This window comes from Pseudomonas cichorii, assembly GCF_015471405.1.
Classification (GTDB): domain Bacteria; phylum Pseudomonadota; class Gammaproteobacteria; order Pseudomonadales; family Pseudomonadaceae; genus Aquipseudomonas; species Aquipseudomonas serbiensis.
Window position 1 is genome coordinate 230,687 of the sequence record NZ_BLVZ01000001.1, and the last position, 376,057, is coordinate 606,743.

The 376,057-nt window shown below is 58.9% G+C and carries 206 protein-coding genes, 2 tRNA genes and 3 pseudogenes (1 of these 211 only partly in view); 126 read left to right on the forward strand and 85 right to left on the reverse strand.

Going from position 1 to position 376,057, the window contains the following annotated elements:
* A protein-coding gene (locus JL015_RS00880; protein WP_025260133.1) for a substrate-binding domain-containing protein crosses the window boundary here: on the forward strand, window positions 1-41 show its end. It extends 1,015 nt beyond the left edge of the window; only the last 41 of its 1,056 coding nucleotides appear in the window; the start codon falls outside the window, past its left edge; it ends in the stop codon at window positions 39-41.
* A 320-nt stretch (window positions 42-361) separates the two neighbouring features.
* On the forward strand, window positions 362-2,749 hold the full coding sequence (locus JL015_RS00885; RefSeq protein ID WP_201017036.1) for a TonB-dependent receptor plug domain-containing protein: 2,388 nt from the start codon (window positions 362-364) through the stop codon (window positions 2,747-2,749).
* A gap of 155 nt (window positions 2,750-2,904) precedes the next feature.
* Here JL015_RS00885 and JL015_RS00890 read toward each other — a convergent pair whose 3' ends face one another.
* From JL015_RS00890 to JL015_RS00900, 3 genes are all read right to left on the reverse strand, one after another.
* A complete protein-coding gene (locus JL015_RS00890) occupies window positions 2,905-3,366 on the reverse strand; it encodes a DUF3574 domain-containing protein (RefSeq protein ID WP_201017037.1) in 462 nt (153 codons plus the stop codon).
* A gap of 387 nt (window positions 3,367-3,753) precedes the next feature.
* Window positions 3,754-5,190, reverse strand: coding sequence for a hypothetical protein (locus JL015_RS00895; RefSeq protein ID WP_201017038.1), 1,437 nt, complete (start codon window positions 5,188-5,190; stop codon window positions 3,754-3,756).
* A 113-nt stretch (window positions 5,191-5,303) separates the two neighbouring features.
* Entirely contained in the window at window positions 5,304-6,215 is a 912-nt protein-coding gene (locus JL015_RS00900) for an AraC family transcriptional regulator (RefSeq protein ID WP_201017039.1), read from the reverse strand.
* A gap of 103 nt (window positions 6,216-6,318) precedes the next feature.
* On the opposite strand from JL015_RS00900, the gene JL015_RS00905 reads away from it, so the two are divergent.
* The 6 genes and pseudogenes from JL015_RS00905 to JL015_RS00930 all read left to right on the forward strand — a co-directional run bounded on the left by JL015_RS00905 (window position 6,319) and on the right by JL015_RS00930 (window position 11,710).
* Window positions 6,319-6,879 carry a carboxymuconolactone decarboxylase family protein gene (locus JL015_RS00905; protein ID WP_201017040.1) on the forward strand — a complete coding sequence of 187 codons (561 nt, stop codon included), beginning with the start codon at window positions 6,319-6,321 and terminating at the stop codon, window positions 6,877-6,879.
* A 22-nt stretch (window positions 6,880-6,901) separates the two neighbouring features.
* Window positions 6,902-7,972: an acyl-CoA dehydrogenase family protein gene (locus tag JL015_RS00910; RefSeq protein ID WP_201017041.1), complete on the forward strand. Its 1,071-nt coding sequence runs from the start codon at window positions 6,902-6,904 to the stop codon at window positions 7,970-7,972.
* The gene (locus JL015_RS00915; protein ID WP_201017042.1) at window positions 7,969-8,814 is read left to right on the forward strand and encodes an ABC transporter ATP-binding protein; all 846 of its coding nucleotides are present in this window, start codon (window positions 7,969-7,971) and stop codon (window positions 8,812-8,814) included. Before JL015_RS00910 ends, JL015_RS00915 begins: the two co-directional genes overlap by 4 nt.
* Window positions 8,780-9,978, forward strand: a pseudogene (locus JL015_RS00920) (ABC transporter substrate-binding protein). The gene JL015_RS00915 and the pseudogene JL015_RS00920 overlap by 35 nt, the downstream one beginning before the upstream one ends.
* Before the next feature lie 5 nt (window positions 9,979-9,983).
* Window positions 9,984-10,739: an ABC transporter permease gene (locus JL015_RS00925; protein ID WP_201017206.1), complete on the forward strand. Its 756-nt coding sequence runs from the start codon at window positions 9,984-9,986 to the stop codon at window positions 10,737-10,739.
* Between the two features lie 131 nt (window positions 10,740-10,870).
* Window positions 10,871-11,710: a transporter substrate-binding domain-containing protein gene (locus JL015_RS00930; RefSeq protein WP_201017043.1), complete on the forward strand. Its 840-nt coding sequence runs from the start codon at window positions 10,871-10,873 to the stop codon at window positions 11,708-11,710.
* Window positions 11,711-11,872: 162 nt separating this feature from the next.
* On the opposite strand, the gene JL015_RS00935 is transcribed toward JL015_RS00930, so the two are convergent.
* Entirely contained in the window at window positions 11,873-13,264 is a 1,392-nt protein-coding gene (locus JL015_RS00935) for an MmgE/PrpD family protein (protein WP_201017044.1), read from the reverse strand.
* A gap of 200 nt (window positions 13,265-13,464) precedes the next feature.
* On the opposite strand from JL015_RS00935, the gene JL015_RS00940 reads away from it, so the two are divergent.
* The 4 genes from JL015_RS00940 to JL015_RS00955 are packed head-to-tail and all read left to right on the forward strand — an operon-like array spanning window position 13,465 to window position 16,494.
* The gene (locus JL015_RS00940; protein ID WP_201017045.1) at window positions 13,465-14,127 is read left to right on the forward strand and encodes an amino acid ABC transporter permease; all 663 of its coding nucleotides are present in this window, start codon (window positions 13,465-13,467) and stop codon (window positions 14,125-14,127) included.
* Between the two features lies 1 nt (window position 14,128).
* Window positions 14,129-14,791, forward strand: coding sequence for an amino acid ABC transporter permease (locus JL015_RS00945; protein ID WP_201017046.1), 663 nt, complete (start codon window positions 14,129-14,131; stop codon window positions 14,789-14,791).
* 15 nt (window positions 14,792-14,806) lie between these two features.
* Window positions 14,807-15,577, forward strand: a complete 771-nt coding sequence (locus JL015_RS00950; RefSeq protein WP_236250121.1) for an amino acid ABC transporter ATP-binding protein — start codon at window positions 14,807-14,809, stop codon at window positions 15,575-15,577.
* Between the two features lie 11 nt (window positions 15,578-15,588).
* On the forward strand, window positions 15,589-16,494 hold the full coding sequence (locus tag JL015_RS00955; protein WP_201017047.1) for an aminotransferase class IV: 906 nt from the start codon (window positions 15,589-15,591) through the stop codon (window positions 16,492-16,494).
* Window positions 16,495-16,563: 69 nt separating this feature from the next.
* On the opposite strand, the gene JL015_RS00960 is transcribed toward JL015_RS00955, so the two are convergent.
* Window positions 16,564-17,388, reverse strand: coding sequence for a class I SAM-dependent methyltransferase (locus tag JL015_RS00960; RefSeq protein WP_201017048.1), 825 nt, complete (start codon window positions 17,386-17,388; stop codon window positions 16,564-16,566).
* Between the two features lie 226 nt (window positions 17,389-17,614).
* Window positions 17,615-18,469, reverse strand: a complete 855-nt coding sequence (locus JL015_RS00965) for an SDR family oxidoreductase (protein WP_201017049.1) — start codon at window positions 18,467-18,469, stop codon at window positions 17,615-17,617.
* Window positions 18,470-18,595: 126 nt separating this feature from the next.
* Here JL015_RS00965 and JL015_RS00970 point away from each other — a divergent pair, with 126 nt between their 5' ends.
* Window positions 18,596-18,997, forward strand: a complete 402-nt coding sequence (locus JL015_RS00970) for a winged helix-turn-helix transcriptional regulator (RefSeq protein ID WP_201017050.1) — start codon at window positions 18,596-18,598, stop codon at window positions 18,995-18,997.
* Window positions 18,998-19,063: 66 nt separating this feature from the next.
* Here the strand turns inward: JL015_RS00970 and JL015_RS00975 are convergent, their stop codons facing one another.
* Both JL015_RS00975 and JL015_RS00980 read right to left on the reverse strand, forming a co-directional pair.
* Window positions 19,064-19,867 (reverse strand): hypothetical protein, encoded by an 804-nt coding sequence (locus JL015_RS00975; protein ID WP_201017051.1) that lies wholly within the window; start codon window positions 19,865-19,867, stop codon window positions 19,064-19,066.
* 101 nt (window positions 19,868-19,968) lie between these two features.
* The gene (locus tag JL015_RS00980) at window positions 19,969-22,083 is read right to left on the reverse strand and encodes a TonB-dependent receptor family protein (protein WP_236250122.1); all 2,115 of its coding nucleotides are present in this window, start codon (window positions 22,081-22,083) and stop codon (window positions 19,969-19,971) included.
* 510 nt (window positions 22,084-22,593) lie between these two features.
* On the opposite strand from JL015_RS00980, the gene JL015_RS00985 reads away from it, so the two are divergent.
* The 8 genes from JL015_RS00985 to JL015_RS01020 all read left to right on the forward strand — a co-directional run bounded on the left by JL015_RS00985 (window position 22,594) and on the right by JL015_RS01020 (window position 34,061).
* Window positions 22,594-24,705, forward strand: coding sequence for a TonB-dependent receptor family protein (locus JL015_RS00985; protein WP_201017052.1), 2,112 nt, complete (start codon window positions 22,594-22,596; stop codon window positions 24,703-24,705).
* 31 nt (window positions 24,706-24,736) lie between these two features.
* On the forward strand, window positions 24,737-26,002 hold the full coding sequence (locus JL015_RS00990; RefSeq protein WP_236250123.1) for an acyl-CoA dehydrogenase family protein: 1,266 nt from the start codon (window positions 24,737-24,739) through the stop codon (window positions 26,000-26,002).
* Window positions 26,003-26,030: 28 nt separating this feature from the next.
* Window positions 26,031-27,443, forward strand: coding sequence for an LLM class flavin-dependent oxidoreductase (locus JL015_RS00995; RefSeq protein ID WP_201017054.1), 1,413 nt, complete (start codon window positions 26,031-26,033; stop codon window positions 27,441-27,443).
* Window positions 27,444-27,668: 225 nt separating this feature from the next.
* Entirely contained in the window at window positions 27,669-29,267 is a 1,599-nt protein-coding gene (locus JL015_RS01000; protein WP_236250138.1) for an ABC transporter substrate-binding protein, read from the forward strand.
* Window positions 29,264-30,256 (forward strand): ABC transporter permease, encoded by a 993-nt coding sequence (locus JL015_RS01005; protein WP_236250124.1) that lies wholly within the window; start codon window positions 29,264-29,266, stop codon window positions 30,254-30,256. The genes JL015_RS01000 and JL015_RS01005 overlap by 4 nt, the downstream gene beginning before the upstream one ends.
* Entirely contained in the window at window positions 30,253-31,116 is an 864-nt protein-coding gene (locus JL015_RS01010) for an ABC transporter permease (RefSeq protein ID WP_201017056.1), read from the forward strand. The genes JL015_RS01005 and JL015_RS01010 overlap by 4 nt, the downstream gene beginning before the upstream one ends.
* Window positions 31,113-32,834: a dipeptide ABC transporter ATP-binding protein gene (locus JL015_RS01015; RefSeq protein WP_201017057.1), complete on the forward strand. Its 1,722-nt coding sequence runs from the start codon at window positions 31,113-31,115 to the stop codon at window positions 32,832-32,834. The genes JL015_RS01010 and JL015_RS01015 overlap by 4 nt, the downstream gene beginning before the upstream one ends.
* A 15-nt stretch (window positions 32,835-32,849) precedes the next feature.
* Window positions 32,850-34,061 (forward strand): acyl-CoA dehydrogenase family protein, encoded by a 1,212-nt coding sequence (locus tag JL015_RS01020; RefSeq protein ID WP_201017058.1) that lies wholly within the window; start codon window positions 32,850-32,852, stop codon window positions 34,059-34,061.
* A gap of 70 nt (window positions 34,062-34,131) precedes the next feature.
* Here the strand turns inward: JL015_RS01020 and JL015_RS01025 are convergent, their stop codons facing one another.
* The 8 genes from JL015_RS01025 to JL015_RS01055 all read right to left on the reverse strand — a co-directional run bounded on the left by JL015_RS01025 (window position 34,132) and on the right by JL015_RS01055 (window position 40,235).
* Window positions 34,132-34,872: an ABC transporter ATP-binding protein gene (locus JL015_RS01025; protein WP_201017059.1), complete on the reverse strand. Its 741-nt coding sequence runs from the start codon at window positions 34,870-34,872 to the stop codon at window positions 34,132-34,134.
* Entirely contained in the window at window positions 34,869-35,711 is an 843-nt protein-coding gene (locus tag JL015_RS01030) for an ABC transporter permease (protein ID WP_201017060.1), read from the reverse strand. Before JL015_RS01030 ends, JL015_RS01025 begins: the two co-directional genes overlap by 4 nt.
* A complete protein-coding gene (locus JL015_RS01035; protein WP_201017210.1) occupies window positions 35,711-36,637 on the reverse strand; it encodes an aliphatic sulfonate ABC transporter substrate-binding protein in 927 nt (308 codons plus the stop codon). The genes JL015_RS01030 and JL015_RS01035 overlap by 1 nt, the downstream gene beginning before the upstream one ends.
* Window positions 36,638-36,720: 83 nt before the next feature.
* Window positions 36,721-36,915 (reverse strand): hypothetical protein, encoded by a 195-nt coding sequence (locus tag JL015_RS01040; protein ID WP_201017061.1) that lies wholly within the window; start codon window positions 36,913-36,915, stop codon window positions 36,721-36,723.
* Window positions 36,916-36,919: 4 nt separating this feature from the next.
* Complete coding sequence (locus tag JL015_RS01045) at window positions 36,920-38,026, reverse strand: sigma-54 interaction domain-containing protein (protein ID WP_201017062.1); 1,107 nt, start codon at window positions 38,024-38,026, stop codon at window positions 36,920-36,922.
* A 12-nt stretch (window positions 38,027-38,038) separates the two neighbouring features.
* Window positions 38,039-39,226, reverse strand: a complete 1,188-nt coding sequence (locus JL015_RS01050) for an acyl-CoA dehydrogenase family protein (RefSeq protein ID WP_236250125.1) — start codon at window positions 39,224-39,226, stop codon at window positions 38,039-38,041.
* Window positions 39,223-39,345, reverse strand: a complete 123-nt coding sequence (locus tag JL015_RS27875) for a hypothetical protein (RefSeq protein WP_268939517.1) — start codon at window positions 39,343-39,345, stop codon at window positions 39,223-39,225. Before JL015_RS27875 ends, JL015_RS01050 begins: the two co-directional genes overlap by 4 nt.
* Before the next feature lie 215 nt (window positions 39,346-39,560).
* A complete protein-coding gene (locus JL015_RS01055) occupies window positions 39,561-40,235 on the reverse strand; it encodes a response regulator transcription factor (RefSeq protein ID WP_201017064.1) in 675 nt (224 codons plus the stop codon).
* A 284-nt stretch (window positions 40,236-40,519) separates the two neighbouring features.
* Here JL015_RS01055 and JL015_RS01060 point away from each other — a divergent pair, with 284 nt between their 5' ends.
* On the forward strand, window positions 40,520-41,212 hold the full coding sequence (locus JL015_RS01060; RefSeq protein ID WP_236250126.1) for a histidine phosphatase family protein: 693 nt from the start codon (window positions 40,520-40,522) through the stop codon (window positions 41,210-41,212).
* A 115-nt stretch (window positions 41,213-41,327) separates the two neighbouring features.
* Here JL015_RS01060 and JL015_RS01065 read toward each other — a convergent pair whose 3' ends face one another.
* Entirely contained in the window at window positions 41,328-41,774 is a 447-nt protein-coding gene (locus JL015_RS01065) for an HNH endonuclease (RefSeq protein ID WP_201017065.1), read from the reverse strand.
* Between the two features lie 623 nt (window positions 41,775-42,397).
* Window positions 42,398-43,192: a helix-turn-helix transcriptional regulator gene (locus JL015_RS01070; protein ID WP_201017066.1), complete on the reverse strand. Its 795-nt coding sequence runs from the start codon at window positions 43,190-43,192 to the stop codon at window positions 42,398-42,400.
* 349 nt (window positions 43,193-43,541) lie between these two features.
* Between JL015_RS01070 and JL015_RS01075 the strand changes: the two genes are divergently transcribed.
* The 4 genes from JL015_RS01075 to JL015_RS01090 all read left to right on the forward strand — a co-directional run bounded on the left by JL015_RS01075 (window position 43,542) and on the right by JL015_RS01090 (window position 74,053).
* Window positions 43,542-53,039 (forward strand): non-ribosomal peptide synthetase, encoded by a 9,498-nt coding sequence (locus JL015_RS01075; RefSeq protein WP_201017067.1) that lies wholly within the window; start codon window positions 43,542-43,544, stop codon window positions 53,037-53,039.
* Window positions 53,036-70,774 (forward strand): non-ribosomal peptide synthetase, encoded by a 17,739-nt coding sequence (locus JL015_RS01080; protein ID WP_201017068.1) that lies wholly within the window; start codon window positions 53,036-53,038, stop codon window positions 70,772-70,774. The genes JL015_RS01075 and JL015_RS01080 overlap by 4 nt, the downstream gene beginning before the upstream one ends.
* Before the next feature lie 118 nt (window positions 70,775-70,892).
* Window positions 70,893-72,044 (forward strand): macrolide transporter subunit MacA, encoded by a 1,152-nt coding sequence (gene macA, locus JL015_RS01085; RefSeq protein WP_201017069.1) that lies wholly within the window; start codon window positions 70,893-70,895, stop codon window positions 72,042-72,044.
* A gap of 2 nt (window positions 72,045-72,046) precedes the next feature.
* A complete protein-coding gene (locus JL015_RS01090) occupies window positions 72,047-74,053 on the forward strand; it encodes a MacB family efflux pump subunit (RefSeq protein WP_201017070.1) in 2,007 nt (668 codons plus the stop codon).
* A gap of 29 nt (window positions 74,054-74,082) precedes the next feature.
* On the opposite strand, the gene JL015_RS01095 is transcribed toward JL015_RS01090, so the two are convergent.
* Together JL015_RS01095 and JL015_RS01100 are read right to left on the reverse strand one after the other, a co-directional pair.
* Window positions 74,083-74,751, reverse strand: a complete 669-nt coding sequence (locus JL015_RS01095) for a LuxR C-terminal-related transcriptional regulator (protein WP_201017212.1) — start codon at window positions 74,749-74,751, stop codon at window positions 74,083-74,085.
* A 476-nt stretch (window positions 74,752-75,227) separates the two neighbouring features.
* The gene (locus JL015_RS01100; protein WP_201017071.1) at window positions 75,228-75,815 is read right to left on the reverse strand and encodes a TetR/AcrR family transcriptional regulator; all 588 of its coding nucleotides are present in this window, start codon (window positions 75,813-75,815) and stop codon (window positions 75,228-75,230) included.
* A gap of 96 nt (window positions 75,816-75,911) precedes the next feature.
* On the opposite strand from JL015_RS01100, the gene JL015_RS01105 reads away from it, so the two are divergent.
* Together JL015_RS01105 and JL015_RS01110 are read left to right on the forward strand one after the other, a co-directional pair.
* Entirely contained in the window at window positions 75,912-76,670 is a 759-nt protein-coding gene (locus JL015_RS01105) for an SDR family oxidoreductase (protein ID WP_201017072.1), read from the forward strand.
* A gap of 175 nt (window positions 76,671-76,845) precedes the next feature.
* Window positions 76,846-77,988, forward strand: coding sequence for an alpha/beta hydrolase (locus tag JL015_RS01110; protein WP_236250127.1), 1,143 nt, complete (start codon window positions 76,846-76,848; stop codon window positions 77,986-77,988).
* 136 nt (window positions 77,989-78,124) lie between these two features.
* Here the strand turns inward: JL015_RS01110 and JL015_RS01115 are convergent, their stop codons facing one another.
* Window positions 78,125-80,326, reverse strand: a complete 2,202-nt coding sequence (locus JL015_RS01115; protein ID WP_201017073.1) for a TonB-dependent siderophore receptor — start codon at window positions 80,324-80,326, stop codon at window positions 78,125-78,127.
* A gap of 281 nt (window positions 80,327-80,607) precedes the next feature.
* Between JL015_RS01115 and JL015_RS01120 the strand changes: the two genes are divergently transcribed.
* The 10 genes from JL015_RS01120 to JL015_RS01165 all read left to right on the forward strand — a co-directional run bounded on the left by JL015_RS01120 (window position 80,608) and on the right by JL015_RS01165 (window position 114,373).
* Window positions 80,608-81,411, forward strand: a complete 804-nt coding sequence (locus JL015_RS01120; protein ID WP_201000585.1) for an ABC transporter ATP-binding protein — start codon at window positions 80,608-80,610, stop codon at window positions 81,409-81,411.
* Complete coding sequence (locus tag JL015_RS01125) at window positions 81,408-82,391, forward strand: FecCD family ABC transporter permease (protein WP_201017074.1); 984 nt, start codon at window positions 81,408-81,410, stop codon at window positions 82,389-82,391. The genes JL015_RS01120 and JL015_RS01125 overlap by 4 nt, the downstream gene beginning before the upstream one ends.
* A complete protein-coding gene (locus JL015_RS01130; RefSeq protein WP_201017075.1) occupies window positions 82,388-83,437 on the forward strand; it encodes a FecCD family ABC transporter permease in 1,050 nt (349 codons plus the stop codon). The genes JL015_RS01125 and JL015_RS01130 overlap by 4 nt, the downstream gene beginning before the upstream one ends.
* A 27-nt stretch (window positions 83,438-83,464) precedes the next feature.
* Window positions 83,465-84,403: an ABC transporter substrate-binding protein gene (locus JL015_RS01135; RefSeq protein WP_236250128.1), complete on the forward strand. Its 939-nt coding sequence runs from the start codon at window positions 83,465-83,467 to the stop codon at window positions 84,401-84,403.
* Between the two features lie 156 nt (window positions 84,404-84,559).
* The gene (locus JL015_RS01140) at window positions 84,560-85,513 is read left to right on the forward strand and encodes a TauD/TfdA family dioxygenase (RefSeq protein ID WP_374063357.1); all 954 of its coding nucleotides are present in this window, start codon (window positions 84,560-84,562) and stop codon (window positions 85,511-85,513) included.
* Between the two features lie 66 nt (window positions 85,514-85,579).
* On the forward strand, window positions 85,580-90,394 hold the full coding sequence (locus tag JL015_RS01145; RefSeq protein WP_201017077.1) for a non-ribosomal peptide synthetase: 4,815 nt from the start codon (window positions 85,580-85,582) through the stop codon (window positions 90,392-90,394).
* A 42-nt stretch (window positions 90,395-90,436) separates the two neighbouring features.
* The gene (locus JL015_RS01150; protein WP_201017078.1) at window positions 90,437-99,901 is read left to right on the forward strand and encodes a non-ribosomal peptide synthetase; all 9,465 of its coding nucleotides are present in this window, start codon (window positions 90,437-90,439) and stop codon (window positions 99,899-99,901) included.
* A 2-nt stretch (window positions 99,902-99,903) separates the two neighbouring features.
* Window positions 99,904-108,951: a non-ribosomal peptide synthetase gene (locus JL015_RS01155; RefSeq protein WP_201017079.1), complete on the forward strand. Its 9,048-nt coding sequence runs from the start codon at window positions 99,904-99,906 to the stop codon at window positions 108,949-108,951.
* Complete coding sequence (locus JL015_RS01160; protein ID WP_201017080.1) at window positions 108,948-112,733, forward strand: non-ribosomal peptide synthetase; 3,786 nt, start codon at window positions 108,948-108,950, stop codon at window positions 112,731-112,733. Before JL015_RS01155 ends, JL015_RS01160 begins: the two co-directional genes overlap by 4 nt.
* Window positions 112,730-114,373 carry a cyclic peptide export ABC transporter gene (locus JL015_RS01165; protein WP_201017081.1) on the forward strand — a complete coding sequence of 548 codons (1,644 nt, stop codon included), beginning with the start codon at window positions 112,730-112,732 and terminating at the stop codon, window positions 114,371-114,373. Before JL015_RS01160 ends, JL015_RS01165 begins: the two co-directional genes overlap by 4 nt.
* A 9-nt stretch (window positions 114,374-114,382) precedes the next feature.
* Here JL015_RS01165 and fhuF read toward each other — a convergent pair whose 3' ends face one another.
* A complete protein-coding gene (fhuF, locus tag JL015_RS01170) occupies window positions 114,383-115,111 on the reverse strand; it encodes a siderophore-iron reductase FhuF (protein WP_201017082.1) in 729 nt (242 codons plus the stop codon).
* Between the two features lie 204 nt (window positions 115,112-115,315).
* Here fhuF and JL015_RS01175 point away from each other — a divergent pair, with 204 nt between their 5' ends.
* Complete coding sequence (locus JL015_RS01175) at window positions 115,316-115,531, forward strand: MbtH family protein (RefSeq protein ID WP_201017083.1); 216 nt, start codon at window positions 115,316-115,318, stop codon at window positions 115,529-115,531.
* 37 nt (window positions 115,532-115,568) lie between these two features.
* On the forward strand, window positions 115,569-116,999 hold the full coding sequence (locus JL015_RS01180; RefSeq protein ID WP_201017084.1) for a diaminobutyrate--2-oxoglutarate transaminase: 1,431 nt from the start codon (window positions 115,569-115,571) through the stop codon (window positions 116,997-116,999).
* Window positions 117,000-117,011: 12 nt separating this feature from the next.
* Here the strand turns inward: JL015_RS01180 and JL015_RS01185 are convergent, their stop codons facing one another.
* Both JL015_RS01185 and JL015_RS01190 read right to left on the reverse strand, forming a co-directional pair.
* The gene (locus JL015_RS01185) at window positions 117,012-118,322 is read right to left on the reverse strand and encodes an ATP-binding protein (RefSeq protein ID WP_201017085.1); all 1,311 of its coding nucleotides are present in this window, start codon (window positions 118,320-118,322) and stop codon (window positions 117,012-117,014) included.
* Window positions 118,323-118,375: 53 nt separating this feature from the next.
* Entirely contained in the window at window positions 118,376-119,077 is a 702-nt protein-coding gene (locus tag JL015_RS01190) for a response regulator (RefSeq protein ID WP_201017086.1), read from the reverse strand.
* Between the two features lie 152 nt (window positions 119,078-119,229).
* On the opposite strand from JL015_RS01190, the gene JL015_RS01195 reads away from it, so the two are divergent.
* From JL015_RS01195 to JL015_RS01335, 29 genes and pseudogenes are all read left to right on the forward strand, one after another.
* Window positions 119,230-120,393, forward strand: coding sequence for an efflux RND transporter periplasmic adaptor subunit (locus JL015_RS01195; RefSeq protein ID WP_201017087.1), 1,164 nt, complete (start codon window positions 119,230-119,232; stop codon window positions 120,391-120,393).
* Entirely contained in the window at window positions 120,393-123,503 is a 3,111-nt protein-coding gene (locus JL015_RS01200) for an efflux RND transporter permease subunit (RefSeq protein WP_201017088.1), read from the forward strand. The genes JL015_RS01195 and JL015_RS01200 overlap by 1 nt, the downstream gene beginning before the upstream one ends.
* A 53-nt stretch (window positions 123,504-123,556) precedes the next feature.
* On the forward strand, window positions 123,557-125,053 hold the full coding sequence (locus tag JL015_RS01205; RefSeq protein WP_307726262.1) for an MFS transporter: 1,497 nt from the start codon (window positions 123,557-123,559) through the stop codon (window positions 125,051-125,053).
* 72 nt (window positions 125,054-125,125) lie between these two features.
* The gene (locus JL015_RS01210) at window positions 125,126-126,130 is read left to right on the forward strand and encodes an SMP-30/gluconolactonase/LRE family protein (protein ID WP_201017089.1); all 1,005 of its coding nucleotides are present in this window, start codon (window positions 125,126-125,128) and stop codon (window positions 126,128-126,130) included.
* Window positions 126,131-126,925: 795 nt separating this feature from the next.
* A complete protein-coding gene (gene tssA / locus JL015_RS01215) occupies window positions 126,926-128,482 on the forward strand; it encodes a type VI secretion system protein TssA (protein ID WP_201017090.1) in 1,557 nt (518 codons plus the stop codon).
* A gap of 32 nt (window positions 128,483-128,514) precedes the next feature.
* Window positions 128,515-129,018 carry a type VI secretion system contractile sheath small subunit gene (tssB, locus tag JL015_RS01220; RefSeq protein WP_008073455.1) on the forward strand — a complete coding sequence of 168 codons (504 nt, stop codon included), beginning with the start codon at window positions 128,515-128,517 and terminating at the stop codon, window positions 129,016-129,018.
* 28 nt (window positions 129,019-129,046) lie between these two features.
* On the forward strand, window positions 129,047-130,522 hold the full coding sequence (gene tssC / locus JL015_RS01225) for a type VI secretion system contractile sheath large subunit (protein WP_007934527.1): 1,476 nt from the start codon (window positions 129,047-129,049) through the stop codon (window positions 130,520-130,522).
* Window positions 130,523-130,532: 10 nt separating this feature from the next.
* Window positions 130,533-130,940 carry a type VI secretion system baseplate subunit TssE gene (gene tssE, locus JL015_RS01230; protein WP_122321401.1) on the forward strand — a complete coding sequence of 136 codons (408 nt, stop codon included), beginning with the start codon at window positions 130,533-130,535 and terminating at the stop codon, window positions 130,938-130,940.
* 10 nt (window positions 130,941-130,950) lie between these two features.
* Window positions 130,951-131,451 (forward strand): PAAR domain-containing protein, encoded by a 501-nt coding sequence (locus JL015_RS01235; RefSeq protein WP_025260183.1) that lies wholly within the window; start codon window positions 130,951-130,953, stop codon window positions 131,449-131,451.
* 3 nt (window positions 131,452-131,454) lie between these two features.
* Window positions 131,455-132,360, forward strand: a complete 906-nt coding sequence (locus JL015_RS01240; protein ID WP_201017091.1) for a hypothetical protein — start codon at window positions 131,455-131,457, stop codon at window positions 132,358-132,360.
* Between the two features lie 365 nt (window positions 132,361-132,725).
* Window positions 132,726-134,513, forward strand: a complete 1,788-nt coding sequence (gene tssF / locus JL015_RS01245) for a type VI secretion system baseplate subunit TssF (RefSeq protein ID WP_201000621.1) — start codon at window positions 132,726-132,728, stop codon at window positions 134,511-134,513.
* On the forward strand, window positions 134,477-135,484 hold the full coding sequence (tssG, locus tag JL015_RS01250) for a type VI secretion system baseplate subunit TssG (protein WP_201000623.1): 1,008 nt from the start codon (window positions 134,477-134,479) through the stop codon (window positions 135,482-135,484). Before tssF ends, tssG begins: the two co-directional genes overlap by 37 nt.
* Window positions 135,485-135,497: 13 nt before the next feature.
* Window positions 135,498-138,152, forward strand: coding sequence for a type VI secretion system ATPase TssH (tssH, locus tag JL015_RS01255; RefSeq protein WP_201017092.1), 2,655 nt, complete (start codon window positions 135,498-135,500; stop codon window positions 138,150-138,152).
* A gap of 10 nt (window positions 138,153-138,162) precedes the next feature.
* Complete coding sequence (locus JL015_RS01260; RefSeq protein WP_201017093.1) at window positions 138,163-139,680, forward strand: sigma-54 interaction domain-containing protein; 1,518 nt, start codon at window positions 138,163-138,165, stop codon at window positions 139,678-139,680.
* A gap of 87 nt (window positions 139,681-139,767) precedes the next feature.
* Window positions 139,768-139,908 (forward strand): hypothetical protein, encoded by a 141-nt coding sequence (locus JL015_RS01265; RefSeq protein ID WP_025260177.1) that lies wholly within the window; start codon window positions 139,768-139,770, stop codon window positions 139,906-139,908.
* Between the two features lie 17 nt (window positions 139,909-139,925).
* Window positions 139,926-141,122 (forward strand): type VI secretion system-associated FHA domain protein TagH, encoded by a 1,197-nt coding sequence (gene tagH / locus JL015_RS01270; protein WP_201000630.1) that lies wholly within the window; start codon window positions 139,926-139,928, stop codon window positions 141,120-141,122.
* 5 nt (window positions 141,123-141,127) lie between these two features.
* Window positions 141,128-141,628: a type VI secretion system lipoprotein TssJ gene (tssJ, locus tag JL015_RS01275; protein WP_201017094.1), complete on the forward strand. Its 501-nt coding sequence runs from the start codon at window positions 141,128-141,130 to the stop codon at window positions 141,626-141,628.
* Between the two features lie 2 nt (window positions 141,629-141,630).
* The gene (gene tssK, locus JL015_RS01280; protein ID WP_201000632.1) at window positions 141,631-142,962 is read left to right on the forward strand and encodes a type VI secretion system baseplate subunit TssK; all 1,332 of its coding nucleotides are present in this window, start codon (window positions 141,631-141,633) and stop codon (window positions 142,960-142,962) included.
* A gap of 5 nt (window positions 142,963-142,967) precedes the next feature.
* The gene (gene icmH, locus JL015_RS01285) at window positions 142,968-143,843 is read left to right on the forward strand and encodes a type IVB secretion system protein IcmH/DotU (protein ID WP_201000633.1); all 876 of its coding nucleotides are present in this window, start codon (window positions 142,968-142,970) and stop codon (window positions 143,841-143,843) included.
* Between the two features lie 13 nt (window positions 143,844-143,856).
* Entirely contained in the window at window positions 143,857-147,384 is a 3,528-nt protein-coding gene (gene tssM / locus JL015_RS01290) for a type VI secretion system membrane subunit TssM (protein WP_201017095.1), read from the forward strand.
* Window positions 147,384-148,112 (forward strand): PP2C family protein-serine/threonine phosphatase, encoded by a 729-nt coding sequence (locus tag JL015_RS01295; RefSeq protein ID WP_201017096.1) that lies wholly within the window; start codon window positions 147,384-147,386, stop codon window positions 148,110-148,112. Before tssM ends, JL015_RS01295 begins: the two co-directional genes overlap by 1 nt.
* On the forward strand, window positions 148,109-149,116 hold the full coding sequence (locus JL015_RS01300) for a serine/threonine-protein kinase (RefSeq protein WP_201017097.1): 1,008 nt from the start codon (window positions 148,109-148,111) through the stop codon (window positions 149,114-149,116). Before JL015_RS01295 ends, JL015_RS01300 begins: the two co-directional genes overlap by 4 nt.
* A gap of 21 nt (window positions 149,117-149,137) precedes the next feature.
* Entirely contained in the window at window positions 149,138-151,174 is a 2,037-nt protein-coding gene (gene tssI / locus JL015_RS01305) for a type VI secretion system Vgr family protein (protein WP_201017098.1), read from the forward strand.
* Window positions 151,175-151,179: 5 nt separating this feature from the next.
* Entirely contained in the window at window positions 151,180-152,199 is a 1,020-nt protein-coding gene (locus tag JL015_RS01310; protein WP_201017099.1) for a tetratricopeptide repeat protein, read from the forward strand.
* 15 nt (window positions 152,200-152,214) lie between these two features.
* The gene (locus JL015_RS01315; RefSeq protein WP_236250129.1) at window positions 152,215-155,307 is read left to right on the forward strand and encodes a glycoside hydrolase family 19 protein; all 3,093 of its coding nucleotides are present in this window, start codon (window positions 152,215-152,217) and stop codon (window positions 155,305-155,307) included.
* Window positions 155,308-155,338: 31 nt separating this feature from the next.
* Window positions 155,339-155,989 carry a hypothetical protein gene (locus JL015_RS01320; protein WP_201017100.1) on the forward strand — a complete coding sequence of 217 codons (651 nt, stop codon included), beginning with the start codon at window positions 155,339-155,341 and terminating at the stop codon, window positions 155,987-155,989.
* Between the two features lie 96 nt (window positions 155,990-156,085).
* The gene (locus JL015_RS01325) at window positions 156,086-156,940 is read left to right on the forward strand and encodes a tetratricopeptide repeat protein (RefSeq protein WP_201017101.1); all 855 of its coding nucleotides are present in this window, start codon (window positions 156,086-156,088) and stop codon (window positions 156,938-156,940) included.
* Window positions 156,941-158,451: 1,511 nt separating this feature from the next.
* Window positions 158,452-159,222: a hypothetical protein gene (locus tag JL015_RS01330; protein WP_201017102.1), complete on the forward strand. Its 771-nt coding sequence runs from the start codon at window positions 158,452-158,454 to the stop codon at window positions 159,220-159,222.
* A gap of 633 nt (window positions 159,223-159,855) precedes the next feature.
* A pseudogene (locus JL015_RS01335) lies at window positions 159,856-160,050 on the forward strand (cytochrome P450); the annotation flags it as partial.
* Window positions 160,051-160,147: 97 nt separating this feature from the next.
* Here the strand turns inward: JL015_RS01335 and JL015_RS01340 are convergent.
* The 10 genes from JL015_RS01340 to JL015_RS01385 form a co-directional block, all read right to left on the reverse strand.
* Entirely contained in the window at window positions 160,148-160,942 is a 795-nt protein-coding gene (locus tag JL015_RS01340; RefSeq protein ID WP_201017103.1) for an aldo/keto reductase, read from the reverse strand.
* A complete protein-coding gene (locus JL015_RS01345) occupies window positions 160,939-161,508 on the reverse strand; it encodes an AAA family ATPase (protein ID WP_201017104.1) in 570 nt (189 codons plus the stop codon). Before JL015_RS01345 ends, JL015_RS01340 begins: the two co-directional genes overlap by 4 nt.
* A gap of 8 nt (window positions 161,509-161,516) precedes the next feature.
* Window positions 161,517-162,131: a 3'-5' exonuclease gene (locus tag JL015_RS01350; protein WP_201017105.1), complete on the reverse strand. Its 615-nt coding sequence runs from the start codon at window positions 162,129-162,131 to the stop codon at window positions 161,517-161,519.
* On the reverse strand, window positions 162,131-163,267 hold the full coding sequence (locus JL015_RS01355; protein ID WP_201017106.1) for a radical SAM protein: 1,137 nt from the start codon (window positions 163,265-163,267) through the stop codon (window positions 162,131-162,133). The genes JL015_RS01350 and JL015_RS01355 overlap by 1 nt, the downstream gene beginning before the upstream one ends.
* Before the next feature lie 166 nt (window positions 163,268-163,433).
* The gene (locus JL015_RS01360) at window positions 163,434-164,465 is read right to left on the reverse strand and encodes an AAA family ATPase (protein WP_201017107.1); all 1,032 of its coding nucleotides are present in this window, start codon (window positions 164,463-164,465) and stop codon (window positions 163,434-163,436) included.
* The gene (locus JL015_RS01365) at window positions 164,450-166,018 is read right to left on the reverse strand and encodes an ATP-dependent nuclease (protein WP_201017108.1); all 1,569 of its coding nucleotides are present in this window, start codon (window positions 166,016-166,018) and stop codon (window positions 164,450-164,452) included. The genes JL015_RS01360 and JL015_RS01365 overlap by 16 nt, the downstream gene beginning before the upstream one ends.
* 70 nt (window positions 166,019-166,088) lie before the next feature.
* Window positions 166,089-168,443 carry an RNaseH domain-containing protein gene (locus JL015_RS01370; protein WP_201017109.1) on the reverse strand — a complete coding sequence of 785 codons (2,355 nt, stop codon included), beginning with the start codon at window positions 168,441-168,443 and terminating at the stop codon, window positions 166,089-166,091.
* The gene (locus JL015_RS01375) at window positions 168,440-171,511 is read right to left on the reverse strand and encodes a hypothetical protein (protein WP_201017110.1); all 3,072 of its coding nucleotides are present in this window, start codon (window positions 171,509-171,511) and stop codon (window positions 168,440-168,442) included. Before JL015_RS01375 ends, JL015_RS01370 begins: the two co-directional genes overlap by 4 nt.
* A complete protein-coding gene (locus JL015_RS01380) occupies window positions 171,495-172,532 on the reverse strand; it encodes a restriction endonuclease-related protein (RefSeq protein ID WP_201017111.1) in 1,038 nt (345 codons plus the stop codon). The genes JL015_RS01375 and JL015_RS01380 overlap by 17 nt, the downstream gene beginning before the upstream one ends.
* A 406-nt stretch (window positions 172,533-172,938) precedes the next feature.
* Window positions 172,939-173,133, reverse strand: coding sequence for a hypothetical protein (locus JL015_RS01385; RefSeq protein WP_201017112.1), 195 nt, complete (start codon window positions 173,131-173,133; stop codon window positions 172,939-172,941).
* A 400-nt stretch (window positions 173,134-173,533) separates the two neighbouring features.
* Between JL015_RS01385 and JL015_RS01390 the strand changes: the two are divergent.
* Window positions 173,534-174,270: pseudogene (locus JL015_RS01390) on the forward strand (SDR family oxidoreductase).
* A 46-nt stretch (window positions 174,271-174,316) separates the two neighbouring features.
* Here the strand turns inward: JL015_RS01390 and JL015_RS01395 are convergent.
* The 8 genes from JL015_RS01395 to JL015_RS01430 form a co-directional block, all read right to left on the reverse strand.
* Entirely contained in the window at window positions 174,317-175,453 is a 1,137-nt protein-coding gene (locus tag JL015_RS01395) for an efflux RND transporter periplasmic adaptor subunit (RefSeq protein WP_201017113.1), read from the reverse strand.
* A gap of 1 nt (window position 175,454) precedes the next feature.
* Complete coding sequence (locus tag JL015_RS01400) at window positions 175,455-178,649, reverse strand: efflux RND transporter permease subunit (RefSeq protein ID WP_201017217.1); 3,195 nt, start codon at window positions 178,647-178,649, stop codon at window positions 175,455-175,457.
* A 318-nt stretch (window positions 178,650-178,967) separates the two neighbouring features.
* Complete coding sequence (locus tag JL015_RS01405; protein ID WP_201017114.1) at window positions 178,968-180,149, reverse strand: MFS transporter; 1,182 nt, start codon at window positions 180,147-180,149, stop codon at window positions 178,968-178,970.
* A 91-nt stretch (window positions 180,150-180,240) separates the two neighbouring features.
* Window positions 180,241-180,945, reverse strand: coding sequence for an ABC transporter ATP-binding protein (locus JL015_RS01410; RefSeq protein WP_201017115.1), 705 nt, complete (start codon window positions 180,943-180,945; stop codon window positions 180,241-180,243).
* Window positions 180,942-181,790, reverse strand: a complete 849-nt coding sequence (locus JL015_RS01415) for an ABC transporter ATP-binding protein (RefSeq protein ID WP_201017116.1) — start codon at window positions 181,788-181,790, stop codon at window positions 180,942-180,944. Before JL015_RS01415 ends, JL015_RS01410 begins: the two co-directional genes overlap by 4 nt.
* Window positions 181,780-182,634 (reverse strand): ABC transporter permease, encoded by an 855-nt coding sequence (locus JL015_RS01420; protein ID WP_201017117.1) that lies wholly within the window; start codon window positions 182,632-182,634, stop codon window positions 181,780-181,782. Before JL015_RS01420 ends, JL015_RS01415 begins: the two co-directional genes overlap by 11 nt.
* Entirely contained in the window at window positions 182,631-183,665 is a 1,035-nt protein-coding gene (locus JL015_RS01425; RefSeq protein WP_236250131.1) for an ABC transporter permease, read from the reverse strand. Before JL015_RS01425 ends, JL015_RS01420 begins: the two co-directional genes overlap by 4 nt.
* Entirely contained in the window at window positions 183,662-185,239 is a 1,578-nt protein-coding gene (locus tag JL015_RS01430; protein WP_201017119.1) for an ABC transporter substrate-binding protein, read from the reverse strand. Before JL015_RS01430 ends, JL015_RS01425 begins: the two co-directional genes overlap by 4 nt.
* A 231-nt stretch (window positions 185,240-185,470) precedes the next feature.
* Between JL015_RS01430 and JL015_RS01435 the strand changes: the two genes are divergently transcribed.
* On the forward strand, window positions 185,471-186,106 hold the full coding sequence (locus JL015_RS01435; RefSeq protein WP_201017120.1) for a CatB-related O-acetyltransferase: 636 nt from the start codon (window positions 185,471-185,473) through the stop codon (window positions 186,104-186,106).
* Between the two features lie 47 nt (window positions 186,107-186,153).
* On the opposite strand, the gene JL015_RS01440 is transcribed toward JL015_RS01435, so the two are convergent.
* The 3 genes from JL015_RS01440 to JL015_RS01450 all read right to left on the reverse strand — a co-directional run bounded on the left by JL015_RS01440 (window position 186,154) and on the right by JL015_RS01450 (window position 189,186).
* Window positions 186,154-187,446, reverse strand: a complete 1,293-nt coding sequence (locus JL015_RS01440; protein WP_201017121.1) for a PQQ-dependent sugar dehydrogenase — start codon at window positions 187,444-187,446, stop codon at window positions 186,154-186,156.
* Window positions 187,443-187,871 carry a DUF2231 domain-containing protein gene (locus JL015_RS01445; protein WP_201017122.1) on the reverse strand — a complete coding sequence of 143 codons (429 nt, stop codon included), beginning with the start codon at window positions 187,869-187,871 and terminating at the stop codon, window positions 187,443-187,445. Before JL015_RS01445 ends, JL015_RS01440 begins: the two co-directional genes overlap by 4 nt.
* 166 nt (window positions 187,872-188,037) lie before the next feature.
* Window positions 188,038-189,186: an efflux RND transporter periplasmic adaptor subunit gene (locus tag JL015_RS01450; protein ID WP_374063358.1), complete on the reverse strand. Its 1,149-nt coding sequence runs from the start codon at window positions 189,184-189,186 to the stop codon at window positions 188,038-188,040.
* A gap of 410 nt (window positions 189,187-189,596) precedes the next feature.
* On the opposite strand from JL015_RS01450, the gene JL015_RS01455 reads away from it, so the two are divergent.
* The 4 genes from JL015_RS01455 (at window position 189,597) to JL015_RS01470 (ending at window position 194,668) form a co-directional block, all read left to right on the forward strand.
* Window positions 189,597-190,406: a helix-turn-helix transcriptional regulator gene (locus tag JL015_RS01455; protein ID WP_236123960.1), complete on the forward strand. Its 810-nt coding sequence runs from the start codon at window positions 189,597-189,599 to the stop codon at window positions 190,404-190,406.
* A gap of 45 nt (window positions 190,407-190,451) precedes the next feature.
* A complete protein-coding gene (gene adeC / locus JL015_RS01460; protein ID WP_201017124.1) occupies window positions 190,452-191,900 on the forward strand; it encodes an AdeC/AdeK/OprM family multidrug efflux complex outer membrane factor in 1,449 nt (482 codons plus the stop codon).
* Between the two features lie 528 nt (window positions 191,901-192,428).
* Window positions 192,429-193,193, forward strand: a complete 765-nt coding sequence (locus tag JL015_RS01465) for a helix-turn-helix transcriptional regulator (protein WP_201000654.1) — start codon at window positions 192,429-192,431, stop codon at window positions 193,191-193,193.
* 620 nt (window positions 193,194-193,813) lie between these two features.
* Complete coding sequence (locus tag JL015_RS01470; RefSeq protein ID WP_201017125.1) at window positions 193,814-194,668, forward strand: helix-turn-helix transcriptional regulator; 855 nt, start codon at window positions 193,814-193,816, stop codon at window positions 194,666-194,668.
* 136 nt (window positions 194,669-194,804) lie between these two features.
* Here the strand turns inward: JL015_RS01470 and JL015_RS01475 are convergent, their stop codons facing one another.
* The 5 genes from JL015_RS01475 to JL015_RS01495 form a co-directional block, all read right to left on the reverse strand.
* A complete protein-coding gene (locus tag JL015_RS01475) occupies window positions 194,805-196,769 on the reverse strand; it encodes a MacB family efflux pump subunit (protein ID WP_201017126.1) in 1,965 nt (654 codons plus the stop codon).
* Window positions 196,766-197,941, reverse strand: a complete 1,176-nt coding sequence (gene macA / locus JL015_RS01480; RefSeq protein WP_201017127.1) for a macrolide transporter subunit MacA — start codon at window positions 197,939-197,941, stop codon at window positions 196,766-196,768. Before macA (JL015_RS01480) ends, JL015_RS01475 begins: the two co-directional genes overlap by 4 nt.
* A gap of 80 nt (window positions 197,942-198,021) precedes the next feature.
* Complete coding sequence (locus JL015_RS01485; RefSeq protein WP_201017128.1) at window positions 198,022-228,894, reverse strand: non-ribosomal peptide synthase/polyketide synthase; 30,873 nt, start codon at window positions 228,892-228,894, stop codon at window positions 198,022-198,024.
* Window positions 228,895-229,118: 224 nt separating this feature from the next.
* On the reverse strand, window positions 229,119-242,213 hold the full coding sequence (locus JL015_RS01490) for a non-ribosomal peptide synthetase (RefSeq protein WP_201017129.1): 13,095 nt from the start codon (window positions 242,211-242,213) through the stop codon (window positions 229,119-229,121).
* A complete protein-coding gene (locus JL015_RS01495) occupies window positions 242,210-251,881 on the reverse strand; it encodes a non-ribosomal peptide synthetase (RefSeq protein ID WP_201017130.1) in 9,672 nt (3,223 codons plus the stop codon). The genes JL015_RS01490 and JL015_RS01495 overlap by 4 nt, the downstream gene beginning before the upstream one ends.
* 313 nt (window positions 251,882-252,194) lie before the next feature.
* Here JL015_RS01495 and JL015_RS01500 point away from each other — a divergent pair, with 313 nt between their 5' ends.
* Window positions 252,195-252,404 carry a hypothetical protein gene (locus JL015_RS01500; RefSeq protein WP_201017131.1) on the forward strand — a complete coding sequence of 70 codons (210 nt, stop codon included), beginning with the start codon at window positions 252,195-252,197 and terminating at the stop codon, window positions 252,402-252,404.
* Between the two features lie 192 nt (window positions 252,405-252,596).
* On the opposite strand, the gene JL015_RS01505 is transcribed toward JL015_RS01500, so the two are convergent.
* The 4 genes from JL015_RS01505 to JL015_RS01520 are packed head-to-tail and all read right to left on the reverse strand — an operon-like array spanning window position 252,597 to window position 258,845.
* Window positions 252,597-253,202, reverse strand: coding sequence for a LysE family translocator (locus tag JL015_RS01505; RefSeq protein WP_201000662.1), 606 nt, complete (start codon window positions 253,200-253,202; stop codon window positions 252,597-252,599).
* Window positions 253,203-253,255: 53 nt separating this feature from the next.
* Window positions 253,256-256,306 (reverse strand): efflux RND transporter permease subunit, encoded by a 3,051-nt coding sequence (locus JL015_RS01510; RefSeq protein WP_201017132.1) that lies wholly within the window; start codon window positions 256,304-256,306, stop codon window positions 253,256-253,258.
* Window positions 256,303-257,415: an efflux RND transporter periplasmic adaptor subunit gene (locus JL015_RS01515; RefSeq protein WP_374063353.1), complete on the reverse strand. Its 1,113-nt coding sequence runs from the start codon at window positions 257,413-257,415 to the stop codon at window positions 256,303-256,305. Before JL015_RS01515 ends, JL015_RS01510 begins: the two co-directional genes overlap by 4 nt.
* Window positions 257,412-258,845: an efflux transporter outer membrane subunit gene (locus JL015_RS01520; RefSeq protein ID WP_201017133.1), complete on the reverse strand. Its 1,434-nt coding sequence runs from the start codon at window positions 258,843-258,845 to the stop codon at window positions 257,412-257,414. The genes JL015_RS01515 and JL015_RS01520 overlap by 4 nt, the downstream gene beginning before the upstream one ends.
* A gap of 220 nt (window positions 258,846-259,065) precedes the next feature.
* Between JL015_RS01520 and JL015_RS01525 the strand changes: the two genes are divergently transcribed.
* Window positions 259,066-260,382, forward strand: a complete 1,317-nt coding sequence (locus JL015_RS01525; RefSeq protein ID WP_201017134.1) for a diaminobutyrate--2-oxoglutarate transaminase family protein — start codon at window positions 259,066-259,068, stop codon at window positions 260,380-260,382.
* A 136-nt stretch (window positions 260,383-260,518) separates the two neighbouring features.
* Here JL015_RS01525 and JL015_RS01530 read toward each other — a convergent pair whose 3' ends face one another.
* A complete protein-coding gene (locus JL015_RS01530) occupies window positions 260,519-262,213 on the reverse strand; it encodes a cyclic peptide export ABC transporter (RefSeq protein WP_201017135.1) in 1,695 nt (564 codons plus the stop codon).
* Between the two features lie 160 nt (window positions 262,214-262,373).
* The gene (locus tag JL015_RS01535) at window positions 262,374-263,435 is read right to left on the reverse strand and encodes a TauD/TfdA family dioxygenase (RefSeq protein ID WP_201017136.1); all 1,062 of its coding nucleotides are present in this window, start codon (window positions 263,433-263,435) and stop codon (window positions 262,374-262,376) included.
* A gap of 321 nt (window positions 263,436-263,756) precedes the next feature.
* Here JL015_RS01535 and JL015_RS01540 point away from each other — a divergent pair, with 321 nt between their 5' ends.
* The 3 genes from JL015_RS01540 to JL015_RS01550 are packed head-to-tail and all read left to right on the forward strand — an operon-like array spanning window position 263,757 to window position 268,073.
* The gene (locus JL015_RS01540; protein ID WP_201017137.1) at window positions 263,757-265,844 is read left to right on the forward strand and encodes an amino acid adenylation domain-containing protein; all 2,088 of its coding nucleotides are present in this window, start codon (window positions 263,757-263,759) and stop codon (window positions 265,842-265,844) included.
* A gap of 18 nt (window positions 265,845-265,862) precedes the next feature.
* A complete protein-coding gene (gene syrB2 / locus JL015_RS01545; protein ID WP_201000669.1) occupies window positions 265,863-266,807 on the forward strand; it encodes a syringomycin E biosynthesis L-threonyl-[L-threonyl-carrier protein] 4-chlorinase SyrB2 in 945 nt (314 codons plus the stop codon).
* Between the two features lie 57 nt (window positions 266,808-266,864).
* Window positions 266,865-268,073, forward strand: coding sequence for an alpha/beta fold hydrolase (locus JL015_RS01550; RefSeq protein ID WP_201017138.1), 1,209 nt, complete (start codon window positions 266,865-266,867; stop codon window positions 268,071-268,073).
* A gap of 101 nt (window positions 268,074-268,174) precedes the next feature.
* Here the strand turns inward: JL015_RS01550 and JL015_RS01555 are convergent, their stop codons facing one another.
* On the reverse strand, window positions 268,175-268,792 hold the full coding sequence (locus JL015_RS01555) for an aspartyl/asparaginyl beta-hydroxylase domain-containing protein (RefSeq protein WP_201017139.1): 618 nt from the start codon (window positions 268,790-268,792) through the stop codon (window positions 268,175-268,177).
* Here JL015_RS01555 and JL015_RS01560 point away from each other — a divergent pair.
* From JL015_RS01560 to JL015_RS01575, 4 genes are all read left to right on the forward strand, one after another.
* Window positions 268,783-269,130, forward strand: coding sequence for a hypothetical protein (locus tag JL015_RS01560; protein WP_201000672.1), 348 nt, complete (start codon window positions 268,783-268,785; stop codon window positions 269,128-269,130). The genes JL015_RS01555 and JL015_RS01560 overlap by 10 nt on opposite strands.
* 94 nt (window positions 269,131-269,224) lie before the next feature.
* Window positions 269,225-285,394, forward strand: a complete 16,170-nt coding sequence (locus tag JL015_RS01565) for a non-ribosomal peptide synthetase (RefSeq protein WP_201017140.1) — start codon at window positions 269,225-269,227, stop codon at window positions 285,392-285,394.
* A 1-nt stretch (window position 285,395) separates the two neighbouring features.
* Window positions 285,396-299,000, forward strand: a complete 13,605-nt coding sequence (locus tag JL015_RS01570; RefSeq protein WP_201017141.1) for a non-ribosomal peptide synthetase — start codon at window positions 285,396-285,398, stop codon at window positions 298,998-299,000.
* A 74-nt stretch (window positions 299,001-299,074) separates the two neighbouring features.
* The gene (locus JL015_RS01575) at window positions 299,075-299,449 is read left to right on the forward strand and encodes a cupin domain-containing protein (protein ID WP_122370706.1); all 375 of its coding nucleotides are present in this window, start codon (window positions 299,075-299,077) and stop codon (window positions 299,447-299,449) included.
* Between the two features lie 62 nt (window positions 299,450-299,511).
* On the opposite strand, the gene JL015_RS01580 is transcribed toward JL015_RS01575, so the two are convergent.
* Complete coding sequence (locus tag JL015_RS01580) at window positions 299,512-300,537, reverse strand: hypothetical protein (RefSeq protein WP_201017142.1); 1,026 nt, start codon at window positions 300,535-300,537, stop codon at window positions 299,512-299,514.
* 1,050 nt (window positions 300,538-301,587) lie between these two features.
* On the opposite strand from JL015_RS01580, the gene JL015_RS01585 reads away from it, so the two are divergent.
* The 5 genes from JL015_RS01585 to JL015_RS01605 all read left to right on the forward strand — a co-directional run bounded on the left by JL015_RS01585 (window position 301,588) and on the right by JL015_RS01605 (window position 307,449).
* A complete protein-coding gene (locus JL015_RS01585) occupies window positions 301,588-303,219 on the forward strand; it encodes an ABC transporter substrate-binding protein (protein ID WP_201017143.1) in 1,632 nt (543 codons plus the stop codon).
* Window positions 303,216-304,166, forward strand: coding sequence for an ABC transporter permease (locus JL015_RS01590; protein ID WP_201017144.1), 951 nt, complete (start codon window positions 303,216-303,218; stop codon window positions 304,164-304,166). Before JL015_RS01585 ends, JL015_RS01590 begins: the two co-directional genes overlap by 4 nt.
* Window positions 304,167-304,170: 4 nt before the next feature.
* Window positions 304,171-305,088, forward strand: a complete 918-nt coding sequence (locus JL015_RS01595; RefSeq protein ID WP_201000684.1) for an ABC transporter permease — start codon at window positions 304,171-304,173, stop codon at window positions 305,086-305,088.
* Complete coding sequence (locus JL015_RS01600) at window positions 305,085-306,725, forward strand: dipeptide ABC transporter ATP-binding protein (protein WP_201017145.1); 1,641 nt, start codon at window positions 305,085-305,087, stop codon at window positions 306,723-306,725. Before JL015_RS01595 ends, JL015_RS01600 begins: the two co-directional genes overlap by 4 nt.
* Before the next feature lie 106 nt (window positions 306,726-306,831).
* A complete protein-coding gene (locus JL015_RS01605; protein WP_201017146.1) occupies window positions 306,832-307,449 on the forward strand; it encodes a glutathione S-transferase family protein in 618 nt (205 codons plus the stop codon).
* 26 nt (window positions 307,450-307,475) lie between these two features.
* On the opposite strand, the gene JL015_RS01610 is transcribed toward JL015_RS01605, so the two are convergent.
* A complete protein-coding gene (locus JL015_RS01610; RefSeq protein WP_236250140.1) occupies window positions 307,476-308,291 on the reverse strand; it encodes a glycoside hydrolase family protein in 816 nt (271 codons plus the stop codon).
* Window positions 308,292-308,837: 546 nt separating this feature from the next.
* On the opposite strand from JL015_RS01610, the gene JL015_RS01615 reads away from it, so the two are divergent.
* Entirely contained in the window at window positions 308,838-309,164 is a 327-nt protein-coding gene (locus tag JL015_RS01615) for a hypothetical protein (RefSeq protein ID WP_236250132.1), read from the forward strand.
* A 53-nt stretch (window positions 309,165-309,217) separates the two neighbouring features.
* Window positions 309,218-311,917, forward strand: a complete 2,700-nt coding sequence (locus JL015_RS01620) for a glycoside hydrolase family 3 protein (protein WP_201017219.1) — start codon at window positions 309,218-309,220, stop codon at window positions 311,915-311,917.
* 16 nt (window positions 311,918-311,933) lie between these two features.
* Here the strand turns inward: JL015_RS01620 and JL015_RS01625 are convergent, their stop codons facing one another.
* Entirely contained in the window at window positions 311,934-312,584 is a 651-nt protein-coding gene (locus JL015_RS01625) for a TetR/AcrR family transcriptional regulator (protein ID WP_201000689.1), read from the reverse strand.
* A gap of 276 nt (window positions 312,585-312,860) precedes the next feature.
* Between JL015_RS01625 and JL015_RS01630 the strand changes: the two genes are divergently transcribed.
* A complete protein-coding gene (locus tag JL015_RS01630; protein ID WP_201017220.1) occupies window positions 312,861-313,793 on the forward strand; it encodes an NAD(P)-dependent alcohol dehydrogenase in 933 nt (310 codons plus the stop codon).
* Window positions 313,794-313,796: 3 nt separating this feature from the next.
* Window positions 313,797-314,498 (forward strand): helix-turn-helix transcriptional regulator, encoded by a 702-nt coding sequence (locus tag JL015_RS01635; protein WP_201017148.1) that lies wholly within the window; start codon window positions 313,797-313,799, stop codon window positions 314,496-314,498.
* A 321-nt stretch (window positions 314,499-314,819) separates the two neighbouring features.
* Here the strand turns inward: JL015_RS01635 and JL015_RS01640 are convergent, their stop codons facing one another.
* On the reverse strand, window positions 314,820-316,037 hold the full coding sequence (locus tag JL015_RS01640; RefSeq protein WP_201017149.1) for an MFS transporter: 1,218 nt from the start codon (window positions 316,035-316,037) through the stop codon (window positions 314,820-314,822).
* Between the two features lie 233 nt (window positions 316,038-316,270).
* On the opposite strand from JL015_RS01640, the gene JL015_RS01645 reads away from it, so the two are divergent.
* Complete coding sequence (locus tag JL015_RS01645) at window positions 316,271-317,224, forward strand: LysR family transcriptional regulator (RefSeq protein WP_201017221.1); 954 nt, start codon at window positions 316,271-316,273, stop codon at window positions 317,222-317,224.
* On the opposite strand, the gene JL015_RS01650 is transcribed toward JL015_RS01645, so the two are convergent.
* Window positions 317,202-319,193: a sigma-54-dependent Fis family transcriptional regulator gene (locus JL015_RS01650; protein WP_201017150.1), complete on the reverse strand. Its 1,992-nt coding sequence runs from the start codon at window positions 319,191-319,193 to the stop codon at window positions 317,202-317,204. The two genes, JL015_RS01645 and JL015_RS01650, sit on opposite strands and share 23 nt — an antisense overlap.
* 190 nt (window positions 319,194-319,383) lie before the next feature.
* On the opposite strand from JL015_RS01650, the gene JL015_RS01655 reads away from it, so the two are divergent.
* The 3 genes from JL015_RS01655 (at window position 319,384) to JL015_RS01665 (ending at window position 322,215) form a co-directional block, all read left to right on the forward strand.
* Complete coding sequence (locus JL015_RS01655) at window positions 319,384-320,406, forward strand: Gfo/Idh/MocA family oxidoreductase (RefSeq protein WP_201017151.1); 1,023 nt, start codon at window positions 319,384-319,386, stop codon at window positions 320,404-320,406.
* A complete protein-coding gene (locus JL015_RS01660) occupies window positions 320,403-321,194 on the forward strand; it encodes a TIM barrel protein (protein WP_201017152.1) in 792 nt (263 codons plus the stop codon). The genes JL015_RS01655 and JL015_RS01660 overlap by 4 nt, the downstream gene beginning before the upstream one ends.
* A 103-nt stretch (window positions 321,195-321,297) precedes the next feature.
* Window positions 321,298-322,215, forward strand: coding sequence for a sugar ABC transporter substrate-binding protein (locus tag JL015_RS01665; protein WP_374004986.1), 918 nt, complete (start codon window positions 321,298-321,300; stop codon window positions 322,213-322,215).
* Here the strand turns inward: JL015_RS01665 and JL015_RS01670 are convergent.
* Window positions 322,208-322,822 carry a TetR/AcrR family transcriptional regulator gene (locus JL015_RS01670; protein WP_201017153.1) on the reverse strand — a complete coding sequence of 205 codons (615 nt, stop codon included), beginning with the start codon at window positions 322,820-322,822 and terminating at the stop codon, window positions 322,208-322,210. The genes JL015_RS01665 and JL015_RS01670 overlap by 8 nt on opposite strands.
* A 50-nt stretch (window positions 322,823-322,872) precedes the next feature.
* Here JL015_RS01670 and JL015_RS01675 point away from each other — a divergent pair, with 50 nt between their 5' ends.
* The 14 genes from JL015_RS01675 to JL015_RS01740 all read left to right on the forward strand — a co-directional run bounded on the left by JL015_RS01675 (window position 322,873) and on the right by JL015_RS01740 (window position 342,217).
* Complete coding sequence (locus JL015_RS01675; protein ID WP_236250133.1) at window positions 322,873-323,652, forward strand: nitroreductase family protein; 780 nt, start codon at window positions 322,873-322,875, stop codon at window positions 323,650-323,652.
* A 330-nt stretch (window positions 323,653-323,982) separates the two neighbouring features.
* On the forward strand, window positions 323,983-325,866 hold the full coding sequence (locus tag JL015_RS01680; RefSeq protein WP_201017154.1) for a 3-dehydroquinate synthase: 1,884 nt from the start codon (window positions 323,983-323,985) through the stop codon (window positions 325,864-325,866).
* Window positions 325,863-326,747 (forward strand): UbiA family prenyltransferase, encoded by an 885-nt coding sequence (locus JL015_RS01685; RefSeq protein WP_201000703.1) that lies wholly within the window; start codon window positions 325,863-325,865, stop codon window positions 326,745-326,747. The genes JL015_RS01680 and JL015_RS01685 overlap by 4 nt, the downstream gene beginning before the upstream one ends.
* Entirely contained in the window at window positions 326,744-327,523 is a 780-nt protein-coding gene (locus JL015_RS01690) for an EboA domain-containing protein (RefSeq protein WP_201017155.1), read from the forward strand. The genes JL015_RS01685 and JL015_RS01690 overlap by 4 nt, the downstream gene beginning before the upstream one ends.
* Before the next feature lie 29 nt (window positions 327,524-327,552).
* Window positions 327,553-328,437, forward strand: coding sequence for a TatD family hydrolase (locus JL015_RS01695; protein ID WP_201017156.1), 885 nt, complete (start codon window positions 327,553-327,555; stop codon window positions 328,435-328,437).
* Window positions 328,434-329,660 carry a metabolite traffic protein EboE gene (gene eboE, locus JL015_RS01700; protein WP_201017157.1) on the forward strand — a complete coding sequence of 409 codons (1,227 nt, stop codon included), beginning with the start codon at window positions 328,434-328,436 and terminating at the stop codon, window positions 329,658-329,660. The genes JL015_RS01695 and eboE overlap by 4 nt, the downstream gene beginning before the upstream one ends.
* Window positions 329,650-331,089 carry an alkaline phosphatase family protein gene (locus JL015_RS01705; RefSeq protein WP_201017158.1) on the forward strand — a complete coding sequence of 480 codons (1,440 nt, stop codon included), beginning with the start codon at window positions 329,650-329,652 and terminating at the stop codon, window positions 331,087-331,089. The genes eboE and JL015_RS01705 overlap by 11 nt, the downstream gene beginning before the upstream one ends.
* A complete protein-coding gene (locus tag JL015_RS01710; RefSeq protein WP_201017159.1) occupies window positions 331,068-332,225 on the forward strand; it encodes a hypothetical protein in 1,158 nt (385 codons plus the stop codon). Before JL015_RS01705 ends, JL015_RS01710 begins: the two co-directional genes overlap by 22 nt.
* A gap of 13 nt (window positions 332,226-332,238) precedes the next feature.
* Window positions 332,239-334,626 (forward strand): hypothetical protein, encoded by a 2,388-nt coding sequence (locus JL015_RS01715; protein ID WP_201017160.1) that lies wholly within the window; start codon window positions 332,239-332,241, stop codon window positions 334,624-334,626.
* Between the two features lie 56 nt (window positions 334,627-334,682).
* Window positions 334,683-335,621 (forward strand): hypothetical protein, encoded by a 939-nt coding sequence (locus JL015_RS01720; RefSeq protein ID WP_201017161.1) that lies wholly within the window; start codon window positions 334,683-334,685, stop codon window positions 335,619-335,621.
* 18 nt (window positions 335,622-335,639) lie between these two features.
* The gene (locus JL015_RS01725) at window positions 335,640-336,932 is read left to right on the forward strand and encodes a hypothetical protein (RefSeq protein ID WP_201017162.1); all 1,293 of its coding nucleotides are present in this window, start codon (window positions 335,640-335,642) and stop codon (window positions 336,930-336,932) included.
* 3 nt (window positions 336,933-336,935) lie between these two features.
* Complete coding sequence (locus tag JL015_RS01730; RefSeq protein WP_201017163.1) at window positions 336,936-338,747, forward strand: hypothetical protein; 1,812 nt, start codon at window positions 336,936-336,938, stop codon at window positions 338,745-338,747.
* 29 nt (window positions 338,748-338,776) lie between these two features.
* The gene (locus JL015_RS01735) at window positions 338,777-339,841 is read left to right on the forward strand and encodes a hypothetical protein (protein WP_201017164.1); all 1,065 of its coding nucleotides are present in this window, start codon (window positions 338,777-338,779) and stop codon (window positions 339,839-339,841) included.
* 204 nt (window positions 339,842-340,045) lie between these two features.
* Window positions 340,046-342,217 carry a TonB-dependent receptor family protein gene (locus tag JL015_RS01740; protein ID WP_201017165.1) on the forward strand — a complete coding sequence of 724 codons (2,172 nt, stop codon included), beginning with the start codon at window positions 340,046-340,048 and terminating at the stop codon, window positions 342,215-342,217.
* A gap of 48 nt (window positions 342,218-342,265) precedes the next feature.
* Here the strand turns inward: JL015_RS01740 and JL015_RS01745 are convergent, their stop codons facing one another.
* Both JL015_RS01745 and JL015_RS01750 read right to left on the reverse strand, forming a co-directional pair.
* Complete coding sequence (locus JL015_RS01745) at window positions 342,266-342,814, reverse strand: cupin domain-containing protein (protein ID WP_201000722.1); 549 nt, start codon at window positions 342,812-342,814, stop codon at window positions 342,266-342,268.
* Window positions 342,815-342,931: 117 nt separating this feature from the next.
* Complete coding sequence (locus tag JL015_RS01750) at window positions 342,932-343,684, reverse strand: gamma-glutamyl-gamma-aminobutyrate hydrolase family protein (protein WP_201017166.1); 753 nt, start codon at window positions 343,682-343,684, stop codon at window positions 342,932-342,934.
* A gap of 125 nt (window positions 343,685-343,809) precedes the next feature.
* Between JL015_RS01750 and JL015_RS01755 the strand changes: the two genes are divergently transcribed.
* A complete protein-coding gene (locus JL015_RS01755) occupies window positions 343,810-344,679 on the forward strand; it encodes a LysR family transcriptional regulator (protein ID WP_201017167.1) in 870 nt (289 codons plus the stop codon).
* Window positions 344,680-344,821: 142 nt separating this feature from the next.
* On the opposite strand, the gene JL015_RS01760 is transcribed toward JL015_RS01755, so the two are convergent.
* The 5 genes from JL015_RS01760 to JL015_RS01780 all read right to left on the reverse strand — a co-directional run bounded on the left by JL015_RS01760 (window position 344,822) and on the right by JL015_RS01780 (window position 350,282).
* Window positions 344,822-346,099, reverse strand: coding sequence for a sensor histidine kinase (locus JL015_RS01760; protein ID WP_201017168.1), 1,278 nt, complete (start codon window positions 346,097-346,099; stop codon window positions 344,822-344,824).
* Window positions 346,100-346,192: 93 nt separating this feature from the next.
* Window positions 346,193-348,253, reverse strand: coding sequence for a maltose alpha-D-glucosyltransferase (gene treS / locus JL015_RS01765; protein ID WP_201017169.1), 2,061 nt, complete (start codon window positions 348,251-348,253; stop codon window positions 346,193-346,195).
* Between the two features lie 114 nt (window positions 348,254-348,367).
* The gene (locus tag JL015_RS01770) at window positions 348,368-348,943 is read right to left on the reverse strand and encodes a LysR substrate-binding domain-containing protein (protein WP_236250141.1); all 576 of its coding nucleotides are present in this window, start codon (window positions 348,941-348,943) and stop codon (window positions 348,368-348,370) included.
* A 35-nt stretch (window positions 348,944-348,978) separates the two neighbouring features.
* On the reverse strand, window positions 348,979-349,239 hold the full coding sequence (locus JL015_RS01775; RefSeq protein ID WP_201017170.1) for a LysR family transcriptional regulator: 261 nt from the start codon (window positions 349,237-349,239) through the stop codon (window positions 348,979-348,981).
* Between the two features lie 437 nt (window positions 349,240-349,676).
* The gene (locus JL015_RS01780; protein WP_025260303.1) at window positions 349,677-350,282 is read right to left on the reverse strand and encodes a DJ-1/PfpI family protein; all 606 of its coding nucleotides are present in this window, start codon (window positions 350,280-350,282) and stop codon (window positions 349,677-349,679) included.
* Between the two features lie 97 nt (window positions 350,283-350,379).
* On the opposite strand from JL015_RS01780, the gene ftrA reads away from it, so the two are divergent.
* Window positions 350,380-351,333, forward strand: a complete 954-nt coding sequence (ftrA, locus tag JL015_RS01785) for a transcriptional regulator FtrA (RefSeq protein ID WP_201017171.1) — start codon at window positions 350,380-350,382, stop codon at window positions 351,331-351,333.
* A 12-nt stretch (window positions 351,334-351,345) separates the two neighbouring features.
* On the opposite strand, the gene JL015_RS01790 is transcribed toward ftrA, so the two are convergent.
* The 10 genes from JL015_RS01790 to JL015_RS01835 are packed head-to-tail and all read right to left on the reverse strand — an operon-like array spanning window position 351,346 to window position 363,577.
* Window positions 351,346-352,488, reverse strand: a complete 1,143-nt coding sequence (locus tag JL015_RS01790; RefSeq protein WP_201017172.1) for a serine hydrolase domain-containing protein — start codon at window positions 352,486-352,488, stop codon at window positions 351,346-351,348.
* A 6-nt stretch (window positions 352,489-352,494) separates the two neighbouring features.
* Window positions 352,495-353,646, reverse strand: coding sequence for an iron-containing alcohol dehydrogenase (locus JL015_RS01795; protein WP_201017173.1), 1,152 nt, complete (start codon window positions 353,644-353,646; stop codon window positions 352,495-352,497).
* Window positions 353,647-353,678: 32 nt separating this feature from the next.
* The gene (locus JL015_RS01800) at window positions 353,679-354,323 is read right to left on the reverse strand and encodes a LysE family transporter (protein WP_201017174.1); all 645 of its coding nucleotides are present in this window, start codon (window positions 354,321-354,323) and stop codon (window positions 353,679-353,681) included.
* 40 nt (window positions 354,324-354,363) lie between these two features.
* Window positions 354,364-356,154 (reverse strand): FAD/NAD(P)-binding protein, encoded by a 1,791-nt coding sequence (locus JL015_RS01805; protein ID WP_201017175.1) that lies wholly within the window; start codon window positions 356,152-356,154, stop codon window positions 354,364-354,366.
* Window positions 356,155-356,159: 5 nt separating this feature from the next.
* Window positions 356,160-358,169 (reverse strand): 2,3-diaminopropionate biosynthesis protein SbnB, encoded by a 2,010-nt coding sequence (gene sbnB / locus JL015_RS01810; protein WP_201017176.1) that lies wholly within the window; start codon window positions 358,167-358,169, stop codon window positions 356,160-356,162.
* Between the two features lie 10 nt (window positions 358,170-358,179).
* Complete coding sequence (locus tag JL015_RS01815; protein ID WP_201017177.1) at window positions 358,180-359,496, reverse strand: SidA/IucD/PvdA family monooxygenase; 1,317 nt, start codon at window positions 359,494-359,496, stop codon at window positions 358,180-358,182.
* Window positions 359,497-359,552: 56 nt separating this feature from the next.
* Complete coding sequence (locus JL015_RS01820) at window positions 359,553-360,539, reverse strand: ABC transporter substrate-binding protein (protein WP_236250134.1); 987 nt, start codon at window positions 360,537-360,539, stop codon at window positions 359,553-359,555.
* Complete coding sequence (locus JL015_RS01825; RefSeq protein WP_201017178.1) at window positions 360,536-361,678, reverse strand: NAD(P)/FAD-dependent oxidoreductase; 1,143 nt, start codon at window positions 361,676-361,678, stop codon at window positions 360,536-360,538. The genes JL015_RS01820 and JL015_RS01825 overlap by 4 nt, the downstream gene beginning before the upstream one ends.
* 14 nt (window positions 361,679-361,692) lie before the next feature.
* Complete coding sequence (locus tag JL015_RS01830) at window positions 361,693-363,192, reverse strand: methionine--tRNA ligase (protein ID WP_201017179.1); 1,500 nt, start codon at window positions 363,190-363,192, stop codon at window positions 361,693-361,695.
* Window positions 363,185-363,577 carry a cupin domain-containing protein gene (locus JL015_RS01835; protein WP_201000750.1) on the reverse strand — a complete coding sequence of 131 codons (393 nt, stop codon included), beginning with the start codon at window positions 363,575-363,577 and terminating at the stop codon, window positions 363,185-363,187. Before JL015_RS01835 ends, JL015_RS01830 begins: the two co-directional genes overlap by 8 nt.
* A gap of 559 nt (window positions 363,578-364,136) precedes the next feature.
* Here JL015_RS01835 and parS point away from each other — a divergent pair.
* Both parS and JL015_RS01845 read left to right on the forward strand, forming a co-directional pair.
* Entirely contained in the window at window positions 364,137-364,589 is a 453-nt protein-coding gene (gene parS / locus JL015_RS01840; RefSeq protein WP_201017180.1) for a type II RES/Xre toxin-antitoxin system antitoxin, read from the forward strand.
* Window positions 364,589-365,068 (forward strand): RES family NAD+ phosphorylase, encoded by a 480-nt coding sequence (locus tag JL015_RS01845; protein WP_201017181.1) that lies wholly within the window; start codon window positions 364,589-364,591, stop codon window positions 365,066-365,068. Before parS ends, JL015_RS01845 begins: the two co-directional genes overlap by 1 nt.
* Here the strand turns inward: JL015_RS01845 and acuI are convergent.
* Together acuI and acuR are read right to left on the reverse strand one after the other, a co-directional pair.
* Window positions 365,029-366,012, reverse strand: coding sequence for an acrylyl-CoA reductase (NADPH) (acuI, locus tag JL015_RS01850; RefSeq protein WP_201017182.1), 984 nt, complete (start codon window positions 366,010-366,012; stop codon window positions 365,029-365,031). The two genes, JL015_RS01845 and acuI, sit on opposite strands and share 40 nt — an antisense overlap.
* Window positions 366,013-366,058: 46 nt before the next feature.
* A complete protein-coding gene (gene acuR, locus JL015_RS01855) occupies window positions 366,059-366,694 on the reverse strand; it encodes an acrylate utilization transcriptional regulator AcuR (RefSeq protein ID WP_201017183.1) in 636 nt (211 codons plus the stop codon).
* 129 nt (window positions 366,695-366,823) lie between these two features.
* Here acuR and JL015_RS01860 point away from each other — a divergent pair, with 129 nt between their 5' ends.
* The 11 genes from JL015_RS01860 (at window position 366,824) to JL015_RS01910 (ending at window position 374,332) form a co-directional block, all read left to right on the forward strand.
* Window positions 366,824-367,900, forward strand: coding sequence for an NAD(P)H-dependent flavin oxidoreductase (locus JL015_RS01860; protein ID WP_201017184.1), 1,077 nt, complete (start codon window positions 366,824-366,826; stop codon window positions 367,898-367,900).
* 109 nt (window positions 367,901-368,009) lie between these two features.
* Complete coding sequence (gene modA, locus JL015_RS01865) at window positions 368,010-368,777, forward strand: molybdate ABC transporter substrate-binding protein (protein WP_201017185.1); 768 nt, start codon at window positions 368,010-368,012, stop codon at window positions 368,775-368,777.
* The gene (gene modB / locus JL015_RS01870) at window positions 368,778-369,458 is read left to right on the forward strand and encodes a molybdate ABC transporter permease subunit (protein WP_201017186.1); all 681 of its coding nucleotides are present in this window, start codon (window positions 368,778-368,780) and stop codon (window positions 369,456-369,458) included. It begins immediately after the preceding gene.
* 3 nt (window positions 369,459-369,461) lie between these two features.
* Complete coding sequence (gene modC, locus JL015_RS01875) at window positions 369,462-370,550, forward strand: molybdenum ABC transporter ATP-binding protein (RefSeq protein WP_201017187.1); 1,089 nt, start codon at window positions 369,462-369,464, stop codon at window positions 370,548-370,550.
* A 62-nt stretch (window positions 370,551-370,612) separates the two neighbouring features.
* Window positions 370,613-371,668, forward strand: a complete 1,056-nt coding sequence (locus tag JL015_RS01880; protein ID WP_201017188.1) for a DNA topoisomerase IB — start codon at window positions 370,613-370,615, stop codon at window positions 371,666-371,668.
* A 181-nt stretch (window positions 371,669-371,849) separates the two neighbouring features.
* Window positions 371,850-371,935: transfer RNA gene (locus JL015_RS01885), tRNA-Leu, on the forward strand.
* 218 nt (window positions 371,936-372,153) lie between these two features.
* Entirely contained in the window at window positions 372,154-372,609 is a 456-nt protein-coding gene (locus tag JL015_RS01890; RefSeq protein ID WP_201017189.1) for a hypothetical protein, read from the forward strand.
* Entirely contained in the window at window positions 372,606-372,971 is a 366-nt protein-coding gene (locus tag JL015_RS01895; protein WP_201017190.1) for a hypothetical protein, read from the forward strand. Before JL015_RS01890 ends, JL015_RS01895 begins: the two co-directional genes overlap by 4 nt.
* A gap of 7 nt (window positions 372,972-372,978) precedes the next feature.
* A complete protein-coding gene (locus JL015_RS01900) occupies window positions 372,979-373,218 on the forward strand; it encodes a hypothetical protein (RefSeq protein ID WP_201017191.1) in 240 nt (79 codons plus the stop codon).
* A gap of 9 nt (window positions 373,219-373,227) precedes the next feature.
* Window positions 373,228-373,304 (forward strand) — tRNA-Arg (locus tag JL015_RS01905).
* A 53-nt stretch (window positions 373,305-373,357) separates the two neighbouring features.
* Entirely contained in the window at window positions 373,358-374,332 is a 975-nt protein-coding gene (locus tag JL015_RS01910) for a tyrosine-type recombinase/integrase (protein WP_201017192.1), read from the forward strand.
* Window positions 374,333-374,529: 197 nt separating this feature from the next.
* Here JL015_RS01910 and JL015_RS01915 read toward each other — a convergent pair whose 3' ends face one another.
* Genes JL015_RS01915 through JL015_RS01925 form a run of 3 tightly spaced genes read right to left on the reverse strand, consistent with a single transcriptional unit; the run spans window position 374,530 to window position 375,923 of the window.
* A complete protein-coding gene (locus JL015_RS01915; protein WP_201017193.1) occupies window positions 374,530-375,045 on the reverse strand; it encodes a DUF2514 domain-containing protein in 516 nt (171 codons plus the stop codon).
* Window positions 375,042-375,587 carry a glycoside hydrolase family 19 protein gene (locus JL015_RS01920; RefSeq protein ID WP_201017194.1) on the reverse strand — a complete coding sequence of 182 codons (546 nt, stop codon included), beginning with the start codon at window positions 375,585-375,587 and terminating at the stop codon, window positions 375,042-375,044. Before JL015_RS01920 ends, JL015_RS01915 begins: the two co-directional genes overlap by 4 nt.
* Before the next feature lie 60 nt (window positions 375,588-375,647).
* Window positions 375,648-375,923, reverse strand: a complete 276-nt coding sequence (locus JL015_RS01925; protein ID WP_201017195.1) for a tail fiber assembly protein — start codon at window positions 375,921-375,923, stop codon at window positions 375,648-375,650.
* Between the last annotated feature and the right edge of the window lie 134 nt (window positions 375,924-376,057).

Sequence of the window (376,057 nt, forward strand, 5' to 3'; positions counted from 1 at the left end):
CGGGAGTGGCGCGTTCGGCCTGGATTCCGTTGGCCAAATAAAATGAATGTCTTTCGCGAATGAATTCGCTCCCACAGAGTAGGCGCGAATTCATTCGCTAAAAAGCCCATGTAACTGTTGCTTTGCCAACAACTAATGTTGAATAAGCAACAGTGTTGAAGGCCGATATAACCTAAGTATTATTGGTTCTTTGGCATTGATTGCCGCCTCGTCTAATGTCCTGTCCTCAAAGGGTTTTATTGGCTCTTTGTGTCTTTTTTGCATTGATCTCGCTACTTGCCAGAATTTAAAAATTACAGCAGAAAACCGCCGCAACTCTTGCTTGTCGGCAGGTATTTTTGCGACTCAAAGGAGCCGTTCCATGTATTACCGTTCACGGTCACTGCTGGCTGCCGCTGTCGTGGCGGCAATGACACAAGTTCCCGCGCAAGCCGAAGAAGCGTCCCCGAGTGCGGACGAGGACACACGCCTTGGCGCCGTACTGGTGACCGGCACGCGAGGCAAGGCCCGTACTGTGCTGGATTCGCCCGTGCCGGTAGACGTATTGACCGCCGATGACCTCAAGTCCGCCGCAGCCGGTGGGGGCGAACTGGGGCAGGCGTTGCAGACGCTATTGCCGTCGTTCAGTTTTCCCCGCCAGTCCAACTCCGGCGGTGCCGACCATGTACGGGCCGCGCAACTGCGGGGCATGAGTCCCGATCAGGTGCTGGTTCTGGTCAACGGCAAGCGTCGGCATACCTCTGCGCTGGTCAACGACTCCTCGAAGATCGGTCGCGGCACCGCGCCGGTGGATTTCAACTCGATCCCCGTGAGTGCCATCAAGCGCATCGAAGTGCTGCGCGACGGGGCCGGTGCGCAATATGGTTCTGACGCCATTGCCGGGGTGATCAATATCATCCTCGACGATGCTCCCGAAGGCGGTGAAGTCTCGACCACTTATGGCGCTTTCCACACGCGCCAGGATGCCATCGGCAAGACCACGACCGATGGCCGCAACTCGCTGACGACGGCCAAGATCGGTGCCCGTCTGGGCGACGAGGGTGGTTTCATCCGTGGCGGCACCGAATACAAGGATCGCGACCCGACCAACCGCGCCGGATTCGACGGCTTCTCCGACACGCCGGGCCAGCGCAACTATGTAATGGGCGACGGCGTGGCACGGGACATCAATGCCTGGTTCAACAGCGAGCTGCCGCTGGGCAACGGCAAAGCCTATTCATTTGGTACTTACAACGAACGGCATACCACAGGTGCCGAGTTCTATCGCTATCCCGGCGATCAGCCGCAGTTTTATCCCAACGGCTATCTGCCGCAGTCACTGGGCGATAACAAGGACCTGTCGGCCACCGTAGGCTTCAAGGGCCTGATCGGCGAGCAATGGGATTTCGACAGCAGCCTTACCCATGGCCGCAACCATTTTGAATCGGCGACCCAGCGCACCCTCAACGTTGCCTTGGGGGCTGACTCGCCGACCCGTTTCGATACAGGAACCTACGAACTGCGCCAGACCACCGCCAACCTGGATTTCACCCGTGAACTGCGCCTTGCCGGCCGCCCGTTCGTGCTGGCGCTGGGCGGCGAATACCGCTACGAAAACTACCTGACCTACGCGGGCGACGAAGCTTCGTATTTCGGCACCGGAGCCGATGGTGCCAACGGCCTGCGCCCGAGCGAAGAAGTGGACCTGGACCGTAATGTCTTCGGCACCTACGCCGAATTGTCCGGCGACCTGACCGACCGGCTGTTTGTCGATGCGGCCACTCGCTGGGAGCGTTATGACGATGCGGGCAGCAAACTCACCGGCAAGTTGAGCGGGCGCTATCGCCTGACCGAGCAACTGGCCTTGCGCGGTGCCGTCTCGAACAACTTCCGGGCGCCGTCGCTGGCGCAGGTCGGCTTCCAGAACACCACCAGCAACTTCGGTACAGGCGGCACGCTGACCGATATCCGGGTGCTGTCGGTCAATGACCCGATTGCCCGCGCGCTGGGTGCCGAGGACCTGAAACCGGAAACCTCGAAGAACTTCAGCCTCGGCCTGACGGCGCAATTGAGTGAGCGTTTCGATGCGTCCTTCGATGTGTTCCGCATCGACGTCAAAGACCGCATTACCCTGTCCCAGCGCATCGGCAGCGACGCTCTGGAGCAGTACATCAACGATAACCTCGGCGTTGCCGGGGTCCATGATGTGAACTTCTTCACCAACGCCGCCGACACCCGCACCGATGGTGCCGAACTGGTCCTCAATTACCGCCAGCCATGGCTGGACGGGCAACTGGGCCTGACCACGGCTTACACCTGGAACCACACCAAAGTCACCAAGACCAAAGGCACGCCGTCACAGCTCAGCAATCTCGGGATTGGCAGCGATGCGCTGGTGGGCGTGGAAGAGCGCAACACCCTGACCGATGCTGCACCCAGAGACCGTTTTGTGCTTTCTGCCAACTGGGCCAGCCAGCACTGGGGCCTGCTTGGCCGCCTGACGCGCCAGGGCAAGACCACCCGTGTGTTCGATTTCGGGGATTCCCAGCCGGAACAGACCTATAACGCGGTCTGGCAACTGGATGCCGAGGTGCAGTACAAATTCACGCCCAGGTTCGATATTGCCCTGGGTGGCAACAACCTGACCGACAATTATCCGGAACGCTCCAACTCCGAGATCAACTACGGCGGCAACCTGCCGTATGACGTGCTGTCACCGATTGGTACCAATGGCGCGTATTACTATGCTCGGGTGACTTACGGATTCTGAGCCGCCCTACAGGGGTAATGCAAAAACTGGGGGCCAGTGTGAAAACCGTGGGAGGGGCCTTGGCCGCGACGGCCATATCAGAGTTGAGTGTATGAATGTCGTCGCGGCCAAGGCCTCTCCCACAAGTGATATGTACGTTGATACGAGGCGATCGCTTAAAAGGAAATTTCTGCCGGTTGCGACAGGCGCAACACCGAAAGGTCGCCTGTGATGCGCTTCCAGGCCAGGCGGATAGCCTCGATGTTTTCGCGGTTCTTCGCCGTATTTTCATGCAGGATCACGATTAACCTGGTGTTCAGCCGCTCTGGCTGCGTAGCCCCCTTGTCGCGCCACTGGCCATAGGCATCGAGGGCAGTGAAACCATCAGGGAAACGTGGCGTGACCTCCTTGTCGAGAAACTCCCGCCAGCGGGTCACATTGGCCTGATCCTTCTCGCTGTCCAGCAACCCCAACGAAAAATACAACTCCGTGCGCAGCCAGGTCGCTTGCGGTGGACGGCCACTGTCGCCCTGCAAGGTGGAAGTGCTCGGATTGGTCGTATGAACGGGAAGTGTGGGGGAGGCAGTGCAACCGACCAGCAACATCAACAGGCCAGGTAGTAACAAGCGTGGCAACATCAGGGATTCCTGTAGTGGCATCAATAAAGAGGCTCACTATAAGAAGCGGGGGTAATGGTTAGAAATAATAAAAAACCTGTTTCCTGAATCAAAAAGAATAAGCGAACCAGACTACCTCCCGATTACCAGCGCTGCGCCAGGGACACCGCAATACTTGAAAGGAGCGTAGTGTTTTTCTGCCACGGCAGCGGCGGCAACAAGGACCTATGGCGTAAGCAATGGCAAGTGCTGGTTCCATCTGGTGGCCTGGCACAGGCTCGGACATGGCGTCAGCGACAAACCAAGGCAACCCGAAGCCTGCGCCTGGAACGAACGGCACCTGCCTGACCCTCAGCGTACTGGAAAAACTTCAGCAGACCGGCACCTTTGCCGCACACCATCGCCGTTTCATGCGTTTCTGGAGTAGATATTGAGTAATTTATCTTTGTCGGTGGGTTCAAATTCATCAAGTTTTATGGCTGCAAGATCAGGAGAGAGGACTTTATTGGCCAATTGATACGCATTGTCGGCGCTTGCAATGGAGGTGAAACGGTAGAACGTGTAGTAAAAGTTATGCCAGCTGTAGCTCAGCGTTTCAGTTTCCAATGCCGCTACGTCGATACCTTCGTCAGCCCATTTGGTTATCACCTTAGCGTTATAAACCGTTTGCTTATAACCCTTTTCAGGCACGCCGACTATCAACTGTCCCTTATTGTTTTTCAGGATGGCGGCTGCCGGTACTTCTCCCTTGATCAGTATTTCACGGGTTCGAATAACATCCAGCATAGCCAACTGCCGCTCATCATCCAGAGTGGTGCTGCCTTTGGCCTTGGTATGTGCCTTGCCTGCGTCGATTACTTTAGGCAAGTCTACGATATCGCCCTGCCAGATTGCGAACGCACCTGCTGCGGCAGGCGAGTGAAGGTCGTAGATGTCTTTGGCAGGAACGAAGGCAAGATCAATGATGACGGAGCCGAAAACACTCCTGAACTCCTTTCCCTTCGTTGAAAATACCGATTTGTTGGTGGTGGTAGCAGAGATATATCGCTTGCGCCAGCCGCGTGTATGGCTGATCAGGGTTTTGAGTTCATTCTGTATTCCACGTTGACCCTGATAGTGTTTGTTTTCGTCGCTGGTGAAGTCTTGATTATGAACTGCCTTCATAACCTGCTTTGACTTATCAGCGCTCGACAGGTTCTCCGAGTCAGATTGGTTGATGCCTCTTACCAGGTAACGTCGGACAAAGAAGACTTTGCCGTTCTTCTCGAAACGCACATACTCTCTTGAACCCAGGTCCTGCCGACAATAGACAGCATTTTTGGCCTCTGCTGGCTGGTGCTCTAATTTTACGAATCCGTCGCTATCGATAAATATCGTACCCACTAATTCCTTATCGGTTGTCCAGGCCTTTTCACCTTTTAATTCAAGTACAATGTCATGAGTGTTATTTCCATTGACCGGCAGGCATTTGATATTTGCCTTGAGCCGGGACATGTCGTTACGAACACGTTCGTCTACTTCGCTCAAAGCAGTTGCCATGCATTGCTCCAGACGCTCTCTCAGTTGTTGCAGGCTATGCACACCGTTACTGACTCTGGATGAGTGATGCAGGAAAAAGGCTTGAAATAATTTGCTCCGATCAATACGTCCATTAGCGTTCAGTGTACGTAAACGTTCAATTTCCTGATGCAAGGTTTGTTCGTACTGTCTCGCGTTTGTTTTCTTGTCCTCGCTCAGGCTATTCAGTGTAACGCTCACTCCTGCCCTGAGAAAACTAAAAAGGGAGCCGGTCGACGAGGGGAGATACATGTTTTTAGAAATCAGATATTGAAACTTTATCGGCATGCCTTACTTCTCCACTAGTTTTCCGATACTGTGCATCGTCTTTCCTGAGACCAGCGCCATACAATAACTACTCTGTTCATCCCAAGCCAGATTTCCAACAAAGAACTATCCCCTCAACCCCCTTCATGCTGCCTGCGATAAGCCCCCGGCTGCACGCCAATCGCCTTATTGAACGCTCGGGTAAACGCCGCAGTCGATTGATACCCCACCGCAGTCGCCACTTGCTCAACCGTCTTGTTCGCCTTGAGGAACTGACAAGCGTGGCGCATGCGCAGGGCGAGGAGTACCTGGCCCGGTGACTGGCCGGCCAGTTCGTTGAAGCGTTTGAAAAAGGCCGAGCGTGAGAGGCCGGTGCAGGCGGCCATGCTTTCCAGGCCCCAGGGTTGTTCCGGGTGTTCGATCATTTTTGCCAGCAGGCCCGCAAACGCCGGGTTTCTGGCCAAGGCAACCATGCCGCCCAGTGCCGGGTTGTCGGCAACGTGCTGGCGCAGTACGTACAGAAACAGCAGGTGGCTGAGGCGTTCGAGAATTGACGAGGAGGGTGCCGGTAGTCGCTGGCATTCCTGCAGGATCAACTGGAACAGGCTGCGAGCGGCATCGGATGAAGGTTCGTCGGCGCGGAGTATCAGCCAGTCGGGCAGGGCTTCGATCAGCAGTGACGACAGGCCCGATTGAAAGTGGAAAAAACCACAGACCAGCCCTACGCCATCGGTTGCAGTGCTGTTCAGTGCCTGCATCTCGATGCGCGGCTGGCTGCGGGCATCTTCAGGCTGTGCTTCGTTCGACAGCCGATAATCCAGGTCGCGCAGCAGAAATACCGCATCGCCGGTATCGAGCCGTTTCGGCTGTTCATGCCCTTCGATATGCAGCCAGCAATTGCCCTGAACCACCAGATGGAAACTGGTCCGTGCCATGCCATGGGTGCTGGCATGCCAGCCGCCGCAGTAGCGGCCCACGTGGAACAGGCTGGCATCCAGTTCCAGGCTTTCTAATAACCAATCGATAACAGGACTTGATGAAATCATCTAAGGGAAACACTCAGGAGCAAGTAATTGCGACTTTAGAATATGGATCGGAATTCTTATAACCAACAGACTTGGACCCATCTTGTATCGAGGAGTCCACTCCATGTCTCGTGTCACTGTTCACTCCGTGCAAAGCGCTCCCGAAGCGGCCAGGCCTTTTCTGGAAAAAGCCCAGGCGACCTCCGGGTACATTCCCAATCTGCTGGGGGTGCTGGCCAATGCACCTGCGGCGCTGGAAACCTACCTCACCGTTTCGGGGCTCAACGCCAAGGCTGAGCTAAGTCTGGCCGAAAGGGAAGTCGTACAACTGATTGCCGCCACTACCCATGAATGCAGTTTCTGTGTGGCAGGTCATACCGCGGTGGCCCTCAACAAGGCTAAATTGCCGAAGGAAGTCGTCGATGCCCTGCGTGAGCGCGGCGAGTTGCCTGAGGAAAAGCTCGAAATACTGGCTGACTTTACCCGCGCTGTTATCGCGACTCGCGGTAATGTCAGCGACAGCACTTACGAAGCGTTCCTGGCCGCCGGTTACAGTCAGGGCCACGCGCTGGAAGTGATTCTGGGCGTCAGCCTGGCGACCTTGTGCAACTTTGCCAATGTCTTTGCCAGAACACCGCTCAACCCTGAACTGGCCCAGTACCAGTGGCAAGGTCCTGAACATTAATACGTGGCACGGGAGAAACATCATGCTCGACTCCGAATCAGGCCGATGGCTGGACACACATGCCAATGCGCTTGACCTTGGCAGCCTGGACCCGGAACAGGTGCTGGCGCAATTGGTGGCCGGAGATGTGCTGGGTGTTGGGATTGATGCGGCTCAAGGCGGCAGAGGAGGTGACCTGAGCGATGCCGTTGAAGCCGTTGCAGAAGTCGCCGGTCACTCATTGGCCGCCGCATTTGTGCTCTGGGGCCAGCGGGCTTTTATCGAGTATCTGCTGCACAGTCCCAATGCGGGATTGCGTCAGCGTCTGTTGCCGGATTTGCTCAGTGGTGGTCTGGCGGGCGCTACTGGTCTTTCCAATGCCATGAAGTTTCTGTCGGGCATCGAGACGCTGCAGGTCAGTGCTCGTGAACAGGACGGCAACTGGCAGTTGAACGGCCGCCTGCACTGGGTCACCAACCTGCGCAAAAGCGGGTTTGTGGTGGCCGCAGCCATTGAGCATGAGCAGGGTGGCAAGCCCTTTATTCTGGCGATTCCGCAATCTGTCAGCGGTTTGCACCGCACGGACGATCTGCAATTGATGGGGCTGCAATCGACCAACACAGCGGCCCTGGATTTCAAGGATGTCCAGTTGAGCAACGACTGGCTGCTGCATGAAGATGCGCGGCAATTTCTGCCAGCGGTGCGGCCGGCGTTTCTGGGTTTGCAATGCGGGATGTCGATTGGTCTGGCCCGACGGGCCTTCAAGGAAGTCGACAGTCATCTGCAAGGCTCGCGTTCTGTGCTGCGTGGCGAGCTGGACGAATACCGTCTCCAGCTGGAAAGCGCCGTGAATGACCTCAAGCGTGGTTTGCTCGATGGACGCTTTCTGACTCAACCCGCCGCGCTGTTTCGCTTGCGCATTGCCTTGGCCGAGTCTGCTGCCAATGCGGTGCAACTGGAGCTTCAGGCCAGTGGCGGCAAAGCTTTCCTTTGTGAATACGGCAGCGCTTTTGCGCGGCGTTGGCGTGAGTCGGCCTTTTTGCCGATTGTCACGCCCAGCCTGGTGCAGTTGCGGGCCGAGCTGCGCCGGCAGGCCGAGGAAAACGCCGCATGAGTCGACTTCTGTTGCAGGCATCGGCCATCGTTCTGGGCTACGAGCGGGACAATGGCTGGCAAAACGTGCTTGAGAACTTCGATCTGCAACTGGCCAAGGGCGAGATCGTTTCCATTCTTGGTCCGAGCGGGGTCGGCAAGTCGAGCCTGTTGCGTGTGCTGGCCGGTTTGCAGGCACCTCGCGAAGGCACGGTGAGCCTGCTTGGCGAGCCGTTGCAAGGTCCTCATCCGCGAGTGGCAGTGGCTTTCCAGGACCCGAGCCTGTTGCCGTGGCTGACTCTGGAAAAGAACGTCGCCTTCGGCCTGGACTTTGCGCGTCAGCCGCAACTGACAGACAGCGAGCGTCAGGGGCGCATCGATCAGGCTATTGGTGAAGTCGGCCTGGAGCATGCTCGCAGTTATTACCCGGCGCAGCTTTCCGGTGGCATGGCGCAACGTACTGCACTGGCGCGCTGCCTGGCACGTCAGCCGCAAGTGTTGCTGCTGGACGAGCCCTTCGGTGCGCTGGATGAAGTCACCCGTACCGACATGCAACAACTGTTGCTCAAGGTCATCGCCCGGCATGGCACCGCGGCGTTGCTGATTACCCATGACATAGATGAAGCGCTGCTGCTTTCCGACCGAATCCTGCTACTGGGCAACACCCCGGCGCGGGTTCTCGGCGAGTGGCGCATCGAACTGCCTCAGCCTCGTGCCGAGCTGGTGGATGAACTGGGCGCTCTGCGTATCGATATTCTCAAAACCCTTCGGCGGGCGAGCCGCAATCAGCAACGTAACCCTCAATCGCTGGATTTGCCGGAGAATGGCCATGTGCCTGGACGATTTCACTCACACACGTCGTGACTTTCTGAAACTCAGCGCCATGCTGACTGCAGCCGGTGCCTTGCCGTTGCTCAACAGCCTGGAGGCGAGGGCGGCTGCCGAGCCGGATGCGCCCGTTCGCATCGGTTACTTGCCGATTACCGACGCCACGCCGTTGCTGGTGGCTCACAACAATGGCCTGTTCGAGGCCCAGGGCATCAAGGCCGAACGTCCCGTGCTGCTGCGCAGTTGGGCGCAGGTGATCGAGGCCTTCATTTCCGGTCAGGTCAACGTCATTCACCTGTTATCGCCAATGACCGTCTGGGCACGTTATGGCAGCAAGGTCCCGGCCAAGGTGGTTGCCTGGAACCATGTGGGTGGCTCAGGCCTGACCGTTGCGCCGCAGATCAACGAGGTCCGGCAACTGGGCGGGCAGACGGTGGCCATTCCGTTCTGGTACTCGGTGCATAACGTGGTGTTGCAGAGCCTGCTGCGTGACAACGGTCTGGTGCCGGTGAGCAAGGCGGCCACTGCCACGCTGGCTGCCAACGAAGTGAACCTGATCGTGCTGCCACCTTCCGATATGCCGCCAGCCCTGGCGAGCAAGCGATTGCCGGATACATCGTCGCCGAGCCGTTCAATGCCCTTGCCGAAGACCTCAAGGTCGGGCGCATCCAGCGCTTTACCAGCGATCTTTGGCGCAATCACGCCTGCTGCGTGGTGTTCATGCACGAGCATGATCTGAACAACCGGCCCGAGTGGTCGCAGAAAGTGGTCAACGCCATCGTTCAGGCCCAGGCCTGGACCCGGGATAACCGTGCCGAAGCGGCCAAGCTGCTTTCCAAGGACGGCACCAACCGCTACACGCCCCATGCGCAATCGGTACTGGACCGGGTGCTTGCGCCACAGGCCAGCGAGCGACAGGGTTATCTGGCCAGCGGTGCCATCCAGCATACGCAGTGGGACGAACATCGCATCGACTTCCAGCCTTATCCGTTCCCTAGCTATACGGAAGAACTGGTGCGTCGTCTCAAGGACACTTTGATCGAGGGCGACAAGGGTTTTCTCGCCAATCTCGATCCAAAGTTTGCGGCGCGGGACCTGGTGGACGACCGCTTTGTACGCAACAGCATCGAGGCCAGTGGCGGCCTGAAAACCTTCGGGCTGGCGAATAACTTCGAGCGTACCGAGGAGTTCGGCTTTTGAGCGAGGTGAAACGTTCAACCACCGGGCATGCGCTTTTAGGCCTGTCCGGTCTGTTATGCCTGCTTGCACTCTGGTGGCTGGGCATCAGCGTCTTTGGTGAAGCAGGCGGGCTGTCAGAGCGCTTTTCGCCGGAGTCGACCTTTGCCAGCCTGTGGGAATTGCTCGGTCGGGCTGAGCTGTACGAACACATAGGGGTGAGCCTCAAGCGGATTTTCGTCGGGCTGTTGCTGGCGCTGCTGATTGGTGTCCCGCTGGGCTTGCTGATCGGCGGCTCCCGGACGTTGGAGGCAGCAACCAATCCGGCGTTCCAGTTACTGCGCATGATTTCGCCGCTTTCGTGGATGCCAGTGGTGGTGATGCTGATGGGCGTTGGCGACCAGCCGATCTACTTCCTGCTGACCTTTGCCGCCGTCTGGCCGATCCTGCTCAATACCGTGGCAGGCGTACGACAGCTTGATCCACGCTGGCTGCAACTGAGCCGAAGCCTGAGCGCCACGCGATGGGAAACCCTGCGCAGGATCATCATTCCGGGCATCCTCGGTCACGTGCTGACCGGCACCCGATTGTCCATCGGCATCCTGTGGATCGTGCTGGTGCCTTGCGAAATGCTCGGTGTCAGTGCCGGGTTGGGCTACTTCATCCTCGATACCCGTGATCGACTGGCGTACTCGGAGTTGATGGCCATGGTGCTGTTGATCGGTGTGCTGGGGTTCATGCTGGATGCGGCGGCGAGGGGGCTGCATCGGCGGTGGGCGCATTGACCAAGGAATGATGTGTTTTATGCAAAAAAGAAATTAAAACCTGATTATTAATTCTTTTGAGCGAGCTTCCTTAGTTGACATGATCTGCAAGCCCACACGGGTCAATGCCATCGTCAACAGGATCACCCTCAATGAAGTCTCCAGGTTTCTACGCGCACGTCCTTGCCGCTGCGCTGCTATCGATTGTTTCCTTTGCCCAGGCTGCCGAGTCAGGTTCTACCTGGAAGCAGATTCACGATTCAGGCGAGCTGCGCATTGGCGTTGCTCAGGGCGAGCCTTGGTTTTTCAAGGACCCGACTACCGAACAATGGAATGGCATCGGTTACAACGTGGGTAAGGAAATCGCCAAGGATCTGGGCGTGAAGCTGGTGACTGTGGAAACCACCTGGGGCAATTCCGTTGCAGCGCTTCAGGCCGGGCAGATCGACCTGATGCTGGTACTGGACCCGACTGAAGAACGTCGCAAGGCTGTGGACTTTCCCGAGCAGCCGTTCTTCTGGTACGCGCAGGGTGTGCTGCTGCGCGATGGTCTGACGGCCACCACCTGGGAAGATCTGGACCGTGACGATGTGCGTATCGGCGTGACTCAGGGCAGTAGCCCGGACCTGATTCTCAGCAAGAAATTCAAGAAAGCCCATCTGGAGCGCTACACCAATATGGATGAAGGTGTCGCGGCGTTCTATGCGGGGCGTGTCGATGGTCTTTCGTATTTCCACCCGGCGCTGGCGCTGCAACAGGCGAAGGTGCGCAAGGGCACCTTGATTCTGCCAACGCCTATCGTGTCGGTAAGCACCAGTGGTGCGGTGCGCTACGAGGATGACAAGACCTTCCGCGATTTCGTCGGCAAGGAATTCGCCAGGCTGTACGAAAGCGGCGCGACCCAGAAATACTACGAGGACGCCCTGCGCTTGCGCGGCGTTGACCCAAGCAAGGTGCCACCGGTGGTCAAGGAGCACTGGGTCGGCAATTGAGCCTATAAAATTAATGCCAGTCAGTTAACACAATCAGTGGGAGAGGCCTTGGCCGCGACAGCCTGGTTTCAGGCGCTGAAAATGTGTTGCCTGTCAGCAGGTCGTCGCGGCCAAGGCCCCTCCCACAATTGATATGTATGCCTTAACTGATCGCCACCAAGTCTATAAAAGGCCTTGCAGCAAAGCTCCCACATCCTCGCAGTTCTCAAGCGCCAATAGCCCGGCCAGGACAGATTCCACTGTCTCGGCGGGGCTGCTCAGTGCAGCGTACTGGCGAAACTTGCTCAGCACTTGAGTTGTACCGAGTGGGCGCTGTCGACAGCCTAGCGGGTAATCCAGCCGGTTTCCGATCCTCGTCTGTTGGCCAAGATGCACGTGTACCTGGCCAGCAGGACGACGTGTCTCGCTCATCAGTTTGTCCAGCACAGGGTCCACTTCGGCAACCACTCGATCCGCGAGGCTTTGCACGTGCGGGTCATTGCGCGTCGCGTGGGTATGCCAGTCATATCTGGCAATACCCAGCGCCAGACAGGCCAGGGTATGGGGCAGGCTGAACTGGCTATCGACTTCGGTTGCCGGTCGCTTGTCCATGAAATCACGCGCCTGAGTCGTGCCGGTAAGCACATGTATCCGGGTGATGGCTGACGCCTCGAAAGGTTGCGTCTGCTGCAAGTGCTCGAAGGACTCCAGCGCCGTATGTATCCAGCGACAGGCCGGGTAGTGCTTGAGGCTGGCATTGGCAGCAAGCCAGTCACTGCCCAGTTCTGTTGTCAGTAATCGAGCATCAAAGCGGTCCGAGCCGAGCATGCGCCACAGCCCCTGATCACCATCAAGCACGGCTTTGGCTCCCACCCAATCCTGCTGATGCAGGCGCACGGCTCGCACACCCGCTTCTGCGGCCGGCGCGGTGAAATCCTTGAAGGACACCAGCGGGCGGCTATCCCAGTTGTACTTGCGCAGGCTTGGCAGCGGCGTCAGGGTTCCCGCCAGCCCCATGGCATTTTCCAGCCCGGCAGCGTCAAGCTGTATCAGCTTGCCGTAGGCCACCGCAGCGCCCAGCGCCTGATGCTGGCAGACGCCGTATACCTGGCGAAAACGCTCGATCCCCGGCTGCTGGGCGACGATTACCCGCGCGTTGATTTCATAGGCAGCAATCAATGCTTCCAGCAGTTCACGACCCGACACCTTGCGCTGCCAGATGCCGCTTAGCACTGCTGCCACGAGACTGGCACCCGGATGCCCCATGCCGCGGCCATCGATTTCCAGGCCGTCGTCATGGTCCAGTGCATTGATTGCCATGCCGTTATAGAGCGCCGCACCCACGGGGGCCAGACGTAACGAGCTGCCCAGCAGCGCGCAGGGACCGGGCGCATATTCTTCGGCGCAGTGTTTCTCGAAGGCTTTCGCCAGTTCGCTGCGGGTCGAGGCCAGGCCGCACGCCAGCGCGTCGATCAAATGCAGCTTGATCTGCTCGCGCAAGGCGTCGGGAACGTTGTCCAGTTTCAGGTCGAAAGCGAACTGCGCAAGGGTGCGAGTCATCGATACGTCAGCCATGAAAATCTCGGCGCACAAAACAGCGAAGGCTACCGGTTAAAGGTCTTTGTGGCAGAAGCACCTCAAGATCAAAAAGGCATAAGCAAAGAGATAACGGTTACTTTTGGTCAGGGTTATCCGCCGCTTATCATGCGCGGCCTCTCATCCATGGGAGCGCTGCGATTCAGATCTGAAGGGGCATCCCCAGGAGAGGAACACCGGTGTACACCTGGAATTTTTCGGCGATATGGCCATACACCGGCTTGCTCGTCGACGGGCTGCTTGGCACCTTGCATATCGCCCTGGTATCGCTGTTCTTTGGTGTCCTTGCAGGCGCGTTCATGGCCGTGCTGCGCATGTCGTCCAGCCGGTTACTGCGCTACCCGGCGATGGCCTTTATCGGTTTCTATCGCAATACACCTGCGATCGTGCATTTCTTCTGGTTCTTCTATGCCTTGCCGGTGCTGGCGCCGGTCAGCCTGTCGCCGTTCATGGCTGCGGTTCTGGCACTGTCGATTCAATCCAGTGCGTTCTACGCCGAAGTGCTGCGCGGCGGCATTGCGTCCATGGAGCGCGGGCAGTGGGAAGGTGCCAGGGCACTGGGCATGACTCAGGCCCGCATTCTGCGTCGCATCATTCTTCCCCAGGCCTTGCGGCGCATGCTCGCGCCGTTTCTGGAGCGCAGCTTCGAGCTGGTCAAGACCACCGCGCTGGCGTCTTCGCTGGCCTATGCCGAGCTGCTGTACCAGGCCATGCAGATCAATACTCAAACCTTTCGACCTCTGGAGGTCTACAGCGTGATCGCCGTGATGTATTTCAGCGTGCTGTTTGTCGCCAGTCTGGCCAGCCAGCGTCTTGAGCGTCACTTGGCCAGGAGCGCCTGAAATGGATTATCAGTGGGACTTCCAGATCGTCATCGACAATTTGCCGGTGCTGATGCGCGGGCTCAAGGTGACCTTTCAGTTATTCCTCATGGCGGCCGTGATCGGCGTGCCGGTCGGTCTGCTGCTGGGCGTGGCGCGTCTGTCACCACTCAAGCGCATCACCTTGCCGGCGATTGCCTTTATCGAAGTGTTTCGCAACACACCGGTGCTGATTCAGTTGATCTGGATCTACTACGCATTTCCGGTGCTGTTGGGTGTGCGTTTCTCGCCGTTTTTTGCTGCGGCGCTGGCCTTGAGTCTGTATACCGCCGCTTATTGCGCCGAGATATTTCGTGCCGGTCTACAGTCGGTGGTGCGCGGGCAGTGGGAGGGGGCCAAGGCATTGGGCATGACCCGGGCGAGGGCTCTGCGGCGTGTGATTCTGCCGCAAGCCTGCCAGCGCATGCTGCCGGCACTGACCAATCGCATGATCGAACTGGTCAAGGTCACGTCACTGGCGTCGACGCTGGCTGTCACCGAGGTGATGTATCAGGGGCGCTTGCTCAGCTCCAGTTACTATCGACCGCTGGAAATCCTGACGGTCGTCGCCTTGCTGTATTTCTGCCTGATCTGGCCGTTCAGCTTCCTGGCCGCGCATATCGAGCGCCGTCTGGCGCTTCGTTGATTGTCGAGAACCCTCATGACCGAACAACCGTTGTTCCGCATCCGTCAATTGCACAAAAGCTTCGACCAGCCGGTGCTCAAGGGCATCGACCTGGAGGTACGCCGTGGCGAACGTATCGCGATCATTGGCGGCAGTGGTTCGGGTAAAAGCACCTTGTTGCGCTGCCTGAACTTCATGGAAATACCTACCAGCGGCGAGATCGAACTGGATGGCGTATTGCTGGGTGAAGAGCGAGGCGCAGAGCGGGTTTATGCCGAGGCGCAGTTGCGTGCGGTGCGTGAGCGGGTCGGCATGGTGTTTCAGCAATTCAATCTGTTCCCGCATATGACGGTACTGGAAAACGTCATGGAAGGGCCGATCTCGGTGAAGAAGGTTTCGACGGCGCAAGCCCGTGAACAGGCCATCTTCCAGTTGGAAAAGGTCGGTCTGGCCGAGAAACGCGATGTCTATCCAGGACGCCTTTCCGGCGGCCAGCAACAGCGCGTGGCGATTGCCCGTGCGCTGGCCATGGAGCCCGAGGTGTTGCTGTTCGACGAGCCTACTTCATCCCTGGATCCTGAACTGGTGGGCGAAGTGCTGCGTGTGATTCACCAGTTGGCTGATGAGGGCCGAACGTTGTTGCTGGTAACCCATGAACTGGGTTTCGCCTATCACTTTGCCGAGCGTGTGCTGTTTCTCGAAAACGGCGTGATTCACGAACAGGGCACGCCCGACCAGGTGCTCAAGGCACCGCAGCAGCCTCGTACCCAGGAATTTCTTGCCCGTTTTGCCGAGCGCTCTTTCTAACGGAGATATCCATGCTTTCAACCACCAGCAGCCAGGCCTATGCGCCCGATCCGCGCAATGCCGACGTCAAGGTTTACCTCAACGGCGAGTTCGTGCATCGCGATGCTGCAAAGGTGTCGATATTCGATGCCGGTTTTGTCTGCGGCGATGGCGTGTGGGAAGGACTGCGGCTGGTCAAGGGCCGTCTGGTTGCATTGCAGGCGCATCTGGATCGGCTGTTCGAGGGAGCCTTGAGTATCGATCTGGATATCGGCCTCAGCCGTGCCGAAGTCGAAAAAGTGCTCTGGGACACCCTGGCCATCAACGGCATGACCGACGGTGCCCATTTGCGCCTGATGGTTACCCGTGGACGCAAAAGCACCCCCAATCAAGACCCGCGCTTCATCATCGGCAAGGCAACCGTGGTCTGCGTGGCGGAATACAAAGTCGTCGATGTACAGGCCAAGGCCCGCGGCATTACGTTGTTCACCTCGACTTATCGTTGCAGCACGCCGGACGTGTTCGACCTGCGCCTCAACTCCCATAGCCGCCTGAACCTTATCCAGGCCTTGCTGCAGGCGCTGCATGCCGGAGCCGACGAAGCCCTGATGCTCGACAGCCGTGGCTTCGTCGCCAGTTGTAACTCCACCAACTTCTTCATCGTGCGCAAGGGCGAGCTGTGGACCTCATCCGCCCATTGCTGCTTCAACGGCATCACCCGACAGACGCTGGTACGCCTTGCTCGGGAAAACGGTATCACGGTGCATGAAGGCGAATTCACCCTCGCGCAGGTTTATAGCGCGGACGAAGCTTTTGTGACCGGCACACTGGCCGGGATCACGCCGGTGAAAACGGTTGATGGGCGGGTTATTGGTTCGGGGGAGAGAGGGGTTATTGAGCGGTTGAATGGGCTTTATCAGCGTTATCTGGAGGAGTAGGTTAGCTGTGCCTGTATCTGTGGGAGGGGGCTTGCCCGCGACGTCGCCAGCAAGCTACCTGCCATTTGACTACTTCGCCGGCTTCACAAACCGCAACGTAAACCTGTCCGACTCGCCAATCGCCACATACCTGGCCTTGTCCTGTTCACCCAGTTTCAACGCCGGTGGCAGTGTCCAGACGCCCGCCGGGTAATCCTTGGTGTCCTTCGGGTTGGCGTTGACCTCGCTTTGCGCTTCCAGTTTGAAGCCTGCATCGGTGGCCAGTTTCACCACGTAATCGGTGGGCAGGTAGCCGCTCTTCTTGATGCTTTCCAGGTCGGTGCCGTCTTTGGCGCGGTGGTCGACCACACCCAGCACTCCGCCCGGTTTCAGCACCTTGAAGAAGGCCGCGAATGTTTGCGGCGCATCATCGGCAAGTACCCAGTTATGCACGTTGCGGAATGTCAGGACCCGGTCGGCCGAGGCGGGTTTGCCAAATACAGGGGTCTTTGGATCGAACTCGATGAATTCAGCCTTGCCGTAGCGCTCCGGATCGGTCTTGAATTTCTGCTTCAGACCGTCGGCGGCTTTCTTGTAATAGTCACCCGAGGAGGGCGCTTGCAGGGCTGCAATGTAATGCCCGTGATCCTTGAGCAAGGGTGCAAGAATCTCGCTGTACCAACCGCCACCGGGCGTGATCTCGATCACTGTCTGATTGCTCTGCAAACCGAAGAACTTCAAGGTTTCCTGCGGATGACGATAACCGTCGCGCACGCTGTTTTCCTTGGCTCTCCATGAACCCTCCAGCACGCTCTTGTATTGCGCATCACTGATCGAGGTATCGGGTGCAGCCGCCTGGCTGAAGGATGAAGCGAGAAGGGTGGAAAAGCCTAAAGCAAGAATCCTGGCGTTCATGATCGTCCTTAGAATGTGTCTAGTACCGGTATTGACTGTACCGGCAGATCGATCAGGCAAATTAGACTTTATGACACTAAGGATAGAACCGGGCGGGTTGTAAGGCTGTGCTTTACGCAGGGCTGTAGGGCCGGATTCATCCGGGAAGACATTCTTCCTGATCCAGGAGATGCGGCGGATGTACAGGCGGCTTCCCGGATAAATCCGGTCCTACACAGACCGTGCTCTAAGCATTATCTGCAAGCGCACCCAGAACCTGCTGCAGCGACCTGGGGGCTCGACCGGACAAATGCTCCACGTGCCCCGTCACAACATCAAATGCGCCTTGCACAAAATCCTGCTGAATACTGATGACCACGTTGATCACGTCCTCCGGTAAGCCCGCCTGGCTCAGGCCTGCACTAAGTTGCTCCTGGGGCAGTACGACAAAACCGAATGGTTTTCCAGTCAATGACGTCGCTGCCTCGACACGTTCTGCGCTGGTAATGCTTTTGGGGCCTGTCGCTGAGTAGATGGCTCCGATGTGGCCGTCACTGGTCAATACGCCTGCGAGTGCTGCTGCAACATCGTCTCGCGAGACATAGGACACACGGCTTTCACCAAGGCCGGTCAGTACCCCGGCGGCGGCCTGCATCCGGACTTCCTGAGCGAAGGCTTCAGCGTAGTAACTCATGCGAACAATCGTCCAGGCTGGCGCGGTCTTGATCAGGTGCTGTTCGGCAGTCCAGTAGGACGCACCGTTGGCAGGTTCTTCCTGCTTGCGAGTGCCCAGCGCCGACACCAGCACGATATGTTTCACACCTGCGGCAACTGCCGCATCGATTGCTGTGACGTGCTGGGTAGCCCGGACACCCGGACGCAAATCCACGCTTGGGATAATCAGCAACCGGTCAAGACCGACATACGCGGATATGAGGGTTTCAGGACGGTCGTAATCGCCCAGCCGCCCCTCCACATCGTTGGGTAATGAATGTGGTGTCCTGGAAATCCCCACCTGTTTCACACCCGGGTTCTTGTCGGTAATGTGCTGCAGAACAGCCCGACCCAGATGACCACTTGCGCCGCTGATACCAATTTTCATGTGCTCTCCAGACTCTATACGTACAAAATGTTCGTGCAATCTGTTTGAATGCAAACGGCTTTGCAAGAACGCACAGACACGTGCGTCAGTAACAAAAATGTTCGTAATGGAGCAGGAAACACATCTATGTCCTTAGCCAGAAATGACTCGGCAGACGGTCAGCACGATGCCGAAAGCTGCAAGGCGCTGGGTAATATTCTTGACCGCATCGGCGACAAGTGGACGGTCATGGTCGTAGGCATCCTGTCGGACGGCCCAATGCGTTTTAACGCCTTGCAGCGCACGGTTGCCGGTGTCTCGCACCGCATGCTGACCCTGACGCTAAGAGGTCTTGAACGAGATGGATTGGTCACGCGCACCGCCTTCGCGACCGTGCCTCCAAGAGTGGATTACGAACTGACCGACCTTGGTCATTCACTGAGGCCTCAACTGGAACTGCTTGCTTCCTGGGCCAGAACACATCAGGCGACAATCGAGCAGGCACGCAACAGTTTTGATCAGCGGAGTTTGGCCAAGAGCTCGGAATGATGAGGGTGCTGGCGGATGTGGGGGAGGCGAGTAACAGGCGTCGCCTCGCAGGCACTGTAATCCTGTTCAGTGGTGTTTGATGCCCATGACATACGCAATAACTGCCCGCTGAACCTGCAGCAAAAAGCGCTTTTGCTCATAACCCGCAAAGCCAGAGTAGTGAGCAGGATCGAAGTTGATTTCTTCTCCGACGTAAAAGGGTGGTGTCGGTAGAAGGACAGGGTTGCCCAGGCTGGTCAGGTGTTTTTCGGTGAGCGACCACTTGGTATCTGAATAGCCGGCAGGCCAGGAGTCTGTGATCAGGACGTCTATCTTTGCATCGGCGAAGGCCGAGAAGATTACATGGGGTTTTTCCTGATGAAACTCTTCGCTGCAAAAGTGGTGTACGACCATTTCCAGCGATTGGGCCAGTTCGTGCCATGAGTTCATGACGTTTGTGGTCGGGCCCCATAGGCCTACTTTGATATTTCGGATATCGCCAAATCGGGAGTGAAGGTAAAAACCGTCTGATAACACTTCGCAGGGATGGCCCACAGCGGACATGGCGTTTATGACCGGTCTTTTGCTGGCCGACGCAAACGCCTGCAGTTTTTCGTGGCTGGATTCGCGGATGACATACAGCGAATAGAAAGGGTCGAGGTAGCCTGCAAGATCGCAAGGCCGCTCTCTGGTTTTCAGGAAATTCGGCAGCTCGATATAATCCAGGCCCAGTTGCCTGAACGCCTGGATAAAGGTCGTGCGGGTACGAATACCATTTCCTTCAAATGACCAGCCGACGTTCCCTTCAATATGCGCAGGCGGCTGTTTGGCCAGTGCCCATATGTCCAGAATATTCTGAGTCGTCAAATCGTCGAGGCTGATGAGGTTCAAGATGTCCTTCCCTGGTGCTTTATGGCCGGGCGCCTTCGTCGGCATTCTCAACCTATAGGTTTGATAACTCTCAGTCCAGAGCGCCCGGCAACAGTCAAAGCTTAATACCTGACCTCAAACCCCACATAGGCCCCGATTCCATCCCCCGGATACAACGACGCCGTATCGGCCCCGGCCACGTTGTACTGCGGCGTGACTGCCGAGACATAGGCCTTGTTCGCCAGGTTCTTGAGGTCCAGTGAAACTTTCCAGTCGCCCTTGGGGGCTTCGTAGCCGATGTTTGCTCCCCAGATGGTGTATGAGGGCGCATAGAAGGTGTTGGCGTAATCCACGGCGGTGCGCGAAGCCGACTGCACGTTCACACCGGTGTAAACGCCGCCGTGATGCCGGTACTGCAACTCGCCCTGATAGACATGGCTGGGAATGCCCGGTAACTGGTTATCGCCGAACGTTTCGTCGTTGCGGTAGTGGAAGTCGTTCCAGGTGTACACCTGACGCCAGCGCAACTGGTCACCCTGAGGGTTTTCCCAGAGCCGGGTATTCAGCCCGGCTTCCACGCCCCGGTGAATGGTCGGCGAGGCATTGAAGGCGCCGGTCACTGCTGCGGAGGTCGAGGTTGCGGCGATGAACTGGACGTTCAGCAGCTCGTCATGAATCCATGAGCGATACAGCGCCAGGCTGCCGTCGAAGATCCCGGCCTTGCCCTTGATGCCTACCTCGAAGGTATTGGCTTTCTGTTCTACCAGTGGGCGGATGTAAGGTGTGGTCGGGCCGGAACCTGAGTATTCCCAGGAAGCCGGTGGATCGATTGAGCGGCTGAAGTTGGCGAACACTTGCAGTTGCGGGTTGAGGTCGTAGCGCAGGCCGATCCGCGGGGCGATGCTCCAGTTGTCGTAGTCTTCATGGGTGAGAAAGGTTGTGGTGTTGGGATTGAGCGCCTGATCGATATTGATCTTGCGCCTCACATTGATGAATGACACGCCGCTGGTGAGCCATAAGCGATCGATCAGGTTGAAGTCATTGCCCAGGGAAATGACCCGGTCGGAGGAGTCCTTGTAGTTGACCTGCTTGAGCGGAACCTTCGATGCCGTCGTCGAATTGACCTCTCCACGCAGATGCTGGGTGGAGGTAAAGGCAATGGAACTGCGGCTTTCATGGCCAAACCAGTTATCGATGCGCTCGTAGCTCGCGAGCAGGTTCAGGTCATGCCAGTCCCAGTAACTGGGGTTACTCGGGCTGTTCGGATTATTGTTGTGGGCATAGTCGTGATAGGCGAAGCCCAGGGTCAGGCGTGCATCGTCGTCGAAGGTGTAGAGGGTTTTGCTGCCCAGCCACAGGCTGCCTGGCCTGCGGCTGCCAGCGCCACTGGACTCGGCCGTGGCACTGGCGCGTCGTGGATTGTTTTTGATTGCACCCAGGGTGGTGGCACTGGGGTCGTCGTGGAACTCGTCGCGGTAGCGCAGCATCAGGCGGGTTTCCAGTTTCGGGCTGAAGCGATAACCCAGGTTGGCAACCACGCCGGAGCTCTTGGACAGGCTGTAGTCGCGATAGCCTTCATTGCGGTAATTGTCGACGTTCAGGTAATAGTCCAGCGGGCCTTCCACACCACCGACACTCAATGCCTGCTTCTGGTAGCCGTAGCTGCCGGCTTCAGCACGCAGACGCAGGCCCGGTGCGGTGTAGCCGCTGTGGTTGACGAAGTTCACCGCGCCACCCAGAGTCAATGCGCCGTACTGAAAGGCATTCGCCCCGCGCAGGATCTCGGTGTAGTTCACACCCGAGGCATTGAGGAATTCATAGGGTGTGCCTCCAGGCCCTGTGATCGGCAGGCCGTCGAACAGGAACTTGATGCCTTCACGAAAGTAACCGGGCGAGGTATTGGCACCGGAGCCCCGGATGGAGATTTTCGCCGCATCGTTACCGCCCGTGGACTGCACAAACACACCGGGCTGGTAGCCGAGGGTATCTTGCAGGTTGGCTGTGCGGCCTCTTGCTACTTCTTCGCTGTCGACCACGCTGGTGCCACCGGGCACTTCGGCCAGCTGGCTTCTGGCGTTTTCGGCTTCAGACTGGCGTGTTCCCTGGACGGTGACTGTCCCCAGCGTTGAGTCAGCGGCGCAGGCCATGGTCGGAATCAGCAAGGCGCATCCCAGCCCCATCGTGAAAGAGGCGTGGCGGACGGCCAGGCGCAATCGGTCCTGTTGTGTGGCGTGCAATTTATATCTCCCAAGTTCGTCGTTAAAAGGTCTCGGCGTTCTATGGGCATAGTCAGGCCAGTCATGGGCCTTCAGCAGGTTCTGTGCCATCTGTTAAAAGCCTGTGAAGTTGGCTGTTTGGCTGTAAGTGTTGATAAGCAGGTGATTAAAAATCGTAAAGTTTGTCGGCTGGATGTTGCAGGCTGAACAGTAGCGGTTATATCCATATTACTTGTTTGCAGTGTGCATGAATTGCACTTGTTTGCAGTGGATTGCTCCTTTGATCTTGCTGATCCAGAGCCTTTGAAGGGTTTTTGATGCTCTAAGGCTGCTCAACTGTTTGCAGCGCAACATCAATCGGTCAGTTTGTACTGTTGGCCAGCTTGTTAAAGGTGTCGATATAGAGAAAAACCAATAAGAAAGTGCTGGCACGACATCTGCAAAGTGAACTTTCATGACTTTTGGTGTTGTTCAAGTTCGGCCAGGTAATGGCTATTTGGATATCTACCTGTAAATTAGGGAGTACTTGCAGTGCAGGCGATCAAGCAACAAACCGGACGCTACTTCCCCCATTTGAGCAGCGCCGCCAGCGTGCCGATCCTGCTGGCCTTGCTCGGTCCGTTTGCCCATGCGGCCGATGAGCCCGGCAGCACAACGCTGGGCAAAGTGACGGTTACCGGCACTGCCGCAAGCGAAGCGCAGAAGGACCGCAAGCGCTTGCAGAAGGTGGCCGGCAATACCGCAGTGGTCGATAACCGTCAGGTCGAGCAGGGCAAGGCAGGCAGTGCCGAGGATGTGCTTGCCCTGCAACCGGGAGTGTTCGCCCAGGCCACCAGTGGCAGTGGTGCCAACAAGATCTCCATCCGTGGTTCCGGCCTGAACACCTTCTATCAAGGTTATGTGCTGGGGACCAAGTTCCTCTTCGACGGTCTGCCGATCACTGGCCCCGGTGGAACCCAGGAAGACTTCCTGGACATGCAGGCCGTGGATCACACCGAAGTGTTGTATGGCGCCAACGCTTCGGAATATGCAGCCCTGTCGCTGGGCGGTGCGATCAATTTCGTCAGCAAGACCGGCCGTACCGATCCGGGCAATTACGCCCGCTTCGAGGTCGGCAGCTACGGTTATCGCAAGCAGCAGTTGAGCACCGGTGGCGTGATCGGTGACAGCGATTACTACATCAATATCCAGCACAACGAGCGCGACGGTTATCAGGATCATGCTTCCAACGAGGCGCGTGGTCTGGCGGCCAACTTCGGGCATGTGTTCAGCCCGAAACTGGAGACGCGCTTTTTCCTAAAGTACCGCGAAGAGGATCTCATCAACGGCAATACCCTGACTCGTCAGCAACTCAGGCACGACCCGCGCAGCAACCTTGTGCCCACCGGACGCCGCAAGGATGGCACCACGTTTCTGGCCAACAAGACCACTTACACTTTCGACGATGGTGGCAAGCTTGAAGTGGGGGCGGCCTACAACAATTACCCGTTGCTCAATGGTTGGCGCTACGCCGTTGAGCCACAGGACTGGCGTTCCAAGGATATAAACCTGACCCTGCGCTATTTCCGTACCGGCGACAGCTTTTTCGGCTTACCCAGCGACAGCAGCATCATCTTCAGCAACACCCGGGCCTATCTGGCCGACGTCAAATCCCACAGCGCCAGCACTGGCGCCAAGTTGCAGGAAACCAACTACACCGGCTCCCGGGACACGGTGCTGAGTTTCGGCAACGAGCTGCAACTGACGGATCGGTTATGGCTGTCTTCGGGGCTTTCGTTCATCAACATCAAACGCAAGGCCGAGATCGAGTCCAGCACCCGCACCAACACCAGCGAATTTCCCGACAGTGTCGAATACACCGAAAACGATATCGCGCCACGCATCGGCCTGCGCTATCAACTGACGCCGGATTTCCAGGTGTTCAGCAATGTCAGCCGCAGCATCGATCCGCCGGTGACCTGGCAACTGGGCAGCACCGGCAATCCCTATCTGTTCGATGCCAGGCCGCAGAAGGCGACCACTTTCGAGGTGGGGATTCGCGGCAGCAAAGGCATTTTCGATGGCAGTCTGACGCTCTATCGCTCCTGGGTTCAGAAAGAGCTGCTGACTGTGGTGGTTCGGCAAGCCACTGCGACTCAGGATCAGCTCACCGCCACGTCCAATGCCAGCCCGACCATCCACCAGGGTATCGAGGCCGGTTTGAGCGCGCTGCTCTGGTCGGGTGCCAACGGCGACACCCTGGACCTGCGCCAGGCCTACACCCTCAACGATTTCCATTACCGCCACGACGACACCTTTGGCGATAACGAACTGCCCAGCTTGCCGCGCCAGGTTTATCAGGCCGAGCTTGCCTATCGCCAGCAAAGCGGCTTTTACGCCTCGCTCAACCTGCGTGCGGCGTCGAGTTACTACATCGACTACGCCAACAGCTGGCAAGCGCCGTCCTACGTGCTCTGGGGAGCCAAGGTCGGTTACCAGGCACCGAGCAAGAAGTGGGAGGTCTTCGCCGACCTGCGCAACCTCACTGACGAGCGTTACGCGACTGCCGCCAATACGGCCTACAACGCCAACGGTCAGGACTCGGCGAATTTCTATCCGGGCGACGCTTTCTCGGTGACTACCGGGGTGGCGTTCCGGTTCTGAACGCCGTTATCCACGAATGCAAGGAACTGCCATGAGTCATGAGTCTGAACTGCCTGTTACCGATGCCGAACTGGAAGCGCGCTTCGCGCCGGTCATTGCGCGGATTGCCGCTGGCGCCGTAGAACGCGAGCAGCAACGCCAACTGGCCCATGAGCCGGTTGGCTGGCTGCGTGAGGCCGGGTTCGGCGCGTTGCGGGTTCCGCGCCGTTATGGCGGGCTGGGCGCAAGCCTGCCTCAACTGTTGCACTGGCTGGTGCGCCTGGGCGAAGCCGACTCGAACCTGCCGCAAATCCTGCGGGCGCACCTGGGGTTCGTCGAAGGACGGCTGTCATCTCGTGAACCCGTCTCCCAGGCCTACTGGTTCGCCAAGGTCGCCGCAGGCGAGTTGTGGGGCGCGGCGATGGCTGAACGCAGCGACAGCTCCAGCAACACCGTAGCCTTGAAAGAGCGGGTTCCCGGAGATGCCAGCGCGGGTTATCACCTGGACGGGCAAAAGTATTACTGCACCGGCACGCTCTATGCCGACTGGGTGGCAGCCATCGCCAATGAGGGTGATGACTTTGTCAGCCTGTCTGTGCCGACCAGGGCGCAGGGCGTCGAGGTGCTGGATGACTGGGACGGTTTCGGCCAGCGCCTGACCGGCAGCGGCACGACAGGCTTCACTGCCGTTGAGGTGCCGGCAGAGCACATTCTGCGCCGCTTCAAGAAAGGCGAACTGCGCGCAGAGTCCTACCTGACGGCTTTTTATCAGGCCGTGCATCTGGCAACCCTGGCTGGTATCGCCCGTGGGGTATTGGCCGATGCCGTGGATTTCGTTCAGGGCCGCACTCGTGCCTTCGGGATTCCCGGCCAGACCCGTCCGGCCGAGGATCCGTTGGTGCAGCGGGTGATCGGTCGCCTGTCGAGCCTGGCCTTTGCCGCTCAGGCACAGGTCACGGCCATCGGCCACAGCCTGCAAGCCGTGTACGAGGCCGAACAGGCAGGTGTGGTTGTCGAGCAGCTTTATACCGAAGCGGAAGTACAGACCTATCAGGCCCAGCAGATTGTTCTGGCTCAGGTGCTGGAAGCCAGCACTTTGCTGTTTGAAGTCGGAGGGGCTTCGGCCACCAGCACCCGACGCAATTTCGACCGGCACTGGCGTAACGCACGCACCCTGGCCTCCCACAACCCGACGATCTACCGCGAGCAGGCGCTGGGCAATTACTACCTCAACGGTGTCAGCCCGACAGCGGCCTGGCGAGCATTGCATGCCGAGGCTGAGGGGCAGGGCGCTGTCGACGAAGCCAGCGCGGTCTGAACGCTATATACAGCTCAAGGAGAGCGCTATGCCCAAACAATTGCACGTCAACCTGTTCGAGATGAACTGCGTCAGCCATATCACTCATGGCATGTGGGTTCACCCGGACAATAATCGCCATCGCTTCAACGATCTGGACTACTGGACCGAGCTGGCTCAACTATTGGAATACGGCACTTTCGACGGGGTGTTTCTGGCCGACGTGGTGGGGGTTTACGATCGCTTTCGCAATGGCCCGGAAACTGCCCTTCGCGAAGGTTTGCAGGTGCCGAGCAACGATCCGATGCTGCTGGTCCCGGCCATGGCAGCGGTAACCCGTGAGCTGGGTTTCGGCGTGACCTTTTCCACCACCTACGAGCCGCCATTCAGTTTTGCCCGACGCATGAGCACCCTCGATCACCTGACCAAGGGGCGGGTCGGCTGGAATATCGTCACGTCCTATCTGCCCAATGCAGCCCGCAATTTCGGGCTGGACCAGGAAGTGCCCCACGACCATCGTTACGAGATCGCCGACGAATACCTCGACGTGCTCTACAAACTGTGGGAAGGCTCCTGGGACGACGATGCGGTGATTCAGGATCGTGAGCAGCGCATCTACACCGACCCGGCCAAGGTGCGTTATATCAACCATGTCGGTGAACACTTCAAGGTCGCCGGCCCGCACCTGTGCCAGCCGTCGCGTCAGCGTACGCCGGTGCTGTTCCAGGCTACGGGTTCGCCGGCAGGTTCGGCTTTCGCAGGGCGGCATGCCGAGGTGGTCTTTACCGGCGGTGTCACCCACGAGGATGTGCGGCGAAATATCACCACCATGCGCCGCAATACCGAGGAGCAGGGCCGCGATCCGACGGGTATCAAGTTCATTGTTCAGGCGGGCGTGATCGTCGGGCGCACCGATGCCGAGGTGTCGGCCAAGCTCGATAGCTACCGCCGCCTGATCAGTGCCGATGGCGGGATGGCACACGCCCAGATGGGTATCGATCTGAAGGCGTATCCACCCCATGAGCGGCTGTCCAGCATCATCAAGCGCGGCGATATCGGCTGGGGTTCGCTCAATCGCTTTGACCCGGATACCACGGTGGGTGAAATGCTCGGCAGTTTTTCCGGGCTGCAAGAGGATCGCTACTTTGTCGCTGGAACTCCGACGGTGGTCGCCGACGCGATCGAACGCTGGCTGGATGTGGACGGCATCGACGGCATCAACCTGCGCCAGTACCTGTCGTTCGAGACTGCCCGGGATTTCATCGACCTGGTAGTGCCTGAACTGCGCCGTCGTGGTCGTTTTCGTGAGCGCTACACCCCCGGCGAAACCTTGCGCGAGCGGCTGTTCGGAGCAGGGCAGGCGCGCCTGCCAAACAATCATCCGGCAGCGCGCTACCGCGACCCGGCAGCATTGAGTCAGCCCTTGCAGCCGCTGCGCTTTGCGGCGGCAGAACCGTCATGAACCAACAAGCAGCGGCTGTTGCAACAGCAACAGCCCATGGACACTTTGTTGGTCATCCACCACTGGCCTTTGTCTTTAAGTCAATGAATTCAATGGTTTGAGAGTCGGCACGGGACCTGCAATACCCCGGTAACCGCCCATGCAAAGCCATCGGACCTGTCATCCCCGGGAGCGATCTTGAAATTCGATATCCGTCCTTTTATCCCTTTATTTGCCGCCTCGACATTGGCCCTGGCGTTGACTGGCTGTGAGCGTGCCGAGAAAGTCTCGACCCAGAGCGATCAGCCGGTGCATGGCGGTACGCTGGTGTACGCCACTGACCGCGAGCCCACCTGTCTCGATCCTCATGTGGCGGGCGACATGCCTCAGGTTTTCGTCGCCCAGCAGTATCTTGATTCGCTGGTGTCCATGGACAGCGAAGGCCGGATCGGTCCATGGCTGGCCAAGAGCTGGGAAGTCTCGGTCGATGGCCTGCGCTACACCTTCCATTTGCGCAATGACGTGCATTTCACTGACGGCACGCCATTCAACGCGGCAGCCCTGAAAGCCAACCTCGAACACATTACCAATCCCAAGACCCAGTCCAGCACCGCCGGTGGCTACATTCGCCAGTACCGCAGCACCGAGGTTGTGGATGACTACACCGCCATCGTGCATCTGGCTACGCCTTATGCCGCATTCCTGGAAGTACTGGCTCAGGGTTTCCTTGGCATCCAGTCGCCCACGGCGCTGGCCCGCAGCCGCGATGCCAACTGCGAAAGCCCGGTGGGCAGCGGGCCGTTCAAGGTGGTCAAGTGGGAGCGGCAGAGCCACGTCCAGCTGGCCCGTAATCCCGACTACAACTGGGCACCGCCCACGGCCCGCCATCAGGGGTCGGCGTATCTGGAAGGTATTGTCTGGAAGTTCATTCAGGAGCCTTCGGTACGCTTTGCCTCGCTGCAGGCCGGTGAAGTGGACGTGATCGAGGCTTTGCCGCCGGAGTCCCATGAAGCGGCGCGGCGCAATCCTGACTTGAAACTGATCATCTCCCAGCGTCCGGGCAACCCTACCAATGGCACCTTCAACATTCGTCGCGCGCCCTTTGACGATCTGCGGGTGCGCGAGGCATTTGTGCGTAGCGCCGATGTCGAGGGCGCGCTCAAGAGTGTTTATTTCGGCGAATTTCAAAGGGCTGGCGGCCCTCTGAGCGTGGCGACGCCGTTCTACAGCCCCGACTTCGAGCGTGTTCAGGACTACGACCCGGCCCGCGCCACGCGATTGCTCGACGAGGCAGGCTGGACCGGTCGTGACGCCGAGGGTTATCGCACCAGGGACGGCAAGCGTCTGCGGGCTGTCGTGCTGATCGGCTCACGTACGCCACCGTCGGAAGTGACCTTGTGGGAGCAGGTCCAGGCGACGACCCGTCAGGTCGGCATCGATCTGGTTATGGATCAGATGAGCGACGTGCAGTCCACGGCGCGTCAGGCCGCCTGGGATTACGACATCCGCATCGGCTACTGGAACACCAATACCCCCGATGTGCTGCGGATCATTTTCAGTTCTGCGTTTGTCCAGCCTGCCGGGGTTGGTGGCTATCACCAGAACACCGCCGGTTATGCCGATCCCGGATTCGACGCACTGATCGAAAGCGCTCTGGCCACTCAGGACCCCGAGCAGCGCCGCAAGATTTATTACGAAGCCCAGAAGCAGATCGCTGCGCAATACCTGGAGCTGACCACCTATCCGCAAAGCACCCGGCTGGGTATCTACAAGACCGCCCATGGGGTGCGTCTGGAACCGTCGCTGGCGGTGACTTATCTCTATGACTCATGGGTGACGAAATGAGTGCAAGCGCAACGCCTCTGGATGCGGTTGATCCGCGCCGCCAACGCCTGACTGCTCTCGGGCGCCGTGCTGCCATTCGTCTGGCGGGCGGCGTGCTTGTGCTGTGGGCCGTGGCAACCCTGACTTTTTTTGCCCTGCGCCTGATGCCGGGCGATCCGGTACTGGCCATTCTCGGTGGCCCGAGCGGCAACCCGACAGCCGAAACCATCGAAGCCACGCGCCAGGAATACGGCCTCGACAAGCCGTTGCCGGTTCAATATGCGGTCTATCTGGGCCGCTTGCTGCAGGGGGATCTGGGCAACTCCTATTCCCAGCATCAGCCGGTGACCCGCGTGCTGGCCGAGCAGGGCGGTGCAACTCTGGAACTGACCCTGGCATCACTGGCGCTGGCCTGGGTACTGGTCCTGCTGTTGACGGTCATCACTTCCGGGCGCGGACGACTGATCGGTGGCGCGGCGTCATTCGTTGAAACCCTGAGTGCCGCCTTGCCGCATTTCTGGCTTGGAGTGGTGCTGCTCGCCGTATTTGCCTTTGGCCTGCGCTGGTTTCCACCGGCGGGTAGCGACAGCCTTGCAAGCCTGGTGTTGCCTGCGTTTTCTCTGGCCATTCCGCTGGCGGGTTTCATTGCTCAGGTCACCCGTGAATCCCTTGAAGTGACACTCGATCAACCTTTCGTGCTGACAGCCCGCACCCGAGGCTTGAGTGATCTGGCGGTGCGTTTCAGACACGCCTTGCGCCATGCGCTGCTGCCGGGAGTGTCGCTTTCAGGCTGGGCTATCGGTGCGTTGATCAGTGGTGCGGTGGTCTGCGAGGTGATCTTTTCCCGTAAGGGTGTCGGTCGCCAGTTGTATCAGGCAGTACAGGCCCAGGACTTGCCTTTGGTTATCGGTATCAGCCTGGTGGTGGCTGCCGGCTATGTACTGGCCAATATTCTGGTGGACCTGCTTTATCAATGGATTGACCCACGGCAACAGGAGCCGAACTCATGAGCGACCTGACTCTTGATCAGACTTTCAGCCCGTTGCGCCGTCAACGGCGCCTGCACCTGCCGCCTTTGGGCGCAAGCCTGGCGTTGCTGTTTCTTGCTGCGCTGATACTGGCGGCACTGGCACCGCAGTTGTTCACTCGCATCGATCCGCTGGCCATCGTGCCTCGCGAGGCGTTTCAGGCGCCGGGCTGGGCGCACTGGCTGGGAACCGATCAGTCAGGGCGCGACATTTTTGCCCGGATTGTCTATGGCACCCGCGAGAGTCTGTTCATCGGTGTGGCCGCCACGGCACTGGCGATGAGCATTGCCATTACCCTCGGGCTGCTGGGTGGTCTGGGTGGTGCGCGGGTTGATCGCTGGGTGGGCTGGCTGCTGGAAGTGCTGTTTGCCTTTCCGAGCCTGGTGCTTGCCTTGTTGTTTGTGACGGTATTCGGCAGCGGCATCGGTCCGTTGATTGTCGCCACCGGGCTGGGGGCTGCGCCCGGTTATGCCCGAATGGTTCGCGGTCAGGTTCTGGCGGTGCGTAATGCCGGCTATATCGAAGCGGCGCGGGCGTTGGGGCATCCGGTTTCACGCATCGTGCTGCGTCAGTTGCTTCCCAATGCCATGCGCCCGTTGGTGGTGACACTGACCATGGGTGTTGGTCAGGCGATTGTCTGGGCTTCGGCATTGAGCTTTCTCGGTATGGGCGCGCAACCGCCAGCTCCCGAGTGGGGAACCATGCTGTCCATGGGCCGTGATTTCATCGCCAATGCCTGGTGGCTCACGTTCTTTCCGGGCCTGTTCATTGTGTTGACCACGCTGTCCACCACCGTGACCGGCCGCTATATCCAACAACGTCTGGAGGGTCGCCTGCCATGAGTGACAAGACCTTGATTGTCGAAGGCCTGAGCATCGCTTTTGAAGGGCGAAAGGTGGTTCAGGATTTGTCCTTTACTCTGACGCCAGGGCGTTGCGTGGCGCTGGTGGGTGAGTCCGGCTCGGGCAAGAGTGTCAGCGCTCGTAGCCTGGTTGGCCTGGCGGGCAGTCGCGCTGAAGTGGCGGCTCGGCGGCTGAGTTTTGGTGAGCACGACCTGCTTTCTCTCAGCGAGCGGCAGTGGCGTGGTGTGCGTGGCAAGGACATCGGCTTTGTTCTGCAGGATGCTCTGGTGTCCCTCGACCCGCTGCGTCCGGTGGGCAAGGAAATCCTCGAAGTGCTGCAAACCCATGGTTTCGGCAATCGGCAACAGCGTGGCGCTCGGGTGCTGGAACTGCTGGAGCGGGTTGGCGTGCCGGATGTGGCGTTACGCGCCCGCCAGCGGCCCGGCCAGTTATCCGGTGGCTTGCGCCAGCGGGCGTTGATTGCCAGTGCATTGGCCATGGATCCGGCGCTAGTGATTGCCGACGAGCCTACCACCGCCCTGGACGCCACGGTGCAGGCGCAGATTCTTGAAGTCTTCCAGCAAATCAAGGCCCGTGGCGCTTCGTTGCTGATCATCAGCCATGACCTTGCGGTGGTCGCGCAACTGGCGGACGACGTGGTGGTGCTGCGTCACGGCGAGGTGGTAGAGCAAGGGCCGATGCAGCAAGTCCTGAGCAAGCCGCAGCATTCCTACACCCGTGAGTTGCTGGCCGCTGTGCCATCCGAACATCCGCGAGGGAGCCGTTTGTCTCCTGAGCGTGCAGGCGTGATACGCCCGACAACGCCTGTCAAAAGTGGCGAAGCGGGGCAAGTGCTGTTGCAGGCTCAAGGCCTGGGCAAGCGTTATCTGGGGCCTGATGGCCAGCTTCGTCAGGTGGTGCAGGATGTCGGTTTCGAGCTGCGCGCCGGGCAGACGCTGGGCATTGTCGGCGAGTCCGGTTCGGGAAAGACCACGGTTGCCCGCATCGCTCTTGGGCTGTTGCAACCCGATGCCGGGCAAGTGCTGTACCGCGGCCAACCCTGGAACCTGCCCGGCAATGTCATCGATGAAAAACGGCGGCGGCCACTGCGGCGGGAAATCAGCGTGATCTATCAGGACCCGCTCGGCTCCTTCGACCCGCGCTGGAACGTGATGCAGATTCTCGATGATGCATTGCATGTCGCGGGCGTCGAGCCAAGCCAGCGTCCGGCGCGGATTACCCATTTGCTGGGGCAGGTGCGATTGCCGCCCGAGCTGGCCCGGCGACGTCCCTTGCAGTTGTCCGGTGGTCAACGTCAGCGGGTGGCGATTGCCCGAGCGATTGCCAGCGAACCGAAGCTGATCATCTGCGACGAACCGGTTTCGGCGCTGGATGTTTCGGTGCAGGCGCAAGTGCTGGACCTGCTGGCTGATCTGCAACAGGAACTGGGGTTGGCCTATCTGTTCATTTCCCACGATCTGGGGGTGATTCGTCACGTCAGCGACAACGTGCTGGTGATGCGCCACGGCCAGGTTGTCGAGCTGGCGCCGGTGGAACAACTGTTTACCCGGCCCGCCCACGAATACACCCAACGTCTGCTCGGTTCGGTGCCGCGACTGCCCGGTAGCGGCGCGGAACTGGTGGTGCCGCCGCTGGACCCTGAACACGAAGCCTTTGACGTTTTCGATGAATCACGTCTCTGGAAAATTGCCATCTAGGCCTGAGGACTGCTCATGACCACTTTTCAACGTTTGACCCCGCAGGCGCCGGCCGCCACTGTCAGCGAACTGCAAGCTCGTATCACCGCGCTGCTGCCAGGCATTGCTGCTGGTGCGGCCCAGCGTGAGCGCGAGCGGCAATTGCCTTTCGAGGCCATCGCCCAGCTTGCTGCTGCCGGTCTTTATACTGTGCGTATTCCGAAAAACCATGGAGGACCGGGCGGCAGCGTACGGGATGTCATCGAGCTGCTGCTGCGTATCGCTTCGGTGGACTCCAACGTCGCCCAGGCCCTGCGCCCCGGTCTTGCCTTTGTCGAAGGCCTGCTGGTTTCCACGACTGAAGATGCCGAGGCCGAGCGCCAACGCTGGTTTGCCCGTTACCTTGAAGGCGCAGTGATCGGCAATGCCGGTTGGGAACTGGGTGGAGCCAATGGAGCGATTGCTGCACGGCTGGTGCGCGAAGGCGATCATTACCGGGTCAATGGCAGCAAGTTCTACAGCACTGGTGCATTGTTTGCCGACTGGGTCAGCGCTGTTGCGCTGGATGAAGATGAACAGCCGGTTTCATTCATTCTGCCTCGTGATCGCGAAGGTCTGGTATTGCTCGACGACTTCGATGCCATGGGCCAGCGTCTGACGGCCAGTGGCACGACTCATCTGCAGAACGTGCGGGTCGAGGCCAGTGATATTCGTACCCGCACGGTGGAAGAAGGCAAACGCACCATCGTCACGCCATTCCTGCAACTGTTTCTGGGCACGGTACAGGCCGGTATTGCCCGTAATGCACTGGACGATGCGGTACGTTTTGCCAGGGAGCACGCACGCCCAATCAAGCACAGCAGTGCCAGTCGTTCGGTGGACGATCCCTATGTGGAATTGGCCGTGGGCGATATTTCCGCTCGGGCCTATGCTGCCCAAGCGCTGGTGCTCAAGGCCGCCGAGGCAATCGATCGTGCCTGGGCCGCGCAACAGGCTCATGCAGAAGTTGAACAGGCCGCTGTGGAAGTCGCACAGGCGCAGTATCTGGTCGCTGAACTTGCGCTCAAGGCTGCTGAAACCTTGTTTGATGTGGGCGGAGCATCGACGACAGGCCGCAGCCATAATCTTGATCGCCATTGGCGCAATGCACGCACCGTGGCCAACCATAATCCGCGTCACTGGAAAGCAGCAGTGGTGGGGGCCTGGCAGCTCAAGGGCACAGAGCCGCCGACCTCAGGGTTGTTCTGAATTTCAATACCCCGTCGCGGCCAAGGCCCCTCCCACCTAAGCAGTGGGAGGGGCCCTCCGCGACAAAATATCAAATCACCCGCGCATCATGCAGTGACTCCAGCGCCTGGCTGCGCAGCTTTGCCAGGGTTTCGTCTCTGCGGTCGCGGGGGTAGGTGAGAGGTACGGTCAGCTCCCTGATGACAGTGCCGGGGCGGTTGCCGATCACCAGCACCCGATGGCTCAGGTACAGCGCTTCATCGACATCGTGGGTCACGACCAGCAGGCCGATATGGTGACGTTGGGCCAGATCCAGTAGCAGGTCCTGAAGCTTGAAGCGAGTGAAGGCATCGACCGCGCTGAAGGGTTCGTCCAGCAACAGAAGCTGCGGCTGGCCGTAAAGCCCGCGTGCAATGGCCACGCGCTGGGCCATGCCGCCCGACAACGCCTTGGGCAGCGCGTCGGCAAAGCCGGTCAGGCCGACTTCGTCGATCAGGCGGGTGACCAGGGCGCGGTCGTAATTCTTGTCCTGACTGAAGCCGATATTCTCGGCAACCGTCAGCCAGGGCATCAAGCGTGGTTCCTGAAACACGAAACCGACCTCATCGGGGCGTTTGCGCAACTGGCCGCGAAAGTCCTGATCCAGCTGTGCAATCAGGCGCAGCAGAGTGCTTTTGCCGCAGCCGCTGGGGCCGAGCAGGCTGACGATTTCCCCCGGTTGCAGGCGCAACTCAAGCTGACCGAGAACGGCGGTATCACCGAAAGCCTTGTGCTCGACATGCAGGTCCAGCAGAGGCGCCTGATCTGTAGTCGCGTGATGAAGCTGAGTCATGGTCGGGCTCCAGAGTCTGCACCGTCGAAGGTGTCACGCCAGGCCAGCCAGCGTTTTTCCAGGCCAGCCAGCAGGCCGTCGCTGATTTTACCGAGCAGCGCCAGAACAATGATTGCCGCCAGCACCAGGTCTGGCCGAGACGTTTCCCGGCCATCGCTGAGCAGATAGCCCAGGCCACGAGTGGCTGCGATCAGTTCAGCGGCGACCAGGAACATCCAGCTCAGGCTCAGGGCGCTGCGCAGGCCGGTGAACACGCCCGGAAAGGCGGCAGGCAAGAGAATCCGCCGGGCCAGGCGCGTGCGGCTGAAACCATACATGCGCCCGACTTCCACCAGCTTGCGGTCGATATTGCGAATCGCTGCGACCCCGTTGAGGTACACGGGGAAGAACGCACCGATGGCAATCAGCGTGACCTTGGAGGTTTCACCAATTCCCAGCCACAGCAGCAAGAGTGGAACCCATGCCAGGCTTGGGATGGCCCGCAGGCTGGCGAAGGTCGGCTCCAGCCAGGCTTCGGCCTCGCGGCTGAGGCCTACCCAGGCGGCAAACAGCAGCCCCAGGAACGAACCGATGAAGAAACCGGCCAGCACCCGTGACAGGCTTGCTCCAATGTGTTTCCACAACGCGCCATCGGCGAGCTGGAACAGGGTCTGTGCCACCTCGCTGGGAGCTGGCATCTGGTAGGAAGCTATCCAGCCCAGACGCACCACGGTTTCAAGCAGCAGGATGATCGCCAGAGGCAATGCCAGGCCTTTGGCCCGGCGTCGCCACTGAGGAGCACGACTGGCGGATTGCTCTGCCGGACTTGCCCCGGCGAGGGCTTTGCTGGAAGTGCTCATCACTCGATACTGGCCTTGCCAAAGGATGGATCGATCAGTTGATCGATGACCTGATTGACATCGACACCGCGCTTGACCAGTTCCTCGGATACCAGAATCGGTGCGGCAGCCTTGGAGGCGACGATATCCTTGTCAGTCAGTTGTGGCGCAGACAAATCAGTACGGGTCAGTTGCAGCTTGGCAACATCCAGCGGCAGTTTGGACTCATCAGCCAGCAGCTTGGCGAATTCTTCCGGATGGGCAATGGCCCAGTGACGTGCCTGCTCATAGGCCTTGATCACGGTAGTGATGGTTTGTGGATGGGCCTTGGCGAAAGCCTCGGTCACGCTGATCACGCCATAGCTGTTGAAGTCCTTGTTGCGGTACAGCAGACGCGAACCGGCCTGCAATTCGCTGGCGGCCATGTGCGGGTCAAGACCGGCCCAGGCGTCGACATCGCCTTTCTCCAGCGCGGTGCGTCCGTCCGGATGCTGGAGGTGCAGGAGTTCCACGTCATTCTTTTCCAGGCCCGCCTTGGCCAGTGAGCGCAGGGTGAACAGATACGGGTCTGTGCCCTTGGTCGCGGCGATCTTCTTCCCTTTAAGATCGTTCACGCTCTTGAGTGGCGAGTCCTTGCGCACCACCAATGCAGTCCATTCGGCACGGCTGTAGACATACACCGACTTGATCGGGCTGCCATTGGCCCGTGCCAGCACCGCCGAGAGGCTGGCCGACGATCCGAAGTCGGCGCCACCGCTGTTCAGGTACTCCAGCGAGCGGTTGCTGCCCTGGCTGAACACCCAACTGACTTTCGAGTTCGGCAACGCCTTTTCGACCCAGCCGAAGTGCTTGAGCACCAGGCTGACAGGCGAGTAGTAGGCGTAATCCAGACGCACTTCCTCAGGCGCATTTTCAGCGCGGGCAGACGGGTTCAGGGCCAGAGCCATCAGGCCGGAGCAGGCCAGAAGCTTCAGGGAACGAGGGAGGCGGGGCAAGGCCAGATCAATCAGACGCATCGCGTGGTATCCAGTCAGGGTTGGGAAGTAATGACGGGATTGCAGGTGTCATGCCATGTGCTACAGGCCACGGCCAGTGGGCGTTGCGCGCAATCGAGGCCGAAACGGGGCTGTGTAATCGAAGGCATAATGCTGAACAACTGTTGCTGGGTGGACAGTTGCAGCAGAGGCAAGCCGCTCGGGTAGCCCGTGCCGGGCGCCCAAGCCATGGCTTCAGATCGATAGCTGTACGACGCGATTGTCCAGTGCGTGGTTCTGGTTGCGGCGTTTGTTCACCACCAGTTCGCCAATGGCGATCAGGCGGGTACGGGTCACGTTGCGTGAAAGACCAAGCAATTGCGCGGTATGAACCTGATTGTAGTGGCAGTGATGATAGGCAGAGCGTAGCAGCGCATTCTCGACGTGCTCATGAAGATTGCCCGACTGCTTCTCGTAAAGCCTGTTGAATGCTTTCTGCAGCAGATCGTCCACTGCATTGCCATCATGGCTCGGCAACTGTTCGTCCTGACGCTCCAGACGCAGGTTGGACAGGCGCAGGTCTTCAGCCTGAACCTTGCCGTCGCAGCAGGTCAGCAGGCTATGGTGAATCACGTTCTCCAGCTCACGGATATTGCCGGGCCAGCTGTAGCTGACCAGCTTGGACTGGGCCTCTGGGGTGAGTTCCACCTGCCCGTAACCCAGGCGTTCGCTGTAAGTGCGCATGAAGTGGCGGCTCAGGGGCAGGATATCGCCGGGACGTTCGCGCAAGGCGTGCAGCGACAAGGTCACCACGTTCAGCCGGTAATACAGATCCTCACGAAAATGCCCGGCATTGATGGCTTTTTCCAGTTGCACATTGGTGGCCGCCAGGACCCGCACATTGATCGGGATGCTCTTGCGCGACCCCAGCCTCACCACTTCGCGCTCCTGCAAGACACGCAGCAGCTTGACCTGAATGGCCATTGGCAAATCGCCGATTTCATCGAGGAACAGCGTGCCGCCGTTGGCTTCCTCGAACCAGCCTGCCTTGGCGCTCAGGGCGCCGGTAAAGGCGCCTTTCTCATGACCGAACAGCTCGGCTTCCACCAGTGATTCGGAGAAGGCGCCGCAGTTGACCGCCACGAACGGACCGTTGCAGCGACCGCTGAGATTATGCAGGTGGCGCGCAACCAGCTCCTTGCCGGTTCCGGTTTCGCCGATGATCAGCACGCTGGCTTCGCTTGGGGCGATCTGTTGCAGATGGGCCAGCAGGGTCTTGGATTTCGGGTCCTCGAACACCTGGGCCGTGGCGCGAATGGAGGTCGCGAGGGATGGAGAGGGCGGAAGTGTCAGCAATTGCATAAGGGCTCTCGCTCAGGAATAGAAGGTCGGTGTCGGACGCTTGCCGTTCAAGGCCCAGTCGCCCAGCTCGTGTAGCTTGTAATCCAGCGGATCGTGCAGGGTCTGTGTACGCAGGTTGCGCCAGAAGCGGTCCAGACGCAGGGCGGCATGGGTGGCTCTGGCCCCGGTCACTTCAAACAGGCGGCTGCACAGATCAAGCCCCGTGCGAGTGGCCGCAACCTTGGCGCTGCTGATGGACAGCGCAAGGCGCGCACGTTCTTCGCTGCTCAGTTCCGGGCCTTTGTTCCAGGCTTCGTCGAGCTGCACACAAGCGCGTTCGACCAGGGCGCGTGTCCCTTCGAGCGCTGCCCAGAATTCGCCGTAATGACGCAACACATAAGGGTCTTCACTGATATCCCGCGCCTGGGAAGTGAACCACGGGCGACTTTCCTTGAGGGTGTACTGCCGGGCTTCCTCAAAGGCACCTTCACTGATGCCCAGAAACAGGTTGGTGAAGTGCAATTGGGCAATCAGCGGGCGCAGGCAGGCAAACGGTGTACTCAACGGGCCTGGATCAAGCAGCAGTTCCGATTCTTCAATACGTACCCGCTCGAAAGTGGCGCTGCCGCTGTCGGTCTGACGCTGGCCCATATTGTCCCAGTCGTCGTGCAGAGTGATGCCGGTGCGACCACTGGGGATAGCGGCAATTACCAGCTTGCCGCCAGCATTTTCATCCACCGCCGAGGCAATGAGCATTTCCGAATCGCTGGCCCCTGAACAGAAGCTCTTGCGTCCGGAAAACTCACGCCAGCCATCAAAGGTTTTCATTACGGTGCGGGTGTCGAGGGGGTTCAGCGCGTTACCCCAGAACCAGTTCTGTCGTGCCGTCTGCTCGAACCACGGGTGCCATTGCTCGGGACTGGCGAACAGTCGAACCGTGGCCAGCATCAGGTGGTGGAAGCCGAATACATGTGCAATGGAACTGTCGACCCTGGCGAACTCACGCACTACGTCGAACGTTTCCTGCCAGTTGGCACCCAGGCCACCAAAGCGGGTCGGGATACTCAGGGCCAACAGCCCGCTGCGACGCAGGGCGTCGCGTTCGGCCAGTGGCGTTCCACCGTTCTTGTCGCGCTCGGCGGCATTGATGGCGAACTCTGCCGCCAGGTTGCGGGCCAGTAGCAGCGGAGAAGTAAAGGAGGCGGGCACAGGTGATGTCACAGGCATCCCCTCATGCAGATCGGCTCAAGCCAGTTGTCTGGCAGCACCGTATTGGCAGTCAGGATAAAAGGGCAACAGGTCCCGCCTGAAACAGCGATGACCTTCAAGAGTCCGCTCATGTTCGATTCCTTTGTGATGAAGCTCCGTGATCAGAGCTGCGTCGCTCAGGTCGCAAGTCCTGTGCCAGAACTTAACAGGCTGATTTCAATCGGGTTTATGGTTTTTGGCGGGGTGGTGGTGTTGCTTGAGGGCGTGCTCTGTTGCTCAGATGTTGGTGGGGCAACAGTGGTGGGGGTGTATGAGGGTGGGCAGGCACGGGAAGAAGTGGCCTGTCCTATCTTGGGCCTTGCAGCTTGTAACCCATGCCATGAGCGGTGTGCAGCAGAAGGATATCAAAAGGCTTATCAATGACTTTGCGCAGTGTGTAAATACTGGTCCGCAAGCTATCCGAGTCGGGTGTATTGCTGCCCCAGAGCGCTTGCTCAAAATCCTTCCGCTTCACTATGGCCGGGCTTTTACGCATGAGCAGTTCAAGAAGTACCATGCTGGTAGGGTTCAGCTTGAGCAAGCATCCTGCACGTCTGACTTCCAGGGTGTCCAGGTCGTACGTCAAGTCATGTATCTGCAATATGCGTTTTTTCATGCCGCTAAAGCGTCGTGCGACGGATTCAACCCGGGCAAGTAACTCGGACAGTGCAAAGGGTTTGACGATGTAGTCGTCTGCACCCACATTGAACCCTGATATACGATCATCCAGGGCGTCACGAGCCGTCAGCATCAAGATGGGAACATGCTGCACGGTGTTTTCCCGCAAGGTTTTACACAGGAGAATACCGTCCATGCCTGGTAGCATGAGGTCCAGAATAATGGCGTCGTAATTGCCGGTGACGGCATGATGTAGCCCGGTTAGTCCGTCCAGTGCCCCAGTCACTTCAAATCCTTTCAGGGTGAAGTACTCTGTGATGTTGGCGAGAATATCTTTGTGATCTTCAATAACAAGTATGCGCATTACGCAGCTCTTTAACTTTCTGGCGTAGGGCCTGTAGCAGTTGGAGGCAAAGGTACTCAGGTAAAAGTCAATTTAAAGTGAAATCGTTGTCAAAAGTCTCTTTGCATTTCCCCTCATCAGACAGACTTTCTTTGCTGTGCCCTGAGCAGCGTTTTTTCCTACGAAAACTTGACAACTCATTGACCTCTCGGTGACAGCGCCTTGAATAGCCTGCGGGCATGAGGTCGGGGATGCGAATGCATCACCTGTAAAAACCGAAAAAACTCTGGTCAAGGAATCATGGCGTGGCTTTTACTCGGCTTTATAGTGTGGCGTCCGAAAAGCAACTTCTTCATAAACAACATGCCAACAAGTTCGGCATAAAGAATGTCGCACTATTTCTTGCACTATCCGCGCTCTTGGCAGTTTTTGTCTGGTTATGGACAGCGACTCGTATTGTTGATTTGGGCGTGGGCGATAATATGAGCAGGTCGGGGCTTCATGGCCTGTGGGCAAAAGGCGATGTTGTCGTAATGATCAGGCATGCCGAACGTTGTGATCGTTCTCATAATGCCTGCATGGGCGATGCTGATGGCATCACCGTTATTGGCAGCCAGGCGGCCATGAAAGTTGGAGCCGGTTTGCAGCAGTTGGGGCTGGAAAAGACAAGCATCATTACCAGCCCGTTGACTCGAACAAGGCAAACGGCTGAACTGATCTCGGTGACAGCGCCGACTCAACGCTGGGTTGAGGATTGCGACAGTGGTTTCAAGGATGCGGTGCTGGCGCACAAGAAACCAGGCGAGAATCTGGTGCTGATCACCCACAGCGGCTGCATCGATCACTTCGAGCGCAAGATGGGCGTTCGTGGGGGGCAACGCGATAGCGCTTACACGCAAGCTTTCTTTGTGAGGGTGGATGGCAGGCATGCACCGAAGATGCTAGGGGCGTTGGGCGCAGGGTCTTGGGGAGCTTTGAGTAACGTTCAGTTGAATTGAGGTTCGCCGCGAGCGCTCTTGCCGACGGAGTATGCCGATCAGTTAAGACGTACACGTCTAATGTGGGAGGGGCCTTGGCCGCGACGACTTGCTTACAGGCAACATTGCGGCAAGCTCACGAAAGAGGGCTATTCAGAAGTCGCTCCAGTCCATCCCACATGCTTTTCACGGGATCTCGTTTCCTGGGGTCAATAAGGTTGAGCTCTTCGACGGTATGGTTCATTTTGCCGAAGTTGCAAGGCGCACAGGTCAGCACGGTATTCTCGAGGCTATTGTCACCACCGCGAGCATGGGCCAGAACGTGATCGTATTGAGCCCAAAGGGCTTGAAAGGCCGCATGCTGGCCAGCGTTGGTTTTCCCCCAAGGCAAGGCGTCTGGGTAGTTTTTTGCCAGCACACTACGTATTTCCGCTCGTATTACAGGTACACCACAGAACCTGCAGTGAAAACCGTCGCGCAGATGAACCATTTTCTTCTCGGCCACACTCGGCATCCTGACCGGGATTCGGTTGTTCTTGAGCAGCTTTGGTGGCGCTTCCCGGAACCGTTCGCGCTTTAACATACTGGCTGGCTTTTCCCCATAATGACTCTGTCCATTCCCGGACCTCATCCATGTTGGCAGCGCGGATCAGATATTCGGCAAGCTCAGTATTTTTCGCCAGGTGAGCAGAGACTGCAGCGTCAAGGTATCGGGCTGCATCCAGCACTTGAGGCACGGGGTTTCTGAAGCAGAGCCGGGGCATCTCATCAGTAACACAGTCTGTGCTTTGCATTGCAGTTCTTCTTCTGCTCCTGCTCTTTATCATAGGGTGTGGAGATTACGGTGTCGGGCTTGTTGCATGACCGATATCCTGCATTCCAGCCTTCGGAGTAAGCGTTTTGGAGCCCCACCAGGGCGTCATTGTCTCGGTCACTGAAACTTCCGTTTTTACGCTTGATCTCGCAGCCTGCATTGAAGCCCCGGTTGTAGGGGGTATCAGGTTTGGGTTTGAGCAGGCTGCAGCCTGCAAGGGTGAGTCCGAAACATAGTGCGAGGAGCAGTGGATACGGCAATCGCATTCTTCTATCCCGGGTTTTCCGTCAAATAGCTTGGCAAGCAAGCTATTTGAGCGCTTTTATGTCCAAATGGCCAGTGGCGCAGGAACGTGTCTGGATAGCGAACGCAGTCGTTTTCACACAGCCTCTTCAGGCACCCGCCATCCACCTTGCCAGGCCATGTCGCCCACTGATGCCCAGCTTCACGGTGGCGCGTTTGAGATAGGTTTCCACCGAACTGGCCTTGACTCGCAGTCGCTGTGCCATTTCCGGCACGGTGCCGCCGGTCAGCAGGCCCAGGCAGACTTCCTGCTCGCGTGCTGACAGGTTGATCGCATCCTGTGCAAGTCGGCCGCTGAAGGCCTGGTGCATGGATGCGGCTTCTGCTTCTTGCTCGGGTTCGATGCGTGCCGTGCTTGCTCCACGGACGACTGGCTGGGCGAGGAGTTGGCTATGATGCTCGACCAGTGGCAACAGGGTTTCCGAAAGGCTCTTGAGCAGCGAAAGCTCGGACAGGGAAAACGGTCGCAAGGTTGGCAGGCGATAGAAGCAGATCACCCAGCGCTGATCGCCATTGCTTGAGACCAGGTTGCACTGGTGGGTGATGTTCTGTGGGTTCTGTTTGTTCGAGGGCACCTTGAGCTGGATAAGCAAGGGTGCCTCCATCTTCAGGATGCTTTGCAGGAGTGGGTGGTGTCGGCTATCGGTTACAGGAAAATCATGTTGCAGGCCTGCATTGCCGAGACGGTTGATCTGGCTGATGCTTTGCTGCGGCGCGTTCAGGGTCCATTCGCAGAGATCGAGTCCGTGAATGGGCACCAAGGCATCGACAAGCTGTAGCATCTGCCTGGCAAAGGCACTGTTGCCGGTGCTGGAAATCAGTTGACCCAGTTGCTGATAAAAACGCGGGTCATGGTTGTGCTCATGACTGGTTGTCAGTTTCATACTTCTATCTTCCCTGATTCTGACTGTACTAAGGGTGTTCCAGTGGCCGACACCTTATGTTGACGCCTGAATAATGACGCTGGTAATGCTGGTATTCAACCCAAGGCGCTGTTTTGTGTCTGTAGTGGAAAACCGGGACAAGCCAATTAATAGCTGTGAACTTTATTTTACAAGGGCGGTCATTGCATTTTGTGACGAGCGGTCGAGGCTACTACTTTATAGGGCTGAAACGGCTGTCAAGGTTTTTTTGTATGGTGGCTCTAGGCCATTGTAGGGGTTTTTGGGGACATACAGGTTCGGCAGGGCGGTGCTTGAATCCGCGGCTTAACTGCCTGGAAGGACCTGGACCATGTCTGCCGCCGATGTTTTCCCCCTGACCGCCGCCCAACGTGACGTCTGGCTTGACCAGATCAGCCGCGGTGATTCCCCCCTCTACAACATCGGCGGATACCTGAACCTTACCGGTCCCCTGGATCCGGTGACGTATCAGCGCGCTCTTGAGCATCTGGTTGCATCCCACGAGGGAATGCGCACCGTGTTGCTGCCGGGAGCCTCGGCAGATGGCCTGCCGTTGCAGACCTATGCCGAATCGATGCCTGTGCCGATGCCCTTGCATGATTTGAGCGACCAGCCAGACCCTGTAAGCGCGGCACACGCGCTGACCCTTGAGTATATGCAGCGCCCCTGCACGCTGGATGGCAGTCCACTGTTCAGGTTCTGCCTTGTGCGCCTGGGGGAAGACCACCACTGGATGATCAGCGTAGTTCATCACCTGATTATCGATGGCTGGGGCTTCGGGCAGATGATCAAGTCCCTGGGCGAGCATTACACCGCACTGGCTGAAGGCAGCAGCCTTGATTTCAACGGCCCGGACTACCGCGATTTCATTCAGGAAGACGCGCGTTACCACGACTCGCCACGCTACGAGCGAGACAAGGCCTACTGGCTGGAAAAGTACAGCAACCTGCCGGAACCGCTGCTGGTATCGCGCTACCACAACCGCCGGGCAACCGACCCTGCACCGTCCCATACCTGGGTGCAGAACTTTCCAGAGACGCTGCACACACGCATGAAGCAGTTCGCCGAAAGCAACGGATCTTCGGCGTTCCATGTGCTGCTGGCGGCCTTGCATGTCTATTTCACCCGTACCGCACAGCGCAAGGACTGGGTTGTCGGCCTGCCATTGCTCAACCGCATCGGGGCACGTTTCAAGGCGACCATGGGCCACTTCGCTCAGGTCAGCGCAGTGTGCATGACCTTTGACGAACAGTTGAGCTTCGGCGGGCTGGTCAACGAGGTGCGTGACACGCTCAAGCGCGACTTCCGCCACCAGCGTTTCCCTCTGAGCGAGCTGAATCGCAACCTGGGTGTCGCTCGCGAGGAGCGGGGTCAGTTGTTCGAGGTCTCGGTATCCTACGAGCAGGAAGATCATGAATATCGCTATGGCGAGGCTCAGGCACAGACGGTAAAAGTCTCGAATGGCTACGAAACGACGCCACTGGCCATACATCTGCGCACCAACCGCTTCAATGACAACGCCTGGCTGCACCTGGTCTATCACCGTGCCTGGTTTGACGCAGAAGAGGCCGAGGCTATCGCCGGTCGTCTGTTGCAGGTGCTGGAGCAGGCCCTGGAGAACCCTGAGTTGCGGGTCGAGGATTTTGACCTGCTGACGCCTGGCGAACACCAGAAATTACAGCGCTGGAATGCTACCGATGCGGTGTCCAGCAGCGAGAAACTGATCCACAAGCGCATTGAAAATCAGGCCCGGACTCGTCCGGATGCAGTGGCAGCGGTCCATCAGGGACAACACCTGACTTACGCTCAGCTCAACCGCAAGGCCAATGGCCTGGCCCACCGCCTGATCGAACTGGGCGTGCGCCCGGATGATCGTGTCGCGGTGGTTGCCCGTCGCGGTCTGGAAACGTTGGTGGGCATGCTGGCGATTCTCAAGGCCGGTGCCGCCTATGTCCCCGTCGACCCGGCGCATCCACGCGAGCGCCTGTCCTACCTGTTGAGCGACAGCCAGCCGGTGGTGGTGCTGACCCAATCGAATCTGCTCGACCGCCTGCCAGTACTGAGCCTGCCGCTGATCGAGCTGGATGGTAGCGACTGGGGCCATGGCGCCCACGCCAACCCGCGGATCGCCAACCTGAGCAGCGACAATCTGGTCTATGTGATCTACACCTCGGGTTCCACCGGCCAGCCGAAAGGGGTCATGGTGGAGCATCGTACGCTCTCTCATCTGGTGGACTGGCACTGCGAGGCTTTCTCGCTGGGTGAGGGCGGACACGCTTCCAGTCTGGCCGGTTTCGGTTTCGATGCCATGGCCTGGGAAATCTGGCCGACGCTGTGCTCCGGTGCGACCTTGCACGTGGCTCCCAATCAGGATGGAGGCGAAGACATCGACGCCTTGCTGCAATGGTGGCGCGCCCAGCCGCTGGACGTCAGCTTCCTGCCTACACCCATTGCCGAATACGCCTTCAGCCAGAACGAAGATCATCCGACTCTGCGCACCCTGTTGATCGGCGGCGACCGCCTGCGTCAATTCAATCGCGATCCGGGTTTCGCCGTGATCAACAACTATGGCCCGACTGAAACCACCGTGGTTGCCACTTCCGGCCGGGTACTGGTCGGTGAAACACTGCACATCGGCGGCCCAATCGCCAATACCCGTACTTATGTGCTGGATGAGCGCTTGCAGCAGGTACCAATAGGCGTGACCGGTGAGCTGTACATCGGCGGCGCAGGTGTTGCCCGGGGTTACCTGAACCGTCCTGAAATGACCGAGGAACGCTTTATCGCCGACCCGTTCAGCGACGTTGCCCATGCGCGCATGTACCGCAGCGGCGACCTGGTGCGCTGGAACAGCGACGGCACTCTGGACTATCAGGGCCGCAACGACGATCAGGTGAAGATTCGCGGCATGCGTATCGAACTGGGCGAAATCGAAGCGGTTCTGGCCAGTCAGCCTGGTATAAAAGACGCCGTGGTGCTGGTGCGCGATCAGCAACTGCTGGCCTGGTTCACCGAAGCGTCGCCAGTGGACCCCGAAGCATTGCGTCAGGCCTTGCGTGCCCGCTTGCCGGGTTACATGGTGCCTCGCGCCTTCACTTATCTGGCAGCCTTGCCACTGACCAGCAACGGCAAGCTCGACCGCCGCGCCTTGCCGGACCCCGATCCTGCGGCCTTGCTCGGTCAGGCCTACGAGGCGCCGGTAGGTGCAGTCGAAGTCGCCATGGCCGACATCTGGGCGCAGGTTCTGGAGGTGGAGCGAGTAGGGCGTCATGATAACTTCTTCGAGCTGGGCGGCCATTCGCTGCTGGCCATCACTCTGGTGGATCGCCTGCGCAAGGCCGGGCTCAAGGCCGATGTGCATGTCTTGCTGGCCCAGCCGACCATTGCGGCCCTGGCGGCAGCCGACAGCAATCAACAACAAGCGATTACGGTGCCGGACAACCTTGTTCCGGAAGGTTGCACGCAGATCACGCCAGAGCTGTTGAGCCTGACCGATCTTGACCAGTCGGCTATCGACCGGATTGTCGCCACCGTGCCAGGTGGCGCCGCCAACGTGCAGGAAATCTACCCGCTCGCGCCTTTGCAGGAAGGCATTCTTTATCACCACATCACTGCCGAACAGGGCGACCCGTATCTGTTGCAATGGCGTCTGGCTTTCGACAGCCTGGATCGCTTGCAAGCCTGGGCCGGCGCTTTGCAGCAAGTGATTGATCGCCACGATATCCTGCGCACATCCGTGGTCTGGGAAGGACTGGAAAGCCCGCAGCAAGTGGTCTGGCGCAAGGCTGAACTGACAGTGCAGCCGGTCAGCTTCGATACCCCGGCCACAGACGTCAGCATCATTGAACGTCTGCAGCAGCAATTCGACGCCCGTCACCATCGCCTGGAACTGTCCCAGGCACCGCTGATGCGTCTGGTCCATGCCCATGATCCGGTCAATAACCAGGTCGTGGCGATCCTGTTGTTCCACCATCTGGTGCTGGACAACGCTGCGATGGAAGTGGTCAGCAACGAGATGCAGGCACTGCTATCCGGCCAGTCGGCGGATATGGCACCGCCAGTGCCTTACCGCAACTATGTGGCTCAGGTGCGCATCGGCAGTGACGACACCCGGCACGAGGCATTTTTCAGCGAAATGCTCGGTGATATCGAAGAGCCGACTCTGCCTTTCGGCTTGCAGGACGTGCGCACCGACGGCAGTGGCATCGAAGAGTCCCGCCTGGTACTCGACAATGCTCTTTCCCTGCGTCTGCGCGAGCAGGCTCGCCAACAGGGCGTCAGCGCCGCCAGCCTGATGCACCTGGCCTGGGCGCGAGTCCTGAGTGTGCTCGCCAACCGTCGCGATGTGGTTTTCGGCACTGTATTGCTGGGCCGCATGCAGAGCGGTGAGGGCGCCGATCGGGCGCTCGGCGTATTCATCAACACCTTGCCGTTGCGTGTCGATACAGCCACGGGTGCGGGCGAAGCCTTGAAGAGCGTGCATTCGCGCCTGTCTGCCTTGCTCGCCCACGAACATGCCTCGCTGGTTCTTGCCCAGCGTTGCAGTGGCGTTGCGGCGGGCTCTCCGCTGTTCAGCGCCTTGCTCAACTACCGTCACAGCGCCAACGTGAAGCCCCTCGACGGCGAAGGTGCATGGCAGGGCGTGCGCGTGCTCGGCGGTGACGTACGCAGCAACTACCCGCTGACCTTGAGCGTCGACGATATGGGCGACAGTTTCGACCTGCATGTGCTGGCGCTGGAAGGCATTGGTGCCGAGCGCGTGGTCGGTTGGATGCATAACACGGTGGAGCAACTGGTTCAGGCTCTGGAGCAGGCATCGCCAGTGCCGCTGGATGCGCTATCGATCCTTGAGAGCGAGGAGCGTCGCAAACTGCTGGTCGACTTCAATGCCAGCGCGCAAGACTTCCCGCAAGGCCTGACCGTGCATGCACTGGTTGAAGCTCAGGCCTTCAACAGGCCGGACGCGCCTGCCGTGGTTCAGGGTGATGAAGTCTTGAGCTACGCCGAACTCAACCGTCGCGCCAACAGCCTGGCCCATCATCTGATCGGGCTTGGCGTGAAGCCGGACGAGCGTGTCGCCCTGTGCCTGCGCCGCAGCCCCGATCGTTTGGTCGGTCTGCTGGCCATTCTCAAGGCCGGTGCCGCCTATGTGCCGGTTGACCCGGCTTACCCTGCCGAGCGCATCAGCTACCTGCTGGAAGACAGCGCGCCACGAGTGGTACTGGTCGATGCTTCGACACGTGATCTGGTGGGTGAGGTCGCGCAAGTGGATCTGGGCCAGGGCGCCTGGGATCAGGAGTTCCGCAACAACCCGCAAGTGGTGGGGCTGAGCGATGCAAACCTGGCCTACGTGATCTATACCTCTGGCTCAACCGGGCAGCCCAAAGGCGTGATGGTCGAGCACCGCACCTTGAACAACCTGGTTCACTGGCATTGCCAGGCCTTCAACCTGAATGCAGGCAGCCATACCGCCAGCGTTGCCGGTTTCGGCTTCGACGCCATGGTCTGGGAAATCTGGCCTGCGCTCTGTGTCGGTGCCGTGCTGCACCTGCCACCGGCTCATGTCGGCAACGAGCATGTGGATGAACTGCTCGACTGGTGGCTGGAGCAACCGCTGCAAGTGGGCTTCCTGCCGACTCCTGTGGCCGAGCAGGCTTTCCGCCGTCCCCGTCAGCACCAGACCCTGCGCACCTTGCTGATTGGTGGCGACCGCCTGCGTCAGTTCGACCGCGATCCGGGTTTCGCCGTGATCAACAACTACGGCCCGACCGAAACCACCGTGGTTGCCACTTCGGGTCAGGTACGGGTGGGCGAGTCGCTGCACATCGGCGGCCCGATCTCCAATACCAGCATTTATGTGCTGGATGAACAGCTTCAGCCAGTGCCGGTGGGCGTGAGCGGCGAGCTTTACATCGGTGGTTCGGGCGTTGCCCGTGGCTACCTGAACCGGCCTGACCTGACCGAAGAGCGCTTTATCGCCGACCCGTTCAGCGACGCGGCCCATGCCCGCATGTATCGCAGTGGTGACCTGGTGCGCTGGAATGCCAACGGCACTCTGGACTACCTGGGCCGCAACGACGATCAGGTGAAGATTCGCGGCATGCGCATCGAGCTGGGTGAGATCGAAGCGGTTCTTGCTGCTCAGCCAGGCGTGAAAGATTCTGTGGTCCTGGTGCGCGGTGAGCGTCTGCTGGCGTGGTTCACCGAAACCTCACCGGTGGAGACGGACGCACTGCGTCAGGCCTTGCAGGCCAGTCTGCCTGGCTACATGGTGCCGCTGGCCTTTATACGGCTGGAAGCCTTGCCACTGACCAGCCACGGCAAGCTCGACCGCCGTGCTCTGCCAGACCCGGACCATGCCGATCTGGCTGCAAAGGCCTACGAAGCGCCGCAAGGCGAAGTGGAAGTCGCGATTGCCGAACTCTGGGCCCAGGTGCTGGGTGTCGACCGGGTAGGGCGTCACGATAACTTCTTTGAACTGGGCGGCCATTCATTGCTGGCGGTCAGCCTGGTGGAGCGCATGCGCAACGCCGGTCTGAGTGCCGATGTGCGTGTCTTGCTGGGCCAGCCGACTGTGGCCGCATTGGCAGCTTCGGTTGGCAATGGCCGCGAAATCACTGTACCGGCCAATCTGGTACCGGCAGGCGCCACACGAATCACGCCGGACATGCTGAGCCTGTCGCGTCTGGATCAGCCGACCATCGACCGCATTGTCGAAACCGTTCCCGGTGGTGCTGCCAACGTGCAGGAAATCTACCCGCTGGCACCGTTGCAGGAAGGCATTCTCTATCACTACCTGACCGCCGATCAGGGCGATCCCTACTTGCTGCAATTGCGCATCAGCTTTGACAGTCTGGAACGCCTGCAGACAGTTGCCGATGGCCTGCGCAAGGTCATTGCCCGTCACGACAGCCTGCGTACCGCGATTGTCTGGGAAGGGCTGGAGGTGCCGCAGCAGGTGGTCTGGCGTCATGCCGATCTGCCGGTCGATGAAGTGCCTCTGGCGCAGATCGAAACCCAGGACAGCTCGGCACGGATCGACCTCAGTCAGGCCCCGCTGATCCGTCTGGTCTACAGCCACGACCCGGCCAGCTCGCGTTTGCAGGCCACGCTGTTGTTCCATCACATCGTGGTCGATGCCACGGCCTTGCAAGTGATGCGCGAGGAAATTCTTGCCCATCTGCGCGGCGAGCCACAACCCGCCGAGCCTTCGGTGCCGTACCGCAACTATGTGGCCCAGGCGCGCCTGGGTGTCAGCGAAGCGGAGCACGAAGCGTATTTCCGCGGGCAACTGGGCGATATCGACGAGCCGACCCTGCCGTTCGGCCTGCACGATGTTCAAGGTGATGGCAGCTCCATCGAAGAAGCTCAACAGACACTGCCCGATGATCTGACCCTGCGCCTGCGCAATCAGGCCCGGCAGATGGGCGTCAGCGTCGCCAGCCTGTTCCACCTGGCCTGGGGCCGGGTGCTGGCCACCGCTACGGGCAAGGACCGTGTGGTGTTCGGCACTGTGCTGCTCGGTCGTCTGCAAGGCGGTGCCGGTGCCGACCGTGGCATGGGCATGTTCATCAATACCTTGCCGTTGCGGATCGATCTGGCCGATATCGGCGTGAGTGAAGGGGCGCGTGACACTCACGCCCGTCTTGCCGCATTGCTGGGGCATGAGCACGCTTCCCTGGCTCAGGCCCAGCGCTGGAGCGGTGTTGCTGCGCCATTGCCGCTGTTCAGCGCGATTCTCAACTACCGCCATAGCGCCGGTCAGGCTAAACAGGATGCCCAGCGCGAAGCGTGGCGCGGCCTGGAAATCCTGGCCAGCGAGAAAAACACCAACTATCCGTTGAGCCTCAACGTCGACGACCTGGGCGACAGCCTGCGTCTGTCGGTCACTGTCACGCCTGACGTGGGTGCCCGCCGTATCTGCGGCTACGTGCAGCAGGCATTGACCGGTGTGGTCGAGGCCCTTGAGTCTCAGCCTGATCTGCCATTGCAACACCTGTCGGTACTGGACGCCGAGGAGCGTCAGCGTCTGGTGGTCGACTTCAACCAGACTGAGGTCGACTACGATCTGGAGCATACCCTTCACGGTCTGTTCGAGAGCCAGGTTGTCCGCAAACCACAGGCCATTGCGCTGCGTGGCGAAGGCGTACAACTGAGCTATCAGGCGCTCAACGAACAAGCCAACCGCCTGGCGCACCACCTGATCAGCCTGGGTGTGAAAACCGATGATCGAGTAGCCATCTGTCTTGAACGTGGCGTATCCATGGTGGTTGGTCTGCTGGCCATCCTCAAGACCGGTGCCGCCTATGTGCCGCTGGACCCGAGCTATCCGCGTGAGCGCATTCATTACATGCTCGAAGACAGCTCGCCGGCCGTGGTACTGGTCCAGACTGCCACCCGCAAGCTGCTGGACGAAGAGCGTACGTTGCGTGTCGACCTCGACAACAACATCTGGGGTGCCCAGAGCATCGACAATCCGCAAATTGTCGGCATGAACCCGGACCACCTGGCCTATGTGATCTACACCTCCGGTTCCACCGGTACGCCGAAGGGTGTGATGGTCGAGCACCGCAGCGTGGGTAACCTGGTTCACTGGAGTTCGCAGGTTATTCCGTTGAAACCCGAGACGGCGCTGCTGCACAAGACGCCCATCAGCTTCGATGCTTCGGTATGGGAACTGTTCTGGCCGCTGTGCGCCGGCTTGCCGCTGGTACTGGCGCGTCCTGATGGCCATCGCGATCCGGCTTACCTGATGCGCTTGATCCGCGATCAGAAGGCCAGCGTGGTCCAATTCGTACCGGCCTTGCTTCAGCAGTTCCTTGAACTGGAAGAAATCAGCCAGTGCACTTCACTGACCGACATCGTCTGCGGCGGTGGCGAACTGACCATCGCTCTGGCCGAGCGTGTACGCCAACGCCTGCCGTGGGCGCGTCTGCACAACGTCTATGGCCCGACCGAGACCACGGTGGATTCCAGCGCCTGGACCCTTGAGCCGCACGAGCCTGTACCGGACAGCGCCTTGCCGATCGGGCGACCGATCAGCAACACCCGCATGTATGTATTGGACGAATACGACCAACTGGTTCCACAGGGCGTGATCGGTCAGTTGCACATCGGTGGCTCAGGCGTCACCCGTGGTTACCTGAACCTGCCGCAGTTCCAGGCCGAGCGTTTCATCGACAGCCCGTTCGTGGCCGGCGACCGCCTGTATCGCACCGGCGACCTGGTGTCCCAGCGTGCGGACGGCAACCTCGACTTCCTGGGTCGTAACGACGATCAGGTCAAGCTGTATGGCCTGCGTATCGAACTGGGTGAAATCCAGGCGTGCCTGACCCGTTATCCGGGCATTCAACAGGCCGTGGTGCTGGCTCGCGACGAGCAACCGGGCGGTCAGCGACTGGTGGCTTATTACACCGGCACGCTGCTGCCGGTGGAAACCCTGCGCGAAGTGCTGCGTGCGCAATTGCCGGATTACATGGTGCCTGCGCTCTATGTACATCTGGATGCATTCCCTCTGACCCCTAACGGCAAAGTGGACCAGAAGGCCTTGCCTGCGCCGGGTGCCGATGCAGTAATGACCCGCCCCTACGAAGCGCCGGAGGGCGAAACCGAAGTCCTGCTGGCCGAGCTCTGGGCCGAACTGCTCGGCGTCGAGCGGGTGGGGCGACACGACAACTTCTTTGAACTGGGCGGTCACTCGCTCCTGGCGGTCAGTCTGACCGCGCGTCTGAGGCAGGAAGGCATTGAAGCCGATGTCCGGGCGTTGTTCGAACAACCTACGCTGGCCGGCTATGCAGCCATCACAGAGAGCATGGAGATTATCCTGTGAGCATCAACGAACTCCTGGCGACACTGAAGGCCAATGACATCAATCTGTCGGTCAAGGATGGACAACTGGTGGTGCAGGGCAATCGCCGTGCACTGACCGACAAGGGCCTGGTGGAGCACCTGCGCGAACACAAGCCGGCATTGATCGAGCTGATCGAACAGGGCGAGTATCTGGCAACAAAACGCGGTGCTCCGAGCTTGCCGGAAAACGGCATTCCAGCCGGTTGCACCCGTATCACACCTGAAATGCTGACCCTGGTGTCACTGGATCAGGACACTATCGACAGTCTGGTCGCGCACGTCCCTGGCGGCGCGGCCAATGTGCAAGACATCTACCCGCTGGCTCCCTTGCAGCAGGGCATTCTGTATCACCACGTCACGGCCAGCCACGGCGACCCTTATGTGATGCACGTGGAATTCGCCTTTGCCGACCGCGCTCGTCTGGACGCATTCGCTCTGGCGCTGCAAACAGTGATCGAACGTCACGACATTTTGCGTACGTCAGTCCATTGGGACGGGCTGGAAACCCCGGTGCAGGTTGTCTGGCGCAGTGCCCAACTCAAGGTCGGTGCCTTGTCGGCGCAAGCCCAGGCCATCATGGATCTTGGCCAGGCGCCGTTGATTCGTCTGGTCTACGACGAAGCCGACCACGCTCAGGGCGTGAAGGCAGCCTTGCAGTTCCATCACATCGCCATGGACCACAGCGCTCTGGAAGTGGTGCGCCATGAAATTCAGGCCTGCCTGAGTGGCCAGGCTGGTTTGCTGGGTACGCCGGTTCCGTTCCGCAACTATGTGGGTCAGGCCCTGTTGGGCGTCAGCGAGAAAGAACACGAGACGTTCTTCCGCGAGATGCTGGGCGACCTCGATGAGCCGACTCTGGCCTATGACCTGCAGGACCTCAGCGGCGACGGTGGCGACATCACCGAATACACCCTGTCTCTGGACCTCGAACTCTGCCGCCGCCTGCGCACTCAGGCGCGTACTCTGGGCATCAGCGTCGCCAGCCTGTTTCACCTGGGCTGGGCGCGGGTGCTGTCAGGCCTGACCGGCCGCCAGCGCGTGGTATTCGGCACCGTACTCATGGGCCGCCTTCTTGGCGCCGAGGCGACCGAACGTGCTTTGGGTATCTTCATCAACACCTTGCCGATCCGTATCAATCTGGATGCGCAGGACGTTCGCACAGCGGTCAAGGCCACCCATCAGCGCCTGACCACCCTGATGCGCCACGAACATGCGCCGCTGGCTCTGGCCCAGCGTTGCAGCGGCGTGGCCGCGCCGACGCCACTGTTCAATGCCTTGCTCAATTATCGACACAGCTCGGCACAGACCACAGGCGAAACCTGGCAGGGCATCGAAGTCCTGCATGCAGAGGAGCGCAGCAACTATCCGCTGGTGGTGAGCGTCGACGATCTGGGCGACGCCTTCAGCTTCACCGCGCAAACCACGACCGGCATCGACCCGCAGCGCACCTGTGCTTATCTTGAACGTGCCATGGAGCATTTGCTGGAGGCTCTGGAACAGGCGCCGCAGACGCCGGTCGAGCGTGTGGAAATTCTGCCTGCCGATGAGCGCAAGCGGCTGCTGGAAAGTTTCAATGCCTATCATCTCGACAAGGAAACAGCGCTGACGATCCACCAGCGCATCGAGCGTCAGGCCCTCGATCAACCAGATGCCATCGCTTCGCAAGTGGGCGATCAGCACCTGAGCTACAGCGAACTGAACAGCAAGGCCAATGCCTTGGCTCATCACCTGATCAGCCAAGGTGTTCGCCCGGATGATCGTGTGGCCGTGGTCGCTCGTCGCGGGCTGGAAACACTGGTCGGTCTGCTGGCCGTGCTCAAGGCGGGCGCGGGTTATGTGCCGGTGGACCCGGCGCACCCGGACGAGCGTATCGCTTATCTATTGAGCGACAGCGCGCCAGTAGCGGTGCTGACTCAGCACGGTTTGCTGGCAGGCTTGCCGCCATTGTCTGTGCCGGTCATTGCTCTTGATCGTCCAGACTGGGCCGATCAGCAAGACAATCCGCTGGTGCAAGGCCTCACTGCTGCCAATCTGGCTTACGTCATCTACACCTCAGGTTCGACGGGTCAGCCAAAAGGCGTGATGGTTGAACACCGCACCCTGAGCAATCTGGTGCATTGGCATTGCGAAGCCTTTGATCTGCAAGCCGGCAGCCATACTGCCAGCGTTGCCGGTTTTGGTTTCGACGCCATGGCCTGGGAAGTCTGGCCGGCGCTGTGTGCCGGTGCGACCTTGCATGTGCCGCCTGCCGATGTAAGCAACGAACAGCTTGATTCGTTGCTCGACTGGTGGCTGGCTCAGCCGCTGCAAGTGTCGTTCCTGTCGACGCCAGTGGCCGAGTACGCTTTCAGCCGTGACCTGCGTCACCCGACCTTGCGCACCTTGCTGATCGGTGGCGACCGCTTGCGTCAGTTCCATCGTGATCCGGGCTTTGCGGTGATCAACAACTACGGCCCGACCGAGGCCACTGTTGTCGCCACCTCGGGTCAGTTGTTCCCCGACGGCAGCCTGGATATCGGCAAGCCAATTGCCAACACCCAGGTTTATCTGCTGGACGAACATCAACAACTGGTACCGTTTGGCGTGGCGGGTGAGTTGTATGTGGCAGGCGACGGCGTAGCCCGTGGTTACCTGAACCGCCCGGAAATGACTGCCGAGCGCTTCCTCGACGATCCATTCAGCGAGCAGCCGGGCGCGCGTATGTACCGCACGGGTGACCTTGCGCGCTGGAATGCTGATGGCACGCTGGAATATCTGGGTCGTAACGACGATCAGGTGAAGATCCGTGGCGTACGTATCGAGCTGGGCGAAATCGAAAGCCAGCTGGGCCAGTTGCCGGGCATCGAAGAAGCGTTGGTGCTGGCTCGCGAAGACGAACCGGGTCAGCCACGACTGGTGGGCTATTTCACCGAACGGGCTGACAGCACGCCACTGGTTGTGAATGACCTGCGTGCGGCCTTGCTGGAGCAGTTACCGGCCTACATGGTCCCCAGCGCGCTGGTGCGTCTGGACGCCTGGCCGCTGACGGCCAACGGCAAGGTCGACCGCCGCGCCTTGCCTGTCCCTGATCGCGATGCGCTGTTCACCGGCGAGTATCAGGCGCCGGAAGGCGAGCTGGAAATCGCTCTGGCGCAGATCTGGAGCGAATTGCTGCAAGTCGAGCGTGTCGGCCGTCATGACCGTTTCTTTGAACTGGGCGGTCACTCCCTGCTGGCGATGCGTATGGTTTCTCAGGTGCGTCAGCGCCTGTCGCTGGAGTTGTCGCTGGGCGACCTGTTCGCCGACAGCGCTCTGGCCGCTGTGGCGCAATGCCTGGGCAATGCCGACAAGAACGAACTGCCACCTATCGAAGTGCTGCCGCGCAGCGGGGCGGTTCCACTGTCTTTCGCCCAGCAGCGGATCTGGTTCCTGGCGCAGATGGAAGACGCCAACAGCGCCTATAACATCCCGTTGGGCCTGCAACTGACCGGGCAACTGGACACCCGTGCGTTGAAACGTGCGCTGGAGCGTATTGTTGCGCGCCACGACAGCCTGCGCAGTCGCTTCACTCAGGAAGAAGGCGAAGCCCGGGTACACGCTGCACCTGCAACCGTGGTTCCGGAGCTGAGCTGGCAGGACCTGCGCGGTCAGGATGATCAGGCCTTGCAGGACGTGGTCAAGGAGGAGGCGGAACAGGCTTTCGACCTGAATCACGAATTGCCGATCCGGGGTCGTCTGCTGTGTCTGGCCGAAGATCGCCATGTGTTGCTGCTGACCGTGCATCACATCGTTGCTGACGGCTGGTCGCTGGGAGTTCTGACCCGCGAACTCACCGCACTATACAAGGCGTTCAATCAGGGCCTGGATGACCCGTTGCCGCCACTGGCCTTGCAATACGCCGATTACGCCATCTGGCAACGCAACTGGCTGGACAGCGAAAGGTTGAGCAGCCAGGGCGATTACTGGCATCAGGCGCTTTCAGGCGCGCCAGTCTTGCTGACACTGCCGACCGACCGGCCTCGTCCGGCACGTCAGGACTACACGGGCGTCAGTCTTCCTGTGCGCTTCAACTCGCGTCTGAGCACCGAGATCAAAGCCTTCTGCCAGCGCCATGGTGTAACGCCGTTCATGCTGTTCATGGGAGCCTGGTCCGTGCTGCTGGCGCGCCTGTCCGGTCAGGACGAGGTGGTGATCGGTACGCCGGTTGCCAACCGCCGCCGCGCCGAAGTCGAGGGTTTGATCGGCCTGTTCGTCAACACTCTGGCCGTGCGTGTCGACACCTCGGGTGAGCCGGATGTCACTGAACTGCTGGCACGCATCAAGACTCGTGTACTGGAAGCCCAGGAGCATCAAGACCTGCCATTCGAGCAGGTTGTAGAGCGCTTGCGGCCGCCACGCAGCCTGGCCCATAGCCCGTTGTTCCAGACTTCGCTGGCCTGGGACGGCAGTCAGGGTCTGGAGCTTCATCTGGGTGATTTGCGCCTGGAGCCGCTGGGCGATCAACCGACCTTCGCCAAGTTCGACCTGACCTTGAGCATGGGCGAGACCGAGGAAGGCTTTGCCGGTGCTCTGGATTACGCAACGGCGCTGTTCGATGCAGCCACTGCCGAGCGTTATGTGTCCTATCTTGAGCCCTTGCTGTGGAGCATGGTCGGCAGCGACCAGTCTGTTCCGGCGCAGGTAGAACTGCTGGGCGCGCAGGAGCGCCGCCGTTTGCTGGTGGATTTCAACGCCAGCGAGCAGAGCTTTGTCCTCGACCAGCCTGTGCAGGCGTTGTTCGAGGCTCAGGTACTGCGCACTCCGGATGCCATTGCTCTGGAAAGCGAAGGTGTTCAGCTGAGTTATCGCCAGCTCAACGAGGCCGCCAACCGTCTGGCACATCACCTTATCGATCAAGGCGTGCAGGCCGACGATCGTGTGGCGGTGTGCCTGGAACGCGGCCCGAACCTGCTTGTCGGTTTGCTGGCTGTACTCAAGGCGGGTGGTGCCTACGTGCCGCTGGACCCAGGTTACCCGACCGAGCGTCTGGCCTACATGCTGGGGGACAGCGCAGCGCTGACCCTGCTGGTGGATGCCAGGACTCAGGACCGCTTCGCCGATAGCGCGCTGCAACTGTTGAACCTGGACGTCGGCACCTGGGCGGCACAATCCGCTGAAAACCCGGTGGTGCCTGGCCTGAGCGCAGACCATCTGGCTTACGTGATCTACACCTCCGGCTCCACCGGCACGCCAAAAGGCGTGATGGTCGAACACCGTGGCTTGTGCAACCTGGTGCAATGGAGTTCGCAGTTGTTTGTGCCGACTTCCCAAGGCGCTCTGTTGCACAAGACGCCAGTCAGTTTCGACGCTTCGGTATGGGAACTGTTCTGGCCGCTGTGTGCCGGCCTTCGCCTGGTACTGGCGCGTCCGGACGGACATCGCGATCCTGCCTATCTGGCGCAGTTGATCATCGAACGACAGGTCAGCGTGGTGCAGTTCGTACCGGCTTTGCTCCAGCAATTCCTGGAACTGGAAGAAAGCAGCCAGTGCGGCTCCCTGACCGATATCGTCTGTGGCGGTGGTGAGCTGACCGAGGCGCTGGCCCGTCAGGTACGCCAGCGTCTGCCAGGCGCACGCCTGCACAACGTTTATGGTCCGACCGAAACCACGGTGGATTGCAGCGTCTGGACCCTGGAACCTCAGGATGCAGTGCCAGACAGCGCATTGCCTATCGGCCGTCCTGTCAGCAACACCCGACTGTATGTACTGGATGCCTACGATCAGCCTGTACCGCAAGGCGTGGTGGGCGAGTTGCACATCGGCGGTGCCGGTGTGGCCCGAGGCTACCTGAACCTGCCGCACATGCAGGCCGAGCGTTTCATCGACAGCCCGTTCGTTGCAGGTGACCGCCTGTATCGCAGTGGCGACCTGGTGCGTCAGCGTGCCGACGGTACTCTGGAGTTCCTGGGCCGTAATGACTTCCAGGTCAAACTGCATGGACTGCGTATCGAACTGGGCGAAATCGAAGCACGACTGGCCACCCATCCGGCCATTCGCGAAGCGGCAGTCCTGCTGCATAACGAACGTTTGGTGGCCTGGTTCAGTTGCCATGAAGGCCAGGAAACGCCGAGCATCGAAGTCCTGCGTGAATACGTGCTGGCCGGGTTGCCGGACTACATGGTGCCTTCGGCCTATGTCGCGCTGCCAACCTTGCCCCTGAGCCCCAACGGCAAGCTCGACCGCGCAGCCTTGCCGGAGCCGGGCGCGCAGGCGGTGTTGAGCCGCAACTACGAAGCACCGCAGGGCGAGACAGAAACACAGCTGGCCGCACTCTGGGCCGAGTTGCTGCACGTGGAAACAGTCGGTCGTCAGGACAACTTCTTTGAACTGGGCGGGCATTCGTTGCTGGCCGTGACCCTGATTGCCCGCATGCGCCGTCTGGGCATGACCGCCGATATCCGCGTGTTGTTCGCCCAGCCGACCCTGGCTGCGCTGGCCAACTCCGCCGACAACAGCATCGGCAGCGAACTGCAAGTGCCAGCCAACCGGATTGGTGCAGATTGCCAGCACATCACCCCGGATCTGCTGCCTCTGGTAGCACTGGAGCAGGACGCCATCGACCGTATCGTCGCCAGCGTTCCCGGCGGCGCAGCCAACGTGCAGGACATCTACCCGCTGGGGCCGTTGCAGGCGGGGATTCTTTACCATCACCTGGCAGCAGGCGACAACGATCCGTATTTGCTGCAACCGCAGTTCGCCTTTGCTGACGAATCACGCCTCGAAGCGTTCAGCAATGCATTGCAGCGGGTCATCGAGCGTAACGACATCCTGCGCACGGCACTGCTCTGGGAAGGCTTGCAGGCACCGGTGCAAGTCGTCTGGCGCCAGGCTCGTCTGAAGGTCGAAGAGATTGCACTGCAAGACCTGGCGAATGCGCCACGCATGGACCTGACCCAGGCACCGCTGCTGCATCTGGTGCATGCCGTTGATCCGGCCACCCAGCGAATCTCTGCTGTATTACGCTTCCATCACGTGGTCATGGACCACGTGGCCCTTGAAGTGCTGGGCCACGAATTGCAGGCCATGCTCCTCGATGAAGAAGCACAACTGGCGGCTCCTGTGCCGTATCGCAACTACGTCGCTCAGGTTCTGCAAGGTCCTGGCGATGACGCCCATGAAACCTTCTTCCGCGAACAACTGGGCGATATCGATGAGCCGACCTTGCCTTACGGTCTGCCTGTAGCGGCTGGCGAGGGCGAACTCAGCGAAGCGCGACTGCCACTGGACGTCGTCTTGTGCGGCAAGGTCCGCGATCAGGCCCGACAACTGGGTGTCAGTGCCGCAAGCCTGATGCACCTTGCCTGGGCTCAGGTGCTGGGCCAGTTGTCCGGTCGCGACAGCGTAGTGTTCGGCACGGTATTGCTCGGGCGTCTGCAAGGCGGTGAGGGCGTGGAACGTGCTCTTGGTGTCTTCATCAACACCTTGCCACTGCGTATCGATCTGGGCAGCCAGCCTGTACGCGATGCGGTACTGGATACCCATCGCCGCTTGACCGGCTTGCTTGCCCACGAGCATGCACAACTGGCCCTTGCCCAGCGTTGCAGTGCCTTGCCGGCTGGCGCACCATTGTTCAGTACGCTGCTCAATTACCGCCACAGTGCGGCACCTCAGGTCAGAGACGAAGCGGCCAGCACTGCCTGGCAAGGCATCGACGTGCTGAATGCCGAAGAGCGCAGCAACTATCCGTTGACCCTGAGCATCGACGATCTGGGCGAAACCTTCAGCCTGACCGCCCAGGCGGCACAGGGCATCGATGCCCAGCGAGTCTGCGGTTACCTCCAGGAAGCCGTGGCCAATCTGGTCGAGGCGCTGGAGCAGCAGCCTGAAAACGGCATGCAGCAGTTATCGGTGCTGCCAGCGGCAGAGCGTCAGCGCCTGCTGGTCGGCTTCAATATCACCCGTCGCGATTACCCACGCGAGTTGCCGGTGCATCGTCTGTTCGAGCAGCGTGCGGCCGCTCATCCGCAAGCCGTGGCCGCCGTACATGGCAGCCTCTCGCTGAGCTATGGAGAACTGAACGAGCGCGCCAACCGCCTGGCTCATTACCTGATCGGGCAGGGCGTCAAGCCGAATGATCATGTGGCGATCCTGCTGCCACGCTCCATTGAACTGCTGGTCGGCCAACTGGCCATCGGCAAATGTGCTGCGACCTATGTGCCGCTGGACATCAATGCACCCGCCGAGCGTCAGGTCTACATGATCGAGGACTGCAAGGCTGTATTCGTGCTGGCCCAAAGTGCGGCTTCGATTGACTCTGCCACTCCGCGCATCGATCTGGATAAGCTCGTTCTGGACGATCAGCCAGCCCATGATCCGGCTCTGGTGCAGAACTCCAACAGCGTGGCGTACGTCATGTACACCTCCGGTTCCACGGGTGCACCGAAAGGCGTGTGCGTGCTGCACCGCGGTATTGCCCGTCTGGTGTTGAACAATGGCTTCGCCGACTTCAACGAACAGGACCGGGTGGCCTTCGCCTCCAACCCTGCGTTCGATGCCAGCACCATGGAAGTCTGGGGCGCCTTGCTCAATGGCGGGCAATTGCTGGTCATCGACCACCAGACCCTGATCGACCCGGCACGCCTCAGCGATGCCTTGCGCAATGTCAGCGTGCTGTTCCTCACCACCGCGCTGTTCAACCAGTATGTGCAACTGATCCCCGAAGCACTCAAGGGCCTGCGCTACCTGATGTCCGGCGGCGAGCGTGCCGATCCGGCCAGCTTCCGCGCCATGTTGGAACATGCGCCGGGCTTGCGTCTGGTGAACGGCTATGGCCCGACCGAAACCACCACCTTTGCGACCACCAACGAAGTGCGTGAAGTGGCCGAAGGTGCCGAGTCGGTATCGATTGGCCGACCTATCGGCAATACCAGCATCTATGTGCTGGATGCCCATCAGCGCCTGGTGCCGCAGGGTGTTATCGGCGAGCTGTACATTGGCGGCGACGGCGTGGCGCAGGGTTACCTGAACCGTCCGGACCTGACGGCCGAGAAATTCCTCACCGACCCGTTTAGCGATGAGCCGGGTGCCACGATGTACCGTACCGGCGACCTGGGTCGCTGGCTGGAAGATGGCCAGCTGGAATGCCTGGGCCGTAACGACGATCAGGTCAAGATCCGTGGCTTCCGTATCGAGCTGGGCGAAATCGTCAGCCGTCTCCACGAACTGCCCAGTGTCCGTGACGCCGTGGTACTGGCCCGTGAAGACGAGCCGGGACGTGTGCGTCTGGTTGCCTACTTCACCCAGCATCAGGACGTCGAAGCCCTCACGTCCGAGCAGATGCGTGCGGCCTTGCAGGCCAACCTGCCGGAATACATGGTTCCCGCCGCGTTCGTCGAGCTGGAAACCCTGCCGTTGACCGCCAACGGCAAGCTCGATAGCCGTGCGCTGCCCAAGCCGGATCGTTCGGCGCTGTTCGGCCAGACCTACGAAGCGCCGCAAGGCGAGATCGAAATCGCTCTGGCACAGATCTGGGCCGACGTGCTGCAGGTTGAGCAAGTGGGTCGCCACGATCACTTCTTCGATCTCGGCGGGCATTCCCTGTTGGCCATGCGCATGGTTTCCCAGGTTCGTCAGCAATTGGGGGTCGAGTTGCCATTGGGTGAACTCTTTGCCCTGGGCGAACTGGCTGCCGTGGCAGCGGCTGTGTCTGGCATCGGGCGTAGCGAGCAGACGCAGATTCTGCCGGCGGCTCGTGACCAGTCGCTGCCGTTGTCCTTTGCCCAGCAGCGCCTGTGGTTCCTGGCGCAGATGGAAGGTGGCAACGAGGCGTACAACATCCCCATGGCCCTGAGCCTGCAAGGCGCTCTTGATGTACCTGCGCTGTCCCGTGCCCTGGCTCGTGTCATCGAACGTCACGAAACCTTGCGCAGCCGCTTTATCGCTCTGGAAGACGGTGCAGAAGTGCTGTTTGCGCCAGTGTCCGGTGAAGTCGTGCTGCCGCTGGAAGACCTGCGCCATAACCCTGAAGCTTTGGCTGAGCGGGTTCGCACAGAAGCTGCGGCACCTTTCGACCTGACCCGTGGCCCGGTGATCCGTGGTCGCCTGTTGCAGGTGGCCGACGATAATCACGTGTTGTTGCTGACCGTGCACCATATCGTCGCCGACGGCTGGTCCATGGGCGTGCTGACCCGCGAACTGCTGGCCTTGTACCCGGCCTTGCGTGTGGGTGAGGCTGATCCTTTGCCGGCACTGGCGATCCAGTACGCCGACTATGCCGTCTGGCAGCGTCAATGGCTGACGGGCGAGCGTCTGCAACAGCAGTCCACCTACTGGCGTGAAGCACTGGGCGGCGCACCGACGCTGTTGATGTTGCCAACTGACCGTCCACGTCCGGCGCAACAGGATTTCACGGGCGGTAGCCTTGCGGTGCATCTGGATGCAAACCTGAGCAGCGGCCTGCGGAATCTGGCCCAGCGTCAGGGCGTAACGTTGTACATGACGCTGATGACAGCATGGGCGACGCTGCTGGCGCGCCTGTCCGGACAGAACGATGTGGTGATCGGCAGCCCGATGGCAGGCCGTGGTCGCGCCGAACTGGAAGGGCTGGTCGGCTTGTTCGTCAACACCCTGGCCGTGCGTATCGACACCTCGGGCGCACCGACTGGCAAAGCCTTGCTGGCACAGGTCAAGAAACGTGTTCTGGAAGCCCAGGATCACCAGGACCTGCCATTCGAGCAGGTGGTGGAAATCGTGCGGCCGGAACGCAGCCTGGCTCACGCACCACTGTTCCAGACCACCTTGAACTGGCTGGCAGGCGAAGGTTCGGTTCCGCCAATGGACGGGCTGATCGTCTCGCCGGTCGAGCAGGCCAGCCAGGTGTCCAAGTTCGACCTATCGCTGAACCTGGGCGAGCAGGGCGAAACACTGGTCGGTACGCTGGACTACGCGCTGGCGCTGTTCGACGAAGCCACCGTGGGTCGTTACGTTCATTACTTCGAGCAACTGCTGCAAGCGCTGGTAGCCAACGAACAGGCGGTGCTGGATCAGGTCGCGCTGGTGGGCGAGCAAGAGCGTCAATACTTGCTGGAAGAACTCAACGCTACAGGTCTGGAGGTCCCGCAAGGTCAGACCATTCATGGCTTGATCGAAGCCCGGGCCGTTCAGCAACCAGACGCCATCGCTTCGCAAGTGGGCGATCAGCACCTGAGCTACAGCGAGCTGAACAGCAAGGCCAATGCCCTGGCCCATCACCTGATCAGCCTCGGCGTACGCCCGGATGATCGTGTGGCCGTGGTCGCTCGTCGTGGTCTGGAAACACTGGTCGGTCTGCTGGCCGTGCTCAAGTCGGGCGCGGGTTATGTGCCGGTGGACCCAGCGCACCCGGACGAGCGTATCGCCTACCTGTTGAGCGACAGCGCGCCAGTAGCGGTGCTGACTCAGCACAGTTTGCTGGCAGGCCTGCCGCCATTGTCTGTGCCGGTCATTGCCCTTGATCGTCCAGACTGGGCCGATCAGCAAAGCAATCCGCTGGTGCCAGGCCTGACGGACGCCAATCTGGCTTACGTGATCTACACCTCAGGTTCCACCGGCCAGCCGAAAGGCGTGATGGTCGAGCACCGCACCTTGAGCAATCTGGTTCACTGGCATTGCGAAGCTTTCGACCTGCGCGCCGGCAGCCACACCGCCAGCGTCGCCGGTTTTGGCTTCGATGCCATGGCCTGGGAAGTCTGGCCGGCGTTGTGTGCCGGTGCGACCTTGCATGTGCCACCTGCCGATGTAAGCAACGAACAGCTGGATTCGCTGCTGGACTGGTGGCTGGCTCAGCCGCTGCAAGTGTCGTTCCTGTCGACGCCCGTGGCTGAATACGCTTTCAGTCGTGAGTTGCGTCACCCGACCCTGCGTACCTTGCTGATCGGTGGCGACCGCCTGCGTCAGTTCCATCGTGATCCGGGCTTTGCCGTGATCAACAACTACGGCCCGACCGAGGCCACTGTTGTTGCTACGTCTGGTCAATTATTTCCCGACGGCAGCCTGGATATCGGCAAGCCGATTGCCAACACCCAGGTTTATCTGCTGGACGAACATCAGCAACTGGTGCCGTTTGGTGTGGCCGGTGAACTGTATGTGGCAGGCGACGGCGTGGCCCGTGGCTACCTCAACCGTCCGGAAATGACCGCCGAGCGCTTCCTCGACGATCCATTCAGCGAGCAGCCGGGCGCGCGGATGTATCGCACCGGCGACCTGGCGCGCTGGAATGCTGATGGCACGCTGGAATATCTGGGTCGTAACGACGATCAGGTGAAGATCCGTGGCGTACGTATCGAGCTGGGCGAAATCGAAAGCCAGCTGGGGCAGTTGCCGGGCATCGAAGAAGCGTTGGTGCTGGCTCGCGAAGACGAACCGGGCCAGACGCGACTGGTGGCCTATTTCATCCAGCAGGCCAATACAACGCCGACTTCTGTCACCGAATTGCGTGCCGAACTGTTGACTGTCTTGCCGGGCTATATGGTGCCCAGTGCCTTTGTGCGTCTGGACGCCTGGCCACTGACCGCCAACGGCAAGGTCGACCGTCGCGCCTTGCCTGCGCCGGACCGCGAAGCGCTGCCGGGGCGTGATTACGAGGCGCCGCAAGGTCAGCTGGAAACCGATCTGGCCGAAATCTGGAGCGAGTTGCTGCAGGTTGACCGGGTAGGGCGTCACGACAACTTCTTTGAACTGGGCGGGCATTCGTTGCTGGCGGTTACGCTGGTGGCGCGCATTCGTCGCCTCGGTCTGGAAGCCGATATCCGCGTGTTGTTTGCCCAGCCGACTCTGGCCGCCCTGGCCAGCGGCATCGGCAGCAGCCATGGTGTGCAAGTGCCGGCCAACCTGATCACGGCGGATTGCTCACGCATCACGCCGGATTTGCTGCCGCTGGTAACCCTGGATCAGCCAGCCATCGACCGAATTGTCGCCAGCATTCCTGGCGGTGCTGCGAACGTGCAGGACATTTACCCGCTGGGGCCGTTGCAGGCCGGTATTTTCTACCATTACCTGACTTCGGTTGAGGACGATCCTTACCGCTTGCAGGCACGCTTTGCCTTTGCCAATCGCGAACGTCTGGACGCTTTCTGCTCGGCCTTGCAGCGTGTCATTGCCCGTAACGATGTGCTTCGCACCTCGCTGTGCTGGGAAGGTCTGGAAACGCCGGTTCAGGTGGTCTGGCGCAATGCCGAACTGCCGGTGGTCGAAGTGCCGCTGGCCGCCTTGAGCGACGCCGAGCCGCTGAATCTGGACGCGGCACCGCTGTTGCGTCTGGTGCATGCCGATGACCCGGACAACCAGCGCATCGTCGCCGTGCTGCTGTTCCATCACCTGATCATGGACCACATGGCGCTGGAGCTGTTGAGTCACGAGTTGCAAGCCGTGCTGCTCGGTCTTGAGGCGCAACTGCCTGAGCCTGTGCCGTATCGCAACTACATCGCCCAGGCTCTGCTGGGGCCGGGTGATGAGGCTCATGAAGCCTTCTTCCGCGAGCAACTGGGTGACCTCGACGAACCGACCTTGCCGTATGGTCAGGCAACTTTGCCGGGCGCGGATGTGCCAAGCGAAGCCCGTCAGCGTCTGGATGCTGCATTGTCCCGTCGGGTCCGCGATCAGTCCCGTCAGTTGGGTGTCAGCGCCGCAAGCCTGATGCACCTGGCCTGGGCTCAGGTGCTGGGGCACTTGTCTGGCCGTGACAAGGTGGTGTTCGGCACCGTTCTGCTTGGGCGTTTGCAGGGCGGCGAAGGGGTTGAGCGTACCCTGGGTGTGTTCATCAACACCTTGCCGCTGCGTATCGACCTGGGCAATCAGCCCGTGCGCGACGTGGTTCTGCAGACCCATCGCCGTCTGACCGGGCTGTTTGCCCACGAGCATGCACCACTGGCACTGGCCCAGCGTTGCAGCGCCTTGCCAGCGGGTGCGCCGTTGTTCAGCGCGCTGTTCAATTATCGTCACAGCGCAGCACCGCAAGCCGCCGATGAAGCAGCCAGCACCGCCTGGCAGGGCATCGAGTTGTTGCAGGCCGATGAGCGCAGCAACTATCCGTTGACCCTGAGCGTCGACGATCTTGGCGAAAACTTCGAGCTGAGCGCGCTGACTTCGGCGGGGATCGATGCACGCCGTATCTGCGCGTACCTGATCAACGCCGTGGAAGGTTTGATGGTCGCTCTGGAGCAGGCGCCGCAGACGCCGGTCGAGGCGTTGGGCATCCTGCCGGTTGCCGAGCGTGTCGAATTGCTGGAAGGCTTCAACGACCACCTGGCCGAGCATGAAACCGCACTGACAGTTCATCAGCGCATCGAGCAGCAGGCTGTCCTGCAACCCGACGCCGTTGCTGCGCAAGTGGGTGGCCATCACTTGAGCTACAGCGAGTTGAATCGCCGTGCCAATGCGTTGGCTCATCATTTGATCGGCCAAGGCGTGCGTGCGGATGATCGGGTGGCGGTGGTTGCCCGTCGCGGCCTGGAAACGCTGGTCGGTTTGCTGGCTGTGCTCAAGGCTGGCGCAGGTTATGTGCCGGTAGATCCGGGGCATCCGGACGACCGCATCAGCTATCTGCTGGAAAACAGCGAGCCGGTGGTGGTGCTGACCCAGCTCGATCTGTTGGCGCGTCTGCCGGAACTGCCTGTGCCGGTGATCGCTCTGGATCGCCCGGACTGGGCGGCCAACCCGGAAAACCCAGTGGTTGCGGAGTTGACCTCGGGCAATCTGGCCTATGTGATCTACACCTCGGGCTCTACCGGCCTGCCAAAGGGCGTGATGGTCGAACACCACACCCTGAACAATCTGGTGGACTGGCATTGCCAGGCCTTCGACCTGCAAGCTGGCAGTCACACCGCCAGCGTGGCCGGCTTTGGCTTCGACGCCACGGCCTGGGAAATCTGGCCAGCCCTGTGCGCCGGTGCCGTGCTGCACATTCCGCCGGCCGAGGTGGAAAACGAACAGCTCGATACGCTGCTTGACTGGTGGCTGGCTCAGCCGCTGCAAGTGTCCTTCCTGCCGACTCCGGTGGCCGAGTACGCTTTCAGCCGCGAGCTTCGTCATCCGACCCTGCGCACCTTGCTGATCGGTGGCGACCGTCTGCGTAACTTCAACCGCGATCCGGGCTTTGCCGTGGTCAACAACTACGGTCCGACCGAAGCCACGGTCGTGGCCAGTTCCGGCACCATGGAAGTGGGCGGCGTGCTGCATATCGGCAAGCCGGTGACCAATGCCCGTCTCTATGTCCTGAACGAACGTCAGCAGCCTGTGCCGCTGGGTGTGCCGGGCGAGTTGTACATCGGCGGTGCCGGTGTTGCCCGTGGCTACCTGAACCGTCCGGACCTGACGGCCGAGCGTTTCCTCGACGATCCGTTCACCGGGCAGCCGGGCGCACGTATGTACCGCACTGGCGACCTGGTGCGCTGGCTGGTCGACGGAACCCTGGAATACCTGGGCCGTAACGACGATCAGGTGAAGATCCGTGGTGTGCGTATCGAACTGGGCGAGATCGAGCAGCAACTGGCTCTGTGCCCAGGCATCGGCGAAGTCGTGGTCACCACCCAGCGTCTGGAACAGGGTGCGTTGCGTCTGGTGGCGTACTTCACCCGTCTGGACCCTGAACTCGACGGCAGCACCCTGCGCACCCATCTGTTGGGCCGCTTGCCGGAATACATGGTGCCAGCCGCTTATGTCGGCCTCGATGCACTGCCACTGACCCAGAACGGCAAGGTTGATCGCCGTGCGCTGCCGGTACCGAGCCTGGATGCCATGGCGACTGCCACTTATCAGGCACCTGCCACGCCGCTGGAAGAGCGTCTGGCCGAGCTGTGGGCCGAAGTGCTGGAAGTCGAGCGAGTAGGGCGACACGACAGCTTCTTCGAGCTGGGCGGTCATTCCCTGTCGGCGATCCGTCTGGTCAGCCTGATCCAGAAGTCCGGTGTGCCGCTGACTCTGGCCGAGCTGTTCCAGCATTCCAGTATCACTGCGCTGGCCGGTCTGCTTGACCAGCGTCCAGCCGGGCCGACAGAAGCTGAAGAGGTTATTACCGTGCGTGCGGACGGCAAACAGCCGCCGCTGTTCCTGGTCCATGACTTCACCGGCCTGGATGCCTACTTCCCGGTGCTGGGCCGTCATCTGGAAGGCGACTTCCCGATCTACGGATTACCGGGCATCGGCCTGGGGCAACCACAGCTGCGTACCATGGAATGCCTGGCGGCACGTCTGGTCGATCTGATTCGCGAAGTGCAGCCCCATGGCCCGTACCGTCTGGCTGGCTGGTCGTTCGGCGGGGTGCTCGCCTATGAAGTTGCCACGCAACTGCTGGGCATGGACGAGAAGGTCGACTTCCTGGGCCTGATCGACACTTACGTGCCGCGTCTGACCGATCAGGGCAAGGCGCGCTGGCAAGGGCCAAACCTGCTGGAGCGGCAACTGCTGTCTCACTGCACCGCGCACTGGAAGGCTCAGGGCGAAGCGGGTGTTGCACCACTGGCGCGTCTGGCTTCGATTCTGGAGCAGCCGGCCATGCCGGGCTTCGAGGACCTGCTGTTGCTGTGCCGCGAAGAGCACCTGCTGCATCCGGAACTGGCCCAGGCCAGCGATCAGCAACTGCAGCACTTCCTTGAGCGGGAAGTGGCCCATGGTCACGCCCTGGCCCATTACCGTCTGGAGCCCATCAGCCTGCCGGTACACCAGTTCCGTGCCGAGGAGCGTTCGATGGCGCCGGCCGGAACCAGTGCGACCCTGGGTTGGGCCGAAGCCTTGCAACCGGAGCAGCTGCACAGCATCGACGTGCCGGGTGATCACCAGAGCATGATGCAGGCACCTCATGTGCAGGTGCTCGGTCAGGCTATCGCTCAGGTGCTGGCGGCGGAACCGGCCAAGGCTCCGGCAGCGCCTGCCTATCAGGCTTTGCTGGCCATCCAGAGCGGCAAAAGTGGCAAGGCTCCGCTGTTCTGTGTGCCGGGCGCCGGTGACAGCGTCACCAGCTTTATCGGCCTGGTCGAGGCGTTTGGCCCGGACTGGCCGATCTATGGCCTGCAACCGCGAGGGCTGGACGGACGCAGCGTTCCCCATAGCCGGGTCGAGGCGGCGGCAGAGCGTTACATGCAGGAGATCGAGGACTTCTATCCTCAGGGGCCGTTGCATCTGGTCGGCCATTCCTTTGGCGGCTGGGCGGCTCATGCCATGGCGATAAAGCTTCAGGAGCGCGGCCGCGAAGTGGCTTCCCTGACGCTGATCGACAGCGAAGCGCCTGGCGGTGAAGGCGTGCTCAGCAAGCCTTACACCACCACGGCGGCGTTGAAGGAACTGATCGAGGCGCTGCAGATTTCCAGTGGCAAGCGTCTTGATCTGGACCTGCAAAGCTTCACCGATGGTGATGACGCCACCCAGTTGCGCCTGTTGCAGGAAGCCATGGTCCGTGTCGGTCTGCTGCCGCCACGTCTGGCACCGCAGGCGCTGCACGGGATCTTCCGCACCTTCTCCAGTGCCTTGCGCACCGTGTACCGACCAGGCCAGGGCTACACCGGCCCGGCCAGTCTGGTGCGGGTGACGGACACGCGCCTGGACGCCGAAGCCAACCTGGTCGAACAGGCCGCCATGGCGGTCGGCTGGCAGCATCTGTTGCCACAACTGGCGATATGGGACGGGCCGGGTAACCACTTCAGCATCCTCAAGGCCCCAGACGTCTACAGCCTTGCGGCCTGGTGGTACGACAGGCTGACAGTCGGAGTCGAGGAAACGCTGTCATGAGGCCATGAAGAAAGGAGCTTCCCGCCGATGAGCGCGGGAAGCTGCGCTGCACAGAACACCGAAAAGTCAGTTACCGCCCCGTTTGGTGGGCGCGATCTTCAAGTATCAGTGGGCATCTATGAACAAGTCGAAATTGCGTAAGGTTGGATTGGGTACTGCCCTGGTATTGGTCTTGGGTGCCGTGTTGTATGCAATTGAAGCCCCGGCCAAGCCGCCGACCTATATCACCGCCAGGGTCGAGCGAAGCGACATCGAAAACGCCGTGCTGGCCACAGGTGTGCTGGAGGGCATCAAGCAGGTGGACGTTGGTGCTCAGGTTTCGGGGCAGTTGAAGTCGCTCAAGGTCAAGCTGGGCGATAAGGTCAAGAAGGGCCAGTGGCTGGCTGAAATCGACCCGTTGGTACTGCGCAACACCTTGCGTCAGGCCGAAGTGGACGAGGAAAAGCTACAGGCCGACCGGCTCTCGGCAAGGGCTCAGATGAAACAGGCCAAGCGCCTTTATGATCGCTACAAGGAATTACAGACCGATCAGTCTATTTCCCGTCAGGACTTCGAGAATGCCGAGTCCGACTATGAAGTTCAGCAGGCCAACGTCAGTGCGCTGGATGCACAGATCAAAAGCGCCCAGGTGCAGATCGACACGGCCAAGGTCAATCTGGGCTATACCCGCATCGTCGCGCCGATTGATGGCGACGTGGTAGGTATCGTGACCCAGGAAGGCCAGACCGTTATCGCCCAGCAACTTGCGCCGGTACTGCTCAAGCTGGCGGACCTTGACACCATGACCATCAAGGCCCAGGTGTCCGAGGCTGACGTGATTCATATCAGCACGGGTCAGGAGGTCTACTTCACGATTCTGGGTGAAGAGAAACGCTACTACGCCACGCTGCGCGGCACCGAGCCTGCGCCGCAGGACTACCTGGAAACCGAAGGCAGTGGTTCGTCATCCAAGCAGAACTCTGCGGTGTTCTATAACGCGCTGTTTGAAGTGCCGAACCTCGATCATCGCCTGCGCATCTCCATGACCGCCCAGGTGCGTATCGTCCTCGACACCGCCAAGAATGCCCTGAGCATGCCGGTGGCCGCGCTGGGCAATCGTGATGCCGAGGGTGCCTACACCGTGCGCGTTCTGGACAAGAGCGGCTTCGCCCAGGAGCGCAAGGTTCAGACCGGGATCAACAATAACGTTCAGGTGGAGATCAAGAACGGGCTCGCCGAAGGTGATCAGGTTGTCATCGCCGATCCGTCAGCGACCGTGGCGGGGTCTTGAGCATGAACCAGAAGGTAGAGGTTGCAGCTCTTCACGAGACGACGATCGATACGGGCAGCCCGATCCTGCACCTGCAAGGTGTGAGCCGCAGTTTCATGGCCGGAGACCGCGAGTTTCTGGCGCTCAAGCACATCGACCTGGCGATTCACGCTGGCGAACTGGTGGCGATCATCGGTGCATCGGGTTCGGGCAAGTCAACCCTGATGAATATCCTCGGTTGTCTGGACCATGCCAGTGGCGGCAGCTACAAGGTCAACGGTCAGGAAACCTGTGACCTCGACGACGAAGAACTGGCCGCGCTGCGCCGTGACCATTTCGGCTTCATTTTCCAGCGTTATCACTTGCTGCCGCACCTGGATGCCGTGCGCAACGTCGAGATTCCGGCTGTGTATGCCGGTAAATCCCAGATTCAACGGCACCAGCGCGCCGAAGAGTTGCTGACGCGCCTTGGGCTCGGCGGGCACCTGTCGCACAGGCCGAGCCAGATGTCCGGTGGTCAACAGCAGCGGGTGAGTATTGCCCGGGCACTGATGAACGGTGGCCAGGTGATTCTGGCCGACGAACCGACCGGTGCTCTGGATACTGCCAGTGGCAAGGAGGTGATGAACATCCTTCTGGAGTTGCATGCCCTGGGCCATACGGTGATTCTGGTCACCCACGACCCCAAGGTCGCGGCCAATGCCGAGCGGATCATCGAAGTCAGTGACGGCGAGATCATCAGCGACCAGCGCACGGCGCAGAAAGCACAGGCGGCGCCTGAACCCGAGCCGCAATTGCAGCACGGTGCCGCGCCCCGGCGCCTGGGTGTCAGCCTCGGTCTGTTTCGCGAAGCCTTCAACATGGCCTGGATCGCTCTGATCTCGCACCGCATGCGTACCTTGCTGACCATGCTCGGGATCATCATCGGCATCACTTCGGTCGTGTCCATCTCGGCCATTGGCGAAGGGGCCAAGCGCTACGTGCTCAAGGACATCCAGGCCATCGGCAGCAACACCATCGATATCTATGCCGGCAGCAACTTCGGTGACAGCCGGGCCAAGTCCATCGAAACCCTGTTGCCGTCCGACGTCGCGGCGCTCAACCGGATGTATTACATCGACAGCGCTACGCCGGTGGTCGGTCGCAGCATGCTGGTGCGCTATCGCAACATTGACGTCGATGCCCAGCTCAACGGCGTCAGCAACCGGTACTTCCAGGTACGCAATATCCAGTTGGCGGCAGGCATCACCTTCAACGAACAGGATGCACGGCGTCAGGCCCAGGTGGTGGTGCTCGATCACAACACCGCGCAGCGGCTGTTCGGGCCGGGTGTGAATCCGTTGGGGAAGGTGATCCTGATCGGCAATCTGCCGTGCACAGTGATTGGCGTGACCAGCGACCACAAGAACCTGTTCATCGCCGGCAATACCCTCAATATCTGGATGCCTTACGAGACGGCAGCCGGTCGTGTGCTGGGCCAGCGCCATCTGGACAGCATCAGCGTGCGGGTCAAGGACGGCATGCCGAGCAAGCAGGTGGAAGAAGAGATCAAGGCCCTGATGCTACAGCGTCACGGCACCAAGGACTTCTTCACCAACAACCTGGACAGCGTCATGCAGACGGTTCAGAAGACCAGCCGCTCGCTGACCTTGCTGCTGTCGCTGATTGCGGTGATTTCCCTGGTGGTCGGTGGTATCGGGGTGATGAACATCATGCTGGTGTCGGTGACCGAGCGGACTCGTGAGATCGGTATCCGCATGGCCGTCGGCGCTCGCCAGTCGGATATCCGCCAGCAGTTTCTGGTGGAGGCTGTGATGGTTTGTCTGATTGGCGGGGTAATCGGTATCGCGTTGTCGTACGGGATCGGCTACCTGTTCACGCTGTTCGTCAAACAATGGGAAATGGTGTTCTCACCGGCCTCGATCGTCACCGCCTTTGCCTGTTCGACACTGATTGGCGTGCTGTTCGGCTTTGTACCGGCACGCAATGCGGCAAGGCTTGATCCTATCGAGGCGTTGGCGCGGGATTGATACCCGCGCCCCGGGGTGTTTCCAGTGCCTCAGTTGGCAATGGAAACGCCCTCGGATGACGCATACATCCAGCGCATCAGGGAATTGCGTCCGCTGATCCCCAGCTTGACAGCGGCGCGGCGCTGATAGCTGCCCACGGTATTGACCTTGAGCGTCAAACGCTCGGCCTGCTCCAGAGCGGTATGCCCGGCCAGCAGTCCAAGACAGACCTGTGTTTCACGCTCGGAAAGCTTCAGGCCGGTTTCGCGCAGGCGTTCGTGGAAACGGTCTTCGAGGCTTTCAGTCTTGTTCGATTCTGCCCTGGAGATAGCGGTCTGCAAGGCATCCACATGCTTGTCCAGAATCGAGAACAGAAATGGCGAAATGTCCTTCAGTCGACGGCGCTCGGCAGCAGAGAAGCAAGGAGAGGGAGGCGCGCGAAAGACGGTGATTCTGCAGCAGTAGCCATCCGACTCCTGCGTTGGGTACAGGTGAACCGAATCGGTGAAAAGTGCGAGGTTTCGCGGTGCGGCTACCGTGTCGTTAAAAACGGCCCGGGTTGGAGAAGGCTGGGATTGCCAAGGTTGTGGCAGCGCGTGGAGGTGCACGGCATCGACGGTGAGCTGGGTATTGATCAGTTCATGGAACGCGCTTGAGAAGTTGCGCGTGCCAATGCAGGCCATGACTCTGCCAATTTTCGGAAATAGTGTATGGGGCATTTTGTCATCCATGATGATGTAGCAGGGACCCGTTTTCGACGCCAATAAAGAGACCTTGGTCACGAATATGTACATGCGCGATTGCCTGTATATACATTTTCAGGTAGTGCCATGTCATTTTTTTCTGTTACACCAGATGTAATGAAATGGCTTAAATCGATGAACTCTATTCTTTTTAAATCAATGCCTTAAAGGATATATCTAAGAGCGTATAGAGATTTTTACGAGCAGGCTTTAGGTTCGATTTTGTACGCATCCTGTTACATATTCTCGACTTTTGCAGGGTATACGTGAGGATATGCAGGCCGGATAAAAAGCGGCGCACAAAGGGTTGGGCGCCGATTGCCAATTGGGTGACCAGCTTCAGATTTACAGCGATTCCCTGGTCAGATGGCGGGGATCTGGCCAATGCCTATGGCGCCCATGAAAAGGATTCAGGACAGGGCAAGCCATGTCCTCGGCAGGACCTTTATGCCTCAGATGTCCTGCTCGTTTGCGCGTCCGGCACGAAGGCCATCCATCACCAGGTCCATCAATCTTGCCAAGCGTACACGCCATTCGCCACGGGAATCGATTTGCCATATGCCGGCGATTGCTAAAAAGAAGTCATCGGTAGTCACGCCTGCCCGGATCGTACCGGCCTCTGTATTGGCGCGCAGCAGCAGGTCCGCTGCGGCTTCTACCGTGGCATACCCCGATTTTCCCTGACATGCCAAAGCTGCGGAGGCTTGCTGCAATGCTGTCGCCAGCCCGGCCTTGGTCATCGCATATTCGGCCAGGCAATCCATCCACTCTCTGAGAGCCTGTGCCGGAGGTTTTTCGGCAAGTAGCTGCTCAGCCAGAGAAGCTACTTGCTGCATTTCGTGCTGATACACCTCAAATACCAGGTCTTCTCTGGTGGGAAAGTGGCGATAAAAAGTGGCTTGCCCAACTCCGGCCTTTTTAGCGATGGCGGTAAGCGGAACAGTTGGGGAGAGCGTCAGCTCTACAACGGCAATCTTCAGTATGCGTTCTCGGTTTTGCTTCGCGTCGGCACGCTTGGGCAGTTCGGCTTCAGGGGCCACTGATTAATCCTTCATGTTGTTGCAAAGCGGACAACTGTCCGGTAGCTTGCATTAAGCGGACAATTGTCCGATTGCGTAATGACTCTGGAGCTTACTATGAATAGTACGGGTAACACGATTCTGATCACGGGCGGTACCTCTGGCATAGGCCTTGGCCTGGCTCTCGGGCTTCACAATGCAGGTAACAAAGTGATCATTGCCGGGCGGCGCAAGGAGTTGCTGGACGAGGTCGTACTGCAAAACCCGGGGATCGAGGCCATTGTGCTGGATGTTACCGACCCGGACTCCATTTTAAGCGCAGCCGAAGCTCTGGCGACCAGCCATCCTGATCTTAACGTTCTTATCAACAACGCAGGGGTCATGTACTGGGAAGACATTACCAACCCGCAAGACCTGAGCATCGCTGAAAATATTGTCGTCACCAATTTGCTGGGCACCATCAGGATGGTGTACGCACTGCTTGCGCAACTGACCCAGCGACCTGAGGCGACTATCGTTAATGTCAGTTCAGCCCTGGCGTTTGTACCACTGCCTGCAACACCTACTTATAGTGCGACAAAAGCTGCCATTCACTCATTCACCCAAAGTCTGCGGGTGCAACTGGCAGATACGGCAGTCGAAGTACTCGAGCTGGCACCGCCAGGTGTACGGACCACATTGCTTGGGCAGGAAAACGATGAGCGCGCCATGCCGCTGGATGAGTTCCTGAACGAGGCATTCGATTTGCTTGGCAGAACCCCGACTCCCCCGGAAATCATTGTCGAGCGCGCCATGCCTCTGCGCCTTGCCGAAGCGAACGGCTCTTTCGATGACGTGCTGAAAATGCTCTCCCATATCAAATCACCGGCAGAATAAACTACCCGATTGAATGGAAGGGTGCGATGGCAGCCCTCGCTTGTGAGGAGGGCTGACTGTCGAGTCTATCGATCAGTTGAGAAGTGATGCGAAGGAATGATCGTTGATGTTTTCAGTACGGATCGGGGGTAGGGCAGTGGTGCGGCAGTCAATCATGGTCAGGATCGTGGCAAGCATGGCGTTTCTGGCTCTGGCTACAGGATGCACCCGTCAGCCAGAGGCTGAAACGGCCATGACGCACCACGCGAGTTTTCAGGCGTATCTGCAAGACACCCGGCAGGAGATTAGCGAGCGGCGTCTCTTCCAGACCGAAAGCCGTGACAATGAACTGGTATGGAACGCGCCTTTCGAGATTCGCCCAGCTACTCCGTCCGGCAAGGCGTTGCTTCTGCTGCACGGATTGGGTGATTCACCCTGGTCATTCGTGGATGTTGCCCAGGATTTCGCCGATCAGGGATATGTCGTGCGGGTTGCGTTGCTGCCCGGGCATGGCACCCGGCCTGAAGACCTGATCGATATTCATCTGGAAGAATGGCAGCAACTGGTGCAGGAACAGGTCGCATTGCTGCGACAGGAGTTCCCGGAAGTCTACCTGGGAGGGTTCTCGACCGGCGCCAATCTGGCACTCGCCTATGCCATGAAGGATCCCGGCATCAGTGGTCTGGTGCTGTTCTCACCGGCTATCCGCTCCAGTGCCACCTTCGATTGGGTGACGCCATGGCTGGCCCATGTCAGAACCTGGCTCGTCGCGCCTGACGAGACGCGCCCGCAGCAATCACCGGTACGCTATTACAACGTGCCCACCAACGGCTTCGCTCAGTTCTACCGCAGCAGCGTGGCGGTTCGCAGCCTTATAGAGCATGAAAACTTCGACCGGCCTGTTGCGATTGTCCTGACTGAAAAGGATTCGGTAGTCGATGTGCAGTATGTTCGAGAACTGTTCAGTAGCCGCTTTACAAACCCTGCCAGCCGGTTGATCTGGTATGGCCAGGAAAAGGCAGGCGCACCGGACTCATCACGCATCCTGACCCGCACGGACCGACTTGTAGATGAACGTATCAGCCAGTTTTCACACATGGGCATCCTGTTCTCGCCGCAAAACGCGCTTTACGGCCGATCAGGAAAACTGCGTTTCTGCTGGAACAGCCTGAATACCAGGGATGTTGCGCGCTGTGAGGCAGGAGAGGAGGTGTGGTATTCCGAGTGGGGCTATCGTGAGCCGGGCAAGGTGCATGCACGGCTGACTTACAACCCGTACTTTGCGTGGCAATCGCAGGTTATCCGAGGTGTGCTGGAGGCCGCGAAGCCGAAGGGGTAGGAGCTTGCCGGGTTAAGGTGCATACAATTCGTAGGAGGCAGCTTGCTGGCGAAAAGGCCTGAAACCGGCAGATATTCTGCGTCTGTACGCTGAAGTCGCCAGCAAGCTGCCTCCCACAAAGTGATTTATGGGTTTTTTACCACCTGAAATTGACGGAAGTCACCAGTTCGCGCTCATCGCCGTAGCGGCAAATCGCAAACTCGCAGTAGGTGTACTTTTTATTGGTCACGTTGTTTGCACTGAGGGAAACGTCCCAGTTCTTGTCGATCTGGTAGCTGGCCATGGCGTCGAACAGGAAGTAAGCCGGCATCTGCGATTCGATACCCGAGGCCTGGGTTGTGCCCTTGTAGCGGGCACCGCCACCAATCCTCAATTGCGGCAGGCCGAGCAGGGCGAAGTTATAGTCGGTCCACAATGCAGCCTGGTGGTACGGCGTATCTTCGCTGCGCTGGCCCACTTCGGCTTGGGTCGCACTTTCGGTAATGCGCGCATCAGTGTAGGCATAGGTGGCAATGACGCTGACTTGCGGTGTCACATCGGCCTTGGCTTCAAGTTCAAATCCACGGGAGCGCTGTTCGCCCACTTGTGAGAAATTCCCGGCAAGGTCAGGCCTCAGAACGTTTTTCTGAGTCAGCTCATAAACAGCGGCACTCAACAGGATATTGCTGCCAGGAGGCTGGTAGCGAATACCCATTTCATACTGCTTGCCTTCGGTCGGTGCGAAGCTCTGGGTAGGCGCATCCGCCACCGATACCGGGAAGAACGATTCGCTGTAGCTGATGTATGGAGCCAGGCCGTTATCCGCCTGGTACACCAGACCGGCGCGCCAGGTGGTGGATTCGTCTGACTGGTGTCGTTTCTGGCCGTTTACAAAAGCTTTCTGGTCCTGGTTGGCCCAGTCGTGGCGACCGCCAAGCAGCAGCAGCCAGTGATCGTCGAACTTGATCTGATCCTGCAGATAGACTCCGGTCTGCAGGGTATCGATCTGTGAGCCACGGTCAGGGGTTCTGGTTACCACCACTGGCTGCCCATAGTTGTAGGTGGCGAGGTTCAAGGAGGGTGAGTTGGTGCGGAAGTTATGCGAGTCATACGACGCGTCGTAGGTATCGGCACCGATCAGGAAGGTGTTTTCCACACCGCCGATGTTCCAACGTGCTTCGACGTTGGTATCGCTGGTCAGGGCTCTGGAGCGCTCGTGACGGTCGCTGGACTGGCGGCGCAGCAAGCCCGTATTAGCTGAGGCATTGATAGCTGCTAAACCAGTTTGGATCAGCAAGTAGTTCCACTTCATCTCCGCTTCGTAATAACGCAGCTTGTTGCTGATGCGGATGTTGTCGTTGAAGTTATGCTCGAACTCATAACCGATGGCGGACATTTCGCCATTCATGTCGTCGTAGCCGGGCTCGCCGATGAAGTCGTGACGGCCAATGGTAAAGGGGCCGTTGCCGAGGCCTTTGACGAGCTGGTAAGGCAGTGGCGCGGAGAAGCGCGTGTCGCTTTTCTGGTGGAAAGCCAGCAAGGTCAGCGACGTGTCTTCATTGGGACGCCAGGTCAGGGCCGGAGCAATGTAGAGCTTGTCGTCATTGATATGGTCCTGCTGAGTGCCACTGTCGCGTTGCAACAGGGTCAGGCGATAGCTGAGGGTATCGCTGTCGCCAAGCGGGCCGCTGAAGTCGGCTGTCAGTTGCTTGCGATCATTGTTGCCGTATTGCAGGCCCAACTCATGAAGCGGGGTATCGGTCGGGCGCTTGCTGACACCGTTGACGAATCCGCCTGGTGACAACTGGCCGTACAGGACCGAGGCCGCGCCACGGATCACTTCCACACGCTCAAGGCCGTAGGGTTCCTGGACGCCGTCGTAGGAGTTGTTCTGCAGGCGCATGCCGTCACGCAGCGAACCGCCAGTAGCAGACTCTACGTCGAAACCGCGAATACGGAAGCGGTCGGACGTGCGGTTGAAGCTCGATGGCTGGCTGGTGAACCCCGGCGTATAGCTCAGCACATCGGCCAGGGTGTCGGATTTGCGGTCGCGGATTTCATCGGCAGTCACCACGGACAACGACTGCGGTGTTTCGGTAATAGCCGCATTGGTCTTGGTGGCGCTGGTATTGCGCAGGGCAACCTTGCCGGCCAGCGGAGCCGTCGGGTTCTCCTGGGTGTCGGCGTTGATATTGATATTGGTGAGCTGAACTGCGTTGCTGTCGGAGGTTTCATCCGCCGCGATTGCCTGCGCCGAGATGACGCTGCTCAAAGCCAATGCCAGGGTAGTCAGGTGAAACACAGGAGGGCGTCGTGTGTAATGTTTTTCGGTGCTAGCTGTTGTTTTTCTTTCGAGCATCGAGAGAGTCCTTGGATTTGCAGTGTGGCTTGTGGAATAGCTATATATGCCCTGGATCCTGTGTTGTCAGGCGCTCAACCGGGCTGGTGTCAACTGGCCGTACTTTATCTGTAAATGATAAGGTTTTGCATTAAGATTGTTACAAAGACACAGATTTATTTCATTTTCGATACATTATGTGGCCCACTTATGCCCCTCATAGCCTGACGGGACAAAAAAACGATGCAGGGCATTGCTCGATGAGTGATTCGATTAGCCCTCTCCCGAGTGGAGGGAAGGCCATGCTGAAAGCCACCGGAGTGCGGTTGAGCTATGGTGAGCAGCAGATTCTCAACGGCGTCAGCCTGGACATCCCCGAAGGCCGTTTCACGGCGCTGATCGGTGCCAATGGATGTGGCAAGACCACCTTGCTCAATGTACTGGCGCATATGCTGCGCCCGAGCGCTGGCGAGGTTCAGGTGTCCGGCAAACCGCTGCGCCAGTACTCACGTCGGGCGCTGGCACAACAGATGGCATTGCTGCCCCAGCGTGCAACATCACCCGCGGGCATGAGTGTGCGTGAGCTGGTCATGCAAGGCCGTTTCCCCTGGCAGAGCTGGTGGCGCCAATGGTCCGAGCAGGATCAGCAGGCCATTGACCGCGCCATTGAACTGACTGGTATCAAGCCTTTGCTTGATCGCTCGCTGGCAACCCTGTCGGGCGGACAGTTGCAGCGTTGCTGGATTGCCATGACCCTGGCCCAGGACACTCCGGTGATTCTGCTGGACGAGCCGACCACCTTCCTCGATATCGCGCACCAGATCACGCTGCTTGAGCTGCTGGTGGACCTTCGCGAGCAAGGTAAGACCATCGTGGCCGTGCTGCATGACCTGAACCAGGCTGCGCGTTACGCCGATCATCTGGTGATGATGCGTGAAGGTCACTTGCTGGCCCAGGGCGCGCCTGCCGAGGTGTTCACCCGGGAAAACCTCAAGGCGGTCTTCGATCTGGATGCACATATCATCACCGACCCTTATTCCGGTGACCTGTTGTGCGTTCCGCAATCGAGTCGAAGCAAGCCGCTGACTGTGCGGGAGGCGATGTGAGTCACGGCTTGCGATTGCCTGTCTGGCTGGGTTTGTTGATGGCAATTGCCCTTGCAGCGCTGCTTCATCTGGCGGTCGGCGCAAAAAGCATTCCCTGGCACGAGACCTGGCAGGCACTGGTTGCCTATGCGCCGGGCAACCCGGACCACAGCGTCATTCGTGGCAGCCGTCTGCCGCGTTTGCTGGTCGCGCTGTTGGTGGGCGCCAGTCTTGGGCTTGCCGGCACCATCATGCAGGCGGTCGGCGATAACCCGTTGGCCGACCCCGGGATTCTCGGTATCAATAGCGGTGCTGCGCTGTTCGTGGTGTTCGGGCTGCTGGTGATGCCGGGCAACGATTTGTCGATGATCCCGTTATTTGCCTTTGCCGGTGCGCTGACGGCTGCCATCGGCGTTCTGCTATTGGCGGGCAGGGGCCATAACCCGATTCGACTGACGCTGTCGGGGGCCATGATTGCGGCGCTGTTCAGTGCAGTCACTTCAATTCTGTTGCTGCTCGATCAGCAGGGCCTCGACAGTCTGCGCCGCTGGCTTACCGGTTCCATCGGCGTGACTGGCGGCACGATGCAGGCCTGGGTCTGGCCCTATGTCTTGCTGGGCATGTTCCTGTGCCTGATCAACGTGAGAGCCTTGAATGCTCATCGCCTGGGGCCGCAGGCTGCTGCGGGCATGGGCGTCAATCTATTGAAGATGCGCGTGTTCGGGCTGGCCTCGGTGGTCTTGTTGTCCGGGTGTGCCGTGGCGCTGGCAGGGCCTATCGGGTTTGTCGGGTTGGTAGTGCCGCATGCGGCACGCCTGCTGTTTGGCGATGACTATCGTCGGCTGCTACTGGCAGCGCCTTTGCTTGGTGCGCTGCTGCTGATTCTGGCGGACATCGCAGCTCGCACCGTGGTCAGCCCGTTCGAGCTCAATACCGGCATCGTGACCGCGCTGATCGGCGGCCCCGTTTTTGTCATCCTGGTGTTGAGGAAGGTCAAATGAGGCGCGCCGTACTGACCCTGCCCAGAACCTTGCCGTTGCTGCCCTGGATTGCCCGGCCCATCGACCTGATTTCTGTGCTGGTGCTGACATGTGCCGTCATTGGGCTGGCGCTGTACGCACTGACCGTGGGCAGTTTTTCCCTGAGTGTCGCCCAGGCCTGGCAAGCATTGCTGGCACCCGAGGAGGCCAGCCCGACAGTACGCAATCTGCTCTGGGAGCTGCGATTGCCCCGTGTGGTACTGGCGATCCTGGCCGGTGCGGCCATGTCACTGGCCGGTCTGTTGATGCAATCGCTGACCCGCAACCCGCTGGCGGCACCCGGTCTGGTGGGTGTGGAGTCGGGTGCCAGCGTCACCATGCTGCTGATCATTGTGCTCTGGCCCGGGCTTCTGCCGCTGGAGCTGTATCCATTGGCAGCACTGGCAGGCGGTCTGGCCGTGGCGTTCTTTGTTGCGCTGCTGTCCTGGCGCCAGGGCATCTCGCCGTTGCGTCTGATTCTGGTCGGCGTGGGGCTTACTGCCATGCTCAGTGCCGTCGCCGATCTGCTGATCACTTACGGCAATATCGATCAGGTGGAGTCGGCCCTGATGTGGCTGGGCGGCAGTCTGCATCGGGCCGGTTGGGCGCAGGTCAACAGCCTTGGGCTCTGGTTATTGCTGGCGGGTGTGCCGTTGTTGTTCTGCCATCGGCAGTTGAACCTGCTGCAACTGGGCGAAAAGGTTGCGCTCAGCAGAGGCTTGAATGTCACGGGCGTCATGATTGCCTTGCTACTGTGCAGCGTCATGCTGACGGCGGCGGCAGTGGCGAATGTCGGCACCATGACGTTTGTCGGTCTGGTGGCTCCGCATCTGGCGCGGCAACTGGCAGGTGATCGCCATGGGGCATTGATGCCTTTGTCGGCGCTGTTCGGCGCGTTGCTGGTGCTGGCCGGCGACACGCTGGGAAGGGGCGTTTTCCCGCCCTTGCAGTTGCCGGCAGGGCTGGTGGTCGCAATCATCGGTGCGCCTTATCTGATTGTGTTATTGGCGCGTCAGCGCAATCGCTAAAAACAAATACTCTGGGGGTAAGCGCGGGTGAAAGGATTTTTCCGAGGTGTGGTGGGCATGTTGTGTGTGCCTCTGGCATTGCTGGCTGTAGAGGCCGGCGCCGCTGAAACCAAGGTGTTCGAGAATAGCTTTGGGCGGGTCGAAGTGCCTGTGGCACCGCATTGCATCGTGTCGCTGCATGACTTCAGCCTGACCACGCAATTGCTGGAACTGGGCGTCAAACCCTGCGGCTCCACAGGCCGTAAAAAGCTGTTTTCCGATGTGCTGTTTCGCGGCACCCAGGAACGCTTCGATGTGACAGGCATTCAATATATCGGCTCGCATCAGGCACCCGATCTGGAAGCGATTGCCGCCTTGAAGCCCGATCTGATCGTCGGATTGTCATATCACGCGGATATCAAGGAAAAGCTCAGCAAGATTGCGCCGGTGGTGCTGTTGCCTGCACGTGAAAGCGATATCAAGACCTACGCCAGGGAACTCGCCGAACTGGTCGGCAAGCAGCAGCGCTACGCCGAAATGCTGGGCGAGTACCAATGGGTCGTCAAAGAGTTCAAGAAACGGGTCAAGGACCCTTCGCGAATCACCGTCACGACGCTTGAGGTCTACACCGATGGCTTTCAGTTGATCGGCCGTGGAGGAATGGATGATGTCATCACCGATTTTGGCCTCGGGCGTGTGCCGGCTTACAGCGCGGCAAGGCAGAACGTTCCCTACAGTCTGGAGCGAATTGGCGACTTCAACAGTGATTTCATTATTGATACATATGAGGAGTTGCTAGATTCGGAGACCAGCACAGCCGCCTTCCGCAAGTCCCCGCAATGGCAGAATCTGTTTGCGGTCAAAAACCGCCAGTTCCTGTATCTGAACCGCAGCCGCTATGCCGATACGATGCAAGGGCTGCTGGGATCTGCCTATCTGCTGATGTCGCATATCGGTGAGCGGGAGAGCGTACTGCAGGCTCAATGAAATGTGTCAATTTCGATACAAAAGTCATAAATGACAATCATTCTCTATTGATGTTGTTACTCGTTTGTATTAATTTGCGCTCTCCAAAAATACGCTTATCCGAATGGCGAGGGGTTTCAAATGGAAACGGGTTTGGCGCGTACGCAAGTTCAATCCATGGAGGTTTTCCCCGATAGCGAACAGACTCTGCCGTTCATATTTCAGGCTCCGGCTGCCGGTGATACCTGGCAAGCCCATCGCGAGCAGATTCAGCAGGTAGTCGAGACTGAACTGCCGCGTGCCGGTGGTGTTCTGTTTCGTGGTTTTGCCTTCAAGGGTGAGGCCGACTTCGAAGCGTTTGCCTGTAGTTTCGGCCATGAGCTGCTGACCTACGACTACGCTTCCACACCACGTACCAAGCTCAACAACCGGGTCTATACCTCCACCGAATACCCGGCTCACCAGATCATCCCTTTGCACAATGAACAGTCCTATTCGCTGAACTGGCCAATGAAGATCTGGTTTCATTGCGTGCAGGCGGCCCAGGTCGGTGGTGAAACCCCGATTGCCGACAGCCGTCTGGTCTACCAGCAACTGGACCCGGTCATCCGCCAGCGTTTTGCCGACAAGCGCCTGATGTATGTGCGCAACTACGGCAACGGTCTGGATCTGCCCTGGCAACAGGCTTTCAGCACTGAAGACCGTGAGCAGGTCGAGCGCTTCTGCCGGGCCAGCAATATCGAATTCGAATGGAATGACGATGGCGAGCTTTCCACTCGCCAGGTCTGTCAGGCCGTTGCCCAGCATCCGGTTACCGGTGAATGGGTATGGTTCAATCAGGCGCACCTGTTTCATATCTCCAACCTTGCACCAGCGGTACGCGAAACGCTGATTTCCATCGTTGGCGAAGAGGGTGTGCCACGTAACGTGTTTTACGGCGACGGTTCACCTATCGAGCTGGAAGCTCTTGAGCATGTGCGCGCTGTTCTCCAGCGTTGCCAGGTGAGTTTCCCCTGGCAGGCCGGTGACGTGCTGATGCTCGACAACATGCTGGTGGCCCACGGCCGCTCGACATTCCAGGGCGCACGCAAGGTCGTGGTCGCCATGGCGGAGCCTGCTTCGGCAAGCTGAGCACTCTCTTTCAGAAAGCCGTCGCAATGGGCGGCTTACTTTGAACAAGTAGAAAAAGGACATCAAATGGATCGCCTGATGCATCGCTGCTGGCTGCGCGGAATTCGCCTGTCTATAGCTGAAGGCCAGTTGGCCATTGCCCATGGATCGCAGGGCGACTTGAACGCTGAGCTGGTAGCCGAGTTGCAGGCCCAGGGCCCCGAAGTGCTGCAATGGCTGCAACAGCACCCCGATTATTTCGATGCCCGACCATTGACGGATAACGAGCAGGCGCTCTGGTTTCTCCAGCGTCTGGAGCCTGAAAGCTGCGCCTACAACATTGCTTATGCCGGTCGTCTCAAGGCGCAGTTCTTTACCGAGGATTTCCCCCAGCGCCTGCAAGATGCCTGGGCCAAGGTGCAGCAGCGCTACCCGATGCTGTGTACGGCTTATGCCGAACGCAATGGCGAGTTGCTGCAATGGAGTCATCGCGAGAAGGTCCGGCCGTTGCAGCGTGTTGCATTGCAGGCAGCAAACGCCGAAACCCTGCAACAGCGTATTACCGAGCTGGCCGATGCGCCGTTCAATCTGGAAGCCGGTGAAGTCAGTCGCGTCGTTCTTTTGAGCAATTCACAGGGTAGCGAGACCGAATACAGCGTATTGCTGGTGATTCATCACATCGCTGCGGATCTGGCCACGTTCTACATTGTGCTCAATGAGTTGTTCGCATTGGTCAATGACCAGACGCTGCCTCCTGTAAATCCCGATGCGTATCGCGATTATTGCAGTGATCTGCATATTCGCAGCGAAGCGGCCGAACCTGCTGAACTGGCATGGTGGCAGGCACAACTGGCCGAAGCCCCTGCACTGGAATTGCCGACTGACTTTCCGTATGGCAGCAATCAGGCATTCAAGGGCGGCGAGTTGTCTGTTCGCTTCGATCCGGCTGCTACGGCCAGAATCCGTGCCGTCGCCCGTGGTCTGGGCGTAACGCCTTATGTGCTCTGGTTCTCGCTGTTCCAGCAGTTTCTCGGCGTGCTGTCGGGGCAGGACGACTTCGTGCTCGGGACGCCCAGCGGCTGGCGCTTGCGGCGTGAACACCTCAATCTGCCGGGCTATCTGGTCAACCCGCTGCCGATCCGTTGCCGTCTGCGCCGCGACTTGTCCAGTGGCGAGTGGGCAAAACAGGTGGACGCCACCGTCAAACAGGCCCTGCAACACCGTCACTATCCGTTCTCGCGTCTGGTCAAACAGCTCGATTTGCCAAGGCAGATGGGCAGGGCGCCGCTGTTCCAGCATATGTTCACCCTCAACAAGGAGCGTATCGCGCCTTTCGAGCAATATGTCGACCGCTTGATCTCGGAACAGCGCGGTGCCGCACACGAACTGAACATGGTGGTCATCGACGAGGAAGAAGGCTTCCTGTGCCGGTGGCGCTACAGCAAGGCGTTGTACCTCCATCAAACCATCGAACGTTATCGGGACCAGTTCGTGGCCCTGGTACATGCAGTGCTCGAACAACCCGAAGTGCCTTTTGCCGAACTGGACTGGCTGGCTGCGCAGCAGCAATCCTTCCTGAAGGGCGAGGACGTGCCGCTGGCCATCGACAATGCCTGGCAGGCTTTCACTCAACAGTGCGCCCTGCAACCTCAAGCGATTGCGTTGCAGGATGAAGAGGGCGTTCTCGGTTATGCCGAACTCGGCCGTGCGGTGGTCGCCCGTGGCGAGCGTTTGCAGGACGGTTTGAGTCTGGCGGGCAAGCGGATTGCCTTGTGCCTGCCGCGCAGTCGCGAACTGGTGATGCATATGCTCGCGGCCTGGCAGTGTTGCGCGACTTATCTGGCCCTCGACCCGCAATGGCCGCAGTCGCGCTTGCAGGACATTTGCCTGGATGCCACGCCTGAGGTGCTGGTTGGCGAAGGGGCGCGCCCCGAATGGTTGTCGGAACAGGTGCGCTGGCTGCCAATACCTTCTGCGCCGCTATTCAGTGATTCGCCGTTGCGCGCCGCGCTGGCGGCAGACCTGACAGCTTACGTGGTGTACACCTCGGGCTCCAGTGGCAAGCCAAAAGGGGTGAAGGTCAGCCAGGGCAACCTGATTCATTACGTGACCGGTTGTCTTGAACGCCTGAACCTGAGCGCTGATGCCAGCCTGGCCAGCCTCGCCAGTTGCGCGACCGACCTTGGGCATACGGCCTTGTTCGGGGCCTTGCTCAGTGGCCGCCGTCTGCGCCTGCTGGGCGAGGAACTGGCCTTCGACGCCGAGGAACTGGCCGCCGTGCTGGAGCGTGAGCCCGTCGATCTGCTGAAGATCGTGCCGTCACATCTCAACGCCTTGCTGGTCGCCAGAGATCCGCAGCGCTTACTGCCGCGCCAGTGTCTGGTCACAGGCGGCGAAGCGCTGGGCCATGATCTGGTCAGCCGCTTGCGCACCTTGAAAACGGATCTGCGCATCGTCAACCACTACGGCCCCAGCGAAACCACGGTCGGCGTCCTGACCCATGAAGTCGATGACAGCGGTGCTGCACCGTTAGGGCGACCACTGGCCAATGTTCAGGTCAGCGTGCGTTCGCCCGATGGCGCATTGTTGCCGATTGGCGTCAGCGGCGAGCTGTACATTCAGGGCGCAACAGTCGCACCGGGCTATCTCAGCGCTCCAGATGCGGATCACGCCCGTTTTGGTGAGTACGGCTATCGCACCGGCGACCGGGTACGACTCAATCATCAGGGCCAGGTGGAATTTCTTGGCCGGCTCGATGAACAGGTCAAGATCCGCGGCTACAGGGTAGAACCGGCAGAAGTCGCGGCCCAATTGCGTGCCATGGCGCAGGTCAGTGATGTCCGGGTGCTGAACATCCCGACGCCGTTGACCGGCAACCGTCTGGTGGCCTTCCTGATTGCGCCGCCGCAGGCTCTGGCCGACATCCAGAGCGTTCTGCAAACGCAACTGCCGGACTATATGCAGCCAGCCCAGTGGCATTGCCTTGAGCGCTTTGCCTTACTGGCTAATGGCAAGGTCGATCGTCAGGCATTGAAACATCTGAGCGAGCAGGCGCCGGTTCAGTCGTCTTCGGCAGAGCCGACAGGCAATCAACCCCTGAATGCCGTTGAAAGCACCTTGCTGGATATCTGGCGGACACTGCTTGGCAAGCCCGAACTCGGGCCGGACGATAACTTCTTCGCCCATGGCGGTGACTCCATCCTCGGCCTGCAAATCATTGCTCTGGCGCGTCAGCAACAAATCCTGATGACGCCCAAGCAATTGTTCGCCGAGCAAAGCGTGCGGGCCTTGGCGCGAGTGGCGCAGACACCGCAGAGCAAACTCGAAAAACGCCTGCTGGAAATCGCCCGTGAGATTCTCGACAAGCCTGACCTGAGTGCCGACGACAACTTCTTCACGGCAGGTGGTGATTCGATTCTGAGTTTGCAGATCATCGCCAAGGCCAAGCAGCAACGCCTGCAACTCAAGCCCAAGCAAATCTTCGAGTTCCCCACCGTGCGCGGTTGGGCAGAGCAGGTGGTTGACCTTGGCGCGGCAAACGAAGGTGCAACACCAAAGGCCCAGGAACCCACCACAGCCTTTGCCTTGACACCGATTCAGGAATGGTTCTTCGCTCAGCAGCAAACCCGGCCCGGCTACTGGAACCAGTCGCTGTTGCTGGCACTGGACGAGCCACTGGATCAGGAACGCTTTACCCAGGCCGTTGGCGCATTGCTCAAACGCCATGCCAGCCTGCGCCTGACCTTCGAGGCCTCGGAAAACGGTTGGCAACAACGTTATCAGGCCTTTTCCGAAAGGCAGGCCGAAGCGCTGTTGCACGTGGAGCAGGAGCCTCTGAGCGAGGCCTTGCTGCAACGCTGGCAGCAGGGTTTCAGCCTCGATCAGGCACCCTTGATCCGCTGGGTGTATTTCTCCCACAGCCGGGAGCTGTTGTGTACGGCCCATCACCTGCTGGTGGATGCGGTGTCATGGCAAGTACTGCTGGAAGAACTGGAAAGCCTGTACCTGCAACCGAACCTGGCTCTGCCAGCCGTCTCGGCGGGTTTCCATGTGTGGAGCGAAGCCTTGCAGCGCCATCGCAGCGAACCCGAAGTACTGGCTCAGGTGGATTACTGGCATGAGCAACTGGTTGCTGAAGGCGTAGCCCTGGAGCAGACCAATGAATACGGCGAAAGCCGCACTCTGGATACGCAACTTTCGGTTGAGCAGACGCAATTGTTGCAAGGCGATTGCCACTCAGCCTACGGCACTCAGGTCCAGGATCTGCTGGTGGCGGCACTGGCCGGTGTCATCGGCCAATGGCAAGGGCGCGAGCGAGTCACCCTTGAGCTGGAAAGCCATGGTCGCAGCGGCTGGGAACAAGGCCCTGACTTGTCCCGCTCTGTGGGCTGGCACACCAGTCGCTACCCTCTGGCAGTCAAGACTTCCTGGGACCTTGAGTCCTCGATCATTGCGGCCAAGGAAGCTCTGCGCCGGGTCCCCGAGCAAGGCATCGGCTACGGCCTGTTGCGCCTCGACCCGGCCAATGAGCTGAAAGCGGCCTCGCTGCTGACCTTCAACTATCTGGGCCGTGTCGATCAATGGCTTGGAGCGTCGCGTCTCTGGCGCCTGTCCCGGCCGATCTGTCCTGGCATGCGTGCGGACAATACCCGCCGCACCCACTGGCTGGATGTAACGGTGCTGGAGAACGAAGGACGACTGCATATCGAATGGCGCTATGCCCCGCACGTGCATGACCACGCGCTGGTAAATGGATTGGCGCAACAGTTTGTGCAGCAGATCGGCGCCTTGCTGGAGCACTGTCTGTCTCCAACGGCTGGCCGCGCCACGGCTTCGGACTTCGCTGACTCAGGCCTGTCCGACGATGAATTCCTGGGCCTGCTCGAACAGCTTGAGCAGTGACACCCCTGCGTCCCCTACATTAAAGGTTCGGATACCGTCAGCATGAACGACAAGGTCAAAGCACTTTCGCGCAATATCGAAGCGATTTACCCGTTGGCTCCCATGCAGCAAGGATTGCTGTTCCACAGCCTGCTGCACCCCGGCAAGGGGATGTACCTGCTGCAATATCGCCATGTCATGGTCATGCCCGACCTCGATCTGGACGCTTTCCGCCAGGCCTGGGCGCAGGTGGTGGAGCGTCACGAGTTGCTACGCACTTCTTTTGTCTGGAAGCAGCAAAAGCGTCCGATGCAGGTGGTACACAAGCAGGTCGAACTGCCGATCACCTATGAAGACTGGTCGCACCTGAGTGACAGCGAGCAACAGGACCGTCTTGAGCAGTTGCTGAGCGAAGAACGCGCCCAAGGGCTGGACTTTACCAAGGCACCCTTGATGCGGGTCAGGCTGTACAAGATTGCACCCGACACCTATCAGTTCGTGCGCAGTTATCACCACATCCTGATGGATGCCTGGTGCTTCTCGATCATCATGATGGACTTCCTCAACGGCTACCGCGCTGCTCAGGAGGGCCTCCGCCTGAACCTGCCGGCACCGCGTCCGTACCGCGATTTCATTCGCTGGCTGGAAACCCAGAAACCGGAAGATCATCAGGACTTCTGGCAGCAACGCCTGGCTGGTTTCGATACGCCCAACGAGTTTGGCTTTGGCCATGTGGGGCGTATCCAGGATGTCGCCGAGCCCGTTGAAGACTGCGTCGAGCATCTGACTCTCGAACAGACCCAAAGCCTGCAAAACACCGCTGCCCGCCACGGCATTACCCTGAACACTCTGGTGCAGGGCGCCTGGGCTTTGTTGCTCGCGCGCTACAGCGGTGATCGCGATCTGGTGTTCGGTATCACTGTGGCCGGGCGTCCGGTTCACTTGCAGGGTATGGAAAGCATTGTCGGCCTGTTTATCAATAGCCTGCCGCTACGCTGGAGCTGGCAGCCGGACGATGCGCTGGGCCCATGGCTCAAAGCCTTGCAGACCGAGAACCTGAGCCTGCGGGAGCACGAAAGCGTTTCCCTGGCCGAAATCCAGCGCTGGAGTGAAGTGCAGCGTCAGGATCTGTTCCAGAGCCTGTTCGTGTTCGAGAACGCGCCGATTGCTTCCGACCTGCGTCAGAGCCAGCTGGATTATCTGATCAGCGACATGGCCAACCGAACCCACACGAACTACCCCGTGACTGTGGTGATCGTTCCGGGCGAACGTCTGCATTTGCAACTGACCTATCAGACCGACTGGTTCCTGCGCGAAGAAATCGAGCAGATGTTGCGCCACTTCCAGACCTTGCTGCTGAACATGGGTGAAGCGCTGAGCGCGAAGCCCGACACGCCCTTGCATCATCTGGCCATGCTCGATGAGCGTGAAATTGCCCTTCAGCATCAGGTCTGGGCCGGTGGTGGTCTGGCCGCCGATGAGCAACTGCTGCAACCCTTGTACATCGAGCGCTTGCAGCAACAGGTTCGCCAGACGCCTGATCGCGTGGCCATTGTGCATGGCGAACAGAGCCTGACTTTCGACCAGTTGAACCGTGCGGCCAACCGTCTGGCCCGGCATCTGCGGGCCGTGGGTGTCAAATCCGACGACTTGATCGCAGTGTTCGACGAGCGTGGTCTGGATCTGGTGGTGATGATCGTCGCGACCCTCAAGGCCGGTGCAGGCTGGCTGCCACTCGATCCGCGCAACCCGCCACAACGTCTGGCTCAGGTGCTGCGCCAGAGCCGCACGCCCTTGCTGATCCACAGCGCAGGGCAGGGCGAGCTGGCGATGGAGGCCGTGGAACTCCTGGAGCAGCCACTCAAGTCGGTGCTCTACGACACGTCGGTATTGAGCAGTTACAGCGATGACGACCTGAACATTCCGGTTCATGACAACTCGCTGGCCTATTGCATCTTCACGTCCGGCTCCACCGGCACGCCCAAGGGCGCGATGGTGGCCCACGCGGGCATGCTCAACAATATTCTCGGCAAACTGCCGGGGCTTGGGCTCGATGCCAATGACGTGATTGCCCAGACCGCGCCGCAATGTTTCGACATCTCCGTCTGGCAAACCCTGGCCGGTATGGTGCTGGGTGCGCGGACCGTGATTCTTGGCGATTGCGTGGTGCAGAACCCCGACGATCTGGCGTCAGCCATCGAGCGGCATGGCATCAGCATTCTTGAAGCGGTGCCGTCGCTGATGCAGAGCCTGCTCGATGCAGGCCTGGACCGTTCGCGTCTGCGCTGGGTACTGGCCACCGGCGAAGCGCTGCCACCAGCCCTGGCACGGCGCTGGTTCGAGCGTTATCCCGCGATCCCGTTGATGAACGCCTATGGCCCGGCCGAATGCTCCGATGACGTGGCGTTCCATCCGTTGCTTGAGCGTTTGCCCGAGCAACGCATCAACGTGCCCATTGGCCGCGCCACACTCAACAACCGTCTTTACCTGCTCAATGCCGACCTGCAACCCATTCCTGCCGGTGCAGTGGGGGAAATCTTCGTTGCCGGTGTGGGTGTCGGTCGCGGTTACATGGCCGACCCGGCACGCACGGCGGCGGTGTTTTTACCGGACCCGATTGCCAACGATGGCAGCCGTATCTACCGCACGGGCGACCTGGCGCGCTTCCTGCCCAATGGCGATCTGGAATACGTCGGTCGTACCGACCATCAGGTCAAGATCCGTGGACATCGTATCGAACTGGACGAAATCGAAGCCTGCCTGACCCGTTACCCAGGTGTCCGGGAAGCGGTGGTGGTGGCCCGCGATGATCAGCAGCGCTCCAAAGTGCTGGTGGCCTATGTGGTAGCCGATACCCAGCCGGGCATCGAAGCTTTGCGCGAGCATGTGCTCGGTAATCTGCCGCCGTACATGACGCCGAGTGCATTCATGTTCCTGGAGCGCTTCCCGCTCAATGGCAACGGCAAGATCGACCGCAAATCCTTGCCTGCGCCGGATTTTGCCGCGCAAAGCCAGGCTCGTTATGTGGCGCCAAGCAGCGAGCTGCAAGGCCAGATGGTCGAAGCCTGGCAAAGCGTGCTGGGGCTCGATCAGGTCGGTGTCGAAGACAACTTCTTTGAACTGGGCGGCCATTCACTGCTGGCCACGCAACTGATCGGCCTGATCGGCAAGCTCAGCGGTAAAGATCTGCCACTGCGCGTGGTATTCGAGCGGCCAACCATCGCGGCCATGGCCGACTGGCTGGAAAACCGTACCGATACCGCCAAGTCATCGCCGACGCTCTTGCCGCGTCCTGAAAAACTGCCGCTGTCCTTTGCCCAGCAACGGCTGTGGTTCCTGCAACAGCTAGACCCGCAAAGCCCGGCCTATAACCTGGCCGGCGCGGTGCGCCTGACCGGTGATCTGAGTATCGCCGACCTGCAGGCAGCCTTGCAGACCTTGCTCGACCGTCATGAAGTGTTGCGCACCGGCTTCATCAGCGGGGCCGAGGGGCCGAGCCAGGTGATTCTGCCCCGTAGCGAGCTTGAGCTGCCACTGATCGACGTACGCAGCGAAGAAGCACTGCACGACCTGCTGCGCCAGGATGCAATGACGCCGTTCGATCTGGAAGCCGCACCGTTGCTGCGTGCCAGGCTTTATCGTCTGGCGCCCGAAGCGTTTGTCCTGTCGCTGAACTGCCATCACATCGTTGCCGATGGCTGGTCCCTGCAACTGATCATCGATGGTTTGTGCAAGCAGTACCGCAATCTTCGTCAAGGCCTGGCCGCAGATGCCCCGGCAGTATCGATGCAATACGCCGATTACGCCCTGTGGCAGCATCAATGGATGAGCAGCAAGGCCTGCGAACAGGAACTGAGCTTCTGGCGCGGGCAACTGGCAGGTGAATTGCCGGTACTGGAACTGGCGGCAGATTTCCCGCGTCCCGTCCAGGCCAGCCAGAACGGCGGGCGCGTCGAGCAGCGCCTGCCTGAAGCGTTGACCGCACGCTTGCGGGCCTTCAGCGCCCGTCACGGCTGGAGCAATTTTGTCCCGATGCTGGCTGCATTCCAGTTGCTGTTGCGCAGCCGCAGCGGTGAAGACGACATCATTGTCGGGGTGCCGGCTGCCAACCGGCATCATGCAGCGTTGCAGCCTCTGGTCGGCTGCTTCGTCAATACGCTGGTGTACCGCAAGAAGCTGTCCGGCGAGCGCAGCCTGTTGCAATTGATGAGCGAGTTGCAGGCACTTTCCGTGTCGGTGCAGTCCCATCAGGATTTGCCGTTCGATTACCTGATCGAACAACTCGGAGTGGCGCGGCAAGTCAGTTACAACCCGCTGTTCCAGGTCATGTTCAACTACTTCCCGGGCAATGCGCTGGAGCGTTTCGAGCTGACCGATGTCATCGCCGAGCCACTGGACAACCGTCCGGACAGCGCCTTGTGCGACCTGCACCTGGATGTGCGTGACAGCGAGCATGGCATCAGCCTGAGCCTGCAATACAGCAGCGATCTGTTCCGCGAGCAGACCGTGCAAATCATGGCCGGTCAATATCTGGCACTGCTGGATGCCTTGCTCGACCAACCGGAAAAAGCCCTGGGTGAACTGGCCTGGCAACCTGCCGAACGTGCCTTGGCACGTCTCGACGGCCCTGAAGTCGATGGCCATCAGGACATTCTCCAGGCCTTTGACCTTCAGGTTGCCCGTCAGCCCGACGCCATTGCCGTCCTGTCAGGCAATCAGCGCCTTACCTATGCCGAACTGAATCAGGCAGCCGAACGACTGGCAGCAGTGTTGCAGGCCCATGGTGTCGGTATCGAAGATCGTGTGGCCTTCAGCTTGCCCCGCGATGCCCGTCTGCCTACGACCATGCTGGCCATCCTCAAGGCTGGCGCAGCCTATGTGCCGCTGGCCGAAGACACGCCACCGGAACGTGGTCGTTACATTCTGGAAGCTGCGCAACCCCGGATATGCCTGGGCACTGCCGCGAGCCTGGAAGCGTTGGCCGAGTGGAACAGCGGCGTGCCGTTGCTGGATATCGACACTCTGAACTCGACCGAAGCACTCCGGACACCGGCATGGACAGCGGATCAACTCGCCTACGTGCTGTACACCTCAGGCTCCACCGGCAAGCCCAAAGGTGTGGCGATCAGCCGTGGCAACCTGATGAACCTGATGCTGGCTGTCGGGCAAGTCCTGCCGCTGACCAGTCAGGACCGGGTGCTGGCCTTGACTACCGCGACCTTCGACATTGCCATTGTCGAACTGCTGCTACCGCTGGCCCATGGCGCAAGCATCCTGCTGGCTGATCGTGAACAGGCGCGGGACCCGCAAGCCATCGATCAACTGCTGCTGGCTTCACAACCGACGGTCATGCAGGCCACGCCAGCGACCTGGCGGATGCTGGTTGCTCATACCTCGCGCAGTTGGCAAGGTGTGCGGGCCATTTCCGGTGGCGAAGCCTTGCCCTGTGCGCTGGCCGAAGCCATCGAGGGCAGGGGAGCCAGGGTCATCAACGGTTACGGGCCGACAGAGGCAACGGTCTATAGCACCTTCGAGATCCGCAATGGCAGTGAGACTGGCGTGGAAGTGCCCATCGGGCAGCCTGTGGCCAATACCGCTGCCTATGTTCTGGATGCCGACCTGCAACCTGTGGCCGCAGGCGTTCCCGGTGAACTGTATCTGGCCGGTGCCAACCTGGGCCGTGGCTACTTCGCCGCGCCAAGACTGACCGCAGCGGCATTCCTGCCCGACCCATTCGTGGCCGGCGCCCGCATGTACCGCACCGGTGACCGGGTACGCCGCAACAGCAATGGCAGTCTGGATTACCTGGGTCGTCTGGACTTCCAGGTCAAACTGCGCGGTTTCCGTATCGAACTGGGGGAAATCGAAGCATTGCTGGCGCGTATCCCCGGCGTTCGCGAGGCGGCTGTCGTGCTGCTGGGCAACGGTGAAGCGGCGCGGCTGGTGGGTTATTACGCTGGCGATGTGCAGGATGAAACGCTGCTGCGCGAAACCCTTGGCGCACAACTGCCGGACTACATGCTGCCAAGTCAGTTTGTGCATCTGGACACCTTGCCGTTGAGCCCGAGCGGCAAGGTTGATCGCAAGGCGTTGCCGGAGCCGCTCCAGCGCGACGGCCATCGCGGTGTGCTTTCCGGCGAGTGGGAGCAGGAACTGGCGCGGCTCTGGGAAGAGCTGTTGGGCAGCAACGACATTGGTGCCGAGGATAATTTCTTCGCCTTGGGCGGCCATTCGCTGCTGGCGGCGCGTCTGGTGGCGCGTATTGCCGAACAGCATGGTAGACGCCTGCCATTGCGCACGCTGTTCGAGCACCCGGTCCTGCGGGATCTGGCTGCGCAACTGGCGGCGATCAGTGTTGAGTCCGAAGGCATCCTGCGTCCTTTCAAGGAGCCTTTGGCACCGCTGCATTTCACCCAGCAGCGTCTGTGGTTCCTGGATCGTCTGCAAGGCGATACCCAGGCTTATCATCTGTCTCTGGCCTTGCGTCTGGATGCAGTTCTGCAACCGGCAGTGCTGGAGCAGGCCCTGACCCAACTGATCAGCCGTCAGCACAGCCTGCGCACGGTATTCAGCGACACCGCCGAAGGCGCACGCCAGCGTGTCGAGGATCAGGCAGCGGTGCAGGTGAGCATCGAGCCGCTGGAAGTCGACGAACGTTCGTCAGCCTTCGCACAAAAACTGAGCCAGGAAGCACAGCGCACTTTCGATCTCACGGCATCGCCGCTGTTCAGAGTGCGCGTGTATCAAGGTCAAGGCCGAAGCGTGTTGCAGGTCACGCTGCATCACATCATCGCTGACGCCCGTTCACTGGATATCTTCTTCAATGAACTGCAACTGATCTATCAGGCCATTCTGGAAGGCCGCAATGCTTGCCTGCCGCCACTGCCGTTGCAGTTCTCCGACATTGCGGCGAGTTGGCAAGGCCCGGCCGGGCAGGCGCTGATCGAGTCGCAGTTTGAATACTGGCGCAAGACCCTGGCAGGCGAGCCGCCGGTGCTGAACCTGCCAACTGATTTGCCTCGCCCTGCGGAGCAAGGCTACAACGGCCAGCGCCTGCGCTTCAGCCTGCCCGCCACGTTGGTCGGTCAGTTGCGGGAAACCGCTCAAAGTCATGGCCTGACGGCGTTCGCACCCTTGCTGGCTGCCTGGAAAACCCTGTTGGCCAGACACTCTGGCCAGCGTGAAATCTGGATCGGTCTGCCTGTCGCTCATCGCCATCAAGCCCATACCGATAACCTGATCGGCTATTTCGCCACCACTCAGGTCTTGCGCAGCAGCATTGATCCGCTGCAATCGGTCGAGCAGTTCTGGCAGCAACTGCAAGCCACACATCTGGCGGCGCAACAGCATGGCGACGTGCCGTTCGAGCGTTTGGTGGAAGCCCTGCAAGTGCGCCGCGACCTGAGCCATACGCCGCTGTTCCAGGCACTGTTCAACCTGATCCAGCGAGATGTCGGCGCATCGGTGGAGCACAATTTTGCCGGCGTGCCGGTGCAGCGCCTGAATGTCGAAAGCGACAGCGCACTGGTGGATATCGGTCTGCATATCGAGCAGCACGGTGAGGACTGGCAGTGCGTGCTGGAGTACAACACCGACCTGTTCCTGCCACGCACTGCGCAACGCTATGCCGACGAATATCGCAATCTGCTCGAAGGCATGCTGAAACAACCTGAAGCACGCCTGTGGGATATCGATCTGGCCAATGCCGATCACGCGCTGGACGAGCGCCCATGGAACCTGCCAGCCCAGGCCTTGCAGCGCGAAGTGGACCTGATTGCCCGTTTCGAGCGGCAAGTGGAACTGACACCTGATGCGCTGGCTGTTGATTGCCAGGACCAGCAATGGACTTATGGGCAACTCAATGCCCGTAGCAACCGCCTGGCCCATTGGCTGCGCGCTCAAGGTGTCGGCACCGATGACCTGATTGCCGTCTGCCTGACACGCGGCCCATGGCTGTTGCCAACCCTGCTGGCCATTCACAAGGCCGGGGCGGCGTACCTGCCACTGGACCCGCAACATCCGGCAGACCGCCTGCGTTTCATCATCGAACACGCGCGTCCGGCACTGGTGCTTGGCGAAAGCCTGAGTGCCGAGGCATTGAGCGGCGTCGATAAGGCTCTGCTCGATCAACTGGCGCTGGATGACTACAGTGCCGACAACCTGAAACTGGCGGTCAACCCGCAGCAACGGGCCTATGTCATCTACACCTCGGGTTCGACCGGTACACCGAAAGGCGTGCAGGTCACACGCGACAACCTGAGCAACCTGCTGGCAGGCCTAGACCGGCAGTTGCCACTCGGCGCTGATGATGTCTGGCTCGCCAGCACCACCTACGCCTTCGATATGTGCAAGCCGGAGCTGTTCCTGCCGCTGGTCAATGGCGCAGCCATACTGCTTGCGCGTCGTGAGCAGGTTGTCGATGGGCACCAACTGTTTGCCTTGCTGCGCCGCGCCACAGTGTTCCAGGCAACACCGGCAGGCTGGCAGATTCTGCTGGAAACCGGGCAGGCCGACTGGCCTCCTGTACGCGGCCTGATCGGTGGCGAAGCGGTGCCGGGGGAACTGGTGACCGAGCTGCGCAGCCGTGGCGTGACGCTGATCAACGCCTATGGCCCGACGGAAACCACCGTCTGGTCGACGACTCAGGCGTTGCAGGAAGTGCCGAGCGGCGTTGCCGATATTGGCTCGCCGTTGCTCAACACCCGCTGCTATGTCCTCGACGAAATGCTGCGCCCGGTGCCTCTGGGCACCACCGGTGAGCTGTATATCGCAGGTTCCGGTGTGACCCGTGGCTATCAGCATGCTGCTGCGATCACGGCTGCGGCCTATCTGCCCGATCCTTATGCCCGCGAGCCTGGCAGCCGCATGTATCGCACCGGCGATCTGGTGCGCCGCCGCAATGACGGTCGGCTGGCCTACGTGGGGCGCAGTGACTTCCAGATCAAGGTGCGGGGTTTCCGCATCGAGCCGGGCGAGATCGAATCGCTGCTGCGCCGCTACCCTGGCGTGGAAGAAGCCGTGGTGATGATCGATGCGCGCAGTCAGAGCCTGTTCGCCTGGCTGCAAACGCCGAGCCCGGTGGATCAGGCGGCATTGCGTCGCCATCTGGAGGGCGTATTGCCGGGCTACATGATCCCCGCCGGTTTCATCGAGCAGCCGCGTTTTGCCCTGAACGCCAACGGCAAGATCGACCGCAAGAGCCTGCCTGCGCCGCAACCGGTCGCTACTCAGGGAGTGGCGCCGCGCAACGAACTGGAACAGCAACTGGCCGAAATCTGGCAGGAGCTGCTCGAAGTGCCGCAAGTCGGAGTGTTCACCAGCTTCTTTGAACTGGGCGGCCATTCATTGCTGGCGATGCGCTTGATGACCCGGGTCGAGAACCGATTCGGCATCAAGATCGAACTGCGCAGCCTGTTCCACAACCCGACGATTGCCGCGCTTGCCGAGCAGATCGAAAAACCCCAAGGGCCTTCCACGGATGAAGCCCTGGACGAAATGCAGCGTCTGCTATCAGAGATGGAAGAATAAGAATGAGTGGGATGACGCAACAAGCGTTCCTGGAGATTGCACAGCGACTGGCTTCCTTGCCTGCGGACAAGAAAAAGCTGTTCCGCCAGCGTCTGGCCGAGAAGGGCATCGATAGCTGGCGTCTGCCGATAGTGCCTGCCGTACTCGGCGAAGGCCAAAACCTGCCTCTGGCTCAGGCGCAACGGCGCTTTCTGTCGGCTGAAGCCCTGAGCAGTCGTGCGCTCTACAACCTGTGCTCGGTGCTGCGTTTCGACCGCGACCTGGATGGCCAGCGTCTGCAACAGGCCATGCAGCAGTTGAGCGACCGTCATCAGATCCTGCGCACACGCTACACGACCGATGCGCAAGGTCAGTTGCAGCCCCATTGCGAACCCTTGCAGGTGTCTCTGCCAAAGGTCGAACGCTTGACACTGGAGGCTGCCGACTACGAGCAATGGTGTGCCGACGAATACGCACGCCAGCTCGCCGAACCCTTCGATCTTGCCCAGTCTGCACCCTGGCGCTGGCAGGCCTTCAGCGATGTGCAGGGCCAGTCGACCTGGCTGTTTTTCACCATCCATCACGTGGCCTACGATGCCTGGTCGGCTCAGCAGCTCACTCTGGAACTGGCCGAGGCTTATCGGGCGCTGGCCCTGAATGAACCTGCCCGGCAACCCGAGCTGAGCATTCAGTACGCCGATTACGCGGCCTGGGAACAGGAGTGGCTGGACAGCGACAGTTGCCAGCAGCACATCGAGTTCTGGCGCGCCCAACTGGCAGATGCTCCGGCGCCGCTGGCCTTGCCTCTGGACCGAGCACGCCCGGCAGCCAGCCAACGCCGGCATAGCGGTGCAGTGCTTGCCCGTGAGCTTTCGCAAGAACTGACGACAGCAGTCGAAGCAGCCATTCGCAAGCAGGGCGTGACGCTGTACATCTATGGCCTGACCGCTTTCAGTTGTCTGCTGTCCCGCTACAGCGGCGAAAACGATTTGTGTCTGGGGACTTCCGCCGCCCAGCGTGACCGGCCGGAACTGGTGCCCTTGATCGGCCCGTTGCTCAACACGTTGGTGATCCGCCAGCAGTTGCAGGACAACCCTGACTTCACCAGCGCACTGCTGCGCACCCGTGACACCGTCGCAGCCGCCTTCGATCATCAATTGCTGCCGTTCGAGAACGTGCTGGAAAGCCTTGAGCGCCCACGTTCAAGCCCGCTGTTCCAGGTCATGTTCGTGCAGGTCGACTTGCCCGCAAGCCGTACCCTGGAACTGCCCGGTGTTGCGGTCGAAGTGCTTGACCCACCGCAGCGCCATGCCCGTTTCGACCTGACGCTGCGCATGGTCCGCACCGCCGACTCGCGGCTGCGCTGCGAGCTGGAATACAGCGACGAATTGTTCGATGCCGCCACGGTCGAGCAGATGCTGGACGACCTGCTTGCGATTCTTGGGCAGGCTGCGAGCCATCCCCAACGGCGTCTGGCCGAACTGCAACTGGTTTCGCCAGCGAGCGAACTGAGCGGTCCGGCATTGGGCTCGACGCCCTTGCCGCTGGACCGGCAAGTCCAGCACTGGGCGACCCATACACCGACCGCCCCGGCCTTGTGCAGCGTTGGGCAGAACATTGACTATGCAACGCTGGGTTCCGCCAGTCGGTCGTTGGCTGCAAAGCTGGCCGGGCAGGGCGTCGGGCCGGGTCATGTGGTTGCACTGTGCATGCCTCGTTGCGCAGAGCAGTTGCTGGCGACTCTGGCTTGCTGGCAGCGCGGTGCGGTCTGCCTGTTTCTCGATCCAGCCCAGCCGCCGCAGCGACTTGCGCAACTGTTGCAGGACAGTGGCGCAAGCCTGTGGCTGACCCTGGCCGAAGCGCCTGAAACCGGTATCGACATTGCGCGCCTTGAGCTGAGTGCTGGCGACTGGTCGGCTGACGCGCCTGTGGATTCGGGCCAAAGCCTGAGCCAGCCGCAACTGCCTGCTTACCTCATCTATACCTCGGGTTCGACCGGTCAGCCCAAGGGCGTGCTGGTCACCCATGCCAATCTGGCGCATTACGCGACGGCTGTTGGCCAACGTTTGCAGGCAAAGTCTGGCAGCCGTTGGGCGACCCTGGCCACCGTGGCTGCGGATCTGGGCCTGACGTGCGTATTCGCAGCCCTGAATGCCGGTGATCCTCTTGTTCTGCCGCCCGCATCCCTGACCTTCGACCCACCGGGCTGGGCTGACTTCCTCGACCAGCAGCCGGTGGACTGCCTGAAAATCGCGCCTTCGCATTTGCGCGGTTTGCTGGCACTGGACGATGCCCGACGGGTGTTGCCAAGAGAGGTGCTGATTCTGGGTGGCGAAGGCTTCGATCAGGCGTTGTTCACGCAAGTACGCGAACTGGCACCGCAACTGCGCATCTTCAACCACTACGGGCCTTCGGAAACCACGGTCGGCGTGATCTGTGGCGAAATTTCGTCCATCGATTCACTGGAGTCGGGGCAGTATCTGCCCTTGGGTCAGCCATTGGCAGACTGTGAACTGCGCATTGTCGATGGCAATGACATTCCGGTTCCGCTGGGTGTGGCCGGTGAGCTGTTGATTGCAGGCCCACAGGTTGCACAGGGTTATCTCGGCCAGCCTGAACTGACTGCAAAGGCATTCGGTTCTACGGCTCAGGATCATGGCCATAGCCAGCACCAGCGCTTTTACCGCAGCGGCGACCGGGTTCGCCTGGATCGCAACGGGCGTCTGGTGTTCCTCGGTCGTCAGGATGATCAGGTCAAGATCCGTGGTTTCCGGGTCGAACCGGGCGAAGTCAGCGCCTGGCTCAATGCCCGGCCACAGGTTCGCGAAGGTGCGGTGCTGGCACAGGAAATCAAAGGCCGGACACAACTGGTGGCGTATATCAGCCCCGCGCTGAGCGCTGAGGAACTGGCTGACGTGCAAGCCGAGGCCAGGCATCAATTGCCGGAGCATATGCTGCCTGCCCACTGGCTGGTGCTGGACACACTGCCGCTGACCGCCAATGGCAAACTGGATCGCCGCGCCTTGCCGGAGCCGGCTGGAACTGAAGCAGCAAGCGCAGTCGCTCAGCCACCGATGGGGGCCACGGAGCAGCATCTGGCGCAGTTGTGGTGCCAGGTGCTGGGTTGTGCGCAGGTCGGGCGAGAAGATGACTTTTTCGCCCTCGGTGGCGATTCGATTCTCAGTCTGCAACTGATCGGCCTCGCTTCCCGCGCCGGGCTCAAGTTGAAACCTCGGGACGTCCTGCAGCATTCCACGCTGGCGGGCATGGCCCTGTGCATCGATTGCCGCCAGCAGCCGGCCTTGTCCACGGTTCTTGACGCCTTTCGCGAGTTGCTTGAGCAACCGGGGCTGGGGCCTGATGCCGACTTCTTTGCCGCAGGTGGCGACTCGATCCTCAGCCTGCAATTGATTGCCCGCCTGCGTAAGGCCGAATTGCGCCTTATGCCTCGGCAACTGCTTGAAAACCCGACGCCTCGGCAATTGGCCGGTGTGCTGAAACCCGTCGCAGCATCCGCCGTTGCGCCGCAGGCAGTGGCCCAGGCAGCCAATCAACCTCAGCCCTTGTCCCACGCTCAGCAACGGGTGTGGTTCATGCAACAACTCGATCCGGCGCAAACGGCTTATAACGTCACTCAGTTGCTGGCCTTGCGCGGCAATCTGGATGTGCCGCGACTGCAAGGCACTTGTCAGGCGCTGGTCCATCGGCATGAAGCGCTGCGCTGCCGTTTCTTTGAAGAGCAAGGGCAGGTCTGGCAGCGTCTGGAGGAGACAGGCACGCCGATCTTCAATGTGCATGACCTCAGCGGCCTGAGCGAGTCCGAGCAACAGGCAACCATCGCCAAGGCCGCCCGACGTGTCTTCGATCTGGTCAACGGGCCGCTGCTGGCCATCGATGTATTCAGCATTGCGCCCGGCGATTACCGCCTGCTGTTCAATGTGCATCACATTGCCGTGGACGGTTGGTCCATGGGCTTGCTGGTTCAGGACTTTGCGCTGATCTATCAGGATCAGCCAACACCTGCAACAACCGGTTTGCTGCCGTTCATCAAAGAGCAGCGGCAACGTCTGGACGGCGAGCAAGGCCAGCAATTGCTGGGTTATTGGCAGCAGCGCCTGCAAGGTCTGGGCAATGAACCTCTTGAGCTGCCCGATCACTGTCTGCGGCCAGCGGTGCAGGCCTACGAAGGTGCCCGTGACGAATTTATCTTGCCGCGTGTTCTGAGCGCGGCAGTCGATGCACAGGCCCGAGCGTTGGGCGTTACGCCTTTCGTGCTGTACTTTGCTGCTTACCAGCTTCTGCTGTGGCGGCATGCCAGGCGCACTGATTTCGCCATCGGCTTACCGGTGGCAGGGCGTGAGTCGGCGACAGGGCAGGCGTTGGTCGGCCTGTTCGTCAATACCCTGGCTCACCGTGTACAGATCGATGCCCGACAAAGCCTGCAATCGTTCATCAAGACCCTGAACGGGCAACTGGCCGATGACATGGCCCATCAGGAGTTGCCGTTCGAGCAACTGCTGGACAAGCTGGACTTCGAGCGCCACCTGGATCGCACGCCGGTGTTCCAGAACCTGTTCAACTACCAGATCGACCATGGCGACTCCCGCCGCTTCAGCCTGCCGGGCGTCAGCGTCGAATCACTGGCACTGCCGGACGGCGTGGTCAGTGCCAAGTTCGATCTGACGTTCAATCTGTTCACCCACGGGCGTGGCGTTGATGCCAGTACTCGCCTGATTGTCGAGTACGCCACTGCGCTGCTGCGTCCTGAAACCGCTCAGCGTCTGGTCGAGGATTATCAGGGCCTGCTCGGCAGCCTGACCCGCCTCGATCTTCAGCAGAACCTGCTGGAAGTGCCGCTGGATTCGGTTGCAAGACTGGCCACCTCTGGCATGTCCATGGACGTGTACTGCGAAGCGGATTTTGTGACGCGCTTTGAAGTACAGGCGGCCCTGCATCCCGAGCGCGTCGCGGTATTCAGCGCAGACCGTCGCTTGAGCTACGCAGCGCTGGATGCTCAGGCCAACCGGCTGGCCCATTGGCTGCTGGCGCAGGGCGTCGGTCACGAATCGGCGGTTGCCTTCTGCCTGCCGCGAGACGAAAGACTGCTGGTGTGCATGCTGGGAATCCAGAAAGCCGGGGCTTCCTACCTGCCGCTCGATCCCGGTCATCCAGCGGCCCGTCAGGCGCAGATTCTCAATCGGGCGCAGCCACACTTGCTGCTCTGCGATGCGCGGGCTGCCGACTTGCCGGAGCAACTGCGCAGCTACCTCTGGGCCGATCTGCCGCTGGCGCAGTTCCCGGCACAGGCTCCGGCGCTGGGCAGAAACCTTCAGCAACTGGCGTATACCCTCTACACCTCGGGCTCCACCGGGCAGCCCAAGGGCGTGCAGATCAGTCGCGGCAACTTTGCTAACTTCCTGCTGGCCATGGAGCAAGCGTTGCCACTGGACAACGTGCAGCGTTACCTGGCCTTGACCACTGTCACCTTCGATATCTGCGGTCTGGAGCTGTGCCTGCCGCTGGTGCGCGGCGGTTCCGTGGTGCTGGCCGATGATGAAGAGCGTCAGGACCCTGTGTTGCTCGCCAGTCTGATCAAGAATCAGTCCGTGGAGCTGATTCAGGCAACACCTGCCACTTGGGCCATGCTGTTGCAGGGCGACAGCCAAGTGCTGGCCGGGCGTGTGGCACTGGCCGGTGGTGAAGCGCTATCGGCGGAAATGGCGACTGAGCTGCGGCAATCCGTGGCTCATCTGGTCAACGTCTATGGCCCGACAGAAACCACCGTATGGTCTACCCAGACCCCGATCGATGCGCTGCAATTACCTGTCGCGCCTATTGGCCGGCCATTGCTCAACACCCGTTGCCACGTGCTCGATGAGCATTTGTGCGAAGTGCCGCCTGGCTGCGTGGGTGAGCTGTATATCGCCGGTGATGGTCTGGCCCGTGGTTATGCAGGGCAACCGGGCCTGACAGCAGAGCGCTTCATTGCCGATCCGTTCAGCACCGATGGCAGTCGCCTGTACCGCACAGGCGATCTGGCGCGCTGGCAACCCGACGGGCAGTTGTATTACCTGGGCCGTACCGACGATCAGATCAAACTGCGCGGTTTCCGTATCGAACTGGGCGAGATCGAGGCGGTTCTGCTCAGTCACCCGAAACTGGTTCAGGCGGTCGTGGCGGTGCAGGGCGAGCATCTGGCTGCCTTCTGGGTTGCAGAGGCAGGCAGCCCGCCCGACGAAACCGAGATCCGCGACTATTTGCAGGCGCGCTTGCCGGTTTACATGCTGCCGACGCATATGCAGGCACTGGAACAGTTGCCTCTTAACACCAACGGCAAAGTGGATCGCAAGCAATTGCCACGCTTGCAACTGGAAACCTCTGCCAGCAGCGCCGTCCAGCGTCCGCTATCGGCCAGCGAAACCTTGCTGGCTGAAGTCTGGGGCGCAGTGTTGAAACGCCAGCAGATTCCAGTCGACGGCCATTTCTTCCAGTTGGGTGGGCATTCGCTGATGGCTGCCCAGGTGCGTGGGCGCTTGCGCGAGCAGGGTTTCGAAGTGCCGCTGCGCTGGCTGTTCGAGACCCCGGTACTGGCTGAACTGGCTGCGCGGCTCGAAGGCCTGGCGCGTGATCTGGATATCGGCTCGCTGGCGATTCCTCACGTCGATCAGCAAATCGAACAGCCCTTGTCTTCGGCGCAGCAGCGGGTCTGGCTGATGCAGCAACTGGATCTGGCCGACAGCAGTTTCAACATGAGCAGCAACGTGCGTTTGCGCGGAGAGCTGGACGAGCAATCCCTGCAACGCTCATTGCAGCTACTGGTAAGTCGGCATGCCATCTTGCGCACCACTTATCACCAGCAGGGCGGCGAGTTGCGCCAGCGGATTCATGGGGATCTGTCGGTAGAGCTGCAAGTGATCGCCTCCAGTGAAGCCCAATGGCCGGCCGAGGCCCGGGAGGTTGCGTTGCGACCTTTCGATCTGGGCAGTGAGGCGCCATTGCGTGCGGTGCTGTATCGCACTGGCGAGCAGGAACATGTGCTGCAACTGGTCATGCACCATATCGCTTCAGATGGATGGTCCGGCGCGGTGCTGGTGGATGAGCTGATTCAGGGCTACGAAGCCTACAGCGCAGGCCTGCAACCCGCGCAGGGCGAACTGCCGATCCAGTACGTCGACTATGCCGTGTGGCAAGGTTCGCCCGCAGTTCAGTTGCGTCAGCGTGAAGGTCTGGACTTCTGGCGACGTACCCTGGCGGGTATCCCGTCGCAAGTGCCATTGCCGTTCGACTTTCCGCGCCCGGAACGCGACACCGGTACTGGTGCAGCGCTGGACTTCCAGTTGTCAGCCGCAACGGTAGAGCGCCTGAAGGCCTTTGGCCAGGACAGCGGCACTTCACCGTTCATGCTGTTGCTGACCTGTTATGCCGCCGTGTTGCAGCGCGAGACTCAAGGCCGGGACCTGGTAATCGGCACCGATGTGGCGAATCGTGACCACCCGGATACCGAGTCGCTGATCGGCTTCTTCGTCAACCTGCTGGCCTTGCGTATCCGTCTGCAACCGGAACTGAGTTTCCGTGAGCAGGCGCAGCAGGTCAGAGAGGTTTGCCTGCAAGCGTTCGCCTGGCAGGACACGCCGTTCGAGCGTGTTGTTGAATGCCTGGAACTGCCGCGTGTGGCCAACCTGCATCCGTTGCTGCAAACGCTGTTTGTCCTGGACAACACGCCGCGTCAGCAACGCCAGTTGGGCAACCTGCAGGTCGAGCCGCTGACCGGTGAGCAGCATCATTCCAAGTTCGACATGGCGCTGTTTGCCAGTGAAGACGGGGATGCGATCAGCCTGCGCTGGGTGTATCGCACCAGCCTGTTCCGCCCAGCCACGATCGAACGCCTGCGAGACGCTTTCGAGTCGCTACTGGAAATGGCCCTCGGTGCGCCTGAAAACCCTATCGATACCTTGATTCCGACTGTAAAGGGAGCTGCTGCAATGTCCACGGACAACCCGGTGCAACGCAAGGTGAGCAAATTGGGCAAGATGCGCCAGAGTGGCACCCCGGCCACCCGCGAGCCCATCGAGGCCCGGCCGTTGCGCGAAGGCTCGAAATTCCCCTTGCTGGTGACTCTGCGCGACCGTGAACTGGCGCCGGCCATCTGGGCCGAGGCCAACCGTGACAAGGTAGAAAACTGGCTGCGCGAGCATGGCGGCATTCTGTTCCGTGGTTTCGATCTGCCGACACCGGTCGATTTCGAGACCTTTTGCCAGGCCCTGTGCCCGCAGCTTTATGGCCAGTACGGTGACCTGCCGAAAAAAGAGGGCGGCAAGAACATCTACAAGTCCACGCCATACCCCAAGGACCGGATGATCCTGTTCCACAACGAAAGCGCGCATCAGCATCGCTGGCCGCGTCGGCAGTGGTTCTACTGCGAGATTCCGGCCACCACCGGTGGCGCGACGCCGATTGTCGACAGCCGCGAGGTCTATCGTGAACTGCCGGCCTGGTTGCAGGCGAAGCTGCGCAGCAAACAACTGATGTATGTGCGCAATTTCAGCACCAGCCTGGACGTCAGCTGGCAGCACTTCTTCCAGACCGAGGAACGTGCCGAAGTCGAGCGGATCTGCCGTGAAAGCAATATCGAATTCCAGTGGCGCGGCGCCAACGACCTGCACACTCGCCAGGTCTGCCCGGCCGTGATCCTGCATCCACTGACCGGCGAGGAGAGCTTCTTCAACCAGATCCAGCTCTACCATCCGGCCTTTCTGGATGCCGATATCCGCGAGCAGTTCCTGCGCGACGGCGCGGCGACCATGCCGAGGCAGGTGTTCTACGGCGATGGCTCGGAGCTTGAAGAAAGCGCCATCGAGGCCATTAACGCTGCCTACGACCGTTGTGCTGTGCGTTTTGACTGGCAGCAAGGCGATGTGGTCATGCTCGATAACATGCTGGCGGCCCACGCACGGGACCCGTTCGACGGCGAGCGAAAGATTGTGGTGGCCATGGGCGAGATCTATGGCCGTGATCAGGTAATGGCTGCCCCGGCGCAGACCGAAGAGACCCACGCAGAGTTGAACCCATGATGGATCTTGGATTAACGCTTTCACCGCAACAGAAACAGCTTGCCCAGACCAATCCACAGGCCTGGCGCTGGGTACGGATGCAACTGGCGGGCGTGCCTGCAGGCACGATCGAACAACGCCTGCGGGCCTGCCTGGAACAACATGAGGCCCTGCGCCTGCGCTATCAGCGCCCGGTCGGTGCCACTGCGCTGCGCCAGCGGGTTGCCGAACTCAGCGAGCTGCGCCTGGACTGGCGTCAGGCTCAGGCCAGCGATGGTCATGATGCACAAGGCTGGCTGGAGCAGGCCCGAAGCCATTGCCAGACAGAACAACCGGATGTACTGGCCTGGCTGCTGGACGACAGCCTGCTGTTGGCGGTTCCGGTCTATTCACTTGATCAGCGCAGCCTGATCCAGTTGCAGGACCAATTACTGGGCCGTAGTGCAGCGCTTGAAGCCGAACCCATGCAATACGGCGAATATGTCGAGTGGATCAACGGCCTGCAACTGGACGAAGATGCCGAGCAAGGCGCGCAGTTCTGGCGCAACCTCGCGTTACAGGATGTGCCGGGCATGCGCCTGATCGAACGCTATGGCATCGCCAGTGGCAGCCATGCGCGGGTCAGCCTGGAACTTGCCCGTACATTGCCAGTTGCACTGAATGCACTGGCCGAGCGCGAAGGCGTGGAAGTCGAGCAACTGGTACTTGCAGCCTGGGGGTCGCTGCTGGGCAGGCTCAATGGTCAGCAGCATGGCCAGCTTGGCTTGCAGCATGATCCTCGCGATGACTATGAAGAGTTGCAGGGCGCTTATGGGGTTTTCGAGCAGACCCTGCCGATGGTGGTGCAGCTTTCTGAACACAGCACCCTGGTCAATCTGGCCAGGCAACTGACCCGTCAGCTGGAAAACGCTGTCGAATGGCAGGAATATGCAGGCCAGGCCCAACTGCTGCCGGAATGGCGCGCCAGTTTCCAGACCGGGCTGAGAGTGCTGTACACGTCGCAACTGCAAGACCTGCACGTGTTGTCTTTTGATACGCCGGTCGAACTGCACGTGCAATTGACTCTCGATGCACAAGGCAGCGGTCAACTGGCGCTGGCCTATGACTGCGGTTTGTACCGTGGCGAACAGGCGCAGGTATTGCTGCAGCGTTTTGCCCATTGGCTGGAGCAACTGGTGCAGTCGCCCAACGGGTTGATCAATGGCTTCGACCTTCATTTGCCCGAGGAACTGCTGCTGGCACCGGCGCGTCCGGCTCTTGAGACCGATCTCGATATCATCGCGACCTTGCGTACTCACGCCCGGACCCAACCGGATCGGCCGGCATTACGCTATGCGGATCAAATATTCTCATACGCCGAACTCGATGCCCTGAGCGACCGTGTGGCCGGCAGCCTGCATCAGGCCGGTGTGGGACGCGAGCAACTGGTCGGTCTTTACCTGCCACGCGGCGCGCAAATGCTGGTGGCGATGCTGGCCTGCTTCAAAGTCGGTGCCGCATATCTGCCGCTGGACCCCAAGCAGCCACCGTTGCGTCTGGCCGGTATTCTCGACGACGCTCGACCGGCGCTGTTGCTGCATGTGGAAGACCTGCTGCCCGAAACGTCGCTCAGGACTTTGAGCTGGTCAGAAGCCAGCAATGGCCCGCTGTTCGGGACGCCGCAACCTGTGGCTGCCCAAGACCTGGCCTACGTGCTCTATACCTCGGGCACCAGTGGCAAGCCTAAAGGCGTGCAGATCGAACAGGCTCAACTGCGCCATTACGCCACGCAAGTGACCCGGGCGCTGCAATTGCCCGAGGGCGGGCATTATGGACTGGTATCGTCGTTACTCGCGGACCTGGGCAACACTGTGCTGTTCCCGGCCTGGCTGCAAGGCGGGTGCGTGCATGTGCTGGAGCAGTCCACCGTGACCGATGCCCGGGCGTTTGCCGAAGAACTTCAGCGTCATCCGCTGGATGTCCTCAAGATCGTCCCTTCGCATCTTGAAGCCCTGATGGGCGAGCACGCTGCCGACATTCTTCCTCGCAAGGTCCTGGTGCTGGGCGGGGAACCCGTCGGTGAGCATTTGCTGAGCCGTCTGGCCGAGGCTAAACCGGCCTGTCGCCTGTACAACCATTACGGCCCGACCGAAACCACGGTCGGAGTGCTATGGCGAGCGATTGATCTCGATCAGGGCGTGGCAGGCAGTGCATTGAGCCAGGTACTGGGAGATAACCGCATCCATCTGCTCGATGAACAGCAGCGACCAGTACCGCCGGGACAGGCCGGTGAGTTGTGCATCAGCGGTAGCAGTGTCGGACGCGGCTATGTGGGGGATGTGGGCGGCTCTGCCTTTGGTATCGATCCGCTCAGTGGCAGTCGCCTGTATCGCACCGGCGATCTGGCCTTGCGTCAGGCTGATGGCGCACTGCGCATTCTGGGCCGCAACGATCAACAAGTGAAAATTCGCGGTTTTCGCCTGGAGCTGGCGGAAGTCGAACAGGCACTGTTGGGCCAGCAAGGCGTTTTGCAGGCGGCTGTGCTGCTGGATGGCGAAGGCGATCATGCGCGTCTGCTGGCCTTTATCGTCAAGGACGAGTCCGGCTCTCAGACAACAGATCAACTGCGCGCCAGTCTGGCTCGCCAGTTGCCGGACTACATGCTGCCCAGCGGTATTCTGGAGCTCAAGGCACTGCCACTGAACAGCAACGGCAAGCTGGATCGCAAGAACCTGTTGGAGCGTGCCCGGCAACGCCTGCAAAACACGCGAGTGGCGCCGGTCGGTGAACTGGAAACCGCTATTCTTGCCATCTGGTGCGAAGTGCTGGGTGTCGACGACCTGGGCGTGACCGATAACTTCTTTACGGTCGGCGGGCATTCATTGGCGGCGATCAAGGTGGTGTCTCTGCTGCGCGAGCGTCTGTCGCTCAACCTGCCGACCAATCTGTTGTTCGAGCGCCATACCGTGCGTGACCTGGTGAGTGGCCTTGGCAATGGCGAGAGCAGCGGCCCCTGGAAAGTCTTGAAGGAAGCCGATGAACAGTCGCCAGCCTTGCTGCTGGTACACGGAGCCCAAGGGCATCTGCAGGCGTATCAGCCACTGGCGGACAATCTTGGCACCCAAGTCTCGGTCTTCGGCCTTGCAGCTCTGGAAAAAGGCTGGGACGAAAGCGATATGGATGCGCTGTTGCAGCAATATGTGGCGAGCATTCCTGTCGAGTTGAAACAGCGCCCGCTGGTGCTGCTGGGCTGGAGCCTGGCTTCGCGGCTGGCCTTGTTGTTGGTGCCGCATTTGCAGGCCAGCGGTTTTAACATCGCAGGGCTAGCCGTGCTCGATCACGATGCCCAGCGCAGTCTGGCAGGCGAGGGCGATGAGGCAGGGCAGTTGATTGCCGACTTTGCCTTCTATTGCCGCAGCCACGCGCAGCCGATTGGCGAATCGTTAAGAGAGCGTTTGACGGGGCTGCTGGCCGGTCATGACTATGCCGAAGGCGTTACGCTGTTGCTCAACGATCCTCAGGTACGCTCGCATCTGCAATGGGAAGCGGCCGACGCCGAACTGCTTGCGCTGCTGGGGCAATATCGCTCGATCAAGACGCGCCTGTATGAGCAGACCTTGCCCATCGTCGATGTGCCGCTCTGGCTCTGGCGCGGCAATGTCCATGGTGACTTGCGTACCCAGTGGCAAGCGCATACGCGGCACCCCGTTCGCCAGTGGGTGCTGGACGTTGGGCATCACGATATACCGGGCGAGCCTCGACTGGCCGAAAGCCTGTTGCCTCTATTGTTGCAAACCTCTGCCAAGGCGGTATCGGCATCATGATTCTATTGAAAGAACTGCTGCATAACGCTCGATGGCGCATCTTTCTTGCGGTGCTGAGCAGTGCCTTGAGTGCAGCGGCCAGTATCGGCCTGATCGGCTACATCAACCGCAGTCTGGAACAAGGCCCTGGCGATATCGGTCAGGCCTTGCTGATGTTCGGTGGCTTGTTGGTCCTGCTGTTTATCAGCGGTGTCACCTCGCAATGGTTGCTGGTACAGATTGGCCATCGTCTGGTTTACCAGTTGCGGCTGCGGCTGGTGGGCAAGGTGTTGGGCACTGCGCTGGAACGTATCGAGCGGCTGGGCAGCCCGCGCATCTACAACGCGCTGACCAAGGACGTGACTACAGTCGCCACGGCATTCAAGCAACTGCCGATTTCCCTGTACAACGGCTTGCTGTTGCTGGCAGGGCTTGCGTACATGGCGTGGCTGAGCCTGCCGTTCTTTTTCCTGACACTGGTGGTTATTGCCTTCGGGGTCGGCCTGGATGTGTTGCTCGGGCGTAAGGTCAAGGCTCTGATGCAGGCGGTACGGCGCCAGGATGACCAGTTGACCGAGCAGTTCGAGGCAGCCATTCATGGTCGCTGCGAACTGGGCCTGAGCCGCGAGCGCCGGCATCAGCTCTATCAGCACAAGCTGGAGCCCATCGCACGGGCGTCGCTGGATGCCTCGGTGCGCGCCGATACCTTGTGGGCGATCAACCTCAACTGGACGACCCTGCTGGTATTCGTGCTGATCGGTACGCTGTTCTTTCTTGGCCAGGGGCTTGGCTGGCTGAACCAGCAGGTGGTGGTGGGCTACGTACTGGCAATCATGTTCCTGCGCACGCCGATCTCGATGATCCTCGATGCCATTCCGGCAGTCATTCGCGGTCATGTGGCTTTGCAGGCCATCGATGCTCTGGCCCTGGGCGAAACGGTGCAGTTCACGGCACCCGCACAGGCGTCGCAACCCTTTGAGGAGCTGCGCCTGTCGAACGTGCGTTATCGCTATCCCGGCCAGAGTGACGAGTTTGCCTTTGAGCTGGGGCCGATCGACCTGTCGATTCGCCGTGGCGAGCTGATTTTCATTGTCGGCGGCAATGGCAGTGGCAAATCGACCCTGGCCAAGTTGCTGACAGGGCTCTACGTACCCACTTCGGGCCAGGTTTCACTCAATGATGTAGTGCTCGATATCAGCACCAGCGAGTGGCATCGCGAGCATTTCGCCGCCATCTTTGCCGACTTCTATCTGTTCGCCGATGTGCTGGGCGAAGCAGGTAATCATGAAGGGCTTGAGGCTCGGGTGGATCATTATCTGGAGCGCCTGGGGCTGGCCCATAAAGTCGAGTTCGCGGCCGGGCGCCTGTCCACCACATCCTTGTCCATGGGCCAGCGCAAACGCCTGGCGCTGTTGATGCTGATGATGGAAGGCCGGGAAGTCTTCCTGCTGGACGAGTGGGCGGCGGATCAGGACCCGGTATTCCGCCATGTGTTCTACAACGATCTGCTGCCCGAACTGAAGGCTGCCGGCAAGACGGTAATCGCCATTACCCATGACGACCGCTATTTCGATGTTGCCGACCGGGTCTATCGCCTCGACTACGGCCATCTGGTGGATTACGACCGCGAGACCGAAAACCCTTTCCAGCTGGTGAAATGAGGGCGGCAGTCAGTCCTGCTGCCTGCATTCATCCAGAGGGCAACTGCTGCAATAGCCGACACCGGGAAGACGGTAGCGAATGCAGCAGATGCGCCTCAGGCGCAGGGGCTCGTTCTCGCCGGTATCGTGATAGCGCACGGGGGCGAACAGCGGATTGCGTCGGCCGTCAGGGCGCAGTCGGGCAGTGAGGATCTCCCTGGCCGGTGCGGTGCTCTGGGGGCTGGCCAGCGGATGCAGGTCGAGACGGCTGGTGACGAACTCGAAGGTATTGCCGGCATTGCTCCAGAACAACCGGGGCGATGCGCGGGTAACGCTGACCAGCGCTTCGATGACGGGGGTCAGATGACCGTCGATCAGGCCATGAAAGCGCTCGAAGGCAGAGCAGGGAGGCAGAGGATTGCCAGCATGGGCCAGATGCAGCGCCTTGGGTCTGGAATCGTCACCCAGTTGCAAGCCGGTATCGGCCAGGGCCAGCGGCAGTTCGCATTGTTGCAGCAGGCTGGTGGCCATGACCGGAGCCATGAACGTGCTGAAGTACCACTTGGACCATAGTGACACCAGGGCCAGGCGTTCATCGGTCTTGTAGCGCAGCAGCAGGCCATCGACGAAGGCACTGAAATGCTCGTGCTCGAAAAACAGGTCACCCGGCACGTCGGCCCGTGGAAGGCTGCGCAGTTGCAGTTTCTCACCGTAGTCGGCGAGAGGACCGGTGAACAGCGGAGCAAGGCTGGGAATCATCGACTCATCCGTGGACCGCTTGTTGAGAGCAGTTATCGTTCAGAGGGGGCTGGAAGTATAAACAGGGTGTCAGTGTCTTGCGACTGTTCATCCTGGCTATCGACGACTGAAAACGCTGCATCGGCAATAAAATATTAATGAGAATTGCTACCATTCGTAGTAATGTATCGAGAATGTATCAAGAACCTACCAAGGAGAAAAACAATGAGTCTGGACAGTCCGGATACGCGCTTTCTGGTTGTAGTCAATAGTGAGGAACAGTACTCGATCTGGCCGGATTACCGCAGTGTGCCTGAAGGCTGGCGCACCCTCGATGTTCAGGGCAGCAAGGAAGAATGCCTGAGCTATATCGAGAAAGTCTGGACCGACATGCGCCCGCTGAGCCTGCGCCAGGCCATGCAGGTACAAGGGCAGGGCTGATCGCCTGCGACCGTATTTTCAACTTCAGGGATTCAATATGGAAAGCGTCCAGCCCCGCCAGGCGTCCAGTGCTGCCTTCACACTGGAACAGTTTCGTCAGCAAGCCCCACGTGAACTGAACACCAATGAGTACTTGCAGCGCCAGGCTGCACGGGAGTCGAATGCCCGTTCTTACCCGCGACGCATTCCCTTGGCCCTGCAAGAAGCGCATGGCCTTTATGTACGCGACACCCAAGGCCAATTGTTCATGGACTGCCTGGCGGGTGCGGGGACTCTGGCTCTGGGCCATAACCACCCGGTCGCCATCGAAGCCATGCGCCAGACACTGGACTCCGGTTTGCCACTGCATACGCTGGACCTGACGACACCGGTCAAGGATCGTTTTGTCGAAGACCTGTTCAACGCGCTGCCGGAAAACTTTGCCCGCCATGCGCGTATTCAGTTCTGTGGCCCGACCGGTGCTGATGGCATCGAAGCAGCATTGAAACTGGCGCGTATTGCCACCGGGCGTAAACCGATCCTGTCGTTCTCCGGCGGTTATCACGGCATGACCCTGGGCACCTTGAGCCTGATGGGTAATCTTGGGCCAAAACAGGCGCTGGGTTCGCTGATGGCCGACGTGCAGTTTCTGCCGTACCCCTACGACTACCGCTGCCCGTTCGGCATCGGCGGTGAAGCGGGTATCGATGCCGGGCTGCATTTCATCGAGCAGTTCTTGGGCGATCCGGAGTCAGGCGTCTTGCCTCCGGCGGCCATCGTGGTCGAAGTCGTGCAGGGCGAGGGCGGGGTAATTCCCGCGCCGGTACGCTGGCTTCAAGGCCTGCGCCAGTTGACCCGCAAGCATGGCGTGGCACTGATCATCGATGAAGTGCAGACCGGCATAGGTCGTACCGGCAAACTCTTCGCTTTCGAGCATGCGGGCATCGAACCCGACATTCTCGTGCTTTCCAAAGCCATAGGCGGTGGCCTGCCATTGTCGGTAGTGGTTTACCGGGAAGAACTGGACACCTGGAAACCCGGCTCCCATGCCGGCACGTTCCGAGGCAATCAGATGGCCATGGCGGCGGGCGCTGCGACCCTGCGCCATATCATCAGCGAAGACCTGCCGGGGCATGCCGACGTCATGGGCCAACGCCTGATGAGCTCGTTGCGCCAGTTGCAGAGCGACTATCCATGCCTGGGCCAGGTGCGCGGTCGCGGCCTGATGGTCGGCGTGGAAATCGTCAGCGATACGCCGGGCGACAGCCGTGTGCCGGCAGCGGATACCGCACTGGCCCAGGCCATTCAACGTCAATGCCTGCACCTGGGCGTGATCCTGGAGCTGGGCGGACGCCACGGTGCCGTGGTGCGCTTCCTGCCTCCATTGATTATTCAGGCCGAAGAAGTTGATGTGCTGGTCGGGGTGTTTCAGGTTGCCTTGGAGAAGGCGATTGCGCAGGTTAAAGGAAAAGTCTTGCACAGCGCGTGAGTCGCCAGTGATTTAGCCAGCCTTCGGGGCCGGCAAGAATATCTCAAACCTTGCGCCTCCCAGTGGCGATGAGTCGACGGCTATCGTGCCACCCTGGCATTCAATGGCCTGTCGACTGATCGCCAGCCCCAGGCCAAACCCTCCTGTAATGCGATCACGACTTCGATCCAGTCGATAGAACGGCTCAAATATGTGTGCCTGCTCGGCTACAGGGATGCCAATACCGTCATCCTCAACGCTGATCCAGAAACCGTTGCCTGCCTCCAGGCGGGCACTTACGCGCACGACCTTCTCACAATAGCGAATGGCATTGCTGACCAGGTTCTGTATTGCGCGTGCAGTGAGGCGAGGGTCCAGGGCAAAGTCTGCGTCCGCCTTTTCAAAACACAGCAGCAAGGTAAACCCCTTGCTGTCCTGTTCCTCTATAAAGCCTCCCAGAACACTGTCCAGGTACGCCTGCATGGGGATTTCATCCAGCGCAGGGCGCTGGTTCGGCGATTTCAGCCGGGTATAGGAAAGCAACTCATCAATCAGAGTGTCCAGCTCCCGGACATGACCAAGCATCTGCTCAATCCGTCGCCGGGTCTCGGGTTCCAGAGGGTCGGCCATGACCAGTGCCATGCCGAACTCCAGCCTCGACAACGGAGTACGCAATTCGTGGGATACCGCGTTCAAAAGCTCCTGCTGCTGATTGAGCAGGCCTTCGATATCCTGAGCCATCTTGTCGAACACCTGAGCCAGATCGCCAATGTTGGAGCGCGGCGAAATTTGCGTTCGCTCCGCCAGATTGCCGCTTCCCAGGATCATTGCAGTGCGCTTGAGGCGTTGCAGGTCGCGCCAGTGAGGCCAGACCCATACCAGCAGGCAGGCCAGCAATGCGGCACCGATCAGAATATTGATCATCCAGTACATGATGTTGATATCGACAGGCGCATCGGGCGCTACCAGCTCGACCACCGTATCCGGATCGATCAGGGCGAGTGCGGTGCCCAGTTCACCATAATTATCCGAGCGCACGGCATTCTGGCCCTGCCTGAGTGCCGTGCGTTCAGGCTCCATCAGGCCGGGATCGGTTATCGAGACAAGCCTTAAGCGAGACGGGGCAAAATCTGCCCTGAGTTCGTTTTCAAGGGCTGGCCAGTCTGCTCGCGGTGTCTGATTGAAACGTTTCCTGATCAGGCTCAGCGTGCCTTTTGCCTGATCCTGGTTGTAGGTGATGGTCTGCTGGTTGAACCACTTCAGCACCACTTCAGGAATCGCAAACAGCGCGACGCCATAGGTCACCAGCATGATCAGGTAAAGCCGAGCGAGCATCTTGAACATGGCGATCCATTATTTTTGTCAGGAGTGCGGGGTGAACTCGTGAAACCAGACGGTCACTCGTCCCACTCGGAGCGACTCAACAAGTAGCCCTTACCCCATACAGTCTTGATCCTGCGGGGCTCGGCAGGATTGTCTTCGAATTTGCGCCGCAATTTGGAAATCGCCACATCGACCGAGCGGTCGATACCGTTGAATTCAATGCCGCGCAACTGCTGGATCAACTGATCGCGACTCAAGACTTCACCCGCGTGACTGGCCAGCACCAGTAACAGATTGTATTCCCCGGAGGAAAGCTCGACGTCCTGGTGGCGCCATTGCACTTGGCGTTCGCTCAGATCGATCAGCAGTTGCCCCAGGACGATCTGCTGGGCGTCGTGACGAGGCTCGGCAGACAGGCTGCGGCGCAGCAGCGTGCGAATCCGTGCCAGAAGCACTCGGGGTTCGCAGGGTTTGGCAACGTAATCATCGGCGCCGGTTTCCAGGCCGAGAATCTGGTCGTCGCTCTTGTCCCTGGCCGTCAGCATGATGATGGGCAATGCAGGGCTTTCATCCCTTAGTTGCCTGCACACATGCAAACCATCGAGCCCCGGCAGCATCAGGTCGAGGATGACCAGGTCGGGACGCAACCGGTGCATGCCTTCAAGCGCGCGATCACCGCGGTTGATGACCGTGACGTCGTACTCGAAGCGCTGGAGATAGCTGGCAATCAGCTCCGCCAGCGCGCTGTCGTCCTCGACGAGCATAATTCTGGGCATTGTTCAGACCATTTCTGCGAAGGGGACAGCATAACCAAGGCCTGCCGGATACGCGCAATGCCTTAACACTTCTTCACATCTTTCCAACACTTGTTTACATGCGTTCTGGACGCAGTCTTTAGCATGGCGCGATCTTCACGGGGAACGCCACAATGCCGTCTTTATTGCGTCTCGATCCAAACCGATTGATGTTGTGTGCCGGACTTGCTGCGCTGGCTGCCTGCGGCAAACCCACTGCACAGCAAGAGGTGCCGCCACCGCATGTGAGTGTGGAAACGGTCAGGACGCAACCTCTGACCATCACGACAGAACTCAATGGGCGTCTGGTTTCGCCGCGTATTGCCGAGGTCCGTGCGCGGGTAGCCGGGATCGTGCTGCAACGGGTTTATCGCGAGGGTACGGAAGTCCGGCAGGGCGATGTTCTTTTTCGCATTGATCCGGCGCCTTTTCAGGCGGATGTCGAAAGCGCCGAAGCGGCCTTGCGCAAGGCACAAGCGACGGAGTATCAGGCTCGCTTGCAAGCCGAACGCTATACAGAGCTGACAAAGATCAGCGCTGTCAGTCGTCAGGACGCCGAAAACGCTCGCGCCAGCTTCCTGCAGGCCCAGGCCGATGTGGCATCGACCCGGGCGGCACTCAAGCGCGCCCGTCTCAACCTGGATTACGCAACAGTCACTGCGCCCATTTCGGGACGCATCGGCAAGGCTCAGGTCACCGAAGGCGCATTGGTCGGGCAGGGTGATGCCACCGCATTGGCAACCATCCAGCAGTTGCAGCCCCTTTATGCCGATATCAACCAGTCCACACGACAGATCAGTGACCTGCGCCGCTCGCTGCTGCAAGGGCAGTTGCAGCAGCTTGAAGCGGGACAGATTACCGCGACACTCATTCAGGACGATGGCAGCCCGTATCCGTACAAGGGGAAGTTGCTGTTTTCCGACCTGACGGTGGATCAAGGCACTGGCCAGGTCACCCTGCGCAGCGAGTTTCCCAACCCGCAAAACGAGCTATTGCCTGGCAGTTTCATCACTGTGCAGCTTGATCAGGCTCGCGTGGCACAAGGTATTACGGTGCCACAGCGTGCAGTGCAACGCGACGCAGCAGGCAAGGCACTGGTATTGATTGTCGATGCGCAAGGCAAGGTACAGGAGCGGGCAATTGAACCGGGAGTTGTGCAGCACAAGCGCTGGATCGTGAAGAGCGGCCTCGATGCCGGTGATCGAGTCATCGTTTCCGGCCTGCAACACGTGCAGCCGGGTATCACAGTGACGGCAGAAGAAGAGGGCTCTCAAGCCCTGGCTCAGGAGCAGAAGTAATGGCGCCGTTTTTTATCGACCGGCCTGTGTTTGCCTGGGTCATTGCGCTGTTCATTGTGCTGGCCGGCTTGCTTGCCATACCTAAGCTGCCTGTGGCCCAGTACCCCAGCGTTGCGCCACCGCAAATCGAGTTGACCGCCACTTATCCCGGCGCGTCTGCCAATACCATCGATGAAAGCGTGGTGAGCCTGATCGAGCAAGAACTGAACGGTGTCAATCACTTGCTGTATTTCAGCTCCAGCAGCAGCCAGGGCACGGCAACCATGACCATTACGTTCCAGCCGGGCACCAATCCCGAGCTGGCCAAGGTCGATGTGCAGAACCGGCTGAAAGTCATCGAGCCGCGTCTGCCGCGGGCGGTGAGCCAGCAAGGCCTTCAGCTTGAAGAGATCTCTGCCGGATTCCTGATGATCGCCACGCTGACTTCAACGGACGGTCGTCTCGACGAAATTGCGCTCAGCGATTACTTGACGCGCAACGTGGTCAACGAACTGAAGCGCTTGAATGGTGTGGGCAAGGCCCAGTTGTTCGGTTCAGAACGTGCCATGCGGATCTGGATCGATCCGCAGAAACTGGTCGCTTTCAATCTGACTCCATCCGATGTCAGCCAGGCCATTGCCGAGCAGAACATTCAGGTCGCGGCTGGCAGTATTGGCGACTTGCCGTCATCGGCGGATCAGGATCTGACCGCAACCGTCATGGTCAAGGGGCAATTGAGTACGCCGCAGGAGTTTGCCGCCATTGTTCTCAAGGCGAACGCCAACGGCTCCAGCGTGACTGTTGGCGATGTGGCACGGGTCGAGGTTGGAGCCCAGAGCTACAATTTCGCCACCCGCCTGGATGGTAAGGCGTCGGTTGCCGTGGGCGTACAACTGGCGCCGGCAGCCAACGCGATGAGTACTGCGAACCTGGTAAGGGAAAAGCTCGACGAGCTTTCGCGTTATTTTCCGGCCGGGGTGAAATACGACGTTCCTTACGACACGTCGCCTTTCGTCAAGGTATCGATCACCAAGGTCATTCACACCTTGATCGAAGCCATGGTGCTGGTGTTCATCGTGATGTTCGTGTTCCTGCAGAACATCCGCTACACCCTGATCCCTGCTCTTGTAGTGCCCGTCGCCTTGATGGGGACATTCGCCGTGATGTTCTTGCTCGGCTTTTCAATCAATGTGCTGACGCTGTTCGGCATGGTCCTGGCAATCGGCATTCTGGTGGACGATGCCATTGTGGTGGTGGAAAACGTCGAGCGGCTGATGGCCCAGGAAGGATTGTCACCCAGGCAGGCTACTCGCAAAGCCATGGAGGAAATCAGTAGCGCCATCATCGGAATAACCCTGGTACTGACAGCCGTATTCATTCCCATGGCATTCATGCCGGGCTCGGTCGGAGTGATCTATCAGCAGTTCTCGATTTCCATGGCCGTTGCCATCGTGTTTTCGGCGTTTCTGGCCCTGAGCCTGACACCGGCTCTGTGCGCCACGATGCTCAAGCCGATACCTGCGAACTCACATCACGAGAAGAACGGTTTTTTCGGCTGGTTCAACCGGCGCTTCGAGCAAGCCAGTCAGGGCTACGAAAATCTGGTAAGCAAATCGGTAGGCCGCATTGGACGCTATATGGTCATCTTTCTGTTGCTGACAGGCATCATGGGATTGCTGTTTGTCCGCCTGCCATCCTCGTTCCTGCCGGTGGAGGATCAGGGCTATACCATCACCGATATTCAATTGCCGCCAGGGGCCAGCCAGCAACGTACCATTGAAGTGGCCAGACAGATCGAAGCACACAATGCGCAGGAAACAGGCATTACCAATACCGTGATGATTCTCGGCTTCAGCTTTTCCGGGAGCGGGCAGAATGCCGCACTTGCTTTTACCACTTTGAAAGACTGGTCGCAGCGGGCTGCACAGGACTCTGCTCAATCCATTGCCGATCGGGCCAGTGCCGTGTTTTCCGGTTTCAAGGACGCCATGGTATTCAGTCTGCTGCCGCCGCCTGTCGAAGGGCTGGGCACATCTGGTGGTTTTGAAGTGTGGCTGCAGGATCGTGGCTCACAAGGCCATGACGCATTGCGGCAAGCCCGTGATGAACTGCTGAGCAAAGCCAGCGAAAGTCCGATCCTGCAAAACGTGCGCGAAGCGTCCCTGGCGGAAACCCCGCAGGTCAATATCGAAGTGGACCGCCAGCAAGCTCATGCCATGGGCATTTCGTTCTCGGATATCGCCAGCGTGCTGTCGACCTCGCTGGGTTCAGCCTACGTCAATGACTTCCCGAATCTTGGGCGTATGCAGCAAGTGATCGTGCAGAGCCAGGGCGACCGCCGGCAACAGGTTGAAGACCTCTTGCGCCTTGAAGTCAAAAACCGTCAGGGACGCATGGTGCCTGTTTCGGCATTCGCCAGCATCCACTGGACACGAGGGCCGGCTCAGCTCACTCGATACAACGGCTATCAAGCGGTCAGCCTGTCCGGTGAGCCTTCGCCGGGGCACAGTACCGGTGAGGCGATGGAGGAAATGGAGCGTCTGGCTTCGGGGCTGTCCACAGGCTTTGCCTTGCAGTGGACAGGGCTTTCATTGCAGGAGCGCATATCCGGCGGCCAGGTGCCGCTGCTGCTCGGGCTTTCGATGCTGGTGGTGTTTCTGTGCCTGGCGGCGCTTTATGAAAGCTGGGCGATTCCTGCGGCAGTCTTGATGGTAGTGCCTCTTGGCATTATCGGCGCAGTGTTGGCGGTCACTTTACGCGGCATGCCCAATGACGTGTTCTTCAAGGTCGGGCTGATCACCATCATCGGGCTCTCTGCAAAGAACGCCATCCTGATCATTGAGTTCGCTACCAGTCTGCATGCTCAAGGCATGAGCAGGGTCGAGGCGAGTGTTCGTGCTGCTCGTCTGCGTCTGCGCCCCATCGTAATGACGTCCCTGGCGTTTATTTTCGGTGTTGTCCCGCTGGTGTTCGCCTCGGGGGCCAGCTCGGCAAGTCAGCAGGCAATAGGGACCGGCGTAATGGGCGGCATGGTCACCGCAACGCTGGCAGTACTTTTCGTACCCGTGTTTTTCGTTCTGATCATGGGGATGCGCGAGAGAAGCCGGCGAGGTTCGGCTTGCGAAGAGTAACGGGGCGACAGGGTGTTTTTTCGTGGTTCTGTATTGAAAAAGGATGATCCGTCTTGCCTGGTAGAACTTTAAATCGCTGGCTGGTACTGCTGGCGGTCATGATGGCTTTTCTGCCGATCGTACTGGATCTGACCATTCTTCATGTGGCAGTCCCCTCGCTGTCCATGGCCTTGCAGGCAACCGGTACAGAGGTCCTGTGGATCATCGACATTTATCCGCTGTTGATGGCCAGCCTGCTGATTCCCATGGGCACGCTTGCCGACAGAGTCGGTCATCGGCGCATGTTGATACTGGGGCTTGGCATCTTTTGTACAGGGTCGGTTCTTGCGGCCTTTGCTCCGAGCGCCGAGGCCCTGATCGGGGCGCGTGCCTTCATGGCCTTTGGAGCTGCCATGGTCATGCCATGCACCCTTGCTATCGTTCGACAGACTTTCGAGGATGAAGGCGAGCGAGCCATGGCGCTGGGCATCTGGGGCGCGGTTGCTTCTGCAGGGGCTGCCCTGGGACCGCTGGCTGGCGGGGCGCTGCTTGAGCATTTCTGGTGGGGCGCGGTATTTCTGATAAACGTGCCAGTGATGCTTTTTGTCATTCCTCTGGTAAAGGCCTATATCCCTGTGCGTCTGCTATCGGCAGGTGGTCCCGGAAAGTGGCCGATAGAGCAGGCCCTGATTCTTATCCTCGGCATCATGGCAACGGTATATGGCCTGAAATCGGGCTTCAGGACAGGCAGTTCCCTGCCGATGACGATCATCTTTATTGCATTTGGCATCCTGATGCTGCTTTGGTTTGCACATAAGCAGCTTCGTTCGCCCGATCCGATGCTCGATTTGAGCCTGTTTTCTGTCCCGCAGATCAGCGCAGGCGTTGTCATGTCACTGGTAGTCATGGGAGCGCTTGCCGGGGTAGAGCTGATGCTTGCTCAGGAACTGCAATTCGTCCTTGGGCAAACGCCACTGGAGGCCGGTATTTTCATGCTGCCCCTGATGATCGGTTCCGCTATCGGTGGGCCGCTTGCGGGCATGCTGCTTCAGGCGATCGGGTTGAGGCAGGTGGCGAGTTTGTCTCTGTTGATTTCTGCTGTATCTCTGGTGGGGCTGGCGCTTGCCAACCTGGGCAGCGGCGGGGTGGTTGTCGTTTTTACACTGGTGGCACTCGGGCTGGCACTCAGCGTTGGCATGACGGCTTCCTCAGTCGCAATCATGAGTCACACACCGGTCGAGAAAGCCGGCTCAGCCGGAGCTCTGGAGGCCACAAGTTATGACCTGGGCTCAGGCCTGGGGATCACTGTGTTCGGGATTCTCCTGACGTCCAGCTACGAACGATCGATTCGTCTGCCGGATGACCTGCCCTTGAATATCGCTGAAACGGCAGGGCGCTCGATAGGCGAAACGATGATGGCGGCGAAGGCGGTGGGCGGGCATCAGGCACAGCAACTCGTTCTGGCTGGTCAGGAAGCTTTCAGTGCGTCACACAGCCTGGTTCTGCTCGCGGCTGCCGCCCTGATCGGTCTGGTGAGCATCGTGGTCTGGAACCTGTTACGCAATCAGTGAGTATCGCGAATAAACTTCGGCTGCCGATTACCGTCAAACCCGTCTCGTACGTATCTTCATATAGGACGGAATATGCGGCAATTACGAAAGAAAGCATCCCTGTTGCTATTGGGCAGCTCACTCCTGACAGCCAACCATATCCTTGCAGCGGACGCAGCTTCGCCCATCACGGTAGTCGCCACTAACCCTGCGTTTTCCACACTTGTTGCGCCCGATGCGAAGGTAGAAACACTCACCGATGGTGCAAAGTGGGCAGAAGGTCCGCTATGCCTGCCCGACGGTGGCCTGCTATGGAGTGACGTCAAGGCGAACAAGGTCATGAGCTGGGACGAGAAAAACGGCGTCACGACCTTGCTGGATCCTGCCCATTATCAGAATGGCCGTGCTCTGGATGCCGAGGGCCGCGTGGTTGCTGCCTCCCACGGCGAGCGTGCAATCGTGCGCCAGGAAAAGGATGGCAAGTGGCATACCCTGGTCCAGAGATATCGGGGTAAACGCCTTAACAGTCCGAACGATGTCGTCGTCGACAAGAGCGGCCATATCTGGTTCAGCGATCCGACCTTTGGCGTGTTGAACAAGGCAGAGAGTTACGGAGGAAAACCGGAGCAGGGCGGCGAGTACCTGTATCGCTATAACCCGCAGCTCAAGGAACTGACCCGGCTCAAGACACCTGGCCTTCATTCACCCAATGGCCTGGCCTTTTCGCCTGACCAAAGCCTGCTGTATGTGGCCGACTCGCAACTGGCCCATGACTTCAAGAACCCAAAACTGGCCCATAAGGTGCTGGTCTATCAGGTTCACAATGGCGCACTGAGCAATGGCCGGACATTTACCGAAATCACGCCGGGCATCCCCGACGGCCTCAAGGTCGACGCCAAGGGCAATGTCTGGAGCAGCAGTAAAGAAGGCATTCAGGTGTATTCGCCAAAAGGCGAGTTGCTCGGGAAACTGCGGGTGGCGGCCGAGGATACCGGCAACCTTGCATTCTGCTCTACGGGTTCACAGCACTGGGCTTACGTGACGGCGGGCAACAAGGTCTTGAGGGTGCAGACGCTGATTGGAGGAGGTCAGGAGTAACCCTGGTTCGTCGACGGGCAGGGTTTGACTCTTTGCCTTGCCGTTGACGGACTTTGGATAAAACATTGTTCTGCGTCGGGGCAAGCACCATCCTCTACCCGCAATCCCGGATGAATATCGAGTTCTGGAATGTATTACGCGCCAAGTGATGGCTATATGACATATACTAGTGACTATCGCGCAGACTATAAGCAGATGCACTTCGCAAATCCCTTACAGATCCGCGGGTAACTCCTGTTGTGATCTTTTCATTACCATCCATTCTTATGTAGTCGCTAGGGGTTCCCCTTAGAGATACATGTTACCCCTTATTTCAGCAGCTCTTCGATCAGGCGACTTGTGCGCCAAGACAGCATGTTCACATCAATAGTTCCCACGGACATGGATAATAATTACACGCAACGAGACAGCCTCTTTCCATGCAGCCGCATGATTGCTCATTGCCATCACTTTAGATGCAATCCTCCCCCCTAAAGGCTTGTTTTTGCTACATGCCTGCGACAAGCCGTCTTTGGTTGCGCATAGCTCTATCTCGCGGACTCCTGCCTGAACAACCTATTTAAGACATCATATTGATATCATTAGTTCTCGTAATTTAAGAAAATTCATACAAAAACTAAAGAAGTTTCGTCTTAGTGTTTAAGTACTTGCTAGTGGCCATCACCGTGAGTAAGATCCACGCCCTCGGAGGGTGCGATTCTCAATTAGAACAGGGGTTCGCCACCACTTCGTATTGTCTTATGCCATTGCAATACTGATGGCCATACTGGATGTGATCGTAATTGAAGGTCATGGATGTCCTACTCAAGTAAGCTTTCAGCTCATTACCTTGAACTCGCAAAAGCCCCGGTCTCGGCCGAAAGTTTTGCGGGCGAGGACGTTCGCTTTTCGAGCGAGTATGAGGCTTTGGAAAGTGAGCTGAACAAAGCCCAGTCCATGCACGAAAGCGGTCAGATCGACTGGCTGAAAATTCGCGAAAACAGTGAAGCTCTCCTTCGTACCCAGTCCAAGGATCTGCGGGTGGGTGCCTGGCTGACATGGGCTCTTTACCAGCGTGAGTCCTTCCAGGGTTTGTTGGCCGGGCTTGGGCTTTTACACCATCTTTGTGAGAGTTATTGGGCCGAGGTTTATCCGAGCAAGGCCCGGACCCGTTCTGCTGCAATCAGTTGGCTGGTGTCACGCCTTGAGCAGGTACTGAACGAAAACGTCGCCATCAAGGAACAGCTGCCGCTGTTCCGCCGCCTGGTCGAGCACCTTGAAGGCCTTGACGCTGCATGCACCCAGCATCTGGGCGACGATGCTCCGCTGCTGCTACCACTTTCCCGCCGCCTGAAAGGCATGGTCCAGCGCGCCGCCGACAACCAGCCAGAGCCTGGCGTTGTGGGTGCCGCTGTGGCGCAGGTCAAGCAGGCGGCTACGCAACTGTTTACTCCTGGCGCGCCGATTGACAACGAGAAAGAGGCGCACAAGGCCCTGCGTGCCCTGCAGGAAAACGCACGTCCGCTGTGTGCCTGGTGGCTCAAGCAGAAAGCCAGCGATCTGCGCGCCTTGCGCCTCAGCCGCACACTGTTGTGGTTGCCGATCGACGCGGTTCCTGAGCGCAATGCCGAGCAGATCACAGCCCTGCGTGGCCTGCCTGCGGACAAGCTCAAGGCCTATCAGGATCGTTACGATCAGGGCAAATACGCAGACCTGCTGGTAGAGCTGGAGGCAAGCCTGACCAAGGCGCCATTCTGGTTCGATGGCCAGCGGATGGTCTGGGAGTGTTTGCAGGCGTTGAACGCCGAACTGGCAATGCGCGAAGTGGAAATCCATTTCGCACTGTTGATTCAGCGCCTGCCCGGCATTATCGAGTTGCGTTTCCACGATGGCGCACCGTTTGCCGACCCGAGCACTCGCGCCTGGATTAACGCCAACGTCATGCCGCACCTGCAGACTGCCAGTGCGCCGCGCAAGGTTGAAGTTGCCGATACCCAGCCGGCCTGGGAACTGGCCCTCGAAGAAGTCATGCCGGTTTTGCGCAAGGAAGGCCTCAAGGCCGCTGTACAGATTCTCAAACAGGGTTTGCAAAGCGCCAATGGCGGACGTGTCCGGTTTTTCTGGCAGTTCGCGCTCGCCCGGTTGTGTTTCATGGCCAAGAAATACGAGCTGGCCAGGACTCAACTCGAAACTCTGGACCAGACATTACAGGACTCAGGCCTGAACGCCTGGGAGCCCGATCTTGCGCTGGAAGTGCTGCATTTGCTGCATAGCTGCTGCGAGTTGTTACCGCAGAACCATGCCGTACGTGAACGCAAGGAAGAGATTTATCGCAGGCTGTGCCACCTCGACCTCGAAGTGGTACTCGAATAGGCCCCAGGGCCACAACCGCACGGAGAAAAGCCATGGCCAAAGAAGGCTCGGTAGCCCCCAAGGAACGTATCAACGTCACTTTCAAACCTGCCACCGGTGGTGCACAGGAAGAGATCGAACTGCCGTTGAAACTGCTTGCAATCGGTGACTACACCCACCGCAAGGACGAACGCAAGATCGAAGATCGCAAGCCGATCAGCATCGACAAAATGACGTTTGACGAAGTGCTGGCCAAGCAAGAGCTGAGTCTGACATTGAGCGTGCCGAACCGTCTTCAGGAAGAAAGCGACACTGAAGAGCTGGCCGTGAAACTGCGCGTCAATTCGATGAAGGATTTCAACCCTGCCAGCCTGGTCGAGCAAGTGCCTGAGCTGAAAAAACTGATGGAACTGCGCGACGCGCTGGTGGCCCTCAAAGGCCCGCTGGGTAATGCGCCTGCGTTCCGCAAAGCCATCGAAGGCGTTCTCGCCGACGACGAATCCCGCGGTCGCGTACTGGGTGAGCTGGGCTTGAACGCCGCAGCACCTGACGCCTGAGTCCCTATCAGCCAAGGAAGCCAACACAATGAGCACTAGCGCAGCACAGCAAAAGAGCAACGAGAGCGGCGAATACAGCATTCTCGACAGCATCATCGCTGAAACCCGTCTGACACCGGACGACGAAGCCTACGACATCGCCAAGCGCGGCGTATCGGCCTTCATCGAAGAACTGCTCAAACCGCAGAACAACGGCGAGCCGGTCAAGAAGGCCATGGTCGACCGCATGATCGCCGAGATCGATGCCAAGCTCAGCCGCCAGATGGACGAAATCCTGCACCACCCTGACTTCCAGTCCCTGGAGTCGTCGTGGCGTGGTCTGCAACTGTTGGTCGACCGCACCAACTTCCGCGAAAACATCAAGATCGAAATCCTCAACGTCTCCAAGGACGACCTGCTGGACGACTTCGAAGATTCGCCGGAAGTGATGCAGTCGGGCCTGTACAAGCACATCTACACCGCTGAATACGGCCAGTTCGGTGGTCAGCCGGTTGGTGCGATCATCGCCAACTACTACATGTCCCCAAGCTCGCCGGACGTGAAACTGATGCAGTACGTGTCCAGCGTAGCCTGCATGTCCCACGCACCGTTCATTGCTGCTGCCGGCCCGAAATTCTTCGGCCTGGAAAGCTTCACCGGTCTGCCGGACCTGAAGGATCTGAAAGATCACTTCGAGGGCCCGCAATTCGCCAAATGGCAGAGCTTCCGCCAGTCGGAAGACTCCCGTTACGTTGGCCTGACCGTGCCGCGCTTCCTGCTGCGTAACCCGTACGACCCGGAAGAAAACCCGGTCAAGTCGTTCGTGTACAAGGAAACCGTCGCCAACAGCCACGAGCACTACCTGTGGGGTAACACGGCTTATGCGTTCGGCACCAAGCTGACCGACAGCTTCGCCAAATTCCGCTGGTGCCCGAACATCATCGGCCCACAGAGCGGTGGTGCTGTTGAAGACCTGCCGTTGCACCATTTCGAAAGCATGGGCGAAATCGAGACCAAGATTCCTACCGAGGTTCTGGTCAGCGACCGTCGTGAATACGAACTGGCCGAGGAAGGCTTCATCTCCCTGACCATGCGCAAAGGCTCCGACAACGCGGCGTTCTTCTCCGCAAGCTCGGTACAGAAGCCGAAGTTCTTCGGCATCAGCGCTGAAGGCAAGGCTGCAGAGCTGAACTACAAGCTCGGCACCCAACTGCCGTACATGATGATCGTCAACCGCCTGGCTCACTACCTGAAAGTGCTGCAGCGCGAGCAACTCGGTTCGTGGAAAGAGCGCACCGACCTTGAGCTGGAACTCAACAAGTGGATCCGCCAGTACGTGGCCGACCAGGAAAACCCGAGCGCCGAAGTGCGTGGCCGTCGTCCTCTGCGCGCTGCCCAGATCATCGTCAGCGATGTAGAAGGCGAGCCAGGCTGGTACCGCGTCAGCCTGAACGTGCGCCCGCACTTCAAGTACATGGGTGCAGATTTCACCCTGTCGCTGGTTGGCAAGCTGGACAAAGAGTAAGGAGCGATTCATGACTGGATACGGCAGCCTTTTTGAACGCCTTGGTGGCGACGCAGATCAGCGCGTCGGATGGAGCCGCGAGGTTTCTGCCATGTCGTCCGTGGCTGCCCATCTGGCCAAGATGCTCAGCACCCGTGCGGGCAGCGTGCAAACGCTGTCCGATTACGGGCTACCCGATCTCAATGACATGCGCCTGAGCCTGCACGACTCATTGAGTCAGGCACGCTTGGCCATCGAAAGCTTCATCGAAGCCTACGAGCCGCGCCTGAGCAACGTGCGTGTCATTTCCCTGCCGCGTGACAACGATCAGCTTCGCCTGTCCTTCAGCATCGAAGGCCTGCTGGAAGTTGATGGTTTCAAGCGCCAGGTCAGTTTCGCCGCTCGCCTGGATGGCAGTGGTCAAGTGAAGGTCAACTAAGGAGACTCCGATGTCCGGTAAACCCGCAGCACGTGTATCCGACCCGACTGCTTGCCCTGTATCCGGCCACGGCACAAACCCGATTGCCGCCGGTTCCGGCGACGTATTCTTCGACGGCCTCCCGGCCGCCCGCCAGGGCGATGCCTCGGCCTGTGGCGGTGCGTTGGTGGGTGATCTTGCAACGACCGTTCTGATCAACGGCAAACCGGCTGCGACCGTAGGCTCCGTCGGTAGTCATGGCAACAAGGTAACGGCCGGGTCAGGGACGGTGATTATCGGGAATTCGCATACTCCGGTGCCGTTTGTGCCGCCGTTGCCTTTGCCTGGTTTTGATGAGCAGTTTGTGTTGACCGACAAGTCTGGTGCGCCAATGGCTAATTCCCGCTACCTCTTGGTAAGGGAGGATGGTTCAGAGGAAGAGGGCATTACAAACGACAAGGGCTTGACTCATCGTGTTGCTCGCCACAAGCAGGCAGAAAAAATCGACATCTATATTGCATCGAGGGACTGATCAATGGGCGCCGATACCAAAACAACTGCTAACGGAAACTTTGTAAAAGTCTCAACCATGCAGAGCACGCCAACCAAGGAGCCCGGGCCAAAGTCCGTCGAAGTAGAGCATGGGCTCACCGTATTTCTTGGCGGAGCAGGGATGGTTGGCGCCTATAACGATGACATGATCGCAGCATTTGAAGAGGTTGGCATTTCCAATGCGGCTTATGGAAATTACTCTTCACTTATTGTTGGTATGGATAAGTATGTTCCCGAATACGCCGACATGCTGAGCGACGCATCCTCGGTGGTTCTTTATAATCAGAATGAAAAAGACCCTGTCGTCCTTGAGTATGGGGAATTGCAGAAATGCGAGTACGGCAATGAGTATATAGAGAAAAAATACTTGTTTGGCTGGATTACTGTCAGAAACTACAAGGACGTTGTATGTACCCCCGTCAGTGATCTGATGGCAATGAAAATAAGTCGCGATGTGAGCAAATTAAAGGCAACTGAGTTTCCATTGAGCGCGTTGCAGATAAACAAGCCTTTGCCGAAGGTTGGGCAGTTCAACATCGTCGGTTATTCGTGGGGGGCAGTGATTGCTGCACGCAGTGCCATTTATCATGCCCGTGCCGGCATCAGGATCGATCACCTTGTTCTGATTGGTGCGCCTATCAATAAGAGCCTACGTGATGCGGTCAGCTCACACCCCAATATTGGCAGCACCATCATTATTGACCTCAAGGACAAAGGAGATCCAATTTACGCGGGGATTTCAGATGAAGAATTAATGAAAGCCTCTATTGAGTTGGGCAAGCAGATGCTCAATGGTGGAGGGCACTTTTATTACTCTGGCGATAATCCTGAGGGGAAAGCCCGACGTCGAGAGCTGGCTAAATTGCTGTACGAAAAAGGGTTGCGCTAAGTGTTTCGGTACATTTGTTTGGCCGTATCTGCGCTTTTGTTGCTGATGTCTTTTACACATCCGCGAGGGCAGCAGCCGAACAGCACATTCTATGAATGGCTATTCTTGTTTTGTACAATCTCTTTCATTCCGCTGATAGTGGCGGCACTTTATTATCTTGTTAAAGGTGCCGGCTTGGCTTTGGTTCAAAGAGATTTTCGGGCAGGCGCTCCGTCTTTGCTGGTTTCTATCGTAGCGTTTCTCGCAATTTATAGTTTTGATAAGTGGGTGTTTCGTGAGCTGTTTTAAAGGCAGCTTAGTTGGCAAGGAAGTACGTATTCGTGAAAGCAACGGGTCAATTCGTTCACAAAACAGGCAGGTAATCCGTGTCCTTTAACCACTACTACCAAAGCGAACTCACCGCATTGCGTCAGTTGGGCCGCCGTTTCGCCGAGCGTAGCCCGGCATTGGCGCCTTTTCTGGGGCAGGCCGGGCGTGATCCGGATGTGGAGCGGTTGCTGGAAGGTTTTGCATTCCTGACCGGGCGCCTGCGCCAGAAACTCGATGACGAATTGCCGGAGCTCAGCCATTCGCTGATGCAGTTGCTGTGGCCCAACTATATGCGGCCGCTGCCGGCGTTCAGCATTCTGCAGTTCGATCCGCTCAAGCGTTCCGGGCCTGCGCTGATGGTCGAGCGTGATACGCCAATCGAGAGTGTGCCGATCAATGATGTGCGCTGCCGCTTCCGCACCTGTTACCCGACCGAGGTATTGCCGCTGGATCTGGCGGCGCTGAATTACTCGGTGAAGGGCGACGGTTCGCTGTTGAGCCTGCGTCTGGAGATGAGTGCTGACGGTCACCTTGGCGAACTGGAATTGAGCCGTCTGCGTCTGCACTTCGCCGGTGAACGCTATATCAGCCAGATGCTTTATCTCAGCCTGTTGCGCAACCTGGAAGGTATCGAGCTGATTCCGCTGGATGGTGCCGGCAAACCTATCAAAGGCGTCAACGATATTCCGATGGCATTCAAGATGCCGGGCGATCGCGTGCAGCCGGTGGGTTTTGCCGAAGAGGAGGCGTTGATTCCTTATCCGCTGAACACTTTCCGCGGTTATCGCTACCTGCAGGAATACTTCGCTTTCCAGGACAAGTTCCTGTTCGTCGACATCAACGGCCTGGATATTCTCAAAGCGCTGCCGCAAGACACCCTCAAGCAGATGCGTGGTCTGGAGCTGCGTTTCGATATCCGTAAAAGCGGTATCCAGCGCCTGCGTCCGACCCTGGATAACGTGAAACTGTTCTGCACGCCCATCGTCAATCTGTTTCCGCACGATGCGCTGCCGATTCGCCTTGATGGCAAACAGGACGAGTACCTGCTGCTGCCAGCGGAATACGATCTGGAAAACTGTGGCGTGTTCTCGGTAGAAACCGTGACTGGCTGGAAGCCCGGCGGCCTCGGTTATCAGGAGTACGTGCCGTTCGAGTCCTTCGAGCACGACCCGAGTTTCGACGTACCCAACAGCCGCCCGCATTACAGCATCCGCCAGCGTTCATCCTTGCTGCATGACGGCCTCGACACCTACCTGAGCTTCGGCATCCGCCATACCGAAGCCCACGAAACCCTGTCCATCGAGCTGATGTGTACCAACCAGAACCTGCCGCGCAAGCTCAAGCTCGGTGATATCTGCATGGCGTGCGAAGAGACGCCGGAGTTCCTGAGTTTCCGCAATATCACGCCGGCCACATCGAGTTTTGCGCCGCCGCTGAACCGTGACTTCCTGTGGAAGCTGATCAGCAACATGTCGCTTAACTATTTGTCCCTGGCCGACGTCAATGCACTGAAGGTGATTCTCGAAACCTACGACCTGCCGCGCTACTACGACCAGCATGCGGAAAAGGTCAGCAAGCGCCTTCTGGGCGGGCTCAAGTCGATCAGGCATCAACACGTGGATCGGTTGCACCGTGGTCTTCCGGTACGCGGTTTGCGCACCGAACTGACCATCGACCCGGAAGGGTATATCGGCGAAGGCGACCTGTTCGTGTTCGCTTCGGTTCTCAACGAGTTTTTCGCGCTTTACGCCAGTCTCAATTCGTACCATGAGCTGCGGGTAAAAAGCACACAGGGAGAGGTGTACCAATGGACACCACGTATGGGCCTGCAGCCCCTGCTTTAAGCGGGCTGACCCGAGGTATACGCGAGTACTCGCTGTTTCAGGCCGTGTTGCTGGTAATCGACCGGCTGCGCGATGCGCACCCGTACCTGAGCGAAGACGACCTTTATGACCAGCTTGAATTCCAGGCCAACCCGAGCCTGGGTTTCCCTGGCAGTGACGTTGATCGCGTGGAGTTTTTTGAAGAACACGGGCAGATGCGTGCGCGCATGCGTTTCAACCTGATCGGCCTGGTAGGTTCCGGTTCGCCGCTGCCTGCGTTTTACGGCGAACAGGCTCTGGGCGACAGCGAGGACGGCAACCCGACCCGTAACTTCCTTGACCTGTTTCACCATCGCCTGCAACGGCTGATGCTGCCGATCTGGAAGAAGTACCGCTATCGCGCCAGCTTTGAGAGCGGTGCAATCGATCCGTTTTCTTCGCATCTTTTTGCCTTGATCGGCCTTGGCAGTGAAGAGATCCGACGCGCCAAGGAACTGAACTGGAAGCGCTTGTTACCGTACCTGGGCTTGCTCAGCCTGCGCGCTCACTCGGCCGCGCTGATCGAAGCGGTGCTGCGTTACTACTTCAAGCACGCTGAACTGACCATCGAGCAGTGCATTGAGCGGCGTGTGGAAATTCTCGAAGAGCAGCGCAATCGTCTGGGCCGTGCCAACAGCATGCTTGGGGAAGACCTTGTGCTGGGCGAACACGTACGTGATCGCAGCGGCAAGTTTCGCATTCACATCCGCGAGCTCGACTGGCAACGCTTTCACGAATTCCTGCCGATCGGTTTCGGTTATCAGCCGCTCTGCGCGCTGGTGCGGTTCACCTTGCGTGACCCGCTTGATTACGACATTCGCCTGGTATTGCGCCAGGAAGAAATCCGCGAACTGCGCATCGGTGAACAAAACGCCTGTCGCCTGGGATGGACCAGTTGGCTCGGCCGCGAAAAAGCGGACGGTGTGGTAACCCTGGGCAGCAAAATTCATTAAGGACAGATGACCCATGATCAACGTAGACCTGCAACAACTTATTCAGGCACTGGACGCCGAAACCCGCCGTGATCTGGAGCGTTCAGCCGAGCGCTGCGTTGCCCGTGGCGGTAGCAAAATCCTTGTCGAAGACTTGTTGCTGGGCCTGCTGGAGCGCCCGCAAGGCCTGCTCACTCGCGCATTGCAGGATGCCGAAGTGGATGCAGGTGAGCTAAGCGCCGCGTTGCAATCGCGTGTCGAGCACAGCGCCTCACGCAACCCGGTGTTCGCGCCAGAGTTAGTCCAATGGCTGCAAGACGCGCTGTTGGTGGCCAACCTTGAACTTGGCCAGAGTCAGGTCGAGCAAGCCGCGCTGATCCTTGCACTGCTGCGCAATCCGATGCGCTACGCTGGCAGCCGTTACCAGCCATTGCTGGCAAAACTGAATGTCGAACGCCTGAAAGAGTTCGCTCTGTCCCAGAAAGAGCAACCGGCCAGCGGCAAACCGGCAGTGCAGGGTGAATCGCTGCTGGAGCGCTTTACTCATAACTTGACCCAACAGGCCCGCGACGGCAAACTCGACCCTGTGCTGTGCCGCGACGGCGCAATCCGTCAGATGGTCGATATCCTTGCACGTCGCCGCAAGAACAACCCGATTGTGGTCGGTGAAGCCGGCGTGGGTAAAACCGCTATCGTTGAAGGCCTGGCCTCGCGTATTGCCGCCGGTGAAGTACCACAAGTCCTCAAGGGCGTAGAGCTTCTGTCCCTGGACATGGGGCTGCTTCAGGCCGGTGCCAGCGTCAAGGGTGAGTTCGAGCGACGTCTCAAAGGCGTGATCGACGAAGTCAAGGCCTCGCCAAAACCTATCATCCTGTTCATCGACGAAGCCCACACCCTGATCGGTGCGGGCGGCAATGCCGGTGGTTCCGATGCCGCCAACCTGCTCAAGCCGGCCCTGGCCCGTGGCGAGTTGCGCACCATCGCCGCCACCACCTGGGCGGAGTACAAGAAGTACTTTGAAAAAGACCCGGCCCTGGCCCGTCGTTTCCAGCCAGTGCAACTGCACGAACCGACCGTCAGCGAGGCAGTGACCATTCTTCGTGGCCTGGCTCAGGTCTATGAAAAGAGCCACGGTATCTACCTGCGTGATGACGCGGTGGTTTCCGCCGCCGAGTTGTCTGCCCGTTATCTGGCAGGCCGTCAGTTGCCGGACAAGGCTGTCGACGTTCTCGATACCGCGTGTGCCCGTGTGCGCATCAGCCTTGCTGCTGCACCGGAAAGCCTTGAACGCCTGCGCGGTGAACTGGCTGAAGGTGGCCGTCAGCGTCAGGCATTGCGTCGTGATGCCGAGGCCGGTCTGCTGATTGACCACGAAGCACTGGATGCGCTGGAAGCTCGGCTGGAAGAAGCCCAAAACGAAATGACTGCCCTGGAAACCCAGTGGACCGAGCAGAAACAACTGGCCGAGCGCCTGCTGGAACTGCGTCAGCAATTGGCCAAGGCCCGCGAAGCTGCGGCGGTCGAACCGACCATCAGCGTCGAAGAAGACGCCGAAGGCACGGTGATTGAAACCCTGACCAACGAAACCGACGAGGTCTTGAGCGTCGAGGCTCTGGAAGCCGAGCTGAACCAGACCCACAGCGCTCTGACCGCCGCCCAGACCAAAGAGCGTCTGGTGAGTTTTGAAGTCTGCCCGCGTCTGGTGGCTGAAGTGATCAGTGCCTGGACCGGCGTACCTCTGGCGCAACTGGCCCGTGAACACAACGCCAAGGTTGCCAGTTTCGCCGTTGACCTGCGCACACGCATTCGTGGCCAGGAACAGGCCGTACATGCACTGGATCGTTCGATGCGTGCCACGGCTGCCGGCCTGAACAAGCCCGATGCACCGGTGGGCGTGTTCCTGCTGGTCGGTCCTAGCGGTGTCGGCAAGACCGAAACCGCGCTGGCGCTTGCGGATTTGCTGTACGGCGGTGATCGTTTCATCACCACGATCAACATGTCCGAATTCCAGGAGAAGCACACTGTTTCCCGCCTGATCGGTGCTCCACCGGGCTATGTCGGTTACGGCGAAGGCGGCATGCTCACCGAAGCCGTGCGCCAGAAGCCTTACTCCGTGGTGTTGCTGGATGAGGTAGAGAAGGCTGACCCGGATGTGCTCAACCTGTTTTACCAGATCTTCGACAAAGGCGTGGCCAACGACGGGGAAGGGCGCGAGATCGACTTCCGCAATACCCTGATCCTGATGACCTCGAACCTGGGCAGCGACCGTATCGCCGAACTGTGCGAAAACGGCGAGCGTCCATCCGCTGAAGTGCTTGAAGAAACCATTCGCCCGGTTCTCAGCAAGCACTTCAAACCGGCGCTGCTGGCACGCATGCGCGTTGTGCCGTACTACCCGGTAGGTGGCCCGGTGCTGCGCGAACTGATCGAAATCAAACTCGGTCGTCTGGGTGAGCGTCTGAATCGTCGTCAGCTGGAGTTCACCTGGTGCCAGAACCTTGTGGATCACCTGTCCGAGCGTTGCACTCAAAGCGAAAGCGGTGCACGCCTGATCGATCATCTGCTGGATCAGCACGTTCTGCCGCTGGTGGCCGACCGCCTGCTCGACGCAATGGCCACCGGTGAAAGCCTCAAGCGGGTTCACGCCACGCTCGACGGCAACGCCAGCGTGACCTGCGAGTTCGCCTGAGGTGGGTGTGATGTTCACTCAGGTGCCACAGCCGCTGGCCTATGCCGAAGCCTTGCTCGCGCAGTTCTCTGAACTGTCGCGGGCGGCCAACGGTGCCGATCTGCTGAGTGGTTTTGTGCGTGGGCTGGCCGAGCTCAGCGGGTGCGAGCTGACTCAGGTCTACCTGATGGATGCCACCCACACCTGCCTGGGCATGAATGCCGAATGCCTTGACGGCATCCTGCAACCCCGGGAGGCAGCGAGCTTGCCGGTGGATTACAACGGCGAACAGCTGTTGCAGTTCGCCCTGTGCCAGAACCGCGTGATATTTCTCAGTGAACTGAGCGGTAGCCTGCACGAAACCAGTTTCCTGCCGGCACAGGCCACCCCATGGCAGTCGCTGCTCTGTGTGCCGATGGTCAATCATCAAAAAGCCGTTGAAGGCGTGTTGTTATGCGCAAGCCGCCAGCATGTCGACCTGCAAGGCTTTGCTGATTCCCTCGGGCAGCTTGGCTCGTTCGTGCTTGGCCAACTGCATCTGCTGCAACGTCTGCGTCAACCCGCCGATGAGCTACCCACTGCATTGGCCCGTGTGCCCAATGCCAGCGATTACGGTTTGATCGGGAAGAGCGCCAGCATGCGCCGTACCTATTCGATGATCAGTAAAGTCCTGCACAGCCCGTACACAGTGCTGTTGCGCGGCGAGACCGGCACCGGCAAGGAAGTGGTCGCACGGGCAATTCACGACTTCGGGCCACGTCGCTCAAAGGCATTCATCGTGCAGAACTGTGCAGCCTTCCCGGAAAACCTGCTTGAAAGCGAGCTGTTCGGTTATCGCAAAGGTGCATTCACCGGTGCTGACGTTGACCGTGAGGGTCTTTTCGACGCAGCCAATGGTGGCACTCTGTTGCTCGACGAAATCGGCGACATGCCACTGGCTCTGCAAGCCAAGCTGCTGCGCGTGTTGCAGGAAGGCGAGATCCGCCCGCTGGGTTCCAACGACACACACAAGATCGACGTACGCATCATCGCCGCCACGCACCGAGACTTGTCGGTGATGGTCAATGAAGGCACGTTCCGCGAGGACTTGTACTACCGTCTCGCGCAATTCCCCATTGAGCTGCCGGCCCTGCGTCATCGCGAAGGCGACATTCTCGACCTGGCCCGGCACTTTGCCGACAAGACCTGTGCGTTCCTGCAACGTGACCCGTTGCGCTGGTCGGATTCGGCCCTGACTCACCTGTCCAGTTATGCGTTCCCGGGCAACGTGCGGGAACTCAAAGGCCTGGTCGAACGTGCCGTTTTGCTGTGTGAAGGCGGCGAGTTGCTGGCCGAGCATTTTTCCCTTCGTGCAGAAACCGTTCCCATGGACAGCAGTCTGAATCTGCGTGAACGGCTGGAACAGGTGGAACGCTGCCTGCTCCTCGATTGCCTGCGCAAGAACGACGGCAACCAGACCCTTTCCGCCCGTGAACTCGGCCTGCCGAGACGCACGCTGCTTTACCGCCTTGAGCGCCTGAATATCAATCTGGGTGAATTCAATGGGTAGGCAAAAAGATTCGCTTTTCCCTTGTCCGCTTCTAACAGCGCCACCCGAAAGGTTCGGCGCTTTGTGCTTACTTCTGGAGACCCTCTGATGTCTGTTCGTCACTGGCAAGCCTTCCTGCTGACACTTGTCGTTCTATGTGGCCTTGGCGGCTGCAGCGGCAATTACAAATTCAATGACAACACCTATCGCCCATTGGGTGATCCGCAGGCGGTCAACCGCGGCAAGTGACCGCAAGGAGCATCATCATGGAACTGGTTTTCGAAATGCTTAACACCAAGCAGTTCGTGCCCACGGAGTTGTGCCAGAAGACCTTCAAGCAGGCTGGTGGCGTGATTGGTCGGGGAGAGGACTGCGACTGGATCATCCCGGACCGCAAGCGGCACCTGTCCAACCACCACGCGCTGATCAGCTACCGTGAAGGCACGTTTTTCCTGACCGATACCAGCAGCAACGGTATCCAGGACAGCGCCAACGGTGCGCGCCTGCGCAAAGGTGAGGCCGTACGTATAGAACACGGCAGCGTGTATGTCCTGGGTGACTTCGAGATTCGTGCACGTCTGGTTCGCGACCCGGCGACGTTCGACGTGGAAGTCGGTCGGCCACAGGCAGCCGGCAGCATCATTCCTGACGATGCGTTCCTCGACCTGGACCCGCTCAACGCCCTTGATCAGCAGGAGCGTGTCTATTCGGAAATCGAGGAACTGATTTCCCCGAACACAAGCATCGATGACGGCCGCCAGCGCGCCGACTATGCCCGCATCGACATGGAAAGCCTGTTGGTACCGGAGCTGATCGAGGTCGCGAAAAAGCCTGAACCTGCGCCAGCACCAATACCGGTCGAGCGTCAGCCCGACAGTTTCTGGGACAAGTTTTCTGCTGCTCTGGGCGTGGACCTGAACGGTCTCGACCATGATGCCAAAGAAGCACTGGCGTTGAACGCCGCCCGCTTGCTCAAGCAAAGCGTCGGCGGTCTGCAACAGAGCCTGCGCACGCGCAGCGAGCTGAAAAACGAATTGCGCCTTGCACAGACCACGGTGCAAGGCACTCAGAAGAACCCGTTGAAGTTTGCCGTCGACACCAGCGAAGCACTGGGCATTCTGTTGCAACCGAACAAGCCCGGGCAGCTACCGGCCGAGCAGGCGATATCCCGTGCGTTCCGCGACCTGCAGGCACATCAGGTTGCGTTGCTGACGGCCAGCCGTGCCGCCGTTCGCGGCACTCTGGAACACTTCTCGCCGCAACAGCTCACCCTGCGTTTCGAGCGCGATAACAAACCGCTGCTCGCCACCTCCGGCAGTCGCTGGAGAGCTTACGGGCGTTATCACCAGGCTTTGCGTCAGGATGATGACTGGAGCGAGCGTTTGCTGGCCCGTGACTTCGCCCAGGCTTACGAAGAACAGATTCGCCTGATTTCCACCCTCCACACCGACCACCAAGGATGATGCGCATGTTTCGCAGTACGACTGCTTTCTCTAAAACGCTGGCTGCGCTGACCGCCTTGGTGCTGCTGGCCGGCTGCTCAACGCTCTCGCCGTATTCGCATATCACCAAGCTCAACCTGAAGCTGACGGCCAGCGATCAGTTGAACCCGGACCTCAACGGTCGCCCGTCACCGATCGTGGTGCGCCTGTTTGAGCTCAAGCACCCGGTCGCATTCGAGAACGCAGACTTCTTCAGCCTGTACGAGCGGGCCAAGGAATCCCTGGCTCCGGACATGGTAGCAAGCGAGGAACTGGAGCTGCGCCCGGGCGAGACCGTCGAGCTCAAGCTCAGCGTGGGAGAGGGTAGCCGCTACGTCGGTGTTCTCGCCGCCTATCGTGACCTGCCGGAAACCAGATGGCGCTACACGCTGCAAGTGACCCCGCTGGCCCTCACCAACGCCGAACTGACCCTCGATCAGAACGGTATTCGCAGCCCCAATGAATCCCTCGCCAAGGCAGTTGACTGACCATGAACTCTCATAAAGTCATTTGGCAGGAAGGCATGCTGTTGCGTCCGCAGCACTTCCAGCACAACGATCGTTACTACGATCATCAGATGAAGACCCGAACCCAGTTGCTGGGTAGTTACACCTGGGGCTTTCTCAACCTGGATATCGACTTGCAGTTCCTGAACATGGGCAAGCTGGTGGTTAGCCAGGCCTCTGGTGTTCTGCCGGACGGCAGCCTGTTCGAGCTGGGCGGCAACACTGAACCGCTGGCTCTCGACGTGCCGCCCAATACCGGTAACACGCCGATCTATCTGGCGCTGCCGCTGGTTACCGGCAACCACATCGAGGCGCGCCGTCCGGAGCAGTCCGACGTCCTGGCGCGTTATACCGCGTACGATGCGGAAGTGGCCGACTCCAATGCCGGAGACGACTCCTCAAGCCAGGTCAGTTGTGGTCGTCCCGACTTCAAACTGTTGCTCGGCGAGCAGCAGAGCGATCAGGCGTACGTGAAGCTGAAGATCTGCGAAGTGCTCGACACCACGCCGGACGGCGTCATCAGCCTCGACCCGGACTTTGTACCGACCTACATCCAGGCGCACGCTTCCAGCTACTTGCTGTCGTGCCTCAAGGAAGTCATCAGCATGCTCAGCCACCGGGGCGACACCATCGCCGACCGGATCCGTTCTAACGGCAAGGTGGGCGGCGCGGAAGTCGGCGATTTCATGATGCTGCAACTGATCAACCGCACCGAACTGCTGCTGCGTCATTACCTCGGCCTGGAGCAGGTACACCCGGAAGAACTGTACCGCACGCTGCTGACCATGCTCGGCGATCTGGCGACTTTTTCCAGCGACAGCAAACGCCCGCGTCTGGACAGCCGTTATCAGCACAGCGATCAGGGCGCGAGCTTCCGCAAACTGATGGAAGCGATCCGTCAGGTGTTGTCGATGGTGCTGGAACAGCACGCCATCGAGTTGATCCTGCAAGCGCGTCAGTACGGCATCATCGTATCCCCGCTGCACGACCACACATTGCTGGGATCGGCCTCGTTCGTACTGGCAGCCAGTGCCAACTGCGACTCCGAAGAGCTGCGTCACCGCTTGCCGGCACACCTCAAGGTCGGCCCGGTGGAGCGTATCCGCCAACTGGTCAACCTGCACCTGCCAGGCATCAAGGTCAAACCCTTGCCGGTGGCCCCGCGGCAGATCGCGTTCCACTCCAACAAAACCTATTTCATCCTTGAACTCAGTTCCGAAGACCTGGCGCAACTTGAACGCTCCGGCGGCTTTGCGTTCCACGTATCCGGCGAATTCGCCGAGCTTGAACTGAAATTCTGGGCCATAAGGAACTGATCGACATGATCAAGGACACGGAATACAACCAGGACGACAAGACCGTCCTGCTCGACCGTCAGGGCCAGGGCCCTGCATCGAGCCCGCTGACTGACTTCGCTGCGCCGCCACGTTTTGAACAACTGGAAGAGCGCATGATCTATGCCGCACGCCTGCGCCCGGCCGAAGCATTCAATATCAGCCTCAACTCACTGGTGGCGGCGGGTTCCGAGCTGCTGTCCGAAGTGGTGCGGCTCAAGCACAGCGATACACGTGAAGACCTGTATGCGCTCAACGAGCGACTGACTGCCGGTCTGAAACTGTTTGAAGTGCGCGCTCTGCACAACGGCGCCGAAAGCAGCCAGGTGATGGCGGCCCGTTACGTGCTGTGTACCGTGGTAGACGAAGCGGTTGTGACCACGCCCTGGGGCAACGAAAGCGAATGGTCGCAGATGAGCCTGCTCAGCAGCTTCCACAACGAGACCTTCGGTGGCGAGAAGTTTTTCCAGTTGCTGGATCGACTCTCGAAAAACCCGGTCAAGCACCTGCCGATGCTGGAGTTGATGTACCTGTGCCTGTCCCTGGGTTTTGAGGGCAAGTACCGGGTGCAAGCACGCGGCATGCTCGAACTCGAAGGCATCCGCGACGCTTTGTATCGCCAGATCCGTCAATTGCGCGGTGACGTGCCACGTGAACTGTCGCCCCACTGGGAAGGCCTGAACGATCAGCGCCGCAGCCTGGTGCGTATCGTGCCGGTGTGGATGGTGGTGCTGTTTACTTTCGTCTGTCTGGTCGTGATGTATTCCGGCTTCGCCTGGGTATTGAGCGAACAACGCGACACCGTTCTGCAACCTTATCAGCCGTTTGAACAGACCGCGGTCCAACCGCAGTCGCAGCCGTAATCAGGGACGTGTGATGAAGAATTTTTTCAAGAAGGTCGGCGCATTCCTGCGCAAGACATGGGTCTGGACGCTGCTGCTGGTGCTGTTTGTTGCATTATTGGTGTGGTTCGTCGGGCCGTTGCTGGCCGTGAATGACTACAAGTTCTGGGAAGGCTCGACTTCTCGCTTGCTGACCATCAGTGTGCTGTTCCTGATCTGGGGCCTGACCATGGTCTTCGTCAGCTGGCGCGCCGGTATTCGCAAGAAAGCCGTGGAAGAAAGCGAAGACGGCCAGGACCGTCTCCGCCGTGAAGAACAGATCGACGAAGAACAGAAAGAACTGAAGGCGCGCTTCAAGGACGCATTGAAAACCCTGAAGACTTCGAGCCTGTATCGCGGCCGCAGCGAACGCTGGCGCAGTGATCTGCCGTGGTACCTGCTGATTGGTCCACAGAGCAGTGGCAAAACCAGCCTGCTGGACTTTTCGGGCCTTGAGTTTCCGATCAACAAGATCGAACGCAAACTGACCCGCGACACCCTTGGCACCCGTCACTGCGACTGGTACTTCGCCGATCATGGCGTGCTGATCGACACCGCTGGCCGTTACCTGACCCAGCCAGACGTCGAGGTCGACGGCAGTGCCTGGAGCACATTGCTGGACCTGCTGCGCAAACGTCGCCGTAATCGTCCGCTCAATGGTGTGTTGGTGACCATTCCGGTGGAAACCCTGCTTCAGGGCAGCGAACAGCAGCTCGAAACCCTGGCCCGCCAGGTGCGTGCGCGCCTGCAGGACGTGCATCAGAAACTGCATGTCGACGTGCCGGTTTATCTGGTCTTGAGCAAGGCGGACAGCCTGCTGGGCTTTGACGAGTTCTTTGACCAGCTTACCCGCGAAGAAAGCGATCAGGTTCTCGGCACCAGCTTCCGCAAAGATCAGATCGGCACCGATGTGGCTGTGCTGCGCAACGAGTTTGAAGAGCTGCTGCGTCGCCTCAACAGTCAGGTGATCATGCGCATGCACCAGGAGCGTGATACCCAGCGCCGTGGCCGCATCCTCGACTTCCCGCATCAACTGGGGCAGATCGGCGAGCGCCTGTGCCTGTTCGTTGACATGGCATTCACTGGCAACCGCTACCAGCGTGCCAGCCAGTTGCGCGGTTTTTACCTGACCAGCGCGCCGCACCTGACTACGGAAATGGACGCTACCACAGCGGGTATCGGAGCCAACCTTGGCCTGAACGCCGGCATACTGCCGACCCTGCGCAGTGGTCGTTCGCGCTTCATTCACCATTTGCTCAGCCGGGTGATTTTCCCTGAAGCCGATCTTGCGGGTCTGGACAAGCGTGAGCGCAGCCGCATTCATTGGGGCCAGCGTGCGCTTTACGTGGGCGCTCTGGCAGCACTGGCACTCTTCGGTGTGCTTTGGGCTGGCGGTTTCTCTGCCAACTACGAGCGTCTGGAAAACCTGCGCAATCTGGCGCAGACCTGGACTCAACAGCGTTCGGCTCTGACGACCCGCGATGACTCCATGGCGGCGCTCAAGAGCCTCGATACCAGCTACGCGGCGACGCAGGTCTTCCCGCAAAAAGGCGACGTGGGTTACCACGAGCGTGTTGGCTTGTATCAGGGTGAAGAGGTCAATCCGGTCGTCAAGGCGGCTTACGAGCGTCAGCTTGAGGAACAACTGCTGCCACGGGTCGCAACCCTGCTGGAAGGGCAGGTTCGTGCCAATACCAAGGACCGTGATCGCCTGCTCAACAGCCTGCGTGCGTACCTGATGCTGAACATGAAGGATCGCCGCGACGAACAGTGGCTCAAGGATTGGGTCGCAGCCGAATGGTCCCAGCGTTACAGCGGTAACACCGCAGTGCAGAACGGTCTGAACAGCCACTTCGAGCGCTTGCTCAAGCAGCCGTTCATCTATCCGCTTAACGACCAACTGGTTGCTCAGGCGCGTCAGATCCTGCGCAGCGAGTCTCTGGCCAACGTGGTCTACCGGATGCTGCGCGAGCAGGCCCGCAACTTGCCGGAATACCGTCTGGACCAGCACCTCGGCCCACAGGGCTCGCTGTTTGTTGGCACCGACTATGTGATCCCCGGGTTCTACACCCAGCAGGGCTACCAACAGTACTTCTCGGTGCAGGGCTCGATGCTGGTCACCGATATCCTGCGCGACAACTGGGTACTGGGTGAAGGCACAGGCCTGAGCAGCATGGACTTGCGCCGCCTGATGGTTGAACTGGAGCAATTGTATTTCCGCGACTACGCCAACTATTGGGGCGAAGCGGTCGGTCAGGTTCAGTTGCCGGCGATCAACGATTTTGGCGAGGGTGCCGAACAACTGGCAGGCCTGACTTCGGCCAATTCGCCAATCCTCCAGATGCTGGTGGAAGTACGCGAAAACACCCGGTTCCCGGTGGTCGCGGAAACGGCGGAAGAAGCCTCCGATGCAGCAGCTCAACTGGCAGAAAAGGGTGGGAAACTCGGCCAGGTAGCGGCCGCAGCGGCCGGCAAGGCATCTGATGCCCTGGCGAAAAAACTGCCGGACACTGCACGCAAATCCCTGCAAAGCCGCTTCGAGCCACTGCACCGCTTGCTGGATGACAACAACGGCCCGACCGCTGACCTGACGCCAGCCCTGTCGGCGCTCAACGAACTGCAAATGCAGATGGCCAGTCTGGCGCGCTCCAGCTCGCCAGATCAGGCCGCATTTGAACTGGCCAAGACCCGCATGGGTGGCCAGCGCGATGCGCTGAGCAACCTGCGCACGGCATCCAACCGCCTGCCACGTCCGGTAGGCGTGTGGTTCAACGTGTTGGCTGAAGACACCTGGCGTCTGGTACTGCGTGATTCCTATCAATACCTGAACCAGCGCTATCAGAATGAGCTGTACAGCTTCTACGGCAAAGCAATCAACCAGCGTTATCCGTTCAACGCCCACAGCGCCAGCGACGTGGCGATCAGTGACTTCCGTGAGTTCTTCAAGGCTCAGGGCATTGCCGATCGTTTCTTCGACAGCTACATGCGTCCGTTCGTCAGTGGTGATCCGGGTAACTACCGCATGCGCACTGTCGATGGCTACAGCCTGCCGGTCTCCAAGGTCTACCTCGACCAGATGGCCTCTGCACTGGTCATCCGTCAGAGCTTCTTCGCTGACAACCCGGCCGAGCCGCAAGTGCAGTTCAAGCTGGAGCCTTACACCCTGGACCCGGCGGTCAGCCGTTCGGAGTTCAAACTGGGTAACAAGACCATCGAATACCGCCACGGCCCGATCGTGCCGGTAGCGTTCAAGTGGCCAACCGATGCTGAAGACGGTCGTACCAGTCTGGTACTCGACAGAATGGTCGGCCGCCCGCTGGGTATCGAGAAGAACACTGGCCCATGGTCGCTGTTCCGTCTGTTCGACCTGATGCAGACCGAATACCTGACCGGGCGCGATGTGTTGGTGCTCAAGGCTGACGTGGGTGGCCTGCGCGCCAACTACTTGCTGACCAGCCAGCGTACGCCGAACCCGTTCGACATGGGTGTACTGCGCACCTTCCGTATGCCGGTGCAGCTCTGATGCTGGTAGCCAGCCCATGGCGCAGTGCTGCGCGCACCGATGCCGGCAAGGTTCGGGCGCGCAACGAAGATGCTTTCCTGGACTCCCCACAGCATGGGCTGTGGGTGGTCGCGGACGGCATGGGCGGTCATCAGGGTGGCGATATAGCCAGCCAGTTGATCGTCGCCAGCCTGGCAGAATTGCCGGTGCAGAATGATTTCAACGAACGACTCAAGGGCATTCGCCAGTGCCTGCACTGGCTCAACCGCCGTTTGGGGCAAGAGTTGACTGTCACCGCCGGACACCACGACAGCATCATGGGCAGCACCGTGGTGGCGTTGCTGGTGGAAGGTAATCGTGCAGCCTGCATCTGGGCGGGCGATAGCCGCTGCTATCTGTGGCGCGGTCAACGTTTGTATCAGCTGTCCAGGGACCATTCACTGCAACAACAACTGATCGACGAGCAGAAAATGAGCGTTGAACAGGCCAGGGCCTATCCCGGCGCACATGCTTTGACCCGTGCGGTCGGGGCTGCCGAGCAGTTGACTCTGGATGTGCTGGAGCTTGAGGTATATCCCGGCGATACCTTTCTGCTTTGCAGCGATGGCTTGTATCAAGGGCTCAGCAGTGATGCACTCGGCAATGCCTTGAGCCTGACTGCGCCACAGATTGCGCTGGAGCGCCTGTTCGATGGTGCCCTGCGTGGTTCGGCACGGGACAACCTGACGGCCGTGGTAATCCGCCAATGACTGAACTCATGCGCCCGATCGATGACTTGCTGGTGAGCGAGGAGCAGGACAGCAATCTGACCTACTTTGCCTTCGCCCAGTCGCACAAGGCAGAAGCTGCGCCGGCGCCGACCCGTGCCAGCATCTCGGAGATGCCCGATCTGCTGGCAGGTCGTTACCGTATCGAGCGTTTGCTCGGTGCCGGTGGCATGGGCCTGGTCTACCGCGCACGGGATTTGCTGAGCGAGCAGTTCGGCGATCCCGATCCTTATATAGCGCTGAAAGTCCTCAGCGAAGAATTCGCCGAGTCGCCGGATGCCAGCGCCTTGCTTTACAGCGAGTACGCCCTGACCCGACGCTTGCGCCACGACAACGTACTGCGCCTGCATAACTTTGAAGTGGACACTGACTGTCAGCGGGCCTTCATCACCATGGAACTCATGCGTGGGCTGACCCTAGACAAATTACTCTGCGAGCGGCCTCTGGGCCTGCCGTGGAAAGAATTACGCGACATCACGCTGCCGCTGCTCGACGCATTGGCCTATTCCCATGCTCACGGCGTGCTGCATGGTGATATGAAACCGAGCAATGTCATGGTCAGCGAAGAGGGCGTACGCCTGTTCGACTTTGGCCTTGGCCAAGCAGAGGAGGGTATCCTTCCCGGCCTGCCGCACCTGAGCCGCGAGCGCTTCCATGCCTGGACCCCAGGCTACGCTGCCCCGGAATTGCTCGAAGGCCAGCCACTGTCAGCCCGTGCCGATGTTTATGGTGTGGCCTGTGTGATCTTCGAGCTGGCGGGAGGCAAACACCCGTTTCGCCGTTTGCCCTCGACCCAGGCCCGTGACGAGCGTCTTGACCGGGGGCTGCAAGCACCAAAGAACCTGCCGAAACACTGCTGGCCAGCCTTGCGCTCAGCGCTGGCTTTCGATGTCGGAGATCGAACGATCACCGCCAGACAATTGCGTGACGCTTTCGCTGCCACCTCGTCCTGGAAGCAGCGCCTGATGCATTGGCGTAACGGATGACTACCGAACAGGGAGCAAACAATGTTCAACCCTTCTAACGAAACGCACTTCAGCCTGACCATCGAAGATTACGAAGGCGATCTGCAAGTGCTGTCGTTTACTGGTACCGAAGGCATCAGCCAGGCCTTTCGTTTCGACCTGGAACTTGTCAGCGAAAACCCTGATCTGGACCTGGAGAAACTCCTGCACAAGCAGGCATTCCTGGCGCTCGATCCGCAAGGCAGTGGCATCCATGGCCAGATCTACCGCGCAGCCCAGGGCGATGCTGGCAAGCGCTTGACTCGTTACACCGTTTCTCTGGTACCGCAACTGCAATATCTGCATCACCGCACCAATCAGCGTATCTACCAGCAAATGTCAGCGCCGAAAATCATCGCGCTGATCCTGGAAGAGCACGGCATAAAGGGCAACGCCTACAGTTTCCAGCTCAGCCAGCCATGCCCGGACCGCGAGTATTGCGTGCAGTACGACGAAACCGACCTGCACTTTATCCAGCGTCTGTGCGAAGAGGAGGGTATTCATTACCACTTCCAGCACAGCAAACAGGCTCATCTGCTGGTATTCGGTGACGACCAGACCGTATTCCCCAAGCTTGGCCAGCCTACCGCCTATGTTCAAGGCAGCGGCATGGTTGCTGACGAGCCGGTGATCAAGGGCTTCAAACTGCGTCTGGAAACCCGCACCAGTCGTGTTACCAGACGTGACTACGATTTCGAGAAACCCGGCTTTCAACTCGAAGCCGCCTACAAGCCCTCCGAAGAAAGCACTGAGCCGGATCTGGAAGACTACGACTATCCAGGTCGTTTCCTGGACCGCGCACGGGGTAAATTCCTCAGTCAGCGCGCACTTGAACGTCATCGCACCGACTATCAGCAAGCCGAAGGCTGGGGCGACCAGACAACCCTCACCAGCGGTCACTTCCTGGAAATCTCCGATCACCCTCGTACCGAGTGGAATGACCTGTGGCTGCTGACTGAGATCTTCCACGAAGGCAAACAGCCGCAAGTGTTGGAAGAGTCGGTAACCAGCGACACCACCGACAACAAGGATGATTTCCACCAGGGCTACCGCAACCGCTTTCTCGCGACCCCGTGGGCCGTGTTCTATCGCCCGGCGCTGGAACACCCCAAACCCCGCGTCCTTGGCACCCAGACCGCCATGGTCACCGGCCCCAAAGGTGAAGAAATCCACTGCGACCAGTACGGTCGGGTGAAAGTGCAATTCCACTGGGATCGAGAAGGCCAGGCTGACGACAAAACCAGCTGCTGGCTGCGTGTTTCAAGTGCATGGGCCGGTGACCGCTATGGTGCCATCTCCATACCGCGCATTGGCATGGAAGTCCTCGTCACCTTTTTGGAAGGTGACCCCGACCAACCGTTGGTGAGCGGCTGCCTGTATCACAAGGAAAATCAGGTTCCCTACGCGCTGCCTGCCAATAAAACCCGCACCGTCTTCAAGACTCTCAGTTCTCCGGGTGGTGGCGGATACAACGAGTTGCGCATCGAAGACAAGAAAGGCGCCGAACAGATCTACATCCATGCCCAGCGCAACTGGGATGAAAACATCGAGCATGACCAGAAAATTCGCGTCGGCAACGAACGCCACGACACTGTAGAGAAGAATACCTACACCGAACTCAAGGCCGAAGAACACCGCACCACCCTGAGCGACCGCAAGGTGGAAGCACGGATGGACGATCACCTGACCATCGGCCAGAACCAGCATGTGAAGCTCGGCACGGCGCAGTTGACCAGTGCAGGCCGAGAGATCCACCTCAAGGCTGGCGACAAGATCGTCATCGAAGCCGGCACGGAGCTGACCGCGCTGGGAGGAGGGAGCTTTATCAAGCTCGATGGCGGCGGCATCACGGTGGTTGGGCCAGTGGTGAAGATCAATGCCGGCGGCTCGGCAGGCTCGGGCACCGGGATCGGAATCAAGCCGCCTGTGCTGCCGGGGGCGGCGGATAAGGACAAGGCGGGGAGTCTGATGGATCAGGCATTGGTGAATGCGCCGCCTGAGAAGGTTAAGCCGAAAGCTTTTTTTGTGTTTTCTGAGTGACTGATATGAATCGTGCTTCAAAAAAGAAATGCTCATGGGCTTTAATGTTTTTTGCAACCTCAGGATTAAACCTGTTTCATGGCATCGCAAGTGCAAATGAATGTCCATCTGATGACTTCAGTACATTCCTCAATGCGTTTTCCAACGCTCCTGAAGTGCAGCAGAAGCTTACAGCCGGGTCGATAAAGGTCACGGCATTGAAGTCTGCCAGGGAATCGGACTCATTTGAGCCTCAAACCACTGAGGTTCCGAATTCACGTGTGGCGTTTCCGTTAATGAATCCGATTCCCTTGAGTCAAGTGGACGGTGTAGAGATTGAAAAGATTGACGACATGCATGTCAATGTTATCGATAAGCGTGCAGGCAATAGCAACATCAAAGTATTCAACTTCACTCACAAGGCATGCTGGGTGCTTGACGGTATGGAAGATTGGTCTATTCGTGAAAAAGATCTTTCTGCATCAGAAAAAGTGGGCATGAACCGTGCCGAGACCCACTGTTATCAACGTGGCAGATCTTACGCCAACCTCGCTGGCGGAGAGCAGTATCGATTAACAGCAGAACTCTTTGAAGCCGCACTTGAAAACTACACATGTGCGGCTGCTTCCGGGGACCCTCAGGCCAGCCTGGAGGCTGCCAGTTTGAGTCTCTCGGGGATGGCACCCCAGTTGGAGACTACAAAGGTTGAAGCACTGTTAAAAGCTGCGGCGACCACGATGGCTGATGGCGCCGCAGCTTTATCGACCTTTTATTGTTACGGTAACAGTACATCTGCCGATGGCGCATGCCAGCATCCTGATCTTGCCGAGAAAGAGCTGATACGAGCAGCCTCCATGGGGTCTGTCGACGCTACCAATTACTTGGGCTACGCCTTTGAACAAGGTGAGTTTTCCGCCAGGGATGTGTCCAGAGCAATGGCTTGTTATCGTTTGGCCGCTGATAAAGGGAATGAAACTGCTGCTGCTAACGCGCAGCGCCTGAAGGCGCAAGTCGCTGACATTCCTATGCATAGCAGCTGCTATTAATTACAGGGTGTAGAAATGACAGAACCACTTGACTTAAAAGGCAACTACACCGGCGGTGATTATGTTTATAAAATGGGCGGTGATGGCTCCACCGTCGTCAATGGGAAAAAGCAAATTGATTGCTCCCACATGGTCAATCTGTTACTGAAAGGCGCTGGCTACAACATTCCGTATGAAGATACGCGAGTGATGAACAACTCGACTTACTATACGACCGTGTTGCCGCAAGATGTAAAACGTGGCGACATTGTACTGTGGATCAATGCAACTGCTCATCAGACTGGTAGCAGCCCGCTCTTTCATACTGGCATTGTTGAAGACTTCAATTCTGCAACTAACGCTGGGCATTTTTTTGGCGCGCAGACGAGCAGCGGACCTGCCAAAACAGTATTCGGTCCGAAACCTCCCAGTTATTATTGGCCCGTTGCCACGAAATTCCTGAGGGCTAAGGAAGAGTTCAGGACAGGAACTACTCCAGCGCCTGCTGCTGCGCCGACTCCCACTCCTGCGCCTGCCGGGCCAGCGCCATTGATGAATTTCCACTACCCATTCCGTAAAGCAGACGGTAAGCAGTTCACCGACGCGGAAGAAATCTACAAGGTACTGGAAGGCGAAACATCAGGCCATTATCTGCTGGGTAACAACAGGTTCTGGCACGGTGGCATTCATATTTCCGATAAAAGTGCACCACAGTGCGTGCTGAATGAACCGGTACGCTGCATGGCCGATGGTGAGGTCGTCGCTTACCGCTTGAACCAGGATTACCTGGAATCGACCTTCGGTGACAACGAGAAGAAGCTGAAGTATTCCAACTCTTTTTGCCTGGTGCGCCACGAATTCAAATCAGCGCCAAACCCCGAGGAAGGGCCGAATAAAGGCAAGCAGAACAAGCTGAACTTCTACAGTTTGTACATGCATCTGTTGCCTTACGCCCGCTACCCGCTAGCCCCGGAAGAAACACCAAAGCCAGTCGTTACGATGAACGTTGGTGATTACAAGGCCTATGACAAGGCTCGCTGGGCAGAGGGTGCCCAGTCTTATGGCTTGATCAAGAAAGGGACAAGGCTGGAGATTATTGATCAGGCCAGCGAAGGAGTGGAGGTCTACGCCAAGGGCAAGATTCTTGTCGGGTCGGTAAAAAGTGGCTCAAGTACGACACGTAACGTAGGCGATGAAATCTGGTTCGCCTACAAGAAGAACGATGCACCTTACAAAAACTCCGGTGGCGACAACATCTGGACGGCGGACAAGATCGTTGAGCGTCTGCGACCAAACTATTGGCAGGGTAAGGTAAAAGCGACTGCGGCCATCAAGCTTGATCTGTACAAGGATCCGGCGAATCCACAAAACGGCCAGCCAGCGGGAGACAAGTACAGCATCCAACTCAACGCCACCAGTATCGTAGAGTTCGAGAGCAAAGAGGTTCTGACTCTCAACGTGGGGGGCAAACTCCGCAGAATGGCGAAATGCACCTTGGTCAGTGGCGAAGTCGCTGGTGCAGGGACCATACCGCCAAGCTTTTGGATATGTGTGGAAAACGAGGCAGATTACAAAGTGGTCGAGTGGACATCCTTGGCCCCTGACAGTTTTGACTCGGTTGAAACGACCAGTACAGGCATCAAGGCAGGCGATCCTATTGGCTATCTTGGATTGACCGAAAACCTTACCGGTGAAGACGGTGGTGTAAACAGCAAGCACCAGGTACACGTCGAGATTTTTACCGCCGAGGCTGAGGTAAAGGAATTTCTCAAGAACGTCGCGGGCTTGAAGACAGGCAAGCAATATCTTTACCTGGCGAAAGACGCAAAGCTCAAGGTAAAAGCTTCTGCCACCGAGACGGCTCCGCTCAAGAAACAACATGCCATCGATCTGGCCAAGGCTCCCGTCATCAAAGAGAACAACGAAGACTGGTACGAAGTCAGCGTCGTTGATGACAACCAAACGCTTACCGGCCTGGTGAAAAAAACAGGCGCGCAACTGATCACCCAGCATGACTGGGAAAAGCTGGGCTTTCAGATTGTCGAAGAAGCCAATGCCACGGCTGACGGTTTTCTCGATCCAGACGATATGCCGCCATTTTTCAAGGATTTGTTCGCCAAAATTGATAAGAACAATGATAAAGAAGTCAGCTCTGACGAACTGTCCGAAGCCTTGAAAAACAAGGATACGAGAGATCAGTGGTCGAAGCTGATTGCTTATCATCCGACGGAGTGGAAGGACAAGTCCGGTTCAGCGAAGTGGAGCAAGCTCGATACGCTGCTGGAGACATCACCGAAAACGCTTAAGCATGAGAAAGAGCGTATTGATAAGTATGTTTTTTGGGATGAGTTGTCAGGGAAGGCTGCGATAGGGTCGAGTTTGGTTTGGCATTTTCATCCGGTTGAGTTTGTATCGAACTCATTAACTCAAAGCAGTATAAAACTGACACTGGCAATGCTGAAGAAAGTGTTCACAACGGGCGATAGCTCGAAATTACAACAGTTAGTTGACGAGCTTAACCCACGCCTAGCGGAATATAAGTTAGATACCCCCCTAAGACTAAGCCATTTCTTTGCACAGGTTAGAATCGAAGTGGGTGATGGATACGCACTGGTTGAGTCCTTAAGTTACCGGCCAGAAAAACTAGCTAGATTCTCCTACTTTAGCAGTAGACCTGAAGAAGCAGATTTGTATGGATACAAACCGGGAGTGCAATCTGCCAATCAAGTAGAAATCGCAAACAGAGCTTATAATGGGGTTTCAGGCGTTACTGACTTGGGTAATGGTAATATTGCAAGTGGTGACGGTTGGAAGTATAGAGGTCGTGGACTCAAGCAACTGACTGGGCGGTATAATTACACTCAGTTCACAAACCTTTACCCACAAATTTGGCCTGGAGAGAATGTTGACTTCACAAACAATCCAGATTTACTTGAAGAACCAAAGTATGCATCTAGATCAGCCGTATTTTTTTGGCTGAAAAACAAACTCTACGAAATAGCAGATAAGGGTGATGGTAGCGAATTTGTCAACTCGATTACCGCAAAAATCAATCTTCATACAGATAGCTATGGCGATAGAAGAACACAATTCACTAGGATTTGGACAAATGAAAAGATTTTTCGTTAAACGTATACTGGTTGGCTTTCTGGGGTGCTCTATGGGCGCTGCCACCGCTGCAGATTATTTAACAATAAATCAGGATGTTACGGGGGACGGAACGGCTGATCAAATAGTTGTCAATGGGGACGATTCCGAGTTCTATAATTTGAGTATCACATCAAAAGGCAAAGAAATTCTAAAAAACAAAAATCTGATACCCAGAACAATAAAAAACAGTGGTGGGCTGGATGTTTTTCAAGGAGTATCTGTCACTGATAAAAACATATCAATTCGATATCGGTTCTGTAGCCCGTCTAAAGGCGTTTGCTATGATAGGAACATAGTTGGCAGCTTTAAAGAGGGACATTTCTTTTTCTCACGAGAAGAAGCTACTGCTAACGCAGATAAAATTGCCGTGTCCGGAGTTTTTTATCAGCGACCTCCGACTCCGTTGGAGTCACTAAGCTACCAGTCGCTATTAGAAAATAACGATAATGCTGAAAAACTGTTCAGTAATATATACGGAAGCTGCGTAGCTGATCAGGGGGGGGATTCGTTGACTAAGATTTCAGAAGCGTTGGAAAAAGATAACCCAGATGAGTGGGTTTTAGCTAAAGGCTGCGTTACCCCAGCATTGGTATATAGTCTGGAAGCACAAGAGTACTTGTCACACAGCGCGGCATCTAAATATTTGTCTTCGTATAAATAAAATTTTACTGCCCAACACATCTGAAGATTTTATATTGGCACCCATAGCAGGTGTCAATATAATAAAGCGGATCAGCCCTGGGCTATAGGAGATACTGTGCTAAACGATAAGGCTACAAATAAAATTACGCTTATACGATTTTTGTTTAGTGCTCTTTCGCTGACTCCTATCTCGGCTATTTGCCACTCTGCTGAAATTACTTTAATAGGTGTTGAGGGCTCTGCCTTAAAGTTTAACTCATGGAATAAAAGCCATGCAGCTTGGGAGAAGACTAGCTTTATAAAAAACGACTCAGAATTTCCCTTGTATGGCAGAGTTTCGATAGGCTTAAATACAAACTCTACCGCCACTTCCCCAGACAAAAAATATGTGCTCATCCAGCGAATAGTATTCGGTGAGTTGAATGACTCTCAGCAAGTGGCTAGTACGGAAAAAAGCTATTGCGACATGGTGGCAATGGATAGTGGCTGTGTACTTCTAACGCGACCTGCTGAGGTATGTTCTGGAAACTGGAAGAATGGTAACTGGTTAACGGATGGAGGTGAAGTGGTAGAGCCTCAGCTAGAAACAGTAAGTCCTAAAGATTTAATAAAGTCGACTTCAGCGATAGGTGATGTAGCATCCCGAGCTATTGCCATAAAGGATCAGATTTTCATGGGGGTTGGCTCTTACATGAGCTGTTACTCACCCGCTAAAAACGCCCAAGCCTTAAATGATTTGGGATTCTATCTAGCTGAAGCCGGTGATAACGCTTCTGCTCTCAAGATATATCGAGGCGTTGAGTCTGTGGGTAAGCGCACAGTGTTGATGCTGAATATTGCTGACTCCCTGTGGAGCATGGAAAAGACCTCTGAAGCTATCGACTATTATAAACAGTACGCTGAGTCGATGAGCCAGGCTGGAAAAATTTCCAAGATCCCGACACGAGTAGCTGAGCGCATACGACAGTAGAGGGTAAGATGGACTTCAATGAGCACTTTATCAGGCGATGGATGAGTAAGAAACCAAGCTTTGCTACTTCGATAATCACTTTATCAATATATATGGCTTCATGTCAGGTCATGGTATATGCGTCTGAGATAAGCTTTTGTACGGAAGACGAAGATGTCTACTTTAACTGCTCTCTATCAGGCGGTAAGATTGTCTCTGTATGCGCGTCTGGTAATACAGAGCCGAGCACGGGGTATGTCCAATATCGGTATGGGACTCCAAGCAATATCGAAATGAGCTATCCAGAGAAAGAAATTCCGCCCAAGGGACGTTTATTTTTTGTGAACGCATCAGAGGGTAGCGTTAATAAAGATATCATAAAGTTCAAAAATGGCAGTTACACTTACATTATCGCTCAGTCAACTGTTAGTTCTCTTTCTGTATTGAAGAACGATAAGGTCGTATTGCGAAAATCTTGCAATGAGGGTGGTAATGCATTTGTAAGTCGCGCAGCAAGACAAGGCATTGAGTCAGTCCCCAAGAGCGCAGAAGATTTTAGGTAAAGATTGGAAGTCTTGTTCTTGGATGATCGTATGCCAAGCACAGATTACCAATCCATTACAGGCCGACTTGAAATTTCAAAGCGATCAGCTTATTTGGATAAGATCTTGCCTGAAATCTAATGTGGATAGAGCTGGCTAAGATGCGGGAAACTATGGATTGCTCTATGCTTAGTACGCAGCACAGTCCGTACCTTTTGAAAGATTTAAGCGCGTTAATTATTTGGAGTGAGCAATGTTTAAAAGCTTTAAATTAATCCTTTTTGGCTCATTGCTTGCTTTTTCAGGACTGTCATGGAGTGTCGACTATGGTAGAGCCTCTAAAATAGAATCAGCTCGCCAAGGACATGTAGTAGCTAGATACATAAAAGAGTATGGCTCACCTTGTCTAACTGTTCAGACATTAGATCCTGCTAAGAGCTGGGCGCTAATTGACGAGAGGAAATTTTGTAGCTACGGATCAAAATCGCTGATGACTGATGTGAGTTATGCCTCATTTGAAAAAAATCACATTTTCGCCTGACGGCATTCACTTTAATTTGAGTATCACTCCACTTGCACTGAGCGAAGATGAACTACATGTTTGCGCCATTCCTATAAAAGGTGCGGAGATAAAGGATTTGGAGTGTCCAGATCTAAAAAAATAAGCAAGTTAGTACATGTCAGGAGCTTGTGAGATTTTTATGCTTTTGCGAGTCTCTTGGGGTGTAAGGAATAATTGGCTTGAAGTACCTAGAGCTTCAATATCACTAAATGTGGTTTTCTTGGCTTTTATAAAATCCCGCGCGACAGGAGACGTTGTGCCAAAGAATAAGACCACAAAAAACTTACGCTTATACGATTTTTGTGTAGTGTTTTTTGTTGGCTACTGTGTCGGCCATTTACTTTGTCTGAGGTGGCGCGCTTATGAGTTTTCTACGGTGTTCACATGAATTTTCGACAAACTACGTTACTGACATCAAAGGGAGCCATATGAGGCTGGTCAAAAAAATCCTGGTCACTTTCTGTGTCATGTGCTCATTCAACGCATTTTCCTGTGAGGTGCTTGAAGGCAAAGCATTTCGGTCAATATCTGTTGAAAACGGAGTCATTACTTTTGATCTCGTCCCTATTGATGAGGATGCGGGAGATACCAGCGCGGGTGAGCAGTTAGGAATCGATATTAATTTCTTTAACTGCAGCACCGGTGACAGAAGCCTGATTGGGCAGTTGCCTTTTTTAGCAGACACCGGCGAAGTCAAAGCAGCTTTTTTAGCTAATGCAGAACAAGGTTCCGAAAAAAAGCTTTTTGTGATACATGGTGTCGAGATCAGGTCCGATACGGGAATCAAATACTCGGGAGAGTACTATTCTGTTCATGCTTACAAAAAGAGCCCTAATGGCTATACGAAGGATGAGCGGCTTTCCAGGTACTTTGGTGAGGGTGGTGATATTTTAGGAGATGATTATAAAGAGGTTTTATATTTGTTTCCGTATAAGAATGAAAAAGCGGTTATTTCCAAGCTTGAGTCAGAAGCTTATAGAAAGTGGAGTTTCAGCGCACCCGTGACTTTGGTCGTCAACAAGAAGTCTTCTTTGTATAACTCACCTGTGCTGGCCGACATGAGTCGCATGTATCTTGTTGCAGGAGACAAGGTCATACAAGAAGCCGTTGAGTCCGGATGGATTTCAATTGTGTATACCACTGGCAAGGGAAAAGTTATTCGTGGCTGGATTCAGTGCGGCAACGTAGACGGTTGCTAACCAGAATGGAGGTTATTTTAAAAATAACCTCCTGAACTCCTTGGCCGCAACGAACTAAACCACTTCGTCGATCAGCGAGGTTTTCACCGGTGTCACCGTAACTGGAGGGTTGGTCGGGTTTTGCAACTGATCCCTGAGCTTTTCCAATGCTGCTTTTTGCTCATCAGTCAGTGGCGGCGGCGGAGTAGGGGAAGCGGGTAGGGGAGTAGACGGCCGAGTACCACCAGGGGTCAGTACGGGCAAAGGACTGTTGGTTATTTGCATGTCACTGCTTCCGTGAGTGAGGGTTGAATACAGGGTAACGGCCGTTTTTCGGTGAGCTTTAGGGCTGATTTCCCAAGATGTCTATACGCACTCGATGACCAGAAGGAGGGGACAATCCGTGTTTAAGGTAGTGTCTGACGGAGCCTGCTTAACTGGGCGCAAACAGCAGAACGAAGGGTTGCCGGGATGCTTGGCGACAATGAAGCCAAGCTGGTAAATGAAAAGCTTCGGTACGGGATCAGGAGCTTTGAGAAAGATTCTCTCGGGTATTATGCTCATCAAGGGTTCCGGCCTGGAAGGCAAATGACAATTCCCCGAAAAAGGCCCTGAGCAAGGGCTGAACTCATCTGGCCGCAGCGAGGCGGAACCATGCTCGAAGCCAATCCGAATTGCCCTATACGTCGTCGACTGGGCCACCTGCCTTGGGTCGGTGATAACCGTGCAGGCTTGCGCCACTGGCTGGAGATCCAGCGCGATCCATTGGCCTGGCTGCAGAAAATGCACGCGATGCAGCCGGACGTCGCCGTCATGCGGATGGGGCCGCAGCGTGTCTGGTGTCTGTTCCTGGGTGCTCGCGCAGAACGCGAGCACGCTTCTCTTGGGCGGCTAACCGCTGAAGCGCAACTCTGTCTGGAGCGTTGAGCCCATCAGGTGCTTGGCGCTAAAGTTTAACGAACCCGTCTGATTCGAGATTTTCCATGAGATGCGCGATGTTCGATGTCCCCGGTATTGGGAACATGATCGGGGAGTAGTCCAGTAGCCATTTCAAAGCCTCTTTGGCCGTGACGGCCGATCCTGTGGCGGGTTGAGATTGCTCAAGGCATTTTCCAGCTCCCAGCGGAGCGTAAGGTACGAAAGCGCAATCCTTGTTCTCACACCAAGCCACGACGTCCGCCGATTTGGGCTGAAGAAGGTTAAAGGGATTTTGAACAGCCGCAATTGGGGCAATCGTGATCGCTTGTTCGAGTTGGGCAATGTCGACTTTTGACAACCCCAGCGCCTTTATCTTTCCCTCTCCACGCATCCGCTCCAGTTCGCCAAGCTGATCCACTAAAGGGGTTTCAGGGTCTATCCTGTGTAGGTAATAGAGATCGATGGCCTCCACGTTCAAGCGTCTCAAGCTCATTTCAACGCATTGACGCAGATACGCTGGCACACCGCATGGCGTCCAACGGCCGGGGCCCTGACGCGTAAAGCCGCCCTTCGTCGCGATGATCAGATCGTCTGGATAAGGATATAAGGCGTGTCGAAGCAACGGCTCCACAACATCGGGCCCGTAAGCATCTGCGGTGTCAATGTGCTGAATACCCGACGCCACAGCCTGACGCAGCACCTCGACGGCGCGTCGCTGATCATTGGGCGGCCCCCAGATGCCCGGCCCGGTCAACCTCATCGTACCAAATCCCAGGCGACGAACCGTTTTGCCCGCTAGCTTGCCGCTCAATATCCGGGTCATGAGAGCCCCACGTGGTGCAGAACCTCAGATTGAATGGTGGTCAGAAGGGACTCACGCACCTGCGGAAACAGCAGCTGATGTCGGAGCTCTAAACCCGCCAATAGACGGTGTAGGTGGCTATCAACCGATTCTCTGAATACAAGGTCACCGTCTCGATTCGGGCCAAGTGGGACGCTTACATCCAGCCTAGTGGCAACCAGGATGCCATAGGCCGGGCAATGGTCGCGCATCAGCGAGTGAATAGCGTCGATCTCATGATCAGCGGCGGCATCACCGCGATAGGCAACTGCTGCATTCCAGTAGGCCAAAGCGTCGATAATTGGACGGTCTACCAGCACAACATCCGCATCAACGATGGCCGCTTGTTGAGCCTCAAGCGTCTGGTCTATGAACCACATGGTGGAGTCATAGGTGTGGTTGGCCAGGATGGGAGTGCCTAGATTGTGAGCGCGCCTGCCAAACGACGGGATGCTGGCAACACGAATATCGTGCTGTTCGAGTGACTGGCGAAGATCGGCACAAAATGTCGACTTGCCGGTTGAATGCGTACCGGTCACGCCTACCATGACAGCGCTCACCATAGACTTCCTTGTTCGGGTGGGGGCGCCTTCTCCTCGGTCGGCTTCTGGATCTGAGCAATCTTGCAGATCTCAATCCAGTTTTTAGCCGAGGACTTTTCTACAAGGTGGGCGAGCAGAAGGGCAGTAACGCGTGCGTCTTCACCGGCTCGATGCAGCTCCCCAGAGACCTCATCTCGAAGGCCCGTTGTCGTCAATAGCGCCGCCAGACTGTGACTTTTAGCGTTGGGGTACACATGCCTAGCAAACCTCAAGGTATCGATAATGCCGGCGGGAACCCAATCGGGCAGATGGCGTTTAACGACCGAGTAGTCTACTAACGCGTTGTGGGCGACAAACCATTTCCCTGTCAGCTCCTGCTCGACGTCACTCTTGATGTCATACCAGCCCGGGCAGTTCTCCACGTCAGAATTGCCGATCCCGTGTATGTTTTTGGCCTGCCAAGTGATGCGATTAGCCGGTTTGATCAACCAGCTCAAAGGGGCTTCATCCTTGATGGCTGGAAATGCGGCAATAGCCAGCTCAACCAGATCAGGCGGGGTGTGCCCGTTGCCCTCTACGTCGACGATAATGATCTGTTCAGAAGGCCACGCGAATTCAGTGTCGTTCATCAAAGATTCCTATCTGCTTCAGCTCGACCGTGGCGGTCGTAGTGATGGGGCTTATCGGCGTCGTGGACTTGATACCCCAGCGTATGCTGCATGAAATAGCGCCGCTGTTCATCCAGTCCACGGACAATGATCGCGCGCTCGGTAACCTGTGGCTGTCCTTCAGCACCCAGTTCTGAACACAATTGCTGAAGGCGGATTTCATCTGGTTTTTTCCACGCCGCCTTACAGATGACGAATTGCGATCTAGGGCATGTATCGCAGAGCTCGGTGATACCGAAGTGGCCATTGTAATCGGGCTGCTGATGGCCGAATGCAACACCGCACGAGGTTTTGCGGAAAATGGGTGTGCCTGTCCTATAGGAGTCGTACCGGCTGAGCAAAAGCTGCTCCTCTTCGAATGGCAGGAGTTTGCGCCTGGCTGTTGAACTGTAGGGTTCCGCGATCCCCTGGCTTTGGTAGTAGTCGGCAATTTCTTTGCGGTAGAACAAGCCGCTGAACACCGTGGAATGGGCATATTGAGCCAATCCAGCGGCTTGCGCGACGTGCTCCTCCGAGTCGTTCAAGCCTGGGATGATAGGGCGCCAGTACAGCACCACGCGGTAACTCTGGGCGTGCTTGAAAAGCGTTTTCAAACTATTGCCAGCAATCGACGACTTGATCGGTTCGACCTTCGGATCTCTGATGCCTGAATAGGTCACGAGGATCGTCAGCTTGATGTTTCGCAGCGTATTGAACCTCTCGCAGTCTTCTGGCGTTACCTTCCATCGAGTGATGACCAATACGTTGTTGGTCAGGCCTGTCTCATCGAGCAGGCGCAACAAATTATGCGTATGAGCTTTAACGTCAGGCAGCATCGGATCGGTGGCACGATTGAACAGCTGGATCGGCGTGATGTGAGGCTGAAAATACCGATGCGAGATGAACTGCTCGAAAGCGTGTTCGTCACTCATCAGCGCCTGTGGCTGGCGTTGATCAAAATTACCGAATAGGTGACGGACGCAGTAACTGCAGTCCAGAGGGCAGCCAACGATATGATTGAGGCTTAAACCGCTTTTACGGTATTGAACCGGATCCCTGAGGCTCGGATTGACATCGCGCAGCTGCTCAGCGGTAATGAGGTGGATGTTTCGTTTCATTGACGCGCTCCCTGCAATTCAATCTACGACTGGCCTCTGGATCGCGCCATCAAGTACAACGCTGATCGATGTGTTGCTCTGCAGACCCTGACCCTTTGCACATGGGGTTCCACAGCTGGCGTTCAATACCGATACGCTGCTCGCCGCGACCTCATGCTGTAACGCCTTAACGGCTTTGCTTGAAAGGCTTGAACAGCTTGTCCGAAACAAAATACAGATTGCCTCGCGCCCGCGAGCAGGCCACATACAGCTTATTTCGTGTCTGGGGTTTGGATTCGTGCAGGCTTCCGTTTTGATACCGTTTCCAAGCTTCTGAACCCAGGACTACGCAGACATCCTGGAAGTGATCCATGCCCTTGCTGGCCCCCCAGTTCTGCGAGTGGCAACCGTACTTGCTGTGATCTTGCAAAAACAGCTTCACCACCGACTGATCCGCGTGCAAGGCATTGGCGTGTGTCTGCTCAAGGATCGTGACGATGTCACTGGAGCGCTTTTCATGCGAGCCCATCGGTATGTGTAATTTGGCGGTGATGAAATCGCTCACGGATGTCGCGCAGCGCCAGCTGTCGCTGAGTGTGGTCTTGTCGACCTTCACTCCCACGTCGCGAAATCGCTTTTCGTATTTGGCGAGATCGTCATGCAGAGTGCTGTTAACCGAACCGTCCCTGCTCGTGTCGAACGTATGCTGAAAGAAATCCCCCACAAACGTCATCGCAGCCTTGGCCTTGGAGACGTCCAGCAACAGGTTGAAATCGTGGCCGGCAAAATCCTGTACCTCATCAACATAAACGTGATCGTAGAAGCGTTCGATACGGCTGTGAATCGCGGGCACACAGCCTTGAAACTGCAGAAGTTTGGCCAGGCGATTGTGGTAGAGCCTGCGGCTGGGACTGCGGAAGCGTTCGATGTCTGTCAACGGAATCTGACGGTTCGGCGGGAGCCGGAAGGTCAAGCCTCGGCTTCCGAGTTTCAGCTGCATCAGCGGCCGGTAACAAAAACCATGCAGGAATGAGAAGTAGGTCATCACGGTGATGTTGGATGGGACTGTCCCGAATTTCTGGATGATCTTGTTGCGTAGGTGACGGTAGTTATTCTCTGTGTAGGTGATGATCAGCGCTCGCTCGTCGAGGCTCAGGCGCTTGATCACAAGGCTTGTCTTACCTGAACCCGCGACAGCAAAAATCACGCTCTTATCCACGTGATGGCCTCCTGAATGTACGCCGGCGCGACCAGTTCATCGGCCTTTGCTTTCAGCAGCTCGAACGCCACGTCAGCTTTGTTCTTAAGCATATAGTCCTGGACTGACAGCGTTCTGCGAGCTTTGCCAAACAGGTCGTCGCACACTTTTTTGTTATCTAAGTACAAACCGATTTCAAACGTCGAGCGATCATCGTTCCGGTCTGCAAAGATTCGAGCGCCGTCGTAGAGACACTCCTTGTAGTTCTCGACGCAGTTTTGCTCGTAATCGTGGTCGTTGTCCCGAATCGCAGCCACTTTGATTCCGAGCAGTTTGCCGAGTTCCAGGTAGCGTTTGAAGCTGGTGCCACCAATGGAGATGATATGGACGCCATCGGCTTGCGGAGTGTTGCCTTGGGCATTCCGTTTGTAGAGGTGCTCGATGAGAATGAACTCTGCATCGCCTTCGACCAGGATGACGCGCTTGGAAAGTGCGAACTCCAGAACGTTATTGTCCGGCGCTTTCATAAAAAATTCGGCCGTGGGCTCAGTCAGGTCTTTAAGCCTTCCGGCTTTCTGCTCCGTGCCCAGAAGCAAAGCATGCCGAAGGTCTAGACGCGAGCAGATATGGCTACTGTGCGTGGCAATGAAGAGCTGCGTCTCCTTAGCACGTGTCAGACGCTCCACAAGCCGCTTCATGTTCGTGTGACTCAGGTGGTTCTCAGGCTCTTCGAGCAGCAGGGCATCCAGGCCACCCTTGGCATCGTGCTTCTGGAGCGCAAAGTTGGTTTTTATGAAGCACTGTTCCCCCTTGCCACGGTTCTCGATCGGAATGCCGTCTTTGGTAATGACAAGGTCAGTTTCGAGGTTTGAGCGCATGCTTGTTCTGAGGGCGAACTGGTAATCGCCTAGCGTATCGTTCAGTGCCTTAAGATTGGTTTTCTGAAAGCCCTCTTTGCCCTGACGATACTGATTTTCGAGAAGATATCGATCCGGCACCTGGGTGTGGTATCCGAAGACAGTTCGTGTGTACTCCCGAGCCGCATATTCAGTATCGATTCGAGAGCTGTCGATCAGCAGGTGTTTGACTGGACGCCTGTAACTGACATGTGGAGCACCTGAAAATGTCGAGAACTGGACGGTGTAATACTCGAACGGAAAGCTGTCCTTGTTTGCGCGCAATAGCTCAAGAATCGTGGGCCCGAAGTCTTCTATCAGTGGCACGATGGCCATCCGCAGGCCGTCGCGTCCAGCCTGCGTCAGGTTCTGATATCCATACAGACCCTGATCTTCACCATCCTCAAGGTAGACGTCCACAATGACCTCTGGCAGCAGGTCTAATCGGGCAGGGCCGGCCAGGAATTTCTTGAAAGCTGCTTGGTTGAAGAGGGCTTCATAGCCGATAGTCTCGACGCGACTTCTACTGGCGCTGAGCGCCAAATCGAGTGCAAGCAGGACACTGCTCTTGCCTGTCTCGTTATCCCCGATCAACACGTTTGTGCCTGGGTCAAAGCGCAGCGTCAATGCAGGAAAGCTTTTGAAGTTTTGCAACACTAACTGCGTGATGGCTGGCATTCTCGTTCCTTGTGACATGCTGGATGACTTGACCTAACTGTGGCTCGAAATGATCGGAGTCGGGTCACGATTAACCGTCTGATCGATTGGCCTCTGTCTTGCGCCGCGCCTCCATGATCGGATGGTCTGCAGCGACTTGTTTGCCGAGGTGCATCGGGCCAGGCAGGCGCAGATGACCATCCCACAGTGGCGGGTTGCGACAGAGCAACGCCACCTGCTCGGCAACCGCAGCAGCTGCGCCAAAGGTGCCAGGCTGGATGATTGCGATTTCCGTGACTCCCAGTTGTTGCCAAGGATCGCGAAGATCTCTCTCCTGCACGTCGTAACGTGTATTGTCACGCTGCGAACGCACGCTGCCAAATTGCTTGGATGGAGACACAAAGTAAAATACGGGGGAGCTTTCGCACGACTGAAACGCCCCGACCTTCGTACCGATGTAGTGGGGGCCTTGTGGCGAAATCGTGTGGCTGCCGCTGATTTGTGCAACCTGATGATCTGCTCGGATCCGCACAACCGCCGCACCAGCCGGTACGGATGGCAACCCCTCACCAGGGCTGTCTTTCAAGCTCGCATAGAAGGTTCTCAGGTCTGCATCAAGGCAGACGATCAATGAATCAGCTGCATTGGCTTTACAATCAAGAAAAGCTTGGTTAATGAGCGTTTTCAGCTGATCGGGCGCCAGCAGGGCATCCGTGGCATGGATGGCAGTCAGTCCCGCGCTGTAGCTGAACCATTTGCCGGAAGAGCCTGTGCCAGATTCAAACCAGAAGATTTCGGGGGTATGGCCACCGAGTGTGGTGCGTGTGATCACGGGCAAGAATTTCGCCCAGCCTTTGTCCTGAAGTCGATCCAGCAGTACCGACACCACCGTAGTGTTTGCCGGCATCGATTTAACTTTGGGTGTAGGGGCAGGGTGATGGCCGCTTAACCGGATCGCTTCGATTATCGAGTTGATCGCTTTGAAATCTCGGTCATCCTCTTTCGGCTTACGCTTCTTCACCTGTGCATCGGGGTCGACGTGCATGATGAACTGGGTTGCGATGCCATGCTTCGCAAGCACTTGGCGGATGACGTGTTTGGGATCAAGTCCCGCTTCGCGTGATGCTGCCGATGTGCTGGTCTCAACAATCATCACCTTGGCGTCATTTTGAGCAAGCGCCTTGCTCGCCGGAACCACGTGATTCAACAACCATTCGTTGAGGCTGTTCAGATCATGCTGTCCCTCCAGCATCCGCTGCGCGTCCGGCACATCCAGACGTGACAGCGTCACAAGTGGCGGGGCGACTTTCTTGAAGAACTTACTGTCTCTACCCAAGTTTGGACTTGCAGCGTGAAGCCTGAGCATCACGTCTGCGTGAGCTGCCAAGACCATCACGTTCAAGTTGATCACTTCGCCCGTGGTAGGGGGCTTTTCCTCACGCAGCACCGCGACAGACTTCCTTACCAGAAGCGGCGTTGTCCCTGGCAGGCACGCAATCAGGTGGAATCCTGCCTGGTCAAGAAATAGAGGCCCAGTACCTGATGCGATCAAGGGATTGGAGGGTGGAATCGCGTAGATCGGCCGCACGTCGCTGTCGACAGGGATGTCGCCCTCGACAATCGGAGGAAATGACGGAACACCCATGAAGGCCAGCAATTTCTCGATCGGGTGTTCGTAGAACGTTTCCCAGCCCCCGTTCCCGTCTGGCTTGGTACGAATTTTCGCTTTGACAATCAGGTCGCCGGTCTTAACCCAGGCATGCTTCTTCTGGCCTTTGAGATTTGGCATCACCTGGGTCAGTTTCACCCGTAGCTGCAGATAAGGTTTGGACTGACCGTAAAGCAGCACCAATGCAGGCTCAATAGCGTGAAGCGCACTCGCGTAGCGCACGTCGCTTTCAGAGACGACAGGGTCGTCCCAGGCGAGTACGCTCCCGTCGGCAGCCTGATAGAGCTTGAGAGGTTTCGCCGCCTGCATAGGCTTCGCAATGAGCGCCTGACCTACTAGCCAAGGGATGACCGTATACGCGAGAGACGATACGTCGCCGGGTGCGACCAGGCGGCTGGTATCCATCAGTACCACCTCGGTAACGACCAATTTGCCGTCGAATTCGACCAGTTCCTGGTTGTAAATCCGCATCACGTCCATAGACCAAAGGCGGAGCGCTTCGTTGATGGTGTCGACGGGCAGAGGCTTGAGCAGCAGGATTGCTGACACGCCGCCTTCTTTTTGCGGGAAAAGGTTCACCTTGACTGGCCCCTGGGAGAGGGTGGCGAGCATTTCCTCAAGCCCTGTGGTGGGCAGTCCAGGATGGGGCTTCCTTACCAATCCCTGAAGCGCTTCCCAGGCATCAAGGTAATGAGGGCCTACCACGACGCGGTGGCACTGTCCCAACGATGCTGGATCGAATTCAAAGAGGCTGGTGCGTAATTCAAGAACCTTCATTGTGCGTCCTTCACTGATCCATTGATGTATTTCAAAAGCGCGGCAGCAACACCGGCATGGTGCCGTTCAAATTGATTCCAATCGCCGTCTTGCTTGAGCTGTTCAACGCTTTCGCTAAGCATCTGAGGCCATGGCTTCAAGCCTTCGAGAAATGCTGCATCGGCGAAGTAGCAGGTCACGGGCGTACCGCCCCGACGCCCACGACCAATCAGCTGGGTGAGGCTCACGAGAATGTTCATGATGGTGTAGTGGCGGATATTGGCCGGCTGTTGGCTGAACGCAGGGCGGGCGGTACGAATCTTTTGTAAAAGAGCGTTGGAGTGCTTGCGTTCCTGCATCATCAAAATCCCTGGGCTGCTGGATGGCGCCACAGATTTGCCGGTCTCGTAACAGATATGCGCCAGGTTGTTGTTAGGGCTGTCCGATGATGGAAGTGGGCGCACGCAGATCACCACTGCACCAATGGCTGAAAAGCCGTCACTGTTCACGATGTTGTGACCACGAGCCATTGGGCCCAATGCACTGACCAGCAGCGTTTTGTCCTTGTGCCGGCCGTTGGTGAACTCAGCGAGGTCGTCGTATGCAAGCATCTGCTCTGCATCGAGCGTGGATGGTTTGTAATCGCTTTGACGGCCACGAACCCAACCCACCAGTTGGCCTGGGCCGCCCTGCAGCCTGGCCAAGGTCATGGCCAGCACTTCTGCGTCTGCATCGCTGTTGGTTACCAGCAGCAGGCGGGCACGAGCCTGTGTCACGGGGTCGCTGGCCAGGCTTGCAAGTCGGCTTCTCAGCCACGGCCAAATCTCTTTCGCAAATTTCGACACAAGGAATTTGCGCTGCGAGAATGGGGTGCCAGAGATAGCGGTAGTCGGAGGCACATTCTCGAAAGTGACTTGACCTGCCACATCGGGAACGTCGATGAAATCTTTCGCACGAAGGTCATAAGCGCTGGCGCCGGGGAAGTAGGCAGTCGCCGAGAACCCGATAAACAAACGCTTCACACCGGCATAGCCCAGGGCGCTGACATCTGGCAGCGAAAGGAGTGTGCTGTGCGGATCACCACGCATTGCGACGACGTTCAGGGTTGAGTCGTTATCCCCGGTGTCCTTACGTTTGAAGCCAAAGACGGCTCGCTGCAGGGGGCCATTTGGCGTCGGGCTCAGCGGCTCGGGCCCTGCAATGCTCCGTTTGACCTCGTAGGCATAAGGGATTTCGGCGTTGACGAAGCTGGGTAGCTCAACCTGAAGATTGCGCAGGTGCGTTTCGATTGCCTCTAAAGTGCCTCGCAAAATGAGCGATGCCTTCATGCGAATTTGATCATGCTCGCTCAGACGCCCAGGAAGTAGGCCGCTGTCGGACAACTCTTTGACCAGATGGCCCAGATTGATTGCCAAGGCCTCAAGCTTGTACTGACCTCCATTTGAACGCCAGTGAGCAAGGTGCTGACTCAGTTTTTCCAGATAGCCTGGTATACGGTTCGTGCTGTTGAACAGATGCCCCAGCGTTTCACGATCAATGCCAAGCTTTTCAGTGATGAACGTGTCATCTGCATCCGACCAGGTGGTCTCTTTCTTGGGCCACTCGAAATACTCCTCTTGCTGGAGGTTCATGAGCTGGCTGACGCTGAGCGTGCAGTAGGTAAGCGCCCAGTTCACCCGGTACAAGCTGCTTCGATCTATCTCGGGGATACTGGGTCTGCCGGCGACCGTGTTGAACAGGCGCAGCAGCGGACTGTTGTCGCCCTGATTACCCAGTTTCAGCTCGATGACGCTGCTGTCGATCGCCGACTTCAGTAGGCCGTCGATTTCGTCAACAAGAAACACAGGGGCTGTTCTGAGCAGCAGCTCTATGAAGCTGCGCGGGCCGGGAAACTGATCCGAGTCGGACAGCGGAATACGGGTTGTTCCGGACAGCAGGGCGTGGTGGTTGATCACCACGATGTCCGCTTCGAGCGCCTGCGACAGCATCGCTGTTCGTCCGCACTTGAACAGGAAAGGGCAGTGATTCAACCGCTTCGATTGCTCTGCACGACCTTCCTCCTGAGTCGATACGCGGACGTTGAAGCACGGCTCTTTTCCTGGCTCAACGTTAAGCGTATCGGAGGCATAAGCATCGAGTAAGCAGGCGTAGTCGTATGCGGGTGCGGCGTGGCCCTGTTGGAACTGAATCTTTCCACGCTCGTATATGCGGGTCGCTGAATGCAGAGGGGCAACCTTCAGATCAGGCGCTGTTACCGCAGTCGACTGTTTGAGGATCCGTACCGTGTTCTCCAACTCAACCAGTGTCGGCACCGCGATCACGACCCGTTGCCCTCCGCGAGCGGCATCGATAGACATCATGACCATAGCCACACTTTTGCCGGTACCGGTTGGCGCGTTCACACGGTAGAAATCACCGGCCTGAGCTCTGCGTACAGGGTCTGAGCCCCAAATGTTGGTCAGCGAGCTGCGGTGGTTCGTGTGCAGTCCTGGTGCCGCATCAAGCGACTCCGCGAGCTCGTTCAGAGCGTCAAATTTCCACTCTGTCTCAGGGGCTGCGCTGGAGGTTGGGACAGGGATGTGTTGATGGACGCTGCTGAGTACCCCTCGCTCGTTCTGAGGCACCACGAGCACTCTGACCTGATCACCCGCGATGTGCTTGAGAACCACATCGCCTGACTCTGGTATCTGCACCTGGGCGATTGGGGATCGCCCATATTTCAACGTATCCAGGTGCTCTCTGATGAGATGGTCAACGTTCAGGTGGGGTGAGACGCGATAGCGATCCTGTTCGTGGAGCTCGCTGCTGAGCGTGCTTGGGTCGATTAACTCAAAGGGGCTACGTTCGCCCTTGATGATTTCCTCTGCGGTCATCACGAAGCGTTTGGGCTGGGCTACGGAGGCGGGGCGTAGGCGAAGGCCTTCGGCGATGAGGAGTTGGTCGGTTTCAGATAGCCCGTACCACGTGCTCCAGCCTCGCGTACGCCCCGCGCACAGTGCCGCTGCGTCCGCCACCATAGGTTCGTTGCTCACGTAGCGCGCGGCCAGAGCGAGAAACAGTGTGACGCTGGTATCAGAAAGCGGGCGCATGTTTCAAAGCCTCCCTTACACACTGGCTTTGGGTAAAAACATTCACTCCAGGTTTGCAGCGCTGGCGTAGGAACGGGATGTTCTGTCGCTGGTAGTCCGGGATCACGATCCAGCGCGGCTTGCTGGATGAGATTGAGTCTATGTGCTTGGCCAGCTCATAAGGTGACACCCACACCTTGGCATCGATGTCCTGCTCAATGAAGCCCAAGTGGATACGAAGGTCTGTTCGATCCACGTCCGGCCAGAGCCGCACATCGAACCCTTTGGCCGCCAACTCATTCGCCAGGGCGAGTTCAATCAGTCCTGGCTGCAATGTGAATTTCCATAGCGCGGGTTTGAGCATCAGTCGGCCATCCACCGGCTGGCCATGCAGGACGCTGTTGTTTACCCGGTTGAGAAGACTTGTACCTTCGCGAACAAAGAGGCTTTTTTTGTCCTGACACCACGCAGAGTCACAGCTGACTTCATGCCGCTGGGCATTCATCGGCCAGCGGCATTCAGGGCACAAATAGACCAGGCCGTTGTGATAGAGGTGCAGAGGAATAGGTTCGTAGAACTCGTTCAAAGACAGGTTGAGCGGAACGAAGACGCCTTGGGCTTCAGACGGATGGATCACGCCATGCTCAATGAGGAAAAGCCTGAAGTTGCGATAATGAAATTCGCCTTCTGATCGCAGTCGGCACGCCTGCTTGACCCTGTTCACGCTTGCCTGGACTTCTTCCCAGAGCTGACCGACGTCGAGCTCAAGCAGCATTTCGTTGCAGGTTTGCGTTGCTATATTGGAGTAGAGCAGGGGGCCTGAATAATCCAGCCTCAGGACTTCCGGTAACCACGTTTCCAAGGGTAGGCGAAGCTGTTTCTCAAGCTCAATCGCAGACATCGGCGCAGCGGCAGGCTCCAGCCGCCAGAGCACTGCGCACGCTCTCTGAAGAACGGTAAACGCTTCGGCCCTGTCGGTGCCACAAAGCGATGCGCCTTGCGCGAGAAGCCGGAGCAGATACTCGGGAGCACGCTTGTCCATCTGCGGTACCTCACTTCTTCCTTGAGTGATTAATTAACGGTGCAAGTTAAGTAAGGCAGAGGGGGGGCTATGGCATCACCGCCTGCCTGCAACGTAATCGCTTCAATCGCTAAGCTATCAATTTGCTACTAAAGCACGCAACGCTGGATAACGCAGTTTTTCTTTCGAATTGCTTCAGGTTTGCCATGGCTTCTGGCATTAACGGCATCCGGTCAAGAGTGCACGGGGCATCTGTGCAGATAAACGTCAATATTTGTCTTACTGTCGAACTCAGTTTGATGGAGTCGTGAGGGGCAGCCACACGGGCGTTAATCCCTCAGCGATCCATTAGCGCGCAAACATGGGCTCGTCAGGCTTCAGCTGACGTCGAAACGCATTAACCTATGAAGTGGAACTTGAATCTCAATTAGGCCTGAGGCGCAACGGTCACGTCATGGCCGATCGCATACAAGACATTCTTCCAGAGCACTCTGTTCAGATCGTTCGGGATGAGTGATGTCTGCTCGTTGCCCAAACTTTTCATGTAGTCGCCGAGATCGAGTGAGTACAGCTCACTGACCAAAGTCGTGAATCGGACTTCGCCCTTTTCGTAGTCCAGCACCTTTGAATTCTGTGGCTGAACATACTAATGGGTTGGGAAGATAAAGGAGGGCTTTCCACTCAAATCGCGATTGGCGCAGCCGACAGGAGCACGTATTTCACAACTTGCAAGCTGAATGACTCATGAACATATCTGGCATAGCACATCATTTAACATAATACACATTATGCGTACCTATTGATTATTACATTGGGGCTCCCCGACGCAAAAATCAAAGCCCTAACAATCAACACATTAGCCCCAACTCATGAACCAGACTCATGAGTTCATGCAGATAACCACTACTAGTTCAGGCACCACCAAGTCACTACATTGTTCAATGCACTGCCTCAACCACTCGTTACTTTCGCAGTGATGCCATCTCACATGCTTTCCATCTGTAACCGACAGGAAACCATTAATGAAAAATGTGAATGCTGACGTGATTGTCGTCATCGGCCCCGGGTCGATTGGTCAAGCTATTGCGCGACGTGTTGGCGTGGGAAAACACGTTCTGCTTGCCGACCTGCGCGAAGAAAATGCTCGGTCGGCGGCCGAAATACTCAGCAACGCTGGCTACGAGACCAGCATCACGACCGTCAACGTGTCCTCACGTGAATCTGTGCATGCACTGGTAGAGAAAGCAACAGCGCTTGGTAACGTAACCGGCGTTATCCACGCTGCTGGAGTGTCGCCGTCGCAGGCATCGCCTGAAACCATTCTGGCGGTCGATCTCTACGGTACTGCGCTGGTGCTCGAAGAGTTCGGCAATGTCATTGCTGCTGGAGGCTCGGCTGTTGTCATTGCATCGCAGTCTGGGCATCGGCTGGGCGCTTTGACATCTGAGCAAAATAAAGCGTTGGCTCTAACTCCCACAGACGAATTGCTGTCGTTACCGTTTCTGCAGCCGGACCAGGTAACGGATCCGTTGAACGCCTAACACCGCTGGCCAAGGACGAACTGACCGGCCCACGAGGCGAAGGCTACCGACGCATGATCGACCTGTGTCCCTCTGGCCGAGCCGGTACGCCGGATGAAGTGGGTGCCGTAGCCGCTCTGCTGATGGGACAGGATGGTGGTTTCATCACCGGCAGCGACTTCCTCATGGGCGGCGGTGTCACTTCGTCCTATTGGTTCGGCGACCTGGCACCTGAATGATCCCGTCACGGCTGCTCGCAGTAGCAGCCGTTGACAAGCCGGCAGGCTACTGCGATGCAGTAGCCACGCGAACTACATCACCATTGGCGATGCCGTCAGGAGGGCTATTGATCACACGATCACCCACCTCTACGCCATCGGTCATCTCCACCACATGGCCCAGATCACGCGCGATGGTCACTGTACGCAAGCGGGCCCGGCTCTGGTCGTCAAGCAAAGCGATCTGTACGCCGCTGCGTCCAACGATCAACGCACTGGGAGGCAGGCCGATGGCTTGTGTATCCGCCGCCCCCTCGAATTGAACATTCACAAAGCCTCCCGGCATCAATCGCCCCTCGGAATTGTCGACCGTAAGCTGTACCCGCATTGCCCCGGTGCCGGCATCGATGGCACGAGCCAACGACTGAACGGTAGCCTCGAATGTCTCGCCGGGATGCTCAGGCACACTCAACAATGCTTTGGTACCGTTGCGAATGGACGCTACCTGGCGTTGAGGGACGCTCACGTAAATGCGCAGACGTCGCACGTCCGACACAACAAACAGCTCGCGGTCCGTACTTGAGCCGACGTTGATCAACGCACCTATATCAGTATTTCGCGAAGTGACGACACCATCGAATGGCGCAGTGAGCCTGCGGTATTGCTGCATCGTCTGAAAGCGCTCGACATTGGCCTGCAAAGCCATCATCGCAGCGTGCTTGGCGGCATGATCGGCAATGCGCTCCTCTACCTCCTGCCGCGCCACCGAACCGCTGGACAACAGCGAATGCCAGCGTCGGGCAGTCGTCTCGGCAAGTGCAACCTCGCTACGCGCACGGACCAACTCGGCACGTGCCTGCTGCAGTTCCTGGTCAAGGTCAGGTGTATCGATCTCGGCTAATACTTGCCCGCTTTTGACCGACTCGCCGATATCATGCGACCAGCCTTTGAGGTAACCGCTGACACGCGCATGGATTGGCGCACGCGCCCAGGCCTCAATACGGCCCGGCAGCACCAGCACGTTCCCCGAGAGCAGGATCGGAGAAATTAGCCCGACAGTACGTATGTTCTGCACCTCGGCGCTCTCACTCAACTCTTCAGCGCGGGACCACCTTGTCAGCAAACCAATGACTACGATCGCCACCGCTGCCGCCATAAGGATAATCGCGGGCAGGTACCGGCGTCTGGAAGAAACATTAATCATCTCAGGAAACTCCAAGGGCCGGTTGCGGCGTAGACTCGGGACGGCGGGAAGGCCGACCATGTACCAGGCTGAACAGCACCGGCACGAACATAAGGGTGGCAACGGTGGCGAACAACAAACCGCCAATCACTGCACGGCCAAGCGGCGCGTTCTGCTCTGCGCCCTCTCCCACGCCCAATGCCATGGGAAGCATGCCTATGATCATTGCCAGAGCAGTCATCAGAACCGGCCGAAAGCGCACGAACCCGGCCTCCAGCGCAGCAGCACTGGCATCGCCCAGCTCAGCCAGCCGCTCACGGGCGAAACTCGTCACCAACACACTGTTGGCGGTTGCAACCCCCATGCACATGATCGCCCCGGTGAGTGCTGGCACTGACAACGTGGTATCGGTTGCAAACAACATCCAGACAATGCCGGCCAATGCGGCTGACAACGCCGACACGATCACAGCGGGGTCCAGCCAGGACTGGAAATTCACAACGATCAGCAGATAAATCAGTACGATCGCCCCCAGGAGGCCGAAAAACAGCCCGGAGAACGCTCGCTCCATGGTTTCCACCTGCCCCATTAAATGCACGGTGGTCCCTCGTGGCACGTCGCCTGCTGTTTGCGCCATTACCTTACGAATATCGGCAGCTACTGCGGCCAGATCACGTCCTTGGGTAGCAGCATGGATTTGCACCATAGGCTGGATGTTGTACTGGCTAACCAGGGCGTTGGCGCTGCCACGAGTGAAACGCGCAACACCTCCCAGCGTGGTATCACTGCTGACCGTGCCATTGCCCACCGGCAGATTGGACAAGGCAGCCAGCGAATCAAGCTCGCGCTGCGGGGTCTGGATCACAATGGGGTAACTCACGCCGTTGGCCGGGTTCAACCAGAAATTCGGCGCAACCTGACTGCTGCCTGCCAGGTTTGTCACCAGGCTGTTGGTGACATCCCGCGTGGTCAGCCCCAACAGTTGAGCCTGGGTACGATCCAGCGTCACATCGAACTTCGGTGCCTGGTTCGATTGCTGTATACGTGCGTCGACCACGCCCGGAATACTGCGGATGCTCTTGAGCAGGTTCTGGGCATAACCGAAATTAGCATCGAGATTCGACCCGCGTATCTGGATGTCGATCGGGGCCGGTGCGCCGAAATTCAGGATCTGGCTGACGATGTCAGCTGGCGGGAAAGAAAAGGTCGCGTCCGGAAACTGCTCTGGCAATACTTTGCGCAATTCTTTTATATACTCGGCAGTCGGGCGGCTTCCATCGCGTAATGCAATCTGGAAATCGCCGTCCTGCGAGCCCATTACCCCGGTGTTGTTGTAGGTCAGATTGATGTTGCTTGGAGGCAGGCCGATGTTGTCCACCAGGGTCTCTATCTGCTCGGAAGGAATTACCCGACGTATCGCTCGCTCGATCTCGGCAAAACGCGATGCGGTCTCTTCTACGCGGGTGCCTACCGGCAGGCGCACATGCATCAGAACCTGCCCCGAGTCCACCGAAGGGAAGAAATTGGCACCTAGGAAAGGTACCAGCGAAAAGGACATGCCTGTCACCGCAACAAAACCGATCAGGAACCGTTTTCGACTCGCCAATGCGCGCTGCAACAGGCTGCGGTAACCATCGCGAAAACGCTCGAAACGCACTTCAAAACCCTGCTGAAACCGCACCAGAGGATTGCGTGGAGCTGCATCCTCGTTACCGCTTACCTGCGTATGAGGTGAGTGCGGTTTAAGCAGGTACTTGGCCATGGTCGGCACCAGGGTGCGCGAAAGAATGAACGAACAGACCATGGCAAAGATCACCGACAACGCCATTGGCACGAAGAGAAAGCGCGAAACGCCTTCGAGAAAGAACATCGGTACAAAGGCAATGCAGATGCAAAGCAGGGAAACAAAGGCAGGGGTTACGATCTGCCGAGCCCCGTCGATGATGGCGGACTCTACATCCTTGCCCTGCTCAAGATGCCAGTTGACGTTCTCGATGGTCACAGTAGCATCATCGACCAGAATACCGATGGCCAATGCCAGCCCTCCGAGGGTCATCAGGTTCATGGTCTGCCCCAGCGCAGCCAGAGCCATGATCGAGCCGAGGATGGACAAGGGAATGGAGACGGCGATGATGATCGTAGAGCGCCAACTGCCAAGAAACAGCAGGATCATCAAGCTGGTCATGGCCGCAGCGATCACGCCCTCCAGAGCGACACCCCGGATGGCTGCCCGAACAAACACCGACTGATCGTTGATTGGCACAACCCGCAGCGCCTCGGGCAAGGCACCGCGCATATTGTCGAGCATGTCTCGAATACCATCCACAATGGCAAGCGTAGAGGCCGAGCCGCTCTTGAGTACGGTCATCAGTACCGAACGGTTGCCGTCGACATGCACGATGTTGGTCTGGGGTGCATTGCCATCGCGTACATCGGCAACATCGTGCAGATAGATCGTGGCACCATCGACAACCTTGATTGGCAGCCCGCCGATTTCGTCTATGGCCGAAGGCGCACTGTTGAGTTGCAGTGTGTACTCGCGATCATCGATTTTTTGTGTGCCGATGGGTGTCAGTACATTGTGTGCGGCCAGTGCTGCCGATACATCTTGCGAGGACAATCCTCGGGCTTGAAGCGCCTCGGGCTTGAGGTCAATTTGCACCTGACGCTGAACGCCTCCGTAGGGCAACGGAATGACAGCGCCCGGCACGGTGATCAGCGGAGTGCGCACGGTATTCATGCCAAGATCGAACAGGTTCTGCTCTGACATGCCCTCGCCTGACAACGCCAGTTGCACAATTGGCACGGTAGCGGCGTTGTAATTGAGAATCACGGGGGGCTGGATACCGGCGGGCATCTGTCGAAGCGCCACCTGCGACGCTGCGGTTATCTGAGCGTTGGCAGTTGCCACGTCGACACCAGGCTGGAAGAAGATCTTGACGATGCCTACGCCGGGATAGGTGCTGGCCTCAATCCGCTCGATGTTGTTGACCGAGGCGCTGAGGATACGCTGGAACGGCGAGGTAATGCGGCCTGCCATTTCATCTGGCGGCAGACCTGTGTACTGCCAGGCCGTGGCAATCACCGGGATACGGATCTCAGGGAAGATATCGGTCGGCGTGCGCAGCATCGTCAGAATACCGCCGATCATAATCAACAACGCCATAACGACGAAGGTATAAGGCCGCCGCAGGGCGACGAGGACAACATTCATCAACATTGTGCGACTCCAATACGCTGGATCATCCTGGAACTCCGTGTGAAACAGATATTGAGATCACCGGCACAGCCTAGCCGCGGCAAAACTTCGGCTATTCAAGACCTTGCGATGACAGGTTTGATCGGAGAGATATCGCTAGCTTGCGGGGCCGCCATTGCAGCGACCCAAATTACAGATAATGATCGTTCACGATTAGATGGCGTAATCCGCATAGTGCCATGAGGACAGCTCATCAATAACATTCCGATATAGACAACGGATGAGGGCACCAGCCTGAAACGGGTACTGCCGGTCAAGCAGGAACAGGTTTTTCAATCACGCGCACGACCTGGCTGCCATGGATCGACTTACCAGCGGCCGCACCATGCTAATCAACCCTAAAAACGCCAGCCCCGCTCCGACCCACAACGGTCCACGCAGGCCATACCCGGCATTGATCGCCTCTCCGCCCGCCCAGCTACCCAAAGCGAGGCCCGCGGTGATGACTGATGTGTGAAGCGTATTAACCAGTGCGCCCGGTTCGGCGGCTTTCATCACTCGTGCTGCCATGGCCGGGTTCAGTGCGACACCTGTTAAACCGATAGTGATGAAGCACACCACATTCAACCACTGATGCTCACCAGCCAGAGCGAAGCCGCTTAATGCCAGGACCAACAGAGCAAGCCCCCAGCCCAATGCCGGGAAGGTATGGCGGTCGGCGATGCGGCCGACGACCATGTTGCCTGCCAGGTTGGCCACGCCATAAAGCGCCAGCAGAGGCGCTATGTAGCTGGGAAGTACACCGACTTCCTTGATCAGAATCGGCGTGATGTAACTGAACGCCGCGAAGGTCGACCCAATGATCAGGCCGCTGGTGAGGTAAGCGCCCCAAAGGCTGAGATTATTGAGATCGCTCAATTGCTGGTGTAACGCTGGTTGTTTGTCTGTACCGCCATGAGGCAGCCTGGTGGCGACCAGGAATGTGCACACCAACGATAACGCCACAATCAGCCATGAACTCACACGCCATCCAAAAGCATGCTCAATCACATTGGTCATCGGCACGCCCGCTACAGGCGAAAGCATGAGCCCGGCCAGAACAACTGAGACCGCCCGCCCCCTGGCCTCAGGCTGCACAAGCCCGGCGCAGATTGTCATACATAACCCGATGCATGCGGCGCTGGCCACGCCCATGATGACTCTGGCCACCAACAAGGTCTCGTAGCTTTGCGCAGCTGATGCCAGTGCTCCGGCAGCAACGTACAGGGTCAGCAGCCCGATGAGCGCATGCTTGTTGCCGATGTTGCGGGAAATCAGAAGCACCATGACCGGTGGCCCGCCCAGCGCCATGCCCAGTGCATAAAAGGCGATCAGGTTACCGACTTGGGCAAGGCTCACCGAGAATGAGTCTGCCAGCGCCGGCATCATCCCGGCCACCATGAACTCTGCGGTGACAAGTGTGAAGATCGTCAAACCCAGCAGGTAGACGGTAGGCGGCAGTTTAGAGCGGTTGGTCATGGCAATCTCAAAGCAAGACAAAGCGCGCTACCCTAAGCAGATATGACCGTTCGGTCAAATATCCGGGCTCGGTTATCGATGCGACGGGGCTTTAAACAATCCCCGACAACCCTTCCCTGTCCAGCCGCCGCTCAATGCTTCCGCCCTTGATCAGCACGGCCCTGTCACACAGATGTGCAACCGTATTCATGTCATGACTGACCAGAACCATGGTCATCCCGGTATCGCGCCGTAACCCTTGAAGCAGATTGAGGATTTCCGCCTGGACGGTCATGTCCAGCGCCGAGGTGGGTTCATCGAGCAACAGCAACCTTGGCTGCAGTTGCAAGGCACGCACAATCGCGATTCGTTGGCGTTGCCCACCGGATAGCTGATGCGGATAACGGTCCAGCACCTCGGCCGGTAACCCGACCTGCTCCAATGACGCCACCAGACTGGCTTCATCAAAAGGCAATCCGTTGATTTGCCGTGGTTCGCGCAGGCTACGACGAATTCGATGCAAGGGGTGCAATGAGGCGTACGGGTCCTGGAACACCATCTGGACATCACGGCGCAGTTTGCCCGTAAAAGCTCGCTGCGCCACAAGGGACTGGCCGAACAATTGAACTTCGCCTTGCCAGTCACGCTGCAATCCCGCAAGGACCCGCAACAGGGTCGACTTGCCAGAGCCGGAGCCACCGATCAAACCGTAACATTCACCAGGCTCGATATGTATCTGCTCGACTTCCAGCGCCTTGAAGTGGCTCAACCCCCGCTTGAAACTCACCGCCAACGAACTGATATCCACTGCGCTCATTGACGCTCCTCAAGCAGGCTTCTGTCCAGAGTGGGCAATGGTTGCCCGTAGCTCTGCGCCGAAGGCTGGCAGTTCCACAAGGTTTTTGTATAAGGATGGCTGGCAGTCGCCAACTCTGATGCCCGGCACCGGTCCACGATGTTGCCGCGATACATGACCAGCACGCGATCGCAATATTTGGCAACCAGAGGCAGATCGTGGCTGATCAACAGCAGGCCCATGCCCCGCTCCTCCACCAGGCCCATGATCAAATCGAGCATCTGGTCGCGCAGGCTACTGTCGAGTGCTGACGTCGGTTCATCAGCAATCAACACACGAGGATCATTGATCAGCATCGCTGCCAGCATGACCCTCTGGCCCATGCCTCCGGACAGTTCATGAGGATAAAGGTCATAAAGCGCGGCAGGATTTGGCAAGCCCACCGCGTCGAGCATTTCCAGCACTTTCTCACGGCGCTCGCGGCGTCCGAGCCGAGTGTGCAATACCAGTACTTCCTCCACTTGGGTACCGACTTTAAGTACCGGGTTCAGGGAATATTTGGGGTCTTGCAACACCAGTGAAAGCCGCGTGCCGCGCAGGGTCTGCCACTGTTTTTCGCTCAAGCCCAGCAAATCATTGCCTCCCAGGCGCAGATGCCCGGCAGACACCAGTCCTGGACGAGGAACCAGCCCAAGAAGCGCACGGGCGGTCAGTGACTTACCCGAGCCAGACTCACCCACCAAGGCAACCTTTTCAGTCCCCACCGTGAAATCGATCCCTTTGACGACATCAATCCGCTGGGCATCAGGCCCGGGAAAACCGACACGCAGGCCTCGTACATCCAGAAGGGTTTCATCACGTACCATGACGGGGATCCAGAACATCGCGCAGGCCATCGCCCAGCAGGTTGAAGGACAGGCTCGTCAGTAGAATGGCGATACCCGGTGCAGCCGCAACCCACCACTGATCAAAAATGACACGGCTTCCATCGGCAACCATCGAGCCCCACTCGGCAGTCGGTGGCTCGACACCCAGCCCGAGAAAACCGAGCCCGGCAGCCGCCAGAATGATGCCGCCCAGATTCAATGCCACCCGCACAATCACCGAAGGCAGGCACAGCGGCAATACATGCCCGAGCAACAAGCGCGCACCCTTGATCCCTTGCAGATGAGCCGCAGCCAGATAGTCACTGTCGCGCAGGACACTGGTCTCGGCCCGTGCCTGACGGGCATAAGCTGGCCATGCAGTGAGCGACAAAGCCAGCGCGCCATTGAGTAACCCAGGCCCGAGAATGGCGACGAAAGCCAAAGCCAGAACCAGTTGCGGAAAAGCCATGACCACATCGGTCATGCGCATCAGGATTCGCTCTGGCCAGCCGCCGTAGAACCCGGCTGTAACACCCACCAGTACACCGATGGGCAAGGTCAACAACAAGACCAGTGACACCAGCAATAAGGTGGGACGAGTGCCGTAAAGCAACCGCGTAAACAGATCCCGGCCAAAGCCGTCGGTGCCTAGCCAATGACTGGCTGACGGTGGTAACAATCGCTGTTCGATATCTTGGTGGTTTGGATCAAAGCCGCTTAACAAGGGTGCGAACAGCGCAACCAACAGCAGCAATACAATCAACGATCCGCCAAGGGTCAAGGCTGGCGAACGACGCCACCAGCGTCGCCCCGACACGCTATCGAAGGCTACAGAAAGACTCATAGCAACTCCCTCGTCCGTGGGTCGATCATGCCTGCCAACACATCGGCGATACCGTTGACGATCACGAAACAAAGGCCGATCACCAAGGTGCTACCCAGAATCGCCGGCACATCGCCTGCGAACAATGCAGTCGTCAGATAGCGGCCGATGCCCGGCCAGGCAAAGACGGTTTCAGTAAGAATGGAGCCCTCGAGCAGACCGGCATAAGCCAGGGCAACCACAATCACCAACGTACCTGCGACATTGGGTAGAACGTGACGAAACAACACTCGACCACGCCCTGCACCTTTGGCCAGAGCGGTTATCACGTATTCCTTGCCCATCTCACCCAGTAACGCAGAGCGTGTCAGCCGACAAATCCCCGCCATGGCATAAAAACCCAAGACCGTCACCGGCAGTACCAAGTGTGAGAAAGCATTACGCAAAGCCCCCTCCTCGCCGGATCGCCAGGTGTCCCACAGCATCCAGCCACTGGGCAGTTCAATGGTGTAAAGAAACGAGTCGTCCAGGCGGCCAGGCCCTCCCGCCCACTGCAATTTTGCATAGAACAACAGCAGCATCAGCAGCCCGAGCCAGAATACCGGCACCGAGTAGCCGATCAGCGAGAACAGCCTCACCAGAGTGTCGATCCAGCCGCCCGGCCGCCAGACAGCCAGCAGGCCCAGTGACAGACCAAGGGACGCCCCCAGCACAATCGACAGGGTTGCCAACTCCAGAGTCGCGGGCAAGGCACGCTTCAAATCCTCCAGCACCGGTTTGCTGGAGGTATTGGAAACGCCCAGATCGCCCTGAGCCAGTTGCTGGAGGTAATTACCGAAACGTACCGGCCAGGGTTGATCCAGTCCCAAGTCAGTGCGTACCTGAGCCAGCGATGCCTCGCTAGCACGATCCCCGGCAATCCGTAGCGCTGGATCGACCGGGGACAACGTGGTCAGCAGAAAAGTAAAGAAAAGCAGGCCGAGCAGCGTGACCAGCAAGGTTAACAATCCCGTTCCTGCCACTCGAAACCTTCGCGAGGCCCCTACCCTCACTTGGCTTTGCTCACCTGATCGAAGTACGGCAGAGAAACCGTGATGTTCTGCAGAACACCCTCGACGCCTTCATGGACTGCAACCTGATTACGACCTTGCAGCGCCACTACATAGGGCGAACTTTCCTGCACGGTCTTTTGCAGATGGCCGTACAAGGCGGTGCGTTTCTGTGGGTCGCGCTCAGCCGCTGCGGCACGAGTCTCCTGGCTTAGCTGGGGAATATTCCACTGGGTACGCCATGCCAGCGTTTTTGGCCCATTCTCCACGTTGTAGGTGAAGGTACTGGCGTTGGAGTTCGGGTCAAGGTAGTCCATGCCCCAATAGGTAAAGATCAACTGGAAATCACGGCTCCGCATTTTTGCCCACAGCTCGCTCTCGACCAGAGGACGAACAGCAATGTCGATGCCTGCTTTCGCGAAACTGGATTGCAGCGCCTGGGCAATGTCGGTGTAAGGCGGCTGATTGAAGACATTCAATTCAACCTTGGTGCCTTCAGCGATGCCGGCATTTTTCAGGATGCTTTTGGCTTTCTCCACGTCCAGCTTGAATGGCTGATCACTCAATGAACCCGCCACGCCTGCCGGCAGGAACGACTGGTGAACGCTGTACTGCCCTTTCAGCAGGTTATTGGAAATGCTCTGGTAGTCCACGAGCCAGCGGGCGACTTCCCAGAAAGCGGGATTCTTCAGGGCGGGAACCTGAGTATTACCGCTGTTGATGCCCAGGTAGTAGATCATCGATGAAGGGAAGCGCTGGACTGTCACCCCCTTCTGCTTTTCCAGAGCGCTGAACTGGTCGGCTCCCAGATCAAACGCAAGGTCGGCATCACCTTGTACCACCAGCAGACGACGGGTCGCCGGGTCCGTGACATTCTTGATCACGACTGTCTTTAACTTGGGCGCTACGGCTGCATGGGGGTTGGCCTGCAAAACCACTGCTTCATGGGGCGTATAGGAACGCAACGCATAAGCGCCAGTACCCGCCGAGTGGTTTTTCAGCCAGCCATTACCCAGATCGGCGCCCTTCGCATGCTTCTCGACTTCTGTCGCATCGACAATGAAACCAACGGGGGTCGCCGACAGGATACTCAAGGCAAACGCGCTGCCTACACCTGCTGGCCAGGCAATTTTTACGTGATCGTCATCAACCTTGGTGAGGAAGCCGTCAATATTTTCCGCATTCCAGCCCAGCTCACCCAGGATGAATGAGGGTGTCTTGTTCAGTTTGACGACGCGCTTGAAAGAGTAAATGACGTCCTCTGGACGTACCACGTTACCCGAAGAGAAAGTCGCTCCGGGGCGCAGTTTGAAAACCAGGCTCTTGTCGTCACTCGCGGCGGTCCAGCTTGCCGCCAACGCCGGGACCAGTACGGACGGGTTCTGGCGATCAGGCTCAAGCAGACGTTGATACAGGTTAGTCAGGGTATTTGTAGCGGTGATTTCAAAACTTTCAGCGGGATCAAGGCTGACGATATCGTCAATTGAACGAGCCACAATCAACGTATCCGCAGGCGTCTTCGCCCACGCCGAACCACTGATTGCAATAGCCATTGCCAAAGCCGTAAGACGCCGCATTCCTGATCCCTCATTCCAAAAACATCGTTCATGTGAATCGACGATATATTGCCTTTAGGAATAAGAAAAATAGTTTTTAGTCATTAACTTATGACTTTTCAGGTTGACGCTGAGACTGGATTCGATCGAGAACCCGGCCATGGCCTTGATCATGAAGGGACTCACACTTGCCACATCTCATCCCTTTGTTCAGGATGACGACCGTTTTCAAAGTCCGAAAAGGCTCTCTTCATGAATCTATTGCGCAAATGGCGCGAGCACCGGGAGCGCAAGGCCCTGCGCAATTTGTCCAGGCTCGAACGTGTTACACAGAAATTGCGTAATCGCTATCCGCAATTCAGCTTTGGGCTGGGCACTTATGGCGATCTGCGAGTCCACGACTGGAGCGAAGGTACAACCTTGCGCGTGGGCGCCTACACCTCCATTGCAATGAATGTCGAGGTTTACCTGGGTGGTCATCATCGCAGCGACTGGCTCAGCTGTTATCCGTTCCCGGCGATGATCGAGGAAGTCGCTCACATAGAGGATTTTGGCGGCAGCAACGGTGATGTGGTGATCGGCAATGATTGCTGGATCTGCTCGCACACCAAGATTTTGTCAGGTGTGACCATCGGCGATGGTGCTGTTGTAGCGGCTGGCTCACTGGTTACCCGAGACGTTGCGCCATATTCGATTGTCGGTGGCAATCCGGCAAAGCATATTCGCTGGCGTTTTGACGAGGGCATGCGGCGCTTGCTTACAGAGTCCGCCTGGTGGAACTGGCCCGAGTCCGAGGTCAGGTCTGTGGCACACCTGCTTTGCTCGACGGATCCTGCGCCCTTTGCAGAGTACCTGACACAGCGCGTCAGCCCCCCACAAAAAATCTGAATATCGACGCGCCGGGCAGTACCTATGCCCGGCGCGCCATTCCTGGATTACCTGTTACGAGTCACCCTCCAAACCGTATTCGCAAGGTCGTCCGCGATGATCAGTGCGCCACGTGGGTCGACAGTGACACCCACAGGCCTGCCACGGGTTTTCCCGTCGGTACCACGGAAGCCCGTAGCGAAATCAAGCGGCTCACCTGCAGGACGGCCGTTACTGAACGGTACGAAGATCACTTTGTAACCCACCGGATTATCCCGGTTCCAACTGCCATGCTCGCCGACAAATACCCCGTCTGCATATTTGTCGCCCATGGCCGGTATCGAGAAATCGACGCCGAGTGCGGCGACGTGTGACCCCAGGCTGTAATCCGGCTTGATCGCAGCGGCAACCTTTTCAGGGTTCTGCGGCTGTGCACGTGAGTCCACGTTCTGACCCCAATAGCTGTAGGGCCAGCCATAAAACCCGCCTTCGCGCACTGAGGTCAGGTAGTCCGGTACCAGATCGGGTCCCAGCTCGTCGCGCTCATTGACCACCGTCCACAACTGACCGGTCCCGGGCTGAATCGTCAATGCCGTCGGGTTGCGCAAGCCGGTTGCATACGGTTTGTGGGCTCCCGTCTGGGCGTCGATCTGCCACACCATGGCACGGTCAACCTCCGCTTCCATCCCGCGCTCGGTAACATTGCTGTTTGAACCGATGCCGACATACAGGAAGCGGCCATCGGGGCTGATGGTCAACGCCTTGGTCCAGTGGTGGTTGATCTCGGAAGGCAGGTCGGTGACCTTGGTGGGCGAGCCGCTGGCCTTGGTCTGGCCTTCTGCATAATCGAAACGCACCAGCGCATCCTGGTTTGCTACATACAGCTTGCCATCGGCAAAGGCCAGGCCGTACGGCGCGTTGAGGTTTTCGGCGAATACCGTTTTCAATTCATAGGTGCCATCGCCGTCGGCATCGCGCAGCAATGTCAGACGGTTGCCGCCTTTGACTTTGGTATTGCCCTCGGCCTTGATGACACTTGCAATCACGTCCTTGGGCTTGAGCTTCGCAGCTCCACCACCACGCCCTTCTGCGACGAGGATGTCACCATTGGGCAGGACCAGGGTCTGGCGCGGGATTCTCAGATCAGTCGCGATCGCCGTGATGCTGTAACCCTGAGGCACCGTTGGCTTTTGATCACCCCACGCCACCGGCTCGGCAATTTTCATGCTGGGCAACAGGCCGCGCTGCGGTTCCGGCAGCTTGGGATCGGGGCCGAGCGACTGGGTACTGTCCGCTTCGCCACCACATGCGCTCAACAGTAACGCGACGCTCAAGACAGACAATGCGTTCAGGTGTCTCATTGCGCACCTCCCGACCGCAGACTGGTCAGTCCGGTCCAGGTCGCCACGAAGGCCAGCAGGGTCACGATGACTGAGAGAATCAGTCCAGAGGGCATGACGGCCCATGCATCTTTCGCATGCTCGAAGGCATTGACGAGCCCCAGCACCCAAGTGACCAGCAGTAGCAGGAAGTACAGCACCGGGCGTCCTGCCTTCTGCTGCGCCCGGATCAGGTTGGCGAGCGCGAACAACAGCGCCAGCCCGCAGAAAACAAGCCCTCCGGCAATCAGCCAGGAGGCGAAGTTGCTCCATTGGATCTGGAAGGTCTTGAAGTAGGCAATGTCGCTCAGCAAGGCACCGAGAAACAGCGGAACGGTTCCGGCAAGCAAGATCGCATGCAGCGGGCTTGGCGTGCTTCGGTAGACGGGGTTAGCGGTAACGGTCACGGCGGCTCCTTATCGTGTGGCGCACCTGGCGGATGCTCAGTACGAAAGCACTGGTCTGTCAGGCACGCGCGCGGACTGCGCAGAAAAGAGGATCGTTCTGCAGGAGTTTTAGTTCACCGCGTTTCGTATCTAAATATTTTGAATGTGATCCCAGAGAGTCGCGTGCTTATTTTGCCACCTCTCCTCCAATCACCACCTTGTCCCCAGCTTTCAGGCCGGAAAGCACCTGAACCCGGACCTTGTTATTGATGCCAGTGCGTATGTTTTCCGCTCTGACCTGGTCTTTTTCTTCGAGGATACTGACAGGAAAAGTGCCGTCGGGATTCTGTTCCCCCAACGCAGCAACCGGAATCGTCAGCACGCCCTCTCCCACTTCAAGCACCACTCGCACCTGTGCCGTCATGTTGATTCTCAAGCGCCCGTCCGGGTTGGGCACATCGAACAGGGCATTGTAGAAAACCGCCGAATCTGACCGCCCTGCTCCACCGGACTGGCTGGCGAAGCTGGTAGAGGCTGGTTCGATGCCGCGTAATGTGGCGTTGTAACGCTTGTCACGGTCCCCGAGTATCGTGAAGTAGACCGGCATGCCGACCTTGATCTTGACCACATCCGCCTCGGAAACCCGGGCCTTGATCGTCATCGTGTCGAGCCGGGCCATTTTCAGGATCACGGGTGCCAGTTGTTCGGCAATGACTGTCTGGCCTTCCTGAGTGACAATCGCCAGGATCTTGCCATCCATAGGGGCAAGAATGCGCGTATAACCCAGGTTTATGCGGGCAGTTTCTATCTTGATCCGGGCAGTGCGTACCTGAGCCTCAAGCGAAGCCAGTGTCGCGCTCAACTCTTCATAGTCATACTTTGCCTTGTCGAAATCCTCACGAGATACCGCCGCATCAGCCCCCAGTTCCTCATAGCGCTGATAGGTCAGGCGCGCGAGCTTCAACTGATGAGCCGCTGCATCTCTGTCCGCAGTGAGCCTTTCACTGTTGACGATTGCCTGACGCAACGCATTGCGCGCAGGCAGAGGATCGATCTGGGCCAGCAACTGATCCTTATGGACATTGTCGCCCGGTGCGACTTTCAGGGTTTGCAACTGGCCGGAAACCTGTGCGCCCACATCCACTTGCTGCTGCCCGTGAAGCACCCCGTCTGCCAGCACCGCATGTTCAATGCTGGTGATCTCTGCCGAGGCGGTCAGATAATTCGGGGTGTCGCTTTGAGTCGCACCTTTATAGAGGGCATAACCCGCCAGCGAAACCAGCAGATCGATGAAGATCACTCTCAAAATGATCTTGCGGTAGTTAAGGCCCCGCAGAAAGCGCCAGATCCTCACCGCCAGGCCCTTCTATTGATATGCATGAAAATCCCCTCATTCTTCAGCGAGGGAATAGAAGCATCCAGAAACGGGCACGTCTGTCCTTGCATTTGGGGACAAGGTTTCTGTGGTTTTTTCCTGAGCGTGGGAGGCCGCACCTGTAGCAATATGCTCCCCTGAACCGGCAAGAACCCTCTAGTACAAGGGCTGTAGCGCCACCCTGCGCATGCATGACAGTTTGTCCCCAGTTTCCCTTACAGACATGGACTAAAGGCGATGTGTACATTCATCCATACATTAGGAGTCTTGTCCTACAAATGAGCCTGCAACAAGGCAGACATTGATGGAATTCCGAACTGGACGAGGTCTGGAATCCTGGCGGAAATAAATGCCATGGGGGCGCAAGTGTGATGAATGCCAATCTACGAATGACGGGAAAACAACCGGCTTACTTTCTGGAACTGGGACGTCTGATCTCGAGCGTCGGTGATGCGCAGTTCGTTTCCAACATGTACCAACTCATAGCAGCCTCAGTGCCGATTGACCTTCTTGACCTCAGCGAATGGACAATTGACGAAAACGAAGCAAGCATCATAAGCATCCAGCCGCTGGGGCGCGAAGCTACAGAGCGAAAGCAGGGAACGCCGACAGCATCGCCGGACAACCAGATGCTGCTCACGCGAATGCTCAACCTGGATGACTCACTGCTGATTCACCTCAAATATCCATTCAACGATGCACCCGGCAACACCGTAGGTTCTACGGCCGCTTACCAGTGCAATCTGGTTTCACGAAAGTCCAATCGCCGATGTGTGATCTCTCTGCAGCGCGAACAGCCACTGCGCGATTTCTCCCTTCACGAGCTGTCCTTTCTCAAGAATTTTTCCGAAACGCTGCTGCCCTTGCTGGAGCGACATGCCCAGGCAACACGCAATCTGTGCAGCACACCGGCCGAAGACGATGCGGGAATGCTGGGCGGACAACAGTTGCTGAAAGACTTCAACGAAAAGCTGACGCTTTCAGAAGTCAGGCTGTCATTGCGTGAAAAAGAGATCTGTCTTGGCTTGCTCGCAGGTTCGACCGTTCCGGAAATGGCTGAAAAGCTCCATGTCAAAAACAGCTCCATAGAAACCTACCTCAAGCGCGCAGCGGCCAAGCTTGGCGTCAAAGGACGTCACGGTCTGGTGAAGTGGATGATTGGTGTCTCTCAGAGTGCCTGACCCCCTGACTGCGGTGGGTTGCCGGTATCCACAAAGGTTATTTCAATGAAGTATTTTCTGCTCAGCGCCATAGCAGTTTCAGTGCTTGGCGGCTGTTCCCTCATTCCCGAATACCAACTTCCACCCTCCCCTGTGGCTGCAAACTATCCCTACGCCTCGGCAGGCAATAACGATCTGGTGAATACTGCAGCGGCGGAACAAGGCTGGCGGAATTTCTTTCGTGATCCGGTGCTTGGCCAGTTGATCGAAAGCTCACTGTCCAATAATCGTGACTTGCGTGTAGCAGTGCTCAACCTTGAGGCCTATCAGGCTCAGTACCGCATACAGCGCAGCGATCTGTTTCCTTCGGTTTCGGTGAGCGGATCGGGCAGTCGACAAAGCCTTCCGGCTGATATGTCAGGCCTTGGTGAACGCGCCATCAGCAGCTCCTACTCGGCCACGCTGGGTATCAGCGCCTACGAGCTTGACCTGTTCGGGCGAAACCGCAGCCTTACTCAGGAAAGTCTGGAAACCTATCTTTCCAGCGAGCAAGCCAGACGCAGCACGCAATTGAGCCTTGTGGCCAATGTGGCAAACGCCTACCTCACCTGGCGGGCAGATCAGGAACAGCTCAAGCTCACCAGGGACACACTGAAAACCTATGAAAAGAGCCTCAAGCTGACTCTGCAGCAAGGCTCTGCAGGCACTGCGTCGGCTCTGGCCATCAGCCAGGCTCGTACGTCAGTGGAAAGCGCACGGGCCAACCTCGCGCAATACGAAAGACTGATTGCCCAGGACCTCAATGCCCTGACGCTTCTGGTAGGCACAAGCGTATCGGACACTCTGCCGGCACAGCCCTTGAGCAATGAGCTGCTGGGCAGTGTGCCCGCCGGGCTGCCTTCAGAATTATTGCAGCGCCGCCCCGACATTCAGGAAGCCGAACACCTGCTTAAAGCCGCCAATGCCAATATCGGGGCTGCACGAGCCGCATTTTTCCCGAGTATCAGCCTGACCGCCAACGCGGGTACATCCAGCACCGAGCTGTCCAGGCTGTTCAAGGCCGGTTCAGGGGGATGGCTTTTCCAGCCCCAGATCAATATTCCAGTCTTCAACGCGGGCAACCTGCGCGCCAGCCTGGATTACTCGAAAATCCAGAAAGATATCCGGGTTGCACAGTACGAGAAAAGCATCCAGACCGCTTTCCAGGAAGTCGCTGATGGCCTGGCGGCAAGGCAGACCTACACGCAGCAACTGGCCGCGCAACGTGACTCATTGAAGGCTAACGAGGACTATTACCGATTGGCTGAGGCTCGCTATCGCAGCGGTCTGGATAGCAGCCTTACCTTGCTGGATGCACAGCGCTCGCTGTTCAACGCGCAGTCCACATTGATCTCGAACCGCCTCGCCCAGCTCACGGCCGAAGTCAATCTATACAAGGCCCTGGGTGGCGGGTGGACTGAATACAGCACTCCTGCAAGCCTCCCTTCAGCAAGCCTCCAGCCTCCCCCCGCGTGAGCGGGCATCAGGTATCATCCATTCTAATGATGATAGTAGCCAAGTGACTCTCCGCTCGATAATAGTAAGCGCTTAATATTAAAGAGCTAGCACTTCTCGCCCCCTGCTGCATTAATATTTTTTTACCTACACATCTGTATCTTTTTGGACTAACTAATTTTAATAGTGTTACTAATTCACTCAATCCAAAGACCCGAAGACAATCGCCCTCCGCACTCACTAGTCGAAAATGATGAAAGCTACTCCCCTACGGTTGCGCTAGATGCTGAAACGATATAGCCTTTTTCCACATCAAGGTGCATGAGTGAGTCCAGACATGGTTTTGTCGAATCTAATAGCAGACGGAACAGCGACTTTGAAAATCATGATTCTTTCAGGCCTGACAGAGTCCGGGGCCTTAAACACGTTAAAAGTCTCAAAATCCTTATTGAACTTTCTCAATCGTCTGTTGTCGTATGACCGCAATTCCTTCCGATGAAAACTCGCACTATTCAGCGTTCTTGACCGGATAACAGGCGCCGCTCATGCGTGGCAAAGATTGATATTTATCGGACTGACTCTATGCACAAAAAATTACCGGACTCCCAGGTATTGGATTTGCTCATCGAAGCGGAGCGCAATTTCCCTGCCGCCAGCGAGACGGAATATATCAGTTCGCTCTCCTCGCTGTTTGGCAAGTTAAACGTTGATTATTTTGCCTACCTGCACATGGACCTGACCCCGTTGGGCATTTCTCGAGTCTCCATATTCAGCAACTACCCGACCGAATGGATTGAGACCTATCGCAAGAAGTCGCTCTACAAGAAAGACCCCATCATCATTCACTCGGCAAACACCTCAAGCCCGTTCTTCTGGAGCGAGGTGTTACGCCCCAAGCATGCCAATCTGGAAGTGGTCGAGCAATCCGCACGCTACGGGATAGAACAGGGCTTTACCGTTCCCATGCATGAGCCGGGCCGCACCTTTGGCTCGATGCACCTGGCCGCCTCCCTTGCAAATAAAGCCTTTGTGCCCAGCATGCAGTCCCACCTTCTGGCGATAAAAGCCATAAGCGATATCGCCCATCACAACCGACCGTTGCCTTGCTCCACGTGCGAATCGCTGAGATTGACGCCCCGTGAAAACGAGTTTCTGAGATGGCTCAGTATGGGCAAGACTTACCGCGAGATCGGTCTGATAATGAATATCAGTGAGCGCACAGTGAAATTCTATGCTCACCAGATGACGGAAAAACTGGAGTGCGTGAATGTCAAACAAGCCATGATGAAAGCCATGTATCTCAACTTGGTCTAGTCCAGAAACAATGCGTGGTCTAGTCCAAAGATTAACTTGGTCTAGTCCAGAAACACCAAATACCGCCTTTACCCACCTATATCGAAAGGACTTTCCGCACTCAATTAGTGCGTCATCTGCGTGCCTCAGCGATATATCCTAATAACTTACGCCCTAAACATGCGTTTGAAACATCTATATGTTTAAACGACTCTGAGGCGCTGCCTTTGTTTAACCGCTGACCACCTCAAGAAATGTTCCCGATAAACATTAACTATTTGCGACATTGAAAAAAGTTATAACGACCTTCGCCCGACTTCATGAATCATTCCTGTACCTAGGTACAGTAGTAAAAGAGGGGGTCGAAAGTTAAAAATCAAGCACTGTTCAATATTCAGGCATCTTGAAAATAGTTGGCGACCACTTGATGTCGTTTTTGAGCAGCTCCTGTGTTTGGCAAGTTTGCAACCTTTCACTTGCCGCCAGGAAACAGCCCCCGAGTCGTCGGGGGAAGGCTTGGGCAGCGTACAGGAAGATGACTGCCCGGACCTTAAGCCATAAGCCCGGTCACGCACGGGTCGTGACTGAGGTTGAAGAGATTCAACTGAAAAAAATTTCATCTAACACAAAAAGGAAGTCTGATGAACGTTCAACAACTCTTTCCCCATCTGGGCAAAGTCATCACCGGTACTGGAAGCCGTCATTTTGCGCGTCTGCTTCACGATCTGATCAGCGCCTCGCTTCATGTGGATGCCACTCATGTGAGCCAGCACAGAACCAGGCTCGTGGAGGTTGCGGCAGGTGCCTCAGCGCCAGTCTCCATGGATAAAGACTCAAGCCAGGATGCGTTGCCTCAGGGCAGCCAGCAACGCCTGGAGCCTGTCTTGCTGAGCGTCGACCAGGTCGCCAATGCTCGCGTCGACAAAAGTATCAAGTTTGGCACGCCGGCTTATGACGCACAGGACATCGAGAACCCGTGCGAGGATCACAGTGAGGTGCCTCAAGTACACCTGGCATCGCACAGCAACGGCCAACGCTGCGTCATCTCGGTCTATCGCTCATCGTCCTCCAAACCCTTCACCAGCCAGGAGCGGGCTCAGCTCAAGGACATGTCCTGGATGCTGCTGCCCATTGTCGAGGAGCACATCGCGACCCTGACACCCGTGCGCGCAGCCGTTGCCCCTACGCCGATCATTGCCGGGGCCGATGAAGATGCCGCCATGGAAAGCCTTCGTCAGCGCTTCCTCGATCGGCTACAGGCGTCGGAACTGAGCCTGTCTCTGCGCGAAACAGAAGTTTGCGTAGGGCTGCTGGCCGGCCTCACCGTGCCTCAGTTGGCCGAACGGCTCGAATTGAAGGTCAGCACCGTAGAAAGCTATTTCAAGCGCGCAGCAGTAAAGATGGGGATCGGCGGACGCAGCCCTTTGCTTCGCTGGCTGCACGCCACGGACACCAAGCGCCACCCTGCTGCCGGTGTCTATCAGAAAGCGGTCTGATACAACTCTTCTCTTATAACCTCACTTCCTTATGCAGCGGCATCGGTTCTATATCCCATGGATGTACCAACCGATACCGTTGCGCCACCTCGTCCTTAACTGCCGCAATCGATTCAACTGCGGCAGTCAGTGTGCCTCAGTCCCGAGCCAGGGCATCGATCGGATCAAGCCGCGCAGCATTGCGTGCCGGTACGAAGCCGAACACGATGCCGATCAGGGTTGAGCAGACGAAAGCCGTAATGATCGAGCCCAGTGAAAACACCATTTGCCATTCCTTGACCAACAGGGAAAACACATAACCTATGGCAAAGGACAGTCCTATGCCGATCAGGCCCCCCAACAGACAGACCATGACAGCTTCCACCAGAAACTGCTGACGGATATCAGAGGGCCTTGCACCCACTGCCATCCTGATGCCGATCTCGCGGGTACGTTCGGTCACCGATACCAACATGATGTTCATGACGCCAATACCGCCGACCACCAGGGAAATCACTGCAATCAGCGACAATAGCAGCGCCAGCGACTGGCTGGTCTTCTGCACGGTCTGCATGATGCTGTCCAGGTTATAGGTGAAGAAATCCTTGGTGCCATGACGTTTCTCGATGAGTCTGGTCAGGTTTTCTTCCACCAGCTTGCTTGGCTGGCCGTCCTTGACGCGCACCGTGATGCTGTCCAGATAGCGCTGCCCCAGCAACCGGCCGGACGCCGTTTCGTAAGGCATCCATACATTCAGGTTCTTGCTGGTATTGAAGACGCTTTTCTTGTCTTCCGTCACACCAATAACGATACAGGGCAGGTTATCCACCAGTATCACCTGGCCCAACGGGTCGGTTTTCGGCCCGAACAGGCGTGTGCGAGTGTTGTGGTCGATCACCACCACCTGGGCCTGGCGAATACTGTCTTCTTTGCTGAACCCTACGCCCTCACCCATCTTGATGCCACGCACCCTGAAATAGTTGTCGCCTACCCCGTTGACGGTCGCGGTCACGTCGAGGTTCTGATAGCGCAATAACAGGTTGCGGCCGACATTGGGCGTTGCACTGTCGATGTAGTACTGGTCCCCCAGCGCAGCGACATCGCCCAGAGAGAGGGTTTCGATTGCCGCCGAGCGGCTGTCTCCCCAGTCAGTGCCGGGAAATATCTCGATTGTCGTACTGCCAATGGCGGCAATGTCATTGAGCACGTAACGCTTGGCCCCCTCACCGACTGCCACGATAGACACCACGGACGTGATGCCGATCACAATTCCCAACATGGTCAGCAAGGTACGCATGCGGTGCGATATCAGCGCTATCCAGGCCATGCTGAAGGCTTCGCGGAACAGCTCGAAGCTGGCCACCAGACGATTACCCTGCCGGGTTTTGCTCGGTAATACCTCCTGGTCATCGTCTTCCAGCGTCTGGCGGGCGGGATTGGTACGATCGCTGATGATCTTGCCGTCGGAGATCTCGATGATCCGATGCGCATGCGCCGCGACTTTTTCATCGTGCGTGACCAGGATAACCGTACGCCCGGCCGCATTGAGCTCCAGCAGAATCTTCATCACTTCCTTGCCGCTGGCAGTATCAAGCGCGCCTGTGGGCTCGTCGGCCAGAATGATCTCGCCGCCGTTCATCAAGGCCCGTGCAATGCTGACCCGTTGCTGCTGACCACCGGAAAGCTGATTGGGACGGTTACGCAAGTGATCGCCGAGGCCCAGACGGGACAACAACTCTTGCGCTCGGTCATTGCGGGCCGACTCGCCTACCCCGGCATAGATCGCTGGCATCTCGACGTTATTGACCGCGCTCAAATGACTGAGCAGATGGTAACGCTGGAAAATGAAACCAAAATGATCACGGCGCAGCGCTGCCAGCTCGTCATCGGTCAGCGAATGGGTTTCGCGCCCACTGACCTTGTAACTTCCGGCATCGGCATGGTCGAGGCAACCCAGCACGTTCATCAAGGTCGACTTGCCCGACCCTGAGGCCCCGATGATCGCGACCAGTTCCCCATGATTGATCGTCAGGTTGATGTCATCCAGGGCAATGAAATCCTTGGCACCTGCGCTGAAACGTCGGGTAATGCCCTGTAGCTCCAGTAACGGCTGAGTCGTCATGCGCCTGCCCCCGAGGTTGAGGCCGCGGTCGCCGTTGCGGTGGACGGTTCGCCAATGACAACCTGATCGCCTTCCTGCAATCCGTCATCGATCTGTACCCGGACATTGTTATTGATACCGGTCTTGACCTTGCGAACCTGAGCCACTCCCTGAGCATCCAGCACTCGAATCGCAAAGCGGCCCTCCGCATCTTTGTCACCCAACGCCGCAACAGGCACTGTCAGCACACCAGTGGCCTTGGAAAGCACAATGCGAACTTGCGCAGTCATCGATATCCGCAGCTTGTGCTCAGGGTTTGGCACATCGAACAGTGCGTTATAGAAAACGGCTGTGTTCTGGCGGCTGGAGTTGTTGGCCTGGGTTTCCAGGAAGTTCTGCGGCGCAGGCTCGATACCGCGCAATTTGCCGTAGTAGCGTTTGTCGGACTCCCCCAGGATCGTGAAGTAGACCTCCTGGCCTTGCTTGATATGAATCACATCCGCCTCGGAAACCTGAGCCTTGACGGTCATGGTGTCCAGATCGGCCAGCTTGAGCAGCACCGGCGCCAGTTGTTGGGCGATGACGGTCTGGCCTTCCTGAGTCACGATCCCTACCACAGCGCCATCGATGGGAGCCACGATGCGCGTATAGTCCAGATTGACCCGTGCAGTTTCCACCTGGATGCGAGCGTCCTTGAGTTGAGCGCTCAAGGACCGCAGGTTGGCAGCCTCGACCCGGTAATCCGACTCGGCGGTTTCAAAATCCTGTTTCGAGATCGCTTCTGTCGGCAGCAGGTTCAGATAGCGCTCGTAGGTCGCCTTGGCTTTGCTCAGTTGCGCGGCAGTGGCTTCCTTCTTGGCGATCAGATCCTCTTCATTGACCTGAGCCTGGCGCAGGGAATTCTGCAGGACGACCGGATCGATCTCGGCCAGCCACTGCCCTTTCTTGACCTCATCCCCCAGTTTGACCTTGAGTGACTTCAACTGGCCGGACACCTGGGCACCGACATCCACCTGCCTGACGCCTTGCAGAACGCCGGTGGCCAGCACCGAATTCTCGATATCGCTGCGTTCGGCCTTGGCCGTCAGGTATTGGGGCGGCGCTTCCTCGGAGCGAGTAGCGGCATACAAGACCCCGGCGACAGTCAACAGGCCGAGGATGATAACGGTTTTGCGAAACTTGAACTTTGGCATATGAGACCACGAATACGTTGCTGGCAGACCCGGCTGGCTGGCAGCCGGGATGGAGGTGTCGATATGTGCCGTCGAGGCCGTTATTGCAGGATCGATGGATGGCTGACTTCCTTGCCGGGTGTAACGAGTCCCTCGCGCCACCATTGCGCGAGGCGTTGAACATGGCCGTCCTTGAGGATCGTGAAATGGTTGCCCGGCCCGTACCAGACACTCAGGTCCGGGACATGAGACTTCCAGCCCTCCAGCATCGATTGCTGCTCACGCTGGTTGTGCGCCGCATCCAGAGTCGGGTCTTCGGCCAGCACCAGCCGGACGGGGCCGTCATAGCGGTGAACGGGCTGATAACGAGTTCGCAAGGCTGCACCAAAGGCACGCGCCGGACCGTTCATTGCGGTGACCGGAGAGCGGGCTGGCAGAATTCCGGCGCGCACCATCCCGGCATGCAGCAGACGCATCTGGCCGGCATCGTCCTGTGCGGCAAATGCGGCAGCATCGATGTGCAGTGATTTGCCCGACGACAACTGAATCGCCTCGATCAGGCGCATCAGCACCCCACTGCTCGTATAAGGCCGGCCCACTACGCCATTGCCGCCTGGCGACTCGCTGTCGATCAGGGTCAGCGACGCAACCTCACGACCCTGAGCCTGGAGACGAGCCGCCATTTCATAGACCACCCAGCCACCGAACGAATGGCCCAGCAGATGCAACGGGCCATGGGGATGGACCGAGTCGATGGCTTTCAGATACGCCTCGGCCGCGGTTTCCACCAGACCGAACGGCACAGTTGCGCCATCCAGCCCGCGTGGTTGCAGACCATGCAGCGGCCAGTGCGGCCCAAACGCATCAGCCAGGCCGATGAAACCGGTGACACTGTCCCCGGCGCCCGGTACGCAGAACACCGGCACGTGATCGGCGCGCCCGGACTGAATCGTCAGCAACGGCTGGAACGTCCCGCCACCCGGGCCTGTCGGGCCGCCCTCTGCCAGGGCCGCATTGATAGCCAGCCCCAGTTCCTGGATATGGGGCACCTCCATCATCGTCTGATGGTTGCCCGGGACCGATACGCAACGCAGTTGCGCAGCAGGCAAGACGGCCTCCCAGCCGAGATAGCCTTCATGCAGCGGCGCATCCTCGGCCCGTTCGGCGGCCACGAACAGATGGACCGGAACCGGCACCGGATACACGGTGTAGTTGGCAAGGGCGTGGCCATGGGCGACTTCGCGATCAAGGTAATGCCACAGCTCGTCGCGGCCCAGCGCCGCTATCTCCGCAGGCAGCAGGTTTTGCTCGCGGCAGGCTTGCAGTAGCGTATCGAAGTCCACCTGACGAGCCATCGATTGCAGCGCTGCCAGTGACGCAGCGATACGGGCTCGCTCTTCACTGCTGGATGCCGAAGCGTTACCCAGAACCTCGCAACGATCCAGCAGATGCAAGGCATGCCCGTGCTCGCGGGTCCAGCGCTGACGTCCCTGATCCACGCAACGCGGGTAATAACTGTCGATCAGACCAAGAAACTCGACCGTCTCCTCAAGTGCGATCAACTGGTTGGCGATTTCATAGGCCAGAACGCCACCAAACGACCAGCCCGCCAGACGATACGGGCCATGCGGCTGAACCTCACGCATCAGCCCGATCAGTCGGGTTGCCATGCATTCCATCGTTTGCAACTGCTGCTCGCCCCAGGCCATGGCAGGCAAACCATAGACCGGCGTGTCCGGGTCGATATGCTTGCCCAGGGCCGGGAAGTAAAGATCCAGGCCGCTGAACTCATGAACCAGGAACAATGGCGTACGGGTGCCACTGCGTCGTACAGGAACTGCGCCTCCTGCGTGCGCCTGGCCACTCTCGCGTTGCTGGATAAGCCCGGCCATGGCAGCAACACTGTCGTGTTCAAAGACTTCGGACAAGGTGATACGCGCATCTGTCTGAGTCAGAACCCCGACCAGACGCACCGCCAGCAACGAGTGACCGCCCAGCTCGAAGAACCGTTCATGGCGTCCCACCCGCTCCAGTTGCAACACATGCGCCCAAGCCTGGGCCAGTGTAGTTTCAAGGCCCTCATGCGGCGCCTCATAACCGTGGCTGACCAGCGCCTGTTCATCGGGAACAGGCAATGCTTTCACGTCGAGCTTGCCGTTTGCAGTCAATGGCATGTTTTCCATCCTTACATAAGCGCTCGGCACCATATAGTCCGGTAGCTGGCTCTGCATGTGCGCTCGCAGCGCGTCGATACCCACGTCGCCGTCGGCAGTGAAGTAGGCCACCAGGCATTGCCCCGCCGCAGCCGATTGCCGCGCCAGCACAACACTTTCCCTGATTGCCGGATGAAGATTCAGCCTCGCATCGATTTCGCCCAGCTCGATCCGATAGCCACGCACCTTGACCTGGTTGTCGGTACGCCCCAGGTAATCCAGCGTGCCGTCCGCCTGCCAGCGCCCGGAATCGCCGGTGCGGTACAGCAACGCACCTTCGCCAGGGCTGAACGGGTCATCGAGGAAAGCTTTTGCTGTCAGCTCCGCACGATTCAGATACCCCAGCGCCACGCCGTCGCCTGCGATACAGATTTCACCCGCAACGCCCACCGGGACCGGTTTTTGCCGCGCATCCAGCACATACACCCGGGTGTTGGACAACGGTTTGCCAATCGGCAGGCTGGCCGTGTCTGGCGCAACATCCCCGAATGCATAAGTCGTGGCGAAGGTCGTGCTTTCCGTTGGCCCGTAGCCGTTGATCAACTGCAAGGCCGGAGCCAGTGCACGCATCTTGCCGAACATCTGCGCATCGGCCCGCTCACCGCCCGACATCAATACACGCAAGCCGGCAAGGGCTGGCCCTATCAGGCCCACGTACTGGTTGAAGACCGACGTGGTCAGGAACAACACGCTGACCTCGGTACGTGCCAGAACATCCGCGAAACGGGGAGGATCCAGCAGGCATTCATGGTCGATAATGACCAGTCGCCCACCATTGAGCAGCGCGCCCCAGACCTCCATCGTGCTTGCATCGAATGCCGGATTGGAAGCGAACGCCAATCGGTCTTCAGGCCTGAACTGCACAAAACGGTTATTCAGGACCAGACGCGCAATGCCACGGTGCGGCACCACCACCCCTTTGGGCAGGCCGGTGGAACCTGAGGTGTACAGCACGTATGCCGCATCGTTGCCGTTTGTTTCGACATCGCACTCAAGGGCTGCCCCCAGCGGTGCCGTCACGTCCAGCCAGCGAATCCCTTCCGGCATCGGCGTATCGGCGGTGCCCAGGGTCAATACAGCGGCGCTGTCCTCGATAATCAGACGCAGGCGCTCCTCGGGGGCCTGACGATCAAGCGGCACATAGATGGCGCCGCATTTGAGAATGGCAAGGGCACTGACCAGCCAGTCCAGAGACCGGCTCAGCAACATGGCGACACGCTCGCCCGGCCTGACACCTTCATGCCAGAGCTGACCGGCCAGCCGCTGTGCCTGATCGTCGAGAGCCCGATATGAGGTCTGGACGCCATCGTGTTCCACGGCAATAGCCAACGGATTCAAACGCGCCTGCGCCTCGAACAGGCGATGCACCGGCTGATCCGCAGGGTAGTCAGCATGGGTATCGTTGAACTCCAGCAATACCTGATGACGCTCGGCCATCGGCAAGACCTGCAATTCGTGAACGGGCTTGTCCGGGGTACGCTCCAGCGCCTCGACCAGGCTGTACAACGCCCGATTCATGTAGGCACAGATGCGTTCTGCTCCGGCCTGAGGCACGGCCTGGGCGGTCAGCACAAAAGCGTCGACCATATCGTCCACGTTCAACGCGACCGGATAGTTGCTCCACTCCTCCCCGCCCAATCCTTGAATACCGTCCCATGCCGCCTGTGCCTGGGCATCGACCTGCACGCCACTGTGACGATAGTTGAGCAAGGCGCTGAACAATGGCGCGGGGGCTTCGATCCCGCTGCAACGCTGGGCAAGCGCCAGTGAGGCGTGCTCATGGGCCAGCAGAGCCGCCAGTGAGGCATGGGTTGAGCGCACTGCATCTCTTGCGCTCTGGCCAGAGATATCGATGCGGATCGGCAAGGTATTGATAAACATGCCCAGAGCACGATCGGCACCCTCACCGCCCTGCATGCGGCCCATCAACAAGGTGCCGAACACGACATCTTCGCGACCGCTGACCAGGCTAAGCACCTGTGCCCAGGCCAGATGATGCAGGCTGGCCGGGCTAACGCCCAGTTGCCGGGCGCTGGTACGCAGCCTTTGCCCAAGCCCCTCGTCCAGCACCAGCCGGAACTGCTCGATACCGTTGCCGTCCATCTGCACATCATGCAGGCCGAATGGCAGCGTCGATGTACTGACATCACCGAGCATTTGCGTAAAGAACGCATCGTGCGTCTGCGCCTCAGTGCCCAGCCTGGCCTGCGCAACATAGTTGCGATAAGGCACCGCAGCGCCCAGTTGCGCCTCCTGCCCCGTGAGGAATGCCTGCATTTCAGCCTGCAAGACATCCAGAGCGGTATGATCCAGTGCAATGTGATGGAACAGCAGAATGCCGACCCAGCGATCCTGCTCATTGTCGTAGGCGTAGGCCAGATGCAGCAGCGGTGCCTGACGTACGTCCATGCGGTAATGACGCGGGTCGAAATGCTCGCGCAAACGGGTTTCCAGCGCGCCATGGCTTGGGTCCAGCGTCACCACCTCGATAGGCAGCGGTGCATCGCGCAATACCACTTGCACAGGCTCGCTCAGACCTTCCCAGAAAATCGCCGTACGCAGGATGTCATGCCGCCCGATCACACCGCGCAACGCGGCGATAAAGGCATCCAGCCGCTCCTGATCCTCGAAGGTGAATACCGCCTGCTGCAAGTAGGAGTCACCGAGCCCGGCAGCCAGGTGGTGATAGAGAATGCCTTCCTGCAACGGCGCCAGCGGGTAGATATCCTGAATGTTCGCCACACCGCCGGGAACCGAAGCAGCCAGCCGGTCGATTTCGTCCTGAGTCAGATCGATCAGCGGCAACATCTCAGGCGTAATCCGTTCACATCCCTGAGCCGCGATCAGATTGGCGGGCACTGTCACTTCATGATCGCTGCCGACCGCCTGAGCCAGTGCAGCCAGTGTCGGCTGGCCAAACAGAACGCGAACATCAGCACTCAGCCCGACCTGACGCATGCGCTCGATCAGCGTGACAGCCAGCAGCGAGTGACCGCCCAGTTCAAAGAAGTGATCAAAACGACCTACTTGCTCCACATGCAGCAGCTCCGACCAGATTTCGGCCAGCATGACCTCCACCGCACCTTGAGGTGCTTCATAGCTGCGGTTGGCAATGCTGTCGCGATCCGGCGCGGGCAAGCGCTTGCGATCCAGCTTGCCATTGGCGCTCAGCGGCAGGCTGGCAAGTTTCACATAAGCGGCAGGCACCATGTACTCAGGCAACAGGCCCGACAGATAGCCACGCAGACTTTCGACTTCCAGATCCTGCTGTGCGGTGTAATAGGCAACCAGCCGCTTGTCACCCGGCGTGTCTTCACGCGCGATGACCACCGCTTCCAGAATGTCCGGATGAGTACCCAGACGTGCGGCCACTTCACCCAGTTCGATGCGGAAACCGCGTATTTTCACCTGGTCGTCATTGCGGCCCAGATAAATCAGCGTGCCATCGGCCAGGAAACGACCCAGGTCACCGGTGCGGTACATACGTGCCGTCGGGTCACTGCTGAACGGATCACGAAGGAAACGTTCGGCGGTCAGCTCCGGACGGCCCAGATAGCCCCGCGCCACTTGAATGCCGGCAATGTAGATCTCGCCCGCACTGCCCAGCGGCACCGGTTGAGCGATGCTGTCGAGCAGATAGATACCGGTATTGGCCACCGGTTTGCCAATCGGCGTGTTATCCGGGGTTTCAAGACCGCTGCAATCCCAGGCCGTGACGTCCACGGCAGCTTCGGTCGGGCCGTACAGGTTGTACAGAACGGCACCGGTCGGTTGTGCCTTGAAGCGCCTGACCAGATGCCCCGGCAACGCTTCACCGCTGCACATCACACGGGTCAGGCTATGGCAGCGTTCCAGGTTGCCGTGAGCCAGGAAGACTTCCAGCATCGAAGGTACGAAGTGCAGGGTCGTCACACCCAGGGCCTGAATCGTGTCGCACAGGTAGGCTGGCTCACGATGACCACCCGGACGCGCCATCACCAGACGGGCGCCGTTGAACAGTGGCCAGAAGAACTCCCATACCGATACATCGAAGCTGAACGGGGTTTTCTGGAGCACGACATCGGTTGCGTCCAGAACGTATTCATCCTGCATCCACAAGAGCCGGTTCACGACGCCAATATGTTCGTTCATCACGCCCTTGGGCTGGCCGGTGGAGCCGGAGGTATAGATGACATAGGCCAGATTCGAGGCGGTAAGGTTGGCAACCCGAGGGTTATCGCCAGGCTGACCGTCCAGTTCCTGGCCGTCGAGCATCAGCATCGGGCATTTGCAGTGTGGCAGGCTGTCACGCAAGGACAATTGGCCAAGCACCACGACCGGCGCGCTGTTCTCCAGCATATAGGCCAGTCGGTCCGCAGGATAATCCGGGTCCAGCGGTACATAACCGGCCCCGGCCTTGAGAATGCCCAGCAGGCCCGCAACCATATGCAGGCTGCGCTCCACACAGATGGCGATCCGATCCTCCACACCGACGCCCATGCCGATCAGGCGATGAGCGATACGGTTGGCCTGTGCGTTGAGCTGCGCATAGCTCCATGACGTGCCCTCGAACGTCAAGGCCGTTGCATCCGGCGTCCTCGCTACCTGGTCTTCAAACAAGCCGTGCAGCGTCAGGCCTTGCGGATAGTCCACGGCTGTCGCGTTGAATGTTTCGAGTAATAGCCGACGCTCATCGGCCTGAACCAGCGGAATATGGGTCGCGACTGCATGGCTGTCAGCGACCATGCCACGCAATACAGCTTCCAGATAACCCAGATGGCGCTCGATGGTGTCCCGGTCAAACAGCGCGGTTGCATACTCCAGCGAGCCATACAGGCGTCCGCCGACTTCCGCCATGTCCAGCAGCACATCGAACTTGGCGCTGCGACTGCTGGCATTCACGCCCTGCAGGTTCATATCGCCAAGGGCCAGGTCCTCGCCTGCGCCGTTCTGCCAGGACAACATGGCCTGGAAGATCGGGCTGTGAGCCAGGCTGCGCACCGGATTGACCGCTTCCACCACCTGCTCGAACGGCAAGTCCTGATGAGCCTGTGCTTCAAGGGTGCGAGCCTTGACCTGTTGCAGCAACGCCTCGACCGTCGGCTCGGCAGACAAGTCCACTCGCAGTGCCAGGGTGTTGACGAACAGGCCGATCAGGCCTTCGACCTCGACCCGCGTGCGGTTGGCCACTGGCGTTCCGATCACCACATCATCCTGACTGGCCAGGCGGCCCAATACCGTGGCCCAGGCCGCAAGTACAGTCATGAACAAAGTGGTGCCCTGGCGCTGGCTCAAAGCCTTGATCTGGTCGGTCAGCGCCTGATCCAGCGCCAGGCCGACGGCATTCCCTGAATAATCCTGTTGCGCAGGACGAGCACGGTCAGTAGGCAGGCTCAGCAGCGCCGGGGCCTCAGCCAGAGCCTGTTGCCAGTAACCGCTTTGCTGCTGCAACACCTCGGCGGTCAGCCAGCAGCGCTGCCACATTGCATAATCGGCGTATTGCAGCGCCAGGGCCGGCAGCGGATCGGCTTCACCGTTGCGCAGTGCTTCATAAAGAATGCCCAGTTCACGGGTGAAGATATCCGAGGACCAGCCATCGGCAATGATGTGGTGGAAAGTCACCAGCAAGACATGATCGTCGCTGGCCATGCGTACCAGTCGGCCACGAACCAACGGACCTTTGCTCAGATCGAACGGTGCCCGTGCCTCGTCGGTAACCAGCAGCGCCAGGCTCTGTTCGGCAGTCGGCTGCCCGTCCAGTGCCTGCAAGCGCAGCTCGAAGCCGATATCCGACGGCGCAATACGCTGTTCGGCATCCTGCCCCGGCAACTGGACAAAAGTGGTGCGCAGCGATTCGTGACGGGCCACGATCATGTCCAGCGCACTCTGCAGTGCATTCGCATCCAGTTCGCCACGCAGACGCAGGCCGGCCGGAATGTGATAGGCCGGGTTGTCGCCTTCAAGACGCGCCAGGAACCAGAGTCGCTGTTGTGCGAACGACAGCGGCAAGGCCTGATCACGGGAAACCGCAATCACGGAAGGCTGCGAACTGCGCGCTGCCTGCGCCAGTCCCCTGGCCATGGCTTCAAGGACAGGATGGGCGAAAACATCCATCAAGCGCAACTCAGCCCCCAGTCGCTGCCGTACATGGGCAATCAGCCGCATGGCCAGCAAGGAATGCCCGCCCAGTTCAAAGAAGTGGTCGTTGCGCCCCACCCGCTCCACATCGAGCAATTGTTGCCAGACCTGAGCCAGAGCGGTTTCGGTCGCGCCTTGCGGCGGCTCGTGGATCCGGCTGGCAAAGGCCTCACCTTCCGGTGCCGGGAGCGCCTTGCGGTCCAGCTTGCGGTTCGGCGTCAGTGGCATGGCTTCAAGCATCACAAAGGCGCTGGGCAACATGTACTCGGCCAGTTGTGGCGCGAGGGATTCACGCAGCACACCAGCAGTCAGTGTCTGCCCGGCATGAGGCACCACATAGGCGACCAGACGCTTCTCGCCCGGCACGTCCTCGCGGGCAATGACCACGGCTTCCTTGACCCCGGCACAGTCGCCGAGACGGGTTTCGATTTCCCCCAGTTCGATACGGAACCCTCGAACCTTGACCTGGAAGTCATTGCGGCCCAGGTATTCGAGGCTGCCGTCTGCCAGGTAACGCGCCAGATCGCCGGTCCTGTACATGCGCGCATCCGATTCGTCGCTGAAAGGATCGACCAGGAAACGCTCTGCATTTACTTTCTCAAGGTTCAGATAACCGCGTGCCACCCCGTCGCCACCGATGTACATTTCGCCAGCGACACCGGCTGGAACCGGTTGCTGCCAGGCGTCGAGCAGGTAAATGCGGGTATTGGCCATCGGTTTGCCGATGGTGACGTTGTGACTGGCTCCGCTGCTGTCCACGTAAGCGGCAGTACAGGACACCGTCGCCTCTGTCGGGCCGTAGGTATTGATCAATTGGGTATGGGCCGGGCGCAACGCCTGCCACCATTGCAGCTTCTGGGCCGACAGGGCATCGCCGGTGACGTTGATCAGGCGCACGCCCGCCAGTGCCTTGGCAGCCAGCGCTGGCTGATGGTGCCAATCACCCACCAGGGTGTGCCAGTGCGCGGCAGTCATATGCAGCATGCTCGGGGTTTCGCCTGCCAGACCTTCGCTGCCAAAGATGTCCCGAGTGGGAACCAGAGTAGCGCCAGCCAGCAATGCCGGGAAAACCTCTTCCACCGACAGATCGAAGTTAAGGGAGTTTTGTTGCAGCACCGAATCCTCGGCTGTCAGCTCGAAAAGCCGGGCCGCGTCGAGGCTGTAGTTGACCAGCCCGCGATGCTCGATCATCACGCCCTTGGGATTGCCGGTGGAGCCGGAGGTATAGATCACATAGGCCAGGTGGCGGGCGTTCAAGCCTTTGACGTCCGGGTTGTGCTCCTCGCCTGCCAGAGGGCTGTCCAGAGCCACTACCGGAATGCTCAGTTCCGGTAGCGAACGGTCCATCCCGCGATGGCTCAAGACCGCCTTGGGCTGGCTGTCCTGCAACATGAATTGCAGGCGATCCGCCGGATAGGCCGGATCGAGCGGCACATAGGCTCCGCCGGCCTTGAGCACGCCCAGCAGGCCGACCAGCATGTCGACGCCGCGCTCCACACAGATCGCCACCCGGTCATCCGGGCCGATGCCCATGCCGATCAGTGTGTGTGCCAGGCGGTTGGCCCGCAGGTTCAGTTGCGCATAACTCAGGCGCTCGCCTTCGCACACCACCGCAATGGCATCCGGCTGGGCAGCCACGCGCTCCTCGAACATGCAGTGAGCGGTGCTGGTTTGCGGATAGGCAGTCCGGGTGCGGTTCAAGTCGCTCAGCAGACGCTGACGCTCTTCGGCATCCAGCAATTCAATTCTGGTGATCGCCGCGCCATCACCCGACACCAGACCGCGCAGGACATTTTCAAAATAGCGGGCGTAACGGCGCACAGTGGCTTCACCAAACAGTGCAGTGGCGTATTCCAGACTGCCGACCAGTTGCCCCTGCAACTCGCTCAGGTCCAGAGAAAGGTCGAACTTGGACACGGTATTGGCAATGCCAATGCCTTCCAGAGCCAGGCCATCGAGTGTCAGAGCAGCGCCACCGGTGTCCTGCCAGCTCAACATCGCCTGGAACACTGGGCTGTGCGACAGGCTGCGTACCGGTTTGACCACTTCCACCACTTGCTCGAATGGCAGGTCCTGATGGGCCTGGGCACTCAGGACCCGATCCTTGACCCGCGCCAGCAGTGTGCCGACATCCGGGTCGTCCGAAACGTCGATACGCACGGCCAGTGTGTTGACGAAAAAGCCGATCAAAGGCTCGACTTCAGCACGCATGCGGTTGGCCATTGGTGAGCCGATCACCACGTCGTCCTGCCCGCCAAGCCGGCTCAGCAATACGGCCCAGGCAGCCATGACCGTCATGTACAACGTTGTGCCGTGGCGCTGGCTCAAGGCTTTCAAGTCCTGGGTCAGGGCTGCATCGAGCACGATGCCCAGGGTCGCACCGGCATAATCCTGTTGTGCCGGGCGTGGTTTGTCGGTGGGCAGCGCCAGCAATGCGGGAGCATCGGCCAGGGTTTGCTGCCAGTAACGGCTTTGCGCTTCCAGTACTTCGCCACTGAGCCAGCGGCGCTGCCAGACGGCATAATCGGCGTACTGAACGCTCAGTGGCGGCAGCGGATCTTCCAGTCCTTGTCTGAACGCTTCATACAATTCGGTCAGCTCACGGGTCAGCACGCCAAGGGACCAACCGTCTGAGACGATATGGTGAACAGTCACCAACAAGGCATGATCCTCGGCATCCAGACGCACCAGACGTCCGCGGATCAAGGGGCCGGTGGCAAGGTCGAACGGTGCCAGCGCTTCTTCCTGAGCCATGGCGAGCAATTGTTGCTCACGGTCGTTACTGGCTTGCAGGTTGAAACGAGTCAACGCGAATCCGCTGTCGACTGGCTCAATCAGTTGCACAGGTTCCTGATCCTCACGAACGGCGAATCGAGTACGCAAGGCTTCATGGCGAGCCAGAATGCGCTCCAGTGCCCGTTGCAGTGCGCTTTCATCGAGAGGCCCGCGCAGGCGCAGGCCGGCCGGCATGTTGTACGCCGTGCTGCCACCCTCCATTTGCGCCAGGAACCACAGGCGCTGCTGGGCAAAGGACAAGGGCAGATCCTCGTCGCGGGGCACTCTGACGATATCCGGCAACGTGCTGCGACCTGCCTGTGCCAGCAGCCCGGCGAGAGCTGACAGCTCCGAATGAGTGAACAGCTCGGCCAGGCTCAGCTCGACACCAAGGCGCAGCCTAACCTGGGAAATCAGGCGAATGGCGAGCAATGAATGCCCACCCAGATCGAAGAAACGGTCAAAGCGTCCGACCTTCTCGACCCCGAGCAATTCCTGCCAGAGCTGGGCCAGCGCCACTTCGATTTCGCCTTGAGGCGCTTCGTAGCCCTGACTGACCAGCGCCTGCAGGTCCGGTGCAGGCAGCGCCTTGCGATCCAGCTTGCCATTGGGCGTCAACGGCAGCGATTGCAGAACAACATAAGCCACCGGAACCATATATTCGGGTAACTGAGCCAGCAGGTATTCACGCAGATCCTCGATATCCACATCTTCGATGCTGGCGGTGAAATAGGCCACCAGACGCTTGTCGCCCGGCACATCCTCACGGGCCATGACTACAGCCTCTTTAACCGAGGCATGGCGGGCCAGCCGGGCCTCGATCTCGCCCAGTTCGATACGGAAACCACGGATCTTGACCTGATCGTCGTTACGGCCCAGGTATTCGATATTGCCATCTGCTAGCCAGCGACCCAGGTCGCCAGTGCGGTACATGCGGGCACCAGCGTTGAATGGATCCTCAAGGAAGCGCTCGGCGGTCAGGTCATCGCGATTCAAGTAACCGCGAGCCACACCCGCACCGCCGATATAGATTTCGCCTGGAACACCCAACGGCACCGGCTGGCGATGCTCATCCAGCAGATAGAACCGGGTATTGGCCACAGGCTTGCCGATATGGGCCGAGAAACCGTCTTCGCGGTCCATGGCCACCCAGCTTGAGTAAGTGGTGGTTTCCGAAGGTCCGTAAAGGTTGCACAGGCGTTTGACGCCAGTTTCAGCGAACAGCCTTTCAACCAGCGAACCTTTGAGTGCCTCACCTGCCACGTTGACGGTATGCACGCTCTGCCCCAGACCGCCCGATTCCAAGAGTGCTTTCAACGCTGAAGGCACGGTATTGATCAGCGTGACGTCATGCTCGCCGTCTTGCAGGGCCAGTACGTTCTTGACCACTTCAATGCTGCCGCCCGAAATCAGCGGTGCAAAACACTCGTAAACCGCAAGGTCGAAGTTCAACGAAGTCGAGAACAGGGTCCTGGCCAGGACTTCTGGCTCAAACGCCTGCTGAGCCCAGGTCAGGAAGTTGACCGTATTGCGATGTTCGATCATCACCCCTTTGGGCAAACCAGTGGAGCCCGAGGTATAGATCACATAAGCCAGATGGCTGGAATTGAGGCCAGGCACCTGTGGGTTGGCGGCCGGCTCAGTGAGCCAGTTGCCCCGATCCAGTTCGATGACCGGTGCCGAGGACGTGGCCAGCAATTCATGACTCGCGGCATGGGCCAGAATGGCCGTAGGCGCACTGTCCTGCAACATGTAGGCAATACGATCCACCGGATAGGCCGGGTCCAGCGGCACATAAGCGCCACCCGCCTTGAGAATGGCCAGCAGGCCGACCACCATATCGACGCCACGCTGAACACAGATCCCCACTCGCGAATCTGGCTGCACGCCCTGATTGCGCAGGTGGTGCGCCAGTCGGTTGGCGCGTTCGTTAAGGGTTTGGTAGCTCAGACGCTCATTGCCATGTACCAGCGCAATGGCCTGCGGTGTACGCTCGACCTGGGCCTCGAACAGGCCGTGAATGGTCTGCGTTTCCGGATACGGCGCCTGGGTGTCATTGAATGTAACCAGCAACTGAGTGCGCTCGGCCTCGGACAAGACCGAAAGACGATTAAGGTGGGTATGCGGCGCGTCTTCCAGAGCAGTGACCAGGCTCGACAATGCCGTCTGCATGAAATCACAGGTGCGTTGTGCGCCAATGGCCGCCACCGCCTGGGCAGTCAGCATGAATGAGTCACCCAGATCATCGACGTTCAGCATCAGCGGATAGTTGGTGCGTTCCTCCATGGACAGGGTCTGGATACCGGCCCACGCCGCCACGGCTTCGGGTGCGGCGGCCTGACCTGCGCTGTGGCGATAGTTGAGCAACGTGCTGAACAGCGGCAGCGCGGAAGGCACGCCACTGCAACGCTGGGCCAGGGACAAGGAAGCATGTTCATGGCCGAGCAATGCCGACAGCTTTTGATGCGTGGCACGCACACCGGCCTCGACACCCTGAACACCCACATCGATACGCAGCGGCAGCGTATTGATAAACATGCCCAGCGCCCGATCCGTACCGGCAGCGCCGCTCATGCGGCCCATCAGCACCGTCCCGAAGACCACCTCTTCACGCCCGGCAAGCCGGCCCACCACCTGCGCCCACGCCAGATGCACCAGGCTCGCGGCACTGGCTCCCAGACGGCGGGCCTGAATGAGCAGACGCTGGCCCAAATCAGCATCCACTAGCTGATGCACTTCTTCGATACCACTGCCATCGCCCTGCACATCCTGCAACCCCAATGGCAGTGTCGGCTCGTCGATATCGCCCAGCATGTCGCGGAAGAAGGCTTCATGCTCCTCACGGCTGACGCCCAGACGGGCATTCGCCACATGATTGCGGTAAGGCACAGCAACAGGCAGCAGCCCGGACTGACCGGTGAGGCTGGCCTGCATTTCCTGAACCACGACTTCCAGCGCGGTATGGTCAAGGGCCATATGGTGGAACAACAGCATGCCGACCCAGCGGTTATTGGCCGGATCAGCGGCACAGGCAAGGCGCATCAGCGGAGCACGGGAAACATCGAGGCGATAGTGACGCGGGTCAAAGCGCTGTTGCAGTTGCTCCAGCACATCTTCACTACCCTGCGCCATCACAACTTCTTCGACTTCCAGAGTTGCCGTGCGCCAGACCACCTGAACCGGCTCGCTCAGGCTTTCCCAGACCACGGCGGTACGCAGAATATCGTTACGATCCACGACGCTCTGCAAGGCACGGGCAAAGCTGTCCAGATGTTGCCGGCTCTCGAAACTGAACTGCACCTGCAACACATAGGGATCGCCTTCGGCGGCTGCCAGATGGTGATACAAGATCCCCTCCTGCAACGGAGCCAGGGCATAGATATCCTGCACATTGGCAACACCACCCGGCACACTGGCGACCACGCGGTCGATAGCGTCCTGATCCAGATCCGCCAGCGGCAGCATGTCCGGGGTAATCCGCTCGCAACCTTCGGTAATCAGATTGGCAGGCACCACTATTTCTGTCTGCCCACCTACGGCTGCGGCCAGTGCTGCCAGAGTCGGCTGGCCAAACAGCACACGAACATCGGCGCTGAGGTTCTGCTGACGCATGCGCTCGATCAGCTTCACTGCCAACAGGGAATGCCCGCCCAGCTCGAAGAAGTGGTCATGACGACCTACTTGCTCAACATCCAGCAGTTCTTGCCAGAGTTGGGCAATGGTCACTTCGACTTCGCCTTGGGGCGCTTCATAGGCTCGGCTTGCCAGTGCCGATTGGTCCGGCGCTGGCAAGGCCTTGCGATCCAGCTTGCCGTTGGTGGTCAGTGGCAAGGCTTCCAGCGTCACAAAGGCGCTTGGCAGCATATGCTCGGCCAGGGTTTGCAACAGTTGGTCACGCAGTTCTGCGGCAGATGGCGTAGCGCCCTCTTCAGGAATCACATAAGCCACAAGGCGCTTGTCGCCTGGAATGTCTTCGCGAGCGATAACCACGGTTTCACGCACGCCCTTGCAGGCTGCAAGTTGGGCTTCAACTTCACCCAGCTCAATACGGAAACCACGAATCTTCACCTGATCGTCGTTACGACCCAGATAATCCAGGCTGCCCTCGGCGGTCCAGCGGGCCAGGTCGCCAGTGCGATACAGGCGCGCTCCGGGACGCTGGCTGAAAGGATCAGGGATAAACCGTTCTTCATTCAGTTCAGGACGGTTCAGGTAACCCCGCGCTACGCCCGCGCCACCCACATACAATTCACCCACAACACCGACCGGCACTGGCTCTCGATTGGCATCCAGCACATAGGTCTGCAAATCAGGGATTCGCACACCAATCGGGCTGACACCCGCTTTTAGCGCATCGGCAGCCTGCAAGGCTCGATACGTTACGTGTACCGTGGTTTCGGTGATGCCATACATATTCACCAGTTGGGTTCCAGCGTTCACCGGCCTTGCGTACCAAGGTTTGAGTATTCCGGTTTCCAGCGCTTCGCCACCAAAGATCACCTGACGCAATGAATGCGCCTGATGGCTTTCACCCTGAGCCGCAATCAACTGGCGGAAAGCGCTTGGTGTCTGGTTCAACACCGTCACGCCAGCCTCACAGATCAAGGCATAGCATTCCTGAGGCGAGCGGCTGACCAGTTGCGGCACGATCAGCAGTTCTCCGCCATGTACCAGCGCGCCCCAGATTTCCCAGACCGAAAAATCGAAGGCAAAGGAATGGAACAGCGCCCAGGTATCGGTCGGGCCAAAGTCGAACCATGCCTGAGTGGCCGTGAACAGACGGGCCACGTTGCGGTGCTCGATCTGAACGCCCTTCGGCAAACCGGTGGAACCCGAGGTGTAGATCACATAAGCCAGGTGCGAAGACGTCAACCCTGAAACCTGCGGATTCGAGACGGATTGCTCCTGCAAGCGGGCATCGTCCAGATTGATGACAGGCACCGACACACCCGATAGCACATCTGCCGTGGCCTGCTGAACCAGCACCGCCAGTGGTGCGCTGTCATTGAGCAGATAAGTCAAGCGCTCGGCGGGATAAGCCGGGTCCAGCGGCACATAACCCGCGCCGGCCTTGAGAATCCCCAGCAGGCCGATGATCATTTCCAGCCCGCGTTCGACGCAGATCGCTACACGATCATCCGGGCCGATGCCCTGCTCCATCAGGCGATGGGCAACCTGGTTGGCTCGTGTGTTGAGCTCGCCATAGCTCAACTGGCGACCTTCAAAGCGAACCGCCGTGGCTGACGGTTGTTTTGCAGCCCACGCCTCGAAAGCACGATGTATCAACAAGTCATCGGCAAAGGTCGTGTCATTGGCATTCCACCCGTGCAGCAATTGCTCACGCTCACTGCGAGGCAGAATCGACAGGCTGTTGAGCGACGTTTGCGGCGCCTGCTCCAGCGCATCGATCAACTGATGCATCACGCGCTGCATATAGCCACAGACACGCTCGGCACCTATTTGCGCTTCAGCCATCACCGTCAGGTTGAAGCCTTCGCCCAGATCGTCTACGGACAAGGTCAGCGGATAGTTGGTGCGTTCCTCCCCGGACAGCGCCTGGATACCTTCCCAGGCCGCGACACTGGAATCACCGGTATGGTTTTCCAGATGACGGTAATTGAGCAATGAGCTGAACAGCGGTGTAGGTGCTTCGACTCCGCTGCAACGCTGGGCAAGCACCAGCGAGGCGTGTTCGTGGCCCAACAGTGCAGTCAGATTGGCATGGGTTTTCCTGACGCCGTTGCTGACGTGCTGATCCCCAAGGTCAACGCGCAACGGCAAGGTATTGATAAACATGCCCAGCGCCCGGTCGGCACCTGCGCCGCCCTGCATGCGGCCCAGCAGGACCGTGCCGAACACTACTTCATCACGCCCCGACAAGGCGCCCAGCACCCGAGCCCAGCCCAGGTGATACAGGCTGGCAGCACCGACACCCAGCTTGCGAGCCTGAACTCGCAACCGCTGGCCAAGGGAAGCATCCACCACCTGGCGGACTTCCTGAATGCCTTGTCCGTCCCCTTGCACGTCATGCAGCCCGAACGGCAGGGTCGGCTCATCGATATCGCCCAGCATCTCGCGGAAAAACGCTTCATGGGCTTCACGACTGACACCCAGCCGCGCCTGCGCCACGTAGTTGCGATAAGGCACCGAAGCGGGAAGCTGATCACCGAGGCCGCACATGAAGGCTTCGATTTCCGAAGTCAGGATACCCAGCGACGTGGCATCGTCGACCATATGGTGGAACAACAGCATGCCCAGCCAGCGATTATTGGCTGGATCATGGGCATAACCGATACGCATCATCGGTGCCTGGCGAATATCCAGTCGATAATGACGCGGGTCCAGGGCTTCACGCAGTTGATCGGCAATATCGCCCGCGGCAGGATCGAGACGAACCTCCTCCACCGCCAGCTCCGCATGACGCCAGACCACCTGCACCGGTTCATCCAGCCGCTCCCAGAGCACACCGGTGCGCAGGATATCGTGCCGTGAAACAACGGCCTGCAAGGCAGCAGCGAATTGCTGGAGCCGTTGCAGACCATCAAAACTGAACAGCGCATATTGCAGGTACGGATCGCCTTCAGCGGCTGCCAGATGGTGATAAAGAATCCCCTCCTGCAAAGGTGCCAAGGCGTAGATATCCTGAATATTGGCAATACCGCCCGGCACACTGGCGACCACACGGTCGATAGCGTCCTGATCCAGATCCGCCAGCGGCAGCATATCCGGGGTAATCCGCTCGCAACCTTCGGTAATCAGATTGGCTGGCACCACTATTTCTGTCTGCCCGCCTACTGCAGCGGCCAGTGCTGCCAGAGTCGGCTGGCCAAACAGCACACGAACATCGGCGCTGAGGTTCTGCTGACGCATGCGCTCGATCAGCTTCACCGCCAGCAGGGAATGGCCACCCAGCTCGAAGAAGTGGTCATGACGACCTACCTGCTCAACATCCAGCAGTTCTTGCCAGAGTTCGGCAATGATCACTTCGACTTCGCCTTGAGGCGCTTCATAGGCACGACTGGCCAGTGCCGATTGATCCGGCGCTGGCAAGGCCTTGCGATCCAGCTTGCCGTTGGTGGTCAGTGGCAGCGACTCAAGCGTCACAAAGGCGCTTGGCAGCATATGTTCGGCCAGGGTTTGCAATAGTTGGTCACGCAACTCTGCGGCGGACGGCGTTGTGCCCTCTTCAGGAATCACATAAGCGACCAGACGCTTGTCGCCTGGAATGTCTTCGCGAGCGATAACCACCGCTTCGCGAACGCCGGTACAGGCCGCAAGCTGTGCCTCGACTTCACCCAGCTCGATACGGAAACCGCGAATCTTCACCTGATCGTCGTTACGGCCCAAGTAATCCAGGCTGCCCTCGGCGGTCCAGCGGGCAAGGTCGCCAGTGCGATACAGGCGCGCTCCGGGACGCTGGCTGAAAGGATCAGGGATAAACCGTTCTTCATTCAGTTCAGGGCGGTTCAGGTAACCCCTCGCCACACCGGCGCCGCCGACATACAGCTCACCCACAACACCGACCGGCACTGGCTCACGATTGGCATCCAGCACGTAAGTCTGCAAGTCAGGAATCCGCACACCAATCGGGCTGACGCCAGCCTGCAAGGCATCGGCAGCCTGCAAGGCTCGATACGTTACGTGTACCGTGGTTTCGGTGATGCCGTACATGTTTACTAACTGAGTACCGGCGTTCACCGGCCTTGCGTACCAAGGCTTGAGAATCCCGGTTTCCAGCGCTTCGCCACCAAAGATCACCTGACGCAATGAATGCGCCTGATGGCTTTCACCCTGAGCCGCAATCAACTGGCGGAAGGCACTTGGCGTCTGGTTGAGCACAGTCACGCCAGCTTCACAGATCAAGGCATAGCATTCCTGCGGCGAGCGGCTGACCAGTTGCGGCACGATCAGCAACTCGCCGCCATGTATCAGCGCGCCCCAGATTTCCCAGACCGAGAAATCGAAAGCGAACGAGTGGAACAGCGCCCAGGTATCAGTCGGGCCAAAGTCGAACCATGCCTGAGTGGCCGAGAACAAACGGGCTACGTTGCGGTGCTCGATCTGAACGCCCTTCGGCAGGCCAGTCGAGCCTGAGGTGTAGATCACATAAGCCAGGTGCGAAGACGTCAACCCTAAAACCTGCGGATTCGAGACGGATTGCTCCTGCAAGCGGGCATCGTCCAGATTGATGACAGGCACCGACACACCCGACAACACATCCACCGTGGTTTTCTGAACCAGCACGGCCAGCGGCTCGCTGTCCTTGAGCAGGTACGCCAGACGCTCAGCCGGATAGGCCGGATCCAGCGGCACATAGCCTGCCCCGGCCTTGAGAATCCCCAGCAGGCCGATGATCATTTTCAGACCACGTTCGACGCAGATCGCTACACGATCATCCGGGCGGATGCCTTGTTCAATCAGGCGATGGGCCACCTGATTGGCACGGGCATTGAGTTCGCCATAGCTCAACCAGTGGCCCTCGAAACGAATCGCCGTGGCCGACGGTTGTTTTGCAGCCCACGCCTCGAAAGCACGATGAATCAACTGGTCATCGGCAAAGGTCGCGTCACTGGCGTTCCACTGATACAGCAGTTGCTCACGCTCGCTGCCCGGCAGAATCGACAGGTTGCTCAACGGCGTTTGCGGTGCCTGCTCCAGTGCATCGGTCAACTGCTCCAGCGCGACCTGCACATAGTCACAGACTCGACGGGCACCGATGCTTTCCAGTGCCAGCACCGTAAAGTGGAAACCTTCGCCCAAGTCATCGACGTTCAGGGTCAGCGGGTAGTTGGTGCGCTCGTCGCCGCCCAGGGTCTGCATGCCTTCCCAGGCATTCAGGCTCTCCTGAGTAACAACAGCATTACTGTGCCGGTAATTGAGCAGCGCACTGAACAACGGAGTGGTGGCTGCCACGCCGCTGCAACGCTGGGCCAACGCCAGAGACGCATGCTCGTGGACCAGCAGCCCGGTGAGTCGGCCATGGGCCTCGCTTACCGCCTGACGCACACTGTTGCGGTCCAGGCTGACCCGCAATGGCAAGGTATTGATAAACATGCCCAAGGCACGGTCGGCACCCTCGCCGCCTTGCATGCGGCCCAGCAATACGGTGCCGAACACCACATCGTCGGTGGCCGACACCTTGCCCAGCACCAGCGCCCAGGCCAGATGCACCAGGCTGGCAGCGCTGACGCCCAATTGGCGGGCCTGTTGCCGTAAACGATTGCTGACTTGTATATCCAGCGGCGCTCGCGCCTCCTCGATACCCTGGCCGTCGCCCTGAACATCATGCACACCAAATGGCAGGGTCGGCTCGCTGATATCACCCAGCATCTCGCGGAAGAACGCCTCATGGGCAGCCGGTTCTACACCCAGCCGGGCCTGGGCCACATAGTTGCGATACGGCATTGCCGCACCCAGTTGATCGGCAGTCCCCAGCAGGAAAGCCTGCATTTCAAGCTGCATCACTTCCAGCGCGGTATGGTCCAGCGCCAGGTGATGGAACAGCAACGTGGCAACCCAGCGGTTCTGCTCCTTGTCCTCGGCGCAAGCCAGGTGCAGCAATGGCGCACGGGTCAGGTCGAGACGATAGTGACGGGCGTCGAATTGTGCCGACAATTGCGTGGCGACCGGGCCATTGCCCGGATCAAGTTCGACGAATTGCGGTTGCAGCGTAACAGTGCGGCAGACCACCTGCACTGGCTCATCAAGGCCAGTCCAATGAACTGCGGTGCGCAGGATATCGTGGCGATTGATGACCGACTGCAGTGCTCCGATGAAAGCGTCCAGACGTTCGCGACTATCAAAGGCGTACTGCGATTGCAGTACATAAGGGTCGCCAGCTTCGGCAGTCAGATAGTGATAGAGAATCCCTTCCTGCAACGGGGCCAGCGGGTAAATGTCCTGCACATTGGCTGCGCCACCCGGCACTGCCGCCAGAACCCGCTCCAGCGAAGCTTCGCTGATATCCAGCAATGGCAGCATATCAGGGGTGATCTGCGTGCAACCGGGCTCGATCAGGTTGGCCGGAACGCGGATTTCAGTGCTGTTGCCCACTGCGGCAGCCAAGGCCATCAGCGTTGGCTGGCTGAACAGGACGCGAACATCGGCGCTGAGGCCTTGTTGACGCATCTTCTCGATCAGCTTGACCGCCAGCAACGAATGGCCGCCCAGCTCGAAGAAATGGTCATGACGCCCTACGCGCTCGACCTTGAGCACATCGGCCCAGAGGTCGGCGAGCACCGACTCGACATGCCCCACAGGCGCTTCATACTCACGGCTGGCATAGGCCTGGGCATCAGGCGCTGGCAATGCGCGACGGTCCAGCTTGCCGTTGGCGGTCAGTGGCAGGCTGTCCAGTACCACAAAGGCCACGGGCACCATGTAATCGGCCAGCGAAGCACTCAATTCACGGCGCAACTCCTGCACTGACAGGCTCGCACCCGGCAGAGCGGTGACATAACCCACCAATTGCTTCGGCCCACGGGCTTCATCGCCGTCCGCATCCTGACGGGCCAGAACTACTGACTCCTTGACCCCGACGCATTGCGCCAGACGCGCTTCGATTTCCCCGATTTCGATCCGGAAACCACGGATCTTGACCTGATTGTCATTACGGCCACGGTATTCCACCGAACCGTCAGGCAGCCAGCAGGCCAGGTCGCCAGTGCGATACAGACGGGCGGCTGGGTCATTACTGAAGGGATCTGCAACAAAAACCTGCTCAGTCAGCTCTGCACGGTTCAGATAACCGAGCGCTACGCCATCGCCGCCGATATACAGCTCGCCGGTAACACCCAGCGGCACCGGTTGCTGACGGGCATCCAACACATACAACCGGGTATTGGCCAACGGCTTGCCAATCGGAATACTGCCCTCACCCACGGCCTTGATTTCGTGGGTTGCCGAGAACGTGGTCGCTTCGGTCGGGCCATAGCCATTGAGCAGATGCTGAGGCGCGCCGTGCTTCAAGACCTGAGCAATGATCGAAGGATCGAGCACATCGCCGCCGACAATCAAGTAACGCAACTGGGCAAAGGCGTCGTACAAGCCCGAGGCATATTGATGGAACAGGCCTGCCGTCATCCACAGCACGCTGACCGACTGTTCCAGCAACAGAGCCCGGAACTCAGGCAGCGACAGCAATACATCCTGATCGACGACCACAACACTGCCGCCATTGAGCAGCGGCGCCCAGACATCCAGGGTACTGGCGTCAAACGCCGGGTTCGAGGCAAATGCCACCCGATCCTGCACGTTGAAATCGGCATAGCCGTTATTGAACACCAAACGGGCAATGGCGCGATGCGGGACCAGCACACCTTTTGGCGTACCGGTGGAACCCGAGGTGTACATGATGTAGGCCGCACTTTCGCTGGAACAGGCCAGCTCCGGGTTATTACCGTGCTCATGAGTCAGATCAAGGCTGTCCAGATCAATGCGAGCAACGCCTTGCGGTATCACCAGATTGCTATGGGTCAGGACATGGCGAGCACCGCTGTCCTGCACCATAAAGGCCTGACGTTCCTGGGGCGCATTGATATCCAGCGGCACATAAATGGCTGCGCACTTGATGATTGCCAGTTGCGCTACCAGCAGATCCAGCGAGCGTGGCAGCAGAATCGCGACCGCATCGCCTGCAATCACACCTTGGCCAATCAGATGATGAGCCAGACGATTGGCCCGGACATTCAGTTCGGCATAGGTCAGCGCCTGTTTGCCATGCACTGCGGCAATAGCTTGAGGCCGTTCGGCCACTTGCCTTTCAAACAAGGCCTGGACGGAGCTGTCGCGTGGATAGTCGCAGGCACTGTCGTTGAAGCCATGCAGCAGTTGTTCGCGCTCGGCTTGCGGCAATACGGCAATGGCGTGAAGCGCGGTATCCGGTTGGTACTCCAGTGCATCGATCAGGTTTGCCAGCGCACACGCCAATGTGTCGCAAACCCGCTGTGCGCCGATCTCGGTCATTGCCAGTGCTGTGATGGCAAAGCCTGTGCCCAGATCATCCACGGAGAGGGTCAGCGGGTAGTTGGTGCGCTCTTCGTTGCTCAGGCTTTCGATACCGTCCCAGGCCGACAGCGCCTGATCGGAGGTGACGTCGGCTGAGCTATGACGGTAATTGAGCAAGGTATTGAACAGCGGCGCAGGTGCGGCAACGGCACTGCAACGCTGGGCCAGAGCCAATGAAGCATGCTCATGACCAAGCAACGCGGTAAGGCGCGCATGAGTGGATTTCACGCCTTCAACCACACTGCGGGCATCGATATCCACTCGCAGCGGCAAGGTATTGATAAACATGCCCAGGGCACGGTCTGAACCCTCGCCCCCTTGCATACGCCCCATCAGCACCGTACCGAAAACCACCTGATCGCGACCGCAAGCCGCACGGGCAACCAGTGCCCATGCCAGATGCAATACGCTGGCTGCACTGCTGCCCAGTTTCCGGGCCTGAGCCCGTACTCGCAGGCTCAGTTCGTCATCCAGAGCAATCCTGGCTTCCTCGATACCGCTCCCGTCGCCTCGCACGCCTGCCTGACCAAATGCCAGGGTCGATTCCTCGATATCACCGAGCTGGCTGCGGAAGAAGGTTTCATGGTCCTGCTCGCTCAACCCCAGGCAGGCCTGGGCCACGTAATTGCGATAAGGCATGGCGGCGGGCAGCGAATCCCCTTCGCCCAGCATGAACGCCTGCATTTCATGACGTACCACCTCAAGGGCCGTGTGATCCAGCGCCATATGGTGGAACATCAGCAGCATGACCCAGTGTCCTTTGTTCTGATCAAAGGCGCAGGCCAGGCGCATCAGAGGTGCCAGCCCCAGATCAAGGCGGTGATGGTGGGTAGAGAATCGTTCACGAATCTGGATGGCAACGTCGCCGTCCACGGGATTCAGCTCAAGGGTGTCCACCACCAGTTGCGCCTGACGCCAGACCACTTGCACTGGGCTTTCCAGCCCTTCCCAGAATACCGAGGTGCGCAAGGTGTCATGCCGGTCAATAACCTTCTGCAAAGCCGTGGCAAAGGATTCGATACGTGCCTGATCCCTGACCGTAAAGGTCGCCTGAAGAACGTAAGGATCGCCCTGAGCGGCGGATACATGGTGATAAAGAATGCCCGCCTGCAACGGCGCCAGCGGATAGATATCCTGCACATTGGCTGCACCGCCCGGCACGCTGGCCACGATACGGTCCAGGGCCGGCTGGTCGAGGTTCACCAGCGGCAGAAGTTCAGGCGTAATGCGGGTGCAGCCCGGCCCGATCAGATTGGCCGGAACCACGACTTCGCGGTTATGGCCAACGGCAGCAGCCAGCGCGGCAACGGTTGGCTGACTGAACAGGATTCGCACATCGGCCGACAATCCCTTGCGACGCATGCGCTCGATCAGAGTGACAGCCAGCAACGAGTGACCGCCCAGCTCGAAGAAGTGGTCATGACGCCCTACACGCTCGACCTTGAGCACATCGGCCCAGATCTGCGCCAGAGTGATTTCGGTTTCGCCTTGCGGCGCTTCATAGCCTCGGCTGATCAGGGCTTGCTGGTCTGGCGCGGGGAGCGCCTTGCGATCCAGCTTTCCGTTTGGTGTCAGCGGCAGTTTTTCAAGATGGACATAGGCCGCTGGAACCATATAGTCCGGCAACTGGCTTTGCAGATGCGATCTCAGGATTTCCAGATCGGCTGTTTGACCTGTCGAGGTGAAGTAGGCAACCAGACGCTTATCGCCCGGTACGTCTTCACGGGCCATGACCACAGCCTCTTTGACGGAGGTATGACGAGCCAGCTTGGCTTCGATCTCGCCGAGTTCGATACGGAAACCACGAATCTTGACCTGATCGTCGTTACGGCCCAGATACTCGATATTGCCATCCGCCAACCAGCGACCCAGGTCGCCGGTGCGATACATGCGCGCTCCGGCGTTGAATGGATCGTCAAGGAAGCGTTCGGCGGTCAGGTCATCGCGATTCAGATAACCGCGAGCCACGCCCGCGCCGCCGATATAGATTTCGCCCGGAACACCCAGCGGCACCGGCTGGCGATGTTCATCCAGCAGGTAGAACTGAGTATTGGCGACCGGCTTGCCGATATGGGCCGCAAAACCGTCTTCACGATCCATGGCCACCCAGCTTGAATAGGTGGTGGTTTCCGATGGGCCATAGAGGTTGCACAGGCGCTTGACGCCGGTTTCAGCGAATAGCCTTTCAACCAGCGAACCTTTAAGGGCCTCACCCGCGACGTTAACGGTATGAACGCCTTCTTGAAGGCCGCCCGACTCCAGCAATGCTTTAAGTGCTGAAGGAACGGTATTGATCAAGGTGACGTCATGTTCGCACTCTTGCAGGGCCAGCACGTTCTTGACCACTTCAATGCTGCCGCCAGAAGCCAGCGGTGCAAAGCACTCGTAAACGGCCAGGTCAAAGTTCAGTGAGGTCGAGAACAGGGTTTTGGCCAGGACTTCCGGCTCAAACGCCTGTTGTGCCCAGGTCAGGAAGTTGACCGTATTACGGTGCTCGATCATCACGCCTTTCGGCAGACCGGTAGAACCCGAGGTGTAGATCACATAAGCCAGATGGGCAGGCGTCAGGCCTTCAATCACAGGATTGGAGGCGGATTTGTCCTGCCAGCTCACCTCATCCAGATTGACCACAGCCACATCAGCAGCCGACAACAAGCCCAGAGTCGCAGTCTGCGCCAATACAGCCGCAGGCGCACTGTCCTGCAGCATGTAGGCAAGTCGCTCCACCGGATAAGCCGGGTCCAGAGGCACATAACCACCACCAGCTTTCAAAATAGCCAGCAGCCCGACCACCATATCGATACCGCGTTCGACGCAGATCGCCACCCGCGAATCGGGCACAACGCCCTGGCTGCGCAAGTGATGGGCCAGTCGGTTGGCGCGCTGGTTCAGTTCGGCATAGATCAGATGTTCATGGCCATAAACCACGGCAACCGCATCCGGCGTACGTTCAACCTGAGCCTCGAACAGGCCATGCACGGTCTGATCAAGCGGGTACTCGGCGCTCGTATCGTTGAAACCCTGCAATAACTGTTCGCGTTCGGTTTCCGGCAAGACCGACAGGCTGCGCAGTGGTGCCTGTGGTGTCAGTTCCAGTGCTTCGACCAGTTGCAGCAAGGCCGCCTGCATATAGCCGCAGACACGCCGGGCATCCACACCTTCCTGAGCCAGCGCAGTCAGCAGCAGGTTATCGCCCAGATCGTCGACGTTCAGGGTCAGCGGATAGTTGGTTCGCTCTTCGCCGGACAGGCCTTCGATACCTTTCCAGGCCTGCAAGGCTTCCGGCGTGATGGTGCCCGCAGCGCTGTGGCGATAGTTGAGCAGTGCGCTGAATAACGGCATGGATGCTGGCACGCCGCTGCAACGCTGGGCCAGAGCCAGGGAGGCATGTTCGTGGCCGAGCAAGTCGGTCAGCCGTTCGTGGGCCGCCCTGACACCGGCGCGTACGCCCTGCTCACCTACTGCCAGGCGCAACGGCAGGGTGTTGATGAAAAGGCCGATGGCGCGATCCGTGCCTTCGCCGCCTTGCATGCGGCCCATCAGCACAGTGCCGAACACCACATCCTGCTTGCCGGCGATTGCTCCCAGCACCACGCCCCACGCCAGATGCACCAGGCTGGCCAGGCTCACGCCCAGATGACGAGCCTGGGCCCGCAGGCGTTGATCCAGACCTTCGGCCAGTGCCTGTTTTGCTTCTTCGACACCACCGCCGTCGCCCTGCACATTCTGCAAGCCGAAAGGCAGCGTCGGTTCATCGACCTCACCCAGCATGCCGCGAAAGAATGACTCGTGAGCTTCACGACTGACGCCCAGACGGGCCTGAGCTACATAGTTGCGATAGGCGATGGCTTCGCCCAGTTCCTGCTGACGCCCCAGCAGCCAGGCCTGCATCTCATGCTGGACCACTTCCAGCGCGGTATGGTCCAGCGCCAGGTGATGGAACAGCAGCAAGGCGACGCACCGCTGATTGGCCGTATCTTCGGCAAACAGGATGCGCAACAGTGGCGGCTGAGCCAGATCGAGACGGAAATGCCGTGGATCGAAGCGCGCCTGCAATTGCTCGGCGATATCGCCTTGCGTCGGGTCGAGGCTGACCTCCTCGACACTCAACTGTGCCTGACGGCAGACCACTTGCACCGGGCTGTCGAGGCCTTCCCAGAACACAGCAGTGCGCAGAATGTCATGACGATCGACAACGGCTTGCAGCGCCTGAACGAAATCACTCAGGCGACCGCGATCCGCCATGCCAAACAGCGTCTGCAACACATAGGGATCACCCTGTTCGGCCGCCAGATGGTGATAAAGAATGCCTTCCTGCAACGGAGCAAGAGCGTAGATGTCCTGAATATTGGCAAGACCACCCGGCACGCTGGCCACGATACGGTCGATGGACGTCTGATCCAGATCCGCCAGCGGCAGCATGGCGGGAGTGATGCGTTGGCTATCGATGCCAATGACGTTGGCCGGAACACTGATTTCATGACTCTCGCCGACCGCAGCAGCCAGTGCCGCCAGGGTCGGCTGACTGAACAGCACCCGCACATCGGCGCGCAGGCCCACCTGACGCATGCGCTCGATCAGGCTGACGGCAAGCAACGAGTGCCCGCCCAGTTCGAAGAAATGATCGAAGCGCCCCACTCGCTCTACCTTCAGTAACTGCGCCCAGAGCGTGGCAAGGGTTTCCTCGACCGGCCCCTGAGGCGCCTCATACTCGCGGCTGGCGAAGGCTTCAGCACCCGGTTCAGGCAAGGCGCGACGATCCAGTTTGCCGTTGGCCGTCAGCGGGAAGGCGTCAAGCATCACGAATGCAGCAGGCACCATGTACTCGGCCAGCGAGCCAAGCAATTCATCACGCAAGGCCTGGGCACTGAGTTCAACGCCCGCTTGCGCAATGACATAGGCCACCAGACGTTTCTGACCGGGTGTGTCCTGTTCGGCGCGGACCAGCACTGTGGCGTCGGCAACACCGGCACAGGTGCTCAGACGCGCTGATATTTCACCCAACTCGATCCGGAAACCACGAATCTTCACTTGATCGTCGTTACGCCCGCGGTACTCGATGCTGCCGTCAGGCCGCCAGCAACCCAGGTCGCCAGTACGGTAAAGCCTGGCGTCGGTGTCTGTGCCAAACGGATCGGGAATGAATTTTTCAAGGGTCAGGTCGGGACGGTTCAGATAGCCCCTGGCAACGCCATCACCGCCGATGTACAGCTCTCCCGTCACACCCAGCGGCGCGGGCCGCAGATAAGCATCCAGTACATAAACCCGGCTATTGCCGATAGGTCGACCAATAGGAATGCTCGGCCCGTCGACCCGCTCGATCTCCCAGGTGGTGGAAAAGGTGGTCGCTTCGGTGGGTCCATAGCCATTGAGCAGGTGACGGGGCGCGCCATTTGCCAGGACCCGGGCAATCACCACGGGGTCGAGCACATCGCCGCCGACGATCAGATAACGCAACCGGGCAAATGCATCGCTCAGGCCCGATGCATATTGGTGAAACAGGCCAGCCGTCATCCACAGCACACTCACCGACTGCTCCAGCAGCAACCCGGCGAAATGCGCCCTCGACAACAGAACGTCCTGATCCACCAGGACCACGCAACCGCCATTGAGCAGCGCGGCCCAGACTTCCAGCGTACTGGCGTCGAACGCCGGGTTGGAGGCAAACGCTACGCGGTCTGCGGCATTGAAGTCGGCGTAACCGTTATCGATGACCAGGCGACTGATTGCCCGGTGTGTCACCAGCACACCCTTTGGCGTTCCGGTGGAGCCAGAGGTGTACATGACGTAAGCCGGCGCACCACCGACCAGCGCCTGTTGCGGTACGGGTTCAGCCTCAGCGTCCAGATTCAGGGTATCGAGATCCAGACGCGGAATACCGGCCAGTGGCGCACGACTGCTCACACTCAGCAATACACGGGCCTGGCTGTCCTCAAGGATGAATTGCAGACGTTCGGCAGGTGCATTGACGTCCAGAGGCACATAGACCGCGCCGCACTTGAGAATCGCCAGTTGGCTGATCAGCAGCTCGAATGAGCGCTCCAGCTCCATGGCGACCCGATCACCCGGCTGGATGCCCGCTGCGCGCAAATACTCCGCCAGCACATTGGCACGCTCATTCAACTGGCCATAACCGAGCTGTTGCTCGCCATGCACTGCCGCCGGTGCCTCGGGATGAAGGCTGGCATGGGCCTCGAACAGCGCCGTGACGCTGCTGTCGCGAGGGTAAGCGCGCATTGTGTCGTTGAATGCGGTGAGCAACTGATTGCGCTCGGCAGCCGGCAGCAGGTCCAGCGTGCTCAAGGCACGCCGAGGGTCCTGCTCCAGCGCCTGAGCCAGTTGCTCGAATGCGCTCGAAAGATAGTCGCCGATCCGCTGTGCGCCGATTTGTGCCAGGGCCAGAACGCTGATGACGAAACGGTCGCCCAGATCGTCCACCGAAACGGTGATCGGGTAGTTGCTTCGCTCTTCACCCCCCAGTATCTGCAAACCATGCCAGGCTTCACGGGCCTGGGTCGTCACAGCCTGTGCCGCGCTGCCATGGCGATAGTTGAGCAGCGAACCGAACAGCGGTGTCGGTGCCGCCACGCCACTGCAACGCTGGGCCAGGGCCAACGATGCATGTTCATGCCCCAGCAGACCGGTCAGGCGCTGGTGAGTGGCCTTGATACTGGCATCCACACTCTGGCTACCCAGTTCGACCCGCAACGGCAAGGTATTGATAAACAGGCCCAGGGCACGGTCGGCACCCTCGCCACCTTGCATGCGGCCCATCAGTACGGTGCCGAACACCACGTCTTCACGGCCGGATATACGGCCCAGCACTTGCGCCCAGGCCAGATGCACCAGGCTCGCGGCACTTACGCCCAGGCGCCGGGCATGACCTCGCAGAGTAGCGCCCAGTGTTTCATCCACCGGCAGCCGGGCTTCTTCGATCACCACATCGGGGTTCAGGGCATCGGTGAAACCGAATGGCAGGGTCGGCTCTTCAACATCCGCGAGCATGTCGCGAAAGAACGCTTCGTGGGACTCGCGCCCTGCCCCCTGACGTGCCTGAGCCACATAGTTGCGATAGGAAACCGCTTCGGGCAACGAGTCCTCGACGCCCAGCAGGAATGCCTGGGTTTCATGCTGCACCAGTTCCAGCGCAGCATGGTCGAGGGCCATATGATGGAACAGCAGCATCGCCACCCAGCGCGAGTTGAGTGGGTCGGCCGCCCAGACAAGACGCATCAGCGGAGCCTGTCGAACATCCATCCGGTAATGGCGGGTGTCGAAGCGCTCTTGCAGTTGCCGGGCGATATCGCCATCGGCAGGGTCCAGGACGACTTCATCAAAGCCTAGCCGGGCTTCTTGCCAGACCACCTGCATGGGCTCGTCGAGACCTTCCCAGACAATGGCAGTGCGCAGGATATCGTGCCGGTCCATGACGCCTTGCAGGGCCTGGGCAAAGTGCTCAAGCCGCTGAAGACTTTCTGCACCGAATATCGTGTGCAAGACATAGGGGTCGCCCTGGGTGGCCGAGATATGGTGGTAAAGAATGCCCTCCTGCAACGGCGCCAGCGGATAGATATCCTGTACGTTTGCCGCACCGCCCGGCACGGTTTCGACGATCCGGTCAATCGCTTCCTGGCTAAGGCCGGCCAGGGGCAGCATGTCCGGGGTAATGCGAAAGGCCGGGCTCAGCCAGTCGCCACCGTTTCTCTTCACCAGGTCGATCAGCGCATGCTTGTGCAGGCGCATGCTGTCCATCAGCGCGTCATCGAAACCCTCGTCATCCCCCAGAATGACAAGGTCACCTTCCTCGTGCTGGAGGCGGATCGGGTGACCGGAAATGATAGCCATCAATTCGTTGAAGAGCATCGAATAACCTGCGCTGTATGAGTTCTGGAAAAGTCGGCGGCAAACACAAGGCGACTTCACGAAAGAGGCGAAAGACCGCCTTTCTAGGATGGGAAAAAACTAGAGCATCGGTTCTGGACTGTCTGTCACGGTATGTAGGGACAGGCGGGATGCAAGACGTCAGGGGCTTTGGGAAAGCGGCGTCCCCTTGAACGGGGACACCGAAAGGTCAACAAAGAGACAGATCAGATGCGGCGTTTGCGCTGCTGGGTCGGTACCCGGGATGCCGAAACTTCAAGGGTGCGCAGGGGCACCACCGAAGCCGCCACCGCAGCCAGCGTCGACTGCCCGAACAGCACACGAACGTCGGCTTCCAGCCCCTCATGACGCATGCGTTCGATGAGGCTGACCGCCAACAGCGAATGCCCGCCCAGCTCGAAGAAATGGTCATGACGCCCCACTCGCTCGACCTTCAGCAACTCGGCCCAGAGCATGGCCAGCCAGGTTTCGGTTTCACCCTGGGGCGCTTCGTAACGATGAGTCACGTAAGCGTTGCTGTCAGGCAACGGCAACAGCTTGCGATCCAGCTTGCCATTGGGTGTCAGCGGCATGGCATCCAGGCGCACGTAAGCTGCGGGGACCATGTACTCAGGCAATTGCGCCTGCAAATGGGCTCGCAACAAACCACTGTCGACCAGAACCTTCGGGCTCTGCGGCGTGTAATACGCTACCAGCCGCACATCCCCCGGCTCGTCTTCACGGGCCACGACCACCACGTCCCGCACAGCTTCGTGTCGGGCCAGGCGCGCTTCGATTTCCCCAAGCTCGATACGGAAACCGCGAATCTTCACCTGATCGTCGTTACGGCCCAGGTACTCGATATTGCCGTCCGCCAGCCAGCGCCCCAGATCCCCGGTACGATACATGCGAGCGCCAGGGACACTGCTGAACGGATCATCGAGGAAACGCTGGGCGGTCAGGTCGTCACGATTGAGATAACCCCGCGCCACGCCAGCCCCGCCAATGAAGAGTTCGCCCGCAACACCCAGCGGCACCGGGTTCAGGTACTCGTCCAGCACATGGAATTGAGTATTGGCGATGGGTTTGCCGATGTGCGCGCTGAAACCGTCTTCGCGATCCATCGCGACCCAGCTTGAGTAAGTAGTGGTTTCCGAAGGGCCATAGAGGTTGCACAGACGCTTGACCTGAGTCTGCTCGAACAGCTTTTCCACCAGGCTGCGCTTGAGCGCTTCGCCCGCCACGTTGACCGTATGCACGCCCTGCGCCAGCCCGCTGGTATCCAGCAGCGCCTGGAGCGCCGAAGGCACGGTATTGATCAGCGTGACATCGTGCTCATTTCGCTGCAATTCAAGCGCATTCTGCACAAGATCGATGCAACCACCGGTTGTCAGCGGAGCAAAGCACTCGTAGACCGCCAGATCGAAGTTCAACGAAGTGGAGAACAGCGTCCTGGCAAGCACTGCCGGCTCGAAAGCGCGCTTGGCCCAGCTCAGGAAGTTGACCGTGTTGCGGTGTTCGATCATCACGCCTTTGGGCATACCGGTGGAACCGGAGGTGTAAATCACATACGCCAGATGGGCAGCGTTCAGCCCGGTAACGTCCGGGTTTTCCAGCGGTTGTCCGAGCCAGGTTCTGCTGTCCAGATCGATCACCGGTGCAGGCGTGGCAGACAGCAGGCCAAGGGTCGGTCCATGGGCCAGCACCACTGTCGGTGCGCTGTCCTCCAGCATGTAGGCAATACGCTCGACGGGATACGCCGGGTCCAGCGGCACATAACCGCCACCCGCCTTGAGGATGGCCAGCAGGCCGACCACCATTTCCGTGCCGCGCTCCATGCAGATCGCCACCCGGGCGTCAGGCTCGACGCCCTGTGTGCGCAAATGCCAGGCCAGACAATTGGCTCGTTCGTTCAACTGCCGATAGCTCAGTTGCTCATGGCCATGGATCAGCGCTGGAGCATCAGGCGTACGCAGTACCTGCGCCTCGAAAAGGCCGTGAATGGTCTGTGCCGGTGGATAGTAATGGTGTGTGTCGTTGAAACGCGCCAGATGCAGTCGTTCTGCTTCTCCTGGCAACGCAACCCCGTACACGGCCTGTTCGGCATCGGCCACCATGGCTCGCAGCAGGTTTTCCAGATAACCGCGATAACGCTCGACGGTTTCCGGGTAAAACAGGGCCGTGGCGAATTCCAGGCTGCCTTGCAACTGGCCGTTGATCTCTCCGAGATCCAGAGACAGGTCGAACTTGGCGCTGTTTCTCGGCGCACCAATGCCCTCCAGTGTCAGGTCGCCCAGCATCAGATCGACATTCTCGTTGTTCTGCCACGACAACATGGCCTGGAACAATGGACTGTGTGACAGGCTACGCACCGGTTTGACCACCTCGACCACATGCTCGAATGGCAATGCCTGACGAGCCTGAGCCTCCAGGGACAACTGCCTGACCCGGCGCAGCAGTTCGGCAAAGTCGGGTTTGCCGGACAAGTCGATCGGCAACGCAAGGGTATTGACGAACAGGCCGATAAGCCCTTCGATCTCTGCATTCATGCGGTTGGCAACCGGCGAGCCGATGACCACGTGCTCCTGGCCTGACAAACGCCCGAGCGTGGCCGCCCAGGCGGCCAGCACGGTCATGTACAACGTGGTGCCGTGGCACCTGCTCAAATCCTGAAGCTGCGCGGTCAACTGCGCGTCGAAGCAGACCGGTATCGCAGCACCCGAATAATCCTGCAACGCCGGGCGTGGCTGATCGGTCGGCAGCGTCAGCACCGCCGGAGCCTGTGCCAGTGCCTTGCGCCACCAGTCGGTCTGGGCCTGCAAGGCTTCGCTGTCCAGCAGGCGGCGCTGCCAGACGGCATAGTCGGCGTATTGCACGGCCAGTTGCGGCAGAGGGTCCGGCTCGCCTTGCACAAAGGCCGCGTAGAGAGCGCCCAGCTCGGCCGTCAGCACGCCCATGGACCAGCCATCGGAAACGATATGGTGCATGGTCACCAACAGCACATGCTCTTCGGTCGCCAGTCGAATCAACTGGCCACGAATCAGTGGTCCCTGTTGCAGATCGAAGGCCTGCTGCGCCTCTTGAGCGGTCAACTCGTCCAGTGCCACGGACGGCTCGTCGTGTCCCGAAAGGTCCACATGAGTCAGCGTAAAACCGCTGTGTGCCGGCAAGATTCGTTGCAACGCCGCACCGCCAGCAGGCTGCACGAAACACGTCCGCAAGGCCTCATGACGCGCCACGATCCGGTCCAGAGCACGCTGCAGGGCCGACACGTCGAGTACGCCTTTCAAGCGCAGACCGGCCGGCAAATGGTAGGCCGCGCTGGCACCCTCCATCTTTGCCAGGAACAACAGGCGCTGCTGGGCGAACGAGAGCGGCAATTCTTCATCACGGGAAACCGGTGTGATATCCGGCCAGGTGCTGCGTGTCGCGAGGATAATCTGCCCGGCCACTGCATGTAATTGCGGATGGGCAAACAGCTCGGCCAGTTGCAGCTCCACGCCCCACTGCTGGCGGACCTGCGAAACCAGACGCATGGCCAGCAACGAATGACCACCCAGCTCGAAGAAGTGGTCTTCACGCCCCACTTGAGGGACTTTCAGCAGGTTTTGCCACAGTTCTGCCAGAGTGATTTCCACTTCGCCCCGAGGTGCCTCAAAACTGCGGCTGATCACGTCGTTCGCCTCGGGTGCAGGCAAGCGGCCGCGATCCAGCTTGCCATTGGCCGTAAGTGGCAAAACGTCCAGCCCGATAAAGGAAGTGGGCACCATGTAATCGGGAAGGTGAATCTGCAAATGGCTGCGCAGCTCATGGATTTCCAGAGTCGAGCCGGTGCGCAAGGTGAAGTAAGCCACCAGAATCTTGTCGCCAGTGGCGCCATCGCGAGCCAGCACCACAGCTTCCTTGATGGCCTCGTGCAAGGCCAGCCTGGCTTCGATCTCGCCCAGCTCGATGCGCTGGCCACGGATCTTGACCTGGAAGTCGTTACGGCCGATGTACTCGACCGCGCCATTGTCCAGCCAGCGGCCCAGATCGCCGGTCTTGTACAGGCGAGCCTGCGGGTCACTGGAGAACGGATCACGCACAAAGCGTTCGGCGCTCAGTTCAGGCAGGTTCAGGTAGCCACGGGCAACGCCCACGCCACCAATGTTGATTTCACCCGCCACACCCACAGGTGTTGGCTGGCCATGGGGATCGAGGATATAGATCTGGATATTGGCGATAGGCCGGCCAATCGGCACGCTGTCGCCTTCGTCGCTCGGGCGGCAGTGCCAGGACGTGACGTCAATGGCGGCTTCGGTCGGGCCATAGAGGTTATGCAGCTCGACCGGCGCCAGTTGCTCCTCGAAACGCTTCTGCAGACTGCGAGGCAAGGCTTCGCCACTGCACAACACGCGGCTCAGGGCGGTAAAACCCTGATTGTCGCCATGCTCCAGGAACACTTCCAGCATCGAGGGAACGAAGTGCAACAGAGTGATGTTTTGCTCGCGCATGACCTGAGCCAGATAGGCTGGGTCCTGATGGCCGCCAGGGCGCGCCATGTAGAGATGAGCGCCGGTCAGCAGCGGCAGGAAGAATTCCCAGACCGATACGTCAAAGCCGAAAGGCGTCTTTTGCAGCACCCGGTCGGTTTTATTGACTCGGTATTCGTCCCGTGCCCAGAGCAGGCGGTTGACCACGCCCCGGTGTTCGTTCATCACACCTTTTGGCTTGCCGGTGGAGCCTGAGGTGTACAGCACATAAGCCAGGTGCGTGGCTTCAAGGCCCAGCAATGCCGGGTCTGGGTTGGTATTCGGAAACGCGGAGCGGTCGATGTCTTCGTCAACCAGCAGCACGGGAATATCCGCTCGGGCCACATTATCCAGCAGGGCTTCGGAGGTCAGCATCGCCACCGGTGCGCTGTCGTCGAGCATATAGTCCCGGCGATTGTCCGGCAGGTCCGGGTCTATCGGCACGTACGCGCCACCGGCCTTGATAATCGCCAGAAGCGCGACCACCAGTTCGTTGCTACGGCGCAGGGCCACGGCGACCCTGGCATCCGGTGTTACACCTTGCTTGATCAGTTGATGGGCCAACTGGTTGGCGCGCTGGTTAAGCGCGCTGTAGCTCAATGACTGGCCATTGTGGTCGCTGACTGCAGCCGCATCAGGCGTACGTTCGACCTGCTGCTCGAAGAACCCGTGAATCAGTTCATCGCGAGGGTAGTCGTGCTGTGTGGCGTTGAAGGTGTGCAGCACGCGGTCCTGCTCGGTTTGCGGCAATATCGAAAGACTATTCAGGGCTGTCAGTGGTGCCTGTTCGAGCGTTTCCACCAGCTTCTGCAACGCAGACTGCATGTAATCGCACAGGTTTTCGGCATTGATTCCAGAGGTAGCCTGCACGGTCAGAACAACAGCTTCTCCCGTATCGTCCACAGCCAGCGTCAACGGGTACGCAGTGTGCTCATGGGCTTCAAGGCCCTGAATCCCCTGCCAGGCAGTCTGAGCCTGAACCGAGTCATCTGCCGGGCTATGGCGGAAGTTGAGCAATGCACTGAACAACGGCGTTGGCGCAGCGACGCCACTGCAACGCTGGGCCAGTGCCAGGGATGCGTGCTCATGTTCCAGCAGACCGGTCAGGCGCGCATGCACCTGCCTGACCGCCTGAGTCACGGCCTCTTGCCCCAGCTCCACACGGATCGGCAAGGTGTTGATGAACATGCCCAGCGCCCGGTCGGCACCTTCACCGCCACGCATCCGGCCCACCAGCACCGTGCCGAACACCACATCGTCACTCGCTGAAACCCGGCCCACTACCAGGCCCCACGCCAGGTGATAGAGGCTGGCCGCACTGACACCCAGATTACGGGCAAGGCTGCGGGCGCGCCGGCTGACATCGCTGTTCACACTCTGCCGGACTTCATCCACGGCACCTTCCGATACCTGCTTGCCAAACGGCAAGGTGGGCTCTTCCACTGCTTGCAGCATGTCGCGGAAGAAGCGCTCATGAGCAGCCTCATCGGCACCCAGGCGTACCTGGGCGATGTAGTTGCGATACGGAACCGGTACCGGCAACGGTGCGGCTTCATCCAGCAACAGGCTCTGAATTTCGGAGACCACCACCTCGAAGGCCACGTGATCCATGATCAGGTGATGAAGCACCAGCGCCACCACGTAGCGCTGATTCAGCGGATCCCAGGCGTAAGGCATGCAGACCAGCGGAGCCTTGCTGATGTCCATGCGCACGTTGCGAGCGGCGAACCGCTCACGCATCTGCTCGACGATATCGCCTGCGGCCGGGTCCAGTTCAACGCGCTCGCTGGTCAGGGTTGCCGTGCGAAGCACCACTTGAACCGGAGCTTCCAGGCCTTTCCAGAACACCGCCGTGCGCAGGATGTCATGACGGTCGATAACCTTCTGGAATGCAAGGGTAAGCGCTTGCAGACGCTCTTCACTGTCCAGCGCCAGCAAGGACTGCAGGATGAACGGGTCTCCCTGGCGGGCGGCGACATGGTGATACAGGATGCCTTCCTGCAACGGCGCAAGCGCATAGATGTCCTGCACATTGGCCACGCCGCCCGGCACGGCAGCGACGATATCGTCGATGGCCGTCTGGTCGAGACTGGCCATAGGCAGCATCCAGGGTTCGATACTCTGGCAGTCAGCCGGGATCAGGTTGGCGGGTACCTGAATATCCTGTTCCGTCGTCAGCGAAGCAGCCAGTGCCGCCAGCGTAGGCTGGTTGAACAGAACCTTGATATCGGCGCGCAGACCTTCCTGGCGCATGCGCTCGATCAGCGTCACCGCCAGCAGCGAATGGCCGCCCAAGGTAAAGAAGTTATCGAAGCGCCCTACGCGCTCCACCTTCAGCACCTGTGACCAGATGTGGGCCAGCAGGGTTTCGACCTCACCCTCTGGCGCCTCGTAGACACTGCTGGTCAGTGCCTGCGCGTCAGGGACAGGCAGCGCCTTCTGGTCAAGCTTGCCGTTGTTGTTCAAGGGCCAGTGCTCAAGACATACAAAGGCAGAAGGCACCATGTATTCCGGCAGAGCCTCACGCAACCAGGCCTGGACACTCTGAGCAGTCAGCTGCGAACTGGCTGATTCGGCGGTGTAATACGCCACCAGTTGCTTTTGCCCCGGCACGTCTTCGCGTATCACGACCGATGCCTGATGAACGCCCGGGCAGGCTTTCAGACGCGCATCGATCTCACCCGGCTCGATACGAAAACCGCGCAGTTTCACTTGGCCGTCACCGCGGCCAAGGTGCTCAAGGCTGCCATCCGCACGCCAGCAACCACGGTCGCCGGAGCGATAGAGACGCGCGCCCTCGACGCGGCTGAACGGGTCAGCGATAAACGACTGGGCATTCAGTTCGGGACGATTCAGATAACCCCGTGCAACACCGTCGCCGCCAATGCAGATTTCCCCGGCGACCCCGATCGGAACCGGCTGCTGACGGGCATCCAGCACATACACCTGAGTATTGGCCAGCGGTTTGCCGATGGGCACATTGCTCATTTCCAGCGGCACATCGGTCACGTGCAGGGTTGTCGCGTAAGTAGTGGTTTCCGTCGGGCCATAGCAGTGGATCAAACGCAGGTCCGGAGCAATGGCCAGCAAGTCCCGGAACACTTGCGGGTCGGCACGCTCACCGCCACACATCAGAATACGCAGGCCGGCCAGGGTTTTGCCGATCAGGCTCACGTACTGATTGAACACTGCCGTGGTCACAAACAGCGATGTCACGGCCTTCGCTACCAGCTCTTCGGCCAGACGCGGCGGGTCCAGCAGCAGTTCATGATCGATCACCACCACTTGTCCGCCATTGAGCAACGCAGCCCAGACTTCCAGGGTGCTGGCGTCAAACGCCGGGTTCGACGCAAATGCCAGGCGGTCTTTGTGGTTGAAATCGGCAAAACCGTTATTGCGCACCAGTTTTACAATGCCACGGTGCGCGACGATCACCCCTTTGGGCGTACCGGTAGAGCCCGAGGTGTACATGATGTAAGCCGCTGACTCTGCCGTGCAGCTGTTCTGGGGATCATGATCCGGCTGGTTGCTTACATCGAGTCGATCCAGATCCAGGCGCTCGGCGCCGTCTGGAATCTCACGACCATGATGGGTCAGCAACTGCCGGGCACCGCTGTCCCGGACCATGAAGGCCTGACGGTCCAGCGGTGCATTGACGTCCAGCGGCACGTAGAGGGCGGCACATTTGGTGATTGCCAGTTGCGCAACCAGCAGGTCCAGCGAACGCGGCAGCAAGATCGCCACTGCATCGCCCGCGTTAACCCCGAGCCCTTTCAGGTAATGGGCCAGACGGTTGGCTCGGCGGTTGAGTTCGGCGTAGGTCAGTATCTGTTCGCCGTGTACGGCGGCAACGGCTTCAGGTCGCTCGGCAACCTGCGCTTCGAACAGGGGCTGTAATGTCTGGTGCCTTGGATAATCCGTGGCGGTGGCGTTGAACTCTTCAAGCAGGCGTTGACGCTCCGGTGGTGCAATGACCGGCACGTCATACAGCGCAGTCTGCGGGCGCTCATCAAGGGCCGCGACCAGTTGCTGCAACGTGTAGGCAAAGGTGTCGCAGACACGCCGGGCACCGATTTCCTGCATCGCCAGCACGCTGACGGTAAAGCTTTCGCCCAGGTCATCCACGGAAATGGCCAGTGGATAGTTGGTGCGCTCTTCGTTGCTCAGGCTTTCGATGCCGTCCCAGGCCGACAACGCCTGGCTGGAAGTAACGTCGGCTGCGCTATGGCGATAATTGAGCAATGAGTTGAACAGTGGCGAAGGCGCCGCCACGGCACTGCTGCGTTGCGCGAGCGCCAGCGAAGCATGTTCGTGGCCAAGCAGTGCGCTGAGGCGTGCATGGGTGGATTTCACACCCTCGACCACGCTACGCCCATCGATATCCACCCGCAGCGGCAGCGTGTTGATGAACATGCCCAAGGCACGGTCGGCACCGTCGCCGCCCTGCATGCGGCCCATAAGCACCGTGCCGAACACCGCCTGAGTACGGCCGCTGGCCTTGCCGGCCACCAGCGCCCAGACCAGATGCATCAGGCTGGCGGCACTGACACCAAGCTGGCGAGCCTGCACACGAATCCGGCGACACAGTTCGATATCCAGTTGCACACGGGCTTCTTCGATATGGCCGCCGTCATCAGGCAACGAGGCCTGGCCGTAAGCCAGCGTAGGCTCATCGACATCGCCCAGCATGTCGCGGAAAAAGGCTTCGTGCTCCTGCTGCCCCATCCCCAGGCGGGCTTGAGCCACATAGTTGCGGTATGGCACGGCAGCGGGCAACGCATCGGCTTCGCCCAGCATGAAGGCCTGCATTTCCTCACGCACCACATCCAGTGCGGTATGGTCCAGCGCCAGGTGATGGAAGATCAGCAGCATGACCCAGCCGTCGCCGTCACGGGCACAGGCCAGACGGATCAAGGGAGCCTCGGCCAGATCGAGACGATAGTGGCTGCTGGCGAAACGTTCGCTCAGTTGCTCGCCAATAGCGCCATTGCGAGGGTCCGGTTTAAGGAACTCCACGACCAGCTCAGCCTCACGCCAGACCACTTGCAGCGGCTCGCTCAGCCCTTGCCAGACCACGGCAGTACGCAGAATGTCGTGGCGCTGGATGACATGACGCAACGCATCGGCAAAGGCATCGAGACGCTCCCGGCTCCTGACCGAGAAAGTTGCCTGCAACACATAGGGGTCGCCCTGTTCGGCGCTGATGTGATGGTAAAGAATGCCTTGCTGAAGCGGTGCCAGCGGATAGATATCCTGCACATTGGCAGCACCGCCGGGCACCGTTGCCACGACAAGATCAAGGGTGTTCTGGTCCAGTTCGACCAGAGGCAGCATATCCGGCGTGATCCGCGTGCAGCCCGGCTCGATCAGGTTGGTCGGCACACGGATTTCCGTACCGCTGCCCACCGCAGCAGCCAGTGCCATCAAGGTTGGCTGGCCAAACAGGACCCGAACATCAGCGCTGAGCCCTTGCTGACGCATTTTTTCGATCAGCTTGACCGCCAGCAGCGAATGACCGCCCAGTTCAAAGAAATGATCGAACCGCCCTACACGCTCGACTTGCAGCACTTCAGCCCAGATCTGCGCCAGAGTGGTTTCGGTCTCGCCTTGCGGCGCTTCATAGCCTCGGCTGATCAGGGCTTGCTGGTCTGGAGCTGGCAATGCCTTGCGGTCCAGCTTGCCGTTATTGGTCAGCGGCAGGCTATCCAGATGAACATAGGCCGCCGGGACCATATAGTCCGGCAATTGGCTTTGCAGATGGGTGCGCAGTGCCTCCAGATCGACTTCGGCAACGGTCGAGGTGAAATACGCCACCAGACGCTTGTCACCCGGCACGTCTTCGCGAACCAGAACCACCGCATCTTTTACGGCCTCATGGCGCGCCAGTCTGGCCTCGATCTCGCCCGGTTCGATCCGGAAACCACGGATCTTGACCTGATTGTCATTGCGGCCACGGTATTCCACCGAACCGTCAGGCAGCCAGCAGGCCAGGTCGCCAGTGCGATACAGACGGGCGGCTGGGTCATTGCTGAAGGGATCGGTAACAAAAACCTGCTCGGTAAGGTCTGCGCGATTCAGGTAACCGAGCGCTACGCCATCGCCGCCGATATACAGCTCGCCAGTCACGCCTAGCGGAACCGGCTGCTGACGGGCATCCAGTACGTACAACCGGGTATTGGCCAGCGGCTTGCCAATCGGAATACTGCCCTCACCCACGGCCTTGATTTCATGGGTTGCCGAGAAGGTCGTTGCTTCGGTCGGGCCATAGCCATTGAGCAGATGCTGAGGCGCGCCGTGCTTCAAGACCTGAGCAATGATCGAAGGATCGAGCACATCGCCGCCGACAATCAAGTAACGCAACTGGGCAAAGGCATCGTAGAGGCCCGAGGCGTATTGATGAAACAGACCGGCTGTCATCCACAAAACGCTAACCGACTGTTCCAGCAACAGAGCCCGGAACTCAGGCAGAGACAGCAAGATATCCTGATCGACGACCACAACACTGCCGCCATTGAGCAGCGGCGCCCAAACGTCCAGGGTACTGGCGTCAAACGCCGGGTTCGAGGCAAACGCCACCCGGTCATGCGCGTTGAAATCGGCATAGCCGTTATTGATCACCAACCGGGCAATGGCGCGATGCGGGACCAGTACCCCTTTTGGCGTACCGGTGGAACCCGAGGTGTACATGATGTAGGCCGCACTTTCGCTGGAACAGGCCAGATCCGGGTTATTACCGTGCTCATGAGTCAGATCAAGGCTGTCCAGATCAATGCGAGCAACGCCTTGCGGCACTGCCAGCTCGCCATGGGTCAGGACATGGCGGGCGCCGCTGTCCTGCACCATAAAGGCCTGACGTTCCTGGGGTGCATTGATATCCAGCGGCACATAAATGGCTGCGCACTTGATGATTGCCAGTTGCGCAACCAGCAGATCCAGCGAGCGTGGCAGCAGAATCGCAACCGCATCGCCTGAGATAACGCCCTGGCCAATCAGATGATGAGCCAGACGATTGGCCTGAGCATTGAGTTCGGCATAGGTCAGCGCCTGTTTGCCATGCACTGCGGCAATAGCTTCAGGTCGCGTGGCCACTTGCCTTTCAAACAAGGCATGAACGGAGCTGTCGCGTGGATAGTCGCAGGCGCTGTCGTTGAAGCCATGCAGCAGTTGCTCACGCTCGGCTTGTGGCAGTACCGAAATATCCGTCAGCTCTGTTTTACCCCCGGCCTCCAGAGCGCTGACCAGATTTGTCAGAGCGGCTGCCATATAACCTGCAACACGTTGCGCACCGATATGCACAGAAGCCTGCACGTTGAGCGCAAAGTGCTCGCCAAAGTCATCTACCGACAGAATCAGCGGGTAGTTGGTCCGCTCTTCCGCACTCAGGGTTTCAATGCCTTGCCAGGCGGCCAGTGTCTGCGCATCCAGCTGTTGCCCGGCGTCGGTGCTGTGCCGGTAGTTCAACAAGGCGCTAAATAGCGGTGTCGGGGCGATAACGCCGCTGCAACGTTGGGCCAGAGCCAGGGACGCATGCTCGTGACCCAGCAGTTGGGTCAGCGTGGCGTGGGTGTTCGAGACCCCGTCACGCGCACTCTGCCCGCCGATACGCACACGCAGCGGCAAGGTGTTGATGAACATGCCCAAGGATTGCCCGGCAGCCTGCGTTGCCTGCATACGGCCCAGCATGACCGTACCGAACACCACATCATCGCGACCCGACACCACGCTCAGCACCCGGGCCCAGGCCAGATGGCAGAGGCTGGTCGCGCTGACGCCCAGTTGCCGGGTCTGGGCGCGCAGGCGCTGCCCAAGTTCGGCAGACAGTGTCAAATGCGCCTCTTCGACTCCATTTCCGTCGCCCAGTACATCCTGCTGGCCGAACGGCAAGGTGGGCTCATCCATATCCCCCAGCATCTCGCTGAAAAACGCTTCGTGGCCCTGACGTTTTCCGGGCTGGCGGGTCTGCGCCACATAGTTGCGATAAGGCACAGGGGCTTCGAGGGTTTTAGACTGACCGGTCAAAAATGCCTGCATTTCACGCTGCACGATCTCCAGTGCCGCATGGTCGATGGCCAGATGATGAAACAGCAGCATGCCCAGCCAGCGCTGATTGGCCTTGTCTTCGCTGACCACCAACAGCAATAGCGGCGCCTTGCCGATATCCAGACGATAGTGGCGAGGATCAAAGCGTGCCTTGAGCTGTGGCAGCACTTCACCCTCGTCCAGTTCGTGGGTAATGTCCCTGACACCCAGTTGCGCTTCACGCCAGACCACTTGCACGGGCTCTTCCAGACCTTCCCACGCAAGGGACGTGCGCAAGATGTCATGCCGGTCGATCACGCTCTGCAAGGCATCGACGAAATCATTCAGTCGCTCGCGGCTGGCCATGGTGAATTCGGCCTGCAACACGTAAGGGTCGCCGCGTTCGGCAGTCAGGTGATGGTAGAGAACCCCTTCCTGCAACGGCGCCAGCGGGTAGATATCCTGAACATTGGCCGTGCCTCCGGGAATGCCGGCCACGATCCTGTCGATGGCCGCCTGCTCCAGGACCAGCAACGGCAGCATATCCGGCGTGATGCGCTCGCAGCCCGGAACAATGCCGTTGGCGGGCACGCTTTGCAGGCTCGCCAGAGTGCTGGCATAAGCGCCGCTCTTGATCGACTCGATCAGCATTGCCTTGTGTTCACGCAGCAATGCCAGGGTGGCGGGCTCAGCAATCGATTGCTTGCGGCCGCGTACCGCCAGTTGATCACCCGTGACGGAAAGCTCGACGCCTTTTTCTTCCAGTGTTGCCAGCAGATCAATCAAATTCACAGGAAAATCTCCGTTTTTTCCGTCGCAGCGGCGTATTTCGCGAGGGTAGGTTGTTCAAACAGGGTTTTGACGTCGGCTTCAATGCCTGCCTGACGTACCCTTTCCATCAGGCTGACCGCCAGCAACGAGTGACCGCCCAGTTCAAAGAAATGGTCATGACGCCCTACACGCTCGACCTTGAGCACATCGGCCCAGATCTGCGCCAGGATGATTTCGGTTTCGCCTTGCGGCGCTTCATAGCCTCGGCTGATCAGGGCTTGCTGGTCTGGCGCAGGCAATGCCTTGCGGTCCAGCTTGCCGTTTGGCGTCAGTGGCAGTTTTTCAAGATGGACATAGGCCGCCGGGACCATGTATTCCGGCAACTGGCTTTGCAGATGGGTGCGCAAGGTTTCCAGATCGACTTCGGCAATGGTCGAGGTGAAATACGCCACCAGACGCTTGTCCCCCGGCACGTCTTCACGGGCCATGACCACCGCTTCTTTCACACTCTCATGGCGAGCCAGCCTGGCTTCGATCTCGCCCAGTTCGATACGGAAACCGCGAATCTTCACCTGATCGTCGTTACGGCCCAGGTATTCGATATTGCCATCTGCCAGCCAACGACCCAGGTCGCCAGTGCGATACATGCGGGCGCCAGCGTTGAATGGATCTTCAAGGAAGCGTTCGGCCGTCAGGTCATCGCGGTTCAGGTAACCGCGCGCCACGCCCGCACCGCCGATATAGATCTCGCCCGGAACACCCAGCGGCACCGGCTGGCGATGTTCGTCCAGCAGATAGAACTGGGTATTGGCGACCGGCTTGCCGATATGGGACGCAAAACCATCTTCGCGGTCCATCTCCACCCAGCTTGAATAGGTGGTGGTTTCCGACGGGCCATAGAGGTTGCACAGACGCTTGACGCTGGTTTCAGCGAATAACCTTTCAACCAGCGAACCTTTGAGGGCCTCACCCGCGACGTTGACGGTATGAACGTCCGGCCCCAGACCACCCGATTCCAGCAACGCTTTCAGGGCCGAAGGCACGGTATTGATCAAGGTGACGTCATGTTCGCCCTCTTGCAGGGCCAGCACGTTCTTGACCACTTCAATGCTGCCGCCAGAAGCCAGCGGCGCAAAGCACTCGTAAACTGCAAGATCGAAGTTCAGTGAGGTCGAGAACAGGGTTTTGGCCAGGACTTCCGGCTCAAACGCCTGCTGCGCCCAGGTCAGGAAGTTGACCGTATTGCGGTGCTCGATCATCACGCCTTTAGGCAAGCCAGTCGAACCCGAGGTATAGATCACATACGCCAGATGAGCCGGAGTCAGGCCCTCGATAACCGGATTGGAAGCCGACTGGTTCTGCCAGGTGATCTCATCCAGATTGACCACAACCGCATCAGCAGCCGACAGCAACTCCAGCGTTGCGGTCTGCGCCAATACAGCCGCAGGCGCACTGTCCTGCAGCATGTAGGCAAGTCGCTCAACCGGATAAGCAGGGTCCAGAGGCACATAACCACCACCGGCTTTCAAAATAGCCAGCAGCCCGACCACCATATCGATGCCACGCTCGACACAGATCGCCACCCGTGAATCAGGCACAACGCCTTGACTGCGCAGGTGGTGAGCCAAACGGTTGGCCCGCTCATTGAGCGCCTTATAGCTCAGGCGCTCATCGCCAGACACCAGTGCAACCGCATCCGGCGTACGTTCGACCTGAGCCTCGAACAGGCCATGAACGGTCTGATCGAGAGGATATGGAACCTGAGTGGCATTGAAGCCGGAAATCACCTCGTCCCGCTCTTGGGCAGGCAGAATTTTCAGTGCATGCAACGGCAGGCCGGGTGCTGACTCCAGAGCATCGGCCAGGCTTTCCAGCGCGGTGTTCATATAACCCGCAACACGCGGCGAAGCGATGGCCGCCACGGTCTGCACCGTAAGAAGGAAACCTTCGCCCAGATCATCCACCGACAGCATGAACGGATAGTTGGTCCGCTCCATCACTTCCAGTACTTCGGCACCGCCCCAGCGCTCGACCTCTTCATCGGTCTGGGTCGGGCTATGGCGATAGTTGAGCAAAGCGCTGAACAACGGCATGGATGCGGGTACGCCGCTGCAACGCTGGGCCAGCGCCAAGGAAGCATGTTCGTGGCCCAGCAGAGCGGTCAGGCGCGCATGGGTCTGGCGAACACCCTGGCTGACGCTGACAGCACCCAGTGCAACCCGCACTGGCAGCGTATTGATAAACATCCCCAAAGCACGCTCGGCACCGCTGCCACTCTGCATACGCCCCAGTAGCACCGTGCCGAACACTACATCGCTGCGCCCTGACAGACTGCCTACCACCTGAGCCCAGGCCAGATGGTGAAGGCTGGCCGGGCTGACGCCCAGTTTGCGGGACAGGCCGCGCAAACGCGCACTCAAGGCAGCATCCAGCTTGAACCTGCACTCCTCGACACCACGGCCGTCACCCTGCACTTCCTGCAGGCCCAGCGGCAATGTCGGCTCCTCCACATCGGCAAGCATCTCGCGGAAGAAGCTTTCATGGGCTGCCTGACTGACGGCCATTCTGGCCTGGGCGACATAGCGACGATATGGCATCGGCGTGTCGAGCCCGGACAGTTCACCGCTCAGAATGAGCTGCATTTCATGCTGCATCACTTCCAGCGCGGTATGGTCGAGGGCGATGTGGTGGAACAGCAGGATCGCGACCCAGCGACCGTTCGGTTCATCATGAGCGCAAGCCATGCGCATCAGCGGAGCCTGTCCCAGGTCGAGACGGCGGTCACGCGGATCGAACAGTGCCTGCAACTGGCTGGCGATATCACCCAGGGACGCATCCAGCTCAAGGGTTTCGACGATCAGGCGGGCCTGGCGCAGCACCACTTGCACAGGCTGCTCCAGGCCATCCCAGATCAACGCAGTACGAAGAATGTCGTGACGATCGATAACGCTTTGCAACGCAGCAATGAAGCTGTCGAGCTGTGCCCGACTGTCCATGGCGAAAGCAGCCTGCAGCAGGTAAGGATCACCCTGCCCGGCAGAAATATGGTGGTAGAGAATCCCTTCCTGTAGCGGTGCAAGCGGGTAGATATCCTGAATATTGGCCGCACCGCCCGGCATGGCGGCAACGATCCGCTCGACAGCACTCTGCTCCAGGTCCAGCAAGGTGAGCATTGATGCGGTGATGTGTTCACAACCTTCAGAAATGCCGTTATCCGGAATCTGCAGGGCTTCTTCGACACCACCGACAGCGGCGGCCAGAGCAGACAGGGTCGGCTGGCTGAACAGCACGCGAACATCGGCATCCAGATCAAGCTGGCGCATACGCTCGATCAGCTTCACCGCCAGCAGCGAATGGCCGCCCAGCTCGAAGAAGTGATCGTGACGACCGACCTGCGCAACACCCAGTATCTGCGACCAAAGGCTGGCCAGAGTCGTTTCGATGTTGCCTCGCGGTGCTTCATAGGCCTGACTGACGAATGCCGTGGCGTCCGGCGCGGGCAAGGAGCGACGGTCCAGCTTGCCGTTGGCCGATACCGGCATTTTTTCCAGTTCGACATAAGCGGCCGGGATCATGTAGTCCGGCAAGCACGCCTGCAAGTGAGCGCGCAGCACATCGGCCGAGGCCGGTTCCTGGCCTGGCTGCTGGGTGAAATAGGCAATCAGGCGCTTGTCGCCGGGGTTGTCTTCGCGAGCCAGTACCGCTGCATCACGCACGGTGATGTGATCGGTCAGGCGGGATTCGATTTCACCCAGCTCGACCCGGAAGCCACGGATCTTGATCTGGTCATCGTTACGGCCCAGGTACTCGATTACCCCATCAGCGCTTCGGCAGCCCAGGTCGCCGGTCTTGTACAGGCGGCCCTCGACAAAAGGATCACGCAGAAAACGCTCGGCGGTCAGTTCGTCACGGTTCAGGTAACCCCGTGCAACACACGTCCCGCCAATGTAGATCTCGCCCGCAACGCCAACCGGTACGGGCTGGAACTGCTCATCGAGCAGGTAAATACGGGTGTTGGCCACCGGCACGCCAATGGCCGGCAAGGTTGGCCAATGCGCCACGTTCACCGGCAAGGTAAACGAAGTGGTGACATGGGATTCGGTCGGGCCGTAGTGGTTATGCAGCCGACACTCGGACAAATGCTCGAACAGTGCGCGGATCGGCGCGGTAATGCGCAATTGCTCACCGGCGGTGACGATCTCACGCAAGGAGCAGGTTTGCTGACGCAACGACGGATCATCGATCAACGCCTCGGCCAGTGCCTGCAAGGCAATGCACGGCAGATAGAGGCGCTCGATACGCGCTTCGCACAGGTGCAGGTACAGCTTGCGCAGGTCCAGTCGGGTATCGGCATGAATCAACGACAGTGGCGCACCGGCGCACAGCGTACTGAAGATTTCCTGAAAGGCGACGTCAAAGCCAAGCGCCGCAAACTGCACGGTCGCCGGAGCGGTATTGCCACTTTTGATGCCCTCGGCAAGCTGCCAGTGCATCAGGTTGACCAGCGGGCCGTGAGGCATGGCCACGCCTTTGGGCTGGCCGGTGGAACCCGAGGTGTAGATGACGTAGGCCAGATGCTCAGGACGAAGCCCTTGGGCGGCCAGCTCCGGGTTGTGCTCCGGCTGGCGACTGAATTCTTCTGCCCCTTCGGCCAGGCCGTCGAGCAGCACACCGGGCACGGTGGATTCACTGAACAACCCGGCGATGCTGGCCTGGCTGAGCACGGCCTTGGGTGCAGCATCGCGAAGCATGTATTCAAGGCGTTCAGCCGGGTAATCCGGGTCGAGCGGCACATACCCTGCCCCAGCCTTGAGAATGCCCAGCAGGCCGGCAATCATTTCCGGACTCCGGCGGCAGCAGATCGCGACGCGGTCGTCGAAGCCAACTCCCAGCTCCAGCAGACGATGAGCAATGCGGTTGGCCTGGCGATTCAGCTCGCCGTAGGTCACACGCTTCGTTTCAAAAGTCACCGCCAGCGCGTCCGGCTGACGCTCGGCCTGGGCCTCGAACAATTGATGCACCAGCAGATGCGATGCAAAGGCCTGATCACAGGCATTGAAGCCATGCAGCAATTGCTGACGTTCGCTATCCGGCATGAATGCCAGGTCTTGCAATGCGACCTCGTCAGTGCGGTCCAGTGCATCGGCCAGTTCGGCCAGCACCGCCTGCATGTAATCGGCAATACGCTGTGCGCCGATGCCTGGCACGACCTGTACGGTCAGGCTGAAGGCATCGCCCAGATCGTCCACCGAAAGCGACAGCGGATAGTTGGTGCGCTCCTCACCGCCTGCCAGCTCGAAGCCCGCCCACTGCAAACCTGCTCCACCGGTAGATGCGCCAACCGCTGCATGGCGATAGTTGAGCAAGGCGCTGAACAACGGCGTCGGTGCCGCAACGCCGCTACAGCGTTGCGCCAGGGCCAGCGGCGCATGCTCATGGCCGAGCAAGGCCGCCAGTCTGTCATGGGTCGCTCGTGCTGCGGCCCTGACACTTGGCCCTTGCGCCGCGACACGCAGCGGCAAGGTATTGATGAACATGCCCAGAGCGCGCTCGGCGTCCTGGCCGCCTTGCAGTCGCCCCATCAGCACCGTGCCGAACACCACATCCTGACGGCCCGACAAGCGCCCCACCACCTGCCCCCAGGCCAGATGATGAAGGCTGGCATTGCTGACACCCAGGCTGCGGGCATGGGCGCGCAGGCGCTGAGCGAGTTGGTCATCCAGCGTCAATACGGCCTGTTCGATTGCACTGCCGTCACCCCGAACATCCTGCAGACCGAATGGCAGCGTTGGCTCATCCACATCCCCCAGCGCCGCGCTGAAAAAGGCTTCATGTTCCTCGCGGCTGATACCAAGACGGGATTGGGCGACATAGTTGCGATACGGCACGGATGCCGGCAACTCGGCGCCTTGCCCTGCAATGTGTGCCTGGATTTCGGCACCCAGAATGCGCAGCGATGTGGCGTCATCGATCAGGTGATGGAAGAGAATGACCGCGACCCAGCCGCCACGGACTACGTCTTGGGCCACATGCAGCTCCATCAGCGGAGCCTGGCGCAGGTCGAAACGCATGTGCCGTGGATCCAGCAAGGCTTGCAACTGACCGGCAATATCGCCGTCAGCCCCTTGCAGCTCATGCTCGCGAACCCGCAACGGCGCCTCGCGCCAGACAACTTGCACAGGCTCGTCAAGGCCTTCCCAGGCAATGGAAGTGCGCAGGATATCGTGACGTTCGACCACGGCCTGCAGCGCCTGGACAAATGCATCGACCCGGGCGCGACTGTCCATGCGCAGTGTGCCTTGCAACAGATAGGGGTCGCCTTCAGGTGTCGCAAGGTGGTGATAGAGAATGCCTTCCTGCAAAGGCACCAGCGCATAGATATCCTGGACATTGGCCACGCCCCCAGGAACGCCCGCCACCACGGCATCGATCTGTTCCTGGCTCAGACGGGCCAGCGGCAGCATCTGCGGAGTAATGCGCTGTACGCCCGGCTCGATGAGGTTGACCGGCACCGCGACATCTCGACCGGAACCCGCCGTTTCGGCCAGCCCCGACAAGGTCGGCTGACCGAACAAGACCCGTACATCGACCTTCAGCCCCGTATCGCGCATGCGCTCGATCAGCTTGACTGCCAACAGCGAATCGCCTCCCAGCTCAAAGAACTGGTCATGACGGCTGATGCGTTCGACCCCGAGCAGCTCGCTCCACAGGTCAGCCAGAACCGTTTCCACCGGGCCTTGCGGCGCTTCGTATTCACGTCGTGCGAAAGCTGATGCGTCAGGCGCTGGCAATGCCTTGCGGTCCAGCTTGCCGTTGCCGGTCAGGGGGAAGTCGGCCAATAGCACAAAGGCACTCGGTACCATGTAATCGGCCAGGTTCTGCAACAGCTCAGAACGCAGATCGCTTGCGGTCGGCGTCTGGCCTGGCTGAGGGATCACATAACCCACCAGACGTTTGTCGCCCGGCTCGTCCTGACGCGCAATCACCACCGCTTCGCGGACCCCGGCACAGGCTGCGAGACGGCTTTCGATCTCGCCCAGTTCGATTCGGAAACCACGGACTTTCACCTGATCATCGTTACGCCCCAGATAGTCGAGGTTGCCGTCTGCCGTCCAGCGCGCAAGGTCCCCGGAACGGTACATCCGTGCGCCCGGTGTAGCATCGAAGGAGTCTTTCAGGAAGCGCTCTGCATCCAGCTGCGGACGGTTCAGATAACCTCGCGCCACACCGGCACCCCCTACATACAGCTCGGCGACCACACCCGGAGGCACCGGCTGGCCATAGTCATCGAGCAGGTACAGGCGCAGATCGGGGATACGCTTGCCGATGGGGCTGACACCGCCATCGACATCCGCCCGGGACAGCGGATGGCAGGTGACGTGTACGGTGGTTTCAGTAATGCCGTACATGTTGAAGAGTTGAGTGTCGGCATTCGCCTTGCGCGCATACCACGGCTTGAGAATCCCCGTATCCAGTGCTTCACCCCCAAAGATCACTTGGCGCAGTGCATGGGGCCGAGGACTTTCACCCTGGGCAGCGATGATCTGGCGGAACGCGCTGGGCGTCTGGTTGAGCACCGTAACACCGGCCTCGCACAGCAGTTCGTAACAGGCCTCGGGCGAACGGGTGGTCAGTTGCGGTACCAGCAACAAACGGCCGCCATGCAACAGCGCGCCCCAGATTTCCCAGACCGAAAAGTCGAAGGCAAACGAGTGAAACAGTGCCCAGACGTCGTCGGCACCGAAGTCGAACCACACCCGTGTTGCCGAGAACAGGCGCGTGACATTGCGATGCTCGACCATCACGCCCTTGGGTTGCCCGGTGGAACCCGAGGTGTAGATCACATAGGCCAGATGCCCCGGCTCAAGCCCATCAACCTGCGGGTTCTCTTCGGACTGCTCGGTAAAACCCGCTGCCTCGGGCTGGTCGAGAAGCAGGACAGGAATGCCCTGAGCCGGCAAGTGCTCAAGGTGTGCAGACTCGGTCAGTAACGCCAGCGGCGTGCTGTCGTCCAGCATGAACGCCAGGCGCTCCAGTGGATAAGCGGGATCCAGCGGCACATAACCGGCACCGGCCTTGAGAATACCCAGCAAGCCGATGATCATCCTTGGGCCACGCTCGACACAGATGCCTACCCGATCGTCAGGCCCGATCCCCAACAGTCTCAGGCGATGGGCTACCTGATTGGCCTGGGCATTGAGCTGGCCGTAGGTGACGCTCTGCCCTTCATGCAGCAATGCCACGGCATCGGGTCGAGCCTGGGCCTGCGCCTCGAAACGGGCATGAATGGTCCCGGTGTCGTCTTCGGCTGGCTGTCCATGGTTCCAGGCCTCAAGCAGTTGCGCCTCGCCCGGCGTTGGCAGACTGAAGCCGTGTACCGGCAATTGCGGGTTTTTCAGCCCCTGTTCCAGTACATGCATGAAGCGCTCGGCGAGACTTTCGACTTCATCGGCCTGGAAAAACGCTTCGTTGTAGATGTACTCCAGCCAGACCTCATCCGTGTGCGGATTGGCCCGTATGTGCAAGGCAAGAGGTGTCTGTTCATGGCCGTTGGCGCATTTGACCGAGTAGGCAGTCGCTTCGCCGAACGCGAGACGGTGATCGCTCACTTCGTATGAAACCGAAAGGTCAAAAACCTGATCGCGGCCGTCGCGCAGCAGCCCCAGCGAGCGGTTCATGTCACTCAAGGGGAAACGCTGGTTGCGGTAATCCTGCTTGAGGGCGCGGGCCACCTCACTGACCAGCTCACCAAAGCCCAGATCGGCGTCGAATTGAAGACGTACTGCACTGACCTGAGTGAACAGGCCAATGGTGTTGCGGAAGTTCGCATTGGAACGGTTGAGTACCGGCAGACCGATGACCAGCTCTTCCCGGCGGGACGTGCGCATGAAATACACATAGAGCGCCGCCATGAGCACATGGAAGCGCGAACACTGGCGAGGCTCGGCAACCTGAGCGATACGTTCAAGCAGTGTCGCCGGATAACGGCGTGATACATGACCACCGGGAGCCACAGCCCCGGCATGGCGAGCCAGGTGCCGCGGCTCGAACAGCGGCTCGGGAACGTCCTGATATTTGCCCAGCCAGTAATCCTGATCGCGGGCGTAGCGTTTCGAGTTGCGGTAGGCAATGTCGTCCTGAATGTAGTGGACGTAAGACGGAGCCAGGGTGTCAGCAGACGTGCCATGCACAGCGCCATACAGCTCGCCCAGTTCCTTGAGCAGAAGCGAAATGCCCCAGCCATCGATCACGATATGGTGCGCCTGGACTCCCAGATAGCTGAGGTGATCATTGATCCTGAGCAGTTGCAGACGCACCAGCGGCGAGCCATCGAGGTCGAACGGCACACGGTTACGGGCCTGAACGAACTCCAGCGCTGCGGCCTGGGGGTCATCCTGACCGGAGAAATCATGCAGCGACAGTTGCAGCGGCAAGTCGTCGACAAAGGTCTGAACCGGCAAACCGTCGTCGCCCAGCCCGTTTAACAACACCATCCGCAGCGCATCGTGGCGACGGACCATCTGGTCTATGGCACGCTGAAGGCGCTCGGCATCAACACTGCCCTCGATGACGGTGTAGCCGCCAATGTTGTAGAGAGGAACGTCACTGCGCACGGCCTGATCGAGCCAGATATCACGCTGGGCGGCGGTGAGTGGATAAGTGTTGGGCACGGAAAGGGACTGGTTCATGCAGTTACTCCTTGAATCACACAACGACTGGACACCCGATCCGCCATCCACTTGACCGCCTTGTTTCCAGCAAAAATCGTCATATGTTCTGTCTCGAATAGTCAGGGACTTCGGTATATATGAGGGAACTTTAATCAGGCGATCCGGTACATGTATGTCACTTGATACCCGGACAAGAAACAGGACGTGCGGTACAAATACCGAATAGGGCGGGCTTGTCCCTGTTTTTCACCACAGACAACCCGGCCTCGCAGTGATCGAATACAAATGTGCAAGTAACGTTTGAGCAGTTTCACGCGCAAAGGACGATGACATGAACAGCTTCGAACCCGGTGAATACGTACGCCTGCGCTCGGGAGGCAGGAAGATGCAGGTGATCAATGCCGGGGCGACCGAGTCCCTGCCCGACTCGTCGCTGGTGGCTTGCGAGTACCGTGCTAAAAGTCGAAGAGTGTTGGGTTTCTATGCGGCCAACTCACTGATTCGTGCGCCGCATTCTTCGAGTGATGCAATGCAACAATAAAAAACAAGAATAAACACTGGAAGTTGAATAATTGTTAACTTTCAGTTTGCCTGGCCACTCCCCCTTCGATCCTCTTTTGCAGGATCGTTTTTATTTACCTCAATAAATACACATCCCGACAGGAGCTCATTCATTCGCGAAGTTACCCTTCGCGAATGAATGAGCTCCTGCGCAGTCTGAAACTTCCGAACATCAAGCGGTAAACGAATGCGAAGCCAGGTTGTAAAGCAGGCCGGTTGCGAACAGGCCGATGACCATGGAAACGCCCTTGTTCAGCAGACGCGACGAACGCGGTGAATTCAACCGGCTGCCAAAGCAGGCACCGAAGATGACCCAGGCCGAACCAACCGGCAGGACCACAGCAGTAAAGGTGCTCATGAATGCCAGGTAATCCGCACTGTTGAGGAATGTACCGACAGGTGCCACGAACGAAGCGAAGAACAGCCCCTTGGGATTGGTCAGCGTGGCGACGAACAGACCTGCTGGCGAAAGACCCGGCTCATCATCGGCGTGCTGGCCGGCACGGGCCATAGACCAGAGCTTCATTGCGATATAGAACAGGAAGCACACTGCGAAAGCCTTGCTGAGGGTCGCCACCCAGGGATAGTCACGGGCGATCCGGTCCAGGGTCAGCCCCCAGGCCGTGATCTGAATCATATAGGCCAGCCACTCTGCCCCCACCCACAGCAATGACTTCGTATTGAAACCCCGGTTCATGCCAGTCTGGAACAATAGCGAGTTGGTCGGGCCGGGAACCGCGAGCACAGCCAGCAGCGCCAGAAAGATTGAACCACTCATGTTGATGCCCTCATTCGGTTGTAGTGTTGATTGGAACAGCGAATCTGGATAGGTCAGTGGCCATGGCCCAAACGCCCCGTAGCGCGCTTGAAGAGCTGCAACAGGTCATCCACATAGGTAAAAATCACCGGAATCACCAACAGGCTGAGCACGGTCGAGGTCAGGAGCCCGCCGATCACAACCACCGCCATGGGCTGCCTGAATCCCGGATCGGCCCCCACGCCGATAGCGGTCGGCAGCATCCCGGCGCCCATGGCAATGGTGGTCATCAGGATCGGGCGCGCACGCTTGTGGCAGGCATCGAGCAGCGCCTGATAACGGCTCATGCCGAAGTCCCGGCGCGCGAGAATCGCGTAGTCCACCAGCAGGATCGAATTCTTGGTGACGATGCCCATCAGCATCAGCAAGCCGATGACCGAAGACAGGGAAAAGCTCAGATCACAAGCCAGCAGCCCCAGCAATGCGCCGCCCAACGAGAGAGGCAGTGCGGAAAGAATGGTGGCCGGTTGCAGAAAGTCGTGAAACAGCAGCACCAGCACCGCATAGATGCAGAACACACCAATGGCCATGGTCAGGCCGAAGCTGCCAAACAGCTCGCTCATCAACTGCACTTCGCCCTGCTCCACCAGCCGGACTCCGGCAGGCAGATGCGCAAGCCCCGGCAACTGACGGGCCTGATTCATCACTTCGCCCAGGCTGCGGCCATTGAGTTCGACAGACAACGTGACATAGCGCTGTCGATCCAGACGATCGATCTGTGCCGGCCCGCTGCCGGTGCTCAGTTCCCCCAGGGAAGCCAGCGTGACCTGGCCATCCCGGCCATTGACGCGCAACTGGCCAATACGTTCGAGGTCGCCCCGCAGACCCGGCTCCATGCGCACCCGCAGGTTCACCTGGCGTTGGGAAAGATTGATCTTGCCCAAGGCCGAGGAATAATCGCCATAAGTGGCCAGACGCAAGGTATCGGCGATCTGCTGACTGGTGACACCCAATTGCGCGGCCCTTGTGTAATCCGGGCGGAACTGGACCTCCGGTGCCTGCAATGCGGCGCTGGAAGCAATGTTGCCCACCCCGTTCAGTTGGCGCAGCATGGGTTCGAGAGCCAGTGCGGTACGCTCCAGCAAATCACCGTCTTCACTGGCAAGGACGATATCTAGCTTTTCACCGTTGCCATCGCCGCCCACGCTGACACGAGCCCCCGGCAGTGAGCGCAAGGCATCGCGCATGCTGGCTTCCAGCTCGGTCTGGCTGAACTCACGATCCTGACGCCGGGCCAGCTCCACGGTCAGGGTTGCCTGATTGACCGCCGCACCATCGCCCGCCTCGCTACCTGCCGTTCCCGCCATGGCGAAGATATGCCGGATCCCCGGCAATGGCTTCAGTCGGGCACTGGCGTCGCGGGCCAGACTGGCGGTCTGCTCCAGAGTCGCGCCCGGCGGCAGTTCCAGGGTAATGGTGGATCGGGCAATGTCCTGAGCCGGCAGAAAACTGGTGGGCAAGAAGCCGATCAACGCCAGTGAGCCGGCAAAGAACAGCCCGGCCAGTGCCATGCTGGTCTTGCGCCATTCGAGACTGCGATGAATCCACACCAGATAGCGGCGCATCAGCCAGCCATCCTGCTCGACGTGATCCACCGGTTTGAGAAAGGCCGCAGCCATCATCGGGGTCAGCAGGCGCGCAACCATCAGCGAGAAAAGCAGCGCCGCCGAAGCCGTGACGCCGAACTGCACGAACAGCTTGCCTGCAACACCGCCCATGAATGCCGTGGGCAGGAACACCGCGACCAGCGTCACGGTGGTGGCGATCACCGCCAGCCCGATTTCATCCGCTGCCTCCATGGCGGCCTCGCGTGGGCTTTTGCCCATGCGCAGATGCCGGGCGATGTTTTCCACCTCGACAATCGCATCGTCGACCAGAATGCCGATGATCAATGCCAGGGCCAGCAAGGAGACGGTATTGAGAGTAAAACCGGCGAAGTACATCAAGCCAAAAGTGGGGATGATCGATAGCGGCAATGCCGTTGCGACGATCAGCATCGCCCGTGGATCGCGCAGGAACCACCACACCACCAGAACCGCCAGCAGAATCCCCTCGTACAGCAGGTTCATCGAGTCGTGATAGTTCTCCAGCACCGAGGCCGAGCTGTCGCTGATCTCGATCAGGCTGACACCCGGCTGCCGGGCCATGAAATCTGCCACCGCCGCACGGATGCCACTGGCCATGCTGACGTCGGAAAACCCCAGAGAGCGGATCACCTGCACACCAATCACTGGCTTGCCGTTGAAAAATGCCAGGGAATGGCGCTCGGCATGGTGGTCGCGGATCGTCGCCAACTGGCGTAATGCAAAGGAACGACCATCGCCAGTCGGCACATCAACGGCGCCCAGTGTCTGCGGGTCTTCGATACCGCCCAGAGTACGCACCGCCATGCGCGCGCCACCCAGCTCCGCCATACCACCGGAGTTATCGATTTCCATGGCCTTGAGCTGCGTCTCTACATCGGCAACACCCAGCCCCAGCCCGGCCATCATGGTCGGATCGAGATCCACCTGAATCTCACGCTCGACACCACCAACCCGCAACACCTGAGCAACGCCCCTGACCTCTTGCAGATGCTTGCTCAGTTCATTGTCGACAAACCATGACAGCGCCTCTTCGTCCATGCCCGGCGCGTCGATCACATAAGTCAGCACCGGTGTGTCATGGATCGTCAGCCGCGAGACGCTGGGGGTTTCCAGGCTGGCGGGCAGTTCCGCCATGGCACTGTCCACCACATTACGGACTTCGTTGAGGGCTTCGTTGCCATCCTTCTCGATAGCGAAGCTGACATTGATCTGTACATTGCCGGAGGTGATGGTCGTGGTGACATGCTTGAGCAGCCGCAGCGATGACAGCCGGTCCTCCAGCTTGCGGGCCACCTCGGTTTCCAGTTGCTCGGGTGCAGCGCCTTCAAGGGATGCACTGATGGTGACGGTGGGCAGATCGAGGTCGGGGAAATCCTGGATACCCAGCCTTTGCAGACCGATAAAGCCCAGCACGCCCAGCAGGATAAACAGCATGATTGCAGGAACGGGAAAGCGTATCGACAAGGACGACAACGTCATGGCTGAACAGCCCCCGCCGTCACCGGCGTCACATGGGCACCGTCACTCAGGAAAGCACCGCCGGAACGCACGATGGTCTGCCGTTCGTCCAGCCCGGAAACGATTTCCACGGCATTATCCCTGCGGCGCCCCAACTGCACCTGACGCAGCGCAACGCGCTCATCGGTGCCGACAATGAATACCCAGGAACGGCCATCACGCAGGAACACCGCTGTATCCGGCACCGTCAGTGCAGGTTTCGCAGCCAGCTCGATGCGGCCACTGGCATACATGCCAGAACGTGCCGGGCTGTCTGGTGCAAGTGCCACATACACCAGCGCCCGGCCGGTATTGTTATCGAGGATTGGCGATACCAGACGAACCTGGCCATCCACCGACTGGCCGTCGGGCAGCGTCAACTGTGCGTGCTGCCCTGGCTTGACCCTAAGCAATTGCCGGGCGTCCAGCTCGGCCTGCCACTCGATACGCCCCTCGCGCACCAGTCGAAACAGCTCGGTACCGGCATCCACCACACTGCCCAACAGCGCTGTGCGCGATGAGACGATTCCATCATCGACTGCCACAATCCGGGTCTGGCCAAGGCGGATACGAATACTCTGCATATCGGCAGTCGCAACGCCCAGTTCGGCCTTGGCGGTGTCCAGGGCAATCCGGTACTGCTCGCTCTGCTGAGCGGACAAAACACCGGTCACGCCCACCACATCGGCACGGCGCACATCGGATTGCGCCTTGCGCAGGTTGGCCCGGGCCTGCTCGACGGTTGCCTGCTGCCTGCTCTGCTCGGCCAGCAGGCTGTCCTGGGCCAGGGTTGCCAGTACTTGCCCCTTGCGCACCCGGTCGCCGATATCCGCATGAATACTGGCAATCCTCAGACTGCCGGTTTCTGCGCTGATCAACGCTTCCTGCCACGGCAATAACCGACCGCTCGCCGTCAGTTCATGGGGCCATGGGCGCCACTGTGCCTGGGTGACCTCGACGCTGAGGCTGCTCAAATTGCTGGCAGGTGCGGCGTCTGGAGCTTGCGGGCGACTGCGAATCACGAAAACCAGCACCAGAGCAATGCCCAGCACCAGCACGATCCAGACGAACTTGCGACGTGCGGAACTCAAGATCGTTCTCCCGCCGAGGCCTGCGCGACCGACGTGCTATCAGCGCTGTCCTGCCATCCTCCCCCCAATGCCTTGTAGAGGGCGATCCAGTAACGTACCTGTTCCTGCTGCAAGGTAATCAGTTCAATCCGGGCATCGAGCGCGGAACGTCGGGCCACTTCCCGGTCCAGGATACTCACGCCACCGGCCTGCCAGGACTTGTCCACGGCCTGAAAATATTCGCTGTAGCCTTGAGTCGCCCGCTCGACATCGGCTTCACGGCGTCGAGCCGCGTCGAGCCGGACCAGCGCCTGTTCCACCTCGCCTACGCTCGTGCGCAGCGTCTGTCGATAAGCGGCCAGTGCAGCGTCGTAAGCAGCCTCGGCACTCTTGACCGTGGCGCGACCGAGACCGCCATCCAGCAGCGGTAAAGACAACAATGGCCCTACAGTCCAGTTGCGCACCAACTGACCATCCGTAGTCCCGACGGCAAACGAGCCGGTCAGGCTCAGGCTTGGCCAGCGCTGGGCTTCGGCCACACCGATATCCGCGCTGGCTGCGGCCAGTTCGCGCTCTCGCGAGGCCAGGTCAGGCCGCTGGCGAACCAGATCGGCAGGAATGGAACGGACTTCCAGTTGTGCTGGCGACGGCAGGATGGCCGGTGCCTGGCCCAGCAATTCCCGCACCCGCTTTTCATCGCTGCCGGTCAACAGGGTCAGTTGCTTGAGCAGTACTTCGCACTCGCTGCGCTGATTGATCAGGGTCGACTGGCTGCTGGCCGCCGATGCCTGGGTCAAGACCAGATCGGCCGGTGCAGTGAAACCGGCCTTGAGGGACAGCCCGGTCAGTTCGGCGGTCTGGCGCTGCGAATCGAGCTGTTCCTGGTAGGCCAGAACCAGGCGCTGACAACCTCGATATTGAACGTAGTCATCGGCCACTTCGGCCGCCAGCGACACCCTGGCGTCATGCCAGTCATCGACACGGGCCTGAATACGATTGGCCGAGGCTTCACGATTACGTCGAAACTTGCCGAACAGATCGAGTTCCCAGGCGGCATCGAGCCCCGCCGAGGAACTGGAGTACGACTGGCGCGTGCTCTCTTCACGCTCTCCCGTACGGTTGCGTGACAGACTGCCTCGCAAGCTGGGTGCCGCATCGGCATCGCTTACTGCCAGGGTCGCCCTGGCCTGCTGAATGTTCGCCCAGGCCTGATCCAGCGTAGGGCTGTCGGCCTCGGCCCATTGCAGCAGGCGTTCCAGTTGCGGATCGTTGAATTGCTGCCACCAGCCGGACAGCGCCTTGACGCTGGCGCCGTGGGGCAAAGGTGCATGCCATTGCGCGGGCAAGGTGATCGGCGGAGGCTGATAGTCGGGGCCCATCACACAACCACTGGTGATCAGGGCAATGAGTATCGGCAGTGAACGTTGCGCTGCCGCTTTGAAGATATCCATGACGTCCTCTTGATGCCCGGACGTTGGGTCAGGCGCTCGGCTGCATTGACGGCGCTATTGAAACGTCTGCCGTCATGACTGTCTGGCGCGGAAAGCGGGGACATTGCCCCGTGGGAAATTGTCGGTCCATGACCTGTGCAGCAGAATCGCAATCACATCACGCGGGCGTGTGAACACCTCGCAGGCGATGCCATTTCTCAAGGCAAACGAGTGACCGACTATGCAAGAGTTGAGCTATCTGAAAAAAGTCGAATCCAACGCAAGGACTTACGCGGCCACATTCCAGCGCCTGTTCGTCAGCGGTAACGGTTCACGCCTCAAGGATGACCAGGGACGCGAGTACCTTGACTGTCTGGCCAATGCCGGCACCCTTGCCCTGGGTCATAATCCTGCGGTGGTCCGCGAGGCCGTGCTGCAGTTTCTGGATACCGATCAGCTGCAACAAGGCCTCGATCTGGCAACGCCGGCCAAGCATGAGTTCGTGCAGGCGCTCTTCGCGACATTGCCCGCGCCGATGCGCAACAACAGCAAGATCCTGTTCTGCGGCCCCAGTGGTTCGGACGCTGTGGAAGCGGCCATCAAGCTGGCACGTCATTACACCCAGCGCACCCCGCTGATGGCATTTCATGGCGGCTATCACGGCATGACCGCAGGCGCCCTGTCGGCCATGGGCAACCTCAAGCCCAAGATCAACACAGGCGCGGTCAACCCCGGCACACACTTCCTGCCCTTCCCTTATGCGTTGCGCTGCCCCTTTGGCACCGATGGCTCGCAGACCGATCAGCTTTCCATCGAATACATCCGCACGGTACTCAGCGACCCCGAAGGCGGCGTGCAGAAACCCGCCGCGGTGATCGTCGAAGTGATTCAGGGCGAAGGTGGCTGTATTCCCGCGTCGGCAAACTGGCTGCGCGAGTTGCGTGAGATCACCCGTGAGCAGGAAATCCTGCTGATCATCGATGAAGTACAGACAGGCCTGGGGCGTACCGGCAGCACCTTTGCCATCGATCATTCGGGGATCACTCCAGACATTCTGGTGCTATCCAAGGCGATTGGTGGTGGTTATCCGATGTCGGTAATCGTCTTTGCCGAACACCTGGATACCTGGGGCCCCGGCATGCATGCGGGTACATTTCGTGGCAACCAGATTGCAATGGTCGCGGGTGCAGCGACGATCCGGCATATACAGTCACAGAACCTGGCGGCGCAGGCTGCTGCACGGGGCGAGACGCTGGCCAGCGGTCTCAAGGACATTGCCCGGCGCTACCCGGCACTGGCCGAAGTGCGTGGTCGCGGCCTGATGCTGGGCGTCGAGGTGACCCACCCTCGCGAGCAAGGCCGCACCGGCACGGGCCATTCACAACTGGCCCGCGCCATCAAGCTCAACTGTTTCGAGAATGGCCTGATCATCGAAACCGGAGGTCGCCATAGCTCCGTACTGCGCTTCCTGCCGGCGCTGACCATCAGCGAACAGGAAGTGGCCATGGTTCTTGAGCGTTTTGAAGATTCGGTTGCAGCGGCCTGCAAGGGACATTGATCAACCGCCCCCCTGGCAGGAGCTAATTCATTCGCGAATGAATTCGCTCCTGCCCAGACTGTGTGAACATAGCGCCTCTTGATTCCCCTCCCCAAAAAAAGCCCGGCCAAAAGGCCGGGCCAAAGAGGCGCAAGCCTCAGGCTTGCTTATCGCGAATCCCGCAATTGATATCGGAAACGATCTGTCCGTCGGCCAGCTTGATGATGCGGTCGGCCAGCTGGAAGTACTGATCGTCATGGGTGATGATCAGGATCGTCTTGCCGCGTCGCTTCAGGTCAGGCAGCAGTTCCTCGTAGAAGAACCGTTTGAACGGTGGGTCCTGGTCCGCAGCCCATTCGTCGAGGACGTAGACCGGACGGTCTTCCAGGTAAGCACAGACCAGCGCCAGGCGTTTCTGCTGTCCATAGGAAAGCGCCTTCAGCGTCGAATAACCGTGCCCTTCGATCTTGATCTTGTCCGCCAGCCCCAGGGTCGTCAGGTACTTCTGTGCCAGCGTACTGCTTGCTTCCTTTTCATCCGGGCCAATCAGGCGGTTGAACAGATGGAAGTCGGAGAACACAGCCGAAAACATATCCCGGTAGTCGCTGCGGTTCTTGTCGGTAACGTCGACACCATCGATCTGCACATGGCCCTGACGCGGGATATAAAGACCGCACAGCACTTTGGCCAGGGTACTTTTACCGCAGCCGTTGCCGCCGACGATATAGATGAGCTCTCCCGCATGAATGTCCAGATCCACAGGCCCAAGGGCGAACCCCGAACCTGCATCGGCATTCTGATAATCCATCTTCACGCCCTTGAGCGAGATGGTATCCCAGGCTTTTTGCGGGAAGTGCAGCAGCTTGGGTACTTCCGCCTCCACAACCTGTGGGTGCTTGTCATTGATACCGAATCCGAACTCCGCCAGCCGGCTGCTTGCAACACGACCCTGAGCCAGAATCGGCATGGCGGTCACCAGCAGAGAGAGCGGCCCCATGATGTAAAGCACGGCCAGTACGCTGGCAGTCAGTACGGCCGGATCCAAAGCTGCCACTTTCGGCGCGGCGAACAACAGGCAGCCCAAAAGTACCGACAATGTCAGTTGCCCAACGTTGTCACCGGCCGTGAACCAGACACGTTCGATGAAGTTGAAACGCGCCACCCGGGTTGAGGAAGCATCAATGGCCGAGCGACTGAACCAGTTGCGGCGAATACGATTGAGCTTCAGCTCCTTGAGGCCGAACACCAGCGCATGGGTGTATTCGTTGAACGAGGTGAATTCGTCACGCACCCGGCTCGACACCTTTACGCCACTGCTGAAGAAATACAGATAAAGCACCACTCCCGCGAACATCAGCGACAGCGTGACCGCAAACACCACCCAGGACAGGTAGGCAAGGTAAGCGATACCGAACAGGAATACCGTCGTCTCGACCAGCACGGTGGGCATCACGACCAGCGTGGTATTGAGTTGGGGAATGTCATTGGTGAGCATGGTCAGCACATTCGCCGGCCCGCGCTTGTCCACTTCTTCAAGGGGAGTGCGCAGAATCTTGCGGCACAGCGCGATGCGCAGCCTCGTCATGATGTGCATGCTCGCATAGGCCGGAAAGAACGCTGCGGCATTGCGAAAGACGAACGCCACGACGCTCAGGCCAATGAACCAGTACAGCACATGGGTCCGTGAACCCTCCATATGGATCGCCTGGTTGATCACGTTGACCACTGCAATCGAAGCGACCCCGCTGATGACACCGGTCACCAGAGTGAAAAGGGTCAGCCAGGGATGGCTGCGCCATAACAGGCGCATGATCGAACCCGGACTGGGCTTTTTCTCTTGCTCGTTGCTCATTGCTCAATATCCTTGCATGGACGGGCCAGATGGCAGTACCGATTACGAATCGCTGGTGCATGAACGCTCCAGCTCGTTCGGGAAAAACAGTGAAAGATCAAAAGCCAGTGTACGGACGAGACGGCTCGCAGCTGTCCCGGACTCCGAGTACAAGCGTCAATCATTTGCGTGGCCAGATGGCGTCTCGCGTGGTCATCTCGCCCATGGCCACTGCGATGAGCCTTGGCTCTTCATAGGGGTCGCGCGCATGTGCAGCGAGCATGTTGTCGAGCATGACCAGATCACCCTTCTGCCACTGGAACCTGACCGCACAGGCCTCGTAGGCTTCGCCGACCAGGGCCATGACTTCATCTTCGATAGGGCTGCCATCGCCGTAGCTGACCATGCGCGGCAGACGGTCTTCACCAAACATGTCGAACAGGTCTTCGCGCATTTCCTCACCCAGGCAGAACGGGTGATGCAACTGGACCTGATTGAAGAAAGCCGCCTGCCCGGTGACCGGGTGATGAATGACCGCCGGACAATGGGTGTGGATTTGCAGGGTGTCGGCATCCAGCCACTCGAATGCCGTGCCTTGCTCGCGGCAACGAGCCTCTGCCACCTCGGGCCGGTCGGTGCCGAAAAAGCTCTGCCAGCTGGGCTCTACACCTGAGGTAAAGGTACGGATATAGCGCAGCGCCTTGCGCTCGAATGTATCGACCACTTCGGCAGGCAGTTGCAACAGCATCTGGCGAATGTCCACCAAGGGTGTCGCACCGCCCACTTTCGATGGCAGCTCACAGTAGAACCATTGCTTGCGCGGCCAGCTTTCCAGGTGCGAGCTTTCATTGTGATAGAGGATCATTTCCCGCTCGGGATAAGGTGTCGAGCGATACACATTGCGCCCGCCCTCCTTCTTCGGAAGATCACCGTATCCGCCGTGCAATCCCGGGGACAATGCCTCGGCGAAACTCTCGAACAAGGGCACTGTATCGAGACCGAAACCCCGGAACAGAATCGCCCCGTGCCGGCACAGCAACGCTTCGATGCTTTCACGGTTTTCGGCGGCCCAGGCCAGCGGCTCCAGCCCGGCTTCGACGGGCTCGATCACTACTGGCAGGCTGCTTTCAGGGTCCAGCAGCGACAGGCGCACCTTTGCGTCGCTACGGCTGTCCGGCCAGCGCAACGGCTCGGTAATGTTCGCCTGCAAACCGGCAGGCGACGCGATGGTTTCAAGGTTCATGCATAACTCCCGGGCGATGGGTATCGAGGGTCGCGCCTGATCGAGAAACCTCCCGTACCGGCACGCTTTGCGCCAGCATGTAAGCATCGCCCGATACGCCTGTCTGTCACCGCAATCGGGGACATTACGGCCCCCGCAGCGCGTCACCAACTGTCCCCATTTCCCTCGACAGACACCCTTGCGGGTTCGGTGCTGAAATGCCTCCGCTGCGCAGATACGAGCGGTTCGCAAGTACCTCACACTCTTCGGTACGGGCTGCAGAACCTGGTTTCCGAATGCGTCCAGCGCACTGCAACTTGTGATCAAACAGGAGTGTTATTCATGCCGATCAACCCGACTGGCAAAGGGGCAGACAAGCTGTCAGCCCCACTGCGACCCGGCACCTTGCTGCACGAATTGTTCAGTGCCAGGGCCAGAGAATTTCCCGAAAGAACAGCGCTATCCGATGAAACCCGAGCCGTCAGTTACGCAGAGCTCGACGCAGCGTCTTCGTCGCTGGCAGCCAGCCTGCGCAAGCGCGGCGTCAAGGACGGCAGCCTGGTCGGCCTGTGCCTGGAGCGCGATGTCGATCTGGTCATTACCCTGCTCGCCATCCTCAAGGCCGGTGGTGCCTATGTTCCGGTCGACCCGGCCTACCCTGCAAAACGCATCGAGCACATCGTTCAGGACAGCGGCCTGCAACTGATCGTCAGTTCCCGTGACTTGTGCAGCATTCCCAAGACGCCTTCGCTGCAAGTGCTGCTCCTGAACGAGCTGCTGGCAGAAAAGAACCCTGGCGAATTCAAGGCCAGCAGCGCCGATGCGTCTCAGGCTCCGGCCTACGTGATCTACACCTCGGGCTCCACGGGCGAACCCAAAGGCGTACTGGTAACCCATGCCAACGTCAGCAGCCTGCTGGAAAGCACTCAGCGCATCTACCATTTCACTCAAAATGACATCTGGTCGATGTTCCACTCCATCGGCTTCGATTTCTCTGTCTGGGAAATCTGGGGCGCGCTCGCTCACGGTGGCCAGGTCGCCATCGTGCCTTACGAAATCTCCCGCTCGCCTGAGACCTTCAGAAAGTGGCTGATCAGCAATCAGGTCACTGTCCTGAGCCAGACGCCATCGGCCTTCCGCGGTCTTGACGAAGCAGATAGCCAGGCCAGCAAGCGTCTGTCGCTGCGTTACGTGGTATTCGGCGGCGAAGCATTGCCCGCCACCGTGCTGCGTCCATGGGTCGAACGTCATGGTGACGCGCTGCCAGCCCTGATCAACATGTATGGCATCACCGAAGCCACTGTGCACACCACCCACAAACGGGTACGCGGCCAGGACCTCGAAACATCGGCTACCGTATCTGTCGGCAAACCGCTGGATGGCTGGAGCCTGCACCTGCTGGATGAAAAACAGCAGCCGGTGAACACAGGCGAAATCGGCGAGCTGTATATCGAAGGCGCCGGGCTGACCCTGGGCTACCTGAACCGTCCGGGCCTGACGGCCGAACGCTTTGTCACCCTGCCAGGCAGCGGCATCCGTGCCTATCGCACCGGCGACCTGCTCAAGCTCGACGAGCATGGCGAATACCACTACGCCGGGCGTAGCGATCAGCAACTCAAGGTTCGCGGCTTCCGTATCGAGGCCGGCGAAGTAGAAGCTTCCCTGCAGTCGAGCAAGAGTATCTCCGCCAGTCACGTTACCGCGTACGACTACGGTCAGGGCGATTTGCGTCTTGTGGCCTACGTCGTTCCCGCCGATGGCTCACAGACCGTGACCCAGGAACTGCGCAGTGAACTGGCGGCCCTGGCCGCACAACAGTTGCCGGACTACATGCGTCCCTCGACTTACATTGGCCTGGCGGCACTGCCGGTCACCGCCCACGGCAAGATCGACAAACAGCAACTGCCTTCGCCGCTTGAGCACGTCAGCGCCACAACCGACCAGGACAACCTGTCGGAGCAGGAACTGTATGTACTCAAGGTCTGGTCCGACGATATCGGCCTCAAGGGCATTGGCCTGAACGACGACTTCTTCGATCACGGCGGCACCTCACTGGCCCTGATCCGTTCACTCAGCCTGCTCAAGGCTCACTACAAGGTTGACCTCAACCCTGGCGTCCTTGCGGACGGAGCCACAGCCAGGATCCTTGCCAACAGCATTCGTACCTCCCTTGCCAAAATCGATCAGGGCAACCTGTCGGAACAGGAGCTGCATGTACTCAAGGTCTGGTCCGACGACATCGGCCTCAAGGGCATTGGCCTGAACGACGACTTCTTCGATCACGGCGGTACCTCACTGGCCCTGATCCGCTCACTCAGCCTGCTCAAGGCTCACTACAAGGTCGACCTCAACCCTGGCGCTCTCGCGAACGGAGCCACTGCCAAGATTCTTGCCGACAGCATTCGCACCTCCCTTGCCAACGCCCATTGACCGAAAAGGAACACGCACATGTCTGAAACAGCAATCAAGCGATTCCACCTTTCCAAGGAGGAACGCGCCACATTCGAGAAGAACGGTTTCATCGGCCCTTTCACAGCCTATGACCAGGATGAAATGAAGGAAGTCTGGAAACGCCTTCGCCTGCGCCTGCTGGACCGCAGCCATGCGGCCTATCAGGATCTGGACGCGATTTCCGGCGGCACCAACATCGCCAACTACGACCGCCACCTGGATGACGACTTCCTGGCCTCCCATATCGGCTGCCCGGAAATCTGTGACCGCGTACAAAGCATCCTCGGCCCGGATGTACTGTGCTGGCGCACCGAGTTTTTCCCGAAATACCCTGGCGATGAAGGCACCGACTGGCACCAGGCAGACACCTTTGCCAACGCTTCGGGCAAGCCGCAGATCATCTGGCCTGAAAACGAAGAGTTTGGCGGCACCATCACTGTATGGACGGCCTTCACCGACGTGAGCATTGCCAACGGCTGCCTGCAGTTCATTCCCGGCACGCAGAACAGCATGAACTACGACGAAACCAAGCGCATGAGCTACTCGCCGGAAACCTCCAACTCGGTGGTCAAGGACGGCGTACGCCGTGGTTTCTTCGGCTACGACTATCGCCAGTTGCAGATCGACGAGAACTGGAAACCCGACGAAGCCAGCGCTGTGCCCATCCAGATGAAAGCCGGCCAGTTCATCATTTTCTGGTCGACCCTGATGCACGCCTCGTACCCGCACAGCGGCGAAAGCCAGGAAATGCGCATGGGCTTCGCGTCCCGCTATGTACCGTCCTTCGTCCACGTCTACCCGGATTCCGATCACATCGAGGAATACGGGGGCAAGATCAGCCTGGAAAAATACGGCGCGGTGCAGGTCATCGGCAATTCCACTCCTGACTACAACCGCCTGGTGACTGAAACCACTCGCGGCAAGAAGTTCAGGGAAGACTGAGTCATCGGTAATCGAGGCGGCAGGTCACCACACATGTCTGGTAAGGAGCGTTTAACCATGTCCAACTTCACTGACGCGGCGACGCGCCTGTGCGAGGCAGTCAGGATGCTCCGGCATCTGGCGACCAACCTCCCCGAACCGATTCGTATCGGCTTCCTCGGGGCCGAGGATGATCGTTCGATCATCGCCGGCCCCGGCGTAGCAGCAACACAGAAGGCGGTCAGCCTGGTTTTCGAACGCCTGGGCGTCCGACACCTGGAATACTGCCACGATGCCATTGCGCAACTGTCCTCTTTTGAATTGTTCATCAGCAGGAAAATCAGTGCCGCGCTGGATTTCAACTATGAGCTGTTTGGCGTTGCCGAACCGGATCAGGCGCAACAAGCGCTTATCCAGGACTTCGACTTCAGCCCTCCTCTGCCCGACATCGCCCGATCGAGCCTGATCACCCGCGACGGTGTCCTGCTCAATACTTACGCCAGTGCCAACCGGCAACTGGCGCCCATCGTACTTGCACTGCCGTGCGGCCTGCCTTTCGAGCTGTGCCGCGAATGGTTCCAGGCGCTGGGCGAACGCTACTTCGTCATGGCCTGGGAAACCCGCGGGCTCTTTGGGGCCTGTATCGACTTCGATCGTCTGGAGGTAGATGCCGACGCTCAGGTTGCGGACCTGTTCGCAGTCATGGATCACTTCGGCCATGACAGCGCACACCTGATGGGGATCTGTGGCGGCGCAGCGATCGCTTTGTGCGCAGCCGCCGCCAATACTGAGCGCGTTCGTTCGCTGAGCCTTTGGCACGGTGATTACAACCTGGCCGATGACAATCTGCGCACAGCTCATCAGCGCAATTTCGAGTGGCTGATGGAAGCCGCCGCAGCCGACCGTAACGAAGCTGCAGATCTGCAGATGCTCTTCGTCGATCAGGCCACGCTGGTCACTACTCCGGAACCCATTGCCCACGTGGCCCTGTTTCCGTACACCAATGCGGAGCTGTTCTACCGCTACTCGAAACTCAATGATGCACTGAACAAGACTGACCTGAACGTGCTGCTCGACCAGATCGTCGTGCCGGTGCTGGTGGTGGCTGGCGACAGCGACCAGACCACGCACATCGGTGGCTCACGGCATATTGCCCAGACTATCGACGGGGCACGCCTACATGTTGAAGAAAACGGCAGCCACCTGGCGTTTTTCGAGCATGCCCCGCGTTCGTGCGCTACCGCGTTTCGCTTCATGGAAGAACTGGAAGAACCCGCACTGATTTAAATCGGAAATGCATCCATGCAGAATGCGAATTCATTCGCGAGAAGGCATTCAAAACGACATATTTCTGTCTGCCCTTCGCGAATGAATTCGCTACGCCTCAATCAGGCCTGCCCCACCATATGCTGCTCGCGATAGAACTCCATATACATCACTGTCCTTACACCATTCGATGCATTGACCGCAAAGTGATCGAGTGAGCCATCAAACACCACCAGATTGCCGTTGACGCTCTGGCTGAACTGGCCATTGACGTTCAGGTAGTTGTAGTTCTGCCGGGTCGGCGCATCGATGGTCAGTTGCATGTGCAGCAAGCCCTCTTCCCAGGTCCCGCCATGGGAATGTGTGCCCAGGAACACATTGGGCTCCAGGCGCAACAACGCACACAGTTTGATGCCTGGCGTGTTGCTCAGCAGCTCCAGGGTGCGAGGCATCTTTTGCTGGGCAAACGGGATGGGCTGGTCGTAGGCCACCAGCGCGTATTGCGTCCAGTTGGTCATCAACTGGTCGTTGTCGCCCCACCCCCAGAGCCAGCCGTACTCGCCGCCGTTATTGACGTGCTCGGTCAGTTCCTCGAACAACTCGGTGATGGACTTGTTCACGCGATTTATTTCCAGGGTCGGCGCATCCAGAGCCTGAAATTCATCGCGAATCACTTCCCAGTTTCTGGCCAGGTTTTCAAGTTGCGGGAAACGGCTGGCTTCATAAAACGATGGGCGCATGGCACCTCCTTCATCAGCAATTACTGGAAGACCTTCAAGGTGAGGTCATTTGCCTTTCGCCAGGCGAATGCAAGGCGATCAAGCCATTTGGCCTGCGCCACCATGGGCTGTCTGCCACCGTATTCGGGTACACCGATCCACCCGTGCTGCGCCTGCTGTTTGTCCCCACTTCCGGCGACAGACAGTCCAGAACCGATCCTCTAATTTCCAACCATTGCTCCCCGGAAGCGCCCGGTACCCAGGCACGGGATGGTTTGCTCGATTGCGCATTCTTCTCTCGAAAAGCCGGTTCACCGACTGCGACCGCCGAGACGACTTTTATTGATCGAACCTCATGATTCGTCACGCCGATGGGCAATGTCCGCATTGCAGCCTGCCTGCCCACCGCCCGTAGACGAGCCTTCACTGACTGCGCAATACAGGTGATCCAACATGGCCTCGTCCACTCCCCAGGTGCTTGAACAAGAAACCCCGGCGTACGGGCTCGCCTCCGTCCAGCAAGGTATCTGGCTCGATCAGATGGCTCATCCCGAGTTGCCTTACTACAACATAGGCATGGCGATGGAGATCCGTGGCGAGATCAATGTCCCGCTGTTCGAGAAGGCCATCCAGCTGGTTGTGGAACGTCACGATTCCCTGCGCCTGAGTTTCGATGTACAGGACGGCGTCGCCTGCCAGCGTGTCCTGCCTCGGGTCGATGTGGCATTGGAAGTGGTGGATCTCTCCGGCGAGCAGGACCCGGAAAAAGTCGCCAGAGCGTACCTGCAGGAAGAGTTCCGCCGCCCCTTTGCGTCGCTGACCGGTGTGCTCTGGAGTGTTCGTCTGGTGCGTTGCGGGCCACAGCTTTATTACTGGCTGACCCGCTATCACCACCTGATGACCGATGGCATCAGCGTCATGCTGATGGGGCGCGCAGTGGAGCAGGCTTATAACGGCCTGCTCATTGGTGAAGACGATCCGGCCCAAGGGCCGTCCTATCTGTCTTTCCTCGAAGAGGATCGCGGCTACCTGGAATCGAGTCGTTTCGAGCGGGACCGGGCGTTCTGGCAGGAAGTCTTCGCCGAGTTGCCACCGCCGCTGCTGCAACAGCGTTTTGCAGTCCCTGGTAACGGCGTTGCACCCAGCGCCCAGGTGCAGACGATGATGCCGCGCAAACTGTTCAACGAACTGGCCGAGTTCGCTACCGGCCAGGGTCTGTCCCTGGCTCACGTGTTCATGACGGTGATCAGCACCTATTTCTGTCGCACCACGGGCGTAGACTCCATCGTGATCGGCATGCCGGTCCACAACCGTACCAATGCCCGGCAAAAGGCGACCGTGGGTATGTTCTCGTCGGTCAGCCCGATCCGTCTGGAAGTCGATACCCAGGCTTCGCTTATAGACCTGATGCAGGTCACGGCAGGCCAGTTGCGCCGTTGCTATCGGCACCAGCGCTTTCCGATTGCCGAACTCAACCGCACCTTGAAGCTTGCCCAGCAAGGTCGTCGGCAGCTTTTTGACGTGTCGATTTCATTTGAAAGCCTCAATGGCGACGCGACGCTGGGCGGTCAGGAAACCGAGATTTTCACCCAGGACAACGGTTACGAGCGTTTGCCACTGGCAATCTTCGTCCGTGACTACCATGCCTCAGACGATGTTTATCTGGACTTCAACTTCAACACCGCCTTCTTCACTCAGGAAGAAGTCCAGGTCATTCAGGGCCGCATGGTGTCGATGTTTGAAGCTCTTATCGAGCACCACGCGCTGCCTGTCGCGCAATTCCCGATCATGCCGCAAACCGAGCAGGACCGCGTGCTGCACACCTTCAACGCCACACAGCATGACTACCCTCGCGATGAACTGATCCACGGGCTGTTCGAGCAGCAGGTCGAACGTACGCCTGATGCGGCTGCGGTCAGCGACCATAACGGCCGGTCGTTGAGCTACGAGGCGCTTAATCAGCGTGCCAACCAGTTGGCCCATCAACTGATCAAGCAAGGTGTAACACCGGATGCCCGGGTCGCCGTGGCCCTGCGCCGTAGCAACGAGCTGGTGGTCGCGCTTCTGGCAATCCTCAAGGCCGGTGGCGCGTACGTGCCGATAGACCCGGACCTGCCGGACAATCGCCGGGACTATATGCTCGACGACAGTGCGCCGGTGGCGATGCTGACCTCAGGGGCATTGCTGGATAACGTCGCACGGGCAGACATCCCCGTGCTGCTGGTTGACGAAGACATTGACCGCTCCGCGTTCCCGAATACCAACCCAGACCCGGCATTGCTGGGCCTTGAAGCCACGCACCTGGCTTATGTGCTGTACACCTCCGGCTCCACCGGCAAGCCAAAAGGTGTGATGAACGAGCACCGGGGCGTGGTCAACCGCCTGCTATGGGCACGGGACGAATACCGGGTCAATGAAACCGACCGAGTGCTGCAAAAGACACCTTTCGGTTTTGACGTATCGGTCTGGGAATTCTTCCTGCCGCTGCTGACCGGCGCGCATCTGTACATGGCGCTCCCTGGTGGCCATCAGGACCCTGCCTATCTGGCTCAGGTGATGCGCGAACAAAACATCACCCTGTTGCACTTCGTCCCCTCGATGCTGGAAGTGTTTCTGGAGCATGGCGACAATCAGGGTTTTACCGCCCTGAGCCGCGTGTTGTGCAGTGGCGAAGCCTTTCCTCGCAGTCTGCAGAAACGTTTCGAGGAGCAACTGGCGCCGGTCGAGCTGCATAACCTCTATGGCCCGACCGAAGCCGCCATCGACGTCACGTCCTGGCACTGCCGCCCGACTGACGAAGGCGACAGCGTGCCGATTGGCCGGCCTATCGCCAATATCCAGATCTATATCCTCGATCCCCATGGCCAGCCGACGCCTGTGGGTGTGGCGGGTGAAATCAACATTGGTGGTGTGGGCGTTGCTCGTGGCTACCTGAACCTTCCTGAACTGAGCGCCGAACGCTTTGTGCGTGATCCGTTCTCCCGTGCCCCGCAGGCTCGCCTGTACAAGACCGGCGATCTGGGCCGCTGGCTGGACAATGGCGCGGTCGAGTACATCGGCCGTAACGACTTCCAGGTCAAGATCCGGGGGCAGCGTATCGAGCTGGGCGAGATCGAAGCCAAGCTGGCCCTGCATGAGGCCATCAAGGAAGCTGTGGTGCTGGCTCGCGACGAAGCGTCCGGCGAGAAACGTCTGGTGGCCTACTTCACCTCGACCAGCGACTCTGCGCTGAATATCCGTGAACTGCGCGACCACCTGCACGCCCAGCTTCCCGCCTACATGGTGCCTGCCGCTTATGTCGGCCTGGAAACCCTGCCGCTGACTGGCAACGGCAAACTGGATCGCGGCCTGCTGCCAGCACCGACAGCAGACGACGTGATCAGCCGTCGCTATGAAGCGCCTCAAGGCCAGCTGGAAAACGCCCTTGCCGAGTTGTGGCAAAACCTGCTGAAAGTCCCTCAAGTGGGGCGTGAAGACCACTTCTTCGAGTTGGGTGGCCATTCGTTGCTGGCCATTCAACTGATTTCCCAGATGCGCCAGCAACTGTCCATCGAGCTGGATCTGGCGGAGCTGTTTGCCCACCCGACACTTGCGGATCTTGCGCAGATTGCGGCAAGCGCAGGCAGAAGCAGCCTGCCGGACATCACGCCGGTTGACCGTGAAGCAGACCTGCCCATGTCGTTCGCCCAACAGCGCCTGTGGTTTCTGGCGCAGATGGAAGGTGCCAGCGAGGCTTATCACATGCCGGCGGGCTTGCGCCTGCGTGGCACGCTCGACGTTTCGGTACTGCAAAGCGCTCTGGATCGTGTGGTCACCCGCCATGAGGTATTGCGCACCCGTTTCGTGCCCCATGCCAGTCAGCAGGCGGTGCAAGTCATCGATGCCGAGAACATCGGCTTTACCCTGAAACGCATCGACCTGTCGGGCCAGGCAGATGCCGAACAGCAGATGCAGGCCCTGGCCCATGAAGAAGCTCTGGCACCTTTCGACCTGGAGCGCGGCCCGCTGGTGCGTGGCACGCTGATTCGCCTGGGTGAAACCGAGCATGTACTGCTGGTGACGCTGCACCACATCATCTCCGATGGTTGGTCGATTGGCGTGCTGACCCGTGAAGTGGCCGCGCTCTATGACGCGCTGCGTCAGGGTCATGCCGACCCATTGCCGCCTCTTGCGTTGCAATACGCCGACTACGCTGCCTGGCAGCGTCGCTGGCTGACCGGCGAGGTGCTGGAGAAGCAAAGCCGCTACTGGAAGGAAACACTGGCCGATGCGCCAGCACTGCTGACCCTGCCAACCGACCGGCCACGCCCGGCGGAACAGAGCTATAGCGGCGCCAGCTTGCCGGTGGCCTTTGACGAAGAGCTGACCCAGGCCCTCAAGACGTTGGGGCAACGTCACGGCGCGACCCTGTACATGACCGTAATGAGCGCCTGGGCCGCCCTGCTCAGCCGCCTTTGCGGGCAAGACGAAGTGGTGATCGGTTCACCCATGGCCAACCGGACCCGTTCCGAGGTCGAACCTTTGATCGGCTTCTTCGTGAACACCCTGGCGATTCGTGTCGACACCTCGGGGCAACCCGATGTCGGATCGCTGCTGGCACGGGTCAAGGCCCAGACCCTGGCTGCCCAGCGTCATCAGGACCTGCCTTTCGAGCAGGTCGTGGAAATCGTCAATCCGTTCCGCAGCCTGTCCCACACCCCGATCTTTCAAGCCATGCTCAGTTGGCAGGACACCGGCGTCGGCCAGGCCGAACTGGGCGAACTGCTGCTTGAAGACCTTGGCCTGTTGAACGATATCGCCAAATTCGACCTGTCCCTTGACCTGGGTGAAACCAATGGCCGCCTGAGTGGCAACCTCGAATACGCCACCGCCTTGTTCGATGAAGCCACAGCACAGCGCTATCTCGGTTACTTCGAGCGCATTCTGCGAGCGATGGCCGACGACGACCGCTCGGTGGTGGAACATATCGAACTGCTCGACGCCAGCGAGCGTCAGCGGGTGCTGCAGGATCTGAACCCCGCCCGCACACCTTACCCCCACGACCGGACCATCCATAGTCTGTTCGAGGATCAGGCCAGCGTGCGCGGCGATGAGCTGGCAGTGGCTTTCGAGGGCCAGCGCCTGAGCTACAGCGAACTCAACCGGCAGGCCAACCGCCTGGCGCATCACCTCATCGGCCTGGGGGTTCGACCAGACGACCGGGTGGCGATCTGCGTAGAGCGCAGCGCCAGGATGGTGGTCGGTTTACTGGGTATTCTCAAGGCGGGCGCGGCCTATGTGCCGCTGGACCCGGATTATCCTGAACAACGCATTGCCTACATGCTGGAAGACAGCGCGCCCTCGGTGCTGGTCAGCCAGCACGAGGTTCTGGGGCGCGTGCCACAACTGTCGATCCCGCTGGTGCTGCTGGATGAGCCCATCGAGGGCCGCGATGACAATCCGTTCGTTGCCGACCTGAAGCCTGAGCATCTGGCTTATGTGATCTACACCTCCGGCTCCACCGGCAACCCGAAAGGGGTCATGATCGAACACCGCTCACTGGTCAACTACAGCCTCGATGCGGCCCGTCTGTTCGAGCTGAGCACCCGCGACACCGTGTTGCAGCAGAACACCCTGAACTTCGATCTTTCCATCGAAGAAATCTTCCCGGCCATGTTGGCTGGCGCGACCCTGAAACCGACCCGCAGCCTGTTCGGCACCCGGCAGGATGACGATGAACCCGTCGCGACCATGGTACACATGACCGCCGCCCACTGGCACACCATGGTGGGTGAATGGCACCTGAATGCCGAGTTGGCCACAAGGCAGTTGAAAGACGTGCGCCTGATCAACGTGACCGGCGATGCGCTGTCCGCACAAAAGCTGCAACAGTGGGAAACCATCCGCCCGGCCCATGTGAAGCTGGTCAATACCTACGGCCCGACCGAAGCGACGGTGTCTTGCACTGCCGCCTATGTGCAGGGTTCTGCCGACGATAGCGAAGCCAGCGGCAATGCCACCATCGGCACACCCATGGCCAACACCCGGATCTATCTGCTGGACGAGCAGCAACAACCCGTACCGTTCGGTGCTTCGGGGGAAATGTTCATCGGCGGCGATGGCATAGCCAGAGGCTATCTGAATCTGGAGTCCATTACTCTGGAGCGTTTCCTGGCAGACCCGTTCAGCGATCAGCCTGACGCCCGCATGTACAAGACCGGTGACCTGGCCCGCTATCTGCCGGACGGACGTATCGAATATCTGGGCCGCAATGACTTCCAGGTCAAGGTGCGGGGCTTCCGCATCGAACTGGGAGAAATCGAGGCTCGCCTGGGCAGCCTGCCGGGCATCAAGGAAGCGGCGGTCATTGCCCGCGCCGACAGTGCAGGTGAAAAGCGCCTGCTGGCCTATGTCGTTCCCCGTGACGGCCAGAGCATCGAGGCGTCAGAGCTGCACGCGCAACTGACTCCGCTACTGGCTGAATACATGATGCCCGCTGCGTTCGTGAGCCTGCCGGCCTTCCCGTTGACTGCCAACCGCAAGCTGGACCGCAAGGCGCTGCCCGAGCCCACTGCCGAAGCCTATGCCAATCGCGCACACGAGGCGCCCCAAGGTGCCACCGAAACCTTGTTGGCGCAGGCCTGGCAAGAAGTGCTCGGCATTGAAACCGTAGGCCGTAACGATCACTTCTTTGCCTTGGGCGGGCACTCACTGAAAGCCGTCAGCCTGATCGAGCGTTTGCGTGAGCAAGGGTTGGTCGCCGATGTACGGGCCGTGTTCAGTACACCACTGTTGCGGGACATGGCCACAGCCATCGAGGGCGGCAACGACTCGCTGTTCGTCGCCCCGGCGAACCTGATTCCCGATGGCTGCACGGCGCTGACGCCGGACATGCTGCCGCTGGTTCAATTGAGCCAGCAACAACTGGACACCCTGGCCCAGCGAGTGCCGGGCGGCGCAGCGAATGTCCAGGACATCTACCCGCTGGTGCCATTACAGCAGGGCATTCTCTATCACCACATGCTGGGTCACGAGGGCGACGCCTATCTGGTGCGCTCGCTGATCGAATTCGACGACCGCACCCACCTGGATGCCTTTCTCGACGCCTTGCAGCAGGTCATCGACCGCCACGACATCCTGCGCAGTTCCGTTCAGTGGAGCGGCCTGCCACAGGCGGTGCAGATCGTTCAGCGTCAGTCCACCTTGCCGGTAGAGACACTGGCACTCAAAGGCCACTCGACAGCCCTTGAACAACTGCAACGGGCAAGCGACCCGCGCCATCTGCGCATGGACCTGACCAAGGCACCGCTACTCAGTGCCCGGATCGTCCAGGACCCGCAATCCCGGCGCTGGCTGCTGGCGTTGCTCGATCATCACCTGATCAGCGACCACGTCAGCCTTGCGATCATTCTCGAAGAAATCCAGACGATCATGCAGGATCGCAGTGATCAACTGCCGGTACCGATGCCTTACAGGGATTTCGTCGCCCAGACCCTGGCCAGCACGCCCGAGGTTCACGAAGCCTATTTCAGCGAACGTCTGGCAGTAATCGATACACCTACCGCCCCTTTCGATCTGCTCAATGTGCAAGGCGACGGAGCCGACGTCAGCGAAATCAGCCAGTACCTGGAACCGGAGCTGGCCCACGCCATCCGCGAGCAGGCCCGCCGCCAGGGCATGACTCCAGCAGTGCTGTTCCATGCAGCCTGGGCGCAGGTTCTAGCCCGCTGCACCGATCAGAGCGACGTGGTGTTCGGCACTGTGGTGTCGGGCCGTCTGCAAGGTTCGTCCGGCTCCGAACGGGCGCTGGGGGTGTTCATCAATACCCTGCCGGTGCGCATCAGCCTTGCCGGGCAAGGTGTCCGCGAACTGGTCAGCGAAGTGGCCCGGGATCTTGGCCAGTTGCTCGGTCACGAACAGGCCTCGCTGGCGCTGGCCCAGCGTTGCAGCGGCGTACCGGCGTCTCTGCCGCTGTTCACCACCCTGCTCAACTATCGCCATCAGACCGATGGTGGATCTCTGGCCAATGACGAGGCCGTACTGCAATGGAATGGCGTGCGTTTCCTCAGCAACGAGGCACGCACCAACTATCCGATTGAAGTCGCCGTGGCCGATGAAGGCCAAGGTTTCTCACTGACCACCCAGACAGCCGCCGGTGTCGATCCGCAGCGTGTTGCCAGCTATTTCATCCAGGCTGTCAGTACGCTGGTCGACGCTTTGGAACAGACGCCGCTGCGTCTGGCTGACACCCTCGACATCCTGTCCGAAGCTGAACGCCAGCAGGTACTGACCGGTTTCAACCAGACTGCCATCGACTTCGGTACGCCAAGACCCTTGCAGACCTTGTTCGAGGCTCAGGCGCTGACCCGACCGGATGCCATCGCTCTGGTTTTCGAGCAACAACAGCTTACCTATGCTCAGTTAAACCGCCGCGCAAACCAGTTGGCCCAGCGTCTTCTGGTACACGGCATTCAGCCAGAACAACGGGTCGCCATCTTTGCGGATCGCGGCGTCGAGATGATCGTGGCCCTGCTCGCGGTGCTCAAGGCCGGCGGCGCTTATGTGCCAATCGACCCCAATCACCCGGCTGATCGCATCGCCTTTATCCTCAAGGACAGTGCCGCCCGTTTGCTGCTGTGCCAGAAGACCCTGACTCCTCACCTGCCTGCAGCTCGCTATTGCCCGGCGCTGATCCTGCTCGATGAGCACGACCCGGCAGTCATCGATGACGATCCGCAGTACGACGAGAACTTTGACCCGGAATCCGTGGGCTTGAGTGCCGAGAACCTGGCTTATGTGATCTACACCTCCGGCTCAACCGGGCAGTCCAAGGGTGTGATGGTCGAACACCGTTCGGTGTTCAACTTCAGCCACGTCATGGCGCAGACCACCCACGCCCATTGCCCACCACAGGCCAATATCGCGCTCAATGCTGGCTTCTACTTCGACATGTCCATCAAGGGCATCGCGCAACTGTTCTTCGGCCATCGCCTGATCATCATTCCACCGCTGATCCGGGCCAGCGGCCATGAACTGCTGGATTTCCTTGAGAAACATCAGGTCCATGCCTTCGATTCCACGCCATCACAGCTGGATACTCTGCTGGCGGCTGGCTTGCTGGAGCGCCGCAGCTACCAGCCGGTCAGCGTCCTGCTGGGTGGCGAAGCCCTGAATGCTGCGACCTGGGACAAACTGCGCCAGAGCCAGAATATCCATTTCTACAATATGTACGGCCCGACCGAGTGTACGGTCGATGCCTCTTTGGGCCTGATCAGCGAGCTGGGCGACCGCCCGAGCATCGGCAAGCCGCTGTCCAACATGCAGGTGCTGGTACTCGACAAGCGTGGTCAGCCAGTGCCGGTGGGCGTGACCGGGGAGCTGCATATCGGCGGTGCCGGTGTGGCCCGCGGCTATCTGAATAACCCGCAACTGACTGCCCAGCGTTTTATCTCCAACCCGTTCTCCAGTGATAAGCAGGCACGCTTGTACAAGACCGGCGACCTGGGTCGCTGGAAAGCCGACGGCAGCCTGGAATACGCCGGGCGTAACGACTTCCAGGTCAAGATCCGGGGCTTCCGTATCGAACTGGGCGAGATCGAAAGCGCACTGCTGGCTTCTCCAGCGGTGCGTGAAGCGGTAGTGATTGCCCGTGAAGACAACCCCGGCGAAGCCAGCAGCAACCGGTTGGTGGCTTATGTCTGTGGCGAGCCGACTTCTGCCGAAGAGCTGCGGGCACGTTTGATCAAGCGCTTGCCGGAATACATGGTGCCCAGCGCCTTCGTGCAACTGGACGCCATGCCGCTGACCGCCAACGGCAAGCTCGACCGTCGCGCCCTGCCCGCTCCGGGCCAGGACTCGCTGGCAAGCCGGGCCTATGAAGAACCGCAGGGTGAAGTGGAACAAGCGATTGCCAACATCTGGCAGGACTTGCTGCATGTGGAGCGAGTCGGTCGCAACGATGGCTTCCTGGAGCTGGGCGGCCACTCGCTGCTGAGCGTTCAGTTACAGGCTCGCCTGCACACCGAACTGGGTGTTGAAATCGACCTGCGTACGCTGTTCGCCCAGTCCTCGCTGCAGGAACTGGCGGCCTATGTCGCCCAGGCCGATCAATCCCGTTCGCAACCGATTCCTCTGGCAGACCGCCAGCAAGCGTTGCCGGTGTCCCTGGCCCAGCAGCGTCTGTGGTTCCTCGACCAACTGGACCGCAACGCCAGCGCTGCCTATCACATCCCGGCACTGCTGCGCCTGACCGGCAAGCTGGACCGCGCTGCTCTGCAACGGGCGCTGGCCAGGATCGTGGAGCGCCACGAAAGCCTGCGTACCACCTTCGAGCGCCATGGCACGCAAGTGCAGCAGCATATCGCGGCGCCAGGCAGTGGCATCGTCATCAGTGAAACCACCGTCACCCATCCAGTGGACCGGCTCACTCTGCAACGCATGGCCGAGGAAGAAGTGGCCCGGCCTTTCGACTTGGCCAAAGGGCCGCTGGTCAGGGCGCATCTGGTCATCCTGGGCGATGACGAGCATCGGCTCTGGGTAACCCTGCACCACATCATTTCCGACGGTGCTTCGCTGGGCGTGCTGATCGACGAATTCAGCGCGCTTTACAGTGCTTTCGCCAAAGGCGAGACCGATCCGCTGCCTGCTCTGGCCATCCAGTACGCCGACCATGCCGTCTGGCAGCGGCAATGGCTGTCGGGCTCACGCTTGCAGGCGCAGAAGGATTACTGGCAGCAACACCTGCAGGGCGCGCCTACCCTGCTGGAACTGCCCACCGACCGCCCTCGTCCACTGGTCCAGAGCCATGCAGGCGGCCAGTACAACGTCGCGTTGCCCACTGAACTGACGTCGGGGCTTCGTGCCCTGAGTCGCCGCCATGGCAATACCCTGTTCATGACTCTGATGGCGGGCTGGGCAGCGTTGCTGTCACGCCTGAGCGGACAGACCGACATCGTGATCGGCACACCGGTCGCCAACCGGCAACGCGAGGAAACCGAGTCGCTGATCGGCTTCTTCGTCAATACCCTGGCGATCCGCGTACGGCTGGACGACGAACCGACCGTCACGCAACTGCTTGAGCAAGTGAAAGCCAGCACGCTGGGGGCTTTCAGTCATCAGGAACTGCCTTTCGAGCATGTGGTGGAAACCCTGAACCCGGCTCGCAGCCTGGGCCACAGCCCGGTCTTCCAGAGCATGCTGGCGCTGAAGAACGGCGACGCCGAACCTGCCCTGCAACTGCCGGGGCTGACGCTGAGCGCCGAGGACTACGAGCACCGCAGCACCCAGTTCGACCTGTCGCTGTCACTGACCGACGACGGCACCGACCTGACCGGCAGCGTGGAATACGCCAGCGACCTGTTTGACGACAGCACTATTGCTCGCTTCATGTCCCACTTCCAGACCTTGCTTGACAGTCTGCTGGGCAACGACCTGCAAGCGGTCAGCCGCCTGCCGCTGCTCAACGAGGAGGAGCGCGAGCAAGTGCTGCATGGCTGGAACGCAACCGAACGGCCATTACCGGGCAATCCCTGCATCCATGAGCTGTTTGAACAACAGGTTCGCAATCAGCCTGACGAACTGGCACTGATCTTCGAAGACCGGCACCTGAGCTACGCCGAGCTGAACGCCGAGGCCAACCGCCTGGCCCATTACCTGCTGGCCACCGGCATCCAGCCCGATGACCGTGTGGCACTGGCCATCGAGCGCAGCCCGCGCCTGATCGTCGCCTTGCTGGCGATCCTCAAGGCGGGTGCAGCCTATGTGCCGCTGGACCCGGCGTACCCTGCGGAACGCCTGGCGTACATGCTGCGTGACAGCGCACCGCGTGCCTTGCTCTGCGAGCACGGGGCCTTGCAGCGTCTGGGCGAACTGCCCGCTGGCCTGCAAGTGATTGCTCTGGATGACGAGTTCCAGCCCTGGAACACCCTCGATGACAGCAACCCGGATGCTGCTGCGCTTGGGCTGACGGCATCGAACCTGGCCTACGTGATCTACACCTCCGGCTCCACCGGTACACCGAAAGGCGTGATGCTTGAACATGCGGGCCTGCGCAACGAAGTGGCGGCAATCTGCAAGCTGACCGGCCTGGTCGCTGGAGAACGCTCGCTGCAATTCGCGTCGGTCAACTTCGACGCCTCTACCGAGGAGATTTTCGGCGCGTTGATCAGCGGCGCCACGCTGGTCTTGCGCAACGATGACTGGCTCACCTACGCCAGCAACTTCTGGGCCTTGTGTGCGGAAAACAGGTTGAGTGTGGTGAGCCTGCCCACGCGTTTCTGGCAACAACTGGCTCAGGACCAGAAGGCACCGATTCCCGAGCAGGTGCGCGTGGTGGTCATCGGTGGCGAGGAATTGAGCACTGAGGCCGTGCAGCAGTGGTTCGCACGCCCTGGCCATACTCCGAGGCTGCTCAATACCTACGGGCCAACCGAGGCGACCATCGTGACGACTGCGGCTGAAGTCCAGCCACAGGACACCCCGAACCGAAGCATTGGACGGCCATTGGACAATACCCGGGTCTACGTCCTCGACCGCCATGGCGAACCGCTGCCCACTGGCGTGGTCGGTGAGCTGTATATCGGCGGTGCCGGGGTCGCACGTGGCTACCTCAATCAGCCACAACTGAGCGCCGAACGCTTCCCGATCTGCCCGTTCGGCAACGATCGACAACGCATGTACCGCACCGGCGACCTGGGTCGCTGGTTGCCGGACGGCACCTTGCAGTTCCTGGGCCGTAATGACGATCAGGTCAAGATCCGTGGCCTGCGCATCGAGCTGGGTGAAATCGAAAACGCCCTCGCCGCCTGTCCGGGCGTGCGCCAGGCGGTGGTACTGGCCAGGGACGACACGCCCGGACAGGCCAGGGACCTGCGGCTGGTCGCCTACCTGTGCGGCGAATCACTGTCCGTGGAGCAATTGCGCGCGCAACTGCTTGAACGGCTCCCTGATTTCATGGTGCCCAGCGCCTTCGTTCAGCTCGATGCGTTACCACTGACCCCTAACGGCAAGCTCGACCGCCGCGCCTTGCCAGTGCCCGATCAGCAGGCCTTCACCAGCCGCCGGAACGAAGCGCCCCAGGGCGAAACCGAAACCGTGCTTGCCACGCTCTGGCAGGAACTGCTGGGGCTGGAAAAAGTCGGGCGCCATGACCGGTTCTTCGAGCTGGGCGGTCACTCGCTGATGGCCGTCACGCTGATCGATCGTCTGCGTCAATTGGGCCTGAACGCTGACGTGCGCAGCGTATTCACGGCGCCAAGCCTGCACGAACTGGCTGCGACCTTGCAGCACGGCAACGTATTGCAATTCGAGACACCGGCCAACCCGATACAGGCCGGTTGTACAGAACTGACCCCGGACCTGCTGCCGCTGGTGGAGCTAAGCCAGTCGCACATCGACCATATCGTCATGCAAGTACCGGGCGGCGCGGCCAATATCCAGGACGTCTATCCACTGGTGCCTTTGCAGCAGGGAATCCTGTTCCACCATCTGCTGGACCAGGAAGGCGACGCCTATCTGGTGCGTTCGGTCCTCGAATTCAGCGAGCGGGCAACCCTCGATGCCTTCCTGGAGGCGCTGCAACAGGTCATCGACCGGCATGACAGCCTGCGCACCTCAATACACTGGAGCGGCCTGCCGCAACCACTACAGGTAGTACAGCGCAACGCACGACTGACCGTGAACAGTCTGGACTTCACAGGCGACGACATTCGCGGGCAACTGGAACGCGCCACCGAGCCTGGCCGCCAGCGTATCGATCTGGGCAAGGCACCGCTGATCCACGCCCACATCACCCATGATGTAGACACACAATGCTGGCTGCTGACCCTGCTTGACCATCACATCATCAACGACCATGTGAGCCTGGGCATCGTCCTCGACGAAATCCGCACGATCATGGACGGCGACGCAGCCCGCCTGCCTGAACCCCAGCATTATCGCGAGTTTGTCGCGCAGACCCTGGCCAGCCCGGTCGAACTGCATGAGGACTACTTCCGTCGGCGTCTGGCAGACGTGGACAGCCCGACTGCGCCATTCGACGTGATGGATGTGCAGAGCGACTTCCAGAACCACATCCTGACACTCGACGAAGACTTCACCCAGAGCCTGCGCACCCAGGCCCGAAGCCGCGGCGTACTGCCCGCGACGATCCTGCATGCAGCCTGGGCGATGGTGCTGGCACGTTGCACTTGCCGCGATGACGTGGTGTTCGGCACCGTACTCTCCGGCCGCCTGCAAGGCGGTGCCGGGGCGCAAAGTGCCGTGGGCATGTTTATCAATACCCTGCCGGTGCGCGTACAACTGGCAGGACGAAGCGTTCAGGGCCTGATCGGCGAAACTCATCAGGACCTGAGCGAGTTGCTGGGCCACGAACAGGCTGCACTGACCACCGCCCAGAGTTGCAGCGGTATCGACACTGGCCTGCCGCTGTTTACCAGCCTGCTCAACTACCGCCTGCATGCCCGGGCTGCCGAAGGGCTGGCGGACTGGCCCGGCATACGGGTGCTGACCGACGTCGATAACGGCGACTATCCGCTGTCGCTGTCGGTGGACGATTATCCTCAGCACCTGACACTCACCCTGCAAAGTGTGCCGGTCATGGATGCCCGGCGCATCGCCGACATGACACTCAAAGCCCTGAAACTGTTGGTCCAGGCACTGGCGGAAAATCCGGACATCGAGCTTGCCGACCTGGACCTGCTATCGGACGAAGAACGTCAGCGAGTGCTGGTCGAACTCAACCAGTCTCAGACGGCCTATCTGCAGGACACCTGCATCCACCAGCTCTTTGAAGCACAGGTGCTGCGCCAGCCCGAGGCGATTGCCGTCCGGGACCGCGAGCGGAACCTGAGCTATCAGGAACTCAACCGTCAGGCCAACCTCGTCGCCCACCAGTTGCTGGCCCAGGGTCTGCAACCGGACGATCGGGTCGCCTTGCTGCTGGAGCGTGGCCCGGAACTGATCATCGGCATGTTGGGCATTCTCAAGGCCGGTGGCGCCTATGTACCACTGGACCCCGATTATCCGGCCGAGCGGCTGGCGCATATTGCGACCGACAGCGCACCGAAGGTCTTGCTCAGCCGGGCTGGACGGCTGAATTCGCTGCCTGAGCTGTCGATCCCGACATTGCTGATCGATGCCGGGTTCCTGACCCGGAGCAACCCGGAACAGGAGCACAACCCGGACTTGGCGTTGAGTTCCAGAAACCTGGCCTACGTGATCTATACCTCGGGTTCGACCGGCCTGCCCAAAGGCGTAATGATCGAGCACCGCAGCCTGGTCAATTACAGCCTGGATGCAGCCAGCCTGTTCGAACTGACCTCGGACGATCTGGTATTGCAGCAGAACTCGCCGAACTTCGACCTGTCGGTCGAGGAAATTTTCCCGGCCCTGCTGGCAGGCGCCACTTTGATGCCGACGCAGGAGATTTTCGGCACTGACGGGCTGATCGGCGAAGCGGCTCCAACGGTGCTGCACATGACATCGGCCCACTGGCACAGCCTGGTCGGCGGCTGGCACCCACAACCGGAGCGCGCCCTGGCCTGCCTGGGCAATGTGCGGCTGATCAACGTGACCGGCGATGCTCTGTCGGCGCAGAAGCTGGAGCAATGGGCCAGGATCCGGCCGGCTCACACCCGACTGGTGAACACCTACGGCCCTACCGAGGCGACCGTATCCTGTACCGCCGCTTATGTGGGCGAAGCAGCAGGCGACCGGCCGATGGAAGCCTTGGTGAGCATTGGCAAACCCATGGCCAATACCCGTATTTACCTGCTGGACCCACACCTGCGCCCCGTGCCTTTCGGTACTACGGGGGAAATGTATATCGGTGGCCACGGGGTCGCTCGCGGCTACCTGAACCTGGAAACCGCCAATGCCGAACGCTTCCTGGCCGACCCGTTCAGCGACGAAGCCGATGCCCGCCTGTACAAGACCGGCGATCTGGCCCGTTACCTGAGCGACGGCAGCCTGGCGTTCATGGGCCGTAACGACTTCCAGGTCAAGGTCAGGGGTTTCCGGATCGAGCTGGGGGAAATCGAATCCCGGCTTGCCGGCTGTGCCGGGGTCAAGGAAGCGGCCGTCATCGCCCGCGAAGACGTGCCCGGCGAGAAACGGCTGGTGGCCTATGTGGTCGCGCAGGCCGGTCATGTCCTCAGTGCCACGGCATTGCGCGAAGAACTCGCGCCGCAACTGGCCGAGTACATGCTGCCCGGCGCTTTCGTGATCATCGATGCCATGCCATTGACCCCCAACGGCAAGCTCGACCGCGCACGGCTTCCAGCACCGGACCAGCAAGCCTTTGCCCAGCGCGCCTATGAAGCCCCGAGTGGCGAGACCGAGCAATTGCTGGCCAGCCTGTGGGCCGACCTGCTCGGTTTCGAGCACATCGGTCGTAACGATTCGTTCTTCGAGCTGGGCGGTCACTCCCTGACAGCGGTGCAATTGACCCTGCGGATTCGTGAGGAAACCGGCGTCGACATTCCTCTCAGAACCCTTTTTGAACAGAACTCGCTGATGGCTCTGGCCGACCACATCAACACCTTGCAACTGGCGCTGTACGACGCCGACGACCTGCTCGCGCTCGAACAGGAACTGGCTTTGCTCTCTGAAAGCGACCTGCTCGCTATTGTCTCCAAGGATGCCTGAATTGAACGACCGTAACGAAAGTCTCGACCAGTTGAAACGCGCCGCCCTGCTGCGCCTGCTCCAGCAACGTGGCGCCAGCCGTACCGAACGGGCACCGCAGGATGCAATCGAAGCGGCCGACCGCAGCGCCGCGCTGCCGCTGTCATTCGCCCAGCAACGCTTGTGGTTCCTCGACCAGCTCGATCACACCGCCAGCGTGGCCTATCACATGCCTGCGGCCTTGCGCCTGACGGGCAGTCTGGACAGATCGGCACTCAAGTCCGCACTCGACCATCTGGTGGCGCGTCACGAAAGCCTGCGCACGACCTTCAAGCAAGAAAACGAGCAACCGGTGCAAGTCATCGCCGCTGCCGACAGTGGCTTTGTGTTGGTGGAGCAGGATCTGCGTGAGCAGTCGCCCGGACAGGCACGCCTGAGCGCCACCCGGATCAGCGAAGCCGAAGCCGCCGAGCCTTTCGACCTGTTGGAAGGGCCGCTGATTCGCGGTCGCCTGCTGCAAGTGACCGATGAAGAACACCTGCTGCTGATCACCCAGCACCACATCATTTCCGATGGCTGGTCCATTGAAGTGCTGGTCCGGGAGTTCTCGGCGCTTTATGAAGCCTTTGTCGGCAACCAGCCGAACCCGCTGCCGCCCTTGTCGATCCAGTATGCCGATTACGCTGCCTGGCAACGTCAACGCATGAATGGCGACCTCCAGACACAACATGTGGAGTTCTGGCGTAATCACCTGAGCGGCGCACCCGTCCTGCTGACGGTTCCCACTGACCGGCCTCGCCCGCCAGTACAAAGCCATGAAGGCAGCACCCTGAAATTCACTCTGCCCAAGGAGCTGTCTCGCGCAATCGGTGCCTTTGCCCAGTTGCGCGCCGCAACGCCATTCATGACCCTGATGGCGGCCTGGGCCGTGCTGTTGACCCGCATCAGCGGCCAGCAGGACGTAGTGATCGGCACTGTCGCCGCCAATCGTGACCGCCAGGATGTACAAGGTCTGATCGGCTTCTTTGCCAATACCCTGGCATTGCGTGTCCGTTTGCAGGCTGATCCGAGCCTGGATGAAGTCATGGCCCAGGTGCGCAACCTGATGCTGGAATCGTCGAGCTATCAGGACACGCCTTTCGACCTGGTAGTCGAAGCACTCAAGCCACCGCGCAGTGCCAGCCACAGCCCGATCTTCCAGACCATGCTGTACACCAACGCCGGCAACGACGCAGAACAGCTGAGCCTGCCGGGCCTGACGCTGGAATTCCTGTCTTCGCGTCAGGAAGACACCCAGCACGATCTGTCTCTGCACATTGACGAGGGCGGCGAGCAACTGGTGTGCAGCCTGTCCTACTCCACGGCCCTGTTCGACGTCTCGACCATCGAACGACTTTCCCGGCGCTTCGAGCGAGTGCTGCGCTATTTCACCGATGCACCACAGACCCGGGTCGGCGCGCTGGACCTGGACCCGGATCTTGAACTGCCACAGGTGCAGCCTGTCAGCCACGATGCTCTGGAAACGCCATTGTCCTGGCACCAGGAACGTATCTGGTTCGTCGATACCTTTGAAACCGGCTACCTGTATGCCGCCAACCCGATCTACCACAATATCCCGCTGTTGCTGGAACTCAGTGGTGAAATCAATACCACCGCGCTGCAAACGGCCCTCAATGACTTGATGGCTCGCCATGAAGTCCTGCGCTGTCGGGTACTCAGCGATGGCGCCAGAGCCTGGCAGCGTTTTGAAAAGAACGCCTCGCTGCCCCTCAACTGCCTGCAAGCAACAACCGATCAATGCACCGCCGTTGCGCTGGAAGATGCGACACAGCCGCTGCATATGGACGGCGGTGGCCTGGTGCGGGCGACGCTGGTACAGGACGGTACTCAAGAGGCCGTGCTGGCCATTACCGTTCACCACCTGTTGGCCGATCGGGCTTCGATGCAGATCATCAAGCGCGACTTGCTGGAGCTGTATGACGCGGCCTGCTCGGAGCGCGAACCGCAGCTTCCGGAACTGCCAGTGGCCTATCGCGATTTCGCCCAATGGCAGCGTCAGTTGCCTGCCGCCACCCGTGAATCCCTGCATTCGTTCTGGGCCTACCAGCTGCGCGGCAAGCTTCAGCCCATGGAGCTGCCTCTAAACCGTCCTCGCGCAGCGGTTCACGTATTTACACCGGCCACCCATGCCTTTGCCCTCACTGGCAAACAGGTCAAGGCTATCGAAGCCGTCGCACGCCGCGCCGGAGTCTCGACCCAAAGCCTGGCCCTGAGTGCATTCACCGCCCTGCTGCGTCGCTATGCCGGGCACGACGAACTGGTGATCGGCACCACCGCTGCCTGCCGCGAAGACGTGGCCTTGCAGGACATGGTCGGCCCAGTCGGCAACCTGCTGGTGCTGCGCGGTGCCTGCGATGAAAACACCTCGCTGCAAGGCTTGCTGACCCAGACCTCGACAAAACTGGCTCAGGCCCACAAACATCGCTACATGCAGTTCGACCAACTGGTACTGGCCCTCAATCCCGACAAGGACATGAGCCGCACCGCGCTGTTCGATGTGCTGTTCAACTTTGAACAGGCTCGCCAGACGCCTGATCAGGTTGCAGGCCTTGGAGTGCGTACCCTGGAAACCAGCCTGGGTTACGGCAAGAACGACCTGCATCTGTTGATCGTCGCCAGCGAAGCTCAGTGGCAAGGCCACATGACCTACAACGCCGACTTCTTCGATCAGGACTTCATCGCGCAACTGATGCAGCATTTCGTGCGCCTGCTGGATGCTTTTGCTGAAGATGCCGAACAACCGGTGGATGACATCCCGCTGCTGGATGAACAGGAAAAACTCCTTCAGGCCTTGCATTGGAACGACACCGAAGCCGCTTACCCGACGGATGCAACACTGCACCAACTGTTCGAGGCGCAGGTGCTGGCCACACCGGAACATATTGCAGTCAACAGTAGCGAGGGTCAGCTCACCTATAAGGCCCTCAATGAGCGGGCCAACCGCCTGGCTCATCGCCTGCGTGCCAGCGGAGTCGTCGCGCAGGAATTGATCGCGATCCTGCTGGACCGCTCGCTGGACATGATTGTCAGCACCCTGGCCGTGCTCAAGGCCGGAGCAGCCTATGTCCCCATCGACCCGGCCTCGCCTGCCGACCGCATGGCCTACATTCTGAAAGACAGCGGCGTGCGCAAGATCATCGCACGGGCAGAGACAGCAGCATCCCTGGCAGACCCGGATCTTGAAGTCTTCGATCCCGCCTCGATGAACGAAGAGCGCATTACCGCTACAAACCTGGACAACCTGACGGCGCCGGGCCACTTGTGCTACGTGATCTACACCTCGGGATCCACCGGCCAGCCCAAGGGCACCTTGCTGGAACACCGCAACGTAGTACGCCTGCTGCACAACAGCCGCAGCCCTTTCAGCTTCGGCAGCGACGATGTCTGGACGCTGTTCCACTCCAACGCCTTCGATTTCTCGGTATGGGAAATGTTCGGAGCCTTGCTGCACGGCGGGCGTCTGGTGCTGGTGCCGGAACCCGAGCGCCGTGATCCGGCGCTGTTCCTCGATTTCCTCGAACGCGAGCAGGTCACGGTCCTCAACCAGACTCCCTCGGCCTTCCTGCCCTTGAGCGAAGCAGCGCTGGGACACAAGGAAACCGCTCTGCGCGCCTTGAAATACGTGATCTTTGGCGGCGAAAGCCTGGAAGTGAACCGTCTGGCAGCGTTCCATGGCGCTTTCCCCGAGGTGGTGCTGATCAATATGTACGGCATCACCGAAACCTGCGTGCATGTGACCTTCAAGCACATCAAGACCGACGACATCAACGCCGGCATTTCCAATGTAGGACGGCCGATCCCGACCACTGTGACCTACGTCATGGACGGCAAACAGCGTCTGCTGCCGGTGGGCGTACCGGGGGAAATCTGTGTCGGTGGCCTTGGGGTCGGGCGCGGCTACCTGAATCGTCCGCAACTCACTGCCGAGCGTTTCATCGACGACCCGCTGCGCCCCGGTGAGCGCCTGTATCGCTCGGGTGACCTGGGTAAATTGCTGAGCAATGGCGAGATCGTACACCTGGGCCGCATGGACGCTCAGGTCAAGATTCGTGGCTTCCGTATTGAACTGGGCGAGATCGAGGCCAAGTTGCTGGCCTGCGAAGGCGTGTATGAAGTGCGCGTACTGGCCCGCGACGATGCCCGCCAGGGCAAACGCCTGATCGCCTACCTGATTCCCGAGCCGGAAGCCGTGATTGAAGTGGCGGCCCTGCGCAAGCAATTGGGCGCGACCTTGCCGGACTATATGGTGCCCAGCGCCTTTGTCAGCCTGAACGCTTACCCACTGACCGCCAACGGTAAACTGGATCAGGATGCCCTGCCCGCTGCTGGCGTAGATTCCATGTCCGAGCGCGGCTATGAAGCGCCACAGGGCACCACCGAACAGGCACTGGCGCAGATTTATCAGGAACTGCTGGGCGTTGAGCGCGTAGGGCGTCGTGACGGCTTCTTCGAGCTGGGTGGCCACTCGCTGCTGGCCGCGCAACTGGTGTCCCGTGTTCGTCAGGTGCTGGGCGGCGAACTGATGCTGCGTGAGCTGTTCAGCCATCCTACCGTCGAAGAACTGGCCAGGGTCATCGGTGCGCTGGAACAGACCACAGTTGCCGACATTCAGCCCGTCGGCCGTGAAGCTCCGCTGGTCCTGTCCTTCTCTCAACAGCGCCTGTGGTTCCTCGATCAACTGGACCCCAATGCCAGCATCGCTTATCACATGCCGGCGTCCCTGCAATTGCGCGGCGACCTGAACACTCAGGCCTTGAAAGCTGCACTGGATCATCTGGTGGCACGTCACGAAGGGCTGCGCACCACCTTCAAGCGTATCGGTGAACAGCCGGTTCAGGTGATTGCCGCCACCGACAGCGGCTTCAGCCTGACCGAACACGACCTGCGTGCCCTGCCTTTCGAGGAGGCACAATCCAGCGCGGCACGTATCGCCCAGCGCGAAGCGGCAGCGCCGTTCGATTTGCAACAAGGCCCGCTGATTCGCGGCAGCCTGGTGCGTCTGGCCGATGACGAATATCGCCTGCATATCACCCAGCACCACATCATCTCCGATGGCTGGTCCGTGGGTGTATTGGTCAAGGAGTTCGCGCAGCTTTATGAAGCCTTTGCCAACGGCAATACCCCATCGCTCGAACCACTGGCGATCCAGTACGCCGACTATGCCGCCTGGCAGCGCGAAACCCTTTCAGGCCCGCAACTGGTCAACCAGCTTGAGCAATGGCGCGAGCACCTGGGTGGCGCGCCGACACTACTGACCCTGCCAGCAGACCGCCCGAGGCCTGCGCTGCAAAGCTATCGCGGTGCCGACATACCACTGGCATTGAGCCCGCAACTGCTCGCTCAGGTGGAACGCTGCTGCAAGCAACACGACGTCACACTGTTCATGGTCCTGCTCAGCGCCTGGTCGGTGCTGATGGCGCGGCTGGGCAACGAGCGCGATGTGGTGATCGGCGTGCCGACTGCCAACCGTGGCAATGCGCAGGTCGAATCCCTGATCGGCTTTTTCGTCAACACGCTGCCGGTGCGGGTGCAATTGCAGGACAGCCCGAGCGTCGCGCAACTGCTGGTGCAGGTCCGGGACACACTGCTGGCGGTCCATGAACGCCAGGAAGTACCTTTCGAGCATGTGATCGAAGCCCTGCAACCTCCGCGGTCCCTGAGCCATAACCCGTTGTGTCAGGTTGCACTGTCCTTGAACAACACCCCGGACGATGGCCCGCTGAAGTTGCCGGGCCTGACCCTGACAGCCCTGAATCAGGCTCAGGAAACCTCGCAGTTCGACCTGATGCTGTCTCTGGCGGAAAACGCCGGAACGCTGGGCGGTGCGATTCAATACGCCACCGACCTGTTTGATCGTGCAACCGTGGAGCGCTTCGCCCAATCCTTCCAGGTACTGCTGGAAGCCTTTGTCCAAGACAGCGAACAACCGGTCATGGCCCTGCCGCTGCTGACACCTGCCCAGCGAGAAGCGCATCCGTCATTGCGCCCTCCTGTGGCGAGTTTCGGCACTCATACCCTGATTCATCAGCGCTTCGAGCAAATGGCGGAGCAACAGCCGCACGCCATTGCGCTGCAATTCGCCGAACGTCAGGTCAGCTATCAGGAACTCAACCGCCGCGCCAACCGCATTGCCGGGCAACTGCTCGACCTGAACGTCAAGCCCGATGATCGGGTCGGTATTCTCGCCGAGCGTGGTGTTGAAATGCTGTGCGCCATTCTCGGTGTGCTGAAAGCAGGTGCCGCTTACGTCCCGCTCGACCCAGCCTATCCGCAGGCGCGCCTGACTTATCTGCTGGAGGACAGCCAGCCGGTCGCCCTGCTGGCACAGCCCGCCAGCCTGGATGCACTGGGCGCCCGTCCCGACATTGCGCTGATCGAGCTGAACCCGCAAACCGACAGTGAAACGGCAGCCGACGCGACCCTTGATCGCAATCCGACTCCAGAGCTTGGTCCGCAGCACCTCGCTTACGTGATTTACACCTCCGGCTCTACCGGGCTGCCCAAAGGTGTGCTGGTGGAACACGGCAATGTTGCGCGACTGTTCGATGCCACACAGGCCAGCTTCAGTTTCGGCAATGACGATGTCTGGACGCTGTTCCACTCCTTCGCCTTCGACTTCTCGGTCTGGGAAATCTGGGGAGCCTTGATCTACGGCGGCAAGCTGGTGATCGTGCCCACCGAACTGGCACGCTCGCCGGACGACTTCCATGCGCTGGTCTGCCGTGAGCACGTCACAGTGCTGAACCAGACGCCGAGTGCCTTCCGCCAGTTCATCGAAGCGGCCGGGCGCAGCGGCGAGGCACACAACCTCAAGGAAGTGATTTTCGGCGGCGAAGCCCTCGACGTTCGCACCTTGCGCGCCTGGACACAGAACACGCCGCTGACCCGTACCCGACTGGTGAACATGTACGGGATTACCGAAATAACCGTACATGCCACCTTTCATGCCGTCAGCCAGGCTGAAATCGATGCAGGCGACAACGGCCTGATCGGCGAGCCGCTGCAGGACCTGTGCCTGCGCATTCTGGACGCCTTCGGGCAGCCGGTGCCGGTCGGTGTCGAAGGCGAAATCTATATTGGCGGCGCAGGTGTCGCTCGCCACTACCTGAATCGCCCTGAACTGAATGCCGAGCGTTTCATCGCCGATCCGTTTACCAGCAGCCCTGAAGCACGCCTCTATCGCACCGGCGATGTGGCTCGCTATCGGGCCGATGGCGGAATCGTCTACGTGGGCCGCAACGACTCACAGATCAAGATCCGCGGTTTCCGTATCGAACTGGGCGAGATCGAAGCCCGTCTGCAAGCCTGCGACGGCGTGCGTGAGGCGGTGGTGATCGTGCGCGAAGATGCGCCCGGCGACAAACGTCTGGTGGCTTACCTTATCGCCCATGAACACACGACGCTGGAGTCGTCGGCCTTGCGTTCTCAACTGGCCAGCACCCTGGCCGAGCATATGATCCCGAGCGCTTTCGTGACCTTGTCGGCCTGGCCGCTGACCACCAACGGCAAGCTGGATCGCAACGCACTGCCCGCGCCGGATCGCACCGCTACGGCCACTCGCGATTACGAAGCCCCTCAAGGTACGCTGGAAATTGCACTGGCGTCGGCCTGGCAGGAACTCTTGGGTATCGAGCGTGTGGGTCGCGAAGATCACTTCTTCGAGCTGGGCGGGCATTCGTTCCTGGTAATCAGCCTGATCGAACGTCTGCGTCAGGGCGGAATCGTGCTGGATGTGCGCAGCGTCTTTGCCGCACCGACACTCAAGGCTATGGCCGCAGTGCTGTCTACGGATACCGGGCTTGCCAGCACCGTAATTCCGCCAAATCTGATTCCTGACGGCTGCACGGAAATCACCCCGGACATGCTGCCGCTGGTCACGCTCACTCAGGCGGAAATCGAGCAGATTGTGGCCGACGTGCCAGGCGGTGCCGGCAATGTCCAGGATATCTACCCGCTGTCGTCACTGCAGGAAGGGATTCTCTTCCACCACCTGTTGCAGGGCCAGGGCGATGCGTACCTGATGCGCACCGTGGTGAAATTCGATCAACGCGAGCGTCTGGGCGAGTTTCTGGCGGCGCTGCAAAGCGTGATCGATCGCCATGACATCCTGCGCACGGCCCTGCGCTGGTCCGGCCTGCCGAAACCGGTGCAGATCGTGCAGCGCCAGGCAACGCTGCCGGTGAATGTGCTCGACAGCAGCCAGGCTGCCGATCCGTTGCAGATGCTGCATGAACACACCGACACCCAGACCCTGAGCCTGGATCTGCAACAGGCCCCGCTGATCGCGGCGTACATGACCTGGGACCGGACACGGGAGCAATGGCTGCTGGCGCTGCTGGATCACCACTTGATCAGCGATAACGTGACCCTGCGCCTGATCATGTCGGAGATCTACGCCATCCTGCATGGCGAAGGTCACAGCCTGCCGCCGTCTCACCCTTACCGGAACTTCATTGCCAAGGCGGCCATGGTTTCCCAGGAAGAGCACGAAGCCTATTTCCGCAAACTTCTGGGCGACGTGGACGAAACCACTGCGCCCTATGGTGTGCTGGATGTTCAGAGCAGCGGTGCCGGCAATACCAAGGCCATCCGTTACCTGAGCGATGAGGTCAGCGCAGCCGTTCACCGCGTGGCCAAAATCCGTGGGGTGCCCAATTCCGTGCTGTTCCATGCGGCCTGGGGGCTGGTGGTCGCGGCCACCAGCGGACGCGACGATGCGGTATTCGGCACGGTGTTGTCGGGCCGTTCCCAGGGTGCCAGCGGTGCCGACCAGGCACTGGGCATGTTCATCAACACCCTGCCGATGCGCATTCGCCTGGAGCAAAGAAGCGTCAACGACATCGTCCAGGATGCCTATCAGCAATTGAGCGAGCTGCTGACCCACGAACAGGCTTCACTGGCCCTGGCCCAGCGTTGCAGTGCGGTCGATGCCTCGATGCCGCTGTTTACCGTCATCCTCAACTGCCGACATGGCGAGATGATCACTGCCGATGGCAGCAATATCGCTGAATTCGACAAGTGGGACGGTATCCAGTTCGAGGCTTCGGAAACCCACACCAACTACCCGATCGAAATTGCCGTGGCGACTGAAAACGGTGCGATCTCGCTGACCTCCCAGACAGTGGTCGGTATCGACCCGCAACGTATTGCCGATTATCTGGCACAAGCGGTGACTGTGCTGGTGGAAGCGCTGGAACATACACCGCAACGTCTGGCCGATACCCTCGACATCCTGCCTGTGGCAGAGCGCCAATTGGTGCTGAACGGTTTCAACCAGACCGCCAGCGACTTTGGCAGCCCTCGCCCTCTGCAGACCTTGTTCGAGCAGCAGGTTCAGGTTCAGCCGAATGCCATTGCGCTGGTGCATGAGCAGCAACAGCTCACCTACGCCCAGCTCAACCGTCGGGCCAATCAGTTGGCCCAGCGTCTACTGTCCCACGGCATTCAGCCAGAACAGCGGGTGGCCATCTGTGCAGAACGCGGCGTCGAGATGATCGTGGCTCTGCTCGCCGTGCTCAAGGCTGGCGGCGCTTATGTGCCGATCGACCCGGATCACCCGACTGACCGTATCGCCTTTATCCTCAAGGACAGCGACGCTCAGGCTCTGCTCTGCCAGCAGGCACTGACTGCTCACCTGCCTGCCGAACCCAACCGTCCGATGCTGATCCTGCTCGATGAGCATGACCTTGAATCGGTCGATAACGACGCGCAATACGACAAGAACATCGACCCTGCCAGCATCGGCCTGACCGCCGAGAACCTGGCCTATGTGATCTACACCTCAGGCTCAACCGGGCAGTCCAAGGGCGTGATGGTCGAGCACCGTTCGGTGTTCAACTTCAGTCACGTCATGGCCCGCACCACCCACGCCCATTGCCCGCCGCAGGCCAATGTGGCCCTCAATGCCGGGTTCTACTTCGACATGTCCATCAAGGGCATCGCGCAACTGTTCTTTGGCCATCGCCTGATCATCATTCCGCCTTTGATCCGTGCCAGCGGCCATGAACTGCTGGATTTCCTTGAGAAACATCAGGTCCATGCCTTCGATTCCACGCCATCACAGCTGGATACATTGCTGGCGGCGGGATTGCTGGAACGTCGCAGCTATCAGCCGGTCAGCGTCCTGCTGGGTGGCGAAGCCCTGAATGCTGCGACCTGGGACAAGCTGCGCCAGAGCCAGAACATCCGTTTCTACAACATGTACGGCCCGACCGAATGCACGGTCGATGCCTCTTTGGGCCTGATCAGCGATCTGGGCGACCGTCCGAGCATCGGCAAGCCGCTGTCCAACATGCAGGTGCTGGTACTCGACAAGCGTGGCCAGCCGGTGCCGGTGGGTGTGACCGGGGAACTGCATATCGGCGGTGCCGGTGTGGCCCGCGGTTATCTGAACAACCCGCAAATGACCGCCGAGCGCTTCTTCAGCAATCCGTTCTCCAGTAATCAACAGGCTCGCTTGTACAAGACCGGCGACCTGGGCCGCTGGAAAGCTGACGGCAGCCTGGAATACGCAGGACGCAACGACTTCCAGGTCAAGATCCGGGGCTTCCGTATCGAACTGGGCGAGATCGAAAGCGCATTGCTGACCTCTCCGGCAGTACGTGAAGCAGTAGTGATTGCCCGTGAAGACAACCCAGGCGAAGCCAGCAGCAGCCGATTGGTGGCCTATATCTGTGGCGAACCGACTTCTGCCGAGGAACTGCGCGCCTTGCTGCTCAAGCGCCTGCCGGAATACATGGTGCCCAGCGCCTTCGTGCAACTGGAATCCATGCCACTGACCGCCAACGGCAAGCTCGACCGCCGCGCCCTGCCCGCTCCGGGCCAGGACTCGTTGGCCAGCCGGGTCTATGAAGCGCCACAGGGCGAAGTGGAACAGGCGATTGCCAAAATCTGGCAGGACTTGCTGCATGTGGAGCGAGTCGGCCGTAACGATGGCTTCCTGGAACTGGGCGGCCATTCGCTGCTGGCAGTGCAATTGCTCTCGCGGCTGCGCCGCAAGCTCGGCACCCGGCTGACCTTGCGTGAGCTGTTCGACGCCCCGACCGTGCGCGGTCTTGCGGCCAGGGTGGAATCGGCTTCGTCCGAGCAAAGCCAGACCATCCCGCTGGCCAACCGCAAGGAAAAGCTTGCCCTGTCGTTCTCCCAGCAACGCTTGTGGTTCCTCGATCATCTGGACCCGGCAGCCGGTGCCGCCTATCACTTGCCTGTGGCTCTGCGCCTGAGTGGGCAACTGAACCCCGATGCCTTGCAGGCAGCCCTTGATCGTCTGGTAGCACGCCATGAGAACCTGCGGACCTCGTTTGCACTGGTCGATGGCCAACCGGAACAGAAAATCGCACCTGCGGACCGTGGTTTCTCGCTGACGCGGCATGATTTGCGTCAGTTGCTGGCCGAGGAACGTCAACGGACCATCGAGCAACTGGGTGAAACCAATGCCAGTACTCTGTTCGATCTCGGCAACGGGCCACTGCTCAGAGGTTGTCTGGTACAGACTGGCAACAATGAGCATGTGTTGTTCATCACCTTGCACCACATCATCTCGGACGGCTGGTCCAACAGTGTTCTGGCCCACGAAATAAGCGTGCTTTACAGCGCCTACAGCCAGGGGAACAAGGACCCGCTGCCAGCCTTGCCGCTGCAATACGCCGATTACGCCGTCTGGCAACGGCAGTGGTTGCAGGGTGCAGCCCTGCAGGCCCAGACCGACTTCTGGCACAAGCACCTGCAAGGCGCACCCGCCTTGCTGAACCTGCCACTCGACCGGCCTCGCCCAACCGTGCAGAGCTATGCCGGCGGCATCCTCGACTTCACTTTGCCCGCAGCGCTGAGCGAACAGTTGCGTACCTTCAGCCAGGCACAGGGCACCACCCTGTTCATGACCCTCCTGGCTGGCTGGTCGACTCTGATGACTCACCTCAGCGGCCAGGATGACGTGGTGGTCGGGACACCGGTCGCCAACAGGCAGCGTACCGAGCTGGAGCCGCTGATCGGCTTCTTCGCCAACACCCTGGCCTTAAGGGTCAAGGCTGAGCGTGAGACAAGTGTTTCCAGGTTGCTGGTCAGCATCCGGGACCTGACCCTGGCAGCCTTCAATCATCAGGATCTGCCTTTCGAGCAGGTGGTCAGCGCGCTGCAGCCGACCCGCAGCATGAGCCACAGCCCGCTGTTCCAGGTGATGCTCAGCCTCAACAACACCCCGCCAGCACCGCTGACGCTGCCCGGACTTGAGATCGAGTCCCTGGAAAGTGCTCACCACACGACCCAGTTCGATCTGTCGCTGTCTCTTACCGAGGATCAAGGCAGCTTGTACGGCAGCATGCAGTACGCCAGCGACCTGTTCGATACCGCAACGGTGCAGAACATTCTCGATCTGTTCACTCTGAACCTGGAGCATCTGATCGCGGATGCCCGGCAACCGGTCGGCAAGCTGCTGGAGCAGTTGCCAGCGCTGGTGCGTGCCGAGTCCGCGCCGCACCTGCCCGCCTCGGCACTGGATGCACAAGAAGCAGAAGCCTTGCCCTATGAGGCCCCGCAAGGCGATACGGAACTGGCGATTGCACGCATCTGGCAAGAGCTGTTCAAGACCGAGCAGATCAGTCGCCACGATGATTTCTTCAAACTGGGCGGCATCTCGCTGATGGCCGTACAAATGACCTCAAGGCTGCGCAAGGTGCTGGGCAAGGCAATCGCGGTCCGTGATCTGTTTGTCGAACCTACCGTGGCCGGTTTCGCCCGGACTCTGGACCAGAAGGCTGGTCAGGCAGCACAGAGCAATCTGGTGCCTATCCGTCGCAGCGGCAGCCAGCGGCCATTGTTCCTGGTCCACCCATTGGGCGGCGAAGTGCAATATGCAAGGGATCTGGCACCGGAGCTGAATGTCGAGGTGCCGGTCTACGGGCTGGCGGCCAGTGGTTTCGCCGCCGGGGAAAAGACCCCGAACACGGTCCAGGCCCTTGCCGCCAGCTACCTGACAGCGATTCGCGCCGTGCAGCCCAAGGGGCCTTACCGCATTGCGGGCTGGTCGGCTGGTGGTCTGATCGCCCATGAAATGGCTCATCAGGCCATTGCTGCGGGCGAAACAGTGGAGTTCCTGGGGATTATCGACACCTCGGTACACAAGACCGCGCCTGCCGAACAGCCCATCAGCGAAACGCAATTCCTGCTCGAATGGCTGCCGGAACGGATCGAACCGGCCATCAGAAACGAGCTGGATGCCCATGCCGCTGCCAACAGGATCGAGCAGATGCTTGCACTGTGCCTGGCCAACGACCTGTTGCCGCAGGAGCTGGGCAAAGACATCGACGCCCAGTCTCTGCGCACTCACCTGAAGGTTGCCTATGCCATTCGTCAGGCGGTCGATGCCTATGTCAGCCCTGTGACGGCAGTGAACGTATCGCTGTTTACCGCCAAGGACCAAGAGCGTGTCGATGCGACTCTGGGCTGGAGCGACCTGCAGGGCAACCGCCTGCAAGTCACCCCGCTGCGCGGCGAGCACAATACGCTGGTAACGGCACCGTATGTCAGGGCATTGGGCGAGGCCATCTCTCTGGCCTTGAAGCGTCTATAACTTCCAGCAGCATCGGCGACCTGGTGCTAGAAGCACCAGGCCGCCATTCACCGGGTTGGAACGAGGTTTTTTCTGTGAATGGAGCATCTGCAACGGCAATCAACTTTGCCGACAAGTTTTCCCTGTTTTCCGAGCAATGGACCCCCAAGGTCATCGCGCAGATGAATGACTACCAGTTCAAGCTGGTCAAGGTCGAAGGCGAGTTCATCTGGCATAGCCATGCCGACACGGATGAAGTCTTTATCGTCCTGGAAGGCGAACTGGAGATTCACCTGCGCGATGGCAAGGTCACTTTGGGAGCAGGAGAAATGTATGTGGTCGGCAAAGGTGTCGAGCACAAGCCTTGTGCGGCGCGGGAGGCCAGGATTCTGCTGGTCGAACCCCGTGGCGTCATCAATACCGGCGAGCACACTGGCGAGATGACCGCCGAGAATGACCGCTGGATCTGAAGCAGCGCTCCCGCACACTGCGCGGGAGCCTTCAGTTTGAAGCCCTCAGCCTGAAGCATGAGTCAGGAAACCACCGCCTTGACAGGCGGCTGGGTACGACGTCCCAAAACACCGGCACCTGCTGCCACCAGACCGGAGATCACCAGCGTGATCAACAGAATCCAGGCCGCCTGCGAAATCCGCTTGGCAGCCACTTCGGCGGTTTCACGGGCTTTCTGCTCGGCCTGGGCCTTCAACTCCTCATACTTGGCATAAGCCTCGCGGTAACTGGCCTGAGCCTGATCGACGATCTGGTTGGCTTCTTCATCGGTCTTGTTGCCACGGGCCTTGATCAGATTGACCAGCGCCTGACGGTCGGCCGCATCCCAGGCCTGATCGCCCTTGGCCTTGATCCGATCCATCAGACCACCCAGTTGCTCATCGGCTTGTTGAGGGTTCTGAGCCCCCTGTCGGGCAGTATTCTGCGCGTCCTGTTGGGTGGACTGGGCCTCCTGCCTGACATTATCGGGGTTCAGTTCGGGTTTTCCGGTCTGGCGCATGGCGGTTTCGATTTCACCCTGAATATCGTTGAGGTTGAAGTCGATACCTTGCGCACGCAGTTGCTCCTGAATCTTGCCGCCCAGCGCAGGCGCGACCTGAGCAATGCCGCTGCCAAGTGCCGACATGCCGCTGCCAGCCAGATTCAGACCTCCGCGTACCACGCCCGTAACAGCACTGGAAACCAGATAGACCGTGATCAGCGAAACGCTGGCCCACACCAGCAAGCCGTGAAACGCACCTTCACGCTGAGCCAGACGCCCTGCCGCCCACCCCCCGACAAACAGCGAGATCATGGAGCTGGCGACCAGCCAGATACCGGCACCAGTACCGATCCCGGACATGGGGTTGGCTTCCTGGACAGGGTCGATGCTGGCACTCCCGATAGCCGTCCCCAGCAGGTTCAGCAGCAATGAAACAACCATGGCCAACACGACACCGGCCAGTATCGCACTCCAGGAAATACGCTTGAGCAGCGGTGCAATGGCATGGGTGTCTTGATGGGCATAGGCGGGATCAACGCCCGGATTGATACGGTCATCGCGAATCATGATGGTAGTCCTTGAAGTCAGTGGCAGAACACGCAAAAAGCCTGCGCTTAGTCCAGTGACCTGAAGGCAACTCAGGAAGTTTAATACTTCCGTCGAAAAGTTTTAAATAATCAAAAACGTTACAGAGTGCGCTTTATACACATAAATAAATATGACTCACCCATGTTACAGCCTGGGGCCTGACATGCACTGCACTTTATATTCTTAACACTCTCTGCCACTCGACTCGCCAGACCACTCACGATCAGATTAATTTCTAACAATATTGTAATAATCGGCTCATCTTCCCGTTAGCCTTCACGACGTACCATCACGCTCAAGTCCTCAGGTTCAACGAACAGAATCGCAGTGAAACTTCACGGCTGGTCAGTGCGGATGAAAAACCTCGTGCCGAACAGATAAACAAGTCGGAAGGCTGAAAATCAGATTTCCAGAACTCACCTTTATAGCTTTACAGCTCCTTTGGTAAAGGTGAATCTTCAAGCGTCCTCAGGGACGCTTTTTTTTGGGTACGTTTTCAGTGATGTATAGCAATACTTCACTCTGCATGTCAGAAAGGAATAAAAAACCCGCCCCCTTACAGCAATCGAGAGTGCTGAAACATGAGCAGAATGGGTCAAGTTTCAACATGCGTCGCTTCTGAAAAATACTGACGATTCGATAAATGGAAAATAGCCGGCTACTCAGAACCGCCTTGAAAACTTCTTGAGAAGCTCATTCTCAAGGATAGGCCTACGCTCAGCCCCTCTCCGGTGCCCTGCCGCTTGACTACAAAGCCCTCGCTGGAGGGCTTTTTCATTCAAGCCCCCGAAATCGGCAGCCAGCAGGCCGATCTCACCGCAAAAAAATACCAATCAAGCATAATAAACAAACCGTAAATCACAAAAATGTATATTAGCTTAAAACCAAAAAGACTTTTACAGCCCCTTCTCAGACGAATAAGGTCTTAAAAACCAGCCTGAAGCGCTGTTCGACTTGAAGAGGATTTCTCATGCACCGCACTCAACATCAGGCATTGCCAGCCAACCCCGCGGACCAGGGGACGCAGCAATGATCAAACGCCCTCTTCCCATGCGCCTGTTGTTTGCCGCTGCCACTGCCGCCACTTTGCTGGGTTGCTCCCCTGCCGGTCAGGACAGTCAGGCGGCCAAGACGCTCAAAGTCGCTTTTTTCAGGGATAACACCATATTGGTCAGCGTCGATCCCTTCCAGGTCTACTGGCTGGAGCATCGGGTAGTGCTGCGCAATGTCGTCGAGTCATTGACCGATCAGGACCCACAGACCGGCAAGATCATTCCCTGGCTGGCAGAGCGCTGGGAGGTAAGTGACAACGCGCTGGAATACACCTTTCACCTGCGCAAGGACGTGACCTTCAGCAACGGTACGCGCTTCGACGCTCATGCGGTGAAGGCTGCTTATGACTCAAACAAATCTTTCGCCGCCCAGTTGCCGAGCACCTTTGGCGCGACTTATCTGGCGGGCTACGATCACGCCGAGGTCCTGGACGACTTTACCGTCAAGCTGGTGCTGGCCAAGCCCAATGCCGGCTTCCTGCAAGCCACGTCCACTACCAACCTCTCAATTCTGGCTCCGGAATCCTACAAGCTCAGCGCCAAGGAGCGCTCGTTGGGCGCGATCATTGGCACCGGGCCTTTTGTGCTGGAGCGCTATACGCCGGAAAGCGGTCTGCTCCTGACCAAACGCAAAGGCTACGCCTGGCCATCAGCCAATGCCCAGAACAAGGGCGAAGCGCATCTGGATAAGGTCGAAGTCAGTTACGTGCCGGAAGAAAGCGTGCGCAACGGTCAGTTCGTACAGGGTCAGGTCGATATTCTCTGGCCGCGCAACCCGTTCTCCGAAGTGGACCTGAACCTGTTCAAGTCCAAGGGCGCCACCATCCAGAGCCGCTCCCTGCCTGGCCCGGCCTTGAACATCTACCCCAATACCCGTGGCTCGCGCATTCTGGCCGATCGCGATGTGCGTCTGGCGCTACAGAAAGGCATCGACCGCAAGACTTACGCCGCCACGGTTTATAGCCCAGAGTTCCCTGTGGTTTCTGGCATCTATGACATCACTACGCCTTATTACAAGAACCAGAGCGACAAGCTTGCCTATGATCCCCAGGGTGCCGAGCGACTGCTGGAAGGTGCGGGCTGGCAGAAAAATGCCGATGGCTATCGCTACAAGGACGGTAAACGGCTGAAGCTTTCCTACAACCTGTCGCCTTCCGAAAGCGCTGGCGATGTGCTGATCCAGGATCAACTGCGCAAGATCGGTATCGAACTCAAGCTCAGCGTCGTGACGACGGCTGAATGGGCAGCGACCAACGCCGCAGGTAACTACGACCTGACCTTCGCCTATATGACCCGCGCAGACCCGATCGTCCTGCAGAGCATCCTCGATCCGCGCAGTGCCAACAGCTCGACCCTGGCGACCAGCCTTTACGAGCCGCAAACGCTGCCAAGAGCACTGGAGCTGTTCGATGCCGGGCTGACCGCTACCCGCAGCGAGCAACGGGCGCAAGCCTATGGCGACTTGCAGGACCTGCTGATCGACGAAGGCTCGGCATTCCCTATCTATGAGCGGGTCTGGCAAGCCGCGACCGCCAAGAAGGTGCGTAATTTCCACTGGACCGCCGAAGGTTTCGCACTGTTCAACGACATCGAGATCGCAACACCATGAGCCGTTACGTTCTTGGCCGGATTGCCCAGGCGCTGCTGGTACTCTGGGGTGCCTACAGCATCACTTATTTCATTCTGTATCTGCTGCCCGGCGACACACTGTCCATCATGCTCAGCGCCTCAGGGGTCGAGATCGATGCTCTGTCAGAGCAGGACCTCGCTCAGGCCAGGTCCTATTACGGGCTGGATCGCAGCGCCTTCGAGCAATATGTCGATCTGCTATGGGGCGCGATCCACGGTGACTTCGGCAATTCGCTGACGCTCAACCGCCCCGTTTCAGAAGTGCTGGTCGAGCGGCTGCCGCAAACCATGGCGCTGGCAGGCCTGGCCATTGTCCTGTCGCTGATCGGCGGGATCGGCCTGGCGTACCTCACCGCGTATGTACGCTGGCAGCCGTTGAAGGTCGCCCTGTCGCGCTTGCCTTCGCTGGGCTTCTCGGTACCGGTGTTCTGGATGGGATTGTTGCTGATCCAGTTGTTCGCCTTCAGCCTCGGCTGGTTTCCGGCAACCGGCAATGATGGCTTTTCCAGCCTGATATTGCCTGCGGTCACTCTGGCGATTCCCAGTGCCGCGGTTTACGCCCAGGTTCTGCTGCGCGGCTTTCAGGGTGTCTGGAAAGAACCCTACATCATCACCGCCTACGCCAAAGGCCTGAGCCGCGCTCAGGTCCAGGCACGTCATGCGTTCAAGAACGCGGCCTTGCCACTGCTGACGCTGATCGGCCTGCAGGTGGGCAATACCGTTTCCGGCGCAGTACTGGTGGAAACCATCTTCGCCCGCTCTGGAGTCGGTCGTCTTGCCCAGGAAGCGGTGCTGCGCCAGGACATCCCGGTGGTACTCGCCATCGTCGCCGTCTCGGCTGTCGCTTTTGTATTGGTCAATCTGATCGTTGACCTGCTCTACCCTGCGCTGGATCCGCGCATCGCCCACACGCCAAAGGTCTCCTGACACCATGACCATTTTCGATAATCGCCTTGCGCGTCTGGCTCGCGTTGTCAGCCGCAGTGAAACACCGCCTGCGACCCAGTGGCGGCGGCGCAGCAGCCTGAGCCGGGCTTTCGATGCCGCAAGACCACTGTTGCGTCGACCCGGCTTTCTGCTGGCGGTGGCTATCGTTGCCTTTGCGTTGCTGGCAGCAATAGCTCCGACCCTGCTCAGCAGCTATGCCCCCTACGCCACCTCGCCGACCGACAAGCTCACGCCGCCCAATGCCGTACACTGGTTCGGCACCGACGAGCTGGGGCGCGACCTTTATACCCGCGTCGTGCATGGCTCCAGCCTGTCTGTGCAGGCGGCCTTGCTGGCCGTCGGCATCGCCATGGCCGGTGGCCTTAGCCTTGGGGTGATTTCCGGCTTTGCGGGCGGCCGTATCGATGCCGTGATCATGCGTTTCATCGATGTATTACTGGCCCTGCCCGGCCTGTTGCTGGCTTTGGCCATTGTCACGGCTATCGGCTTCGGCACCATTCCGGTGGCCATCGCGGTGGGTGTCGGGATCATCCCCGGCTTCGCCCGCACCACCCGCGCCGAAGTGCTGCGCGTCAAGACCTTGCCCTACGTCGAGGCGGCACGCCTGGGCGGTGCAAGCTGGACCCGAACCTTGCTGCGACACATCCTGCCCAACGCCTGGGGCCCGGTTGCCGTGCTGGCCACTCTGGACTTCGGCGCAGCGATTCTGGCCACCGCCGGCCTGAGCTTTCTCGGCTTTGGCGCAGAACCGCCAGCCGCCGAATGGGGCACGCTGATTGCCAACGGCCGTCACTTCCTGATGACCGCGCCCTGGGTGTCACTGTTGCCTGGCCTGTTTCTGGTCGCCGTAGTGTTCAGCTTCAACCATATCGCCCGCACCCTGGAAGAGACTCAACGATGACCGATACGCCTCAACTGATCGATCTCCAGAACCTGAGCGTGACCTATCGCTTCAACGGGCAGCTCACTCAGGCCGTGCGTAACGTTTCCTTTCAAGTGGCAAGAGGCGAAACCGTGGCGATTGTCGGCGAGTCCGGCTCCGGCAAGTCCACCATCGCCAACTCGATACTCGGCCTGCTGCCGGATAACGCGACCATCACCCACGGCGAACTGCGGGTCGATGGCAACGACCTGAGCCACGCCTCTGAACGTGAAAAGCGGCAGATCCGCGGCAGCATCATCGGCCTGGTTCCCCAGGACCCGATGGTCAGCCTCAACCCGACCTTGCGCATTGGCCAGCAGATTGCCGAAGCGCTGATCCAGGCCCACGGCCGTCGCTACCCGGCCATCGATGCCGATGTCGTGGAGTTGCTGGAACAGGTCGGGCTCGACAAACCGGTGCTGCGCGCCCGGCAGTACCCGCACGAACTGTCAGGCGGCATGCGTCAGCGGGTGCTGATTGCCATTGCTCTGGCGGGCAATCCGCGATTGATCATCGCCGACGAGCCGACCAGCGCGCTGGATGTCACGGTGCAACGCAAGATTCTCGACCACCTGCAACGTCTGGTGGGCGAGCGTGGCATTTCCCTGCTGATCATCACCCACGACCTTGGCGTGGCGGCTGATCGCGCAGACCGGGTGCTGGTGATGAAAAGCGGTGAGCTGGTGGAACAAGGCCCGCCACAGCAGATTCTCATCAAGCCAGAGCACGCTTACACCCGCGCATTGATTGCCGCAGCGCCTGCTTTCGGACAGCGCAAAAGCCCGGCCGCGCCCCGCAATATCTCGCCCGACGCTACGCCGTTGCTGACCTTGAGCAATATCGGCAAGACCTATCGCCTGCCTTATGTGAAAGGAGAAGACGCCGACTTTCAGGCCCTGCAGGATGTCAATTTCAAGGTTTATCCGGGGCAGACACTGGCCATTGTCGGTGAATCCGGCTCAGGTAAAAGCACCGCGCTGCGAATCGCACTGGGCCTGGAAAAGCCGACCCACGGACGAGTACTGTTCGAGGACCGCGATGTCACGGACCTTGGCTGGAACGAGTTCAGGCCGTTGCGGCGGCGTATCCAGCTGGTTCAGCAGAACCCGTTCGGCGCCCTCGACCCACGCTTTACCTTGTTTGAAAGCATTGTTGAACCACTGGTTTCCTTTGGCCTGCTCAAGGGGCGCGAACTGGAACAGGCTGCACGCCAGCTTATCGAACGGGTTCACCTGCCAACCGCCTATCTGGATCGACTGCCCCGCGAGCTGTCAGGCGGACAACGGCAACGGGTTGCAATTGCCAGAGCCCTGGCCCTGCAACCGGACCTGCTGCTGCTCGATGAACCTGTCTCGGCACTCGATGTTTCGGTTCAGGCGCAGATCCTTGACCTGCTCGTCGAACTGCAAAGTGAACTGGGCATCGCTTATGTGCTGGTTTCCCATGACCTTGCGGTGGTTGCCAGCGTCGCCCATCAGGTACTGGTGCTCAAACACGGCAAGACCGTCGAACAAGGTCTCGCCAGCGACGTCTTCGAGCGGCCCGAGGCGGCTTACACGCAAGAGCTTATTGCCGCGATACCGGGCCGGAGCCTGGAATTGCAGGCTGCGTCATAGGACCAGCCTCATAAAATAATTTATGGGGCTCTGCAAATAACGTTGTTGGCTGCCAACCAGCCAGACCTCTAGGATGCCTTATCGCTCATCGCCTCAAGGAAAGACCATGATAAGGCTGCATCATCTGAACCAGTCTCGCTCCATCCGCATTCTCTGGCTGCTGGAGGAGATTGGCGCGCCGTACGACATCGAGTTCTACCGTCGTGACGGCAAGACCCATTTTGCACCCGAGTCCTTGAAGGCCATCCATCCTCTGGGCAAATCCCCGGTTATCGAGCTTGATGGCAAGGTCGTTGCCGAGTCCGGTGCCATCACCGAGATTCTCATCGAACGCTTCGCGCCGCACCTTGCCCCTGAAAAACACACAGGGGATTATCTGGACTACCTGCAATGGCTGCACTTCTCCGAAAGCTCCGCCATGCTCCCGCCGCTGTTGAAAATCTTTGCCCAGCGCGAAACGGCCACCCTCTCCTTTCTGCCCGGCTATGCGCAGGTCGAATGCGAAAAGGTCTTTGGCTATCTGAACCAGCAACTGGAAAACAAGACGTTTCTGGTCGGCGAAAAGCTGAGCGGTGCGGACTTCATGATGTTTTTTGTCGCTGAACTGGTGGAGCGGCTGGAGAAGCCGCAGGCCTACGCCAATATTCAGCGCTATCTGGCCACGCTGAGGAACCTTGATAGCTGGAAAAGTGCGCAGGCCCGTGAGGCAGAGGCTTACAGGTAAGCTCAATTACATCCTGCTCAGAAGACTCACTCGGCGAATGGCAATGAAAGGTAGTGTTGGCCCAACTCCGTCAGCGTTCCCTCGTTACTCAGCAGGCTTGAAAAATGAGGGTCATCGTTCATCCGTCCGGTGAACCACGCATAACGGAACACGTCAGCCCGGCTCTCGCAGATGGCAACCATTTCGGTCATCTGCTGTTTCTGCTTTTCGAGTGAGTCGATCTGGGCACCATCCGGCACGGAATGCCAATTGGCGAATTCGGTTACCCAGAATTGCTTTCCGTATCTGGACAGCCTGTCGAGCATTCCTGACAGGCCGTAGTCGTACCAGTGAAAAGCCAGGTAATCGATTTGCGGCTCCCTGTTCTGGTTCTGCGCCCGATAGGCCGCATAGAAGGCATCCAGCCATACGACCGGGTCACCATAACCGCTCATGGTTCCCCAGTTCATGGCAGGACCGACCAGCTTGACGCCAGTCTGGGCGGATATCTGCTCCAGTCTTGGCCAGAACCGGGCTGCCGCCTCGGGAGTCATGTTCGCCTGATCCAGAAGATTCGGCTCATTGATGACCAGCAGATATCGAATATTGGGGTGAGCAAGCAGATATAGCTTCAACTGGCCGTCATCGACATTCGAATTCCAGACCATGGGGATGAAGTCCACCCCGTACATCGATGCATAGTCATACGAAGCCAGCCGATCGTGAGGCTTGGGACTCCAGTTGTACCACCAGCTGATTCCGGGAGCCAAAGCACTCAAGTCTGCTGGAAACGCAATGTCATAGGCGATCCCGCGCTTTGCACTTTTTGTGGCAGCCCAGGCAGATGAGCTCAATACCAGCATCAGCAGCACACAAAAGAATCGTGCGCAGCGTTGTCTTGCAGTGTTTTTCAAAATCATGGGCTGATCTTCCATAGATAATTCAACGGAAAGTCTTATTCAGATCATCCAACGACAGAAACTTTTCCCACCCTGCTTCAGCCGGATCTTAAATACTTATCCAATTCGCACTTCTTGAAAACCCACCTAAAGACACTGACAACTAACCCTGTAGAAAACCCGAACCAGTCCATTCAAAAACATTTATTTAACACACAAAAACCACCATCTAATTCCAGCTATAACAGCATATCAGACCACTAAACCTAACAGCAATTAGGTTTACAAATTAGCAAAATAACCACAATAAATGACTAAAAATATGCAAAAAATAATCATAAAACCCAAAAAATAAGCAATAAAAAATCAAAATCAGACGTTTTTAGCACGGTTTTTTTTGGGGAAACCCTTAAAAACAAACACCAGTAGCCATGCGCCAGCATTTCCAACTAGCCTCATAAAATATAATTTCTCCCCTGCTGAACTTTTAATCCTCTTCCCGGACTTAACATGCGGCTTTCAGGCGGAACTTCTGCATTCCGCGACCAGCCGACTCAACACTTATCCTTTATCGAGACTCCATCGATGACTAGACCCCTGCTGTCTGTTGTTAGCGTATTACTGCTGGGCGCCTCCAGTGTCGGCCCGGTTTGGGCAGAATCCAAAGCGGTCGACACACATCACTCGGAACAAGCTGTTCGTGAACAGGTGGATAAACAAAGGGAGCAACTTTCGGGTGCCAACAAAATTGCCACGCCGGTTGAAAAAGGATCATCCGCACTTCTGGAGGCACCGGTAGACACAGAGGATGCGCCCGCTCAGGTGCAAAAACCATGAACGCCAGCGCCCATGACTCCCTCACCCCCCGCCTCCATCATCAGCCAAAGAGGATGCTGCCCTTGTCAGCCTTCAAACACACATTGGGCTTGAGCATATTGGCCATAAGCGTCTCACAGGCCAGTGTCATCATGGCTGCAACCCCCATGACCGGCAACGAGGTAGAAGCCCGTGTCGGTGCCGTTCTGGACAACATGAGTGTCTCGGAAAAAATCAACTTCACCCGCGTGGATGACGGTCGCATGATTCCTCGTCTGAGCAAGTGGGGAATGGAGGGCACCGTCGCGTATGACTCGGCGATGGGCGTGCACGTCAACAATGCGACATTTGGAGCCCAGTACCCTGCTCAATCCGCGCTGGCGGCCACCTGGAGCATCAACCGCGCCAAGGAGTTCGGCCTGGCAATCGGTTACGAGACTCGCATCGCCGGCGGCCAGCAAATGCTGTCGCCAGGCGTCAACCTGTATCGCACGCCTTATGCCGGGCGTACCGCAGAGTATGTCAGTGGAGAGGATCCATTCCTTGGAGCCGTGCTGGCACCTGCCATCACTAACGGAATCCAGACTCAGGGCATACAGGCTGCCGGAAAACACTATGTTGCCAATGAGCAGGAAGCCAACAGGCATTACGTCGATATTCGCGTTGACCAGCGCACGCTGCGTGAGATGTATCTGCCGGGCTTCGAGTCGATGGTCAAGAACGCCAATATCGCTTCGATCATGTGTGGGTATAACAAGATCAATGGCGATTATGCCTGCGAGAACCACCACCTGATCACTGACATCCTGAAGGGTGAATGGGGCTTTCAGGGCTTCGTGATGAGCGACTTCAACTCGGTTCAGGATGCGTTCAAAGGCGCTTGGGCCGGGACCGATATTGATATGCCATCTGGCCTGCAGTTTACCGAGGCCAAGCTGCTTCCCTATCTCTGGAGCGGGCAACTGACCCAGAACGTCATTGATGACAAGGTCAGACGCAACCTGCGAGGGTTGGTGAGCTACGGTTTCGACAAGCAATTGAACAAGGCACAGACACTGGATCATCCGGAATATGGCATGCGTGCGGCCTTGAACATGGCCCGTGAATCGACAGTGCTTTTGCGTAACGAAAAGACCGCGAGTGGAAAACCTCTCCTGCCCCTGGCCCGGGATGCAAAAATCGCCGTTATCGGCGACCTGGCCATGCAGCCTCCCGCTTCGCCGTTCGGCACCGCCAACTCGCCCCCCAACAGCTACGTGACCGAACTCAGCGGCTTGCAGCAGCTGGCTTCCACAAGCTCGAATATCGACTACCTGCACGAGATGAGCCTCAATCCGAAGGCATCTGTCTGGTATCAGCCAGCCAGTGGTCAGAACGGTATCAGCAACAGCGGGGTGAAAGCGGAGTACTTCTCCAATACGGACCTTTCCGGCTCCCCCGTCCTGACCCGTGTGGAGCCTGGGGTGAACCTGAACTGGGTCAGTAATACCAACACAACCGATAACGGCAGCACGACCGTTTCGGGGTTCAACCCTGCAGCCGGATCGTTCTCGGCGCGTTTCACGTCCACGATCAAGCCGACCATTTCCGGCGAGCACGTTTTCAAGGTGCGTGCTGACGGGGCTTACAAGCTGTGGGTAAACGACGAACTGGTTCTCGAAAACGATGGCACGCAACAGTCGTTCGATCTGATCAATGCCCTGGTGACTTCAGGCAAGACTGCGCGACTGCAAGCAGGCAAGGAATACAGCGTGAAGCTGGAATATCGCCGCCTGCAAGGCAACTTCACCACCTTCCTCGGTGGCCTGGCTGGCGTTCAGATGAGCTGGGCGTCTCTGCGTCCGCCAAAAGATCTGTCGCGATATGACGCGGTCGTCATTGCAGCCGGTACCAACCATGAATATGAGGGCGAGTCGATTGATCATGCCTACGAACTGCCTGAATACCAGTCGGACCTGATTACCTACGCGACGAAGGCCAACCCGAACACTGTCGTGATCCTGCACAGTGGCGGCGGGCTGGATATGCAGCCCTGGGCCAACAAGGTCGGTGCCAGCCTTCATGCATGGTTTCCGGGCCAGCAAGGTGGCCAGGCAATTGCCGAAATCCTGTACGGAAAAGTGAACCCTTCGGGCAAGCTGCCCATCACGATCGACAAAAAGATCCAGGATAACCCCAGCTACGCCTCCTATTCCGATCCAAAACAATATCGAGGTGACAACGCACTGACCGAAATGACTTACAGCGAAGGTATTTATCTGGGCTACAGAGGTTATGACAAGAAGCATGCGAAACCGCTGTACCCCTTCGGATACGGGCTTTCCTATACCAGCTTCGAGTACAGCGATCTGAAACTGTCGACCAACGTCATGACTCCGGGCAACACCATTGACGTGAAATTCACGGTCACCAACACCGGCGACAAGGCAGGCTTTGAAGTCGCACAGTTGTACGTTCGTCCGATGACGCCAGCGGTGGACCGTCCGGAAAAAGAACTCAAGGGGTTCAGCAAGGTTTACTTGCAGCCAGGCGAGAGCAAGACCGTCAGTATTGCGATTGACTCACGTTCACTGGCCTATTACGTGGACAAGACGGCCACTTGGGATGTCGATGCCGGCAAGTTCAAGATTCTGGTAGGCCCGGACTCGGAGACTCTGCCTCTGGATCGCACCTTGATCACGCTGTTTCCCGAGCACCTGACCACCCGCGACAGCAACCCATTGCCAATACCGCTGCGCAAGGCCGTACAGGTAAGCGCCACGCAAGCATTCTGATGAAAGGCATTCAGGCTCAGGGATGAGCCTGAATATCCTTGCCCAAACGATGCAGGTAGATATCGAAGACAGCCATGACATCCACGTCCTGCGGACATCTCAGCCACTGGATCTGCAAACCGTCCATGACCGAGAAGATTTCCTGCGCCAATGCCTTCACATCGATATCAGCCCGAATCTCTCCCGCCTCTTTCAAGGCCGTCATGTGCCCGCGTGCGTGCAGGTGAGTCAAGTGAAAGCGTTCCTGATACCAGGACCATGCAGGGTGAGCATTCGACAGGCTCTCTGTATTCATGACCATCGACGCCTGGCACTCGAAGGCGTCTTCAATACTGAAGCCCATGCTCTGCCTCAGAAACCTGAGAAACCCCTCAAGCGTCATCTCCATGGTCAGCTCGTGAAATCTTGAGACGACCCTTTGATCCCTGCGCTCCAGCAGCGCGTTCAGCAAAGCCTCTTTATTGGGAAAGTGGTGCAGCAACCCTACGGTTGTAATGCCAACAAGCGCTGCAATATCGCGCATTGACGCGCTGGAGTATCCATCCCGCGCAAAAATGACGGTAGCCGCATCCAGCAAAGCCGTTCTGCGCATCTCCCCCTTGGGTGCCCGACGCCGCTTCGGCGCAGCATCTTCAACTGATTCATTCCCTGATTCGTCAACTGCCATAAGGATCCGCTAACACACTCATTCAAACTGTCTCGAGATCTTGTAAAACCCGACTGCACGGAGTCAGGCCAAGGATGCGACAAGATACGCTAGCCCTGTGGGCATCGACAAACGGGGAAATGAAAGGAAAACACTCAACTGATTGTTTTCGCTTCTGACAAGGCAAGGATGCTTCCCGGGCAGTCAACAGGCACATGCTCATAAAACACTGGTGCCAGAATCTGGCACCAGTGGGCGTTAGGCTTGCCTCAACTCCCCATGAGTACCGCACCTATCATGAAGCGTATCCAGTACCACAATTACGGCGATGCCAGTGTCATGCAGCTTGAGTCATTCGAACTGGCCTCACCCGGTCACGCCGAGGTCGCCGTAAAGGTCCGGTTTGCAGCCATCAACCCTATCGACTGGAAGCTGCGTCAGGGCCAGATGAAACTCATTACAGGCAAGGCGTTCCCCCGTACGATGGGTATGGATTTTTCGGGGACAGTCATTGCCACAGGCACCGGCGTGACGCGCTTCAAGGTCGGTGACGCCGTTTTCGGGCTTGCCCGTTTCAAGGAAAGTGGCGCATTGGCAGAGGCTGTGATCACCAGGGAAGCGCTGTTGGCCAGGAAACCCGATGAGGTGTCTTTCGAGGATGCGGCCTGTCTCGCAACACCCGGAGTCACAGCCTGGAACGGCCTTGCAGACAAGGCAAGACTGACGGCAGGCCATCATGTTTTCATCAATGGTTGTCGCGGCGCAGTGGGTGAAGCCGCCGTGCAGATCGCACGCATGACCGGCGCAAGGATTTCAGGCAGTTGCAGTGCTGGCGGCATGCAGCAGGCAAAGCTCCTTGGCGTTGAAACCGTTTACGACTACCAGACGACAAACCTTGCTGACATCAAGGAGCGTTTTGACGTGGTGTATGACACGGCAGCCACAATGACGACCGCCACCGGGTTTGGAATGCTGCGCAAGGGAGGCGTATTCCTGGATCTGACACCCAGCCCCGGCAAGTTCATTCGTGCCATTATTGACCGGCGCCTAAAACCCGTTATCTGCACACCGCGCCCCGGTATTCTTGACGACCTTGCCAGCGCCGTAAAGAATGGCAATTTCCGGGTTTCCATAGCTCAGACCGTTCCCCTGAACGAAGCCATCGCGCTTATCACCGCGCTGGAGGGAGGCCGGAGAATCCCTGGCAAGGCCCTTGTAGCGATGGATTGAAGCGTGTCACGAAGCCATAGATTATTCGACCTCATGCAAGTGCTTCGCCGCCACCGCGGCGCGGTTTCCGGTGAAGTGCTTGCGGGCGAACTGAAAGTTTCACTGCGCACCATACGCCGCGATATCGCCACTTTGCAGGCCATGGGCGCAGACGTCACCGGAGAGCCTGGCGTGGGCTACATGCTGCGTCCAGACTTCCTTCTGCCACCCCTCACCTTTACCGAGGAAGAGATCCAGGCACTGGTGGCTGGCGCGCTGTGGGTCAGCCGCCAGACCGACGAGGGTCTGGCTCACGCCGTCGATAACGCCCTCGCAAAAATCCATGCGGTCCTGCCGCCGGATATGCGGCGCTCCCTGGACGACAATACGATCTATATCAACCGCGACAGGAAGGACTCCACAGTCCTGGATATGACCAAGGTCAGACAGGCACTGCGCGAGCAACGCAAACTGCACATCCGGTACACCGACAAGAATGGCGCAGAGTCACAAAGAATCATCTGGCCCATCATGCTGGGGTTCGTCGAATCACGCCTGTTTATTGCAGGATGGTGCGAGCTGCGCGAGGGCTATCGAATTTTCCGGACCGACCAGATAGCAGAAGTGGACTTCCTCAAGGATCACTACTCTCGCCCTCGCCAGCAACTGATCAAGGAATGGCGGGCTCAGGAAGCTCATCCTTGCAACCAGAGTGATTGCAGTTGATGGAGTGCAGCGCGAGCCTGCGCAAAGTGCCAAGGGATCACGAACTACATCAGTACTGCCAGGACTATAAGCGCCAAGACGGCAATACCTGTCAAAGACGTCAAGTTGGCCTGCGGGGTTTCTGAAAGCAAAGAGCCTTTCACTGGGTACTTCCCTAGCGTGAGAGCCTTCATCACAGGCCAGCCGACAAAGTAGAAAACAGCTCGAAAAACGACTTCAACCAGTATGTCAATCACAGCCGACAATCCTTGATCTGCTTAAAAGAGAATGGGCGCGTAAATTACCACTTCACAACAGATTGCCGAAGGCCTGCGTTAAGCTTCAGTTTCCTGCCTTGCGCTCTTCCCGCCGCTGAACAAGCACGCAAACACTCATCAAGACGACACCCGATACCGCAAGGATGCTTCCTACCCAGCCGGTGGACGCCCACCCGAAACCGGAGGCAATGGCCAGCCCTCCAAGGCTTGCGCCTACGGCATTGGAGATATTGAAGGCGCTGTGATTGAGGGCGGCGGCAAGGGTCTGCGCTTCACCCGCGATATTCATGAGGTGAACCTGTAGCGCTGGCACGAGTGCAAAGCCACAACCGATGAAAAACAGAACCGTCAGCGAGCCCCAGGTCGAAGACGCATAGATGGAAAAAAGCCCGAGAAAGACAACGTTCCAGATCATGATGCAGAAAATGGCGGGGATCAGTGCCCGGTCTGCCAGCCAGCCTCCCGCCAGGTTACCGACGATCATGCCAAGCCCCCACAGGGCCAGAACCATCGGCACCTGATCCACGCCAAAGCCGCTCACTTCAGTCAGTGTCGGCGTGATGTAGCTGTACACCGCAAACATTCCACCGAAACCAATCGAGGCCGTCGCCAGAGTCAGCCATATCCGAGGCCGCTTCAGGCCGCTCAACTCTGCCTTGGGGCTGGCTTTTTCATCTTTGGGGATCGTGGGTACGAAGTACCAGAACAGCCCCATCGAAACCACTCCGGCAGCAGCAAGTGCAGCAAAGGTCGCGCGCCAGCCCCAAAGCTGTCCTATCCAGGTCGCAATCGGTACGCCGATCACGTTAGCCGCCAGCCCGGCCATCACATACCCTGCTGCCTGAGCCTTGCGGTTCTCGGCCACCATGGCTGCTGCCACCAGACAGGCTACGCCGTAATACGCGCCATGGGGCAAACCAGCCAGAAACCGGGCTCCGAGCAGCGACATGTGATCCCAGGCCACCGCGCTTGCTGCATACCCCAGTACAAACAAGGCCAGCAACGCGATCAGCAGAGTCTTTCGGGGCCAGCGCGCAGCCATGATCGCAATGGCAGGAGCACCGATCACCACGCCAAGCGCATAGGCACTGATATAGCCACCGGCAGTCGGCACCGAGACATTGGTACTCTCTGCCAGGCCCGGCAGGAGACTCATTGAAACGAACTCGCCCGTGCCGATGAAAAGCCCGCCGAGACCCAGCGTCACAATCGCGGCGGTTACGCTATGAGGAGCCGTAGTCGCTGATAGATCGCCGACCGCAACGCTGTCTGAATGGCTCATGAAAATCTCCTGCAAAGCGGTTAACGAGATGACTCGGCACGAAGGGCGAACCCGGTAGTTTTCGCCGGTACGCCCGGGCGGACAGGAAAACAGTTCTGCAAGCCCGTGCCATTGCTTGTGTAAAGCAACCTGTCGCATCATTGAATTTTTCTAATGATAAACTCTGCATCCTTCGATTTTGTTTAGCGCCATCGAAGGAAGCATTGAGCAAAACTCAACAATGAGAATCCATGATGCCCGTGCTTCCCACTACCAGACTGTCACGAGCAGACCTGGCCGACCTGAATGCATTCCTGACCGTCGAAAGCCATCGAAGCTTTTCCAAAGCCGCCGTCGAGCTGGGCATCACAACCTCGGCCCTCAGCCATTCCATCCGCAATCTGGAAACCCGTCTTGGCGTGCGGTTGTTGAATCGCACCAGCCGCACGGTTTCTCCTACGGATGCGGGTACAACCCTGGCCAAACGGCTTGCAATCGGTTTTCAGGAGATCGGCGGCGCACTGGCTGAAGTAGACAGGCACCGTGACAAGCCTTCGGGACGGTTGCGCATCAACGTTCTCAATGACGGAGCACGCCTGCTGTTCACTCGATGGCTGCCTCCGTTTCTGGACGCTTACCCCGACGTGTCGGTCGAAATAGCCGTGGACGACCGTATGATGGATATCATCGCCGCAGGTTTCGATGCAGGTATCCGGTACGGAGGAACCATCCCGGAGGACTTCATCGCCGTGCCCGTCAGCGGCCCCTTGAGATGGGTTGCGTCAGCCTCTCCACGGTATCTCAATCGCTCACCGCGCCTTGTGCATCCCGAAGACCTGAAGAATCACAACTGCATCCAGATCCGCACTGGCAACGGAACGATCTACCGCTGGGACTTCGAGAAGGACGGGGAGCATCAGGCAATTGATGTGACCGGGCAGTTATGTGTCAACGAAACCGAATTCGGCATTGAAATGGCCCTGGCTGACAGAGGAATCACCTACTGTCTGGAAGATCGCATACGCGGTCATCTGGAACGGGGTGAACTGCAAGTGGTGCTACCCGAGTGGTCCCCCATCGAACCTCCTTTTCATATCTACTACCCAGACCGCAGGCAGATGCCGCCGGGGCTTCGGGAGCTGGTCGACATGTTGCGAACCGAGGCTGGCTCATGGTCAGGCCCGCCTAGCGAAAGGCATCGGCACTGAGCCCGAACCGGTTCATTTTGTTATACAGCCCGCCGCGGGATACCTTCAGGTGCTTTGCCGCCAGCCGGATATTTCCATTGGTGTGCTTCAGGGCACCGATGATCGCATTCATTTCATGGGCTCCCAGATCAGGCGCCTCGTTATATTCAGGGCGTGATGTGTGTTGTGCGCGCAGCGATGCCTGCATGATTTCCAAAGGCAGATCACCTGGCTGGATCAATACAGTCGCAGCCAGATTGGTTGCCCTTTCGATGGTATTTTCCAGTTCACGTACATTTCCCGGCCATGAATACGCCATGAGCACTTCCAGCGCCGGGGTGGAGATGCCTGACACCGCCTTGCGCAATGACTGCGCGCAACGATCGAGAAAGTGCTGCGCCAGAAGGGAGATGTCGTCCTTGCGCATCCGCAACGGAGGCACGGTGAGGTTCAGGACATTGAGCCGGTAATAGAGGTCTTCCCTGAACGCGCCTTCAGCCACGGCCTGGCTCAGGTTGCGGTGGGTCGCGGCGATGATACGCACATCCACCTGCCGGGATTTCCTGGCACCGACCCGAGTTACCTCGCCTTCCTGCAAGACCCGCAACAGGCTGACCTGGGCGTCAAACGACATATCACCGATTTCATCGAGAAAAATGGTGCCGCCATCCGCCAGCTCGAACTTGCCCGCCGAACCACCGCGAGCCGACCCGGTGAACGCGCCTTCAACGTGACCAAACAGCTCACTCTGCACCAGCTCACGGGGAATGGCGCCACAATTGACCGCCACAAAGGGACCGCTGCTACGCTCGCTGGCGTTATGAATGGCCTGAGCGAACAATTCCTTGCCGGTTCCGCTTTCTCCGAGAATCAGCGTGGTGGAGTCGCTGCGACTCGCAATCCTGCCAAGGCGCAGCGCGTCCTGTATGACTCTGGAGTTGCCCTGAATGCTATCGAAGGTATAGCGAGCCTGAGCCCCCATGATGCGGCGGGTGATTTCGCGGATGCGCCGGTTTTCACGCAGCGACACGACCCGACCACCCTGCCCGGCCAGACAAACCGAGACCAGACATGCCAGTTGAGTGCCATCGTGGAGCTGAAAGGTACAGTCCAGATCCCGCAACGCTTCGCCCTGGCGCTGCATGATTGCCTCGTTCAACTCACTGTGCCCAAGTTGCAGGAACGGGCGCTCCAGCAGTTCAGGCCCGACCCGGAACAACTGGCGTGCATAGCGATTGAGCGCCTTGATGCAACCTTTGTCATCGAGGACCACCAGACCTTCATTGAGCACTTCCAGAACGCTGCGCTGTTCGTCCAGCAGAGCCTGCAACGCCATTTGCCGCGAAACGGCTTCAGCCGCCGCCTGTACAGTGCCCAGAGTATGGAAATGAAACCATCCAGGTTCGGCTGTCAGGGTCAGGATTGCCAGGGTTTCGCCACTGGCATTGCGGATCGGCGCAGCAGCGCAATGCATTCGGCGCTGCCGCAGGCCATTGGCAAAGTTCTCCTCGGCCAGCACGTAAACCAGACGATCCTCGGCAATCGCTAGGCCGGTACAGTTGGTGCCCTGAATGGATTCCGAGAGGCGACTGCCTACCGGGGTGATGTCCAGCCCGCAGAAACTCAGGGTCGTGCCCTGAGGATCGGTGAGGTTGATATGGCCTCTGGGGTTATAGGCGAGCAGACCGCGCATCACTTCCCGGGCTGTCTCGATCAATAAGGCGTTGCCGGTCAGTTTTTCAACCAGAGCCGTCGGCGTGACGAACCGGTATTCGGCATCTTCAGGGTCGATCCCCTTATCGACACTGCGCCGCCATGAAGCCCAGATGACCGGCCTGACCTCAGGATGAGGCTCGACCCTGCCTGCAAGACACTCGCGCCAGGCCTGTTGCAGTTCGGCCATTGGCCCGTCACTCAGGGCCAGCGGGCCGATGGCAGTGATGTAGTCCAGCTCATCCTGAGGCAATGTCAGGAACAAATGATCGGCCATATCCAGCTCTCTGAGTGTTCATATCTTTGACATGTCATTGTAGACATGTCTTTCAAATAGACACTTTCTAGAATCAAAAACAATAATTCTCCTTAAATATCAATCAATTAATAAATGGCACAGCGCTTGCTCTCCTCTCAGCAGAGCGAATGACCCCACTCGCTCATCCAACTACAACAACAAGGAACGCATGCATATGAGCAAGATCATTCGCCTGGGACTCATCGGTGCAGGCCGCATGGGCAGTTTTCATGGCCAGACGGCCGCCCTGCATATTCCGGGAGCCAGCCTGGCTGCCATTGCCGACCCGACACCGGGGCAAGCCGCCCGCCTGGCTGAAAAGCTCAATGTCCAGCGGGTCTACACAGATCCGCAGCAATTGCTGGATGACCCTGAAATCGATGGTGTCCTGATTGCGGCTCCGGCTCGCAGCCACGCCGAACTGGTCATCGCAGCCGCCCGGGCCGGGAAAGGCGTCTTTTGCGAAAAGCCCATGGCAATCACGCTTGATGAAGCCGACCGGGCCATCGCCGCAGCCGCCGACGCACGGGTGCCTTTGCAAGTGGGGTTCAATCGACGCTTTGCCAGAAGCTTTCGTCAGGCGCATCTGGATGTCGTCGCCGGCCGGATTGGTACACCGCAACTGCTGCGCTCGGTCACCCGCGACCCGGCATTGAATAATCCGGCCGGCATCGGGCAGTGGGTCATTTTTCTGGAGACGCTGATCCACGATTTCGATGCCCTGCTCTACCTGAACCCCGGCGCCAGGGCCGTGGAGGTGAATGTCATGGCCGATGCACTGGTCGCTCCGGCCTACAAGGACAAGGGCCTGCTGGACACCGCTGTGGTGACGATCCGTTTCGATAACGGCGCCATCGCGACTGCCGAGGCCAACTTCCAGGCGGTCTATGGCTACGATGTGCGGGGTGAAGTCTTTGGCAGCGCGGGCATGCTGACCATGGGCAGCGTCGCCCAGTCCGAACTGGTGCGTTATCTGGCAGATGGCATTCAGGCCGATACCCAGCGCATGGACACCGATCTGCTGCGCGATGCCTACATCGCCGAACTCAATCACTTCGTCGACTGCCTGCGCAGTGGCGAAAAACCACTGGCAAGCGGTGAAGATGCCCGGGCGGCACTGGCCATTGCCCGCGCCTGCATCGAGTCAGTCCAGCAGGGCAAGACGGTCCGGATACAAGGAGAACCGACATGAGTTTCTGCCCCTTCAAACTGGCAGTCAGCGCCGAAATGGTGTTTCTCGACCTGCCCTTCGTGCAACGTGTCCAGCGTATCCATGAGCTGGGATTCAGTGCCGAAATCTGGGACTGGACCACCAAGGACATCGCTGCGCTGAGTGCCACCGGCGCTGATTTCACCTCCATGACCGGTTATATCTCGGGCAACCTGACAGACGCCGAAGATATTCAGCGTTTGCTGGACAGCGCCAGAGAATCACTGGCCGTTGCCGAGCGCCTGAACTGCCCCAGCCTCAACCTGCATGGCACCGGCCTGGATAACAAGGGCCTGCCGGTCAAACCTGTTGGCCATACCAGCGGGCGCATGTGGCTGAACGCCTGCAAGACCCTGGAGAAAATCGCCCGGCTTGGAGAGGAGCATTCCAGGGTGTTCCTGCTGGAAAACCTCAATACACAAGTCGACCATCCCGGCACGCCCTTCGCCCGGGCAGAAGATACACTGGCCCTGATCGAAGCAGTGGATAGCCCGTATCTGAAAATGAATCTGGACCTCTATCACGCGCAAATTGGCGAGGGAAACCTGATCGAACTGATCCAGCGTGCAGGCACCGCCATCGGAGAAATCCAGGTGGCGGATGTGCCTGGGCGCATGGAACCCGGCACCGGGGAAATCCATTACCCGGCCATTGCCAAAGCCCTGCATCGAACAGGCTACAGCGGCGTGGTCGGCCTGGAAGGCTGGGCCAGCGGCGATCCGGACATTGCGCTACACCGTTTTCGCCAGGCCTTTACTCTGGAGGAGTGAATATTCAAAAGCCTCTGGCCCGGCCATCGAGCTGTCCGGCGCGGGGCCAGAAGCACCGTTTACTTGATGAATTTCAACTCATAAAAACAAAAGGAAAACCATCATGCGCCACTCACTTGTACTTGCCTTCCTGACCCTGCTGTTCAGTCATGGGGTGCTTGCCGACTACCGGATCGGCGTCAGCATCGCCAAGGTCGACGATAACTTCATGACTTACGTGCGCAACGGTCTGAATGACGCGGCGAAAAAAGAAAACGTGAAGATCCAGTTCGAGGATGCCCAAGGGGACGTGGTTCGCCAGCTCAGCCAGGTCGAGGGCTTTATCAGCCAGAAAGTGGATGCGATCATTGTATTGCCGGTCGATACCGCTGCTGCCGTCAATATCACTCGTGCCGCCACCAAGGCCACAATCCCGCTGGTCTACGTCAACCGCCGCCCCGACCAACAGACACTGCCTGCCGGCGTTGTGGCCGTTGCTTCCCAGGACATCCAGGCCGGTCAGCTACAGATGCAATACCTGGCTGAAAAGATGGGCGGTAAAGGGAATCTGGCGATCATCATGGGCGATCTGGTGCAAAACGCGACCCAAGGCAGAACCGAAGGGGTCAAGCAGGTTTTGAAGCAGTATCCCGACATCAGGATCGTGGGTGAACAGAGTGCCATGTGGCAGCGTGACAAAGGCATGGACCTGACCAGCAACTGGTTACTGGCCGGAGTCAGGATCGACGCGGTCGTGGCCAACAATGATGAAATGGCAATCGGTGCCGCCATGGCACTGCAACAGGCCGGGCAACGCTCGACACCTGTCGTGGGCATCGACGGCCTTCCCGATGGTCTTGCGGCCATCAAGCGCGGTCAATTGGCGGCATCGGTGTTTCAGGACCCGCAGGCCCAGGCCAGCAGTGCCATCACCGCCGCGCTACGGATGATAAAGGGAGAGCCCGTAGAGTCCGATATATGGGTGCCCTACCAATTGATCAGGCCGGATCAGGTCTCGACCTTCGCACAACACTTCAAGTAGTCCGACAGAGATAGTTCTCAAGCAGCGTGACGACTTCTGCGACAAAATCCGGATTGCCGAGCAGGTCTGGCCTGTCGGCAGTCACGGTATGGATGATGCCGTGCGCAGCGATACCCATCAGGTAGATCGAAAGATCCGGGTCGGGGACGTTCTTCATGAACGGCTTCAGCACCTCAGCGAACTGTTTGCGCATTTGATCCGGGTCATCCGCCTGCCTCACCGTATGAGGCAACTCCTCATGAATTGCCTTGTGCAATGCCGGCGCAACACGGTGTTCGTTGACGATCATCTCGACAATCAGGGTCAGTGCGTCGCGCAGAGAGGGCTGCTGCGGCAAGACTTCCAGCGCTTTGAGCAAGTCAGTGCGCGTGGCCACCGCATGGCGCCGCTGTAATTCGGCAATCACGGCTTCCTTGTTCGGGAAGAACTGATACAGCGAACCGATATTGACGCCCGCACGCTCTGCAATGGCGTTGGTCGTCAGGCCTTCCCAGCCGACCCGGATCAAAATGTAAGTCGCCGCCTGAATAATCGCATCGACCGTGGCACGGGAGCGCGCCTGAGCCGGGATTTTCCTGGGGTTTACGGCTGCTCGGCCTTTGCTCACGGGCGGCTCCAGAACATGAGTATTTAAAACATAAGCTTTAACTTACGATTTTGAAGCGTGGACACACAACACCCTTCATGTTCTTGAGAGCATTTCCAACCATGAAAACACCAGACTTCGTGAGTGCCTGGGACGGCTTCCAGACTGCAAATCACTTTCGCAGAGCCATTCGCAAATTCAACTCCAGCCCCATTGCAGAGGATGACGTCAATGCACTGCTCGCTGAAGCGGCTTATGCGCCGTCCAGCGGGAACATGCAGCCGTACGAGCTGCACTGGATCCGGGACCCGGCCTTGAAAACCAGTATGACGGCGGCCTGCAATGGGCAGAAAGCGGCTGCATCGGCAGCAGAATTCATTGTCGTAGTGGCAAGCCCCGCACTCGGGCTGCGCACCGCCAAAGCGCAGCTTGAACATGTCGAAGGCTCATCGCTGCTGGGACAGAATTCCAAAGCCTATTACCGCAAGCAAGTGGGGATGTTTCAGAAGATCCTCGGGCTCGGATCTTCTGCCCTGTGGTCACCGCTGGTTTTTCTTGCGGCACTTATTCGCCCCACCTTGTCCCTGATCCCCATAGGTCACATCGGCGGCCGTCAATGGGCTGCGCGCAACGCCATCTTCGCAGCCCAGACACTGATGCTCGGAGCTGCCGCAAAAGGAATCGACTCCTGCCCGATGGAAGGCTTTTCCGCCTCTCGGGTTGCCAGTCTTTTAAAACTTCCACGGGGTTCAGTGATTCCGCTCGTTATAGCACTCGGGTATCGCGCCGATGATGCAAGAATCGAAGAACAGTGGCGCCAGACAATAACGGAGCTTGTGGTTTCGCACTGAATCCGAGTAGCAGCGGCCCCGATCAATATGGGCTGCTGCAACCACTTTAAATTGATAATAAGTCTCACTAACAAACGATAAATACTTTTATAAACTGCCTGATCATCCCCCTGAAAACACTCTTCCGACCCCATAGAACTTCGCCTTCAAATTCTGTCATTTCACATACTTGCAAAACGCTAGCACTGAACTACATTGCTATTCATTCCCAGCCTGCATAGTCAGGCGCCCTACCCGTTTGGTTGTATAGACAGGAGTAATGCCTGCCCCGGATGCAGTTTGAAATATCTGACAAGGACATTCCGTCATAACAATCAAGAGGGATGCTTGATGAAGCATAGTCAGTTGTACCGTGCGTTCTCTAAAACAGGAGTCGCCGGAAGTTGGTGGCTGTCGTTGCTGTGTTTTTCGATTCTGGTCATCGCCAGTTTCATGCTGTTTGGTGAACAGATCGAACAATTCCTGACAGGTTTAAGCCTGACGATTCCGTCAGACCCTATTCAGAAGTTAAACCTCGCACTTCTGTTGATTGCACTGCTTGCTTTCGACGTCGTACTGCCCGTGCCCTCCAGCATTGTGGCGCTGCTGGCGGTGGCTCTGCTTGGAAGTGTGGGCGGTTATTTCGTCATCTTCATCGGCCTTTGTCTCGGTGCCGGCATTGGCTATGCCCTTGGCGCGGGCTACTTTCGCTTGCTGTCCGGGCGTCTGTCGGTGAATAAGCGCAGTACCGGGCAACTGGCCTATCAGCTCAATACCTTGTCGTTGATTTGCCTTCGTGGCGTGCCGGTTCTGGCCGAAACCTCAGTGGTGGCTGCCGGCATGCAGCGCTATCCGCTGCGTCAGTTCCTGTTGGTCACCACCCTGGCCAATGCCGGACTTGCCCTGGCCTACAGCGCTATCGGCACTTACCTCATGGAGAAGAACGCACTGTTGGCCACGGTACTGGCCAGTATGGTGCTGCCTGGTCTGTTCCTCGTAGGACGGAGCCTGTTCAAGACGGCAAAAGCACGCCTTGTAAAAGACACCGGCCGCCCTTTGCAGGGCCGCTTCGAGGTCAGTTACAACTACCCCGTGGTCTTTACCGATCACCTGTTCGACCCGAAAAATGACTGCCTGCGTGAACAACTCACCACCCAGCAGGCTGGCCGGGTAACGGTGCTGATCTTTGCCGACGAGCAACTGCTCAAATCGTCGCCCCATCTGCTGCCGCAAATTGATGCCTACTTTGCCGCGCACAGCCACGACTTGCGCTTGCAGACCGCTCCCATCGCGGTGCCTGCGGGCGAATCGAGCAAGACCCCGCAAGTATTGCATCAGCTCTATGAGCACATGTTGCAGCACGGGCTGGACCGGCATTGTTATGTGCTGGCCATGGGCGGCGGTGCCGTGCTGGATGCCGTGGGTTATGCCTGCTCCACCTTCCATCGTGGCATGCGCCTGATTCGTATCCCGACCACGGTGCTTGCGCAGAACGATGCGGGTATCGGCGTCAAGAACGGCATCAATGCCTTTGGCCAGAAGAACCTGCTTGGTGCGTTCTGCCCGGCCAATGCGGTTATCAACGACTTTCAGATGCTGCTCAGCCTGTCGCAGCGTGACAGGATCGCCGGGCTGGCCGAAGCCGTGAAAGTGGCCTCCATCAAGGACTCGGCCTTTTTCCAGTGGATGGAGCAGCAAGCCCAGGCGCTGGCGGACTTCGAACACAACGCCAGCCGTTACGCCATCCGCCGTTGTGCGGAGCTGCATCTGGGGCATATCACCGGCGCAGGCGACCCGTTCGAGCGGGGCAACGGTCGGCCGCTGGATTATGGCCACTGGTCCGCTCACAAGCTGGAAAACCTGAGTCAGCACCGTTTGCGCCATGGTGAAGCGGTTGCCGTGGGCATGGCGCTGGACGCGCTGTACGCCAATGCGGTGGGGCTGCTGTCGGACACCGATACCGAGCGCCTGTTGCACTTGCTCGTGCAGCTCGGTTTCAGCCTCAACCCGCCAGAGCTGCTGCTCAAGGACTCGCAAGGCCGCTCGCTGATCGTGCAAGGGCTGGAAGAGTTCAGGCAGCACCTTGGCGGCCAGCTCTCCATCCCGATGCTCACCAGCCTGGGTGAGTCCACCGATCTGCACGAGATCGATTTCGCTCTGATGGAGCAAGCCCTGCAGCGCCTGTCGTCCTACAGCACATCGCCCCTCGGATGGCCCAAGAGTTGCCCTGAATGAATCAGACCTCCTTGAAGACCTGGATGACTCTGGGTCGAGTCTCCAACCTGCCGACGGTATGGACCAATACCCTGGCAGCCGCATTGTTGGCCAGCAGCGCTGGCGCCCTCGCCCCACCCTCGCTGCTGGTCTGGGGTCTGCTGCTGGTCGTGCTGTCGCTGCTTTACCTGTTCGGCATGCTCTTGAACGATCTGCTGGATGCCGACTGGGATCAGAAACACGATAACCCGCGCCCCATCACCCTCGGGCTGGTCAGTCGCCAGCAGGTCGCACTGGCCGTCTGCGCCCTGATTCTGGTCGCCGCGGTTTCGATACTGGGCCTGAGCCAGTTGATCGAAGAACCGAACTGGCTACTGGGCAGCGCTGCGCTGTTGCTGGGCTTTATCCTGGCCTACAACCTGCTGCACAAGAAATACCCCCACAGCGTCTGGTTGATGGGCGCCTGCCGCTCGGCGCTTTACCTGACAGCGGCTGCCAGCCTGAGTGTGCCACCCGAGCCCATCTGGCTTTGCGCGGCGCTGCTGGGAGCCTATATCAGCGGCCTGACCTATCTGGCCCGCCAGGAACATCGCAATCAGTTACTCAGCCGCTTCCCGCTGATTCTGATGCTGAGCCCGCTGATCCTGGTCAGCTACGCCAGCAACGGCATGTTCTGGCTGGTGTTGCTGATCTGGCTCGCCTGGCTGGGGCGCAATTACTGGCGTCATCTGGCCAACCCGCAGCATCGTCAGGTTCGCGCCTTCATCGGTGCCGGTCTGGCGGCGCTGCCTCTGTTCGACGCCATGGTTCTGGCATTGGCAGATCAACCTTGGGGCAGTCTGCTGTGTGTCCTGGTGTTCTTTCTGCTCCCTCGCTTCCAACGCTGGATCAAGCCGACATGATTGAAATCGCCCCGAATGGACTTGCGGCACTTGAACTCAGAGAAGAGATACTGACCGAACAACTGCAACGCTTCACCCGTCATCTGCAGATCTCCGAGTTGCAGTGGTGGGAAGGAGCACTGCAACAGATCGCGAAGAACCCGACGGCCAATACCCTGGTATTCCTGAGCAGTCAGTGCAAACGCTATCTGGCCGAACAGGCGACAACCGATAACGCCATCTGGACAAAGACCCAGAAGGCACGTGTGCAGTTGTTGGCCGAGGCCTTGAAGCATCAGGAACCGGGTAATCGCTCTCCTCTGCTGCGTCAGTTCTATGCCTGGGGCGACGATCAGGAAAAGATTGCGATCCTGAAGGCTCTGGACTGGTTCGATGCCAGCGGGCAATGCCTGGACCTCGCGCTTCAGGCCGGCCGCACCCATAACAGCCAGGTATTTGCCGCCATTGCGCTGGACAACCCCTTCCCGTCGAGCCATTACAACGAACGCGCCTTCCATCAACTGGTACTCAAAGCGCTGAGCATGAGCCTGGAAATCCAGCGCCTGCTGGGCCTGCCGGAACGTCGCAGCAGCTCGCTGAACCAGCTTGCCCTGGACCTGATGGAAGAACAGCTTGCAGCCGAGCGCCCGGTCTCAGTCGGCCTGGTTCACGTCATCGCCTTTGCGCTGCTCACGGCGTCGCAACACCAACGACTCGCCCAGCTGAATCAGGCGCAACGCCTGCCGGCCGAATGGGCAGATCACTTTTACCAGTACGAAACCCGACTCCCCCAATGATTGCCCCTTTCTGACTGCGAGGATGTTCCATGCTCAAGTACTTCGATCCGCACATCCACATGGTAAGCCGTACCACGGACGACTATCAGAACATGGCCGCCGCTGGAATCACCGGAGTCATCGAGCCGGCTTTCTGGCAGGGCCAGGCGCGCACCAGTGTCGGCAGCTTTGTCGACTACTTCGATACGCTGCTCGGCTGGGAGCGCTTTCGTGCCAGCATGTTCGGCATCCATCACTTCTGCACCATCGGCCTCAACCCCAAGGAAGCCAATAACCTCTCGATAGCCGAAGAAGTGCTGGAGATCCTGCCCCGCTATCTGGTCAAGGACGGCGTGGTGGCGGTGGGCGAAATCGGCTACGACGACATTACACCCGACGAGGACCGTTTTCTGGCCGCCCAACTGGAACTGGCCAAGCAGTTCCACCTGCCAGTTCTGGTCCACACCCCGCATCGCGACAAGATTGGTGGCACCAAACGCACTCTGGCGGTGATCCGGGAAGTCAACATTCCCGAGCATCTGGTCATCATCGACCACCTGAACGAACTGACCTTGCCTCTGGTGCTGGAAACCGACTGCTGGCGCGGCCACTCGATCTACCCCAACACCAAGATGTCGGAACAACGCATGGTGGCGCTACTCAAGGAGTACGGCACCGAAAAAATGGTGGTCAACAGCGCTGCCGACTGGGGCATCAGCGACCCGCTCAAGGTACCGAAAACCGGTCAGGCAATGCTCGATGCCGGCTTTACCCAAGCCCAGGTTGAACAAGTGCTGTTCCATAACCCGGTGGACTTCTTCGCCCAGAGCGGACAACTGGACAAGACCCTGGTCAGCACCCCGCTGCCCATCGATCAGCGCAAGCAATGGCAGGAAAACTCGGCCCTGCGTGGCCAGGAACCGGTGGTCAAATGAGCGCCGCCTCAGGCTGGACCGCCGCCCAGATAGGCTATTGCAGCAATGTGCATCCCGCGCCCGGGCTGGCTGAGCTGTGCGCCTCCATCGAACAGCATTTCCAGGGCGTACGCCAGCAACGCAAGCTGGTCGAGCAGGAAAGCGGGCTATGGATCAGCGCCCAGGCAGCTCAGGAACTGCAAGATGATTCAGCGCGTATGGCCTTTCTGGACGTGCTGAAAAACTGCGGCGTGCGGCTGACGTCACTCAACGGTTTTCCCTACGGCCAGTTTCACAAGGGCGCAGTGAAAGCCGAGGTTTACCTGCCCAGTTGGGCTGACGCCGAGCGGCTGGCTTACAGCCTGCAACTGGCGGAAATTCTCGCCCAGGCATTGCCTGCAGATTGCGATCAGGGCGTGATCTCGACAGTGCCATTGGGTTACGCCGCCCACTGGAGCCCTGAACGGCAACAGCGTGCCGAACAGTTTCTGGCGCAACTGACCTCTTCTCTGGCCAGCCTGCAGCAGAAGACCGGCAAGAAGATCGTGATCTGCCTGGAAATGGAACCGGACTGCGTGCTTGAAAACACCACGCAGGCCATCGAGTTCTTTCACCGCCTGCAAGCCCGCGATCCCCATCACGAGCATCTGGCCTTGTGCTTCGATGTCTGCCATCAGTCGGTCGTCTTCGAGCACTGCTACGAATCCCTTGAAAGTCTGCGCAAGGCCGGGGTTCCAGTCGGCAAGATCCAGTTATCCAATGCCATGATCTGTCGACTGCCCGCCGAGGATGACAGTCGCCGTGAGCAGGTTCTCGACGCTCTGGGCGACTTTGCCGAAGCCACGTATCTGCATCAGGTCAAGACCCTGGACCCGCAAGGCCGATTGAAAGCCTGGGCCGACTTGCCTGCGGCACTTGAGAACCCCGAGCAAAGCACCGAGCTGAGGATTCATTTCCACGTGCCGCTGTTCAGCGAGCAATTGCTGTTGCCGGAGCTGAGCGGCAGCCAGATTGCCCTGGCCCAGACCTTCGACTTCCTGGCAGACCACGCCGACTTCCGTCCGGTACTGGAGGCGGAAACCTATAGCTGGAACGTCCTGCCTTCGGCCATCAGGCCACAGACCGAACGGGCCTTGCTGCTGGGGATCGCTGCCGAACTGCAATGGGTCGAGGCACAACTGCGCCAGCGGGGATTGTTGCTGCCCCACGCCAACAGACAAAAGGCGTATGCGGATGCGATCTGACCTGCCGCCGCTGTTGCTGATCAACGTGGTGGGGCTGACACCCGGCTTGCTGGGCGATGCCACACCGCAGATCAACGCTTTACTCAAGAATGCACAGATGGCCAGTCTGCAACCGGTCTTTCCGGCAGTGACCTCGACTGTGCAGGCATCCATTCTCACCGGCCAGCCGCCATCGAAGCATGGCATCGTCGGCAATGGCTGGTATTTCCGCGATCAGGCCGAAGTGCGCTTCTGGCTACAGCCCAATGACCTGATACAGGGCGAGAAAGTCTGGCATGCCCTCAAACGTGAGCATCCTGACTTTCGCAGCAGCCAGTTGTTCTGGTGGTTCAACATGTACGCCGACGTGGATGCCGCCATCACGCCACGCCCACACTACCCCGCTGACGGTCGCAAGATGTTCGGCCTTTACTCGTCGCCGGCGTCACTGCACGAAGTCATAGAACAACAGATTGGCGAGTTTCCATTCCCCGGTTTCTGGGGACCCGCTGCCGGCATCTCGTCCAGCCGCTGGATCGTGGATTGCGCCATGGCCGAATTCCGCATCAACCGGCCCAATCTGCAACTGGTCTATCTGCCGCACCTGGATTACAGCCTGCAACGCCACGGGCCGGATCATCCGTCGATTGCCGATGAAGTCAGGGCCATCGACCATGAAGTCGGACGTTTGCTGAGCTTTGCCGAGCAGCAAGGTGCCAAGGTCATGCTGCTCTCGGAGTACGGGATCGAAGCGGTTCAACAGTCGATATCGATCAACCGGGTGCTGCGCTCGGAAGGCTTGCTGCACGTGCGGCAGTCCCTGTCCTGGGAACTGCTGGATCCGGGTGCCAGTGCGGCCTTTGCCGTCACCGATCATCAGATCGCCCATATCTATGTGAGGCAGGCGCAGGACATTCCCAAAGTCAAAGCCCTGTTGCAACGTCAGCCGGGCATCGAGCAGGTGCTGGATAAAACCGAGCAGCAGGCCTGGCAACTCGATCACCCCCGCAGCGGCGAGCTGGTGGTCATCGCAGAGGCCGGTTACTGGTTCGATTACTACTACTGGTTCGATGATCGCAAGGCACCCGACTTTGCCCGCACCGTGGATATTCATCGCAAACCCGGTTACGACCCGCTGGAGCTGTTCATCGACCCGGCCATTCGTTTCCCGAAACTGAAAGTGGCGCGCCGCCTGCTGCAGAAAAAGCTCGGCTTTCGCTACTACATGGACTTGATCCCTCTCGATACCCGACTGATTCGCGGCAGCCATGGACGCTTGCCCAGCGACGAACAGTCAGGCCCGTTACTTATTACAAATTGCGAACTGCAGCTGCCGGAGCGTCTTCCTGCAACAGCCGTCAAGCAACTGCTTCTGGAGTACTTCCGGGGGCACCAACACCGTGATCAGGCCAATGCCAAGGAGATTTCATGCGGCGAGCCCTTTGTGTAACCGTTCTGAGTGCTGTAGCCGGTCTGGCTCAAGCGCAGACGCCGACCCCAGCCAATTTCGATTGCACCAACCTTTTCAAATTTGGCAGCAGCCCCGCCACGACCTGGACTGCATTCCAGCAGAGCCCTGAAACCATGGCCTGGAACTGGTTTGCCTGCCTGAACCAGCCCGCAGCCCAAGGCAACCCCAATCGTGTCTGGGAAACCCTCAAGCCCAGCGATCAGGTCTATCTGGGCAATGGCGCACAGCCTCTGCCCTATGCCCAGCGCGAACCGTTGCCAGCCGATGTGAGCAAACAGGCCCAGACACTGGGCCTGAACATGCAGCGCGCTTTCCAGAACCTGGACAGCGTGCAGCAGGTGGACGGGCTGATTCTGCAAATGGGCAACCAGGTACCTGCAGCGCAACGGGGCCAGCCGGTGCGTTTTCACCTGCAGATGAGTGAAGACACCTTCAATTACATCATGCAGCAAAAGGTCTACAACGCGAACGGCCAGGCGGCCCTGACCAGCAGCCTGAACTTTCCCTCCACAGCCTGGGAGCTGAAAACTTCATGGCTGTGGATCGGTGCCGATCAGACTTTCATGCAGCAACTGACCAATGATGGTTACTACATCATTCAGGCCTATTACCTGGAGGACGACGAGAAAACCTATAACGTGGGTTATGCCGCCCTCAGTGGCATGCACGTCATCAACAAGCTGTCGCCAAGCTGGGTCTGGACAACCTTTGAAAACAAGAACAACAGCAAGTACAGCGTGACCAATGACACTCCGGCAAAGCCCATGACCAATATCACCGGGCCAACAGCGGCGGCAAAACCGGTCAACGCCACTTTCCAGGCTCAATACCCTGCGCTGGCGCAATACGAATTGATCGGCGTCCAGTATCAGAACGATGGACAGTTGCTGGCCAACTCGCAACTGGAGTCGGCTTTCCAGAGCAATTCCGACTGCCTGGCCTGTCACAGCACAGCGGCCTATTCAACGAAGACCAAGACTTATTTCAACTTCGCGCTCGACCAGAATGGCGGCCTCGCCTACCCGGTCAAGGAGCTGCCCGAGTCGGCCTATGCCGGTTACGAAAAACTGGACTTCGTCTGGTCGCTGAAACGCGCCCAGTGGCAACGACCTTAAGGAGCATGACCCTATGAGCGTGTTGAATTTCCCTCGTATCTATTTCAATGGCCACATGTTCTGGAACCCGCCGACGGCCAACAACAACGACATGTTTCCGCTGTACGACGCGGTCAAGATGCAGATGAACTGGCCGTTTCTGGCCGAGTACGGCATCACCCCCGAAAACGCCGCCAGCACTCTGCTGCCCTGGACCATCGCACCGATCCCCACCGTTCCAGACTATGTGCTGCAAGTACCCGGCAACGCTGCGGCGAGCGGTATCCCTGGCGAATGGAACCTGTTTGGCGATAACAGCTGCGGCACGGTCAGCCACAACCTTACCCAGTCGCTGGTCATCGGTGGCGAGTTGCAGACCAACAGCTATATCAGCCAGGACAACCTGGTCAACAAGAGCTACCAGTTGACAGGCAACCCCTTTGGCGGCACGGCCCCCTCCGCGGCACGTTTCGTTGATGTCAGCCCCTGGCAGAACACGTTCACGGCGCTGTACTTCGACAATCTGGTCATAGGCGACAACCAGTGCGGCCTGACCCTCAATCGCCAGCACCGCATGCTCGACCGTTTTCTGAACTTCAACTGGGGAGCCTTCGGCGGCCTGAGTTATGTCACCACCACCTGGCAGACCTGTTTTCCCAAGGAAAACCTGCAATGGGTGATCGGCGACTCGGTTCTATTGCAGAACCTGCAGCAGCAGATGGAACAGCAAAACGCCAAAGGCCTGATGTTCCGCTTCTCGACCTATCTGACCTACTACGACAAGAACGGCATCTTCAACGACTACCCGCCCTTTATCACCCACCCGACAGGCAACGAAAGCCCGGCAAAAATACTGGCAGAAATGCAGGCCATGTATCAGAAAGGTCTGGATAACGTCGCCGATATCTTTTTCAACCCGGCCTACAGCCGCACGGCCGGCACACTGGGGTTATGGTTCGAGGATGAATTCCCGACCGCACCCGCAGGGCAGCGTCTGGTCCCGGCCTCGCCTATCAGCGTTTACAAGACCAAACCCGGCGATACCCCGCTGCCGCCTGGCGTGGCTATCCAGCTTGGGGTGATTTCGGCTCAGGTGCAGCCTGAGAACAACACCCTGTCGCTGGACCTTGGAACCGGATTCCCGTTCTATCCGGTCGACAGCAAGGCGGCCATTCCCGTTGCGGAAAAATTCCAGGCCGGTGACTACCAGGTGGGCGTACGCAATAACGGAAAATTCACTCCGGTAGCGAACTTCGGCTTCGAGCAGTACCGGCAGTTTGCGTTCGACAAGCGCGCCGGTATTCTCGACTTTGCCCTGAGCGCCGATGACATCGCCACGCTGCAAAGCGGGCCGCTGGAACTGCGTTTGCTGGGCTCGTCACCCAAGACCGCCGCCACGCAACAGATGTGGACTGCCGAGGTAGTGGAAAGCGCCAGCTTCATCGATGTGGGTGATATCAAGACCCTGAATATCATGGTCCAGTACGACGGCAAGCCGGCAGTGGACACAGTGATCTGGGTGGCGGAATACAACAACGCCTTCTCGGTAACGACCAGCGACTATTATCTGGCCTTCCGCAATGATCCGGACTTCACGCTGTTCACCAACAATCCATTGGACTACTCGCAGAACCAATCCCGACTGCCGCAATTTATCGATACGCCCCTGGTAGTGAGTCAGGCAACCAAAGGCAGCGGCCGCAGCCTGAGTGCCGTACATTCTGCGGCAATCAACACGGGAACCAATGGCGATAAAGTCAGCTATCAGGCCTATCTGCACGAACCCACAGCGCTGTCCCTCAAACATTGCCTGACATTTGCCAATGCCACCCAGTTGCAAGGCACCCTCCAGGGCAACACCACGGTGGATTACAGCGTGGTACAGATCAAGACCGACGCCAAAGGCATTGCCCAGGTGATGATCAACGCCACGGCAGCCGGCTTTCCCACCCTGAGGTTCTTTGTCCAGGAAGGCGATCAGCCTCCCGCGATCCCTTTCAGCTTCAACTACATGGAAGCCTACACCGACTTCCTGGCACCGTTGCGGGTGCTGCCTATGGAGCCCAAGTTGCAAAAGGACTTCGTCGACTACTGGAACAGCATCTGTACGCAACAGGATGCCCGTGTATTGATCTGGGAACAGTTCATCTATCCACGAATCCTCGAACCCTTCTATTACCTGTACCCGATCATGACCAAGTACATGCCTCTCAACTCCCTGAAACGCATCGAGGGCGCGGTCGATCAGTTGATCAAACTGATCGGCAAGCCATACCAGGAAGAAAGCACACTGGCGATGCCCATCACCCGTGACATGCCGCAAAGCCGACGCGCCGTGCTGGAGCTTTGGGCGCAATCGCTGGTGAAGGCGAACTACCCGCCCATGCCGCTGAGCATGAGTAATTACCCTCAAAGCTGTTAAACCCGGCAGGAAAGCGGGTGGCTGAAAGGCCATCCGCGCTTGCAAAGGAGTGTCGTATGAAGTCCAGCATTTTGATTCGGCTGTTCATGTTGTCGAGCCTGCTGTTTTGCAACACCCTGTTTGCGCAGGACGGCGGCGATGTCTACTTCAGCATGGGTGTCCATAACACTTCGGGCTGCACCGAAAAGAATGGCAATTGCATTGCCAAGAGGAATCCGGGCGACCCAAGCGATCCGTTTTTCCCCGCGTACTGGGTCAGCAACTGGACGATGTACCGGGTGACCACCGACAGCTACAAGACCAACCCGCCGCCTTACAGCAACCCACCCGCCACCTTGAAAACCAGTGACTACAGCGTTTCCAAGGGCACCAGCTATTACGACACGACCTATATTCCGGCCGATGGCGATGGCTACGGCGCAATGATGGAGCACTACGAGAAATACTGCCTGCCGATCTTCCCGATCAAGGACAACAACTACACGTGCAGCTTCGTGTCGCTGGGCAACAAGGCGTACTTCCTGACTTACGAGCAGGACCGCCCCAAAGGCATGCCCGCCTGCTGCATGTTCTCGCCCATGAACCACCCGCCGCGCCAGGACTTCATCCAGCATTTGCCCTATAGCGCCGAGCGCAGCAAGAACCTCAACGCCAGCGTGCAAGCGTATGCCCTTGATGTGCCGGGGCCGGACGGTCCGATCCTGTTCGGTTATTCATTCTTCAAGGCCGCCACCAGCAGCCAGAAAGGGCAACCACCTTACCGGCTTCCTCAATCCTTCTTCTTTTCGGGCGATGTCTCCACCGCCAATGCCCCTATCGTCAGCCAGAACTACACCAACTTCCGCATAGCCAAACCGGACCCGGCCACTACCTGGGCACAGGTGGCGAAGATGTGCCCGGCAAACCCCGAGCCCTGCCAGTTGTTCAATCCGCCGACCACACTGAGCAATGGCAAAAAGGCGCAGTGGAACAACCTGATGCCCAACAAGCCCTGACAGACAAGGACGCATGCCATGAATAACCGATATCGTCTTGCCCTGGCGCTGCTGGGCAGTGTCAGCCTGCCTGCGCTAGCTCTCGAACAGCCAATGCCGGATGTGTCTGTGACGAGTCTCAACTGCCAGCTTCCCGGCAGCGCTCCAGCCGCCAAAAGCGGCCAGGACCTGTTCGATCTGTACAGCTGGCAGATGTTCATCGCCCTGAACTGGCCCGTAACGGATGGTCAGCGCGGAACCCCCGATTGCAACAAGAAACCCGGAGATGCGGGTTACACCGTCTGGCAGAGCTACAAGAACGTCAGTGAAATATTCCCGGCGGACGGCAGTAATCCAGGCCCCTGGAATACTCCGTTGACCGGCAGGAATCTGGGCATGATCAATATTTCGGCCCTGAAAAACACCGGCGTACTCCAGGCGGTCGATCAGGCCGTGGGCGGCTGGCTGATCGATCAACGCGGTAACCCGACCTACTACGACATCTCGGCCAACGAGGTTTCGTACAACTACATCGTGGACAACAACTTCTACAACGCTAATGTCGTGTCCAAAGCCAGCAACATTTCATTCCCCAACGAAGTCATCGAGGTCAAGTCGAGCTGGCGCATCCTCACACCCGCCGACAACGCCAGTCGTTACCTGACGATTCATTCGCAGGTCGATCTGTTCGATGATCAGGGCAAACCCACCGGTGCTGTTGCAGATGCCTATCTGGGTCTGGTGGGCCTGCACATCATCACCAAGGTGCAAGGCTATCCACAGTGGATCTGGTCCACCTTCGAGCAGATCGACAACGTGCCACCCAAGAAGGAGTCGGGAGGCCAATGGATCGACAACCCGGCACCCGGCATCAACTACTCCTACTTCAACCCCCACGCCGATCCTGCCAGCCTCAATCAGTCCCCGTGCGACTGGCAGACGCAAGACAACAAGATGGTGTGCGTGCCCAAGGCAGGCACCACCTTCCAGACCCCGAACCCGCTGAACCGGGTGACGCCGATTGCTCTCTCCACCGAACTGATCAACAAGGGGTTCCAGCTCAATCCCGGCCTGCAGCAAAGCGCTCTGAAGTACTACCAGCTCGTCACGACCCAGCGTCCGTTCAACCCGAACAACCCCGGTAATCCGTTGGGCCAGCCGACCCCGGCACTTTCGGCCAACGTCACGATGGAAAGCTACATCCAGGCCAACAGCAGTTGCATGGCTTGCCATTCCATGGCGACACCGGTCGGCAGCCCTTACAAGGCCGATTTTTCCTACATGTTCAAATTTGCACAGCCCGCCCCCCAAGGCCCCAAGGACGAGAAATAGACCATGAGCATTCTTAATGGACCACGAGTGAACTTCTGGGGTGGCATCAGCACGGATGTGAGCGTGCCGAACAATTCAGCAACTGTGCCTCAGAACGATACAAAAGGATTCAAGCTATTTGATCCGGCGACCTCGACTATTGCCCCGGAGGCACAGTCCTACACCGATGAGCAATTGAACGAAAAGATCAATGCGCCCTCCAGTACTGCGCCAGCCAGCGGTTACACCCAGGGTGGCTGGAATCACTATGGCCAGCATCTCGTCGAACTGGATACGCAGATCAGTTCACAGGGCAATCCGGGAGCGATCAGCAAGCAAGGCGACCTGGTGGGGCAACCCGTCTATCTGCTCGGCTCACTGGACCCGGCAACCGGCCAACGAAGCTCCTCCGGTCCGATGATGGTAGATCTGGACCCGACCTCAGTGGTGACTACCCAGATATTTGTCGGCGGTCTTCAGATCGGCAACATAGGCGATGTCCAGTTGCTGATCAACTGCGATACCGTGTGCAGCAGCCTGGATGTGAAACAACGAATACTGGGGCCTGAGACCATGGATGCTCCAGGATCCTTTGCCCTCAGCGGCACATTCCAGTTGACCTTCCCGCTGGACAGCATCGTCAGTTACAACCAGCAGAGCGAAATCCTGCAATCGATCATCAAGGCTCCCGGAGCAACCGGTATCGTCCTGCGCTTCGTCATGTTCGAGATGTGCCCGACCCTGACCACAAAACAACTGAATGCCGATTATGCAGCCAGGAAATACACACCCAATCCAAGCATTGGCAGGGTTATCGGCACATTGGCACCGGCCTTTGCCGACGAGCCTGTCATCTGCCCAGCGGGCCGGCTGCTCGTCAACCAGAACACAGGAGGTACCGGTTTTGCAGACCTGAGCGACAACGGGTTATTGAGCATCGATATGGTGAACCTCATTCCTGAGGAGACGTTCAGGTCCGACCGTACTGCCATTACCAGTCCCATCGGACCCAATGCCGATTACGGTCCTGTCAACTTCTGCGCGGGTACTACAACCCTCACGACTCTGACTCCGGACAATGAGTACCTGCAGAATTATTACCTGTACGGCGGTATCGTGGATTTGCCGCTTGATGCTGGCACAGCACAGCAGGTCAAAACCCAGCCATTGACCATCACGGCTCCAGACGAGGTCATGAACTATAGACTTGATCCACCTGCAAAGACGTCTCTACAAATCGCCGAGTCGCCCTACAGACTCTACACCGACCAGCGAAATATCTATCTGGAAGACCATCCTGACGGCCTGACGATTCCATTGCAGGTCAGGTATCTGGGTGGGCCTGTTCCTTCCGACACCTCTATTAAAATAGCCATTGGCACAAGCCTCGATTGCCTGAACTATCCGTCATCGGTTTCCGTACCCGCCAATCAACATTCGGTCAATATCGATATCAGCCTGAAAAACGGGACCGAAGCGTTGGCGGGCTTTCCCAAGCTGACGTACACCCTTGCGGATAACAGTCCATACTTCAGCGCCTTCCGCAAATACTCCCAGACAGACTTCGGAATCCCTGAAGGCAGCATCATCACCTGGGATCAGGTGTACCCCAACGTGCTGCGCTATCACTATCTGGCGTTCCCTGCCATGTCGCGCTACGTACCGCTCAATCAGCCAGATGCGGTCATGGGCGCCAAGAATGCCATCCTTGCGCGCACCTCGGACAAGTACAAAGGCACCACTCTTTATATGCCGGTCGTGCGTTCGATGTCGCCCAGCCAGCGCGCACTGCTCAGCGCCTACCTGACAGGTACGCCATGGCAGCCGCAGCAATGAGTGCCCCACCCATGGCTATGGAGAGCTTCATGACTGTTCCCATTGAAATTCCCGCTCACCCCGTTGAGCATCTGTGTGCCAGCACCTTCATTGCAGAAGGTTTGCTGAACCCGCGTGGGTTGTGTGTACGACCCGACGGCAGCCTGCTGCTGATCGAAGCCGGATCGGGCTTGCCCGATGCGACTTTCAGTGGCCGTATCAGCGTGCTGCGCCCGGACCCGAAAAATCCAGAGGCTTACCTGCCTGCCGAAACACTGGCGCAAGGTTTTCGCGCCATGAACATGCAGCCTCGCATGCTGCGGGACGAAATCATGGGCGTCTCGGACATCGCCTTGGGTGACGGGCGCTGCCTGGTCAGCCAGACCGACTATGTGCAGGGCTCGAAGATCCTGGATATCCAGTACTCGCCGCCCGAGCCGGTATTTCACAGCCAGGGCAACCTGAATTCCCTGTGCTATCACCCGGCTCGTCATAGCTGGCTGGCGGTCAAGCCTGATACCAACCAACTGGTGGAATTCAGTCAGGGCAATGAAGGTGAGCGCATCCTGGCTCAGTTGCCTGATCTGGCTCAAGGACAGGAAGCGGTGCCCGTCACACTGGTCTATGAGCCTGCGACCGGTGCGGTCCTGATCAGTCTGTTCTCCGGGGAGTTGCGCAGCGATCCTGCCAGACAGGGTATCGATTTTGTCGACCGGGCCGGCCAGGTGATACGAGTCTGGCCGGACACCGGCAAGATCGAGTTGCTGATCAGCGGGCTGCAACTGCCCACCGGCCTGGCAATACGCCCGGATGGCAGCGTACTGGTGCTGGAACTGTGCGACCGGCTGCTACAACCCTTGCGCCCCGACTGGGCCGGCGAACCCTTGCATGGTGGTTTCGAGCGCTTCAGCGGCAGGCTATTGAGCTGCGACCTGCAAAGCCGAGAGGTTGTCGTTCTTGCAACAGAGCTGGATACCCCCTCCAACCTGTGCCTTGTGGAAAATGCCGTGATCGTCAGCGAAGGCATGGGACTCACCGGACGTCTACTTCCCGGCCGGGAAAATACAGTGGTGCCGCTGACCGGGAGGTTACGGCGAGTGGCATTGTTTTCTTGATGTACTCAATACCGTGTGGGAGGGGCCTTGGCCGCGACAGATTTTTCAGGCGCTGAAAATGTGGTGCCTGTTGTGAAGCCGTCGCGGGCAAGCCCCCTCCAACGGGCAAAACCCGCCTATATTTGCAGCAAGTGACGCCATCCCCCTGTCCGGCATCGAATACCTATTCTGCGGCACAGCGGTCGTTCTCAAGGAACAAGGCATATGCACTTGCAACACACTCCACCTTTCCCCCTATCTCGTCTGAGCACTGCGAAACTGCTGGGCCTCAGCGCCGCCCTCGCCTGCGTCAATATCGCTCACGCCCAGAGCAGTGATGAAAACACCGTCAATCTGTCGAATATCGAGGTTTCTGCCGGTACGGTCAGTGCCGCCGAGGTATCGCGGGAGGAAGTGAAAAAGGTGCCGGGTGCCACCAATGTCGTGGACCTGAATGACGTCGAGCAAGGCCGGGTAGCCAACAATGAAGATGTCTTCAAATATCAGGCCGGTATCTACGCCAAGGCGGCCAACAGCGAAGGCGCGAAAATTTCCATTCGCGGCTCGGGCATCAACCGGGCGCCGGGCGCACATGCTTCAGGGCTGTTTGAAATGCTCGATGGCCTGCCGCTTACCGGTCCAGGCGGGACGCCTTATGAACTGAAGGAACCTCTGTGGCTGAGCCATGTGGACGTGCGTCGTGGCGCCAACGGCTTCGATCAGGGCTCACTGGCCCTGGGCGGCTCGATCAATTACCTCACCCGTACCGGCTATGACGCCCCCAAACTGCAACTGCGCTATGAAGCTGGCAGCCATGGCTATACCAAGCGGCAGATCAGCTCCGGGCAGGTGCTGGGGGATCTGGATTACTACGTCAGCCTGACCGACTCGAACTATGACGGTTTTCAGGATCAAAGCGCCGGTGGCAGCAAAGGCATTGCCGCCAACGTCGGCTACCGCTTCAACCCGAATATCGAGACCCGTTTCTACTTCCGCTATCGGGAAACCGACAACGATACGCCGGGCAGGCTCACTAAAGACCAGATCCGTCACGATCCGCGGGCGGCCAACACTCTCAATGTGGCCCGCGACTCCAAACGTCTGCAGCCGGGCAGCACCTGGCTGGCCAACAAGACCACGTTCTATCTGGATGACAATTCCAGAGTGGAAGCCGGTCTGGTCTATCACGACTACCCCATGGACCTGCGCGAAGGCACCAACCGGCTCAAGGTTGCCTACACCGATATCAGCGGCACACTGAACTATATCCGTCAGGACCAACTGGCCGGTCATCAGAGCATCACCACCATCGGCCTGCGTACTACCAAGGGTTTGCCGAATAATGGCGCTTCCGAATACGTCCGTATTCCCACCGGCAACACCGCCGGTTTTGCCGTCGGCACCAAGACCCGGGATTACAGTTACCTGGGCTCCGACACGGCCCTGCACCTGAGCAACGACCTGGAACTGGTCCCCGACCTGTGGCTGACCACCGGCATCGCCGCCATCTATACCCGCCGCGAGACAGAAGTCACCTATCCCGAGGTCAACGACCCGGTCAGCACCCATGACTGGGATTACGCCGCCCGCCTCGGCCTGCGCTACGACTTCACCCCGCAATTGCAGGTGTACGGCAACCTCAGCCGTTCGGTAGAGCCGCCTCATGCGTGGTCGATGATCTGGGGCTCGAACAAGTTCTTCCCGGCCGGAAGCGGAGCCGCCACCGGTCTGCAACGTGCAGGTGTCGAGCTTGAGAACCAGACTGCCACCACTCTGGAGCTGGGCGGACGTGGTGAAAACGGCTTGGGTCGCTGGGATCTGGCCTGGTACTACTCACAGGTACGCCACGAACTGCTGAGCATCGAAACCCAGGCAGCGACCCAGACCACTTCGCAGATCATTGCGGAATCCAATGCCAGCCCGACGATTCATCAAGGGGTCGAGGCCAGCCTGGACAGTCCGCTGTGGCAAGGCGGCGCGGCAGGCAAGCTGGCATTGCGTCAGGCCTATACCTACAGCGACTTCCACTACCGCGATGATGATCGTTTCGGTGACAACCAGTTGGCTGGCATTCCCAAGCACTATTACCAGGCTGAACTGCGCTATAGCCACCCCACCGGTTTCTATGTCGGGCTGAACACCGAACATGCGTCAAAGATTGCCGTGGACTACGCCAACTCCTATTACGCGGACTCGTACACGCTGCTGGGTGCCACGCTGGGTTATGCCTCGCCCAAGGATGACTGGCAGACCTGGCTGGACCTGCGCAACCTGACCAACAAGCGTTACGCCAGTACCGTGACGCCGGGTTATGACGACCGAGGGCAGGATGTGGCCCGCTCGACACCGGGCGATGGCATGGGCGTCTATGCCGGGGTTTCGTGGAGCCTGCGCTGAGATGACTGCACCCCCATCGACTTGCCCTGTGCAAGCGATGGGGACGGGTCAGAAGTTTGCAGGCGTGTTGGCGCTGATGATCTCGGCCTCGTCCTGGCCGATGTTGCGAAAGCGATGGGGCAAGGTAGAGGGGAAATAGTAGCCATCGCCAGCGTTGAGGATATTGGTCTGGCCGTTGATGGTCAGCTCGACCGTCCCGCGCGTGACCAACCCGCACTCCTCGCCTTCGGCGTGCACGATAGGCTCGTCACCGGAACTGGCGCCCGGCGCGTATTGCTCGCGCAGAAAGCGCATCTGCCGGCTCGGCAAGGTCGCTCCGACCAGAAGCAGGCGTAACCCGTTGCGCCCCAGATCAGGCTGGTCATTGGCCCGGAACACATACTGGTCCTGCCCCGGCGGCTGATCGAAGGTGAAGAAATCCGCCAGAGTCATGGGAATACCCTCAAGCAGTTTCTTGAGGGAACTGACTGAAGGGCTTACCCGGTTCTGCTCGATCAGAGAGATCGTGGCATTGGTCACACCGCTGCGCCTGGCCAGCTCGCGCTGAGACAACTTGTAGCTTTCGCGTACCAGCTTGAGTCGTGCTCCTGTGTCCATAGCCGCCTTACATGAGAAATATTCGGTGAATTAGGCGCGGTTGATGGCAGACACCACAACCCCACAAAAGCCGCGTATTAAATCACGTTTGTCAGCGTACAGAATATGTCCTGACTCTTACTGGCTGCGGCGTTGCGCATAAACCTGACAGGCTTCGCGAAATGCCTCGAACAGACGCAACGACACCGGATTATCCAGGAACTGCCATTCAGGGTGCCACTGCACACCCAGCACGAACCCGGGCGCTGTCGGCAGGGAAACCGCTTCGACCAGACCGTCCGGCGCCAGAGCCTCGGCGCGCAAATCAGCCGCCAGCCGGTCGATGCCCTGGCTGTGCAGGCTGTTGACTTCAAAGCCTGGAGCCAGCCCAAGAGCGTCGAGTACACCACCGGGCTGCACCTGAACCCCATGCTGCGGGGTATATTGCTCTTCCAGCAGCTCACTTTTCGGCTCGCGATGGTCCATGTAACCCGGCAGTTCATGGACACGCTGATGCAGGCTGCCGCCCAAGGCCACGTTCAGTTCCTGAAAACCCCGGCAGATACAGAAAACCGGGACGCCTTGCGCAATGGCCTGCCTGAGCAATGGCAAGGTGTTGCGATCCCGAAATACATCATGCTGGGTGCCTTCGGCGCTGGGAGGCCCCTGATAGTGGCGAGGCTCGACATTGGAGGGCGAGCCGGTAAAGAGCAGACCATCCAGATGGGCCAGTAATTGCGCAGGATCGCTGGGCGTTGCCAGCGCCGGCAAGACCACAGGAATACCGGCAAATGCAGCGGCCTCGACGTATTTGTCACCCGCCGTATGGGAGGAATATTTGCCCAACTGCTGACGGCAGGCAGTAACGCCAATCATTGGAGAGTTCGACATGATTCAACCTCTTTGACGATGCACGCGCAGGGCCTGTAAAGCCACTATCGCGCAGAATGGCTACGAGTCTAAGATAGTCATTACCGCAATTGGCATGGGCATTCTGGCAATGGAAGTATGCAGCGATGCAATATGAGATCAGTCACGCCGACCTGTCACTGGTGCTGGCATTGGTGCGCGGACGCACACTGGCACGTGCCGCAGAGCTGCTGCATGTCGATATCTCCACAGTATTCCGCTCCATCAGACGGCTCGAAGCGGCATTGGGTACGGCACTGTTCGAGAAAAACCGTCGTGGCTATATCCCCACCGACACGGCACAGGCCATGTCCGAACAGGCTGAACGCGCAGAGCTGGCCCTCAATGCTGCCCGCGTGGCCCTGCAACAAGGGGAAAACGTGGTCAGCGGCACAGTACGCCTGACCTGCACCGACGCCGTATTGCATAGCCTGTTGCTACCCGCCCTCGCCCGCTTCATGCCGTCCTACCCGGCGTTGACCCTGGAACTGGCGACCTCCAACACATTCGCCAACCTCAGCCGCCGCGATGCGGACATCGCCCTGCGCCTGACCAATACCCCGCCCGAGCATCTGATAGGCCGACAACTGGGCAGCGCCCACTATGTCATTTGCGGCCATTCTGACTATCGCGAGCCACTGCAAGACTCACCGGCTTGCGTGCCGTGGATCAGCCCCGACGACTCAATGCCGGACCACACCTCAGTGATCTGGCGCAGGCAGGCATTCCCTGCCGTCGTACCTCGCTATCGATGCAGCAGCATGTCAGCCGTCTCACAACTGGTGGCCGCCGGGCTTGGCGTGGCAGCCATGCCCGACTTCACCGCCCGCAGCCTGCCAGACACCGAAGTGCTGAGCCCTCCCCTGGAAGGCTGCAGCACCGACCTGTGGTTACTGACACGCCCCGACTGCAGGGCATTACGCTCGGTTCAGGTGCTGCTTGACGAACTGACGCCGCTGCTGCGCAGCGCGATTTAAGCTTCAAGCTGTAAGCCTCAAGCCTCAAGCCTCAAGCCTCAAGCCTCAAGCCTCAAGCCTCAAGCCTCAAGCTTTTGACTTATAGCTTATAGCTTATAGCTTATAGCTTGTAGCTTGTAGCTTGTAGCTTGTAGCTTTCAGCTTACCCCCCTCCCTCCAACCGTACTTCAAACCGGCAGCCATTAGGCTCCCGGCTGGTCAGCAGTACTTGCCACTGCTGGTTGGCGCAGATGCGTTGTACCAGTGAAAGCCCCAGCCCCAGTCCATCGCCGCGCTGTTCATCCCCTCTGATAAAGGGTTGAAACATCTCTTGCTGCTTCTCGGCGGGAATTCCGATGCCGCTGTCTTCCACCACAAAGCTGTCCGCCTTCAGGGTCAGGCGAATGAAGCCCTGATCGGTGTAGTGCCAGGCATTGCGCAGCAGGTTGCCCATGACCGAGTGCAGGAGTGTCGCGTTATACAGCGTGTCCGAGGGTTCCTGGGGTTCATGGATCAGCTCCAGACCTTTTTGCCTGATAGGTTCTCCCCAGAGCTCGACCAGTTCATTGGCCACCATCGACAGTGTCGAACGCGGTCCCTGGTTGGGTTGATTGCTTTCGGCACGGGCCAGCAGCAGAAAGGTTTCCACCAGTTGTTGCATGGCTGCACTGGCCCTGGCAATGCGCACAACCTGTGAATGGGAGCGCTTGTCGAGGCTCGGGTTTTCCAGCAGCAGCTCACTGGAACTGATGAGGATCATCAAGGGAGTGCGCAGTTCATGGCTGACGTCACTGGTAAACAGCTTCTCGCGCCCCAACGCCGCACGTAACTGGCCCATGGTCTTGTCGAATGCCACGGCCAGGGTGCCCACTTCGTCCTTGGCATATTCCGGGGCCAATGCAGGCGCCTGCCCCATGAACTGCTCTCGCTGACGAACCTGGCGGGATAGCCGTATAACCGGCGCGATTACACGATGTGCCAACAAACGTCCCAATAGAATGGCCAGCAGCACACTCAACACAAAGCTGATGAAAACCACGACCAGCAGAATTCGCTCACGCTTGATGGAGCTATGCAGGTCGCGCAATAAAACGTATTTGCGACCACTCACCGACTCGACCATGGCGTAATAAGGACGGTTCTCCCGGGTCAGCTCATGAAAACCTTCGTCAAGTGCCTCAAGAGACGGCGTCATCGCCAGATCACCCGCTCCGCCCTGAACATAGAACAGCGAACGCTTATAAGGCCGATGCTGCCAGTCATCTGCGTCCTCCATCATCAATAGCCGATGAAGTTCACTGCCAAGGGTGATGATGGACAGCCGCTTCTCGACAACATGGACTGTAACAACAACACCTGCTGCAAATACGCCAGCAATCAAGGCGCTCATCACTGCAAAAACCGTGACGATGCGTTGCTTCAGGCTGTGTTTGTTTTCCATGGACTTTCCGACAACAGGACAATGCTCGACGACCCGAAATCACTCAAGCCTTCAGGCGTGAGTGATTATCGGGGAGCAGATGTCATGATTTCGTCAAGAAATGGTGCTGACCACGCGCAACGCCAGCCCTTCATAGGCATCGAGGGTAATGGTGAATTCGCCCTGTTGCGTCAGATCCCCTTCCACGCGCTCATTGATGATGTCCACCACCGGCCCCGGCGCGATATCCGGCAAGTGCAGGGTTTCGACAATGGTCTGTGCGCTGAAGTTGAGGGCCGTGATCTGCGTGCCTTTGCCGGCGGGCAACTCATGGACCATGACCAGCAGGCCGGGGTGCTCCACATCGGGAATCAATATCTGGCGACTGGCGGCAATATCATAGGCACGGCGTACCGCGAGTATCTTCTTGAGTTGCGAAGCAAACGAGTCCGGCTGCTGCAACTGGCTGATCAGGCTGCCGTACAAGGTTTTGGGACGGGGCATGTTGCCCGCGGAAAACTCAGCTTCGGGGTCGAGGTCCGCCAGATCGTAGGCCCCACGGTGAATCCAGCGGGTGTCGCCATCCTGCATCAGGTGCTGAACCTGCTCGGCGGGCAGCGGTAATGCACCGACCAGGTCCCACCCGGACAAGGCAAAAACCCCGGGCTGCATCGCGTTGTACATCACCAGCAACAAGTGAATGTGCTGGATCTGCTTGATGTCTGCCTCCTTGATCGTGTCGAGGTCACGAATCCCCAAGGCTGCAGTGATGATACTGGCCGTGGTGCAGGACACGCCGTTGGTGACGAACTTGAGGTTGTAGGGCGCATGCTCGCCCGCCAGATGCTCATACATCTCTTCGCGGATATGCTCGCGCAGGATGTTTCCGGGAAAGGTCTGACCTTGGTAGTGATAGGTGTCATGGGCATGCAAGGTCCAGAAATGCACCAGCTCCAGGGTCAGTTCATCATGATTCTGCAGGGCATGGATCAATGAAGCAGGGTCGATTCCGAATACATGCACCTGACGCAACATCAGGCGCAGGAACTCGGTTGTGCCGGTCAACAGCGCATGCTGATAGGCAGGCCGGGTGATGAAGTCGTAGGACAGATCGGCACCGCCATGGGACATGGCCGCAATATCGTCCAGAGTCAGGTTCAGTTCCTGAAAGCTGAAGCCGCCCGCCTTGCGGATTGCGCCGCCCAGCAACTGGTTGCCGGTAATCGACAGCGGGTGGCTTTCCGACCAGGCCGAGCCTTCAGCCTTGCGCTCCACACCCAGAAAGCCATTGGCATCCAGGCGCAGGATCCTCGCGCCCATGACGTCAATGGCATGCAGTGCGTCGCCAATGATCATCTGCTGCGCAGCAAAGCTTGGGTCCAGCCAGTTGAGCGATGGCTGGCCCTCCTTGAAGTAATGCAGGTAAACCCAGCGCCGGGCCTTGCCATCCACGCCCTGAACCACGGCCGTGGCACTCCAGTCGGTTTCCTTGACACCCGGCTCGAAGAAAATGACGCGCTGCAATTGCCCGACGATGTAATGCTTGTCCCGAAGCTGATCGACCACCTCAGGCATCAGGTTGACCGCATCACGTCCAGCGGGCACGTCAGGCAACAGATGCCAGTCTTCCTCACGGATCTCGACCATATGGTAGAGGCCGGGATAATCCTCGTAAGCCATTTCCGCCAGCCGAAAATCCGCGCCCTTGCCGGTGTGTGACGGAATCACGTCATCAATGATGACGGCGTTGTGCGCGGCAGCGATGCGGCTGAGGTTCAGTAACTGGGCTTCGGTCCCCAGTTGCGGGTCGATGCCGAAACTGATCCGGTCAAAATTGCCGTCGATGCTGGGCGTAAGATTGCGGCCTTGCAGGCCACCGGAAAGTTTGAGCGGGCCGTTATGAATGCCCTGAATGCCGATTTCGGACAAGGAATGCCAAAGCGCTTCATCCCCCAATGCCTCCAGAACCGAGCCGCCTTCGCGGGTAATGATGGAAGCCGGATAGGCCGTGAACCAGACAGAGGCTATCGCCGAAGCATCCCTGGGACGAGCATGGGCGAAAGGTCGCTGCCATAACCTGCCCTGCCCGCCATAGGATTTGGCACGCTGCCTTGCGGCATTGAGCATTGATTGTTCAACCAGCCAGTCCAGATACTGCTTGTCCGGTGTCGTCATAAGGTTCAGTCATCCACGTCCATTAGGGTGGCTCAAGACAGACCGCAAGCGCCCCGTCCCGAATTCATTACCTATGGGTATGAGCGCCAGCGATGGAAAACGTTGCATCCGGTTTTATGTGAGCAATCGCTTGGTCGGGATGATCGATGGCTTCTTCAATGTCTGCAGCACGGCATTGGCCGCATTGGACAATAGCGATGTGGGCCGTGCGACGACGCTGATATGACGCATGATCGTCAAGGGTAGCGGAACGGGCACAAGATTGCTGAAACGGCCGGCCAGCAAGGCGCTGGGCAGTATCGAAATGCAATGCCCCTTGGCAATCAGGTCCAGCAATGTTTCCAGGCAACTGAGCTCCCCGCGATGGCTGAGGCGCAACTGGGCCGAGGCAAGATGATTGTGCAGACGCTCAAGGCCTGGATGACGCCAGGCAACATAGCGCACGGTTTGCGAGAGTTCAGTGAAGCTGTGTACGGAAGGATGCCCGTTCCTGGCGCACACCAGCACGTAATAGTCGGACCAGTGATGATGCTCGATATAGTGCTCGCTCTGCACGGTGCTGGGCAGGATCAGGATATCGGCCAGTTCTTTTCTCAAGGGGTCCAGAGAGGGGTTTTGTTCGTTGCTGTGCACAACGCTCAAATGGATATCCGGGTAAATCCGGGCCAGAAAATCCAGCGACGTATCCAGGCTTGTTTCGAGAATGTGTGTGAAATAGTGGATTGTTACAGTACCGCTGGCCCTATTTTTTTTAGTTGTTCAAGCGTCGCCATGATACTGCCGAGGGTCTGGGTGATGACTTTTCCTTCCGGGGTCAGGGTGCAGCCTGTGCGGCTGCGGATGAACAGGCGCTTTTCGAAAAAATCCTCAACCTCCTTGATGGCGTAGCTGATATTGGACTGACTACAGCCCAGGATGGCCGCAGCCTCCGAGAAAGAACCATGCATTGCAACGGCTTGAACGACTTTGAAGAAGTGGGTTTTCATATTTCCTGCACTCTGGACGTGGCGATAGTGGGCGCGGGCCTGCAATTGAGCAGGTTGGTGAAGGGAATACAAGAAGCCCCGCAAACGCAATCCCGCAGCCTGCCGCAGGGCAACACAGAGGGATGTGTCAGACGGGGTAAAGCGACCGCTGCATTTTTCGAGAAAGGTGCGTTACGCACAAGCGCGTAACGAAATCAGTGATATTCCCTGCGCGGCTCAACGGCTGTGAGGCAGAGGGAATATCGGCACCGATGCTTCTGAAAAAACAGGAAAAAACGCAATGACAGGATGGCCCAGGGTTTGTACGAAAACTCGGCGAGCGACGCTCAGGCAAGGCGAAAACAGGCGAGGAAGCGGAGTTTACGTGTTGTAAATGAGCATTCCGAGCCTGTTTTCAACGCAGCATGAGCGACGCGCAGCCAGTTTGCGTGCGAAGCCTAGTCGTTTTCGGTCCAGTCGAAGTCTAGTTGCAGAGCGGTGCGTTCCGCCAGTTCGCGGCTGTGCAAGCGTTCAACCAGGTGCAGGCTCATGTCGATACCGGCGGAAATGCCCGCCGAGGTCACGAAGGAACCTTCATCGACCCAGCGCAGAGTGCTCAGTACATCGATGGAGGGGAACATTTCCTTGAGGTCGGCGATGTCTTCCCAGTGAGTGGTGACTTGCTTACCCGCCAGCTTGCCGGTCTTGGCCAGCAAGAAAGCGCCGGTGCAGACGGCAGCAACCACACGGCCGGGCACGGACTGATCACTGATCCAGTGGATGACATCCGGTTTTTCCAGTTCGGCGTTTACAACGCCACCCGGTACAATCAGGCAATCCATGGCCGGATGATCGTGGATCGAATAGTCCGGGTCGACCTTCAGGCCGGCCCTGGCGCGTACCGAAGCGGTGCTTCGGCCAATGGTGAATACATTGAACAATGGCCGTTCGTCGCGGCTTTTGCGTGCATGCATGCGCGTTGCAGTGGTGAACACTTCATAGGGCCCTGCGAAGTCCAGGACTTCGACATCGTCATAGACGTAGATACCGATATTGAGTGACATGAAGGGGCTCCAGAGTACTTGGTGACAGCCGTCAGATTACCCAGTAGCATCACACCGAACTACTGTCGGTAATGCCAATATCCGGTAACATCGCGCCATGAAAAATCATCTCGTCGTTGCCCTCATCTACAACCAGCTCTGCACCTTCGAATTTGGTTGCACGGTGGAAGTCTTCGCCCTGAAAAGGCCCGAGCTAGGCGTAAGCTGGTATGAGTTCGCCACATTCCCGGTAGATGACGGCCCGATCACAGCGGCGGGCGGCATTACCATCGTCCCAACGCCCGGTGATGTGCTGCTGGAAAACGCCGACACCATCATCGTCCCCGGCTGGCGCGGGGTGGAATCCGCCATTCCTCAACGACTTATCGAACAGCTTCAGGCAGCCCATGCACGCGGGGCGCGCATCTGCTCTATCTGCACCGGCGCCTTTGTGCTGGCAGCGGCCGGTCTGCTCGATGGGCACAAGGTAACCACTCACTGGCGTTACACCGATCTGTTGGCCACCATGTATCCGGGCCTGACCATCCAGCCCAATGAGTTGTATGTCGATCAAGGCAATATCGTGACTGCTGCCGGTTCTGCAGCAGGCCTGGACATGATGCTGCATCTGGTGCGTAACGATCACGGCTCGCGTGTTGCCAATATGGTGGCGCAGCGCATGGTAATTCCGCCCCATCGCGAAGGCGGACAGTCGCAATACGCTTCCCGGCAACTGGTCGCGGCCGCCGATGGGCCGATCTCCAACCTGATGGACTGGATCCGCAGCGACTTGCAGCGCCCGCACACCATCAAGGAAATGGCTTCCCGCGCCGCAGTCAGTACCCGCACTCTGCACCGCAGTTTCATGGAAAGCACCGGCCTGACGCCTTATGACTGGCTGCTCGGTGAGAGAATCGCCTACGCCAAGGAATTACTGGAGTCTTCGCGCATCCGCCTCAACGAAGTAGTGGACCGGGCAGGCTTTGGTTCGGAAGAGTCTTTCCGTCGGCACTTCCGCAATCTGGTGGGCATCAGCCCCAGCAGTTACCGCAAGCAGTTTGCCAGGGCTTGATACTGGCCGGTTCTAGCCGTAGATGGCCTCGACCAGCCCATCGGCAAATACCCCCCATGCCCCGGCCACGGCGGTATTGGTCAAGGCAACCATGCTGATCCCGGCCTGAGGGTCGACCCAGTAATGGCAACCATATAAACCACACCACGACCAGGTACCCGCGCCCTGGGGATGCCGAGCCAGTTCAGGATCAGCAAGAACCACCGGACCAAGCCCGAACTTCCAGCCTGCTCCCCTGCGCGCCAGCCCGATATCACCAATGGCATTGCCCAACAGGCTGGCGGTACTGGCAGCGCTCAATACCGGTGAACCGCCCAGCCTCAGGCACTCCAGCAGACGCAGATAGTCATCAGCCGAGCCCAGCATGCCCGCGCCCCCCGAAGCATAAGCCTCAAGCTCATAAGCCCGACTCGACGACAGCCAGGCATGCCCGCTGTCGAGCACCAGCACATCATGGCGGCCCACCCGCTCCGGGCCACAAACTCCGTCCTTGTAGGCGCTGGACAGCGGTTGATCGCCATCGGGACTGAAACCTGTCGCACTCATGCCCAAGGGCTCCGTCACCCAGCGAGCAACCGCTTGGGGCAACGCAAGGCCGGTAGCCTGCTCGATAACCGCACCCACCACATCCGTAGCCAACGAATAACCCCAGCCAGTCCCCGGCTCGAACAACAGAGGCACACTGGCCAGACGTTGCAGGTTTTGCTGCAGGCCCATGGCGACAAGATCCAGCCCGTCCGACACTCCGGCCAAGGCATAGGCATTCCCCGGGGGTTGCTCAAAGCCATAGCTCAAGCCCGAGGTGTGGGACAGCAAGTGCCGTAAGGTGATAAACGGCTCGCGACCATCCGCCAGTTGCGGGCGAAAGTCCTTGAGCCAGGCTGTCACCGGAGCCTCCAGTGACAATACCCCCAGCTCACAGAGACGCAAGGCCGTGACCGAAGTCAGCAACTTGGTCAGCGAAGCCAGGCGGAACCGGGTATCGCGCCGGGCCGCTATGCGGCTCTCACGATCCGCCCAGCCACGAGCGGATGTGTAGCGAATCTCGCCTTCCTGAGCCACCAGCAGCACACCGCCGACAATCGAGCCCTGATCCACAAACCCATGCCAGACCTCGGCCAGACGCTCGATAACCCGCGCATCGATAGACGCCATGAGCTACTACCCTCTGACTGCATGGCTGAATATCTGCGCATAGACCTGCGCCGAGTGGCGGATCGGATTGGTGTGCGAGCAGCCATCGGCAAATGCCATGCGCCCCACCAGCTCTGCATCACGTTCATCGATGCCAATTGCACCCAGCATGTGAGGAATACCGATCTGCTCGCGCAGTTGCAGCACCCACTCCATGACCCCCGTGAAACCCGGCACAGGCAAACGCAGGTAAACCGCCAGGTCATCCATCTGCGTGGTCAGGGCTGACTCGTTGGCTTGCAGCACATAGGGCAACAAAATGGCATTCAACAAACCATGGTGAAGGTCATACAAGGCACCCAGACTCTGGGCGATGGCATGCACACCACCCAGCCCGCGCTGAAAGGCGGCGGCGCCCAGGCTTGAAGCCACCAGCATTTGCTGGCGAGCCTCAAGATCGTGACCGTCCTCCACGACTCTGGGCAAGTGGACCTTGATCAGTTGCATACCCTTGACTGCCACCGCCTCGGCCATCGGGTGATAAACCGGCGAACAATAGGCTTCCATGCAGTGAGTCAGGGCATCGGCACCGGTGGCTGCGGTCAGGTGCGTGGGCAAATCCAGCGTCAGGTTGGCATCCAGAATGGCAATGCGCGGCATCATGCGGATATGCAGGATGGTGCGTTTGACCCGCGCTTCTTCATCGGTAATCACCGAGGCTCGCCCGACTTCAGAGCCCGTGCCCGCCGTGGTGGGCAAGGCAATGACAGGGGCAATCCCCAGTGGATCGGCCCGCAAATGGTTCTGGCCGATATCCTCGAAATCCCAGAGCGGGCGGCTCTGGCCCGACATCAGCGCCACGGCCTTGGCCGCATCCAGCGCCGAGCCGCCGCCAAAGGCAATGACACCGTCATGACCACCGGTTTTATAAGCCTCCAGCCCATTGGCGACATTATCGCCAGTGGGATTACCCTTGACCTGATCGAACAGGCCGCAGTGACCCAGCGCTTTGCGGCAATCGGCCAAGGCGCTGTGAATCATGTCGGTACTGCCCAGAAACGTGTCGGTAATCAACAACGGACGTTTGATCCCTGTGACGCGACAAGCCTCGGCCAACTCGCTGACACGCCCTGCCCCCACTCGAATCGAAGTGGGATAGTTCCAGTCGTTAGTGTGCATGTGTCTATTCCTTTATTGAGGCGAACGTTGTTTCAGCCAATAAAACCGGCAGGCAATAAACCCATCAGCAGTCGCAGACCGAAAATGATCATGAACAGCCCGGTAATGATGTCGATGGCCTTCTTCATACGCTGATAACGCGCTTGAACAGCCGGAATGGAAAACAGCGTCGCCAACAGGACAAACCAGGAAATAGCCAGAATCGCGATGATCGAAACTCCGGCGGTACGCACCCACATCGGCATACCTGGCGTGGAGACCGTAGTGAATACACTGGTGTAGAAAGCCAGCGCCTTGGGGTTGGTCATATTGGTCAGCAACCCGAAGCGATAGGCGCGGCCCAGGCTGCCGATCCCCAAGGCCTGGATATCACGCGGCCTGGGCTGGCTGCCCGCGCTGCGCAGGCTTTTGCTGCCCAGCCAGGTCAGGTAAGTGCCGCCGAGCAATTGCAGGGCCGGTTGCAACCAGGGCAATTGTTGAAAGATAAGCCCAAGACTGGTGGCCGCCAGCAATGCCCAGATAATACTTCCCGAAGCCACACCCAACCCGGCGCAAATACCTTGTTGTCGCGACTGACTAAAGGAAAGTTGGGTAATAACCAGAAAGTTGGGGCCAGGGCTGATAATCAAAACAATGAAAGCACCGGCGAGCGCGGTCAACAAAGTGATCTCGTACATGGAGATTTATCCTGTTCAATTCAATAAGTAATGTTGCTGATTACGGATGAGTTACGGTTGAAGCCTTTATGCCCAGGACACCCACACAGGACTCAACGGCCAATCGCGCCTCAATGAGTGCGCGGCAGGTCGGGTCCGGCGTGGGAACGTAATGGTTGTAGAAGGTGCAGCCCTCGACGGCAGGCCCCAAGACCCAGAGCCGTTCCTGTACCGAACCATCGGCGCTCAGCGCACGACCGACACTGTCCGTCTCGATGCCATCGGCGGGATATGCATGGGCGGCGCGGACCAGCCCCTGGCGCTGCAAGTCACCCATAAGCCCCCTATCGTTGCGCGACAGACCGCTATGGGGGACGCGAGCATTGATCACCCTGTCGAACTCGATACCTGCGCAACCCGCATCGTTCATTGGCGGCAATACCGTGACCACACCGGCGTCCATCAAGGCCAGCAGGTCTTCGTAACGCTCTTTTTGCGGCCCGCCGACCAGACGGTTTGAAAGCCCGGCCCAGGTGCCATAGAACTCAAGAGTCGAGCGCTCCGTCAGCCCGTTGCGATCCACCAGCATTCGCAACAGGTCGCGGTAGTCGCGCCAGACCTCCAGCGCCTGCTTCACCGGGCTCTGCGCAGTACCTCGGCGACTGAGCGCAAGATCATGCTCGACCCACTCGCGATACCACTGGTTGTAATCACTGCTCTGCCCCGTCCAGCGGCGGGTTGGCAACCATTGAGCCGGCTCGAACTCACCCCACTCTCCGGCCAGGCGAGCAAACAGCATTTCCCGAACATCGGCTTCCTTCGCGGCCCGCAATCCTTGTTGAACAGACAACAGTTGTTCAGGTGCTTCAAGCCGAACCCTGGCCTGATAGAACACCGCACGCATTTCGTCTTCGATCAGCGGCAGGATGTCCCGCTCGAAATCCAGTTGCCCGGTCGCGCTCTGCTGCCGCAAAGCCTCGATGGCAGGGGCAGTGAAAAACAACCTGGGCAATGCCGCCCCGCTGGCCGGGCTCCATTGCGGCCGGGCATGGAACGCCAGTCCCGAACGGGAAAACAGGTAGATCTGCGGCTCGCGCCCGGATGGCAGGTAACGCCATCCTGCAAAACCATCGTCGCGTTCATAGCGCCCGCCTCGCCCCTGAGTCAGCGCGGCAACAGTGTCCATGGCGGCCAGTCCAAGGCCTTCAATGGCGACCCGCTCGCCAATTACCAGTTCTGCCCGTGCTTCAGGCACATGCCCGCTGGTGAGAAACACCGCTTCGGTGGTGAACTGTCGGCCATTGGCGGCTTTCAAGTGAAAGCCAGGCGCATCCGGCAATGGCTGGCAAGCGATCACCTCTTGCGGGTAATGACACACCTGAACATTGGCAGGACATTGCTCCAGCAGAAACCGGTAACAGTCCTGTAGATAGCGGCCCAGCAACTTGCGCGGCACGAAATCGCCAAACCCGACGGGGCGACCCTGCTCGTTATCACAGGTATGACCACGTTCATCCAGACGCACACCGTGGGCTGTACACCATTGCAGGAATGTCATGCCCGCCGGCTCACAAGCGGGAAAGGCACTGGAAAACGCCGAAAGCTGCCCGGCCATGGTGTTGAGCATCAGGTAGTCCGGTTGCTCGGCCAGGTGCAGGCCGCTGCCGGGCGCTTGCGGGTCTGAAACCTCGATCACCCAGCATTGGCTCTGGTCCTGACGCGCCATGCCGATCAACTGCTCCAGAATGCTCAACCCTCTGGAGCCCATGCCGATAATGGCGACCTTGCGTGCTTCAGGTTCGGCAACAGGTATGGATTCATCAAGGAAACGTTCGATGGAAAGAGTCTGCATAGCCATCACCACCGATTCGATTCGAAAAAGAACCGGGGCACGGACAGCGCCGTGCAGTCTGTGATTGCCTGCTGATAAACCCGCTGCCCCACGGCCAGATCCAGCACGCCGAGCCCGAAAGGCGAAAAGATCGTCGCCCTGTCCGGCTTCAGTTCGATCAGGCCCAGCATCAGTTGCGCCAGGGTGCCGGTGATGAACGAGCGATCCTGATACTGCTGCACCGCAAGGTCTGGCGAAGTCTGGGCCTTGAGACAATGCTCCACGTCATCGAGGATATTGTTGGAGCGGGCAATGACCTTTGGCCCAAGATCACGCAACGAAATATTGAGGATGACCTGCTCGGGACGGAACGGGTAATCGTCCACGTACGGGCTCGGTGCCGTTGTCGCAAACACCACCACATCGGCCTGCAGACTGCTTTCCAGGTCCGCAGGGTGGCTGGTCAGTTGATGGCGGGTCGAAGCATGCTCGATCAGGGCCAGGGCCGATTCGACGTGCTTGTCGAACACACTGACTTCATCCATCACCCAGCCATCGCTGACGAACATGTCCAGAATCGTGCGGGCAATGAACCCCGCGCCGATAAAGGCGATTCGACGGACATTGCGTTGCTGGCGGTTCAACCAGCGTGCCCCCAGCACTGCCGAGGCCGCAGTCCGCATGGCGCTGATGCGCGAAGCTTCCAGGCACGCGAAGGCATAGCCGGTCAGCGGGTCGTTGAGGATCAGGACCGCCGAGGCACGCTGCAAACCCGAGTCGATATTGCCGGGAAAGCTGGAAATCCACTTGATGCCACTCACAGGCTGTTCACCTGAAAGGCTGGCCGGCAACGCGATGATGCGATTGGCCGGGGCCTGGGGAAAGCGCAGGAAGTAACTGTCAGGATTGATGGAACGCCCCGCTTCATGCTCCAGATACGCACGCTGCACATCATCGATGCAGGCTTGCGGGTCGGCAGACAGAATCCGCGCGACCGCTTCGCCATCCACCACATGGAACGGCGTCTGGCGCAGGCGCTCAGCCGCCAGATAAGTGGTCCACTCGGGCACGACCGGCATGTCCGCCAGGGTCATGTTCAGCACTTCGCTGCCAAAACGCTGCTCGACCCATTGATCGTCGTAGATCGTGTCCAGATAGCGCTCGCCCCAGTCCGGCGATAACGCCACCACAACGGAGCCGGGTTCGATGCGCTCGCGCCAGGCATGCACGGCAGCCACCACCGTGGCGGTTGAACCACCAACCAGCAAGCCTTTGCTGCGCGCCAGCACTCGGCACATGGCTACGGTGCGTGATTCCGGCACCATTTCCAGAGCATGGATGCCTTCGGCATTGAAGATCGGCGGGCGCTGGCTGGTACCCAGCCCGGGAATGAAACGCCGACTGGCCGGTGTGTTGAAAGTCACCGAGCCAACGCTGTCTACGGCAATGATCTTTGTCGTCGGGTGATGACGCTGAAAATACTGCACGCAGCCCATCAGGGTGCCCGTGGTGCCAGCGCCCACGAACAGGTAATCCACATGCCCGAAATGTCGGCCGATCGAACGTGCCGTCGTACGCGCATGGGCGCGGGGGTTGGCCGAGTTTTCATACTGGTTGAGCCAGACATAGCGCGAGTCGCTGCTGACCTTGTCGCGGATCAGGGCGATGCGCGTCCCCAGAAAACCGCCATTGGCGTCCGGCGTATCGACCTGGATCACCTCGGCGCCATAAGTACGCATCATGCGGATGTTGTGATTGGAGCTGTTGGGGTCGACCACACAGGTAAACCTGATGGAGCGCTCGGCGCAGATCATCGCCAGGGCAACCCCGAGGTTGCCGGATGAAGACTCGATGAGAATGGTGTCCGGACCAATCAGGCCACGGGCTTGCAGGTCATCCACCAGGCCGACGGCAGTCTTGAGCTTGATGGAGCCGGCCGGGTTGAGCGATTCCATTTTCAGGAAAAATTCATGCCCCAGCCCCGCTACCTTGAGAAAGGTCTGGTCGTGAACGATATCGCAGATATTGTCGTACATGAGGGTCACTTCACTGTGTCAGGAGCGGAGCATCGGCCGGGGTATTGAGGGTTTGCCCAAGGGCATTGGCGATGCGCTCGGCCCGCAATGCCATCAAGGAAAACGACTGGCTGTCGCTGATGCCGTGGGTCCGCTCGGAAAGGCCGTTGACCCAGACGCTCACGTCGCACTCGCCCTGAGTGGCGACGTTGTAATCCCTGTCGATGATCAGGCCGCCATCCAGGTCAGCCTTGAGCCACGGTTGCAGGTTGCTCAACAAGGGTGGAACCAGATACTGCTGGTAGCCCGTGCCAAGCACGACCACATCCACTTCCAGAATTTCGGTGCGATGGCTGAAGGTATCGGTCAACGCCACGCGATAACCCTGGTCGATCTGCTCGATGTGGGAAACGACCCGGTAGCCATAGGTCTTCAGCCGTTTGCGACCTGCGATGGAGTCTTCGTAGATCATCGAGAACAGCTTCTGGCTCTCGTCCGGATCGATGCCGGCGTAGTTGGTCGAACGGCTCCAGTCGAGGAATCGATGGCGCGCGGCATGGTTCAGGCTATGGAAGTAATCGACATGATCCGGCGCGAAAACCCGGTTGGGGAACTGGCCCAGTTGGGTCAGCTTGAAACCTGCGGAGCGATGGACCGAATGCACCTCAATGCCGCTGTCACGCCCGACCAGTTCCAGCACCGACTCACTGGCGCTCTGCCCGGAGCCCAGTACCAGCCAGCGCTTGGGCAGCTTGTCGCCAAAAGCCTTTAGGCGCGTCAGGAATTGCGAGGTGTGGAACAGGGTTGGGCCGAGCAGCGTCTGGAACTCGACCGGAATCCTTGGCTCGCTGCCGCTGGAGAGCACGATATTGCGCGTGTTGAAACTGGCATCCGGGGTCTTGACCTGAACTTCGCACAAGCGACCGTCACGGATCACCGGCAGGATTTCAGTGACTGGCGCATTGAAACGGGTGTGACTGTCGACTTGCCGGGAAACCCAGGCGACATAGTCCGACCACTCATGACGACTGGCAGGACGCCCCAGCAGCCCGAAGTCAAACATGCGCCCCTGGCTTTTCAGGTACATGGCGAACGAAAAGCGGCTGCGGGGATTGCGCGGCGTTACCAGATCACGGAAAACATGGTGATTGATATCGGCCCCGGCCAGCAGAAGTTCGCGATGCCATTGAGTATCCTGCGCGGCCTCAAGATAACGAACTGTCAGGTGAGACAGCGGATCATCAACTTCCCGTGCATCTTCGAACACACAGGAAAGTGCAATACCCGCAGGCCCGAAACCAATACAGACCGCATCGGTATTAAACGTGTGTGGTGCTAAGTTACCCATTAAATAACCATCCTTAGAACTGGAGTAAATGGCAGTAAGCAGATAGACGTGTTGCGTTATTCGGTAACGGGAGCGAGCCCTCTCTCGCCCAGTTTCCAGACACTGTTGAACGCCCCCCTGCACTCGCCCTGATCAAAGCTGACGATGCCCAGCGGGGTGTTGAAAGTTGTGTTGCTCAATGCCGACAGCAGCTCGGCCTTGCGCCAGTTGCTGTTGGCCAATACCGCCAGCACGTAAAACATCAACAGGCTTTCGCGGTAATAGGTTTCAGGCATTGCGCCGTATAACCGTTGATGAAGAGCCGTTGCATGACATGAAGAGGCTCCCGACTCTTCGTCCATGCCGGCTACACCGAAACCGATGACATAGGTGTCACGATCATTGGCAAGGGCATTGCCCAGATAAGGCGATGCGGCATCGTCGGTCAGTACCAGAGGTCGCGTGCTGCCGGACCGACGTCGTGCAAGCCAGTGCTCGCGGCTGGCCTGCAAGCGCCCGGCGAACACTTCCACCTGCGCCTGCCCCGGCTCGCTGACCTGATGCAAGCCCGCCTGTTTCGCCGCCTCGGCGATGGCCCTGGCCAATGCCTGGCCGTGGGCGCTGCCGTCAGCGCCAATATGCAGCACATTCCATTGGCGAGTTTTCAGCCAGGCCAGCAGATCGTTGGCCAACTGTCGATCCGACGGGCAAAAGCGAAAGACGTTGTCGTGCTCAAGCGTCAGGCAGTCAATGGTCGCGGCAGGTGTCAGCAAGGCGATGCCCGCCTGCCGATAGAGTGCCGCAGCGCTCACTGCCGCATCGGAAGAGAAATGCCCGACGACCAGATCGACCTCCCGATCGATCATCTGCCGCGCTACTTCCGCACCACGCGCTGCATTGGCGCCATCATCGAGAAAGCGCCATTCCACCTGGCCCAGCCCGGCAATGAAGTTTCGCGCCACAGCCAGGGCCCGCAGAAAGGTTCGGGCATGAGGCGTGTCACTGGGGTCGAACAAGGCACTGACGCCAACCCGCAGAACGCGGGACTTCTGCAAATGCATCATGGCTGCACACCCGGGTCGCCAGAGCCAGCCTGAATGCGTGCCGGTGACAGAGCCGACCATTCGCCGCTCAGTTCCTGCCCCGCCAGATGGCTGCGCAACTGGTCGAACGCAATCTGTGCAATTCCGGGCGCAAGCTTGAAACCAAGCCCGGACATGCCGGTGGCCATGAAAACGGGGCTGTGCTCATCGCAAAATCCAACCAGCGGCCTGCCATCGGCACTGTAGCTGTCAAAACCCGGCAGCACGTCCAGCACGCTGATCAGGCCGCTGGATGCAGACAGCTGCTGCACACGCTGGCTGGCATCCAGGGCATGCCGCTCGTCAGGGCGGGCCAGAGTCTCCGGCCAGGCACCGCTGTCTCGCAAGCCGCAGCCGGTCTGAACGATATTGCGGGTCAGGGGAATCCCGTAAGTCTGGGTGACGGCATCGATAACCGGCATGAACCAGGTGCTTTCAGTCATCACCCTTGCCAGGGGGATAGAACGGGTTTCAAGCCCGAAATCCGTTCCTGGCAGCAGATGCTGGCTCCAGGCTCCGGCGGCAACGACCACCGCCCGGCAACGCAAGGTGGCACTGCCCAGTTCGATGCGAACATCATGACTGGAGCGACAATCGATGGACTTGACCTCGCAGTGCTCCAGCAATAACCCGTACTGGCGGACCACATTGCTCAACAGGGCCACGGCCTGACGCACATTGCCCACGCTGGCCCTAGGCTCGAACAGATTGACCCGCGCGTCCTTGTGGCAGTGCGGATAATGCACGCCATCGAGTTCGTGGGTGCCGACCAGATGCATCGGGTAACGCACTTTGGCGTGTTGCCTGATCGCGCTCCAGATGTCCTCCAGTTGATCCGGTGCGGCACGATAAATCATGCCGGTGCGGCGCAATGCACTGGAGTAAGTGGTGGCGAAAACGCCCTCATCCATCAAGCCAATGGAATACGCTGCCAGTTCCATCAACAGCGGGTCGGTGTCGTATAAACGCACCAGCCCGCCGGAATAACCGCTGGCCCCAAGGGCGCCTGCTGCGCCCTTGTCGATCAGCGCCACGGAAATACCCGTACTGCTCAGTTTCGCGGCAATGCTGGCGCCCACGATGCCAGCGCCAATCACCGCAATTTCATAATCGATGAACATCGAGATGTTCCTGCTCAGATAGAGTATTCAGCGGCCGAACCGGACATGACTGTGGCGTTTACCCGTGTCTCGGGCAGCCCGAATGCCGTGACGATGCGCGCTGACATCTCCGGGATCAGCGATTTGCCGATCACTGCCAGGAACGCCGCCAGGTGAATCACCGTGCGCCCTTCGGCAAGGCGCGTAGCAGTAATGGCGATCACATCCAGCAGTACCTGAGCCATACCCTTCATCGAGAAGTGTTCGGGGTCCGAAGCCTTGATCCATTGCAGACGCAGCGCTTCCAGCAAACCGGCATCCTGGCCGCAGACTCCACTCCACCAGCAGTCATCGCAGCGTTGCCCGGCCTCCAGCAAGGCCGGGAAAAATTCGTTGAATACCCTCTGCCGCCATTGCAGAAAGTGCTCCAGGCGGAAATCGCCTTCGCTTTCTTCAGGGGCGATGCTGGCCAGATACAGGCGTGCGCTGTCCGCACAGGCCTCACGGGCAAGATCACCGACCCAGATGGCATGGTTGCGGCTGGTGGACAGGTTCAGGCCATCAAGCTTGAGAAACTGGTTAGGCATGAAGCGCTGGTTGACCTTGATGTCATCGAGGGCCGACAACTGCGCCGGGTAAACGATGGCGTGGCTGAATACACAGTCAAACCCCAGGAAATGCACCAGCGTTCCCTGCCCCGACTGCCAGTACTGACGGAACAGTTCGGGACGCCCGGCCTGATCGGCATGCTCGCGAAAAGCCGCCATGTAACCGGCCAGCCCCATGAACCAGGTATGCACCCGACAGGCCCCATCGGCTTCAAGATCCAGCCCGCCATCCTCAGGGCGCGTAACGCCCCAGTCATGCAGGTTTTCAACGGTGTCGCGCAGCCAGTTATCCAGCGGTTTTCGCCATTTGCGGGCAAACAGCCTGTCGCGCAAGACCGGCTTGAACGCCGCCAGCTTCATGAAGGCACGGTGGGTGGATTTCCACTGCGACGGCTGCTTGCACAGCTTGCAGTGCAGATCCGTCATCAGCTCGGCATCAGGCGCCTGTGCGCAGTTCTCGCACTGACTGGCATCGGACTCGGCCCCGCAATAGTTGCAATTGCCTCTGGCAAAGGCCTCATAGCCCCATACCCGACAGTCCGGGCAATACGGTTCCTCGGCATCGCGAAACTCGATAAAGCCGGACTTGCGGACCTTGCCGAAGACTTCGCAAACCGCCTGCTCGAACCAAGGGTTCTGGTAAGGACGCATCCAGTTGTCAGGCTTGATGTTGATAGCGGCCAGCGACGCTTCAATGCGGTCCGAATTGCGATTGGCCAGTTCGACCGGGTCGACTCCCAGCTCCATGCCCTTGCGCAGCATGTAGGACTGATAATCGTCAGAGTAGGAAACCAGTACGCAGTCATGCCCGCGCTGGCGCTGGACACGGGTGAAAACATCAGCCGCCAGGAACGGTCCGGCGATATGGCCGATGTGCAGATCACCGTTGGGCGTGGGCGGAGTGATGGTCACGATGAACTTAGTCATTGAGACACCCCGTCGTTTCATTGTGCTGTTCGACAAAGGCATTCACGTAGTTCATGTCCCACCAGACCACGTAGAAATGAAAGTCCTCATCGGAATCATTGATGACGTAGTGATTGGTGTGTTTGGGGATCGCCGCAATATCGCCCACGGCAAACTCCATTTCCCGCTCACCCACGACCAGCCTGGAACGCCCCTTGATGGCGATGAAGATTTCCTGATCGATCTGGGTATGAGCCTCACTGCTGGTGCCGGGGCGCACAACGCACCAGCCACCGGCAAACGGCATCGGATAACCATCCCATGGCAGCAGACGGCTGCCATCGAGCCCGTACTCATGAACCAGGGCGTCGAAGTTGGTTTTACGGTGAATATCGAACTTTTCCATGCTCAAACCCGTGCGTTGTAGATGGGTAAAGCATGAATTTGGTGAAAAACGTTGGCTATCGGATTACTGGATAAGTCAGGCGGGTAGAATCGATTTTTTGGATGGGTATATATAAGGCTTCACCCTGCGCTGAAGCACATTTGCCTTAGTAAGATTTCTTACGGCAGTGCAGGCATTTGATTCAAAGTATTTCATTTCAAATGAAAAACACCGTTATGACAGGCGTTACAAGGCATTGGCGCGCAAGGGGCGAACAATGATAATCACTATCATTGTTGCTGATAATTGAATGTATCAAAGCGGTGTTACCGTTGCAGGCGATGAACGAACATGTGGAAAGCCTGCGAAACCGCATCGCAGGCCTGAATACCTGCTCCACTTCATCAGTCCTTTGGTTAGATCTTTTTAAGCCATCCCACGTGAGTGCGATGGCTTTTTTTTGATTTGAATTATCGCCCGTGCTGATCGGGCAATCGGCAGTAACAACTTTCGACTTGATGAATAACCTGTTTGCGCTAGTTTTTTGAGCGTTTTCTCACGGCCAAAGACAGGCATTCCGATGTCCACCCCCGCAGTATCTCCTCACAACACCGAGTACGGTGCCGAATTCTGGCTCATTGCCAATCAGGTCAGTAAACGTACCGAAAGTGAACGTTTGACCAACATCCAGTCAGGCTTTGCGCCCGGCTGGATACGCTCGGTCCGCGAGGCATTCCGGCTGAGCAATGAACACCTCGAAGCATTGCTCAACGCCTCGATTTCCACTCTGGAACGGCGTCAGCGTCAGCAACAGCCTCTGGACCAGGTCGCATCGGAGCGTCTTGACCGGATCGCGATGATTGCCACGCAAGCCCTGGAGATTTTCGAGACACCCGAACGCGCCAGCCAATGGATGCTGACGACCAATGCGGCATTGGGTGATCAGCGTCCACTGCGCTTGTGTGAAACAGAGATTGGCGCCCAGCAAGTACGCCGGACACTCGCTGCTATCGCCTATGGCGGGGTTGTCTGATGGAGGTCTGGAGAATCACCACGGCACGGTTCGCCACTGACCTGAGCGGCCAGGGCGCAGCGTTATATGGCGGGCGCTGGAATCACACGGAGCACAAGGCCCTGTATTTCGGCATGACGGCGGAAGTCTGTGCTCTGGAAACCGTTATACATTGCACAGAAGTCCCCCGCATCGCGTTGAAACTCGTGCGCGTCAAGCTGCCGGACGATCCGCAGCTTTACTGCGAACCCGACCTGCAACAGCTTGGCGAGGCCTGGGCCAGCAACCCGGCCGATATCCAGAGCATGAATATCGGCACAGCCTGGCTCAAGCGTGGTCAGCATCTGGGCCTGATCGTACCCTCTTCGGCACTGCCACAGGCCCGCAACATCGTGCTCAATCCGCTGCATCCGGCAGCAAGACGGATAGAGATTCTGGACGTCGCTGACTTCTTTCTGGGTCAACGGCCGAGATCGACCACCAACCTGCCCCTCACCTGACCTGCAATCAGTTGTGGCGCAATGTCGATGACCTCGCTCAGACCGATTTCACGGCTGATCAGCGGCAACAGCGAAACATCCAGGTCACTGGCCAGCCGCTCCCAGGCTTCCAGCCGATCAGCACGAGGACGTGTGACACTGTCGATCCCCGCCAGCGTTACTCCGCGCAGAATGAAGGGTGCGACAGAGCCCGGAAACTCCATACCCTGCGCCAGACCGCAGGCAGCGACTATGCCGCGATAGCGAATCCCGGCGCAGACATTGGCCAGCGTATGGCTGCCGACCGAGTCAATCGCAGCCGCCCATTGCTCTTTCGCCAACGGGCGACCGGGCTCGGACAAGGTAGCCCGGTCAATGATCTGCGCCGCCCCCAACTGCTGCAGATACGCACTTTCCGCAGGACGTCCGGTTGAGGCCACCACTCGATAACCGAGCCTTGCCAGAATGGCGACCGCAAAGCTGCCCACGCCACCGTTTGCTCCAGTGACCAGCACGTCGCCGCTGTCGGGAGTCAGGCCGTGTTTCTGCAAGGCAATAACCGCAAGCATCGCGGTATATCCCGCCGTGCCGATGGCCATGGCCTGTGCTGGCGTGAACGCTTGCGGCAAAGGAATCAGCCACTGGCTCTTGAGCCGTGCCTTTTCAGCCAGCCCACCCCAATGTGCCTCACCTACGCCCCAGCCATTGAGCAGGACCTGATCACCCGCCTTGAACTCGGGCGTATCGCTGCTTTCGACCGTCCCCGCCAGATCGATCCCCGGCACCATGGGGAAACTTCGCACCACCGGGCTGGCACCGGTTATTGCCAAGGCGTCCTTGTAGTTCAGAGTGCTGCTGGACACGCGCACCGTGACATCACCCGACGGCAACGAAGCTTCATCGATATCCGTCAGGCTGGCGCGGTATCCCTGCTCGTCCTTGTTGATCAAAATGCCTTTGAACATATGCACCTCCAATTTAGACCGATCGTCTTTAAATAGACCCGAGCAATCACTGCGGCAAGCCACGGAGAAAGCCGGCAATAAAGGTATTCAAGGGTTTTTCGCTTTTAACCAGCCGCGCACGCAGCACCGCGCCTTCCCAGCCGATCCAGAAAAAAGCCGCCAGCTCATTGCAATCGGCATCCCTGGCAAGCTCGCCAGCCTGCTGAGCAGCCTTGAGGCAGTGAGCAAGTTTTGCCTGCCAATCCTGCAAGATATCTTCAAGCTCAACACGAAATACATCAGGTAAAACACTGATTTCCTGACCTAAATTCCCCACCATGCATCCACGCCGATAGCCATGGCGCGCCATGCCACTCTTGGCGCTCTGGACGAACCCCACCAGCCGCTCCAATGGCGACAGCGCTTCATCCAGCAGCCAACGATCCAGGCGACGGGCGAAGTAACTGGCGTAGCTATCCAGTACTGCACGGCCAAAGACTTCCTTGCTCGCAAAATAGTGGTAGAAAGACCCTTTGGGTACGCCTACTTCCTTGAGGATGTAATCGATGCCCGTGGCCATGTAGCCCTGCTCGGTCAGGACTTCAAGGCCACGGCGGATCAGGGCTTCGCGGGTTTCCAGGTTCTCTCGGTCCACCTTGGGCGGGCGACCGGGGCGTCTGGGTTTCTCGGATAATATAGTCATGGCGGCAATATTAGACCGACCGTCTCTAAAGTCAAATCCACGTCAGGCCACATCTGCCTGAAGGGTTGCCAAAGACGATGGCAACGCGCTCAATAGCGGTTTGACTGCCTTCGATATGGAGCCCATGGAATGAGCGCATGGCCTGACAAACGCATCCTCGACCTGTTCTCGATCAACCTGCCCATCCTGCAAGCCCCCATGGCCGGAGCCACTGGATCGGCAATGGCGATTGCCGTCGGAAATGCAGGCGGGCTGGCTTCACTCCCCTGCGCCATGCTGAGCCCTGAGCAAATACGCGAAGAAGTCGCATTGATTCGCCAACACAGCCAGGCACCGCTGAACCTGAACTTCTTCTGCCATACACCACCGGCTCCCGACCCTGAACGGGCCGAACGCTGGAAAGAAGCGCTGCGACCTTACTATCAGGAACTGGGGGCCGACTTCGATGCCCCGACCCCGGTTTCAAACCGGGCCCCCTTCGATACAGATAGCTGCGCACTGGTCGAAATCCTAAGGCCTGAAGTAGTGAGTTTCCATTTCGGCCTTCCTGAGCAAGCCTTGCTGGACAGAGTCAGGGCGACCGGCGCCAGAATCATTTCCTCGGCCACAACAGTGGAAGAAGCTGTCTGGCTTGAGCGCAACGGCTGCGACGCAATTATTGCCATGGGTTACGAAGCGGGCGGCCATCGCGGCATGTTCCTGAGCGAACAACTCCATACCCAGGTCGGTACTTTTGCCTTGATCCCGCAAATCGCCAATGCCGTCAGCGTTCCGGTCATTGCGGCGGGAGGTATTGCAGAAGGTCGAAGCGTCGCAGCGGCTTTCATCCTGGGCGCATCGGCGGTGCAAGTGGGAACAGCGTATCTGTTCTGCCCCGAAGCCAAGGTCAGCAAGCCGCATCATCAGGCCTTGCGCAGCGCCACGGACAGCCAGACGGCCTTGACCAATATTTTCACGGGCCGCCCGGCACGGGGCATCGTCAACCGGATCATGAGCGAACTCGGCCCGATGAGCGCTCTTGCACCCGCCTTTCCGTTGGCTGGCGGTGCGTTGATGCCGCTTCGTGCCAAGGCAGAACCACAAGGTAACGGCGGCTTCATGAACCTGTGGGCAGGCCAGGCCGTGGGCATCAAACATGAGCTGTCTGCTGCCGAACTGACCCGGCAACTGGCTGATAATGCGCTGAAAATACTCTCCGGGATTTGAAACAGCGCTTCCCTGCGAGCGCGTCATCGCTATATATTTAAATATATAGCGAATGGCCGCCAATCTCCTGCGCGCCCACTCTCCCCCAAAGCACCCCCGGAGCCGTTTCATGCGAGTGTCCCTGCCAAGCATTACCCTCAAATCACTGGTCGTTGCCATCGCAGCCCTAGGCATGACCGGCGCCTTTGCCGACGAGGTACAGGTCGCCGTCGCCGCCAACTTCACGGCACCGATTCAGGCCATCGCCAAGGATTTCGAGAGAGACACCGGGCACAAGCTGGTCGCAGCCTTTGGTGCAACGGGCCAGTTCTACACACAGATCAAGAACGGCGCGCCTTTTGAAGTGTTCCTGTCCGCCGACGACACTGCCCCGGCCAAGCTTGAGCAGGAAGGCGATACCGTCAAAGGTTCGCGCTTCACCTATGCCATCGGCACGCTGGCGCTGTGGTCGGCCAAAGAGGGTTATGTCGACAGCAAGGGCGAGGTGCTCAAGGCCAACCAGTATCAGCACTTGTCCATCGCCAACCCCAAGACCGCACCTTACGGCCTGGCTGCCACTCAAGTGCTGGGCAAACTGGGGCTGATCGATGCAACGAAGGCCAGGATCGTCGAAGGTCAGAGCATCACCCAGGCCTACCAGTTCGTGTCCACCGGCAATGCCGAGCTGGGTTTTGTCGCCCTGTCGCAGATCTACAAGGATGGCAAACTCGCCAGCGGCTCCGCCTGGATTGTTCCGGCCGAGCTGCATGACCCGATCAAACAGGACGCGGTAATCCTCAACAAAGGCAAGGACAACCCGGCCGCCAAGGCACTGGTCGAATACCTCAAAGGCCCGCAAGCGGCCAGCGTCATCAAGTCTTTCGGGTATCAACTGTAAATGCCGCTGGGGAGTGCCGATATCGCGGCGATCTGGCTGACGCTGAAACTGGCGTCGCTGACAACCGTCATCCTGCTGGTGATCGGCACGCCCATTGCCCTGTGGCTGGCCAGGACCAACTCCTGGCTCAAAGGCCCGGTCGGCGCCGTGGTGGCATTGCCGCTGGTGCTGCCACCGACCGTCATCGGCTTTTACCTGCTGCTTTTGTTGGGGCCTAACGGTTTTATCGGTCAGCTCACGCAAAGCCTTGGCCTGGGCACCCTTACATTCAGCTTCACCGGGCTGGTGATTGGCTCGGTCCTGTATTCGATGCCCTTTGTCGTGCAGCCTTTGCAAAATGCTTTCGCAGCCATAGGCACACGCCCGCTGGAGGTGGCTGCCACCTTGAGAGCCGGCCCGTGGGACACCTTTTTCAATGTTGTCCTGCCACTGGCCAGGCCGGGCTTCATCACCGGTGCCATTCTGGGCTTTGCCCATACGGTGGGCGAGTTCGGCGTGGTACTGATGATTGGCGGCAATATTCCCGAGAAAACCCGTGTGGTGTCGGTGCAGATATTCGATCACGTCGAGTCGATGGAGTACCTGCAAGCTCACTGGCTGGCTGGCGCCATGCTGGTTTTTTCATTTCTGGTTCTTTTGGCGCTCTATTCAAGCGGCAAGTCCAAAACAGGCTGGAGCTGATTCATGGCATCGCCCATCGCCGTTCGCCTGCAGATGGCTTTTCCCACCTTCAAGGTGGATGTGGACCTGAACTTGCCGGGCACCGGCGTGACCGCACTGTTTGGCCCATCCGGCTCAGGCAAGACCACCTGCCTGCGCTGCATTGCCGGCCTGGAGAAAGCGCAACAGGGTTTTATTCAGGTCAATGGCGAAGTCTGGCAAGACTCGGCCAACGGCATATTCCTCGCACCACACAAGCGCTCCATCGGTTATGTCTTTCAGGAAGCCAGCCTGTTTGAGCACCTGTCGGTACGCGGCAATCTGGAATTCGGCCTGAACCGCATCCCCAAAAACCAGCGCAGTATCCAGATGCAGCATGCAACCGTCTTGCTGGGCATCGACCACCTGCTTGACCGGCTGCCGGACAAACTCTCAGGCGGCGAACGTCAGCGAGTCGGCATCGCCCGCGCCTTGCTGACCAGCCCGCGCCTGATGCTGCTCGACGAGCCGTTGGCCGCGCTGGATACCCGGCGCAAGAACGAGATCCTGCCGTATCTGGAGCGCCTGCATAACGAACTGGAAATCCCCATGCTCTACGTCAGCCACTCGCAGGATGAAGTAGCACGCCTGGCGGATCATCTGGTGCTGCTTGAAGAAGGCAGCGTCCTGGCCTGCGGCCCCATAGAGGAAACCCTGGCCAGGCTCGATCTGCCACTGGCCATGGGCGACGATGCCGGCGTCGTGATCGAGGGCACGGTGAGCGCTTACGACAGTCATTACCAGCTCCTGACCATCACCCTGCCCAACAGCAGGCTACCACTGATCGTTGCCCATGCCGAACTGGAAAAGGGCAAGAGCTTGCGCGTCAAGGTGCAGGCACGCGACGTCAGTCTCAACCTGCAAGCGGATGATCAAAGCAGCATCCTAAACCGACTGCCCGTGACAGTAATCAGTGAAGTTGCCGCAGACAATACGGCACACATGCTGGTACGGCTGGATGCAGGCGGCACACCCTTGCTGGCGCGTATCACCCGCTATTCCTACGACAACCTGAGACTGTACCCCGGGCAGCAACTCTGGGCGCAGATCAAGGCCGTTGCGGTACTGGCATGAAATAATTGGCACCCGTTTGAACAGGCGTGGTCAGTGTTGATAACCGATCTGGAAACATGACCATGCCCTCTTCGTCCGCCAGTTCAACAGCAGCACCTGAACTTCATTACGTCGACGACTCCCAGCCAGGCTTCACCCGCAAGGTCCTGCGGGGCAAGTTCGCTTACTTCGATACCGACGGCCAGCGCATCCGCGACGAAGCCGAGATCCAGCGCATCAACGCGCTGGTCATTCCGCCCGCCTATACCGATGTCTGGATCTGCGCCGACCCGGCCGGACACCTGCAAGCCACCGGCCGCGACGCCCGAGGCCGCAAACAATATCGCTACCATCCGCAATGGCGTGAAATCCGCGACCTGAACAAATACTCACGCCTGATCGAATTCGGCCATGCACTGCCCAAAGTCCGCAAACAGATCGAAGCGCAACTGGCACAACCCGGCATCGGTCGAGAGAAAGTCATGGCAACGGTCATTTCCCTGCTCGATGCCACCTTGATCCGCATCGGCAACAGCCGCTACGCCAAGGAAAACCGCTCGTACGGCCTGACCACCTTGCGCAACAAGCATGTGGAAGTGCATGGCACACAAATCGTCTTCGAGTTTCGGGGTAAAAGTGGCATAGAACACCGCGTCAGCGTCAAGGACCGCCGCCTGGCCAATGTGATCAAGCGCTGCATGGAATTACCGGGACAAAACCTCTTCCAGTACCTGGACGATAACGGAGAGCGGCATACCGTCAGTTCTTCTGATATCAATGCCTACTTGCAAGACCTCACCGGAGCGGACTTCACCGCCAAGGACTATCGAACCTGGGCCGCCAGCGCGCTGGCTCTTGCAACCCTGCGCAAACTGCATTGGGAGCCTGAAGCCGATGCCAAGAAACACATCGTCGAGATGGTCAAGGCCGTCTCACGACAACTGGGCAACACCCCCGCCATCTGCCGAAAATGCTACATCCACCCCGCCGTGCTGGAAGGCTTCCTGCTGGGCGACCTGGCAAAACTCCCACGTAGCAGGCAGCGCAAAGGCCTGCACCTTGAAGAAGTAGCGCTGGCCCACTACCTGCGCAGCCTGGCGCAAAGCATCGAGGACGTCGCGACCATCAGGAAATCATGAGGCCAGCGGCAGACAGCGCCGCGGGTCGCAACCTCGACCTTCATCACAAGCAGGTTTCGTAGCCTCATGATTTACAGAGATTTTTTATTTCGCGGAAAAAGTAACATCTTGTGCCATCTAGAGGACTTGCACGCTTGCTTCATGGGGACGGGATGTATATATTCCCTGCCTTGGCGCTACCGCCCCGATGGCGAAATTGGTAGACGCAAGGGACTTAAAATCCCTCGTCCTCTGGACGTGCCGGTTCGACCCCGGCTCGGGGCACCATATAAATCAATGGTTTGCGAGCTTTTCCCCTTGAGGCGCAAGAACAAGCGCTTCGCAACAAAGCATACTGCTTCGCAACGATTAGACTTCACACCCATCCTCCGGCGTCCTGCCGACATTCACCTAATCCATCTCTCAAGCAATCCACGCCAGAACAATCAACCCTTGCGTATATCATATGATATATAGATAATGGCCTCACATCTGAGGAGATGGCCATGAAGCTCTTCCACACCAGCCCAACAGAAATCACCAGCATCGAAAAAAACGGTCGATTCGGTGAGTTCCTATTTTTCTCTGGCAACGTGTATGCCATGACTGCGGGCGAAGCGGTCACCTACTCGATTGATCTGGATAACGAGGCTGTCATTGACGCTGGACGCCTTTTCTATCACGAAGACGCCGAGAAACTTAATGACCTGGTGGCTGAGCTGGCTGCCCATCTGGAGATAGACGCTGACACAGCAGAAGACCTGATTTCCGAGAAAGCCAATGTCTACGACTTGGACAGCATTGATCCAGAGGATATAGCCGATGCGTCTTGGGATGTTCAGCGCTTCACGGCTCGCGCTGCAAAGATTTTAGGCTTTCGCGGCGTCGCTGTCAGTGACGAACAGGGGGCTGCTTATATGATTGACATGCTGACCCATGAATCTGATCTGGTGAAAGCATGAGCAAGGCGCAGAAGGAAGCTGCAGCCAAATACCGCGCAGCGCAGATACAAGTGCAAGCTCTGATCAATCCAGACACTGAATCGGAGCTTGCTGAATCCTGGGCGTATTTGCGAAGACAGTTTGGTGGAAGCGGAAAGAAAGCCATTTCATGGGCAATATCAAATGCCAAAAACAGCATGGACTTATTCTACATATGGAAAGATGGAGAGGAAAACGCCGCTTTAACCGTATGGGCGGTCAACATGAATACAGCACTGGACGAGGCGGCTTACCGCCACGGATATGTTGATTATGCGGATATGGCTCAGGAAATGGCTTGGTCAGGCGGTGAAGGACTGAACATCAAGAAAGCCGAAATGTGAGGCGAAAATGCGCCACGAGTTCCCGGATAATATGCCATGTTGCGAGCAACTACTGAAAGTTTCCCAGACCCGAAAGCCTGGGCGCAAGCATCGCAAGACAGCTCCGAATCGCTGCAAACAAAATCAGGCTAACGCCATTCGGCGTAGCGATGCGTTTAAGGGCAAAAAGATCAAAGCTTTCCGCGAAAAGGTAAAAGCCTACTGGAGGGGCGATCTGGAAAAGTTTCCGATCTTTGCCGGACACTAAAGCAAACATGCGAGCATAGCTCAGTTGGATAGAGCATCCGCCTTCTAAGCGGATGGTCGCAGGTTCGAGTCCTGCTGTTCGCACCACTCCATTTATTCAAACTGCCGTGCAGGCAGCAACGAGAATTCGGAGAAGAAGTATGCTTTGCCAGCACTGCACCGCAGTAATGCCATCATCAAAAAAGACGCTTGGAGCCTGGGCGGTAGAGTATACCCAGCTAATTGCCACTCGCGATCTCAAGCCGAAAACACTAAAAGACCGTTTTGCCCATACCGCGAAGCTTATCTCGTTACTCGGAGGGCCTGACCGCCCCGTAGCAAGCATAAGGCCTGTTGATATGGCGAAGGCAATTCGCCAGGTATGGGATTCGGGTCGAGAGCATTTAGCGCTGCGACTCTATATCGAAGCCGATGACATGTTCAGCGAGGCCATTGTCGCCGGCTATGCCGGGATGAATCCGGTGCCACATATAAAGCGTCCTCGACCTAATGTGCGCCGCGCAAGACTCACAATTGAACAGTTCAGGGCTATTCGCAAGCGCTCTGTTCGTGAGGGTCGACAATGGCTTGTGAATGCAATAGATCTTGCACTCGTGTCCGGCTTGAGAATCGGTGATATCGTCAGACTCAGATCCAGCCATATTGTCGATGGGTATCTGCTTGTGGCACAGCAGAAAACAGGAGTAAGACAGGCTATTCCGTTGGACCTGCGCCTCTCATCCGAAAGGCTGAGTCTCGGAAAAATCATTTCTCGTTGCTCTGCCGGAAAAGCCGAAGGGTCCTTGCTTATATCGCGGAATGACGGAAAACCATACTGCAAGAGATACCTGACCACAGCATTCTCAACCGACCGAAACATGGCATTGCCTTTGTCTACATGGTGGGATGGAAAGAAGCCAGCCACCTTTCACGAAATACGATCACTTTGCCAGCGCCTTTATCGGGAGCAAGGCCTTGATACCAGGGAGCTACTTGGGCACAAGAGGCAAAGCACAACCGATCTCTACAACGACGACCGAGAGTGCTATGGAGCGGCATTCAAGGTCTTTGTACTGCCCGGCATAAAGAAAGGCCCGTCGCATATAAAATCGTCGATTAAAGCCTGGGCAGGCTGAAATTTCGGCCTACAAATCCTCATCATAAATCGAGATTGCGAGATGAATATCCGAGAGCTTTATGAGCGCGAATGGCTCAAGCAAAACCCAGGGAGGACTTTGGCCAGCATGCAGAGCTCCGGCGACTTCTACTACGATGACGCCGCGCAAGCGGGCTGGCACTGGTGGCAGACAGCTTGGGAAGCCCTGCAGTCCGCTCAGCGTGAAAGCGATTCATAGGCCCGCTCACAAGCCATTCCGGCTATTCGGGCTCGGTCATAAGCCGTTGCCAGCTCTCCCGCTCTTTTGTCAGCCCGGCTGAGCAGGTCGGAGAGCACCAGGGCGGCGCGGCGGGTTGACGCGCTTCGCTCGGCAGTTCTGGAATCGCTGGCGGCGCAACTGGCTCGACCGGCAAAGTCCTGAGCTGCGACGTGCAGCCGCTCACCAGCACGATCAGCGTGATCGGCATCATCCACCGCAGCCACTTGTTGAGTTCTTGCATCGTTTGATACCTGGTTGATTGCCGTCTGTCGGCGCTGCTCTTCGGTTCGACTCTTGGATTCGGCTACAGCTACGGCTTGCAGGTCGTCGGCATCGCGGGCATTCCAGCGGGCTTGCCACTCTTTCCTCTCGACCGATATGCCGTGGCAATAAGCAAGCCACAGGCTGCCCACCACCAGTGCGACAAAGACACCGATCGTGCTCAGTCGACCGGTTATCGCAAGCGGAATCATGACAGCACCTTCAATGCACGCTGGTAGAACTCTTCGCGCTCAGCCAGGCCATTTGTCCCGCCATTGATCCGCTTCGTGATCCCGACGAAATCAGACTTGTCAGCGAGCCGGTTCAGACCGTTGCTGCCCCAGAACCACGCGGCGGACATTGCTGCATGCTCTGGCTGCTCCAGCAACTCAGGGCGCTTGAGCAGGTCCAGCCCCAAGGCTTCACCGCACGCAGCGTAGTTCGCCCGCCCCGTCACCTGAATAAGCCCCCGGCCGCGATAGAGCTGGCCATCTCCATCGGCTTCCGGCGTGTTGCCGAGGTTCGCAGCGAGGCGACCGGTATCGTACTTGCTCAGGTATGCGTCATTGCCCAGTTCGCGGACGTACCGAAGCTGGCCGGATTCGTGACCGATCTGCGCAATGAAAGCGGCAATGCGCAACGGAGTGATGATCTGGTACCGGCCCATGGCCGCATTGAGCGCAGGAACAAAAACGCCGGCTTTAGAACCGGCGTTGGGGAGTATCTGCAGGAGCTGCTGTTGCGTGATCGACATTCACTTTTCTCCAGGTAATAAAAAGCCCGCTCGGAGGCGGGCGCTGGTGTTCTGCTGGGGTCAGGCCGGAATAGATGGCCAGTTGATTGCTGTCGGATACCCGGGCTGCTCGGGCAGCCGGACCAGTGCGACCCTGTATTTCTTCCAGGCTTTGAGCAGCGCGATCTCGGCGTCTGTCGCATCATCGATGTCGACGGCGTCTTGAAGCGGCGCAATCGCGTAATCAGCAGCTGCTCGCAAAGATGCAATCTTGCTCGCGATATCTGCCAGGGCCTGATCCGCTGCAGCCTTTTCCTTCATTGCCCTTGTGATGAGCTTGCTCCAGTCGATGTTCATGCCTCGGGCTCCACTGATGATTCCTGAACTGAAATATCCGCCGAGAAGCTGACGGGGAGCGGCGCAGGGAATACGATCGGGCCGTCACCGACATTGATGAGCGGATCGGGAAATGCCTGGGCCTGACTGTAATT

Excerpts from the sequence above, each read along its gene's own strand:
- JL015_RS01440 (WP_201017121.1), bottom strand. The coding sequence starts at position 187,446 with ATGAGACACCTGAACGCATTGTCTGTCTTGAGCGTCGCGTTACTGTTG.
- JL015_RS00930 (WP_201017043.1), top strand. The coding sequence starts at position 10,871 with ATGAAGTCTCCAGGTTTCTACGCGCACGTCCTTGCCGCTGCGCTGCTA.
- JL015_RS01035 (WP_201017210.1), bottom strand. The coding sequence starts at position 36,637 with ATGGCTCTGGCCCTGAACCCGTCTGCCCGCGCTGAAAATGCGCCTGAG.
- tssH (WP_201017092.1), top strand. The coding sequence starts at position 135,498 with ATGATCAACGTAGACCTGCAACAACTTATTCAGGCACTGGACGCCGAA.
- JL015_RS00890 (WP_201017037.1), bottom strand. The coding sequence starts at position 3,366 with ATGTTGCCACGCTTGTTACTACCTGGCCTGTTGATGTTGCTGGTCGGT.
- JL015_RS01825 (WP_201017178.1), bottom strand. The coding sequence starts at position 361,678 with ATGTTCATCGATTATGAAATTGCGGTGATTGGCGCTGGCATCGTGGGC.
- tagH (WP_201000630.1), top strand. The coding sequence starts at position 139,926 with ATGGAACTGGTTTTCGAAATGCTTAACACCAAGCAGTTCGTGCCCACG.
- JL015_RS01815 (WP_201017177.1), bottom strand. The coding sequence starts at position 359,496 with ATGGGTAACTTAGCACCACACACGTTTAATACCGATGCGGTCTGTATT.
- JL015_RS01690 (WP_201017155.1), top strand. The coding sequence starts at position 326,744 with ATGATTGAAATCGCCCCGAATGGACTTGCGGCACTTGAACTCAGAGAA.
- JL015_RS01340 (WP_201017103.1), bottom strand. The coding sequence starts at position 160,942 with ATGACCCGGATATTGAGCGGCAAGCTAGCGGGCAAAACGGTTCGTCGC.
- fhuF (WP_201017082.1), bottom strand. The coding sequence starts at position 115,111 with ATGATTCCCAGCCTTGCTCCGCTGTTCACCGGTCCTCTCGCCGACTAC.
- tssG (WP_201000623.1), top strand. The coding sequence starts at position 134,477 with ATGGACACCACGTATGGGCCTGCAGCCCCTGCTTTAAGCGGGCTGACC.
- JL015_RS01350 (WP_201017105.1), bottom strand. The coding sequence starts at position 162,131 with ATGAACGACACTGAATTCGCGTGGCCTTCTGAACAGATCATTATCGTC.
- syrB2 (WP_201000669.1), top strand. The coding sequence starts at position 265,863 with ATGTCTGAAACAGCAATCAAGCGATTCCACCTTTCCAAGGAGGAACGC.
- tssA (WP_201017090.1), top strand. The coding sequence starts at position 126,926 with ATGTCCTACTCAAGTAAGCTTTCAGCTCATTACCTTGAACTCGCAAAA.
- JL015_RS01180 (WP_201017084.1), top strand. The coding sequence starts at position 115,569 with ATGGAAAGCGTCCAGCCCCGCCAGGCGTCCAGTGCTGCCTTCACACTG.
- JL015_RS01910 (WP_201017192.1), top strand. The coding sequence starts at position 373,358 with ATGCTTTGCCAGCACTGCACCGCAGTAATGCCATCATCAAAAAAGACG.
- JL015_RS01045 (WP_201017062.1), bottom strand. The coding sequence starts at position 38,026 with ATGCAATTGCTGACACTTCCGCCCTCTCCATCCCTCGCGACCTCCATT.
- macA (WP_201017127.1), bottom strand. The coding sequence starts at position 197,941 with ATGCCAAAGTTCAAGTTTCGCAAAACCGTTATCATCCTCGGCCTGTTG.
- JL015_RS01640 (WP_201017149.1), bottom strand. The coding sequence starts at position 316,037 with ATGAGCCATTCAGACAGCGTTGCGGTCGGCGATCTATCAGCGACTACG.
- JL015_RS01710 (WP_201017159.1), top strand. The coding sequence starts at position 331,068 with ATGCGGCGAGCCCTTTGTGTAACCGTTCTGAGTGCTGTAGCCGGTCTG.
- JL015_RS01485 (WP_201017128.1), bottom strand. The coding sequence starts at position 228,894 with ATGCTCTTCAACGAATTGATGGCTATCATTTCCGGTCACCCGATCCGC.
- JL015_RS00965 (WP_201017049.1), bottom strand. The coding sequence starts at position 18,469 with ATGAAAATTGGTATCAGCGGCGCAAGTGGTCATCTGGGTCGGGCTGTT.
- JL015_RS01740 (WP_201017165.1), top strand. The coding sequence starts at position 340,046 with ATGCACTTGCAACACACTCCACCTTTCCCCCTATCTCGTCTGAGCACT.
- JL015_RS01110 (WP_236250127.1), top strand. The coding sequence starts at position 76,846 with ATGGCGTTTCTGGCTCTGGCTACAGGATGCACCCGTCAGCCAGAGGCT.
- JL015_RS01260 (WP_201017093.1), top strand. The coding sequence starts at position 138,163 with ATGTTCACTCAGGTGCCACAGCCGCTGGCCTATGCCGAAGCCTTGCTC.
- JL015_RS01505 (WP_201000662.1), bottom strand. The coding sequence starts at position 253,202 with ATGAGTGGTTCAATCTTTCTGGCGCTGCTGGCTGTGCTCGCGGTTCCC.
- tssK (WP_201000632.1), top strand. The coding sequence starts at position 141,631 with ATGAACTCTCATAAAGTCATTTGGCAGGAAGGCATGCTGTTGCGTCCG.
- JL015_RS01680 (WP_201017154.1), top strand. The coding sequence starts at position 323,983 with ATGAAGCATAGTCAGTTGTACCGTGCGTTCTCTAAAACAGGAGTCGCC.
- JL015_RS00995 (WP_201017054.1), top strand. The coding sequence starts at position 26,031 with ATGCCCAAACAATTGCACGTCAACCTGTTCGAGATGAACTGCGTCAGC.
- JL015_RS01320 (WP_201017100.1), top strand. The coding sequence starts at position 155,339 with ATGGGCGCTGCCACCGCTGCAGATTATTTAACAATAAATCAGGATGTT.
- tssI (WP_201017098.1), top strand. The coding sequence starts at position 149,138 with ATGTTCAACCCTTCTAACGAAACGCACTTCAGCCTGACCATCGAAGAT.
- JL015_RS01585 (WP_201017143.1), top strand. The coding sequence starts at position 301,588 with ATGATCAAACGCCCTCTTCCCATGCGCCTGTTGTTTGCCGCTGCCACT.
- JL015_RS01760 (WP_201017168.1), bottom strand. The coding sequence starts at position 346,099 with ATGGAAAACAAACACAGCCTGAAGCAACGCATCGTCACGGTTTTTGCA.
- JL015_RS01375 (WP_201017110.1), bottom strand. The coding sequence starts at position 171,511 with ATGCGCCCGCTTTCTGATACCAGCGTCACACTGTTTCTCGCTCTGGCC.
- modB (WP_201017186.1), top strand. The coding sequence starts at position 368,778 with ATGCCGCTGGGGAGTGCCGATATCGCGGCGATCTGGCTGACGCTGAAA.
- JL015_RS01420 (WP_201017117.1), bottom strand. The coding sequence starts at position 182,634 with ATGAGTCTTTCTGTAGCCTTCGATAGCGTGTCGGGGCGACGCTGGTGG.
- JL015_RS01605 (WP_201017146.1), top strand. The coding sequence starts at position 306,832 with ATGATAAGGCTGCATCATCTGAACCAGTCTCGCTCCATCCGCATTCTC.
- JL015_RS00950 (WP_236250121.1), top strand. The coding sequence starts at position 14,807 with ATGACCGAACAACCGTTGTTCCGCATCCGTCAATTGCACAAAAGCTTC.
- JL015_RS01495 (WP_201017130.1), bottom strand. The coding sequence starts at position 251,881 with ATGAACCAGTCCCTTTCCGTGCCCAACACTTATCCACTCACCGCCGCC.
- JL015_RS01530 (WP_201017135.1), bottom strand. The coding sequence starts at position 262,213 with ATGAGCAACGAGCAAGAGAAAAAGCCCAGTCCGGGTTCGATCATGCGC.
- JL015_RS00895 (WP_201017038.1), bottom strand. The coding sequence starts at position 5,190 with ATGCCGATAAAGTTTCAATATCTGATTTCTAAAAACATGTATCTCCCC.
- JL015_RS01175 (WP_201017083.1), top strand. The coding sequence starts at position 115,316 with ATGAGTCTGGACAGTCCGGATACGCGCTTTCTGGTTGTAGTCAATAGT.
- eboE (WP_201017157.1), top strand. The coding sequence starts at position 328,434 with ATGAGCGCCGCCTCAGGCTGGACCGCCGCCCAGATAGGCTATTGCAGC.
- tssJ (WP_201017094.1), top strand. The coding sequence starts at position 141,128 with ATGTTTCGCAGTACGACTGCTTTCTCTAAAACGCTGGCTGCGCTGACC.
- JL015_RS01120 (WP_201000585.1), top strand. The coding sequence starts at position 80,608 with ATGCTGAAAGCCACCGGAGTGCGGTTGAGCTATGGTGAGCAGCAGATT.
- JL015_RS00955 (WP_201017047.1), top strand. The coding sequence starts at position 15,589 with ATGCTTTCAACCACCAGCAGCCAGGCCTATGCGCCCGATCCGCGCAAT.
- JL015_RS00990 (WP_236250123.1), top strand. The coding sequence starts at position 24,737 with ATGAGTCATGAGTCTGAACTGCCTGTTACCGATGCCGAACTGGAAGCG.
- JL015_RS01040 (WP_201017061.1), bottom strand. The coding sequence starts at position 36,915 with ATGGCTTGGGCGCCCGGCACGGGCTACCCGAGCGGCTTGCCTCTGCTG.
- JL015_RS01790 (WP_201017172.1), bottom strand. The coding sequence starts at position 352,488 with ATGGCGTCTATCGATGCGCGGGTTATCGAGCGTCTGGCCGAGGTCTGG.
- JL015_RS01625 (WP_201000689.1), bottom strand. The coding sequence starts at position 312,584 with ATGGCAGTTGACGAATCAGGGAATGAATCAGTTGAAGATGCTGCGCCG.
- macA (WP_201017069.1), top strand. The coding sequence starts at position 70,893 with ATGAACAAGTCGAAATTGCGTAAGGTTGGATTGGGTACTGCCCTGGTA.
- JL015_RS01645 (WP_201017221.1), top strand. The coding sequence starts at position 316,271 with ATGCCCGTGCTTCCCACTACCAGACTGTCACGAGCAGACCTGGCCGAC.
- JL015_RS01835 (WP_201000750.1), bottom strand. The coding sequence starts at position 363,577 with ATGGAAAAGTTCGATATTCACCGTAAAACCAACTTCGACGCCCTGGTT.
- JL015_RS00900 (WP_201017039.1), bottom strand. The coding sequence starts at position 6,215 with ATGATTTCATCAAGTCCTGTTATCGATTGGTTATTAGAAAGCCTGGAA.
- JL015_RS01820 (WP_236250134.1), bottom strand. The coding sequence starts at position 360,539 with ATGATGCATTTGCAGAAGTCCCGCGTTCTGCGGGTTGGCGTCAGTGCC.
- JL015_RS01380 (WP_201017111.1), bottom strand. The coding sequence starts at position 172,532 with ATGGACAAGCGTGCTCCCGAGTATCTGCTCCGGCTTCTCGCGCAAGGC.
- JL015_RS01565 (WP_201017140.1), top strand. The coding sequence starts at position 269,225 with ATGGCCTCGTCCACTCCCCAGGTGCTTGAACAAGAAACCCCGGCGTAC.
- JL015_RS01355 (WP_201017106.1), bottom strand. The coding sequence starts at position 163,267 with ATGAAACGAAACATCCACCTCATTACCGCTGAGCAGCTGCGCGATGTC.
- tssE (WP_122321401.1), top strand. The coding sequence starts at position 130,533 with ATGACTGGATACGGCAGCCTTTTTGAACGCCTTGGTGGCGACGCAGAT.
- JL015_RS01610 (WP_236250140.1), bottom strand. The coding sequence starts at position 308,291 with ATGCTGGTATTGAGCTCATCTGCCTGGGCTGCCACAAAAAGTGCAAAG.
- JL015_RS01160 (WP_201017080.1), top strand. The coding sequence starts at position 108,948 with ATGATGGATCTTGGATTAACGCTTTCACCGCAACAGAAACAGCTTGCC.
- JL015_RS00970 (WP_201017050.1), top strand. The coding sequence starts at position 18,596 with ATGTCCTTAGCCAGAAATGACTCGGCAGACGGTCAGCACGATGCCGAA.
- JL015_RS01745 (WP_201000722.1), bottom strand. The coding sequence starts at position 342,814 with ATGGACACAGGAGCACGACTCAAGCTGGTACGCGAAAGCTACAAGTTG.
- JL015_RS01580 (WP_201017142.1), bottom strand. The coding sequence starts at position 300,537 with ATGATTCGCGATGACCGTATCAATCCGGGCGTTGATCCCGCCTATGCC.
- JL015_RS01805 (WP_201017175.1), bottom strand. The coding sequence starts at position 356,154 with ATGCAGACTCTTTCCATCGAACGTTTCCTTGATGAATCCATACCTGTT.
- JL015_RS01535 (WP_201017136.1), bottom strand. The coding sequence starts at position 263,435 with ATGAACCTTGAAACCATCGCGTCGCCTGCCGGTTTGCAGGCGAACATT.
- JL015_RS01900 (WP_201017191.1), top strand. The coding sequence starts at position 372,979 with ATGCGCCACGAGTTCCCGGATAATATGCCATGTTGCGAGCAACTACTG.
- tssC (WP_007934527.1), top strand. The coding sequence starts at position 129,047 with ATGAGCACTAGCGCAGCACAGCAAAAGAGCAACGAGAGCGGCGAATAC.
- JL015_RS01890 (WP_201017189.1), top strand. The coding sequence starts at position 372,154 with ATGAAGCTCTTCCACACCAGCCCAACAGAAATCACCAGCATCGAAAAA.
- JL015_RS01365 (WP_201017108.1), bottom strand. The coding sequence starts at position 166,018 with ATGCCAGCCATCACGCAGTTAGTGTTGCAAAACTTCAAAAGCTTTCCT.
- acuI (WP_201017182.1), bottom strand. The coding sequence starts at position 366,012 with ATGTTCAAAGGCATTTTGATCAACAAGGACGAGCAGGGATACCGCGCC.
- JL015_RS01880 (WP_201017188.1), top strand. The coding sequence starts at position 370,613 with ATGCCCTCTTCGTCCGCCAGTTCAACAGCAGCACCTGAACTTCATTAC.
- JL015_RS01295 (WP_201017096.1), top strand. The coding sequence starts at position 147,384 with ATGCTGGTAGCCAGCCCATGGCGCAGTGCTGCGCGCACCGATGCCGGC.
- JL015_RS01240 (WP_201017091.1), top strand. The coding sequence starts at position 131,455 with ATGGGCGCCGATACCAAAACAACTGCTAACGGAAACTTTGTAAAAGTC.
- JL015_RS01520 (WP_201017133.1), bottom strand. The coding sequence starts at position 258,845 with ATGGATATCTTCAAAGCGGCAGCGCAACGTTCACTGCCGATACTCATT.
- JL015_RS01140 (WP_374063357.1), top strand. The coding sequence starts at position 84,560 with ATGGAGGTTTTCCCCGATAGCGAACAGACTCTGCCGTTCATATTTCAG.
- JL015_RS01475 (WP_201017126.1), bottom strand. The coding sequence starts at position 196,769 with ATGACGACTCAGCCGTTACTGGAGCTACAGGGCATTACCCGACGTTTC.
- acuR (WP_201017183.1), bottom strand. The coding sequence starts at position 366,694 with ATGACTATATTATCCGAGAAACCCAGACGCCCCGGTCGCCCGCCCAAG.
- JL015_RS01550 (WP_201017138.1), top strand. The coding sequence starts at position 266,865 with ATGTCCAACTTCACTGACGCGGCGACGCGCCTGTGCGAGGCAGTCAGG.
- JL015_RS01415 (WP_201017116.1), bottom strand. The coding sequence starts at position 181,790 with ATGGTACGTGATGAAACCCTTCTGGATGTACGAGGCCTGCGTGTCGGT.
- modC (WP_201017187.1), top strand. The coding sequence starts at position 369,462 with ATGGCATCGCCCATCGCCGTTCGCCTGCAGATGGCTTTTCCCACCTTC.
- sbnB (WP_201017176.1), bottom strand. The coding sequence starts at position 358,169 with ATGTACGACAATATCTGCGATATCGTTCACGACCAGACCTTTCTCAAG.
- JL015_RS01705 (WP_201017158.1), top strand. The coding sequence starts at position 329,650 with ATGCGATCTGACCTGCCGCCGCTGTTGCTGATCAACGTGGTGGGGCTG.
- JL015_RS01730 (WP_201017163.1), top strand. The coding sequence starts at position 336,936 with ATGAGCATTCTTAATGGACCACGAGTGAACTTCTGGGGTGGCATCAGC.
- JL015_RS01370 (WP_201017109.1), bottom strand. The coding sequence starts at position 168,443 with ATGAAGGTTCTTGAATTACGCACCAGCCTCTTTGAATTCGATCCAGCA.
- JL015_RS01600 (WP_201017145.1), top strand. The coding sequence starts at position 305,085 with ATGACCGATACGCCTCAACTGATCGATCTCCAGAACCTGAGCGTGACC.
- JL015_RS01200 (WP_201017088.1), top strand. The coding sequence starts at position 120,393 with ATGGCGCCGTTTTTTATCGACCGGCCTGTGTTTGCCTGGGTCATTGCG.
- JL015_RS01755 (WP_201017167.1), top strand. The coding sequence starts at position 343,810 with ATGCAATATGAGATCAGTCACGCCGACCTGTCACTGGTGCTGGCATTG.
- JL015_RS01410 (WP_201017115.1), bottom strand. The coding sequence starts at position 180,945 with ATGAGCGCAGTGGATATCAGTTCGTTGGCGGTGAGTTTCAAGCGGGGG.
- JL015_RS01525 (WP_201017134.1), top strand. The coding sequence starts at position 259,066 with ATGCAAGAGTTGAGCTATCTGAAAAAAGTCGAATCCAACGCAAGGACT.
- JL015_RS01155 (WP_201017079.1), top strand. The coding sequence starts at position 99,904 with ATGAGTGGGATGACGCAACAAGCGTTCCTGGAGATTGCACAGCGACTG.
- JL015_RS01145 (WP_201017077.1), top strand. The coding sequence starts at position 85,580 with ATGGATCGCCTGATGCATCGCTGCTGGCTGCGCGGAATTCGCCTGTCT.
- JL015_RS01775 (WP_201017170.1), bottom strand. The coding sequence starts at position 349,239 with ATGAAAACCCACTTCTTCAAAGTCGTTCAAGCCGTTGCAATGCATGGT.
- JL015_RS01430 (WP_201017119.1), bottom strand. The coding sequence starts at position 185,239 with ATGCGGCGTCTTACGGCTTTGGCAATGGCTATTGCAATCAGTGGTTCG.
- JL015_RS01650 (WP_201017150.1), bottom strand. The coding sequence starts at position 319,193 with ATGGCCGATCATTTGTTCCTGACATTGCCTCAGGATGAGCTGGACTAC.
- JL015_RS01105 (WP_201017072.1), top strand. The coding sequence starts at position 75,912 with ATGAATAGTACGGGTAACACGATTCTGATCACGGGCGGTACCTCTGGC.
- JL015_RS00945 (WP_201017046.1), top strand. The coding sequence starts at position 14,129 with ATGGATTATCAGTGGGACTTCCAGATCGTCATCGACAATTTGCCGGTG.
- JL015_RS01310 (WP_201017099.1), top strand. The coding sequence starts at position 151,180 with ATGAATCGTGCTTCAAAAAAGAAATGCTCATGGGCTTTAATGTTTTTT.
- JL015_RS00915 (WP_201017042.1), top strand. The coding sequence starts at position 7,969 with ATGAGTCGACTTCTGTTGCAGGCATCGGCCATCGTTCTGGGCTACGAG.
- JL015_RS01500 (WP_201017131.1), top strand. The coding sequence starts at position 252,195 with ATGAACAGCTTCGAACCCGGTGAATACGTACGCCTGCGCTCGGGAGGC.
- JL015_RS01795 (WP_201017173.1), bottom strand. The coding sequence starts at position 353,646 with ATGCACACTAACGACTGGAACTATCCCACTTCGATTCGAGTGGGGGCA.
- tssB (WP_008073455.1), top strand. The coding sequence starts at position 128,515 with ATGGCCAAAGAAGGCTCGGTAGCCCCCAAGGAACGTATCAACGTCACT.
- JL015_RS01130 (WP_201017075.1), top strand. The coding sequence starts at position 82,388 with ATGAGGCGCGCCGTACTGACCCTGCCCAGAACCTTGCCGTTGCTGCCC.
- tssM (WP_201017095.1), top strand. The coding sequence starts at position 143,857 with ATGAAGAATTTTTTCAAGAAGGTCGGCGCATTCCTGCGCAAGACATGG.
- JL015_RS01395 (WP_201017113.1), bottom strand. The coding sequence starts at position 175,453 with ATGATTAATGTTTCTTCCAGACGCCGGTACCTGCCCGCGATTATCCTT.
- JL015_RS01915 (WP_201017193.1), bottom strand. The coding sequence starts at position 375,045 with ATGATTCCGCTTGCGATAACCGGTCGACTGAGCACGATCGGTGTCTTT.
- JL015_RS01020 (WP_201017058.1), top strand. The coding sequence starts at position 32,850 with ATGACCACTTTTCAACGTTTGACCCCGCAGGCGCCGGCCGCCACTGTC.
- JL015_RS01195 (WP_201017087.1), top strand. The coding sequence starts at position 119,230 with ATGCCGTCTTTATTGCGTCTCGATCCAAACCGATTGATGTTGTGTGCC.
- JL015_RS00885 (WP_201017036.1), top strand. The coding sequence starts at position 362 with ATGTATTACCGTTCACGGTCACTGCTGGCTGCCGCTGTCGTGGCGGCA.
- JL015_RS01845 (WP_201017181.1), top strand. The coding sequence starts at position 364,589 with ATGGAGGTCTGGAGAATCACCACGGCACGGTTCGCCACTGACCTGAGC.
- JL015_RS01055 (WP_201017064.1), bottom strand. The coding sequence starts at position 40,235 with ATGCGCATACTTGTTATTGAAGATCACAAAGATATTCTCGCCAACATC.
- JL015_RS01095 (WP_201017212.1), bottom strand. The coding sequence starts at position 74,751 with ATGCCCCATACACTATTTCCGAAAATTGGCAGAGTCATGGCCTGCATT.
- JL015_RS01190 (WP_201017086.1), bottom strand. The coding sequence starts at position 119,077 with ATGCCCAGAATTATGCTCGTCGAGGACGACAGCGCGCTGGCGGAGCTG.
- JL015_RS01720 (WP_201017161.1), top strand. The coding sequence starts at position 334,683 with ATGAAGTCCAGCATTTTGATTCGGCTGTTCATGTTGTCGAGCCTGCTG.
- JL015_RS01165 (WP_201017081.1), top strand. The coding sequence starts at position 112,730 with ATGATTCTATTGAAAGAACTGCTGCATAACGCTCGATGGCGCATCTTT.
- JL015_RS01455 (WP_236123960.1), top strand. The coding sequence starts at position 189,597 with ATGAATGCCAATCTACGAATGACGGGAAAACAACCGGCTTACTTTCTG.
- JL015_RS01560 (WP_201000672.1), top strand. The coding sequence starts at position 268,783 with ATGGGCGCATGGCACCTCCTTCATCAGCAATTACTGGAAGACCTTCAA.
- ftrA (WP_201017171.1), top strand. The coding sequence starts at position 350,380 with ATGAAAAATCATCTCGTCGTTGCCCTCATCTACAACCAGCTCTGCACC.
- adeC (WP_201017124.1), top strand. The coding sequence starts at position 190,452 with ATGAAGTATTTTCTGCTCAGCGCCATAGCAGTTTCAGTGCTTGGCGGC.
- JL015_RS01265 (WP_025260177.1), top strand. The coding sequence starts at position 139,768 with ATGTCTGTTCGTCACTGGCAAGCCTTCCTGCTGACACTTGTCGTTCTA.
- JL015_RS01005 (WP_236250124.1), top strand. The coding sequence starts at position 29,264 with ATGAGTGCAAGCGCAACGCCTCTGGATGCGGTTGATCCGCGCCGCCAA.
- JL015_RS01115 (WP_201017073.1), bottom strand. The coding sequence starts at position 80,326 with ATGCTCGAAAGAAAAACAACAGCTAGCACCGAAAAACATTACACACGA.
- icmH (WP_201000633.1), top strand. The coding sequence starts at position 142,968 with ATGATCAAGGACACGGAATACAACCAGGACGACAAGACCGTCCTGCTC.
- JL015_RS01685 (WP_201000703.1), top strand. The coding sequence starts at position 325,863 with ATGAATCAGACCTCCTTGAAGACCTGGATGACTCTGGGTCGAGTCTCC.
- JL015_RS01010 (WP_201017056.1), top strand. The coding sequence starts at position 30,253 with ATGAGCGACCTGACTCTTGATCAGACTTTCAGCCCGTTGCGCCGTCAA.
- JL015_RS27875 (WP_268939517.1), bottom strand. The coding sequence starts at position 39,345 with ATGAGCGGACTCTTGAAGGTCATCGCTGTTTCAGGCGGGACCTGTTGC.
- JL015_RS01735 (WP_201017164.1), top strand. The coding sequence starts at position 338,777 with ATGACTGTTCCCATTGAAATTCCCGCTCACCCCGTTGAGCATCTGTGT.
- JL015_RS01715 (WP_201017160.1), top strand. The coding sequence starts at position 332,239 with ATGAGCGTGTTGAATTTCCCTCGTATCTATTTCAATGGCCACATGTTC.
- JL015_RS01655 (WP_201017151.1), top strand. The coding sequence starts at position 319,384 with ATGCATATGAGCAAGATCATTCGCCTGGGACTCATCGGTGCAGGCCGC.
- treS (WP_201017169.1), bottom strand. The coding sequence starts at position 348,253 with ATGACGACACCGGACAAGCAGTATCTGGACTGGCTGGTTGAACAATCA.
- JL015_RS01025 (WP_201017059.1), bottom strand. The coding sequence starts at position 34,872 with ATGACTCAGCTTCATCACGCGACTACAGATCAGGCGCCTCTGCTGGAC.
- JL015_RS00935 (WP_201017044.1), bottom strand. The coding sequence starts at position 13,264 with ATGGCTGACGTATCGATGACTCGCACCCTTGCGCAGTTCGCTTTCGAC.
- JL015_RS01150 (WP_201017078.1), top strand. The coding sequence starts at position 90,437 with ATGAACGACAAGGTCAAAGCACTTTCGCGCAATATCGAAGCGATTTAC.
- JL015_RS01015 (WP_201017057.1), top strand. The coding sequence starts at position 31,113 with ATGAGTGACAAGACCTTGATTGTCGAAGGCCTGAGCATCGCTTTTGAA.
- JL015_RS01595 (WP_201000684.1), top strand. The coding sequence starts at position 304,171 with ATGACCATTTTCGATAATCGCCTTGCGCGTCTGGCTCGCGTTGTCAGC.
- JL015_RS01660 (WP_201017152.1), top strand. The coding sequence starts at position 320,403 with ATGAGTTTCTGCCCCTTCAAACTGGCAGTCAGCGCCGAAATGGTGTTT.
- modA (WP_201017185.1), top strand. The coding sequence starts at position 368,010 with ATGCGAGTGTCCCTGCCAAGCATTACCCTCAAATCACTGGTCGTTGCC.
- JL015_RS01185 (WP_201017085.1), bottom strand. The coding sequence starts at position 118,322 with ATGTTCAAGATGCTCGCTCGGCTTTACCTGATCATGCTGGTGACCTAT.
- JL015_RS01830 (WP_201017179.1), bottom strand. The coding sequence starts at position 363,192 with ATGACTAAGTTCATCGTGACCATCACTCCGCCCACGCCCAACGGTGAT.
- JL015_RS01075 (WP_201017067.1), top strand. The coding sequence starts at position 43,542 with ATGTCTGCCGCCGATGTTTTCCCCCTGACCGCCGCCCAACGTGACGTC.
- JL015_RS01925 (WP_201017195.1), bottom strand. The coding sequence starts at position 375,923 with ATGAACATCGACTGGAGCAAGCTCATCACAAGGGCAATGAAGGAAAAG.
- JL015_RS01315 (WP_236250129.1), top strand. The coding sequence starts at position 152,215 with ATGACAGAACCACTTGACTTAAAAGGCAACTACACCGGCGGTGATTAT.
- JL015_RS01235 (WP_025260183.1), top strand. The coding sequence starts at position 130,951 with ATGTCCGGTAAACCCGCAGCACGTGTATCCGACCCGACTGCTTGCCCT.
- JL015_RS01725 (WP_201017162.1), top strand. The coding sequence starts at position 335,640 with ATGAATAACCGATATCGTCTTGCCCTGGCGCTGCTGGGCAGTGTCAGC.
- JL015_RS01620 (WP_201017219.1), top strand. The coding sequence starts at position 309,218 with ATGCTGCCCTTGTCAGCCTTCAAACACACATTGGGCTTGAGCATATTG.
- JL015_RS00905 (WP_201017040.1), top strand. The coding sequence starts at position 6,319 with ATGTCTCGTGTCACTGTTCACTCCGTGCAAAGCGCTCCCGAAGCGGCC.
- JL015_RS00910 (WP_201017041.1), top strand. The coding sequence starts at position 6,902 with ATGCTCGACTCCGAATCAGGCCGATGGCTGGACACACATGCCAATGCG.
- JL015_RS01555 (WP_201017139.1), bottom strand. The coding sequence starts at position 268,792 with ATGCGCCCATCGTTTTATGAAGCCAGCCGTTTCCCGCAACTTGAAAAC.
- JL015_RS01695 (WP_201017156.1), top strand. The coding sequence starts at position 327,553 with ATGCTCAAGTACTTCGATCCGCACATCCACATGGTAAGCCGTACCACG.
- JL015_RS01435 (WP_201017120.1), top strand. The coding sequence starts at position 185,471 with ATGAATCTATTGCGCAAATGGCGCGAGCACCGGGAGCGCAAGGCCCTG.
- JL015_RS01630 (WP_201017220.1), top strand. The coding sequence starts at position 312,861 with ATGAAGCGTATCCAGTACCACAATTACGGCGATGCCAGTGTCATGCAG.
- JL015_RS01750 (WP_201017166.1), bottom strand. The coding sequence starts at position 343,684 with ATGTCGAACTCTCCAATGATTGGCGTTACTGCCTGCCGTCAGCAGTTG.
- JL015_RS01090 (WP_201017070.1), top strand. The coding sequence starts at position 72,047 with ATGAACCAGAAGGTAGAGGTTGCAGCTCTTCACGAGACGACGATCGAT.
- parS (WP_201017180.1), top strand. The coding sequence starts at position 364,137 with ATGTCCACCCCCGCAGTATCTCCTCACAACACCGAGTACGGTGCCGAA.
- JL015_RS01065 (WP_201017065.1), bottom strand. The coding sequence starts at position 41,774 with ATGTTAAAGCGCGAACGGTTCCGGGAAGCGCCACCAAAGCTGCTCAAG.
- JL015_RS01510 (WP_201017132.1), bottom strand. The coding sequence starts at position 256,306 with ATGACGTTGTCGTCCTTGTCGATACGCTTTCCCGTTCCTGCAATCATG.
- JL015_RS01030 (WP_201017060.1), bottom strand. The coding sequence starts at position 35,711 with ATGAGCACTTCCAGCAAAGCCCTCGCCGGGGCAAGTCCGGCAGAGCAA.
- JL015_RS01210 (WP_201017089.1), top strand. The coding sequence starts at position 125,126 with ATGCGGCAATTACGAAAGAAAGCATCCCTGTTGCTATTGGGCAGCTCA.
- JL015_RS01540 (WP_201017137.1), top strand. The coding sequence starts at position 263,757 with ATGCCGATCAACCCGACTGGCAAAGGGGCAGACAAGCTGTCAGCCCCA.
- JL015_RS01780 (WP_025260303.1), bottom strand. The coding sequence starts at position 350,282 with ATGTCACTCAATATCGGTATCTACGTCTATGACGATGTCGAAGTCCTG.
- JL015_RS01345 (WP_201017104.1), bottom strand. The coding sequence starts at position 161,508 with ATGGTAGGCGTGACCGGTACGCATTCAACCGGCAAGTCGACATTTTGT.
- JL015_RS01800 (WP_201017174.1), bottom strand. The coding sequence starts at position 354,323 with ATGTACGAGATCACTTTGTTGACCGCGCTCGCCGGTGCTTTCATTGTT.
- JL015_RS01300 (WP_201017097.1), top strand. The coding sequence starts at position 148,109 with ATGACTGAACTCATGCGCCCGATCGATGACTTGCTGGTGAGCGAGGAG.
- JL015_RS01470 (WP_201017125.1), top strand. The coding sequence starts at position 193,814 with ATGAACGTTCAACAACTCTTTCCCCATCTGGGCAAAGTCATCACCGGT.
- JL015_RS01405 (WP_201017114.1), bottom strand. The coding sequence starts at position 180,149 with ATGACCAACCGCTCTAAACTGCCGCCTACCGTCTACCTGCTGGGTTTG.
- JL015_RS01330 (WP_201017102.1), top strand. The coding sequence starts at position 158,452 with ATGAGGCTGGTCAAAAAAATCCTGGTCACTTTCTGTGTCATGTGCTCA.
- JL015_RS01920 (WP_201017194.1), bottom strand. The coding sequence starts at position 375,587 with ATGTCGATCACGCAACAGCAGCTCCTGCAGATACTCCCCAACGCCGGT.
- JL015_RS01590 (WP_201017144.1), top strand. The coding sequence starts at position 303,216 with ATGAGCCGTTACGTTCTTGGCCGGATTGCCCAGGCGCTGCTGGTACTC.
- JL015_RS01070 (WP_201017066.1), bottom strand. The coding sequence starts at position 43,192 with ATGAAACTGACAACCAGTCATGAGCACAACCATGACCCGCGTTTTTAT.
- JL015_RS01895 (WP_201017190.1), top strand. The coding sequence starts at position 372,606 with ATGAGCAAGGCGCAGAAGGAAGCTGCAGCCAAATACCGCGCAGCGCAG.
- JL015_RS00960 (WP_201017048.1), bottom strand. The coding sequence starts at position 17,388 with ATGAACGCCAGGATTCTTGCTTTAGGCTTTTCCACCCTTCTCGCTTCA.
- JL015_RS01860 (WP_201017184.1), top strand. The coding sequence starts at position 366,824 with ATGAGCGCATGGCCTGACAAACGCATCCTCGACCTGTTCTCGATCAAC.
- JL015_RS01615 (WP_236250132.1), top strand. The coding sequence starts at position 308,838 with ATGCGGCTTTCAGGCGGAACTTCTGCATTCCGCGACCAGCCGACTCAA.
- JL015_RS01665 (WP_374004986.1), top strand. The coding sequence starts at position 321,298 with ATGCGCCACTCACTTGTACTTGCCTTCCTGACCCTGCTGTTCAGTCAT.